The 454,146-nt window shown below is 67.9% G+C and carries 415 protein-coding genes, 2 tRNA genes, 17 pseudogenes and 1 riboswitch (2 of these 435 cut by a window edge); of the genes and pseudogenes, 200 read left to right on the top strand and 234 right to left on the bottom strand.

Annotated elements, in window-relative coordinates; all coding sequences use genetic code 11:
• On the top strand, positions 1-264 hold the end of the coding sequence (locus JOE48_RS06805; RefSeq protein WP_210028818.1) for a methyl-accepting chemotaxis protein. It extends 1,395 nt beyond the left edge of the window; 264 of the gene's 1,659 nt are visible here — the last part of the coding sequence; its start codon lies beyond the left edge, outside the window; the stop codon is at positions 262-264.
• A gap of 7 nt (positions 265-271) precedes the next feature.
• Here the strand turns inward: JOE48_RS06805 and asd are convergent, their stop codons facing one another.
• A complete protein-coding gene (gene asd / locus JOE48_RS06800) occupies positions 272-1,171 on the bottom strand; it encodes an archaetidylserine decarboxylase (protein ID WP_210028817.1) in 900 nt (299 codons plus the stop codon).
• Positions 1,172-1,203: 32 nt separating this feature from the next.
• Between asd and JOE48_RS06795 the strand changes: the two genes are divergently transcribed.
• The gene (locus JOE48_RS06795; RefSeq protein WP_210028816.1) at positions 1,204-2,895 is read left to right on the top strand and encodes an aminotransferase class III-fold pyridoxal phosphate-dependent enzyme; all 1,692 of its coding nucleotides are present in this window, start codon (positions 1,204-1,206) and stop codon (positions 2,893-2,895) included.
• Positions 2,896-2,941: 46 nt separating this feature from the next.
• Here the strand turns inward: JOE48_RS06795 and JOE48_RS06790 are convergent, their stop codons facing one another.
• Entirely contained in the window at positions 2,942-3,553 is a 612-nt protein-coding gene (locus JOE48_RS06790; RefSeq protein WP_210028815.1) for a hypothetical protein, read from the bottom strand.
• Between the two features lie 53 nt (positions 3,554-3,606).
• The gene (locus tag JOE48_RS06785) at positions 3,607-4,293 is read right to left on the bottom strand and encodes a class I SAM-dependent methyltransferase (RefSeq protein ID WP_210028814.1); all 687 of its coding nucleotides are present in this window, start codon (positions 4,291-4,293) and stop codon (positions 3,607-3,609) included.
• A 622-nt stretch (positions 4,294-4,915) separates the two neighbouring features.
• Here JOE48_RS06785 and JOE48_RS06780 point away from each other — a divergent pair.
• From JOE48_RS06780 to JOE48_RS06765, 4 genes are all read left to right on the top strand, one after another.
• Positions 4,916-5,698 (top strand): lytic transglycosylase domain-containing protein, encoded by a 783-nt coding sequence (locus JOE48_RS06780; RefSeq protein WP_210035615.1) that lies wholly within the window; start codon positions 4,916-4,918, stop codon positions 5,696-5,698.
• Positions 5,699-5,934: 236 nt separating this feature from the next.
• Positions 5,935-7,041: a tlde1 domain-containing protein gene (locus JOE48_RS06775; RefSeq protein ID WP_210028813.1), complete on the top strand. Its 1,107-nt coding sequence runs from the start codon at positions 5,935-5,937 to the stop codon at positions 7,039-7,041.
• A gap of 686 nt (positions 7,042-7,727) precedes the next feature.
• Positions 7,728-8,423: a hypothetical protein gene (locus JOE48_RS06770; protein ID WP_210028812.1), complete on the top strand. Its 696-nt coding sequence runs from the start codon at positions 7,728-7,730 to the stop codon at positions 8,421-8,423.
• Positions 8,332-9,222 (top strand): hypothetical protein, encoded by an 891-nt coding sequence (locus JOE48_RS06765; RefSeq protein ID WP_210028811.1) that lies wholly within the window; start codon positions 8,332-8,334, stop codon positions 9,220-9,222. The genes JOE48_RS06770 and JOE48_RS06765 overlap by 92 nt, the downstream gene beginning before the upstream one ends.
• 236 nt (positions 9,223-9,458) lie before the next feature.
• On the opposite strand, the gene JOE48_RS06760 is transcribed toward JOE48_RS06765, so the two are convergent.
• From JOE48_RS06760 to JOE48_RS06750, 3 genes are all read right to left on the bottom strand, one after another.
• Entirely contained in the window at positions 9,459-10,193 is a 735-nt protein-coding gene (locus JOE48_RS06760; protein WP_210028809.1) for a DUF3750 domain-containing protein, read from the bottom strand.
• Between the two features lie 94 nt (positions 10,194-10,287).
• Positions 10,288-11,163, bottom strand: coding sequence for a triphosphoribosyl-dephospho-CoA synthase MdcB (gene mdcB / locus JOE48_RS06755; protein ID WP_245253150.1), 876 nt, complete (start codon positions 11,161-11,163; stop codon positions 10,288-10,290).
• Between the two features lie 131 nt (positions 11,164-11,294).
• Positions 11,295-13,277 (bottom strand): acyl CoA:acetate/3-ketoacid CoA transferase, encoded by a 1,983-nt coding sequence (locus JOE48_RS06750; RefSeq protein WP_210028807.1) that lies wholly within the window; start codon positions 13,275-13,277, stop codon positions 11,295-11,297.
• A 602-nt stretch (positions 13,278-13,879) separates the two neighbouring features.
• Here JOE48_RS06750 and JOE48_RS06745 point away from each other — a divergent pair.
• The gene (locus JOE48_RS06745) at positions 13,880-14,146 is read left to right on the top strand and encodes a hypothetical protein (protein ID WP_210028806.1); all 267 of its coding nucleotides are present in this window, start codon (positions 13,880-13,882) and stop codon (positions 14,144-14,146) included.
• A gap of 45 nt (positions 14,147-14,191) precedes the next feature.
• Here the strand turns inward: JOE48_RS06745 and JOE48_RS06740 are convergent, their stop codons facing one another.
• From JOE48_RS06740 to JOE48_RS30170, 5 genes and pseudogenes are all read right to left on the bottom strand, one after another.
• Positions 14,192-15,520 (bottom strand): LLM class flavin-dependent oxidoreductase, encoded by a 1,329-nt coding sequence (locus tag JOE48_RS06740; RefSeq protein ID WP_210028805.1) that lies wholly within the window; start codon positions 15,518-15,520, stop codon positions 14,192-14,194.
• Positions 15,521-15,539: 19 nt separating this feature from the next.
• Positions 15,540-16,067: a cupin domain-containing protein gene (locus tag JOE48_RS06735; protein ID WP_210028804.1), complete on the bottom strand. Its 528-nt coding sequence runs from the start codon at positions 16,065-16,067 to the stop codon at positions 15,540-15,542.
• Positions 16,068-16,086: 19 nt separating this feature from the next.
• Positions 16,087-17,028, bottom strand: coding sequence for an ABC transporter substrate-binding protein (locus JOE48_RS06730; protein WP_210035613.1), 942 nt, complete (start codon positions 17,026-17,028; stop codon positions 16,087-16,089).
• Positions 17,028-18,131 (bottom strand): LLM class flavin-dependent oxidoreductase, encoded by a 1,104-nt coding sequence (locus JOE48_RS06725; protein ID WP_210028803.1) that lies wholly within the window; start codon positions 18,129-18,131, stop codon positions 17,028-17,030. Before JOE48_RS06725 ends, JOE48_RS06730 begins: the two co-directional genes overlap by 1 nt.
• Before the next feature lie 29 nt (positions 18,132-18,160).
• A pseudogene (locus JOE48_RS30170) lies at positions 18,161-18,286 on the bottom strand (acyl-CoA dehydrogenase); the annotation flags it as partial.
• A gap of 482 nt (positions 18,287-18,768) precedes the next feature.
• On the opposite strand from JOE48_RS30170, the gene JOE48_RS30780 reads away from it, so the two are divergent.
• Complete coding sequence (locus tag JOE48_RS30780; RefSeq protein WP_312893109.1) at positions 18,769-19,431, top strand: sensor histidine kinase; 663 nt, start codon at positions 18,769-18,771, stop codon at positions 19,429-19,431.
• Positions 19,432-19,886: 455 nt separating this feature from the next.
• Here JOE48_RS30780 and JOE48_RS06715 read toward each other — a convergent pair whose 3' ends face one another.
• Entirely contained in the window at positions 19,887-21,140 is a 1,254-nt protein-coding gene (locus JOE48_RS06715) for a sodium:proton antiporter (protein ID WP_210028802.1), read from the bottom strand.
• Between the two features lie 83 nt (positions 21,141-21,223).
• On the opposite strand from JOE48_RS06715, the gene JOE48_RS31015 reads away from it, so the two are divergent.
• Together JOE48_RS31015 and JOE48_RS06710 are read left to right on the top strand one after the other, a co-directional pair.
• Positions 21,224-21,385: a hypothetical protein gene (locus JOE48_RS31015; RefSeq protein ID WP_312893107.1), complete on the top strand. Its 162-nt coding sequence runs from the start codon at positions 21,224-21,226 to the stop codon at positions 21,383-21,385.
• 24 nt (positions 21,386-21,409) lie between these two features.
• Positions 21,410-22,246, top strand: a pseudogene (locus JOE48_RS06710) (DUF2254 domain-containing protein); the annotation flags it as partial.
• Positions 22,247-22,821: 575 nt separating this feature from the next.
• Here the strand turns inward: JOE48_RS06710 and JOE48_RS06705 are convergent.
• The 9 genes from JOE48_RS06705 to JOE48_RS06665 all read right to left on the bottom strand — a co-directional run bounded on the left by JOE48_RS06705 (position 22,822) and on the right by JOE48_RS06665 (position 33,203).
• Positions 22,822-23,718 carry an alpha/beta fold hydrolase gene (locus JOE48_RS06705; protein ID WP_210028801.1) on the bottom strand — a complete coding sequence of 299 codons (897 nt, stop codon included), beginning with the start codon at positions 23,716-23,718 and terminating at the stop codon, positions 22,822-22,824.
• Positions 23,719-23,830: 112 nt separating this feature from the next.
• A complete protein-coding gene (locus JOE48_RS06700; protein ID WP_210028799.1) occupies positions 23,831-24,052 on the bottom strand; it encodes a hypothetical protein in 222 nt (73 codons plus the stop codon).
• A 75-nt stretch (positions 24,053-24,127) separates the two neighbouring features.
• Positions 24,128-24,730, bottom strand: coding sequence for a hypothetical protein (locus tag JOE48_RS06695; protein ID WP_210028796.1), 603 nt, complete (start codon positions 24,728-24,730; stop codon positions 24,128-24,130).
• 96 nt (positions 24,731-24,826) lie between these two features.
• Positions 24,827-26,005: an acetyl-CoA C-acyltransferase gene (locus tag JOE48_RS06690; RefSeq protein WP_245252740.1), complete on the bottom strand. Its 1,179-nt coding sequence runs from the start codon at positions 26,003-26,005 to the stop codon at positions 24,827-24,829.
• A gap of 33 nt (positions 26,006-26,038) precedes the next feature.
• Entirely contained in the window at positions 26,039-26,629 is a 591-nt protein-coding gene (locus tag JOE48_RS06685; protein WP_210028794.1) for a PaaI family thioesterase, read from the bottom strand.
• 163 nt (positions 26,630-26,792) lie between these two features.
• Positions 26,793-28,061, bottom strand: coding sequence for a beta-ketoacyl-ACP synthase II (gene fabF / locus JOE48_RS06680; protein ID WP_210028793.1), 1,269 nt, complete (start codon positions 28,059-28,061; stop codon positions 26,793-26,795).
• Between the two features lie 163 nt (positions 28,062-28,224).
• Complete coding sequence (locus JOE48_RS06675) at positions 28,225-28,767, bottom strand: TetR family transcriptional regulator (RefSeq protein ID WP_210028792.1); 543 nt, start codon at positions 28,765-28,767, stop codon at positions 28,225-28,227.
• Positions 28,768-29,013: 246 nt separating this feature from the next.
• Positions 29,014-32,121, bottom strand: coding sequence for an efflux RND transporter permease subunit (locus tag JOE48_RS06670; RefSeq protein WP_210028791.1), 3,108 nt, complete (start codon positions 32,119-32,121; stop codon positions 29,014-29,016).
• Positions 32,118-33,203 carry an efflux RND transporter periplasmic adaptor subunit gene (locus JOE48_RS06665; RefSeq protein WP_210028790.1) on the bottom strand — a complete coding sequence of 362 codons (1,086 nt, stop codon included), beginning with the start codon at positions 33,201-33,203 and terminating at the stop codon, positions 32,118-32,120. Before JOE48_RS06665 ends, JOE48_RS06670 begins: the two co-directional genes overlap by 4 nt.
• A gap of 478 nt (positions 33,204-33,681) precedes the next feature.
• Between JOE48_RS06665 and JOE48_RS31195 the strand changes: the two are divergent.
• A pseudogene (locus JOE48_RS31195) lies at positions 33,682-33,792 on the top strand (hypothetical protein); the annotation flags it as partial.
• A 126-nt stretch (positions 33,793-33,918) separates the two neighbouring features.
• On the opposite strand, the gene JOE48_RS06655 reads toward JOE48_RS31195, so the two are convergent.
• Both JOE48_RS06655 and JOE48_RS06650 read right to left on the bottom strand, forming a co-directional pair.
• Entirely contained in the window at positions 33,919-34,278 is a 360-nt protein-coding gene (locus JOE48_RS06655; protein WP_245252739.1) for a MarR family winged helix-turn-helix transcriptional regulator, read from the bottom strand.
• A 485-nt stretch (positions 34,279-34,763) separates the two neighbouring features.
• Positions 34,764-35,363: a TetR/AcrR family transcriptional regulator gene (locus tag JOE48_RS06650; protein WP_210028788.1), complete on the bottom strand. Its 600-nt coding sequence runs from the start codon at positions 35,361-35,363 to the stop codon at positions 34,764-34,766.
• Positions 35,364-35,506: 143 nt separating this feature from the next.
• Here JOE48_RS06650 and JOE48_RS06645 point away from each other — a divergent pair, with 143 nt between their 5' ends.
• Complete coding sequence (locus JOE48_RS06645) at positions 35,507-36,226, top strand: SDR family oxidoreductase (RefSeq protein WP_210028787.1); 720 nt, start codon at positions 35,507-35,509, stop codon at positions 36,224-36,226.
• A gap of 298 nt (positions 36,227-36,524) precedes the next feature.
• Here the strand turns inward: JOE48_RS06645 and JOE48_RS06640 are convergent, their stop codons facing one another.
• The 3 genes from JOE48_RS06640 to JOE48_RS31010 all read right to left on the bottom strand — a co-directional run bounded on the left by JOE48_RS06640 (position 36,525) and on the right by JOE48_RS31010 (position 38,663).
• A complete protein-coding gene (locus JOE48_RS06640) occupies positions 36,525-37,967 on the bottom strand; it encodes an aldehyde dehydrogenase family protein (RefSeq protein WP_312893106.1) in 1,443 nt (480 codons plus the stop codon).
• Positions 37,968-38,275: 308 nt separating this feature from the next.
• Entirely contained in the window at positions 38,276-38,392 is a 117-nt protein-coding gene (locus JOE48_RS31190) for a hypothetical protein (RefSeq protein WP_409518567.1), read from the bottom strand.
• Positions 38,393-38,465: 73 nt separating this feature from the next.
• On the bottom strand, positions 38,466-38,663 hold the full coding sequence (locus JOE48_RS31010; RefSeq protein ID WP_312893105.1) for a hypothetical protein: 198 nt from the start codon (positions 38,661-38,663) through the stop codon (positions 38,466-38,468).
• A gap of 221 nt (positions 38,664-38,884) precedes the next feature.
• On the opposite strand from JOE48_RS31010, the pseudogene JOE48_RS06630 reads away from it, so the two are divergent.
• Positions 38,885-39,073 (top strand): annotated as a pseudogene (locus JOE48_RS06630) (phosphohydrolase); the annotation flags it as partial.
• Between the two features lie 243 nt (positions 39,074-39,316).
• On the opposite strand, the gene JOE48_RS06625 reads toward JOE48_RS06630, so the two are convergent.
• Positions 39,317-40,264 carry a LysR family transcriptional regulator gene (locus JOE48_RS06625; RefSeq protein ID WP_210028784.1) on the bottom strand — a complete coding sequence of 316 codons (948 nt, stop codon included), beginning with the start codon at positions 40,262-40,264 and terminating at the stop codon, positions 39,317-39,319.
• Positions 40,265-40,502: 238 nt separating this feature from the next.
• On the opposite strand from JOE48_RS06625, the gene JOE48_RS06620 reads away from it, so the two are divergent.
• A complete protein-coding gene (locus JOE48_RS06620; protein WP_210028782.1) occupies positions 40,503-40,943 on the top strand; it encodes a hypothetical protein in 441 nt (146 codons plus the stop codon).
• A 1,401-nt stretch (positions 40,944-42,344) separates the two neighbouring features.
• Here the strand turns inward: JOE48_RS06620 and senB are convergent.
• Positions 42,345-43,391, bottom strand: coding sequence for a selenoneine biosynthesis selenosugar synthase SenB (gene senB / locus JOE48_RS06610; RefSeq protein WP_210028780.1), 1,047 nt, complete (start codon positions 43,389-43,391; stop codon positions 42,345-42,347).
• 27 nt (positions 43,392-43,418) lie between these two features.
• Here senB and senA point away from each other — a divergent pair, with 27 nt between their 5' ends.
• On the top strand, positions 43,419-44,723 hold the full coding sequence (gene senA, locus JOE48_RS06605) for a selenoneine synthase SenA (protein ID WP_210028777.1): 1,305 nt from the start codon (positions 43,419-43,421) through the stop codon (positions 44,721-44,723).
• Here senA and JOE48_RS06600 read toward each other — a convergent pair.
• The 4 genes from JOE48_RS06600 to JOE48_RS06585 are packed head-to-tail and all read right to left on the bottom strand — an operon-like array spanning position 44,720 to position 48,506.
• Positions 44,720-45,523 (bottom strand): nucleoside phosphorylase, encoded by an 804-nt coding sequence (locus tag JOE48_RS06600; protein WP_312893104.1) that lies wholly within the window; start codon positions 45,521-45,523, stop codon positions 44,720-44,722. The two genes, senA and JOE48_RS06600, sit on opposite strands and share 4 nt — an antisense overlap.
• An 11-nt stretch (positions 45,524-45,534) precedes the next feature.
• Complete coding sequence (gene selD / locus JOE48_RS06595) at positions 45,535-46,584, bottom strand: selenide, water dikinase SelD (protein WP_210028775.1); 1,050 nt, start codon at positions 46,582-46,584, stop codon at positions 45,535-45,537.
• 49 nt (positions 46,585-46,633) lie between these two features.
• The gene (locus JOE48_RS06590) at positions 46,634-47,437 is read right to left on the bottom strand and encodes a TIGR01459 family HAD-type hydrolase (protein WP_210028773.1); all 804 of its coding nucleotides are present in this window, start codon (positions 47,435-47,437) and stop codon (positions 46,634-46,636) included.
• A complete protein-coding gene (locus tag JOE48_RS06585) occupies positions 47,430-48,506 on the bottom strand; it encodes a radical SAM/SPASM domain-containing protein (RefSeq protein WP_210028772.1) in 1,077 nt (358 codons plus the stop codon). The genes JOE48_RS06590 and JOE48_RS06585 overlap by 8 nt, the downstream gene beginning before the upstream one ends.
• A 340-nt stretch (positions 48,507-48,846) precedes the next feature.
• Between JOE48_RS06585 and JOE48_RS06580 the strand changes: the two genes are divergently transcribed.
• Genes JOE48_RS06580 through JOE48_RS06565 form a run of 4 tightly spaced genes read left to right on the top strand, consistent with a single transcriptional unit; the run spans position 48,847 to position 52,682 of the window.
• A complete protein-coding gene (locus JOE48_RS06580) occupies positions 48,847-49,734 on the top strand; it encodes a putative selenate ABC transporter substrate-binding protein (RefSeq protein ID WP_210028771.1) in 888 nt (295 codons plus the stop codon).
• Between the two features lie 15 nt (positions 49,735-49,749).
• On the top strand, positions 49,750-50,430 hold the full coding sequence (locus JOE48_RS06575; protein ID WP_210028770.1) for an ATP-binding cassette domain-containing protein: 681 nt from the start codon (positions 49,750-49,752) through the stop codon (positions 50,428-50,430).
• Positions 50,427-51,986, top strand: a complete 1,560-nt coding sequence (locus JOE48_RS06570) for a PhnE/PtxC family ABC transporter permease (RefSeq protein WP_210028769.1) — start codon at positions 50,427-50,429, stop codon at positions 51,984-51,986. The genes JOE48_RS06575 and JOE48_RS06570 overlap by 4 nt, the downstream gene beginning before the upstream one ends.
• A 33-nt stretch (positions 51,987-52,019) precedes the next feature.
• Positions 52,020-52,682: a DoxX family protein gene (locus JOE48_RS06565; protein ID WP_210028768.1), complete on the top strand. Its 663-nt coding sequence runs from the start codon at positions 52,020-52,022 to the stop codon at positions 52,680-52,682.
• A gap of 27 nt (positions 52,683-52,709) precedes the next feature.
• On the opposite strand, the gene JOE48_RS06560 is transcribed toward JOE48_RS06565, so the two are convergent.
• From JOE48_RS06560 to JOE48_RS06545, 4 genes are read right to left on the bottom strand one after another with little or no spacing between them, the layout of a single operon-like run.
• Positions 52,710-53,432 (bottom strand): glycosyltransferase family 2 protein, encoded by a 723-nt coding sequence (locus tag JOE48_RS06560; RefSeq protein WP_210028767.1) that lies wholly within the window; start codon positions 53,430-53,432, stop codon positions 52,710-52,712.
• Positions 53,429-54,490 carry a radical SAM protein gene (locus JOE48_RS06555; protein WP_210028766.1) on the bottom strand — a complete coding sequence of 354 codons (1,062 nt, stop codon included), beginning with the start codon at positions 54,488-54,490 and terminating at the stop codon, positions 53,429-53,431. The genes JOE48_RS06560 and JOE48_RS06555 overlap by 4 nt, the downstream gene beginning before the upstream one ends.
• Positions 54,487-55,794 (bottom strand): hypothetical protein, encoded by a 1,308-nt coding sequence (locus JOE48_RS06550; RefSeq protein WP_210028764.1) that lies wholly within the window; start codon positions 55,792-55,794, stop codon positions 54,487-54,489. Before JOE48_RS06550 ends, JOE48_RS06555 begins: the two co-directional genes overlap by 4 nt.
• Positions 55,791-56,501 carry a TIGR04282 family arsenosugar biosynthesis glycosyltransferase gene (locus JOE48_RS06545; protein WP_210028762.1) on the bottom strand — a complete coding sequence of 237 codons (711 nt, stop codon included), beginning with the start codon at positions 56,499-56,501 and terminating at the stop codon, positions 55,791-55,793. The genes JOE48_RS06550 and JOE48_RS06545 overlap by 4 nt, the downstream gene beginning before the upstream one ends.
• Before the next feature lie 1,159 nt (positions 56,502-57,660).
• Between JOE48_RS06545 and JOE48_RS06540 the strand changes: the two genes are divergently transcribed.
• The gene (locus tag JOE48_RS06540; protein ID WP_210028761.1) at positions 57,661-58,299 is read left to right on the top strand and encodes a class I SAM-dependent methyltransferase; all 639 of its coding nucleotides are present in this window, start codon (positions 57,661-57,663) and stop codon (positions 58,297-58,299) included.
• Between the two features lie 56 nt (positions 58,300-58,355).
• Here the strand turns inward: JOE48_RS06540 and JOE48_RS06535 are convergent, their stop codons facing one another.
• The 4 genes from JOE48_RS06535 to JOE48_RS06520 all read right to left on the bottom strand — a co-directional run bounded on the left by JOE48_RS06535 (position 58,356) and on the right by JOE48_RS06520 (position 62,973).
• Positions 58,356-59,804 carry a carotenoid oxygenase family protein gene (locus JOE48_RS06535; RefSeq protein ID WP_245252737.1) on the bottom strand — a complete coding sequence of 483 codons (1,449 nt, stop codon included), beginning with the start codon at positions 59,802-59,804 and terminating at the stop codon, positions 58,356-58,358.
• Between the two features lie 532 nt (positions 59,805-60,336).
• On the bottom strand, positions 60,337-61,416 hold the full coding sequence (locus JOE48_RS06530) for a molybdopterin-dependent oxidoreductase (RefSeq protein WP_210028760.1): 1,080 nt from the start codon (positions 61,414-61,416) through the stop codon (positions 60,337-60,339).
• Positions 61,417-61,892: 476 nt separating this feature from the next.
• Complete coding sequence (locus tag JOE48_RS06525; RefSeq protein ID WP_210028759.1) at positions 61,893-62,039, bottom strand: hypothetical protein; 147 nt, start codon at positions 62,037-62,039, stop codon at positions 61,893-61,895.
• A gap of 343 nt (positions 62,040-62,382) precedes the next feature.
• A complete protein-coding gene (locus tag JOE48_RS06520) occupies positions 62,383-62,973 on the bottom strand; it encodes a DUF1349 domain-containing protein (protein ID WP_210028758.1) in 591 nt (196 codons plus the stop codon).
• A gap of 258 nt (positions 62,974-63,231) precedes the next feature.
• On the opposite strand from JOE48_RS06520, the pseudogene JOE48_RS06515 reads away from it, so the two are divergent.
• A pseudogene (locus JOE48_RS06515) lies at positions 63,232-63,843 on the top strand (tyrosine-type recombinase/integrase); the annotation flags it as partial.
• Between the two features lie 218 nt (positions 63,844-64,061).
• Here JOE48_RS06515 and JOE48_RS06510 read toward each other — a convergent pair.
• Genes JOE48_RS06510 through JOE48_RS06495 form a run of 4 tightly spaced genes read right to left on the bottom strand, consistent with a single transcriptional unit; the run spans position 64,062 to position 67,532 of the window.
• Positions 64,062-65,351, bottom strand: coding sequence for an NAD(P)/FAD-dependent oxidoreductase (locus JOE48_RS06510; protein ID WP_210028755.1), 1,290 nt, complete (start codon positions 65,349-65,351; stop codon positions 64,062-64,064).
• Between the two features lie 8 nt (positions 65,352-65,359).
• The gene (locus tag JOE48_RS06505; RefSeq protein ID WP_210028753.1) at positions 65,360-66,091 is read right to left on the bottom strand and encodes an amino acid ABC transporter ATP-binding protein; all 732 of its coding nucleotides are present in this window, start codon (positions 66,089-66,091) and stop codon (positions 65,360-65,362) included.
• Entirely contained in the window at positions 66,088-66,741 is a 654-nt protein-coding gene (locus JOE48_RS06500) for an amino acid ABC transporter permease (RefSeq protein WP_210035607.1), read from the bottom strand. Before JOE48_RS06500 ends, JOE48_RS06505 begins: the two co-directional genes overlap by 4 nt.
• 17 nt (positions 66,742-66,758) lie before the next feature.
• Positions 66,759-67,532, bottom strand: coding sequence for an ABC transporter substrate-binding protein (locus tag JOE48_RS06495; protein ID WP_210028751.1), 774 nt, complete (start codon positions 67,530-67,532; stop codon positions 66,759-66,761).
• A 146-nt stretch (positions 67,533-67,678) separates the two neighbouring features.
• On the opposite strand from JOE48_RS06495, the gene JOE48_RS06490 reads away from it, so the two are divergent.
• Positions 67,679-68,296: a cupin domain-containing protein gene (locus JOE48_RS06490; RefSeq protein ID WP_312893103.1), complete on the top strand. Its 618-nt coding sequence runs from the start codon at positions 67,679-67,681 to the stop codon at positions 68,294-68,296.
• Between the two features lie 255 nt (positions 68,297-68,551).
• On the opposite strand, the gene JOE48_RS31185 is transcribed toward JOE48_RS06490, so the two are convergent.
• The 6 genes from JOE48_RS31185 to JOE48_RS06460 all read right to left on the bottom strand — a co-directional run bounded on the left by JOE48_RS31185 (position 68,552) and on the right by JOE48_RS06460 (position 75,449).
• A complete protein-coding gene (locus JOE48_RS31185) occupies positions 68,552-68,980 on the bottom strand; it encodes a class I SAM-dependent methyltransferase (protein WP_409518566.1) in 429 nt (142 codons plus the stop codon).
• 311 nt (positions 68,981-69,291) lie between these two features.
• A complete protein-coding gene (locus JOE48_RS06480) occupies positions 69,292-70,350 on the bottom strand; it encodes a glycosyltransferase (protein ID WP_210028749.1) in 1,059 nt (352 codons plus the stop codon).
• Positions 70,347-71,294 (bottom strand): glycosyltransferase family 2 protein, encoded by a 948-nt coding sequence (locus JOE48_RS06475; RefSeq protein WP_210028747.1) that lies wholly within the window; start codon positions 71,292-71,294, stop codon positions 70,347-70,349. Before JOE48_RS06475 ends, JOE48_RS06480 begins: the two co-directional genes overlap by 4 nt.
• 41 nt (positions 71,295-71,335) lie before the next feature.
• The gene (locus tag JOE48_RS06470; protein WP_210028745.1) at positions 71,336-72,481 is read right to left on the bottom strand and encodes a glycosyltransferase; all 1,146 of its coding nucleotides are present in this window, start codon (positions 72,479-72,481) and stop codon (positions 71,336-71,338) included.
• Between the two features lie 21 nt (positions 72,482-72,502).
• On the bottom strand, positions 72,503-73,408 hold the full coding sequence (locus tag JOE48_RS06465; RefSeq protein WP_210028744.1) for a glycosyltransferase family 2 protein: 906 nt from the start codon (positions 73,406-73,408) through the stop codon (positions 72,503-72,505).
• Positions 73,398-75,449, bottom strand: coding sequence for an HAD-IIB family hydrolase (locus JOE48_RS06460; RefSeq protein ID WP_210028743.1), 2,052 nt, complete (start codon positions 75,447-75,449; stop codon positions 73,398-73,400). The genes JOE48_RS06465 and JOE48_RS06460 overlap by 11 nt, the downstream gene beginning before the upstream one ends.
• 93 nt (positions 75,450-75,542) lie before the next feature.
• Between JOE48_RS06460 and JOE48_RS06455 the strand changes: the two genes are divergently transcribed.
• Complete coding sequence (locus JOE48_RS06455) at positions 75,543-76,583, top strand: glycosyltransferase family 4 protein (RefSeq protein WP_210028742.1); 1,041 nt, start codon at positions 75,543-75,545, stop codon at positions 76,581-76,583.
• A complete protein-coding gene (locus JOE48_RS06450) occupies positions 76,583-77,767 on the top strand; it encodes a glycosyltransferase family 4 protein (protein WP_210028741.1) in 1,185 nt (394 codons plus the stop codon). Before JOE48_RS06455 ends, JOE48_RS06450 begins: the two co-directional genes overlap by 1 nt.
• Before the next feature lie 37 nt (positions 77,768-77,804).
• Here JOE48_RS06450 and JOE48_RS06445 read toward each other — a convergent pair whose 3' ends face one another.
• On the bottom strand, positions 77,805-78,788 hold the full coding sequence (locus tag JOE48_RS06445) for a hypothetical protein (protein ID WP_210028740.1): 984 nt from the start codon (positions 78,786-78,788) through the stop codon (positions 77,805-77,807).
• Between the two features lie 91 nt (positions 78,789-78,879).
• Between JOE48_RS06445 and JOE48_RS06440 the strand changes: the two genes are divergently transcribed.
• The 3 genes and pseudogenes from JOE48_RS06440 to JOE48_RS30155 form a co-directional block, all read left to right on the top strand.
• On the top strand, positions 78,880-79,521 hold the full coding sequence (locus JOE48_RS06440) for a hypothetical protein (RefSeq protein WP_210028739.1): 642 nt from the start codon (positions 78,880-78,882) through the stop codon (positions 79,519-79,521).
• A gap of 4 nt (positions 79,522-79,525) precedes the next feature.
• Positions 79,526-80,191 (top strand): hypothetical protein, encoded by a 666-nt coding sequence (locus JOE48_RS06435; RefSeq protein WP_210028736.1) that lies wholly within the window; start codon positions 79,526-79,528, stop codon positions 80,189-80,191.
• Between the two features lie 43 nt (positions 80,192-80,234).
• Positions 80,235-80,459 (top strand): annotated as a pseudogene (locus JOE48_RS30155) (NAD(P)H-hydrate dehydratase); the annotation flags it as partial.
• A 413-nt stretch (positions 80,460-80,872) separates the two neighbouring features.
• Here JOE48_RS30155 and JOE48_RS06425 read toward each other — a convergent pair.
• Positions 80,873-82,522: a porin gene (locus JOE48_RS06425; protein ID WP_210028732.1), complete on the bottom strand. Its 1,650-nt coding sequence runs from the start codon at positions 82,520-82,522 to the stop codon at positions 80,873-80,875.
• Positions 82,523-83,571: 1,049 nt separating this feature from the next.
• Between JOE48_RS06425 and JOE48_RS06420 the strand changes: the two genes are divergently transcribed.
• Complete coding sequence (locus tag JOE48_RS06420) at positions 83,572-84,756, top strand: cupin domain-containing protein (protein ID WP_210028731.1); 1,185 nt, start codon at positions 83,572-83,574, stop codon at positions 84,754-84,756.
• A gap of 2 nt (positions 84,757-84,758) precedes the next feature.
• Positions 84,759-85,088 (top strand): hypothetical protein, encoded by a 330-nt coding sequence (locus tag JOE48_RS06415; RefSeq protein WP_210028730.1) that lies wholly within the window; start codon positions 84,759-84,761, stop codon positions 85,086-85,088.
• A 1,076-nt stretch (positions 85,089-86,164) separates the two neighbouring features.
• Here JOE48_RS06415 and JOE48_RS31180 read toward each other — a convergent pair.
• The gene (locus JOE48_RS31180; RefSeq protein WP_409518565.1) at positions 86,165-86,587 is read right to left on the bottom strand and encodes a LemA family protein; all 423 of its coding nucleotides are present in this window, start codon (positions 86,585-86,587) and stop codon (positions 86,165-86,167) included.
• 117 nt (positions 86,588-86,704) lie between these two features.
• On the opposite strand from JOE48_RS31180, the gene JOE48_RS06405 reads away from it, so the two are divergent.
• The 4 genes from JOE48_RS06405 to JOE48_RS06390 all read left to right on the top strand — a co-directional run bounded on the left by JOE48_RS06405 (position 86,705) and on the right by JOE48_RS06390 (position 88,800).
• Positions 86,705-86,902: a hypothetical protein gene (locus tag JOE48_RS06405; RefSeq protein WP_210028729.1), complete on the top strand. Its 198-nt coding sequence runs from the start codon at positions 86,705-86,707 to the stop codon at positions 86,900-86,902.
• 152 nt (positions 86,903-87,054) lie between these two features.
• Entirely contained in the window at positions 87,055-87,462 is a 408-nt protein-coding gene (locus JOE48_RS06400) for a globin domain-containing protein (protein WP_210028728.1), read from the top strand.
• Between the two features lie 210 nt (positions 87,463-87,672).
• Positions 87,673-88,098 (top strand): hypothetical protein, encoded by a 426-nt coding sequence (locus tag JOE48_RS06395; RefSeq protein WP_245252734.1) that lies wholly within the window; start codon positions 87,673-87,675, stop codon positions 88,096-88,098.
• A gap of 135 nt (positions 88,099-88,233) precedes the next feature.
• On the top strand, positions 88,234-88,800 hold the full coding sequence (locus JOE48_RS06390; RefSeq protein WP_210028727.1) for a hypothetical protein: 567 nt from the start codon (positions 88,234-88,236) through the stop codon (positions 88,798-88,800).
• A 320-nt stretch (positions 88,801-89,120) separates the two neighbouring features.
• Here JOE48_RS06390 and JOE48_RS06385 read toward each other — a convergent pair whose 3' ends face one another.
• On the bottom strand, positions 89,121-89,603 hold the full coding sequence (locus tag JOE48_RS06385) for a hypothetical protein (protein ID WP_210028725.1): 483 nt from the start codon (positions 89,601-89,603) through the stop codon (positions 89,121-89,123).
• A 12-nt stretch (positions 89,604-89,615) separates the two neighbouring features.
• Between JOE48_RS06385 and JOE48_RS06380 the strand changes: the two genes are divergently transcribed.
• The gene (locus JOE48_RS06380; RefSeq protein ID WP_210028724.1) at positions 89,616-91,034 is read left to right on the top strand and encodes a sensor histidine kinase; all 1,419 of its coding nucleotides are present in this window, start codon (positions 89,616-89,618) and stop codon (positions 91,032-91,034) included.
• A gap of 165 nt (positions 91,035-91,199) precedes the next feature.
• Here JOE48_RS06380 and JOE48_RS06375 read toward each other — a convergent pair.
• Positions 91,200-91,818: pseudogene (locus tag JOE48_RS06375) on the bottom strand (IS3 family transposase); the annotation flags it as partial.
• Positions 91,819-92,489: 671 nt separating this feature from the next.
• Here JOE48_RS06375 and JOE48_RS06370 point away from each other — a divergent pair.
• The 4 genes from JOE48_RS06370 (at position 92,490) to JOE48_RS06355 (ending at position 96,767) form a co-directional block, all read left to right on the top strand.
• Positions 92,490-94,043: a chromosome partitioning protein ParA gene (locus JOE48_RS06370; RefSeq protein ID WP_210028723.1), complete on the top strand. Its 1,554-nt coding sequence runs from the start codon at positions 92,490-92,492 to the stop codon at positions 94,041-94,043.
• Positions 94,044-94,088: 45 nt separating this feature from the next.
• On the top strand, positions 94,089-94,589 hold the full coding sequence (locus JOE48_RS06365; protein WP_210028721.1) for a hypothetical protein: 501 nt from the start codon (positions 94,089-94,091) through the stop codon (positions 94,587-94,589).
• A 44-nt stretch (positions 94,590-94,633) separates the two neighbouring features.
• Positions 94,634-95,110 (top strand): hypothetical protein, encoded by a 477-nt coding sequence (locus JOE48_RS06360; protein WP_210028720.1) that lies wholly within the window; start codon positions 94,634-94,636, stop codon positions 95,108-95,110.
• A gap of 922 nt (positions 95,111-96,032) precedes the next feature.
• On the top strand, positions 96,033-96,767 hold the full coding sequence (locus tag JOE48_RS06355; RefSeq protein ID WP_210028719.1) for an aspartate/glutamate racemase family protein: 735 nt from the start codon (positions 96,033-96,035) through the stop codon (positions 96,765-96,767).
• Positions 96,768-96,777: 10 nt separating this feature from the next.
• Here the strand turns inward: JOE48_RS06355 and JOE48_RS06350 are convergent, their stop codons facing one another.
• From JOE48_RS06350 to JOE48_RS06315, 8 genes are all read right to left on the bottom strand, one after another.
• Positions 96,778-97,527: an aspartate/glutamate racemase family protein gene (locus JOE48_RS06350; protein ID WP_210028718.1), complete on the bottom strand. Its 750-nt coding sequence runs from the start codon at positions 97,525-97,527 to the stop codon at positions 96,778-96,780.
• A 4-nt stretch (positions 97,528-97,531) separates the two neighbouring features.
• The gene (locus JOE48_RS06345; RefSeq protein WP_210028717.1) at positions 97,532-99,073 is read right to left on the bottom strand and encodes an amidohydrolase family protein; all 1,542 of its coding nucleotides are present in this window, start codon (positions 99,071-99,073) and stop codon (positions 97,532-97,534) included.
• A 25-nt stretch (positions 99,074-99,098) separates the two neighbouring features.
• On the bottom strand, positions 99,099-99,905 hold the full coding sequence (locus JOE48_RS06340; protein WP_210028715.1) for an ABC transporter ATP-binding protein: 807 nt from the start codon (positions 99,903-99,905) through the stop codon (positions 99,099-99,101).
• The gene (locus JOE48_RS06335; protein ID WP_210028714.1) at positions 99,895-100,824 is read right to left on the bottom strand and encodes an ABC transporter permease; all 930 of its coding nucleotides are present in this window, start codon (positions 100,822-100,824) and stop codon (positions 99,895-99,897) included. Before JOE48_RS06335 ends, JOE48_RS06340 begins: the two co-directional genes overlap by 11 nt.
• A gap of 4 nt (positions 100,825-100,828) precedes the next feature.
• A complete protein-coding gene (locus tag JOE48_RS06330) occupies positions 100,829-101,881 on the bottom strand; it encodes an ABC transporter substrate-binding protein (protein WP_210028712.1) in 1,053 nt (350 codons plus the stop codon).
• Between the two features lie 668 nt (positions 101,882-102,549).
• On the bottom strand, positions 102,550-103,974 hold the full coding sequence (locus tag JOE48_RS06325) for an MATE family efflux transporter (RefSeq protein WP_245252733.1): 1,425 nt from the start codon (positions 103,972-103,974) through the stop codon (positions 102,550-102,552).
• Positions 103,975-104,396: 422 nt separating this feature from the next.
• Positions 104,397-105,320: a ketopantoate reductase family protein gene (locus JOE48_RS06320; RefSeq protein WP_210035603.1), complete on the bottom strand. Its 924-nt coding sequence runs from the start codon at positions 105,318-105,320 to the stop codon at positions 104,397-104,399.
• Positions 105,321-105,360: 40 nt separating this feature from the next.
• Positions 105,361-105,747, bottom strand: coding sequence for a hypothetical protein (locus JOE48_RS06315; protein WP_210028709.1), 387 nt, complete (start codon positions 105,745-105,747; stop codon positions 105,361-105,363).
• 260 nt (positions 105,748-106,007) lie between these two features.
• Between JOE48_RS06315 and JOE48_RS06310 the strand changes: the two genes are divergently transcribed.
• From JOE48_RS06310 to JOE48_RS06280, 7 genes are all read left to right on the top strand, one after another.
• A complete protein-coding gene (locus JOE48_RS06310; RefSeq protein ID WP_210028707.1) occupies positions 106,008-106,475 on the top strand; it encodes a MarR family winged helix-turn-helix transcriptional regulator in 468 nt (155 codons plus the stop codon).
• Between the two features lie 415 nt (positions 106,476-106,890).
• The gene (locus JOE48_RS06305) at positions 106,891-107,904 is read left to right on the top strand and encodes an STAS domain-containing protein (protein WP_245252732.1); all 1,014 of its coding nucleotides are present in this window, start codon (positions 106,891-106,893) and stop codon (positions 107,902-107,904) included.
• Between the two features lie 4 nt (positions 107,905-107,908).
• Positions 107,909-108,310 carry an STAS domain-containing protein gene (locus tag JOE48_RS06300; RefSeq protein WP_210028706.1) on the top strand — a complete coding sequence of 134 codons (402 nt, stop codon included), beginning with the start codon at positions 107,909-107,911 and terminating at the stop codon, positions 108,308-108,310.
• Positions 108,291-108,695, top strand: a complete 405-nt coding sequence (locus JOE48_RS06295; RefSeq protein ID WP_210028704.1) for an anti-sigma regulatory factor — start codon at positions 108,291-108,293, stop codon at positions 108,693-108,695. Before JOE48_RS06300 ends, JOE48_RS06295 begins: the two co-directional genes overlap by 20 nt.
• Before the next feature lie 2 nt (positions 108,696-108,697).
• A complete protein-coding gene (locus JOE48_RS06290; RefSeq protein ID WP_210028703.1) occupies positions 108,698-109,687 on the top strand; it encodes an ATP-binding SpoIIE family protein phosphatase in 990 nt (329 codons plus the stop codon).
• Entirely contained in the window at positions 109,684-111,600 is a 1,917-nt protein-coding gene (locus JOE48_RS06285) for an ATP-binding protein (protein WP_210028702.1), read from the top strand. Before JOE48_RS06290 ends, JOE48_RS06285 begins: the two co-directional genes overlap by 4 nt.
• 318 nt (positions 111,601-111,918) lie before the next feature.
• On the top strand, positions 111,919-114,141 hold the full coding sequence (locus JOE48_RS06280) for a CHASE3 domain-containing protein (protein ID WP_210028700.1): 2,223 nt from the start codon (positions 111,919-111,921) through the stop codon (positions 114,139-114,141).
• A 215-nt stretch (positions 114,142-114,356) separates the two neighbouring features.
• Here JOE48_RS06280 and JOE48_RS30145 read toward each other — a convergent pair whose 3' ends face one another.
• The 7 genes and pseudogenes from JOE48_RS30145 to JOE48_RS06245 form a co-directional block, all read right to left on the bottom strand.
• Positions 114,357-114,767 (bottom strand): response regulator, encoded by a 411-nt coding sequence (locus tag JOE48_RS30145; protein ID WP_312893101.1) that lies wholly within the window; start codon positions 114,765-114,767, stop codon positions 114,357-114,359.
• Between the two features lie 311 nt (positions 114,768-115,078).
• Positions 115,079-115,573 (bottom strand): annotated as a pseudogene (locus tag JOE48_RS30140) (transposase).
• Between the two features lie 751 nt (positions 115,574-116,324).
• Positions 116,325-118,646, bottom strand: coding sequence for a catalase/peroxidase HPI (katG, locus tag JOE48_RS06265; RefSeq protein WP_210028696.1), 2,322 nt, complete (start codon positions 118,644-118,646; stop codon positions 116,325-116,327).
• An 849-nt stretch (positions 118,647-119,495) separates the two neighbouring features.
• A complete protein-coding gene (locus JOE48_RS06260; RefSeq protein ID WP_210028695.1) occupies positions 119,496-119,879 on the bottom strand; it encodes a VOC family protein in 384 nt (127 codons plus the stop codon).
• A 199-nt stretch (positions 119,880-120,078) separates the two neighbouring features.
• On the bottom strand, positions 120,079-120,711 hold the full coding sequence (locus JOE48_RS06255; protein ID WP_210028694.1) for a dihydrofolate reductase family protein: 633 nt from the start codon (positions 120,709-120,711) through the stop codon (positions 120,079-120,081).
• 5 nt (positions 120,712-120,716) lie between these two features.
• Complete coding sequence (locus tag JOE48_RS06250; protein WP_210028693.1) at positions 120,717-121,253, bottom strand: SRPBCC domain-containing protein; 537 nt, start codon at positions 121,251-121,253, stop codon at positions 120,717-120,719.
• A 13-nt stretch (positions 121,254-121,266) separates the two neighbouring features.
• Entirely contained in the window at positions 121,267-122,058 is a 792-nt protein-coding gene (locus tag JOE48_RS06245) for a VOC family protein (protein ID WP_210028692.1), read from the bottom strand.
• Positions 122,059-122,159: 101 nt separating this feature from the next.
• On the opposite strand from JOE48_RS06245, the gene JOE48_RS06240 reads away from it, so the two are divergent.
• Complete coding sequence (locus tag JOE48_RS06240) at positions 122,160-122,852, top strand: winged helix-turn-helix transcriptional regulator (RefSeq protein WP_210028691.1); 693 nt, start codon at positions 122,160-122,162, stop codon at positions 122,850-122,852.
• Between the two features lie 370 nt (positions 122,853-123,222).
• Here JOE48_RS06240 and JOE48_RS06235 read toward each other — a convergent pair whose 3' ends face one another.
• Positions 123,223-124,203 carry an SMP-30/gluconolactonase/LRE family protein gene (locus tag JOE48_RS06235; RefSeq protein WP_245253135.1) on the bottom strand — a complete coding sequence of 327 codons (981 nt, stop codon included), beginning with the start codon at positions 124,201-124,203 and terminating at the stop codon, positions 123,223-123,225.
• Between the two features lie 396 nt (positions 124,204-124,599).
• Here JOE48_RS06235 and JOE48_RS31005 point away from each other — a divergent pair, with 396 nt between their 5' ends.
• The 4 genes and pseudogenes from JOE48_RS31005 (at position 124,600) to JOE48_RS30995 (ending at position 126,979) form a co-directional block, all read left to right on the top strand.
• Positions 124,600-125,682, top strand: coding sequence for an FUSC family protein (locus JOE48_RS31005; RefSeq protein ID WP_312893100.1), 1,083 nt, complete (start codon positions 124,600-124,602; stop codon positions 125,680-125,682).
• A complete protein-coding gene (locus JOE48_RS06225; protein ID WP_312893099.1) occupies positions 125,652-125,843 on the top strand; it encodes a DUF1656 domain-containing protein in 192 nt (63 codons plus the stop codon). Before JOE48_RS31005 ends, JOE48_RS06225 begins: the two co-directional genes overlap by 31 nt.
• Before the next feature lie 90 nt (positions 125,844-125,933).
• A pseudogene (locus JOE48_RS31000) lies at positions 125,934-126,095 on the top strand (biotin/lipoyl-binding protein); the annotation flags it as partial.
• Between the two features lie 188 nt (positions 126,096-126,283).
• Positions 126,284-126,979, top strand: a complete 696-nt coding sequence (locus JOE48_RS30995) for a hypothetical protein (RefSeq protein ID WP_312893433.1) — start codon at positions 126,284-126,286, stop codon at positions 126,977-126,979.
• A 1,052-nt stretch (positions 126,980-128,031) separates the two neighbouring features.
• On the opposite strand, the gene JOE48_RS06215 is transcribed toward JOE48_RS30995, so the two are convergent.
• The 5 genes and pseudogenes from JOE48_RS06215 to JOE48_RS06200 form a co-directional block, all read right to left on the bottom strand.
• Positions 128,032-128,853, bottom strand: a complete 822-nt coding sequence (locus JOE48_RS06215; protein ID WP_210028687.1) for a methyltransferase domain-containing protein — start codon at positions 128,851-128,853, stop codon at positions 128,032-128,034.
• A 961-nt stretch (positions 128,854-129,814) separates the two neighbouring features.
• Positions 129,815-129,946 carry a DUF1330 domain-containing protein gene (locus tag JOE48_RS31175; protein WP_409518564.1) on the bottom strand — a complete coding sequence of 44 codons (132 nt, stop codon included), beginning with the start codon at positions 129,944-129,946 and terminating at the stop codon, positions 129,815-129,817.
• Positions 129,947-129,962: 16 nt separating this feature from the next.
• Positions 129,963-130,103: pseudogene (locus JOE48_RS31170) on the bottom strand (DUF1330 domain-containing protein); the annotation flags it as partial.
• A gap of 510 nt (positions 130,104-130,613) precedes the next feature.
• Positions 130,614-131,015 (bottom strand): VOC family protein, encoded by a 402-nt coding sequence (locus JOE48_RS06205; RefSeq protein WP_210028686.1) that lies wholly within the window; start codon positions 131,013-131,015, stop codon positions 130,614-130,616.
• A 514-nt stretch (positions 131,016-131,529) separates the two neighbouring features.
• Positions 131,530-133,227: a putative bifunctional diguanylate cyclase/phosphodiesterase gene (locus tag JOE48_RS06200; protein WP_245252731.1), complete on the bottom strand. Its 1,698-nt coding sequence runs from the start codon at positions 133,225-133,227 to the stop codon at positions 131,530-131,532.
• A 433-nt stretch (positions 133,228-133,660) separates the two neighbouring features.
• On the opposite strand from JOE48_RS06200, the gene JOE48_RS06195 reads away from it, so the two are divergent.
• Positions 133,661-135,805: a methyl-accepting chemotaxis protein gene (locus tag JOE48_RS06195; protein WP_245252730.1), complete on the top strand. Its 2,145-nt coding sequence runs from the start codon at positions 133,661-133,663 to the stop codon at positions 135,803-135,805.
• Between the two features lie 823 nt (positions 135,806-136,628).
• Here the strand turns inward: JOE48_RS06195 and JOE48_RS06190 are convergent.
• The 7 genes from JOE48_RS06190 to JOE48_RS06160 form a co-directional block, all read right to left on the bottom strand.
• Positions 136,629-138,371 (bottom strand): methyl-accepting chemotaxis protein, encoded by a 1,743-nt coding sequence (locus JOE48_RS06190; protein WP_210028684.1) that lies wholly within the window; start codon positions 138,369-138,371, stop codon positions 136,629-136,631.
• Positions 138,368-138,742, bottom strand: a complete 375-nt coding sequence (locus tag JOE48_RS06185; RefSeq protein ID WP_210028683.1) for a hypothetical protein — start codon at positions 138,740-138,742, stop codon at positions 138,368-138,370. Before JOE48_RS06185 ends, JOE48_RS06190 begins: the two co-directional genes overlap by 4 nt.
• A gap of 76 nt (positions 138,743-138,818) precedes the next feature.
• The gene (locus JOE48_RS06180) at positions 138,819-141,206 is read right to left on the bottom strand and encodes an EAL domain-containing protein (protein WP_210028681.1); all 2,388 of its coding nucleotides are present in this window, start codon (positions 141,204-141,206) and stop codon (positions 138,819-138,821) included.
• Between the two features lie 463 nt (positions 141,207-141,669).
• Positions 141,670-142,542 (bottom strand): SDR family oxidoreductase, encoded by an 873-nt coding sequence (locus JOE48_RS06175; RefSeq protein WP_210028680.1) that lies wholly within the window; start codon positions 142,540-142,542, stop codon positions 141,670-141,672.
• Positions 142,539-143,141 carry a TetR/AcrR family transcriptional regulator gene (locus JOE48_RS06170; RefSeq protein ID WP_210028678.1) on the bottom strand — a complete coding sequence of 201 codons (603 nt, stop codon included), beginning with the start codon at positions 143,139-143,141 and terminating at the stop codon, positions 142,539-142,541. Before JOE48_RS06170 ends, JOE48_RS06175 begins: the two co-directional genes overlap by 4 nt.
• A 19-nt stretch (positions 143,142-143,160) precedes the next feature.
• Positions 143,161-143,937 (bottom strand): DUF3237 family protein, encoded by a 777-nt coding sequence (locus tag JOE48_RS06165; RefSeq protein WP_312893098.1) that lies wholly within the window; start codon positions 143,935-143,937, stop codon positions 143,161-143,163.
• A gap of 171 nt (positions 143,938-144,108) precedes the next feature.
• The gene (locus tag JOE48_RS06160) at positions 144,109-145,260 is read right to left on the bottom strand and encodes an NAD(P)/FAD-dependent oxidoreductase (protein WP_210028675.1); all 1,152 of its coding nucleotides are present in this window, start codon (positions 145,258-145,260) and stop codon (positions 144,109-144,111) included.
• Positions 145,261-145,778: 518 nt separating this feature from the next.
• Between JOE48_RS06160 and JOE48_RS06155 the strand changes: the two genes are divergently transcribed.
• The 3 genes from JOE48_RS06155 (at position 145,779) to JOE48_RS06145 (ending at position 147,795) form a co-directional block, all read left to right on the top strand.
• Entirely contained in the window at positions 145,779-146,672 is an 894-nt protein-coding gene (locus tag JOE48_RS06155; protein WP_210028674.1) for a B12-binding domain-containing protein, read from the top strand.
• A gap of 102 nt (positions 146,673-146,774) precedes the next feature.
• Entirely contained in the window at positions 146,775-147,185 is a 411-nt protein-coding gene (locus JOE48_RS06150) for a BLUF domain-containing protein (RefSeq protein ID WP_210028672.1), read from the top strand.
• Between the two features lie 142 nt (positions 147,186-147,327).
• Positions 147,328-147,795: a BLUF domain-containing protein gene (locus JOE48_RS06145; RefSeq protein WP_210028670.1), complete on the top strand. Its 468-nt coding sequence runs from the start codon at positions 147,328-147,330 to the stop codon at positions 147,793-147,795.
• Positions 147,796-148,216: 421 nt separating this feature from the next.
• Here JOE48_RS06145 and JOE48_RS06140 read toward each other — a convergent pair whose 3' ends face one another.
• The 9 genes from JOE48_RS06140 to JOE48_RS06100 form a co-directional block, all read right to left on the bottom strand.
• The gene (locus JOE48_RS06140) at positions 148,217-149,317 is read right to left on the bottom strand and encodes a YeiH family protein (RefSeq protein WP_210028668.1); all 1,101 of its coding nucleotides are present in this window, start codon (positions 149,315-149,317) and stop codon (positions 148,217-148,219) included.
• A 28-nt stretch (positions 149,318-149,345) separates the two neighbouring features.
• The gene (locus JOE48_RS06135; protein ID WP_210028667.1) at positions 149,346-149,708 is read right to left on the bottom strand and encodes a cytochrome c; all 363 of its coding nucleotides are present in this window, start codon (positions 149,706-149,708) and stop codon (positions 149,346-149,348) included.
• Between the two features lie 11 nt (positions 149,709-149,719).
• The gene (locus JOE48_RS06130) at positions 149,720-150,925 is read right to left on the bottom strand and encodes a molybdopterin-dependent oxidoreductase (protein WP_210028666.1); all 1,206 of its coding nucleotides are present in this window, start codon (positions 150,923-150,925) and stop codon (positions 149,720-149,722) included.
• Positions 150,926-151,016: 91 nt separating this feature from the next.
• Positions 151,017-151,826 (bottom strand): GntR family transcriptional regulator, encoded by an 810-nt coding sequence (locus tag JOE48_RS06125; RefSeq protein ID WP_210028665.1) that lies wholly within the window; start codon positions 151,824-151,826, stop codon positions 151,017-151,019.
• Positions 151,827-151,901: 75 nt separating this feature from the next.
• A complete protein-coding gene (locus JOE48_RS06120; RefSeq protein WP_210028664.1) occupies positions 151,902-152,891 on the bottom strand; it encodes an Ldh family oxidoreductase in 990 nt (329 codons plus the stop codon).
• 4 nt (positions 152,892-152,895) lie between these two features.
• On the bottom strand, positions 152,896-153,837 hold the full coding sequence (locus tag JOE48_RS06115; protein WP_210028663.1) for an NAD(P)-dependent oxidoreductase: 942 nt from the start codon (positions 153,835-153,837) through the stop codon (positions 152,896-152,898).
• A gap of 12 nt (positions 153,838-153,849) precedes the next feature.
• A complete protein-coding gene (locus tag JOE48_RS06110) occupies positions 153,850-155,214 on the bottom strand; it encodes a cation:dicarboxylate symporter family transporter (protein WP_210028662.1) in 1,365 nt (454 codons plus the stop codon).
• Between the two features lie 135 nt (positions 155,215-155,349).
• Positions 155,350-156,630: a UxaA family hydrolase gene (locus JOE48_RS06105; protein ID WP_280921299.1), complete on the bottom strand. Its 1,281-nt coding sequence runs from the start codon at positions 156,628-156,630 to the stop codon at positions 155,350-155,352.
• Between the two features lie 7 nt (positions 156,631-156,637).
• Positions 156,638-156,955: a UxaA family hydrolase gene (locus JOE48_RS06100; protein ID WP_210028660.1), complete on the bottom strand. Its 318-nt coding sequence runs from the start codon at positions 156,953-156,955 to the stop codon at positions 156,638-156,640.
• Positions 156,956-157,559: 604 nt separating this feature from the next.
• On the opposite strand from JOE48_RS06100, the gene JOE48_RS06095 reads away from it, so the two are divergent.
• Complete coding sequence (locus JOE48_RS06095; protein WP_210028658.1) at positions 157,560-158,306, top strand: sulfite exporter TauE/SafE family protein; 747 nt, start codon at positions 157,560-157,562, stop codon at positions 158,304-158,306.
• Between the two features lie 17 nt (positions 158,307-158,323).
• Here JOE48_RS06095 and JOE48_RS06090 read toward each other — a convergent pair whose 3' ends face one another.
• The 18 genes from JOE48_RS06090 to JOE48_RS06005 form a co-directional block, all read right to left on the bottom strand.
• The gene (locus JOE48_RS06090) at positions 158,324-159,325 is read right to left on the bottom strand and encodes an ABC transporter substrate-binding protein (RefSeq protein WP_210028656.1); all 1,002 of its coding nucleotides are present in this window, start codon (positions 159,323-159,325) and stop codon (positions 158,324-158,326) included.
• 249 nt (positions 159,326-159,574) lie between these two features.
• Positions 159,575-161,215 carry a thiamine pyrophosphate-binding protein gene (locus tag JOE48_RS06085; protein WP_210028655.1) on the bottom strand — a complete coding sequence of 547 codons (1,641 nt, stop codon included), beginning with the start codon at positions 161,213-161,215 and terminating at the stop codon, positions 159,575-159,577.
• Positions 161,216-161,227: 12 nt separating this feature from the next.
• Positions 161,228-162,952, bottom strand: a complete 1,725-nt coding sequence (locus JOE48_RS06080; protein ID WP_210028654.1) for an L-aspartate oxidase — start codon at positions 162,950-162,952, stop codon at positions 161,228-161,230.
• Positions 162,949-163,560: a fumarate hydratase C-terminal domain-containing protein gene (locus tag JOE48_RS06075; RefSeq protein WP_210028653.1), complete on the bottom strand. Its 612-nt coding sequence runs from the start codon at positions 163,558-163,560 to the stop codon at positions 162,949-162,951. Before JOE48_RS06075 ends, JOE48_RS06080 begins: the two co-directional genes overlap by 4 nt.
• 10 nt (positions 163,561-163,570) lie before the next feature.
• A complete protein-coding gene (locus JOE48_RS06070) occupies positions 163,571-164,443 on the bottom strand; it encodes a fumarate hydratase (protein ID WP_210028652.1) in 873 nt (290 codons plus the stop codon).
• A gap of 29 nt (positions 164,444-164,472) precedes the next feature.
• On the bottom strand, positions 164,473-164,826 hold the full coding sequence (locus JOE48_RS06065; RefSeq protein WP_245252728.1) for a succinate dehydrogenase: 354 nt from the start codon (positions 164,824-164,826) through the stop codon (positions 164,473-164,475).
• Between the two features lie 20 nt (positions 164,827-164,846).
• Positions 164,847-165,176, bottom strand: coding sequence for a succinate dehydrogenase (locus JOE48_RS06060; protein WP_210028650.1), 330 nt, complete (start codon positions 165,174-165,176; stop codon positions 164,847-164,849).
• Positions 165,173-165,928: a succinate dehydrogenase/fumarate reductase iron-sulfur subunit gene (locus JOE48_RS06055; protein WP_210028648.1), complete on the bottom strand. Its 756-nt coding sequence runs from the start codon at positions 165,926-165,928 to the stop codon at positions 165,173-165,175. Before JOE48_RS06055 ends, JOE48_RS06060 begins: the two co-directional genes overlap by 4 nt.
• Entirely contained in the window at positions 165,925-166,947 is a 1,023-nt protein-coding gene (locus JOE48_RS06050; protein ID WP_210028647.1) for an ABC transporter substrate-binding protein, read from the bottom strand. The genes JOE48_RS06055 and JOE48_RS06050 overlap by 4 nt, the downstream gene beginning before the upstream one ends.
• Positions 166,948-167,222: 275 nt before the next feature.
• Positions 167,223-168,143, bottom strand: coding sequence for an ABC transporter permease (locus JOE48_RS06045; RefSeq protein ID WP_210028646.1), 921 nt, complete (start codon positions 168,141-168,143; stop codon positions 167,223-167,225).
• Positions 168,136-168,906, bottom strand: a complete 771-nt coding sequence (locus tag JOE48_RS06040) for an ABC transporter ATP-binding protein (RefSeq protein WP_210028644.1) — start codon at positions 168,904-168,906, stop codon at positions 168,136-168,138. The genes JOE48_RS06045 and JOE48_RS06040 overlap by 8 nt, the downstream gene beginning before the upstream one ends.
• 346 nt (positions 168,907-169,252) lie before the next feature.
• On the bottom strand, positions 169,253-170,263 hold the full coding sequence (locus JOE48_RS06035) for an alcohol dehydrogenase catalytic domain-containing protein (RefSeq protein ID WP_210028643.1): 1,011 nt from the start codon (positions 170,261-170,263) through the stop codon (positions 169,253-169,255).
• A gap of 25 nt (positions 170,264-170,288) precedes the next feature.
• Positions 170,289-171,056 carry an SDR family oxidoreductase gene (locus tag JOE48_RS06030; RefSeq protein WP_210028642.1) on the bottom strand — a complete coding sequence of 256 codons (768 nt, stop codon included), beginning with the start codon at positions 171,054-171,056 and terminating at the stop codon, positions 170,289-170,291.
• Positions 171,053-172,366, bottom strand: a complete 1,314-nt coding sequence (hisD, locus tag JOE48_RS06025; RefSeq protein ID WP_210028640.1) for a histidinol dehydrogenase — start codon at positions 172,364-172,366, stop codon at positions 171,053-171,055. The genes JOE48_RS06030 and hisD overlap by 4 nt, the downstream gene beginning before the upstream one ends.
• A gap of 130 nt (positions 172,367-172,496) precedes the next feature.
• The gene (locus JOE48_RS06020) at positions 172,497-173,603 is read right to left on the bottom strand and encodes an ABC transporter substrate-binding protein (protein WP_210028639.1); all 1,107 of its coding nucleotides are present in this window, start codon (positions 173,601-173,603) and stop codon (positions 172,497-172,499) included.
• Between the two features lie 32 nt (positions 173,604-173,635).
• The gene (locus JOE48_RS06015; RefSeq protein WP_210028637.1) at positions 173,636-174,421 is read right to left on the bottom strand and encodes an ABC transporter ATP-binding protein; all 786 of its coding nucleotides are present in this window, start codon (positions 174,419-174,421) and stop codon (positions 173,636-173,638) included.
• Between the two features lie 9 nt (positions 174,422-174,430).
• Positions 174,431-175,222 carry an ABC transporter permease gene (locus JOE48_RS06010; RefSeq protein ID WP_210028636.1) on the bottom strand — a complete coding sequence of 264 codons (792 nt, stop codon included), beginning with the start codon at positions 175,220-175,222 and terminating at the stop codon, positions 174,431-174,433.
• Positions 175,219-176,001 carry an ABC transporter permease gene (locus JOE48_RS06005; RefSeq protein WP_312893094.1) on the bottom strand — a complete coding sequence of 261 codons (783 nt, stop codon included), beginning with the start codon at positions 175,999-176,001 and terminating at the stop codon, positions 175,219-175,221. Before JOE48_RS06005 ends, JOE48_RS06010 begins: the two co-directional genes overlap by 4 nt.
• A gap of 231 nt (positions 176,002-176,232) precedes the next feature.
• On the opposite strand from JOE48_RS06005, the gene JOE48_RS06000 reads away from it, so the two are divergent.
• From JOE48_RS06000 to JOE48_RS05990, 3 genes are all read left to right on the top strand, one after another.
• Complete coding sequence (locus JOE48_RS06000) at positions 176,233-177,288, top strand: substrate-binding domain-containing protein (protein ID WP_210028633.1); 1,056 nt, start codon at positions 176,233-176,235, stop codon at positions 177,286-177,288.
• A gap of 313 nt (positions 177,289-177,601) precedes the next feature.
• Positions 177,602-177,784 carry a hypothetical protein gene (locus tag JOE48_RS05995; protein WP_210028631.1) on the top strand — a complete coding sequence of 61 codons (183 nt, stop codon included), beginning with the start codon at positions 177,602-177,604 and terminating at the stop codon, positions 177,782-177,784.
• Between the two features lie 382 nt (positions 177,785-178,166).
• Complete coding sequence (locus JOE48_RS05990; RefSeq protein WP_210028630.1) at positions 178,167-178,982, top strand: transglutaminase-like domain-containing protein; 816 nt, start codon at positions 178,167-178,169, stop codon at positions 178,980-178,982.
• 424 nt (positions 178,983-179,406) lie between these two features.
• Here the strand turns inward: JOE48_RS05990 and JOE48_RS05985 are convergent, their stop codons facing one another.
• The 4 genes from JOE48_RS05985 to JOE48_RS31165 form a co-directional block, all read right to left on the bottom strand.
• A complete protein-coding gene (locus tag JOE48_RS05985) occupies positions 179,407-179,826 on the bottom strand; it encodes a hypothetical protein (RefSeq protein WP_210028628.1) in 420 nt (139 codons plus the stop codon).
• Positions 179,820-180,077 carry a hypothetical protein gene (locus tag JOE48_RS05980; protein WP_210028627.1) on the bottom strand — a complete coding sequence of 86 codons (258 nt, stop codon included), beginning with the start codon at positions 180,075-180,077 and terminating at the stop codon, positions 179,820-179,822. Before JOE48_RS05980 ends, JOE48_RS05985 begins: the two co-directional genes overlap by 7 nt.
• Before the next feature lie 645 nt (positions 180,078-180,722).
• Positions 180,723-181,583, bottom strand: a complete 861-nt coding sequence (locus JOE48_RS05975) for an HD domain-containing protein (RefSeq protein WP_210028626.1) — start codon at positions 181,581-181,583, stop codon at positions 180,723-180,725.
• Positions 181,584-181,938: 355 nt separating this feature from the next.
• Entirely contained in the window at positions 181,939-182,313 is a 375-nt protein-coding gene (locus tag JOE48_RS31165; RefSeq protein ID WP_409518629.1) for a GCG_CRPN prefix-to-repeats domain-containing protein, read from the bottom strand.
• A gap of 193 nt (positions 182,314-182,506) precedes the next feature.
• Between JOE48_RS31165 and JOE48_RS05970 the strand changes: the two are divergent.
• The 4 genes and pseudogenes from JOE48_RS05970 to JOE48_RS05955 form a co-directional block, all read left to right on the top strand.
• A pseudogene (locus tag JOE48_RS05970) lies at positions 182,507-182,758 on the top strand (IS5/IS1182 family transposase); the annotation flags it as partial.
• 713 nt (positions 182,759-183,471) lie between these two features.
• Positions 183,472-186,183, top strand: coding sequence for a decarboxylase (locus JOE48_RS05965; RefSeq protein ID WP_210035594.1), 2,712 nt, complete (start codon positions 183,472-183,474; stop codon positions 186,181-186,183).
• Between the two features lie 48 nt (positions 186,184-186,231).
• Entirely contained in the window at positions 186,232-187,923 is a 1,692-nt protein-coding gene (gene aspT / locus JOE48_RS05960) for an aspartate-alanine antiporter (protein ID WP_210028625.1), read from the top strand.
• Positions 187,924-188,287: 364 nt separating this feature from the next.
• Positions 188,288-188,719 carry a universal stress protein gene (locus tag JOE48_RS05955; protein WP_210028624.1) on the top strand — a complete coding sequence of 144 codons (432 nt, stop codon included), beginning with the start codon at positions 188,288-188,290 and terminating at the stop codon, positions 188,717-188,719.
• Between the two features lie 158 nt (positions 188,720-188,877).
• Here JOE48_RS05955 and JOE48_RS05950 read toward each other — a convergent pair whose 3' ends face one another.
• From JOE48_RS05950 to JOE48_RS05940, 3 genes are all read right to left on the bottom strand, one after another.
• The gene (locus JOE48_RS05950) at positions 188,878-189,249 is read right to left on the bottom strand and encodes a hypothetical protein (protein WP_210028623.1); all 372 of its coding nucleotides are present in this window, start codon (positions 189,247-189,249) and stop codon (positions 188,878-188,880) included.
• Positions 189,250-190,147: 898 nt separating this feature from the next.
• Complete coding sequence (locus JOE48_RS05945) at positions 190,148-190,681, bottom strand: hypothetical protein (RefSeq protein WP_245252725.1); 534 nt, start codon at positions 190,679-190,681, stop codon at positions 190,148-190,150.
• Between the two features lie 131 nt (positions 190,682-190,812).
• The gene (locus JOE48_RS05940) at positions 190,813-191,244 is read right to left on the bottom strand and encodes a hypothetical protein (protein WP_210035593.1); all 432 of its coding nucleotides are present in this window, start codon (positions 191,242-191,244) and stop codon (positions 190,813-190,815) included.
• Between the two features lie 162 nt (positions 191,245-191,406).
• Here JOE48_RS05940 and JOE48_RS05935 point away from each other — a divergent pair, with 162 nt between their 5' ends.
• On the top strand, positions 191,407-191,739 hold the full coding sequence (locus JOE48_RS05935; RefSeq protein WP_210028621.1) for a hypothetical protein: 333 nt from the start codon (positions 191,407-191,409) through the stop codon (positions 191,737-191,739).
• 5 nt (positions 191,740-191,744) lie between these two features.
• Positions 191,745-191,930 (top strand): annotated as a pseudogene (locus tag JOE48_RS05930) (IS630 family transposase); the annotation flags it as partial.
• A 72-nt stretch (positions 191,931-192,002) separates the two neighbouring features.
• On the opposite strand, the gene JOE48_RS05925 reads toward JOE48_RS05930, so the two are convergent.
• The 5 genes from JOE48_RS05925 to JOE48_RS05905 form a co-directional block, all read right to left on the bottom strand.
• On the bottom strand, positions 192,003-192,347 hold the full coding sequence (locus JOE48_RS05925) for a hypothetical protein (protein WP_210028620.1): 345 nt from the start codon (positions 192,345-192,347) through the stop codon (positions 192,003-192,005).
• A 171-nt stretch (positions 192,348-192,518) separates the two neighbouring features.
• Positions 192,519-193,667: an AraC family transcriptional regulator gene (locus JOE48_RS05920; RefSeq protein WP_210028619.1), complete on the bottom strand. Its 1,149-nt coding sequence runs from the start codon at positions 193,665-193,667 to the stop codon at positions 192,519-192,521.
• A gap of 759 nt (positions 193,668-194,426) precedes the next feature.
• Positions 194,427-195,388 (bottom strand): IS630 family transposase gene (locus JOE48_RS05915; RefSeq protein WP_409518563.1). Its coding sequence is split into 2 segments (ribosomal slippage): positions 194,427-195,052 and positions 195,052-195,388, totalling 963 coding nucleotides; the frame shifts between segments, so codons are not numbered across the junction.
• Between the two features lie 103 nt (positions 195,389-195,491).
• Positions 195,492-195,629: a hypothetical protein gene (locus tag JOE48_RS05910; RefSeq protein ID WP_210028614.1), complete on the bottom strand. Its 138-nt coding sequence runs from the start codon at positions 195,627-195,629 to the stop codon at positions 195,492-195,494.
• Positions 195,630-195,963: 334 nt separating this feature from the next.
• Positions 195,964-196,800 (bottom strand): outer membrane protein, encoded by an 837-nt coding sequence (locus JOE48_RS05905; protein ID WP_210035592.1) that lies wholly within the window; start codon positions 196,798-196,800, stop codon positions 195,964-195,966.
• A gap of 1,356 nt (positions 196,801-198,156) precedes the next feature.
• On the opposite strand from JOE48_RS05905, the gene JOE48_RS05900 reads away from it, so the two are divergent.
• The gene (locus JOE48_RS05900; protein WP_210028613.1) at positions 198,157-198,795 is read left to right on the top strand and encodes a L,D-transpeptidase; all 639 of its coding nucleotides are present in this window, start codon (positions 198,157-198,159) and stop codon (positions 198,793-198,795) included.
• 282 nt (positions 198,796-199,077) lie between these two features.
• Here JOE48_RS05900 and JOE48_RS05895 read toward each other — a convergent pair whose 3' ends face one another.
• Together JOE48_RS05895 and JOE48_RS05890 are read right to left on the bottom strand one after the other, a co-directional pair.
• Positions 199,078-199,599 carry a GNAT family N-acetyltransferase gene (locus tag JOE48_RS05895; protein WP_210028612.1) on the bottom strand — a complete coding sequence of 174 codons (522 nt, stop codon included), beginning with the start codon at positions 199,597-199,599 and terminating at the stop codon, positions 199,078-199,080.
• 1,275 nt (positions 199,600-200,874) lie between these two features.
• Positions 200,875-201,186 carry a hypothetical protein gene (locus tag JOE48_RS05890; RefSeq protein ID WP_210028610.1) on the bottom strand — a complete coding sequence of 104 codons (312 nt, stop codon included), beginning with the start codon at positions 201,184-201,186 and terminating at the stop codon, positions 200,875-200,877.
• 1,183 nt (positions 201,187-202,369) lie between these two features.
• Here JOE48_RS05890 and JOE48_RS05885 point away from each other — a divergent pair.
• Positions 202,370-202,856: pseudogene (locus tag JOE48_RS05885) on the top strand (polyphosphate kinase 2); the annotation flags it as partial.
• Positions 202,857-204,257: 1,401 nt separating this feature from the next.
• Here JOE48_RS05885 and JOE48_RS05880 read toward each other — a convergent pair.
• Entirely contained in the window at positions 204,258-204,824 is a 567-nt protein-coding gene (locus JOE48_RS05880) for a MucR family transcriptional regulator (protein ID WP_210028609.1), read from the bottom strand.
• 1,030 nt (positions 204,825-205,854) lie between these two features.
• On the opposite strand from JOE48_RS05880, the gene JOE48_RS05875 reads away from it, so the two are divergent.
• The 6 genes and pseudogenes from JOE48_RS05875 to JOE48_RS30120 form a co-directional block, all read left to right on the top strand.
• Entirely contained in the window at positions 205,855-206,382 is a 528-nt protein-coding gene (locus tag JOE48_RS05875) for a hypothetical protein (protein WP_409518562.1), read from the top strand.
• A gap of 118 nt (positions 206,383-206,500) precedes the next feature.
• Positions 206,501-206,689, top strand: a complete 189-nt coding sequence (locus JOE48_RS05870) for a hypothetical protein (RefSeq protein WP_210028607.1) — start codon at positions 206,501-206,503, stop codon at positions 206,687-206,689.
• A 404-nt stretch (positions 206,690-207,093) separates the two neighbouring features.
• Positions 207,094-208,332 carry an IS21 family transposase gene (istA, locus tag JOE48_RS05865; protein WP_210035590.1) on the top strand — a complete coding sequence of 413 codons (1,239 nt, stop codon included), beginning with the start codon at positions 207,094-207,096 and terminating at the stop codon, positions 208,330-208,332.
• Positions 208,332-209,114 carry an IS21-like element helper ATPase IstB gene (gene istB, locus JOE48_RS05860; protein ID WP_210028606.1) on the top strand — a complete coding sequence of 261 codons (783 nt, stop codon included), beginning with the start codon at positions 208,332-208,334 and terminating at the stop codon, positions 209,112-209,114. The genes istA (JOE48_RS05865) and istB (JOE48_RS05860) overlap by 1 nt, the downstream gene beginning before the upstream one ends.
• Positions 209,115-209,334: 220 nt before the next feature.
• Positions 209,335-210,562: pseudogene (locus tag JOE48_RS05855) on the top strand (IS3 family transposase).
• A 128-nt stretch (positions 210,563-210,690) separates the two neighbouring features.
• Positions 210,691-210,855, top strand: a pseudogene (locus tag JOE48_RS30120) (RlpA-like double-psi beta-barrel domain-containing protein); the annotation flags it as partial.
• Between the two features lie 1,097 nt (positions 210,856-211,952).
• On the opposite strand, the gene JOE48_RS05845 reads toward JOE48_RS30120, so the two are convergent.
• Positions 211,953-212,342, bottom strand: coding sequence for a hypothetical protein (locus JOE48_RS05845; protein WP_210028605.1), 390 nt, complete (start codon positions 212,340-212,342; stop codon positions 211,953-211,955).
• A gap of 307 nt (positions 212,343-212,649) precedes the next feature.
• Here JOE48_RS05845 and JOE48_RS05840 point away from each other — a divergent pair, with 307 nt between their 5' ends.
• Positions 212,650-212,895 (top strand): hypothetical protein, encoded by a 246-nt coding sequence (locus JOE48_RS05840; RefSeq protein ID WP_312893092.1) that lies wholly within the window; start codon positions 212,650-212,652, stop codon positions 212,893-212,895.
• 192 nt (positions 212,896-213,087) lie between these two features.
• Positions 213,088-213,510 (top strand): hypothetical protein, encoded by a 423-nt coding sequence (locus JOE48_RS05835; RefSeq protein ID WP_210028604.1) that lies wholly within the window; start codon positions 213,088-213,090, stop codon positions 213,508-213,510.
• A 153-nt stretch (positions 213,511-213,663) separates the two neighbouring features.
• Here JOE48_RS05835 and JOE48_RS05830 read toward each other — a convergent pair.
• From JOE48_RS05830 to JOE48_RS05810, 5 genes and pseudogenes are all read right to left on the bottom strand, one after another.
• Positions 213,664-214,440, bottom strand: a pseudogene (locus JOE48_RS05830) (DUF4344 domain-containing metallopeptidase).
• A 185-nt stretch (positions 214,441-214,625) separates the two neighbouring features.
• Entirely contained in the window at positions 214,626-215,144 is a 519-nt protein-coding gene (locus JOE48_RS05825; RefSeq protein WP_210028603.1) for a Spy/CpxP family protein refolding chaperone, read from the bottom strand.
• 79 nt (positions 215,145-215,223) lie between these two features.
• On the bottom strand, positions 215,224-215,451 hold the full coding sequence (locus JOE48_RS05820; RefSeq protein ID WP_210028601.1) for a hypothetical protein: 228 nt from the start codon (positions 215,449-215,451) through the stop codon (positions 215,224-215,226).
• A 309-nt stretch (positions 215,452-215,760) separates the two neighbouring features.
• The gene (locus tag JOE48_RS05815; protein WP_210028600.1) at positions 215,761-216,516 is read right to left on the bottom strand and encodes an IS6 family transposase; all 756 of its coding nucleotides are present in this window, start codon (positions 216,514-216,516) and stop codon (positions 215,761-215,763) included.
• 155 nt (positions 216,517-216,671) lie between these two features.
• Positions 216,672-217,658: an AraC family transcriptional regulator gene (locus tag JOE48_RS05810; RefSeq protein WP_210028599.1), complete on the bottom strand. Its 987-nt coding sequence runs from the start codon at positions 217,656-217,658 to the stop codon at positions 216,672-216,674.
• A 1,100-nt stretch (positions 217,659-218,758) separates the two neighbouring features.
• Between JOE48_RS05810 and istA (JOE48_RS05805) the strand changes: the two genes are divergently transcribed.
• Together istA (JOE48_RS05805) and istB (JOE48_RS05800) are read left to right on the top strand one after the other, a co-directional pair.
• Positions 218,759-220,243 carry an IS21 family transposase gene (istA, locus tag JOE48_RS05805; protein ID WP_409518549.1) on the top strand — a complete coding sequence of 495 codons (1,485 nt, stop codon included), beginning with the start codon at positions 218,759-218,761 and terminating at the stop codon, positions 220,241-220,243.
• Positions 220,240-221,064, top strand: coding sequence for an IS21-like element helper ATPase IstB (gene istB, locus JOE48_RS05800; RefSeq protein WP_053611553.1), 825 nt, complete (start codon positions 220,240-220,242; stop codon positions 221,062-221,064). Before istA (JOE48_RS05805) ends, istB (JOE48_RS05800) begins: the two co-directional genes overlap by 4 nt.
• 253 nt (positions 221,065-221,317) lie before the next feature.
• On the opposite strand, the gene JOE48_RS05795 is transcribed toward istB (JOE48_RS05800), so the two are convergent.
• Complete coding sequence (locus JOE48_RS05795; RefSeq protein WP_210028596.1) at positions 221,318-221,521, bottom strand: hypothetical protein; 204 nt, start codon at positions 221,519-221,521, stop codon at positions 221,318-221,320.
• 167 nt (positions 221,522-221,688) lie between these two features.
• Between JOE48_RS05795 and JOE48_RS05790 the strand changes: the two genes are divergently transcribed.
• A complete protein-coding gene (locus JOE48_RS05790) occupies positions 221,689-222,909 on the top strand; it encodes an IS256 family transposase (RefSeq protein ID WP_210026721.1) in 1,221 nt (406 codons plus the stop codon).
• Between the two features lie 157 nt (positions 222,910-223,066).
• Here the strand turns inward: JOE48_RS05790 and JOE48_RS05785 are convergent, their stop codons facing one another.
• From JOE48_RS05785 to JOE48_RS30765, 5 genes are all read right to left on the bottom strand, one after another.
• A complete protein-coding gene (locus JOE48_RS05785; RefSeq protein WP_245252723.1) occupies positions 223,067-223,543 on the bottom strand; it encodes a DUF6641 family protein in 477 nt (158 codons plus the stop codon).
• Positions 223,544-223,966: 423 nt separating this feature from the next.
• On the bottom strand, positions 223,967-224,467 hold the full coding sequence (locus JOE48_RS05780; RefSeq protein ID WP_210028595.1) for a hypothetical protein: 501 nt from the start codon (positions 224,465-224,467) through the stop codon (positions 223,967-223,969).
• 124 nt (positions 224,468-224,591) lie between these two features.
• Positions 224,592-225,434, bottom strand: coding sequence for an IS21-like element helper ATPase IstB (gene istB / locus JOE48_RS05775; protein ID WP_210025729.1), 843 nt, complete (start codon positions 225,432-225,434; stop codon positions 224,592-224,594).
• A complete protein-coding gene (istA, locus tag JOE48_RS05770) occupies positions 225,431-226,930 on the bottom strand; it encodes an IS21 family transposase (RefSeq protein ID WP_210025731.1) in 1,500 nt (499 codons plus the stop codon). Before istA (JOE48_RS05770) ends, istB (JOE48_RS05775) begins: the two co-directional genes overlap by 4 nt.
• A 100-nt stretch (positions 226,931-227,030) precedes the next feature.
• Positions 227,031-227,159 carry a hypothetical protein gene (locus tag JOE48_RS30765; protein ID WP_280921298.1) on the bottom strand — a complete coding sequence of 43 codons (129 nt, stop codon included), beginning with the start codon at positions 227,157-227,159 and terminating at the stop codon, positions 227,031-227,033.
• Positions 227,160-227,496: 337 nt separating this feature from the next.
• On the opposite strand from JOE48_RS30765, the gene JOE48_RS05760 reads away from it, so the two are divergent.
• Positions 227,497-227,721 carry a hypothetical protein gene (locus tag JOE48_RS05760; protein WP_210028593.1) on the top strand — a complete coding sequence of 75 codons (225 nt, stop codon included), beginning with the start codon at positions 227,497-227,499 and terminating at the stop codon, positions 227,719-227,721.
• A gap of 60 nt (positions 227,722-227,781) precedes the next feature.
• On the opposite strand, the gene JOE48_RS05755 is transcribed toward JOE48_RS05760, so the two are convergent.
• Together JOE48_RS05755 and JOE48_RS05750 are read right to left on the bottom strand one after the other, a co-directional pair.
• Entirely contained in the window at positions 227,782-229,104 is a 1,323-nt protein-coding gene (locus JOE48_RS05755) for a site-specific integrase (RefSeq protein WP_210028592.1), read from the bottom strand.
• A 204-nt stretch (positions 229,105-229,308) separates the two neighbouring features.
• Positions 229,309-229,385, bottom strand: a tRNA-Met gene (locus tag JOE48_RS05750).
• 261 nt (positions 229,386-229,646) lie between these two features.
• Between JOE48_RS05750 and JOE48_RS05745 the strand changes: the two genes are divergently transcribed.
• The 7 genes from JOE48_RS05745 (at position 229,647) to guaA (ending at position 236,949) form a co-directional block, all read left to right on the top strand.
• The gene (locus JOE48_RS05745) at positions 229,647-230,090 is read left to right on the top strand and encodes a CHRD domain-containing protein (RefSeq protein ID WP_210028591.1); all 444 of its coding nucleotides are present in this window, start codon (positions 229,647-229,649) and stop codon (positions 230,088-230,090) included.
• Positions 230,091-230,178: 88 nt separating this feature from the next.
• Entirely contained in the window at positions 230,179-230,517 is a 339-nt protein-coding gene (locus JOE48_RS05740) for a hypothetical protein (RefSeq protein WP_210028589.1), read from the top strand.
• 122 nt (positions 230,518-230,639) lie between these two features.
• Complete coding sequence (locus JOE48_RS05735) at positions 230,640-231,545, top strand: aldo/keto reductase (protein ID WP_210035585.1); 906 nt, start codon at positions 230,640-230,642, stop codon at positions 231,543-231,545.
• Positions 231,535-232,275 (top strand): NADPH-dependent F420 reductase, encoded by a 741-nt coding sequence (locus JOE48_RS05730; protein ID WP_210028588.1) that lies wholly within the window; start codon positions 231,535-231,537, stop codon positions 232,273-232,275. Before JOE48_RS05735 ends, JOE48_RS05730 begins: the two co-directional genes overlap by 11 nt.
• 84 nt (positions 232,276-232,359) lie before the next feature.
• Positions 232,360-233,751, top strand: coding sequence for an NTP/NDP exchange transporter (locus tag JOE48_RS05725; protein WP_210028587.1), 1,392 nt, complete (start codon positions 232,360-232,362; stop codon positions 233,749-233,751).
• A 917-nt stretch (positions 233,752-234,668) separates the two neighbouring features.
• Positions 234,669-235,088: a hypothetical protein gene (locus JOE48_RS05720; RefSeq protein ID WP_210028586.1), complete on the top strand. Its 420-nt coding sequence runs from the start codon at positions 234,669-234,671 to the stop codon at positions 235,086-235,088.
• A 304-nt stretch (positions 235,089-235,392) separates the two neighbouring features.
• On the top strand, positions 235,393-236,949 hold the full coding sequence (gene guaA / locus JOE48_RS05715; RefSeq protein WP_210028583.1) for a glutamine-hydrolyzing GMP synthase: 1,557 nt from the start codon (positions 235,393-235,395) through the stop codon (positions 236,947-236,949).
• A gap of 117 nt (positions 236,950-237,066) precedes the next feature.
• Here guaA and JOE48_RS05710 read toward each other — a convergent pair whose 3' ends face one another.
• Together JOE48_RS05710 and tsaA are read right to left on the bottom strand one after the other, a co-directional pair.
• On the bottom strand, positions 237,067-237,759 hold the full coding sequence (locus tag JOE48_RS05710; RefSeq protein ID WP_210028582.1) for a GDSL-type esterase/lipase family protein: 693 nt from the start codon (positions 237,757-237,759) through the stop codon (positions 237,067-237,069).
• Positions 237,756-238,253, bottom strand: a complete 498-nt coding sequence (gene tsaA / locus JOE48_RS05705; protein ID WP_210028581.1) for a tRNA (N6-threonylcarbamoyladenosine(37)-N6)-methyltransferase TrmO — start codon at positions 238,251-238,253, stop codon at positions 237,756-237,758. Before tsaA ends, JOE48_RS05710 begins: the two co-directional genes overlap by 4 nt.
• Before the next feature lie 111 nt (positions 238,254-238,364).
• On the opposite strand from tsaA, the gene JOE48_RS05700 reads away from it, so the two are divergent.
• The 21 genes from JOE48_RS05700 to dprA all read left to right on the top strand — a co-directional run bounded on the left by JOE48_RS05700 (position 238,365) and on the right by dprA (position 259,558).
• The gene (locus JOE48_RS05700) at positions 238,365-239,858 is read left to right on the top strand and encodes an AMP nucleosidase (RefSeq protein WP_210028580.1); all 1,494 of its coding nucleotides are present in this window, start codon (positions 238,365-238,367) and stop codon (positions 239,856-239,858) included.
• Positions 239,859-240,652: 794 nt separating this feature from the next.
• Complete coding sequence (locus JOE48_RS05695; protein ID WP_312893088.1) at positions 240,653-241,954, top strand: SLC13 family permease; 1,302 nt, start codon at positions 240,653-240,655, stop codon at positions 241,952-241,954.
• A gap of 129 nt (positions 241,955-242,083) precedes the next feature.
• Entirely contained in the window at positions 242,084-242,485 is a 402-nt protein-coding gene (gene sdhC, locus JOE48_RS05690; protein WP_192710865.1) for a succinate dehydrogenase, cytochrome b556 subunit, read from the top strand.
• Between the two features lie 10 nt (positions 242,486-242,495).
• A complete protein-coding gene (gene sdhD, locus JOE48_RS05685; RefSeq protein ID WP_210028579.1) occupies positions 242,496-242,915 on the top strand; it encodes a succinate dehydrogenase, hydrophobic membrane anchor protein in 420 nt (139 codons plus the stop codon).
• Positions 242,916-242,947: 32 nt separating this feature from the next.
• A complete protein-coding gene (gene sdhA / locus JOE48_RS05680) occupies positions 242,948-244,765 on the top strand; it encodes a succinate dehydrogenase flavoprotein subunit (protein WP_210028577.1) in 1,818 nt (605 codons plus the stop codon).
• Positions 244,766-244,850: 85 nt separating this feature from the next.
• A complete protein-coding gene (locus JOE48_RS05675) occupies positions 244,851-245,675 on the top strand; it encodes a succinate dehydrogenase iron-sulfur subunit (protein ID WP_210028575.1) in 825 nt (274 codons plus the stop codon).
• A 160-nt stretch (positions 245,676-245,835) separates the two neighbouring features.
• Positions 245,836-246,420, top strand: a complete 585-nt coding sequence (locus tag JOE48_RS05670; protein WP_210028574.1) for an AprI/Inh family metalloprotease inhibitor — start codon at positions 245,836-245,838, stop codon at positions 246,418-246,420.
• Positions 246,421-246,511: 91 nt separating this feature from the next.
• Complete coding sequence (locus JOE48_RS05665; RefSeq protein ID WP_210028573.1) at positions 246,512-248,377, top strand: ABC transporter ATP-binding protein; 1,866 nt, start codon at positions 246,512-246,514, stop codon at positions 248,375-248,377.
• Between the two features lie 178 nt (positions 248,378-248,555).
• The gene (gene petA, locus JOE48_RS05660; RefSeq protein WP_245252722.1) at positions 248,556-249,140 is read left to right on the top strand and encodes a ubiquinol-cytochrome c reductase iron-sulfur subunit; all 585 of its coding nucleotides are present in this window, start codon (positions 248,556-248,558) and stop codon (positions 249,138-249,140) included.
• Positions 249,141-249,155: 15 nt separating this feature from the next.
• A complete protein-coding gene (locus JOE48_RS05655; protein WP_210028569.1) occupies positions 249,156-250,442 on the top strand; it encodes a cytochrome b in 1,287 nt (428 codons plus the stop codon).
• An 18-nt stretch (positions 250,443-250,460) separates the two neighbouring features.
• Positions 250,461-251,375 (top strand): cytochrome c1, encoded by a 915-nt coding sequence (locus JOE48_RS05650; protein WP_210028567.1) that lies wholly within the window; start codon positions 250,461-250,463, stop codon positions 251,373-251,375.
• A gap of 299 nt (positions 251,376-251,674) precedes the next feature.
• Positions 251,675-252,550: an S-methyl-5'-thioadenosine phosphorylase gene (locus JOE48_RS05645; protein WP_210028566.1), complete on the top strand. Its 876-nt coding sequence runs from the start codon at positions 251,675-251,677 to the stop codon at positions 252,548-252,550.
• Between the two features lie 84 nt (positions 252,551-252,634).
• Positions 252,635-253,222 carry an imidazoleglycerol-phosphate dehydratase HisB gene (hisB, locus tag JOE48_RS05640; protein ID WP_192710855.1) on the top strand — a complete coding sequence of 196 codons (588 nt, stop codon included), beginning with the start codon at positions 252,635-252,637 and terminating at the stop codon, positions 253,220-253,222.
• Between the two features lie 66 nt (positions 253,223-253,288).
• Positions 253,289-253,774, top strand: a complete 486-nt coding sequence (locus JOE48_RS05635; RefSeq protein WP_210028565.1) for a DUF2628 domain-containing protein — start codon at positions 253,289-253,291, stop codon at positions 253,772-253,774.
• A gap of 19 nt (positions 253,775-253,793) precedes the next feature.
• Positions 253,794-254,453: an imidazole glycerol phosphate synthase subunit HisH gene (gene hisH, locus JOE48_RS05630; RefSeq protein ID WP_210028564.1), complete on the top strand. Its 660-nt coding sequence runs from the start codon at positions 253,794-253,796 to the stop codon at positions 254,451-254,453.
• Between the two features lie 37 nt (positions 254,454-254,490).
• Positions 254,491-255,234 (top strand): 1-(5-phosphoribosyl)-5-[(5-phosphoribosylamino)methylideneamino]imidazole-4-carboxamide isomerase, encoded by a 744-nt coding sequence (gene hisA, locus JOE48_RS05625; RefSeq protein ID WP_210028563.1) that lies wholly within the window; start codon positions 254,491-254,493, stop codon positions 255,232-255,234.
• Between the two features lie 40 nt (positions 255,235-255,274).
• On the top strand, positions 255,275-255,580 hold the full coding sequence (locus JOE48_RS05620; protein ID WP_245252721.1) for a DUF29 family protein: 306 nt from the start codon (positions 255,275-255,277) through the stop codon (positions 255,578-255,580).
• A 30-nt stretch (positions 255,581-255,610) separates the two neighbouring features.
• A complete protein-coding gene (gene hisF, locus JOE48_RS05615; RefSeq protein ID WP_210028562.1) occupies positions 255,611-256,414 on the top strand; it encodes an imidazole glycerol phosphate synthase subunit HisF in 804 nt (267 codons plus the stop codon).
• The gene (locus tag JOE48_RS05610; RefSeq protein ID WP_210028561.1) at positions 256,411-257,715 is read left to right on the top strand and encodes a dihydroorotase; all 1,305 of its coding nucleotides are present in this window, start codon (positions 256,411-256,413) and stop codon (positions 257,713-257,715) included. The genes hisF and JOE48_RS05610 overlap by 4 nt, the downstream gene beginning before the upstream one ends.
• Positions 257,715-258,317 (top strand): glycerol-3-phosphate 1-O-acyltransferase PlsY, encoded by a 603-nt coding sequence (gene plsY, locus JOE48_RS05605; protein ID WP_210028559.1) that lies wholly within the window; start codon positions 257,715-257,717, stop codon positions 258,315-258,317. Before JOE48_RS05610 ends, plsY begins: the two co-directional genes overlap by 1 nt.
• 35 nt (positions 258,318-258,352) lie before the next feature.
• Positions 258,353-259,558 (top strand): DNA-processing protein DprA, encoded by a 1,206-nt coding sequence (gene dprA / locus JOE48_RS05600; protein WP_210028558.1) that lies wholly within the window; start codon positions 258,353-258,355, stop codon positions 259,556-259,558.
• On the opposite strand, the gene ruvX is transcribed toward dprA, so the two are convergent.
• Positions 259,548-260,042: a Holliday junction resolvase RuvX gene (ruvX, locus tag JOE48_RS05595; RefSeq protein ID WP_210028557.1), complete on the bottom strand. Its 495-nt coding sequence runs from the start codon at positions 260,040-260,042 to the stop codon at positions 259,548-259,550. The genes dprA and ruvX overlap by 11 nt on opposite strands.
• Positions 260,039-260,608, bottom strand: a complete 570-nt coding sequence (locus JOE48_RS05590) for an SMI1/KNR4 family protein (protein WP_210028554.1) — start codon at positions 260,606-260,608, stop codon at positions 260,039-260,041. The genes ruvX and JOE48_RS05590 overlap by 4 nt, the downstream gene beginning before the upstream one ends.
• 169 nt (positions 260,609-260,777) lie before the next feature.
• Here JOE48_RS05590 and JOE48_RS05585 point away from each other — a divergent pair, with 169 nt between their 5' ends.
• From JOE48_RS05585 to gatB, 5 genes are all read left to right on the top strand, one after another.
• Entirely contained in the window at positions 260,778-260,918 is a 141-nt protein-coding gene (locus JOE48_RS05585; RefSeq protein WP_210028553.1) for a hypothetical protein, read from the top strand.
• Positions 260,919-261,092: 174 nt separating this feature from the next.
• Entirely contained in the window at positions 261,093-261,380 is a 288-nt protein-coding gene (gene gatC / locus JOE48_RS05580) for an Asp-tRNA(Asn)/Glu-tRNA(Gln) amidotransferase subunit GatC (RefSeq protein ID WP_210028552.1), read from the top strand.
• A 78-nt stretch (positions 261,381-261,458) separates the two neighbouring features.
• Positions 261,459-262,937 carry an Asp-tRNA(Asn)/Glu-tRNA(Gln) amidotransferase subunit GatA gene (gatA, locus tag JOE48_RS05575; protein ID WP_210028550.1) on the top strand — a complete coding sequence of 493 codons (1,479 nt, stop codon included), beginning with the start codon at positions 261,459-261,461 and terminating at the stop codon, positions 262,935-262,937.
• Positions 262,934-263,233: a hypothetical protein gene (locus tag JOE48_RS05570; protein WP_210028549.1), complete on the top strand. Its 300-nt coding sequence runs from the start codon at positions 262,934-262,936 to the stop codon at positions 263,231-263,233. The genes gatA and JOE48_RS05570 overlap by 4 nt, the downstream gene beginning before the upstream one ends.
• 183 nt (positions 263,234-263,416) lie before the next feature.
• Positions 263,417-264,889: an Asp-tRNA(Asn)/Glu-tRNA(Gln) amidotransferase subunit GatB gene (gene gatB, locus JOE48_RS05565; RefSeq protein ID WP_210028548.1), complete on the top strand. Its 1,473-nt coding sequence runs from the start codon at positions 263,417-263,419 to the stop codon at positions 264,887-264,889.
• Positions 264,890-265,625: 736 nt separating this feature from the next.
• On the opposite strand, the gene JOE48_RS05560 is transcribed toward gatB, so the two are convergent.
• The 5 genes from JOE48_RS05560 to JOE48_RS05540 all read right to left on the bottom strand — a co-directional run bounded on the left by JOE48_RS05560 (position 265,626) and on the right by JOE48_RS05540 (position 269,906).
• Entirely contained in the window at positions 265,626-266,111 is a 486-nt protein-coding gene (locus JOE48_RS05560; RefSeq protein ID WP_210028546.1) for a DUF3280 domain-containing protein, read from the bottom strand.
• Positions 266,112-266,182: 71 nt separating this feature from the next.
• Positions 266,183-267,238: an HlyD family secretion protein gene (locus tag JOE48_RS05555; protein ID WP_210028545.1), complete on the bottom strand. Its 1,056-nt coding sequence runs from the start codon at positions 267,236-267,238 to the stop codon at positions 266,183-266,185.
• On the bottom strand, positions 267,239-267,433 hold the full coding sequence (locus JOE48_RS05550) for a DUF1656 domain-containing protein (RefSeq protein ID WP_210028544.1): 195 nt from the start codon (positions 267,431-267,433) through the stop codon (positions 267,239-267,241).
• Between the two features lie 24 nt (positions 267,434-267,457).
• A complete protein-coding gene (locus JOE48_RS05545; protein WP_210028542.1) occupies positions 267,458-269,491 on the bottom strand; it encodes an FUSC family protein in 2,034 nt (677 codons plus the stop codon).
• A 115-nt stretch (positions 269,492-269,606) separates the two neighbouring features.
• Positions 269,607-269,906: a hypothetical protein gene (locus JOE48_RS05540; RefSeq protein WP_210028541.1), complete on the bottom strand. Its 300-nt coding sequence runs from the start codon at positions 269,904-269,906 to the stop codon at positions 269,607-269,609.
• Between the two features lie 243 nt (positions 269,907-270,149).
• On the opposite strand from JOE48_RS05540, the gene JOE48_RS05535 reads away from it, so the two are divergent.
• Positions 270,150-270,785 carry a glutathione S-transferase N-terminal domain-containing protein gene (locus tag JOE48_RS05535; protein ID WP_210028540.1) on the top strand — a complete coding sequence of 212 codons (636 nt, stop codon included), beginning with the start codon at positions 270,150-270,152 and terminating at the stop codon, positions 270,783-270,785.
• A gap of 12 nt (positions 270,786-270,797) precedes the next feature.
• Here the strand turns inward: JOE48_RS05535 and JOE48_RS05530 are convergent, their stop codons facing one another.
• Positions 270,798-271,262: a DUF2147 domain-containing protein gene (locus JOE48_RS05530; protein ID WP_210028539.1), complete on the bottom strand. Its 465-nt coding sequence runs from the start codon at positions 271,260-271,262 to the stop codon at positions 270,798-270,800.
• Positions 271,263-271,530: 268 nt separating this feature from the next.
• Between JOE48_RS05530 and ndk the strand changes: the two genes are divergently transcribed.
• Together ndk and JOE48_RS05520 are read left to right on the top strand one after the other, a co-directional pair.
• Entirely contained in the window at positions 271,531-271,953 is a 423-nt protein-coding gene (gene ndk / locus JOE48_RS05525) for a nucleoside-diphosphate kinase (protein WP_210028538.1), read from the top strand.
• Between the two features lie 168 nt (positions 271,954-272,121).
• Complete coding sequence (locus tag JOE48_RS05520) at positions 272,122-272,487, top strand: hypothetical protein (protein WP_192710832.1); 366 nt, start codon at positions 272,122-272,124, stop codon at positions 272,485-272,487.
• Between the two features lie 189 nt (positions 272,488-272,676).
• Here the strand turns inward: JOE48_RS05520 and purN are convergent, their stop codons facing one another.
• Together purN and purM are read right to left on the bottom strand one after the other, a co-directional pair.
• The gene (purN, locus tag JOE48_RS05515) at positions 272,677-273,327 is read right to left on the bottom strand and encodes a phosphoribosylglycinamide formyltransferase (RefSeq protein WP_210028537.1); all 651 of its coding nucleotides are present in this window, start codon (positions 273,325-273,327) and stop codon (positions 272,677-272,679) included.
• Complete coding sequence (purM, locus tag JOE48_RS05510) at positions 273,327-274,406, bottom strand: phosphoribosylformylglycinamidine cyclo-ligase (RefSeq protein ID WP_210028536.1); 1,080 nt, start codon at positions 274,404-274,406, stop codon at positions 273,327-273,329. The genes purN and purM overlap by 1 nt, the downstream gene beginning before the upstream one ends.
• Before the next feature lie 142 nt (positions 274,407-274,548).
• On the opposite strand from purM, the gene JOE48_RS05505 reads away from it, so the two are divergent.
• The 5 genes from JOE48_RS05505 to JOE48_RS05485 all read left to right on the top strand — a co-directional run bounded on the left by JOE48_RS05505 (position 274,549) and on the right by JOE48_RS05485 (position 283,476).
• Complete coding sequence (locus JOE48_RS05505) at positions 274,549-275,673, top strand: AI-2E family transporter (protein WP_210028535.1); 1,125 nt, start codon at positions 274,549-274,551, stop codon at positions 275,671-275,673.
• Positions 275,674-275,686: 13 nt separating this feature from the next.
• Entirely contained in the window at positions 275,687-276,412 is a 726-nt protein-coding gene (locus tag JOE48_RS05500) for a DnaA ATPase domain-containing protein (RefSeq protein ID WP_210028533.1), read from the top strand.
• A 103-nt stretch (positions 276,413-276,515) separates the two neighbouring features.
• Positions 276,516-278,909, top strand: a complete 2,394-nt coding sequence (locus JOE48_RS05495; protein ID WP_210028532.1) for an RNA degradosome polyphosphate kinase — start codon at positions 276,516-276,518, stop codon at positions 278,907-278,909.
• An 82-nt stretch (positions 278,910-278,991) separates the two neighbouring features.
• A complete protein-coding gene (gene ppx / locus JOE48_RS05490; RefSeq protein WP_210028531.1) occupies positions 278,992-280,545 on the top strand; it encodes an exopolyphosphatase in 1,554 nt (517 codons plus the stop codon).
• A 474-nt stretch (positions 280,546-281,019) separates the two neighbouring features.
• Complete coding sequence (locus JOE48_RS05485; protein WP_245252719.1) at positions 281,020-283,476, top strand: methyl-accepting chemotaxis protein; 2,457 nt, start codon at positions 281,020-281,022, stop codon at positions 283,474-283,476.
• A gap of 122 nt (positions 283,477-283,598) precedes the next feature.
• Here JOE48_RS05485 and JOE48_RS05480 read toward each other — a convergent pair whose 3' ends face one another.
• Positions 283,599-285,044 carry an acetamidase/formamidase family protein gene (locus JOE48_RS05480; RefSeq protein ID WP_210028527.1) on the bottom strand — a complete coding sequence of 482 codons (1,446 nt, stop codon included), beginning with the start codon at positions 285,042-285,044 and terminating at the stop codon, positions 283,599-283,601.
• A gap of 82 nt (positions 285,045-285,126) precedes the next feature.
• Positions 285,127-287,453: pseudogene (locus tag JOE48_RS05475) on the bottom strand (NADP-dependent malic enzyme).
• 78 nt (positions 287,454-287,531) lie between these two features.
• Between JOE48_RS05475 and JOE48_RS05470 the strand changes: the two are divergent.
• Both JOE48_RS05470 and JOE48_RS05465 read left to right on the top strand, forming a co-directional pair.
• A complete protein-coding gene (locus tag JOE48_RS05470) occupies positions 287,532-288,149 on the top strand; it encodes a CatB-related O-acetyltransferase (protein ID WP_210035581.1) in 618 nt (205 codons plus the stop codon).
• Between the two features lie 45 nt (positions 288,150-288,194).
• The gene (locus JOE48_RS05465; RefSeq protein WP_210028526.1) at positions 288,195-288,449 is read left to right on the top strand and encodes a DUF3297 family protein; all 255 of its coding nucleotides are present in this window, start codon (positions 288,195-288,197) and stop codon (positions 288,447-288,449) included.
• 13 nt (positions 288,450-288,462) lie between these two features.
• Here JOE48_RS05465 and JOE48_RS05460 read toward each other — a convergent pair whose 3' ends face one another.
• The 6 genes from JOE48_RS05460 to aspS all read right to left on the bottom strand — a co-directional run bounded on the left by JOE48_RS05460 (position 288,463) and on the right by aspS (position 294,391).
• Complete coding sequence (locus JOE48_RS05460) at positions 288,463-289,146, bottom strand: hypothetical protein (protein ID WP_210028523.1); 684 nt, start codon at positions 289,144-289,146, stop codon at positions 288,463-288,465.
• Entirely contained in the window at positions 289,143-289,964 is an 822-nt protein-coding gene (locus JOE48_RS05455; protein ID WP_210028522.1) for a hypothetical protein, read from the bottom strand. Before JOE48_RS05455 ends, JOE48_RS05460 begins: the two co-directional genes overlap by 4 nt.
• 286 nt (positions 289,965-290,250) lie before the next feature.
• Positions 290,251-290,583 carry a hypothetical protein gene (locus tag JOE48_RS05450; protein ID WP_210028520.1) on the bottom strand — a complete coding sequence of 111 codons (333 nt, stop codon included), beginning with the start codon at positions 290,581-290,583 and terminating at the stop codon, positions 290,251-290,253.
• Positions 290,580-291,656, bottom strand: a complete 1,077-nt coding sequence (locus tag JOE48_RS05445; protein WP_210028519.1) for an acyltransferase — start codon at positions 291,654-291,656, stop codon at positions 290,580-290,582. The genes JOE48_RS05450 and JOE48_RS05445 overlap by 4 nt, the downstream gene beginning before the upstream one ends.
• Entirely contained in the window at positions 291,653-292,525 is an 873-nt protein-coding gene (locus JOE48_RS05440; protein WP_210028518.1) for a glycosyltransferase family 2 protein, read from the bottom strand. The genes JOE48_RS05445 and JOE48_RS05440 overlap by 4 nt, the downstream gene beginning before the upstream one ends.
• Before the next feature lie 21 nt (positions 292,526-292,546).
• Positions 292,547-294,391: an aspartate--tRNA ligase gene (gene aspS, locus JOE48_RS05435; protein WP_210028517.1), complete on the bottom strand. Its 1,845-nt coding sequence runs from the start codon at positions 294,389-294,391 to the stop codon at positions 292,547-292,549.
• 144 nt (positions 294,392-294,535) lie between these two features.
• On the opposite strand from aspS, the gene JOE48_RS05430 reads away from it, so the two are divergent.
• From JOE48_RS05430 to xoxJ, 6 genes are all read left to right on the top strand, one after another.
• Positions 294,536-294,937: a hypothetical protein gene (locus tag JOE48_RS05430; RefSeq protein ID WP_245252718.1), complete on the top strand. Its 402-nt coding sequence runs from the start codon at positions 294,536-294,538 to the stop codon at positions 294,935-294,937.
• A gap of 75 nt (positions 294,938-295,012) precedes the next feature.
• Positions 295,013-296,185 carry a ribonuclease D gene (rnd, locus tag JOE48_RS05425; RefSeq protein ID WP_210028516.1) on the top strand — a complete coding sequence of 391 codons (1,173 nt, stop codon included), beginning with the start codon at positions 295,013-295,015 and terminating at the stop codon, positions 296,183-296,185.
• A gap of 125 nt (positions 296,186-296,310) precedes the next feature.
• Positions 296,311-296,598, top strand: coding sequence for a hypothetical protein (locus tag JOE48_RS05420; protein ID WP_210028515.1), 288 nt, complete (start codon positions 296,311-296,313; stop codon positions 296,596-296,598).
• Positions 296,599-297,310: 712 nt separating this feature from the next.
• On the top strand, positions 297,311-299,116 hold the full coding sequence (xoxF1, locus tag JOE48_RS05415; protein WP_210028513.1) for a lanthanide-dependent methanol dehydrogenase XoxF1: 1,806 nt from the start codon (positions 297,311-297,313) through the stop codon (positions 299,114-299,116).
• A gap of 134 nt (positions 299,117-299,250) precedes the next feature.
• A complete protein-coding gene (locus JOE48_RS05410; RefSeq protein WP_210028511.1) occupies positions 299,251-299,865 on the top strand; it encodes a c-type cytochrome, methanol metabolism-related in 615 nt (204 codons plus the stop codon).
• Positions 299,865-300,710, top strand: coding sequence for a rare earth element methanol dehydrogenase accessory protein XoxJ (xoxJ, locus tag JOE48_RS05405; protein ID WP_245252717.1), 846 nt, complete (start codon positions 299,865-299,867; stop codon positions 300,708-300,710). Before JOE48_RS05410 ends, xoxJ begins: the two co-directional genes overlap by 1 nt.
• 6 nt (positions 300,711-300,716) lie before the next feature.
• Here the strand turns inward: xoxJ and folK are convergent, their stop codons facing one another.
• The 16 genes from folK to JOE48_RS05325 all read right to left on the bottom strand — a co-directional run bounded on the left by folK (position 300,717) and on the right by JOE48_RS05325 (position 314,588).
• Entirely contained in the window at positions 300,717-301,187 is a 471-nt protein-coding gene (folK, locus tag JOE48_RS05400) for a 2-amino-4-hydroxy-6-hydroxymethyldihydropteridine diphosphokinase (protein WP_210028508.1), read from the bottom strand.
• A complete protein-coding gene (gene folB / locus JOE48_RS05395) occupies positions 301,184-301,561 on the bottom strand; it encodes a dihydroneopterin aldolase (RefSeq protein ID WP_210028507.1) in 378 nt (125 codons plus the stop codon). Before folB ends, folK begins: the two co-directional genes overlap by 4 nt.
• Before the next feature lie 2 nt (positions 301,562-301,563).
• The gene (gene folP, locus JOE48_RS05390) at positions 301,564-302,400 is read right to left on the bottom strand and encodes a dihydropteroate synthase (protein WP_312893087.1); all 837 of its coding nucleotides are present in this window, start codon (positions 302,398-302,400) and stop codon (positions 301,564-301,566) included.
• An 87-nt stretch (positions 302,401-302,487) separates the two neighbouring features.
• The gene (locus tag JOE48_RS05385) at positions 302,488-302,850 is read right to left on the bottom strand and encodes a hypothetical protein (RefSeq protein ID WP_210028506.1); all 363 of its coding nucleotides are present in this window, start codon (positions 302,848-302,850) and stop codon (positions 302,488-302,490) included.
• A complete protein-coding gene (locus tag JOE48_RS05380; RefSeq protein WP_210028505.1) occupies positions 302,831-303,541 on the bottom strand; it encodes a hypothetical protein in 711 nt (236 codons plus the stop codon). The genes JOE48_RS05385 and JOE48_RS05380 overlap by 20 nt, the downstream gene beginning before the upstream one ends.
• Entirely contained in the window at positions 303,538-304,683 is a 1,146-nt protein-coding gene (gene pqqE / locus JOE48_RS05375; RefSeq protein WP_210028503.1) for a pyrroloquinoline quinone biosynthesis protein PqqE, read from the bottom strand. Before pqqE ends, JOE48_RS05380 begins: the two co-directional genes overlap by 4 nt.
• A complete protein-coding gene (pqqC, locus tag JOE48_RS05370) occupies positions 304,680-305,765 on the bottom strand; it encodes a pyrroloquinoline-quinone synthase PqqC (protein WP_210028501.1) in 1,086 nt (361 codons plus the stop codon). Before pqqC ends, pqqE begins: the two co-directional genes overlap by 4 nt.
• 400 nt (positions 305,766-306,165) lie before the next feature.
• On the bottom strand, positions 306,166-307,065 hold the full coding sequence (gene pqqB / locus JOE48_RS05365; RefSeq protein WP_210028500.1) for a pyrroloquinoline quinone biosynthesis protein PqqB: 900 nt from the start codon (positions 307,063-307,065) through the stop codon (positions 306,166-306,168).
• Between the two features lie 33 nt (positions 307,066-307,098).
• Positions 307,099-307,188: a pyrroloquinoline quinone precursor peptide PqqA gene (gene pqqA, locus JOE48_RS05360; protein ID WP_012317526.1), complete on the bottom strand. Its 90-nt coding sequence runs from the start codon at positions 307,186-307,188 to the stop codon at positions 307,099-307,101.
• 223 nt (positions 307,189-307,411) lie between these two features.
• The gene (locus tag JOE48_RS05355; RefSeq protein WP_210028499.1) at positions 307,412-308,116 is read right to left on the bottom strand and encodes a response regulator transcription factor; all 705 of its coding nucleotides are present in this window, start codon (positions 308,114-308,116) and stop codon (positions 307,412-307,414) included.
• Positions 308,113-309,747: a HAMP domain-containing sensor histidine kinase gene (locus JOE48_RS05350; RefSeq protein WP_210028498.1), complete on the bottom strand. Its 1,635-nt coding sequence runs from the start codon at positions 309,745-309,747 to the stop codon at positions 308,113-308,115. Before JOE48_RS05350 ends, JOE48_RS05355 begins: the two co-directional genes overlap by 4 nt.
• 66 nt (positions 309,748-309,813) lie before the next feature.
• Positions 309,814-310,020, bottom strand: a complete 207-nt coding sequence (locus tag JOE48_RS05345) for a hypothetical protein (protein WP_210028494.1) — start codon at positions 310,018-310,020, stop codon at positions 309,814-309,816.
• Positions 310,021-310,104: 84 nt separating this feature from the next.
• Positions 310,105-310,899 (bottom strand): formylmethanofuran dehydrogenase subunit C, encoded by a 795-nt coding sequence (locus tag JOE48_RS05340; protein ID WP_210028493.1) that lies wholly within the window; start codon positions 310,897-310,899, stop codon positions 310,105-310,107.
• Between the two features lie 3 nt (positions 310,900-310,902).
• A complete protein-coding gene (gene fhcD, locus JOE48_RS05335) occupies positions 310,903-311,850 on the bottom strand; it encodes a formylmethanofuran--tetrahydromethanopterin N-formyltransferase (protein ID WP_210028492.1) in 948 nt (315 codons plus the stop codon).
• 27 nt (positions 311,851-311,877) lie between these two features.
• On the bottom strand, positions 311,878-313,524 hold the full coding sequence (locus JOE48_RS05330) for a formylmethanofuran dehydrogenase subunit A (RefSeq protein WP_210028487.1): 1,647 nt from the start codon (positions 313,522-313,524) through the stop codon (positions 311,878-311,880).
• On the bottom strand, positions 313,518-314,588 hold the full coding sequence (locus JOE48_RS05325; RefSeq protein WP_210028486.1) for a formyltransferase: 1,071 nt from the start codon (positions 314,586-314,588) through the stop codon (positions 313,518-313,520). Before JOE48_RS05325 ends, JOE48_RS05330 begins: the two co-directional genes overlap by 7 nt.
• A gap of 488 nt (positions 314,589-315,076) precedes the next feature.
• On the opposite strand from JOE48_RS05325, the gene JOE48_RS05320 reads away from it, so the two are divergent.
• The 7 genes from JOE48_RS05320 to fae all read left to right on the top strand — a co-directional run bounded on the left by JOE48_RS05320 (position 315,077) and on the right by fae (position 321,749).
• On the top strand, positions 315,077-316,027 hold the full coding sequence (locus JOE48_RS05320; RefSeq protein ID WP_245252716.1) for a beta-ribofuranosylaminobenzene 5'-phosphate synthase family protein: 951 nt from the start codon (positions 315,077-315,079) through the stop codon (positions 316,025-316,027).
• A gap of 86 nt (positions 316,028-316,113) precedes the next feature.
• On the top strand, positions 316,114-317,007 hold the full coding sequence (locus tag JOE48_RS05315) for an NAD(P)-dependent methylenetetrahydromethanopterin dehydrogenase (RefSeq protein WP_210028482.1): 894 nt from the start codon (positions 316,114-316,116) through the stop codon (positions 317,005-317,007).
• A gap of 22 nt (positions 317,008-317,029) precedes the next feature.
• Positions 317,030-318,181, top strand: a complete 1,152-nt coding sequence (locus JOE48_RS05310; RefSeq protein WP_210028481.1) for an ATP-grasp domain-containing protein — start codon at positions 317,030-317,032, stop codon at positions 318,179-318,181.
• Complete coding sequence (gene mch, locus JOE48_RS05305) at positions 318,178-319,152, top strand: methenyltetrahydromethanopterin cyclohydrolase (RefSeq protein ID WP_210028480.1); 975 nt, start codon at positions 318,178-318,180, stop codon at positions 319,150-319,152. The genes JOE48_RS05310 and mch overlap by 4 nt, the downstream gene beginning before the upstream one ends.
• 108 nt (positions 319,153-319,260) lie before the next feature.
• Positions 319,261-320,169 (top strand): RimK family alpha-L-glutamate ligase, encoded by a 909-nt coding sequence (locus JOE48_RS05300; protein WP_210035575.1) that lies wholly within the window; start codon positions 319,261-319,263, stop codon positions 320,167-320,169.
• The gene (locus JOE48_RS05295) at positions 320,166-320,999 is read left to right on the top strand and encodes a triphosphoribosyl-dephospho-CoA synthase (RefSeq protein WP_210028479.1); all 834 of its coding nucleotides are present in this window, start codon (positions 320,166-320,168) and stop codon (positions 320,997-320,999) included. Before JOE48_RS05300 ends, JOE48_RS05295 begins: the two co-directional genes overlap by 4 nt.
• Positions 321,000-321,236: 237 nt before the next feature.
• Positions 321,237-321,749 carry a 5,6,7,8-tetrahydromethanopterin hydro-lyase gene (fae, locus tag JOE48_RS05290; protein WP_091713492.1) on the top strand — a complete coding sequence of 171 codons (513 nt, stop codon included), beginning with the start codon at positions 321,237-321,239 and terminating at the stop codon, positions 321,747-321,749.
• Between the two features lie 1,709 nt (positions 321,750-323,458).
• Here fae and groL read toward each other — a convergent pair.
• Both groL and groES read right to left on the bottom strand, forming a co-directional pair.
• Positions 323,459-325,102, bottom strand: coding sequence for a chaperonin GroEL (gene groL / locus JOE48_RS05285; protein WP_210028478.1), 1,644 nt, complete (start codon positions 325,100-325,102; stop codon positions 323,459-323,461).
• Between the two features lie 72 nt (positions 325,103-325,174).
• Positions 325,175-325,465 (bottom strand): co-chaperone GroES, encoded by a 291-nt coding sequence (gene groES, locus JOE48_RS05280; protein ID WP_091779337.1) that lies wholly within the window; start codon positions 325,463-325,465, stop codon positions 325,175-325,177.
• Between the two features lie 212 nt (positions 325,466-325,677).
• Between groES and JOE48_RS05275 the strand changes: the two genes are divergently transcribed.
• Complete coding sequence (locus tag JOE48_RS05275) at positions 325,678-326,664, top strand: CorA family divalent cation transporter (protein ID WP_210028477.1); 987 nt, start codon at positions 325,678-325,680, stop codon at positions 326,662-326,664.
• A gap of 183 nt (positions 326,665-326,847) precedes the next feature.
• Here the strand turns inward: JOE48_RS05275 and pdeM are convergent, their stop codons facing one another.
• Genes pdeM through JOE48_RS05260 form a run of 3 tightly spaced genes read right to left on the bottom strand, consistent with a single transcriptional unit; the run spans position 326,848 to position 331,258 of the window.
• Positions 326,848-327,561, bottom strand: a complete 714-nt coding sequence (pdeM, locus tag JOE48_RS05270; protein ID WP_210028476.1) for a ligase-associated DNA damage response endonuclease PdeM — start codon at positions 327,559-327,561, stop codon at positions 326,848-326,850.
• Between the two features lie 41 nt (positions 327,562-327,602).
• Positions 327,603-330,305, bottom strand: a complete 2,703-nt coding sequence (locus JOE48_RS05265) for a ligase-associated DNA damage response DEXH box helicase (RefSeq protein ID WP_245253111.1) — start codon at positions 330,303-330,305, stop codon at positions 327,603-327,605.
• Complete coding sequence (locus JOE48_RS05260; protein WP_210028475.1) at positions 330,302-331,258, bottom strand: alpha/beta hydrolase; 957 nt, start codon at positions 331,256-331,258, stop codon at positions 330,302-330,304. Before JOE48_RS05260 ends, JOE48_RS05265 begins: the two co-directional genes overlap by 4 nt.
• Positions 331,259-331,537: 279 nt before the next feature.
• Between JOE48_RS05260 and JOE48_RS05255 the strand changes: the two genes are divergently transcribed.
• Positions 331,538-331,894, top strand: a complete 357-nt coding sequence (locus JOE48_RS05255) for a DUF6460 domain-containing protein (protein ID WP_210028473.1) — start codon at positions 331,538-331,540, stop codon at positions 331,892-331,894.
• Between the two features lie 327 nt (positions 331,895-332,221).
• Positions 332,222-333,586, top strand: a complete 1,365-nt coding sequence (locus tag JOE48_RS05250; RefSeq protein ID WP_210028472.1) for an MATE family efflux transporter — start codon at positions 332,222-332,224, stop codon at positions 333,584-333,586.
• A 12-nt stretch (positions 333,587-333,598) separates the two neighbouring features.
• On the opposite strand, the gene JOE48_RS05245 is transcribed toward JOE48_RS05250, so the two are convergent.
• The gene (locus tag JOE48_RS05245) at positions 333,599-333,934 is read right to left on the bottom strand and encodes a hypothetical protein (RefSeq protein WP_210028471.1); all 336 of its coding nucleotides are present in this window, start codon (positions 333,932-333,934) and stop codon (positions 333,599-333,601) included.
• Positions 333,935-334,150: 216 nt separating this feature from the next.
• Between JOE48_RS05245 and JOE48_RS05240 the strand changes: the two genes are divergently transcribed.
• A complete protein-coding gene (locus JOE48_RS05240; protein WP_210028470.1) occupies positions 334,151-335,044 on the top strand; it encodes an HpcH/HpaI aldolase/citrate lyase family protein in 894 nt (297 codons plus the stop codon).
• Between the two features lie 101 nt (positions 335,045-335,145).
• Here JOE48_RS05240 and JOE48_RS05235 read toward each other — a convergent pair whose 3' ends face one another.
• The 4 genes from JOE48_RS05235 to JOE48_RS05220 form a co-directional block, all read right to left on the bottom strand.
• Positions 335,146-335,454 (bottom strand): hypothetical protein, encoded by a 309-nt coding sequence (locus tag JOE48_RS05235; RefSeq protein ID WP_210028468.1) that lies wholly within the window; start codon positions 335,452-335,454, stop codon positions 335,146-335,148.
• Positions 335,451-337,748: an FdhF/YdeP family oxidoreductase gene (locus JOE48_RS05230; protein ID WP_210028467.1), complete on the bottom strand. Its 2,298-nt coding sequence runs from the start codon at positions 337,746-337,748 to the stop codon at positions 335,451-335,453. The genes JOE48_RS05235 and JOE48_RS05230 overlap by 4 nt, the downstream gene beginning before the upstream one ends.
• A gap of 327 nt (positions 337,749-338,075) precedes the next feature.
• On the bottom strand, positions 338,076-339,152 hold the full coding sequence (locus JOE48_RS05225; RefSeq protein WP_210028465.1) for a quinone-dependent dihydroorotate dehydrogenase: 1,077 nt from the start codon (positions 339,150-339,152) through the stop codon (positions 338,076-338,078).
• The gene (locus JOE48_RS05220; protein WP_210028463.1) at positions 339,149-339,499 is read right to left on the bottom strand and encodes a DUF952 domain-containing protein; all 351 of its coding nucleotides are present in this window, start codon (positions 339,497-339,499) and stop codon (positions 339,149-339,151) included. Before JOE48_RS05220 ends, JOE48_RS05225 begins: the two co-directional genes overlap by 4 nt.
• A 316-nt stretch (positions 339,500-339,815) precedes the next feature.
• Here JOE48_RS05220 and JOE48_RS05215 point away from each other — a divergent pair, with 316 nt between their 5' ends.
• The 3 genes from JOE48_RS05215 (at position 339,816) to JOE48_RS05205 (ending at position 342,734) form a co-directional block, all read left to right on the top strand.
• On the top strand, positions 339,816-340,448 hold the full coding sequence (locus JOE48_RS05215) for a helix-turn-helix transcriptional regulator (protein WP_210028461.1): 633 nt from the start codon (positions 339,816-339,818) through the stop codon (positions 340,446-340,448).
• Positions 340,449-340,555: 107 nt separating this feature from the next.
• On the top strand, positions 340,556-341,653 hold the full coding sequence (locus tag JOE48_RS05210; RefSeq protein WP_210028460.1) for a two-component system sensor histidine kinase NtrB: 1,098 nt from the start codon (positions 340,556-340,558) through the stop codon (positions 341,651-341,653).
• Between the two features lie 109 nt (positions 341,654-341,762).
• Positions 341,763-342,734: a TIM44-like domain-containing protein gene (locus JOE48_RS05205; protein WP_210028459.1), complete on the top strand. Its 972-nt coding sequence runs from the start codon at positions 341,763-341,765 to the stop codon at positions 342,732-342,734.
• 46 nt (positions 342,735-342,780) lie between these two features.
• On the opposite strand, the gene rsmA is transcribed toward JOE48_RS05205, so the two are convergent.
• The 5 genes from rsmA to lptF form a co-directional block, all read right to left on the bottom strand.
• A complete protein-coding gene (rsmA, locus tag JOE48_RS05200) occupies positions 342,781-343,659 on the bottom strand; it encodes a 16S rRNA (adenine(1518)-N(6)/adenine(1519)-N(6))-dimethyltransferase RsmA (RefSeq protein ID WP_210028456.1) in 879 nt (292 codons plus the stop codon).
• A gap of 9 nt (positions 343,660-343,668) precedes the next feature.
• Positions 343,669-344,787, bottom strand: a complete 1,119-nt coding sequence (gene pdxA, locus JOE48_RS05195) for a 4-hydroxythreonine-4-phosphate dehydrogenase PdxA (RefSeq protein ID WP_210028455.1) — start codon at positions 344,785-344,787, stop codon at positions 343,669-343,671.
• Between the two features lie 293 nt (positions 344,788-345,080).
• On the bottom strand, positions 345,081-347,660 hold the full coding sequence (locus JOE48_RS05190; protein WP_210028454.1) for an LPS-assembly protein LptD: 2,580 nt from the start codon (positions 347,658-347,660) through the stop codon (positions 345,081-345,083).
• Positions 347,661-347,737: 77 nt separating this feature from the next.
• A complete protein-coding gene (gene lptG / locus JOE48_RS05185; protein ID WP_210035571.1) occupies positions 347,738-348,826 on the bottom strand; it encodes an LPS export ABC transporter permease LptG in 1,089 nt (362 codons plus the stop codon).
• A 7-nt stretch (positions 348,827-348,833) separates the two neighbouring features.
• The gene (gene lptF, locus JOE48_RS05180) at positions 348,834-349,994 is read right to left on the bottom strand and encodes an LPS export ABC transporter permease LptF (protein ID WP_210028453.1); all 1,161 of its coding nucleotides are present in this window, start codon (positions 349,992-349,994) and stop codon (positions 348,834-348,836) included.
• Positions 349,995-350,342: 348 nt separating this feature from the next.
• On the opposite strand from lptF, the gene JOE48_RS05175 reads away from it, so the two are divergent.
• The 4 genes from JOE48_RS05175 to msrP all read left to right on the top strand — a co-directional run bounded on the left by JOE48_RS05175 (position 350,343) and on the right by msrP (position 355,629).
• On the top strand, positions 350,343-351,851 hold the full coding sequence (locus JOE48_RS05175) for a leucyl aminopeptidase (protein WP_210028452.1): 1,509 nt from the start codon (positions 350,343-350,345) through the stop codon (positions 351,849-351,851).
• A gap of 84 nt (positions 351,852-351,935) precedes the next feature.
• Positions 351,936-352,670 carry a hypothetical protein gene (locus tag JOE48_RS05170; protein WP_245252715.1) on the top strand — a complete coding sequence of 245 codons (735 nt, stop codon included), beginning with the start codon at positions 351,936-351,938 and terminating at the stop codon, positions 352,668-352,670.
• A gap of 154 nt (positions 352,671-352,824) precedes the next feature.
• On the top strand, positions 352,825-354,525 hold the full coding sequence (locus JOE48_RS05165; protein WP_245253109.1) for an AMP-binding protein: 1,701 nt from the start codon (positions 352,825-352,827) through the stop codon (positions 354,523-354,525).
• Between the two features lie 150 nt (positions 354,526-354,675).
• Positions 354,676-355,629: a protein-methionine-sulfoxide reductase catalytic subunit MsrP gene (msrP, locus tag JOE48_RS05160; RefSeq protein WP_210028449.1), complete on the top strand. Its 954-nt coding sequence runs from the start codon at positions 354,676-354,678 to the stop codon at positions 355,627-355,629.
• Positions 355,630-355,810: 181 nt separating this feature from the next.
• Here the strand turns inward: msrP and JOE48_RS05155 are convergent, their stop codons facing one another.
• The 8 genes from JOE48_RS05155 to carA all read right to left on the bottom strand — a co-directional run bounded on the left by JOE48_RS05155 (position 355,811) and on the right by carA (position 365,529).
• Positions 355,811-356,701 carry a LysR family transcriptional regulator gene (locus JOE48_RS05155; protein ID WP_192709032.1) on the bottom strand — a complete coding sequence of 297 codons (891 nt, stop codon included), beginning with the start codon at positions 356,699-356,701 and terminating at the stop codon, positions 355,811-355,813.
• 260 nt (positions 356,702-356,961) lie between these two features.
• Positions 356,962-357,942, bottom strand: coding sequence for a thioredoxin-disulfide reductase (trxB, locus tag JOE48_RS05150; protein ID WP_210028447.1), 981 nt, complete (start codon positions 357,940-357,942; stop codon positions 356,962-356,964).
• A 14-nt stretch (positions 357,943-357,956) separates the two neighbouring features.
• Positions 357,957-359,006, bottom strand: coding sequence for a mitochondrial fission ELM1 family protein (locus JOE48_RS05145; protein ID WP_210028446.1), 1,050 nt, complete (start codon positions 359,004-359,006; stop codon positions 357,957-357,959).
• Between the two features lie 51 nt (positions 359,007-359,057).
• Complete coding sequence (locus JOE48_RS05140) at positions 359,058-359,558, bottom strand: hypothetical protein (RefSeq protein WP_210028445.1); 501 nt, start codon at positions 359,556-359,558, stop codon at positions 359,058-359,060.
• 3 nt (positions 359,559-359,561) lie between these two features.
• Entirely contained in the window at positions 359,562-360,038 is a 477-nt protein-coding gene (greA, locus tag JOE48_RS05135; protein WP_210035569.1) for a transcription elongation factor GreA, read from the bottom strand.
• Positions 360,039-360,128: 90 nt separating this feature from the next.
• Positions 360,129-363,602, bottom strand: coding sequence for a carbamoyl-phosphate synthase large subunit (gene carB / locus JOE48_RS05130; RefSeq protein ID WP_210028444.1), 3,474 nt, complete (start codon positions 363,600-363,602; stop codon positions 360,129-360,131).
• 183 nt (positions 363,603-363,785) lie between these two features.
• Positions 363,786-364,163: a hypothetical protein gene (locus JOE48_RS05125; protein WP_210028443.1), complete on the bottom strand. Its 378-nt coding sequence runs from the start codon at positions 364,161-364,163 to the stop codon at positions 363,786-363,788.
• A gap of 133 nt (positions 364,164-364,296) precedes the next feature.
• The gene (gene carA, locus JOE48_RS05120) at positions 364,297-365,529 is read right to left on the bottom strand and encodes a glutamine-hydrolyzing carbamoyl-phosphate synthase small subunit (protein ID WP_210028441.1); all 1,233 of its coding nucleotides are present in this window, start codon (positions 365,527-365,529) and stop codon (positions 364,297-364,299) included.
• Between the two features lie 192 nt (positions 365,530-365,721).
• On the opposite strand from carA, the gene JOE48_RS05115 reads away from it, so the two are divergent.
• Positions 365,722-366,183 carry a GatB/YqeY domain-containing protein gene (locus tag JOE48_RS05115; RefSeq protein WP_210028439.1) on the top strand — a complete coding sequence of 154 codons (462 nt, stop codon included), beginning with the start codon at positions 365,722-365,724 and terminating at the stop codon, positions 366,181-366,183.
• 7 nt (positions 366,184-366,190) lie between these two features.
• On the opposite strand, the gene JOE48_RS05110 is transcribed toward JOE48_RS05115, so the two are convergent.
• Both JOE48_RS05110 and JOE48_RS05105 read right to left on the bottom strand, forming a co-directional pair.
• Positions 366,191-366,499, bottom strand: a complete 309-nt coding sequence (locus tag JOE48_RS05110) for a BrnA antitoxin family protein (RefSeq protein WP_409518560.1) — start codon at positions 366,497-366,499, stop codon at positions 366,191-366,193.
• Positions 366,462-366,740, bottom strand: a complete 279-nt coding sequence (locus tag JOE48_RS05105; protein WP_210028436.1) for a BrnT family toxin — start codon at positions 366,738-366,740, stop codon at positions 366,462-366,464. Before JOE48_RS05105 ends, JOE48_RS05110 begins: the two co-directional genes overlap by 38 nt.
• Positions 366,741-366,954: 214 nt before the next feature.
• Between JOE48_RS05105 and dnaG the strand changes: the two genes are divergently transcribed.
• From dnaG to JOE48_RS05090, 3 genes are all read left to right on the top strand, one after another.
• Positions 366,955-368,844, top strand: a complete 1,890-nt coding sequence (gene dnaG / locus JOE48_RS05100; RefSeq protein WP_210028434.1) for a DNA primase — start codon at positions 366,955-366,957, stop codon at positions 368,842-368,844.
• Between the two features lie 198 nt (positions 368,845-369,042).
• The gene (rpoD, locus tag JOE48_RS05095; protein ID WP_210028433.1) at positions 369,043-371,022 is read left to right on the top strand and encodes an RNA polymerase sigma factor RpoD; all 1,980 of its coding nucleotides are present in this window, start codon (positions 369,043-369,045) and stop codon (positions 371,020-371,022) included.
• Between the two features lie 79 nt (positions 371,023-371,101).
• Complete coding sequence (locus JOE48_RS05090; RefSeq protein WP_210028432.1) at positions 371,102-372,361, top strand: adenylate/guanylate cyclase domain-containing protein; 1,260 nt, start codon at positions 371,102-371,104, stop codon at positions 372,359-372,361.
• Positions 372,362-372,481: 120 nt separating this feature from the next.
• Here the strand turns inward: JOE48_RS05090 and JOE48_RS05085 are convergent, their stop codons facing one another.
• The 3 genes from JOE48_RS05085 to JOE48_RS05075 all read right to left on the bottom strand — a co-directional run bounded on the left by JOE48_RS05085 (position 372,482) and on the right by JOE48_RS05075 (position 375,965).
• Positions 372,482-373,642, bottom strand: coding sequence for a glycosyltransferase (locus tag JOE48_RS05085; protein ID WP_210028430.1), 1,161 nt, complete (start codon positions 373,640-373,642; stop codon positions 372,482-372,484).
• Positions 373,643-373,842: 200 nt separating this feature from the next.
• The gene (locus JOE48_RS05080; RefSeq protein ID WP_210028429.1) at positions 373,843-375,003 is read right to left on the bottom strand and encodes a glycosyltransferase; all 1,161 of its coding nucleotides are present in this window, start codon (positions 375,001-375,003) and stop codon (positions 373,843-373,845) included.
• Positions 375,004-375,458: 455 nt separating this feature from the next.
• A complete protein-coding gene (locus tag JOE48_RS05075) occupies positions 375,459-375,965 on the bottom strand; it encodes a TIGR02281 family clan AA aspartic protease (RefSeq protein ID WP_312893080.1) in 507 nt (168 codons plus the stop codon).
• 183 nt (positions 375,966-376,148) lie between these two features.
• Positions 376,149-376,277: riboswitch (TPP riboswitch) on the top strand.
• 64 nt (positions 376,278-376,341) lie between these two features.
• On the opposite strand from JOE48_RS05075, the gene thiO reads away from it, so the two are divergent.
• From thiO to JOE48_RS05055, 4 genes are read left to right on the top strand one after another with little or no spacing between them, the layout of a single operon-like run.
• Positions 376,342-377,565: a glycine oxidase ThiO gene (gene thiO / locus JOE48_RS05070; RefSeq protein ID WP_210028428.1), complete on the top strand. Its 1,224-nt coding sequence runs from the start codon at positions 376,342-376,344 to the stop codon at positions 377,563-377,565.
• Complete coding sequence (gene thiS, locus JOE48_RS05065; RefSeq protein ID WP_210028426.1) at positions 377,562-377,774, top strand: sulfur carrier protein ThiS; 213 nt, start codon at positions 377,562-377,564, stop codon at positions 377,772-377,774. Before thiO ends, thiS begins: the two co-directional genes overlap by 4 nt.
• Positions 377,775-377,776: 2 nt before the next feature.
• A complete protein-coding gene (locus tag JOE48_RS05060) occupies positions 377,777-378,580 on the top strand; it encodes a thiazole synthase (protein WP_210028425.1) in 804 nt (267 codons plus the stop codon).
• A 17-nt stretch (positions 378,581-378,597) separates the two neighbouring features.
• On the top strand, positions 378,598-379,215 hold the full coding sequence (locus JOE48_RS05055) for a thiamine phosphate synthase (RefSeq protein WP_210028423.1): 618 nt from the start codon (positions 378,598-378,600) through the stop codon (positions 379,213-379,215).
• 141 nt (positions 379,216-379,356) lie between these two features.
• On the opposite strand, the gene JOE48_RS05050 is transcribed toward JOE48_RS05055, so the two are convergent.
• The 6 genes from JOE48_RS05050 to map all read right to left on the bottom strand — a co-directional run bounded on the left by JOE48_RS05050 (position 379,357) and on the right by map (position 385,132).
• Positions 379,357-380,109, bottom strand: coding sequence for a peptidase (locus JOE48_RS05050; RefSeq protein WP_210028422.1), 753 nt, complete (start codon positions 380,107-380,109; stop codon positions 379,357-379,359).
• Positions 380,110-380,153: 44 nt separating this feature from the next.
• Positions 380,154-380,981, bottom strand: a complete 828-nt coding sequence (locus tag JOE48_RS05045) for a transglutaminase family protein (RefSeq protein ID WP_210028421.1) — start codon at positions 380,979-380,981, stop codon at positions 380,154-380,156.
• A gap of 21 nt (positions 380,982-381,002) precedes the next feature.
• Entirely contained in the window at positions 381,003-381,950 is a 948-nt protein-coding gene (locus JOE48_RS05040; RefSeq protein ID WP_210028420.1) for an alpha-E domain-containing protein, read from the bottom strand.
• A 65-nt stretch (positions 381,951-382,015) separates the two neighbouring features.
• On the bottom strand, positions 382,016-383,455 hold the full coding sequence (locus JOE48_RS05035) for a circularly permuted type 2 ATP-grasp protein (RefSeq protein WP_210028418.1): 1,440 nt from the start codon (positions 383,453-383,455) through the stop codon (positions 382,016-382,018).
• Positions 383,456-383,551: 96 nt separating this feature from the next.
• Positions 383,552-384,265: a RadC family protein gene (gene radC, locus JOE48_RS05030; protein ID WP_245253107.1), complete on the bottom strand. Its 714-nt coding sequence runs from the start codon at positions 384,263-384,265 to the stop codon at positions 383,552-383,554.
• A 39-nt stretch (positions 384,266-384,304) separates the two neighbouring features.
• Positions 384,305-385,132, bottom strand: a complete 828-nt coding sequence (gene map / locus JOE48_RS05025) for a type I methionyl aminopeptidase (RefSeq protein ID WP_210028416.1) — start codon at positions 385,130-385,132, stop codon at positions 384,305-384,307.
• Between the two features lie 196 nt (positions 385,133-385,328).
• Here map and JOE48_RS05020 point away from each other — a divergent pair, with 196 nt between their 5' ends.
• From JOE48_RS05020 to JOE48_RS05000, 5 genes are all read left to right on the top strand, one after another.
• Positions 385,329-385,586 carry a zinc-finger domain-containing protein gene (locus JOE48_RS05020; RefSeq protein ID WP_210028415.1) on the top strand — a complete coding sequence of 86 codons (258 nt, stop codon included), beginning with the start codon at positions 385,329-385,331 and terminating at the stop codon, positions 385,584-385,586.
• Between the two features lie 13 nt (positions 385,587-385,599).
• A complete protein-coding gene (locus JOE48_RS05015; RefSeq protein ID WP_210028413.1) occupies positions 385,600-386,847 on the top strand; it encodes an FAD-dependent monooxygenase in 1,248 nt (415 codons plus the stop codon).
• Positions 386,826-386,912, top strand: a tRNA-Leu gene (locus tag JOE48_RS05010). The genes JOE48_RS05015 and JOE48_RS05010 overlap by 22 nt, the downstream gene beginning before the upstream one ends.
• Positions 386,913-386,990: 78 nt before the next feature.
• Entirely contained in the window at positions 386,991-387,155 is a 165-nt protein-coding gene (locus JOE48_RS05005; RefSeq protein WP_210028411.1) for a hypothetical protein, read from the top strand.
• A 96-nt stretch (positions 387,156-387,251) separates the two neighbouring features.
• Positions 387,252-387,500 (top strand): flagellar protein, encoded by a 249-nt coding sequence (locus tag JOE48_RS05000; protein ID WP_210028410.1) that lies wholly within the window; start codon positions 387,252-387,254, stop codon positions 387,498-387,500.
• Here JOE48_RS05000 and JOE48_RS04995 read toward each other — a convergent pair.
• From JOE48_RS04995 to JOE48_RS04980, 4 genes are all read right to left on the bottom strand, one after another.
• Entirely contained in the window at positions 387,490-388,188 is a 699-nt protein-coding gene (locus tag JOE48_RS04995; RefSeq protein ID WP_210028409.1) for a YoaK family protein, read from the bottom strand. The two genes, JOE48_RS05000 and JOE48_RS04995, sit on opposite strands and share 11 nt — an antisense overlap.
• A 73-nt stretch (positions 388,189-388,261) precedes the next feature.
• Positions 388,262-388,630, bottom strand: a complete 369-nt coding sequence (locus JOE48_RS04990) for a hypothetical protein (protein WP_210028407.1) — start codon at positions 388,628-388,630, stop codon at positions 388,262-388,264.
• Between the two features lie 105 nt (positions 388,631-388,735).
• On the bottom strand, positions 388,736-388,969 hold the full coding sequence (locus tag JOE48_RS04985; RefSeq protein WP_210028406.1) for a hypothetical protein: 234 nt from the start codon (positions 388,967-388,969) through the stop codon (positions 388,736-388,738).
• Between the two features lie 146 nt (positions 388,970-389,115).
• On the bottom strand, positions 389,116-389,754 hold the full coding sequence (locus tag JOE48_RS04980) for a carboxymuconolactone decarboxylase family protein (protein ID WP_210028405.1): 639 nt from the start codon (positions 389,752-389,754) through the stop codon (positions 389,116-389,118).
• Positions 389,755-389,911: 157 nt separating this feature from the next.
• Here JOE48_RS04980 and hrpB point away from each other — a divergent pair, with 157 nt between their 5' ends.
• From hrpB to JOE48_RS04945, 7 genes are all read left to right on the top strand, one after another.
• The gene (gene hrpB, locus JOE48_RS04975; protein ID WP_210028404.1) at positions 389,912-392,365 is read left to right on the top strand and encodes an ATP-dependent helicase HrpB; all 2,454 of its coding nucleotides are present in this window, start codon (positions 389,912-389,914) and stop codon (positions 392,363-392,365) included.
• Between the two features lie 44 nt (positions 392,366-392,409).
• The gene (locus JOE48_RS04970; RefSeq protein ID WP_210028403.1) at positions 392,410-392,835 is read left to right on the top strand and encodes a PaaI family thioesterase; all 426 of its coding nucleotides are present in this window, start codon (positions 392,410-392,412) and stop codon (positions 392,833-392,835) included.
• An 88-nt stretch (positions 392,836-392,923) separates the two neighbouring features.
• A complete protein-coding gene (locus JOE48_RS04965) occupies positions 392,924-394,132 on the top strand; it encodes an SMP-30/gluconolactonase/LRE family protein (RefSeq protein WP_210028402.1) in 1,209 nt (402 codons plus the stop codon).
• Positions 394,133-394,201: 69 nt separating this feature from the next.
• The gene (locus JOE48_RS04960; RefSeq protein WP_210028400.1) at positions 394,202-394,786 is read left to right on the top strand and encodes a DUF1285 domain-containing protein; all 585 of its coding nucleotides are present in this window, start codon (positions 394,202-394,204) and stop codon (positions 394,784-394,786) included.
• Entirely contained in the window at positions 394,783-395,454 is a 672-nt protein-coding gene (locus tag JOE48_RS04955) for a CoA pyrophosphatase (protein WP_210028399.1), read from the top strand. The genes JOE48_RS04960 and JOE48_RS04955 overlap by 4 nt, the downstream gene beginning before the upstream one ends.
• 13 nt (positions 395,455-395,467) lie before the next feature.
• A complete protein-coding gene (locus JOE48_RS04950; RefSeq protein WP_210028398.1) occupies positions 395,468-395,725 on the top strand; it encodes a DUF6111 family protein in 258 nt (85 codons plus the stop codon).
• Positions 395,722-396,960, top strand: coding sequence for a CCA tRNA nucleotidyltransferase (locus JOE48_RS04945; RefSeq protein ID WP_210028397.1), 1,239 nt, complete (start codon positions 395,722-395,724; stop codon positions 396,958-396,960). The genes JOE48_RS04950 and JOE48_RS04945 overlap by 4 nt, the downstream gene beginning before the upstream one ends.
• Before the next feature lie 7 nt (positions 396,961-396,967).
• Here the strand turns inward: JOE48_RS04945 and JOE48_RS04940 are convergent, their stop codons facing one another.
• The 8 genes from JOE48_RS04940 to JOE48_RS04905 form a co-directional block, all read right to left on the bottom strand.
• Complete coding sequence (locus JOE48_RS04940) at positions 396,968-397,369, bottom strand: F0F1 ATP synthase subunit epsilon (protein ID WP_210028394.1); 402 nt, start codon at positions 397,367-397,369, stop codon at positions 396,968-396,970.
• A gap of 152 nt (positions 397,370-397,521) precedes the next feature.
• On the bottom strand, positions 397,522-398,979 hold the full coding sequence (gene atpD, locus JOE48_RS04935; RefSeq protein WP_210028393.1) for a F0F1 ATP synthase subunit beta: 1,458 nt from the start codon (positions 398,977-398,979) through the stop codon (positions 397,522-397,524).
• Positions 398,980-399,043: 64 nt separating this feature from the next.
• Positions 399,044-399,250 carry a hypothetical protein gene (locus JOE48_RS04930; protein WP_210028392.1) on the bottom strand — a complete coding sequence of 69 codons (207 nt, stop codon included), beginning with the start codon at positions 399,248-399,250 and terminating at the stop codon, positions 399,044-399,046.
• Positions 399,251-399,275: 25 nt separating this feature from the next.
• Entirely contained in the window at positions 399,276-400,166 is an 891-nt protein-coding gene (locus tag JOE48_RS04925; RefSeq protein WP_210028390.1) for a F0F1 ATP synthase subunit gamma, read from the bottom strand.
• Positions 400,167-400,299: 133 nt separating this feature from the next.
• Positions 400,300-401,832 carry a F0F1 ATP synthase subunit alpha gene (atpA, locus tag JOE48_RS04920; RefSeq protein WP_210028389.1) on the bottom strand — a complete coding sequence of 511 codons (1,533 nt, stop codon included), beginning with the start codon at positions 401,830-401,832 and terminating at the stop codon, positions 400,300-400,302.
• Positions 401,833-401,886: 54 nt separating this feature from the next.
• Positions 401,887-402,459 carry a F0F1 ATP synthase subunit delta gene (locus JOE48_RS04915; protein ID WP_210028387.1) on the bottom strand — a complete coding sequence of 191 codons (573 nt, stop codon included), beginning with the start codon at positions 402,457-402,459 and terminating at the stop codon, positions 401,887-401,889.
• 217 nt (positions 402,460-402,676) lie between these two features.
• Positions 402,677-403,363, bottom strand: coding sequence for a DsbA family protein (locus JOE48_RS04910; protein WP_210028382.1), 687 nt, complete (start codon positions 403,361-403,363; stop codon positions 402,677-402,679).
• Between the two features lie 107 nt (positions 403,364-403,470).
• The gene (locus JOE48_RS04905) at positions 403,471-404,097 is read right to left on the bottom strand and encodes a 2-hydroxychromene-2-carboxylate isomerase (protein ID WP_210028381.1); all 627 of its coding nucleotides are present in this window, start codon (positions 404,095-404,097) and stop codon (positions 403,471-403,473) included.
• A gap of 201 nt (positions 404,098-404,298) precedes the next feature.
• On the opposite strand from JOE48_RS04905, the gene JOE48_RS04900 reads away from it, so the two are divergent.
• The gene (locus JOE48_RS04900) at positions 404,299-405,537 is read left to right on the top strand and encodes an argininosuccinate synthase (protein ID WP_210028380.1); all 1,239 of its coding nucleotides are present in this window, start codon (positions 404,299-404,301) and stop codon (positions 405,535-405,537) included.
• Positions 405,538-405,541: 4 nt separating this feature from the next.
• Here the strand turns inward: JOE48_RS04900 and JOE48_RS04895 are convergent, their stop codons facing one another.
• Positions 405,542-406,192, bottom strand: coding sequence for a hypothetical protein (locus tag JOE48_RS04895; RefSeq protein WP_210028378.1), 651 nt, complete (start codon positions 406,190-406,192; stop codon positions 405,542-405,544).
• Between the two features lie 423 nt (positions 406,193-406,615).
• On the opposite strand from JOE48_RS04895, the gene JOE48_RS04890 reads away from it, so the two are divergent.
• Positions 406,616-407,032, top strand: coding sequence for a hypothetical protein (locus JOE48_RS04890; protein WP_245252712.1), 417 nt, complete (start codon positions 406,616-406,618; stop codon positions 407,030-407,032).
• Here JOE48_RS04890 and mtgA read toward each other — a convergent pair.
• The gene (gene mtgA, locus JOE48_RS04885; RefSeq protein WP_409518558.1) at positions 407,010-407,768 is read right to left on the bottom strand and encodes a monofunctional biosynthetic peptidoglycan transglycosylase; all 759 of its coding nucleotides are present in this window, start codon (positions 407,766-407,768) and stop codon (positions 407,010-407,012) included. The two genes, JOE48_RS04890 and mtgA, sit on opposite strands and share 23 nt — an antisense overlap.
• A 48-nt stretch (positions 407,769-407,816) precedes the next feature.
• Between mtgA and JOE48_RS04880 the strand changes: the two genes are divergently transcribed.
• Positions 407,817-408,788, top strand: a complete 972-nt coding sequence (locus tag JOE48_RS04880; RefSeq protein WP_210028377.1) for a polyprenyl synthetase family protein — start codon at positions 407,817-407,819, stop codon at positions 408,786-408,788.
• 219 nt (positions 408,789-409,007) lie between these two features.
• Here the strand turns inward: JOE48_RS04880 and mmsB are convergent, their stop codons facing one another.
• The 4 genes from mmsB to JOE48_RS04860 all read right to left on the bottom strand — a co-directional run bounded on the left by mmsB (position 409,008) and on the right by JOE48_RS04860 (position 414,028).
• Positions 409,008-410,135: a multiple monosaccharide ABC transporter permease gene (mmsB, locus tag JOE48_RS04875; protein ID WP_245253100.1), complete on the bottom strand. Its 1,128-nt coding sequence runs from the start codon at positions 410,133-410,135 to the stop codon at positions 409,008-409,010.
• Between the two features lie 98 nt (positions 410,136-410,233).
• Positions 410,234-411,769: a multiple monosaccharide ABC transporter ATP-binding protein gene (gene mmsA, locus JOE48_RS04870; protein WP_210028375.1), complete on the bottom strand. Its 1,536-nt coding sequence runs from the start codon at positions 411,767-411,769 to the stop codon at positions 410,234-410,236.
• A 95-nt stretch (positions 411,770-411,864) separates the two neighbouring features.
• The gene (chvE, locus tag JOE48_RS04865; RefSeq protein ID WP_210035566.1) at positions 411,865-412,875 is read right to left on the bottom strand and encodes a multiple monosaccharide ABC transporter substrate-binding protein; all 1,011 of its coding nucleotides are present in this window, start codon (positions 412,873-412,875) and stop codon (positions 411,865-411,867) included.
• A gap of 400 nt (positions 412,876-413,275) precedes the next feature.
• The gene (locus JOE48_RS04860) at positions 413,276-414,028 is read right to left on the bottom strand and encodes an SDR family oxidoreductase (RefSeq protein ID WP_210028374.1); all 753 of its coding nucleotides are present in this window, start codon (positions 414,026-414,028) and stop codon (positions 413,276-413,278) included.
• Positions 414,029-414,240: 212 nt separating this feature from the next.
• On the opposite strand from JOE48_RS04860, the gene JOE48_RS04855 reads away from it, so the two are divergent.
• From JOE48_RS04855 to mutS, 5 genes are all read left to right on the top strand, one after another.
• The gene (locus JOE48_RS04855) at positions 414,241-415,974 is read left to right on the top strand and encodes a patatin-like phospholipase family protein (protein WP_210028372.1); all 1,734 of its coding nucleotides are present in this window, start codon (positions 414,241-414,243) and stop codon (positions 415,972-415,974) included.
• Positions 415,975-416,075: 101 nt separating this feature from the next.
• Positions 416,076-416,243 (top strand): hypothetical protein, encoded by a 168-nt coding sequence (locus JOE48_RS04850; RefSeq protein ID WP_210036134.1) that lies wholly within the window; start codon positions 416,076-416,078, stop codon positions 416,241-416,243.
• 59 nt (positions 416,244-416,302) lie between these two features.
• Positions 416,303-417,160, top strand: a complete 858-nt coding sequence (locus JOE48_RS04845) for an alpha/beta fold hydrolase (protein WP_210028371.1) — start codon at positions 416,303-416,305, stop codon at positions 417,158-417,160.
• 233 nt (positions 417,161-417,393) lie between these two features.
• A complete protein-coding gene (locus JOE48_RS04840; protein ID WP_210028370.1) occupies positions 417,394-417,690 on the top strand; it encodes a hypothetical protein in 297 nt (98 codons plus the stop codon).
• Between the two features lie 150 nt (positions 417,691-417,840).
• A complete protein-coding gene (mutS, locus tag JOE48_RS04835) occupies positions 417,841-420,558 on the top strand; it encodes a DNA mismatch repair protein MutS (protein WP_210028369.1) in 2,718 nt (905 codons plus the stop codon).
• Between the two features lie 247 nt (positions 420,559-420,805).
• On the opposite strand, the gene JOE48_RS04830 is transcribed toward mutS, so the two are convergent.
• Positions 420,806-422,281 (bottom strand): PAS domain-containing methyl-accepting chemotaxis protein, encoded by a 1,476-nt coding sequence (locus JOE48_RS04830; RefSeq protein ID WP_210028368.1) that lies wholly within the window; start codon positions 422,279-422,281, stop codon positions 420,806-420,808.
• A gap of 350 nt (positions 422,282-422,631) precedes the next feature.
• Between JOE48_RS04830 and JOE48_RS04825 the strand changes: the two genes are divergently transcribed.
• From JOE48_RS04825 to JOE48_RS04755, 15 genes are all read left to right on the top strand, one after another.
• The gene (locus JOE48_RS04825; RefSeq protein WP_210028366.1) at positions 422,632-423,798 is read left to right on the top strand and encodes an FtsW/RodA/SpoVE family cell cycle protein; all 1,167 of its coding nucleotides are present in this window, start codon (positions 422,632-422,634) and stop codon (positions 423,796-423,798) included.
• The gene (gene murG, locus JOE48_RS04820) at positions 423,795-424,904 is read left to right on the top strand and encodes an undecaprenyldiphospho-muramoylpentapeptide beta-N-acetylglucosaminyltransferase (RefSeq protein WP_210028365.1); all 1,110 of its coding nucleotides are present in this window, start codon (positions 423,795-423,797) and stop codon (positions 424,902-424,904) included. The genes JOE48_RS04825 and murG overlap by 4 nt, the downstream gene beginning before the upstream one ends.
• 49 nt (positions 424,905-424,953) lie before the next feature.
• Positions 424,954-426,360 carry a UDP-N-acetylmuramate--L-alanine ligase gene (gene murC / locus JOE48_RS04815; protein WP_210028363.1) on the top strand — a complete coding sequence of 469 codons (1,407 nt, stop codon included), beginning with the start codon at positions 424,954-424,956 and terminating at the stop codon, positions 426,358-426,360.
• A gap of 3 nt (positions 426,361-426,363) precedes the next feature.
• On the top strand, positions 426,364-426,900 hold the full coding sequence (locus JOE48_RS04810; protein WP_210028361.1) for a DUF559 domain-containing protein: 537 nt from the start codon (positions 426,364-426,366) through the stop codon (positions 426,898-426,900).
• Positions 426,900-427,832, top strand: a complete 933-nt coding sequence (gene murB / locus JOE48_RS04805) for a UDP-N-acetylmuramate dehydrogenase (protein WP_210028359.1) — start codon at positions 426,900-426,902, stop codon at positions 427,830-427,832. Before JOE48_RS04810 ends, murB begins: the two co-directional genes overlap by 1 nt.
• A gap of 30 nt (positions 427,833-427,862) precedes the next feature.
• On the top strand, positions 427,863-428,096 hold the full coding sequence (locus JOE48_RS04800; protein ID WP_210028358.1) for an AbrB family transcriptional regulator: 234 nt from the start codon (positions 427,863-427,865) through the stop codon (positions 428,094-428,096).
• Positions 428,083-428,439, top strand: a complete 357-nt coding sequence (locus tag JOE48_RS04795) for a type II toxin-antitoxin system PemK/MazF family toxin (protein WP_210028357.1) — start codon at positions 428,083-428,085, stop codon at positions 428,437-428,439. The genes JOE48_RS04800 and JOE48_RS04795 overlap by 14 nt, the downstream gene beginning before the upstream one ends.
• 38 nt (positions 428,440-428,477) lie before the next feature.
• The gene (locus tag JOE48_RS04790; protein WP_210028356.1) at positions 428,478-429,401 is read left to right on the top strand and encodes a D-alanine--D-alanine ligase; all 924 of its coding nucleotides are present in this window, start codon (positions 428,478-428,480) and stop codon (positions 429,399-429,401) included.
• Entirely contained in the window at positions 429,368-430,318 is a 951-nt protein-coding gene (locus JOE48_RS04785) for a cell division protein FtsQ/DivIB (protein WP_210028355.1), read from the top strand. Before JOE48_RS04790 ends, JOE48_RS04785 begins: the two co-directional genes overlap by 34 nt.
• A 52-nt stretch (positions 430,319-430,370) precedes the next feature.
• Positions 430,371-431,693: a cell division protein FtsA gene (ftsA, locus tag JOE48_RS04780; protein ID WP_210028353.1), complete on the top strand. Its 1,323-nt coding sequence runs from the start codon at positions 430,371-430,373 to the stop codon at positions 431,691-431,693.
• 94 nt (positions 431,694-431,787) lie between these two features.
• A complete protein-coding gene (gene ftsZ / locus JOE48_RS04775; protein WP_210028352.1) occupies positions 431,788-433,524 on the top strand; it encodes a cell division protein FtsZ in 1,737 nt (578 codons plus the stop codon).
• A 440-nt stretch (positions 433,525-433,964) separates the two neighbouring features.
• Positions 433,965-434,912 (top strand): UDP-3-O-acyl-N-acetylglucosamine deacetylase, encoded by a 948-nt coding sequence (lpxC, locus tag JOE48_RS04770; protein ID WP_210028350.1) that lies wholly within the window; start codon positions 433,965-433,967, stop codon positions 434,910-434,912.
• A gap of 190 nt (positions 434,913-435,102) precedes the next feature.
• Complete coding sequence (locus JOE48_RS04765; protein WP_210028349.1) at positions 435,103-435,984, top strand: outer membrane protein assembly factor BamD; 882 nt, start codon at positions 435,103-435,105, stop codon at positions 435,982-435,984.
• A 170-nt stretch (positions 435,985-436,154) separates the two neighbouring features.
• Positions 436,155-437,828 carry a DNA repair protein RecN gene (recN, locus tag JOE48_RS04760; protein WP_210028348.1) on the top strand — a complete coding sequence of 558 codons (1,674 nt, stop codon included), beginning with the start codon at positions 436,155-436,157 and terminating at the stop codon, positions 437,826-437,828.
• Between the two features lie 116 nt (positions 437,829-437,944).
• The gene (locus JOE48_RS04755; RefSeq protein WP_210028347.1) at positions 437,945-438,145 is read left to right on the top strand and encodes a hypothetical protein; all 201 of its coding nucleotides are present in this window, start codon (positions 437,945-437,947) and stop codon (positions 438,143-438,145) included.
• Positions 438,146-438,263: 118 nt separating this feature from the next.
• Here JOE48_RS04755 and JOE48_RS04750 read toward each other — a convergent pair whose 3' ends face one another.
• Positions 438,264-438,509 carry a hypothetical protein gene (locus tag JOE48_RS04750; protein WP_210028346.1) on the bottom strand — a complete coding sequence of 82 codons (246 nt, stop codon included), beginning with the start codon at positions 438,507-438,509 and terminating at the stop codon, positions 438,264-438,266.
• 234 nt (positions 438,510-438,743) lie between these two features.
• Between JOE48_RS04750 and pstS the strand changes: the two genes are divergently transcribed.
• The 6 genes from pstS (at position 438,744) to phoB (ending at position 444,299) form a co-directional block, all read left to right on the top strand.
• Positions 438,744-439,784, top strand: a complete 1,041-nt coding sequence (gene pstS, locus JOE48_RS04745; RefSeq protein ID WP_210028344.1) for a phosphate ABC transporter substrate-binding protein PstS — start codon at positions 438,744-438,746, stop codon at positions 439,782-439,784.
• 85 nt (positions 439,785-439,869) lie between these two features.
• Positions 439,870-440,847, top strand: a complete 978-nt coding sequence (gene pstC / locus JOE48_RS04740; protein ID WP_210028343.1) for a phosphate ABC transporter permease subunit PstC — start codon at positions 439,870-439,872, stop codon at positions 440,845-440,847.
• Positions 440,848-440,859: 12 nt separating this feature from the next.
• On the top strand, positions 440,860-441,750 hold the full coding sequence (gene pstA / locus JOE48_RS04735; RefSeq protein ID WP_210028342.1) for a phosphate ABC transporter permease PstA: 891 nt from the start codon (positions 440,860-440,862) through the stop codon (positions 441,748-441,750).
• 22 nt (positions 441,751-441,772) lie between these two features.
• Positions 441,773-442,588 carry a phosphate ABC transporter ATP-binding protein PstB gene (gene pstB / locus JOE48_RS04730; protein WP_210028340.1) on the top strand — a complete coding sequence of 272 codons (816 nt, stop codon included), beginning with the start codon at positions 441,773-441,775 and terminating at the stop codon, positions 442,586-442,588.
• Positions 442,589-442,698: 110 nt separating this feature from the next.
• On the top strand, positions 442,699-443,418 hold the full coding sequence (phoU, locus tag JOE48_RS04725; RefSeq protein WP_210028338.1) for a phosphate signaling complex protein PhoU: 720 nt from the start codon (positions 442,699-442,701) through the stop codon (positions 443,416-443,418).
• Positions 443,419-443,603: 185 nt separating this feature from the next.
• Complete coding sequence (phoB, locus tag JOE48_RS04720; RefSeq protein ID WP_210028336.1) at positions 443,604-444,299, top strand: phosphate regulon transcriptional regulator PhoB; 696 nt, start codon at positions 443,604-443,606, stop codon at positions 444,297-444,299.
• Positions 444,300-444,474: 175 nt separating this feature from the next.
• Here the strand turns inward: phoB and JOE48_RS04715 are convergent, their stop codons facing one another.
• Positions 444,475-446,643, bottom strand: a complete 2,169-nt coding sequence (locus tag JOE48_RS04715; protein ID WP_210028335.1) for a protein-disulfide reductase DsbD — start codon at positions 446,641-446,643, stop codon at positions 444,475-444,477.
• 120 nt (positions 446,644-446,763) lie between these two features.
• Positions 446,764-448,602: an aminopeptidase P family protein gene (locus tag JOE48_RS04710; RefSeq protein ID WP_210028334.1), complete on the bottom strand. Its 1,839-nt coding sequence runs from the start codon at positions 448,600-448,602 to the stop codon at positions 446,764-446,766.
• Between the two features lie 128 nt (positions 448,603-448,730).
• On the opposite strand from JOE48_RS04710, the gene JOE48_RS04705 reads away from it, so the two are divergent.
• The gene (locus JOE48_RS04705; protein ID WP_210028333.1) at positions 448,731-448,997 is read left to right on the top strand and encodes a hypothetical protein; all 267 of its coding nucleotides are present in this window, start codon (positions 448,731-448,733) and stop codon (positions 448,995-448,997) included.
• Between the two features lie 20 nt (positions 448,998-449,017).
• Here the strand turns inward: JOE48_RS04705 and rmf are convergent, their stop codons facing one another.
• Together rmf and JOE48_RS04700 are read right to left on the bottom strand one after the other, a co-directional pair.
• Positions 449,018-449,206 carry a ribosome modulation factor gene (gene rmf, locus JOE48_RS30115; protein WP_245252710.1) on the bottom strand — a complete coding sequence of 63 codons (189 nt, stop codon included), beginning with the start codon at positions 449,204-449,206 and terminating at the stop codon, positions 449,018-449,020.
• A gap of 30 nt (positions 449,207-449,236) precedes the next feature.
• Positions 449,237-450,157, bottom strand: a complete 921-nt coding sequence (locus JOE48_RS04700; protein WP_210028332.1) for a 50S ribosomal protein L11 methyltransferase — start codon at positions 450,155-450,157, stop codon at positions 449,237-449,239.
• A 269-nt stretch (positions 450,158-450,426) separates the two neighbouring features.
• On the opposite strand from JOE48_RS04700, the gene JOE48_RS04695 reads away from it, so the two are divergent.
• The 4 genes from JOE48_RS04695 to modB all read left to right on the top strand — a co-directional run bounded on the left by JOE48_RS04695 (position 450,427) and on the right by modB (position 452,581).
• Positions 450,427-450,570 carry a hypothetical protein gene (locus JOE48_RS04695; RefSeq protein WP_210028330.1) on the top strand — a complete coding sequence of 48 codons (144 nt, stop codon included), beginning with the start codon at positions 450,427-450,429 and terminating at the stop codon, positions 450,568-450,570.
• Between the two features lie 178 nt (positions 450,571-450,748).
• The gene (locus JOE48_RS04690; protein WP_210028328.1) at positions 450,749-450,946 is read left to right on the top strand and encodes a hypothetical protein; all 198 of its coding nucleotides are present in this window, start codon (positions 450,749-450,751) and stop codon (positions 450,944-450,946) included.
• A 111-nt stretch (positions 450,947-451,057) separates the two neighbouring features.
• Complete coding sequence (gene modA, locus JOE48_RS04685; protein WP_210028326.1) at positions 451,058-451,873, top strand: molybdate ABC transporter substrate-binding protein; 816 nt, start codon at positions 451,058-451,060, stop codon at positions 451,871-451,873.
• A 15-nt stretch (positions 451,874-451,888) separates the two neighbouring features.
• Positions 451,889-452,581 (top strand): molybdate ABC transporter permease subunit, encoded by a 693-nt coding sequence (gene modB / locus JOE48_RS04680; protein ID WP_210028324.1) that lies wholly within the window; start codon positions 451,889-451,891, stop codon positions 452,579-452,581.
• Between the two features lie 271 nt (positions 452,582-452,852).
• Here modB and JOE48_RS04675 read toward each other — a convergent pair whose 3' ends face one another.
• A complete protein-coding gene (locus JOE48_RS04675; RefSeq protein ID WP_210028322.1) occupies positions 452,853-453,509 on the bottom strand; it encodes a glutathione S-transferase in 657 nt (218 codons plus the stop codon).
• Between the two features lie 62 nt (positions 453,510-453,571).
• Between JOE48_RS04675 and modC the strand changes: the two genes are divergently transcribed.
• Positions 453,572-454,146 carry the 5' portion of a molybdenum ABC transporter ATP-binding protein gene (gene modC / locus JOE48_RS04670; protein WP_210028320.1) on the top strand. The gene runs 529 nt beyond the window's last position, so 575 of the gene's 1,104 nt are visible here — the first part of the coding sequence; the start codon lies at positions 453,572-453,574; the stop codon falls past the right edge of the window.

Below are 454,146 nucleotides of genomic sequence, written 5' to 3'. Positions count from 1 at the left end.
CTGGATCTTAGGACGATCGCCGTCGCCGTAGCGGCCTCGATGGAAGAGCAGGGAGCGGTCACGCAGGAGATCGTGCGCAACGTCAACCAGGCGGCGGACGGAACTCAGGCGGTCACGCTCAACATCGGGTCGGTGTCGCAGGCCGCCGCGGAGACTGGCACCGCCGCAGCCCAAGTGCTGGAGGCCGCCTCGGACCTGTCTCGTCAGTCGGGCGAACTCAGCACCGCGGTCACCGAGTTTCTGGCGGCCGTTCACGCAGCGTGACGGCAGCTCAGGCCGGCCCGTCTGAGATGCGCATCAACGGCTCGCCCATGCGCAGCGGCACACCCTCGCGCAGGGCCGGCCAGAGCGTGAAACCCGGAGGTGCCAGCACCACGATGGTCGAGCCGTGCTCGAACCAGCCCATTTCCGCGCCCTTGCGGAGTTGGGTCGTGCAGGACAGTGTCCGGCCTCCCGTGGCGCGCAGATCGACCGCCTCCGGGAGGAAGCCAAGTCGCAGGCCTGCGACGAGGATCGCGGCCACCGGCACCAGCGTAACGGGATGGCTGCGCTCTCCCACGCGCAGATGCAGGACCGCCCGCTCGTTGCGGCAGAACAGCGCCTCGACGCGCTTCAGCGCGATCGGGTTCACATTCCAGGTGTCACCCCAGATGTGCCGGACCGACTCGACGCGCAGGTCATGCGGCGCGTGGAAGCGATGGTACATCCCGGCGGTCAGGCGCAGGGTCGCGTAGGTGCCGCCCTCGTGGACGCGCGCCAGCGCCTCATCGCCGCCGAGCAGATCCGCGAGCCGGTAAGACAGGCCCTTGATCTGGTACAGCCGTCCTGCCTCGATCCGTCCGTGCGCACCCAGGATCGCGTCGCTCGGGCTCGTGAGGATCGCGGGATCGGCCGCGATCGGCCGGGCTTCGGGCTGGAGGGCGCGCACGAAGGCGGCGTGGAGACTCGGGAACCGCGTGTCACGCGCGTCGCTGAGATCCACGTCGCAGAACAGGCGCCACGTCGCGATCGAGAGGTCGCGCACCCAGGGCTGCTCGATGCGGCTGAACCAGCCCATGAAGCGGGTGGCGAGGCGGCGTGGAAGTCGATTGGTCAGCAGGAAGTTCAGATCCTCCTGCGCGCCCACGCGTGCCAGAGCCCTGCGCAGCCGCGATCCGGGAACCGTCATCATGCCGTGAACCGCCTCCGATAGGGCGCGGGGCAATGTCTGCGCTCCTCACCGCCCTGTCCGCCACCACAGCCGTCGCGCTCCTCGCTTTGCCGCGGGCGGTGCAGCGCCTGCACTTGTCCCGGGCGAAGCACCCCTCGCTCACGGGCCATGCGCGGATGGCCCGGCGCGTCGCTGGACTGATCCCGCACTACGCCTATTCCGAGCGCGGCTTCTTCCGCTCCGATGATCCGGACGAGGCCGTGGCCCGGCGCCGCGAGGCGGGCTTCGCGCGGCTCGCCGATGTGTTCCGCACGCGCTTCCCCCGAACCCGGGCCGAGACCGCAGCTTTGCGCGACGGCCTGTCGGACCTCCAGTTCACCGGGCTCTACCGGGTCCCGTTCCAGTATGCGCGGCACGTCCGCGATCACCTGGGCAGCGGCGCCTTCGCGGCCGCCGCCGAAGGCGTGACCGTCACGGATCTCGACGGGAACGTGTTCTACGACCTTGCCGGCTCCTACGGCGTTAACCTGTTCGGAGTCGATGTCTACCGGGCCTGCCTGGAGGAGGGGGCCGCGCGGGTCTCGGCCCTCGGCCCTGTGCTGGGCCCGCTCCATCCGGTCGTCACCGGCAACGTGGCGCGACTGAGGGCGCTTTCGGGCCTCGACGAGGTCTCGTTCCACATGTCCGGCACCGAGGCGGTGATGCAGGCGGTGCGACTCGCCCGCTATCACACCGGACGGCGACGCATCGTGCGCCTGTGCGGCGCCTATCACGGCTGGTGGGGCGAGGTGCAGCCGGGCATCGGCAACCCGGTCCCCACGCGCGACACGCTGACCCTGGCCGACATGTCCGAGCGGACCCTGCGGGTGCTGTCGACGCGCCGGGACGTGGCCTGCGTGCTGGTCAACCCGCTTCAGGCCATGCACCCCAATGCCGCGGCGCCCGCCGATTCCGCACTGGTCGACAGCGCCCGCCGGGCCGCGTTCGACCGGGCTGCCTACACACGATGGCTGCGCGATTTGCGAGCGGTGTGCACGGCCCGGGGCATCGTGCTGATCCTCGACGAGGTCTTTTTGGGATTCCGCCTCGCCCGCGGCGGGGCGCAGGCATATTTCGGCCTGCGTGCCGACATGGTCACCTACGGCAAGACGCTGGGCGGCGGCCTGCCGGTCGGGGTGCTGTGCGGCCGTGCCGATCTGATGCAGCGCTACCGGGACGACCGGCCGGTCGACATCTGCTTCGCCCGAGGCACCTTCAACGCCCACCCCTACGTGATGGGCGCCATGAGCGCGTTCCTCGACCGCCTCGAGACCCAGGAGGTCGCCGCGCTCTACCGCGATCTCGACGCGACATGGGATGCGCGGGCGACGCGCCTCAACGAGATGCTGGCGGAGGCTGAGTTGCCGGTGCGCGTGGCCCACATGTCCACGGTCTGGACGGTCCTGTACACCAAGCCGTCCCGTTACAATTGGATGCTGCAATTCTACCTGCGCGCCGAGGGGCTGGCCCTGTCGTGGGTCGGGACCGGCCGGATGATCTTCAGCCTCGCCTATGACGATCCCGCCTTCGAGGCCGTCGCGCGCCGGTTCGTGGCGGCGGCGCGCGCCATGCGGGCGGATGGCTGGTGGGACGGGACGGCGCCCAGCGACACGGCGATCCGTCGGTCGATCCTGCGCGAGGTCGCGGCGGTCAAGCTGGGCAGGCTCGGCGGCTGGCTGGGGCTGCGCGCGCCGGACCAAGCCTGATCCAGGCGCGCCGGGCCGATACGTGGCCCGGCGCATCGATCCGCGCTCAGGCGCCGCGCTCGTGCGGCTCGTGCTCCTCGATCAACTCGCCATGCAGCAGCGCCAGGGGCGCCCTGTGGTAGAGCTTGATATCGTGGAACGGGTCGGTGAGGATCTTCGTCACCCAGACAAGGCCGGTCTGCAGGTCGCGCTGGATGAACAGCTGCATCATGCGGAACAGCAGGCCCGCCAAGGCGAGCCACAGCCAGATCCAGCCGACATTGCGGATCAGGTCGGTCGTCGTCTGGTGCGGGGCGATCAGCCCGAACAGGCTCGGATCGACGTAGAGCGGCAGCGGCGAGAGCGCCCAGATCGCCAGCAGCACGATCTTGCGCTGAAGGTTGTAGCCGACCTTGATCTCCTCCTTGTGCTCGTGCGTGGCCTCGTTGACGTGATCGTAGCCTTTCGGCTCGAAGAACAGGTGGCCGGCCTGCCGTGAGGTCATGGCCACGAGCCAGCCGATCAACGCAGCCGTCGCCGGATCCTTGAATGCCAGCGCGTAGGCCACCAGGAAGCTGACAGCGCTGACCACGTGCAAGGTCTGGTTGACGCGGTTGTGGTGATAGTAGCGGTGATCGTCCCAGCGCTGGACGCGCAGCGCTTCCATGAAGCTCGCCATGATGTGCTTCCCCGATCGGATGGTTGTGGGCTGATGAGAGATTTTGCCCGGCCTCAGGCGTCGCGCTTGCGCAGGCGGACCAGTGAGAAGTGGCCGAGCGGCGGGAGCGCCCGGCGCTCGACGATCGCGACCGGCGCCTTGGCGGCCCAGGCGGCGTAGCGGTTCCAGGCGAACTCGGTCCGCCAGCCGAGTCGGCTCGTCACCGGGGCCAGGGCGTGCTCGACGGCGCGGCGCAGGCCGGCCTCGGCACCGATCCGGGTGGTGATGACGATTTCGCCGCCGGGGCGGAGCACCCGGGCGAACTCTTCGAGGGCCGCCTCCGGGTTCGGCACCGCCGTGACCACGTATTGCGCCACCACGACGTCGAAGGACGCATCCTCGAAATCGAGGTGTTCCGCGTCCATGACGGCAAGGCGCTCGACATTCCGCAGACCCAGCCGCGCGACCCGCCGGCGCGCCTTTTCCAGCATGGGCGCCGAGATATCGATGCCGACGATGCTGCGCGCCCGGCGATAGGCCGGCAGGGAGAGGCCCGTCCCGACGCCGACCTCCAGGATTCGGCCGCCGACCCGCTCGGCGGCGGCCGCCGCCAGGGTACGTCCCTGGGCGAAGACCGGTCCGAAGACCAGATCGTAGACCGGCGCCCAGCGGCCGTAGGCCCTGGCGACGCCGTCGCGGTCGAGGTCGGGGCCGAGCGTGCCCGCGCGCGAAGAGCCGGTGCCGTGCATTCCGAGGGCCATGGGTGTCCTGTCTTGCTGTCCGTCAGGTCAGAGTGGCCGCGCCGCTCCGCGTCCGCGGTCTTGCGGCGCGCATCAGCACCGTCCTGGGGAAGATGATCTTGCCGAAGGCCGACCGGGCGTCGGAAACGTGGAGGCTCTCGCGATGAACCGGAGGGCCGGTCAGGAGAGGCAAAGCAACGGCGGGCGCCGCGTTGCTCTGCAGGTCGTGAGGCCCACACCGTAGCTCCAGCAAAATCTTTCCGCCGGCAAAGCTATGACTGTCGTTTGACAGCGTTGTGACAGTAAGTAGGGGGCTTTTTGTCCGATTAACTTCGTTGGCAAAGCGTCCGGCGGCGCGTTCGCCTGGGATGGAAGCGGCGCAACACTGTCGATCGTCGAACTTGTTTCGCGGGCTTTCGCACGGCGTGAACCGAAGCGCGACACGCCTTGTTCATGATGCGGACAGGGCTTGGCGGCTGCCATCTCGCCGTAAAGCCGCGAATGCGCGATGATTTGAAGACCTGACGGCCGGAGGTCCCGCCTTCGACATCTTCTCGCCCTGATATCGACGAGATGTGACCCGGTATCGCCATAAGGACGGGGCGCGGTTGCGCGCCAAGGAGTGTTTCGCGTGACAGACAAGATGCGGCGTCAGATCCTGGCGGTGGCAGCAATCGCCGGGCTCGCCTTCAGCGCCGGGCAGGTCCGGGCGGCGCAGTGCGGCAGCAATGCGGCCGGCTTCGAGACCTGGAAGCGGCAATTCGCCGAGGAGGCGCGCGGCCGCGCCAGCGCGACAAGCCTCGCGGCGCTCCAGAATACCACCTACTCCACGGCCACCATCTCGGCCGATCGCGGGCAGCACAGCTTCAAGCTGTCGCTGGAGCAGTTTCTCGCCAAGCGCGGCGGCCCGGCGATCGTCTCGCGCGGCCGGGCACTGAAGCGGCAGAACGCGGCCCTGTTCGACTCGATTGAGCAGCGCTACGGCGTGCCGCCGGGCCCGCTCCTGGCGATCTGGGGCATGGAGACGGGCTTCGGCGCGGTGCGGGGCAACGTCAACACGCTCTCGGCCGTGGCGACGCTCGCCTACGATTGCCGCCGGTCGGAGTACTTCACCGACCAGCTCTACGCGGCCCTGACCCTGATCGACCGGGGTCTGCTGTCGCCGAGCACCCGCGGCGCGGCCCACGGCGAGGTCGGCCACACGCAGTTCCTGCCCAAGAACGTGCTGACCTACGGCACCGGCGATCTGAACAATGTCGGCGCCGCCCTGTCGTCCACCGCCAACTTCCTGAAGGCGCATGGATGGCGCGCGGGCGCTGGCTACCAGCCGGGTGAGCCGAACTTCGCGGCGATCCAGGGCTGGAACGCCGCCCCGGTCTACGAGCGGGCGATCGCGCTGCTCGGGCGCCAGATCGACAACGACTAGTGGTCTCCGGCCGCCTTTTCGGCGGCCGAAACCTTCGGAAACGGATTCCATCCCGCCCGAAAATGGTCCCACTCGATCCAAGATCGACCATGGAGCCGCCCCAGAAAAGCCGGCCCGGCCCCGCTGTTTCGCTGTGGACGGGGCCGGTCGGTCCGTCGTGATTCCTCGGGATTTGCCCGTCGACATTGCGATGGTCGGTCGAGCGCCCGCTTCGCGACGAGGAGCCTGGGCATCACATGGCCACCGATTCCGTGCCGCTGGACGGTTCTGAAGCCCGGAGCGCGCGCCGCTCCTGCGCGGCACCCCTCGCGGTGCTGACCGGGGCGCTGGTGATGGCCGCTGTCGGGAGTGGCCACCTCCGTCACGGGAGGCAGCCCGACGAATCGCCGAACCGGACGGCCGCAACCTTCACGCCCGCCGATAATCGCGACAGGTCGCCGCCCGCAGAGGCGAGAGCCGACGCGCCGCCCTTCGAGGCACCCGCCGTCGAGACTTGGCGCGACGCGACCGGTGGCTCCCTGTCGCGCTGGGCCTGGGCGCAGATCGCGCTGCCCGCAATTCCGTCGTCTCCCGAGGGCAATGTCGAGGCGGAAACCCAGAGCGCGGCGCCCCCGCGCGAGGCGGTGATCATTCCCCTGCCGGTCCCGCGTCCGCCGGAATTCCGGTCCCCTGGCGGTGCCGGCCTCGTCCGCCGGTCGGACCGGCGGATGGCGCGCCGGGAGCAGCCGGCTGCCCAGCCGGTCGCGCCGCCGAGCGACGAGCGCTCGTTCCTCGAGAAGCTGTTCGGCATCGAGCACGGCCCGGCTCTGGCCTACACGGCGCTGGAGAGCAAACCGGCGGATCTCGTGCCGCAGCGGCGTATCTCGCCGCCGCTGCCTTTCTCCCGGGAGCCGAGTGCCTCGGCCGGTGTCGCGGTCTACAACATCGCCACGCGGACGGTGACGCTGCCGAACGGCGAGCGCCTGGAGGCGCATTCCGGCCTCGGCGAGGGTCTGGACGAGCCCCGTCTCGTCAATGTGCGGATGCGCGGACCGACCCCGCCGGGCACCTACGATCTGACCGAGCGCGAGCAACTGTTCCACGGCGTGCGGGCCATCCGGCTCTCGCCGGTCGGCGGCAGCGAGGCCGTGTATGGCCGTGTCGGCCTGCTGGCCCATACCTTCATGCTGGGACCGCGCGGCGATTCGAACGGCTGCGTGTCGTTCCGCGATTACGACCGCTTCCTCCAGGCCTTCCTGCGGGGCGAAGTCCAGCGCCTCGTGGTCGTGTCCGGCACGCAGGATCCGCTGCCGACGGTCGCGGATGGCGGCGGACGCACCCGAATGGCCCGCAACGGCAACTGAGATCGCGCCGGCACGGGTGCAGATCCGGTCCGGCTGCCAAACGCATGCGTCGGTTGGAGGCCCGGCTGCGGGCCCGCATAGCGGCGCGGCGCGATCCCGCGCCCCCTCCGCAGCGTCGTAGTCGAAGACCACCGCATCTGAAGATCCGTCCCGGGCCTCCGGAGCCTCTTTCCTTCAGACCCGCGCGCTCGGCGGTCCCGCGGCGCTAGGCGCCCCGACAACACCGATCGCGCCTCGCTGCAGGCCGGCGGCGCATCCCTCGCCGAGCCGATCGTTGGGACGTGAGAACTCGTCGCCGACCGGGTCGAAGACGAGGAGACGTGCAAGAGTGTCGAGAGAACAGCTCTCCGCCCACGTCCGAAAACCCCGTCGTTCCAGGACTGCGAAGCAGGGCCAGGAATTCAGATCCGCCGTCGGTGCCCCGCAGGCACGCTTTGCGGCTCTGGATTCGGGGGCTCGGCTGCGGCGGCCCCCGAATCTCAGGGGGGGTCGCGAACCGCGGAGATCCTCTGAATGCGTCGTCCGCTTCTACGCGAAGCTTCGCCGCGCGACGTCTCTAGGCCGCTAGCGATGATTGCCGAACATTAGACGACCGATAAGAAGATGTGAATGAGTATCAGACCGACTAGTATTGCGCAGCCCTGCTATATGTGAATATGCAGCCGCTCCAAAACTGGTAGGTTCGGATGTTCGATCTCTTCAGGCGTGCGCGCAGCAAACCCGCGTCCGGGATGACCGCCGACCAGATCGTATCGCTGATCGACGGCAACGCCCGATTTCAGCGCATCAAGAGCCGCTATGCCGTCGATGCACCCGGACTGGCCGCCGAAAAATACCTGAACTATCAAGCCTATATCCCAGCCTATTACAAGGATATGGTGGCACTCGACTTGAACTCGGGATCACGGTTGAGGATCTTGGACCTCGGCACAGGCTTCGGATACTATCCGTTCATCTGCTCATGCTTCGGCCACGAGGTCGAGGCGGTCGATATCGACACGCTGCCGCTCTACAACGAGGTCACGTCCGCACTCGGCGTTAAGCGCACGGTCTGCCGGATCACCGCCTTCACGCCGATGCCGCTTAATCGTGGCCGGTTCGACCTTGTCATAGCTTTCGCCACTTGCTTCAACAACAACTCCAGCCCGGACCTTTGGGGGCAGAAGGAGTGGGCCTTCTTCCTCAAGGATTTGGTGACAAAACACCTCACAGAGGATGGACGCCTGTACTTCCGCAGCAACCCCGAAAGCGACGGGCGGATGGGATCGACTGGCGTCGAGGAGATGATGAATGCTCTTGGCGCCGAGATTACCGGCATTGACGTTCACTTCCGCTCGGCGCGCGACCTCGCCGCAGCGTTGGAAGGATTTTCGCCCCGTTGACGGCGGCGTGGCACGCGGCATCGCCGAGACACTTTCGCCCGGCGACGGCGCCCCACCGACCCCCACGGCGGTAGCCCGGTTCGTCTACGCGAACAGCTGGCATTACCCCTGGGAAGCGCGGACGCGAACGACCTTGAAGCGGTGGGCTCTGTCCAGAGCGATGTGGAAGGCGCCCGCCGAATACAGGCTCATGCTCTCGGAAGCGGGCAAGGCATTTCCGTCTCAGAACGTCGATGAGAATTTGCTTCGGATTGTAGACGCAGCCGCCGGCGCACGTCCGCCGTTCCTGGAATGTGGCCACAGGGCACTTGCTGCGGCCGCCATCGCCGAGAGCGTCGGCATGCCGGTTCGGTACGTGACCCTGTACTCCGGCGGCCCGGTGACCACGGTTTGGAGCCACCACGTCTTGGAACTGAAGGGTCCTCGTGGCTGGGAGATGCACGATCCCGATTACGGGTTCTTTCTCAAGACGCGAACGGGTCATGCCGCCTCGGTCGAGGACGTGATGAACCAGCCCGTCTCGGTCGCCGAGTATCATTGGCGCCCGAGGATCCGGCTGGCCCGCCACATCGCCAGCCTGATCGACAACGGCTTCTTCGCAGCCGTCTCGACTCGGCACTATAATGTGGAGGACACGCTGTTCGTCAGTGAGAGCGGTCTGGCGAGTGCCACGTTCGAGCATGAGGGTCGCGGCCTCGCCTTCCCGGACTACTGGCGATCGGTCCTCAGTCAGTCGGTTACGAAGTCGGTCGTGATGACGGGCAAGCGGGTCGTCATCAAGGGTGCGCGGGGCGACTGACGAAAGGCGCTCTCCGTCATGAGCCGGGACTACCGGGTCGGATCCTTCAGGGCCGCGCTGGACCAACGCGTGGGTCGACGTCGGCGAAGCGGGCTACCCACAAACACGCATGGCTCGCAGGGGCTTGGAGTCGGTGCCGACCCTCGACCCGCACCGTGAGCGAACGGGCGCGGCCTGAGCAGGGCCGCGTCCGGCCTCGAGGCCACAGGCGACGCTTGGCGGCGTGCCCCGGACCCTCAGATGCCGAGCCGACCGAGAGCCGGCAATTTGATCCCCGGCCGGCGCAGGTCGATCCCGGCTACGCCCCCGAGCAGGTTCACTTCGAGCCCCTCGACCCAGCCGAGCGTCAGGCCGGCATAGCCGCCGAGATTGATCCGGATGCCGGTACCCGACGGTGTCCGCCCGATCCAGCGGCCGTCGTAGGGGAAGTCTTTGCCGATCGCCGTAGTCGGGAGCGTGGCGCGCATTTCCGGAACCGCCGCCATGATCGCGGCGACGAAGGTGTTCGAGTTCGGACCCGGCCAGACGACATAGTCCCCGGGGCGGGCGAAGCGGTACTCGGCCACGGCCCTGCGGATCCGCGGCAGCATGGCCTCGGCTTCCTGGCCGTCCGCCGCGAACACGACGTCGGGTGCGTTCCCGAACCAGCGGCCATCGGGCACGAACCGATCGATCCAGATCGGTTGGCCCCAGGCGGTGTAGTCGAACCGACGGTAGCGGCGCTCGTCGCGGCTCTTGATGACGATCCAGCTGTGCGTCGCGACGATGCCGCGCCAGCTGACGGTCCGGGCGGAGAAGATGCGTACCACGGCACCCGGATGCAGATCCGCAGGCGGCAGCAATCCGCTGCTCGACCGGTCGGCGAGCCGCCAGTCGCCGCTTGCGCGCAACCAGTATAGCGTGGCCGAAATCGCGACCGGCACGAGGAAGAGGGCAACCAGCGCGAGAAGCGCGATCCGGAAGAAGGTCAAGGGCGGACCGGGTGAGGGGCGGGAGACGGATCCGATGTGGGGATCGATCGGCCGCGCTTGAATGCGACCGGACGGTCCATTCACGCGCGGTCAGCTATGCGCCGCGCCCAGGAGGTCGCGCGAGCGCGTCCAGTAGCAGCGTCGCCGCAAGCAGGTCCGCGCAACCGCCCGGGCTGAGTCGCGCCGCAACGAAGGCGCGGTGGATCGCAACGGCCCGATCGCGCCAGCCGGGCGCCGCGATCCCGCCAGCGGCCACGAAATCCGCGGCCGCCGACCGGGCGCCGGCCAGCCCGTCCGCTCCGCCGCGGTGCAGCAGATTCGTGTCGTCGACAACCGCCAGGAGCGCGAAGAAGCACTGGACTCGGGCCGCCTCGGCATCCCCGGGCGCGCAGAGGCGGCCATGACGCAGGGCCGGCAGGCCGACGCTGCGGATGGTCGGGAAGCCGGCCGCCGCCTCGGCACCCGCCCCGCCGACGCCGTAGCGGCGCGCCGCCCGGCCGCCGTGGCTGACCGGCGATGGCGGCGAATCGGCGATCGCAAGGCCCCAGAGATGGCGCACGGTATCGGCGCAGGCCTCTGCCGATTCCGGGGGGCCGCCGATCGCACCGGCCGCCGCGCAGATCAGGCCCAGCGAGAAGATCGCGCCGCGGTGCGCGTTGATGCCGAAGGTGGCACGCATCATCGCGGCTTCGGCTCGCATCCCGATCGCCCGGAGCTGTCTCATGGCAGCCGCCGCCGCACCGGCTTCGACAAGCTCGGCGAAATACGGCCGGATCGCTGCCGCACTCCGGCGCAGGGTGTCGGCATCCATGTCGTCATGGCTGCCGGAATCCACTGGGCTGACGAGGCCCGGCTTCGGCCACGTCTCCAATTCGCCGATGAGGGCCTCGTGGGCCAGCGCCGCGACCTGCGCGGCCCAATCCGCACCGGAGACCGCGTCTCGCTCGACCGGTGCCACGAGATCGCGCAGATGCGGGTGCAGGGCAGAGCTCCTCGCGACGCTCACCCGCAGGATCCGGGACGAGAACGGCATTCGGCCCGTATACCAGAACGGAGCGGTCCCGCATCCGCCCGGAACGCCTCCGGGCGCCTTGCGCGATCTCAGGCCGCCGAAGCCACGGCCGGCGAGATCCGTTTGCGCGCCTTCTTGTCCTCGGTGCTGCTGACGAAGGCCTGCGCCTCTTCCCTGCGCTCGAAGACATGCGGGGCGACGCCGCGTCTATTCAGAGCCTCTTCCATCTTCAGGCGCAGGAAGGCGCTCGTCGCGTAGCGGGTCGTAGTCGCATAGTAGTTCGCCTGCAGGTACTGGACCATCCCGGCGTAGTCGTCGACCAGGTTCTCGTTGAGCCGGAAGCCGTCGTGGTTGATCACGGCGTTGACCCGTTGGCCGGCCTTCCGGCAGGCCTCGACGATGGTCAGGCGCAGCTCGTCCATGTCGCCCTTCACCCGGCAGTACCAGCCTTCGAGGTTGACGAAAAGGATGTTGCGCTCGCCGTCGTAGCTGACGCGCGACTTGAGATCGAGGTTGAGCAGGTCCGAGATCAGCTCCATCGGATCCTCGCGGAAAATCCGCGGATCCATCGGCATCGGGTTCCGCACCACCGGCTTGAAGTCCATGTGGGCGAGGATGTCGCGCTCGATGTCGATTCCGGGCGCGACCTCGATCAGCTCGAGCCCCTCCGGAGTGAGCTGGAAGACGCAGCGCTCGGTCACGTAGAGCACCGGCTGTGAGCGCTCGACCGCGTAGGGCCCCGAGAAGGTGTTCTGCTGGACCTTGCCGACGAACTTGCGGGCCTTGCCCTCGGTCAGGATCCGGACCTGACCATCGTTGACGGCGATCTCCAGCCCGCCCGCCGTGAAGGTTCCGGCGAACACCACGGTGCGGGCATTCTGCGAGATGTTGATGAAGCCGCCGCAGCCGTTCAGCTTGCCGCCGAACTTCGAGGTGTTGACGTTGCCGGCCTCGTCGCACTCGGCCATGCCGAGGCAGGTCATGTCGAGGCCACCGCCGTCGTAGAAATCGAACATCTGGTTCTGGTCGATGATGCAGTCAGCATTCGTGGCCGCGCCGAAGCTCGAGCCGGAGGCCAGCACGCCGCCGACCGCGCCGGCCTCGGTGGTGAGCGTGATGTATGGGGTGATCTTCTCCTCGTTGGCCACCGACGAGATGCCCTCCGGGGCCCCGACGCCGAGATTGACCACGCCGTTCGGCGGCAGCTCGAAGGCGGCCCGCCGGGCGATGATCTTGCGCTCGTTGAGCGCCATGCGCTTGATCCCGGTGACCGGCACGCGGATCTCTCCGGCGAGCGCGGCGTCGTAGACCACGCCGTAATTCATCCGGTGCATCTCCGGCTCGGCCAGCACGACGCAGTCGACCAGGATGCCGGGCACGCGGACGTCCTTGGGCAGCAGATAGCCGTCATCGACGATACGCTCGACCTGCGCGATGACGATGCCGCCGTTGTTGCGGGCCGCCATGGCCTGGGCGAGGCAGTCCAGCGTGAGCGCCTCCTTCTCGTAGGACAGGTTGCCCGACGGGTCGGCCGAGGTGGCGCGGATGAAGGCCACGTCGATCTTGGTGGCCGTGTAGAACAGCCATTCCTCGCCATCGACCTCCACGAGCTTGACGATGTCCTCGGTGGTCAGTTCATTGACCTTGGCACCGCCGTGGCGCGGATCAACATAGGTCTTCAGGCCGACTTTCGAGAACAGGCCCGGCTGGCCCGCCGCGCAGGCCCGGTAGAGCTGCGAGATCACACCTTGCGGTAGGTTGTAGCCGCGGATCAGGTTGTCCTGGGCGGCCTTGGCGACTTTGGGCATGCGACCGAAATTGGCCGCGATCACCCGCGCGAGCAGGCCGTCATGATGCAACCGTCCGGTGCCGAGGCCTTTGCTGTCGCCGGCGCCCGCCGTCATGATCAGTGTCAGCCCGCGCGGCGAGCCGGTCTCGACATAGCGCTTCTCCAGAGCCGCGTGCAGCGCCTCCGGGATGCAGCTCTGGACGAACCCCGTGGTGGTGACGACGTCGTTCTCGCGGATCAGCGCGATGGCCTCGTCCGCCGAGATGACCTTGTTCTTCCTCATGAAGCCCGTGATCCTCCCTGGGGTCCGGATCGGCGACCAGGCGCGAAGCCGGCCGCCTCCGAGACTGTCACCGGCCGAGTGCGCCCGGTTCGTTTTCGTCTGGTCGTATTATTGCAGCGCATCAATATTTACGGCATTGCACGCAGGCCGTGCCGCTCCGGGGACAGTATCGCAAAAGTGGACGGGTGTGCTGCTGAAAAACTCTTCGCTGGACGGTCAGAAAAATTGCGCCGCCTCGAGCCTCTTCCTGCTCTGCGGCGGCCGCTCTCCGGCACGCTCATCTCCGCGCGCCCTCTGCCTCGCGCGCAACGGTCCTGCTCCGACTGGGTCGAGATCGACTTCGATGCTCCTACCGCCCCGAAAGCGTGACGAAGTCAGTAGCCCCGGAAGCGGAGAAAGCGCGTCTCTGACGCAGTGCCGGTGCCGGCTGGACGCAGCCTGAACCGGCCGATCCCGGAAGCACAGCAGTGCCATCATAGGTTATAATTTTCGGAAGCGATCGCCGAGGCTCGAACACTTCACATCAGACAGATTTACAATCATAGAATCGCGATATATAGAACCGGCGTTCTGGGGAGCGTGTTTTTAGTCAGGAACACGCCATGACCGATATGACACCGATCGCGGATGAAGCCGCGACACGCTTCGCCTTCAGCCTCCTTCGGAGCGCCTATCTTGATCTCGCGCAGACGCTGCTTCGCATCGAGGCGGAACCGGCGCGCGAGTTGCTGCAGGCCGTCGAGCACCGAATCGCCTACAGGCTCGGTTCACTGGCGCAGGACGAGGCTGATGGCGCCCCGCAGGAGACTGCGCTCGCCGTCGCCGCCGGTCAGGTTCGGGCGGTCCTGCGCGACGCGCAGGGGCGCTGAGACCGGCGCGGCCGGCTTCTGCCCCGCCAGCCGACAGAACGGGCTTCAGTCGGTGAAGTGGCGATTCGCGGGCCGCTTGAGGCCGAGGTGATCGCGCAGGGTGGTGCCCGAATAGTCGATGCGGAACAGGCCCCGGCGCTGCAGCTCGGGCACCAGGCGGTCGACCACGTCGTCGAGTCCCTCCGGCACGAAGGGAAACATAACGTTGAAGCCGTCGCAGGCCCGGGTCTCCAGCCATTCCTCCATGCGGTCGGCGACCTGGGCCGGGGTCCCGACCATCTGCAGCCCGCCATAGCCGCCGACCTTGCGGGCGAGCTCCCGCACGGTCGCACCCGTGCGGCGAGCGTAATCGACGATCTGCGCCTGTCCGCTCTTGCTGGCGTTGGTCTCGGGCAGGTCGGGCAGCGGCGCGTCGAGGTCGAAGCCCGTGGCATCGACGCCGAGGCGCACCGACAGGTTGGCGAGCCCGCTATCGGGATGGACGAGATCGTCGAGGCGCGCCTTCTTGGCCTGCGCCTCCGCCTCGGTCTCGCCCAGCACCACGAAGCAGCCGGGCAGGATCTTCAGACTGTCCGGATCGCGTCCGGCCGCCGGCATCCGGCCCTTCACGTCTGCGTAGAAGGCCTGGGCCGCCTCCAGGGTCGAGCCGGAGCCGAACACCATCTCGGCGGTCTCGGCCGCGATCTGCTTGCCCGCCTCCGAGGCGCCGGCCTGCACGATCACCGGCCAGCCCTGGACCGGGCGGGCGATGTTGAGCGGGCCCTTCACCTTGAGGAATTCGCCCCGATGGTCGAGGACGTGGATCTTCGCCGGATCGACGAACAGGTTGCTCTCCGGGTCCATCGGGAAGGCGTCGTCGGCGAAGGAATCCCACAGCCCGGTGACCACGTCGAAGAACTCGCGGGCCCGGGCGTAGCGCGTGGCGTGATCGACATGCGCGTCGCGTCCGAAATTCAGGGCCTCGTCCGGGTTGCCCGAGGTGACGAGATTCCAGCCGGCCCGCCCGTTCGAGATGTGGTCGAGGGACGCGAACTTGCGGGCGACGTGGTAGGGCTCGTTGTAGGTGGTCGAGGCTGTCGCGATCAGCCCGATCCGCTCGGTCAGCACGGCGAGCGCCGGCAGCAGGGTCAGGGGATCGAACGACGTCACGGTGGCCGAACGGCGCAGCGCCGCCATCGGCATGTTCATCACCGCCAGATGGTCGGCCATGAAGAACGCGTCGAATTTCGCGGCCTCAAGGCGCCGGGCGAATTGGGCCAGATGCGCGAAATTGAAGTTCGCATCCGGATAGCCGCCGGGATAGCGCCACCACGCCGTGTGGATTCCGACCGGGCGCATGAACGCGCCGAGATGCAGCTGACGGTCCCGGCTCATCGGGGTGGCCTCCGTCGTCTCACGGGTGCTTGTGGATGGGGTCGACCCAGTACACTGTCTCGGGCCGCTCGGCCGCCTGGACATCGGGCAGGTTGACCACCACCGCCTCGTTGTCGGAGCGCACCAGCACGCAGTGCAGGGGCTCGTCGGTCGAGGCGTTGATCTCCTGGTGCGGCACGAAGGGGGGCACGAAGATGAAGTCGCCAGGGCCGGCCTCGGCGACGTATTCGAGGCTGTCGCCCCAGCGCATGCGGGCCCGGCCCGACACCACGTAGATCACGCTCTCCAGTGCGCCGTGATGGTGGACGCCGGTCTTGGCGTCGGGCTGGATCGCCACCGTGCCGGCCCAGATCTTCTGCGCGCCGACCCGGGCGGCGTTGATCGCCGCCTGCCGGAACATGCCGGGCGTCTGTGCCGTGTTGGCATCCAGCCGGTCGCCGGGGATTACCCGGACGCCGTCGTGCTTCCACCGCTCGGCGCTGCCGTGCTGGTGCTCCGCCGTCGCCGGGTCCTGGGCGTGGCTATGCTCGTCGCCGCTGTCGTGCATGTCGGGTCCTCCGCCACAATCATCGCACGGCGAGCGGGGCTTCGGAAAATCCGGGATCGAGGATGGCCTCGGCCCGCGGCGCCCGCACCTGCGGGATCAGGCCGGCGCGGACATAGAGGTCGATGATCCGCTGCTCGCCCGCGACCACGTCCGCGTCGATGGGCACGGTGCGGTATTGCGCCCGGCCGAACCAGCGCAACGGAACCGCCTCGGGCAGGCCGATGAGCTTCGACCAGACCGCGGCATACGGGGCGGGATCGCGCAGCGCCCAGGCGCGGGCCCGGGCGAGGCGGGCCGCGTAATCGGCCAGCAGCGCGCGCTTGGCCTTCAGCGCGGTCTCGCTGGCCACGGCGTAGCTGAGGCCGGGGGTGATGCCGTTGCCGTCGCGCACGACGCGCACCAGCCCGGCGAGCTCGGCCGCCGAGGTGTAGGGCTCCCAGGTCGACCACGCATCGACGGCGCCGGAAGCCAGGGCGAGCTTCGCGTCCGCCGGCGGCAGGAAGCTGAAGGTGACGCTGTCGGCAGGCAGCCCGGCTTCCTCCAGGGCGGCCAGCACGACCTGATGGCCGATGGAACCCCGGTTGGTGGCGATGCGCCGGCCCCTCAGATCCGCCACGGCCCGGATCGGCGAATCCGGCCGCACCAGAATCGCGAGCCCGTCCTGCCGGTTGCGGAAGGCCAGGAACGCCTTGACCGGCGCGCCCGCGGCGGCCGCGAAGGTGAAGGGCGCGTCGCCGACACCGCCCGCGTCGATGGCACCGGCGTTCAGCGCCTCCAGAAGCGGCGCGGCGGCCGGAAACTCGCTCCATTCGAGCCGGTAGGGCAGGCCCTCGAGGACACCGGCTGCCTCCATCAGAGCGCGGGCATTGCCGCGCTGGTCACCGACCCGCAGCAGGTCCTCGGCCCGGGCGGGGAGGGCGGCGAGGAGCGCCAGGAGCGCGAGGGCGAGCAGTCGGCGCATCATGCGGCCTCCGCGGCGCGGCCGCGCCGGGCGATCAGGTCCCGGAAGGCCGGCAGCAGCTCACGGCCGTACTGGATCGCATCTTCGAGTGGATCGAAGCCGCGGATCAGGAACGTGCGGATACCGTGGTCGTAATAACCGAGCAGCGCTTCGGCCACCTGCTCGGGGGTACCGACCAGGGCCGTGGAATTGCCCGCCGCACCGGTCTCCATGGCGATGGCCGTGTAGAGGCGCCGGTCGAGGCGCGACCCCTGCGCCGCCGCCGCGAGCAGGCGCCGCGATCCCTCGTTCTGCGGCGTGGCGGCCGGGCCGAGACCCCGCGCCGCCCGGATCGCCCGGGTCCGGGCGAGGATCGACTCGGCCCGCGCCCAGGCCTGCTCCTCCGTGGCAGCGAGGATCGGCCGAAAGGACAGGCTGAAGCGGGGCGAGCGGTCATGCGGCGCGGCAGCCGCCCGGACCCGGGCGATGAGGTCGCGCACCTGCTCCTGGGTCTCGCCCCACAGCGCGTAGGTGTCGGCGTGCCGGCCCGCAACCGCGAGCGCCGCCGGCGAGGCGCCGCCGAAATAGACCGGGATGCCCGCCGGATGCACCGGCTTCACCTCGGAGAAGCCATCGGCGATCCGGTAATAGGTGCCCGCGTAGTCGAACGGCGCGGCGGCCTCCCAGCTCAGCCGGGCGATGTCGAGGAATTCGCGCGTCCGGGCGTAGCGCTCGTCCTTGGTGAGATGGTCGCCGTCCTGCGCGAGTTCGCGGTCGTCGCCGCCGGTGATCACGTGGATCGCGACGCGGCCGCCGGTGAGATGGTCGAGGGTCGCGAATTGGCGCGCCGCGACGATGGGCGCCGTGAAGCCGGGGCGGTGGGCGATCATCAGACCGAGCCGTTCCGTCACCGCGGCAATCTGCGCCGCCAGCAAGATCGAATCGGGCGCGGTCGAGTGGAACGCCACCAGCACCCGATCGAAGCCGCCCCATTCGTGGGCCTGGGCGAGCAGGCGCAGGTAATCCCGGTCGATCACCGGACCGGAGGCCAGGTGGATCTCCGAGACGTGGCGTGGGGCGACGTAGCCGATGAACTCGATCGCGTCGGGAGGCAGCGGGCTCATGACGGACTCCGGGACGAGGATGGTTCGAATCAGGCGCCCAGCGCGGCACGGCCGGCCGCGGCACGCACCGCATCGGCCTGGGGCCAGTGGATCCGGGCGCAGAGCGCGTCGCGCAGATGTCGCTCCAACGGGTTGCGCCGCGACAGGCCGGCTGAGATTCCGCCGAGTCCGGGCGATCGTCAATGAAGCGCAGCCCTAAATAATGGCGCCTGGAAAGAAGATCATTCTATATAATTAGATAAATCCAGCAATGCTAAACTCGCCGTGTCGGTCGATACATAGATTTTCGCCGGGAGGCAGTTTCGCAGGTCCGTTCCGGGCGGACATTCGGCGCTGATGCACGCGCTCACACACGCACCGCGTGAATTGCGGTCGCCTTGGCAAGCATGAGCGGACGCGAACCGATCGTTCTTTCGGAACGGTCGTCGGCGCTCGATTCGTCGCGAACAAGAGCGTTGTTTTAAAACAGCGTTTTATTGACTTCCCGCCGGCGGGATTGAAAATTGGATACATAGGCTGAGCTTAACGACCGTCCCCGAAGGATCGCTGCACGCTGACGTCCCGGCCGTGAGGTCGGGCGCAGATGCGCGCCGTCACAACCCAAAGCCGCGCGCGCCGCGGCGCCTCGGAGAGCGTCATGCGTGAAATGGCCCCGCGGTCCGGCTCGCACCCGTCGCGACGGTTCCTGCTGCGCGCGGGTGCCGCCGCGGCGGCCCTGCCGTTCGGCTTCGCCGCGAGCAGCGGCCACGCCTGGGCGCCGGGTCCGGAGACGCCGTTCGATCCCGGTCCCCTGTGCCGCCCGGCCGCCGCGGAGGGCGCGCTGGACGAGGCCCGGGTGCGGCTGGAGACCCTCTCGCGCATCCACTGGCGCCTGTACGATCCCGAGCGGATCAGCCGCCCGGTCGGGCAGTACCTCCAGGAGCCGGGCACGGACCTCCTCGACGCCACCGGTGCGCAAAACGGCGTCTGCCGCGTCGACGTGCCGCCGCTGGCCCTCGATCTCACACGGCTCACCACGCTGTCGCTGCCCGTCGTCGAGGTCGTCACGAACGCGCTGAAGCATGCCTTCGTCCCGGGCGGGGGCGGCACCATCACGATCCGGCTCGAACGGCTGGACCTCGGGCGCCTGGCGCTCCCGGTCGCGGACGACGGCCGGGGCATGTCGTCGGGGTTCGACCCTGGCAGGAACAAGAGCCTGGGCTACCGGATCTCGCAGGGGCTCGCAGGCCAGCTCGGGGGCTCCCTGGCCTGCGGGGGTACGGTCGGAACGGTCGTGTGCGTGGAGTTTTTCGGCTCGTGAAGGCGGCTCTGCGCAGCTCGACCTGTTGCGCCCGCGGGATAAGGACGGCCTCTCCGCCTCCATGGGAACGGGTTTTCGCGCAAAAGACGCCGGGGCGGCATTGCTTTCGAGCCGTGCGCCGCCCGCTGCCAATACGTTTGGCCGAGGCGAGATCGACCGTTTGGAGAGCGTCTCAGTTTAGAAATTAGGCAGACGGTCTGTATTGGGTGGGATGCGGGGTTTGGATCCGAGCCTAAAAGCAGACCTTCAACTCAGCGCCCATCCCGGTCATTCAAAGGTCGCGAGCAACCTCGCAGAAGCAGACACCGCCTCCACGTGACCGCTCCTCTTGGAGTTGTTCCCCTAAACGCCGCCGAGTCTCCGCAGAGGCCACGGAATAGCCGCGCGCCCGCCCAGGCTCACTACATTTGACACGACGGAGGCCGATGGGTCTCGAAGAGGACGGTCCGGACGCCCTAAGTTGAACGTAGGGTCCTCCTTGCGACGAAACCGAGGGTCGACCCCTGCACGACGATGGTGAACAGCACCACCGCGTAGGTCGACGCCAGGATGGCCGGCTTGGCCTCGCTCTCCGGGATCGAGAGGGCCAGCGCCACCGAGATGCCGCCGCGCACGCCGGCCCAGGTCAGGAACGGCACGTTGCCGAGCGAGAGGTTGCCGCCCCAGCGAAACATCAGGACGGGCGTCGTGACCGCGACGAGGCGGGCGACCAGCACGACGGGGACGGCGCAGGCGGCCAGCGCCAGGCCGGAGACCTGGAAGCGCAGGACGAGCACCTCCAGGCCGATCAGAAGGAACAAGACGGAGTTGAGCACCTCGTCGACGAGCGTCCACAGGGCCGAGACGTACTTCCGGGTGGTGTCGCTCATCGCGTAGCGCGGCGCGCGCTCGCCGATCAGCAGCCCGGCGGCCACAACCGCGAGCGGGCCGCTCGCCCCGAGCTTCTGCGCGATGGCGTAGGTCCCAGTAACGAGGGCAAGCGTGATCAGCACCTCCACGGGGAAATCGTCGATGGCCTTCATCGCGCGGTAGGCGACGTAGCCGGTGACGACGCCGAGCAGAATGCCGCCCCCGGCCTCGTGGAGGAGGAGCCTCACCACTCCGCCCGCGCTCGTTGCGTCGCCGCCCCTGCCAGACGCGAAGGCGACGAGCACCGTGAACAGCACGATGCCGATGCCGTCGTTAAACAGCGCCTCGCCCTGCATCTCGACTTCGAGGGCTTCCGGAACCTCTACGTTCTTCAGCGTGGCCAGCACCGCGACGGGGTCGGTCGGGCTGATGAGGGCGCCGAACACCAGGGCCCAGGCCAGCGGCACCGGGCTGCCGAGCCCCTGTCCCGCCGCCCAGAACGCCCCACCGACCAAGGCCGTGGAGATGACGGTCCCGAGCAGCGCGAGGGTTGCCACCGCCAGGGCCCGTTCCCTCAGCGCCCGGAGGTCGAGGTTCATCGCGCCGGCAAACAGCAGGAAGGCCAACATGCCGTTCATGACCACGCCGGTGAAGTCGACCTGGTCGAGGACGCTCGTCAGGTCCTGGTAGAGGTGCTGCGCCGGGAAGGCGACGTCGACCAGGACCAGCGCGAGCGACGCGAGAAGCCCCATCACGAGTAGGCCGATGCTGTGCGGCATACGCAAGAAGCGGCGGTTCAGCCAGCCGAACAGAGCCGACAGCGTCAGCAACATCGCGGCGAGGTCGAAGATCGAGATCAAGGGGAGTCCTTCCCGCCAGCGATCATCCGGAACGCCCCATCGTGCCGGTCGTTGCCGGGCTCGAACGGTGTCGGTCCGCAACGATGAACGCGCGCGTCAAAGCCTGGCTGGAAATCCTCGGCGACCTGTTCTGGCTGCGCCCGGCCTTCGTCGTCCTCGGCTGCGTCCTGCTGGCCCAGTTCGGTGTCTGGCTGGAGACGACCCACGTCGCCGGCTACGCCGCCTCCCCGCCGGACGCCAACTAAGGCTATTCCGGCGGGGCAGAGGGCACGCGGGCGCTGCTCAGCGCCATCGCCTCCTCGAACAGAGGGGTCGCCGGCACGACCTTCTCCATCACCATCGCCGCCCTGACCCTGGCCTCCGGCCAGATGGGGCCCCGACTCCTGCGCAACTTCATTCGAGATGCCCGCAACCAGACCGGGCTCGGCATCTTCCTCGGGACCTTCGCCTATTCGTTGATGGTCCTACGAACCGTGCGCACCGTGGAGGAGGAGCCGTTCGTCCCGCACCTCGCCATCACCGGCGCCCTCGTCATGGCGCTGGTCGCGGTCGGCACGTTGGTCTGGTTCGTCCACCACATCGCCACGAGCATCAACATCGAGACCGTGGTCGACGCCGTTCAGCAAGACCTTTGTCGGTCCATCGCGGCGCACACCCGGGACGAGGCGGGGGCCGCCCGTCCCGACGACGCGCCGACAGAAAGGGCCGTGGCGGCGACCGTTGGGGGCTACGTGCAGGCCCTCGACGAGGCCGCCTTGGCGGACTGGGCCCACGAGCGCGGCATCACGGTCACCCTGCGTGTGCGGCCGGGCGATTACGTGCCGAGCGGCTTCCCCGTCGCGTTCCTGTCCGCACCGGTCGAGGAGGCCGAGGCCGCGATTCTGAACGCGGTAACGCTCGGTCGCCGTCCAGCCGCGCTGCAGGACCTGGAATACTCAGTGCGGCAGTTGGTGGAGATCGCGGCGCGGGCGCTCTCGCCCGGCATCAACGACCCGTTCACCGCCGGCAGCGTGGTCGACCACCTCGGCGACGCCCTGTGCCGGATCGCGCCCCGGAACCTGCCGACCGGGGTGGTGCTGCGCGAGGGCCGCCCGGTGAGGCCGTGAGCGGGTTGCCGATGTCGTACTGGATCGCCCGGCGTTGCAGTCCGGCGACCTGCAGCAACCGGCCATGATTCCGCGTGCCGAAGATCGAGAGGGGTGCCTGTTTCCCCAGAAGATCGCGGGCCGCATCAACCTTTCCTGCAGCCAGAAGCTGAACGTAGGCATTGTCGATCGATGGCAACGCGGCCTCCAAGGCCGCCCGCACCGCCTCGAACGGCTTCGCTGACCGGATCGTGACGTGCTCGGTCGTGATGGGAACGGACGAGATCTCGGGGTTCTTCATCGGGAAACTCGCTACTCCTGAAGAATGCCCGGCCCCGTGGGCGGCATTGCCAGCTAGCACGAAGGCTCCGCTACCGAACAACACGGTTCGGCGCGACGGGCCCGTGGCCACGCGACGGATCCGCGAACCTCCCGTGAGCGGTGCGGAACACGGCCATGCGCTCGACGCCTCAGGTCGCACCATCCATTCACCGATGTCGACGGGGCCTCCCCTCCGCCTCGCGGCGTTCGAAGATCGCAGGTGCCGGGAAGCCGGCGAGACCAAGGTCGCATCGGACATATCGTGCTTTCCACGCTCAATTCTTCGCGGCCGAAATGATGATGCTCGCCCAGTCCTGAGGACGCTCGAGCGCGCTGAAGTGGCCCGTGTCTGCGAGGGTTATGACCTCCGGCGCAGGCACGCTCCGTCCGACGCCGGCGCGATCCTCGTAGGAAGACCAGTCGCGCTCACCCCACACGAGCGTGACGGGTGCCTTGATGGCGCCGTATCGCGAACGGGCCGCGACGAAGCTCGGAAGCGCCTTGAGGAGCCGCCGCATGCCTTTCCCGTAATCGCGACGCATGCCCACACGCGAGATCTCGTCGAGCAGGTCGTCGGGCAGCTTCCGCGGGTCGGCGAAGCCGCCCTTGAGGATGCCCCCGGTGATCGAACGGTTCTCAGTCGCCGCGAAGACCGGGCCTATCAGGGGTGCACGCACGCTCTTGATGATCACCGATGCGAGCAGGTTGGCCCGCTCCAGACCGGGCAGGTAGTCGTAGGTGTTGAAGGCCACGACGCGGTCCACCCCGTCGCCGAGTTCTGCCGCCAGAGAAAGCGAGAGCGTGGCGCCAATCGATTCGCCGGCAAGGATCGGACGGCGGAGGCCGAGCACCTGCAGGAATTCCTTGAGCTGCGCGCGAAGCGTCGGCTCGTCCTTCGAGCGCTCCAGCAGCAGGTCCGACCATCCGAAACCCGGGAGGTCGAGGGCGTAGACGGTGAAGTGCCGCGACAGCAGGGGGATCACGAATTGGAAGATGTCGAGCTGCGTGCGCACGGTGTGCGTCAGGACGAGATCTGGCCCTTCGCCGGACCTGACGTAGCGCACCCGCGTCCCGTCTTTAAGCGTGGCGTAGGCTATGTCACCCGCTTGGAGCCAGCGGCGCGTGTACGTCCGAGCGTCATCCTCTACGGTGTCGATCGTTACCTGCGACATCACAACGGCTCCCTTCGGCAAACAGACCTTCGCGACCAGCTCGCGCTCGTTGAGAGCCCGGCCTCCGATGTCGCCCTTGTCGGGGCTCCCACATCGATGATGGGCGAACCATTCACGGTGGGCCTGACGACGCCACCGATCTCGACGGGGCGGCGAGCGTCGGGAGGCCGATCCGAGCGCGCGCCTCGACCATCTCCGCTTCGAGCCGTGAGATGCGCCGGTCGTGGATCTCCGCCTCGGTCGTGGCCAGGGCAGCCTCCATCGCCACGAGCCTCGCCCAAAGTCTTCGCCACGTCGCCGGCGAGCGCAGTTTCCGGACCGTTGACCCGATCATGGGCATGTCCTCGCTTGTCGACAGTGCGCTCCGGGGCGGCCGGAACACGCGACGCCTCCGATTGCCGGGCGTCGCCTACTCGACGTCGGCGGAGCGCAGGTGGAAGCTCGGCGCCTCCCGGCCGTCCCTGGATGACGCGGAGAGCAGCGTGGCGCCCGGCTCGAGCCTCAGGATCCGCGGCGCCAGCGTGTCGGTGACGTAGAGCGCGCCGTCCCCGTCCAGGGCGAAGTCGTTCGACAGGGCCTTTCCGCCCGGCAGCCGGAGGCGAAGCTTGAGGGTCCCAGACGCGAGGTCGAACGCCTTGGACCACCCGCCCTCGGTGGCGGTTGGCCCAGGCGCAACAATGGCTGTGGCGTCATGCGACGCGACCCACAGGGTGCCCCGCCGTTCGTCGGCCAGTAGCCCGAAGGTCGACCGTTTGCCGTGTTCGCCGGGTTTCACCAAGGGCGTCGCCACCGCCACGCCGCCCGCGATCCTAAGGACGCCCCCGTCGGCGATGCTGCTGACGAACAGCGTGCCGTCGGCGAGGGACGTCACGCTCTCCGGGAAACGGCCGGTGTCCGGCAGCCGTATCGCAGTCGGCCCATCCGCGGCGGACGCTGGCAAGGCCGCCCAGGCAATCGCCAGCGACAGCGCCGGGATCCCCACCGCGTGCTGGGCCGTCTTGATGCGTAACATGGCACGACCACTTCGTTCGCCGGGAGGGGGGGGCGGTTCGGGTCCGGAGCGCCTCGCAGAAGCCGCTGAGGCCAAGCGCAGTCTGGAGTCGGACCGTCAGGCGGCCTCGACCGCGAGCGCGATGCCCTGTCCCCCGCCGATGCAGAGGGTGACCAGACCGCGACGGATGCCGTCGCGACGCATGGAATGGAGCAGGCGGGTCGTCAGGACCGCGCCGGTCGCGCCGATGGGATGGCCGTGTGCGATGGCGCCACCTTCGACGTTGACGATGTCCTCGGGCAGGCCAAGCTCCTTGGCGACGGCCAGGGGCACGACCGCGAAGGCCTCGTTGATCTCGACGCGCTCCACGTCTCCGAGCGACCACCCGGCACGCTCCAGCGCCTGGCGGACGGCTGGCACCGGCCCCAGGCCGAACAGGCCTGGCTCGCAGGCCCCGATGCCGTAGGCGACGAGCCGTCCGAACGCCTCCAGACCGTTGGCGTCGGCGAAACTCCGCTCGGCCACCAGCATCGCCGCCGCACCGGAATTCAGGCCGGGCGCGTTGCCCGCAGTGATCGTCCCGTCCTTGCGGAAGGCGGGCTTGAGCTTCGATAACGTGTCGACGGTGGTCTCCGGCCGCGGCGCCTCGTCGAGAGCGAAGGTCTCCACCCCCTTGCGGCCCGTGACCTCGACGGCGACGATCTCGGCATCGAACGCGCCGGTGGACCGAGCTTTCTCGAACCGCGCCTGAGAACGGGCCGCCCAGGCATCCTGAGCATCGCGACCGATCTGGGCACGCGTCGTCAAGTCCTCGGTGTGCCACCCGGAATGCTCGCCCGAGAAGGCGTCGTTGAGCCCGTCGCTCAGCATGCTGTCGAGGATCTGGGCATGACCCATGCGATGGCCCCAGCGACCGCCCTCCATCAGGTACGGCGCCCGGTCCATGTTCTCCATGCCGCCCGCCAGCGCGACATCGTGGTGGCCGAGCCGGATCTCGTCGGCGGCCGTCGCGATGGCCTGGGCGCCGGAGCCGCAGACCCGGTTCACCGTCAGGGCCGGCACCGAGACCGGGACGCCCCCGTTCACCGCGGCCTGGCGGGCCGGGTTCATGCGGTTCCCGGCCTGGACGACATTGCCCATCGTCACGCTTCCGAGCCTGCCGCCGTCCAGCCCCGAACGGCGAAGGGACTCGCGGATGACGGTCGCGCCGAGCTCGGTCGCGGCGACACCTTTCAGGCTGCCGCCATAGGCGCCGATGGCGGTCCGCACGGGATTGCAGAGGACGATGTCACGCATGGTCAGGCCTCCATGTTGATCGAAAACGTGGCGTCAACAGACTTTGTACCAGTCTTGCACATCCCACGTTCGGTTTGGCTCAGCTGGAACACTATCTTCGGTGGTATCGACGATCAGGCAGGTCATCGTCTCCGTGGTGCAGGTCTGCCCGTTGGCATCGGTGAGCTGCGCCTCAGCGGCCAAACGCTCCTCTTCCACGTCGATCATATTGGATTTTACTGTCAGAGTTTCCGACGTGGCCGTCGCGGGACGCCGAAAGCTGATCCGGGTGTCCGGCGTCGTGTAGGTCCGACGGTGCGGCAGGACGGACTCGAACGTGGAGCCGAGCGCCACGTCGAACAGGGCGGCAACGGTAGCGGCATGGGCCGGGCCGAAGGGATCGTAGAGATATTCGTCGGGCCTTCGGCGCAGCGCGATGTTGCCCTCGGCAACCGAAACGAACTCGATGCCGAGCAGGCTCATTGAGGACGGAGGCAGGATTTCCCCCGCGGCCATGGCGCGGAGTCGGTTCAGTCCGGGCCTTCCACCTCCGAAGCGGCCCGTGCCGGTGCGGGTTTCGGGCGCGTCCGAGGACAAGTCGGCTTTGAGCGATTTCGGATCAGCGATTGGCTTGAGCTCGTCCATCGGGTGCGAACTCCAGTGCCGTGCCTGAGATGGCGTGATCGGCCCCCTCCGGGGCACTCATGGCGGAATAAAGATTATGATCAACATCTATTATGGTAACGGCGATGCGTCAATAGCCGCGCAGGCTCATTCGCGAGTGTCTAGCTTCCGGGAGCGCGGTCCCTCACCGGGTGGGCATCCGTCTCAGGACGATGCTCGCGTTCACACCCCCGAAGCCGAAGCCGTTCGAGAGAGCGTAGTCCACGGTTGCCGGCCGCGCCGACGGACCGATCAGGTCCAGGCCGTCAGCGGCCTCATCGGGGTCTGTAAGATTGAGCGTGGGCGGGAGGATGCCCTCACGCAGCGCCTGGATCGTAATGATCGCCTCCAGGCCGCCCGCCGCTCCGAGAAGGTGCCCGGTCGCGGACTTTGTCGAGGAAATTGCCGGGCCGCCTTCGCCGAAGACGGACCTGAGCGCCGCCAGTTCGCCCGCATCACCGACCGAGGTCGCGGTCGCGTGCGCGTTCACGTAGCCGATGGCGACGGGTTCGAGCCCCGCCATAGCCAGGGCCGTGGTGATCGCCTGTCGGGCGCCGCTGCCGTCAGCCGGGCCGGCGGTGAGGTGGTAGGCGTCGGCGCTGGTGCCGTACCCGACCAGTTCGGCCAGCGGGACGGCACCGCGCGCTTGTGCATGGTCCAAGGTCTCCAGCACGAGGATGCCGGCGCCCTCTCCCATGACGAAGCCGTCGCGGCTTCGGTCGAACGGACGGGAGGCCGCCTCGGGCGTGTCATTGTAGGCCGTCGAGAGGCTGCGGGCTGCAGCGAAGCCGCCAAGCGCGACCCGGGTGACGCAGGCCTCCGCGCCACCGCATACGACGACGTCCGCCTCGCCGCCGCGGATGAGGCGCATGCCGTCCCCGATGGCCTGGACGCTCGCCGCGCAGGCGGTGACGGGCGCGCCGAGCGGTCCCTTGAAGCCGTACCGGATGGATACGTGGCCGGCGGCTAGGTTGACCAGGAAAGACGGTACCGTGAAGGGCGACAGGCGCTGCGCACCGCGGGTGCGTACGGTCTCCACCGCGTCGGTGATGCTCTGGAAGCCACCGATGCCGGACGCCACGATTGTCGCGGTGCGGACGCGTTCCGCCTCGCTGGACGGCGTCCAGCCTGACTGTCGAAGCGCCTGGTCCGCGGCCGCCAGCGTGAACTGGATGAAACGGTCCATCTTGCGGCGGTCCTTCACCGGGATGAGGGCGTCCGGATTGAACCCGTCCGGGTCCTCGTCCCGGGACGGCACGAGCCCGGCGACCTTGGCGTCGATGTCGGGGACAAGGTCGTCTGGGAGGCGCCGCAGCCCGGACCCGGATGCGACAAGCCTGCGCCACATGCCCTCGACGCTGCAGCCCAGGGGGGACACGACGCCCATACCCGTGACCACGATCCGTTCGCGCATGGAGTTCCTCTCGTCTAGATCGTGCGCGCGGCGGCGGCGCGGCGCACAGGCAGGTCCCGACACGCTCGGTCCCGACAGGCTAGGTTCGGGCATTCCTTCAGGTCGTCAGGGACCGCGTCGCCTTGAGGCGCGAGCCGTCACGGCCAGCCCGGTCCCGAGGTTGTCATGCCGAGACGGAAGTCTGCGCCGCTTCGATCAGCTCGGTCGCCAACGCTTCGTCGTCGACAGCTCGTGCCAGGACGACGGCACCGACGATCGTCGAAAGCGTCGCCAGGGACCGTTGCCTGCGGCGCTCCTTGGCTGCCCAGGGCGTCAGGGCGGCGAGGATGGAGGCCATGCGCTCGACGCCTTGGGTGAAGCGCGCGCGGACGGGGCCGCCCCGCGGCTCCCGCGCGACGTCATTCGCCAGTGCGGCGAGTGGACATCCCATCCCGGGTGACCGGACGTGCGCGAGGGAGAGATAGTTGGCGATGTTGGAGTCGACGGTCCCGCGGTATTCCTCGTCCAACGCGGTATCGAACGCCTCGGCCGCGAGCGCTTCCTTGTTGGCGAACTGACCGTAGAACCCACCATGAGTGAGGCCGGCAGACGCCATGATGTCGGCCACGCCGACGCCATTGATGCCACGCTCCCGGAACAGCGACGCGGCGACCTCCACGACCCGTCGCCGGTTGGTCCTGGCCTGTTCCTGCGAAACCCTGGGCATTGCCTGATCCTCCGGCGTTACCGTGTCAAATATAGATGCCAATCGTCATCTAAGAAGAGTCGTCCCTCGTGCGACCGTTGCGGGGCAGCTGGATGTTGCCGAGCGAGACGAAGCGATTTCGGCGCAACAACCGGCCGGCCTGCGTAGGGGGGCTTGGTCGCAGGCCGGCCGGTGCATCGCGCGTTCGGTGCTTGAACGCGCGATCCCGGAATGTCCCGTCAACGGGACATCGATCCGTGTCTTGGATCAACGCTCCGCCTGAACCGGCATCGTGTCGGATCCGGATGCGACGCCAGTTGCGACGGGCGCCCGTCTGACCCGGAACCAGAGGGCGTAGAGGGCTGGCAGGAACAGCAGCGTCAGCAGGGTCCCGACGCCGACGCCGCCGATCAGCACGTAGGCCAGCGCGCCCCAGAACACCGAATGCGTCAGCGGGATGAAGGCCAGCATCGCGGCCGCAGCCGTCAGGATCACAGGACGCGCCCGCCGCACCGTGGACTCGACGATAGCCTCGTAGTCCGACAGGCCCGCGGCCCGGTCGTGGTGGATCTGGTCCACCAGGATCAAGGTGTTGCGCATCAGGATGCCCGATAGCGCGATCAACCCGAGGATCGCGTTGAAACCGAAGGGCTGGTGGAAGATCAGCAGCGTCGGGACGGCGCCCACGAGCCCGAGCGGCGCAGTGGCGAACACCATGAACATGGTGGTGAACGAGCGGACCTGCAGCATGATGACCGTCAGGGTCACGATCAGCATCAGAGGGAAGACCCCGACCAGAGCGTTCATCGCCTTCACGCTCTCCTCCACCGCGCCGGCCGTGTCGATGCGGTAGCCGGTCGGCAGTTTCGCCTTGATCGCGTCGAGCGTGGGAAAGATTTGCGCGTGGATGTCCGGCGGCTGCTTCCCGTCGAGCACGTCGCCCTGCACCCGGATGTAGGTGTCGCGGTTGTAGCGCTTGAGCACCGCGTCCTCGTAGCGGCTCTCCAGGTGCGCGACTTGCGAGACCGGGACTTGGCGCCCGTCATGGGTGGTCAGGGTCAGGTCGCCGATGTCGCCGAGTGAGCGCCGCTCCGGGCCGGGACTGCGCAGGAGCACGTCCACCGAGCGCAGGTTCTCGCGGACCTGGGTCGCCGGCGTCCCATTGAGGTAGCTCTGCAGCTGCTGGCCGGCCTCCTTCGGCGTCAGGCCGATCAGGCGCAGGCGCTCCTGGTCGAGGGCGAGGTGCAGGCTCGGGGTTTTGTCGCCCCAGTCGAGATGGACGAGACGCATGTTGGGGTTGGCCATCATGACATCCCGGACCTCCGCGGCGATGCCGCGGATGACGTCGGGGTCCGGTCCGACCACCCGGAAGGCGACGGGGAAGCGGATCGGCGGGCCGAACACGATCTGCAGGACGCGCACCCGTGCCTCGGGGAACAACCCGTCGCTCACGAGCTTGCGAAGCTTGATGCGGAGCGCGTCGCGGGACGCAGCGTCGGAGGTCTGAACGACGATCTGCGCGAAGGCGGGGTCAGGCAGTTCGGGGTCGAACGAGAGCACGAAGCGCGGCATGCCTTGACCGATGTAGCTCGTGATCTCGCGCGCCTCGGGGAGCCCGCGGACGGCCGCCTCGACCTTCTTCACGCTCGCCTCGGTCGTCGCGAATGCGGAGCCGGTGGGCAGCGTCACCTCGACGATCAGTTCGGGGCGTTCCGAGTTCGGGAAGAACTGCTTCTCGACCTGGCCCATTCCGACGACGGCGAGGGCGAACAGTCCGACCGTGATCCCGGCCGCCAGCCACTTGTGGTCGACGGAGGCTCGCACCACGCGGCGCAGGCGCTCGTAGTTCCTCGTGGCGTAGATCGCCTCGTGGCCGCCTTCCACCTTCTGGATGTTGGGCAGGAGCTTGACGCCCAGGTAGGGCGTGAAGGTCACCGCCACGATCCAGGAGATGATCAGCGAGAAGCCGACCACCCAGAAGATGTTGCCGGCGTACTCGCCCGCCGTGGAGGCGGCGAAGCCGACCGGCAGGAAGCCCGCGATGGTGACGAGCGTTCCGGTCAGCATTGGCGCGGCGGTGGCGCTCCAGGCATGGGTCGCCGCCTCGACGCGGTCGTAGCCCTCCTCCATGCGCACGACCATCATCTCGATGGCGATGATGGCGTCGTCTACGAGCAGGCCGAGCGAGATGATCAGCGCACCGAGCGTGATGCGGTCGAAGTCGCGCCCGGTGACCATCATGACCACGAACACGGCCGCGAGCGTGATCGGGACCGCGAGCGCCACGACGATGCCGACCCGGAAGCCCAGCGCGACCAGACTGACCACGATGACCACCGAGAGCGCGGTGAAGAACTTCACCATGAACTCATGGATGGCGTCGTCGATGACCTTCGCCTGGTCTGTAATTTTTTTGAAGGTGATGCCGATGGGGAGTTCGTGGTGGATCGCCACCTCCTCGGCGTTGAGCGCTTCGCCGAGCGCCAAGCCGTTGAAGCCCGGCTTCATGACGAGGCCGAGCATGAGGGCCGGCTCGCCGTCGTTGCGTATCTCGAAGACCTTCGGGTCCTCGTAGCCGCGCCTCACCTCGGCGATGTCGCCGAGCTTGATGCTGCGGTCCCCGACCGCCACCGGCAGGTTTCTGATCGTGTCGAGGCCGTCGATGGCGCCGTCGAGCCGGAGGTACACGCGCGGGCCGTCGGCCTCGACGAAGCCGGCCGGCGTCACGTCGTTCTGGTTCGCCAACGCCGCGAGCAACTGCTGCCCGGTAATGCCGAGCGTGGCGAGGCGCTGATAAGAAATCTCGACAAAGATCTTCTGCGCCTGCTCGCCGAGGATGTTGATCTTCTCGACGCCGGGCACGCGCAGGAGCCGCTGGCGCAGATCTTCGGCGCGCAGCACGAGATGCCGGTGCGGCTGACCTTGGGCCTGGAGCGCGTAGAGTGCGAAGTAGACGTCGGAGAACTCGTCGTTGAACAAGGGCCCGAGCACGCCGCGCGGCAGCGTGGAGGCCTGGTCAGAGAGCTTCTTGCGGGCCTGGTAGAACTCTTCCTGCAGCCTTGCCGGCGGCATGCTGTCCTTGAAGTAGACCTTCATCAGCATGAGGCCGGGACGGACCGTGGTCTCGACGCGGTCGTAGTAGACGAGTTCCTGCAGCCGCTTCTCCAACGGGTCGGCGACCTGCCGCTGGATCTCCGAGGTGGTCGCGCCGGGCCACGCTGCCGAGACCGACATCGTCTTCACGGTGAAGGCCGGGTCCTCCGCGCGGCCGAGCTTCTGGAAGGCGAAGAAGCCCGCGGCGGTCACCGCGATGATGAGGAACAGCGTGACGGCCCGCTCCCGGACCGCCAGGGCGGAGAGGTTGAAGCCGGTCATCGCGTGACTCCCGTCAGGCTTGAGGGAGCCTGCCGCACTGTCTGGCCGGCCTTCAGGAGGTGGGCGCCGAGCGACACGATTCGGTCGCCCGGGCTGAGGCCGGACACGACCTGAGCGCCTTCCTCCGACATGCGGGCGACGGAGACAGGCTGGGCGGTGACGGTCTTGGTGTCGGCGTCGAACTTCCAGACCGCCGAACCCTGCCCGATGTCGAACAGGGCCCCGAGCGGCACGTCGACCGACGCCGCATGCCCGGCATCCGCCGGCGCGAGCCGGAGCGTCACCGTGGCGCCGAGCGGCGCAGTCTCGCCGCCGCCCGACAGGATGTAACGCGCCCGGTAGGTCCGTGTGGCCGGGTCGGCGGTGGCGGACAGCTCCCTGAGCTTGGCCGGGTAGGTCGTCTCGCCCTCGGCGTAAAGGGTTGCCGACGCTGCCCCCTTCGCGAGTTGCCGGCTCCCCTCCGGCAGGAACACCTCGGCCTCGCGGGCGCCGTCACGGGCGAGCTTGACGACGGTCTGGCCGGCGGCGACGACCTGGCCCGGCTCGGTCGGAACCTCCATCACGACGCCGTCGGCATCGGCCTGGAGCTCGGAATACCCGGCTTGGTTGGCGACCTGGCTCGCCTGCGCCTCCGCGTTGGCGAACTGGGCGATGGCCGCATCCGCCGCGGCCTTGTTCTGGTCGTAGGTCTGCTTCGAGGTCCAGCCGTCCCCGACGAGCTTGCGGCTGCGCTCATCGTCAGCCTTGGCCTTGATCATCTGCGCCCGGGCCGCCTCGACGGAGGCCCGCGCCGCGTTGAGGGCGAGAGTGAAGTCCGTCCGGTCGAGGCGCATCAGGGGCTGACCGAGCCGGACGTGGTCCCCCGGATCGACAAGGCGCTCGTAGATCTTGCCGCCGACGCGGAAGCCGAGATTGCTTTCGGTACGGGCGCGGATGACACCGGTGTAGCGCGCGATGCCAAGCTTCGCCGGAGCGACCGCGACGGTCTGGACCAGCGGCGGCTCCGGGGGCACTGCGGTCTCGGCCGGCGAGCATGCTGCCAGAGCTAGCGGGGTCAGCACAAGGAAAGCCCTGGGGTCCATCGCACCGCTCCTCTGCGGCCGTTTCCGACCGCTCCAATCATTATGATCAACATTTATTTGGAAGCGAGACGGACGTCAATGCCGCCGCTGTTCGTCTTCCTGACGGGCGTGTCGGAACGCACGATGTCGGCAGGTCGGCCGGTCGGACAGACCTCCTGGACGACGTGAGTGGCCTGATCGATACGCGCCGCTCGACATCGGCTTCCTAATAAGGGCCAATGCACATATCTGACGCGACGGGTGTCCTGCCCGGACCCGTGATCACGGACGAACGAAGAGAATCCAGGAACTGCGGGTCCAACACGTCGAGCACGTCACCACGCGTTCGTTCGAGACGGTCGTCGCCGCCTTCGAACACGCGGTGGGGTCAATCGAGGAGGTCGGCTGGCCGGCCCTCCCAGCTGGTGCGCGAGACGAGGCGGCGTTCCGGAGCCGGGTCGAGGAGCATCTTGGACCGAGCGCCTTCACCCGATTCCTGATGCTGGACCACGGCGACTGGCTCAAGCGCGACGGGCAAGACGCCAAGGGTTCACCTCTGACGTCCTCGATGTACCGAGACCTCCTGAAGGCACGGCCGGTCGAGGTTGAGAACATCATCGGCGACCTCGTCCGCGCCGCTGCTCGCCGCCGCCTACACGCATCTCTCAGTCTACAAGAACAGGCTCGGAAACGCCTGAAACGAACCGACTCCACCCGTTGTCCGGCAACGGCATCCCTAGCGCGCCGTACCCGGGAGATCGGTCGTGGTCACCTGGCGCATCAGGTTCTTGAGACCGGCCGCCTCATCCTGCCCGGAGCTGGCCTCGAAGCCTTCCTCAGCGGACCTCCAGAGCGGCCTGGCCGACCCGAGAAGCGCGCTCCCCTCCGAAGTGAGCGCCAAGACCCGCTTCCGGCCGTCGCTCGTCGATGGCCGGACAGTCAGGAGTCCGCGCCTTTCCAGCGGTCGCAGAAGATGGCCCAGGGTCGAGCGATCCATGACCAGAAGCGCGGCGAGCTGCTGGACTGACGGTTCGCCGTGGCGTTCGACCTTGGCCAGGATGGAATATTGGTCGAGGCCGCGGCCCGTGGGAGCCATCACGCCGTCGTAGAGACGCGTCAGGTGCCTGGCCGCCTGCCTCACGGCGGAGCAACTGCAGGGCTCCGGTGGCAGGTCGCCCATATGTGCCTCTCGCTCCGATGACGTCGACGGCCTCTTGCCCGCATCGAGATGGCGGCAATTGCCCCTATTCGCAACGCGGGAATCAAGGTCGACTGACATCCGGGCGAGGAGACGCGGTCGATGCCAGTGCGACCTTCCTCGCCAGGGCGCGGTGGGCGTATCGATTGTGCCGGTCGCCCGAGCCCCGCCCGGAGACGGCCAGCCTGTTCGGTTCGCGGACCCTCTCGCAGGAAACCAACAACCTCGCGGGCGCCGACGTCTCGCCCTCCGCAGGACGCTTGGCCGGGCTCTACGCCACAAGCCAACCCCTCAGGCAACCGCCCTAGCGCGTCCCGTGTCGCTCGACACCGACGGGCCCTCCGCGCTCGCGGAACCGGTCGCCTGACGATACCAACGCGGCATCATGGACGACCCGAGGAAGTAGGCCCGTCGGCTGCCTCAAGCAGCGCCGCGACCGCATGCTTGGCGGACACGAAGGGTGAACCGTCGCCGTAGACCTGCGAGAGCAGCAGGGCGCCCTGGAACAGCACGTGGATTTGCTTGCCCACCTCGGCCGGCCTCGCGAGCCTGGCCCGCTCGCAGAGGTCGATGAAGCGTCGCTCGACGTAAAGCGCCGCACGCTTCCCGTGCGCGGCCAAGCCGGCGTGCTTGCCGACGAACTCCTGGGCTGCCTTGATGCCCAGGCAGCCTCGCGTCGGGTTCTCGTCGATCATCGCCTTGCGGGCATCAAAGAAGGCCATGATCTGCTGGTGCGGTTCCTCGCTCGAAGCCGCCACCGGATCGAAGAGCCTCCCGACGATGACCTGTCCGTAGAGTTCCAGGACCGCCTCGATCAGGGCGTCCTTGGTCGGGAAATACTTGTATAGCGTACGCTTCGAGATGCCGCTTTCCGAGAGGACGGCATCGACGCCGGTCGCGTGGAAACCGCCGTCGTAGAAGCGGTCGAAAGCCTGACGCACGATTTCCCGCTTCTTTTCCTCGCCCCGCACGTCGCCGGCCATCGGCCCCCCCTTCCATCCTTCGGCACCATACCGAACGGCCTTGACCGGGTAAACCGATCTGTTTACGTGAGGCCAATGTAAACAGATCGGTTTACATCGCGGCGAAACGTGTCTGGCGTGCGACGCCTACCGGAGGAGAGATCATGTCCCTGCAGAACAAGGTGGTCCTGGTCACAGGCGCCAACCGCGGCATCGGTGCGGCCGTCGTTCGCGAGTTCCTCAAGGCGGATGTGGCGAAGGTCTACGCCGCCGCGCGCAGCGTGGCTTCTCTGCCCGACTTCGGCGACCGCCGGGTCGTCCCGTTGCAGCTCGACGTGACGAGCGACGCATCCGTCGCAGCGGCCGCCGGGATCGCCAGGGACCTCGACATCCTCGTCAACAACGCCGGCACGATGGCGTTCGGCGACTGGATCGCTACGAACCAGGACGCGGTCGAGGCGGATATGAACGTCAACTACTACGGGACGTTGCGGGTCGTCCGGGCCTTCCTGCCGCATCTCACCGGCCGTGGATCGGGGACGATTGCGAACGTCGTCAGCGTCGTCGGCCTTGCGCCCGTACCGCTCCTGGCCGGCTACTCGGCCTCCAAGGCCGCCCTGCAGTCGTTGACCCAGGGGCTGCGCGGCTCCCTGGCGAAATCCGGGGTCACCGTCGTCGGGATCTATCCCGGCCCGATCGACACGGACTTAGCCAGGGACATGCCGATGGAGAAGGCGTCGCCCGAACATGCGGCCGCCAACATCGTCCGGGGCCTCGCCGAAGGTCAGACCTCGATCTTCCCGGATCCCACGGCGCAGCAGATCGGCCAGCTATGGTCCCAGACCGGGCCGCAGCTCGAAGCCGCGCTGCAGGCCGGAGGCTGACGGACCTCTGTCGATTTGGCTTTCTGAGGTCCTTCAGACCCGACGTGTCGAGGCGGGGGTGGCGACGGTCGCCGCCCTCCCTCAGCCAGCCACAGCGTCGCCCATACCGCGCGTGGACCGAGCTGGAGACACCATGCTGGCTTCAATGTCCTCCGCCGTACCCCGGCTGACGTGCCTCGGATGAATGGCTGGGCGCCAAGATCTTGCGCCGGAAATTGACGCTCAAACAGGATGCCGCCGGCCAGCCGTCGAGATCTCCATGACGGGTCGCCAATTCATCTCGCGGCATTCCAATCCTTCATCGCCGCAACTTTGGGTCGTCCTGCGTGACGCGGCTGCGCAGCGTGAAGACACCGCCCCCGGATAGGATTGCGCTCCGGGCGAGGAGACGGCCGCTCTGCCAGTTGGACAGCCCGAGTTCGGGCTGGTTCAAAGCGTATTGCCCGTCGACCCACCGGGTGAACCCGTCACCCACGAACGGCGCGTTCACCGTGTCGTAGAAGCGGCGATGCGCCTCCCGGTCCCGGCTGATCAACGAGGCGGCGAATCGCGGGCTGTGGCGATTGAACAGCGTCACCGCGTGATCGAGATCATCCACGATCTTCAGGCTGACCTCGGGCGTGTCCTCCCATTCCCATTCGTGGCCGAGATCATCCTCCGATTGGATCTCCGTCAGCGACTCGACGCGCTCACCGTCAGCGCGCCGGACCCGGACGGTGGCGGTGCGCCAAGCCTTCGGCAGAACGGTCTCGTCGCCTACGACCATATGAAGCTTGCATCCGAAGCCGCGCGCGCGGCCGGCGGACTCGAGGGCCGCCAGGAAAATCGGCACCAGATCCGTCACCCGGGCGCGATGGATGCAGCACACGTTCAGCGTATTGCAGACCTTCCGGTCCAGCGAGGCTTCGACAGCTGCGGCGAAGCGCTCCGCATCTGCGTCGCGGTCGGCAACCATCCACGCACCGCCGGTTCCATGCAGGCTGACCGCCGTGCCGGCTTGTCGGGCGACGCTCCCGAGCTGAGCCACCGCCCGACCCGACCCACGTGCTACCGCCAGCGAGAGCCGACGGTCCGCGAAGAGCGCCCAGCCCGTCGACCGTTCCGGGCTCTCGACGAGCGAGATGGCTCCAGGCGGGAGGCCGGCCTCGCTCAGCGCGGGCATGAGCGCGTGCTGCATGATAGCCTGTGCAGTGCCGAGTGCGTCGCTGCCGATGCGGAAGACGGCCGTGTTGCCGCTGCGCAGGACACCTGCGGCATCGGCGAGCACGTTCGGGCGACCCTCGAAAACGAAGCCGACCACACCGAGTGGTGCCGCCACCTGCTCGACCGTCCAGCCGGCGTGGACGATGCGTTCAACGACCCGACCGCGCGGCGTCTCGCTGTCACGCCACGCCCGCAGGCCCGCGATCATGTCCTGCCGCATCCGGTCGGTGGCGAGGAGGCGGGTTGTCGAACGGCCACTGCTCTGGGCGCGCTCGACATCCTGCCGGTTCGCCTCAGCGATGGCATGCCAAGCCGACGGGTCTTCGAGGAGCGCAGCGAAACGGTCGAAAAACTGCTCGATGCCTTGATCCGGTACCGCCGACATCTTGATGAAGGCTGCATGCGCCCGGTCCACCGCCGCCGCGGCCAAGGCGATCTGAGCCGCGGGGATGTGGAGCAGGTCTCCGGTCTCCTGCAGGACCAGCAGATGATCACCAGGTTGGAAGGCTTCCGCGATTTCCGGCGTGATCACAGTCACGCGGTCACCGCCGAAAGGCACGGGGGTTCCGGACACAAGGCGCGCGATAGTGTTCATCTTGGAAGCGGGCATAGGGAATGGCGGCTTTCGGGATTTACGCTCAGCATCTGCTACGGCTGGCAGTGATCGGAAGCAGAAGGTGCGCTTGTGGTAAATTTCAGACAGTTTGCGTTCGAGCGGAAGGCATCCAAGCGAACATCGCTGGCTCGCGCACGACTTTGAGAGGCACTTTGAATATCCGAATGCGGGCGTGTCCCAAAGACGCCTGAGCCTCGCCGGGCCCGCGTCTCCGGCATGACGGTCGCGCGTCAGCCGGGGGCGTGCAAGCGTTTGTACTCGGCAGGCGTGGTGCCCACACGCCGGAGGAAGGCGCGTCGAAGCGTGTCGGCATCCCGGAAGCCGCAGGCGCCCCCGACCTGCTTCAAGGCAAGGTCACCCGTTTCCAGGAGACGCGGCGCAGCGCCTCGATCCGCACCGTCTCGTCGTAAGCTGCCGGAGTCATACCGGTCTCGGCGCGGAACACTCGCGCGAAATGGCAGGGCTCATGCCGGTCCGGCTGGCGAGCCGCTCGACCCGAAGGTCCTCGGCGGGATGCGCGGCCGCCCAGCGTTGGGCGTCCAGCAGCGCCGAGCGGCCGAATGGCGCGCTTACGCCGCGACGGCTGAACTGCATCTGGCCGCCGCCGCGCTTGCCCAAGCAGGAACGCTCGACTGCAGACCGCGCCATAGCGCCGGCAGTGCTCGGCGGCGCAGTGGAGCCACACGAGCAGCTCGGGGGCGACCGCAGCCCCATGCATCCGGGGTGCGCCGGCCACGAGGAGCGTGTCGAAAGGCGGGCTCGCATCGGTTGGGGAGACGAGGTCCGGCAGCAAGCGCCGTCCCGATCACCGCGAGGGCGTAGACCTGTCGGTCGCACTGGACATTGGCCAGGCCTTCTACGACGGCATCAAGCACAAGCCGGACACCACCTTCGGCAACGTCAAGGCCGACGTGATCGCCGACAAGGAGCCGGACTTCCGCAGGGGCAACTTCTGCGGCGTCATTCGCGCCTCTTGCTGGCCCGGTGGGACCCATGCACCGGGGTGCGGCTGCGGCCAGCATGACTGAGCGTCGCTCGCTGGCCACCGGAATGATGGCCAGCGCACACAGCACGCCGCCTGCCCGGGGCGAAGCCCCCGGACCGCTCAACTGATCGACTGCGTGGGTGGCCTGTCGGGAAGGGATGACGATGGACGCAAGGACCGTCGCAGTCGGTCTCGTCGCCCCCCCGGAATCCCGGGCGCTGGACATCGTCGGACCTGCCGACGCGTTCGCGCAGGCCCACAGGTGCAGTCAGCATGAGGGAACGGATTAGACCGCTTCTTCCCCGTGTGCGCTCCCCGCCGCCCGCCCCATGCGAACCATGACCTCCCGCAGCCAACGATGGGCGGGATCACGGTCATAGGAAGCGTGCCACAGCATCGAGATGACGATCTCGTCAGTTGGCACCGGCACGGGGCTCGTCGCCAAGCCGAGCTGGGCCGCGAAGGTCGTGGCCAGCTCGTCGGCCATCGTGGCGATCAAGGGCGCGGCCTGCACGTGAAACGGCACGGTGGCGAAGCGCGGCGTCGTCGCCGCCAGCCTCCGCGTCCGGCCCACCTTCGCGAGCGCCGTATCCACCACCCCCGGGCCGACGCCAGTCAGGTATGTCAGGATGTGCGGGAAGCGAACGAAGTCGTCGAGCGAGAGCGGACCACTGATGCCGAGCAGCCGGGGATTGAATAGACTCAGGAAGCCGAAGCGATAGAGCGGCCGGACCTTATGGTGGACCTGGCCTTCGGTGATCATACCGACGGCCATGTCGATCCTGTCGGCGTCGAGGTCGCCCAGCACGCTGCCGTAATCGAGGCTGACCAGGTGCAGGCGGATGCCAGGCGCCTCGCGTGCAAGGAACGCGAGCAGGCGCGGGATGAGACGCACCTCGACGCTGCCGGGGATGGCAAGCGTGAAGGACTGTTCGACGGTCGCGGGGGTGAAGTCGTCCTCTCGGAGGACGATGCCCTGGAACTGGCGAAGGGCGGCTCGGAGCGGCTCGATGAGGGCGAGCGAGCGCGGCGTCGGGCGCATGCCGTCCGGCGTGCGCGTCAGGAGCTCGTCGCCGAGGAGCTTGCGCAGGCGAGCCAAGCTGCTGCTCATGGCCGATTGCGTGATGCCGACCTTCGCAGCGGCCCGCGTGACGCTGCTTTCGGTCAGGAGCGCATCCAGTGCCACGATCAGGTTCAGGTCGATGCCGGCGAGGTCACGGTGCTTGATCGTCATGGCTGGGCTCGCTCGTGGTTCTCGACCACATCCCCGGCGACCGGACGATGCAGGATCCGGCAAGCGGGACCGTGCAGCGTCCCTGACGAAATTGGCCGGCGACGAGGATGGCGTGAACGTACCATCATTCACGGCGTGGATGTTGGCTATCGATTGCATCTGTTTGATGGATACGGCTCTCGGCCGCATCTTCTCCTGATCGAACGACGGGTCCCCGTCACACCGAGAGGATCGAAAGATGTCCCACCGTACCGTCACCCTCACTGCCGCCCTGACGATGGCGGTGGCGGCCCTCCTGCCGGCCGCCGCGTCGGAGGCGACCCTCGGCATCGCCGCGCATGGTGCCTTCTCCGTTCCTGCTGTCATCGGCGCGGCCTACCATACGCCTGGTCTCGCGCTGAGCGCCGCCGACGTGCGTGCGCAGGGCGGTCTCCTCGTGCCAGCCCTAACGCGCTGGCAGGATGCTCGGCCGGCCACCGCCTCCGTCGAGCCTTTCAAGGTGCCCGCCACCATCACCGTCGCCTATCGCAACCGGAACGTTGCGACAGATGCCGCGCAGGTCCTCAAGCAGGGGGGCTTCGCGACCGTGGGTGCCGTCCGGTGGCTGCCCGACGCGCCGAACATGGTCGAGGCCAATACGGGCACGGTCAAGCTCGGGTCGCTTGAAGCCAAGAATTGAGCGAGCGTCCGGACAGCCCAGGGACGAGCAGTCGCGGCTTGCGCTGCAGGGCGTTCAGCCGTTGGAATTCGAGGTTGAAATCATGACCGGCCCGCTCACTTCGACCAGGATCATGGTCGAGCACGTAACCCTCTCCGCGACCAAGCCTTTCGAGGCGGCCCAATCCGCCTTGGAGGCTTCAGCACTCATCATCGACCTCGATTAGGCCTTGCTTCTATAAGGCGGTGCGGTGGACGAGGCGCACGATCTCCTCGAACGGCAGGCGCCGCTCTCGATCTTCGGATCCCGGGACCATGCGATGGACTGCTCACCGCCGGGTTGTGCCGGAAATGAGAAGCTTCCTGCCTTCCCGCGTTGTCGCCTTGTAGCTGCATAGCTAGACGGTATGCCTGGACCGGGGACCGCCGCGGCAGGAAACTGGGCCTTCGGGTTCCTGGTCAAATTCGATGTCCCGTCCCCACCTCAGCGCCAGCATCGCCGCGCTTGAGTGCGGCAGAAGGTTTGCCCTGGAGGGCATCACGGAAGACTTGCGCGAAGCGGTGCCACGCTTCGGCATCAGGGTGACAGCCCTCGCGTCGGAGCAGTTCGCACGGATTGGGCCGGTCGCTCTAATGACCGTAGATCCCACACCAGCGCCGACGACGCCGCAATCACAGACCCTATTCACACCGCGCGGCGGGCCAAGAGCCTTAACCATCCCGGTGATCCGGCGAAGGTTGCTCAGGAGAAGCCGGTGCTGATCGTCGCTGACGATCCGCCCGTGCGACTGTAGCTGGGAGCCGATGCCCTGAAATGGGTCGCGCAAAAGCGGCACGGGATGAAGACCGAACGCGGCGCTTGGGATACACTCTCACGCTCGACCAGCTTCGAGAGCTGGCCGGTATCTGCGTCGGCGAATGCCCACCATCATCGGCGGCGGGGCGGATGTCTGCTTTGGGAGAAGCAAGCCCCGTCCGCTGGTAACCGTTTGGGGTCGATAGGAGCTCGTCCGCTTTTCCAACGAGCCCTCCGCGAAGCGGACCAGCCGCTTTCGGCCAGACTTCGTCGCGCCAGATCGCCTGAGCGCCCAAAACCGGGCGTTCGGCTGTGCGCGCATTCCGGTCATGGAGCCCAATGCGGCGCCGTTCCAGAAGCAGACCAAACTTCACGTCCGATCATTGCCCAGCCGCTGGTTGAACAAGCTCTTTTCGGCGCGGCGGACATCAGAGATCGACACCAGATTTTGGAACCCGACGTCGAGTGAGGATCATCATCGTTTTTCGGATCCAGCCGACTGCGCGCGCCGATTTGCAGGTCATCTTGAGCGGGTTGAGACAGCTTTGGGCGATTGCCACCGCCGGCCGCAAGGCCATCAAAAAGTGTCAGGCTCAGGCTGCATGCGGCGTCGATCCAGTGCGTCGGTCATGACGCGTCGCCTTCCCCGCTTCGGCGTCTGTCTGGATTTTTCGTGAGCCTCGCCGCGGATGGCGGAGCTGTTGGATCGGAGCGATCCTCAGTACAACGCGCGACGACACGCCGGAGGGATTCGCACTCCTGTGCCGGTGCGAAGAGTTCGGCGCGCGCCGCGCCATACGCAGCCAAGGTGCTCAGAAACGCCGGCTCCTCCTCGGCGCGGAGGAGCAAGGCGGCCAGCGCCGCATCGTCGCCGACCGGGAAGTAGCCCGGATAGCTTGATCCCAGCAGTCCGCGGGTGCCGGGAATGTCGGAGGCGATCACCGGCAGGCCGGACACGATGGCCTCGGACACCACGTTGGCGCCACCCTCCTGGTGCGAACTGAGGACCATGACGCGCCCACGGGTCAGCCAGCGCCGCACCAGGGATCCGGGCCGGTCTCCGAGCCACAGGTAGCGCGGGTTGTCGGCCATCTCGGCGCGGGCTCGCGCCGCCCAGACCGCCTCGTGCGCGCCCCCGAGATGGACGATGCGGATGCGGGACCGGGCCGGAAGCCGCCGTGCGGCGCGGGCGGCGCGGAACGGGTCCTTCTCGGCGCGCAGGTGCCCGACGACGAGGATTTCGAAAGCCTCCTCCGAGACCGGCCAGCGCAGTCGGCGCGGGAGGGCGGACTGGAACACGACGTCGACCTTGGCGCGATGGCGTTGCGGAAGGGCCGCGGCGACCAGGTCGTGGAGGCCGATCAGGCGGTCCGCCAAGTCGAGCGAGCGCAGCATCGGCTCGGGGTCCGCGGAGAGAAAATGGTAGATGTCCGTGCCCGCCAGGGCGACCACCAACGGCCGGTCCGGATGAAGTGCCTTGAAGCGCGCGATGGCGGCGGCGCTGCGCCAAGCGTGCAGGGCCAGCATCAGATCCGCGTCGGCGTCCTCGGCGTAGTCCGTCGCCACGTCGACTTGGTGTCCGAGATCGCCGAGAATGCGCGCCCAACGGATCGCCGTCGTCCGGTTGCCGGCGCGGGACGTCCGCGCAGCCGGCGTGATGAGGCTGATCTTCATGGTCTCGACAGGCTTCCAGGACGTCCGATGAGCGCACAGGTCTCGACTGCCGATCTCGTGGCGATGCTGCAGGATGCCCGGGCGCGCACGCTCGAACTGGTGGCAGGCCTCGATCGCGACCGCCTCATGGGGCCACAGAGCGATATCGTGAACCCCCTCCTGTGGGAAATCGGGCATCTCGCCTGGTTCCACGAACATTTCATCCTGCGCGGACTCGACGGTCATCGGCCCCTGATCGACCGAGCCGACGCGCTCTACGATTCCGCGCGGGTGCCCCACGCGACGCGCTGGTCGATCCCGCTGCCGCCGCTGCCCGAAACGCTCGGCTACATGGCTCGCGTCCACGAGGCGCTGGTCGGGCGCCTCGCCGGTCGCGAGCCCACGCCGCGCGAGGCCGAACTCTATCAGCTCGTCACCTTCCACGAGGACATGCACGACGAGGCCTTCACCTATACCCGCCAGACCCTCGGTTACCCGGTGCCGGCCTTCGCCGCGTCGGCCTGCGCGCGGGAGACGGGGACCGGCCCCTGGCCGGGCGACGTCGCCGTCGGCGGCGGAACGTGGCGGCTCGGATCCGAGCCCGGCGGCGGATTCGTCTTCGACAACGAGAAATGGGCGCATCCCGTGCCCGTCGCGCCGTTCCGCATCGCCCGCGCGGCGGTGACGAACGCGGAGTTCGCCGCCTTCGTGGCGGATGGCGGCTACCGGGAGGGCGCCTACTGGGACGCCGACGGCGTGCGGTGGCGCGACGGTGCAGGTGCCGATCATCCGGTCTACTGGACACGGCACGGGCGGGGCGACTGGACCGTCCGGAGGTTCGACCGGGACGAGCCGCTGGCGCCCGATCAGCCGGTCGTCCACGTCAACTGGCACGAGGCGAACGCCTATTGCCGCTGGGCGGGCCGCCGTCTGCCCACGGAGGCGGAGTGGGAAGCCGCCGCCGCCGGCGGGCCGGCGCCGGACGGCACGCTCGGCGAAACCAAGCGCGCCTATCCCTGGGGGGCTGCGGCACCCACGCCCGCCCTCGCCAACCTCGATGGCGGACATGTCGGCTGCGTCGACGTCGCCGCCTACCCCGAGGGCGACAGCGCCTGGGGCTGCCGGCAGATGCTCGGCAATGTCTGGGAATGGACGGCGAGTCCGTTCCTGCCCTTCCCCGGCTTCGCGCCCGACGCCTACAAGGAGTATTCGGAGCCCGCCTTCGGGACCCGCAAGGTCCTGCGCGGCGGCGCCTGGGCGACCCGCTCGCGCATGGTCGACGCCGCTTATCGCAACTTCTTCGGCCCGGATCGCCGCGACGTGTTCGCCGGGTTCCGCACGGCGGCTCTTTAGCGCCGCGCGAATTGGGCCGCCGCGGCGGCCGCGACGAGGCGGAGCGCCGCCGTCGCGCCGTCGGCTTCGCCCTTCTCGAAATCGCCGGCCTGGCCCATCTGGTTGGTGACGTGGGCGAAACACAGCACCGCCTTGCCGCGAGCCTGCGCGAAGGCGTAGAGCGCCGCCGCCTCCATCTCGACCGCAAGGATGCCCCGCGCGGACGCCGCCTCGATGGCCTGTCGGGTCTCGCGGTAAGGCGCATCGGTCGTCCACGTCATGCCTCGCTCCACCGGTTCCCCGATCCCCGACAGGGCGGGGGCGATGGCCGCGACGAGGTCGGCCGGAGCCTGTGCGAAGTCGGCCGGCGCCAGGTAATGGTAGCTCGTGCCCTCGTCGCGGAGCGCCGCCTCGATCAGGATGAAGTAGGGCGGCGCTCGCGAGGGCGTGATCTGGCCCGAGGAGGTGATGCTGATCAGCAGTTCGCAGCCCGAGGCGAACATCTGCTCGGCTACCAGCACAGCGAAGGGGGCGCCGACCGCGCAGCCGACGATCCCGAACTCCCGCCCGTCGCGTTCGAAGCGGAAGAGGTCGGTGTGATAGCACGCCCAGTCCGGATCGCGCCGCGCCACGCCGGTCGCGCGCAGGTGGCGGACGATGTCGCCGTCGGGGTCCAGCACGCACAGCGCGGGCACCCGGCCGGCGCCGAGGCCGCGCTGCCGGCGCGCCTCGCGAAGCAGGCTATCGGGTGTGAATTCGGAAGCCGCCCCGTACGCCTTGCCGCGCAGGATCGGGGCGACCGGCGGGTCGCGCGGCGGCACGGGGCCGCCCGTCAGGCCTCGACCCGGATGCCGGGATCGCCGGCCTCGAACCGCCCGACGACGGCAGCCTCCGCGAAGCCCGCGGCCCGGACCTGGGTCAGGATCGCCTCGGCCCGCGCCGGCGTGCAGGTCACGAGCAAGCCGCCGGAGGTCTGGGGATCGGTGAGGAGGTGGCGCCGCCAGTCGGGCAGGCCCTCGGGCAGGGTCACCTGGCTGCCGAAGCTGGCCCAGTTGCGGTGCGAGGCTCCGGTCACGAAGCCCTCCCGCGCGAGCGCCTCGGCCCGGGGCAGGAGCGGGATCGCGCCGCCCGCGATGACGAAGGTCAAGCCGGCGCCGCGAGCAAGTTCCAGGCCGTGCCCGAGGAGGCCGAAGCCGGTGATGTCGGTGATGGCATGGACCTCCGCATCGCCCGCTAGATCCGCCCCGACCCTGTTGAGGCGCGTCGTGGTGGCGACGAAATCGGCATAGCCCGCGGCGTCGAGGGCCTCGCGCTTGATCGCGGCGGAGTAGATGCCGACGCCGAGGGGCTTTGTCAGGATGGCGACGTCGCCGGCCCGCGCGTCGGCGTTGCGCCGGATGCGGGCACGGTCGCACAGGCCGATCACGGCGAGGCCGTAGATCGGCTCCGGCGTGTCGATCGAGTGGCCGCCCGCGATGGGGATGCCCGCCTCGGCGCAGGTGGCGGCCCCGCCCTTCAGGATCCGGGCGACGATCTCGGGCGCGATCTTGCCCACCGGCATGCCCAGGATGGCGAGCGCTAGGATCGGCTTGCCGCCCATGGCGTAGACGTCGGAGATCGCGTTGGTCGCGGCGATCCGGCCGAAATCGTGGGGGTCGTCCACCATCGGCGTGAAGAAGTCCGTGGTGGCGATGAGGCAGGTCCCGTCATCCAGCGCCCAGACCGCGGCGTCGTCGGCGGTCTCGTTGCCCACGAGCAGGCGCTCGAACGGGCCGGCCACCGGTTGGTCGGCCAGCAGCGTGCGCAGCACCTCGGGGTCGAGCTTGCAGCCGCAGCCTCCGCCATGGGCGAGGCTGGTGAGGCGAACCGGGGGGGTATCCATGGCCGAATCCTGGGGCATCGAGGGCAACGAAAGAGGTCTCGGCCCGGTCCTACCAGACAAGGGCGGGCATCCGGTACAGGCGGCCAGGGGAGAATGCCGGAAGCGGGAGCGGTGGCGCGCCGCCGACCTGAAGGGCGCTGAAGCCGGCCCTGAGCGCCCCCAGAACGTCGAGCGCCGCGGTGTCGCCAATCCCGAGGACCCGCTCGGGGGCGACCGGCCGGCCGCGTGCCCGACCGGCGCGCTTCAGGGCGTGGCGATAGATCAGCGCACCGGGCTTCCCGGTCTCGACCACGCGGCCGCCGAGCGTCCGGTAGCGCTCAGCCACGAGGCCGGCGAAGCGCAGGCGCGTCGTGCCCACCGTCAGGCACGTGTCCGGATTGGTGCAGAGCAGGCGGTGGCCGCGCCGGTGCGCGGTGGCCAGGATCGCATCGAGGTCGTCATCGCCGTCCGGATAACCCGTGCAAACGGTCAGATTGGCGTCCTCGACACCGGTCAGCGCGATCGGCAGGCCCGCGAACAGGACGCGGTCGCGCGCCGGCCCGATATGATGCGCTCGCGCCGACGCCCCATCACGCAAGAGGAGGCGGGCGACGTCGGCCGCGGTGACGAGGTCGTCCCATGCGGCAGGGATGCCGCGGTCCCGGAGCGCGTCCGCGAGGCGGCGTCCAGGTTCGGCGGTGTTGGAGACGAGTACCACCGTGCCGCCGGCCGCCCGGAAGGCGCCCAGCGCGCCGGTAGCGGCTGGAAGCACACGCGTCGCGTCGTGGAGGACGCCGAACACGTCGCACAGGACCACCGCGAAGGCGTCCGCGACTTGGCCCAGCCCGGCGATGGCCTCGGGTTCGTCAGCCACGGACGTCCCGGACGCGCGCCTGGACGATGGTCGTGCACGCGCTCTCGAGCTTCGGCAGGTCGCGGGCCGGCGCCATGGTGATCGCCAGGGGGCGGGACTCGCCGCGCACGATCGGACAGTACGGATCCACCTGATCGAGCCGATCCATCAGCCGCCGACGCCCGGCGCAGCCGCCATGGCAGGACGCCTCGTGCGCGCATCCCCGGCAGGGCTCCGGCAAGGCGCGGACCGCCGCGAAGGGGGCGGTCTCGACGATCCCGCTGCCGGCTTCGCGCAGGGTGTCGAGGCTCTGCCCGGTGCCGCTCCAGTAGACACAGGGTTGCACCGTGGCCCGGGGTGTCACCCGCACCGTGCCGACCCCGCAGCCGCCCTTGCGCGCCGGCAGGCCGGCCATGGCCCGGACCAGGGGCTCGCCGATGGCGATCACGTCGGTCTCAGCGAAGAGCCGCGCGAACCCGCCCCAGTACTCATCGTAGGTGAGCGCGAAGGCGTCGGTGCGCACCGCTTGGTAGACGTTGATGCGCAGGGGCGCCTCAAAGCTTTGGGCGATGGCAGCGATCTCGTGCAGCCGGTCGAAGTTGGTCCGCATCATCACCGCGATGAAGGTGACGCCGACGCCGAGGGCCTTGCAGCGGGCGGCCTGCGCCATCACCAAGTCCCAATTGCCGGCGCCGCGCTGCGCGTCCTGCTCGTCCCGGGTCGGATAGTCGATGGAGAATTCCACGTCGGCGAAGGCCTGCACCGCCACATCGTCGATCACCGCAATCGAATGCCCGTTCGACGTGATCGTGAGCTTGATCGGCTCGGCCCGCAGCATGTCGAGGAGCCGCGGGAATTGCGGATGCATCCCGTTTTCGCCGGTGCCCAGATTGACCGAGCGCACCGGCAGGCTGTCGAGGACGGCCCGAACCTGATCGGGCCCGAGCCGGTCCAGCCGGTCCGGATCGCGGTAGCAGAAGCTGCAGGCGAGGTTGCACTCGTTGGTCAGCCCAATCCCGAGCGAGAAGGACCGGGCCGGGTCGGCGGGGGCCGGCATCGGAAGCGCGGACGTCTGCGACGTCGAAGCCATGGAAATCCTCTGACGCGATCCGGCGTGACGTCTCACGATAATCGGCATCGTGGCGCGCGGCGTTTTCTCCTCCTTCGCACGGAGACGCGTCGCGGTAACATCACATCTTCGGCGGCCCCTCGCGTCTCCGGCGCGATCCAATACTGGGACCTTCTGGCGCCTCGGCAGCCCGGCGCGAGCGGCGCGGCTCGTAACCGCCCGGCACCGGCCCGCGAACTCCCGTCGTCAACAGGGGTTCGCCCGGCGCAGTGACCCCGCGGCGGCGACAGTCGTCAATTGATTGGACATCCGCCTCCGCTTGGGGGTGTTAGAGCATCTGGACAGGGTGCTGGGGGCGACGATGCTGAGACGGACTTTGAGCGGGGCGCTGCTGATGGGACTGGGATGCCTTGTCGCGTCCGGACCTGCGGGCGCGCAGGAGAGCGCCAAGCCGACCTTCGTCTTCACCGGCATTCCCGACCAGGACGAGAGTCGCCTCGTGGAGCGCTTCGGCAAGGTGGCGACCTATCTCGAAGGCAAGCTGGGCGTGCCCGTCAAATACATCCCGGTGAAAAACTACCCGGCGGCGGTGACGGCCTTCACCAACGGCCAGGTCCAGCTCGCCTGGTTCGGCGGCTTCACCGGAGTGCAGGCGCGCAAGGCCGCCCCCGGCGCGCAAGCGATCGCGCAAGGCGCGGAGGACGCCGCCTTCAAGACCTACCTCATCGCCAACACGAAGACCGGCCTGACGAAATCGGCCAACTTCCCTAAGGCGATCGCCGGCAAGACATTCACGTTCGGCTCGCGCGCCTCAACCTCGGGCCGCCTGATGCCGGAATACTTCATCCGCGAGGCGTTCCCGGGCAAGACGCCCGACGAGGTGTTCGCCCGGGTCGGCTTCTCCGGGGACCACAGCCGCACGATCCAGCTGGTCCAGTCCGGGGCCTTCGAGGTCGGGGCGGTCGACTACTCGGTCTGGGATCTCGACAGCAAGGCCGGCAAGGTCGATCAGACGGACGTCGGGGTGATCTGGGAGAGCCCGCCCTTCCCCGATTACCAGTGGACCGTGCGCGGCGACGTCGACGCGATCTACGGCGCGGGCTTCACGGAGAAGCTGAAGGCGGCCCTGATCGGCATATCCGATCCGGCCATACTGGCGCCCTTCGCCCGCTCGAAATTCATCCCGGTGACCAACGCCGCCTACGAACCGGTGGAGCGCGTGGCGAAAGCCACGGGCCTGCTGGACTAGGTGGCCCGCGGCGCCGTGACCCTCACCCCGCCCGAAGCGGAGATCGTGCTGTCGGGCGCCCGGGCGGCCTATGACGGCAAGCCGGTCCTGTTCGGGGTCGACCTGACCATCCGCGCCGGGGAACGCGTCGCCCTGATGGGACGCTCGGGGGCGGGGAAGTCCACCCTGCTCGGGCTCATCCACGCCCAGGCGCGCGCCCGCGTGGCGCTGATCCCGCAGGCGGCAGCCCTGGTGCGGACCCTGTCGGTCTTCCACAACGTCTACATGGGCCGGCTCGACCAGCGCTCGACCCTGCACAATCTGCGCACCCTGGCGTTTCCGGCCCGCGCCGACCTGTCCGAGATCCGGGGCATCCTCGGGGAGGTCGGCCTGTCCGGCGAGCTCCGCGCCAAGGCCGGCGCCCTGTCCGGCGGCCAGCAGCAGCGCGTATCCGTGGCGCGCGCGCTCTACAACGGGCGCCCGATCCTGATCGGGGACGAGCCGGTCTCGGCCCTGGACCGCACCCAGGGCGGCCTCGTCCTGGAGCGGCTGGCCGTGCGCCACCGGACCCTGGTGCTGGCGCTCCACGACATCGCCCTGGCGCTCGCGCATACCGACCGGATCGTGGTCCTCGACGCCGGGCGCATCGTCCTCGACGCGCCCGCCCGAGACCTCGACGAAGCGGCCCTGATCCCGTTCTACGGGCAGGCCGCGTGAGCGCCCTCCGCCGGATCCCCGGCTGGGGTTACGCGGCGGTGACGCGCTGGTTCGTCGGCGGGGCGCTGGCCGCGCTCCTGGCGGCCGACCTCGCGATCACGAGCCTGCATCCCTGGGCCGACCTCCAGCGCCTGCTCGGCGGCCTGATCCATCCCGACTTCCCGTCGGTGGAAGTCTGGAGCGTCGTCTACACCGTCGCGTTCGCGATCCTCGGCGTGACGCTGGGGGCCGGGGCCGGTTTTGCCCTCGCCATTCCCTTCGCCAGGGTCCGGAGCGTGCGCCTCGTGTGCGCCGCCCTGCGCTCCGTGCACGAGCTATTCTGGGCGCTGCTGCTGATGCAGGTGTTCGGCCTGTCGGCCACCACCGGCATCCTCGCCATCGCGCTGCCCTACGCGGGCATCTGCGCCAAGGTCTATTCCGAGATCATCGAGGAGGCGGACCTCGCGGCCCTGCGGGTGCTGCCCGAGGGCACCGGTGCCCTCTCGGCCTTCGTCTACGGCCGGCTGCCGGACGTGGCCGCCGCCTTCCGGCACTACACGCTCTACCGGTTCGAGTGCGCCATGCGCTCGACCCTTGTGCTCGGCTTCATCGGCCTGCCGACCATGGGCTTCTACCTCGAATCCGCCTTCCGGCAGGGCCGCTATGCCGAGGCCGGCGCCCTGCTCCTCGTGTTCTACGGCCTGATCGGCTCACGCCGCCTCTGGATGCGGCTCTCGACCCTGCCCCTCTTACTCATCGTCAGCGTGCTCGCCCTTCCGCGAACCGTCGGTACGACGCACTGGCTCTCCAGCCTGGAACGCTTCGTGACGCACGACATCGTCCCGAGCCCGCTCCGGTCCGGCGCACTCCTCGACCCGGCAACCTGGAGCCGGCTCTGGCTCTGGTTCCGGCCGATCCTCACCCAGCAGATCCTGCCCGGCGCCGTCCAGACCCTGGTGCTGGCGCAGGTCGCGCTGGTCGCCACCGCGCTGGGCGCACTGCTCCTGTTTCCCCTGGCCTCGCGCCGGTTCGCGGGGCCGGTCGGCCGACACTTCGGCCGCGTCGTCCTCGTGGTCGTGCGCTCGACGCCGGAATACATGCTGGCCTACGTGCTGCTGCAGCTGCTCGGCCCGTCGATGCTGCCGGCGATCCTGGCGCTGACCATCCACAACGCCGGCATCGTCGGCTACCTGATGGGCCGCCACGCCGACGATCTCCCCTACCGTGCCGACGCCCCGACGGGCCTGAATCTCTACAGTTACGAGACGGTGCCGCGGCTCTACGGGCAGTTCCTGGCCTATCTGCTGTACCGCTGGGAGCTGATCCTGCGCGAGAGCGCGATCTTCGGCATCCTCGGAGTGGCGACGCTGGGCTTCTACGTGGACGCGGCGATCTCGGAGCTGCGCCTCGACGTCGCCGTGACGCTGATCGCGGCGACCGCCGTCCTGACCATGCTGGTGGATGCGCTGTCCAGGACCCTGCGGCGGTCCCTACGCCTCGCCGACCTGCCGATCCGCCTCTCCGAGCCCCGGCCCGGATCCACGGCGAGCCCACCCCTCCGGACGGCCTGCTCCTGACGGGCCTGCGCCCCTCAACCGAGGATCGATGCCATGCGAACAGATCCCTTCACCGACACTTGGCTTTTCCTGATCGGGCAGCAGAGCGATCAACTCGCCCTGGGCTACGGGCGCTGGCTCGTGGTCGGCGGCTTTCTGCTGCTGATCTTGGGGAGCGTCGCCGTCGCGCTGCGCGAATGGATCGAAGATCCGAGACAGCGCACCGGGCGGGATCTCACCCTGTGGGCTCTCCGCGCCCTGGTCGGGGCCATGTGGTTCCAGGGAATGCTCTGGAAGCTGCCGTTCTTCTCCACCGAGAACGGCTTGTATTACTGGACGGGCGAAGAGGTGACCAACGCCGCCTTCCAGATCCACCGCGATCTGGTGAAGTCCGTGCTGCTGCCGGTGCCGAACTTCTACGTCCTCGATCTCCTGGTCTTCTTCACCGAGCTGGCCTTCGCGGTCTCGCTGCTCCTGGGTCTCGGCGTGCGGATCACCGGGGCCATCGGCGTGGCCTTCGTCGCCCAGCTCTGGCTCGGCCTGTACCAGCATCCGCAGGAATGGCCCTTCACCTACGTCTTCCTCGGTGGCCTCATGCTCCTGTTCAGCGTCTTCGGCGCCGGGCGCAGCCTCGGCCTCGACGCGGAGCTGCGCCGGCGCTTCCCCCCGGGCCTGACCTACGGGTGGGCCGCCAGCCTTGTCCGCATCGCCACCTGAGGGCGCGGGCCGCGGCGCCGGGGCCCGTCAGCCAGCAGGGCGCCCCTCCCGGGAGAGGGTGCGGGCGAGGCGCAGGAAGGTGGTGGCGATGATCCAGGCGGCGCGAATTGCGGCGCGCCAGTCGCCGGAGACTTTGGAGGCCCCGCCCCGGCGCGGTCGCTGGCCCACGGCAATCTCCTCGCAGCGCAGGCCCGCCGCGGAGGCGCGCATCAGCATCTCGAGGTTCCAGCCATAGGTTTCGTCCGCCATGCCGAGGCGCGCCAGCGCGTCGCGGCGGATGGCGCGGAACGGCGACATGTCGGTGAAGCGGGCCCCGTAGACGAGGCGCAGGAGCCAGCCCGCGAGGTGCCCGGCGACGATCTGCTGCGGGCTCATGGCTCCCGGCTCCCGGCTCCCCCGGATCCGGGAGCCGTGCACGAAGTCGGCGCGGCCCGCTCGGATCGGATCGAGGAGGCCCGGGAGACGGTCGAGCCGGTCGCTGCCGTCGCCGTCGACGAACAGGACGATGTGGGTCTCGGGCGTCAGCGCGGCGATGCCCGTCTGGATCGCCCGGCCGTAGCCGCGGCGCGGCTCAACGATGACGCGCGCGCCGGCGCTCGTCGCCCGCGCGGCGGTCGCGTCCCGCGAGCCGCCATCGACCACGACGACCGCATCGGCGCCGTTCGCCAGCAACCCGGCGACGACGTCGGCGATCGCGGTCTCCTCGTCCAGGCAGGGGACGATGGCCGTGACGGAGGGGAGGGCGGTCACAGGCTCCAGCGCAGCCCGCAATTGGCGCAGGCCTGCGCCGGCGTGTCGGAGAGCAGTGCCGCGCGGAAATCGGTGTAGGCGGCGCCGTTCCAGATCGCCCGCAGGCTGTCCTGCGTGGCGTCGCCGAGGGTGTAGTTCTCGTAGCCGCGCTGCGAGAACGGGGCGATGCAGCAGGGCAGCGCCCGGCCGTTGGCGGTGAAGTACATGACGTTCCACGGCCGGCGGCACAGCGACCAGGGCGAGCCGTCGTCGTCGCGCCTGAGGCTCATACCCGGCTCACTCGCCGCACCCGAGGCCGAGAAGGTCAACCCGAGTTCGGCCGCGACCGCCTCGGCCTCGGCGAGGTAATGGGCCTCGTCCGCCTCCATGCGCTCGTAGAGGGCCTGATCGGGCCGGGCCATGCCGATGGCGTCGTCCTCGAAATAGACCAGGCGTTGCAGGTAGACTTCCTTCACCCCGGCCTCGGCGGCCACCCGCACGAAGGCAGGGAGTTCGGGCAGGGTCTCCTTGAGGCCGGTCAGCCAGGCGGAAACCCGGGGCCGCGCGTGCCCCTCGCGCTCCTGCAGGGCCCGGAAGGCGCGGACGTTCTTCAGGATGCGCTCGAAGTAGTCCTTGCCGCGCACCGCGATGTAGGAGGCCCGCGTCGAGGCGTCGAGGGAGACGCGCAGTTCGTCGAGCCCCGCCGCGATCAGGGCGCGGCCGTTTTTCTCCGACAGCACCGTGCCGTTGGTGTTGAACAGGACGTAGGTGCCGCGATCCTTGAGGTAGCGGACCATGCGCGGCAGGTCCTTCACCAGCATCGGCTCGCCGACCCCGTGGAGCACCGCCCGGCTGAGTTGGGGCACCTGATCGACGATCGTCGTGAACAGCGCCCAGCTCATGTCGGCTGGCGGCTCGAGCTCAACGTAGGTGCGCGGGCAGGTTGTACAGAGCAGGTTGCAGCGGTTCGTCACCTCCAAGTAGAGGCAGACCGGGGGCCGCTCGACGACGGTGCCGACCGCCTTCGGCGCCGCCTCGTGGTAGCGGCGCGGATCGACGACCGGGGCGGCGGCGGTCATCGCGGAGCTTCTTGTCGCCGGACAAGGGCGACCTGCGCCAGCCCGGCGGCCGCGACCACGGCGGCCAGGAGCGCGGAGCGGCCCTCGAAGGAGATTTGCGGATCGCCGGGGACGACATCGTAGAGCATGAAGCCTCCCACCGTCAGGGCCCATCCCGGAAGGGTCGCGGCGATGCTCAGGAACGGCACCGCCATCAGCAGATACCATGGGAATTCGGGCGAGAGCAGGAAGAGTAACGTCACGATCGAAAGATTGATGTCGTGTAGGCTCCGTGTCGGCGTCCGCACCGCGCGGAACCCGGTCCGCAGGGCCAGGGCCGCCAGGATCGCGAGGCAGAGGCCGAGATAGATGGCCGTGTCGTGCGGCCATTCCCCGACGCAGCCGCGCCAGATCCGCAGGGCGGTGAACCCGGCGCCCGAAGACAGCCCTTCTTCCTCGACGTATCCGGTGGCGAGGAAGCCGAGCACGCCGCGTCCGACCGAGAGATAGGGAAGGTAGGCCGCCGCGATGACGACGGGCACCAGCCCGATCATCCGCCAGTCCCAGGGCCGCCACAGGCCGGGCAGCGCGATCAGCGCGAAGGGCTTGGCCAGCGCCGCCAGGATGATCGCCCCCGCGCCCGCATAGCGCCGGCCGAGGACCAGGGCGAGCCAGAGGCCCAGCATCATCAGGGCGATCATCAATCCGTCGACGTGCCCCTGGCCGGCGATCTCCCAGATCGGGAGCGGATGCCAGGCATAGGCCGCGATCCGCGTCACCGGCTGACCGGTCAGGCGCAGCAGGCCGACCAGAGCGAGGAGGGTCGCGCCCTCGCAGGCCACCAGCGCGACCTTGAGCGCGAGCGGGCTCTCCGACAGGCGGGTGACCAGGAAGAAGAACGCCTGGGCCACGGGCGGATAGATGGTCACCGCGTAATCGGCGCGGTTGATGAACGAGTAGACCGCCGCCCCGCGCAAGGACGCCAGCGCGGGATCGGCCGGCACGTAGCGATAGGGGTTGATGCCGGCGCCCTGCACGATCCCGTCCCAGACGTAGCGGAAGATATCCGTGGACAGGATCGGCGGCGCGGGCAGCGCCAGCACTCGCATGGCCAGGCCGGCGCCGATGATGATGGTGAGCGCCCGGCGCCCCTCGATCCCGTCCAGCCGGGCGCCCAAGGCCGCGATCACACCGCCGGCGACGGCGAGCATCAGGAAGGCATCATCCCCCAGGCGCTGGAGAGCCGGCATCCCGAGGCCGACCAGCAGAGTTCCGATGAGGCCGAGACCGGTGAGGCGCCCGGCGGCTCCCCGAACCGCGCTCATACCTCAGGCCATAGGGCCAGCATCGCGCGGGTCGCCGGGGCCGGACCCCCGCTGATGCCGGGCGACGCGAAGGCCGGCGGGGTTCCGGCGATCTCCGCCTGCAGAATCCGGAGGGCCTCTACGTCGTCAATGTCGTACCAGACCGGAAGCATTTCGACCGGGAGGGCGATCCCGGCAGCCCGCTCCAGGGTCAGGCGTAGCACGTCGCCCGTGCTCCACGGGATATCGGCGAAGAGTTCGGGATGGTCGCGTTTCAGTCCGATCAGAGTGTAGCCCCCATCGATCGCCGGCCCGAGCACGACCCGGTCGCCGGGTCGCCGCAGGGCCGTGATCGCGGTGGTGAGAAGCGCCACCGGCAGGGTCGGCGAGTCGGAATTGATCAACACGACGCAGTCATGGCCCGCTTCGCCCAGCAGGCGCTGCACCGCGGTGCCGAGGACGAGCCCGAACTCCGCGCCTTCTTGAAGGAGCAGACGGAAGGTCGCCGGCAGGATCTTCGCGAGCTCGACATCGGTTCCGGCCGGGGCATAGACGCCGTAGCCCTGACGCTCCAGGGCGTCCGGCACCGCCAGCACGGCATTGGCGACATCCTGAAGGAAGCACGCGGAGAGGTGGGCCGCGCGCTCCGGGCCCAGAAAGGCGGCAAGCCGCGTCTTGGTGCGGCCCGGATGCGGCGCCTTGCACATGATCCCGAGCGCCGCGTTCATGCGTCCCCCATCCCCGCCTGACTCCGCACCCTTGTCGCGCATGCACCGGCTGCGGAACGCTGCGGTCTCGGGTCAAAGCAGACGGCATTCGGTGCCGGAATCCAAATCACAAAGTCCGACCACCCGCTTTTTGCGACGGACCCGACCGGAAGCGACAGGCTGGGATGCGAGAGCCTCGGATCCGTAGTGGGTATCGGCCCGCCCGCTTCCGAGCACCTTACCGCTCCATGACCGGAACGCATGCAGATCAACGCGACGCACCGCCCCCACACCCATCCACGCGCGTGTTTTCGGATTTTATTTTATTCAAACTCAGTGTGAAATGGCCCGCTCTGGCGGCATATTTGAACGGCATGTGAAGATAGGATTTGTTCGAATTGTCTAAAAGCGTCCACTCTATGGGCTATCGTGGAAGTAAATTACCTTTTATGCCCCGATTCAGGGTAAATTTGGCGCCCTAGCGGTACAAAAAAGCCTTTCGTCGTTGTAACTATTTGAAAATCAGAAATTGACCTGCTGATTCGCAATGCGCCTGCACTTCTACGCAGCCTCGGAGGCAAACGGCATGTCTGCTTTTGGGGACTGTCGAACCAAAGCGGTCAGGCCCCTTCCGGCCAGACTTCGCCACGCCGGATCGCCGGCGCGCGCAGAATCGGACGTTCGGCTTGGCGCCCATTGCCGCCATCGCGCCGTCACCGAACGCATTCCAGAAGGGGACGATGGGGCGGCCCGGCCCCTCGTAAGGGGGGAGACCGTCGACCGCGTCACGAGGATGAAGACGATAATTGCAACCGCCAAGCCTGATCGGCTCACTTGGCCGAGAGCTGTCGGCATAGGGCGCAGCCTGTGTTGACCCTGACCCTGCACGAACTTCGAATTTTGACCACCCCTGGGGTCCGACCAGGCCGACTGACCGCGCGCGCACGACGCGTGTCGCAGCTCGTCGAAAGCACACGATGGATCAGCGCGCGCAAAGGCCGGGCGGCGAGGTCGGCGTTCCCACCGCGGGGATCGCCGAGCTCGCCCGCCTGGACCTGCGCGCGGCACCCGGCCCGTCCCGGGCTGGCGGCGGCGACTGCGACGCGGATCCGGGAGCCGCCGGGCTCGCTGCAAGGTTCACGCGTTTGAGAGCGGCAGATCGGATGCGAGGACGACACCGATGACAACGCAGGATGTGCCGGCCTTTCCACCCTGGGCGTTCGCGAAGGATGATTGCGCGCCGGACCCTCTCTTTTACGTGCAACCGCGTTTCGTCACGCACATCGACGCCGCTGCGATCGCCGCCATAACCGATCTGTACCGAACGGTCGTCCCCGAGAGTGGTGTCGTCCTCGACCTGATGTCGAGTTGGATCAGCCACCTTCCGGATGAGGTCGCCTACGCGCGCGTCATTGGCCACGGGTTGAATGCAGCGGAACTTTCCGCCAACCCGCGCCTGACCCAACACTTCGTGCAAGACCTCAACGCGGAGACGCATCTGCCACTCGAGACCGCGAGTATCGACGCCGCTCTGATGTGCGTCTCGGTGCAGTACCTGCAAAAGCCGGCGGCCGTCCTGTCCGAGATCGCGCGCGTCCTGCGTCCCGGTGCCCCGGTGGTGATCAGCTTCTCCAACCGGCGCTTCCCGACCAAGGCGGTTGCTATCTGGAATGCCCTCGACGGCGCGGGGCATGTCCAGCTCGTCGGTCTGTACCTTCAACGCGCCGGCTTCGCCCGTATCGAAGGACGTGTCCTCAGACCCGCGGGCGGCCCCGGCGATCCGATGACGGCGGTGATCGGATGGACCGCGACGGCGTGAGTCACCCTACATGGGTCGGTCCTGATGGACGATCCGAGCCGGTTCGGGGGCGCCGATCAGACCGTTCCGGACGGGGCGCGCACCGGGAACCAGTTGCCGTGAAAGCCGGGCGGTATCCGGTGTCCGAGGCGGACCGTGGCGACGGGCGGCGCTTCGAACGTCCGCGCGTCGAGGACGACGAACGCGGTCGTGTCGCGGAGCGTGTCGATCACGAAGCCGACGAGCCAGCCTTCGTCCTCATCGGCCTCGGCATGCGCCGGCACGAAGACGAACTCCCCCGGGATGCGGTCGGGACCGAATTCGTGCTCCTGGCGCTCGCCCGTCTCCAAGTCGTGCTTGTAGAGCTGCGTCGCACCGGCGAGCTGCGTGTTGCCGTCGGCCGGGACACTCACCGTGTAGAGGTAGCGGTGCCGCTGCCCGAGACGCCGCTCGTCGATGCGGGGGAACTCCTGCGCTGCGGGGTCGAGCACCCGCCGCTCGACGCACCCCGTCGTGGGATCGACCGTCCATCGTTCGAGCCGGCCCGGCGTGTCGAGCCCGCCCGCGGCCGCGGTGAACACCGTCGCGTAGGCGATCACATCGAGGATCACCTTCCCGTCCACGTCGTCGTAGGCGTTGGCGATGTGGAACACGAAGCAGGGCTCGACCGCGCACCACAGGATGTCGGCACCCGCGCCTTGCCGGGGGAGGAGGCCCACCCGGGCCCTGTGGCTCGGGTTCCAGCGGAACGGGAAGCGGTAGCCGGCGAGCAGGGCCCGAAACGAGAAGGTGACTGGCAGGTCGAGCACGATAACGAAGCGCGCCGTGATTGCGCAGTCGTGGATGCAGGGGCCATGCGCGACCAGAATCGGCACGTCCCGCACGACCTGTCCGGTCGGCGCGAGAACGACGTGGCGGACGCTGTCCCACACGCGCCCGTCGTAGGCGATGGCATGGGTCTCGCCGGTTCGCGGGTCGCGGTGCGGGTGCCCGGTGAAGGACCCGGCAAGCGTGCCGTCGAACGGGTTGTAGCGCTGCTCCTCCAGAGTGCGGGCCAGTTCGACCGGGAAACAGCCCGCCTCGACGACGGCGAAGATCCGGCCGCCGATCTCGACGACGTTGGTGTTGACGGTGTCGTTGCCGCCCCGCCGCGGCCCGGGCGCGGCAGGGCGCTTGAGCGCTGCGGCAGCCGTGCGAGAGCCGATCCAGCGGTTGCGGTACCACAGCGCCTTGCCGGCCTCGATCGCGAGGCCGTGCACCATGCCGTCGCCGAGGAACCAGTCATGACCCCGGGTCGCGGCTCGCACGGGATTGGCCCCCATCTTGAGATAGAGGCCGTCGAGGCCCGGCGGGATCTTACCGGTGACGGGCAGATTCTCCAGCGTCAGCTCCGCGCGCATCGGTTCGTGGACGCCGACGACGAAGGGATTCTTCGTCCCGGACAGGCGCAGCCGGTTGCAGGCTGCCCACAGGCCAACTCCGACCTCGGCGGCCGCGCGGAGGGCCGACTGAATACGGTTCGGCATCGGCAGCGGTTCTCCGATCAGGTCGTGTGCCGGGGCGTCATCGCGGCGGGCTCGGCCAGTTCCCGGCCACGGACGCCGGGCGCGAGGGCCGCGTTCTGCTGCCTCCGGCGCACCGTGCGCGACGGCGCGGGGCCGTGAGCTCACAACGGGACGGTTTGGCCGTGCGCGGCCTTGCACATCGATCCGATGAGTCCGCCGTGTCCCCAGGCAAATCCGGGATCGAGGATACGCAGGGACCGGGGTCTCTCATCGCGATTGGCTTGCCGAGCCGGCGTTCACGCTGGCCGGGGACGATGCCAAGTCCGCGGATACCGAACAGAACCGCGCCTTGCTCAGTGCCCTCAGGGGCGCACCGGGGAACGGCGGCGCGTCCTTCGAGCAGGCTGTCACAAAGGCCTTCGAGCATGTCTTCGGACATCGCGGACGTCTGAACAATCACGTCTCCCTTGTCGGCCCCGATGGGGGAGACCCCCACCTGAAACCTGGTGAGCCGCCGTCCCTGCGACAGGGACGGGATGGCCCGTCTGGACCTTTAGGTGACGCGCACGCGCACCCGGTGCCAGCAGGTGCAGAGATAACCCTTGTGGTTCCAGACGTCGTCGGGCAGCGCCGGCTGGGTCTGGCCGGCCGAGTCCCAGGCTCGGACGGCGAGATCGTGCTCCCCCGGCGGCAGGTCGAGCTCGGCGGTCCAGAAGGTCCAAGCGAACGGCGCCTCGGGCTCGTGCTCAAGCGTCGCCTGGATCCAGTTCCGCCCGCCATCGCTTGAGACATCGACGCGGATGACGGCCCGGTCGCCCGCAACCGCGTAGCCCCGGACTCGGCACGCCCCGACTTCGAGAGCGGCGCCGCGCGGGGGCGTGCAGATCGCGGCATTCAGCGGCATCGTGTCGATCGTGTGCCCCCGGACTGGATCGGCGGTTTCGGCAGTCTCGTCGGGTGGGTACAGCTTGTAGTCGCTAGCCTGTATCGGATTGTCCGAGGGATGATCCTGCACCGTGATGTGCCGGAGCCATTTGGGACTGCGCACGCCGGCAAAGCCCGGCACCACCGCGCGCAGCGGGAAGCCGTGCTCGGGCAGCAGCGGTTGGCCGTTCATGGCAAAGGCCAGGAGGGTTTCAGGGGCCAGCGCCTTGGCGAGCGGGATGGAAACGCCGTAGGGCCGGTCCCCCACCGCGTCGTGGCTCTCGAAGGCGACGTGGCGATCCCTGTCTTCGGGGGCTCCGGCCGAACGTAGAAGGTCGCCGAGACGGATGCCCGTCCAGTCGGCCGTGCCGATGGCACCGCCTTCCCAAGGGTCTCCCGAAACGGGCGCGACGGCGCGCATGTCAGCGCGCCGATTGCCGGCGCACTGCATCGTCGCCGTTATCGTGACGGTCTGGAATCGGCTGCGCAGGCCATCCAGCGAGACCTCCATCGGCGTGCCGAGAGCGCCGTCGAGGGTGAGGCGCCACGTGTCCGGGTCGATCACCGGCAAGTCGCCGTGGCAGCGGACGTAGAAGTCGTCAGCCGCGGTGCGGTAAGCGTCCCGCAGCCGGTCCAGCGGCGTCTCGGCATTGTAGGGCCGGTCGCCGTGGACGATCAGGCGTGCTTTGCGCGCGGCCAGACTCGACATCAAGGCTTCAACTCCATGGGTCCACGGTGTGAGCGTTCCGTGAGCGTCGTGTGTCTGAGGGCAAGCCACTGGCGAGCCGACCCGACCGGTTTCCTGGCGCGCTGCCGACCGCTCCCGCTGCGTGCAGTCCCACTATTGAGCCTTGCGATGCCCGCGCCCGTGCTGATCCTTGTCGCCGCCTGCCGCCGCGGCGGCTTCCTTCTCCGCCTATCCCGCCGTCGCCGCGCTCGTGGCAGCGTCGCTGGTTGCGCCGGACGATGAATTGGACGCGGCTGATTTCGCGTGGCCTCTGCCCTCCGTCGGCGCCTCGACCTTCCCGCCCTCCAACACGACAGGGTGACCGACATCGGCCTTGGCGCTTCCGGCTGCTTGGACCTCGCCCGCCTTCTGCTCCTGCGCATTCCTCGTCGTGTGCTGCTGCCCGTCACCGGACTGACCCTTCGCGGGATTCGACATCATGACTCCATCTGCAATGGTCATGCGGCAACGACTTGCTGCAGTCGCAGTTCGGATGAAGCGATCTGGTGCGACGAATGGCCGAACGAGGTGAGCTGCTGGCGGAGCTTGGTGGTCAGGCAGTTCAGTGACGTGCGCGGGCCTGGACGCGCCGGGGCGATCACCATCGTCATTGTCGGCCATTGCCGCCCCGCCGTTCCGAGCAGGCAGGCAACCGCGAAGTCATCGGCGCAGCTCAGGCCTTCGAGCAGCGTGGACGCTCAAGTCCGCTCGAAGGCGTTGTCGCCGGCGGACCGAACGAATAGGTCGGATCGGGGCGACTGTCCGCTTCTCCAAGACTTGGTTTCGGAAACGGGCGAGCCGCTGACGGTCAGCATTGGCCGCCGCGCTAAACCCCGGTGAGCGTCTCAGTTGGGTGGTTTCCTGTCAGTCAGCTTACGAGCGGATGGGCATTGGAGCCGACGTCGCTGCCTCATCCGCTAACGACCCATCGCGGATGGGAGGCAGGGCTCACGAGAGGTCGTGCAAGTCTTTGCCCTTGGGAGCGCTAATCGAGAAATCGGAGAACGCAACATTCAAGCCGGAGCGCTCGGGTGTGCAGCACATCGGGCCAACGCTGTAGGTTGGATTCGCCGGGAACGGGCAGAGCCGCATCAGCGGCCAAGATTGCCCGTCAGACGATACCTGCAAGCGCAGAACACCGCCAGATATCGTTGCTCTCAACCAAAAGTCGCTCGCATCGCCGTTATATGATGCAGTAGACCAATCGGATTTTCCCAAAGTGAGAACGCTGCTAATCATGGGCAGACCATCAGACAATTCGATCCCAGCTTTGACCCAGTACTCCTTCGAAATGCGCACCATTAGTCCGGCTTGGTCATACAATTGCTCATAATTTGCTCGAATGCGCAACTGTGCAGTGAAAGCACTCCCCGTATTCACTGCGAAGAAGTGGCCAGTATCGCGGATGAAGCCGTAATGCGTTTCCCGCCAGAAATCCGTGGCCCGGTCGGTTACGACGAGGAGGCGGCCGTCTTCGAACCGCCAATTGGTGGGCTCATTGAGCCAGGCGCCATCGTCGAAGCCTACGCGATCTGCCATGTCTCGGTGCCAGGGTGGTTGATACGTTCGACGCTGCGCAACATCGCATTTTGGGGTCTCTCGGCAATGCCCGTTTTCCACAATCGGCCGGAGTAGGCGGACGGCTGACGAACGGCCGCTTTGGAGAAGCGACGAAGGCGGTCCGGGCGACCGGGTTGGGTCGCCAGCGGAACGTCCGCCTATGGCCACCCTCATCTCAGGAGCCTTGATCCAGGCGTCCTCTCGCCTCGTCGGCATGGGCCGGCGAGGAGACAGACGATGCGACACGCCGCACACGATCCGGCCTCGAACGGGCGGCCAGCCTGGAACGCTGGCCGCAAGCTCGGAGCCAAGCGCGCTCTCAAACCTCAGCAAATCCGGGCCATCCGGTTCTGGCTCGATCGCGAACGGCGGGTTCGCGACCGCGCGATGTTCGATCGCGCCATCCACAGCAAGCTGCGCGGCTGCGACGTCGTCACGCTCACGATTGGCGACCTTGTCAGCGGTGGTCGCGTCCGGTGCCGGGCTTTTTGTCGTCCAGAGCAAGAAGGCCGGCCGGTACAGTTCGAGCTCCTCGAACCTGCCCGCACCAACATCCTGACCTGGCTGGAGGGCCGGGGTGGGACGCTCGACGACTATGCGTTCCCAAGCAGGCTCAACGGCATCACGCACATCAGCACCCGGCAGTATAGGCGCCTGGTCGATGCGTGGTCTCGGGCATCGGGCTGCGAAGCGAGGACTACGGGACCCACTCCCTCCGTTGCACCAAGGCGTCGTTGATCTACATGCGGACCGGCATTCTTAGTATGCCGTCCAGATCCTGCTCGGCATACCAAGATTGAGAGCACGGTCAGGTATCTCGGTGTCGACGTCGAGGCTGCTCTGGCACTGAGATTTGAGCGTTCGGCCCCTGGCTTCGGTGTCGAGGGGCTTCGAAACCAGCCCGGCTGCAATGCGGCCGTTCGGCCAACCTCGGGCGCCTTTCGAAAGCGGACGCAGCGGTCGAGAAGCATCAGCGCCTGGACCAAGCCCACGCGCACCGCGCGCCTCATAGGCAGACGGCGCGGTCTCGGATGAGGCTGATGGGCTGCTTTCGGCCGCTCAACGCCTCAGCGAATACCGCCATCGCTCAGGCGATACCAGCCGATGATCGCCGACACGTAGAGGCGATGGAGCGCGTGCAGCGGCAGCGGTGCGATCGACGTCAGCGGCAGCGGCAGCGCGTCGGCATTGCCGGTGGCGATGTAGGCAGCCATCGCCCGGCCCATCGCCGACTGGAGGCCGACGCCCCGACCCTGGCAACCGATGTCGATGAGCAAGCCCGGCGCCGGCTCGTGGAGATGGGGCAGGTAGTCCCGGGTGATCGCCACGCGGCCGCACCAGCGGTGATCGAAACCCGTGCCGCCGAGCTGCGGGAACAGCTTGCCGACGATCCGCTCGAGATGCGCCCAGTCGGCGGGACTGCGGGGTTCGCGGAACGGACCGCGGCCGCCCATCAGAAGACGGCCGGTATGGTCGAGGCGGAAATAGAGCAGCAGTTTGCGGGTGTCCGAAGAGACATGACCCATCGGCAGGATCGAACGCCTCAGGTTGTCGGAGAGCGGTACCGTGGCGACCTGGAAGGAATTCGCCGCGATCACCGTCCGGGCGAGAGCCGGCCAGAGGCCGCCCGTGTAGCCGTTGGTGCACAGGACGACGCGTTCGGTGGTGAGGCGGGCGCCCTGCGCCGTCGTGACGGCCCAGCCCGATCCAATCCGTTCGAGGGCCGTGACCGGTGATGCGCCATGGATCATCGCCCCGGCCTTCAGCGCCGCCCGGGCGAGGCCGCGGGCGTAGCTCAGCGGCTGAATCGCGCCGCCGCGGCCGTCGAGCCACCCGCCGAGATAGCGTTCGGTGCCGAGCAATCGGCTGGTCTCGGCCTTGTCAAGGACGCGGGTCGGTGCGCCGAGGGCGGCCCACTGCGTCGCCCGCCGCTCGACCTCGGCCAGTCCGGCTTCGGTATGGGCGCCCTGGATCCAGCCCTCGCGCCGGTAGGGCACGTCCATTCCGTGCCGTTCGATCAGGTCGAAAACCGTGTCGGCGGTCCCGCCGGCGAAGCGCGCGAGCCGCTCGCCACGCTCCCGCCCGAACTTGGCGACGAGGTCGGCGGGATCGTATTTCAGGCCCGGAATGACCTGCCCTCCGTTGCGCCCGGAGCCGCCGAAGCCGATCTCGCGGGCCTCCAGCACCACCGGCCGGACGCCGCGCTCGGCCAGATGCAGCGCGGTGGACAGGCCACAGAAGCCGCCGCCGACGATCACCACGTCGGCCGCGCCGGATTCCGCGAGTGGCGGCGTATCGGGCGCGGGGGACGCCGTGGTGGCCCAGAGCGATGGAGCGAGCGGGAACGGTTCGGCCACAGCCTCTCCTACAACGGGTGCAGCACGCGCTGCAGGAAGTCCTGGGTGCGCGGATTCTGCGGGCGGTTCAGGATCTCGGCGGCCGGTCCCTGCTCGACGAGGCGGCCGCCATCGAGGAACAGCACCCGGTCGGCCACCTCCCGGGCAAAGCCGATCTCGTGCGTGACGACGATCATGGTCATGCCCTCGTCGGCGAGCCCGCGCATCACCCGCAGCACGTCGCCCACCAGTTCGGGATCGAGGGCCGAGGTCGGCTCGTCGAACAGGATCGCCTCCGGCCGCATTGCGAGCGCCCGGGCGATGGCGACGCGCTGCTGCTGGCCGCCGGAGAGTTCGTCCGGCCGGGCATGCGCCTTGTCCGACAGCCCGACCCGCGCGAGGAGCGCGCGCGCCCGTTCCTCGGCCTCCGCCCGGGGCTCGCCCTTCACGTGGATCGGCCCCTCGACGACGTTCTCCAAGGCCGTCCGGTTGGCGAACAGGTTGAAGCGCTGGAAGACCATGGAGACCCGGGTGCGGATCGCCTTGATGCTGCGCTTGCCTTGCTCGACCCGCTGGCTGCCGACGCGGATCTCGCCGCCGTCATAGGCCTCGAGCCCGTTGATGCAGCGCAGGAGCGTCGACTTGCCCGATCCCGACGGTCCGATAATGCAGACCACCTCGCCCTTGGCGATTTCCGCCGAGACGCCCTTGATCACCTCCAAGGCGCCGTACCGTTTTCGGACATCCTCCAGGACGATCATCGGCGCCGCCCCTTGGCTTCGAAGTGGCGGACCAGCAGGATCAGCGGCAGGCTGAGCGCGAGGTACATGAGCGCCACCATCGTGTAGACGCTGGTGTTCTTGAAGGTCGAGGATGCGATCAGCTTGCCCTGGAGCGCCAGTTCCGCGACCGTGATGGTCGAGGCTTGCGACGAGTCCTTGAGCATCATGATCATGATGTTGCCGTAGGGCGGCAGCGCGATCCGGATCGCCTGCGGCAGGATCACCCGCCGCATGGTCATGCCCCAGCTCATGCCGATCGACAGCGCGGCCTCGACCTGTCCGCGATCCACCGCCTCGATGCCGGCGCGGAAGTTCTCGGCCTGGTAGGCCGAGTAGGCGATGCCGAGCCCGATGATCGCTGCCTGGACGGCCGTCAGCGACAGGCCGAAATCGGGCATCACGAAGTAGATGTAGAACAGCTGCACGATGATCGGGATGCCGCGCAGGATGTTGATCATCACCGCGCTGAAACCCGCCAGCACGGCGATGCCCGAGACCCGCATCACCGCCCAGACCAAGCCGAGCAGCGTCGAGACCACGAGCGAGGCGAGGGTGATAAGGACCGTGAGCTGCACGCCCTGCAGCAGGATCGGCAGGTATTCCTGGGCGTCGGCGAGGAACTCGCGCATGACGCTGGGGCCGAAGCTCAGGACCGGTCGGCCGAGGGCGGCAGGCCCCATTTGGTCAGGATCGCCTGGAGCGTCCCGTCAGCCTTGAGCTTTGCGAGCGCTGTGTCGATCTTGGCAAGCAGGTCGGCGTCCGCCTTCCGCACGCTGAGGCCGACCGACGCGACGACGGTCGGCTTGAAGCTATCGACCAGGCGCACGCCCGGGAATACGCCTTGCTTGACGTAGTAAGCGAGGATCGGCGCGTCGGCGAAACCGGCCTTCAGCCGCCCGGAATTCACGTCCCGGATGATGTCGGGAATCGTGTCGTAGATCTTCACCTCGCCGAACAGACCGGACTTCTTCAGCGGCTCGACAAAGGCGGTGCCGACCTGGGCGCCAACCGTCTCGCCCTTCAGGTCGGCGAAGGCCGTGTAATCCTTCGTGTCGGTTTTCGGGACGATCAGCCCCTCGCCGTAGCTGTAGACGGGGGCCGAGAAGGCCACGACCTCCTTGCGCTGGGGCGTGATGAACATCGCCGCCGAAATGATGTCGATCTTCGAGGCGGTGAGCGCTGGGATCAGCGTCGAGAATTGCAGCGGCTCAACCGCCACGGTGAAGCCCGCCTCCTTGCCGACCGCGTTGACGAGGTCGACCATCACGCCCTGGATGGTGTTGGTCTTGGTGTCGAGGAACGTGAAGGGCAGACCGGTCGGCGTCGCGCCGACCTTCAGGGGCTGGGCGCTGACGGCGCTCCCCAGGGCCCCGAGGAGAAGCGCCGACGACAGACACAGGCTGGCCAACCGTCTTCTCATCGTGACGCTCCCGTCAGGTTCCCGGATTACACGGCAAAAGCCAGAATCCGATTTCATTCTCGTGAAGAATACCGCACGTTTCCAATATCGACGCAAGGGAATTTCACGTGCATGAAGAGACGCGCGGAAGGCATCTTGGTGTACCGGTGAGCATTCCTCTGGGCGACGCGACGGGTCCGGAACCGGTCGACCGGGCCGTGGGTCAGCGCCTGCGCAACCTGCGGCGCGCAAAGGGTCTATCGCTGGAAGCGGTCGCGTCCAGCACGGGCTTGTCGATCGGCTTCATCAGCCAAGTCGAGCGGGGCATGTCCTCGCCCTCGCTCCGCGTGCTGGCGCTGCTCGCGGACACGCTGCAGATCGGGATCGGGGGGCTGTTCGAGCCGATCCTCCAAGAGCCCGAGCCCGATCCGATCGTCGTGTTCCGGAAGGACCGGCCGGAGCTGCAGCTCTGGCGCACCGGCATCACCAAGCAGTTGCTGACGCCGCCGGGCGGGACGCAGGGTATGAGCCTATTCCACATGGTGCTGAGGCCTGGGGCCAGCACGGGCGACGAGCTGTTCAGCCACGATGGCGAGGAGGCCGGGCTTGTCCTTGAGGGACGCCTCACGCTCGTCGTCGAGGCGCGCACGCTTCAGCTTTCCGAGGGGGACAGCTTCCGCTTCGAGAGCCGCCGGCCGCATCGTTTCGGCAACCCGGGGACGCGTGCCCAGACGATCGTATTGTGGGTCAACGTACTCGGGTCTTCCAAACACAGGACGCCATAAACGCCGGCGAGCAGAGTCATTGCTCGGAAGTTCGGGATCTCAGGTGGTGTACGCTCATGAAATCAGCACATGGCATTAAAGCTGCATTTGTGTGCGGCCGAAAAGTCTGGATTCGGCTTCGCGCCCGATCCTGACGAACAGGCCGCACGACCGTCATCCTTAAAGCGGACCGCGCCCTCCGAAAGCCGTTGATCGCGGCCGCCGGATCGCGTCCGATCGGCCGCAGAGCGCTCGGCCAACCGGCTGGCGGATTCCTCAACCGGCCCCAATCCGGCTTGATGATCTTGCACTTGCCCCGCAGCGACCACGGTCCCCGCGCTTGGCCTCGGTGCAGAATGCATCGACCGCCCGGGTGACACCCGGGAAGCGGCCGCCCCGGCGATCGTCATCGTCGGCGATCAGGAGGCCTCCTTGTCGCCGGATGGGCCACCACGCGCGCAGGTCCGCCGCGACGGACGCCTCCTCGTGCCCGGCATCGAGATGGATGACATCGGCCGTCACGTCCCGCAGACGCAGACGTTCCGCGGCATTCACCGAATCGAGCGGAATGGCACGATGCGGTCCGTCATGCCGGCGCGTACCCCATTGGCCAGGAAGGTCCGGTGGAGGCTCGGATAGCCATGCGCGGTGGCGCGTTCCGCGAAGAGCGCCTCGTCCGCCCCCAGGTCGACCGCTCCGAGCCACGTATCGACCGAGATCACGGTGCCGGCGACATCGTGTGCGGCCATGGTTCGAGCGAGAACGAGGGCGCTGGCCCCCTTCCAAGTGCCGATCTCGATGATCGCGCGGGGCCGGCCGTCGATCACCGCCTCCTCAAGGTAGGGGTGAATGCTGCGCCAGCCTTGCAGGTCGCCGGGGCGCAAGGCAGCCGGGGATCCGCGAAGGGGTGGCGGCCGTGCCAAAGGGTGGCGATTAGGTCCTGTCGGGTCGTGTCACTCTGGCGTGCGGGTATGGGACAGGCGCAGGACGAGCAGACGTCTGTCGGAGTCGTGGGGTCACCCCCCGAAGCGGGCCTGCGCGTAGAGCGCCTCGCAGCGCTCGAGCCAGCGCGCGCGGGTAAACAGGCGCAGAACGCGCCCGTGCGGGACCGGCCGCGGGATCGCCAGGGCCTCGCCGATGGAGCAGGCCAGACCCGCCGCGTCCCCCGGTGCGGCGAGGGATCCGCCTTCGCCGACGACCTCCGGGATGCCGCCCCGGGCGAACCCGGCGACCGGAAGTCCGCAGGCCATCGCCTCGATCGCTGCCAGCCCGAACGGCTCGTCCCAGCATGGGGTGGTCAGGAACACGGAGGCGCGGCCGACCTCCGCGGCCAAAGCGGCGCCGCCGAGGCGGCCGCCGTAGCGGATCGATCCTCCGAGCAACGGCGCGACCTGCGTCTCCCAGTAAGCGGGTTCCTCGATCGGGCCGAACAGGGTCAGCGGCAGCCCGGCCCGGCGCGCCGCCGCGATCGCGTGCGGCGCGCCCTTGTCCGGCGTGATCCGCGCGCACCAGACCGCACTGCCATCGCCGCGCGGTCGGTAGGGCCAGACGGCGGGATCGATGCCGTTGTGGAGCACCGATGCCTCTGGAGGCGCTCCGTCCGGCCACCAGGCATTGAGCTGCGCCCGGGACGTCGCGGTGATCCGGTGTCCCGGGGCGGGGCTCGCCTGCACGAACCAGCGCAGGGCGCTGTAGGCCGGCACGTGCAGCGACGTGACGGTGGGCATCGCGGCGGTGCGGCGCGGCTCCAGCGGCAGGCGGCTCAGGCTGTTGTTGTGAAGCACGTCGAAGCCCCCGGCGGCGATCCGGTCGCAGGCAGCGGCGTAGCCGGCGTCGAGATGGGCTACCAAGCCCGCATCGCCCCGGTGCTCCAGGCCGGCGTAGCTCCGCTCGTGATGGGCCGGAATCACGGGATCGAGGGTGAAGCGCGCATCGCTGTCGCCGGAGGCAAACAGCGTGACCGCGTGGCCGCGGCTGGCGAGGCCCTCGGCGAGATTCCAGGTGTAGGCTTCGAGGCCGCCCGCGAAGGGCGGGGCAATCGGGTGACGGAGATGGGCGAGGAGCGCGATCCTCACGCGGTCACCGGCGCCGGCGCATCAGCCCGCGCCGCGGCGTCGGCATCCTCTCGGGCCTCGATGGCGCGGATCACCGAGGCGGCGTTGGTGTAGGGCTGGTGGCTCTGCTGGCGGGTCAGCGCGAGATCGGCGGCGTCGGGCCGGCGTAGGATGCGGATCGGTGTTTCGGGCGTGTCGTCGATCAGGCCCATCACCTTGAAGGCGTAGAGCCAGTGGCCCATCGTGCGGTAGCCCCACTTGGCCTCGAACAATTCGGCGTTGCGCACCACGCTCTCGAGGTGATGGACCGGCGGCATGTGGTGCGGGTGGTACTGATGATAGGCGCGGGCGCCCTTCATCCAGGCGATCGGGATGCCGCGCCGGTCGAGGAGCTTGCCGAAGTCGGTGTCCTCGCCGCCGTAGCCGGTATAGCGTTCGTCGAAGCCGCCGGTCGCCAGAAAGGTGGTCCGTCGGATCGCGAAATTGAGCGACCAGAAGCAGCGGTAATCGTTGCAGATCTCGATGCCCGAGACCGGCGGCCCCCGGCGGTCGGAATGCCTTTCCGACACGGCTTCAAGGCCGGCGTAGTCCCAGGCGCTCGTCGTGGCGTGTTCGGGCAGGTGCAGCACCTCGCCCATCAGCAGCCCGTTGCGCTCGGAGAGCCCCTGCGCGTAATCGGCGACGAGATCGGGCGCCGGGATGCAATCGACGTCGAGGAAGGCCACGGCGTCGCCGGAGGCCGCCGCCACGCCGCGGTTGCGCGCGGCCGCGAGCGGCAATTCGCGGCCCGGCACGAGGATCTGGCGCACGGGGAAGCCGACCGCGGGCAGGTCGTAGGGCGCGTCCTGCATTACCGCGACGATGAACTCGGCGGGGGCCTGCGTCTGACGCTCCAGGCCGAGCAGCACGTTGCGCAGGTGGGCCGGACGCCCCTTCGCGAGGGTCACGACGGAGACGGTGGACATGCGGCGATCGGGCTCCGGCTGAGGCGGGGGGAGGGCGGTGGTCACTCGGCCGCGATGCCGTGCAGCGGTGCGGGTTCGACTCCGGCGGGTCCAAGGTCCCAGAGGGCGTCGGTCAGTCCTTCGAGCCAGCCGGCGGCGCGGGCCGCGGCGTCCTGGGCGTAGAGGGCGCGCAGGGCGGCTCCGTCGAGCCCACGGGCGCGGGCGAGGAGATCGCGCCAGCCCTGGAGGTCGCCGGGCCAGATCGGGGCCTGCACGGCGGCGTCGAGGCGAACCAGAGCCTCGGCCTTGCGGGTCTGCTCGGCGAAGTAGCGCCATTCCGGCATCACGATCAGGCGGCCGCCGACCCGGGCGACCTCGTGGATCGTGTTGTCCCCCGCCGAGGCGATCACGATGTCGGCGGCGGCGAGATAATCGGTGACCGAGGACACCCAGCCAAGTTCGCGCAAATTGGCAAAATCGGTCTCGTGGCCCTCGCGGTGGGTCGGCCCGAGGGTGAGCCACAGGGCGTCGGGGGCGGCGCGGGCGGCGACCGTGAGCGGCGCGTAGGGCGTACCGCTGCCGCCGCCGCCGGTCACCGCCACGACGATCTCCCGGTCGGGATCGAGGCCGAGCTTGGCGCGCGCCTCCGCGCGCTCCGGCACCCGGTCGACGCTGGTGCACAGGCCACCGCTGTAGAAGGTCTTGGCGCGCAGATGCGCCGGGTAATCGTCCTGCTCCAGGCGCGCGTCGAAGGGGGCGAGCATCCCGACGCAGGCCTCGTATGCGCCGACATGGCCGATATCGGAGCGGTCGCCATGCATGCGGATCTGCACGGCGGGCACGCTGGCGATGCGGGATAGAAGCGCGATCTCCGCCGAGACGTCGACCACGAACAGCCCGACCTCGCGCGTGTCCAGATGGTCGAGGATGGACCGCATGGTCCGGCGCATCTCGGTCAGGCCCAGGGGGACGCAGTGCATCACCTGTGGGGTCGGCTCGGCGTAGAGGCGCGCGGTCGGCACCGCGGCGCCGATCATGTTCGGTAAAGCCACGATCTCGATGTCGCGCGGGAAGCCGTCGAACAGGCTCGGATCCGCAGTCAGGACCGAGACCGGCCGGTCGCGGGCGAATTCGGCCGCCACCGCCATCGTGCGGTTGGCGTGGCCGCGACCCTGGTGATGGACGAAGAACGCGATCGGCTTCTTCATGGCAGGGGTTCGGGCTCGATCTCAGGAGAACAAGGCGTCGGGCCGCAGGGCGGCGGCGATCTCGGGTTCGGTCGGCGGGCGGATCAGGCGGATCGCCGGGGCGTCCGCGTCCCAGTCGATCAGCCCGGCCGCGCGGAACTGGTCGAGCCAGTAGGTCATGCACCAGCGCCCGTGCCGCGCCCGGAACCGCGCCGCGTTGGCGAGGATCGACGCAAAATGCTGCAGCGGCGGCACGTGGACCGGATGGTGTTGGTGGTAGGCCCGCGCGCCCGCGACCCAGAAGGTCGGCAGGCCGGAGGCGGCGAGCCGGGCGGCGAGGTCCGTCTCCTCGCCGCCGTAGCCCACGAAGGCCTCGTCCATGCCGCCGACCGCCCGCCAGGAAGCGGCGGGCAGCGCGAAGGACAGGCCCCACAATTGGCCGGCATCGGGTTCCGGCCGCAAGCCGGTTTCGGGGAGGCCGGGCCGGGCCGGATGGGGACGCCCCAACCGGTCGAGCACCGGCGGATCGGGTTGGCCGACAACCGCCCCGGGCGGCAGGTAGAGGATCTCGCCGAGGAAGAGGCCGCGCGCCGTGGCGCCGGCCCGCGCATAGGCGGCCGTCAGCGTCGGCGAGGGAATGCAATCCACGTCCAGGAAGACGAGGAGTTCCGCGCGGGCCGCCTCGGCAGCCCGGTTGCGCGCGGCGGCGAGGGGCATCGGCTCGCCCGGCAGGTGGAGGTGCCGGACCGGGCAGCCCGGATCGGGCAGGTCCGGCGCGCGCTCCGGCTGCATCCAAGCGATGACCAGCTCGCGCGGGGGCAGGGTCTGACGGGCAAGCCCGCGCATCAGGTTGCGCAGGCGGTCGGCACGGCCGCGGACCAGGGTCAGGACGCTGGGAGCGGGCGCCGCCCCGGCATCCACTTCGTCGGACAGCGCTTCAGCCGACATCGGCCGGCATCCGTCGGAAGTGAGACACGCCCTCGATGATGCCCCGGGCATGGGTCCGGCGGGCCACGTAGGAGTGCTTCAGGGCGGCATGGCTCGCCAGATCGTCGGAGTAGTTCGCCACGATGATCGCCTGCACCCGGGCGCCCAGCATCTCGATGTCGTTGCCGGAATCGCCGGCCACGAACACGGCGCGCTCCGGCAGGTCGTAGAGGGCCCGGACGTGGTCGACGGCGGTCCCCTTCGAGGCCGCCTCCGGCAGGATGTCGAGGTACCGGCCGTGACTGTGGATCACGCGCGCGGCGATACCGGACTGTGCCAGATGCGCGCGGACGCGCCGTGCGGCCACCGGATCGCCGAAGTAGCTGAGCTTCAAGGCCCGCTGCTCCAAAGGACCCTGGGGACTCAGCCCGTCGAGCCCATCGAGGGCCGCCTGCACCGCGGGCCGATCCCAGCCGGGCTCGATCATCCGGCGCCACACCGCGTCCGCCGTGTAGGTCACGCCGTTGGCGTCGAGATGGTAGATCTCGGACCCGACCGAAGTGATCATCACCTGGGGTCGGGGGCTGTCCTGCTGCTCCAGCACCGCCATGGCACTGTGGAAGGACCGGCCGGTGGCGACGCCGAAGGCCAGCCCCGCCTGCCAGCTGCGCCACCGGCGGAAGATCTCCAGCCCCGCGTCGCAGCCGACCAGCGTGTTGTCGATATCGCAGACCAGCAGCTGCCGGGGCGCCTGGGCGGGCGGCTTCGGGGCCAGCAGCGCGCGCAGCAGGACGTGATAGCGGGCGGCGTGCCGGTCCCAGTCGTAGGCTGCGGCCGCCCGGGCGCCGCCAGCCACGCAGCGCGCGTAGAGGGCCGGATCGCCCAGGATCCGCAGGCAGGCCTCGGCGATCGCCCCGGGGGCTCGGGGATCGACCAAGAGCCCGTTGCCGCAGGTCTCGACGATGTCGTTGGGCCCGCCGCTATCGGTGGCGACCAGCGGCAGGCCGGCCGCCGAGGCCTCCAGCAGCGTCAGGCCGAAGGGCTCGTTGAGGGCCGGGTTGACGAACAGGCCGCCCCGGGACCGGGCATAGGCGTAGATGGCCGGAACGTCCTCCGGACGATGCGTCTTCGGGTAGGCGACCCGCCCGTAAAGGTCGTAGCGATCGATCAGGACCAGGAGGTCGCGCATCGTCGCGGCCATGTCGCCGTCGAGGGTATCGATGTCGTCGCGGGTTCCGGCGACGATGACGAGATTGGCGCGGGCCTGGAGCGCAGGGTTCTCGCCGTAGGCACGCACCAGCGCCGCGAGGTTCTTGCGCGCTACCGGCCGGGCAAGCGCCAGGATCGCCGGCCTGTCCGGATCGTCGAGGAAGCGGTCGATCGCCGCGTCCACCCGGGAATGGGTCTGGGCCGCGGCGAAGCGGGCGAGGTCGCTGCCCGGAGGCAGGACCCGAACGCGCCCGGGGTCGTAGGCCGCGTAGCCGGCGTACTGCACCTCCGCCTCGTCCCGCGAGGACGCGATGACGAGCTGGGCTAGCGCCAGGGCCTCTTCCTCGGCGGCGATCCGGCGCGCGAGATCGGGCCGGACGGGGACCGTGCCCAGCATCGTCGCCTTCACGCGGCCGAGGGAATGGGCCGTGAATACGAAGGGGATGCCGAGGCGGTCCTCCACCAGGGCCGCCACCGTCGCGGCGTCCGCGTAATGCGCGTGGATGAAATCCGGCGCCCGGTCCTGCGCGGCGATCCAGGTGATCAGGTTCTCCGCGAAGGACGCAACCTCGGCGTGCATCGCCTCCTTGGCGCGGTAGTCCGGGGACGCGCTCGCGAGCCGCACGAGCGTGACCTTGTCGCCGATCGGCTCTTCGGGCACGGCGTAGACGGCGCCGAGGGGGCCGCGAAACAGACGGGTCGCCACCGCGATGCGCGTGAGATCGCGATCCTGAACCGAGGCCGCGACGAGATCCAGCAGGTAGCGGATATGGCCGCCGGTGTCGGCGGTGAGACCGTAGACGACGCCGTCGCCACGCAGGCAGCCCTGCAGGGCGATATGCAGGATGAACATCAGGCGCGCGCTGCGGCTTCCGGACAGTCCACAGGCGTTAACCTATGTAAAGCGGCCGCTCCGACGCGGCCTAACATATGTAAAGAGGTCGCCGTGCTTCGCATTGCCCAGATCGCGCCAAACATTTTTCCCGTTCCCCCAGGCCATCATGGCGGCACCGAGCGGGTTGTGCACGATCTCAGCACGGCGCTGCGAAGCTTGGGTGTCGAACTAACATTGTTTGCTTCCTCGGACAGTGCGACAGACTTGCCTCGCATCGGCGATTACCCGAGTCTTGCGGCGTTGGAGCGGCAATATGGGCGCGTCGCACCGGGGGTGCCGGCCGCCCTGGACGCCCTGCAGTTGGAGGCCCTGCGCCGGCGGCTCGACGAGTTCGACATCGTCCATTGCCACGGCGAATTCGCGCATGCGGCTCTCCTGGGCCCGCGTCGCCGGCACAGCCTGACCACTATCCACTGGCGGGTGGACGAGCTCGACCGGGCTCTGTTCTTCGCCGGGTTCCCGGACCTGCCGGTGGCCGCGATCTCGGCCGCGCAGGCCGCCGGCATCCCGCCCGCAAACCGGGCCGGCATCGTGCATCACGGCATCGACCGGACCCGCTACGGCCTGCGCGCCGCGCCGGACGACCATGTCGCCTTCGTGGGCCGCATGACCGACCAGAAGCGGCCCGACGTGGCGATCCGCGTCGCCCGCGCCGCCGGCTTGCCGATCCGGCTCGGCGGCACGGTCGATGTTGGCAACCCGGACTATTTCGATGCCCAGGTGCGTCCGCTCCTCGGTGCCGACGCGACCTATCTCGGCCCCGTCGACGATGCCCAGAAAGGCGAGCTCCTGGGGGGCGCCCGGGCGCTCCTGTTCCCGATCGACTGGCCTGAGCCTTTCGGCCTCGTGATGATCGAGGCGATGGCCTGCGGAACCCCGGTGGTCGCCTGGGATCGCGGCTCGGTCCCCGAGATCGTCGAGGATGGTGTGACGGGCTTCATCGTCTCCACCGAGGTCGAGGCGGTTGCGGCGCTCGCCCGGATCGGCCAGCTCGACCGGGCCGGGATTCGGCGCCGGTTCGAGGAGCGCTTCACCGCCGAGCGCATGGCGCGGGACTACCTCTCCCTCTACCGTCGCCTGCTCGCCGCCTGATGCGCACCGCCCTCCTGGCCTGGGACTACCCGCCATCCCCGAGCGGGCTCTCGACCGCCGCCCGGGAGATCGCCGAAAGCCTGGTCGAAGCCGGAGCGGGCGTCACGGTCTTTACCCTCGACCGGACCGGACTTGAACGGATCCGCGGGGTCACCGTGTCGGGCCTTGCCCTGGCGCCCGCGTCCTCCCTGGCGAACCTGCGCGTCTGGGGCTGCGCGGGTCATCTCGCCGCCCCGCTCGCCTTCCGGCGCGCCGTGCTGGCGGCGCACGACGCGGCGCCCTTCGACCTCATCGAGGCGACGAACTGGTACGCGCCAGCCGCGCTGCTCGCCGGCCGCCGGGATCTGCCGCTGGTCACCCGCAGCTCGACGCCGGCCGCCTTCACACGCGCCCCGGCCGGCAGCCTGCGGAACGGGCTCGACGGGTGGGCGGCCGACGGCCTGGAGCGCCGCCAGGCTCGAGGGAGCGCCGGGCTTATCGCCAACACCGCGGCGCACGCGGCGGTGATCGCCCGGGCCTACGGGCTCGCCGGACGGCAGCCCGAAGCCGTGATCGGTCTCAGCCTTCCCCCCGAGGCTGCCGCCGCTGCGCGAAGCGCCGCCTATCCGGAGGCGGCGGACCCGGTCCGCCTGCTCTTCGTCGGGCGGGCCGAGGCGCGCAAGGGGTTCGACGCGCTTCTCGATGCAATCGCGATCCTCGGCGCCGAGCGGGCAGCAGGCGCGCTGCCATCCTTCCGGCTCGACCTCGTCGGCGTTCCGCCGGGTGACCTCCCGGTCGATCTGCCCGAGGCGGCGCGGCGGCACATCCAGGCCCGGGGCCGGATCGACGGCCGGGCGCTGTCGTCGGCGTATGCCGAGGCCCATGCGGTGCTCGCGCCCTCGCGCTACGAGAGCTTCGGCCTCGTCTACCAGGAGGCCCTCGCCTATGGCCGACCGGTCGTGGCCTGCGCCGAGGATGCGAGCGCCCGCGCCTTCGTCGGCGCACCCGGCGCCGGCCCCCTGGCCGCGGCCGTAACCGGACCGGCCCTCGCCGACGCCCTGCGTCCGCTCCTCACCGATCCGGCGCTGCGCCGCGCCTACCGCGCCCGCGCCCTGGCGGCGGCCGGGCGCTTCAGCCGGGCGAGCCTCGGGCGCGAGACCTTGGCGCTCTACGAACGAGCGATCGCGGGGGCGCGGCGCGGCTGATCGCGCGGCCGCCTCTCATCCGGTCGGCTCCGCCCCGTCAGCGGGCGTAGGGGCGCAGCAGGGCAACCTCCTCGTCCGGACGTCCGCGCCCGGGATCGAGCGCCTCGTAACGCCGCGACCGTGCCCGCACATGGGCCAAGCTCAGGCGGTGCTCGATGCAACCGTGCAGCGCGATGAGGCTTCCGGGCCAGCCGCCGTCGAGAACCGGGCGCTCGTGGACCCGACCGGCGTAGAGAAGGCGGGTCCGGTTCAACCGGTACTGAACATCCGGGAAGACGTCCGAGAGGACACCGTCGACCCGGGTCGCCCGGGCGAGGCCGATCGAGACGACGTCCTCCGCCTCGGCGAGGGCCGCCAGAGCGGGCAGCAACCGGCCGGTCTCCGGGCTGAGCGCCTCGTCGGCGTCGAGCTGCAGCATCCAGCCGTGGCGGGCGAGGCCCTGGAGGGCATTGCGCTGCGCGGCGAAATCCCCGTCCAGGGGCCGGGCTGCCACGCGCACCGCCCCCGCGGCGAAGCCCGCGACCGGGACCGGCTCCGCCGCCAGCCCCGGCCCGTCGACCAGGATCACGACGTCGTCCGTCCAGCCAGCCTGCATCGGCAGCGAGGCCAGGACTGCGTCCCGGTCCGCTGGACGGCAGATGAGGCCGAGGGAAACCGGGTGTCCGTCGGCGGCCGAGAGGGCGAACAGCTCGGCTTCTGCCGCCCGGGTGCCATGGGGGTGTCGGAGGTCCGCCCGGCCGGCGGCGTCGCGGGGACGGGCGCCGAGCCTCCACCGGGTCGCGGCGCTCCGCAGGGTGTAGAGGTCGAGACCGTAGGGCGCTTCCCGGTCGGGCGTGATGATTGGACCGGCGAGGCTTCGGGCCAGATGCGCGCGGCAGACTTCCGGATCCCCATCGTCAGCGAGCAGGACCCCGCAGGCGTTGCAGGCCAGCGGGAACGCGCGGCGCTCCCCGCCCGGATAGGACAGGGTCCGGTCGGTTGGCCCGATCATGGCGGCCGCGCAGACGAAACATCGGCGCATGATCCCGTCTCCCGCACCCGCGATCCGGCGGGAGCCCTGGATGCGTGGGGCGCGCGCCTTACCTTCACGGTTCCCGACACCCCTGCCGTACGTGCCCCCGGACGTCGACCCCCTCTCCGCCGGCGGCGCCGGCCTGCCCGCCGACGGGTCCCTCGCCATCGTCGGCAACGCGCCCGGGACCGGTGCGTGCGGAGCCGCGATCGATGCGGCGGACGGCGTGGTCCGCTTCAACAACGCGCCCAGCTTCGGCGGCGGCACCGGCCAGCGCGTCACGCATCTTGCCCTGGTCAATCGCGGCGGCCAGGCGCGGGAATGGCTGGCGGACGGGAACTTCCTGAAGCGCCCGGTGGTCCACGCCGCGCAGGCCTTCATCCTGCCCTTCCCGATGCTGCCGGCCGAGCACAATGTCCCCGAGCCGATCTGCTGGACCCGCGAGATGCTGGCGCTGCTGCAGCCTCTGGGCCGCCCCGTCATCCTCCTGCCCGAGACGCTGCACAGGCAGGCCCACACCCTGCTCGGCCCCCGCATGACGGAACGTCCGAACCCAAGCACGGGCTTCCTCGTGACGCTCGCGCTGCTCGGCCGTCCCGCGGGCGCTCGACCGGCACTGGTCTACGGCTTCGGGTTCGCCGGCTGGCCCGGGCATCCCTGGGCGGCCGAGCGTGCCTGGTTCGCCGAGGCCGAGGCGGCCGGACGCATCCGAGTGCATCCGCCATCCCCGATCGAGCGATAACGTCATGACCACCCTGATCACCGTCCTGAAGGGCGGCGGGCGCTACGACGCGACCTGGGTCGCCCGCCTCGCGGGCGGCATCCGCCGCCATGCCCCGGCTTTCGAGCGGGTTCTTTGCCTTACGGACCTGCCCGTGGCCGTTCCGGGCGTGGAGACGATCCCGCTCCGGCACGCTTGGCCCGCCTGGTGGGCGAAGATGGAGGCGTTCCGCCCCGGTCTGAGCACGGGACCGACGCTCCTCTGCGACCTCGATACGGTGCTGACCGGCCCGGCCGATGCCTTGGCGGAGCCCGGCCTCGCCGCGATGGAGGACTACTTCCACACGGGGCGTCTCTCCAGCGCGCTTCTGCGCTGGAGCGGGGACGAACTCGTCTCGCTTTACACGACGTTCGCCGCCCCCGGCCACTGGATGAGCCCGGATTCCTGCGGTCCGGTACCGAATGCGGTGCACGGCGATCAGGTCGTCATCGACCATCTGCTGCGCCGGAGCGGCCGGCAACCGGATTTCATCCAGCGAATCCATCCCGGCCTGCTCGACTTCTACGATCCCCGGCGCGACAGCCATGGCCCGGTCGTGCTCTTCATCGGTTCGGCGAAGCCGGACACGGCGACTGGGGCCGTCTATGCCGCGTGGACGGCGGTTGAGGGGGCGAAGGGACACGGCGCGTGATCTCGGCTTCCCGTCTCGCGCAAGGCGGGTCCGCTCCGACGAGGGTGGCGGTGTCGGCTTGGCGACCTCCGGCTCTGGCGACGTCGTGGCCGGCCTCGCCGTCGGCCTGCCAGCGCGCGGGCTGGCGCCGATGGAGGCGGCCTTGTCGGGCGTGTTCTTGCACGGGGAGGCTGGCAAGCGCCTCGCTGCATCCGTCGGACCAGTCGGCTTCCTCGCCGGCGAGCTGTCGGGCGAGGTGCCCGGATTGTTGCGCGCGGCGTCGGCCTGACGGCGGAGGCATGGCGCGATTCGTCGACTCGGACGTCGTGGGCATGCGCATCAAGGATGCGGCTTTCGCGCGGCGTAGTGATGCTCATCGGCACCTACTTGCGCCCGACAGATCCAGGTGTTGACGTGTGCATAGGTGTCTGACGCGTTCGCCTGAGCCGCGCTGAACGCCTGTCTATCCGCTCGCTACGCCTCGAGGCGAACGATCGGCTTGCGGTCAAGATCGGCCGCCGCAGAACGCCTGCATGCACGTCGCAGTGGGGTGGATTTTTGCCTGCCCGCTTCCGAGAGGCACAGGCATCAGATCGACATCACGAAAAAGCCCGGCCTTTCGGCCGGGCGAGTTAAAGTCCCTTTGCACGGGGACATCAAGACCAGGTGGCTTTGGAGAACAACCGGTCTCGATTGGAGAAACTAGAAGTCGCGCTGGACGCGGAAGCGGACCTGCGAGACCGAGTCCTGCGAGGCGGTGCGCGGGACGTAGGAGCCGTTGTTGATCTGGGTGACCAGGTTGTAGGCGCCCGGGCTCTTGTCGAGGTCGATCGCGCGGCCGTTCTTCAGGCCGATCTGCGTGTAGAAGCCCTCCACGCCGATATCGAGGTCCTTGACCGGCGACCAGATCAGGCTGGCACCCGCCACGAACTGGTAGGTGTCGCGCAGAGCCTGGCTGAGCTGGTAGAACCGGGTGCCCGGAACGCCGACGGCGTTCGTGCCGAAGCCGGGGGCGCCGGCGAGACCGCTCACGAGGCCGTAGATCGCGCCCTGAGCCGCACGCGCGCTCTGCGAGAAGCTCTGCTCGCCGTAGGAGCCGAAGACGGCCGAGCGCCATTCCGGCGTCCAGTAGTGCAGGTACGACGCGACGGCGGTGAAGCTCTGCGAGGTCTGCAGCTGACCGGTGAACGGGTTGATCGTCGCGTCCGAGAAGTACTGAGCGAACTTCTGGCCCTGGATGGTGGTCGTGCTCTGGATGTAGGAGCCGGTGTACTGGGAGTAGCCGGTGTAGAGCTGCGCGCCGTCGCCGTAGGCGCCCTGCAGGTAGAGGGCGTCGCCCGGGGCGATGAACGGGGTGTTGATCTTCAGGCCGCCCTGAACCGCCCAACCCTGGGTGTTCTTGGTGTGGGCCGGCACCAGGATGGGCCCGGCGCCGAGACCGCCGGCATTGCCAGCGCTCGACAGGTTGCCGACGTTCAGCTCGTGGGTGGCGGCCGAGAGCTGGGCGGAACCCCAGGCCTGGTCGAGCCGGACGGCGCCGACGAAGTCGGGCAGACGCGACTTCTCGATGCTGTCCACCAGCCCGTAGCGACCCGGACCGACGAAGATCGGCGTCGGCTGGACGGTCACGCCGAAGTTCGAGGCGCTGCCGGTGGAGACGGTCGGCGAGACGGCGAACGGCGAGAAGATCGGGGTGCGGCGGAAGACCGGATCTTCGATCGAGATCGTGGCCGACAGGCCGTTGCCGACCGTGGCCGTGTAGGCGAGCAGGTTGGTCGAGAACACGTCGGAGCCCGCGGTGGCGCCGGCGATCTCGAAGTCGTGGGCGTAGAAGTCGAAGAACGAGGAGGCGCGACCGGCGGTCAGGCCGGCGAACTGGATGAACGCCTTGTCGACGTTCATGTACTGCGAGTCGCGGCCGAACTGATCGGTACCGATGCCCGGGTAGGCCTGGCCGATACGCTGCTGGGTGCCGGACTGGCCGACGCCGGAATAGCCGGTGCGGGCGCCCGCATCGAGGCGGACGAAGGCGCGGAGCGTGCCGTAGGCGGTCTGGGTGCGGGCATCGAGGTTGATGCGCATCCGGCCCTGGTAGCCCGACGTATCGCCGATGTTGTTGCCGTACTGGCGCGAGTAGCTGGTCTGGTAGCCACCCTCGAACCGGGCGCGGCCCGAGATGCGCAGGCAGGTGTCGGTGCCGGGGATGTAGAAGAAGCCGGCGCCGTAGGCGGTGCAGACCCGGACGTACTCGATCGGAACCGCCTTCTTGACCGGCAGGTCGGCGGCGTGGGCACCTCCGACTGCGGCGAACGCAGCAGCCGAGCCCAACAGGGCGCTCTTCAAGAACCTCATCGATAACCCCAAAACTTCGAGACCAGCGGTACGGCAGCGCCCGATTGTTCGGATCTCGCCGCTTAGTTTTGGCTCGCGTCTGGTGGCGAGCTGTGGCGGCCTCAAGCTGAGTGGATCCGCTCGTGCCGGATCATGCCCCATTCTTTCCAATCAGCAATATGTTTTAATCCGGAGGCAATTGATGGATGAGGACCAGTATCAAATTTAACACATACCCATCCTGCAGCGCATACGTTCGGATGCACGGTTTGCATTATAGGCTGAACTGCCTAGAAATTGCGCACAGCCGGAGCCTTCGGAGCCGCATTGTTTCCGCAAGAAACATTTCTGATCAGAAACATTATTCCTATACCCGCAGATGTCTTGATCGCACGAATGGCGCTCCTGCCCGAGTTGGCTCTGGACGGCTGGACACGTCGCAGCAGAGCCTCGGTTTCCAGATGCAGGATCGAGTTATGGTTTTCACCGAGGATGTGTGAAAACGCAGAAGCGGCAGAAGGATCTTCCCAAGGATAACCTGAGCAGCGCCCAAATAGAGGCACAGACTGCACCAAGACCTCCACGCAGCGGGGCCGAATGTCTACCGCGCGGAGAATTAGTCTACATTTTTTCGCATGCGCTTTCGTTTTCACACCGGCTCCACCCCGAGCTGAAGATGCCGGATGGCCGATGGTTGTCCGTTTATGGGAAGCGCCCATTGCACCCCGAACGATCTGCGAAAGCAGCTCTGCCCCGGTGGCTTCGCGGAATTCCGCCCAGCGCGAGGCTTGCTCCGGGACACCCTCCCTCGTCGCCCTCCTATCGGCAGCCGCGATCAAGACGCTTCGATTCGGAACGCTACTCGTCATGCGTCTCTCACGAAGACAGCTAATGCCGCCTATCGCCGATAATGTTCCTATCGAACACAGTCTATCCTTCATTCGGGGGAGGACAAATGGAGCCTTAGCGGTAACGTAGCCCCATCGTCACGGCAGCGTTTACGCGTTCTCTCGCCGCGCTGCGCACAACACCCCGGATCGGCGGAGAGCCGTGCCGGGCCGGAGGGGCATGTGGAGACAGAGCGGCGCTATTTTCTCGGTGGTCTCGCGTTCGGTGTCGGCACCCTTGTGTCCGGCCGAGCGCTCGGAGCCGACGGAGACGGTCGGGCAGCCGGCAAGGACGCCTCGTCCTCTGCGAGCTTCGTCCGGACGATCCCGCGCAAGACTGGCGCAGCCCAGGTCTTTACCGGGCACCTCGACGGGGGGACCATCAAGGCGACGTCGGGGGGTTGGGCCCGGGATCTGACCGCTCGTCAGCTGCCGATCGCAACCGGCATCGCGGGCGCACACCTGTTCCTCAACCCGGGCGGTGTGCGCGAGATGCACTGGCACTCCTCGGCAGAGTGGGCCTACATCATCGCCGGTCAGTGCCAAGCGACGATCATCGATCCCGACGGCGGCCTCGAGGTCGTCAATTTCGGTCCCGGTGACACGTGGTCGTTTCCCGCGGGTCATGCCCACGCGATCCAGACGCTCGGCGAGACGCCATGCCACGCGATCCTGGCTTTCGATGATGGTCTCTACGGGGATCATGGCACCTTCGGACTCAGTGACTGGCTCAGCCGCCTCGACCCCACGACCCTGCAGGCCGCGTTCAACCTCCCGGATACGGTCAGCCGCAACTTGCCGGAAGGTGAGGTCTACATCGCGCAAGGGCCCGTCATCCCGCTGGACGGGGCCGTCGCGCGCGACGAGCGTCGCCTGAACGCCTCGGCCTCCCACCGGTTCGCCCTTGCCCAGGCTCAGCCCGTGATCGCGTGCGCTGCCGGGACGCTGCGCGTTGCGCCCGCCAAGACCTTCCCGATGTCGACCACCATGACGGGCTTCAGCGAGACCCTGCTCCCGGGCGCCGTGCACGCGCCGCACTGGCATCCCGGAGCGAACGAGTGGCACTTCCTGCTCGAAGGCCGCACGCGTGTGACGGTGTTCGAGCCCGAGAAGCGGCTCGCGACCGCGGAGTTGATGCCGGGCGATTGTGCCTACTTCCCGAAGGCCGCCGCGCACATGATCGAAAATATCGGGACCGCGCCCTGCACGTTCGTGGGCGTGCACGACAGCTCCGCACACCAAGAGTGTTCGCTCTCGCAGTGGCTGGCGCTAGCCCCTCGGCAGGTCATCGCGGCAAATCTCGGCTTGCGCGAGGACGAGCTGGCGGGACTACCGAAGGAGCCGATCGCCTTCGCGCGATCCGCCTGACCATGGCGCCGTCGCATCGCGCGGTTGCGGTCGGGGCCCTGCTCCTCTGCGGAACGGCAATCCGATCCGTCGCGGCGATCGGAACAGATCAGCCGCGGACCGCGGGAGACTTACAATCGGCGGATGCGCCGCTGACCGGGAACCGTGTCGACCTCGATCTGGCCGGCGACTGGGGGACGGTCGGCATCGATCCACGCATCGTGATCTCGGTGGAGCCTGTTGAGGGCGGGGCAGACGAGGCGTGCCGCGTCGTGTGGCGCGACGGACAAGCCCTCATCTTGGGAAGCGTGATCCAGACGAGGGCGCGGCTCGGTTTGGAGCCGGCGCGCTGAACCGGGTACGGGCGGCCGCCGAACTTGTCAGTCGCGTTCGCCGTACTCGATGAATCTCCGCACATTCGCTTCGATGCCCGCCACGCCGCAAAAGCGGACCGGCGGCTTTCGGCCAGACGTCGTCACGCCTCGCTGGTAAATCGAGCACAACCGAGATTCGGCGTCGCAGCCCTTCCCCCTCATTCAACGCACTTCAAACACATTTCCGAAGCGGCCGTCGCGGAAGTTGTGTCTCAAGGTCGGAAGCGGCGACGCCCCGGGACCTTCGACGTCGCGTCCCGAGATAGCTTCCTGTTCTCCGAAAATGGCCCAACCGGGTATCCAGCGTCGACCTGTGCGGCCGGGACAGCATAGGTACTCCGCCACCGCCGGCGTTCTCAAGGCCTCAATCACAGTACCGCCACGCAAGGTTCATCTGTCAATGCGACCGACATATCGGTTAGATAATTGTCAAACAACATTCTAATCGAGAACGACGGTAATAATTTTTCCTCGGCACGCGGAATTTTGAAGATACAATCCGTATGTCTCATACAGTTCGATCAGAATTCATATACTTTCCTCAATAAAAAGACAGACAGTGAGGCGACATCCAGTCATACGGAGCGAAGGAAGCGACTGATATCGACAAGCTTGATTGGTCTCTGCTGAATTGCACGCCGTCGATTTCAGACCGGCTTGGAAGAGTGTCTCTGAACGACTCGTTTGCTCGTGTGCGCCGCCGCTCTCTTCCTCACCGCAGCTAGCCCGTCGCCGGGACGTCAGCCCGCGCGGGCGTCGCCGCCGCTGAGAGCAGGGGGGATCCCGGCGAGCGATGCTCCCGGTGCCCAGGATGCCAGCGCCCTGCCGCGTTACGCCGGAGCGATCCTCCTCGACAGCAAGATAAACGCCTTCGACGCGATCGCACTGCCCAACGCGTCGCCGGAGCGACGCATCGACCAGTTGGACGCGCACAACAACGCGCTCGTCCTGCCGCCCGCATCTGCGCGGGGTGGAGGGCCGGCTGACGCGCATGAGCTCGCTCATGCCCGAGGGCCGCTCCGTCCTGGAGGCAATGCGCGGCTATCAGCAGACCGTCAAGGAGACAGGCGGCGGCATTCTATTCGAGTGGAACCGCGACGAGTGTGGCTCAGCGGTGACCTCTGCACGGTCCGGCGGGAGCAAGACCGGAATCGCGCATTTGCTCTATCCCTACGACATGATCTCGGGGCCCTGGACCGAGTGTGTGCTGCAGGAGGACCGCGCCGGCCAGCGCTACACGCTGCTCGATCCCCCGAATGGAACGGGCGAGGCAGAGCCCCGAGCCGCCCGAGTCGGGCCTGCAGCACCGCCTCGCGCTGCACGACACGGCCCGGATCGCCCGCCAACATTGGGGCCCTGCGCGCCTGACCGACCGCCTCGAGCGTCGCCCTTTCATGCGCGGCGTCGCTCCGCACGGTCTCGACGAGGTTTGGAACGAGATCGTGCCGCTGCTTCAGCTGCGCGTCGATATCGCCCAAGGCCGGGGCGACGCGCTGGCGAAGACTGACGAGGCTTAAGCCGACGCTGCGGAGGAGGGGGCCGCCGTCGCGGGGGGGCTCTGCGCTCGTTTCGCGAGCGCCCGGTTGGGGTCCCCCGTGAACGGCCCGGTGCAGGTCATGTGCGGCGTGATCATGGCCGCGCTGGGCGTCGCTTTACTTTCGATGGGCGCGCTGATGAGCGGCTGGTTCTGGGATCAGCCGACCGTCTTCCGCCTCGGGTCGGCAGCGGTCGCCGCGCTCTTGATGGTCTGGCTCGGCAAAGCCGGGCATCATGCACCAGCGGGCGGGGCGTGAGCGCTGACGGGGTGACCAACGCCATATGCCCGGCGCGTCGAGGCTGGCCGCCGGGCAGGCAGCCAGCGTAGATAGGATCCGGTGCGGCCCCGGCAGGGTGCATCCCCGCCGGGCCTTTCAGCCGGCCGGCAGGCGCCGACGAGGTGGGGAGCGTGACGCCCGATCAGACAGCGCTGGTCCTCGCGACCGCCGATGCCGCCTTCGTCGGTGGGCACTTCGCCACGCGCTTCTACGATCGCCTATTCGCCAGCGCGCCGGACCTGCGGATCCTCTTCGGGACCGATCTCACGGCGCTCAAGCTTAAGTTCATGAACACGCTCGCCAGCCTCGTGGGCAGCGTCCAGCACCCCGTCATCTTCGGCTCCATCCTGATGCATCTCGGCCGCCAGCACCGCCGCTTTGGCGTCCTGCCGGCGTATTACGGGCCTGTCGGCGAAGCGCTGCTGGCGACGCTCCAGGACATCCTGGGCGAGCGTTGGACGCCGGCGGTGGCCGCGGCCTGGACGGCGCTCTACGCCGAGATGACGGAGCGGATGCAGGAGGGCGCGCGCGGGGAGTAAGCGCCGCCCGACCAAAGCTCGTGCGCGTCCTTGAGATGTCGCGCGCCCCGGTGCAACAATTGAAGCAATACATATGCAAAGCCAGCCTTTTACACCGTCACCGCCAACGACGGGCGCAGATGTCCGCGGCGCGGGAGGGCGATAGGCAGTCCTCCTCCGCCGCAGATGCGGTCCCGGCGTCTCAAGTCTGCGGATACGGAGATCACCACCATGGCTCTGCGCTCGACGCCCGTCCGAATCGCCGCCCCGATCCTCCTCGCCGCCTGCTGGGTCGCGCCGGCGCTTGCGGAGCCCGAGGGGGGCGTCCGGCCGAAGATGCTCGTCTATGGCAATTATTGCGGGCTCGGAAACAATGCCCCGCTGCCGCCGATCGACCTCCTCGACGCGGCCTGCGCTCGTCATGACGACTGCACTCCCGACAACGACCTGCCGACGAAAGCGTGCAACCTGCGGCTGAAGCGTGAAGCGACTGCTATCGCCAGCGACCCGCGACAGCCGGGCGACGTGCGCATAATGGCCGGCTTCGTCGCCTCATTCGCTTCGAACAACGCCTCGAAGGTCCTGCCGGACCTGGCATCCGTAGTCGTACCGGCCGCCACGCTGCGTGCCCCCAAAACCTACGCAACGCTGCGATGAACTTCCGACGTCCGCTCAACGCGAGACGACGTGTTCCGACTAGAATCAAGGGCGATGCTGCTGAAATAGCGAAGCCCCACGCCTGCATGCTTTCGAATGCTGACGCGCTGACGCTCATGGGCGCCGATTCGCGAGATGTTCAAGTTAGAATGGCAGGAAATCGCTATGTCCAGGATATGCTGTGTCGCACTCGCCTCGGTTTTGTTGCTGGGCCGGGCCAGTGCCGCACCCGGTTCGGACAGCCTGACCTTCGTGGGCGACCCTCTCGTCGCCAAGTCCGACTCACTCGGCGCTCAGGGCGGCCTCATCGAGTTCGTCCAACCCCATGAGTCGGCTGGGGGCTGGACCCGTCTTGTCGGCTATCGCGCTTTCCTCGACAGCCGGCAGAGCGCAGCCGACGCCGCCGATGCGCTGGCCCGCCAAGCGCGCCAGCGCTATCCAGCCGCGGCAGTGACGACATACGGCCGGCGGACCGAGTCGATCGTCGAGTTCAGTCTCGTCACGCCTGACGGAACGATCGAGTATAATGTGTTCCGCTACGCCGTCGGGCCGAGTGGGCGCGGCCTCGTATCCCTGCAATACGCCCGGCGCCTGCGTGGCAGCGACACCGACACGATGACCGTACAGGCTCCTCGTTGGGCGGCAGAGATCGCGCGCTTCGACATGAACCGCGTGCGCGCCGCTTTCACGCAACCGCGGTGACGATCGACCCAGTGCGCCATGGTTCGCTGCGCGAAGGCGGACGACGTTCCCGCCCGGGGACCACGTCTTCGCGAGCGGGACGGACAACGCGTGGGGTCGGGGTGGGCGGCGATTCCTGCTCGATGCGCCGGAGCTGGCTGGGTCGTGCGACCTGCAGGGGGATGGCTGACGTGGCCGACGATCTTGGCTGGGAACGGACGCGCCCCCGGTCTCGGGCGGGGCATGACCGGGACGCCGCCCCCTCACGGGCGGAAGATCGCGCTGCAACAGGGATGGCGCACCGGTGTTCGAAAAGATGGCTGCTTTGCACGGCCCTGCCGTTATGCGGCCTGATCATCGCGCCCTGCCTCGCGGGAGATGCGTCGGATGCGACACTTGATGAGGCTGCGGCGATCGTGAAGCGTCGACGCCTCCTCCACACTGCGGAACTGTCCTGCTCGACCTTCGTGTACAAGGGTTTCAGGAAGGAAGTACACGCCGTGGCGGTCCGAGAGAAGCATGATGACAGGTGCGGCGGTAACCCTGGCGTCGCGCCCATCCGGTTCCACATGCAGATCGACCGGCGGCGCAGGCGGGTGCTGTGGGACAACAATGCCGATGTCGAGATGAGGCCTATCCCATAGGTGCCGTGGCTCCCGCCCGGTGGATGCCATCTTCGAGCCGCCATCCGCAGCAAGTCCCTTAACTTCGTCCGGCACTGACATCGGCGTCCACTTGCTGGCGGCCACTCGATCACCCAAGAAGGCGATGAGTTGCGTGCATCGCCTATCGTCGCCGATGCCGTTTCGCTCGTGAGACAGCATAGCCCGCCATCAATGCACGCGCTCCTCGCCAAGCTCGGCCTCCGCTTTACCGAACCGGCCGACGAGCGCCTCTTCGTCGAGCGCTTCACTCTTGACGACCTGGGACGCACGCAGGCGGCAATGGTGCTGGGCGCGCTCGTGTACTGCGCATTCGCCGCCTGGGATCGCATCGTGGATCCCATCGCCTGGACGACGACTCTCGCGATGCGTGCCGCGGTCGCGATCATCGTCTTGCTGCCGCTCACCGCAGCCCTGTCACTGCGGCGCGCGCGGGCCTGGGCCGAGCCGATCTACCTCGCTTACTGCCTCGCCCCCGGCTGCGCGCTCAGCGTGATCTACCTCGCTCTGGAGCGCGGCTTCGCGCACGCGAGCGCCGGGATGATCATCGTCATCCTGTTCGTCGCAACCCTGCTGCCGCTGCGTCTGCCCGCGCTTGCCGTCTTCTGCGCAGCGACCTGGAGCTGCTTTGCGACGTGCGAGGCATTCGCGCGGCACGATCAGCCCGGGCTGTCGTTCGTCAACAACTTCGAGATCGGCATGGCCTACGCCCTGTCGCTCTACGCCGTCGGCGCGCGGGAGATCCGCGCGCGATTGCACTTCCGGACGGAGCAGGCGGTCCAGCGGGAGAAGGGCCGCTCGGAGGCGGCGCTTGCCGAACTGCGCGCTGCGCAGGCACACCTCGTGCAATCCGAAAAGTTGGCGGCCCTCGGACAGCTCGTGGCCGGCGTCGCCCACGAGGTCAATACGCCGATCGGGCTGGCGCTGACCATCGTCACGACGATCGACGCCGACGTGAAGCAGCTCGCCCTTGTCGTCGACGGTGGGCAGGTGCGGCGCTCGGAACTGGTGCAGGCCGTCGCGCGGCTCAGAGAAGGCGCACAACTGGCATTCGTCAATCTGACGCGCGCCACCGAGCTGCTGCGCAACTTCAAGCAGGTCGCGGTCGATCAGAGCAGCGAGATACAGCGCGACTTCGAGATTTCCGAGTGGCTGCACGATCTGATGAGCACGCTCGGACCGCTGCTACGGCAGCGGGGGCACGAAGTGCGAATCCACTGCGAGGCGGGGATCGTACTCTCGTCCTACCCAGGGGCGCTCGGGCAAGTCATCAGCAATCTCGCCCTGAATGCGATCCACCACGCCTTCGCGGACGGACGATGCGGCGTCCTCGATCTTCGCGTCTCGCGCGTGACTCCGAACGACCTGCGCATCGTGTTCACCGACGATGGGGCCGGCATCCCGGCTGACGATCTGCCGAGGGTGTTCGACCCTTTCTTTACGACAGGACGCGGGAGGGGCAGCACCGGTCTGGGTCTGCAGATCGTGCACAACCTCGTCGTGTCGACGCTGGGCGGGCAGATTAGACTCGCGAGCGAAGCGGGGTGGGGCACGCAAGCGACGATCGATCTGCCCCTCTCTGTTGCCTCATGAGCGGCCCGGAATCCGGCCACGTCCGCAATGGCCGTCGCGGCATCCTCCGTCACCGTATTGGCGGTGATGTTCGCCCGATAGGACCGGGGCAACACTAGGAATACGTCCGCCGTTTATGCGCCGAGATTCTATTGATCCTCCCCTGACTTCGCGTACACGGGGAGATCAGCTCGCGGTCCATTCGGCCCGCTCGGGCGTGAGATAGCCGAGTGCCGAATAGATGCGCTGCCGATTGTAGTCGCCCTCGACGTAGGCGAACAGGTCGCGTCGCGCCTCACCCCGGGTCGTCCAAGGTGGCTGGTGGACGAGTTCGACCTGGAGGGTGTGGAAGAAGCTCTCCATCGGGGCGTTGTCGTAGCGACATCCTGTCCGGCTCATAGACGGCCTCGCCCCATGGCGACGAGCTGCTTCTGGTAGGCCTCGGCTGCATACTGGCTGCCGCGATCCGAGTGGCAGATGAGCCCAGCGGTCGGTCGTTGCCGCTGGGCGGCCATCAACAGCGCAGCTACGCTCAGCTCGGCCCGCATATGATCGCGCATCGACCAGCCGACGATCTTGCGCGTAGCCAGATCGAGGACGGCGTCCAGGTACAGCCAGCCCTCGCCGGGAGGCAGGTCGGTGATGTCGGTCCGCAGTCCTTCGGTTCGGCCGGCCAGACCGTGTTGGGCCGCGCGGCCGAGAAGTCTTGCTTCAGGAGATTGGGCGCGATCGGGAGGTCGTGGCGGCTGTCGGTCGTGCAGCGCCTGAACTCGCGCCCCGCCAGGGCACGGATGCCGTCTCGTCTTCGCCATCCGACACCTTCCCCACGCCGTTAGGGCGTATCAGAGCTGTCCGTGAAACCGAGGGAGGATCATGCCGGTCGGGTCAGCTCAGGTCGACTCACTGAATTGAGCCAATATAGAATGACGAATGTTTCCATTCGGCAGAATTGGATATGTAAACCCACGGGATCGCACCGCACGCTCCGCCATACCGAATCGATCTTACATTCCAGGACAGCCCTCAACACCATAACCAGTCGAATATTCAATCAATCACCGCCAAGCCACGTTGACCGCAGATGCTTTATCGGACGTTCATATCTGCGACGCAAATCGCGCGAGGCTGCAGTTTAGATCGGTGGCGGTAAGTCACCGCATTTCTTAAGATGCCGTATCGAACGCGAAGCTCGAGCGAAAGCTTGGTCTCGGTAGCAGCGATGTTGCCTCGCTTCGTCTCGACCACCCGCGAAGAAAGTTCGACCGGAAAGCCTTTAAGGCAGTTCACCTCGATGTGTGGCCGGTCGTGCTGACGAGCGTTCAGGTAAGCTAAATCCGCCCCAATACGGGATCTTCGAGCCCTTCATAAACTCGGGACAGATGGCACCACGCTGCCTTTAGAGATTGACAACACCCTCCTGTCCAGCGGAAGCATGCGCTCTGCTATTATTGAGACAAGGCGATTTGGAGACTTTTGATGGCGTGGTCGCCTTTTCGCAATGGTTTGTTCCCAGCAGATAGATCAACCGAGACTGTTCATAGCGATATCCCGACTTCCAAAATAATTGAAGCGCCCGTTGCAGCAGCGCACCTCGCCGCTGCAGGCGAACTGTCTGTAGCCAAGACCAATTCTGTCGAACGCAACCCTTTAGATGCAATCGGACAACGCGACGAATTGCTCCGCATGCGCGTCAGCGAAATGAGCAGTCGGCTCGAAGAGCTGAAAAGTTTGCAGGATGACTTCTCGTCCGTGTTGACGCCCCTCATCGCCATCTCGGAAGAATTACCGCGCGCAACCATGCGTCTTGCAGAAGTTGAGGCGCTCTTTGCCATGGAGCAACAATCCGCCCTCGCTGCGCGGCGGGAGGTCAGCGAGCTCACCGTGAAGACTGCCGCCTTGGCGAGCGACCTCGCCACAACGACCGCTGAGGTCGCTCGCTTGGAGAGCGGTATCCATAGCCGCGATATCGAACTTGAGCAGTTGCGTGTCACAGGGCGAGACAAGGGTCTCGCGGCTGAAAATTTCGAGCGCCAACTCGTCGCTGAAGTGGAGCAGACAAAAGCTTTTTCTGCAGAGAACAAAGCCTTGCGTCTTGAGGCTCATGCTGCTGACCAAGCGCTTTCACGATCTGAACGTGACCTAGCCGAGGCGCGCGAGCGCCTTGCAATTCTTGACCAAGACAATCGCCGTCTACAGTTGTTGTGCGAGGATCAGGAGGGGCGATTAGCCGAGGCGGCAGTTCGATATGACAGCTTGCGAGAGGAGGCCGAGAATGAGCGCCAGCGGCTGCTGGCCATAGAAGCCGATTTCGCAGCCGAAAGCGCCGCCCGGCAGAAGTCTGACGCTCAGTATGAGGCTGAAATCGGGGCATTACGGACTGAACGCGCCAGCTTGACTATGAAGCTGGAGGCCGCAACGAACCGAGCGAACGCGACCGAGCAACTTCTTGCGCAACTGCGAGCACAATTACGAGAGAAGGACGAGGCACACCGGGCCTCAGAGCGAGCGGCGAAGGAAGCTGCGATCGAGCGTATAACATCCGACCGCCGGGTCGAAGCAGTGCAGGCAGATCTCGCGCGTCAGACTGAACGGCTGCTCGAAGCGCAGCGGCTTCGGTCTGAGTTGGACAACCGCTGCGATATGCTTACGAAGGCCCTGGCGGCCAAGGATGTTGCGGTTGAGCAGGCGACGTCTCGCGCCACGACACTCTCCGACCGCATTGACCAACTCAGCCATCGTCACGCGGCCGAGTTGCACGAGCTCGAGGTCTCCAACCGCCGCCTCGTCGAAGATCTACAATCTGAGCGCTCGGAGCGAGCTCTGATGCAGGGTGCTTTGGACATCGCTCGCGAGAGCCGTGTCACACTGCAGAAGCAGCATGAGGCACTCAAGCGAGATGCTCGAAAAATCCGAGGGCTCGATGGGGTGGGCCCCGTTCCGGACCTTGAACACAGCGCCGCGCCGACAAAAACTGGATCCGAAGCTTTGGATAATATCCGTCCGTTTCTCCCGCCTGAACGAGCTAGCTGACAACAACTCTTAAAATCAATGATCGGTAATTTTAGGGAGGCCGCGGTGGCAGATCAGGCATACAAAAGTTCGGCCCCATCGCTTTCGGCGAGCTGGCTTGTACGCGGTATCAAAGCAGAAGGAACAATGACTTCGCAGCAGGAGACCACGTCGGCCGCTCAGCCGGAAGCGTTGCTTCATGAGCCTTCTCAAACTCGACTTCCGGCAGGAGCTTCTCGGGACTGGTCGTCTGCGCTCGATCTGATCCGAGAGGCGACCGAGGCCATCAACATAAGCGACGAGCGTGCTGCCGATCTGGAGGCAGAGTTGCAGCAGTTCAAAATCAGTGCAAGCGAGGAACTTCGTCAGCTCAAAGGGCAAATCGCTGCTGCCGAACGCCGCATAGAAAAGGCTGAGGAACGAGCGCATTCGGCTGAAGCTCGCGCGAAGGAGGCCGAAGCATGGCTCGTCCGTATTCACGATGCGGTACTCAATGGGTTTCGGCGCAAAGCTCGAACAATACCTGCGCCGATTGTCGTCAGTGAACAGGATCCTGGCGACTCTTAAGGGCACCTGAATAGTAAAAATGGCATTCCGGGTTCGGTATGAGCTTGAAAACTCTCGAACAATCTGGCCTGCTCGGCGGGCATTCTTCAGGCGTGCTCGCCTATGAAGAGCAACGCGATGCCTTGAAGCGTGCACCATTGCCCGCCACCACGCTACAAATCATCGAGGCGGCAGTAGAGAGCTATCGTTCCATAGAAGATGAGGGTGAGCGGATTTCTGAGCAGGCTCAAAGCCTGCTCGCTCATGTCGCGACAGAGCGAAGGCGGATGCGCACGGAAGCAGAAAAATTGCGTGTCGATCTAACGCAATCACAGCTGGAGTTATTGTCGGCTCAGAAAGACCTTGCGGCTGCAAAGGCTCGCGCGAAAGCGGCAGAACATCGCGCGAGGGACTTGGAAGCACGCACAAAGGAAATGACACGCATATGTCTCCGTCTTGTAGAGGCGGTCGAACCGATGCTGGGGCGGGACATTGCCTGCATTGAATCGCTAGATCAGCATCAATTTTCAGACCGAAACTGATTTGGATACAACGGATCCGCCGGTGCGAGGCAAGATGTTGTCGATCTCATTTGCAAGATACGCAGGGGCAGATCTATCAGTCGATCTCCCGATATCGACTGCGGCTTACGAAGGTATCGTACTTATCCGCCTTGCCTATGTTGATCTTATATTCCGAACGAACATGGCTGGCGCAAAGCCGAAAGTCAGCTTTCGGGGAGCGCCGAAAGCGGTCCAGACGGCAGAGTGGCGCGGATGCGGAACGTCCACAACCGACATTCTGTGCCGCGCTGGCCCTGATTGTTGGCCGGAGAGCACTGGCCCTCGACGCGGCCAGATCAACCGAAGTCTGAGTCGCTTCCTCCCTGGGTGCATCGCGGCGTCGTTCCCGCAAGTCGCACTGCGCCACGTTCGGTGCGAGTTGCTGACGCTTGGACGATGACCGTCCAAGGAGGGTGAGCGTTGCTCGATGAAGCGGCGTACGCAGTTACAGGAAGCCGGCGCCTTCGCGGCCAGCGCGGTCGCGGCGCCAGCCCGAGTCCGCACGGAGGCCGCCACGACCCTGCGCTGCATCCTGCAGCAGGATCTCGTCACGCTCGATCTGTTGACGACCTTTGCGTGCATCACCCGCAACCGAGGTGCATGGTCTTCGACACAACCTACGGGACGGACGGCGCCTGCGGCGCCACTCGGAGGCCCGCGTGAAGCCGGGATCCGTGCGGCCGCACCGGGCGAGGTCGGCGAATAGGGCCTCCGCCCGGTCGCCCTTCGCGCGGGCCGCCGCGCCGATCGCCGATTCCCTGTCCATCCCGCCGCCTCTGGCGCGCGGGTCCGGAGCGGACCGCGACGGCGCCTTTCTGCCACTCCCGTGCCGCCCCGCCGGAACGATCCTTGCCACTGGCGAGGGCCGGGCTCGCACCGAGGCGCAGGGGAGATAGGCAGGATGGTGGGCACGCGGCCGACGGTCAGGCTCGGAATGCTGACGCCGTCCTCGAATAGCGTCCTCGAACCGATGACGGCGCGCCTGCTGGCCGGGCAGCCGGGAATCACGGCTCATTTCGCGCGCCTGCGGGTGACGCAGATCGGCCTGTCGACGGCGGCGCTCGGTCAGTTCGACCAGGCGCCGATGCTGGCCGCCTCCGCGCTGCTCGCCGACGCCCGGGTCGCCGCGATGCTGTGGAACGGCACGGCGGGCGCTTGGCTCGGCTTCGCGAACGATGAGGTCCTGTCCGATGCGATCACGCGGCGGACCGGCGTGCCGGCCTCGACTTCGGCGCTCGCCTTTCGCGACCTGTTCCGACGGCGCGGGATCGGGCGCGTTGGGCTGGTGACGCCCTATACGGGGGATGTCCAGGCGCGGATCCAGGCGAACTGGCAGGCCGACGGGCTCGACTGCTCGGCCGAGCGGCACCTCGGCCTGTCGGAGAACTTCGCCTTCGCGGAGGCCGGGGAGGCCGAGATCGCCGGGATGGTCCGCGCCGTGGCGGCCGAGGGCGCCGAGGCGGCCGCCATCGTGTGCACCAACCTCGCGGGCGCCGCCCTCGCGCCCGCCCTCGAAGCGGAACTCGGGATCCCGGTCTACGATTCGGTGACGGTCAGTCTCTGGAAGGCGATGGATCTCGCCGGGCTGGACACAGCTGCGATCACCGGCTGGGGCAGCGTGTTCGCACCGGCCTGAAACGCGTGCTTCAGGCGTCGTCCCGCTCGATCCAGCGCCGCAAGGCCGGTGCCAGCCCGGTGGCGGGCTTGGCTGGGGGCCGGGCGAAGCGGCCCACGCGCGGCGGACGCGAGCCGAGCCGGACCAGCGCCTGCGCCTGACCGAGAGCGGCCGCCAGCGGATCAACCAGGGGGACCGGCACCGCGTCGCCGAGCCGCGCGGCGAGGCCGGTCAGCGGGGCGCCGGCGAGGATCACCGCGTCGGCCCCGTTCTCGGCGACGACCCGGTTGGCCAGGGCGACGATCTCCGCCTCCAACTCGTGCTGCACCTCCGTGACCGAGCGGAAGGCCGCCGAGACAGCCCGGACACAGGCGCAGCGGGCCGAGAGGCCGGAGAGAGCAACCGCATCCTCGTACCAGGGCAGCAAAGTGCTCGAAAACGTCACGATGCCAAAGCGCTGGCCGAGCTGGCAGGCCGTCAGCATCGCCGCCTCGGCCATGCCGACGATAGGCAGGTCGAACAGCTCTCGCGCCGCGATCAGCCCGGGATCGCCGAAGGCTGCGATCACGGCGGCGTCGAAGCCGGCTTGGTGCTCGGCCAAACTTTCCAGCACAGCGGCCCCCGCGAGCTGCGCCTCCGCGCGGCTCGCGATGTAGGGCAGGCCCCGGGCGGCCGTCAGCACGGTGAGCGTCGCGTCCGGGGCGAGGGCGGCCGCGGCGGCCTGCTCCATCCGGGCCGTCATGGCGGCCGAGGTGTTCGGATTGAGGAGGAGGAGCCGCACGCCGTCAGACGCGCGAACTTGGGCGGTAGAACGGCTCGTGCCGCGACGGGTCGATGTAGTCGGCGTAGAAGCGTTTCGCGTGCGGCAGCAAGGCTTTGGAGAGCTGACGCCGCTCGACCTCGTCGTCCGACAGCGCCCGCGACAGGTCGTCGTGGAGCGCCTTCAGGGCGGCGTCCTTGTCGACCCGGGTGAAGCGCCCGTCGGCGTAGAGGACCTCGCCCTCGCACAGCACCGTGGTGACGCCGCCGGTCTTGGCCCGCTGGATCACCGCGTCGAGGAGCGGCGTCTCCGGGTCGAGATACGGATAGGCAATCTGGTCCCAGTCGATCAGCACGAGGTCGGCGCCCTTGCCGACTTCGATCGTGCCGAGGCTGTCGCCGTAGGGCGTGGTGCGGGCGCCGCCGACGGTCGCCATGCGCAGCACCTGCGCCATGCTCGGCACGTCGGCCTCGTCCATGCCGGGCACCCGGTGGGCGCGCAGCACGAGGCGCATCTCCTGAAGCATGTCGCGGTCGTCGTTGATGCCGGCCTCGTCGAGGCCGATCGCCGTGTTGATCCCCTTCGCCTCGAAGCGGTTGAGCGCCGCCACGCCGGAGCGCAGCCGGAAGTTCGACGAGCAATTGTGGCAGATGCAGGTGCCGGTCGCCGCCACCCGCTCGATGTCGGACTCGTTGAGCCAGACGCCGTGGCCGAGCGTCAGCCGCGGACCGAGCATGCCGAACCGGTCGAGATACTCCAGGGCGGTGCCGCCGCCGCGCTTCTCCGCGTAGGCCTTCTGGTAGGCGGTCTCGACGAGGTGCATGTGCATCGGCACGTCGTAGGATTCGGACAGGCCGGCGAGGCCTTCGAGGGCCGCGTCGGAGCACCAGTGGAGGTTGGCGGGCGCGAGCTGGATCTTGGCCCGCGCGGCCCCGGCCTGGCCGCTATGCAGGCTGCGGAACAGGGAGAAATTGTCCTCCAGGGACATCTGGAAGCGCTCGAACCAGCGCTTCATCGGGTCCTGCAGCGGCGCCGGCAGGCTCCCCACGAAGTCCATGTCGGCCTGGTAGACGAGGCGGTTCTGGTCGCGGACCGCGAAGCAGTACGAGACCCGCATGCCGATGTCGCGATAGGCGCGGAGCACCTCGTTGGAGCGCGCCTCGACCTCCTCCAGGCTGCCGGGCATCCAGCCGTGGATGTGCTGGACCGTGGTGATCCCGGAGCCGACCATCTCGAAGGCCGAGTACAGGGTGTCGAGGTAGAGGTTCAGGTTGCGCGCCACCATGCGGGTGACGAACCACAGCTCCAGGGGCATGTCGGGGGAGCCGAGCTGCACCGGCGTCAGGCCGACATGGTGGTGGCCGTTGACGAAGCCCGGCAGCAGGATCTCGCGGCCGGAGCCGATCACGGGAGCGTCGGGGTAGCGGGCGTGCAGGTCCGCATAGGTGCCGACCGCCGCGATGATCCCATCCTTCTGGAGGACCGCGCCGTCGGCGATCTCCTCCCAGCGATCGTGGTCGAGGGTGCGGGTGATCATCCGCCGGCTGCGGATCAGCGATGTGCTCATGGTCGTGTCCGTGTTGGGGGAGGGGTCAGACGAGCGCCTCTTGCTCGGCGAAGGCCCGGTCGACCTCGTCGCGCAGGAGTTCCGTCAGATGCCGCCGCATCGCCTCGGCCTCGGGAGAGAACGGGTCGCGCGGGCGGGGCAGGTCGTTGCGAACGATGGTCTTGATCCGCCCTGGCCGGGCGGTGAACACCACCACTCGGTCGGCGAGCGCCACCGCCTCGTCGATGTGGTGGGTCACGAACAGTACCGAGGCGCCACTGTCGCGCCAGACGTCGAGCAGGAAGTCCTGCATCTTCTGGCGGGTCTGGACGTCCAGCGCCGCGAAGGGCTCGTCCATCAGCAGCACCTTCGGGCGCATGGCCAGCGCCCGGGCCACGGCCACGCGCTGGCGCATGCCGCCGGACAATTCGTCCGGCCGCTTGTCGAAGGCCTCGGCGAGGCCGACTCGCTGGAGCGCCGCGCGGGCGATGGTCCGGCGCTCGGCCTCCGGCACGCCCTTCAGCGACAGGCCGAAGCTGACGTTCTGCCAGACGCTGAGCCAGGGCAGCAGCGAGGTCTCCTGGAAGATCAGGCTGCGCTCCGGCGACGGTCCGGTGACCGGCGCGCCGAAGGCCAGGAGCTCGCCCCCGGTTGTGGGTTCGAGCCCGGCGATCAGGTAGAGCAGCGTGCTCTTCCCGCAGCCCGAGGGGCCGAGGAACACCACGAACTCGCCGGGCCGCACGGTGAGGTCGATGTCGCGCAGCGCCTCGTGGGCGCGGGCGGTGCCGGCCGCCCAGACCTTGGCAACGCCCCGGCAGGAGACGGCGTCCTGGGATGCGGGATCAGAGGCCAAGGGAGGATCCCGCGTCGCGCGGCAGCCAGTAGAGCATCCGCCGCTGGACCAGCCGGAACAGAAGGTCGAAGGCGAAGCCGAGGAGGCCGATCAGCGTGATGGTGAAGAAGACCAGCGACGGGTTGAAGGTGTTGCGCGCCAGCATGATCACTTGGCCCAGTCCGTAGCCGACGCCGGTCGCCTCGGCGACGAGCACCACCATCCAGGCGCCGAACAGGTTGAGGCGCAGCACCGCCAGAAGCCCCGGCAGGATCGCCGGCACGATCACCCGCGCGTAGATCTGGCGCTTCGTCGCACCCATGGTCCGGGCGACGTTGATGTAGTTCCGGTTGACCCCGTCGATCTGGTGGATGGTCGAGAGGACCATCGTGAAGAACAGGGCGATGAACACCATGAAGATCGCCGGGGCGTTGCCGATCCCGAACATGAAGATCGCGACCGGCAGCCACGCGATCGGCGAGACCGGGGCGAGCAGCGTGATGGTCGGCAGGGTCAGCCGCTCGAACAGCACGACGTAGCGGATCGCCACCCCGACCAGGATCGACAAGGTCGCGGCCAGGGCGAGGCCCGCCAGCACCCGGCCCGTGGAGGCGAGCACCGTGATCAGCACCGCCATGGCGGGGCTCGGGCCGGCATTCATCCCGGTGCCGATCTGCCAGCGTTGCGCGGTGTTGAAGAAGCGCGCCTGCTCGGCGAGGTTGCCGAGGAAGATGTGCGGCGGCGGCAGCAGCTTGGCATCGGCGATGCCGAGCGCCCAGAGGAGCTCCCAGAGGCCGGCAAAGCAGCCGACCGAGATCAGCATCCAGCCGATCCGCTGCAGGAGCGGGACGAGCCCGTCGGGCAGCGCAACGCGCTGACCGAACGGAAGGCGCGGCCGGACGTGCGGGACGGCGTCGGCGCGGGCGAGATCGACGGCCATCCGCTCAGGCCGACTTCAGCTTGAGCTTGCCGTAGAGATCGGGGTTCTCGGCGATGACCTGCTCCAGCAGTGTCCAGTCGATCGCGTCGCGGCCCGGCTTCTTCTTGATGTAGCCCATCTCGGCGACGGAATCGGTTCGGTCGAGGATGAACTGCGTCTGGTTGCGGGCGTCCACAACCGAGGGCTGCCGGCCCATGGCGAGCTGGGCGTTGCTCATCGAGGTCTTGTAGTAGGAGCCGACGAGCTTGTTCAGGGCGGCCTGGGGGTCGCCCTCGGCCAGGGCCTGGGCCTTCATCATCCCCTTGATCAGGGCCTTCACGGCGCCCGGGTTCTTCGCGATCAGCTCGTTGCGGACCGCCAGCACGCAGTCGGTATAGCCTTTGCCGTAGATGTCGGTGCCGTCGGAGAGTTTCACCGCGCCCTTCACGTCGGTGAGCAGCGCCGTGCCGTAGGGCTCGATCGTCGAGATGATGTCCAGCGCCCCGGCGCGGAACGCCTCAACGGCCTCCGGGGTCGAGCCCATGTAGCGGACCGTGATGTCCTTGAAGGCAACGCCGTTCTTCTTCAGCCAGTCGTAGGGCAGCACCTCCAGCGTATCGAGCTGGAACGTGCCGAGTGTCTTGCCCTTGAGCTTCTCGGGACTGTCGAGGCCGGGCTGGGCCACGAGCACGCAGCCCTCGATGCCGCCGCCGGCCACGATCTTCACCGGGGCGCCGGCGTCGTAGAGGGCCATGAAGCTCGTGTAGGGCATCACGCCGGCGTCGACCTGACCCATGCCGAGGAAGGTGACCTGATCCGAGAAGGTTGGCGTGTTGACGAAGTCGATGGTGAGGCCGTCATCCTTGGCGAGTTGCATCGCCTCGGCCAGGAAAAAGTTCAGGTTGCAGAAGCCGGTGCCGTGGGTCGCCCGGATGCCGGTGGCCGCCGCGGCCGGGCCGGTCAGGCCCGGACCCACCGCCAGGGTCAGCGCGGCGGCGGTCCCGCCGAGGAAGCGCCTGCGGCTGGGCTTGAACCGCGTGAAATCCTGGACGCGATAATCGCCGTGACGGTCGCACATATCGACTCTCCTCAGAGGGCGGATCGCGCGATCCGCCGGACTGCGCGTGCCGGTGCTGAAACGGAGGGATCGGAACTCGGGACAGGCTCAAGGCAGTCGCGGAGACCCGGTCGCCCGGCACCTCACCACATCGACGGCACGCCAACCTCTAGCCGCCGCCGAAGCGGCGCTGCGCTGGTCAACACGAACCAAGAAGCGTGCCAGATGCGGAGATCGGCCGTATTGGCCGCGCGAGACCTGTCCGCCTCTCGGAGCTCGTATCCAGCAGGCGCGACGCGTACACCTTGGTTTCTCGCTGGGCTGTCGACATCACGCGAAGACGCGCACTAGCGCGGCGGCGCCGATAGCAGGGGTTAAGCGCCTGCAGACTGTCCTTCCGGGCATCCCGACGAAACGCCCCTGGACCGTCGGCTTTTCAGGCCGACCGACTTCGAAGCGGACCGGCGGCTCACAGCCAGTTCCAGCCGGCTGCCTCGTCCCCAGGACAGCCGGCGAGCGTGTGGCTGGCCTGCTCCGAAGCGGACATGTGGTGCCAACGGGTGCATGTCATAGGAGGGTGGGGAGCCACCATAAGTGTTCTGCCCGAAAGCCGACATTCGTTTTTGTGTTGAGCTCGACCGGACAAACTCTTTTTCTTTTTACGGACCCCATTGAATAGCGATCTCGGCCTACGGCTCGTCTATGGCGTTAGCAAGCAGAACCGTGTCGAGGGCAGGTGATGCCAGCGGCGGCGGATCGAACCAAGCGCCGCGCCAGACGGCGGTCGCAACGATGAGCCCGTACGCGACGAGCCCCGCAGCGAGCGCCGCGAACAGACCCGGAAGGCCGGCGAGGGCGAGCGCCAGCCAGCCGCCGCCCACCGCGATCGCGACGCGCACGAAGCCGCCGACGAGTGGCCAGAGCAGGCGGCCCGCGCCCTGGCTCGCGAAGTAGAGCACGAGGCCGAGGCCGAAGAATCCGTAGGCGGGCCCGACCGCGGAGAGGTAGGCCGTGCCGGCCGAGAGCATGGCGGGATCGGTGCCGAAGAGGGACAGCCACACCTCCGGGCGCCAGGCAGCGAGAAGCCCGATCGCCTCCGTGAGCACGAACGCGGTCACCGCGCCGCAGCCCGCGACCTGAAGCGCCCGTGCCCGCTGCCCAGCTCCGATATTTGTGCCGACGAGTGCCACGAGCGGCGCGCCGAGCCCGAAGACGAGGGGGATCAGCAGGTACTCGAGCCGCGCGCCCGTGCCGTAGCCCGCAAGCGCGTCCGGCCCTGCGGCGGCGCCGACGAAAGCCGTCGTCGCCATGATCGTGACGTTTGTCTGGAGCGAACTCACGGTCGCGACCGCACCGACGCTCAGGATCTGCCGGAACATCGGCCAGGCGAGCCGGGCGCGGGTGAGGCGGGCGGCGTTGCGTCCACTGAGCACATACCATCCCTGGAAGACGGCCCCGGATGCGTAGAACAGGACGAGCGCAGTACCTCCGCCCGCGACACCGAGCCCGGGCAGCGGCCCGAACCCGAAGATGAGTGCGGGCGAGAGCGGGATCAGCACGAGAACACCGAGACAGGTCACGAGCGAGGGCACGAGCATGTTACCCGTTCCGCGGATCACGCTTGCCTGTGCGTTCATCACCCAGAGGAGCGGCATACCGGCGAAGACCACGTTCGAGTAGCTCAGCGCGGCTTCGAGAGAAGCGCCCTCGCCACCGAGCAGCCGGTAGAGCGGGCGCCCCGACGTGAGCACGAGAACGGAGAAGGCCAGCCCGAGACCGAGGTTGATGACGAGAGCGTGGATGACGAGGGCGTTCGCGTCCGACCGCCGCTGGCTGCCAAGGGCACGGGCGATGGCCGAGGAGATGCCGCCCCCCATCGCGCCCGCAGAGATCATCTGCATCAGCATCACGCCTGGGAAGACGAGGGCCATGCCGGCGAGTGCATCCGTGCCGAGATGGCCGACGAAGTAGGTCTCGATGAGCCCCGTGGCGGACTGCGCCAGCATCACAAGCACGTTCGGCCACGCGAGCCTCAGGAGAAGCGGCAGGATCGGAGCGTGCAAGAGGGCGTGGGTGCGCGGATCCACGCCCGTGCGTGGAGCGGGCGCGCTCATGCGCGTGCTTCCGGAGAGGGGTCGCGCACGAGAGGGCTGGTCCTGTCGGCGAACGCCGCTGCAGGAATCCCGTCGCCTTGCTGGACAGCGCTGTTATCGTGCCGGTCCCACAGGCCGCTTCGACCGTTGCGAACCGGCCGCGATGCCTGATCCGATCGCGCGAAACCTGAACCCGTGACAAGCGCGACCGCGACCGGGCCTGCTAGCGCGCAACGGTCCGTGGCTGGACGGAACGTCATGAGGGCGTCCTTGCACCGAGGGGGATGATCGGACTCGCGACGTCGGCTTGGCTTCAGCGAATCTCGGCTTCAGCTTGCATCCGGCTCCGGCCTGCCGGCGCAGCAGGTTCGGGGCCGTGTGGTCGTTCGCCATTGAGGGGCCGACGCTTTCAGGGACGGCTTCGTCGGTTGAATGGAAGCCGCCTATGTCGGTCGACCGCTCGACTGGTAGACCGACAGATGCGTGTAAGCCGCGCCAATCAGCGGCGCCGGCATACCTGCCGATCGGCCACGCGCCGCGAGATCGCCGAGGATCTGGTCGGCCTCGACGGGGCGGCCTTTCACGAGGTCTCGGTACATCGACGACGTCTGCTGCGAACCGGGATCCGTGAGCTGCGCGCGCGCTGCGGCGAGAAACCGCTCGCTCGGCGTACGTCCGATCTTCGAGACGACAGCCACCACCTCATCGAGGAAGGCCGCGATGAAGTCTCTGCCGCCGGGCGCTTGCACGATCGTACCGACCGGCCCACGCATCAGGCACGTGATCCCGCCGACGGTCGCCAGCAAGATCCATTTCTCCCACATCTCCAACGCAATGTCGGATGAGAGCCGCGCGTCGAAACCCGCGCCGCGCATCACTTGGTCGAGGCGCACGAGGCGGTCGGTGCGCACCCCATTCAATTCCCCGTAGGCGAAATCCTGCAGCGTCGTGAGTTGGACGACGGTCCCATCGTCGTCGAGGATCGTCGCGATCTTGCAGGCGCATCCAACCAGCGCGTTTGCGCCGAAGCGAGCCGTTATGGTCTCGACATGCCGCATCCCGTTCAGCACAGGCAGGATCATCGTGTTGGGACCGACAGCAGCCGCGACGTCCTCCAGGGCCGCGCCGAGGGCAGGCGCCTTCACCGTGAGCAGCACCACATCGAAGGGTTCGCGGAGCTCGGCTGCGGTGACGAAGGACGGCGCGATCGTCGCGTTGCCGTGCGGGCTGACGATCCGCAGCCCTCTGCCCCGCAACTGCTCCGCCCGCGTCGGCCGCACCAGGAAGGTCACGTCGCGGCCGGCTTGCGCCAGACGGGCTCCGAAATAGCCGCCGGTCGAGCCGGCTCCAACGACGAGTATGCGCATGGTCGCTCCCAGATGCTGTTTCGGGAGATTGGCCCGGGGACTACGCTGCCTCGTCGGCGCGCCAGTCCTGCACCCAGTCGCCGTTCCTGAACATCTCGTCGCCGGCATGGGCGGTGAACTCGACGAACACCTGCCCCGGCGCGATGCCGAAGGCGTCCGTGCACAGCTCGACGAGCCTGCGCGCCAGTGCCAAGCGCTGATCGGACGAGCGGCCGCGGCGGCACTCGACCAGCACCATGACGATCTCCTGGAGTCCCGCGTCATCGAGATGAAACAGGTTGTCGGCACCCAGCTCGGCCATGCCGACATTCGGCCGCCAGAGCTGCGTCTCCATGATCTCGGCATAGGCGCGGCAGGCAGCTTCTGCGACGTGGCGCTTGACTGCGGCCGGAAACTGCTTGGGCAAATTGAACTGCAGGTAGGGCATCTCTCGCTGTCTCCGCTATGGGGCTGGCCGAGCCGCGTCTCTGCCGTTCAGCTGTAGGCGTTTAGATCCGGGCGTTCGGCCGCTCGGATGCCGGCGATATTCGCTTGCGGCGGGTGCTGGCTTTCTGCCGCCAAATCCGTCGTCGCGGCATTTATGTGCATATGCAAATAATTTGCAAGGGTGCAGCGAGGTCGTCCGCCCGCGGTGATTTCAGGCGGCCAAACTGGCGTGGCACGAACTCAACACGCTAAGGAGCGGCGATGGGACAGCCGACAACGATGCCACGAGCGGGTGCGTGCAACGGGACGGCGCTGCGAAAGGCGACTCGGCGCGTCTCGCAGCTCTATGACGCCGTGCTGGCACCAAGCGGGTTGCGCTCGACCCAGCGCTCAATCCTGATCCACATCGCGCGAGCCGGATCGCCGACGATGGGTGAACTGGCCGCTGCGTTGATCCTCGACCGCTCCGCGCTCGCGCACAACATCAAGCCCCTGGAGCGCGATGGCTTCGTCGCTTTGGCGGCAGATGGGCAGGACCAGCGTGTACGACGGGTGTCGCTGACCGAGGCTGGCGTCGCCAAGCTCGCCGAGACGACACGGCTGTGGGAAACAGCTCAGGATCGCTTCGAGCGTGCCTTCGGTGTCGAGGAGGCCCGCAGCTTGCGCGCTGCCCTCTCGGTGATTGCCTCGGATGACTTCATCGAGGCCTTTGAACGATCGCCGATCTGAAGCACCGGCGCCACCGACCCGGTCGCTCTGGATGTTGGGATACCGGGACGACACGCATGCTCGATCCAATCAGACCGCCTGCAAGTGAGCCTTCCGTACGTCTGAGCGGGCGAGGTGTGTGGGCATCACACCGACGACTGCCTTTCCGGTTTCTTGTCCAGAACGGACGGGCCGCTTTCGGCCAGACCCCGTCACGCGTGATCGCGATCGCGTACAGGACGGGACCTTCGCCTGCGCGCCCATTGCAGTCGCTCGGCCGTATCTGCCCGCTTCTTGAAAGCAGACGGAATACGATCTCGTCCGTTTAAAAAAGCGAGGCAACGCAATCGCGAGCTTGAGCGATTGGCGAAAGCGCCGCCCCAATGCTCGCGGTGAAGGCTTTCAGCGTCCGCGCCTTGGTCCATCTGCTCAAGGCATGGCGCGCATATCGGTGTTGCCCGTGGGATCGCAGGAGCCGGGTACACCACCTGATCCACCCGTATCGCTGATTCATGAAGCTATCGAAGCCGCCGCGATCAGGCTAGACCGCAATGAGGACGGCGAGGAACGTTTCATGATCATGGATGGCGCCGGAGTGCTGACGAAGGCCCTTGCGGAGGGTGAGAGCGCGATCCTCGATGCTTGGCTCGCATCCTTACGGGAAGGCGTCTCGCTGCAGAGCGGACGCATCCGTGAGGCGGAGCTCCAGACCCAGGCCAAGGCTGTGCTCGCCCAGCTCCGCGAATCCCTCGGCACAGGGGAGCTTGACGCGGACGCGGAGAACTTCGCACCGGTGCGCGAGACCCTCGCCGATATCTCACGCTCCCGTGCGATCCAAGGCTTCACCCCGACCGACACCGCGAACTTCGTCTTCTCGCTGAAGGAGCCGATCTTCGAGGCGTTACAGCGGAAGTCCGACGCTGACACGCACACGCTCGCGGCCGGCATATGGGCGGCGGGGAAAGTACTCGACCGGCTTGGGCTGCAAACCATGGAAGTCTACCTGGCGAGCCGCGAGGAGGTCATCGGACGACAGGGACAGGAAATCGCCGAACTCTCCACGCCCGTGGTTCGGCTTTGGGACGGCATCCTCGCTCTACCGCTGATCGGCACGCTCGACAGCGCCCGGACCGGCGTCGTCATGGAGAACCTGCTTCAGGCCATCGTCGACGAGGAAGCCGAGATCGCCATCATCGACATCACCGGCGTGCCGACCGTCGACACGCTGGTCGCTCAGCACCTCCTCAAGACCGTTGCCGCCGCCCGCCTAATGGGCACCGACTGCATCGTGTCCGGCATCCGCCCGCAGATCGCGCAGACCATGGTGCATCTCGGGGTCGAGCTGAACGTTATCTCGAAGTCGACGCTGGCCGATGCGTTCGCGGTCGCTTTGAGACGCACCGGCCGCAAGGTCGTCCGTCAGCAGCCTACGGCCGAGGAGCGCCGCTGACGCCATGGACCGCATCCCGATCCTCAAGCTGGGTGGCGCGCTGATCGTCACCATCCAGGTCGACATGCATGACCGTCTGGCTTTGGCCCTGGAGGAGGACCTGACGGCGATGATCGCGCGGACCGGCGCCCGCGGCGTGCTCATCGAGATCTCAGCACTGGAGATCGTCGACTCTTTCATCGGTCGTATGCTCGTGAGCATCGCCGCGGTCTCACGGGTGCTCGACGCCGAGACCGTGGTGGCTGGCATGCGCCCGGCGGTTGCCATAACCCTGGTCGAGCTCGGGCTGGAGCTCACCGGCATCAAGACGGCTCTCAACGTCGAACGGGGCATGGCGCTGATCCAGGCCCGGCTATTCGAGGACGAGGAGAGCTTCGGGAGCAACCGTGACGGTCACGAAGGCTGAGTCCTTTCCGGTCCGCTCCAGAGACGACGTCGTCCGCGTGCGTCAGCAAGTACGCGCACTGGCCATCGAGATTGGCCTCGGCCTCGTCGACCAGACCAAGATCGTCACCGCGGCGAGCGAACTCGCGCGCAACACCCTCGATTACGGTGGGGGCGGCGACGTCCGCGCAGAGATCGTCCAGGTCGGCAGGCGCAAGGGCCTGCGGCTCACCTTCGAGGACCAAGGTCCGGGCATCGCCGACATCGAGCAGGCGATGACCGACCATTACACCTCCGGCGGGGGGCTGGGGCTGGGGCTCGGCGGAGCCAAACGGCTCTCCAACGAGTTCCACATAACGTCGACGCCCGGGGTAGGCACACGCGTGACAATCGCGCGCTGGAAGTAGGTATGGACCGGGTCACCGTCACGGAGGCGAGCCAGGTGTCCGAGGCGCGACGGCGCGCCTTGGCCGTCGCGCATTCCATTGGGTTCGACGAGACCGCTGCTGGACGGGTGGCCCTCGTCGTGACCGAGCTCGCCACGAACGTCGTGAAGTACGGCGCGCCGGGCGAGATCCTCATCGGTATCTACGAGGACGGGACTGGCTCGGGCGTTGAGATTCTCTCCCTCGACAAGGGACCTGGCCTTTCGGATCTCGGCTTGGCCCTGCGCGATGGGCATTCCACGGGCGGCAGCGCCGGCGAGGGCTTAGGCGCCGTGCGACGGTTGTCCGATACCTTCGACATCGCATCGCGGCCTGGCTCAGGCACGGCGGTGCAGTCGCGCCTTTCGAGCGTCCGGGCGGCTCCTGCGGCAGCGACATTCGGCGCGGTGACGGTGCCTCTGAGGGGCGAGACTGCGAACGGTGACGCTTATGCTGTGCGCGAGCGGGCCGACGGCTGGACAGCCATCGTGGCGGACGGGCTCGGCCACGGGCCGGATGCGGCCAAGGCGTCCGAGGAGGCCCTGCGGCTGTTCCGGCAGCATCAAGACAAGTCTCCCAGCGCGATTTTATCCGCAATCCACGCGGGACTGTCGCATACCCGTGGCGGGGCGGTCTCGGTCGCACGCTACAGTCGGGATGCCGGCAAGCTTGCGTTCGCGGGCATCGGCAACGTCCTGGGAGCCGTCGTCTCCGGCGAGGCGAGCAAGCGCACGGTTTCCCTCCCCGGCACGGCGGGCCATGCTGCCCGGCGCATTCAGGAGTTCGAGTACCCGATGCGCCCGGCCGACGTGTTCGTCTTGTGTTCGGACGGGATCGCGACCGGATGGTCCCTCGATGCCTTTCCAGGGATTACAGGAGCGCATCCCACACTCGTGGCGGGCTTGATCTATCGAGACTTCGCTCGGGCGCGGGATGACGCGACTGTCATCGTCGTACGGGGCGACGGGGGATGAGATGGCCCCTGATCGCCACACAGATCGAGCACGAGGACGACATCATTACCGTGCGCCAGCGCGTGCGTCGGCTCGCCGAGCACCTCGGCTTCGAGGTCCAAGACCAGACGCGCATAGCCACGGCGGTCTCCGAAATCGCTCGCAACGCCTACGGCTACGCTGGCGGCGGCAGGGTCGAGTACGGCCTTGACGAGGAGCATGACGGCCAATCCCTGGTGATCCGCGTGATCGACAAGGGACCCGGCATCCCCCACCTCGGCGAGATCCTCGAAGGTCGCTACCGCTCGACGACGGGCCTGGGCATCGGCATCACCGGCTCGCGCCGGTTGATGGACCGCTTCGAGATCGAGACCGAGCTCGGCAAGGGCACGGTCGCAACCTTCGCCAAGCGACTGCCGTACGGCACGGAAGCTTTTACGGGAAAGAGGCTTGCGACCCTTGCCGAGGGCGTAGCGCGCGCTCGGACCGCGGAACCTTTGGTCGCCCTGCGCGAGCAGAACCGCGAGCTCCTGCGCAGTCTCGCCGAGCTCGCCGAGCGCCAGGACGAGGCGGACCGCCTCAACCGCGAGCTTGCGGAGACCAATCGGGGGGTCGTCGCGCTGCATGCGGAGCTGGAAGCCCAGGCCGCCCAGTTACGTGCGGCTGGATCTTCCCTGGAAACCCAGGTCGCTGCACGGACGGCAGAACTCGCTGAGGCGAACGCCAGACTTCTCGCTGAGGCGGCCGAACGCGAAAGGATGGAGCAGGACCTCCGTCAGTCGCAGAAGCTTGAGGCCGTCGGCCAATTGACCGGCGGCGTCGCCCACGACTTCAACAACCTGTTGACGATTATCCGGTCCTCCGTGGACTTCCTGCGCCGCCCCGACCTGCCCGAGGAACGGCGAAAGCGGTACATGGATGCGGTTTCGGACACTGTCGACCGCGCGGCCAAGCTCACGGGGCAGCTCCTGGCCTTCGCGCGTCGGCAATCCCTCAAGCCCGAGGTGTTCGATGCCGGCGAGCGCCTGCGTGGCGTCGCCGACATGCTCGACACCATTACCGGTGCCCGCATCCATGTCTCGGTCGAAGCTCCGGACGAGGCCGCGCTGGTGCGCGCCGACGTCAATCAGTTCGAAACGGCGGTGGTGAACATCGCGGTGAACGCTCGGGATGCCATGGACGGTATCGGGACGCTGACGATGCGGGTGATCGCCGGACAGCCCATGCCGACCATCCGCGGACATGCGGGCTCGCGCGGGCCGTTCGTCGCCATCTCCCTCATCGACACCGGCGCGGGCATACCCGACGACATACTCGGGCGCATCTTCGAGCCCTTCTTCACGACGAAGGTCGTCGGACGTGGCACCGGACTTGGGCTCTCCCAAGTATTCGGCTTCGCCAAGCAGTCCGGCGGTGACGTCGATGTGGCGAGCGAGGTCGGGTGCGGAACAAATTTCACGCTATACCTGCCCGAGGTCTCGGACGCGCCGGCCGAGATGCCCGTCACCGACCGCGAGGCCGGTGTGACGCCCTCCGGCGAGGGCCAGCCTGTCCTGCTGGTTGAGGACAACCTGGAAGTGGGACGCTTCTGCGCCCAGATCTTGGAGGACCTTGGCTACGCGCCCGAATGGGTCGTCAACGCTGAAGAGGCGCTCGAACGCCTGGGTGCTGACGGCGCGGGCTTCCGGGCCGTCTTCTCCGATGTGGTGATGCCCGGCATGGGCGGCATCGAACTCGCGAAAACGCTGCGCATCCGTATCCCTGCGCTACCAGTGGTGCTGGCCTCGGGCTACAGCCACGTCCTGGCGCACGAGGACGGCCATGGCTTCGAGCTCCTGCACAAGCCGTACTCGGCGACGCAGATCGGCCGGGTCCTGCGCCGGGTCATCGCCGCTTCGCCCTCGCCCACAGAGGAGCGAGAACAAGGCTCATGACACCCCAACTCGAAGCCGCCGGGTCTCTCCGACCGTGAGTGACTGGCCGCCTTCAAGGGCTACGCCGTACTCGACACCCTGCCCGGGCTCGGCTTCGACGGCATCGTCGAAGAAGCCACTGGCCGCCGGCAACGTATCCGGCCCGGATAGTCCGACCGCACCCGAACGGCGATGTCTTCACGAAAGGCACGCATGCGAGGGGCAACGTGCTACGAAGTCCCCGCAAGCGCCCACGCGAGCCCGCGTCATCCGCGTTCGAGCAAGTTCTGCGAGACGTGGCCAAACCTGGCGCGCGGTTCAGCGGCGGATCGTTTGAACATGTCGAAGCGTATCGTCGCGCGCGCCAATCTCCTGGTCTTCGGCGTGCTACTCGCTATCCTCGCCATCGTCGGGGTTGTGACGTGGGAGCGCCTGAATGCTTCACGAGAGGCCCGGGAGTGGTCGCAGCACAGCTACCGCGTGGTAACTGTTATGAAGGATCTCGCCACCGCCCTTCGCGATGCCGAGACCGGCCAGCGGGGCTATATTATTACGGGCAAGGAAGATTATCTCGCTCCCTACGATTCGGCGCGCGACCGTCTTGGGGTGCTCCAGGGCGAACTTCTGAAGCTCACCGCGGACAACCCTTTCCAGCAGGACCGCCTGCGCGCCATGGCGCCGGTCATCCAGCGCAAGCTGGAGGAACTCGCCCAGACGGTGCAGCTGCGCCGCGACGTCGGGTTCGACGCAGCCCGGCGTCTCGTCAACACCGATGCCGGCCGCGGCTACATGATGGAAGCCGAGACGACGCTCGCCGCCATGCTCGCGGAGGAGGATGCGCTGCTCGCCAAGCGGCTCGGCGAGAACGACGCGCGGGCGGCCTGGGTCCGGTGGACGACGCTCGGCGGATCGGTCCTTGCCGTGTTGACCCTTCTCTGGGCCGCCCGCCTCCTGAATCGGGCGTGGTCGCACTCGTACCGGACGGAGGCCGAACAGCGCACCCTAGCGCTCCGGCTTCGGACTGCGCTCGACAGCCTCAGCCAGGGCGTGGCGGTGTTCGCGCCGGATCGCACACTGACGAATTGGAACGAATGCTTCCTGGTTCTGCTCGACCTACCGAAGGCGATGGTGCGGCCGGGCGCGTCCTACGCCGCCTTCGCGGAGCATACCGACGAGGCTGGTCGGCCGACGCTTGAGACGTCGGACCAAGTACGGCACGGCAGCACAGCACTCCGTGAGGCGATCGTCTATGAGCGCACGCGCGCCGACGGCCATCACTTGGAGATTCGCCGCACCCAGATGCCCGACGGCGGCTTCGTCCTGACCATCTCGGACATGACCAAGCGCGCTCAGGCCGAGGGCGTTTTACGCGAAGCCCAGAAGATGCAGGCCATCGGGCAACTCACCGGCGGCATCGCGCACGACTTCAACAACCTACTGCAGGTCATCCTCGGGAACCTGGAATTCGTCCGGGCGAAGCTCGACGGCGACGGCAAGCTTCAGTCGCGGATCGAGCGTGCTGCCTGGGCCGCCGAGCGCGGGGCGACGCTCACGGGCCAGCTCCTGGCCTTCGCGCGCAAGCAGCCCCTGGCGCCGGCAGCCATCGACCTCGCAGCGACCATGCCGGATCTCGTTCCCCTCCTGCGGCGCACGCTCGGCGAGCACATCGAGGTTCGCTACGTCGAGAGCGCAGGCCTCTGGCCCGCGATGGCCGACCCAGCTCAATTGGAGAGCGCCGTCCTCAACCTTGCGCTCAACGCCCGGGACGCGATGCCGGGCGGGGGCCGGCTCACCATCGAGATCGGCAACAAGGTTCTCGACGAAGCCTACGCCCGCGACCACGCCGAGGTCGAAGCCGGCGACTACACGATGCTGGCGGTCTCGGACACCGGGCACGGCATGACGCCTGACGTGGTGAAGCGCGTGTTTGAGCCGTTCTTCACGACCAAGCCCGACGGCAAGGGCACTGGGCTCGGCCTCGCGATGGTGTTCGGCTTCGTCAAGCAGTCGGGCGGTCACGTGAAAATCTACTCGGAGCCCAACCAGGGCACGACGGTGAAGATCTACCTGCCCAGAGCAATCGGCGCGGTGATGCCGATCGGGAAAAGGCGCGCGTCTCCCGTCGAGCTCCCGCGCGGTTCTGCGACCGTGCTGGTGGTCGAGGACGAGGCGGCAGTCCGTGAGATCGCCTGCGCGATCCTTACCGACCTCGGTTACCGCGTCTTGGAGGCCGCCGACGGCGACGAGGCGCTCCAGGTGTTCGAGACGAGCGCCAGGAGCATCGACCTGCTGCTCACCGATGTGATCCTACCCGGCAAGATGAAGGGACGCGACCTCTCCGAGCGCTTTCAGGCACTCAGGCCGGAGATCCAAGTCCTCTTCATGTCCGGTTACACGGAAAATTCCATCGTCCACCATGGGCGGCTCGACGACGGTGTCCATCTGATCAGCAAGCCGTTCAAGCGCGAGCAGCTCGCCCGAAAGGTCGCGGAGGTCCTCGGCGGCGGCATCACATCCGCGACAGGCAACGTCCTGACACTGCGTCCCAAACGAGAACCGTGAAGGCTTGGTGCGTGGCTCGCGCAGCTCCGGATGATCCGCGGGACGCATGGACTGTGTCCGCACAATCGCTCCTGCCCTCGCATAGCCGAGCCTTCGCGACTAACCCTTCGTAGTGGCATGCCCGCGACGCTCGGCTGTCCTCGGGATGGTTCCAAAAGCTGCTTCGGGTCCGCGAGAACGCTTTGCGACGAGCATCAAGCGTCAGATTGAAGCCCCTAAGTCCTCAACGGCTTGGGTAGCTTCTCGTCCGGCAGGATTTTGCGGACATGGTCTCGAACGATCTCGGCGCTGAAGGGCTTGCCCATAAAAGCCGCTCCATCTGGCAGGTCGCCGGGGCGGGGCTGGGCTTGGCCGGAGGCAACTACGACAGCGATGTGCGGCCAACGCTCCGTGGTCTGCCGCGCTAGGTCGAAGCCGTCGGCGTCCCCCGGCATGTGCACGTCCGTGAAGAGCAGCTGCACCAAGTCGTTATACTGATTCAATACCCGGATGGCCTGGGCGACGTTCATCGCCTGTAGCGCCCGAAACCCCGCATCCTCCAGGATGCTGGTTGCCTCCATGAGGATCAGGGCGTCGTCATCGACGACGAGAGCGTAGGGCGCATCGCCCGAAATGTTATGGGTCACGCAAGTCCAAGTCGTACTGGGATCAAAAGGTTGCCCGTCGACGGTTTTCGCGATCCCAGCAGATCCACTCGCGCGACCGGGCGGTCGCCATCCCCCTTGCAGGGTCAAAGATGCGGATCCTCGGCCGCCCGGAGCCTGTCCGCCGCGATGGCCGTCCGGAACGCCTGATAAGGCGCCTCGTTCCGATCGCCTTAAGCCATCGCCCGATCGGCCGGGGCCCCGCAGATCGGTGCGGCCGTCATGACCGCGATAGCCCGCGCTCGCTGCCGCATTACCGGTCCGCCGGTAAGTCTCATACGAAACGCCGGTGATCATGGCCGATAGGCCCGCGCGGGCAGGCCGAGGGATTTGATCTTCCCGGGTTGATCGACGAGGCGATTCCAGGCGCGGCAGCACCGGTCGACGGCGTCGCCGTAGGATGCGAAAATTCAATCGTCGAGCCAGTTGTCGCGCATGAATTGCCAGACGTTCTCCACCGGGTGGCGTTCGGGCGCGCAGGGCGGGAGCGTGAGCAGGGTGATGTTGTCCGGCTCGATGACGTTGTGGGGACTGCGCCAGCCCGCGCTACCCGTCATCAGCACGGCGTGGGCGTGGGGCGCGACGGAGCGGCTGATCTCGGCCGAGTGCAGGCTTATCGCCTCGCTGTTGCACCGGGGTAGGACCAAACCGGCCCCTTTTCCCCTCTCCGGGCAGATCGCCCCGAAGAGGTTGGAATATGCCGTGCGCTGATCCTGCGGCGCCGATGTCTCCGTGTCCTCGCTGCGAGACGCATTGGAAGCCTGCCTCGAGGAGGCGTCAGCACAGATGATCCAATCGGAGGCCGCAGCTTGCTCAGCGGCGGTGTAATCCTATTTCCTTCAGCCCCATGCTGGCCGACGATTTCAACGTATAGTAATAGAAATTGATTGCGGGGTCTTGAATTACCTTTTTTGCGTTGCTTAGAACCGGTCTGCGTCTGCAGCGGATCTTCTCCGAACCGGCCCGACGGCTCTCGGCTAGACTACGTCACGCCGGATCGCCATCGCGTGCAGGGCCGGACGTACGGCTTCGCGTCCCGATCGGTCGTTCAGTTCCTGCCATCGGCGTCCTTAGAGCGGTCCTTGTGTCGGTTGGCCTAACGGGATGGTCTCCGTCCTCGGAGCGCTTCTATGGGGCACCGAGCAATGGCGCATTTCTCACAACATGGTTCTCAAAACCGCGGGATGTGACTCCTTCGTCGATCTGCCGTTTGCAGAGGGGCTTGATGAGAAACGTCTGCGACCTTACAAAAAAAAGAAATCATTATATCCGTCTGAACTCCGGCCTGGTCACGCTATATTTGTTTGATGATTGTATTTTATGATGCAAGCGAAGTATTCTTAGCAATCCATTTCTACAGAAATTTGTTTGAACACCCATCTATGACGACTTAATTATTTTCTTAACACATAGGACCGACAGTGTCTGCAATCCTCATCGCGCTGACCACGGAGCGGCGACGAGACATCCACTTCACAGAACAACGCCCCGTCTCACCGGATGGTGAAACGGGGCGCGCGCTGCTGTGCCTGTCGTCGATCAGGCCGCCATAGACCCGTAACGCCGGTGGCCCTTCACGTCGTACCGGTCGAGCATCATGACCTTGTCCCAGACCCGGACGAAGTCCGCGACGAACCGTTGCTGGCCGTCGCTACCGGCATAGGCGTCGGCGATGTTGCGCAGCTGCGCGTTCGACCCGAAGATGAGGTCGTTGCGCGTCGCCTCGAACTTGGCCTGCCCGCTCTCACGGTCCTTCAGGGCGAAGGTGGTGCCGGCTGCGTCGGCCTTCTCCCAGACCAAGTTCGTGTCGGTCAGCGTCCGAAAAAAGTCCGTCGTCAGCACACCCACCCGGTCGGTGAAGATGCCCCGGTTCGAGCCGTCGTGGTTGGCGTTCAGAGCCCGCAAACCGCCGGTCAGCACCACCCATTCCGGCGCGGTCAGCGTCAGAAGGTTAGCCTTATCAAGGAACATCTCCTCCGGCGACAGGCGCGGCGCCATCGACGCGAACCCGTCATCCACATAGTTGCGGAAGCCGTCCACGACCGGCTTCAGCCACTCGAACATCTCGATATCGGTGAGCGCCTGCGTGGTGTCGACACGGCCGGGCGTAAACGGCACGCGCGTCTCGACACCCGCGTCCAGAGCAGCTTTCTCCACGGCAGCACAGCCGGCGAGCACGATGAGGTCGGAGAGCGAGATTTGCTTGCCGTCGCCGCGCTCACCGTTGAACGCGGCCATGACTCCGCGGAGCGCCTCGACCACTGGCGCGGCCCGGCGGTTGACGGCCCAGTCCTTCTGTGGGGCAAGTGCGAGACGCCCCCCGTTGGCGCCGCCGCGCTTGTCGCTGTCACGGTAGGTCGAAGCCGCCGAGAAGGCGGTGAACGCGAGGTCCGAAACCGACAAGCCCGTGGCCAGGATCGCCTGCTTGAGGGTGGCGACCTCGGCCTCGCCCACAGGGGCGTAAGCCGCGTTGGGGATCGGATCCTGCCAGAGCAGGCCGTCCTCGATCGTCACCTCCGGGCCGAGGTAGCGATGCTTGGGGCCCATGTCGCGGTGAGTGAGCTTGTACCACGCCTTCGAGAAGGCTTGCGTGAAGGCGTCGAAGTCGTTGAGGAACTTCTCGCAGACCTTGCGGTACTCCGGATCGACCTTGAGTGCGATATCGGAGGTCATCATCATCAGAGGATGCGACTGCCCGGCGACGTGTGCGTCGGGCGTCCGCGGCGCGTTCGGGTCCTTGGGCGTCCATTGCAAGGCGCCGGCCGGGCTTTTGGTCTGCTCCCAGTCGAACTTGAAGAGGTTCTCCAGATAGGCGTTGTCCCACTGCGTCGGGTTGGGCGTCCAGCTGCCCTCGATGCCGTTGGTCATCGTGTCCTTGCCGGCACCGGTGCCGTTCGGGTTGTGCCAGCCGAGCCCCATCGCCTCCATCGGCGCCATCTCCGGCGGCGGCCCGATCTCCTTGGCGGGGGTCATGCCGTGGCTCTTGCCGAAGGCGTGGCCGCCGGCGATCAGCGCCACCGTCTCCTCATTGTTCATGGCCATGCGGGTGAACGTCACCCGGATGTCGTTGGCCGAGCCCTGCGGATCTCCGTTCGCGTAGGGCCCCTCGGGATTCACGTAGATCAGCGCCTGATGGGAGGCGGCGAGCGGGTTCTCGAGGTCGTAGTCGGGGTCGCCGTTCTTGCCGCGCCAACGCTTGTCGCGGTTGACCATTTCGTCGAAGCTCGAGACGGAGCCCATCTCGACGACCTCCGGCCCCCAATAGGTGGCGTCGTCCGCCTCCCAGGCGTCGAGGCGCCCGCCGCCGAACCCGTAGGTCGGCAGACCCATGATCTCCAGGGCGCAATTGCCGGTGAGAACCATCAGGTCGGCCCAGGAGAGGGCGTTGCCGTACTTGTGCTTGATCGGCTGAAGCAGCCGGCGCGACTTGTCGGTGTTGCCGTTGTCCCACCAGCTCGAGATCGGCGCGAAGCGCTGCATCCCGGTGCCGGCGCCGCCGCGCCCGTCGGCGATGCGGTAGGTGCCGGCCGAATGCCAGGCCATGCGGATCATCTGCGGTCCGTAATTGCCGTAGTCGGACGGCCACCATGCCACCGACGACGTCAGGAACTGCTTGATGTCGCGCTTGAGCGCCTCGAGATCGATCGTCTGGAAGGCGGCAGCGTAGTCAAAATCGGGCCCGAGCGGATCGGCCGCCAGCCCGTTCTGGTGTAGGAGCTCGACCCTGAGCCGATGCGGGTACCAGTTCTCCAGCGCCGGACGGCTGCCGAAGGCCCCGCCGATGCGGTCGCCTCCGAACGGACACTGGCCCGCCATCGGATAGGAGTCGGTGTTGGTCTTGTCCTTCGTGATCGTGTTCATCAACATCCCCCAGGCGCAGGACCGACGTCGCCGGACTGAGCGGGCCGCCAGCTTTCGTTGACGGCAGCGCCAGGCGTGGCGCTCATCGCGAGACGGACGCGCTTCAACGATCCTGCATCGCTCGTGACATCAGCCGCGAGGCTCGAAAATCAAGATGCCGCGCCGCTCACGCAGGCTTGGCGGCCTGCGGCGCGCCTTGGGAAAAGCCACCTCACATTTGCGCGAGCCTATTGCACGCAATAGAGATCTCCGCCGATGGTCAACCGATTGTCGCGCGTAACGCATTATCGCTGTCGCCATAGCGCTGTACGACATGCGTAGCCGCGATCGGGGAACCGCGCGGCCGCGCGATGGAACGAGGGCCCAGCCACGGTTGGCACGACACGCGCGCGCAGATCGACAGACGCTGGCGACCGCCTTGCTGGCTACATCACAGGACACAACGGCAGCGGCTGCCCCTCGCGACACAAGCCGGCCTGGCTTCGACGTCCGCTCACGGACATGGCGTCCGGAATGCAGAACGGCGGAGTCGGGGCGGTTGGCGTTGACCCTCTTTCTTGGTCGAGCCCCCCCGAAGCGGAAGTGCTGCTTTCAGCCAGACTACGTGACGCCGGATGGCCGAGGGGCGCAAAACCCGCCGCTCGGCTTTGCGCCCAATGCAACCGCTTAGCCGGCTCTGGCGACTTCTCCGACGCGGTCGTTACAGCAGCTCAGACTGTAGGTCTCAGTTGGCCTGCCTTGCCAGTGAGCTGAGCCCAGAGCAACTCGTGCTGGACGTCCTGCGGAACCGTTCGATGATCAAGAATGCGGAGGCGCGGGAACTTACCGGCATTACATGTGATCGAGGCTCTAAAGCTTATTCACGCCAACAATGCAGAACCCATGCCCAAAAGGATCGCTGCAAAACGCAACGGGGGGAAAGCCCGGGACGCGGTGCACCTGTTCTGAAATTGCGCCGTTCGCCAAGGCGCGTGCGAGCGTCGCCTCGAAATCGTCGACACGAAAATCGATGTGTACCGGTGTCCAATGGCGCTCATATCGGCGAACGTCGTCGCTTCCCGGCGCCGGTGAGGATCCAGCCGGTTTCGCAAGAAGCCCAATTGTTTCATCCCCCAAAGTCAGCTTCGCGTAGCCGGGATGAGGTCGGGACGTCTCGACGAAACCAAAGACGTCACCGAAGAACTTCAGACCCTTATCGATCGACGGGACGTCGATGGAAACAGTCACCTTCATCTCAACCGTTCCAATCGCTTGTATATTGACCGGTCTATGCGGAGTTAAACGCGCATCAGGCCTCGATCCTGCCAGCACCCCATTCCAGCAAGCGTCGGCTGCCCGCCCCCATTCGTGCCTTCGGCGGCAGCGGGCGTTTCCAACTTCCGTATGGGGTCGGTTCCGAACGTTGAGGCGACGTCCGGTTCACTTCCTGCAGTCAGCGCGTCAGCACGATGTGGGTCGCGAGCTCCGTTGGGACCGTCTCCGTCACCCGATAGCCCAGGCTTGGCAGGTCGATGCCCGAGAACAGGTGCTCGCCCTGGCCCAGGACGATGGGCGACACCGCCAGGTGCATTTCATCGATCGCGCCAGCGAGCAGATACTGCCGGACCGTCGACACGCCGCCGCCGATCTTGATGTCCAGGTCGCCGGCGGCGGCCTCGGCCTGGGCGAGCGCCGCCTCGATTCCCCCGGTGACGAAATGAAAGGTCGTCCCGCCCTTCATCACGATCGGCGCCCGGGCGTGATGAGTGAGGATGAAGGTTGGCGCATGATACGGGGGATTGTCGCCCCACCAGCCCTTCCACGCGTCGTCCGGCCATTCGCCCCGGATCGGGCCGAACATATTGCGGCCGAGGATGAACGCGCCAAAACCTTCCATCCCGGCGTCGGCGAAGCGATCGTCAGTCCCACCGCCTTGCCCATTCATTGATCGAAAGGCCCGCGTCGGGAAGAACCAACGCATCAACTCCGGCCCACCTTTCCCGAGCGGATGCTCCAGGCTCTGGTCCGGGCCGGCCCCGAAGCCATCGACAGACACAGCAAAACCTCTCACGCGCACCTTGCTCATGGCGATCAGACCTTCGCGTTCAGGCTGACGATAAGCTCGTCCAGCTGTTCGAATTGCTCGCCCCACCCGCTGGTGCTTCCGGAGGCCACGGCGTCATCAAGCGCTTTCTTCGCGGGGTAGAGCTCGTGCACGACGACGCGTGTCGCGCCATCCATTTCCTCGAAGGTCACCGTGGTGAGGGCCCCATGCTCGCCCCCTTCGTCATTGGTCCAGACGAGGCGGGCATGGGGTGTCACCTCGATGTAGCGGCCGAAGAACGCCATAGGCCTTTCCGCTGAGGGGTGACCCATCACCAGCCGGTACGCTCCACCCGTGCGGATGTCGGCCTCGAAGGAGATCAGCGAGACCCCGCAGGATTGGGGCACCCACCATCTTTGGAACAGCGCCGGCCTGGTCCATGCTTGGAAGACGATCCGCGCCGGGCCGTCGACATTTCGCGTGACGGCTAGCTCCCCGTCCGATGCCCGCTCCACCGTCGTGCGCGCCTTCCTGGCCGCAGGCCCACTCTGTCTGCCTGCGTGAATCAGCGTCTCGCTCGTCACCGCTAGCCTCCGTTCACGCTGCCTGGCGCGGGCCGGCAAGGCCGTGACGGTTGCCTGCCGGATCGGCGATGTTGGCCAAGTAGCTGCCTCCGGGGATCAAATCGGGTCCTTGAAGCACCGTGCCGCCCCTGTCGCGAACCGTCGCGAGCGCGGCATCGATGTCGACCACGTGGACGTACCGGTTCCACCGAGGCGGGGCGCCGGTGACGGCACTCGACATCACGGCGCCAGGGCGCAGGTCACCCCGGCCGATGAAGGCGTACTCACCCATTTCGCCCATCGGCATGGCCCCGAGCTTCCTCCATCCGAACAGCGCCCTGTGCGACGCGAAGGCAGCCTCGGGATCGGGGGTTGCGAGCTCGATCCAGACGCCGTGGCCACAGGTTTGCTCCGTTCCAAGGGGCACCAGCCCGAAGGCCCGACTCGCGCCGGCGCTCGCCGTATCCATCAGGGCGAACATCATGTCCTGCGGGTCGCCGACAATGACGAAACGCCCGACATGACGGATATCGACTGGCCCGAACACGATCCGGCCGCCGAGATCCGCCACCCGAGAGTCCGTGGCGTCGACGTCGCCGGTCTCAAGGTAGACCGCCCAGCCGGGCAAGCCGTGCGCCTCCGGCATCGACGGCCGGATCCCGGCCACGGGCATCCCGTCGGCCTCCGCGACTCGGCCGCCGCCGTGCTCGGGCATCAGGGACGGCGCGACGCGCCAGCCGGCAAGAGCCTCGTAGAAGGCCTGTGCCGCATCCTGGCCGGTCGCGCTCCGCTCGCACCAGATGGGTTCCCCCTCGTCAGTTGGCATCGGACGCCATCCTCCGTGACAACGGGCGCGCAGGCCATATCGCGGCGCCGCCCATGGCCCCGCTTTGCCCAGGCTTGCATTCTCAGTTATACAAAGCAACCATGCAGTTAAAAGAAATAACCATTGAGGCCGCCGCTCCACGAGACCGGCGCTACGACGATGCCTGCGGGACGGCCCTCGCCTTAGGGTTCATTGGCGAGCGCTGGTCGCTGCTCATCATGCGCGAACTGGTCTTCGGCCCCCGCCGCTTCGGTGAGATCCGGACAAACCTTCCAGGCCTCAGCGCCAACGTGCTGACGCAGCGCTTGGACAGCCTGGAAGATGCAGGCATCGTTCGCCGGTTCCGTCTGCCGTCCCCAGCCAACGTGCAGGTCTACGATCTGACGGAGTGGGGCCGTGAGGCCGCGCCGCTGATGCGCGATATGGGGCGCTGGGCAGCTCGCTCGCCGCGGCATGATCCGCGTCTGTTCATGTCGGCGGCTTCAGCCATGATGGCGCTTCAGGCCCTCGTCGACCGCACGCGGGCTGCGGAGCTGTCCGTGTCGGTCGCCTTCCACTTCCCCGGCGAGGACTTTATCGTGACCGTGACGGGCGGTGAAATCCTCGTGATCCGTGGGCTCTTGGAAACTCCCGACCTCGCTTTTACGGGCGATACGATGGCGATGCGCCGCACGATCTTTGGCAAGGCGCCTCTGGCCAGGGACGGTGCGGGCGGAACGCTGGCCTTCGCTGGCGAGGCCGATCTCGCACAGTCCTTCGTCGACCTCTTCGCCCTGCCCGCCAAAATCGCCTGAGGTAGCACCTTAACGGACGTGCCGGTCTTCGGCGCTAGGCCGGAGCGTGAAGTGAGTTGCGCGATGGCAGCCCAAAACGCAACGTCGCGGAAGTGGACGTGCTGCTTCCAGCCGCAAGCCCGAAGATTGTCGAATGGCAAACTGGGCTCGGCAAGAATCTGCCGGCTTGTCTGGCAAACCTTCTCCGAACGGGACCCGCGGCTTTCGGCCAGATCCAGCCGACCCGAGGCGTTCGCCTGCGCGTTTTAGATGGGTGGAAACTGGCCTTTCTGCTTCCTGGCGAGAACTGGCCGAAGCAAACGCGACCGCCCCTCTCCCGCATAGGGCGAGGGTTCACGCGCGGCAGTTGCTGTCAGGCAACCGAGGCACCCTACGGCACCATCGCTCCCTGCGTCTCGACATAGACCGCGTAAATCGAGGTGCTCGCCGCCATGAACAGCCGGTTCTTCTTCGGTCCACCGAAGCAGAGATTGGCGCAGGTCTCGGGCAGATGGATCTTGCCGATCAGATCCCCAGACGGCGTATAGCAGCGCACGCCGTCTTCCTTCGGGTCGGCCCAGCCCATCGAGCACCAGACATTGCCGTCGACGTCGGTGCGTACCCCGTCGGTGAAGCCCGGCGCGAAGCCTTCCGCGAAGACGCGGTCGCCGGTAAGCCGGTCGCCCTCGACCGTGAAGGCGCGGATATTGGCCCGCCCGCCATGGGTGATGCCGGAATCGACGACGTAGAGGATCTTCTCGTCGGGCGAGAAGGCGAGGCCGTTCGGCCGGTCGATGCCCTCCGCCGCAACCTTGGCCTGCCCAGTCGAGGGATCCAGCCGGTAGACCCGGGTCGGCAGTTCCGCCTTGTCCTTGTGACCCTCGTAGAACCCGTCGATGCCGTAGCCCGGATCGGTGAACCAGATCGCGTTGTCGGAGGCCACCACCACGTCGTTGGGGGCGTTGAGTCGCTTGCCGTCGAACGCGTCAATCAAGACCGTGATCTTTCCGTCCGGCTCGGTGCGGGTCACCCGGCGGGTGTCGTGCTCGCAGGTGATCAGCCGGCCCTGGCGGTCGCGGGTGTTACCGTTCGAGTAGTTCGAGTTCGCCCGATAGACGCTGACATGGCCGTTTTCCAGCCATCGCATGATCCGGTTATTAGGGAGGTCGCTCCACAGCAGGTAACCGCCGTCTCGGAAATAGACTGGGCCTTCCGCCCAGCGGAAGCCGGTGGCGACGCGCTCGATGGCCGCGTTGCCGACCTTGTAGCGGAAGCGCGTGTCGAGCGCCTCGACCCGCGGATCGGGATAGCGGGTACCCTGCAGGTCGCCGAGGGGCAGCCGGTCGGCCCGCGGAGCGACCGTGGTCGCCATGAAGGTGGCGGCGCCCACGAGAACGTCTCGTCGGTTCATCATTCGTCTCCTCCCGTGTGGTCCTCGCGCTGGACGGCGGGATTGTAAGGAAGCCGGGCACTCTGTCTCGTGATTTTCTGATCGATGAGGGGATGGTGCTGCGATCCGGACATGGAACATGAGGGGCGCCGGGCTCGTGGTCCTGTCGATCACCCTGATCTACACCTTGGTCGTCTACCGGGTGTTCAAGGGGAAGGTCGACAGCGCCGCCCATTGTGAGTGAGCCCGCTACCGGGCTCCCGGAGCCGCGCCGGCCGGTCAGGGCGCGCCATGGCGGGTGAGGGCGCGCGCTCCGAAGACGCGCTGGGATTCCTGCAGCGCGGCGCCGCGTGGTAGCCGCAGGAGGCGGCCGAGGCGGTGCGCATCGCGCTCACCGCCATTGCGGCGGTCTGGCTCGCCATGTGGCTCGAACTGGTGCTGCCGCACTGGGCCGGCTGGACGGTCATCTCGGTCACGCTCGCCACCCGCGCGGCCTCTCTGCGCAAGAGCCTGTGGCGGGCCGGCAGCACGCTGGTGGGCGTTACCGTCGCGATGGTGCTGGTGGCCAATTTCGCACAAGCGACCCTGGCTTTCGACCGCGCCCTCGCCCTGTGGATGGGCCTGTTCACCGCGGCCTCCAGCGTCGAGAGCGGCCAGCGCGCCTACGGCTTCGCCTCGATGGGCTTCACCGTGCCGATCATCGCGCTGGCCGACGTGCAGCACCCCGAGACGGTGTTCAAGATCGGCGTCGACCGCTGCTCGACGATCCTGGTCGGGGTGGTTCTACGCTACACCCTGCTGACGACCACCGGGAACTTCGCGCTGCTGGCCGCGGTGCTGCTGCCGGTGGCGATGCTGGCGGTGGTCGGCCGCGCCGACAAGCGCGCGATCTACGGGATCGGTTTCGGCTTCTTCGTCTTCGGCGTTCTCGATCCCAAGAACCCGATGACCTACGACCTCGAAGACTCGCTCAACACCGTGCTGGCCGAGCTGCTCGGGATGGCGATGGCGGCGATCGCGTTCTCGGCCCTGCCGCCGCCGGTGAGCGCCGCGAAACTGCGGCTGCGGGCCCGCGACCGCTACCTTGCCCGGGGCTTTGGCCGGCTCGCCCTCATCGGCGCGGATGACGCGGCGGCCCGGAGCGGCAAGCGCCTGCTCGTCATCGGGCTCCTGCTGCTCGCCCTGCGGGAGACGGACGACCGGCAGGGCCGCCGCGTCGGCCGGGCGGTCTGGGCGCGGCTCGCCGCGCCGCGTTTCGGCGCGCCTGATCCCTCGTGCGAACCCTTGCGCGAATTCGCCGACCGGGCGACCCTGCCGCTTCAGGCGGAGCGCATCGGGGCGCTGGCCGCCCTCGTGTCGGATCTCGACCGCGCGGGCTGGCCGATTCTCGACCCGGAAGTGCGGGCGTGCTCGGATTGCGGGCGGTCGATGTGCTGGGGCTCTTCGTCGAGCCCGCGGTGATCTGCCTGCTGGCCGCCCTGGTGATCACCTGGGGCCTGCGCTGGATCCTGGACCGGATCGGCATCAACCACCTTGTCTGGAACCGCGCCCTGTTCGACTTCAGCCTCCTGACCGCCGTGACGGCGATGCTGATCCTATCCCTGCGCGTCCCGGGGCCGTGACGTGGCCGCGTTGCCGCGATCATCCCTGCGCGACTGGCAGCCGCACCCGCCTATAACGTCGCCGCCGCGCTGCTGGCGCTCGCGGCGGCGGTGGGCCTCGCCTACCTCGCCTTCCTCTACTACGCCTACACGCCCTGGACCCGGGACGGACGCGTCCGGGTCTACACCGTGCAGGTGGCGCCGGAGGTCTCGGGCACGGTGGTGGCGGTCCGCGTCCGGGACAACCAGTTCGTCCACAAGGGCGACGTGCTGTTCGAGATCGAACCCGGCACGTTCCGGAACGCCGTGACCCAGGCCGAGGGTGCCCTCGCCAGCGCCCGGGCGCAAGCCGGATACCTCGTTGGGATCGCGCGCCGCACGCGGCCGATCTCGACGACCTCGCCGCCACCCCGCAGCAGAAGCAGACGACCAGCGGCCAGGCGCAGGCCGCAGAGGCCAACGTGGTCCAGGCGGAGGGCGCGCTGGCGCAGGCGCGGCGCAACCTGGAGCGCACGACCCTGCGGGCCACCGTGCACGGCTGGGTCACCAACCTGCTGCTGCAGGAGGGCGACTTCGCCGCCACGAGGCAGCCGGCGCCGCCCTCGGTCAACGGCGACAATTTCTGGATCGAGGGCTATTTCGAGGAGACGCAGCTCCCGCGCATCGACGAGGGCCACGCCGCGCGCGTGTCGCTGATGGCATGGCTGGACCGTCCGATCCGGGGCCGCGGGATCAGCGTTGCCGATGCCGCCCCGGGTATCCAGGGGCTGCCGGTGGTCAATTTGATCTTCACCTGGGTCCGTCTGGCGAAGCGGGTGCCGGTCCGGATTGACCTCGACGACGTGCCATGCCCGATCGTGCTGGCGGCGGGAATGACGGCGAACGTCGCGATCCTGCTTGGGCAGGCCGCTCCGGTTGCGGCTTCGGCCGCCGCACCGGCGCTGCGGATCATCGGCCGAACCTCAGGGCGCGGAGGCCCGGCGCTGACCGTCGCCCACGCCGGTGGCTCTTCTCCGTCGCGAACGCGGCAGCCATTGTGCCGCATGGATCCGGACAACTATCTTTGTATTGCATTCCGTGCAAATCATGCACTGGATATCGGCACATATTTCAGTTTCGGACCAAAAAGGCCGTTCTCGCATCTTAGATGCATTTGAGCGGACCCGCCGTTTAAGGCCAGTTCCTGCTGTCGCCGATGGGCGACGAGCGGCTTCCATGGGTGGATCTTTGCCGGTCCGCTTCTGGGCGGCAATGCGTGGACCTTGAAGCGGACGTCGCTGCGGCGCCGATGCCCGACTCGTCGCGGACCGTGGCTGCGCTTCTGAACGATCAGCCATCCTCATGCGGATCGTTACGGCAGGCGACGGGGCCCTGATCACACGCCTTCACACGGCGAGTTGGAAGAGCGCCTATCGTGCAATTCTGAATTCCTCGCCGGTCCGATCGAGGAGGACCGCCTCAGCGCTTGGCTATCCCGCACCGCGCAGCGGGACCAAGACGAACACGTCATCATCGCCGAAGCCCATGACGAGCCCTTCGGCTGCGTTTGTGCAGTGTAAACTCAGGATGATCAGTCAGGGACATTGATTGACCATCTTCATCTCGTCACGGCCGCGAATGGTCGGGAATTATATGCAAAGTGACTCCAGGTTTATGGCGAGTGTTCAGCACATGATTACAGACGCTCAGGGATTGACTTGTAGTTTTGCGATTCAAACGAGCCCGCCCGCCGCCTCTACGAACCTCTTGGCGGTGTGGTCGTTGAGCGAAGCATGCACGACGCGCCCGGCGGAGGCGTCCGGCCCGCTTTGCGCCTCCAGCGGCCACATCCGGCCTCGGCGTTCAGCCTTGCCGAGGTCCGCTGACCGCTCAATGCCGCCCTTGAACCGCGTCGTGTCTATGAGCGCTTTCGAAGAATGCGGATGGTTGCCTTGAGAGATGCAATGCGTTGGAAAGGAGCCGTCCGCTTTTTCGGCGCTCTTTTCCCGAAGCAGACCGGCCGCTTTCGGCCATATATGGTCCCCTCGGCCGGCGCCACTGAACGGCCGGGTTGGGTGGTTTTCAGCCTGTCCGTTTCTGGACGACGGATGCGTCGAAGCGGCTATCGCCGCGGGGACCGCTCGCGACACAACTCGGCCATCCGGACCGCCATTAGCGCCTCTCCGGTCGGGTCAAGATCATAACCAAAAAGCGGAGCGATTTAGTTCGGTCAGAATACCAATTCGGCGCGTGTTCCCGCGGTTACGACTCTGATGTCGAATTTGTCATTTGCGGGATACGTCGCGCTCTTGGGTCGCCAAACAACGATAGCGTCATCGTTGTCAAACATTTGGGGGCGCTCGGCGGGATCGCACTTGATCTGTCCGCCAAAGTATCTTTCGAAGGCATCGGATTCATCCAAAATATTGAAGTAAACAGGGTTTTGATAGATAATATGCACGCTATAACCTGCTTGTATGATCCTCTCTAATCTCATCATGATAATTTTAATTAAATCCGGACCAAACGGATTATAGATAAAAATGACCAAGTTTCTGTCATCAATATGGAAACTACGGGCATCTTGATTGATTATTTCTATACCGCATCGATTGGGGAATGATTTCCGAATTGTTCGCGCGTTACGGCGTGCGATCGCGCTCAGATCCTTCGAGATTTCTACGCCAATTACGGATTGAAACGGGTATTCGGAAGCTATGATGGCTGCTCTTCCCATGCCGCATCCGAAATCAACAAAGGTGGCGCCCGCCAGATCTTCCATCTGATCGAGCGCCGCGCGGAGACAGTTAGGGCTACAGCCAAAATAAGGATGCGTTTCGTTCCTAGATATTGTTCTCATGCTTTGTTTGGGACTCAGAAGATACTGAGGTATTGCTCCGCTGGTTTGAACATTGTTGGCGGCATCGAAGGGGTGAGTTCCGAAAGCATTCCTGCGCAGGGCTCTCTTGATCAGAAACGCCCGACCCATCTCGGTCCTCGAGAGCACCCATTTCAAAGCGACGCGCTTCTTGTTTGGCCGCTTTTCGCCCATTCTCACCTCCCGTCTCAACGCGTCATATAAATGCTGTGTGATTCGAATATTTTCTTAAAGCGTCTTGAAGCAGCCATCAACGACCTTATAAACCACGCCTGTCAAGCAGAAAATTGTGGGATAGGACTTTAGACTGTGTCATGCGGTGTGCGCGGAACGAATCTAGCGCGCAAAAATAGATTCCGCGGGTGGCGTTCGGTTTTCTTGCCGAGAAATTCTGCCTGCTCATCTTCTGAGTGCGCCGGATCTCCAACTGCACTTCTCCTGGCTAACCCGCTCGATCAGCCCGGTTCAAAGTTAGCCGGTCAAGTCAAGCGGAGCCGGCAGATTCGCAACCTTCTCGCCCAACCTGCCCAGGCAAGAGGGCGGCTCTCGGCCACGCCATGTTTTGCGTCTTCCCAAACTGCCCAGGAGCGGACGCTCCCCATATCAGCCAATAAGCGGCAGGTAGCGGATAACTGATGTCTCGTGCACGAACTCTGACGGATTGTGCAGCCTAGCTATTGAGGACTGCCGCTGCTGATTTGGTCCAAACCAAAGGTCCGGACTGCTAATTAATATGAACCTTCCGTATACGGCAGTGCACTAGCGCTATGACGCGCTGCCGCATGGTCGACATGTGTCGAATGCGGAACGTCCGCTTCGTGGCGATGGCACAGGGTCCGATCACCACCCCAGCGGCCCTTCCGTTGCCGACCCAAGTCGGGCGTGCTGTCGATTGTCTGGGCTTCTCGAACGCGGGCAACTTGAACTGCGACAACCTATGTAGTCGGCCATCGCTGCAATGCGACCGCCGTCCCGCCGGGATCCCTAAGGTCGCACGTCCGTTGACGCCCACACCGTTACGCCATCACGGACGACAACGTCGATCCGGTACGAAATTTTCGTCACCCGCCCACCGCATCTGGAGTGGACAAGCGGACGAGAAGAAGTGAGGGCGGACATTAGCGGGCGTGCCCGATCAGGCGGGCGCCACCCAACCTTCCACAAGCATCATTTTTGACGGTGTGCTTTCCAACTCTAGCTTGAGCAGCGGTGCATATTCGGGGCGTTGATAGAATGCACGAGCGGCTTCTATTGAGGGAAAATCCAATAAGTATCAAGCGCTTCGTTTCAAATACGCCCTCAATCGGGTGCAATGCCCCAACTTTGACCAGATACCGGCCGCCGAACCTTGCAACAACGGCCGGAAAAGCTTCGCGGTAGCGTGCAAATCCCTTTTGATCCCGTACGTCGATATCAACATTCAGGTAGGCAAATTTTGTCTTGCCCTCGTTGTGAGCTTTGCGACAGATCTTTCACGCCTCAAAAATATGCCTTTCTACTGTTCTTAGGTGCGAACGCGCGACTCGTTTACTTGACCTTTGACACCCAATCCTAATACAGTTGTCAGTGTGCACATCAGTCTCGGCTTAACGTTGATCCGCAGGCGAGCAATCGGTCATTCCGTAAAATGCCGATGATCGCCGCGGCCGCGAAGGTCGGTCGATCAAGAAGCGTTCAATCCAGACCAATTGCTATCGGCTTGGATGTCCGGTTCTGGTCGCAGTGCTGAAGCCTGCTCACCACCCCAAGCGGACGATTCCAGATGGCCGACGGATGTCGGTTTTCGGGAAGCGTCAACCGCTTCCCGAACGGCTGACATGGGTCGGTTGCAGAATGGCCGGACAAGGTGGTTTGAGGCGGTCCGCTTCTACCGCGCAACGAGGCAGAAGCGGAGGTTAGGCAACATGTCGTTGAGTTTGATCGGCCACAGCCTGTCAGACGGCGGCGGGCTCTGCGCGCCGTAGTTGGGTCCGCGTTGCAACCTCGATAAAATACCCGCCCTTAGCCTTGAAGTAGAATGTCCAAGCACCGTGATAGTCGCGCGGCTCCGGCACATCCCAGCCGTCGGCTTTCAGACGCGCGTTCAGCGCGTCGACTTTTTCGCGGCTGTCTTGGATGAAGCCGATATGGTGGACGTCACTATCCTCGGGGTAAGCAAAACTGCCCCGTTTTTTCGCAAAATCATTCAAAACCAACAGCATGCCATCGTCGTCGTCATGTATGACGGCAAGTGTTCTCCCACGCATCACCAACGTGCGCAGCCCAAAATAGGTTTCAAACATTGAAACGTCGGCAGGAACGTCGATGCTCGTCAGATTGATATGGTTGAGCTTCATTGGACACACCTTTCCTGTTCATCGGAAAGGACGTGCTGGTAGTCGGCCGCTGATGGCGGCCGCCATGCACGAGCGTCGGGCCACCCGGACTACCGACCGGGCTGTGGCTTCTACACGTCCTAGGCCGAGCTAAGCAGCACGCGGCAGCCCGTCAAGGATCACGATCGACTAAGGGGCTCGGACGATAACGTGTGTCCGCTTTGGGATGCAGGCAAGGCGATCCGGATGGCTAGGTTGGGTCGAGATGAGGCCGTCTGCTTTTTCGGCCGCACCGCTCCGGAGCGGACCGGCAGCTTTCGGCCAGGTTGCGTCGTTGCAGATAGTCCGTAAAAATGACTGTCGCGGGTTATTTGTGACGAACTGCTAAGGAAAAGCAAATACGGATAAGCGGACACTGCAGTTTCACCCGCTGACAATCTATTACGAAGGGCCGACTGCCCGATATTTGTCGGCCAAGATTTATGGGCTGGAGGGGGGGACTGCGCGCGGATTCGGTGCCAGAAGCGCTGACCGATTATCCGGCCAACCGCTCAAGGCTCCTGGAAGCCTCGACGAGATCCGCGAACCGGGCCGCCGGTAGCGCCTTGCCGTAAAGGTACCCCTGGCCGTGCCGGCAGCCCATCTCCAGCAACCTCGCCTCCTGATCCTTGGTCTCGATACCCTCCGCGATGACGTTTAGGCCGATGTCGTTCCCGATCTGGACGATTGCGCGTACGACGGCGGCATCGTGCCGCTCGGCCATCAAGTCCCGGACGAAACCCCGGTCGATCTTAAGGCGCGTCAGCGGAAAGCGCTTGAGCGAGCTCAGCGAGGCGTAACCCGTGCCGAAATCGTCGAACGCAATGCCTACCCCCTGGCGATGGAGGACGCGAAACTGGTCGAGGTCGGCCTCGTCGACGCTCAGCACGATGGTCTCAGTGATTTCCAGCTCCAGCATCCCAGGGGACAGCTGGTGTCGCCGGAGCGCGTCGGCGACGTCCGACGCCAGCGTCCCCGCCCGCACTTGGGCCGCGGATAGGTTCACGCCCATCGTCATGGCCGGATGGCCTGCAGCCCGCCAAGCTACGGCCTGGCGGCATGCCTCCTCGACGACCCAATGCCCGACTTCGAGGGCCAGAGGATGGTCCTCAAGATGGGACAAGAAAACGCCTGGCAGAAGAAGACCGCGCCGGGGATGCTGCCATCGCAAGAGGGCTTCCGCCCCGATGATGCGGCCGGTGTCGAGCGCGACCTGTGGTTGGTAGTGCAGCACGAATTCGCCCTGCTGGGTCGCCTCGTGAAGCTCGGCCCGCATGGCCAGCCGGGATAGCAGCGCGCTGCGCATTGCGGGCTGGAAGAAACGAAATCGGCGCTTACCCTCCTGCTTTGCGCGAAACATGGCCAAGTCCGCATTGCCAATGAGCTCCTCTGCGGATGCTCCCTGCTTCGGACCGATGGCCCCCCCGATGCTGACCCCGAGGTGGAAGGTGTGGCATCCGACCTGGAGGGGGGCAGCGAAGGCGTCGAGGAGCGTCGTCGCGCTTGCGGCAAGCGTCGCGGGATCGCCCGCATCCGGCAGGATGACGGCGAATTCGTCGCCACCGAACCTGGCAAAGACCGCATTCTCCCCGAGCCAAGCCGGCAATCGAATAGCCAGGGTTTGGAGCACGGCATCGCCCGTGCTGTGCCCCCAACTGTCGTTCACCTCCTTGAAGCCGTCGAGGTCCAGCATGAGGACGCCGATGGCGTCTCCGGCTGCCAGCTTCGCATCGAGCGCCTCCTCGAAGCAGGCCCGGTTCGGTAACCCGGTCAGGAGGTCATGATGGGCCAGTTGGACCAGACGCTCGTCGCGTGCCCGCCATTCGGAGATGTCCCGAAGGATCGCGCCGAAGCAAAGGCCGGAGCGGTCCCGCCACATCGAGAGCGTGAACTCGGCGGGAAACTCGCCGCCGTCGCGGCGGCGCGCCATGACCTCGATCGTTCGACCGGACAGACGAGACGGCTCGTTGCGGGCCATCCGCGCCATGCCCGCCTCATGGCTGGCACGGAAACGCTCCGGAACGATCAGATCGATGTTCGCGCCCATCAACTCGTCGACACTGTAGCCGAAGAGAACCGCAGCCGCCTCGTTCGCAAACGTGATGCGGCCCTTGTCGTTGCTGGTGATGAAGGCATAGGTGGCGGCCCAAGCGAGACCGAAGGCACCTGAAACAGCCGTTTCGGAGTGATCCAAATCACCCCCATAAGGCGGCTGACAATTTGCTGGGATCCCACTCATCGCACTTCATCACCAAATGGTATTCGACATCGCGAAGAAGGCGCTGTTTTACCAATCTACGAAACATCCTCTAACAAATGCTTTCATTTGCAACTTGTGCGGGTTATCGAAAACGCTCACGCCAATCCTGGCGGCCAGGTTGGGTTGATAGAAGGCTGTCTGCTTTTCCAACCGGTCGTCGCCGAAGCGGGCGTTCAGCTATCTGCCAACACCGGCCTCTGAGCGCTCTTCGGCTTCCAAACGAGCGTGGGCACGCGCGCATGCAGAGGCAACCGATTTATTGACGACATGCTTGGCGCCCAACGCAGTCTGATCAAGTGGCGTGAATATAGGCAGCCGCGCTCGCCTAATCAGCAAGGTTAAATCTTCGTCAACTGGTTTGCCAGCTATGATCTGGAAGCTGCCGCTGAATGCTGCGCAGCGTGTTGACGCAGGCCCTGCGATGAAGATCTCGATACGCGCGCTCCTTTCAGGCCTGTTCGGCCTGATGTGCATCATCGCCCTGTGCCTCGCAGGTGGCGGCATCCGACAGGCCCTCACGGCCGGACAGAGTGCGAGTGAGGTCGCCAAGCTGGCTGAACTCGACAAGACCATCTTCGAGAGCTTCGCGTCCACGCGCCTCGAATGGGGCTCCTCGTCAGCCGCGCTCCTGATCGGAAGCGATCGGAACACGAACGAACGCAAAGCCGCCCTAGAGTACCGCCAGGTCGCGTCGAAAGCGCTGGAGGCCAGCCTGAACGGGTTGGCGGGTCTGTCGCTGGATGGCGCTGACCAAGTCCGTCGCGAACTCACCACCACCTACGATGATTGGAAGGCGGTCCGCGCAGAAGTTGACAATGGTCTCGGGCAGGACCTTGCCGCACGCGACATGTCAGTGCGGGCCCGACTAGATCAACGGCTGGAGCCGATGCTGGTCGCGCTGTCGCATGGAACCAAGCTCCTGGGGCGGCGCATGGTGGCGCTTGATGCAACGACGTTTCCCCTGATCCAGATCGGCGCGACGGCGTGGCAGGCGCGCCTCAGCGCCGGTCTACTACGGTTTCAGGTGCGGACGGTTTTGGCGCAGAATAGGCCAGTGCGGCCGGAAGAGGCGACTTCGCTGCGCGAATACGCGCACCAAGTGGCATCGGGCCTCACGGTCATGGCCGACCTGATCGACGAGCACGCTCCCGCCGACCTGCGCACGGCGCTCATGGCCGCGCAGAACAGCTTTTCTGGACACGCCTTCGCAGGACTGCGCAAGGACATCGACACGTCAGCTTTGGCCGGCCAACCACTCGCCTTCACCATGGAGACGTGGCTGAAGCTGGCCGGTGAGGCGCAGTCGAACATCTTCGCTGTCGCGACTGCCGCGATGGAAATCCTGGCCGCTCAAGCTACCGCTTCCGCGGCTCAGGCCTGGACTTGGATGCTTATGCTGACCGGAATAGCGGTCGGCATACTCGCGGTCGCTGTTGTCAGCTTTCTGATCCTGCAGCGGTGGGTCTCCCGACCCATCGTTCGCCTGGAAGAAGCGATGGGTGACTTGGCTGCTGGTGACAGTTCGGTTCTTGTCCCGGGTATTGGACGCAACGACGAGATCGGTGCAATGGCGTCTGCCGTGCAGGTGTTCAAGGACAACCTGATCCGCACTCAGGCACTGGAGGCGGAGACCGCTCAAGCCCGCGCTTCAGCCGAGGCGCAGCGCAAGACCGGCATGCGCCAGATGGCCGACGGCTTCGAGGCTGCCGTCGGCGGCATCATCGGCATGGTCTCGTCGTCGGCAACCGAATTGCAGGCCACCGCTCAGACCATGACGGCCACGGCAACCGAGACCGCCAGCCAGTCGACCACCGTGGCGGCTGCCGCCGAGGAGGCCGCCTCCAACGTCAACACCGTCGCGGCGGCGGCGGAGGAGCTGGGCTCGTCGGTCCAGGAGATCGGCCGCCAGGTCGCGGGCTCGGCCGAGCTGGCGCAGCGCGCCGTGCACGAGGCCGACCAGACCGGCACCCTGGTGCAGGAGCTGAGTGCCGCCGTCTCGCGGATCGGCGATGTGGTCGGCCTGATCTCGAACATCGCCGGGCAGACCAACCTGCTGGCCCTCAACGCCACCATCGAGGCGGCGCGCGCGGGTGCGGCGGGCAAGGGCTTTGCCGTCGTCGCCTCCGAGGTGAAGGCGCTGGCCGAGCAGACCGCCAAGGCGACGAACGAGATCTCCGGCCAGATCGCGCAGATCCAGGCCTCGACCGGGCAGGCGGTGACGTCGATCGGCGGCATCACCGGGCGGATCCGCGAGATCAGCGGCGCGGCGACCTCGATCGCCGCGGCCGTCGAGCAGCAGGGGGCGGCCACCCAGGAGATCGTGCGCAACGTCGCTCAGGCCGCCATGGGCACCGGCGAGGTGACGAGCAACATCTCCGGTGTGGCCAATGCGGCCGAGGAGACCGGGGCGGCGGCCAGCCAAGTTCTGGGGGCGGCCTCGGAATTGTCGCGCCAGTCCGAGCACCTCGGCGCGGAGGTCGCGCGCTTCCTCGCCACCGTGCGCGCCGCCTGAGCGAAGATAGTTCTTCGTTTCCACTAAAGCCGTCATGGCCGGAAGACCGTCCCGTTCCACTTTTTTGGAGGGGGCGGTCGTTCTGCATCCGCTGATTGCAGCTGGCCGCATTTCGCCACCCGCCAACGGGGCGCTGCCGAGCTTGCTGGCGTACGAGCCCTGCATTCCCCAGCGCGTGAGGCAATTGTCTTTGCATCGAGGCTTCGTCTCGTTCGACGTCGACTTGAAGGACGGCGGCCGCGCCTCAAACCGGCGCGTATCGACGGAGGACCTTGGCGGTCTGGACGGTGATCAGCTGGCCCACGATCTCATTGAGCAGCAAGAGGCGGAGATCTCTCGAAAGGCAGCAGGGCCGCCGCATGCTACCCAGAGCCTGACGCGAGCTTCCAAACCAGAGCCGAAGCTCGTCGCAGAGTAATTTTCGGTGCCCGCAACTCGGCGACAGCCCGCAGATTCTTGAAGATCAGTAGGTGGCGATCGTCTCCCCAGCGGTGAGCCATCGTCGAGCTGGGCGCAGTACGTCGTCACCGACCGCCTCCTACCCCGACCCGAAGGCGCCGGAGCGCTGACAAACAGCCACTTTGGAGGCGTGCCGCCAACGGTCCGGGCAATTGGGTTGGGTCGGTATGAGCCCGTCCGCCTTTTCGCCGAATCCTCTCCGAAGCAAACCGGGGCCTTTCGGCCGGACTGAGCCATGCCAAATTGCCGATAGATGCAAAACCGGCCGTTCAGTTTTGCGCCCATTTCCATTCGTCGAGCGGCGAAGTTCCCGGCAAACCTCATTGGAATGCGCAGACTGTGCTTCTGTGGGAACCGGTCTCGATCATGCCGCTAAGCATTTCCCGTCGCGCAGGGCGGGATGGAGCAGCCCTGCCCGGAGGTTCAACCCCGCCCGTCCGGCCTCGCTCCAGGCGACCTCGGCGATTGTCTGACCTCCGTCGCCCATCTCGAACCCGACAGCCTCGCCAGGTGCGATTTGAGGCGCTTCGACGATGCGGGCGCCATGCGATGAGACCTCAACGACGCGCACCGGGAATCGCCGCCCCCGCACGTGCACGAAGGCCGCCTCGTCGACGCCGACGCGCACGGTCCCGCGGCGCTCTTCCGAGTCGGTGGTGACCCGCTGCACGAACGTCGCCACCGATTGAGCGAGGTCGGCTGCGACCACTTTGAGGGACTCGGACGCGGAAAGCGCGCTGTTGGCGTGGTGCTGCGTCTCTCGGGTGGCCCGCGAGACCGAGACGGCGCCCGCATGCGCCTCGGTGCTTCCCTGGGCGACCTGCGCTACCGTCCGAGAGATCTCCTGCGTCGCCGCCCGCTGCTGGTCCACTGAGACCGCGATGGAGGTGGTCAGCGCGTTCACTTCCTGAGTGGCCGAGGCCATCGCCTGCACGGAACCGACGGTCCGCCGCGTCGAGGCCTGGATTGCCTCGACCTGAGACACGATCTCGTCGGCCGCCTTCATGGTCTGGCCCGAAAGCGCCTTCACCTCGGAGGCGACAACCGCGAAGCCGCGGCCCGCCACACCGGCGCGAGCCGCCTCGATCGTGGCGTTCAACGCCAGGAGGTTGGTCTGGTCTGCCACCGACTTGATCAGGCCCATGACGGCGCCGATGCGCTCGGCCCCCACCGCGAGCTCCTCGACCTCGCCGCTCGTCGCCCGCGCAATCTCGGTCATACGCGCGATCAGCTCGCGCGCCCGCTCGGTCTGTCCGGCGATGTCGGAGATGGAGGCGCTGAGTTGCTCGGCGCCTGCAGAGACGGACAGCACGTTCTGCGCAGTCGCCGACGCCGTGGTCTCGGAGGCCGCGGCCTGCCCGCTTGACTGTACCGCGACCTCGCTGAGTGCCAGGGCGGTCTCACGCATGCCACTCGTCTCGCGCTCGACCTTGTGCTCAATCTCGACGAGAGCGTCGCGGAACGCGGCGACGACCTCGCCAAGCCTACGCTGACGGTGGGCCTCCAGGCTGCGGTCCTGGCTGGCCGCGGCCTCGGCGTGGCGCTGCGCGAACTCGCTTTCGGCGGCCTGCTGGGTCGCCGCCTCGGCTGAGGTGAGTGCGTTGGCGAGTTGGCGGGCGGCCAGCACCAGGGCACCAGCCTCGGTGACGAGCACCAGGGCGTGCAGGACAACGCGCAGGTACTCGGCGCCGTTCGGGAACACGGCGGCCGGGTAGAGGACATTGAGGGCTAGGTGGTGGACGGCCACGACACCTGCGGCGACAAGGATGGAAGACCAGCAGCACCAACCCGCGACGACCGCGAGGGCGGCGAAGAAGACCATGTGTGCGTCGATCTGCAGGTGCGTGCCGGAGGAGACCAGCACCAGGAGGCCGACGAGCATCATCAGGGCGGCCGACGAGAAGTGGCGCATGAAGGCCACCGCGCCGTGCCGGCGGGCGACGGCGAGGATCCCGCCGGGGAGGAGGATCGCGAGGACCGTCACCGGCACCGGCATGACGTCCCGCAACCAGGCAAGAACCGTCACGATGGTCGCGAGGACGCCGAGGATGCCGACCATGACCGGCATGAAGGCTCGGCGGAGGCGTTCGAGGCTGCTGTCGGTCACGGCTGCGTCGTTCCGGTAAGGGTCAATGGAAGCCGGAAGCCCGGCAGGCAGGCCCCGATGGGGCCGGCGGCGAGAACGAGGAAGGCGCCGGCCCGGCGCAGGTCGGCGGCGGTATCGCGCCCAGCGGCGTCAAGCACCGCGACGTGCCCGCCGGATGAGAGCCACAGGATGGGCGCCCTGGAGGCGGCGACCGCTCTGGGAACCGAAGCGTCGGGAAAGAGGGTCAGCACCGCGACCGGCTCGCCGGGGCGAGGCGCCAGGGCGAGAGCGACCGGGGCGAGGCCGCAGCCGAGGACCAAGGCGGCGGTCGGTGCGGCGCGACGGAGAGGCGACAGGGCACGCGCTGGGATCGGTGTCTTCCGCCCCCTCATGCCCGCCTCCCGCCTAATCCGCTCCTGGTATCCAGCCTTTTAGGCCACCGAGGTTGATGACAGCCTCTCAAAGGCCTCAGGCGCGTTTTCGATCGTCGGCGATGAGCGGAAACGTCCCATGTGTGTACTGGGTGAACAGCCCGATGGGCGACGGCCGGCCCATCAGGTAACCCTGTGCCTCGTGGCATTGTTCGGCGATGAGAAAGCCGAGCTCGGCATCCGTCTCAACGCCTTCCGCCAGGACCGGGAGCCCAAGGCCGCGTCCGAGGCCGAGCACCGAGCGCACGATGGCCGCGGTCTGCTCGTTGCTGTCGACCGACCGCACGAAAGAGCCGTCAATCTTGATCTTGTCGAACGGGAACGAGCGCAGGTTCGACAGGGACGAGTAGCCGGTGCCGAAGTCATCCATGGCGATGCGCAGGCCGAGCGACTTCAACTGCCGCAGCGTCAGGAGCGCCCGGGCTGGGTCGCTGATCAGCGCCGTCTCGGTCACCTCGACCTCCAGCCGGTGCGGCGCAAGCCCGGTCCTGAGCAGAACTTCGTGCACGAGGCCGACGAAGTGCGGGCTGTGGATCTGCACCGCCGAGACGTTGACCGCGATGGATAGGGGCTGGCGCCAGCTCGCCGCCTCGCGGCACGCCTCGCGGAGCACCCACTCTCCGATCTGCAGAATGGCGTCGCTCTCCTCGGCGATGGGGATAAACACGGCGGGCGAGACGTAGCCGCGCTCCGGGTGCTTCCAGCGCAACAACGCCTCGAAGCCGATGACCGCGCCGCTGCCGACCTCGGTCTGCGGCTGGTAGACGAGTTGAATCTCGCCGCGCGCCACGGCGTGGCGCAGGTCGTGTTCGAGGAGGCGGCGCTCGCGCACTTCGACCCCCATCTTGGCCTCGAAGAAGCGGTAGGTGCCGCGTCCCTCGGACTTCGCGCGGTAGAGCGCCGTGTCGGCGTAGCTCAGGAGCGCCGCCCGCTCGTCGGCGTCGTCGGGGTAGAGGGCGATGCCGATGCTGGTCGCGATCTGCGGGCCGCCGGCATCGGTCTTGCCGGAGCGCAGCGCCTCCAGGATACGCTCGGCGAGCCGCCCGGCAGCGGAGGCGTGCTCGCACGGCACGAGCACGGCGAACTCGTCGCCGCCGAGCCGGGCCATCATCTGCGTGCCGTCGAGCTCCGCCGAGACGATGCGGGCGACGCTCTCCAGCATGGCATCGCCAGCGGCGTGGCCGAACAGGTCATTGACCTCCTTGAAGCGGTCGAGGTCGAGGCAGAGCACCGCGAGCTTGCGGCCGCATCCGTGCGCCGCCCGCATCTCTTGTTCGAGGCGCTTGCCGAAGCTGGCACGGTTGGCAAGGCCGGTAAGCGCGTCGTGATGGGCGAGAAATTGGATCTGGCTCTCGGCCTGCCGGCGGGCCCGCAGGTCGCGCACCGCGACGGCGTAGTGCGGCCGCCCGGCATAATCGACCGGCTGCATGATGACTTCGACCGGCACCCGCGAGCCGTCGGCTTGATGGAGCTCCACCTCAATCGGACGCTCAGGCTGGCTGGCCAACGCCAATCGGGCCGCGTCGCCCGGCAAATAGGTGGAGAGGTTCGTTCCTGCGAGCGTGCCTTGCGGCAAGCCGACGAGCTTGGCGAAGCTCCTGTTGGCGCTGACGACCGTGTCGCCGGTGCACACGACGAGACCCTCGACGGCGGCGTTGGCGAGGCTGTGCAAGCGGTCGGCCTCCAGCTTGGAATGCCGGCGGTCGCGGACGTCGAGCGCGAGCGCCGCGCCGGCGAGGAGCAGGATGGCGAAGCTGGCGAGCGCCACGGCGACTGCGAGCCAAGCGTTCGGGACCGCGGTGTCCGAGACGGCAAGCGTCGGGTCGGGCGTGACGGTGACGGCACCCATGGCGGTGAAGTGGTGGCTGCAGATGGCCAGCAGCAGCAGGAGCGCGGCAGGCAACTGGCGGATCAGGCCCCGGGCGCCGACCTGCGCCGCTAGCGCGGCGCCTCCCAGGACGCTGCCGAGCGCGAGCGAGACGGCGACGGTCGCGAGGTCCCACGCCTTGTGGCCGGCCACGTCGTAGGCGGCCATGCCGGTGTAGTGCATCGCAGCGATGCCGAGCCCGAGGATGATGCCGCCAGCCCAGGCCGCGGCCCGTCCGCCGACGAGCACGGCGAAGGAAAGGCCGGACCCGACCAGGGCGACAGCTATGGCGAGCGACAGGCCGGTGAGCGCGATGTCGTAACCGCTCGGGACGCCGGGCGCGAAGGCGAGCATCGCGATGAAATGTGTTGCCCAAATGCCGGAGCCGCCGGCGACCGCCGCGACGGTGAGCCAGCCTGCCTGGGCCCATCCGACAGCCCGGCTCGCGTGGCTGACGAGGCAGACCGTCGTCAGGGCCGAGAGGGCACAGATGCCGGCCGCTAGCGCGACGAGGCGGATGTCATGGGCCTCGACAAGGCAACCGACGACGTTGAGCATGGAGGGGAGCCCTAGCGGACGATCGTCCCTCACGATGCAGTTGAATGTTGTATACGGATTTAATGGCGGGCAACCAAGTTGTGGATCCACGATCTCGCCTGCGAGGACGGCGACGGGCTGGCGCCATGCCGACGAACATTTTACCCGGCATAGCGCGCCACACGTCTGCTTGCTCACGACCCGAGAAGCGGACAGGCCGCTTTCGGCCAGTTCCAGTCTCGCAGACCGGCGCCCTTGAACGGCTGGGTTGGATGGCTTCGCGACGGTCCTCTCAGGTTCATCAATGATGAAAAGCCGACATCGCTGATTTTTGCTCAAGATAAGACACGCGGCGGAGATACCTCCGCGCATGCCATCAGCGCGGAGTATTCATGCGGTGTTAACGCGATCGAAGTTGGCAACTGCGTGCAGAGCAACGTTTGGAATGCCCTATCGGCTAAGCCGATGACTTCGAGTAAATCCGCTACGCTGAGCTTCCACTCGTTGCCAGCGTAGCTCCAAGCGTCCTCGGGGGGCTGCCGACGAGCGTCGCGAGCGTAGGATGCGTCGCGGCGAATTCGCCGATCCGCGCGGCGCGGTACAGCCCCAAAGTGATCTCGATCACGGCGGCGGGCGCGCGACCGACCTGCATCCTGGCCATCAACGCCTCGTCGGTGATGACTTCGCGCCGGATCGGTCGACCGTGGATATTCGACAGCAGCGAGGCGACATCGGCCAGGTCGAGCGCCTCCGAACCAGTGAGTGGTGGGGTCGGTCCATCGAAGCGGCCCTCGTCGACCAAGATGGCGGCGGCGGCGGCCGCGAGATCGTCACGCGTCGTCCAGGCGACCTTCCCATCCGCGGGCGCGGCCAGAACGCCGGTGGATAGCGCGTCCCCGACCATCAGGGTAGGCACCGTCTCGGCGTAGAAACCGTTGCGCAGGGCGGTCCAAGCGGTGCCCGCTTCCCTCAATATGGCCTCGGTTCGGGCATGGGTGTGCATCGGTCGAAAGCATGAGGTCAAGCTCGCCGCCATATGGCTCGTGTAGACGATGCGTTGCGCCCCAGCTGTGCGCGCGGCTTCGATGGCGGCCCGATGTTGAGCGACCGCGTCCTGGCCGACCCGCTCCGCGCTGGAAGAGACGATCAGGAGCTGCCGCGCTCCCGAAAAGGCCGCCTGAAGCGTATCCGGTTCTGAGAAATCGCCACGACGGACCTCGACTCCGGCGCGGGCGAGCGTATCCGCCTTCCCGGGATCGCGGGTGGTGGCGACGATCCCGGCAGCGGGCATGCGCTTGAGCAATCGCTCCACGATGCGGCGGCCGAGTTCGCCGGTAGCCCCGGTGACGACGATCATGACCCGTCTCCGCGATCGGTTTCCATGGTCGTGGGCAGACGGCTGACACGGCCATCGCGTTCGGCGCCGGTGCGTCCCTCGGCTAGCAGCCCGCGCGCTAGCAGGGCAAAGCGCCGTTCGAAGACCCGCTGGAAGTCGGCCCCGTCGTCGAGCTTCCAGTGAGAGGCCAACATGCGGCACGCGACGAGGATGTCCTCGGGGGTGAGGTTGGGATGGAGTACGCCGCGCCGCTGGGCGTCGGCGAGTGGATCGGCCAGGATCGATGCCATCCGACGCTGGTTCGTGGCTGCGTCGTAGTCCGGCATGTCGACCAGGTTGGCCAGGAACTTGTCGTAGACGCGCATCATCTCCGCCGTGCGCCGCAGGAAGGCGAGCGGGTCTTCCCCGGGCTCTACCGCCGCGGCGAGGTGTTCGAGGTCGCGTTCCAGGACCGCCTCGTAGACGGCTTGGCGATCCGGGAAGTTGCGGTACAGCGTCGGCCGGGTCACGCCAGCGCGCTCGGCGATCATCTCCATGGCGACGTCTCCGCCTTCCGAGCGCATGATCTCGCTGGCGGCGGCGACCAGTCGCTCGCGGTTCCGTTCGGCATCCTTACGCATCGACCTTTGTCCAAACTCCTCACGGGACATCCTCAAGCCGGCCGGTAGACCCGGTGCTCGAAAGCCGGCCGGGCCTCTCGGCGGGGCGGCAGCGCGCCTCGACCACCATGATGCAACGATTCACCCCTGCGTAGCGGGGGGCGCCGCATTCCAACTCCCAACAGGTCCGTATCCGTCGGTCCTCGAAGCCGGTCGGCTCGCCGAGTTCCATCGCGGTTCGCATGCGCTCGGTGGGCTCGCCGATCCCACGACACCGGTCGCACAGGACAGCACCGTCGTCGGTGACGATCTGGATGCGCACGTCCACGCGCATGACGCCATCGGGTTCGCCGAGCAGCCAGTCGGCACTGGCTCCGAGCGTCGGGGCGGCAAGGAGCGGACCATCCACGAGCCCCGCCTCCACCTCGTAGGAGTGCCGCATCCCGAAGGGCCCGGGGCCAACCACGTGCGGCCACAGGACGGTGGCGGTGGCGTCGAAGGCGTGTTCGAGGCGCGTATCCGTGCCCTCATCGGTTCTGAAGCGTTCGAGGATCGCGCTCGAACCAACGTCTTCGCTCCGCAGCCGGCCGATGGCCCAGCCGTCCACCCTGCGTTCCAGTGACGCCTCGCATCGGTTCATCATCCGGAACCGCCGGTCGGGGGCGTTCCGGACGATGTGAACCGCCTCGACCAGAGCGCTCAGGCTGGCCCGGTCTCCGGTCACCACCACGAACGGGTTGGTGACGACGAGGCGGGTTACCTGCCCTGCCGCCGTACTTGCTAGGAATGCGACGATTTCCACACGACTCCGCAGCACCCCGAAGTCCAGTCCAAGGGCACGGCTGCAGGGGTTCGAAGTCGATCTCGGCGTTCGCCCGCACCGAGGCGATCAGCCCGGCTTCGCCCGTATCCGTGCCGGCGGCGAAATGAAGCAAGGCATCGGTGACCGCGAGCCGGTGCTGTGCGCGTCCCACCTCCTGATCGAAGGTCATGCCGGCTTCCCTAGGTCGAAGCCGAGGTCGATGCCGTAGGCCGATCGGCCGACCTGGAGGCAGGCGCGGATCTCCTGGGACGTTCGTGCCTGCATGTCGCGCTCGAACCCCGCGATTGCATCGGCGACGGCGCGGCCCGGATTGGCGACGAGGGCGTCGGCTAGGTCGAGCGCGTCGAGGAGCGCGAGGTTCACGCCCTTGCCGGTGAAGGGTGGCATGACATGCGAGGCGTCCCCGAGCATCGTCAGGCCGGGCTTGCTGTCCCAGCGATAGTCTGGCGGCATGACGGAGGTCGGCCAGACCTGGAAGCGGTCCTGCACATCGGTCAGCATGCCAAGAATCCTAGGCGACCAGTCGCGGAAGGTCTCGCGGACGGCGGCCATCACCGCACCGGTGTCGGACAGGTCGAAGCCGGCGCATTTGGGCCAGCCCTCCGGCACGGCCAGCGAGTAGTACAGCAGGATGACGTCGCGCGCGCAGCGCTGGACGAAGATCGTCTTGTTTGCGCCGGCGAACATCACAGAGCCTTCACCGAGCGTGTCGGAAATGCGTGACCCACGCCACAACTCCGGGCGGATGTAGGCGGCCACCATCGTGATGCCGGTGTAGATTGGCTGCACGTTGGTCAAGGCCGCGCGGACCCGAGAGCCTATGCCGTCGGCGCCGACGACGAGATCGGCGGTGACGGCATCCCGCCCCTCGATCCGGAGACGCCACTTGCCGTCCAACTGACGCTCGACCACCTCGACGTTGTGGTCCCAGGCGACCATGCCGCTCGGCAGCGCCTCGATCAGCATGGCGCGCAGATCGCCCCGGTCGATCTCGGGACCTGCGTCCTCATGCGTCTCTTGCCCCTGGCCCGGCATCTCATGCCCGTCGGCATCAAGCATGCGGAATGCCTTAGCGTCGTCGCGAGAGCGTTCGGCGAACGTCTCGGCGAGGGCCGCCGCACCGATGGCGCGCTGCCCGCTATCCGGTCGGAGGTCGAGGCTTCCGCCCTGGTGTCGCCCATCGGGCGATGCGTCGCGCTCCAAGACACGGACGGTATAACCGCGCCGGTCCAGCAATCGCGCGAGGGTCGCTCCGCCTGGTCCCGCCCCGACGATGGCGACCGTTCCGCCATCCCTCAGATTCCCGCAGGTCGTCATGTGCTACACCTCCGAACCAGTTCGACGTCCTCGCCAGCGGCTAAACGTACATCTGTGTACGGATAAACGTTCAACAATGTAAAGGTTCCTGCGCTCGATGTGTCTGCCTGGTGGCTCCCGTGTGACCGCTTACGACAAGCCTTGATGCCGGCCCGAACGACCGCTTTGGGTCGGTAGGAGGCCGTCCACTTTTCCGGCGGCTCGGCTCCGAAGCGGACAGACTGCTGACGGCCACTTCAGGCCGCGCAGGCTGGCGCCGCTGAACGGCCGGGTTGGTCGGGAAGCGGTCGGTCCGCTTCAGGCTGCGGTCGACGAGTGGCGGGTGTTCGGAGACCTGGATGTCAGCGAATGTGGGCTGTGTTTCTCCGCCCGCCGTAGCCTGCCGATACCGGCCGAGTGTGGTAGAAAAGCCGCCTTCTTTACAACTTGCGCATTTGCGTCTCTGTTACGCCTCGTACTCGCCGAACGACGGTCAATAACGAGCGGGGATGCCAACCCCGGACCAGGGGGATGAGACAATGCTGGATCAGGGATCACCCCACCGAGAGTGGGCCGGTCTGATCACGGAGGGGATCGCTGAAGCGGCGTCTGTCCGCGAGGACTATGCACGACGGAGATCCGTCGACGAGGCACGGCAGCGAACCCTGGCGCTCGGCCACATCGTTCAGACGGACATTATCCCTCGGCTGATGTTGGTTGATCGCGGCGACAAGCAGCTCCGATCAGACATTCTGCCGAAGTTGGATACAGAAACGGTCGCGGGCTTCACGGATCTGATCCTCAAGCACGACGTCGCGGCCGTCATGGACGCTTTCACAACTCTGACGTCCAAGGGCTATTGCGTCGACGACCTTTTCCTCGACCTTCTGGCACCTACGGCGGCCCTGCTGGGACGCATGTGGGACGACGATCTGTGCGACTTCATCGAGGTCACGGTCGGCCTCGCCCAACTTCAGTACCTTTTGGCCACGTTCGGCTCAGACGGAGGCATCGCGCCCTACGATAGCGAGCGCCGCATCCTCCTGATGGGAGCACCCGGCGAGCTACACACCTTCGGCTTGGCGATTGTCGAGCAGTTCATGCGAAAGGCCGGCTGGCATGTGGCGAGCGGCCTTGCCTCCAGCCCTGAACAAATCTCCAATCTCGTAGGCTCGGAGTTGTTCGGCGTGGTGGGTCTGACGCTAAGCCGGGAGAGCCACCTCGATCAACTGGCTTCCTCGATCAAGGCGGTACGACAGGCGTCCCTCAACCCTTCGATAGGCGTCATGGTCGGGGGACCCGTCTTCCTTGAGCATCCCGAATATGTCGAACGGGTCGGCGCTGATGCCTCGGCGGTCGATGCCCCCACCGCGGTGCTCCTCGCGCAGAGACTGCTCCCGTCTGCAAGGTCAGAACGCTCGATGAGGCTATGAGGAACTTCTGCAATCGCCGAAGCGCGTGATCATCCTTCGGGCTTGCGAGCGAACGAATGTAGGTTCTTCCGAGATCCGACGGCCTGATAGGATCCAGCAGCAATGTCTGTCGTTCAGCTCATCTATGCCTCACGCCCTTTCGGATTTGATCAAGCGATGCTCAATGGCATCCTGTCGCAATCGCGGCGATGCAACGCGCGCGATGGAGTTACCGGCGCCCTCATCTGTCGGGCAGATATTTACATGCAGTTGTTAGAGGGCTCGGCTGCAGCGCTGGATGCCACCTATGCGCGGATCTTGAGGGACGACCGCCATCTGGAGATCAGACGCCTATCTTATCACACTGTGACGGACCGTTTATTCCCTGGCTGGGCTATGCGCGACGATCCGGCCCGATCTTGGATGTGGTCACAAGCTGAAGTTGCGAATGGAGCGATCGATCGAGCCACGCACCTGCAAGCGCTTAAAATATTCCAGCGGCTCGCAGCCGAACCTGAACGGGACAACGCATAGCGCCCCCGATGAACAGCTAAAAAATCTGCAGCCGATGAAAGGCCACCCGTAAAATCAGTCCGACGTCGTTCGGCGGATGCGGGCTTTGGCCCGGTTCAAGTCGCCCATGGATCTACCTGGCGGAAATGAAGCGAGCTTACTCATGTTCGACGAATACGGCATTCCACGCGGCGCCGATTTAAACGAAGCTGCGCTGGTCCCACTCTGCCATTTTGTTTATTGTAGTCGTGCCGCAGAAGGCGTTGACGACGCCGAAGTTTCCCGGATCGTCGAGGTGGCCCAGCGCAACAATCTCGCACACGGCATCACCGGGGTTCTGGTTTTCGGCAGCGGCGTCTTCTTCCAATGGATCGAGGGGCCGGCTGCCGAGATACAGAAACTGATCGCGACCCTGCATCGCGACAAGCGTCATCATGACATCGTTTCGCTGAGCCAGAGCGAGGAAGAGCGAGAGCGCCTCTATCCGAACTGGGACATGGAGAAAGTCGAAGCCGCGGATATCCGTCTGGTGCTACAGGATGCGCTCGAAAACGCAGAAGACAAGAACAATCGGGTGGCACTGACGCGCATTCTCCGACAACTCGATTTGAGCCCGCTTGGTCGCGTTTGATCGGGGTCAAGGTCCGCATTCCAGCAGATCTTGAGGAAATTTGGACGACTATGTCAGCTCATGGGCGAAGCGTCCGATTCTGGCCGAAAGTCCACAGGCCGCTCACCACCCCGAGCCGAAGTTGCCCGACGGCCGACGCATGTCTCCTTTCGGGGAACGCCGACAGCCGTCTGGATGACTGGCATGGGTCGGATGCGGAGCGTCCGCACATGTCCGCCATCACCGCACAGGACGGTTCGGAGGTCTTCTCATCTCCCCGGCATCGGCCGGCGAGGAGACAGGCGATGTGACATTCCGCATACGATCCGGCCACAAAGGGTCGGCTGCCCCGGAACGCTGTTCGCAAGCTCGGCGCTCAGCGCGCCCTCAAATCTCACCAGGGCCTGGGCCATCCGGTGGCGTCTCGCATCCGGCATCTGGCTCAGCCGACCCCGAGGCCGCGGATGAGCAGGACCGCGATGGCTAGGAGCACGAGGAGCGAGGCGCTGACCGCCAGCGTCACCCGGCCGCCGACCTGGGCCAACACCCGCACGTCCACCCCCAGGCCCAGCGCAGCCATCGACACGATCGTGAGGAAGCCGGCGATCCGGGCGAGCGGCGCAACCCAGTCGTCCGGGATCAGGCCAAGCGAGCGCAGCGTCGCGAGCGCCAGGAAGCCCAGGATGAACCACGGCACCAACTTGAAAAAGCCGAGCCGATCCGGGGCGGCCTTGCCCGTGGCCCCCTCCGCGGGCAGGCGCGGCGCGATCAGCGACAGGGCCACCACCACGGGGCCGAGCATCAGCACGCGCACCAGCTTGACCAGCGTGCCCACCTGCGTGGCGAGTGCGCTCACCGGCACGGTGGCGGCCAGCACCTGCGGCACCGCGTAGACGGTCATCCCGGCCAGCACGCCGTACTGGTGCTCGCTGAAGCCCGCGAGCGGCACGAACAGCGGCAGGCCCAGCACCATCAGCACGCCCAGCACCGCCGTGAAGGCGATGGCCGCCGCCACGTCCCGACTGTCCGCCCCGATCACCGGCGCCACCGCCGCGATCGCCGAGTTGCCGCAGATCGCGTTGCCGCAGGCGATCAGCAGCGCCATGCGCACCGGCAGCCCGAGCGCGCGGCAGAGCGCGCAGCTCGCCAGGATGGTCAGCGCCACCGCCCCGACGATGCCGACCAGCAGCGCCGGCCCCGAAGCGACGATGGACCCGAGGCTCACCGCGACGCCGAGCAGGGTGACGGCCAACTCGAGCACCTGCTTAGCCGAGAAGGCGATCCCGGCCTTGAAGCGCGCCCCCGGTACCCAGGCGGTGCGCAGGGCCGTGCCGAGGAGGATGGCGAGCACCAGGGCCTCGACGTAGGGATGACCGGTCAGGTGCTCCTCACCAGCCTGCAGACCCTGCGCCACCGCCGTGATGCCCAGGCACAAAAGCAGGCCCGGGAGCAGGGTGCACGCCGTCCCGGCCCAGGCGGACGCGCGCTGCGACCGAGACAGCGCGGTCCCCGACTGGTCCTGTACGGCGGTTCTGGCGATCATCGCGCGGCTTCCTGTTAGGCGCCGGCGCTCAGTAGGCCGCGCCGAGATAGGCGGCGATGGCCTTGGCCTGTTCGGCCGCGATCGGGGCGTGGTAGACGTTGATCATCTTAGTCACCTCAGCCTCCCAGAACGCCGGACCCTTGCCGGGCGGCTGCATGGCGACGTAATCGGCCGAGTGGCAGGTCTGGCAGTTCTCCTGCGCGGCCTGGAAGCCGGAGGCGTGGCCAGCATCCGGGGCCGGCCGGAACTGCGCTGTCGGCTCCGGCAACCGGTAGCTCTCTGGCGCGGCGCGCGCGACCGGCGCGGCCAAGGCGACGGCGAGCGCGGCCGTGGCGGCGAGGGCGGCGGTGCAGGTGACAGCCGCGGCGCGTAATGGGCGGGTCATGAACATGCCGGTCCTCCTCAGGCCGCCCGCACGCGGGTGGTCTCAACGACGTTGCGCATGTAGCCGGCGGGGTTCCAGCGCGGCTCCATCGGCTGGGTGTCGCCGTCGTTACCCGTGGCCCGCACCCGCAGGGCGTGGGCGCCCGGCGCCAGATCGACCTCCGCGGTCCAGGGGCGGAAGGCGTAGCGGCCGAGATCCGGGCCGAGCTGCGCCGCGCTCCAAGTCCAGCCGTCGTCGGTCGAGACCGCCACCGCCTTGATACCTGAGCCACCGTCGAAGGCGATGCCGCGCAGGGGCACGCGCCCGGTCTTCACCTGCGCGCCGTCGCTCAAGCTGGTCACGAATGAGCGGACGTTGAAGCGGCCGATCGGCACGGTCTTGTCCGGCGCCTTGCCGGGCTCGGTGCAGGCACAGGCATTGTCGGGGATGCGGTAGGCCGACTTCATCCAGAAGCCCTCGAAGGGGTGATCGAGGACGGCGATGCTGTCGAGGTGCTTGACCCAGTAGGTCCCGTAATAGCCCGGCACCACGAGGCGGAGCGGGAAGCCGTTGAGCCAGGGGAGGTCCTCCCCGTTCATGCCCCAGGCGAGCATCACAATGCCATCCCGGGCGTGGTCGAGGGTCAGCGCCTTGGCGAAGTCCGGCGTCTCGGGCAGGACCGGCCCGTCGAGACCGTTGAAGGCGACCTGCAGGGCGCCGGCCTTCACGCCGGCCCTGTCGAGCACGCTCTTGAGCGGCACGCCGGTCCACCGGGCGCAGCCCATGGCGCCGTTGGCGAGCTGGCCGCCGGCCATGCGCGGCTCGAAGAAGCCGCGGGAATTGCCCGAGCACTGGTTGACCGCCACGATCTCCGTCTGCGGCATCGCCTTGAGGTCGGCGAGCGACAGGGAGAGCGGGCGCTCGACCTGCCCGGTCACCGCGACGCGGAAGGCCCCGGGATCGATCTCGGTCGGGATGTCGGCGAGGTGGTAGCGGACGAAGAAGGCGTCGTTGGGCGTGATCGCACCCTCGTCGAAGACCGCGAACGGTGTCTCCAGCTGGGGCGGGCGAGCGGTCATCTGCAGCAGCGGCCGCTTGCCCGGATAGGCGACGAGCGGGCGCTCGCCGTTGCCGAAGGGCAGCGTCGCGCCGTCGGCCGCCCGTGCGCGCGGTACGCCCCCGAGGGCGGCGAAGGCGCCGAGGGCGCTTAGCCGCATGAAATCCCGTCTTCCGCGATCGGTCATCGCGCGCTCCTCGTTCAGGCTGTCGCAGCGGAGTTCCGGTTCGGCGCGCCCCGCCCGCGATTGCGGGGCGACGCCTCGGAGCAGATCCCGGTCAGCGCAGGACCGAGAGGTAGTGGATTTCCTGAGTCAGGCAGGTCGAGAGGCGCCACTCGACCGGCCGCTCCTCCAGATCGATGGCGACGCGGTCGATCTCGAGGGCGGGGGTCCCGGCGGGTACCTCGAGCAGCTCCGCCTCGCGCGCCCCGATCGCCACGGCCTTCAGGCGCTCGTTGGCGGTGGCGATCGTGATGCCGTAGCGCGTGGCGTAGAGGCTGTAGAGGGTGTTCGGCAGCTCGAGCTGGGCGATGCCCGGGAACAGGCCGGCGGGTACGCTGATCGTCTCGACCACGCACAGCTTGGCGTCGACGGCGCGCACGCGCTCGATCCGGACCACGCGGGCGGACCGCACGAGGTCGAGGCGCCCGCGCTCGTCGGCGCTGGCGGCCGCTTCCGCGATCCCGGTGACCCGGCTCGAGGGCATGCCGGTGCCGTCGCCGTCCGGCCGCAGCTTTAGGAATCGGAAGACGCTCTGCTTGTCGTCGTGGTCGGCCACGAACGTCCCGCGGCCCTGGCGGCGCACCAGCAGGCTGTCGGCGGTGAGCGCGTCGAGGGCCTTGCGCACCGTCCCCTGGCTGACGCCCAACTCAAGGGCGAGCTGTCCCTCGCTTGGCAGGATCTGGCCGGGCTGCCAGACCGCGTCGGCCAGGCGCTTCAGCAGCGTATCGTAGACCTGCCGGTAGAGTGGGCGGAAGCCGACCGTGCCGGCGCGTCCCGAACCTGCCTGCCCATCGCCTGACCGTTCCATCGCGTGACGACGCAGAGCCCCATCCGTGGGTAGAGCGTCGCAGGTTGTGTCCAGCACCTCTCCCTCCTCTCGCTTACGTGGCTCTGCCGACGGGAGCAATCACAGGTTTTTCCTCCGCACAGGCGATCGGCGTCACAGCGCCCTGATCTCGGCCACGAGAGCTTCGGCCACGTCGAGCCCCGCCTCGGCGGCCCGGCGCCGGAGCCCGAGCCGGCGGCTGCCCGGGAGCCGGGCGCCGTCCTGCGTCTCGATCGCGCCGGCCAGCGCGGCGAAGCGTTCCGGAGCGTCAGGGCTGAGCGCCGCCGCGTCGAGGACGAGGATCAGCTGCCCGGTGCCCGGCGGGTCTCCCGCGGCGTCGAGGAACGAGGAGGCCTCGCCAGCGAAGCGCGCGCCGACGAGGCCGGCGGCGAGCAGTTCCACCATCAGGGCGAGCGCCGTACCCTTGGCGTCGCCCAGCGGCACCATCGTGCCGTCGAGGGCCGCCTTGGCATCGGTCGTCGGGTGTCCCTCCGCGTCGAGCGCCCAGCCTTCGGGGATGGCCTCGCCGCGCTTGGCCGCCCCGACGATGTTGGCGCGGGCCACCTTCGACAGGGCGAGGTCGACCACGATCGGCGCGCGGCCCGGCAGCGGGCAGGCGAAGGCCAACGGGTTGGTGCCGAACACCGCCTGACGTCCGCCCCAGGGGGCCATCGCGGCGGGCGTGTTGGCGAAGAGCAGGGCGACGCAGCCCTGCTCGGCCAGGGCCTCCACCGGGCGGCCAGCCGCGCCGCAATGGTGCGAGCGGCGGATGCCGGCGGCCGCCACGCCCTGCTGCCGGGCGAGGCCGGGCAGCGCCTCCAGGGCGAGGTCGATCGCCGGGTAGGCGAAGCCGTGGGCGGCGTCGATCGCGAGCAGGCCCGGCCGCGGGCGCTCCGCCCGCGGGACCGCGTCGCCCACGACCTTACCGGCACGGACCTGCGCCGCGTAGGGCGCGACCCGCGACAGGCCGTGGCCCTTGAGCCCGTCCGCCTCGGCGCCGACCAGCGCGCGGGCGACGCTCCGGGCCGCGGCCTCGGCCGTTCCGCAGCGGACGAGGGCGTCGGCGGCGAGGGCCTCGGCTTCCGGGAGGGTCAGGTTCGGCATCGGCTCAGCGCTCCGTGAGGTGGCGACGCACGGCCGCGGCGGTGACGGCGGAGACGCGCACGTTCGATTCCTGCGTCACGCCGGCGATGTGCGGCGTGAGGATCAGGTTCGGCACGTCGGCGAAAACGGTGCCGGAAGCCGCGTCGAGGGGCTCGCGCTCGAACACGTCCAGCGCCGCGCCGCCGAGATGGCCGGACCGCAGCGACGCGGCCAGCGCCGCCTCGTCGACCACGCCGCCCCGGGCCGCGTTGATCAGGATCGCGCCCTTGGGCATCCGGGCCAGCGCCGCCGCGTCGATCAGGCCGCGGGTCTCCTCGGTGAGCGGCACGTGCAACGAGAGCAGGTCGCTCCCGGCGATCAGCGCGTCGAGCGCCAAGCGCTGCACCGGGCCGGAAGCCGAGTTCCAGGCCGGATCGTCCGCGGCCACGAAGGGGTCGTGGGCGGCGACCGCCATGCCGAGCGCCGCTGCCCGGCGGGCGGTCTCCCGGGCGATCGACCCAAAGCCGACGAGGCCGAGGCGCTTGTCGGCGATCTCCCGGCCCATCAGGGCGTTGCGCGGCCACGCGCCGGCGGCGACGGCGGCGCTCGCCCCATAGGCGCCGCGCAGGAGCAGCATCGCGGTGGCGACCACGTACTCGGCGACCGCGCCGTCGTTGGCGCCGGTGGCCGGGTAGACCGCGACGCCGCGCGCCCGGCAGGCCGGGACGTCGATGTTGTCGAGGCCGACGCCGAGGCGGCCGACGACCTTGAGGTCGCGGGCGGCGTCGAGCAGGGCGCCGCGGACCTGGGTCCGGTTGCGCACGATCAGGGCGTCGGCCCGCGCCACGGCGGCGGCGAGGTCCCCGGGCCGGTCGACGAGGCCCGGGTCGTACTGCACGTCGAGGCCGGTGAGCTCGGCCGCGATCGCCGCCTCGTCCATGAACTCGCTGATGATGACCTTGGGCATCGAGAGTCCTTCTCAGGTCGCCGGCACGGCAGCGGGGAGGGGGCGGCGGAAGGCCGCCGCCGGCTCGCGGGCGGGGATCGCGTCCGCCACCGCGTCTTCGTCGTCGAGGAGGTCGAGGTTCGGGGTGATGCGGCCGTCGAGCACCGCCCGGGCGTGGGCGAGGTCGATCTTGCCCTCCCAGCGGGCGATCACGAGGGTCGCCACCATGTTGCCGATCGCGTTGGTCACGCAGCGCAGCTCGTTCAGGATGCGGTCCACCCCGATGATCAAGGCGATGCCCGCCACCGGCAGGAGCTGCGAGGCCTGGAGGGTCGCCGCGAGCACGAACAGGATGGCGCCGGCTACGCCCGCCACGCCCTTCGAGGTCACCAGCGCGATCGCCAGGATGCCGAACTCCTGCTCCCAGGTCAGCGGCACGTTGAGGGCCTGAGCGATGAAGCCGATCGCCATGGTCAGGTAGATGCACGAGCCGTCCATGTTGAAGGACAGGCCGGCCGGCATCACGAGGCCGGTGACGCTCTTGTCGACCCCGAGCCCGTTGAGCTTGGCCATGATCCGCGGCAGCACCGATTCCGTGCTCGTGGTGCCGAGCAGGATGAACAGCTCCTCGCGGCTGTAGCGGAACAGCTTCCACAGGCTCAGGCCGACGTAGAAGCGCATCACGCCGCCGAGGAAGACGGCGATGAACACGATGAAGGTCAGGTAGAGCGAGACGATCAGCATCCCGTACTGGGCGAGGATGCCGAGCCCGAACTTGCCGATGGTGAAGGCCATCGCCCCGAAGGCGCCGACGGGCGCGAAGTGCATGATCAGGCCGACGACCTTCATCAGCACGTCGCCGAAGGCGTGGACCACCTTGAGCGGGAACTCGCCGCGCCGGCCCAGCATCGCGAGCCCCATGCCGACGAGCACCGAGAAAAACATCACCTGGATCAGGTCGCCCTTGGCGAAGGCGTCGACCGCGCTGTGCGGGATGATGTTGGCGACGATCTCCATGGGCGACTGCGCGTGAGCCTTGCCGGCGATGCCGGCGACCAGCTTGGCGTCGAGGCTGTCGACCGTGGCGTTAACGCCGTCGCCCGGCCGCAGCAGGTTGACGAACAGGAGGCCGGCGGCGAGCGCCACCGTGGTTGCGACCTCGAAGTACAGGATGGTCTTCAGGCCCATACGGCCGACGCTCTTCATGTCGCCGACATGCGCGATGCCGACCACGACCGTGCAGAAGATGACGGGGGCGACGATCATCTTGATCAGGTTGATGAACATGTCGCCGAGGATCTTGCAGCCGACGGCGAAATCGGGGGCCACCACCCCGACCGCGATGCCCAGCGCGATGCCAAGCAGGACCTGGCCGTAGATCGACCGAAGCAACCTCATGCGTTCCTCCAGAATGACGGGACGGAGGCCGCCGCGGTTTCGCCCGCGGTCGTGCGCTCCCTCGTGGTCCTGGCCCCGTGGCGTCGGGGCTGCGCCCGCGGACCGGTCGTGGTCCGCGGGCGCGGGACAGGTGCGTCAGGCGCTGCGGTAGAGCTTCGTCATCACGAATTCCCGGTGGCCGAGGGACTCGGCCGCCGTGAGCCGGCCGTTGGCGGTGCGCACCACCATGTCGATGAGGGCGTCGCCGGCCTGCGGGATCGTCATCTCGCGGCTGAGCACGCCGGAGACGTCGACGTCGATGTGTTCGCCCATGGTGCGCACGGTGCGGGGATTGCCGGTGATCTTGATCACCGGGACGATCGGGTTGCCGATCACGTTGCCCTGGCCGGTCGGGAACGTGTGGACCACGTAGCCGGCCGCCGCCATCAGGGTCACGCATTCGGCCGCCGCCGAGGACGTGTCCATGAAGTAGAGGCCGGGTCCCTTGGCGGGGGCCTCCGAGGGTTGCAGCGCGTCGATGAACCGGCACTCGTGGCCGATCTTCTCGAGGTTGCCGAGCGCCTTCTCCTCGATCGTCGTCAGGCCGCCCGCGATGTTGCCCTTGGTGGGCTGCGAGTCGGACAGGTCGTCGGTCTTGTGAGCCTCGATCACGTCGTCCTGGTAGGCCTTCCACATCGTGTACCACTTGTCGGCGATGTCCGGGCTGATCGCCCGCTCGCGACAGAGGTGCTCGGCGCCGGTGATCTCCGACGTCTCGCCGAACACCCCGTAGATCCCGTGCGGGATCAGCTTGTCGTACATGTTGCCCACGGTGGGGCAGGAGGCGAGGCCGGTGGTCGTGTCGGACTCGCCGCACTTGGTCGAGACCCAGAGGTCGGCGATTGGGCACGCCTCGCGCTGGAGTTCGGTGGCCCATTGCACGAAGCGCTTGGCCTGGTAACTCGCCTTGGCGACGATCGCGATGTCGCCATGGCCCTCGATGCCGAAGCCGACGACCGGCTTGCCGGTCTTGGCGATGCCCTCGACCACGCGGTTGGTCCACTGATCCTCGATGCCGATCACCACCACGGCGGCGACGTTCGGGTTCGAGCCGATGCCGATCAGGGTGCGGAAGTGGAGGTCCAGATCCTCGCCGAACTGGAGCCGGCCGTAGGCGTGGGGCAGCGCCATCGTGCCCTTCACGTTGTTGGCGACCGCCTCGCAGGCAGCGTTGGACAGATCGTCCAGCGGCAGGAGCACGACGTGGTTGCGCACGCCGACCCGGCCGTTCTCCCGGCGCCAGCCCATGAAGGTGGCGGCCTTGTAGTCCTGCGAGGCGCGCTTGGTCGCGAGCGCCTGGGTGGCGAACTGATCGGGCGCACCGCCGACGAAGGGGGTGGTGATCTCGTGTTCGAGTTGAGCGGCTTCCTTGAACATCGTCACCTCACCAGCGCTTCGTCTTGACGTTATGGACGTGGACGTGCTCGCCCTTGGCGACGTCCTTGATGACCTTGCCGATATCCTGGCCGTACTTGATGGCCGTGTCGCCCGCCTTCAGGTCAGTGAGCGCGACCTTGTGGCCGATCGGGATGTCGTGGCGGACGGCGACCTCGAAGGTGCTGTCATTCTCGGTGATTACCCCGAAGGCGTCGGTGTTCGCGCTCAGGCCCTCGATCACCGCGACGGCGACGTTGTCCTGGGGGGAATGGGCGAGAAGATGCGGCTTGCGGCGCCCCGCGCCGGACGCGGCGTGGCTGCTCATGCGGTCCTCCTGATCTGCGTCGTCGGCTTCTTGGCGGCGACTGGTCTTATATAAGACCTATGAGATGGCGGACGTCAACGGCCGATTGAGGGGTGCGGGTGATTTCGTTGGTCCGGGGGCAGGGGCGTCCGGTCCTGCGAGGCGCGACGCGCGCCTGCCGCGTGTGGGAAAGAGCTGGGTTGAGGGCCAAGCACACCCGAAATCGTGCGCGTCATCACCTGCGCGTAGAATCGAGCCTATCCGGAAGTACCTGATCCTACGCCCGATCCGTCTCCTGCACAGGAAAGGGGCCGCGCACCGCTTTCCGCGACCGCATCGCGGCCCAGAACGGGCAAATCAGACAGCCCTGGAAGGCGGCGAGGGTACGCGGCAAGTCCGGGCCGCCCGTCTTGACCGAGCCTCCGATGCGACCCGCGAACCTTCGTCCGGGCCACCCCTCAAAAATCGCGCGCCCGGCCCGCAGCACCAGCCAATGTCTTGCCCCAACCGCCAGGTCTTATATAAGATATCTTCGAAACAGAGCCCGCCCCGGCGGGACACGGGCCGAGAGGACGAGGATGGCGGTTGCGTACGCGTCTCGCACAGGCCGGGTCGGGCGCCCCCGGTGAACGAGACGCTCCTCCTGATCCTGTGCGTCGGCTGCGCCGGCGTGATCTCGGGCCTAACGGGTTTCGCCTTCGCGCTGATCGCCTCGGGGACCCTGCTGTCGATACGCACGCCCATCGAGGCGACCGCCCTGGTGCTCGTCTGCAGCATCCTCTCGCAGGTGATCTCGATCCTGCGCCTGCGAACCTGGCCGCCGCGGGGCACCGCCTTCGCGATGATCTTGCCCGGCCTCGTCGGCGCGCCGATCGGCATTCACCTGCTGCACGATCTCGATCCCCGCTTCATCAAGGTCGCGATCGGCGGCTTCCTGATGCTCTACAGCGGCGGCGTCGCGCTGCTGCGCGCCGATTACCGGGTTGGATTCGGCAACCGATGGAGCGACGGCGCCATCGGCTTCCTCGGCGGCGTGCTGGGCGGCATCGCCGGACTGTCCGGCGCCCTGCCGACGGCCTGGAGCCTCGTACGCGGCTGGGAACCGCGCACCCAGCGGGCGGTCTACCAATCCTTCACCCTGGTGATGCAGGTCTGGGCTCTGACGATCCTCGTCTACCTCGATCCGCTACCGCCCGAGCTCCTCGGCGATCTCGCCCTGGCGCTGCCGGTGGTGCTGGTGAGCGTACTCGCCGGCCTCTCGATGTTCGCCCGGATCGACCAGCGCCGCTTCCGCACGCTGGTTCTCGCACTGCTGGCCGCGATCGGCCTGACCACGACGGCCCTGGCGCTGCCCGGCCTGCTGCAGAGCTGAGCGCGGTCGGCGGGGCGTCAGCTGCCCGCCTTGTCGTGAACGCCCGCGAAGAACAGGTCCTTCCAGCTCTCCGGCCGGCGGCGGATCGTGCCGGTGCGGGCCATGAAATCCGCGACCTTGCCGACCGCCCGGGGCGTCGCCGTGAAGGACACCTGTGGGTCGTTCAGGATCTCGGTGATCAGCCCGACATCGCTCCCGTCGTGGGCGAGCCGCACGTAGGCGCGCGCCGCCTCCGACGGATCGGCCGTGATCGCGGCGAGTGCCTCGTCCAAAGCGGCGCCGAAGGCCGCGACGACCCGGGGGTTGGCACTCGCGAAGGCCGAGGAAGCCCAGACGACGTTGAAGGTCGAGGGTTCGCCCAGAACGTCGAAGCTGTTCAGCACCGTGCGGATGCCGGGTCGGCGCAGTTCCAGCTCCTGGATCGGCGCGGCGGTGAAATGCGCGGTCACCTCGGTTCCCCCGAGGAGCGCCGCCATGCCGTCGGGATGCGAGAGCGTGACGGTGAGCCGGTCGAAATCGTTGCGGCGGGCCGCGCCGAGCTCCTTCTCGGCGGCCATCTGCAGGAACATCGCCTGCACCGAGACTTTTACGGCGGGGAGCGCGATCTTGTCCCGGTCGGTGAAGTCCGCGAGCGTGCGCACCTTCGGGTTGCTGGTGTTCATCAGGAGCGGCATGCTGTTCATCGCCGCCACGCCTTTCACGGCCATGGCCGTGGCCTCGGTCTTCGACCACAGCAGCACGAGGGGCGGCACGCCGCCGGCCGCGAACTGGATCGTCCCGGAGAGCAGGGCGTCGTTCATGGCGGCCCCGCCCGCGAGGGTGAGGTAGCGCGCCTGCAGCCCCTCCACGCCGCGGGCGGCCGCCGCCTTCTGGAGCAGGCCCTGCTCCTCCATCAGCATCAGCGGCAAGTGGCCGAGGCTCGGCTGGCGGGCGATCGCCACCGCGCCGACTTCCGCCCAGGCTGGCCGGGGGCTCATCGCGAGGGCGGCAGCGCCCGCCAGAAGGTCGCGTCTGCGCATGTTTCCCCTCCCTGAACCGATGGTAACCGATCGTTGCGCCAACTCGCTTGGTGGACGCGACCTCCCCCTCTCCCGTGCGGCAGAAGATTGGGATGAGGGACACGAACGCTCCGTCTGAAGACGCTATCGACGCGCCGACAGGTCGCGCCTCGTACGGACCAGTCTCTTCTCTCAGCCTGTCGCTCTCCCACATGGAGAGGGACCCCCGCCCCGTTCGGCAGAGACGGCGTCACGGACTGATCGTGCCCTTCAGGCGGGGCGGCGGATCACCGGCGCCGGCACGCTCTCGATCATCACGTTCACGCAGGCCGGCAGGCCGCTGGCATGGGCCGCCTCCAGCACCGCCGGAAGGTCGGCGGCCTTGGTCACCAGCGCCCCGAACCCGCCGAGCGCCTGGACCACTGCGTCGTAACGGGTCGGGAGCAGGTCGCAGTGGCGCGTGCGCTCGGGGCCGTAGTTGCGCAGCTGGATCTGGTGCTCGGCGTTCCAGCGGGCATCGTTGCCGACCACCGCGATGAACGGGACGCCGTAGCGCACGGCCGTGTCGAACTCGGCCATGTGGAAGCCGAAGGTGCCGTCGCCCAGCACCGCAACCACCGGGGTACCGGGGCGCTCCAGCGCCGCGGCGATCGCGAAGGGAATCGACGCGCCGATCGTGCCCGAGACGCCGTTGATCAGCCGGCGACCGGCGCGGACCAGGGCCTGCGGCCACTGTCCGATCTCGCCGCCGTCGCAGATCAGCGTGCCGTCCGGATAGTGGTCGAGGAAGGCGTCGACCGCCCGGCACAGCGCCACCGGATGCAGGGGCCCTGCATTCCTGCGCAGGTCTGCCCAGCCGGGCGGCTGGTAGGCGAGGGCGGCCCGCGCCTCCCGGTGCCAGGCCTCTCGGTGCGAACCCTCTCGGCGGGGGAGGGCGGTGCCGCTTGCGGCCAGCGCAGCCAGAACCGGCCGCGGATCGGCGAGGGCTGCGACGGCGAGACGGTCGGCCGGCGCGCGGCCGAGGAGCGCCGGATCGGGATCGACGATGGCGAAGCGGCAGTCGGGCGCGAGGGTGGGGGCCGCGCCGAAGCGCAGGGTGAAGTCGAGCGGCTTGCCGAGCAGGACGAGGAGATCGGCCCGCGACAGGACCTCCGCGAAGGCGCCGAGGGCCGGATCGTTGATCCCGCGCGGGCTCTCCATGCCGACGACCGGCAGGCCCAGCGCTTCCTCCAGCGCCGCCATGGCGGCCCGGCCGGAAGCGTCGCACAGGGCCGGGCCGCAGGCGACGAGGGGCCGTTCCGCCCCGGCGAGGGCGGCGCGCAGGTCGGCGACGAGATCCGGCGCCGGCTCTGCCGTGCGGATCGCGGCCGCGGCCCGGTCCGGGATCCGCACCGAGGCGGCGGGGACGGCCGCCTCCAGCAGATCGACCGGCAGGCTGAGATGGACCGGGCCGGGTCGCCCCTCCCGGGCGATCCGGAAGGCCCGGGCCAGGTCCGGCCCGAGGGAAGCGACCGAGCCGGCTGTCCAGGCGGCCTTGGTCATCGGCCGGGCGATGTCGGCCTGGGCCAATTCCTGGAAGGCGCCGCGCCCGAGCTCGGACAGCCCCGCGTGGCCCGAGAGCAGCAGGACCGGCGACTCGGCCGCCAGCGCGGTGGTGAGCGCCGCCGCGCCGTTGGTGTGGCCCTGCCCGCCGGTGACCAGCGCGACGCCGACCTCGCCGGTCAGCCGGCCCCAGGCGTCGGCCATGTGGACGCAGGCCGCCTCCTGGCGGGTGTGGACGAGGGTGATCCCGGTCTCCAGTAGGGCGTCGAAGACCGGCATGATGTGGTTGCCCGACAGGGTGAAGATCCGGGTGACGCCGAGCGCCTCCAGGGTCCGGGCCACGATGTCGGCGCCGCGCAGGGTCTGCATGGCTCAAGTCCCTCAGGCGGCCGCATCGAGGAGGGAGCCCCCCGGCCGCACATGGGTGAAGTGCACCGGCTCCATCGCGAGGTCGAGCGCCCCGCCGCGCTGGCGCACCACGGTGTAGTGCGAGGTCGCGAGATCCGACGCCTCCGGGAAATCCTCGCGGAAATGGGCGCCGCGGCTGTCGGTGCGGGCGAGCGCCGCCCGGGCCACGGCCTGCGAGACCAGCACGAGGTTCTCGAGGTTCAGCCGGTCCATCCAGGTCAGCGCGTAGCGGCGGTCGCCGTCCGGCGCGCCGGCCCGGGCGACCGCGTCGGCGAGCCCTTCGAGGGTGGCGAGCGCCCGGCTGAGGCCGGTCTCGTCCCGCAGGATGCCGACATCGGCCCACATCGTCTCATAGAGCGCCTCACGGATCTCCGGCAGCGAGCCCGCCGGCCAGCCGAGCGGCCCGTAGGCGCGGGCGAGGCCCACCTCGATGGCGGCGGGGTCGGGCTCGGCGAGGGCGCCCTCGCGCCGCGCGGCCCGCGCCATGGACTGGCCGGCGAGCCCCCCGAACACCGTGGAGTTCGCCACGCCGTTGCCGCCCAGCCGGTTCGCCCCGTGGACGCCGCCCGTATCCTCACCGGCCGCGAAGAGGCGCGGCAGCGCCGTGGTGCAGTCGACCGCGAACTGGAGGCCGCCCATCATGTAATGGGCCGTGGGGATGACTTCGACGAGGCCGCCCGCCAGATCGAAGCCGCAATCGGCGCAGCGCTCGACCATGCCCTTGAAGCGGCGGCGCACGTCCTCGGGGCCGAGATGGCTCATCTGGATGTGGACGCCGCCGCTCGGGGTGCCGAACCCCTCGCGCAGCCGCCGCATGATCGAGCGGCTGACCACGTCCCGGGTCGCGCGCTCGGCCCGAGGATCGTAGGCCTCCATGAAGCGCTGGCCGGTGGAATCGAGGAGCCAGCCGCCGGCCCCCCGCAGGCCCTCCTCCAGCACCGTCCCGGTCATGCGGGTGCCGGCACCGGCGAGCAGCCCGGTCGGGTGGAACTGCACCATCTCCATGTCGCGCAAGGGGAGACCGGCGCGCAAAGCCATGGCGAGCCCGTCGCAGGACTTGTCGCCGGACGGCGTGTGGTACTTGTACATGGTCGGCCCGCCGCCGGTGGCGAGCAGCACGGCCTTTGCCCGCACCAGCTTCGGTTCGCCGGTGCGCATGTCGAGCATCAGCACGCCCGCCAGCCCCGACCCGTCCCGGGCCGGGATCAGCTCCAGGGCGCGGTGGTCCTCCAGGCGGCGCACGTCCCTGCGCCAGACCTGCTCGGACAGGCGGTTGATGATCTCGATGCCGGTGAGGTCGCCCTTGTGCACCGTCCGGTCGAAAGTCTGGCCGGCAAACGCCTTTTGGTGGACGCTGCCGTCCGGGTTGCGGTCGAAGAAGCAGCCGAGCTCGGTTTCGAGCTCGCGGATCCGGACCTGCGCCTCGGTGACGAGCGTCCAGGCGAGCGCCTGGTCGTTCAGCCACTTGCCGCCCTCGATCGTGTCCATGAAATGCCGCTCGACCGAGTCGCCAGGCGCCAGCGCGACGTTGTAGCCGCCCTGGACCATGCGGGTGCAGCCGCATTTGCCGAGGAGCCCCTTCACCGCGACGGTGACGTCGAGCTCGGGCGCGGTCTTCTTGGCGTGGAGCGCGGCGAACAGCCCGGCCCCGCCGGAGCCGAGGATCAGGATGTCGGTCTCGACCTGCGCGGGGCTCATCGGGCGTCCTCCAAGGAGGCGATGACGGCGTCGCGCCGGGCCGCCACGTCGCGCTGCACGTCGGCGAAGAGCGAGCCGCCGTGCGCGTCCATGCCGACCAGCAGCGGGCCGAAATCGCGGATCGCGAATTGCCACAGGCTCTCCGGGTGGAGGTCGTCGAGGTCGACGTCCACGATGGTCTCGATCCAGGTGGTCTCCAGCGCCGCCGCGCCGCCGACGATCGCGAGGTAGGCGCCGCCGCGCCGCGCGAAGGCGTCGAGGGTCGCCGGCCCCATGCCGCCCTTGCCGACGATGAGGCGCACGCCCTCGCGCTCCATCAGGGCGTCGGTGAAGCGCTCCATGCGCATCGACGTGGTGGTGCCGATGCAGAACGGCGCGAAGCCGACCGGCGCCTCGTTGGAGACCGGGACGCGATGGACGTTCGGCGCGGTGTGGATCACCGCGTGACCGTCGAGGTCGAGCCGGGTGCGGCGGTCCCGGTCGAACATGTGGATCAGGGTCGCGTCGCGGATGCCGAACAGCCAGCGCCGCAGGGTGACGGTGTCGCCGATCCGCAGGGCGCGGATCTCGGCCTCGCCGGTCGGCATGTCGAGGACGTGGTGGGCCACGGTCTGCTCCTCACTCGAACGCGATGCCGCCCGGCGTGAACGTCGCGCGGGCGCGGCGGGCCGAGTGGCACTGGATGTTCACGGCGACCGGGTTCTGGGTGATGTGGGTCGCGGCGAGCTCGACATGGACGGCAAAGCTTGTGGACCGGCCGCCGAGCCCCTGCGGGCCGATGCCGAGCTCGTTCACCGCCCGCGACAGCTCGGCCTCGATCCGGGCGCCCTCGGGATCGGAGCAGACCGAGCGCAGCGGCCGGGTCGCCGCCACCTTGGCCAGATGCATGCACAGATCCGAGGTGCCGCCGAGCCCTACGCCCACGATGGTCGGCGGGCAGACCCGGCCACCCAATTCGATCACCCGGTCGATGACGAAGCGCTTGGCCGCGCCGATACCGTCCGAGGGCAGCAGCATCTGCAGGAAGGAACCGTTCTCGGAGCCCGAGCCCTTGGGGATCATCTCGACCGCCACGGTCTCGGGCCGGTCGTCGAAGTCGACGTGGATGATCGGCACCCGGATGCCGCAAGAGGTCTGCTCGTTCTTGCGGGTGATCGGGTGGACCACCGAGGAGCGCAGGGAGAACTCCTTCGTGGCCCGCTCGCAGCCGCGCCGGATCGCCGCCTTGAGCGCGGCGCCGTCGAAGCGCACGTCGGCGCCGATCACGACGTTGTAGATCGGGATGCCGGTATCCTGGCAGAGGATGTTCTTGGTCCGCTCCGCGACCGCGACGTTCTCCACCATCGTGTCGAGGATCGCGCGGCCGGTGGCGCTGGTCTCGGCCCGCTGCAGGTCGGCGAAGCCCGCCTTGATGTCCGGAGGCAGGATCTTCAGGGCGCGGACGTAGAGGTCGCGGCAGACCTCCTCGAATTCGCGGATGTCGAGATCCATGGCGGGTCTCCGATGGTGACGGGCAGGACTCACGCCCCGCTGAGGAGGAACAGGAGGCCGACCGCGAAGGCAGTCGCGAGGCAGCCCGAGACGACGAGGGCATTGCGCTCGCGGTAGCGCAGCCACTCGATGGCGAGCACCCGCAGCCCCAGCGCCATGTGGACGGCCAGCGCACAGACGAGGCCCCACTCGGCGGTGCGGACGAAGCCGTTCTGGGTGAGGCCGAGGAAGCTCTCGAGCCGGTCGGCGCCCTGGAGCGCGGTGCCGAGCGCGATGAAGTGCATCGGCAGGAACAGCGCCAGCGCGATCCCTGAAAGGCGGTGGATCAGGGCGGCGGCGAAGCCCGGCCGGCGCAGGGACGCGCGGGTCATCCCGATCTGCATGGACGTCTTCGTAATCGTCCTCATGCCCAGTACACCGCCAGCGCCGCCCGCAGTCCCAGCCCGGCGAGCAACGCCGACAGGGCGATCATGGTGAAGTCAAGGGAGCGGCCGCGCCAGCCGGTCCACTCGCGCAGGATGCTGCGCAGGCCGATCGGCGCGTGGATCGCGGCGGCCAGCACGAAGACCGCGTAGAACAGCAGGACGGCACGGTTGCCCTGTGTCCGGCCCAGGATCTCGCCCGCCGTGAGCCCGCCGCGCACCGCGTAGAGGATCGTGCCGAGATGAACCGCGACCGTGACCGCGAGGATCGCCGCGGTGCCGCGCTGGGCGAGGTACAGGAGCGGGCTCATCCGCGCCGCCAGAACCGGCGCAGCGCCGCCTTGCCGGTTTCGCGCTTCAGGCCCGCGATCGAGAAGGTCGGGCTCAGGCCCTTCGGACAATGCTCGGTGCAGCTCATGTGGCTGTGGCAGGAATGGCAGCCGGCATCGCCCACCACCGCGGCGAGCCGCCCGTCGCGATCCTGGTCGCGCACGTCGTTGACGAGCGTCCAGGCCCGGTTGAGCGCCGCCGGCCCGAGATAGTCGGGATTCCAGCTGACGACGTCGCAGGCCGCGTAGCAGACGCCGCAATTGATGCACTCGATCCCGGCATCGACCTCCTGGCGCGCGGGCGAGTCCGGCGCGACCGTCGCGAAGTCGTCGGGTGGGTTCTCGCCCGGCTCGAAATAGCCGTGGGCGCGGCGCCACTTCTCGAAGAAGGGCTCCATGTCGACCGCGAGGTCCTTGACTACCGGCAGGTTGCGCAGGGGTTCGAGCGTCAGCACCCCGTCCGGCGCGACCGCGGCGACCCGGGTGCGGCAGGTCCAGCGCGGGCGACCGTTCACCGTCATGCCGCAGGAGCCGCACATGCCGACCCGGCAGGCGAAGCGGTAGGCGAGGGTCGGGTCCTGATCGCGTTGGATCTCGGTGACGACGTCGAGCACCGTCTGGTTGGCCCGGCGCGGCACCACATAGTCCGCGACCGCCTCGCCCCGCCGGACGCGCACCCGCAGCGCCTCGGTCGCGCTCCGCCCGACGGCGGCATGCCCGACGGGGGCCGTCACCGCGTCGCCTCCTTCGGGGCATCACCCGCCGCCGGCGGGGGGAAGAACAGCTCGCTGTCGCTGGCGGCCGTAGCGGAGACCAGGCCGGCGCGGTTCATGTAGGCGAGATAGGCGGTCATGCGCTCGGGCTTGGTGGTCCAGGTGTTCTGCGGTGCGCGGATGAGCGCTTCCGCCTCCGCCGGCGAAATCTTCGCGCCTTCCGCCTTGATCCAGAGAGCCGCGGCCTTCGCCGGATCGTCCCGGATCAGCGTCAGGCTGTCTTCGAGCGCCGCCAGGAAGGACGCGGTGACCTTGGGATTGGCCGTGACGAAGCGCGAGGAGGCCCAAACGAGGTTGAAGGTGTGGGGACCGCCCATGACGTCGAAGCTGTCGAGCACCTTGTGCGCCCGCGGGTCCTTCAGCTCCATCTCCTGGAAGGGTGGGGAGCCGAAATGCGCGGTGATCTCCGAGCGGCCGCCCATCAGGGCGGTCTGCGCGTCCGGGTGCCCCATCGAGACGGTCAGCGGATCGAGTTTCGCCTGCTGGCCGGGTCCGAAGGCCTTCTCGGCGGCCATCTGCAGGGTGATAGCCTGGATCGAGGTCTTGGCGGTCGGCAGGGCGATCTTGTCCTGCGGTCCGAAATCCGTGATCGACTTGACCGCGGGATTGGTGGTCACCAGCCAGAGCGGCATCGCGTTCAGCGCCGCCACGCCCTTGACCTTGATGTTGCCCTGCGTCCGGCCCCAGATCGTCAGGAACGGGCCGACGCCGCCGGAGGCGAAGTCGAGGTTGCCGGAGAGCAGGGCCTCGTTCATCCCCGAGCCGCCGGTGAAGCGCAGCCACTCGGCCTTGACGTCGAGGCCGCGCGCCTTGGCCTGCTTCTCCAGCAGGCCCTCCTCCTCCATGACGGTCAAGGGCAGGTAGGAGATTCCGAACTGCTTCGCGAGCCGGACGGTCGAAACCTCGGCGCGCGCCGTGCCGAGCGCCCCACACAGGGCCGCGACCGTCCCGACGAGCCGGATGATGCCCCGTGCCGTCATGGCGTTCCTCACCTGTTTTCGCGCCGATCTTAACTCAGGCGAGTCCGTCGGCGTCGGATCGAACGATACGCGCCGGGCGTGCCCTGTCAACAGTCATATGTTATATACATGACTTCACGCAGGTCATGGAGGCAAGTCGCGCCCGGTGCGCCTAATTTCTCGTTGCCGTCGCGTCCGGGACGGCGCGCATCAGAACGATCAAAATGCCGGCTGCAGGGCCCGAACGGGCGGATCGCGGGAAGCTTGCGCCGGATGATCCGCCAGTAGGCCTGTCTTCAGGCCTGCATGCCCCAGCGCTGGATGGTGCGGCGCTCGATCGTCTGGAAGATCAGGTTCTCGACGACGAGGCCGATCAGGATGACGGTGAGCAGCCCGGCGAACACGTTCGGGATATCGAGCATGTTCTTGTTCTCGAAGATGAACCAGCCGAGCCCGCCTGACCCCGACGAGACCCCGAAGACCAGCTCGGCCGCGATCAGGGTGCGCCACGCGAACGCCCAGCCGACCTTCAGGCCGGTCAGGATCGAGGGAAACGCCGCCGGGATCAGGATCTTGCCGATCAGGCCCGGCCCCGACAGCCCGTAATTGCGCCCGACCATCTTCAGCGTCCGGCTGACCGACAGGAAACCCGAATGGGTGTTCAGCGCGATCGCCCAGGTCACCGAGTGGACGAGCACGAAGATCAGGCTGCCGCTGCCCAGGCCGAACCAGATCAGCGCCAGCGGCAGCAGCGCGATCGCCGGCAGCGGATTGAACATCGAGGTCAGCGTCTCGAGGAAGTCGGTCCCGATCCGCGACGCGATGGCGAGGCCGGTGAGCGCGGTCGCGAGCGCGACGCCGGCGGCGTAGCCCATCAGCAGCACCTTGAGCGAGGTCCAGGCGCGGGCCGGCAGCGTGCCGTCCGCGATGCCGCGGACAAACGCCTCCACGGTGGCCGAGAAGGTCGGAAACAGGAGATCGTTGTCGAGGTAGCGCCCGTACGCCTCCCAGATCCCGGCCAGGACGAGCAGGATCACGATCTTGCGCAGCCACGCCTGGTTGTAGAGCCGCTCGGCGACCGACAGGGGCTTCTCCACCACCGTGGCGCCGTGGGCGTGGCCGGTCTCGCGCACGATCTCGGGACGGCTCGGATCCGCGGCGGACGGGCGCGCGGGTGCGGCGCGCGGCAGGCCGGTCAGGACGGGCGCGCTAGACATTCTCCGCCTCCTCGATCTCTTCCGAGAACAGCATCTGCTGGATCCGGTTCTCCAGCCCCATCGCGGCCTCCGGCGAGTCCGCGCTGTTGAGCTCCGCCTTCACCTCGCCGGGATGGGGCGAGAGCAGCAGGATGCGCGAGCCGACCTTGATCGCCTCGGGGATCGAGTGGGTGACGAACAGCACGGTGAAGCGCGTGCCCTCCCACAGCATCAGCAGCTCGTCCTGCATGCGCCGCCGGGTCAGGGCGTCGAGCGCCGCGAAGGGCTCGTCCATGAGCAGGATATCGGGCTCCATCGCCATGCCGCGGGCGATGGCGACGCGCTGCTTCATGCCGCCCGAGAGCGTGTGCGGGTAGCTGTCGGCGAACTTCGTGAGATTGACCTTGTCGATGTACAGGTTCGCCCGCTCCAGGGCGGCGCGCCCTTTCAGCCGGCCCGAGGCTTCGAGGGCGAAGACCACGTTCTGCCGGACCGTCTTCCAGGGCAGGAGCTGGTCGAATTCCTGGAACACCATCATCCGGTCGGGGCCCGGCTCGGTCACAGGCCGGCCCTTGAGCCGGATCTCGCCCTCGGTCGGCGCCATGTAGCCGCCCACCGCCTTGAGCAGGGTCGACTTCCCGCAGCCCGAAGGCCCGAGCAGCACGAACCGGTCTCCCGGCCAGATCCGGAAGCTCACCCGGTAGGTGGCCGTGACGAGGTGATCGGGCGTCTTGTAGCGCAGCGTGACGCCGTCAACTTCCAGCAGGGGCTGACCCGTGTCCATCCTTCCTCCCTGCCGCCGCGGCTTCGACCGCGTATCGACGCGCGACCCAACCGCGCTCTGGTCTGTGTATCAGCCGGCCTGCGCTCTTCCCGGCGCTCCTCCAGCTAGGCCAGACCGGACTTCCGTCCGCGAGACACGTCACGATGGCCCCAGAGGATAATGCATCATATATAAGACATCTGGCAACAGCGGTCCGCCCCGTCGGCCGCCGAGCAGCGCTTGTCCGGGCTCAGGCCGCGCCTGCACGAGGACGGGCTATAACCGCACGAAGATCGCGTCCGCCGATAGATGCTGCCGTCGTCGGGCCAACTTCGGGCACGACCTTCCGTTCGTGCGACGCCCATGATCAAGCCGGCGTGTCCGGACGAAGGATAAGCTTCGGCGCAGCGACGCGGCTTGCATCCATGTCGGCGAAGGCAACCGCGCCCGCGACGAGGGGGCGCTCCTCGACCCAATCGAGGGGGCCCAGCCGGCCATCCGCAAGGGCCTCAACAACGTCGCGGAACTCCTGCATCGTGTAGCAGTAGCTGCCCGAGACCACGATTTCCTGAAGCGTGATCTTGCGAACGTCCAGCCCCCGCTCGCCGGGGAGAAGCCCGATATGCACGATGACCGCCCCCGGCCGGGCGAGCTGGCTCGCCTTGGCCCGCGTCGCGTCGCTGCCGACGGCATCGAGTATCAGGTCGGCGCTGTCGGGACCCGAACCCTCGGCATCGTCGGGCGCTCGGCAGCGGGCCGTCGGGAGGCCGCGCGCGGCTTCGGCGCGCCGCTCGGGATTCGGCTCGATGATGACGACCTCGCCCGCACCCTGCATGGTCAGGACCAGACCCGACCCGAAACCGATCGCGCCGCCGCCCAGCACCACGCAACGCGCCCCCGCCAGGGGCCGTCCGAGAAGCCGCGCCCCCTGGTTGACGGCGTGGTAGGCGACGGCGAGCGGCTCGGCGAGGGCTGCGTGCGTGGTCGACAGCGCGTCCGGGATCGGCACGAGGCTCTTCTCGGGGACGCAGACGTAGTCCGCGAAGGCCCCTGGGCGCGGAGGCATCGAGAGGATCTGCCGGCTCGGGCACAGGTGCGTCCGCCCGGATTCGCAGGCCGGGCAGTGTCCGCAGGTGACCAGCGGATTCACCGCCACGCGCGCGCCGGCCTGCGGCCCCTCCGCGACCCGTCCGGCGGCCTCGTGGCCGAGGACCAGCGGGGCGGGGCGCCGGGCATCGTGACCGTGATAGGCGTGCATGTCCGAACCGCAGATGCCGACCGCCTCGACCCGCACCAGCACCTCGCCGGGCCCCGGCACGGGAACCGGCACGTCGTCGACGATGAGCGCGTTCGGCCCGGTGTAGATCAGCGCTTTCATTGCGGGGCCTCGGACAGGCGGGCGTTCATTTGGCGGTGAATCCCCCGTCGACCGGCAGGGTCTGTCCGGTGACGTAGGCGGAGGCCTCGGAGGCGAGGAAGACCGCCGCGCCGTAGAGGTCGGTGAGCTCGCCGTTGCGGCCGCAGGCCGTCTGGGTGGCATTGCGGGCCGCGCGCTCGGAATCGGCGAACACCGCCTGCGTCAGCGGCGTCGGGAAGAAGCCGGGCGCGATCGCGTTGCAGGTCACGCCGCGGGCCGACCACGCTTCCGCGATGGCGCGGGTGAGCTGCACCACCGCCCCCTTGGCGGCTCCGTATGGCGCGGAGTCCGGGAAGGCCCGGTAGGATTGCAGGGAGGCGACGTTGATGACGCGCCCGAATCCGCGGGCCGCCATCCCCGGCGCGAGGGCCTGGGTCAGCAGGAAGGGTGCCCGCACATGCAGAGCCATGTGCCGGTCGAAGGCCTCTGCCGTCACGGCCGCGAAGGGCTGGCGCAGGTTCATCCCCGCGGCGTTGACGAGGATATCGACCGGCCGGCCGTCGAGCCGCGCGACGAGGTCGGCGACCGCGGCGGGCTCCGCGAGATCGGCGGGCTGGACCTCGCTGGCGATCGCCTCCGCCCGCAGGTCCTCGGCCGCCGCCGCGAGGTCGGCCGCGCGGCGGGCGGTCAGGATCAGCCCGGCCCCGGCGAGGCCCAGCGCGCGGGCCAGCGCCAGCCCGAGCCCGGAATTGCCTCCCGTCACCAGAGCCGTCCGCCCGGTCAGGTCGAACAGGCGCGTCAGGCGGAAGGTCATGCGGTCACCGCCTCGCCGAGATCGAGGCCATGGCCGGGGAAATACTTCGCCAGCCGGTGGTCGGCCGTCCGGGCATGGGCCTCCATGCCCTCCAGGCGCGAGATCCGCGCCGTGGCCTGGGCGATGGTCTTGCAGGCCTCCCGGTCCATGCGCTGCCACGTCAGCGGCCGCAGGAACTTGTGCACGGACAGCCCGGCTGAATACCGGGCGGCGTACTTGGTCGGGAGGATGTGGTTCGGGCCGGAGGTCTTGTCGCCGAAGGCGACCGTGGTCTCCTCGCCGAGGAACAGCGAGCCGTAATTGCTGAGCTGCGCGAGCCACCAGTCGAGGTCGGCGGCGTGGACCTCCAGATGCTCGCTCGCGTAGCGATCGGAGACGGCGACGATCTCCTCGCGGCTCCCGCACACCACCACTTCGCCGTAGTCGCGCCACGCGGCGGCGGCCGCGTCCCGCGCCGTGGGCGGCAAGGCGTCGATCAGCGCCGGCATGCGCGCGATTACGTCGTCCGCGAGGGTGCGCGAGGTGGTGAACAGCCAAGCCGGGCTCTCGTGCCCGTGCTCGGCCTGGCCGACGAGGTCCGAGGCCACGAGCGCCGGGTCGGCGGTCTCGTCGGCGATGATCCCCACCTCGGACGGCCCCGCGAAGACGTCGATCCCGACCCGGCCGAACAGCATCCGCTTGGCCTCGGCCACGTACTTGTTGCCCGGCCCGACGATGATGTCGGCGGGCTTTCCGGTGAACAGGCCGAAGGCCATCGCGGCGATCGCCTGGACGCCACCCAGCGTCATGATCACGTCGGCGCCGGCCACCTGCATCGCGTAGAGCACGTAGGGGTGGATGCCCTCGCCGCGGAAGGGCGTCGAGCAGGCCACGACGGTCGGCACGCCCGCCGCCTTGGCGGTGGCCACCGACATGTAGGCCGAGGCGATGTGGGCGTAGCGCCCGGTGGGCACGTAGCACCCCGCGACGTTGCAGGGGACGAGCTTCTGGCCGGTGACGAGGCCTGGTACCAGCTCCACCGAGAAGTCCTGGACGCTGTCGCGCTGGGCCTCGGCGAAGCGCCGCACCTGCCCCGCCGCGAAGGCGATGTCCGCCTTGACGCGCCCGGGGATGTCCTTCGTGCGCCGGGCGATCTCCTCGGGGGTCACGACGATCTCGCCGGTCCAGCGGTCGAGGGAACGGGCATAGTCCCGTACCGCCTCCTCGCCCCGCGCCTCGATGGCGGCGAGCATCTCCGTCACGACCTGCCGCGCCGCGTCGGTCTCGGTCTCGGGCGTCTTGGTCGCCCGCTTCGCGTAGTCGATCGTCATGATCCCTGCCTCTTTACGGATGTCTCGAACGAATTCGGACGGTGCCCTTCGGGAGGGCGGAGCCGGGGTCCGCCACGGCGCGGGCTGGCCCCTCTGGCGGCAGCGCTGCGCGCCCGGCGACCGCTTGCGCTCAGTGCGGGGCTGCGGCCGCGTCGAACTCTGTGGCGAAGGCCCGGAGCTTCGGATCGGCTGCGACGCGCTTCATGAAAGCGTCGTCGATGTATCCCTTGGCATCGGGCGCCTGTGGGATGGTGCCGACCTCGGCCATGAACGTCCCGATCCGCGAGAACCAGCCGTCGACCTGCGAGGGGCCGTCCGCGCGCGCCATCGCCTCGAGCTGCGCGTCGAGGCCGTAGGTCGGGCGCAGCGCGAATTCCTGGTCGATGGCGTGGTCGGACGCCTCGACGCCGCCCTCGGCGTAGAAGCGCTTGGCCATGTCGTGCGCGTCCTTGGGATTCGCCTTGGCCCAGCCCCAGCCCCGGAGATAGACCGCGAGGAACTTGGCGACCGCGTCCGGATGCGCCTTGGCGAAGTCGGCGCGGGTGATCAGGGCGCCGGGCACCATGGCGTCGGCGTCGGCCCCGCTGCACAGAACCTGCGCGCTGGCCTTCTCCTCCAGCGTGTAGGTGTTCGGCGCCCAGACGCCGACCACCTCGCCCGCGTCGGCGATCATCGCCGAGATGATCTGCGCCTGTCCGAGGTTGACGAAGCGCATCTCGCGCGGGCCGAGGCCCCACTTCCGCAGGCAGGCGCGGGCGGCGTAATCGGCGGTGGAATTGGTGGTGACGAGGAGCTTCTGTCCGGCAAGCTGCTTGGGATCCTTGAGGATCGCATCGTGCCGTGCGGCGCGCACCATCAGCGCGTTGGTCTTCGATTCGTCGTTGGTGAGGCCGATCGTCAGCAAGCCGAAGCGCGCTGCGCCGAGGATCGCCGGCACGGAACCGGTCCCGCCGACATCCCAGGATCCCGCCTGCGCGGCGGCGACCTGGGGCGCACCCGCTGGAAAGACGGCGAAGGTCGGCTCGAGGCCGACCTCCTTCCACCAACCCTTCTGCGTGGCGATGTAGAAGGGCAGCGCCCAGTAGAGCGAGGGCTGATAGGACACGCCGATCCGCTCGGGCTCTGCTGCCTTCACCCGCGGGGGCGGCGCGATCACCGGCGCCAGCGCCAGGACGCCGGCCAGGAGCCATGCCCGCCGCCGGCCGCCCCGGCACCCTTTGCCTCGAATCTCGGCCATGTCGCCTCTCCCTCGGGTCGCGGATCGCCGGCTCACCGGCCGGCCGCCTTCTCGTCACGCAGCGATTTCCAGATGTGCGTCCGCAAATGGACGAACGATTCGAGGTCCATCACGTCCTCGATGCGGGCGTGCTCCTCCCAGCGTTCCGCTTCGCGGACCGCTTTGACGTCGATCATCTCCTTGATGCGCCCCGGGCGCTTGGTCATGACCGCGACCCGGTCGGCGAGGTAGACGGCCTCCTCGACGCCGTGGGTGATGAACAGGACGGTGCGCGGGTTCTTGCGCGCGAGGCGGACGAGTTCCTCCTGCATCACCACGCGGGTCTGCGCGTCGAGGGCGCCGAAGGGCTCGTCCATGAGGAGAACCTCGGGCTCGAGGACGTAGGCGCGGGCGATGGCGACGCGCTGCTGCATGCCGCCGGAGAGCTGGTGCGGGTATGCGTCGGCGTGGCTCGAGAGGCCGATCATGTCGATCGCCGCGGCGACGCGCTCCCGGCGCTCGGCAGCGGGCATTCCCTTGTTGCGAAGCCCGAATCCGATGTTTTGCATCACGGTCTTCCACGGGAACAGCGCGAACTGCTGGAACACCACGGCGCGGTCGGGACCCGGCTCGGTGACCGGCTGTCCGCCGACGGTGATCCGGCCGCCGGTCGGGGCCTCGAACCCGGCCGCGAGGCGCAGGCAGGTCGTCTTGCCGCAACCCGAGGCGCCGACGATGGCTACGAACTCGCGGTCGGCCACCGTGAGGTCGACGCCGTCGAGCGCCTTGACGTGGTTCCCGAAGCTCTTCTCGACCCGCTCGAACCGGATTGCGCTCATCGGATCCCCTCAAGCCTGTCCGTGATGCCGGCGGAGGCGGGTCTCGAGCGCGCGCAACGCGACGTCGATGACCACGCCGACGAGGCCGATCGCGACCATTCCGACCATCACGGTCGCGGTCGAGACGGCCCCTTGGGCTTGCACCATCATGTAGCCGACCCCCGTCGAGGCCACGATCAGCTCGGCGCCGACCAGCGATTGCCACCCCAGGCCCGCGCTGATGCGAAGGCCGGCGACGATCGAGGGCAGGGCGGCCGGCAGGAGCACCTCGGCGATCATCCGGTAGCCCGGCGTTCCGAGCATCTCGGCGGCTTCCAGCAGGCGCGCGTCGATGTAGCGGGCGCCGCGATAGGCGTTGATCAGGCAGGGCGGAAACGCGCCCGCGAAGATGATCAGGATCGGGCCACCGATCCCGGTGCCGAACCAGAGGGCGGCGAAGGGCACCCAGGCGATTGGCGCGATGAAGCGCAGCCCGTCGAAGATCGGCGTGACGATGTCGTCGAGGAGGCGCGACCAGCCCATCGTCAAGCCGAGCGGCACGCCGACCGCGGCGGCGAGCAGGTAGCCGACCAGGAACCGCTGGAGGCTGGAGGCGACGTGGGCGGGGAGCGTGCCCCCCGCGAACGGCCGCTCGGTCAGGGTCGCGAAGCGCTCCGCCACGGCAACCGGTCCCGGAAGGAACAGCGGCGAGACGAGGCCGGACCGGGCGAGGAACGCCCAGAAGCCGAGGAAGGTCAGGGTGCCGATCGCGCCGAGGACTAGGCTGCGGTGCAGCGGCAGGGGCTGGCGTGACGCGATCATGCCGCCCCCCGCAGCTGCGCCCAGCCGATCGCCCGGCGTTCGGCCATCCCCAGCAGCGCGGTGCTGCCGGCACCGAGCACGCCGACGGCGGCCATGCCGACGAGGATCATGCCCGGGTAGAGGTCCTGCTGCGCGACGTTCAGGACGTAGCCGAGCCCGGCGAGCGAGCCGACGAGCTCGGCCGCGACCAGGGTGGTCCAGCTTGCCTGGAGCGCCAGGCGCAGTCCCGTGAAGATCATCGGCGCTGCCGCCGGCGCCAGAACGTCCAGGACAAAGCGCAGGCGCGGCGTGCCGAGCATCTGCGCCGCCTCGACGATGTGCGGCGGCACGCCGCGCACGCCGGCCTGGGTGCTGATTACCGCCGGAGGCAGCGCCGCGATGACGATCACCATCACCTTGGCCTCGTCGCCCAGGCCGAGCCACAGGATGGCGAGCGGGATCCACGCGAGCGGTGGGATTGGGCGCAGCAGCAAGAAGACAGGATTGATGAGGGCTTCGGCCGTGCGGTTCCAGCCCATCAGCATGCCGAGTGGAACGCCGAGCGCCACCGAGACGACGAAGCCCAGGGCCACGAGCCGGAGCGAATGCAGGACATGGACGAGAAGCGTCGTATCGGGGTAGCCCCGAACGAGGGCTTGGACTGCAGCCGCCTCCACGTCGACCGGCGCGGGAAAGCGTCCGGCCGAGATCAGGCCGAGGCCGGTGGTCGCGACGTACCAGAGGACGGCGATGACGACGAGCGTCGCCATGCCGACGCACATGCGGCGGCTGAACTTCACGGCGTTTCCTCGCGCTGCGGTGGCCGTCTTGTCGCGACGCACCGCATGAGCATTCAATGAATGCGCTTTCATTGTGCGCCTCACGGCGGCCTTGTCAACCGTGGGTCCTCTTTCACCATTGCCCCCGTCCCGCGGCGCCCTTTTCGGACGGCGATCCGGTGCGGCGGTTGCGTTTTCGTGAATGCGCATTCATCACTGCGCCGGTCGGGATCCGGTCCAGAGTGACTTGCCGTGAAACGTCAGCAGCGCGCGACATTGCAGGCGGTTGCCCAGCGGGCGGGCGTTTCGCCGGCGACAGCCTCGCGTGCGATGGCCGGCGCCGCGATCGTCCACCCGGACACGATCCGCCGGGTACGCGCGGCGGCGGAATCCCTCGGCTACCTGCCCGGCGGCCCGGCCCAGGCCCTGGCATCCGGGCGGACGCACACGATCGGCGCCATCATCCCGACGCTCGATCACTCGATCTTCGCCCGCGCGGTCCAGGCGCTGCAGACAACCCTGGGCCGTAACGGCTATCAGCTCCTGATCGCGGCGCACGAATATGCGGCTGCGGAGGAGGCGGCCCTCGTCCGGTCTATGCTCGGTCGCGGGGTCGACGCTTTGATGCTGGTTGGCGCGGACCACCTGCCCGAGACCTGGGCTCTCGTCACCGAGGCCCCGATCCCGGTGGTGCTGACGTGGTCCTTCGATGACCGGCTCGACTCGATCGGCTTCGACAACGCGGAGGCGGGCTATCTCGCGGCCCGGCACCTGCTCGCCAAAGGTCACCGCCGCTTCGGCATGGTCTCAGGCTTCACCCAGGCCAACGACCGTGCGCGCCTTCGCATCGACGGCGTGCGGCGGGCCCTCGCGGCGGAGGGGCTTGATCTCTCGAACGCCAGGGTATCGCAGCAGCCCTTCACTCTCGCCGGCGGCCGGGCCGGCCTCCTGCAACTCTTGGGGCTGGCTGAGCCGCCGACGGCCGTGGTGTGCGGCAATGACCTCCTTGCCGTCGGCGTGCTTCTCGAGGCCGAACAACGCGGCTTGGACGTTCCCCGCGATCTGTCGGTCGTCGGGATCGACAATCTTGAGATCGCGAGCCACATCGCGCCGTCCCTGACGACGATCCACCTTCCGACCGCGGAGCTTGGACGGGAGGTGGCCGAGCATCTTCTAGCCCGCCTACGCGGGGAAGCGCGCGCGCGTCGGACAGAGATGCCGATCGAGCTAATCGAACGTCGTTCGTCGGGACCGCTTCCGGTGCCCACAGGTCAGCCGGTCGCGGGGCAGCAGCACGGCGTCAAGTGATCTATCCGACCGGACCATTTAGATGTCATCGAATGTTGCGGAATGCGCTGTTTCTTCACGGTTTGCTTCTCCCGTCAGGATCTCACAAAACCGGAAAACTCGCATTCAGGCCGGACCAAGCCGAAGGGGGGACGTCATGGAATTCCCGTCCCAAGCTTCGTCGAGTCCTACCGCGACCGGCGGTCCGCCTAACTGTCGGAAATGATGTCGTCTGATTTGTGATCTTGTCGCGGGCGGATATTTCGTCCGCCTCACGCGTTCCACTAGTCCGCGCGATGGTCAGTCCCGGCGCAGGCGGATGAGGACTGACCCCATGACGCTCCTGATGATCGTTGCGCTGGCCATCGCCTTGGCCGGTGTTGCCGTGACGTTCACCGCCCTCCGGTTCGCCCCCATAACAAAGCATGTCGCCAGTTGGGATATCGCCCTCGTCGGCGGGATCAGCACCGGCGCGTTGGGTAGCCTCGGCGCACTCCTGCTGGTTTTTACCGCGTGAGGCGGTTGGGAAAAGTCAGCTGCAGAGCGTGGTCGGACCGAGCGCCGGGAGCAAGTAGCACCGCCGTTGCGTTCATGAGCATGAGACAGAGGCCGACGCTGCTACCGCTTGGCCATCGGAGCGGATGAGGATGGTCACGGGCCGGCAGCGTCTCGCAGCACGGATCTCCATCCATTGGTCACCTGTGGAACTGGCTAAGCGCGCCAACGTGCCACTGAGTGTCGCGGCGCGAGTGCAGGGCAACCCTGGCGAGCCGGCGGGCACCATCACGCACCTGAACGCCCTGATGCAGCCGTTGCGCACTGCCGGCACTCCATCGTGATGCGGCCCAAAGCTTGCGGGGCCAACGTCGATCTCGATGCCTCTCTTTAGGACTGAGCCCATGCGCATTCTTGTCGGCTGCGAGATGACCTATGAGTTCCTCCAGCCCACCCCCGTCATCGCAACGCTCAACGTCCACGCATCGCGCTTCTCCGATCTCGAACGGCCCGATTACCTGATCACGAGTCCGGCGGTTCCGCTGGACGGCTATCGCGACAGCTTCGGAAATTGGTGCAACCGCATGGTTGCTCCGGCAGGGCGCTTCACGCTGAAAACCGATACGATCGTACGGGATCACGGCAGAGGTGATTTGCAGGAGGCGGACGCCCAAGAGATCGCGGTCGAGAAACTGCCTTCCGACACTGTGCTGTTTCTCCTCGGTAGCCGCTATTGCGAGACCGATCGCCTCTCGTCCATCGCCTGGGATCTGTTTGGCCATTTCCCGCCCGGCTGGGGCCGGGTGCAGGCGATCTGCGACTACGTCCACGAGCGGATCACCTTCGGGTATGAGCATGCCCGTCCAACCCGGACAGCCTTCGATGTCTTCGAAGAGCAGCATGGCGTTTGCCGTGACTATGCGCATCTGGCGATCACGTTCTGCCGCTGCCTCAACATCCCGACCCGCTACTGCAATGGCTATGTCAGCGATATTGGCCTGCCTTTACCGCATGCGCCCGGCGATTTCGCGGCCTGGATGGAAGTGTATCTTGGCGGTCGCTGGCACACCTTCGACCCCCGCAACAACAGCTCGCGGATCGGCCGGATCCTCATCTCTTATGGTCGTGATGCCGCGGATGTACCGCTGACGCTCACCTTTGGGGCGAATAATCTCGTTGGGTTTCATGTGACGACAGAGGAAGCACCACACCGATCCTGAACAGCTGTCGTGGTCGGCGATGCTTTCGACTGTCCCCGAGAAAGCCTGCATGCCGTCGAGATCGGCGACCGCTCCCGTCAGCCCGTGATCAGATCGGGCGGCGGAATGGTTTGTCCAAAACTAGACTGAGAACGCTCGCCCATTGACATCAACCTGCGATAGTCCGCAGGGGTTACCTATGTTGAAAAACTTTCCACAAGGCCCGGCTACCTTCGGTGGCCGCGGCCTGGCGTTCGTGCACGGCACCCGCGTCGTGGTGAAGGTCTGCCCGACCTGTTCGCAGTGGAATTCTTCAAAGGCGGCTGACAGGGGCATATGCGGGTGGTGCGCCTACATTCCCTCCTGTGAAGATTTGGAGCCGGCTGCGAAACACGACGCCGCGACGTAGGGCAGCCATCCCGGTGATTGGATCTGGTGGGGCGCCTCAGCCTGCTCGCTTGGCACCCCAGTTACCGCTGCACTCGATTATGCCACCACACGGGCGCCCTGTGCTGCTGTCGCTCCCTTTCGCGGTCAGGCTACCGGCGATCGGCACCTTGTCGGTGCGGCTGGTGATCATGGCCTGAACCGCGCCACCTGCCGACACACCGCCATCGATGTCGACGTCCTGCCCGGGGATGGAGGCATCGCTGACCTTGATCTGCAGGCGATAGCAAGTGCTGGCCGAGTGACCCGCATCCACGAGGTGGTCCGAGTTCAAAGTTGGTGCAGCGTTGGCCTGGAGTTGACCCGGTTTGTGGTCCAGCACCAGCCTGTGGCCGCCGGTGTCGACCGTGGCCCGCTCGGACGCGGATTCCCAACCCCGTGAGGTCACCCGCGCCTTGTCGTGGTTCCCAATCAGCAAGTGCTTTTGGCCCCGCAGCGCCCGAAAAATTCGGCGCACTGCTCCGGGCTCGCCCCCATGGCGAAATCCCCGAGACGGAACACCGTTTCCTTAGGGCGGACTGTCGCGTTCCACGCCTCGATCAGGAAGGCGTTCATCTCCTCGACGGAGGCGAACGGGCGACGGCACATCCTGATGCCGCCGCCATGGTTGAGGTGATCGTCGGCGTTGAACAGCACCGGGCCGGAGGGAGTGAAAATCCGGTTCTTCATGAAGGAAGCCTCCTGTCCAAGGGGCTGCGCGCAGCGTCACGCCCCCGGGGGTAGCGGTCTCTGGTGGGGGGTGCGTATGCGTTTCATGGTGCTCTTCTAAGCCTGGGCGGCCGGTTGAATCGGCAAGATCGCATCTTGCCGAATCGCCATCGCGGATGGATTCGGCGGATGGTTACCGAGACCCTGGCCCGACCGTTTAGGTCAGCACGAGGGCGGCTTCCGGGTGCCGATGTACATGCTTGGGCCGGCTTAAATGCAAGCCTCGCGCGGGCCGTCCGAGAACGAGAAAGCCCCGGCGTGGAGGCCAGGGCTTCGGGACTAAGTCATTGAGATTGTTGGTAGCGAGGGAGGGATTTGAACCCCCGACACAAGGATTATGATTTGAACGCGAGCACGGCTAAGCCATTGATAGGGCAGGGGACGCCAGGGTGCTGCGCTAGCACTGCGCTACCTCGCAGCTGTGGGGCTCTCATCACCCCGAGCTCTGAGACGGCTGGCATTGCTAAGCTTGAGGCGGTCTATGCTCACGGCAAAACAAGAGAGACGAGGCGCCCAGAAGCAGACATGTAAGCTGCTGAAGAAGCAGGGCGTGGCACCCGAGGTGTGGGTTGCGGCCAAGTGCCCGTCTTGAGGCGCTATCCGCTCCTACCAGTTCTCAAGCCCGTGAGACCGTCCGAACGCGGCTGTGCGTTCCGCCCGAAATACATTGGACTGCAGGCCGGCGATCCATTGGCGCCCGCTCACCGTCACCTCCAAGTACTTTAGCGCGCTCTCCAGATGCGAAGATACGCTTTGCCAAAAGAACTCCGGGTATCGTTCGACCAGATCGGCAGGCGATGTGTAGCCCAGGGTGGCGTTGGTCCCGGCCTCCTCGAACTCGTGAAAGAGCGCATTGACTTTACGGAGGTAGAGTAGGTCACCCATCTGCCCGATCAGATCCGCCGCCCGGACCAGGCAGGCCTCATCGTCCAAATGGCTGTCTAGAGCGCTGGGCTTGGCCGGAAAGCGAGTTTGCTCGATGGCGCGCATGACGCGGTTCGCGTCCAGGATTTCCGATTGGCCAAATCGCGCGGCGACAAACAATTTGGATCGGTCGACGTGGTAGGCGGTCAGCGCCGCGTCTGAGGCGCCACGCGGCAGCACGATGCGGTGGCCCGCATCGTCGACGATATATCCCTTCACAGGGCAATCGCCTCTCAGAACGCCTCGGACGTATCCGATGTCATGAAAGAGGCAGGCGGCCAGCAGGTGTGCCCAGTCCTCGGGCGAAGTGAACTCAAGTAGAGTTTTGCCGCGCAAAATGTCGAGGCCGACCTGCGTCACAAGCAGGGTGTGTTCTAAATCGTGGTAAAGCGCGTCAGAGTTCCCCAAGCATTCAAGGGCAAGGCGGGCAGCGGCGCCGACCCTCTCGGCCAAAGGCGCTTGGCTGGTACCGAACGTGCTCTGGAGCTCGGCGGCGAGGTATTCGCCTAGTGCCCGTGAAGCAAGCTGAGCGGTCGTGATCATGCCGGGCACTCCCGCCGCCGAACGGAACCGTCCCTTCTACGGCCGCCTTTCCAGACTTTGTCGTACGCCTGCAGCCGGCCGAGGCGCATTATCTTAGACAGTACGCGCTGCGGCTGACGCACATTCAACCGTGGCAAGTGGGGCGGCCTCGATTTGCCTGGACCTGTCCCCCTCAAGAAGTCTGGCCAGGTGATGTTGCCGGCCTGGATGACCACGGTGCTTCTCGTGTCTCCTCAGCACCGTCGCAGATGACTAGCCGACCACCAATCCTCATCCAACGACGGGACGATCGCAATCGCAACTTCAGCGACCAAGCAGTCAGCCACTATCGGTTTCTTTCTGCTCCGATGGCGCGCTAGCGGCGAAACCGACCGCCTCCGTAAAAGGCACGGCCGCCGTGGAAACCGCCGACTCGACGGCCGTAAGCGGCGCGTCCGCCGTAGACCCGGCCCCCGCGGTAGCCGTAAACGCGCCCGCCCCGATAGCCATAAACGCCGCGACGGTAGCCATAGACGGCCCCGCCCCGGTAGCCGTAGACACCCCGCCCACCGTAGTAGCCCCCATAGCCGTTCCGCCGGCAACCACCATACGGTCCGCGGTGAAAGCCAAGGCCGCAGCCCCCGGCCGCCTCGGCCACGCTGACGCCAAACTGCCCCTTCTCCGGTGAGCCCAAGCTAAGCCAACTCCCAAGGAACAGAGCGACAAACACCACGAGCCTTATGCGTCGCATCTCGTGCACTCCACTGTGATCCAAAGCGCGCCAACAGGTGTCATCGCCGCAACAAACGACATCGTGGTCCAGTGTGGATCCTATATGCCCGCACCGCTTGATCGCTCGGGACATCGCAAAACGCTTGTCGTCGAAATATCGGCCCGAGCTCGGCAGTTCACGACGAGCTTGAACCGGACGACAATCGCTGAACTGGCGAGCCCGCATTCATCGCAAGAAGCCGCCAGGTAAACCGATGGCGAGGAACGTCGCCCGCGCCAACGGTCGGAAGTCGAAGGTCCGCGCCGCTGTCGAGCACGTCTTCGCCCGGCAGAAGGGGCCGATGGCGCTCGTCGTGCGCACCATCGTCATGGCCCGCGCCGCAGTGAAGATCGGGCTAGCCAACCTCGTCTACAACATGAACCGGGCGGTCTGGCTCAACGACTCCCGAACGAGGACGGTCTGAGGACCAGGAGCGAGGCGATCCGGCCCGGATCGGGCTGGCGTGTAGGTCGCGTGAGATCCACAAAGCGCCCAAACTCCCAGCCCACCCTTAGAGAAGCTGCTGTCAGACTGGTTTTTGGAGGTGTCCAGCTGGTTGGAAGCTCCCGCGCCGCAATGGTCGTACTCCCAGCTGTCAGATCAACGCAGATCTCTCACCTTATTTGCGAGTTTTAATAAAGCCCAAGCCACTACCAGAGTGACAATGATCGAAAGTAAGATGCGATTAAATGGTAGCATCTCATCAAACGCAATGTAATTGTAAGCGATTGATCCAGCAAATCCGCTTATAGAACCGACCCAAAGCATCAAACTCCTTCGAGAAATTGGCATTGTATCGGCTCCAACCCGTTGGGGTTGCGCTGAAATAAATCGAGTGCTGAAGATATAGTTTGTGATTGCGACTACAACAAATCTCAAAGGAAGCAAGGCCCCTGTCCCATTCGATCAAGCGAGGTTGGGTGGAGCAGCATTAACGTACATCGATAGATGAGGCCTGTCATCAGCTTTCGCCTGAGCTGGCTAGGCTAAAAGAAAGTTATCTTGATGTCGAAGGCAGATGAAACGCGCACCCCGTTCAGTGCGAAGGCGAATACCCGCTCTTCGAAGAGCCTCAGCCCCCGTTCGGTCGATCGCGGCGCGAATAAGCCCACGCAGCGCATCGACCAGTTTTTGCTCATGCACTCGGGTCGGTTTGATCGATGGCGAGATATCGCGGTCATTGCCGAAGCCTGGCAGGCTGGCACCAAGCAGCGGGAGGATCTTGAAACCGCTATCCAGGCAATCGACCCGGTTGAGGGGTACCACGCCTATCCGGGACCGAAGCTCTTGGCGGCGCTCCGCGACCGTGTCGCGGAGAACGACGCGAGCGGGACCGCCCGCATGGCGCTCCGGATCTCCAATGCATTGCTCACACGGGCTTACCGAGACCGGGGTACGGAATGGGATCCGCGTGCCGAGCTGGAGCCGGACGAGGTCGGCGACGTAATGCCGCCTGGTCTGGGCGAGGCAGACGTGCGCCGCCCCTATTTTGAAGTGCTGTTCGTGTCCGCGCAACCAGCTTCTCGGTGGCCGGCGCTCGCCCAAGAGGTGAAGCGGCTTCGCCGCCCTGAAGATGCGTTCGTTTACGAGCCGATTTTCGTCGGTTCGTTCGAAGATGCATTCTGCGCGGCGGCGATCAACCCGTCCATCATTTCAGCGGTCGTGCCGGAGGGCTTCACATTCCGGTCGCGTTTTGACGCGCCTGTGCTGCGGGACGTTCTGCAAACACTGGGCGTGAACGACGATCGCAGCACTTCCGCCTTGCGTCTTGCCGGCGCTCTGAAGCGCATCCGGCCGGAGCTCGACATCTTCATCCTCTCGGAGCGCCGGGTTGAGGAACTCGCGGGCGATCCGGCCGCGGATTGCGTGCGCCGAATCTTCTATGCGGTCGAAGAGCCTCTGGAAATCCACCTCTCGATCCTCGAGGGCGTTCAGGACCGATACGAGACACCCTTCTTCGATAATCTTAAGCGGTACGCGCGGCGGCCTGTCGGAACTTTCCATGCGCTCCCGATCGCGCGCGGCAAGTCGGTTTTCAAATCCGATTGGATCCGCGACCTCGGCGCATTCTACGGCATCAACCTGTTCCTAGCCGAGAGTAGTGCGACGACGGGCGGTCTGGACAGCCTTCTCGAACCGACCGGTACCATCAAGCGGGCGCAGGACATGGCAGCGCGCGCCTTCGGCGCCGACCATGTCTTCTTCGTGACCAACGGGACCTCCACCTCGAACAAGATGGCGGTTCAAGCTCTGCTCGGGCCTGACGACATCGCCATCGTTGACCGGAACTGTCACAAGTCGCACCACTACGGCATGGTGCTCTCCGGCGTGCAGCCGATCTACGTCGAGGCGTTCCCGATGACGGAATACTCGATGTATGGAGCCGTCCCGCTGGCGGAAATCAAGCGGGCGCTGCTCGCGTCCCGCGCTGATGGTCGCCTGGAGCGGGTCAAGCTGCTCGATCTGACCAACTGCACCTTCGATGGTCACATGTACAACGTACGCCGGGTGATGGAGGAATGCCTCGCGATCAAGCCGGATCTGATCTTCCTCTGGGACGAGGCCTGGTCTGGATTCGCGCGGTTTTCGCCTTTCCTTCGTCCTCGCACCGCGATGGGAGCGGCAGCCGATATCGAAGCTTGGTTGACGGATCCTGCCTCGCTCGACGCCTATGAGGACCAGCAGCGTGAGCTTGGAAGCCAGCCTTCGGATGAGGTGCTACTGAAGACGCGGTTGGTGCCCGACCCACGTCAGGTACGGCTTCGGGTCTACCAGACGAACTCAACCCACAAATCGATGTCCGCGATACGGCAGGGCTCCATGCTCTTGGTCAAGGATGTCGACTTCCACACCGTGCAGGCGCAGTTCCGCGAGGCGGTATTCACGCATGCCTCGACCAGCCCTAACCAGCAGCTCATCGCGAGCCTCGACGTGGCCCGCCGTCAAATGGAGCTCGAGGGCTACGGGCTGGTCATGAACGCGATCGAGATCGCGCTCAGAATCCGAAAGGCAGTCAACACGCATCCGCTGGTGTCGCGCTATTTCAACGTCCTTGGAGCCGAGGGCATGATCCCGGCGGAGTACCGCCAGTCCGGTTTCAAGGACTACCTTGATCCGAGTGCGACTTGGGCCGACGTCGTTCGCGCCATGAGTGAGGATGAGTTCTATCTTGATCCGACGCGCATGACGCTCGTCTGTGGCACGGCGGGCTTCGACGGCACGCAATTCAAGGGCCTGCTGGCGAGCAAATACGATATTCAGCTCAACAAGACGTCGCGAAACAGTGTACTGCTGCAGTCGAACATCAACAATACTCGTAGCGATGTCGCCCACCTGATTCGTGTTTTGGTGGAGATCGCTCGCAATATCGAGGACGGGCTTGCCGCCGGCGGAGAAGCGGAACGCGCCACTTTTGAGACTCGCGTTAAGTCGTTGATGACCGACGTGCCGGATCTGCCGAATTTCAGTCATTTTCACCAGATTTTTCGCGAAGACTCAGGCGAAAACACACCCGAAGGCGATATCCGCGCGGCATTTTTCAGCGCCTACGATCCTTCGTTTTGTGAATACGTGCCCCTGTTCGGTCCGGAATGCGATCGGCGGCTACGGGAGGGGCCGGAGATGATCTCGGCCAACTTCGTCATTCCCTATCCTCCCGGGTTCCCGATCATGGTGCCGGGCCAAGTACTGACGCAAGAGACCGTGGATTTCATGCGTAAGCTCGATGTGAAGGAGATCCACGGCTACGAGAAGACGAGAGGTCTTAAGCTGCTCAAACCAGATGCTATCGCAGCGAAACGTAGAGCCAAATCATCCGCGACTCCGAAGGGGAGCCGGAGAGCGGCATAGATAAGGTTGCAAGCACAGGGACGAAGCGAACCCGAATAGGAGGCCTACATGTTCGAGTGGTTTGCAAACACGCTTCGTCAGTATCCTGAGATCGCTATCTTTATCGCTCTCGCATTCGGCTATTATTTCGGATCCTTCACATACAAGGGTCTTGGGATCGGCGCCGTGACGGCGACACTCATTGCCGCCGTGATCATCGGCCAGATCGGCATCAGCGTGACTGGGCCGCTCAAGCCGTTCTTCTTCCTTATGTTCCTGTTCGCGATCGGTTACGCAGTGGGACCACAATTCGTCCGGGGTGTCGCGAAGGATGGTCTTCCACAAGCCCTCTTTGCCGCCGTTGTCTGCGTGTTTTGCCTCGCGGGTGGTTATCTTGCGGCGAAGCTTGGGGGCTATGATGCGGGGTCCGCAGCTGGTCTCTATGCTGGCTCGCAGACGATCTCTGCCTCCATGGGTCTCGCGACCGACGCGATCAACCGGTTGCCGATTTCCGAAGATCAGAGCAAGGCTCTCCTCGATGCGATGCCGGTAGCCTACGCCATTACCTACATCTTCGGCACGCTGGGTTCTGCAGTGGTCATCGCTCTGCTCGGCCCGGCGCTGTTGGGCATCGATCTCGAAGATGCCTGCAGGCGATACGAGGAGAAGCATGGCGGGACAAGGGTAGCCGGGGGGCCCGGAACCGCATGGCACCAGTTCGATCTGCGTGCCTACCGCGTTCGGCCGGACGGGATCATCGTTGGGAAGACGGCGGCAGAAGCAGAGCGGATGCTGCCGGAGCAGCGGATATATATCGAACGGGTTCGCCGCGGTCGGGAGATCATGGATGCGAACGCTGATACCGTCATCCAGGCGGGAGATGTGGTTGCTGTCGCCGGACGGCGCGAGGTTCTGGTAGATCTGATCGGCACGGCGGCGGAAGAAATCGATGACAGGGAAATGCTCGCGGTTCCCATCGAGGGTCTCGATGTCTACGTAACGAGCAAGGAAATCGACGGGCGCTCATTAGCCGAGCTGGCTCAAAGTCACTGGGCGCGAGGAGTGTTTTTACGGAAAATTACACGGGGAGCTACCGCGATCGACATCCCAATCCTGCCGAGCACCAAGATCAATCGCGGAGACATTCTCACGCTTGTAGGCCGCAGTCAGGACGTGAGCCTGGCCACCAACGCGATCGGATATCCCGACCGCGCGACCGATGTGGCCGACGTTATGTTCATCGGCGCGGCGATCGCGATTGGCGCACTGGTGGGGGCGATCGTCTTCAACGTCGGCGGGGTGCCGCTGACCCTCTCAACATCCGGGGGCGCCTTGATCTCGGGCCTCTTCTTCGGCTGGTTGCGTTCCGTGCGTCCTAAGTTTGGGCGGATCCCGTCCTCGACAGTCTGGTTCATGAACTCGGTCGGCTTGAACGTTTTCATTGCAATCGTCGGCATCTCCTCGGGACCGAAATTCATCGCCGGATTGCAGCAGCTCGGTTTCGGCATCTTCCTTTGGGGTATATTCGCCACTACCCTACCGCTTGTTCTTGCTATGTATGCGGGAAAGTACCTGTTCCGCTTCGACGATGCCATTTTGCTTGGGGCTGTCTCAGGTGCCCGCACCACGACGGCTTCGCTTGGGATGGTCAACGATCGGGCAAAGAGTCAAATCCCCGGCCTCGGCTATACGGTGACCTATGCGGTCAGCAACACGCTTCTGACAATTTGGGGAATGGTCCTGGTCATCCTGTTGACTTAGAGCGCCACGTCGGCCGATCGACACTGCTATTGGTCGGAGTGAGAAGTCCGTTTGCAGAAGCCGGCGACACGGGCGAAGATTACGTCGGCTGACTTGGTCTAAACGAATGGCTTGGGATGAGCGTTATTTTCAATGAGCGACAGGCTCCCGGACGAGTTTGCCCCTCGGTCGGCCACCTGACCACCGACTTGCATCTGTCCGAGCTCGTCGAGCCATAAGGACCTTCTTGGAGCCTCAGAAATGGCCCCGGAAGCTTCAGCCCTACAACTCAGTAGGTGATTACTGCTATAAACCGGAACGAGCCCTACGGGTCGGCTCAGAACACCACTGGAGCGTGGCTCGCGGATGTCTGGGGGAGATCCCGATGTACCAGCACATTCTTGTCCCTACCGACGGGACGCCACTTTCCGCCTCGGCCGTGAAGCAAGCTATGTCGCTCGCTAAGACTGTCGGAGCGAAGGTGACAGTGCTCACGGTAGTTCACCGGCTCCCGACATTGGCTTTGGGGCCGTCGAACCCGTACGCGGATGAGTTCAGGCGAGATGCACATGCCGAGGCCGAGCGCAGGCTCACCGAAGCGGAGCAGGAAGCCAAGCAGGTTAGTGTCCCTTGCGAGGTCGTGAAAGTCGAGGACCGGCAACCGTACGAGGCCATTATCGAAACCGCCGGCGCCCGGGGCTGTGACCTCATCGTCATGGCCTCGCATGGCAGTCGTGGCATTTCCGCCCTCGTCATTGGCAGTGAGACCATGAAAGTTCTCACGCATTCCAAACTGCCCGTTTTAATCTACCGCTGACCGTCACCAGGACGGCCGCGAATGCGAACCCGCGGGCCGCCCCCAATGCGCACGGCAACCGCGCCCGCAGCTCAATTCGACTGGACAATCCGCACGCGCAACCGCTTAGGCCTCCGCCTATTAGACAGCTTATATTAATACCAATTCGTCAATCAGGATCACTGATTAGCCTTCAGCGGTCGCCAGTTAGCCTCAATCAGCTCTAACCCCGGTACCTCCGATGACAATGTCCGGCTCTCCACTTCGGTCGTCGCGACCCGCGGGCTTCGGTGGTCGTTTCCCAGGCGATCGAGCAGAGTTAGAGCGTTAAATGTTGCCAGGAGGAGGTAGGTGACCCAGAGCACGGCTCTGACGTGCTCGGCATGCTGCTCCAGCTGCAGGATCAGGATGGCCCCGGCCGTGAACATAGCCGCCATCGCTAGAGGCATGATTAGAGGGGCAGACATCGCTCTATCCCGGATCGCCAGCATGGCGAGCGCCTGAGCGATTGTGCCGTGCCGCCAGATCGGTCGCTTGATGCGACGGGTCACCTCAACCCATCCGGTTGTCGGTCCGACAGTCGGACCGGGCGTGCTGCCCCTTCCTCACCTACCGGCGAAAGCCTCGGCCGCCATGGAAGCCGCCTCTGTAGACGCCGACGCGTCGCCCGGCGTAGACTCCGCCGCGGTACCCGTGGACGCCACCCCGGTAGCCGTAGACACCACGCCCACCATAGCAGCCCCCATAGATGCTCCGTCGGCAGCCGCCACGGCCCGGTAGGAGTGACCTGCGGGTATCTTTGCCGCTCTCGGCTCCCCGCCTACCGACGGCAGTTCGCGGTGCTGCAAGCCCTATTGCAAGTAAGCGTGACCGGTGACTAGAATGCTCCCGGATCAGCAAGCTACTCAGATCAACTGAGGCTATTCTCGATCCGTGTTAGGGAGGGTGTTATGCTTGCATTCGCATGCCTCTTCACTGTGCTCGCCGTGCTAGGATCTCTCATCGGCTTAGGCACCGTTGGAAACCCAATTGGCGCACATCACATGACAAGTTACGGTTGGGCGCTATGCCTCAACGCAACGTCACTCGCCATGCTTTTGATCTATCTGCGCTTTTCCCAGAAAAGCTCGCCCTTCTCGTAAAGTTTCTTCGCTGATGCGGCTGATCGGCCAGCTCATAAGCCGTCTTTGCCGCCTGAAGATCAATGCCAGCGGCTGAGAGCCGATCTTCACAGCGGCCGCGCGTCTTGCCGAAAAGCCTGAGTATCCGGACGGAGGAAGCGCCTCGGCCGCGGTTCCGACGACACGCAGAACACTGCGATGTGGATCGTAAGCCGATCCGACACGAAGGCGGCAAGCTCGGTCGGCATGCCTAACCGGTGGTGAACACCACCGGGTACGCGTTTGCGGCAGGCTTGTACGGAGCGGACCCGGTGTTCATGAACTGGTGTTAGTAGCCGCAGGTGCAGCCGCCGTACCCCTGCGTGGGGTAGCCGTAGCCGTAGGCGGCGGGGGCGTAGCCGCCATAGTAGGAGTCGCCGTAGCCGTAGCCGCCGTAGTAGTTGCTGGCCGCAGCCCCGACCGCCGTGCCGACCGCGAGACCGGCAAGACCTGCACCGACGCCGTAGCCATAACCGCGGCCACCGTACCCGTACCCCCGGTAGCCGTAGCCGCGCCCGCCGTAGAAGCCGCGCCCGCCGTAGAAACCGCCGCGGTAGCCACCAGCCACGCCTCGATAACCACCTACGCCGCCGCGCCAGCCGCCACCGCCGAACCCACCACCGCGGTATCCGCCGCCACCAAAGCCGCCGCCGCGGAAACCACCACCTCCGAAGCCGCCACCGCGGAAACCACCACCTCCGAAGCCGCCACCGCCGCCTCGGAAGCCGCCGCCACCGAAGCCACCGCGGGCCTCAGCGGAATCCGCGGCGACCAACGAGCCCATGCCGAGCGCGGCCAGGGACACCAAAACAAATTTGCGCATCGCATTCTCCATGTCCCCAGCCACGAAAACGGTACTACGTTTTTTGATCCCGGATCGCCTACCTGTTGTGCGCGATCATCTGTATGCTGGACCTCAATCCTGGTTAGCAGCTAGCGAGCTCCGGGACGGCGCTAGTAGGCGTAGTAGGCAGGCCTGTATGGGCCGGGCGGATTCCCGCTATAACGTCCGGCCGCCGGCACGCTGGCGCCAACGACCGGGGCTACGAGGTCGAAGGGTAGAAGAGCCGCGCCAGCGGAGATGAAGCCCGCCAACGCACGCACGTCGTCGGGCTGCCGCCGATCACGCGAAATAAACGCCGTCTCTCGTTGGAACCTCAGATTGCATGCTCGCAAGGGGAGGCCGCCGGCAGGGGTGCAGGCGTCGTGCCGGGCGCAGGCAGCATCGAGCGCGTCGATGGGGAGACGAGGCGCGTTGTTGCCGAGCCCGCAATAGTTGCCGTGGATGAGCGCCGCCGGCTGGTCCACGTCGATCACCGACTGGGCAAGCGCAGGCGAGGTCAGGCAAGCGGCAAGAACAAGGGGAGGTAAGATCCCGAGGGTCATGGCTTTTGACTTCGTGACAGGTGGATGCAGCCCGAGACGGACGGGCATGCCTTTCAGTAAGATCGACAGACGCCGGAACACGCCTCGTTTCATCTGTATTACCGTCCGCACGACTTCGCTTGATCCGAGGGGACATCCATCGAAAGCCGTGCCCGGATATTGGTGGCCTCGCGGGGCAGGTACCGCGAACGGATCTGCGACGGCTTCGTCTGTCACCGCACGAGCTTTGCCTTATCTCTCCTCTCCAAGAATTTAGTTGAAAAGCTCGGTGGCAGCGCCTCGGGCAACATCCAGGGCAACATCACGAAGGATATTTTTCTTTCCTTTGCGTTGAAGTCTCTATCTAACAACAGCTTTGTCGCAGACCCGACATCTCGCGCAACGAGCGTGCCTCATCGAGGAGTGGACTGTGCTGCGCAGCAGCTCGCCAAGTTTGGTCGAAGAAATTCCGGCCCTGGTGGAAAGAAGGTCGTTGTTGGAATAGGCCGGGGCTGAGATGCCCTGATTTCAACCCGATTGAGCGAGCCTTCGTCAAGCTCACGGCGCTGTTGCTCAGCGCGGCAGCCTGCACGATCTCGGACCTCAGGGCGGCGATCCGGCAGGCCTTCTCGTGCTTCACTCCGCAGCAGTGCCGCAACTACCTCGCCGCGGCCGGCTACAAGGACGACTTGGCCTCCGCTACCTGACCGGCAACAGCTCTAACCCTGCGACGCCAGACGCCAATCGTTCCTGCACCCAGCAGCACCCGGGCCGACGCATCAATGTTTTGCGTCCGTCTGACTACCGCCGATGCCGGTGGAGAAATCTTCGGCTCGCACCTCCCCGTCGAAGACGGTCTTGATTACCCGGGCCACGCCGGCGCCTAGCTCTGGCGGATGGATCGACTTCGCCCGCCGAATGGCCTCAGTGATCACGTCCTCGTGGCTCACCAGGCCGACGCGCTCCAACTCGTGCAGCAGGAGCGCGTTCATCACCAGGGCCGCCAGCGACTGATGCGCCATAGCCGTGAGGTCCTTCGCGATCTGCGCCGAGTTCTCCGCTTGCAACAGGACCAGCTCGGTCAGCTGCTCGGGGGTGAAGGGATCGTCGGTGGTGTCGCTCATGCCCAGCCAGGATAGCGGAAGCGCCAGAACTATAGATCTTACGGCCTGCAACTGGTGCTTGGTCAGCCAGCTACGCGGTCGCAAGGAATCAACGCCGCAACGGACCTGTTGAGTTCCCACGGGCCCCTGAGCTGGCAGCCAAGGGGCGCCGGGCGCCTCGCCGCACAGTCTTCAGTGCAGCCGTTTACGACACCGCGGCTCAGGCCGCGGATCTTCACGCTGTGCTTTAGCGTCCGTCGACCGGTTCTCCAGCCTCCAGACGCTTGGGGCCTTGCCCGACCAGCGCCGGAACGCATGCGTGAAGGCTGCGGGTTCGGAGAAGTGCAGGGCCTCTGAGACCTGCGTCACGCTCAACCCGGTGTCGACCAGCAGCCGCTGTGCCACTTGGAACTGCGTCTCACTGGTGAGCTGCTTGAAGCTCGTGCCCTCCGCCCGCAACCGGCGGGCCATGGTGCGGCGGTTCGTCATTTGCCTGTGCGCAACCCGGTCGGCTGTGCAGCGCAGCTGGGTGACACTGGTCTGAAGGTAGCGGCGCAGCTCGTCCGTCAACGTGTAGGGCTGATCGGCCCCGATTTGGCGGATCTGCCGTTTGAGGGCTCGGCGGGCAACCGGGTCCGCGCCCGCGATCGGCTGCTCCAGGAGTTCGGTCGGAAATACCAGCGTGGCCACCTCCTCGTTGAACCGGAGCGGCGCACGAAAGAAGGCGCTGTAGGGCCGCGTGTCCCGCGGGGCGGAGCGCGGTAGCAACACCTCCAACGGAGCCAAGCCGGGCCCGCACAGCTCCCGCAGCAGGTTGGTCATGGTGGCAAGCGCCCGCTCAGAATTGTGGGCTGCCCCCTCAGCTCCTGGGCGGTAGGGTGAGTGACTGAGGACCGCTACGCCGCCACACGTGCAGAGCCCGATCACCGCGCCCCAGTTCCGCCTGCCGACGTGCTCTTCGAGAGCGCGCAGGGCGTCCCCAACCGTGTCCGAGTTGCGCATCAGCAGGCCCATTGGCCCGAGCGAGGCCAGGGTCGTCTGCTGGCCGATGAGGAGACTTAGGTGGCGACAGCCGGTGCGCTCGGCTCCGAGGGCGATCAGGCGGCCGAACACGGCGTAGGAGACCAGGGTGTTGCCCCCGTCCAAGTAATCCGGATCGAGGCCGACCTCGGCCACGAGGGCGTCGGCATTTGCGCCGAGTTCGACGAGGACGGTGTAGACTGCCTGCGCGACCTGGGGATGGATGAAGCCGACGAGCGGCGTCTCAGGCGAGCTGGAAGTTCCGGCTGCGGGAGACGGATCCGAGCGACTACCCGCGCCTGACCAGACAGAATTCGCCATGACGTAGCCCCCGTTTCCAAATCAGACGGCTCTCGAAAACATAGGTTGATGCAATGAGACACGGGTCGAGGCTTCAAGCAACTTTCGTACCTTATCTGACAGTTACAAAAACCGCGCTTCCGCGGCCGCGAGCTATTCGATCGCGCACAATGACGAGTTTTATATTGTATTCAATAGCCATACTGCCCCGATTAGGAGATCATGCCCCAGCGTAAAATCACCCTGGCATCAGCCTGTCTTCAGCGCGTGACCCCGGGCAATCTGGTTCAATCAGCGAAACTAGCCCGCGGCGATGCGATGTAATTCGCGAGAGCCGTGAGGAGCGCCAATCTTTAACGATCTACGCTCAATTCTACCTGCGGCCTCGATCTCGTCGTGATCCGGTAGAGGTCGGCTGTTCCTGCGTTAGGCGTACCGCTTTGCACATCCTCAATCCGCTCACCGGAAAAATCGTCGAGCTTCCCCGGCCGAAGCCGAAGCCGAAGCCGAAAGCGGAGTGAAGGCTTCAGCTCCATGCCTTCTGCCCCGGAGTACCAGCTACGGATTGCTCGGCACCGACCCCGTGGGGGAGTGGACGTCGAGAACGCGATCTTCGACGCTACCACGATGCAGGTCGCGATTGCCCAGGCCACGGAGCTGACGGGCAGGTTCCTGGGAAACCAGCTGGGCGTGGCAACGCTGACGAGCGCGAAGTGGGGCCTCATCTGGTCGTATCGGCACAACATGCCGGACCCGCCTGGGCCCTAGAGCGCGGCCCGATCAGTTTGAAGCACAAGCGTCGTCCTCGTAGCCGGCAGCTGTGAAGTAGTTGCGGCATTCTTCGGGCGAGAAGCGCGTGAAGGCTTTGTGGATCGCCGCCCAGAGATCGCTGACCGTGCGCGCCGCCGCGCTGAGCAACAGCGCCGTGAGTTTTGCGAAGGCTTGTTCGATCGGGTTGAACTCAGGGGAGTACGGCGGGAGGTACAAGAGCCGGGCTCCGGCTGCCTCGATCGCCTCGCGCACGCCTGCTACCTTGTGGACGCCGAGGTTGTCCAGGATGAGCGTGTCGCCCGGCCTCAGGGTCGGGACCAGCGTCTCGGCCACGTAGGTTCGGAAGCGCTCGCCCGTCACGGGCCCGTCCAGCAGCGCAACCGCACTCGGCCCGCTCGTCCTCAGCCCGGCGATGACGGTAGTGGTCTTCCAATGACCAGCGGGCGCCGCGATCCGGCAGCGCTCGCCGCGCGGAGCCCAACTATCGCGGCGGACCATGCTGGTGTTGGTCGCCGTCTCGTCCAGGAACACGAGACGGTCCGGATCGAGCTCGGGCTGCGCCTCGAACCAAGCCTCACGCGCCGCTCTTACGTCCTCGCGCTCCTGCTCAGCTGCGTGCAGAGCCCCTTTTTGCGCGTGATCCGGTGCCGGGCGAAGAAGCGCGACAGAGAGCTGGTGCTGACCGCGACCCCGCGTTCCTGAAGAGCCTCACGCAACGCGCGCAGGAGGACCTGCGGGCGGGCCTGGTAGGTCTGCCGGATGAGGTCGGCATGAGCCTCGATGTGGCGGGAGCGCTGGTCGCCGCCCAGCGGCTTGGGCGCGACGTGGCCCACGCGCCGCTTCTGCTGCGACCAACGGCTGGCGCTAGCCCGGCTCACGCCGAAGCGCTCGGCGGCTTGCCGGCAGGTCGCCCCGGACGAAACCGCGGACGCCACGCGCTGGCGCAGATCGACGGACAAGGTTGTCGGCATGGTCTCTCCTCCTTGCCCCGCCAACCCCCAGCCGCCCAGCGCAGCTTCCGATCGGACGAACCCCGCTCTAGCCGTTGCAGCTACTGGCTTTCCATCAGGCCGTTCATGGCGCGGCACCTTTCAGCCGCATCGCCTCCGCCGGCCATGCATCCCGGTTGGCGCGCACCTCGACGAGTTCCGCCTGGAGTGCTCTGATCCGCGCCTGCAGATGCCCGGCGTCAATTGCGGCCTCGATGAGCATCTCCTGCGCTTGGGCAAGTTGCTGGCGCAGCTCGATGTGAAGCGGCGATTGCGGGCACCGCCGAGGCGCAGCAAAGGATGTCTGATACGTCGTTCGACGGCCACGCGCTAATGTACGGTGAATGACTCAGGCTTTCGCAGAACGACAAACGCCCCAGAAGCGGGTGCTCCTGAGGCGCTGCCGACCTTGCGGCCAGGTTGATCGGGCTGGGGATGCAACGGTCAACCGACTTGTGGCATCTTACGCGGCAGGAGGCGATGAAGAGGACCAGTCCCTCGCCGCCCGCCGCCCACACCCCGACGCAATGTCGGGAGCGGTTCGGCTTGGCTCGACTTTAGTACGAACCGAATTTGTAGTTCAGGCCGGCGCGGACGACGGCGAACTCGTCGGAGCGGCGTCCGACGGGGTTGAAGACGGCCGGGACGTTGTTGACGGTGTCGATCACGAACGCACCCTGGTTGCGAGTGCCGCGATCCAGGTTCACGTACAAGCCCTCGATCTTCACCGTTACAGCCGAGGAGCGGAAGAAGTTCAGGAACGAGTCGTTGGCCAGCGCGAACTCGATGCCGCCGCCTGCGGTCCAGCCGGTGCGGAAGCTGTCGTTGCCAGCAAACCCGCCGAAGTTCCGGCTCACGCTACCCGAGCCGTAGGCGAAGCCGCCGGTGCCATACACGAGAGTGCGGTCGAAGGCGTAGCCGAGACGGCCGCGGACCGTGCCGAAGAAGTCGAGGCTGGAGAGACCGCGCGGGTCAGTGACTAAGAAGCCCGGCGCCAGCGCGCCGCCGACGATCACGGCGTTATTCCGGTTGCTGCCGAAGCCGAGATACTGAGCGTCGGCCTCGAAGCCGATCACCACACCCCGACCAGGGTTGAACTGGTAATTGTAGCCGATCTGGCCACCGCCCGAGAAGCCGTCTTGGCTGCTGTTGCGGAAGACGGCCGTAGTTCCGGGGGTCGCGAAGGGCACCGGCACCGCGAAGGCCGAGCCGGTGCTGCGGCTGCTGGCGTCAAACGCATAGCCAGCGTTGAAACCGAAGTACCCACCGGTCCAGGTGAACACCGGGACGGGCGTGAACACCGGCGGGGGCTCCGCGCGGCGCGGCAGGTCGGCAGCCGAAGCGGCGCCGGCGAGGGCTGTGAACGTGGACAACGCGGCCAGAAGTTTCTTCATGACGGTGCTTTCCCCTGATTGAAGCTTAATCAGCGGAAGGGTAGCAGCGTACATACGGCCAAGCTGTATCGCCAAGGCCACACTAGCGGCAGAAGTGAGGTCAAAATGCAGTAATATGCCCAAGTCTCCGTATACTCATCACAATTCGGTCCGTTTCGAGCCTGTGTTGGATTCATGACGGCATTCTCAACGCGTTTTGTATCCTGCATTGAAGCCCATATGAGGATTAGATGCACCGTGTTCGATCGTACATTATCGGATGCCAGGAAGCGGATACTGTTTCGAGCGCCACCAGCATGCATGTGACCGCCTGACAGACATACGGCGATGATGTCGACGCCGTTCACGCGGCAGCGACATGGATCGTCGAGTACGTCGGGCGACTCGTCACGCATATCAATGACGCCAGCATCCTCACGATCGGCATCTTCGAAGACGTCCCGCTCGTCGCCTCCGGTCGTCATGTGCACATTAACGTCCGGGCCGTGTTCGTCACGGTGCTGGAAACCGCACGGCATCCGTTGGCGAGCATATATTGCGCCCTGGTACGGCCCAAGCTTTCATTGCCGGAAGTCAGCCGAGGGCGAGCGTGCCGACACGGATGCCCTGCCGGCTGCGCATCGCAGCTTGCCGCTGGTGGAGCAGGTGCGCTGGAAAGTGGAAACTGGGGAGAGTTGCCGAATGTACGGTGATGGCCGCGAGTCGAATTTTAAGCTGGATCTCCACAAAAATCGAAATTGCATTTTGCTGTTTGAAGCAGAGTGAAAAATAAACCGTGGGCCTTATTGCCGCAGATCTTGAGCCCGTTTGCAACTGACATTCTTTCGTTTGTTGAGGATGTTACTGCCGTCCGGGAAAAGTTATTACTCACCCCCGCCCTTAAGTGGGATTTACCATTCGGGACCAACGGGTTAGGCCAGATTTTCGCGGTTCCTGCGGTTATAGTAATTGCGGCGCCTTTATCCGTACTTACTGGTGCATCACCGCGTCTGCCATAGCAGATTTCGCGTTTATACTGTTTTGTTCCGAAATTTCGCTTTCAAAGGTTCCGGACCCTCACGGGCGGGAAATTTGAGTCGCATGCCAACATACTGATGCAATTGGCCTTTCGAAATTTATGAGGGGGTGGGTAATTACCGGGAAAAGGTACCGGTTTCCCGCCTATCTACACGCGAGTTCCGCCTTCGCCGCCAGTGCTGGCATCAACCACCTGAGCACCGCCAGAACAGCTATGACCACCCCGCCTGGATCGCTCGTCACTTCCATCGAGCTAAACAATTTCACGTATTACGGAACCTGAGGCGTGCGACCGTGTAATTTCTAAAGACTTCGCCGTCTCGCCCCTGAGGGGTTACCATGCGCTCCCGTTCGCTCGCTACATTGTCGGGCTCGTTGCTGACGGCGGTGTTCTCCCTCCCAGCTGTGGCCGAGGTCCGCATTAGGATCGATCAAACCAGCCAACAGATGGCTGTCTCCGTTGATGGGCAGCCTCTCTATCACTGGCCAGTGTCAACCGGATTACCGGGACACAGAACCCCAAACGGATCATTCAGGGCCTTGCGGCTGGAAAAGGTGTACTTTTCTCGCAAGTACGACAATGCACCGATGCCTCATGCCGTCTTCTTCACATCGGTCGGGCATGCGATCCATGGCACTCGGCACGTCAGACAGCTCGGCCGGGCGGCGTCGCACGGATGTGTTCGCTTATCCCCCTCAAATGCTGCAGCACTATTCAGCATCATCGAAACTGAGGGCTCAGGAAGCGCACGGATCACAATAGGAGGTAATGATCCATTGGTTGTCAGCCATAGAGCACGTGGCTTTAGGACGGTATCACATCGGCGGCATTATGATTATGGTGCTGTGCCCGCAGGGTTGCAGATGCAGGCGGAACCCGTTCACGGCTATTACACCCGCGTTCCGGTCGGCCCATCCTACCGACACTCAGCATATGCACCCTATGAGTTCGGTGCGGACGAGGTCAGCCTCGAATAGTGGGCGCACCCGCAGCGGCTTTTCGGCGATCCAGTTACCAAGTTTTCAGAGACGGAGCTGTTCGCCTCCGCGTTCCTGGCTACCGCAGCAGATTACGCGGTGACTGCTTTCAATCTGCCGATTCAGTAATCACGGCAACCGCTGCTTGCCCAGTTCAACAACTGAAGCAATCGTAATTTGGCCGACGCGTAGAACAGCTCACATCCGGCACTTACGGGCAGGTGCATCGTCGCTGGCGCCCTCCGCCCTCCGCGGAGAGCGACGCAATGCGCGGATGCGCGCTCAAGTAAGCTGAAGAGCTACGTGGAAGGCCGAGGCCTCGCGCCTCATGTTCAGGGGTAGTCCGCACCGCTCGAACAGCTTCAGCATAGGGGCGTTGTCCGGCAGAACCTCCGCTGTCAGTTCGGCCAGCCCGCTCTTCCGGACGAGACCAATGAGGTGCCGCATCAGCACGGCACCGATGCCCTGACCCTGATACCGGTCTACCACAGTGAACGCCATCTCGGCTTGGCCGAACTGGGTCACGATATAACGAGCGCCGCCGACGATCACGCGTTCGCCGGCCTCTTCCGCAACCGCGACCAAAGCCACATGGCTCGTGAAGTCGACGTCTAGGAAGAACTCGATCTCCTTGTCGGTGAATTGGCGCTTCGCGCCGAAGAAGCGGCGGTAGAGCGACTGCGCACTTGTATGTTCGACGGCACTCAGCAGCCTTTCCCGATCGTCCGGCCGCAGCGCGCGGATTTCCAGTGGCCGGCTGTCTCGCATACGCTCAACGGCGACGTAGTGCGAAAGATCATCCATGCGCGACCTGCAGACCTGAAACGAGAAAAATAGAACGCATCATTATTTTTGTCGACCCGCGACTACTGAATAGCGGGACACTCAATCACGTGCAGCTCTATCGCGGCGGGTTGCGCTGAGCTCATAGGCGCAGCTTATCAATCCCCTTTTTAAAGTGCACCTGCCGCGAAAGCTCAGATGCGCTGAGTATTGTCTCTTCCGATCAAGGGTATCTTTGTTAGGCTCCTACAAGAACCGCACAATACACTCACCTCGCCACGCGGGCGACGGCTGTCCGCTGCTTCAGCGGCATTAACAAGGTGTTCTGAAAAGCCATCCCCGCCAGTCGAATAAGCGTCCGCTCATCCCGGCAGGATAGCCGCCTGGGCAGAGGTGGCGAGGCCGCAGACTGGCGCTGGCGAACGTGTAGTTGGTGACGGTGTCGGCGCACTTTCGCAATGGCGGCGAACTGTGGGCCGGCGTGAGAACTCAGGGCTGCCTTCTGTTGAGGTACACGTGGGCCTGCACGCAACCTCCTTGATAACAGACGTGCGCGCCTGCTTCTGTCCACATCCAACATGGCCGCTTCGGCGGGTTGCTCAGAGCCGCCTCTTTGTCGACAGACCACTTGGCCACGTAGGCCGGAGTGCATTGCCGCGTCGGTATGGCTCCGCCTTGAGCAGCCGGCGCTACTGAGCCAACGGCAAAGAGCAACGCAGAGGCAGTCAGGGTGCACCTCATCCCGTCAAGATAGCCGCCGGTGCGCGGGTGTCGAGGCTGCGCAGCTTCGAATGCCCTTCGACCGCAAAGCGCTCCGATCGAAAATTCATGGCATCTCAGGAATAACAGTATTGCGAGCGATTGGAAACGATGTATCTTGTTGTTTCGGTGCCGAACAGGTGCTACTCGTCCCTTCTTGGTGGTCGAAACCATGCTAACGCTGGCTGTTCCGGAACGGAGCAATGGAAACCGCTACGCCGAGCGACGGTGCATTGCCGTGGCGAATGCGAACTGGTTCCGCAAGCTGGCATGGCGTGCGCTGCGCGACGGAGCGCCGAGAGACGAGTTTCGGGCCGCCAATGCCCGAACTGCCGCCCGCATCGTCATTCGGCAGGCCAAGCGAGACGCTCTAATTAGCAGCATCGCTCGCGAAGCTCTCGCACAAGGTCTGTAGCTTCCTCCCACGGACGCTCCACCTTCGGCGCCGCTTCCTCGAGGAGGCGGGTAGTTAGAGCCTCTCATGCACCACGCGACCCGCTGACGAGCCGAAGCCTGATCGGTCAACCGGCTATGACCCTACTCAACCGAAGTTATCGGAAGCGGGAAGCAGCTGGCTAATGCCGAAAGCGATGCGGCGATGAATGCCTGTTGGTCGACATTGTCGCCGATCAGCCGTGAGTACGTAATCCTCGGTTTGCCTTGAACAGTACCGTCGCGCTTGAGCGTGAAAAGGACGATGATTTCAGATCCTGTCGCTTCGGGTGCCGCCTTGGCATGCCGCGCACTGGCGCCCAGAGCCTCACAGAGATCTTGAGGCGAATTCGCAGGATCCGCATGCGCTGCGGATCCCACGAGGGACAACATCAACGTCGGAACAGTCAGGCGCATCAGTCCCCTCCGGGACCTTCACGGTGCCGCACGTAGCCCTGGCCGGCGAGCCAGTCCGTCACGGAGCTGCCTCCTGAAGCGGCTTGCACTCGTCGACGACGTACACGGACCGCATGCTCAGCGGCTTGTCACAAACCACCGTGTAGCCCCGCATGAGGCAATACGCGTCTGTCGGTCCCTCGCCCGCCTCTATGCCGAGACCGAGAGCACCAGGACGGCACTTGATCGGGACCTATCCTGAAGGTCAGGGCATCCTACCCGAACATCGGGATGTGAAAATCATTCAGCAATCAGCGAGTAGGTCAGTGGCGCTACAGCAGGGCCGCCAGCCACTTCGGAACCAGGAATACCACGAAGGCGCCTACGAGCGCGGCGCTGAAGCTGAGCACTTCAGAGGCTGGCTAAGCGCTCGAGCGCATATCTACCCCAATCAGGGCACCAAATGTCGTGCAGATCCGCGCGTTTGTATCGATCCAGCTGCCGCAGGTTCGGCACCTCGAGAACAGCATGAGTCGCTCAGCATCCCCTGCAGATGCTGCCGATCGTCCTCTTCGTCCGCGCGTCCATCGCCTTTTGTCGCGCGTCGAGCTCCTTTTGCATCGTGCCCCGAGCCTGTTCCTTCTCAGCTGCTTCAGCCATCCCGTCCGTGCTGGCGGGATTAGCCGGATCGCTGCCCTGCTGCACCGTGGCGGGAGTCGGCTGCCTACGCGCGGGAGCTGCAAGCGCCGGGGTGGCTAGGAACACGAGTGCGATAGCAAATCGGATCATGGAGGTGTCCTCCACTGCGGAAGGCCGACGATACCACGCCGACGGCTGAAAACTCAGCAGTCCCCGAGATCAGCGTGGATTTTCTGCAGCTTTAATCTCCCTAACGTACAACAGGTCTCGCCTGACAACTAAACATCCGACTAACCACGTATCTGGAAGAAGTTCTATCCAATAAACGCATCGTCACCGATGACGCGATCATTCTGTCGCACAGTCAGTGAGCCGGCGTCGTCTCCCGGCATCATTTTCTCCGACTGCCCGACAGAGATTTGAAGCTGATGCTGGCTGCGCCGGCCCAGATCTGCCCAAGTGAGCCGAGGACAGGACGCAGTTCACCCGAGGGGCCGTCCTATCTGATCAAGCGGCGCGCGCGGGAACTGTCAGGATGGAGCGCCGGCACACCCGGAGCACGACGATGCACGATGCCGAGCAGCTCATCCTGACCGCCAAGCCCGACGAGGGTTCACTCGACGCCGGGGCCGCTAAGGAGTTCAAGCGGAAGGAGTACGAGCGGGAGATGCACAATCTTTGAGTGCAGCTCTGCCATTTGCAGGACGGGGTCAAGCGGACCGGCGCCCGCATCATCGTTGCGTGCGAAGGACGCGATGCCGCCAGCAAGGGCGGCACGATCAAGGCCCTCACCGAGCGGGTCAGTCCCCGCGTGTTCCGCGTCGTCGCGCTGCCGGCACCATCGGACCGGCAGAAGACGCAGATGTTTATCCAGCCTACATCGAGCATTTCCCAGCGGCCGGCGACATCGTGATCGTCGCCCGCGTTGGTACAACCGCGCGGGCGTCGAGCGCGTCATGGGCTTCTGCAGTGATTTGGAATACCGCCGGTTCCTCGACCTCTGCCCGCGGATCGAGCGCTTCATTGTCGATGGCGGGATGCAGCTCATCAAGTTGCCGTAGCCAGACATCTCACACCGGACGATCGCGCCGAAGTGGATCGTAAGCCCGCCCGCAGTCGTGGTGATACTCCCGCCGGCGGCCTTGAGAGAGCAGCGCGCCCGGTCCGCCGCGGCGGGCTTCTTCATGCGCGCTACGGCTCGTCCCGTCCAAGCTTAGCTTGCGCTCGATGCCCAGCTGCAGCCCGGACTTGATCACCGCCCCAAGCTGGCGGTCACTGTTGATCGATTTGGTAGCCGGTCTCGTGTAGTGGCCAGTAGGAGTGATGCCAATGAAGGCACGCGTAGCAGGTGTAGAGCGACACGCCCAAGAACAGGACAGGCAAGATCAGGTCAATCACTCGGTGTGCCCATGCAGCGCCAGGGCCGCCACGACCATCTACGGGCATACAAACACCATGACGGCGAGCAAACCCATGGCAATCCTCCTGCCGCGGGCCGGGAGAACGCCGGACGAGCCGTCTTCGATCCCGACGCGTCCGCGCGGCGGCAGATTCCATTCGCAGGTAGCCCGAAAGCCGTAGAACTCTCAACCGGAGGTCACGGTCCAACGGATGCGGTAATGCCTAGCAGCTCGCTGGCTTCGACTAACCTTATGCAGGCGCCACGTCTGCTCCTGCCGGGTCTTGTCCATGGGCCTTGGCACGTCGATCGTAACGAGCTTACCGGTGATCGGGTTTAGGATTTCCATTGGGCGCTCCCCTGATGAACCCTCTATAAAGAACCTGAATTGTGTTTTAACCTTGACCATATACGGCGGCATATACTGTTTACAGCTTAATATTCAAATGCGCGCGGCATTGATTCCGAGCACCTCTAACAAAAATCAGTTTTGGCTGATGGCTGATTTCTGTGCACTCTGTGGCACCCCTTGGAGGTGAATACCCACCGGCCCGGTCGCACACGCCCCCCACTCGCTCAAGCCTCGCCGCCTCGCAATTGGCGGCATGCAGGGCGTTGTCCGGCAAGACAATGCGTCCGCTCAGATCGAGGGCGAGGCTAAGGCTGCCTGAGGCCGCCCGAACCCACACCCAGCCGGCTGCGGAACAGACACCCTCGCCGGCCTCGGGGACCACGAGGGTGTCACCCCGTTTTGTGCCCTGCCCCGCAACTTCAGGGAGGATGATCCGTGTCGACGGTGGAGCCGCATTCCTCGGACTTTGGCCCCATGAACATGGCCCGGCTCGCCGACGCCCGAGCCGAATCTCGAACCTGCGTTGGTACGTCCGTCCCGGCCGGCGGGACGATGACGATGATCCGCCGCCCTGTCCGGCTGTGGTAATGCCGCGACCGAAAACACCGCCGAGCGCCGCCGCGCTCGCCGTCTGCGCCTGATCCGCCTCGAACTCGGACAAGGGCTGGCCTTTGTGGCCGGCCCCTATCGTCTGTAGCAATCCTACGAAGGTTGGCTCACTCGGCAGCTGCTGGCCTCACCTTTCTCGGCTTGCGGGCCTTCCCGCTTCGCAGCGGGTTCAGCAGCCTTCTTCCGGCCGCGGGTCTTCGGGGCTTCAGCGATGGTCTCAGCGACGGCAGCCGCCTTCGGAGCGGCCTTCCGGCGCTGCTGGCCAAGACCGGCGCTTTTAGCCAACGCAGAGCGCTGAGCCGAGTAGCTCGCGGCCGTCGAAGGGTAGTCCTGGGGGAGGCCGTAGCGCGCCCGGTACTCCTCGATCGTCATGCCGTTCCTGCCCAAGTGCCGCTTCAGGGTCTTGTATGGCTTACCGTCGATGAAGCTGATCAGCGCGTCCGGCGCGATCGACTTCCGGATCTGCACGGGCGTGAGCTTCTCGGCCGCCGGCGCTGCGGATGCGCCGACTTGGCCGAGGCTGGACAGTGCCGTGTAGACGCCGGAAATCAAGGCCGGAAGCTCCGTAACCGGAACGCTGTTGTTCGATACGTAGGCGGCGACGATATCGGCGGTCAATTCCGTGTGATCATATTGCGGGCTTTCTATGTTGTCATTCATGTGGCGCTCCTACGTGAGACGCGCGCAAGAACGAGCCAACTTATTCCCGAAGTCAAGTGATAGCGCAAAAAACCCGGGCGCAGCTTGGGCTTTTACGTTATACGGCCGGCACAGCTCAAATCATCGCCCATCGTTCACCGCACTTTACGACTGATTGACTGTGGTGCCGCAATGGAAACGCCTGTTCCGGCGACCAGCGCTCGACCGGGCGCAGCGACCTCTCTGCCGCGAGTTGCGTCCCGACGGACCCTGCTGGCATCCTTGCCGGTGGCAGCTGCGGTTGCGGAAGCGAAGGATGGGAGCGCGACGTTTGTGCGTCGCTACCGCAGCCCCGGAGCGCACCGGCCTGCTTCGACGTGGATACTAAAACTTACCCCGCTGCTCCTGGTCTGATGGCCACGTTCTGCACTGCGCAGGTCGCATAAGCCATTCAGGATCATGGGCCGGGCTCCGATGACTGAGCGCCAAGTTGAGCAGGTATGCCTAAAGCCCTGTGAAAACGGGCGTGATCGCGTTGCGACACGCCTGGAATACAAAAGCTTTGCGACAGCCTCGTTCGTCCGGAAGCCGTGGCTCTTTCGATCAAGCGCCGCACTGAGAAACCGCGAGAATGGGATGATGGCGGCATTTCTGATGCCGTTGATGAGATGAGGGAGAGAGCTATGCCGTATCTGAAATTGACAAGGGCCTTTATCGCTGCTGCGCTCGCGCTCGGACTGGGCGTTGGAGCGAAGGCTGCTCCCTTCAGCAATACTGGACCCGCGGTCGAAGCGTCTGGCGCGGCGGATGGTTTGGTTCTCAAAACGCAGACCCTCGGGATGGAGCGTCGACACGAGAGAAGGATGGGTCGGCAGGAGCGAAGGATGGACCGGCGGGTGAACCGGCAGGAACGGAGGATGGATCGGCACGATCGACGGATGGGGCATAGCTATTGACATCGTCCATTAATCCGCAGCCTTCGTCTTCACCCGCCCCGGCCGTTGCACCGTCGGAGGCTGCGGATCATGTTGGCGGCCGGAAACGGCAGGTCGTGCATTGGATACTCACAGAGGCCAAGAGGATCCTCGGCATCTTCGGCTATCTCTGGGTGGTCTTTGGGCTGCTTATCCTTCACGAGCACATCGTCCTGTCGCGCCACGGCATCGGGTACGGGTTTTACGGACTGGCTTTTATCAATGCCTGGATCTTGGCCAAGATCATGCTCGTGGGCGAGAGCCTTGATGTCCTCCCTATTTTTCGGGGACGACCGCTGGCGTATCCAATCCTAGCTCGATCGTGCGTATTTGCCGCGCTCCTGGTGTGCGCCTACGCTCTAGAAGAAGTGGCTCTCGGGCTCTGGCATGGAAAGACGTTGGCCGGGAGTGTGCCGACGATCGGCGGCGGGGGCGTTCGCGGATTTGCGTCAGTAGTTCTGATCATGGCTGTAGCGCTGATCCCCTATGTCGCCTTCCGCGAACTCGGCCGGGTGTTGGGGCGGGAGCGCTTGCGTACGCTTCTTTTCTGCGGTGAAGGGGCAGCAAAGACGCTTCGAGACGGGTCGGGCACGGACGCGGATTGATGCGTCGGAAGACGGCCCAACCCCTCAGCCCCCCGCTGAGAAAATCCTGAAGTCCCCATTGCCACCGGTCGGCATTAGTAGATTCACCAGGATCGCCAAGTGGGCAAGCAGGATCGCGGTGGCTGCCGTCGAGGCCTGCAACCACCGCATCGACGACAACGCGGGCATGTTCATTCCGACGCCGAAGATGCAGGGCGCCGTCGACCGCGCCGATGCCGCAGCGCGGGCGGTCAACCAGATCTACCTTGACACCGTGGCGACGCCCGACCTGCCGGACAACGTCCTGATCCATGTGCTCCGGGTCTGAGTTCTCTATACGGTAGGGGGCGGGCGTAACTGGTGCGCGAAGATCCGCGCGCTGGGCAGTCCGCGCATCACGCCGAGATGGCTTTTCAAGTACAAGTTGAACCACCTGCTGCGCAAGCCAAGTCGCATCGATCCCAGGGTGCGAAAGGCCCTCATGCTCGAAGACGAGAAGGGCGCAGTCCCTTCAGGCGATCGGTTCAAGTAGCACGAGTTCCGAGGTCCCGCATGCTCTCGGACGGGACACGCGGGGCCGGGCAGGCTGCCGGCGGTCCGCCTGTCAGGCGACAGGGCAAACTGCCCCCCTGACGCCATGAGGACCTGACCCCCTCGATGAGCGAGGAGGTCGAGATGATCAGGAACGAGGATCAGGCTCTTCAGCGGACGGACGATCCGCGGAGGACCGAGATGAAGACGCCGGACGACGTGTCGGCGATGGTGCGGCTGAAGGCGCTGGGCTGGGGCGCCAAGCGGATCGCGACCGAGCTCGGCTGTTCGAAGAATACGGTCAAGCACTGGCTCCGTCAGGGCGATTGGCGCCCCTCTAAAACGCCCTCACGGTCGAAGCGGCTCGACGGCTTGACGGACTGGTTGGCCGAACGGTTCCGGCAGCATGCGGGCAACGCCGACGTCGTGCGCCAGGACCTCGCCAACGAGAAGAACATCCACGTCAGCCTGCGCACCGTGGAACGGGCCGTGGCGCCGTTGCGGCGGGACTTGGTGATCGCCGCGCGGGCGAGCGTGCGGTTCGAGACGCGGCCAGGTGAGCAGATGCAGATCGACTTCGGCGAGCGGCGGATCGAGATCGGCGGCGTGCCGACCCGGGTTTCGCTGTTCGTGGCGACGCTCGGCTACTCGCGCCGCCTGCACGTGCGCGCCTTCGGCCACGAGCGGCAGGAGGACTGGTTCGCCGGATTGGAGAGCGCCTTCCAGGCGTTCGGCGGCGTGCCGCGCGAGGTGCTGCTCGACAATGCCCGCGCCCTGGTCCTGCACCATGACCCGGTCAGCCGCGAGGTCATCCTGCATCCGCGCTTGCACGCCTTCTCCCGGCATTGGGGCTTCCGGGTGCGAGCCTGCGCCCCGTACCGGGCGCGCACGAAGGGCAAGGACGAGCGCGGCGTTGGCTACGTCAAGAAGAACGCAGTGGCCGGTCGCCGCTTTGCGAGCTTTGCCGCCCTGGAGGCGCATCTCGACGCCTGGACACGGGACGTGGCCGACCGGCGCGCGCACGGCACGACCGGTGAGGCGCCGCACGCGCGGTTCGCCCGGGACGAGGCCCGGGCGCTGCGGCCGCTGGCGGGCGTGCCGCCATTCTCCGCCGCGCGCGACCTCGTGCGCCGGGTCGGGGCAGACTGCGCGGTCAGCGTCGACGGCAACGCTTACTCGGTGCCTTGGCGGCTGATCGGCGAGCGGGTTCGCGTCACCGTGAGCGGAGCGGTGGTGCGCGTCCACCACGGCGGACGGGAGGTCGCCGTGCACGCCGCGTTGAAGGGACGCCACGGCCGTGTCGTCGACGATGCCCATCTGGCCGGGCTTGTCGGCAGCCGAGAGCGACCGGCTCACCGGCTCGACCCGTCTTCTGCCATGCCACCGGCGCTGTTGCGGCCGCTCGCCGAGTACGAGGCAGTCGCCGGGGGAGGCTTCTGATGGGCGAAGATCACCTCACCATACTGCTCGATCGCCTGAAGCTGACGGCTATGCGCGATCAGCTCGATAGCTTGATCGACGAGGCCGGCCGGGGCGAGCTGACGATCCGCGAGGCGCTGACCCTGTTCTGCGAGCGCGAGATTGCTCGGCGTGACCAGCGCCGCATTGACATGGCCTTCGGTCTGGCTCGCTTCCCCTTCGTGCGGGATCTGACCGGCTTCGACTTCGGCGCCCAGCCCTCGCTGGACAAGGCACAGATCCGTGAACTCGCCACCGGCCGCTTCATCGCCAATGGCGAGGCGGTGCTGCTCCTCGGCCCACCGGGTGTGGGCAAGACGCACTTAGCGGTGGCGATCGGGCGCGCGGCGATCGTGGCCGGCTATGGCGTGCTGTTCACCCCGGCCACGACGCTCGTGGCGCAGTTGGCCAAGGCGCATGCTGAAGGCCGGTTGGAGGAGCGACTGACGCACTACGCCAAGCCGAAGCTGCTGATTATCGACGAGCTCGGCTATCTGCCGTTCGAGCCGGATGCCGCGCATCTGTTCTTCCAGCTCGTCAGCCGCCGCTACGAGCGGGGCGCGATGCTGGTGACCTCGAACCGGGCGGTGGGCGAGTGGGGTAGCGTGTTCGGCGACGCGGTGGTGGCTACCGCGATCCTCGATCGGCTGCTGCACCACAGCCACGTCGTCACCATCCGCGGCGACAGCTACCGGCTTCGTGAGAAGCGTCGCAGCGGCCTTCTGCAAAAGGCGGCTGCGGTCCCCCAACCCACACCCGTCTAGGCGAGGGGAAATCGGCGTGGGGGTCAGATCCTCATGACGCGAAGGGGTCAGTTCCGGATGTCGCTTGAAACCGCCGGCTAAGTCATCGATAGGGCAGGGGATGCCGGGGTGCTGCGCTAGTGCACACACGCCGACGAACGCACCACGTGCCTGCCCGTTTGCGCCCTAGAGTTGAGTGAGACACCTCGTTAGCGGACGCTGTCCGCATCAGAGGTGAACGATGACGACAGAGACAACGACGGCCGCAGCGGCAGGTCCGGGGTGGGGCGGGCGGATGTCCCGTCAGCGCAAGCGCGATGCGGTGCTGCGGCTGGTACGCGGCGAGGATCTGGAGACGGTCTCTCGCGAGCTGGGCGTCACGGCGGCGACCTTGAGCGGCTGGCGCGATGCCTTTCTGTCCGGCGGCGAGGCCCACCTGGCGACCCGCGCGACCGACGCTGAGGCGCTGGAGAGCGCCCGTCTGAAGGCCAAGCTCGGCGAGATGCTGCTGGAGCGCGAGCTTCTGGAGGCCAAGATCGCGGTCCTGGAGGGCGGCCGCCCTTTAGCGCGGCGGAGGTGGAGGTCATGAGCCGGACCCCCTCGCCGAGCCGCAACACGCCTTACGGTCTGGCCCGGGTCTGCCGGGTCTGGCGGACAGCCCGCGCCAGCGTCTATCGACAGCGTCATCCTGCACAGCCGCGGGCCCAGCGACCTGGACCGACCGGCCCGATGCCGGACGCGGACTTGGTGGCGCGGATCCGCGGCGTCCTGGCCGCCAGCCCGTTCCACGGCGAAGGCCACCGCAAGGTCTGGGCACGGCTGCGCGTGGCTGGCGTGCGCACCTCCAAACAGCGCGTGCTGCGGCTGATGCGCGAGCACGATCTGCTCGCGCCTGCCCGCGTCGGATCTCCCCGGGGACCGCGCAACCACGACGGCACCATCATCCCCGAGGCGCTGAACTGTGGGGCACCGACATGACCACGACCTGGACGAGCGAGGGACAGGTCGCGGTGTTCATCGCCATCGATCATCACAACGCCGAGTGCGTCGGCATCCATGCCGCCCGGCGCGGCACCCGCTTCGAGGCGCTGGAGCCGCTGCGCCAGGGCGTCCGCCGCCATTTCGGAGCCGTCGCCAAGGACGTGGCGCGCGGGCTGAGCGTCCGGCACGATCACGGCAGCTGCTACATGGCGCACGATTTCCAGACTGAGCTCGCCTTCTTGGGGGCGGAGAGCTCGCCCGCCTTCGTGCGAGCGCCGGAAGGCAACGGCTGCGCTGAGCGCTTCATCCGGACGCTGAAGGAGAAGCTGCTCTGGGTGCAGAGCTTCGACACCCTGGAAGCCTTGCGCCAGGCGCTCCTGGCCTTCCGGGAGACCTACAACACCACTTGGCTTATCCAGCGGCTCGGCTTCCGGTCGCCCGCCACTGTGCGCCAGGAGCGACTTTCACCCGCGGCTCTCGCCGCGTAGGCTCCTTCCCGGTGTCTCACAAACCGAGGGCGCTACACCCGCTAATATGCTGCTGTGGCTTCGAAAACCACGCTGCCTTGTGTACGTTTTTTTGGCGTCAGAGCATTAGTGCCTTTTCACCAGAACAGGGGACGCAGGTGCGGGTGACCAACACGCGCAACGGCCAGTCGGTCGTGGTGCGCATCAACGATCGCGACCCCTATGTCGGCCGTCGCATGATCGATCTGTAAAAAACTTCAGCTCAGGCCATCGGCATCGCCGGCCTTACAAAGGGCTCCATCGCACCATTGTAATTGCTTCCGAAGGGTACATCCCGGCCAGTCAGCACCCTTAGATGACGGCGCGCTGGATTACGCGCTTAGCGGGCCACGCTGACCCTTCTCATCGATTTCTGATCGCGCTTATAAGCCGAAATGGCGGCAGAACACCCGAGCGACAGCTGCTTGAGCTTCACCCGGAAGCACGCTTCCACCTCGGGCCCGCCTGGCGGAAACTGACTGCAGTGTGCCAAGTAGTCGCCGGTGCAGCTCTGTTTGAGAGCCTCACGAGTAGGTGACTGTTGGGCGAGCACCGCGAATGGAAACATCCCGAGAGCCAGCATCAGATAGGAACCTAACATTCTCATCTTCAATCCTCCTGCTTGCAAAACCAAACCGCTTGAAGATGAGAAAGCACAGGGCGCAGAAAGCCATCTCGATAGTAAACCAGGTGAATACGATCCAAACAGCTTCTCGATGGGATCTGCTTTTGGTGTGAACGAAGGCAGGCTCGTCCTTTTTGCGCAAATTACATTACCCCTGAATAAATCCAGCCAAAACGACGACTATTATGCCGGGTTCTATCAAAGCAGCTACAAGTCTGCAGTTCGCGCGATTGTGCCACTACCCTCGCTAATCGGGCCGGCCCGCGAACTGGGTCTATTTGGTGTTTGTATTTTTGCGCGGTTCCATGCTCGTGAAGCTGCGGTTGCCCGATCGGCGAAGGGAAGCTGTTACAGTCTTGCACACGATGGCAACGGTCCTCACGGACCAGCCCTCTACGGGGTGAAACGACTTGCTTCTCAGGTGCATGCAACTGGGCGGCGACGCTGAACTAGTGAGCAGTTTTACTGGTTTAGAAGCCGTGATTATAGGGCGTGCGAAGGCCGCTTCGGGCGTGCCCAGAAGCGCAAGAATGAGAGCGTAGCGGAGAAGGGCAGAGACCCTGAGTTGTGGCACGATCAGAGTGTCGCGCATCACCGTCTCCCGGTACCCCAAAACAGCAAGCACCTGAGCGTTCATGCCGTCCCGCCAGATCAGCCATCAGCCGCCCGATGCGATGGACCAGTCCCCTTATCCTACAATGCCGCCTTTATCGGTGCCCGCTGGCGTGCTCCGCCCAATTCAGGGCATCAGCGTGAGATCACGCGGACAACCCGGCGCGAGTCGAGGTCGATGACGACCGCGCGGTCATCGGGAGATATGTAGTAGCCGTAGTAGCCAGTCGGGTTCAGCCCCGCGAGTGAAACATTCTGAAATGAACCCAACCCCAGCCAGCCGGGGATCACACTGCCTCGCCCGACGCGCACGCCACTCGGTTCGCTGTAGTGAGGTCCCGCATCGAACAGCGTTTGGATCGTCCCGCTCTCGTCACCCTGCATCAGAACGCCTTGATCGCCGAGATGCGGATTGACGCGCAGCACGAGCGGCTCAGCCAGCGCCAGCGAGCCAGTCAGAAGACCTGCCGTCGCAACGCCAACTGCGGTGAGCAGGCCCGTTGCGCGAGCGAGCATGGTAGACATGGTCTCCTCCCTAGATAAGTGGTGGGCGAACGCCGAGCCCGGCACCCTGATGTAGTATGGCCATAAGGATCCACGGTGCTTGATCACTCGGGACGCTCCGAGAACTTTCAATTCAAAATACCCAAGTAAACTTGGCTGTCATTGGCTTGGAACCGAGCCTCTCAAACGTAATCGCAACGGATCCAGTGTTCGGGGCAGGCAAAGGCTCTGTTTCCGAGGACGAGCATCGCCTCCCTACCTCGGCATCGCTCGTGTGATGAGTGTCGGCGGCCATTCGACCATGTTTTCGCCCCACTGCGAGCGAAGCATGGCAATTAACATGAGTGAGTCGCCCATCTTCGAAGTCCGGATTACGACGTGCGAGACGGGCAGCATCCTGCGCGCGCCGACCGAACGCGAGCTGGCTGCCAAGGCGGAAACTCTGATCCGCAGGGTTCATGCACGCGGCGAGCTGATCGGCTTCAGCATCAAAGGACCAAGCGCGGACGGCATAGGCCGGATCCAGGTGTATCTCGAGGATGTCCTGGTCGAGGTCGGGCAGGCCAGCAACTGACCCCATTCGTCTGCGGTCACGAAGCTCCACATCGCGGGCCGTGTGCGGCTCGTCGGATCAAGCGGGGCGTCCGGCCCGGCGTTAGTGTGCCCAACAGCAAAGGGTTGATGCTGCGCGGGCCCTAGGTCCGCCCCGATCACGCGGATTGGGCGCGGACTGCCTTCAGCACGTCCCGAGCAAGGAGACAGCCCCATGAACAAGATCCTTATCGCGGCAACGGGCATCGGCGCCCTGATCCTGACCAGCTTCACGGCGGACGCGCGCGGATTTCGCGGGGGGGGCGGCGGCTTCCGGGGCGGGGGCGGATTCCATGGAGCCGGGATGCGGGGCGGCGGCTTCCGAGGGGGCGGCTTCCACGGAGGGCGCGTGGCGGGTGGCTATCGCGGCGGCTTCCGGGGCGGATATGGCGGCTACCGGGGCGGCGTGGCGGGCTATCGTGGCGGGTATGGCCGCTACGGCTACAGAGGTGGGTATGGGCGCTATGGCTACCGCGGTTATGGCCTCGCGGCGGCCGGTGTCGGCGCTGCCGCCTATGGCGCGCACCGCTACTACGGCGGCGGGTGTGGCGCCTACAGCTACTACGACGCGAATCACGGCGGCTGCGTGCCCTACTGAGCGGTCGCGCCAGCGTCCTACGGGTTTGGCCACCCTGGCGTGACCCGGTGCAGCCTGTGTCCCCGGCGTCCTCAACCAACCGGCCAACCGAGACGCCGGGCCGTGGCCAGAAGCGGTCCCGGAGGAAGTCTGGCCTGGGCTGCGCGTCCGCGCTCAGTAGACCCAGCGAAACCCCCGCCGTATCCGTTCGCGCCCCATCTGGCCACCCCGGAGATGATTGCGAAACAGCCTGTCCGTGGCATGCACCGCCAGGCCGTACTCACCCCTGCAGTTCTCTGCCCGCTCCTTAGGCAGGTCGCCGCGCTCGACCAGGTAGCCGAAGGCGCGCCGGTCCGAGCCGTATGCGAGGCAGAGCAGGTTGTATAGGCGCTGGTAAAACAGCCCGTGATCATCGGCGTAGGTGGCTTTCTCCTGCTTGTCCTCCGCGCCGTAGCTCGTGAACAGGATGGAGCTGCCCGCGATGATCTGCCGGGCCTGGGCCGGCTTCAGGCGGAGCAGGACGAGCGCGGCGAACTGGTCGGCGGCGTCCTCCTCGCGGCCGAGCACAGGTACGTCCAGCAGGTCGAACAGGGCATGCCCGGTCTCGTGCAGGAAGACCTGCGCGACTGGGCCGGAAACGGCATCGTGAAGCGACAGGCCGCCGAGGGACGGGGCCCTGCGCGCCCGATCGCGCACATCCTAGATGTATTCGTAGCAGACCGTGACCGAGCGGGTCTTGGGCTCGTACCAGGCGTTGCTCTCGCCGTCGCACTCGGACAGGCGCAAGGTCATGGCCCGCGGCAGCCGGACCATACCGACGATCTCGCGCAAGCCCTCAAGGACGCGGCGTGCGCGCATTTCCCGGTATATCTCCTGTGCCTGCGCGGTCTTCGGAACCTGGTAGACGGTCCGGATCGGGCTGCCCGTATCGGCCCGGGAGGCGCTGATCATCAGGGTGAAGGCTAACCCGGCGAGGGCAAGCGGCCGTGGCATCGTCCCGCCTCCAGGGCTTCGGGGCGTCGGGGCGTCGGCAACATCGGACAGCGCGGACAGCCCTGGCGGGACCCGCGCCCCTGCTCTCGGTCACCGTCTACGTCGCCTCACCCGCCCTGGAGGCGGGTGAGGCGAATCCTCACTCAGCCCTCGTCGTCGTCGTCATCGTCCATGAGCTCCTTGCGGCGATTCTCTGCGGCGTCCCGCAATCCCCCGATGACCCGGGTGACGACCACGCGCATCCGGCTCTTCTGATCTGGAGAGAGGGTCTGGTAGAGCGGCTGCCAGGCATCCGCGAGCTTCTTGAGCCCGTTGGCGCGCTCGTCCATGATCTCGGCCCGCTCGCGCATAAGCCGGAGCGGGTCGGGGTCGGCGCGCTGGGCAGCGGCCCGTCCCTGCAGGTTGGACAGCCGGGTGTAGCGCGCATCGGCGCGCGTGCGGATGGCCTCCTCGATGGCCGGCCAGTACTTCTGCTGGTCGGGCGTGAGCTGGAGGGCGGCCTTCACCACCCCGATCCGGGCATCGGTCAGGGCCTTGAAGTCCGTCTGGGTCAGCTTTCCAGTCTCACCGAGCGCGCCGGTACGGGACACGTCCTCCGCCAGGGCCAACGGGCCTCCGGCGAGCACGAAGACGGCAGCCATGGCAATCAAGCGCTTCTGCATATTGACCTCCCATCGGCGAAAAATTTGCTGATGAACAACAGCGTGGCGTCAGACTTGCTGTCTGATCCAACGGACGAGGCTAGTAGTGATGATATCCGTGGCGCCGGTGGACGCGCCGGGCGGTCCTGCGGGCCGAGCGATGCGCCATCCCGACCGCCGTCACGGTCTTGATGACCAGCCCATCGGACACCGCAGCCGCATCGACCGCGGGTCGGAGATAGCTCAAGGGGGCGGCCTGTGCGCCGCCCAGCGGGACGAAAGTCAGCGCGGCGAGAACGCACAATCCGGACACATGACGGCACAGCATGGTCATCTCCCTCGGTTCAGCCCTGTATCGCCCCAGGTACTCGTTGGTCGTGATCGGTCTCGGGCCAGTCATGGCGCGGGCGAGGCGGGATCATTCGCCCATGGCACGGGGTCTGCCGCGCTGCGGGCGTGACGAGAGCCAAGCTTCACCTGGCCCGGGACCGCAGCCGTTCTGGAGATAGATCACTGTTCCGGACGGCCTGCTTGATCAACAGGGTCTTTGCCACGGGAATTTGCGGCTGCGGGCGCGAGCCCCGGGCGCGTCGCAAACTCGGAGTTGGGACACAGAAGTGCCTCTGCCGCTCCGCTTTCATTTTTGGTTCGTGACGGGAAGTCCGAAGCAGTAGGCGAGCAGCTGGTTGTGCTCGCAGGCCATCCACGCGCTCGAGAACTCAGAGCCCTTTTGCGGCCACAGCATGGCCGCGAAGCCCTGGATCGTACGCCGCGCCACGTGGAACGAACGAGCGCAAGCCACCGCCTCGCGGCGTGGGGCGTTTGACCCGGAAAGTGGTCGCTCTCGATGCCCTGCTGCAGGTGCTTGGCGACGTAGTAGGTAGGTGTGCGGGGGCAGCCCCCCCTTGCGGCTCTCGGCTATGGCTGATGGGTACGGGCCAGCGCCATCTGTGCAAATGCGATCCGGCGCGAGCCGCGGCTGATCCTGCAGCATCTTGCAGAAGAATCGCTTGACGGCGTCCAGATCGCGGTTGGCCGTGAGCAGGAAGCCGGCCGCCTCGGCGTGCTTGCCGCTCGCGCGGTAGAGGTAGTGCCACCGTCCGCGGACGCGAATGCAGGGCTCATCGACGCGCACCGACCCGCGATGCGGTTTGCGGAACCGGCGCAGGCGGCGCTCGATGGCGGGGGCGAAGGCCAGCACCCACCGGTTGATGGTGGAGTGGTCGGCTGTGAGGCCGCGCTCCAGGAGCATCTCCTCGATGCCGCGGTAGCTCAGGGCGTCGCGCAGGTACCAAGAGACCGCCTGGACGACGAGGCTGGCCTCGGAGTGCCGGCCCTTAAAGTCGTCCCGGGCTTCTCGCTTCAGCTTGAGGGCGAGCGCGTTGAGGCTCAAAGGCCGGCTCCGAAGCGGAGCGCGAAGCTGGGCGGCTGCGGCTAACGACCCGTGAACGCCCGGCATTCGCGTTTGCAACAACCCCTAATGGATCACGTACGGTCCTGACTCGCTCAGATCTCGCCTGCGCGGCTGCCTCGCGTAATGCCTCTGGCTCAGCCGGGCCGATGCGCTGCACGCCAGGCGGTAGGGGTCTGCCCGGACCACCGCCGGAAAGCCCGGGTAAATACGCTGATCTCGGCAAACCCGAGCACGCGCGCTACCTGCGTGAAGGTCATGTCGGTTTGGGTCAGCAGCCGGCGAGCGATCTCGAAGCGGATCTCATTGACCAACGTGCTGAAGGAGAGACCTTCGCGCCGGAGATGGCGGCTCAACGTCCGGCGATGCATCGAGAACAGGGGTGCAATTGCCTTGGCCGAACAACCATCGCTGGGAAGACGCGCCCGGAGGACGCGCCGGACCTCCTCCCCAAAGCTGTCCGCCGCGACGGCGGTCGGCGGCCCGAGGCGATCTGCGAACAGGCGGCGCAACACGGCCTCCGCCACAATCTGTTGCTCAAGGCAACTTGCCGGAAAGACCAAGCCCGCCGTGCCCGCGTCGAAGCGGATGGGTGCGCGAAAGAAACGGGCGAACGGCCCCAGGTCGGTCGGAGGGGGATGCGGGAGCAGGACCTCGCTCGGCGACCACTCGAATCCGCGCAGCATACGCAGGATGTTTACGCCGGTCGCCAACGCACCGTCGGTGATCTGGTCCGCACTCTCGATGCCATATCGGTCAATGGCGTAGCTCAAGCGCGCGGTCTCGCCGTGCTGGGTCAGCATGGGCACGGTGGTGGCGTCCTCACTGTGCAGATTACACACAAGCTTCGTCAGGATCTGACCAACGGTCGACGACTGGGGCATGAGGGCGCCCATTAGCCCGAGCGAGGCGAACATGTCTCGCTGGCCGACCAGAAGCCCGAAGTGCGGACAATTCGTCCGGGCGACGCAGAGACTGATCAGTCTGCTAAGCTCCGGGAGCGCTCGCGAAGGAGCGTCGTTCTCACCAACAGCCTGGCTGGCTGAGCGGATCTCGTCGTCCAGATCAACGCCAAGGTTCGGTAGGACGGCAGCGATTGCCTCAGCGATGCCGATGCGCAGCATGTCGACAGCGCCTCTTTCGCGGGGCACGCGGGCGTGAACGACTACCGGCGGGGGCGTACCGGCGACCGGGGGCTGCCTTGTCCGCCTGGATGGCGGCCCTTTAGGTTTGCGGGCGCGCATCGGAGCTCCCGCGCGATGGCGAACACCGCCGTCACGTGAGATCGACCGTAGCTCATGCTCCGACGGCTGCTTGATCTAATGGACCGTTCAGGCTGCCGGACGTGAAGAAACGGCCGATGATCGAAGCGCTTCCGAGGTTCCCGCGTGCTGGTAAGTCAGTGAGCTGAGAGGTCCTGCTCCTGGCCCAGTAAATCAAGCAGTTCGACCAAGTCTTCTCCATGCCGGCGCCGGCGCTGGTGAGTTTCGCTTGGGAGCCGTCGGGGAAGACCCCACGCATGCCATTCATCTTGATGGCGCTGGCCCTACCGTTCGGGACCTTCGGGAGCCCTTCACGGGCAGAACCGCGCGACTGCGTCGCACAGGGCGAGGCCCCGATCCCCACAGACGCGCAGATCAGCCGCGTGGAGCAGGAGGCCATCACGACGCCACCGCTCTGTGCGTGGTCGCTTCTACGGAGCACTGGGGCTTTTCGCTGCCCATGGCGCTGCTCTACGGCGTGGTGATTGGCTGGGTTGCCGGTGAGATGTGGGTAGCCTCGCTGCTGCATGGTGAAGCAAAGCACTGGACGCGGTTTCCCGTGCTGCGTGGGCGGGTGCGCAGGCGGACGGCTTAAAACCTTTAAAATTTAAAAGTTTGTAGCTCACGACGGTGGCCGGGTGCGAAGCCCGGCCAATCGCGTTTCGGCTTCGAAAGGGCGAGGGGCGCTCCCCGGCCGACTGCCCTACGAGCAGCTCTCAGAAGCATCAGCGCCGTTGACCTGCAGCGCGGCAATCAGGATGAGACCAGCGCGTCAATCAAGATGAGAGGAACCGCCGATCTGATGACGCAAGGAGGGCAGAGCCCGACCGGAGGCATCGGATCGGCGTCGGCGTGACCTTCAGGGGCACGTCGTCTGGTGATCGCGGCCACCGGGCCAGCTGCGGGTCGTCCTCAGTTTGAGGAGCCTGCCCGTGCCCGGCCGCCACGTGACCGATCACCAGATGAGGCTCTTCATGCAGTTCCGTCAGAGCGACAGCGTCGCTGCGGCCGCCGCCAAGGCCGCCTTCAGTCCCGCCACCGGCCATCGCATTGCCGCCGATCCGCGTCTGCCCTCGGCTAAGAAGACCCCGCGCGGACGGCGTCGGCCCGATCCCCTCGCCGAGGTGTTCGAGGCCGAGATCGTGCCATTGCTCGAAGCCGCGCCCGGCCTGAGGCCGGTGGCCGTCTTCGAGGAGATCCTGCGCCGTCATCCCGATCTCGGTGAAGGGGTCCGACGGACACTGGAGCGGCGTATCCGGGCTTGGCGCGCCGTGCACGGAGCCGACCAGGACGTCATCTTTCGTCAGACCCACGAGCCCGGGCGGATGGGACTGTCGGACTTTACCGACATGGCCGATCTCGGCGTCAGCATCGCTGGGCTGCGCCTCGACCATCGGCTCTACCACTTCCGGCTCGCCTACTCCGGCTTCGAGCACGCCCACGTCGTGCTCGGCGGCGAGAGCTTCGTGGCGCTCGCCGAAGGGCTGCAGAATGCCCTCTGGTCTCTCGGCGGCGTGCCGCGCGAGCACCGCACCGACAGCCTCTCGGCCGCCTTCCGCAACCTCGACGAGGCCGCCCAGGAGGATCTCACCCGCCGCTACGAGGCCCTGTGCGCCCACTACGGCATGACGCCCACCCGCAACAACGCCGGCCTCGCCCACGAGAACGGTTCGGTGGAGGGCCCGCACGGCCACCTCAAGCGGGCCCTCGCCGATGCGCTCCTGCTGCGCACCAGCACCAACTTCCCCGACCTGACCGCCTACCGCACCTTCGTCGACGAGCTCGTCGGACGCCGCAACGCCCGCCAAGCTAAGCGCATCGACAGCGAGCGGGCTGTCCTGGCGCGGCTGCCCGAGCGGCGCTCGTGCGACTACGAGCAGGTCAGCGTGCGCGTCTCCTCGGCCGGCGGGTTCCGCCTGCGCAAGGTGTTCTACACCGTGCCCTCGCGCCTGATCGGCCACACCCTGCGCGTGCGCCTCTACGACGACCGCCTCGACGTCTTCGTCGGCGGATCCCACCTCTTCACCCTGCCGCGGGGGCGGGCTCATCCGGACGGACGGCACGATCAGGTCGTCGACTACCACCACGTCATCCACGCCCTCCGGCGCAAGCCGATGGCGCTGCTCAACCTCGTCTACCGCGACCGGCTCTTCCCGCGGGCACCCTACCGGCACGCCTTTGAGTCCCTGCGCGCCGCGCTTCCGGAACGGCAGGCCTGCCGCATCGCCGTCGATTTACTTGCGCTGGCCCATGACCGCGGCTGCGAGGCCGAACTCGCCGAATGCCTGGCCGTCGAACTGGCCGCCAAGCGCCTGCCCGATCTAGCCGTCCTGCGTGCCCGCTTCGCACCCGATCCGGCTACCATCCCTCACGTCAACGTCGCCCTCGGCTCGCTGGCGAGCTACGAGAGCCTCCTCGACGGCGTCACGACGGGAGGGGCGGCATGAAGGCCCTGGCCCGCACCACCACCGCGGTCGACACCGCCCGGCTCGGGATCATGCTCGGTGAGCTGCGCCTGCCGACCATCAAGACCGTCTGGCCCCGCTTTGCCGAACAGGCCGACAAGGAGGGCTGGCCTGCCGCCCGCTTCCTCGCGGCGCTGGCCGAGCACGAGTTGGCCGAGCGCGACAGACGACGCATCGAGCGTCATCTCGCCGAGGCGCGCCTGCCACCCGGCAAGACGCTCGATGGCTTCGACTTCGCCGCCGTGCCGATGCTCTCGAAGGCTCAGGTCATGGCGGTCGCCGCCGGCGACGCTTGGCTGGCGCAGGGGGCCAACCTGCTCCTGTTCGGTCCACCTGGCGGTGGGAAGAGCCATCTCGCCGCCGCGATCGGGCTCGCTCTCGTCGAGGCCGGCTTCAAGGTGCTGTTCACCCGCACCACCGACCTCGTCCAGAAGCTGCAGGTCGCCCGGCGCGACCTCGGCCTGGAGGCGGCCATCGGCCGGCTCGACCGCTTCGACCTGCTGATCCTCGACGACCTCGCCTACGTCACCAAGGACCAAGCCGAAACGAGCGTGCTGTTCGAGCTGATCAGCGCCCGCTACGAGCGCCGCTCCCTGATGATCACCGCCAACCAGCCCTTCGGCGAGTGGGGTCGGATCTTCCCCGATCCGGCCATGACGCTCGCTGCCGTCGACCGGCTGGTGCACCATGCCACCATCTTCGAGATGAACGTCGAGAGCTACCGGCGTCGCACGGCCCTGGATCGGAAACGCGGTCCTGGTCGACCGCCAACTCGCGCGACAATCAAAACTGCCGATGCGTGACGCTCCGCGACACGAACCTGACCCGACGCCACCTTGCGCCGGTCGATCGACCCGCTCATCATCAACCCGCCGCGACACCGGTCACTCATCCTGATTGTCGCTGACATCTCATCCAGATCGCCGCGCTACAGTTGACCTGCCGTCGGCAGCTTCTCTGTAGTGCGCCCACTCACGGCGCTTGTCCTAGGGCATCCTGGGCCCTTGCTGGCACTTGCAGGACCCGGAGCTTTGTGAGCGGCTCCCCTGCGGCCGTTCAGTCTGCGTCGTAGATGAGCGACGCCAGCACGTTGCCGTGTGCAATCGTGCGCTGGCCGACATTCTTGGTCACGTCCTGCCCCGGGTAGTAGTAACCGAGCGTCCTCTGCGCCGCATCCAACGCCTTCTGCCGTCCGCTGTTCTCCGTGATGATATATCCCAAGGTCCGTTGATAGCGGTCCTTGATCGTCTCGCGGCTCATGTGGTTCTCCGTTTGAGGCATGGCAAAGCGGCTCTGCAGGAGCCGCGGCGCTGCTCGTCAGAGTGAATGGCTGGGCGCTGCTCTGCGCAGTGCTCGATGGCCGTGCGGTTGGGACTGTCAGGAATTTCGTGTTCGGGCGGCCATAGTGGATCCGATGGAGGTTCCCGATGGCACGACGCAAAGCACCCCGTATCCCTGACGCGATCCTGGACCAGCTCCTGGCTGGGGCCGATCCCAAGACGGCCTTCGAGGCCGATGGCCTGCTGGACGAGCTGAAGAAGGCCCTGGCCGAGCGGGCGCTCAACGCCGAGATGGACCACCATCTGGCGGGCGAGGACGCCGGCAACACGCGCAACGGCTATGGCCGCAAGACGGTCACGACCGAGACAGGCCGGATTGAGCTGGCGATCCCGCGCGACCGGCAGGCGACGTTCGATCCGCAGCTGATCGCCCGGTATCAGCGCCGCTTTCCCGGCTTCGACGACAAGATCGTGTCGATGTACGCCCGCGGCATGAGCACCCGGGAGATCGTCGCGCACCTGCGCGAGCTCTACGGCATCGAGGTCTCACCCGACCTGATCAGCGCGGTGACCGACGCGGTCCTGGAGGAGGTCGCCGCCTGGCAGGCCCGGCCGCTGGAGCCGGTCTATCCGATCGTGTTCTTCGACGCTCTGCGGATCAAGGTGCGCGACGAGGGCGTCGTTCGGAACAAGGCCGTCCACATCGCGCTGGGCGTGCGCGCCGACGGCTCCAAGGAGATCCTCGGCCTGTGGCTGGAGCAGAACGAGGGCGCCAAGTTCTGGTTGCGGGTCATGAACGAGCTGAGGAACCGCGGCGTCGAGGACGTGCTCCTGGCCGTGGTCGATGGCTTGAAGGGCTTCCCCGACGCGATCCGGGCGGTGTTCCCCGAGGCGCTGGTCCAGACCTGCATCGTGCACCTGCTGCGCCACAGCCTCGACTTCGTCTCCTACAAGGACCGCAAGGCCGTGGCGGGGGCGCTGAAGGACATCTACCGCGCGCTCGATGCCGCAGCCGGCGAGGCGGCGCTGGCGGCCTTCGAGGCGAGTGAGTGGGGCCGGCGCTACCCGGCCATCGCCCAGAGCTGGCGACGGGCGTGGGGCGAGGTGATCCCGTTCTACGCCTTCCCCGGCGAGGTGCGGCGGATCCTCTACACCACCAATGCCATCGAGGCTCTGAACGCCACGCTGCGCCGGGCTGTGCGCGCCCGCGGGCACTTCCCGACCGACGAGGCCGCGCTGAAGCTGCTCTACCTGGTCTTGAACCGCTCCGAAAAGGCGTGGAAGATGGGCCCGCGTGAGTGGGTCATGGCCAAGGCGCAGTTCGCCGTCATCTTCGGCGAGCGCTTCACCCGGGCCATGGCGGCCTGATGTTCAATCCGCCGCCCGCACACGGAATTCCTGACAGTCCCGTGCGGTTCGCTGGCGATCCCGCTGCGAAGAAGTTTGTTCGTACAAACAAGTGCGAGCACTCGGCCGCTGGCGGCGTACGGCGGTCACGCCTTACGCCATTCACATAGCCAGCCGCTCAGGCGGCCTTCTTCCGGCGCTCGGCCATCATCAGCCCGCGAGCCGCTGCGGCTTCCTTGATCTGCGGATCCAGCTCACCCGCACGCACTGCGCTGATCAGCGCGTCAAGAGTGCCGGGCAGCTTATCGAGGCTGCCGATGCTGATCGCCGCCTTGCCCGGCTGAAGATCTAGAGGGCGGCCGCCGACCCGCATCATGAAGTGGACCGTGCCGGCCTCATCCTGGAACCAGCCCTTGCGCACACGCCGAGGCACCTCGACCCGCACGCGCTCGCCTGCAGCATTCTTGCGGATGGCTGCCACCTTGGGCGGCTCGTACAGCCGGCCCTCAAGAGTAGCGCTCACCATGTCCTTCTGCTCGGCCAGCTGACCCAGCAGCTTCTCGCGCGCACGAGAGAGGGGATCATTGGCCGAAGCGGCGGGCGCGGCAGCACTCAGCTTGAGGGTCTTCAGCACGGACATCTGCATCTCCTTCATGTGAGCTCGGTTAGCTCTCATGTCCGGGACGGTACAGCCGTCGTTCTGCCGTTCAACCGAAGACCTTCGAGGATATGTAGGATATCAGAACGCTGAGGTGTTTTTGAATTTATAATCGAGTGGCAACGCACGCAATAAATGTACGTGGGGCATGTACGTATCCGGTATTTACCGGAGCGCATGCGCAGGGCCGCTATTTCAGTGTGTGTAGGTCGTGTAGGCGATGTAAGCATTTTTGCTGCATTTCCGCTTTATAGAACAAATGGAAGCAGAAATATTCTATCTAATAATTGTCCATACACTCTATACACTGCTTACATCCCAGATTTTTACATTCGAAATCAATAACTTACGGCCGTCCGGTTCAACTTTTGGCCGTGTAGGCAGTGTAGGGAGCGAAATCCGCCTACACTGCCTGTGCCGTCAGCCGCTGTAAATGTAACCGCTGCCCTTAGCGCGACGCGACGCACGCCAACCCAGATCCGGGTTGTTGTTGATCACGCGCTTAAATTCCTTGCTCCACACGTTGTAGGTCCAGATTTGACCTCTGAAAAACGTGTCGGCCCATTGCGAGTAGTCCTTGTACAGGTCCGCAGCCGGCTGATTGATGCCCTCGCGGCTGGTGGGAACCTTGTGCTGATCCAGCCACTGCTCCACCTGACTGCGCTCGCGCCATGCCGCTTGCTTGGCCTTGAGTACCGCCTTGAAGGGCTTCATCGGGTCCTCGGCACGCTCGTCCACGCTCTGCCACAACACCTGCGCGTCGATGGCATTGATGGTTGAGTGATCGGGCGTACTTGTAAAGCGCAGCGCTGCGAAGCGCCTGTTGCCGGTTTCATCCCTGATCAGTTGCTCGATTTCGCGGTTGCTGCACCCAATGAAGGTGGCGTTCTGACGGATATTCACCACGTCGTTGCTGCCCATATGTAAAGGGCGGACCAATTCCAGGCCGCCGTGTCGGAGCAAAATCAGGCCACTGGCAACGTGCAGCTCGAACGAAGAAGGGGCCCGATCGGGCCCCTTCTTCGTTCGTCGCCGATCGTAAGGGTCAGGCCGGCGGGATCTCGCCCGTCTCGGGGTCGTGAGGATCGGCGGTGGCCTGGTTTTGCTCCGCCCCTTCGGCCCGGCCGCGCCGGCTGCGGGAAGTTTTGAGGCGGTAGCTGTTGCCGTTCAGGCTCAGGATGCTGACGTGGTGGGTCAGCCGGTCGAGCAGCGCGCCCGTGAGCCGTTCCGAGCCCAGAACTGACGTCCAGTCCTCAAACGGGAGGTTCGAGGTCACCACGGTCGAGCCACGCTCGTAGCGCTGCGAGAAGACCTCAAACAGCAACTCCGCCCCCGTCGACGACAGCGGCACGTAGCCGAGTTCGTCGACGATCAGGAGCTTGACCGCGGCTAGTTCGCGCTGAAGCCGGAGCAGACGACGCTCGTCGCGCGCCTCCAGGAGTTGGTTGACCAGCGAGGCCGCGGTGGTGAACGTGACCGAGAAGCCCTTCTGGCAAGCCGCCAAGCCGAGAGCCAAGGCGATGTGGGTCTTGCCAGTGCCCGAGTTGCCAAGTGCGATGACGTTCTCCCGGCCGAGGATGTAGCCACAGCGGGCCAGTTCCAGCACGAGCATCTTGTTCAGGCTCGGGATCGCGGCAAAGTCGAACGTGTCGAGGCTCTTCACCGCCGGGAAGCGCGCCGCCCGGATGCGGCGCTCGACCATGCGCCGCTCACGGTCGATCAGCTCCAGTTCAACCAGCCGCAACAGGTAGCGCGAGTGGTCCAGGCCGCTCTGAGCGCACTCGCGGGCAACCTTGTCGTACTCGCGCAGCACCGTGGGCAGCTTGAGCTGCTTGAGGTGGTGAGCCAGCAGGACGCCCGGCGTGGTCTCGTCGCGCGCCAGGCTCATGCGGCCACCTCCGGCACCAGCACGGCATAGTCGGCAGCCACGGTGGTCCGCACCGTGGTTCTGGGCAGGTGCGGATAGGCTGCCAGGTCGAGCCGGGGCGGTCGGTGCTCGAGTCGGGCCAGCGCAATCAGCTTGACCGCATCGAAGCCGATCGCCCCGAGCCGGATCGCCTCCGCGACGGCTGCGGCCACCACGTCCTTGGGCATCGCCTCCATCAGGCGCAGCACCTGGATGAACTCGCGCTTGCCCCGGTTGCCCATGCGCGCCTCCAGGAGATGGCGCAGGTGCTGGAACGCCTCGGGCAGATCCCAGTCCTGGAGGGCCGCCGCTTGGTCGAGGGCGTTCGGCTTGGTCTCGATCAGCGCGAGGTAGTGCAGCGGCTCGGAGACGAACACGCCGGTGCCGTAGCTGCGTTCGTGCCGGGCGATCTCGATCCCGCCGCACAGGATCACGACCTCGTCGACGAAGCCCTTCACCAGCACGTCCCGGAAGCCGTAGGCGGTGGGCACCGAGTAGTCGTTGCCGTGATAGCGCACCAGCGCGGTCGAGGAGACACGACCAGCCCGCTTCTCGCACGGCTCCAGCGGGACCGCCGGCAGGGCGCGCAGGACCGCACGGTCGGCCACGAGCCGCGTACCGATGAGCTCGGCAGACCGACCGGCACACTCATCCTGCCGGACTCGGCAGCGTCGCTCCAGATCAGCGTTCAGCGCCTCGAACGAAGCTGCCTCCGGAGCCGGGGTCATGAAGTTGGACCGGGCGAACTTGACCAGCCCTTCGACTTTGCCCTTGTCGTTGCCCCTGCCCGGACGGCCGAAGCGGTCGCGGAACAGGTAGTGGCTCACCAACTCGGTGAAGGCGCGCGTGCGCTCGCGCTGCCCGTCACCGCAGATCTTGGCGACCGCGATCTTCGTGTTGTCGTACAGGATCGACAGCGGCACGCCCGTGAAGAAGGCGAAGGCGGCGACGTGCCCGTCGAGGAACGCCTCGGTGGTCTCCCGCGGATATGCCTTCACGAAGCAGGCGTCGGAGTGCGGCAGGTCCATGCAGAAGAAATGGATCTTGCGACGCACGCCGCCGATCGTGGCCACCGCCTCGCCGAAGTCAACCTGGGCATGGCCAGGCGGGTGGGCCAGCGGCACGAAGGTCTCCCGCCCCTGCGATCGGCAGATCCGCACGTGGTCCTTCACCACCGTGTAGCCGCCGGCATAGCCGTGCTCGTCGCGTAAACGCTCGAAGATCCGCTTGGCCGTGTGCCGCTGCTTGATCGGCGCGCTTCGGTCCGTTTCCAGGATGGCCGTGATCACCGGCAGAAGAGGCCCAAGCTTCGGCTTCTCGACCGGCTTCGAGCGCGTATAGCCCGGCGGCAGGGAGAACCGGCACATCTTGGCGATCGTCTCTCGGCTCAGCCCGAACACTCGAGCCGCCTCACGCCGAGAGTTGCCCTCGATAAACACGAACTGCCGAACGGCCGCGTAGACTTCCACGGCAAACATCCCCAGCTCCTCTCGAAAGAGAAGCTTCTCCACTGGCCGGCTTTTACGCCGCCCGCATCAGCACGACGCCGACGCTCCAGTGGATGGTTTTGTCACCGCCCTACACACCCACGAATGTGGGCTCGTCCGGAGCGTCCGGGTGATCGGCTAGCGCCTGCAGTCGGCGCAGCACGCGGTACTCACCCGTGCTCTCAAGGACGCCCGCGATGCTGTCGAGAGGATCGCTCACGCCACGCTCGTCCGCTCAAAATACTCTCAGGCTGCTCCGACGCGGTGCGGCCCGGAGTAAGGGTTACGCGCGGCGGGTCTTGGCCGCGAGGTCCGCTCCAGCAGCATCCACAGCATATGCGTGCGTTCTCCAAAGGCCGGTGCACGATTTGACGGCGTCAATGGAGCGATGCGGGCCGAGGCCTTCGCGGCAGTCCACAGCCGAATCGGGCTCCTTTCGAAGGCATTGAGATAATCCGCGGCAATCGCGGGCAGCCGGTAGCATTTCGCTAAGGAGCGGCGTCGGAAGCCCTCGTCCCGCTCCGGCGTAGCGCCGGCAGGCAGAGACGGAGGTCGTCGTGCAAACGCCCAACGTGACCATTCTCGAACTTGCGGCAGAGGTCGCGGAGCTGCGGATCCAGCTCGCCGAGTCGCAGGACCAGTGCATCGAGCTGGCGGTCGATGCCGGCGAGCTTCACGCGGAAATCCGGGCTCTGCACGAAGAGGTTGCCACTCTTCGTTTCGAGCGCGCTTCCTGGGTGACGGCGACGCGCCACCGGCCCATGCTCGGCGCAGTCGCGTAGGCGATAGCCGATTGCGCCGATGAGCTTGGCAGATAACCGCGGAGATTGCGCCGCTTACGGTCAGGCTCGCGTCCACTCTGGCCGAAGGCGATCCACCACGCGTTCGAGCCGCACCTGGCCGTAGTGCTTGTCGATCATGGCGAGCGAGGTCCGGCAGTTCCTCGCCACGTCGAGCACCTCAGCTCCGTTCGCTAGCTGCTCGCTGATGTAGAAGTGTCGCAGCGAGTACGGGGTGCGCTTGATGCCCCTGTGATCCCGCTCGAGCCCAGCCGCCTTCACCAATTCGGTGAAGCCGTTGGCCACCGAGGTAATGCGCTTGCCCGTCTCGCTCGCGAAGACCGGATCCGAATCAGCTGGCTCTCGGCCCATGCTTCGCTCGAACAGCATCCACAGGGTGTCGAACCACGGGATCGCCGCCTTCTGCGGGATGGCCTTGCCGCTCTTGCCCTTGCCCCGCACCTGCAGCCGGATGTCTCGATCATCCACGCTCTTGCCTCGGCCGGCGCGGTAGCCCAGCACGTCGCCCCAGGTGAGGTTGTACATCTCAGTGGGGCGCAGACCCGAGAACGCACCGATCATCACGTACGCGTGCAGCACGGTGCGATCGCGCCGGGTGTGATCATCCAGCCGCTTGATGCGCCAGCTGCGCCGATCGCTGGCCCGCACTTCGGCGCCGGTGCCATCCATGATCGGGTCGACCAACCGGCTGAGGCTCACCGCCTCCAGCTTGGCAAACTCGTGCGGCTCGAAGCTCGGCCGCCGGTTATCGGGCGAGCGTCGCGCCTTGATGCTGATCTCCGGCGGAGTCTTCAGGTAGCCCTGCCGTGAGGCCCAGCGTAGCAGCGCCCGCAGAACCACAGTCTCACCGCGCTGGCGGCTCAGGGACGGGGCTGCGCGTCGTACGGGCCGGCGCAGGCGGTGGCCGTCGCGCTCGTAATCGATATGCGTGATCAGCTTGCCGGGGCCCTCGGTCCAATAGGTGCGCCGCCATTCCGCGTAGCGCTCCAGATCCGTCTCGGTGACCGCGTCGATGGGCTTCTGGCCGAAGTAGCCGACGAAGTACCGGCGAATCACGGCGGGCTCGCTCTTGCCCTGGTCGGCTCGACGTTCGCCTCGTTCCACCTCGCGTAGGATCTGCGCGATGTAGGCCTCCGCCACACTCTCGAAGGTGTGCGCCTTGGCTGTGAGCCCCTGCTTGGCTCTGTAAGTGGCCTCGTACCAGATCGCGTCGGCGCGGCGCTCAGCCTCTCGCTGGTCGTCAGTGTCTAGGGAGCGCTTGAACTGCCCCTGACCCTTGATGCTGAAGCGCACCTGCCACTTGGTGCTGCCGGCGCGCTGGAACAGCTGGTAGCGCTCGGCTTGGACGTTGCCAGGGGTGCTCACGATGCGGCCCTGTTCGGTTACTGCGGTGCAGTGGACTGCGCTAGAAGTGCGCTAGGGTGCTTTCTGAGCCCCCAGCAAACCGTTACGCCCGCACGATAATTTTTTCGGCTGCGCTAGCGCTGTTCTAGGATTTAAAGCCGAAAACCGCAGAGAGCAAGGCAAACAAAAAGCCCCGCTAAGTGCTTGGCGGGGCTTCGAAAACTTTGGTAGCGAGGGAGGGATTTGAACCCCCGACACAAGGATTATGATTCCTCTGCTCTAACCAGCTGAGCTACCCCGCCCCAAGCCGCGCCCGCCCCGAGGGGCGATGCGTGCAGTGCCGGCGGTATAGGGAGGCGGGGCGCGATGTGTCAACGGTCCTGCGTCCGCAAAACGCGCGCGTCCGCAGCCGGAATGCGGTCGGCCGCCGCCCTTGGGCGACGAACTGGCATGCGCTGTCATGCGGCGCTTCGGCCGACCGGCGCGCGGGCCATGTTCGGCTCAGGCGGAGCCGCTATGTAACGCTCCGGTCCCCAAGCCGGGCCGTCAGATCGGAGCCTCCGATGATCCCTCGCGCCATCACCCGTTTCACCGTCCTCCTGGCCCTCGCGGGCCAGCTCATCGTCCCGCCGGCCCTCGCGGCAGGCGGGAGCGCCACCTACCGGGCGGCCCTCACCGGGGAAAGCGAAGTCCCGGCAACGCAGTCGAAGGGGACCGGCGAGGTCACCGCGACCTTCGATCCGGCGTCCAAGCGCCTGAGCTGGACAGGCAAGTACAGCGGCCTGACCGGCCCGGTGACCGCTGCGCATTTCCACGGCCCGGCCAAAGCCGGCGAGAATGCCGGCGTGCTCGTTCCGGTGACGGCGACCAGCTCGCCCTTCTCCGGAGAAGCCACGCTGGACGACGCCAAGGCCGCCGACCTCGAGGCCGGGCGGCTCTATTTCAATCTCCACACCGCCGCCAATCCGAAGGGCGAGCTTCGCGGACAGGTCGAGCGCGGCCGCTGATCCTCCGCCGCGGGCGCCGCGCCGACGGCCTCGACCCGCGCGTGCGCGCCCGGTAGGCGGGTCTCGCTGCCCCCGGCCGGAGATTCCGATGAAGCAGATTGAGGCCCTCATCGCCTGGACGCCCGTCCGCTGGGCGGAGCTGAAACCCGAGACCGCCGGGCAGGTCGCCGTCCTGCCCGCACCGGACGCGTCCGGAGAGGCCAAGCGCTACATGATGCGCGCCGGCGCCGGTTCGTCGGCGCTCGCCGCGATGTCGGACGAGGCGCGGATCGCCCGGCTGTTCATCGATTTCCAGACCCTGGTCGTGCGCGACGGCATCGATCCGCAGGTGGCACACCGCGCCTTTCTGGCCATCGACGAGTACCGGTTCCGCATCGCCCCCGACACGGAAGGTGCCGAGTTCGAAGACCCGCCCGAAGAGGATTAACCACGCGGCGCCATGTCCGCGCTCACGCCGCCGTCGCTCGCGCAAGAGTGAGAATAACGAATACACATGCGCCGGACCCCGCCCTATCTCGGTTCAGCGTCCTGACTCCCCGGAGGTCGGCCATAACCGTAACACGTCGCGCCGTTATCGCCGCGGCGGCGCTCGCGCCGCTCGTCGCACGTTCCGCCTCGGCCGCGGAGCAACTGATCCGCCGCCCGATACCCTCGACCGGCGAGATGCTTCCGGCGATCGGCATTGGCACGTCCCGGCGCTACGAGGTCGAGCCGACGCCCGAGAAGGTCGCGCCGCTCAAGGACGCGGTGCAGACCTTCGTGTCGCTCGGCGGCACGGTGATCGATACGGCACCGAGCTACGGCACGGCCGAGGATGTGCTCGGCCTTATCCTGGCCGACCCCGGACTGCGCCGAAAGATCTTCCTCGCCAGCAAGGTCGACACGACCGGCCGCGAGGCGACGCTCGCGGAGTTCGAACGGTCGCTGAAGCGGATGAAGGTGGATGCGCTCGATCTCGTGGCCGTCCACAATCTGATCGACGTGACCGAGAACCTCGCGGTCCTGCGCGACCTCAAGAGCCGCGAGCGTATCCGTTACGTCGGCGTCACGGTCTGGCGCGACAACCAGCTCGAGGCCCTCGCGGAGGTGATGAAGCGCGAGACTTTGGACTTCATCCAGGTCAACTACGCCATCGACAACCGGGAAGCGGCCGAGCGGGTCATTCCGTTAGCGGCCGACCGCGGCATGGCCGTGATGACCAACGTGCCGTTTGGCCGCGACCGCCTGTTCAAGGCGGTTCAGGGCAAGGAACTGCCCGCCGTCGCCAAGGACCTCGGCTGCACCAGCTGGCCGCAGTTCTTCCTCAAGTACGTGCTCGGCAACCCGGCCGTGACCTGCCCAATCCCCGGGATGGCGAAGGCCTCGTATGTCGAGGACAACCTCGGGGCCGCCCGGGGCAGCCTCCCGGACCCGGCACAGCGCAAGCAGATGGAGGCCTTCATTGATGCGGTCTGATCGTACCACGCGCCGTGCGGCGCTTACCTTGGCGGCCGGTCTGTCCCTGGTCGCCGCGCTCCCGGCCCTGGCGCAGGACGGGGAAAAGATCCGCATCGGCGTGATCGGAGCGGGGAACATCGGCGGCACGATCGGGACCCTCTGGGTCAAGGATGGGCACGAGGTGATGTTCGCCTCCCGCCACCCGGAGCAGCTGTCCGCGATGGTCTCGGAACTTGGGCCGAAGGCCAAGGCCGGTACGCCCGAAGAGGCGATCACGTTCGGCGATGCCGTGTTCATCGCCGTTCCCTACAAGGCCTATCCGGACCTCGCAAAGGAGATCGGGCCGGCCCTGAAGGGCAAGGTCGTGCTCGACGCTGGCAATGCCACGCAAAAGCGCGATGGGGCCCTCTACGACGAGGTTCAGGCGAACGGTATCGGCATGACTTCCGCCAAGTATTTTCCGGATGCCAAGCTGGTGCGGGCCTTCAGTTCCGCCAACTACAAGATTTTCGCGAAAGAGGGCGCGAATGGCGGGCGGGACCGCGCCGGAGGCCGTATGGCGATGCCGATCGCCGGCGACGATCCCGCCGCCCTGAAGGTTGCCGAGGGGCTGGTCCGAGATGCCGGTTTCGACCCGGTCGTGATCGGCACGCTCAAGGATGCGGATCGCGTCGCCATCGGTACACCGGGTTTCGGCCAGGAGGTGACCGCGCCGGAATTCCGCGCGAAGCTGGGGCTCGGACAATGAGGCGCGCTCAGGCGATATGCGTGCTGCGCGCACGAATCGGCACGGACGCCCCGGCCGCCGAAGGCCCGAGACGCAACCAGCCCCGTGGCTGATTCCCGCGGCGCCCGCACAGCGCTTTCCCGCCTGATCGACGTTCAGCCCGGGGAAGGCAGAGCGCTGGCGTGGTCCTGGGCCTACATCTTCTCGATCCTGGCCGCCTATTACATGCTCCGCCCGATCCGCGACCAGATGGGCGTTGCGGGTGGGATCGAGAACCTGCCCTGGCTGTTCACAGCCACCCTGGTCGGGATGCTCGGCCTCAATCTGCCCTTCGCCTACCTCGTGAAGCGGATGCCGCGAGCCCGGTTCGTGCCGATCACTTACCGGTTCTTCGCGGGCAACATCCTGGCCTTCGCGCTCACGCTCTATCTCGCGCCGCCGGACTGGGCTGTCTGGATCGGCCGGGTGTTCTTCGTCTGGCTGTCGATCTTCAACCTGTTCGTGGTCTCGATCTTCTGGGCCACGATCGTGGACGTGTTCTCGAACGCGCAGGGCAAGCGCCTGTTCGGCTTCATCGCCGCCGGGGCGACGCTCGGCGCCATCGCGGGTTCGGCGACCACCGCGATCCTCGCCAAGAACGTTCCGACCTGGGGGTTGATGCTCGGCGCGGTGGTGCTTCTTGAGATCGCGGTGTTCTGCATGCGCGGGCTCGCGGCGCTGTCGACCCGGTTGCACGAGGTCCCGGGCAGCGAATCGAGCGCGGAGAGCGGTCAGGACCGGACGATCGGTGGCAGCGTGCTGGCGGGCGTGACCCGGACCCTCGCGTCGCCCTACCTGCTCAACATCTCCCTGTTCCTGCTGCTGTTCTCGGTGACGTCGACCTTTCTGTATTTCGAGCAGGCCGGCATCGCGAAGCGCAGCTTTCCGGATCGCGCCGCCCAGACGGCCTTCTTCGCCAGCGTCGACTTGGCGGTGAACGTGCTGACGCTCGGCGTCCAGCTGTTCCTGACCGGGCGGATCGTGAACCGGCTGGGCGTGGCGCTGACGCTCGCGATCCTGCCGGCGTTCAGCATCCTCGGCTTCGCCGCCCTCGCGGCCTGGCCGACGATCGGCATCATCGTCGCCTTCCAGGTCCTGCGCCGGGCCGGGAACTTCGCCATCGCCCGCCCGGTCCGGGAAGTGCTGTTCACGGTCGTCCCGCGCGAGGACCGCTACAAGGCGAAAAGCTTCATCGACACAGTCGTCTATCGCCTCGGCGACCAGGTCGGCGCGTGGTCGTTCACCGGCATCGAGGGGATCGGCCTGGGCAGCGCCGGCATTGCCGGGGCCGCTGTCCCACTGTCGATCGTGTGGCTCATGAACAGCCTCTGGCTCGGGCGCGCGCAGGAGCTGCGTCGGATGGCGCAGGATCCGGTGCGCGCCGACGCCTCGGAGGAGGCCGGACGGACGGAGGCGCTCAGTCCCGCCTCGGCTTCCTCCGCGCGGGAACGGGCTTGAGCCCGGGCATCTGCACGCCCCGGCGCAACGCCAAGGCGGAGAGGAGAGCGGCAACGGCTTGGGCGATGACCTGAAGCGTCATGGGCAGCCCTCCGGAACGGTGAAGAAAGTGTGTCCGCGGCCGGTTAACGAGTCGTTAAGCAGTCCGCGACCCGCCGTCCCGCCGCGCGGGATCGTTGGGTGGGCTGCGGTCGGACTCGCCCCTATCATCACGTCGGGACCTCGGACACCCGTGCCGCTTGGGCAGCCGCGAGCCGCGCGCTAACGGTGCTGCATCCAGTCCCACACCAGGAAAGCCGGAAATGGGAGCACGATGGCAAAGAAGATCCAGTCGAACATCTGAGGCATGGAACAGTCCTTCGGTCGATCAACCTCTGGTTCTACCGACGCCGCGCATCGAAGTTCCGGATCCGGGGGCGGGCCGCTCCAGACCTTCTGGATCCGACGCCCGGCCCCTCGGCATGGCCGGCGAAGCGCGTTAAGGGGCGATTTACCCTGCCGCGCGAGATCTCAGACTTGTTCCACCGGGAGGGATGCATGAGTTGCGCTTCGTCGCCCGGCCCGGGACTGCGGCGAGCACGCGTTCGCCGCCTCGCTGTGATGGGGCTCCTTGCCCTGGCTCCGGCTCCGGCCTCGGCCGAGGAGCCGCTGTTCATCCGAATCCGGCCGTTGTCGGATGCCGAGGCGGCACGCGCGGCCCGGGAAACACTGTGGGCGCGACGGCAGGCGCATGCGCGTGCGGTGATCGAATCCGTCTGCACCGGCTGCCTCGGCGCCTGGAAGCCCGACGCAGAGCCGGCCCCTGCTACGCCCCAGGATCGGGTCGCGGACCTCGCCGTCCGAATAGGGGTTGAACTCGACCCCGGCTCCGGGGCATCCGACCCTCCTCCCGACCCGTCGACTCCCGAGAGGCATCCATGACGCAATCGCATCCGACCAGCGGCGCCGAGCCCGAAGTCGATTGCCCCGTGAGCCTGGAGGTTTTGGGCTCCGTATACCGGGCCGACGATTTCGACCTGCCGCTGATCCTGGAGCAGATCCCCCCGTTGAAGCGCGCCCAGCTCGCCGCCTACCTCTACGGCAAGAGCCACATGCACAAGCTCGGGCTGAAGGTCGCCCGCTCCTGCGAGCGCGACGACCTTGTCAGGGCGGCGGGGGAGATCGGCTCTGTGATCCACGGGCAGGCGCATCTGAAGCCGTCCAAGCCGGCACCGGCCGCGGCGCCCGAGCTGCGCGCCAAGACGCAGCCGGGCCAGAAGAAGGTCAGCCTCGCTGGCGCGCCGGCCAAGCCCGCCATCAGCCTCGGCGGCTCGGCCAAGGTCCGCAACTTCGACTGAGCGTGCACGCGTCGGGTCCGATCCCGATCGGCCTGACCGGCATGGCTTCGCGCGATGTCGTCACGCATCGTCATTCCGGGACTGCGCAGCAGGTTCCGGAATCCGGTTCCTCGTCCTAAAAACCGTGCTTGGCGGATCGACGGGTGTGGATCCCGAGTTCCGCTGCGCGGCTTCGGGATGACGGATCGAACGCGGACAATAGGGGGTGTCGCCCTCGACTCGAATTCCGCGGTCGCACCTCCGAAGACCTGACAAGGCGGACTTGTGCGTTGCACCCGCGCCGGCCTTCGGATAATCGCCCGCGATGAACACCGACCACGACAAGATCCTGATCGTCGATTTCGGCTCTCAGGTGACGCAGCTCATCGCACGCCGGGTGCGGGAGGAGGGCGTCTACTGTGAGATCGTGCCCTTCACGAAGGCCGAGGCCGCGTTCCGCGAGCAGAAGCCGAAAGGCGTGATCCTGTCCGGCGGGCCCGAATCGGTGACCGTCGAAGCCTCGCCCCGGGCGCCGCAGCTCGTCTTCGATTCGGGCGTCCCGGTCTTCGGCATCTGCTACGGCCAGCAGACCATGGCGGCCCAGCTCGGCGGCGCCGTCGAGGGCGGGCATCACGCGGAGTTCGGTCGGGCCGAGGTCGAGATCCTGGCTGATTGCCCGCTGTTTAACGGCGTCTGGCACAAGGGCGAGAAGTACCCGGTCTGGATGAGCCACGGTGACCGCGTCACCAAGCTGCCGGACGGCTTCACCACCGTGGCGATCTCCAAGAACGCGCCCTTCGCGGCGGTGGCCGACGAGGCCCGCAACTACTACGCGGTGCAGTTCCACCCGGAAGTGGCGCACACGCCCCACGGCGCCCTGCTGATCCGCAATTTCGTTCGCGACGTCGCCGGCTGCTCGGGCGACTGGACCATGGGCGCCTACCGCGAGGAGGCGATCGCCAAGATCCGCGCGCAGGTCGGCTCCGAGAAGGTGATCTGCGGCCTGTCGGGCGGCGTCGATTCGGCCGTGGCGGCCGTGCTGATCCACGAGGCGATCGGCGACCAGCTCACCTGCGTGTTCGTCGATCACGGGCTCCTGCGCCTCGGCGAGGCCGAGCAGGTCGTGGCCCTGTTCCGCGACCACTACAACATCCCGCTGGTCCACGTGGAGGCGTCGGGAATGTTCTTGACGGCGCTCGAAGGCGTCAGCGACCCGGAAATCAAACGGAAGACCATCGGTCGCCTGTTCATCGACGTGTTCGAGGCCGAGTCGAAGAAGATCGGCGGCGCGAAGTTCCTGGCTCAGGGCACGCTCTACCCGGACGTGATCGAGAGCGTGTCGTTCACCGGCGGCCCATCGGTGACGATCAAGAGCCACCACAATGTCGGCGGCCTGCCCGAGCGCATGGACATGAAGCTCGTGGAGCCGCTGCGCGAGCTGTTCAAGGACGAGGTTCGGGTGCTCGGCAAGGAACTCGGACTGCCCGAGGCTTTCGTCGGCCGCCACCCGTTCCCCGGCCCGGGTCTGGCGATCCGCTGCCCCGGCACGATCACCGGCGAGAAGCTGGAGGCCCTGCGCAAGGCCGACGCGATCTATCTCGACGAGATCCGGCAGGCCGGGCTCTATGACACGATCTGGCAGGCCTTCGCGGTGATCCTGCCGGTGAAGACCGTCGGCGTGATGGGCGACGGGCGCACCTACGATCACGTCTGCGCGCTGCGCGCCGTCACCTCGGTCGACGGCATGACCGCCGACTTCTACCCGTTCGACATGGCCTTCCTGGGCCGGGTCGCGACCCGCATCATCAACGAGGTCAAGGGCATCAACCGGGTGACCTACGACATCACCTCGAAACCGCCCGGCACCATCGAGTGGGAGTGAGCAAGTCCGAAGCCGTCATCGCGCGTGGAGCGACGGGACTCAGGGCGGCGTGACGCTTCGGACCGTGGCGCCACCTTGGATTGCTTCGCTCCGATCGCAACGACGAGGCACTCGCCGTTACGGCGCGCAGAGTGCTGGCTCGAGCGCCTTCAACGCCGGCCGGAACGCCGCCAAGTGCAGTCCGTCCCGCAAGGCGCCGGGCTTGGCGTAGCCGGTGTCACCGTCGCGCAGGGACGCGAACGGGTCGGAGAAGCTGCAGCCGAGCCGGCCGCACAGGTTCTGCAGCCGGTGCGAATAATCCGCCACCGCGCCCGCGTCGACGAGCTTGCCGATCTCGCGTCCGACCGGGGGGAGGGCGGTCACGACCACGCGTGGGCTCAAGGCCTGGAGCCGCTTGATGATCGCCTCCGCGGCAGCCTCGAACTGCTCCGTCGGCTTGTGGAGCTTTGGATTGTTCTTCACCAGGATGTCGTTGGTCCCGATCGTCAGCGCGACGAGCCGGGGCTGGACCTTGAAGGTCAGGCGCGCGAGGTACTCCGCGTAGCTGGCCGCAGTCGCGCCGCTGATCCCGCCGTTGAGGAATTCGAGCCCGCAGGGCCGCTGGCTGCCGGGCTGCAGCTCCACCTGGGAATCGCCCGCCCAGAACGCGTAGTCCGGCGGCGCCTCGTCGAGGCTCACCTGCACGGCGATCAGGCGCATCTCGGCATAGGCCCGCGCGTCGGCCCCCGGCCGATGCAGGCGCCACCCGGCGAAGCCGCCGATCGCCAACAGGGCGAGCGCACCGAGAATCAGGAGGGCGACACGCCTCACGGCTCGGCCCCGGCACGGTCGACCCGAGCCTCGGGCCGGGCATCGGTGGAGGCGTAATAGGGCTTGATGTCGAGGAGCGGCGTTCCGTCGAGGCAGTCGAGGCCGCGCACCCGCAGCGTGTCACCTTCCCGCCCGATCAGCTCCACCACCGACAGGGCGATCGGGTTCGGACGTGCGGGCGAGCGCAACGAGAACGTGCCCCGGGGGCCGTCGGCGTGGCGCGGCTGCTGGACCAAGAGCCCGCGCGTCGCCCGGTCCATCCAGTAGAGGAGGATCAGGTGGGTGCAGCCCGTGATGTTGCGCAGGCCGGCCGCGCAGGCGGGATCGACCTCCACGGTGCAGACGTCGTCGGTCTGGAGCCCGTTCTTCGGGCAGTCGGAGCGATCCCGCCAGGGCGTGCGCAACCGGCCGATGAAGTGGAGTCCGGCGTCGAAGGTCGCGGGAAGGGCCGCCATCTCCTCGCCGGGACGGATTCCAAATTCGCCCGCGTCCATGCCGCCTCGCTGTGATCGGGCCGGCTTGTCGGCCAAGGGGCCGGCGCCTGCAAGCCCGCATCTCGCCCCGTTGCGGTCGGGGGTGTAGAGCGGGCCAGCGACGGAGGCTTCATGATTGAACAGGAATTGCGGCCGATGCAGGCGGTGGCGGATGCCGGGACCGCGATCGACCGCCTGGTCGAGCTGTACGAGGATGCGGCGGGCGCCCTGCGGAAGGCCCTGGAGCGCTACCTCGCGGGCGGGCCACCGCCCGACGCCACGGAGCGCCTCGCCTTCCGCTACCCCGAATTGCGGATCAGCTACCGCCCGGACGGGCCGCTGCCGCGCGTCCGGCGGGCCACCGCCAAGCTCCAGGCTGCCGGTACCTACGCCACGACGGTGACGCATCCGGCCTTCTTCCGCGACTATCTCGCCCGGCAGCTGGAGCCGCTGATCGCCGATTACGGCGTCGCCATCGAGGTCGGCCTCGGCGCCCAGGAAATCCCCTATCCCTACGTCCTCGAAGCCGGGCTCGACGCGGGCGGCCGGGCCGTCGACGGCGCGGATCTCGCCACCTACTTCCCGGTCCCGCTCCTGTCGCTGGTTGGGGACGAGATCGCGGACGGCACCTTCGATCAGGTCGCGGGCGAGCCGCTGCCGCTGGCCCTGTTCGACGCCGTGCGGGTCGACTACTCGCTCCGGCGCCTCGTGCACTACACCGGCTGCGACTGGCGCGACGTCCAGCCCTGGATCCTGCTGACCAATTACCACCGTTACGTCGACCAGTTCGTCCGCCACGGGCTGGAGCGTCTGGCTTCCGGCGCGGAGGGCTTCGAGCGGCTGGTCCTGCCGGGCGGCGTTTCGGTGAGCCGGGCCGAGGCCGCCGACGCCGATCCCGCGGCGGTGATCGCGGCCTCGCCCTGGCACCGCCACCAGATGCCGGCCTACCACCTCGTGGCGCGCGGCGCCGACGAGACCGCGCAGGGGACGACCCTTGTGAATATCGGCGTCGGCCCCTCGAACGCGAAGACGATCACCGACCACCTCGCCGTGCTGCGTCCGGATTGCTGGCTGATGGTCGGGCATTGCGGCGGCCTGCGCCAGTCGCAGACCATCGGCGACTACGTGCTGGCGCACGCCTATCTGCGCCGCGACCGGATCCTCGACGAACTCGTGCCGCCGGACGTCCCGGTGCCGGCACTGGCCGAGATCCAGCTCGCGCTCCAGAGCGCCGCGGCGTCGGTGACGGGCGAGCAGGCCGATGCTTTGAAGCGGCGCTTGCGCACCGGCACGGTGGTGACCTACGACGATCGCAATTGGGAGCTGCGCTTCAGCCAGGAGCGGCGGCGGATCAACCAGTCGCGGGCCGTCGCGGTCGACATGGAGAGCGGCACGGTTGCCGCGCAGGGTTTCCGCCTGCGCGTCCCCTACGGCGCGCTGCTCTGCGTCTCGGACAAGCCGCTGCACGGCGAGATCAAGCTGCCGGGCGCCGCCAACGCCTTCTACGACCGCGCGGTCTCGGAGCATCTGCGGGTCGGGCTCGCGGCCCTCGACGTGCTGCGCGCCGACCGGCACGGGTTGCACTCGCGCAAGCTGCGCAGTTTCGACGAGCCGCCGTTCCGGTGAATCGACCGGCAAGGCGCCGCATCCCGGCGCACTGCAGCGTTGTTGCCGAGACGTCATGTGGCTTCCGGCACAGCGACCGACTAACATGCCGGCCGCAATACTCAAGCTTGGATACCCGGGAGTTCAGCGCGGTTTGAGGGCCAGAGACCATTCATCACGGTGGATGGTCCATTGAAGCGTTTGGCATTGGCATCGACCGCACTCCTGGCTGCGGTGGCCCTCATCCCGGGCAGCGCGGATCCGCGCGGCTTCGGCCGGGGCGGATTTCACGGCGGCGGCTTCGGCGGCGGATATCCTGGTGGCGGGTTCGGAAGCGGCGGCTTCGGCGGCGCGCGTGCGGGAGGATCCGGAGCGGGAGTCGGAGGCTTCCGCGGTGCCGGGGTGGGCGCCGCCGAAGTGACCGGCGCCGGCAGCTTCCGCAACGGCGGATTCGACAACGCGGGCTGGGTCGGCGCGATCGGAAACCGGGGCGGCGTCGACTGCGACAACTGCGCCTCCGGGTCTTGCCACGGTGCCTACAATCCGGTCTCATGCGGTTGTCGCGGCTACGGATACTGAGCCGGACGGCCTGCCCGGACCGAGCCTCGCGGTATCGAGCCCGCGGCCGTCCGCGGCCGGGGCTTCTCGGTACGGGCCGCGCTCGGCCATCGATCGGATGCCGTAGCGCCGCGAAGGCTTGGAGGCGACGCTGCCTTCGTCTGTGACGAAGGCTCGGTCTAAATCTTCCGAATTGCGAACCGGTCCAGACCGGCCAGGATGCCGCCTCCATCGGGCGGGGCGGTGCGGAGGATCGGGTGAGCGGAGTGGCGGTTGTTCCGGCGACGGCGGCTCTGCTCTTGCTGTGCATGGGCCTCTGGGCCACGGCGCTGTTGCCCGAGATCGTCACCGCGCTCGCCTTCTTCGGGATCGCGATGCTCCTGCGTCTCGGCAGCGCCGGCACGGTCTTCTCCGGATTCTCGGCCTCGGCGTTCTGGCTCGTCCTGTCCGGGATGGTGGTCGGGCAGGGCATGACACGGACGGGGCTCGGGGCTCGCATGGCCCGTGCGCTCGCCCTGCGTCTGTCAGGCTCGTACGAGCGCTTCATCGCCGGGCTGGTGGCCCTGAGCTTCTTGATCGCCTTCGTGATGCCGTCGAACCTCGGCCGGATCGCCCTGATGATCCCCGTGACTCTGGCGCTCTGCGACGCATTCGGCCTTGCCCTCGGGCGCCCCGGACGGACCGGCGCGGTCCTGGCTGTCGGCGTGGCGACGCCGATTCTATCCGCCGCGATCCTACCGGCCAACGTGCCGAACCTCGTCATGGCCGGTTCGGCGGAACGTCTGCTCGACCTGCATCTCTCGTATCTGTCCTACTTCCTCCTTCACGCGCCGGTCCTGGCCGTGATCAAAGGGGTGTTGCTGGTGGCGCTGACCGTGCGGCTGTTCCCTGATCGGCTCGATCGGAGCGTCCCAGCCCTGCCGGCGCTGCCGCCGCTCTCGCTCCCCGAGCGGCGCCTCGCGACGATCCTGGCCTGCACCCTGGCCCTGTGGATGACCGACAGCCTGCATGGCCTCGCGCCGGCCTGGGTGGGCCTGGCCGCGGCCGTGATCTGCCTGCTGCCCCGGGTCGGCGTCCTTGCCCCCGAAGCCTTCCAGCAGGTCAATCTGCGCACCTGCTTCTACATCGCGGCGCTTTTGGGCCTCGTGGCGCTCGTCAACGAGACCGGCCTGGGTGAGCGCCTCGGTCACCTGCTGCTCGCGATCGCGCCGCTGGAGCCGGGCGCGCCGGTCCAGAACTTCGCCGTGCTCACCGGCCTGGCCACGATCCTGACGCTGCTTGTCACCGCGAACGGCGCGCCGGCCCTCTACACCGCGCTGGCCGGAGAGATGACGCAGGCCAGCGGGCTGTCACCCCTGGCGGTCGTCTCCCTCCAGGTGATCGGCTACTCGACCGTGTTCTTCCCCTATCAGGCGCCGCCGATCGTGTTCGCCAGCGAACTCGGCGGGGTCCGGCTCCGCGACGCGACACGCCTCACCATGAGCTTCGGCCTCGTCTCGCTCCTGGTGGCCGCCCCCCTCGACTTCGCGTGGTGGCAGTTCCTGGGAGTTCTGAAGTGACAGAATCCGTTTAGTGTCGCCAAGCGTGCCACATTGCGTTGCAGCATGACGCATTGCGGCTTGCTCCCTAAGCCACTAGCGCTACCAGATTAGAGACGGTCCAGTTCGCAGCTGCGAGGCTTCAACCCGATGGCACCCACCGCCCGCCCGACAGTGGCACAGCCGATGTCGCCGCATCTCCAGATCTATCGCTGGACCTGGACGATGGCGATGTCGGTGTTTCACCGCATCACCGGCACCGCTCTCTACGGCGGGACTGCGCTGGTGGCGATCTGGCTCGTCGCACTGGCTTCCGGACCGGTCGCCTATTCTTACGTCGCCGGGTTCTTCGGCTCGCTGATCGGGCGGCTGATCCTGTTCGTCTACACCTGGATCCTGATGCACCACATGCTCGGCGGCTTGCGCCACCTCGCGTGGGATTTCGGGATCGGCTTCGATCGCGAGAAGCGTCTCGCCCTCTCGCGCCTGACCCTGATCGGGTCGACGGTGCTGACCCTCGTCATCTGGGCGGTCGCCCTTCTGGTCCGCTGAGGAGGTCGGCATGGCCAAGGAACAGGTCCGGCAGGACACCAGCGTCTCGATCCGCACCCCGCGCGCCCGCGTCGCGGGTCTCGGCGTCGCCCATCACGGCGTCGGCCATTGGTGGCTGCAGCGAATTACCGCAGTGACCAATACCGTGCTGATGCTGTCCTTCGTAATCATCGTCGCTCGGATGTCCGGTCGAGGCTATGCGGACGCAGTCCACGTCGTCGCGAACCCTTTCGTCTCGATCATCCTCATCCTGGCGTTTCTGTCGGTCACGCTCCACATGCGCATCGGCATGCAGGTGGTCATTGAGGATTACGTCCACGCGCAGGCGACCAAGATCGTCGCCGTGTTCGCCAACAATGTCTACGCGGTCCTGGTGGCCGTCGCCTGCGTCTACGCGGTGCTGCGCATTGGCTTCGGACAGCCGGCCTGAACCCCGTCATCACGAATTTCGAGGAGCCGAACATGGCCGCCAACGGCACAAACGGCAGCGGGCCTGCCTACACGATCCACGATCACGCCTTCGACGTGGTGATCGTCGGCGCGGGCGGCGCGGGCCTGCGCGCCACGGTGGGCTGCTCGGAGGCGGGCCTGCGCACAGCCTGCATCACCAAGGTGTTCCCGACCCGCTCGCACACCGTCGCGGCACAGGGCGGCATCTCGGCCTCGCTGGGCAACATGGGCCCGGACGATTGGCGCTGGCACATGTACGACACCGTGAAGGGATCGGACTGGCTCGGCGACCAGGATGCCATCGAGTACCTCGTGCGCAACGCCCCCGCCGCCGTGTACGAGCTTGAACACTGGGGCGTGCCGTTCTCCCGCACCGAGGAGGGCAAGATCTACCAGCGTCCGTTCGGCGGCATGACCACGGATTACGGCAAAGGCACCGCCCAGCGCACCTGCGCGGCGGCCGACCGGACCGGCCACGCGATGCTGCATACCCTCTACGGGCAGGCGGTGAAGAATCAGACCGACTTCTTCATCGAGTACTTCGCCCTCGACCTGATCATGGACGAGGAGGGCCGCTGCCGCGGCGTCATTGCCATCGATCAGGCGAGCGGCGAGATCCACCGCTTCCGCGCCCAGATGACCATCCTGGCGACCGGCGGCTACGGCCGCGCCTACTTCTCGGCGACCTCAGCCCATACCTGCACGGGCGACGGCAACGCCATGGTGCTGCGCGCCGGCCTGCCGCTGCAGGACATGGAGTTCGTGCAGTTCCACCCGACCGGCATCTACGGCGCGGGCTGCCTGATCACGGAAGGGTCCCGCGGTGAGGGCGGCTACCTGACCAATTCCGAGGGCGAGCGCTTCATGGAGCGCTACGCCCCGTCCGCCAAGGACCTCGCCTCGCGCGACGTGGTCTCGCGCTCCATGACCATGGAGATCCGCGACGGCCGCGGCGTCGGCAAGGACAAGGACCACATCTATCTGCACCTCGACCATCTCGACCCGAAGATCCTGCACGAGCGCCTGCCGGGCATCTCGGAATCCGCGCGGATCTTCGCGGGCGTCGACGTGACGAAGGAGCCGATCCCGGTCATCCCGACCGTCCACTACAACATGGGCGGTATCCCGACGAACTATCACGGCGAGGTGCTGACGCTGCGCGACGGCAATCCCGACACGGTGGTTCCGGGCCTGATGGCGATCGGCGAGGCGGCCTGCGTGTCCGTCCACGGTGCCAACCGGCTCGGCTCGAACTCGCTGATCGACCTCGTGGTCTTCGGCCGCGCCGCCGGCAAGCGCTGCGCCGAGATCGTCGAGCCGAACGGCCGGGCCATGGAGCTGCCGAAGGGCGCCACCGACAAGGCGCTCGAGCGCCTGGACCGGTTCCGCTACGCCAACGGCTCGACGCCGACCGCCGAGCTCCGCGCCGAGATGCAGAAGACGATGCAGAACAACTGCGCCGTGTTCCGCACCGGCGAGGTGCTGGAGGAGGGCAAGGGCCTGATCCACAAGGTCTGGAACGCCGCCGCCGACGTGAAGATCACCGACCGGTCCCTGGTCTGGAACACCGACCTCTTGGAGACCCTGGAGTTCGACAACCTGATCGGCCAGGCGGTGGTGACGATGGAATCGGCCGCCAACCGCAAGGAATCGCGCGGCGCCCACGCCCGCGAGGACTTCCCCGACCGCGACGACAAGGACTGGATGAAGCACACCCTGTCCTGGCTCGATGAGGGACGCCATCAGGTGAACATCGATTATCGTCCGGTGCACACTTACACGATGTCGAACGAGATCCAGTACATCGAGCCGAAGGCACGCGTGTACTGATCTGAAAATCCGCACAACCCTTGCGCCGGTGGAGCATTGCTCTTCCGGCCGCCGCATTCTGCTCTAGCGGAAGCCGTCGAATTCCATGGCCCAGTTCAACCTTCCCAAGAACTCGCAGATCACGCCGGGCAAGTCCTGGCCGGCCCCGCCCGGTGCCAGGAACCTGCAGACTTTCAAGATCTACCGGTGGAACCCGGATGACGGCGCCAATCCGCGGATCGACACCTATCAGGTCGACCGCGAGGATTGCGGCCCGATGGTCCTCGACGCGCTGCTGTGGATCAAGAACAAGGTCGATTCGACTTTGGTCTTCCGCCGCTCCTGCCGCGAGGGCATCTGCGGCTCCTGCGCGATGAACATCGAGGGCCAGAACGCGCTGGCCTGCACGATAGGCATCGACGAGTGCAAGAGCCCGGACAACGCCCTGCCGCTCCTGACCCGCAAGGACAAGGACGGCGCGATCCGGATTTACCCGCTGCCGCACATGCCGGTCCTCAAGGACCTCGTGCCGGATCTGACGAACTTCTACGCGCAGCACGCCGCCATCGAGCCCTGGCTCCAGACCGAGACGCCGGCGCCCGAGAAGGAGTGGCGCCAGACCCCGGAGGACCGCTCGCGCCTCGACGGTCTCTACGAGTGCATCCTGTGCGCCTGCTGCAGCACCTCGTGCCCGAGCTACTGGTGGAACGGCGACAAGTTCCTGGGCCCGGCCGCGCTGCTCCAGGCCTATCGCTGGCTGATCGATTCCCGCGACGAGAACACCGGCCACCGCCTCGACGGGCTGCACGACCCATTCCGGCTCTATCGGTGCCACACGATCATGAACTGCGCCAACACCTGCCCGAAGAACCTGAATCCCGCGAAGGCCATCGCGGAAATCAAGAAGATGATGGTCGAGCGCACGCTCTGATTGCAGGCTTCTGAGGCCTGACGGCCACACCGGTCCGAAAAGGCGGCCTCTCCGCAGCGGAGTCGAGCGCGGGTGAGGATACCGCCTTGCGGCCAGCGCAATTGGCACGGAGTCAGGGGGGCAATCGCGACTGCGCCTTCAACCTGACCCAAGTGGACCGATGCTGCGCCCGAGCCTGTCGACGTTCGCCATCCTCTGTCTGGGCGCAAGCCTCGGCGCCTGCGCTTCGAGCCGTCTCGACGGGCCGCGCACCCGCGCTCCGTCGCCCCAGGCGTCCCTTGACGCCGTGCCGGCCGTCCCGTCGGGCACCGTGACAGCCGCGCCGCTGGCGCCGCCGCCGGGCGTGTCGGCGAGCCCGGACGCGCCGCCTCCGCCCGGTGCCCAGGCCGCGCTGTCCCCGGCCGGCCCGACCGTCATTGCGGAACCGGTCGCCCCGCCGTCGCCGCCGCCGCCAGTCGTCACCAGCGGACGCGCCTCTGTGGTGGGCAGCTGGGATGCCCGGGATGCGACGGGCGCGAACTGCAAGGTGACGCTGTCGAGCGCGCCGGCTCTCGACCTCTACAAGGCGTCCGCGGCGGGCTGCCCCAACAAGGACCTGTCCCGGGTCTCGGCCTGGGATTTCCGCGACGGTGAGGTCTACCTGTATCAGCCGGGCGGCTCGGTGGCGGCGCGGCTGCGCCAGGGCGGCGGCGGCCTGGAAGGGGCGCTGACCAAGTCGGGTGCCGCGCTGGCCCTGAACCGCTGAGGCGGGGCGGCGGCGCGACCAAGGCGCACGGTTGGCGTGCGGGAGGTCGCGCTTACATGAAGGGATCCCGCCGCATCGCGCCCCCATAGACATGTTCCTGGATTGGCTTGAGCGCCGCGTCGATCCGTTCGCGCCCTTCGACGAGGCGCGGATGCCGCCGCGGTCGATCCTCGGTTTCGCCTGGTTCTACCTGCGCCCGATCCGCGCCGCCCTGGCGGCTTTGTTCGTCATCGCGGTGATCGCCGGCACGGTCGAGGCGTCGCTCTATCTCGTGATGCGCTGGTTCATCGACCTGCTCGGCACAGCCGATCGGGCCACGGTGCTGTCGGACCACGCGGTCGAACTCGGTGTGGTCGTCGTGCTCGTCGCGGTGATCCGGCCCCTGTCGATCTGGGCCCACGAGGTGCTGTCGAACCAGCTCGTCGTGCCGCAATCCACCAGCCAGATCCGGTGGCGCGCTCACCTCTACACGCTCGGTCACGCACTCTCGTATTTTCAGGGCGACTTCTCGGGGCGGCTGGCGAACCGTGTCGTGCAGGTGGGACCGGCGGTGCGGGAACTCGCCGTCGTCTTCATCGACACGCTCCTCTACGTGGCGATCTACGCGATCACCGCGGTCGGGCTGTTCAGCGCGATCTCGCCGTGGCTGGTCCTGCCGGTGCTGCTCTGGATCGCCGCCTATGCGGGCCTGACCATGTGGTTCGTGCCGCGGGCGCGGGCACGCTCGCACAAGACCGCCGACACCCGCTCGATCCTGATCGGCCGGATCGTCGACAGCTACACCAACATCCTGACCGTCAAGCTCTTCGCGCGCGACCGCGAGGAGCGCGCGGCGGTGCGCGATGCGGTCGAGGTTCACACCGACGCCTACCTGTTCCAGTTCCGGTTGGTGACGCTGACGACCAGCCTGCTCGGCCTCCTCAACAGCGCGCTCCTGATCGCCACCGGCGCGGCTTGCCTCGTCCTCTGGCAGCGGGGCGGGATGAGCACCGGTGAGGCCTCGGCGGGTCTCGCGCTGGTCCTCCGGCTCATCGCCATGTCCGGCTGGGTGATGCAGACCGTCCGCGGCGTCTTCGAGAATGTCGGGGTCGTGCAGGAGAGCATGCAGACGATGTCCCGTCCGCACGGGCTGATCGACGCGCCGGACGCGCGCGCGCTCACCGTCACGGGCGGCGAGATCCGGTTCGAGAATGTCGGCTTCCATTACGGCCGCGGCGACGCCACAGTGATCGAGGATTTCTCCCTCACGATCCGTCCCGGCGAGAAGGTCGGTCTGGTGGGGATCAGCGGGGCCGGCAAGTCCACCCTGGCGAGCCTGCTCCTGCGGCTCTACGACGTGGAGAGCGGGCGCATCCTCGTGGATGGGCAGGACCTCGCTGCCGTGACGCAGCAATCCCTGCGCGAATCCATCGCGATGGTCAGCCAGGACACGTCCCTCCTGCACCGGTCGATCCGCGACAACATCGCCTACGGCCGGCCTGACGCGAGCCAAGCCGACATCGAGCATGCCGCCCGGCTGGCCCATGCCGACCGGTTCATCGCCGATCTTGTGGATCACAAGGGGCGGCGGGGCTACGACGCCCAGGTGGGCGAGCGCGGGGTCAAGCTGTCTGGCGGACAGCGCCAGCGCATCGCCATCGCCCGCGTCATGCTCAAGGACGCGCCGATCCTGATCCTGGACGAGGCGACCTCGGCTCTCGACAGTCAGGTCGAGGCGGCGATCCAGGAGTCGCTCGATACGCTGATGGCCGGTAAGACCGTGCTGGCGATCGCGCATCGCCTGTCGACCATCGCGGCCCTCGACCGGTTGGTGGTGATCGACCAGGGCCGGATCATCGAGGAGGGGACTCACGCCGAACTCGTCGCTCGGGGCGGCGTCTATGCCGGTCTGTGGTCCCGCCAGTCGGGCGGCTTTCTCGACGACGGCACGGCCCAATATGACAGCGCCGTGGCCTGATGCACCAAGGGCGGCAACATAACACGACAAACTTGGCAGGGCTCTATCGCTGCGGTGCAAACCGCCGCTTGACTTGGGAGCGGCAGACGGTCTCATTGCTCGCTTTAGAACGATAATGCTTTGATCCTGGCCCGACCGGGAGATCAGGGCAGGGCGCCTGCGGCCCTAACGCCGACGCATGGAGTTCCGAATCTTGGCGAACACATCTGCAGCCGCTCCTGCGGCCTCCGGGTCCGAGGGCAGCCGTCGTGACTTCTTGTTCCTGGCTACCGGCGCCGGGCTGGCGGTGGGGGCCGCGGCCGCGGCCTGGCCGCTGATATCGTCCATGGCGCCGGATGCCGAAACGATCGCGGCCGGCGCCCCGATCGAGGTCGATCTGACGCCGATCCAGGACGGGCAGATCGTCAACGTCTTCTGGCGCGGCAAGCTTATTTTCGTGCGCAAGCTGACCGCCAAGGAACTGACCGACATGCAGGCGGTCCCGCTCTCGGCCATGATCGACCCGGCCGCGTTCACGACGCGCGTGAAGAATGGTCACGATCAGTGGCTGGTGGTCTACGGCAACTGCACGCATCTCGGTTGCGTGCCGATCGGCCACCAGGGCAATTTCGAGGGCTGGGCCTGCCCGTGCCACGGCTCGCAATTCGACGCGGTGGGGCGCGTGCGCCACGGACCGGCGCCGATCAACCTGCCGATCCCGCCCTACGCCTTCGAGACGGACACCAAGATCCGGATCGGCGAAGGCGGCAAGGAAGCGGCCTGAGGGGAGGACGGAAGCATGAGCGGAACGGCCAGCACCTACGTCCCCAAGAGCCGGGTGGCCAAGTGGTTCGAGGCGCGCCTGCCCCTTGCCGGGTTGGTGCACTCGTCCTTCATCGCCTACCCGGTTCCGCGGAACCTGAATTACTTCTGGACCTTTGGCGCGATCCTCGCGGCGTTCCTGGGGATCCAGATCATCACCGGCGTATGGCTGGCGATGCATTACGAGCCCTCGGCGACCGGTGCCTTCAACTCGGTCGAGAAGATCATGCGGGACGTGAATTACGGCTGGCTGCTGCGGTACGCGCACGCCAACGGCGCGTCGATGTTCTTCGTGGCTGTCTACGTCCACATGTTCCGGGCCCTGTATTACGGGTCCTACAAGGCGCCGCGTGAGGTCCTCTATATCCTCGGCGTCGTGATCTACCTGCTGATGATGGCGACCGCCTTCCTCGGCTACACGCTGCCCTGGGGCCAGATGAGCTTCTGGGGCGCCACGGTCATCACCAACATCCTGGCCGCGATCCCGGTGGTCGGCGACACGATCCAGACCCTGCTCTGGGGCGGATACTCGGTGGGCAACCCGACCGTGAACCGCTTCTTCTCGCTGCACTACCTGCTGCCCTGGATGATCGCCGGCGTCGTCGTGCTGCACGTCTGGGCGCTGCACGTGACCGGCCAGAACAACCCGGCCGGCATCCCGATCAAGTCGGGCAAGGACACCGTGCCGTTCACCCCCTACGCGACCATCAAGGACGTGTTCGCAACCTGCGTGTTCATGATCCTGTTCGCCTGGTTCCTGTTCTACCAGCCGAACTTCCTGGGCCATGCCGACAACTACATCCAGGCCAACCCCGCCGTGACGCCCGCGCACATCGTGCCGGAATGGTACTTCCTGCCGTTCTACGCGATCCTGCGCGCGGTCCCGAGCAAGCTCGGCGGCGTGATCCTGATGTTCTCGGCGGTGATCATCCTGGCATTCGCACCGTGGCTGGACTGGTCCAAGGTTCGCTCCTGCAACTACCGGCCGATCTACCGGCAGTTCTTCTGGGCGTTCATTGGCGCGACCCTTCTGCTCGGGTGGCTGGGCTCGCAGCCTCCCGAGGGCGGCTACGTGATCGCGTCGCAGATCTGCACCGCCTATTACTTCGCCCACTTCCTGATCGTCATGCCGCTCTGCGGCCTGTTCGAGACGCCGAAGAAGCTCCCCGGCTCGATCCTCGAGACCGTCACCGGGCCGGGCAAGCAGGTGAGCGGATCCGGCATGCCGGCGGGCGCCGCCGCCGCTCCGACCACCAAGGGCTGACGGGCTGACGACAGGACCATGATGATGACCCGCGTCCTCCCGACCAAAGCTGCTGCCGCCCTGGCGGTCCTGCTGATCGGCGCCGCAGCGCCGGTCGGCGCCCAGGAAGGCCATGGCGGCCCGATCCCAGCCCGCGTCAACTGGAGCTTCGCCGGCGTGTTCGGCCGCTTCGACACCGCGCAGCTGCAGCGCGGCTTCCAGGTCTACAAGGAAGTCTGTTCCGCCTGCCATTCGATGAAGCTGGTTTCCTTCCGCAACCTCGCGCAGGAGGGCGGCCCGGATTTCAACGCCGGTCAGGTCAAGGCCCTGGCGGCGACCTATCAGGTGAAGGACGGGCCCAACGATTCCGGCGAGATGTTCGACCGGCCCGCCCGACCGGCCGACACTTTGCCGCCGCCCTTCCCGAACGATCAGGCGGCGGCCGCGGCCAACGGCGGCAAGGCGCCGCCCGACTTCTCGGTGATCGCCAAGGCGCGGACCTTCTCCCGTGGCTCGTTGTACTTCCTGACCGACTGGCTTCCGTTCATCGGCTATTCGGAACAGGGCCCCGACTATATCCACGCGTTGCTCAACGGCTACGAGGAGCCGCCGAAGGATTTTGCGGTTCCGGATGGCGGCCACTACAACAAGTACTATCCCGGCCACATCATCGCGATGCCGCCGCCGATCACCGACGGGCAGGTGAGCTATCCGAAGACCGACCAGGGCCAGCCTGTCGTCCCCGAGACGGTCGACCAGTACGGCAAGGACGTCGCGGCCTTCCTGATGTGGACGGCCGAGCCGCATATGATGGACCGGAAGGCCCTCGGCTTCCGGGTGATCCTGTTCCTGATCGTGCTGTCGGGGCTGCTCTACTACGTGAAGAAAAAGGTCTGGGCCGATGTCGGCGGCGAGGTCCACGGACTTCAGCCGGAACTGCACAAGACGTACTGACGCGCCGCTCTCCGATCGACGACATGGATGGGCCTCCCTCGCGGGGGCCCATCTTTTTTGGGCCGTTCCCCCATGCTACCGGTCGGCCGTCGCGATGATCGGCTGGCGGGAGACGGGTCTTCCCATCCACGCCCTCATCCTGAGGTGCTGCGCAGCGGCCTCGAAGGCGGGCTCCAGGGATCGCCGCGCCCTCTGGAGGTCTCCTTAGAGGCCTCCGCTTCGCTCCGGCACCTCAGGATGAGGGCGTGCAGGGGATCGCGGCGCTCGCGCAGCGTCACTGACAGTGCAGGAAGACAGGCATGACGGCAGCGGTCCTCGGGGTGATGGGTGGGTCCGGCGTCTACGACCTGCCCGGACTGGAAGACGTGCGCGAGGAGCGGGTCGCCTCACCCTGGGGCGAGCCGTCGGATGCCTTGCGCATCGGGCGGATCGGCGACACCAAGGTCGTGTTCCTGGCCCGGCACGGGCGGGGGCACCGGCTCTCGCCGTCCGGCATCAACTACCGCGCCAATATCGACGCGCTGAAGCGGGCCGGGGTCACCGATCTCGTCGCGCTCTCGGCCTGCGGCTCGTTCCGCGAGGAATTGCCGCCGGGCCTGTTCGTGCTCGTCGACCAGTTCGTCGATCGCACGCACGGGCGCGACTCCTCGTTCTTCGGCGATGGCTGCGTCGCCCACGTCTCCCTGGCCCATCCCGTCGGGCCGGGCCTGCAGGCGCGGATCGCGAACGCCGCCAGGGCGGAGGACATCGCGGTGCATCGCGGCGGCACCTATGTCTGCATGGAAGGACCGCAATTCTCGTCGCTCGCCGAATCCCGGGCCTACAGGGCGCAGGGCTTCGACGTGATCGGCATGACCAACATGCCCGAGGCCAAGCTCGCCCGCGAGGCGGAGATCACCTACGCGACCATCGCGATGGTCACCGATTACGATTGCTGGCACCCGGGCCACGACGCCGTGGACGTGGCCTCGGTCATCGCGGTCGCCCGCGCCAACGCCGACAAGGCGGCCCGGCTGGTGTCCCGGCTGGCACAGGACTTCCCGGCCGAGCGCGAGCCCTGCCCGGCGGGCTCGCATCGGGCCCTCGACGGGGCGATCATGACCGCGCCGTCTGTCCGCGACCCCGCGCTGCTGGCCAAGCTCGAGGCTGTGGCCGGTCGGGTGCTGCACCAATAGGCAGGCGCCCTTTCCATTCCGGCGAGAGTCCCTCTAGAAGGCGCGGGCGGCCGGAGCCGTCCCAGACACGAAGCCCAGATTGAAATGCGCAGCGCCACCATCAGCCGGAAGACCGCGGAGACCGATATCGCGGTCACGGTCTCGCTCGACGGGACCGGGCGATCGACGATCGCGACCGGCATCGGCTTCCTCGACCACATGCTGGATCTGCTGGCGCGGCACGCCCTGTTCGATCTCGACGTGAAGGTCGACGGCGATCTCCACATCGACCAGCACCATTCGGCCGAGGATTGCGGCATCGCGCTGGGCCAGGCCTTCGCCAAGGCGCTCGGCGACAAGCGCGGCGTCACGCGCTACGCCGACATCCACCTGCCCATGGACGAGGCGCTGACCCGCGTCTGCGTCGATATCTCCGGTCGACCGTTCCTCGTGTTCCGCACCGCCTTCCGGGTGGAGAAGATCGGCAATTTCGACACCGAACTGGTGCGCGAGTGGTTCCAGGCCTTCGCGATGAATGCCGGGCTGACGCTGCATGTCGAGACCCTCTACGGCGACAACGCGCACCACATCGCCGAGAGCTGTTTCAAGGGACTGGCGCGCGCCTTGCGGAAGGCAGTGGCGATCGATCCGCGCGAGGAGGGGCGCGTTCCCTCCACGAAGGGCTCCCTGTAGACCTGTCGTCATCAAGCTCCGCCCAGCCGCCCGGCTTACGTGGAGCGACCTAGCCGGAGTCCCGTGATGCGGATGCGCAGCTACACGCTCCACCTGCCCGCCGACGCGCGGCCGGGCGAGTCGATCGGCCTTGACCGGGCCGTGCTCGTGCCGGACGGCTTCGTATGGCCGGCCTTCGCCTTCACCGTTCTATGGTTCCTGTATCACCGGCTGTGGATCGCGGCGCTGGCCGTGCTCGTCGGCCTGGTCGCGCTGGCCGGCGCGGGGATCGCCTTCGGGCTGCCCACCGGCGCCGGCCTCATCGCCACGCTGCTGGCCGCATGGCTGATCGGGCTCGAAGCGTCGAGCCTGCGCCGCTGGACGCTGGCGCGGCGCGGCTGGCCGGTGCGCGACGCGGTCATCGCGGCGACGCCCGAGGAGGCGGAGGGCCGCGCGATCGGCCGGTGGCTGGACTCGAGCCCGACCGCGCCGCGCGCGCCATTCCCCAGCGGTCCGAGCCGGCGCGCCGAGCCGGTGATCGGCCTGTTCCCTGCCCAGGAAGGCGCTCGATGAGTCTTCGGGCGAGACGCGCATGAGTGCCGAGACCGTCGCGATCATCGATTACGGATCGGGCAACCTCCATTCCGCCGCCAAGGCCTTCGAGCGCGCTGCCCGCGAGAGTGGACGCGACGCGCGGATCTGCCTGACGTCGGACCCGGAGGTCGTCGCCGGGGCCGACCGGGTCGTGCTGCCCGGCGTCGGGGCCTACGCCGATTGCCGCCGCGGGCTCGACGCCGTTCCCGGCATGGTCGAGGCGATGACGCAGGTCGCTCACGCGGCCGGGCGCCCGTTCCTCGGGATCTGCGTGGGCATGCAGCTCCTGGCGACCCGGGGGCTCGAATACACCACCACGCCGGGCCTCGGCTGGATCCCCGGCGATGTCGGCCCGATCCGACCGTCGGATCCGGCCCTCAAGGTCCCCCATATGGGCTGGAACACCCTGCGGGCCGAGCGCGACCACGCGCTGCTCGCCGGCATCCCGACCGGCGAGGACGGGCTGCACGCCTACTTCGTGCACAGCTACGCGCTGACGCCGGAGTGCCCGGACGATGTCGTGGCGCGCGCCGAGTACGGCGGCCCGGTCACCGCCCTCGTCGCCCGTGGCAATGTCGCCGGCACGCAGTTCCACCCCGAGAAGAGCCAGCGGCTCGGCCTCGCGCTGATCGCAAACTTCCTGAACTGGCGCCCGTGAGCGCCGTTCGGCTCCGGCAAGAAGGATAAAACCGCCCGTGATCCTGTACCCGGCGATCGACCTGAAGGAGGGGCGTTGCGTCCGCCTGATCCAGGGGGACATGGCGCAGGCCAAGGTCTTCGGGGACGATCCGGCGGCCCAGGCCGCGATCTTCGAGGCGCAGGGCTTCCCCTGGCTCCACGTGGTCGATCTCGACGGCGCCTTCGCGGGTGCGCCGCGGAACGCGGAGGCCGTCGAAGCGATCCTGGCGCGCGTGACGATCCCGGTCCAGCTCGGCGGCGGCATCCGTGAGATGAAAACCCTGGAGGGCTGGCTGAGCAAGGGCGTCGCCCGGGCGATCATCGGCACCGCGGCGGTTCGCGACCCCGGCTTCGTCCGGGAGGCCGCCCGCAAGTATCCGGGCAAGATCGCGGTCGGCATCGACGCCAAGGACGGCCGCGTCGCGGTCGAGGGCTGGGCCCAGACCTCCAGCATGACCGCCGAGGAGCTGGGGCGCCGGTTCGAGGATGCGGGCGTTGCGGCGATCATCTACACCGACATCGCCCGCGATGGGATCCTGAAGGGCCTCAACGTCGAGATGACTCTGGCGCTCGCCCAGGCGGTGCGCATCCCCGTGATCGCGTCGGGCGGCCTCGCCGCGATCGACGACGTGCATCGCCTGCTGCAGCCGGATTGCGCGCTGATTGCCGGCGCCATCACCGGGCGGGCCCTCTACGACGGCCGCATCGATCCGGAAGCGGCGCTGGCGGCGATCGCTGCGGCGCGCGGCTCGGCTTCGTGATAGACCATCGGCCGTGGTGGCGCCGACGCGGGAGGCTTCGATGACGGCGTTGAAGACCCGGCCGGCTCCGGCCGGAACGGCCTACGCGGATGATTTCTACACCGGGACCCAGGAGCAGAGCGCGCGCCTGCGGTCGGGCGAACTCTCCGGCCTGGATCGCGAGAACCCGGCGGAGGAGATCGCGAGCTCGGGCAAGAGCCAGTTCGCCAGTCGGGTGCGCGCGTTGCGAAACGTGCTGCCGCCCATGTTGAAGTGCCGCGCAAGAAACGGGTCTGGTCGTCAAGCGCTTCCCAGAAACCTGTCCCGACACCTATCAGGACATCATCGATCGCTCGTTCGCGATTGATCCCGAAGCCTGACCGGATTGCGAGAGACCGTGCTCAAGACCCGCATCATCCCCTGCCTCGACGTGAAGGACGGGCGCGTCGTGAAGGGCGTGCGCTTCGAGGGCCTGCGCGACGCCGGCGATCCGGTCGCGGCCGCCAAGGTCTACGACGCGGCCGGCGCCGACGAGCTGTGCTTCCTCGACATCACCGCGAGCCGCGAGGCCCGCGGCACGCTGCTCGACATCGTCAGCCGCACCGCCGAGGCCTGCTTCATGCCACTCACCGTGGGCGGCGGCGTGCGCACCGTCGAGGACGTCCGCGCCCTGCTTCTGGCCGGGGCCGACAAGGTCGCGATCAACACCGCGGCCGTAAAGGACCCGGATCTGGTCGCCCGCGCCGCCGAGAAGTTCGGGGCCCAGTGCATCGTGGTGGCGATCGACGCGAAACGCGTATCCGGCCCCGGCGAGCCGGCGGCCTGGGAGATCTTCACCCACGGCGGTCGCGACCCGACCGGGATCGACGCGGTGGCCTTCGCCCGGCTCGTCGCCGAGAAGGGCGCGGGCGAGCTGCTGGTCACCTCCATGGACAAGGACGGCACCCGTTCCGGCTACGACCTCGCTTTGACGCGGGCGATCAGCGACGCCGTCCCCGTGCCGGTAATCGCTTCCGGCGGCGTTGGTGGACTCGACGATCTCGTCGCAGGGGTCGCGGAGGGCGGCGCGAGCGCTGTGCTGGCGGCCTCGATCTTCCATTTCGGGCAGGCGAGCGTCGCCGAGGCCAAGGCCCACATGGCGGCGGCCGGGCTGGCCATGCGCCTCGACGGCACGGCATCTTCCGCGAGGGGGCCCCTGTGAGCAGCTACCTTCTGGCCAACGCGACCCTGCTCGATCCCGAGACCGGTGCCGAGACTGCCGGCGCGGTCCTGGTCCGCGACGGCCGCATCAGCGACGTCGCATCGGGGGCCGCCCCGGGCGCGCCGGGCGATGCCGAGCGGATCGACTGCGCCGGCCGGGTGCTCGTCCCGGGGCTGATCGACATGCGCGCCTTCGTGGGCGAGCCGGGCGCGGAGCACCGGGAAACCCTGGCCTCGGCGAGCGCCGCCGCGGCGGCGGGCGGTGTCACCACCCTGGTCTGCATGCCCGACACCAACCCGGTGATCGACGGGCCGGCCATCGTCGACTTCGTGCTCCGGCGCGCCCGCGATACCGCGAGCGTCAACGTCCTGCCCGCCGCCGCCATCACCAAGGGATTGGCCGGCAGGGAGATGACCGAGTTCGGCCTGCTCAAGGAAGCCGGCGCGGTTGCCTTCACGGACGGGCTGCGCGCCGTGTCGAACGCTCAGGTGCTGCGCCGGGCGCTCACCTACGCCCGAGATTTCGACGCGCTGATCATGCAGCATGTCGAGGATTCGGACCTCGTCGCCGAGGGCGTGATGAACGAGGGCGAGCTGGCCTCGCGCCTCGGGTTGATGGGCATCCCGCGCGAGGCCGAGACCGTGATGCTGGAGCGCGACATCCGCCTCGTCCGGCTCACCGGCGCCCGCTACCATGCCGCGATGATCTCCTGCGCCGATTCGGTGGAGATCGTGCGCCGGGCGAAGCAAGACGGCCTGCCGGTCACCTGCGGCGTGTCGGTGAACAACCTCGTGCTCAACGAGAACGACATCGGCCATTACCGGACCTTCTGCCGGCTCTCGCCGCCGCTGCGCCACGAGGTCGATCGCCAGGCCGTGGTCCAGGCGCTCGGCGAGGGCGTGATCGACGTCGTCGTCTCCGATCACAATCCGCAGGACGTCGAGACCAAGCGCCTGCCCTTCGCGGAGGCGGCCGACGGCGCCCTCGGGATCGAGACGCTGCTGGGCGCGTCCCTGCGCCTCGTTCATACCGGCGACCTCGCCCTGTCGAAGCTCATCACCGCGCTGACCGTGAACCCGGCCCGCATCCTCGGCCGCGAGGCCGGGCGGCTGGCCGCCGGAGCGCCGGCCGATCTGGTGTTGATCGATCCGGATCTGCCCTACGTGCTCGACAAGCGCCGGCTGAAATCCCGCTCGAAGAACTCGCCCTTCGATGAGGCCCGGCTGCAGGGTGCGGCGGTCTTGACGCTGGTCGGCGGAAAGATCGTCCACGCCGTCGACGATCTTGCGGCGGCCGCGTGATGCTGCAGGATCTCGCGACGGCGTCCGCCCTCGGCGGCCTTGCCCTGGGTTACGCGCTGGGCTCGATCCCGTTCGGGCTGATCCTCACCCGCTTCGCCGGGCTCGGCGATGTGCGGGCGATCGGATCGGGCAATATTGGCGCGACCAACGTCCTGCGGACCGGCCGGAAGGGGCTCGCGGCCGCGACCCTGCTGGGCGATGCCTTGAAGGGCACCGCCGCCGTCCTGATCGCCAGGAACCTGGGCGAGGGCCCGGCACTCGCGGCCGGCCTCGGCGCGTTCCTCGGCCACCTGTTCCCGGTCTGGCTCGGATTCAAGGGCGGCAAGGGCGTGGCGACGTTCATCGGCGTTCTTCTCGCCGTCAGCCCGCCGGCCCTCGGGATCTTCGCGATCATCTGGCTGGGGCTTGCCTTCGCGCTCAAGTATTCGTCGCTGGCGGCACTGGCCGCTTCGGCCGCGACACCTGTCGTTCTGTGGGCACTCGGCGCGCCGGCCCAAGCTTTGCTGTTCCTCCTCATGGGCATGCTGCTATGGTGGAAGCACGCGCCCAACATCCGCCGACTCGCGTCCGGCACCGAGGGGCGCATCGGCCAGAAGGGCTGAACGCACGCGCGTGAGGCGCGGTCCTTGGGGGATGCATGCGGCTGACCGACGCCCAGCGGCTCGACTGGCTGCGATTGATCCGCACCGAAGGGGTCGGGCCGCGCACGTTCCGCACGCTGATCAACCGGTTCGGGGGCGCGGCCGCAGCCCTCGACGCGCTGCCGGACCTCAGCCGCCGCCAGGGCCGACGGATCCATCCGCCGAGCCGGACGCAGGCGGAGGACGAGCTTGCCGCCCTGGCCCGGATCGGCGGCCGGCTGATCGCCACCGGCGAGGCGGAGTTTCCGCGCCTGCTCCAGCAGACCGATGCGGCGCCGCCGCTGCTCGCCCTGCGCGGGGCCGCCATCCTGAACCGACCGGGCGTGGCCCTCGTCGGCTCGCGCAACGCCTCCCAGGCCGGATTGGCCTTCACCGAGAAGCTGGCTCGTGGCCTGGGCGAGGCCGGCCTCGCAATCGTCTCAGGGCTCGCCCGCGGGATCGATGCGCGTGCCCATAAGGCCAGCCTGCCGACCGGCACCGTCGCGGTGATGGCCGGCGGGCAGGACCGGATCTACCCGGCGAGCCATGTCGGCCTGGTCGATGCGATCCTGGGTGAGGGCGGGGCGGTGCTGGCCGAGATGCCGATGGGCTGGGTGCCGCGCGGGCGCGACTTTCCGAGGCGCAACCGCATCATCTCGGGCCTGTCCTACGGGACGGTCGTCGTCGAGGCGGCGCGCCGTTCCGGCTCGCTGATCACGGCGCGTTTTGCCCTGGAGCAGAACCGCGAGGTGTTCGCTGTCCCCGGCTCGCCGCTGGATCCACGCGCGGAGGGCACCAACGACCTGATCCGCCAGGGCGCCACCCTCGTCTCAGAGGTCGAGCATATCCTCGACGTGATCGGCCCGATCATCGAGCGGGGCCCGGCGCCGGACGCCGCGCCAGGCCGCGAGCGGCCGGATTTCGCCGAGCAACCGGACTTCTGGGACGAGATCGATCTCGATACGTTGACCGCGGAAACCGGCCGCTTCAAGGATCTGATCACGCGGTCGGAGGAGCCCTGCCTCGACGATGCTGCGCCGGAGCCGGCCGATGATCGCGCACGCATCATCGGACTGCTGGGACCGTGCCCGGTCGGCGCCGACGAGCTGGCGCGCAGCGCCGGCGTCGGCGCCCGGGTTGTTCAGACCGTGCTGCTGGAGCTGGAGCTCGACGGCCGGATCGAGCGGCACGGCAGCGGCACGGTCTCCCTCGTCAATCGCTGAGCGGATCCGCATCGACGTCGGCGAGGTGGCGCATCACGTCGAGACAGCCCTGCAGGATGTAGGCGGCGGCGAGCTTGTCCACGAGCTCTCCGCGGCGTGCCCGCGACGCATCGGCCTCGATCAGCGCCCGGGTGACCACCGCGGTTGACAGGCGCTCGTCGAAGAAGACGTGGGGCAGAGGCAGGATCGGCGCGAGATTGCGCATGAAGGCGCGGGTGGATTGCACCCGCGGCCCCTCGCTGCCGTCCATGTTCAGTGGCAGGCCGACCACGAGGCCGCCGACCGCGTGCTGTCGACACAGGGCGGCGAGACGTTGCGCGTCCGGGATGAACTTCACCCGCCGGATGGTCTCCAGCGGCGACGCGATCTGCCGTCCCAGGTCGGAAAGGGCGAGCCCGATCGTCTTGGTGCCGAGGTCGATGCCGATGAGGCGCGCGCCGCCCCGGGAAGCGGTCGCGAAGGCGCGGATCGCGTCGTGATTCATGAGTCGGCCTGCTTGCTCCGGTTCAAGGTTGCCTCCGAAAAGCCCTCGAAGCGGGCCGGCAGGGGTTCGGTGCCGGGCCCGAGCACCAGGGCAGCGGACGGACCGGTCACCCGGCTGAAGAAGTCCGTCAGGTTTTCGCCGCCGAACCGGATTGCCTCCAGATCCGGCGCGAGCAGCCAGATATCGTATTCCTCGCCCGTTCCGGACACGTCCCAGAACAGGAAGCCGCCATCCTCGGCCACGCCGAAGAAGCAGGCGCGCTCGATGAGGCTCGCATCCCCGCCCTCCACGTCGAACCGGTGGGGCTCGCTGCCCGTCTCTAGGATCATCACGGCGGCGCCGACACTGTGGGCGATGATCCCGGCTTGGGTCACGAGATCGCTGGCTTCGAACGGCGCGGGAACGGCGATTCGGAACTGGCCGCCCGCCAGACCGATGCCGCAGGCCCGGCAGAAGGCGCGATACGAGGCCGGGAGCGCAAAGCCCAGCTCCGCCGCTGCACGGTCGAGCGCCGCTTCATCCGCCGTGAACCCCGGCGACAGGCTGGTGAAGACCTGCTCCCACATCGATTCCACTCCGTCGTCCACAGCCTTGCGAGGCTCCGTAGATCACCACCGGTGTGCGCGGAGCCGTTCGCGAATAGGTAAGTTAATGCTTCGTTAAACCTTGCCACGGGTGTCCGCCTTGTCGACCGGCCAGATCTCCTCAGCCGTCCCGCCCCAGCGCGGGCCGACGATGACCCGCAAGCAGTGCTGGATGCTCCTGCTCGCATTCGAGATCCTCGTCCTCGGCTTCGCGCAATCGATGTTCCAGCCCGTCCGGCAGCCCGGGATCACCATCGAGATGTCCGTGAAGCCGAACCACGTGGTGACGTGAGGCACGGACCTGAACCCTGCCAAGCTTCGTCGCGTGGCGCGTGGAGCCAGCTCCGAAATCTGCGGGCGGACGAGCGAATGACACGGCGTGCCCGCGTTGCGGCGCGTCGAAGGCCGGTGCTATAGCCCGACCGATCCTGGGAGACACCTCCCGGACAGGGACGAACGGGACGGCATGTCGGTCGACGAGAAGACGGTTCGGCGTATCGCGCATCTGGCGCGGATCGCGGTCACCGACGACGAAGTCGGACCGCTGCAGGGCGAGCTGAACGCGATCCTGGCCTTCGTCGAGCAGCTCGGCACCGTCGATGTCTCCGGCGTGGAGCCGATGACATCGGTGACGCCGCTGGCCATGAAGAAGCGCGAGGACGTCGTGACGGACGGCGGCCGCGCCGCCGACGTCGTCGCCAACGCGCCCGAGACGGAGGACAATTTCTTCCTGGTTCCGAAGGTGGTCGAATAGGCCGGACTCGACCCGGACCTTACGGACCGGTTTTCTGGCGGGCAGGCGCGCGGCGGCGCGCGCAGGGACGTGAACAGCGTGAATCCGAACGAACTTACCCTGGCCGAGGCGCGCGACGCCCTGAAGGCGAAGCGGATCTCGGCACGCGAGCTGACGCAGGCGCATCTCGACGCGATGGCGAAGGCCCGCGCCCTGAACGCCTATCTCCTGGAAACCCCGGATCGCGCGCTCGCGATGGCCGACGCGTCGGACCAGAAGATCGCCGCCGGCGAGGGCCGGCCGCTCGAGGGCATTCCCCTCGGAATCAAGGACCTGTTCTGCACGCACGGCGTGACCACCACGGCGGGCTCCAAGATCCTCCAGAACTTCGAGCCCCATTACGAATCGGCCGTGTCGGCCAATCTGTGGCGCGACGGCGCCGTGATGCTGGGCAAGCTCAACCTCGACGAATTCGCCATGGGCTCGTCGAACGAGACCAGCGCCTTCGGCAACGTGGTCTCGCCCTGGCGGCGCCGGGGATCCGACGCGCCGCTCGTACCCGGCGGCTCCTCGGGCGGATCTGCCGCCGCCGTCGCGGCGCGGCTCTGCCTCGGCGCCACCGCGACCGATACCGGCGGCTCGATCCGCCAGCCTGCAGCCTTCACCGGCACGGTCGGGATCAAGCCGACCTACGGCCGCTGCTCGCGCTGGGGCACGGTGGCGTTCGCTTCGTCGCTGGACCAGGCCGGCCCGATCGCCCGCACGGTCCGGGACTGCGCGATCCTGCTCGGCTCGATGGCCGGCGCGGACGCCCGCGACACGACCTGCGCCGACCTGCCGGTGCCCGACTTCGAGGCCGCGGTCGCGCGCGGCGTCAAAGGGCTGACGATCGGCATCCCGAAGGAATATCGGGTCGACGGCATGCCGGCCGAGATCCAGAAGCTCTGGGATGACGGCGCCGCCTGGCTAAAGGCGGCCGGCGCGACCATCAAGGAGATCTCGCTGCCGCACACGTCCTACGCGCTGCCGGCCTACTACATCGTGGCCCCGGCCGAGGCCTCCTCGAACCTCGCCCGCTACGACGGTGTGCGCTACGGCCTGCGGGTGCCCGGCAAGGACATCGCCGGCATGTACGAGAACACCCGCGCCGCGGGCTTCGGCCGCGAGGTGAAGCGCCGGATCATGATCGGGACCTACGTGCTCTCGGCCGGCTACTACGACGCCTATTACGTCCGGGCCCAGAAGATCCGCACGCTGATCAAGCGCGACTTCGAGACGGCCTACGCGAACGGCGTCGACGCCATCCTGACGCCGGCCACGCCCTCGGCCGCCTTCGGCATCGGCGAGAAGGCCTCGGCCGATCCGGTGGAGATGTACCTCAACGACGTCTTCACCGTCACGGTGAATATGGCCGGCCTGCCGGGCATCGCCGTGCCGGCCGGCCTCGACGGACAGGGGCTGCCGCTGGGACTGCAGCTGATCGGCCGCCCGTTCGACGAGGAGACGCTGTTCGCTGTCGCCCAGGTGATCGAGGATTCGGCGGGCCGCACCGCTCTGCCCGAGCCGTGGTGGGCATGACCGTCCCGTTCTATCCCTGGACAGTCTGGATCTGGGCCGGGTTCGACCCGGCGCTGATCGTCGTCGCCCTCTATCTCGGCTGGACGGCGAGCCAGTTCGGCAAGGTGTTCATCGCGGCGATCGCGGCGCTTGGCTTCTCGGTGCTGTTCTCCTACGCGGTGAGCGCGGCCAGCATCCCGTGGCCGGCCCCGATCACCCATGACGGGCCGACCTTCTTCCCGGTCCGCGCGGTCGCGGCGCTGCTCTGGGCAATCCTCGGCTACGGCGCGCGCCGGGCGGTCCGACGCCGCGCTTGACCCTGCAGGCAGGGGCCTCCTAAGAAATCTCTCGCTCCACGCACACGGCGATGCCGCCGTCTTTGCGAGCGCAGCGAAGCAATCCAGTGGCGCTCCGTCTGGACGCCTCGCGCTTCCCTGGGTCGCTTCGCTGCGCTCGCGATGACGGTGTCGCCTCGAACGCCAGCCGCCTCCGGACCGACCATGAACGCACCCGTCGACCCCAAGAAGCTGATCAAGGGCGGTCTCCACGATTGGGAGGTGATCGTCGGCATGGAGATCCACGCCCAGGTCTCCAGCCGCGCCAAGCTGTTCTCCGGTGCCTCGACGGAATTCGGCGGCGAACCGAACGATCATGTCTCGCTGGTCGACGCCGCGATGCCCGGCATGTTGCCGGTGATCAACGCGGAATGCGTCGCACAGGCGGTGCGGACCGGCCTCGGCCTCAAGGCTAGGATCAACCTGCGCTCGGTGTTCGACCGGAAGAACTACTTCTATCCCGACCTGCCGCAGGGCTATCAGATCTCGCAGTACAAGGACCCGATCGTCGGCGAGGGCGAGGTGCTGGTCGACATGATCGACGGCTCGTCGATCACCGTGGGCATCGAGCGCCTGCACCTCGAGCAGGATGCCGGAAAGTCTCTGCACGATCAGGACCCGACGCGCAGCTTCGTCGACCTCAACCGGTCGGGCGTGGCGCTGATGGAGATCGTCTCACGGCCGGACCTGCGCTCGTCGGAGGAGGCGAAGGCCTACGTGACCAAGTTGCGCACGATCCTGCGCTACCTCGGCACCTGCGACGGCGACATGGAGAAGGGTTCGCTCCGCGCCGACGTGAACGTCTCGGTGCGCCGTCCCGGCGAGCCGCTCGGCACCCGCTGCGAGATCAAGAACGTCAACTCGATCCGCTTCATCGGTCAGGCGATCGAGACCGAGGCGCGCCGTCAGATCGCGATCCTGGAGGATGGCGGGACGATCGATCAGGAGACGCGCCTGTTCGATCCCGGCAAGGGCGAGACGCGCTCGATGCGCTCCAAGGAAGAGGCGCACGATTACCGCTACTTCCCGGATCCGGACCTGCTGCCGCTGGAATTCGACCAGGCCTACGTCGATGCCCTGGCCAAGGAGCTGCCGGAGCTGCCGGACGCCAAGAAGGCGCGGTTCGTGTCCGCCTTCGGCCTCTCGCCCTACGATGCCGGCGTGCTCGTCGCCGAACGCGCCTCCGCCGACTATTACGAGGCGGTGGCGAAGGGTCGTGACGGCAAGGCCGCGGCGAACTGGGTGATCAACGAGCTGTTCGGCCGCCTCAACAAGGAAGGGCTCTCCATCGAGGCGACGCCGGTCTCGGCCGACCAGCTTGGCGCGATCATCGACCTGATCGGCGAGGGCGTCATCTCCGGCAAGATCGCCAAGGACCTGTTCGAGATCGTCTGGACCCAGGGGGGCGACCCGCGCGCCGTCGTCGAGAGCCGCGGCATGAAACAGGTCACCGATACCGGCGCCATCGAGGCTGCGGTCGACCAGATCATCGCGGCCAATCCCGACAAGGTCGCCCAGGCCAAGGCGAAGCCGACGCTCCTCGGCTGGTTCGTCGGCCAGACCATGAAGGCGACGGGCGGCAAGGCGAACCCGGCCGCCGTGAACGCGCTGCTCAAGGCGAAGCTCGAGATCGAATAACATCGTCCGACGAGAGGCCGTCGAAGCGACTGCCCGGATGGGTCGTGTTCGCCTCGACGTCTCACGCCGGGCGATCCGAACCGTCATTCCGCGGCGCCGCAGGCGAGCCCGGAAGCCAGAGTCGCCGACGCGCCAGGACATCGCGCCGTCGGCAGGTCTGGATCCCGGGCTCCGCTGCGCGATCCCGGGATTACAGACGAAAGCGTCTATTGAATTGCCGATCACCGCTCGCGGTCGCCGTCGTGATGCCACGACGAGATCCCGCCACGGCAATGCCGGGCAGGTGATGGACGAACACATCCTGACTTGAAACCGCGGCAGAACGGCTCAAAGTGGGGCCTTTCGCGCATTCGAAGACGTGCCATGCGTGGCCGCTTCTGCGCCCCTGGAGCCGCGTCCGTCCGGCTGTTCGTATTGTGCCGCTGAATTCCGGGCCGAACCTGTCCCTGAACCGTCTATGCGGCGTTCCGCTGCGGTGGAGTCATCCCTGTCTCCTCCAGCTTCTCGACAACCGTTACCATTGCGAAACCTATGGCATCTAGGTTTCCGGCCGGTCCGTGCCCGCTCTCGCCAAGCACAGGGAGAGACTGCGCCTGTCCACCGGACCGGTCAATAGCGATTTCCCCGGCAAATTGCTTTTTCACTCCACTTGATCGCGGGGCCGCGCCGCGGCGCGTGCCGGTTCAACGACTTGGATCGATCCGACCGCGCCGCGAAATATTGCCTGGCGCGCGACTCACTTGCCGGCGCCCATATTGTTCTCAACCAGAAAGCGGATGCCGCGGTCGAAGGATTCATCCGTGTCGCCGCGCAGGTCGACGCTGTAGGCCCTCTCGGGCGCTGGTCCACGGAGGGACTTCACGTAGACGTTGAGGTTCAGGATCAGGTTCGAAACCTTCTGGACCTCCCCGGTGATCGCCACATCGGCGCCGAGCTTACGGGCCAGTTCGTCGGCGCAGCCATTGCACCGGCGCAGATCGGCACTTTTGGCAACCTCATCCCGGACCGGGTCGACCGAGACCACGGTGAACAGACCCCTCTTCTGAAGCAGGTCGCGCAACTGCGCGCTCACCCGTTTCAAGCGGGCCGTGTCCGCCGTGTCGCTCGGCACCGGTGACAGGTTCGAGAACTGGAAGTCGAACACCGCAGCCTTCTCGGGGGCGGCCGAGGCGGATCCGCCGACGACCAGGAAGACAGCGATCAGGCTTGCGGATCGGATCATGCGCGTGTCCCCGTCGAGGCATACACGGGGACAACACGGCGGATGGCGCCGCGATCATATCCGGGCGGGCGTCAGCGCCTTTCGGCCTCGGCGGTGGGGCCGGTCGCGGGTGTCGCGAAGGCAGAGACGCGCTCGCGCAGGTCCATGAACCAGTTCGGAGCTGGAGCGCGGCCGCCGTTGATGACCACGGTCGCGGTCATGCCGGCGATCAGCGGGACATCGGGGGGGACATGGTCGATGCGGATGCGCACCGGGACACGCTGGGCGAGGCGCACCCAGGTGTAGACCGGGTTGACGTCCGGCAGGCCCTGGGTGCTCGCGGCGGCGTTCGCGGTCGAGATGCCGAGCGTGATGCTGTCCACCGTCCCGGTCAGGTGCGGATCGAAGCCCATCAGCTTGACGTCGGCGCGGTCGCCCACGTGGATGTTGGGCATCTTGGTCTCCTCGAAATAGCCGTCGATCCAGAACGAATCCGTGTCGACGACGCTGATGTTCGCGGTGCCGGTGCGGGCGTAATCCCCCACGCGCATCAGCAGGTTGGTCACGCGGCCGTTGACCGTGGACTTCACCTCCGTCCGTTCGAGGTTGATCCTGGCCTGCCGCAGCTGCGCCTGCGCGCTTTCCAGCGCCGCCTCGGCGATCTTGGCGGTGCCGGCAAATTGCTGCTTCTCCTCGATCGACGTGGACACCGTGGTGAGTGCCTGCCGCCGGGCCGATTGCGCATTCTTCACCTGGAGGTCGGCCTCGCGATTCTTGACCTCGGCATCCGCGGAGGTGACCGACACCTCGAAATCGACCGGGTCGATCACGTAGAGGACGTCACCCTTCTGGACGACTTGGTTGTCGCGGACACGCACGGCGACGATCTGCCCGGCGACCTGCGGGGCGATATTGGCGACCTGTACGCGGACGGTCCCGTCCCGCGTCCACGGTGCCGCGACGTAGAATTCCCAGACGAAGGCGGCCGCGACGAACGCAGCCAGGAGGATCGTCCCGGTGGCCGCCAGCCGAAAGATCTTGGCAGCGCGGCCGCGGCGCGGGACGACCGGAAGGGGATCGGCCCGGTTCGCCTTGCCCGTCCGGGCGGGCGTCTTGGGATCATCCTCGTCGGCAGTCGTTTCAGGCATTCAGACCAACGCAATGAGCAGAGCGAGGACGCAGACGTAGATGCCTGCCTCGGCGAGCGGGGAGTTGGCAACGTAGCGGCTGAAGCGGATGCGGGCGAAGAACCAGCGCAGGAGAAGAAGAATCACGAACGCGGCGAGCGCATAGGCGACGAACGAGGAGATCAGAACCCCGCCAATATCAATGTCCTCGTACATGGCCGTCCTTCGAAAATCCGCTCGTCAGAATAGCGCAATGTCGAGGCGGTGGAGGAACCGCCGGTGGCGCGTGATGGTACGCGCCGCGCTAATCAGATCGCTGGCGGCGCGCGCCGTGGTGAGCCGCACCTGTCGATCATGCCGTGATGCGGCGCGGATCAGATCGCGCGCGGCCGTTTCAAGGGCGCGGTCGTCGCCGGCCGCGAGCCCGGCGCGGGCACGTGCGATCGCGTCGCGGAGCGCCCCGACCGCCGACAGCCGGCGCAGCTCCGCGTGAGAGCGGGCGGCAGCCGCTTCCAGCCGGGCGAGGGCGAAGGCATGGGACAGGCTCGCCCGCCGCACCGCGCTGCTCCCCGAGCTGTAGCCGGCGAACTGGAACAGGCGGTCCGCATTCAGACTGGTGCGTGTGGTGGCGTCGCCGCCCTCGCCGACGAGCGCGTCGGCCAGGGTCCGCCGCGCCGAATCGAGGGCGAAGACCCGCTGCTGGGCGGGCGTCACGGGGAGCAGGATTCGCACGACGATCGACAGGATGACGGCGGCGACGATGACGAGAAACGCGTTCAGCAGGAACGTGAGAGCGTCGTAGGTCTGCGGGTTCGACGGGCCGAGCAGAACCGGGAAGAACACGATCACGATGAAGCCGATGCCGAAGGTCTTCGGATTGAGGGTCAGGAAGCAGCCGACGAAGATCACCGGCGCCATCACCATCGCGAGCATCGGAAAGCCCTGCACGCCGTTGAGCAGCGCGAAACGGGCGATGCCCGCGAAGGTGGCCGCCATCGTCATGCCGATGACGACACCGTTGGCGAATTTCTTCGGGTCGGGCGTGACCGACGAGAGCGCCGCGGTGGCCGCGACCTGCACCAGCGCGAAGGAAGCCTGGGGGAGGCCGAGCGCCACGAAGGTGGCGGCCGTGGCGGCAAAGGCGAGCGCCACCCGCACAGCGCCGCGCAGGGCCACCGGGAAGTCCCGGTGCGTCGGCAGGCTGGCATCGCGCAGCGGCATATGTCCGTCGGCCACCGCGCGAATGCCGTCCTGCGCGAAGGTCGCGGCACAGACGAAATCCAGCGCCCGCTGCAGCACCACGACCTCGTCGAGGGGCCGGTTGCCGTCGCGGATCGCCGCGTCGACGAGGTCGCGCAGACGCCCGTCGTCCCGGTCGAGGGCATCGAGGCTCGGCGCGTCCGCGACCCGCCGGCAGATCGCCAGGGCCTCGGCGACGGCCGGGCTCGGGTTCCGCAGATGGGCGGCGGCAGCCGCCGCCGTGCGGACCGATGCCGCCATCACGTAGAGCGCCGCGATACAGCTCCGCGCGCCCGCGGCCCGGAAGCGGCCGTCGTCGAGTTCCCCGGCAATGGCGCTCGCATCGGCCCGCATCGGCGCGATGGTGCGGATCAGCGCGGCGGTCCGCGTGGCACCGAGGTCGCCCTCCGCCAGCGTTTCGCGGGCGTAGGCCCGCGTCCCGTCCCAGGCGTTCCGGAGCTGCGGCAGCAGGGCTCGCCACGTGCTGGGAGAGGCCAGCGCATCGTTAATGAAGGTGATCGCCACGATGCCGAGCACGATCACGGCAACGCGGGACACGGCGGCGTCGAAGGTGCCCTGCGGATTGTCGATCTGGCCGAGCGCGATGATCGCCACCGTGTAGCCGGACAGCATCGCCCCGTAGGCACGGGTGTCCTGCAGGTATTGCGCGACGAACACGCAGAGGCCGAGCCAAGCCGTGAATGAGACGAACAGCAGGACCCGGTCCTGTCCGAACAGCGCCATCACCACGATCGACACGGCGGCGCCGATCAGCGTGCCGAGCAGACGGTAGATCGCTTTGGAGATCGCCTGCCCGCGCTTCGGCTGAGCGAGAATGGCCACGCAGGTCGCGGCCGAGGAGGCGCTGTCGAGCTGAAGCCAGAACGCGGCCGCGAGGGCCAGCATCATGGCGATCCAGATCCGCAGGGCGAATGCCCAGGCCGCAGGCCCGGGCACCCAGTCATCCAGGACGTCGACGGCACGATCGACGATCGATCCGGACGGTCGGACCGCGCTGGCGGCGGCCTCAGCCATGCCGGATCGGTCTCGAACGGGATCGCCGCTGTTGCGCCGTCATCATCCCACGCCCCCCGGCGATCCGCAGTTCAGGCAAAGTAACGAAGCGGACGCTCTGCGGTTCGCACGCGACTCACGCTTTGTCGTTGCCCTTCAGCCGCTTGTTGCACTTGCTCCAGAACTGCGGCCATTTCGGCCCCTGGGCGGTCTTCTGCGCATCGGTGAGGCCGCGCCACTCGGCGCCGCATTTCTTCTGGCGATCCCGGGCAGCGGTCTGGCCAGCACTCGGCTGTTTCGTGGCAGGCGCGGCCGGCGTTGTGGCCGGCGCCTCGGATGTGGCCGGCGCCTTGGCTGGTGCGTCCTTGGCGAGAAGGGGCTGCACGGCGAGAAGCGGCACAAGCAGGGCCGCGATTCTTACGAGACGGTCGACCATCGGACAAACTCCCCCTTTTCGCGTCGCCTCGACGCACGAGCGGGAGTTTCGCCGCTCGGCCGCGGCGCCGGCAAGTCCGCGGCGGGCGCTGCCAACAAGCAGGACCGCGCATCTCGGAATCGTGAGCTGCGCAATCGCGTTGCCCTTGAGCGCGGCGGGGAAATCGTCTTCACTGCCGGAGGTGTGCGAACTCGGCGGAGGACCACCGCGCCGCCGACAGTTCGGTCGAGGAGCAGGCGAAGCATGGCAGCGGTGTCCGGGCGGCCGATCGACGTCCATACCTGGAGTACGCCGAACGGCTGGAAGATTCCGATCATGCTGGAGGAGTGCGCGCTCCCGTATCGGATCGTACCGGTCGATATCGCCAAGAACGAGCAGTTCGCCGCCGACTTCCTGGCGATCTCACCCAACAACAAGATCCCGGCGATCGTCGACCCCGACGGTCCCGGCGGGCAGCCGATCTCGGTGTTCGAGTCCGGTGCGATCCTTCAATATCTCGGCCGGAAGACCGGCCAGTTCTATCCGGCAGACGAGCGCGCCCGCGTCGCCGTCGACGAGTGGCTGTTCTGGCAGGTGGCGGGTTTCGGCCCGATGCTCGGCCAGACGCACCATTTCAAGATCTACGCGCCCGAGAAGGTGCCATACGCGATCGACCGGTTCACCGCTGAAGCCAAGCGACTCTACGGCGTCCTGGAGCGGCGCCTGGAAGGCCGCGCCTATCTGGCTGACGCGTATTCCGTCGCCGATATCGCGACGTTCACGTGGGCGAAGCTGAATTTCAAGCAGGGCGTCGACATCAACACCCTGCCCAATGTGGCCCGCTGGCTGGAGAGCATCCTGGCGAGGCCGGCGGTGCAGCGCGGCCTCGCGGCGATCTGACTGACGGACCGCTCAGTTCTTGTTCGCGGCCTGCTGGTTCACGTCAGGCACCCGTGTCCAGGTCTGCGAGCCGCACAGGATCTTGAGCATGCAGCCCGAGACATTGAGTTCGGCCTCGCTCTCGCGCTCTAGGCTGACCGTATAGATCTTGCCTTCCTCGATATTGTAAAGGTCGCCCGTGTATTTTGCTTCATCCGGCTTCAGACCTTCGATCAGCTGGAGGCCGATCACCGGCCGGGCGCGCTTCTTCGGGTCCGGGTTCTTGAGGTCGGTGCGCGGGGCGCCGTTGTCGAAGGTCGGCACCTTGAGCCAGACGACCTTGCCGCAGACCAGCTTTTGACCGGGGCCGCAGCGATCGATCCGGATCTTGGCGCGGCCATCACCGGTAAGCCAAGTCCCGGACGGATCCTTGCCGGTGTCGGCGGCGGCGGCGGAGAGGCCGGTGAGAAGCAGGGCGGCGCTGAGAGCGAGTCGCATGGTTCGTCTCCGGGGATGAGGCATCGCGGATGCCCGAGGGGTGGACGAAATCGGGTGGTGCGTGAGAGAGCCGCCGCAATCGGGCGATTTTTCGGCGGTGTTGCGGCAGCGCCACGGCCGCGCTTGCCGCGGAGACGGCCGGCGCGCGGCTTGAGGCCCCGGAGGGCGCCCGCTATAAGCCCGGCGCCGAAGCGAAAATCTCGCTGCCGCGGCGCGTCAGGACAGCCGGCGCGTCGCACGCCTTTTCCACAGACAGACCGGACATACCATGGCCACCGAGCGCACCTTCTCGATCCTGAAGCCCGACGCGACGCGGCGGAACCTGACCGGCGCGGTGAATGCCGTGATCGAGGAGGCGGGCCTGCGGATCGTCGGCCAGCGCCGCATCCGTATGACCAAGGAGCAGGCCGAGAAATTCTACGAGGTGCACAAGGAGCGCCCGTTCTTCGGCGAGCTCGTGACCTTCATGACCTCCGGCCCCGTGGTGGTGCAGGTCCTCGAGGGCGAGAACGCGGTTGCCAAGTACCGTGAGGTCATGGGCGCCACGAACCCGGCTCAGGCCGCCGACGGCACGATCCGCAAGAAGTTCGCCGAGTCGGTCGGCGAGAACACCGTGCACGGCTCGGACAGCGCCGAGAACGCGAAGCTCGAGATCGCACAATTCTTCCAGGATTCCGACATCGCCGCGTGAGGCGAGGAGCGGTGGCGGGTTGGGCACACCGACCCGCCATTGTCGCGCGCGGCACCCGGCCGCGTGGGGAATGCCGCTTCGTGTGTCCGGACCGTCCTTGACGGAACGGAGCCCGGAAGCGTCCAACGGCCGAGCTTATCCAATCTCAGCCTCCGGACCGCCACGACCATGACGATGCGCCGCCTGCCCCTGCTGATCGCGACCGGTCTGTTCGCGCTCGGCGCGACCGCCGCCTATGCGGGCGGATCCTCGGCCCCGTTCCAGCAATACGAGCCGGACCCGGCCCTCAAGACCGCCACGAAGTCCAATCTCGAAGGCCGCGTCCGCCACGCCTGCACAGTCGTCCAGGCGCGCTTGACCAGCGCCACCGAGGCGTCCCTGGAGCGCCCCTGCGGCTGCTACGCCCGGCAGACGCTCCGCAGCCTCGACGCCTCCGAGATTGAGGCCTACCGGACCACCGGCTACTTCAACGATTCCGCCCGCGCGAAGGCGCTCTCGGCGCTGGACAGCTGCAAGCTGCAGCGCCCGGTCTGAGGACAAGCCCGCGGGATTGCTTCGGGCAGCACGGCCCTCGAACGACGTGGGTGGGTCAACCAAAACGCCTACGTCTCGAAGACCTAGCTTTTTTAGACATGCGATCCCGTGTCCGTACACCCGCACAGACAAGGGGATCGCGTTGAGGTCGGCACCGGATGCGCGACCTGAATCGGATCGACGGCGGTCCTAGAGGCTGAACAGCGCCCCGTCCGGCGCCGCATCGGCGATGACGACACGTTCGCCGTCCAGGCGGGCGCGGCCGCTCGCCACCAGGGCAAGGACCTGCGGGTAGAGGCGGCGCTCCTGCACGATCACCCGGTCGGCGAGGCTGTCGGGATCGTCGTCCTGGCGGACCGGGATCGCCGCCTGGGCGACGATCGGGCCCGCATCCAGCTCCGGCACGACGAAATGGACCGTGCAGCCGTGCAGGCGCACGCCGGCGTCGAGGGCCTGCCGGTGCGTGTGCGTCCCCCTGAACAGGGGTAGGAGCGACGGATGGATGTTGAGCATCCGGCCGGCCCAGGACGCCACGAAACCCGGCGTCAGGATCCGCATGAAGCCCGCGAGACAGACCAAGTCCACGTCGGCCGCCCGCAGAGCGGCGTCGAGGACGGCATCGAAGCCGGCGCGGTCGGAAAAGGCCTTGTGGTCGATGGCCTGCGTCGGGATGCCCGCTTCGGCCGCGCGGGCAAGACCCGCGGCCTCAGGGCGATTCGACAGGACCAGCACGATCTCGGCCGGGTAGGCAGGATCCTTCGCGGCCTCCAGCAGCGCCACCATGTTCGAGCCGCGTCCCGAGATCAGGATCGCGACGCGGGTCTTGCGCGCGGTTCCCATCAGAGAGCGAGGCGCCCGCTGAAGGTCACCGGTTCGGGGCCACGCGCGGTGATCCGCCCGAGGCGCACCGGTGTCTCGCCGGCCCGGGTCAGGGCCTCGTCGACGTCGTCCACCGCGTCGGCGGCGGCGATCACCACCATGCCGATCCCGCAATTGAAGGTGCGCAGCATCTCCGCCTCAGCGACACCGCCTTCCCGGGCGAGCCAGCCGAACACCGGCGGCGGGGTCACGGCGTCAAGGTCGATCGCGATGCCGACCTCGTCCGGCAGGACCCGGGGGAGGTTGTCGGGGAAGCCGCCGCCGGTGATGTGGGCCAGCGCCCGGATCCCGTCGGTGGCGCCCAGCGCCGCGAGCAACGGCTTCACGTAGATCCGGGTCGGCTCCAGCAGCGCCTCTCCGAGGCGGAGGCCGGAGGCAAACGGCGCCGGCGCGTCCCAGCCGAGGCCGCTCTTGGCGACGATCCGGCGGACCAGCGAGAAGCCGTTGGAATGGACTCCGGACGAGGGCAGGCCCAGCACCACGTCGCCGGGCCTGATGCCCGCCCGCGGCAGCAAGGTGCCGCGCTCGGCAGCGCCCACCGCGAATCCGGCGAGATCGTAGTCGGACCCGTCGTAGAGGCCCGGCATCTCGGCGGTCTCGCCGCCGATGAGCGCGCAGCCGGCCTGTCGGCAACCCTCGGCGATGCCGCGCACGATGTCGGCACCGACACCCGGGACCAGCTTGCCGGTGGCATAATAGTCGAGGAAGAACAGCGGCTCGGCGCCCTGGACGATGATGTCGTTCACGCACATCGCCACGAGGTCGACGCCGATCGTGTCGTGGCGGCCGGTCTCGATGGCGATCTTGACCTTGGTGCCCACGCCGTCATTGGCCGCCACCAGGATCGGGTCGCGGAAGCCTGCTGCCTTCAGGTCGAACAGGCCCCCGAACCCGCCGATCTCGGCATCGGCGCCCGGGCGCCGGGTCGAGCGCACCAGCGGCTTGATCGTCTCGACCATGGCGTTGCCGGCATCGATATCGACGCCCGCCGCCGCGTAGGTCAGCCCCGTCTTCGGCTCCTTGCCGTCCCTGGCCGTCATGCCCGCGCCACCTCGTTCAATACAGGCTCCGCTCTAGCGGCTTACCGCGTGGTGCGCGAGTCGCCGCAGCGGCGCCTTGATCGGCGCAGGCCGCATACCCACTCTGCCGAGTGGCGAGGTGTGCTGCGGGGGAAGCGTCATCGTGCGCACACGGGCTGTGATCGGGCTGGCCGCTTTCGTCGCCCTCGGACTCGTCATCTACCTGCTCCGCGAGGTGATGCTCCCCTTCGTGGCCGGCATCACGCTGGCCTATCTGCTCGATCCGCTGGCCGACCGGCTGGAGCGGCTCGGCCTCGGGCGGCTCGCGGCCAGCCTGCTGATCCTGGCGCTGTTCGTCGTCGCGCTGATCGTGACGCTGCTGATCCTGGTCCCGCTCACCGCCAACCAGATCGTGGCGCTCGTTAACGCCCTGCCCGGGATGGTGTCGCGGCTTCAGGCCATCATCGCCGACCGCTCAGGGAGCCTGCTGGAGCGCATCGGCGGCGCGAATGTCCTGAGCGAGCTGCAATCCTCGGTCGGCACCCTCGCGACCCAGGCGGGGACCTGGCTCCTGGCCTTCCTGAAATCGCTCTGGTCGGGCAGCCAGGCGCTGATCTCGATCGCGTCACTCCTGGTCGTGACGCCCGTGGTCGCGTTCTACATCCTGGTCGATTGGGACCGGATGGTTGCCGCCATTGACGGCTGGGTGCCACCGCGGCACCGGGCGACGGTGCGGGACCTCGCGCGCCAGATCGACGGGGCCGTCACCGGCTATGTCCGCGGCCAGACGCTGGTCTGCCTGATCCTGGGGACCTTCTACGCGGTCGGCCTCTGGCTGGTGGGCCTGAATTTCGGGGTGCTCATCGGGCTGATGGCAGGGTTCCTGACCTTCATCCCGTATGTCGGGACCCTGACGGGCTTCCTGCTCTCGGTAGGCGTCGCGCTGGTCCAGTTCTGGCCGTCCGCCGACTGGCTGCATCTCGGCCTGACCGTCGGCGTGTTTCTCGTCGGCCAGTTCCTGGAAGGCAACGTCATCTCGCCGAAGCTCGTGGGCGAGTCGACCGGTCTGCACCCGGTCTGGCTGATGTTCGCGCTGCTGGCGTTCGGCACGCTGTTCGGCTTCGTCGGGCTGCTGCTGGCCGTCCCGATCGCGGCCTCGATCGGCGTGCTCGTCCGCTTCGCCCTGGCCCGCTATCTCCAGAGCCGCCTCTACCATGCCGGGCAGCCGGTCCTGATCGAGCATGACGGCCAGGATGCTGCGGCCTTGACCTCCGCGGGCAGGGGATGATCCTGGACAACGCATGCGCGAGAATGCACCACCCCGGCAGCTCACCTTCGACCTGCCGCTCGATCCCCGATACGGCCGCGAGGACTTCCTCGTCGGTCCGGCCAACGAGGCCGCTTACGCCCTGATAGAGGCGTGGCCCGACTGGCCCGACAGCGTCCTCGTGCTCACCGGCCCCTCGGGCAGCGGCAAGAGCCACCTGGCGGCGATCTGGGCAGAGCGCGCCCATGCCTGGACGAGTGCAGCGGCGGAAATCGGCGCCGATGCGGTGCAACACTTGGTCTCGAATGGCGCCCTGGTGATCGAGGACATCGATCGAGCGGAGCAGCGGGACGAGGCCGCGTTGTTCCACCTCCTGAACCGTGCGCGCGAGCGGGCCTGCCCGGTCCTGCTGACGAGTTCTGCCGAGATCGACGCACTCGGCCTCGTCACCCCGGACCTGCGCTCGCGCCTGCGCCTGGCGCCACGGATCGCCATCGAGGCGCCAGACGACGCGCTCCTGCGTGCCGTTTTGGTCAAGCTGTTCGTGGATCGACAACTCGTCGTCGATCTGAGCGTCATCGACGCACTCGCCCTGCGGATCGACCGCTCCCTCGGTCGCGCCCGCGACGTGGTCGCCGAGCTGGACCGGGACGCCCTCGGGCGCGGCCGGCGCATCAGCCGCCCGCTCGCGCTGGCGGTGCTGCGGCGTATGGGTCTGGAGGATGTGGGTCTGGACGACGAGGCCGAACCCGACGGCTGACGCGGAAATTGGGAGCCGTCACGAAACCGTCGTGATGGCTGCAGGTGGACGATGCTAAACGCTCGGCCCCGCAAGGAGCCGAAGGCAGACACAGGGATCGGGGATGGAATCGACGCAGAAGCCCGTGGAACGCGACGCCGCCGAAGAGGCTGCAGAGCCCCGTCGGCGCTCGACATCAGCTCCGACGACCCGCCGCGTCCCCGCCGCGAGCCGGGCGCTGGCCGATGGCCCGGCTAAGACGGCGGTCGCCGGCGCCACGGCCGATGCCAACGATGAATGGCCCGCCTCGGCCTCTCCAGCCGAGCCGGCAGGGCCCGGCCCGGCGGCTGGGGCGGCACGGGAGCCGGTTTTGGAGGCCGGCCGCTCTCTGCGCCACTCGCCGGAGCGTTTCGTGAACCGCGAGCTGTCCTGGCTCCAGTTCAACCGACGCGTTCTCGAAGAGGCTTCGAACCCCAATCACCCGCTGCTCGAACGGCTCCGGTTCCTCTCGATCTCGGCGAACAACCTCGACGAGTTCTTCATGGTCCGCGTGGCCGGCCTGATCGATCAGGTCCGGGCGGGCCTGACCGTTCCGTCCCAGGACGGGCTGTCGCCCTCCGAGCAGCTGCTGCGGATCGGCACGGAGGTCTCGCGCCTCGCCGCCGACCAGCAGGCCCGCTGGCGGGAGCTACGCGAGGAGCTGCATGCCGCCGATATCGACATCGTCGAGCCGGCCTCGCTCACGGCCGAGCAGGCGGGGTGGCTGGAGGAGTATTTCCTCAACCACGTCTTCCCGGTCCTCACGCCTCTGGCGATCGACCCGGCCCATCCGTTCCCGTTCATCCCGAACCTCGGCACGACGATCGCGCTGATGCTGGTGCGGCCTCGGGACGGGCGGGTGCTGCGGGCGCTGATCCGCGTGCCGGGTGTCCTCGATCGATACGTGCGCCTGCCGGTCAGCAACAGCGAGACCTCGGCGCGGCTCATCCAGATCGAGCAGGTCATCGGAATGTTCACCGGGCGGCTGTTCCCGGGCTACCTCGTCAAGGGCAGCGGCGCGTTCCGGGTCGTCCGGGATTCCGATCTCGAGATCGAGGAGGAGGCCGAAGACCTCGTTCTTCATTTTGAGACGGCGCTCAAGCAGCGCCGCCGCGGCGTCGTGATCCGCCTCGAGGTCGAGGCGGGCATGTCGGAGGATCTGCGCACGTTTGTGGTGGACGAGCTGGAGATCTCTCCGGACGCGGTCTTCCTAGTCGAGGGCATGCTCGCACTGAACGAGTTGTCCCAGGTCGTCGGGATCGACCGGCCGGACCTGAAGTTCAAGCCCTACAATCCGCGCTTCCCGGAGCGCATCCGCGAGAGCGGCGGCGACGTCTTTGCGGCGATCCGCCAGAAGGATTTTATCGTCCACCATCCCTACGAGTCCTTCGACTCGGTCGTGCAGTTCCTCGCTCAGGCCGCCCGTGATCCGAACGTCGTGGCGATCAAGCAGACGCTGTACCGGACCTCGTCCAACTCGCCGATCGTGGCGGCGCTCGCCGAGGCGGCGGAACTCGGCAAGTCGGTCACCGCGCTCGTGGAGCTGAAGGCGCGCTTCGACGAGGAAGCCAATATCCGCTGGGCGCGCAATCTCGAGAAGGCCGGCGCGCAGGTGGTGTTCGGCTTCGTCGAGCTGAAGACCCACGCCAAGCTGTCGCTGGTGGTCCGGCGGGAGGGCGACAGGCTCGTCACCTACTGCCACGTTGGGACCGGCAACTACCACCCGATCACGGCGCGCGTCTACACGGACCTCTCCTTCTTCACGGCGGATCCGGCCATTGCCCGCGACGTCTCGCGGATCTTCAATTTCATCACTGGCTATGCTGAGCCGGCCGAATTGGAGCGGATGGCGGTGTCGCCGCTGACACTGAAGAACCGGCTCCTGGAACACATCGAGGCGGAGGTCGCCCACGCGAAGGCGGGACGCCCGGCGGCGATCTGGATCAAATGCAACTCGCTGGTCGACAGCCAGATCATCGATGCGCTCTACGACGCCTCGGAAGCCGGCGTTCAGATCGACTGCGTGGTCCGTGGCATCTGCTGCCTGCGGCCCGGCATCCCCGGCCTGTCGGAAACGATCCGGGTCAAATCGATCGTCGGGCGCTTCCTGGAGCATGGGCGCATCTACGCGTTCGGCAACGGCGTCGGCCTCCCCCATCCCAAGGCGACGGTCTACATCTCGTCGGCCGACCTGATGAGCCGCAACCTCGACCGACGTGTCGAGGCGCTGCTGCCGATCACCAACACGACGGTGCATCAACAGGTGCTCGACCAGATCATGCTGGCCAATCTGCTCGACAATCGTCAGAGCTGGCGGCTGCTCGCGTCCGGCGGCTGCGAGCGGATCCAGCCGGCGGAAGGCGAGGAGCCATTCAATGCCCATAAGTACTTCATGACCAACCCGAGTCTTTCGGGCCGTGGCAAGGCATCGAAGAAGTCGAGCCCGCGCGCGCTGAGCCGGCGGGCACAGCGGGCCTGAGTTTCGCCGTGCAGCGGCGCTGGGCTAAACGTTTAGTGCGGCGCGCCGGTCGGCGCGTCGGGCTCATCAAGGACTTGGACGTTTGGGCAGCCCTCGTGCCAACCTCACCCTCGCACATTCGGCCGACCCGCTGGCCAGCGAAGCACGCCAGCCGGTGGCCATCATCGACATCGGCTCCAATTCCGTTCGGCTTGTCGCCTATGACGGTCTGAGCCGGGCACCGACGCCGCTCTACAATGAGAAGGTGCTCTGCGGCCTCGGGCGCAATGTCCTGACGACCGGGCGGCTGAACGAGGACGCCGTTGCGCGGGCGCTGGCCGCCCTCGCGCGGTTCCGGGTCCTCTGCGACACCATGCGCGTCGGGCGGGTCTTCGTGCTGGCCACCGCGGCGGCGCGGGATGCCGAGAATGGTCCGGACTTCCTGCGCGCCGCGGAAGCGGCCTGCGGGCAGGAGATCCAGCTCCTGTCCGGCCGGCGCGAGGCGGAGCTCTCGGCCTTGGGTGTCGTCTCCGGCTTTCACGCGCCGGACGGCGTGGTTGGCGATCTCGGCGGCGGATCGCTCGAACTCGTGGATGTCCGTGGCGCCGTGGTTGGGCAGGGCGTGACCATGCCGCTCGGCGGCCTTGCCTTGCAGGACCTCTCCGGCGGTTCGGTCAAGAAGGCTGGCAAGATCGTGCGCGAGCACATGCGCAAGGCGGTGCCCCAGCTCGAGACCCTGCGCGGGCGAACCTTCTACGCGGTCGGCGGCACGTGGCGCGCGATCGCGCGGCTCCATCAGGCCGCCCGCAAATATCCCGTTCACGTCATGCACGGTTACACGGTCGAGCCCTCGGACGAGCTGAGCTTCCTGCAGGTCGTGGAGCAGACCGACGTGGCGCTGCTGCAGGATGTCGACGCGATCTCGGAGGCCCGGCGCCCGCTCCTGGCCTACGGCGCCGTCGTTCTGGAGGAAATCATCCGGGTCGGGCGGCCGCGGGAAGTGGCCATCTCGGCCTCCGGTGTCCGGGAGGGCCTGCTGTTCGAGCAGCTCGACCGCGACGCCCGGCTGGTCGACCCGCTGCTGGCCTCCGCGGCGGAGTTCAACAGCCTCCGTTCCCGCGCGCCGCGCCATGGTGAGGAGCTGATCGCCTGGACCGACCGCTTCGTCGCGACGCTCGACGGCCACGAGACCGCGGATGAGCGCCGCCTGCGCCACGCAGGTTGCCTGCTCTCGGATGTCGGATGGCGGGCCCATCCCGATTACCGCGACGAGCAGAGCATCGCGGTCATCCAGAACGCCGCTTTCGTGGGCGTCGACCATCCGGGCCGGGCCTATCTCGCCCTCTCGGTGTCGCTGCGGCATACCGGCCTTGCCACCGAGAAGGCCAATCCGATGCTGCGCGGGCTGGCGGGGTCGCGCCTGTTCGAACGGGCGCGCCTTCTGGGCGCGCTGCTGCGCGTCGCGTTCCCGATCTCGGCTGGCATGGACGGGGCGCTCGGTCGGGCGCCGCTGACCGTGGAGGAAGGCCGCGTGGTCCTGCGACTCCCGCGAGACTGGGAGCCGCTGAGTGGCGACCGGCTCCTCAACCGCATTCGCGCCCTTGGGCGCGTGATCGGTCTCGACGGGCGGATCGAAGTCGGGGGCGGCACAGCCTGACCGCGCACAGCGCACCTGCCGGCAGGCGGCGTCGCTCGTCCTGCCTGGCGCGACCCTTCTCAGCGCGGCGATTCCGTACAGGTCTTTCGAGGAGCGCTACTGCGCGTGTGCGATCTTGGCACCGGCAGAGTCGCGTTCGGACCCGGATTTCGCCCTGATCGGCGCCTTGATCAGGGCGATCGGACCAGCAAGTCGCTCGGTACGTGGTGTTCCAATTACGCATTAAGCGATTTAATCATTTTCTATATCTATGAATATGTATTTTGATCGTCATTTACAGCATGTAATACGTTTCGAACTCGCTTATTTTCCTTTGCGCCATCTTCTCCGTAAAGCAACAGGCGTGCAATCCGCAGTTATTTGCGCTAGCGTACAGCCACCTTCTGGACCGCTCGCTGAGCTGCGGAACTTTCATCTATGATCAAGTTTGGACGTTTGTCTGTTCGCGTGCTCATGTGCGTGACGTTATTAGCCATGGCGTCGATGTTACTGACCTACGCTGCGACGGCATTGATCGAAGCGCAATCGCAGGCACGGCTGGCAGGGCGCGCCGTCACCTTGGCCCAGGCGAGCCGCAGCCTGCTCAAGACCCTTCTGCCGCTGCGCCTGGAGCGCGGCTCGGCCCTCGCCCTCGGGGGTGAGGCGCCCGCGGATCCGGACACGCTCTCGGCGCTCGCGCAGAGTCGCGAGGCCATGCTGACGAACTTCCGGACGGCCCAGGAGCTTCTGAACGAGCAGGACGTGCCCGCGGTGTCCGCGACGCTGGGCCGGCTGAACGCGGCGCAGGATTCCTTGAACGCCCTTCGTGCTCAGATCGACAGCGCCCTGCGACTGCCTAAGACCCAGCGCGACGCGGCGCTGCTGCCGGCCGCCCTCAAAGCCTTCCAGAACTTGCTCGATGCACTGACCGCAACCACGGATGCGGTCGATGCCGCAATCCCTCGGTCGGACGCGATGCTGCAGCGCTACCTCGTCCTCAAGCGATCCGCATGGACGAGCCGCGTCGCGATCGGCAATGTCGCGCTGCGGGTCCATACATCACTGGCAGCGAAGACCGGATGGTCATTGGCTGAGACCGTGGCGGCTGCCGAGGAGCGCGCGCGCCTTCAGAGCGCCTGGATTGCGACGACCGAGGCCGCCTCTGATGTTCCAGAGACGATCAGGGCCGCATTCCAGAAGGCCCATGCCAGCAACTTCGAGGGCGAGTCCGCCGCGATCGCGCAGGCCGTCTTCGATGCGCTGAGCCTGAACAAGCCATCCCCTCTCCCATTCCTGGAACTCCGGCCGCGCAACACCGTCGATCAGATGACAATCGTTGATCTGGCCTACGCTTCCCTCGACGCGATGGTGGAACGGGCCGAAACCTTGGCGCATGAGGCGCACGCGATTCTCCTGCGGAATGCTGCGGCGTTGCTGGCCGCGACGCTGCTCGTGGCGCTCGGATTGCTCGCTCTGTTCCGCGGCGTTCTCGGGCCGATTCGAGCGATCTCGGCGACGGTGCGGGCGCTGGCGCAGGGCGACACGACTGTCGACGTGCCCGTGCAGGACTACAGCAACGAGTTCCGACCGATCGTGGCCGCCGTGCAGGTGTTCAAGGAGAACCTGATCCGCACCCAGCAGCTGGAAGCCGACACAGCGTCGGCGCGACGGCAAGCGGATGACGAGCGGCGCGCTAGCATGCGCCAGATGGCGGATGGTTTCGAGCGGGCGGTCGGCGACCTGATCGGGCAGGTCTCGGCTTCCGCGACCGAACTCCAATCCGCAGCTGGGTCGCTGTCGACCATGGCCGTGCAGACCTCGACCCAATCCGGCGCAGTCGCGGTCGCGGCAGAAGAGGCGGCCAGCAACGTCAACACGGTTGCGGCCGCCGCCGAAGAACTCGGAACCTCGGTGCAGGAGATCGGCCGTCAGGTCCAGGGATCGGCCGAGCTGGCCAGGGCGGCCGCCTCGGAGGCCGATCACACCGGCGCGCTGGTGCAGGAACTGCGCACGGCAGTGGCCAGGATCGGCGACGTGGTCACGCTGATCTCATCGATCGCCGGACAGACCAACCTTCTGGCGCTCAACGCCACGATCGAGGCCGCGCGCGCCGGTGAGGCGGGCCGAGGTTTCGCGGTGGTCGCCACGGAGGTCAAGATGCTCGCCGAGCAGACCGCCAGGGCGACCGAGGAGATCTCGGGGCATATCGCCCGCGTCCAGACCTCGACCGGGCAGGCGGTGACGGCGATCGGGGCGATCACCGGCCGGATCCGGGAGATCAACGAGGTAGCGGCCGCGATTGCGGCGGGCGTCGAGGAGCAGGGAACGGCAACCCAGGAGATCGTCCGCAATGTCGGAGAGGCGGCTGCTGGGGCCGCCATCGTGACCAGCAACATCGCGGGCGTGGCCCAGGCCGCCGAGAAGACCGGATCCGCGGCCAACCAAGCGTTGGATGCGGCATCTGCCTTGTCGCGTCAGTCGAATCACCTCAGCGGCGCGGTCGGGCACTTTCTTGCGAATGTTCGTGCTACCTACACCATCTCGTCGTCACAGGTGACGCTCGTGCGCGAGACCTTCGCCAAGGTCCAGCCGATCGCCGATACTGCAGCCGATCTATTCTACGACCGGCTGTTCGAGATCGCCCCGCAGATCCGGACGCTGTTCCCCGAGTCCATGACCGAACAGAAGCACAAGCTGATGGCCATGCTGGCGCTGGCGGTCGCGAATCTCGACAAGCCCGAGGCTTTGGCCTCTGCAGTGCGCGATCTCGGGCAGCGGCACATCAGCTACGGCACGCAGGAGGCGCATTTCGAGGCAGTCGGGTCCGCGCTGCTCTGGACGCTCGAGCGCGCACTCGGCGCGGACTTCACACCGGACGTCCGACGGGCCTGGACCGAGACCTACGACGTCGTGGCCGGCTTGATGAAGACGTCCTTCGCCCGGGCGGCTTGACCCGATCCGCCCGCTGACCCGACACCGCGGATCGGCAAAGCTGGTCCGCCCCTTCAGCACTTCGGGACGGCGACGGCAGGCCTCCATGGGCGGCCGCGGCTGCAATCGGCCGCGACTGACACTCAGGCAAGGCGATCGGAGAAGATCGCCTTCTTGACCACCGCGTGGACGCCCCAATTGCCATCCACGACCTGGGTGATCCCGAAATCGACCGCGACCGACATCAGCGAGATCGCCTCGTCCTCGGTCAGCCCCTTCGCGTGCATCAGGAACTGGCGCATCTTGCGGAAGGCGTCACGCATGGCGAGGTCGATGGAGGATTTCTGGAAGATCGCCGCCTGCGCATCCGGGCCGAGGTCGCGCAGGTAGTTCGGGTAGCTGAAGCCGGACAGCACCCACTCCTCCCGGGTCTCGATCATCGGGAAATCGAGAGCTTCCAGCGGCGTGCCGGGCAGGTCCGCCTTCTTGTGCAGGATGAACTGGAACGTGCCAGTGAGCGAGCACTCGATCGCGGTGCCGCACAATTCGGAATCGCCCTGGCTGGCATGGGGGTCGCCCACCGAGAACAGGGCGCCCGGCACCGCCACCGGGTAGTACAGCGTCGCACCCTTGCCGATCCGCCAATTGTCGATGTTACCGCCGGTGTAGCTCGGCGGGATCGTGTTGACCCGGTCGGCCTCGGCGGGCGCGACGCCCATCGTGCCGAAATGCGGACGGATCGGCACCCGGATACCCTTGAGCACCTCGAAGGTCTTCTGCGTCCTGGCGTGATCGACCGGCAGGCCGGGATAGTCGATGGTCGGGTGGGCGACCCCGAACGGGTCGGTCACGCCCGGCCAGCGGAAGCTGTAGACCGCGCGGGCCCAGTCGCGCTCGCCGGTGGCATCGACCTCATAGATGGTGACGACTTCACGCGGCTTATCACCGGTGATCAGGTCGTTGTAATGGTAGCCCCACCAAGCCGCCGCGTTGCTGCCGAAGGTCAGACCCTTGTATTTGGGATTGGCGCAGGTGCGGGGCGCCACGTCGAGGATCCGCACCTCCAGAACATCCCCGGGCTCGGCACCACGGATCGCCACCGGGCCGGTGCAGATATGCACGCCGAGGCCACCGCCGGGGCCGATCTTGGCGTCCATAGGGCCGGCGCCGCGGGGCGAGACCGCCATCTTGTCCTTGGTCCAGAGATAGACGCTCTCGGCGCCCGGATCGCCCTGGATCATCCGCTCGGCATCGTCGCTCGCCTGATGGGTGAGCGTCTCGATCGTGACGAAATCGCCCGAGCCGATCTCGACCTTCGGCTTGAGGCTGCGGCTGAAGAAGCCCCAGTGGACGGTCTCGGCGTTGGCCGGCAGGTGGTAATGCGCCGTCGCGGCGATCTTGGCGCCGCTCGCCTCCGCGAGCGCCGGGCTCACCAGAGACGGGCCGCCGGCCGCGAAAGCCGCCGCGGCGGCACCGGTCGCCGCGAAGCTGCTCTTCAGGAAGGCGCGCCGCTCCGGTTCCAGATCGCGCCGGAATTGGCGGCGATGCTCCTCGAAGGCGTGGCAGGTTGGATCGTCGCCCGCGCACATTGCGTCGTCTCCCGATGATCTCGTGTCCGCGAGAGCGGGAAGCAAATCGACGGCCACGCTCGCGGCCGCCGACAGCCGCTTCTCATTCCGAGATCATGCCGACGCCGCTCTCCTCGGCCGTCGGCGCGGCCTCGTCCGCCTGAGCCTCGACCACGGCCGCGGCCGTGACGTTGACGATGCCGCGGGCCGTCACCGAAGGCGTCAGGATGTGCGCGGGCTTGGCCGGACCAATCAGGAGCGGGCCGACCGGCAGGGCGTCTGCCAGCACCTTCGCGAACTGGAAGGCGATGTTGGCCGCGTCGAGATTCGGGAAGATCAGGACGTTGGCCGCGCCCTTGAGACGCGAGCCGGGCAGCACCCGCTCGCGGACCATCTCGTTGAGGGCCGAATCGGCCTGCATCTCACCGTCGACCTGAAGCTCCGGGTCGCGCTTCTGCAGGAGCGCGAGGGCGTCGCGCATCTTCATCGCCGAGGGCGAATCCGACTGGCCGAAATCCGAGTGGCTGAGCAGCGCGATCTTCGGCGTCAGGCCGAAGCGGCTGACGTGGCTGGCACAAGCCTGCGCGACGTCGGCGATCTCCTCGGCCGTAGGGTTCTGGCGGACATGGGTGTCGGCCAGGAAGTAGGCGCCGTTATGCGTCACCACGAGGCTCATCGCGGCGCATTGCTCGACGCCGGGCGCGAGCCCGATCACGTCGCGGATGATGCGCAGCCGCGTCTCGAACCGTCCCTCCAGGCCGCAGATCAGTGCGTCGGCCTCGCCGCGGCGCACCGCGATGGCGCCGATGACCGTGTTGTTGGTGCGCACCAGCGTGCGTGCCGCGTCGGGCGTGATGCCACGGCGTCCCGCCACCTCGAGATAGGTCTGCACGTAGGCGCGGTAGCGCGGATCGTCCTCGGGATCGATCAGCTCGAAGTCGCGGCCGTGCACGAGGGACAGACCGAAGCGCTTCAGCCGGGTTTCAACCACCCGCGGCCGGCCGACCAGGATCGGGAACGCAACCTTGTCCTCGACGATCGCCTGGACGGCGCGGAGCACGCGCTCGTCCTCGCCTTCCGCGTAGATCACACGCTTGGGTTTGGCCTTCGCCTTCGAGAACAGCGGCTTCATGATCAGGCCGGACCGGTGCACGAACCGGTCGAGGCCCTCGATATAGGCGTCCAGGTCGGTGAGCGGCCGGCCTGCCACGCCCGAATCCATCGCGGCCTGGGCGACCGCCGGGGCGATGCGCAGGATCAGGCGCGGATCGAACGGGCTCGGGATCAGCGATTTCGGCCCGAATGGCCTGGCCTCGCCGCCATAGGCCCGGGCGACCACGTCCGAGGTGGTCTCGTGGGCCAGGCCCGCGATCGCCTTCACGGCGGCCTTCTTCATCTCCTCGTTGATCTTGTGGGCGCCGACATCGAGCGCACGCGGAAGATGTAGGGGAAGCACAAGACGTTGTTGACCTGGTTCGGGAAGTCCGACCGGCCGGTGCAGATCATCGCGTCCGGCCGCTCCTTCTCGGCCAGATCCGGCATGATCTCCGGATAGGGGTTGGCGAGCGCCATGATCAGGGGCTTCTCGGCCATCTCCTTCAGGTATTCGGGCTTCAGGACGCCGCCAGCCGACAGGCCGATGAACACGTCCGCACCCGGGATCACCTCGGCGAGCGTACGCTTGTCGGTCTCCTGCGCGTAGACGTCCTTCCAGCGGTCCATCAGCTCCGGGCGCCCCTTGTAGACCACGCCCTTGATGTCGGTGACCGTGATGTTCTCGCGGGTCGCCCCGAGGGAGACGAGCAGGTTGAGGCAGGCGAGCGCCGCCGCGCCGGCGCCGGAGGTGACGATCCGGACGTCGGACAGGTTCTTGCCGGCGAGTTCGAGTCCGTTGAGGACGGCCGCCGCCACGATGATCGCGGTGCCGTGCTGATCGTCGTGGAAGACCGGGATATTCATCCGGGCCCGGCACTGCTCCTCGACCTCGAAGCACTCGGGGGCCTTGATGTCTTCCAGGTTGATGCCGCCGAAGGTCGGCTCCAGCGCGCAGACGACGTCGACGAGCTTCGAGACGTCCTTCTGGTCGACCTCGATGTCGAACACGTCGATACCGGCGAACTTCTTGAACAGGACCGCCTTGCCCTCCATCACGGGCTTCGAGGCGAGCGGGCCGATATCGCCGAGACCCAGCACGGCCGTGCCGTTGGTGAGCACCGCCACGAGGTTCTGCCGGATCGTAAGCTCGGCGGCCTGCTGCGGGTCGTCGTAGATCGCCATGCAGGCGGCCGCGACGCCGGGCGAGTAGGCCAGCGCGAGGTCGCGCTGGTTGCCCAGCGGCTTGGTCGCCTGGATCTCCAGCTTCCCGGGCTGGGGCAGGCGGTGGTAGACGAGCGCCCCGGCCTTGAGGTCCTCGGACATGTTATCGGCCATCGCCCACGCTCCCGCTCACCTGCTTTCCCGAGGACGACGCGAGCGCGCATCGCACGGGCTCGCGTCTTGACCGGTCTGTTGCACCGGCTGCGCAGGGGGCGCAACCCGCACAACGAGACGCGGATCCACCTCGCCAAACTGGCGAGAACCTACGGCTTCTCCATAGGCGCTTATTCGTATGGGCGTCCAAAAGTCCGTTTCCCGGAGAGCGGCCGGCGGCTGACGATCGGCCGCTATTGTTCCATCGCCGACAAGGTCGAGATCCTGCTCGGCGGCGATCACCGCTTGGACTGGGTGTCCACCTATCCGTTCGCCGCGATGCGCGGGTTGTTCCCGGACGCCCGGGCGCCGGAGGATTTCCACGCCTCGCGGGGCGATGTCGTGATCGGGCACGACGTCTGGCTCGGCTCCGGCTGCATGATCCTCTCTGGGGTAACGGTCGGCCACGGGGCCGTGGTGGCGGCGCGCGCCGTCGCGACCCGCGACGTGCCTGCCTACGCGGTGGTGGCGGGCAACCCGGCGCGCGTGGTGCGGCATCGGTTCGACGCCGGGACCGTCGAGGCTCTGCTGGCGGCGGCGTGGTGGGACCTGCCGCACGCGGAGGTGACGCGGCTCGTACCGCTGCTGCAGTGCGGCGACGTGGCGGCCCTGATCGCGGCAGCGGGCGCCGTTGCGGCGGCGCGGGGGATTGCGTAATCCGCGGCCCATCTTCGCCGCTCACGCCGAACCCGGAGCCCGACCATGTCCGACCCCGCACTGCCCGACCGCCTCTCGGTCAACCCGGAAAGCCCCTATTACGACGCGGCCCTTCTGGAGCGCGGCGTCGGCATCCGCTTCAAGGGCGTGGAGAAGACCAACGTCGAAGAGTACTGCGTCAGCGAGGGCTGGGTGCGCCTCTCCGCCGGCAAGACCCTCGACCGCGCCGGCAACCCGATGACGGTGAAGCTGAAGGGCCCGGTGGAGCCCTACTTGCGCGATGCGGCGGACGACGAGTGAGATCCTGTCGGGCTCATCGCTCCAGCGGGAACGGCGTGGGCTCCCAGTAGGGCTCCAGCTCCGTTCCGCGGACGTTGGCGGCCTCCCAATCGTGCAGGATCTTCGCCAGCGCCGGGCGGTCACCGGCCATGAGGGGTTCCCCCACGGCAGCAAGCTGCGTCTGCCAACGATGCGGGCGCGATCCTGGAGGAAACGACTTGCCGATGTGCCACGCTTGTCGTTCGTGCCAGATCGCTCGCGCGGCGTTTAGGTTGCCGGCTGCGATGTAAACGATCATGCGGTCCTCGTGCGGCTCGTCGTGGACCCAATGTGGCCTCGGCGGCAGTGTCGCGTAGCCTTCCGGCGTTCCATAGAGTGCCAGTTTCGGAAGCGCTACGGAATTTAAGACTGCGATGGCTTCCGATACCATCGTGGGGTCAGACCAGTGCCAGAGCTTTTCCGCCGATGCTGGAGGCCTATCTAAACGCTCAAAGTACGTTCCAATGGAAACATTACCATCCAAACCTGCAAAATACAACGCCGCCATAACCAATCTCAGTGAGCAACAATCAGGATCAGACGTTCTCTCGATAAATATGCCATGCGCGATATGATGAACAGGTTTAACAACTAAAAAACGATCACCCATCTGCGTTAGGTGCGGATGCGCTTTTTTCAGAGCTTCAAAGATCGGCCGAACTTGACGATTGCTGGTCATGTCATGGGCTTGATCTGAATCAGAATATAACGCAGTGTACCTGGATAACGTCTTTGCACAACAGTGGCGATATCGACTGACCGCGGTCCTCTGAGATATGCACCTCCTGTCTTATGATCATAGACACAGACAGTAGATGGCTGCGAACGCTCAAGCACATCAAGCCGGATCGATCCTCGCGCGCCATATTTCGCATCCGTACCAGTCGTAGCATCAAAAGATGTCTCGGCGACAAGATTCGGGTCTTTCGTGGCATTTATGACGCCCGCAATACCAGCATGCACTTTGTTGCCGAAATCCTGGGCACCGAAGTAATTGCCAGACGCTTTGACACCTGCAGCGACCGCATCCGCTATAGCCTGCACCTCCCTGTTGCGAGGACACAACTGGTCCAACTCGGTCTGCCCTACTGCCCCAACCCACATGGCTCGATCGTTGTAAGCATCCCCCGGGATATACTCGCTCGCCGGAGCGGCGAAGATAGCCTTTCGATCGCTGGTATTCCGACCGGACAGAACCGAGAAGAGCGATCCCGCGGCCTCGAGCGTTCTCGCGAATCGCCGGGCCAACTCGTCGGAGGCGCGCGGTTGGCTTCGGGCCAGTTGGACGAAGGCCTCCGGCTCGGCCCCATCCTGGGTGAGGATGCTGCGAGCCAGGATCTCGCCGCTGTCGCCATCGCGGATCGTCTGAGTAAGACCTGAGGTCTCGAAGACAGTGCGTGTCCCGTCCGGTCCGGTGACCGTGTGCTGCTCGTCCCAGTCCGTGTGCGGTTTGGCTCGGATCCGGATCGAGAGAACCCGCGATCCATCTTCGAGCACTGCGTCCTCCGTTTGCGATTGAGCCTCGGAGCCGCCGTCTGTGCCCTCCGAGACCTAGCGGCCGCCGTCGGACTGGCCGGCCGGCGCGCGCGGCTGGTCGGGTCGGTACTTGCGGCTCAAAACGCGATCGAGCCGGATCAGCTTAACTTCGACAGCGAGGCCAGCGAGTTCTGCGCGAAGCGCGGCAACCTCCCGGGCGTGACGATCATTTGTGAGTCGCGACATCGGCCTTGCCCCCGCTTGGACAAAAAACCTATTCCTTCGCGCAAGTTATGTCTATGTATTCCTATTTTGAGAATGGCCGCCCTTCCCGAACATGGCCCCTGGTCGCGCGAGCCGCGTAATCCCGTTTAGCCGCCGCGATCAGCGTCTCAAGCTGACGGGGCCGCTTCGGCGTTGCAACGACGAGGCTGGTCACGACCTCGGGATGGGTCCGTCGCTGCCGGGGACGGCGGGCATGGCTGGACAGGCGAAGAGTCGCGTCCTGGCCCGGGAGCGCGAGATAGAGACTGTCGCCCCGCTCGTTCCGCGCGACGATCATGAAGCCCTGCGCTTCCAGCAGCCTCGCCGCCAGCGCCAAGGCTGCGGCGGGCGGGAGTGCCCGATCCTGATCGCTCACGGCCCCGCCGGCTCGATCGTGCCGAGGCGTCGGCGCCCGAGCGCCCGCGCCTTCAGCGCCAATGCCGGCCGCTCGATCCCGTACCAGGACAGGGCCGCCACCGGCAGCGTCGCGGCCAAGGCCGGGGCCAGCAACGCGGGACCGGACATCTCCGGCCACCGGGCGTGCAGGGCCTGCTGGATCGGCCAGCCGTAGAGATAGATCCCGTAGGACAGGTCCGCGGGCGGATCGAACAGCCCGCGCGCCAATGGGCCGAGGGCGAGCCAGACCACGCCGTAGGCCTCCGCGAGGAACAGCAGGGCCGGATAGGCCGGCGTCCGTGCCAGGGCGAAGGCTCCGAAGGCGAGGCAAGCGAGGGCGGCCGTCGAGATCCGCAGGCGCTCGCGCCAGAGATAGAGGCAGGCACCGGCCGCAAAGATCAGGGGCAGGCGCAAAGCGGTCTCGGTGCCCTTGGGCAGGTCGGCACCCCGCAGGCCGGTCAGGATGGAGAGCGCCAGCGCCAGCCCCGCGACGATCGCCAGGGCCGACCAGCGCCGCCTCAGCAGCCCGCACAGGGCGGCGGCGAGGACGCCGAGATAGCACAGCACCTCGTATTTCAGCGTCCAGACCGTGCCGAGGGGCGCCCGGTACGGGTTGGCCTCGAACACGCCGGGGAGGGCGGCGTTGCTCTTGAAGGTCGTCAGCGTCCCGCGGATGAACGACCACAAGCCCGGCTCGCGCCAATAGTCGGAGACGGGCAGGCGGGTCATCGCCGCGCCGAGGCCCAGGGACACGACCAGGGTCGCGGCCACCAGCCCGGGCAGGATTCGTAAGCTCCGGGCCAGCGCATAGTCCCGGATCCCGCGCCGGTCGCAGCTCATGGTCACGAGGAAGCCCGACACGGCGAAGAAGCCGTTCACCGCATGCTCGCCCAGCGTGTAGCCGGTCAGCCGAGCCAGGGGCTCGTCCCCGGCGGCGCCGGTGGCGACGCTGAAGGCGTGCGACACCACCACGGCGACAGCAAGGGCCAGCCGCAGGCCGGTGAAGCCGTTGCGCCGCCCGTCCAGCGCGGCCGCGATCGTCGGGACGCTCATCGGACCAGGCCTTCGCGGGCCAGCGCGGTCCGGCCCCGCAGGAAGGCGAGGGCGCCAGCGGCGGAGCCGCCGTAGCGCTCAAGCCCGGCCCGGCGCAGGACGAGCGCCGATAGAAGCGCCTTGGGCAAATTGGTCATCAGTCCCGTGCGGCTCGGATCGGGCAGGCCATATTTGCGGCTGACATAGGCGCGCGACCAAGCCTGATGCCAGCGGGTGCGGAACACGCGTCCCGGCTCGGGGGTAGACGAGCGGCCACGGCCGTGAAGCGCCTCGGCGCCGTGGACATGGATCAGCGCGCGGCCGGCATCGGCGACGCGGCGGCACAGATCGTCATCCTCGTAGAACAGGAAGATGTTCTCGTCGAAGCCGCCGAGGTCCAGGAAGAGCGCGCGCGGCATCATCAGGCAGGCCCCGGACAGGAACGGCGCGCAGGCATCGCCCTGCGGCAGTGCGAGCCGGCCGGTCGGGTTGGTCAGATAGGGCGCGAGCAGCGAGCGCGCTTGAAAGAAGTAGCGCCCGTCAGGTTCGACGAGGCGCGGGGCCAGCAGCCCGGCATCCGGCCAGGACCGGGCCGCATTCAGCAGGGCATCCACGGCGCCCGGGCGCAACACCACGTCCGGGTTGACGATCAGGACGTGCTCCGCCGTGACGGCCGCGCGGACGCCCCGGTTGTTGGCGCGGCCATAGCCTTCATTGCGGGCGTTGCGGATCACCTGCGCGCCAGCGGCCTCCGCGACGGAGGCGGAGGTGTCCCGGCTGGCATTGTCGATCACGATCGCCGGGACGTGCTGGCCGGCGAGCGCCGCGAGGCAGCCGGGCAGCACGTCGGCGCTGTCATGCGCGACAACGATCGCGACGAGACTCGGCACCGGGCGGCGGGTCGCGCCGCCTCAGGCCTTCTTCTCGGGCAGGTTGAGCCGGATGTGCAGCTCGCGCAGCTGCTTGGGCGTCGCCTCGGACGGTGCGCCCATCATCAGATCCTCGGCGCGCTGGTTCATCGGGAACAGCACGACCTCGCGGATGTTCGGCTCGTTGCACAGGAGCATGACGATGCGGTCGACGCCCGGCGCGATCCCGCCGTGCGGCGGGGCGCCCATGCGAAGGGCGTTCAGCATGCCGCCGAACTTCTGCTCCAGCACCTCGTGGCCGTAGCCCGCGATGGCGAAGGCCTTCTCCATCACGTCCGGACGGTGATTGCGGATCGCGCCCGAGGACAGCTCCACGCCGTTGCAGACAATGTCGTACTGGAACGCCTTGATGTTCAGGATCCGCTTGGTGTTCGCGCCGGTCTCGTCCTCGCCGGCAAGGGCATCGAGGTCGAGCGCCAGGAACTCCTCCCGGTCGATGTTCGGCATCGAGAACGGGTTGTGGGAGAAGTCGATCCGGTTCTCCTCGTCGCTCCACTCGTACATCGGGAAGTCGGTGATCCAGCAGAACGCGTACTGGTCCTTGTCGCACAGGCCGAGTTCGTCGCCGATACGGATGCGGGCCTTGCCGGCGAGGCCGGCCGCCTTGCCCTCGACACCGGCGGAGAAGAACACCGCGTCGCCGGCCTTGGCGCCGGCCCGCTCGGCGATCAACGCCTGCACCTCGGCCGGGATGAACTTGGCGATCGGCCCCTTGCCGGTCAGCTGGCCGTTCTCCTGTTCGAACACGACGTAGCCGAGCCCCGGCGCGCCCTCGGAGCGGGCCCAGTCGTTGAGCCTGTCGAAGAACGAGCGGGACTGCGCGGCCGCGCCGGTCGCCGGGATCGCACGGACCACACCGCCCGAGGCGATCACGCCCTTGAACGCCTTGAACGCCACGTCGTCGCGGGCGAACAGATCGGTCACGTCGGCGATGATCAACGGATTGCGCAGGTCCGGCTTGTCGACGCCGTATTTCAGCATCGAATCCGCGAAGGTGATCCGCGGGAACTCCGGGGTCACGCGCTTGCCCTCGGCGAACTCGTCGAAGACACCGCGCAGGACCGGCTCCACCGCCTGGAACACGTCCTCCTGGGTCACGAAGCTCATCTCGATGTCGAGCTGGTAGAATTCGCCGGGGCTGCGGTCGGCGCGGGCGTCCTCGTCGCGGAAACAGGGCGCGATCTGGAAATAGCGGTCGAAGCCCGCAATCATCGTCAGCTGCTTGAACTGCTGCGGCGCCTGCGGAAGCGCGTAGAACTTGCCGGGATGGACCCGCGACGGCACGAGGTAGTCCCGGGCGCCCTCGGGCGAGGAGGCTGTCAGGATCGGGGTCTGGAACTCGAAGAAGCCGCTCTCGCGCATCCGGCGGCGGAGCGAATCGATGATCGCGCCGCGCTTCATGACGTTGGCGTGGAGCTTGTCCCGGCGCAGGTCGAGGAAACGGTACCGAAGCCGCGTCTCCTCCGGATATTCCAAATCGCCGAAGACTGGCAGCGGCAGCTCGCCCGCCGGGCCGAGCACTTCCAGGTCGTCGATATAGACCTCGACCGCGCCGGTCGGCAGCTCGGCATTCTCGGTCCCCGCCGGGCGGGTGCGGACGCGGCCGTCGATCCGCACGACCCATTCCGAACGCACCGTCTCGGCAGCCTTGAAGGCGGGAGAATCGGAGTCGATCACACACTGGGTGAGGCCGTAATGATCCCGCAGATCCACGAACAGCACACCACCGTGGTCGCGGATGCGATGGCACCAGCCGGAGAGGCGGACATTCTGCCCGACGTCGGACGGGCGGAGCGCCCCGCAGGTGTGGGAACGGTAACGGTGCATGACGGGCTTCTTCTGTGGGAAGGCCGGCACCATTCACGCGAGGCCACCCAAGTCAAGCGCGGGGCGCCCGCAATGGCCACGGGACCGGCGCCGCGCTCCGCGCCGGGCCTACCGGGAAGAGCTGCGCATTCCCATATGATGTGCATGAATCACAACGCTTTTTCCCACCCGGAGGGTCGACACGACGGGGCGTTCGAGGCCGCACCGAGCGTGTGGCGGACGCTGCCGCTCGATGGCCGTTTCGACCTCGTCTACGAAGATGCGACCGGTGCGTGGAGCAGCCGGTCGCTGAACGCCCGCGAGTTGAAGCTCGGGCCGGGGCGGACCCTCCTCGGGGGCATCGACGCTCGACGGGGTGGCTACCGCGGATTCCGTGTCGACCGGATCCGCCGCCTCACGGACGGTGCGACGGGCGAGCGCATCGAGGCCGGCATCCTCGACCGGCTCCTTGGGCGCGCCGAGGCGCAACGCCGCGCCGACGCACGGCGCATTCGGCGGCAATCCCGGGCGGGCCGTCGGGCCCTCTTGTCAGGACCGGCCCCGTGACACCCGATGTCGGAAAGATGGGGACCTGCGCGCGGATCCCTCCCCAGGGACGCGTCGGTTGCGTATAGCCAGCCTATGGACCTGATCACCACAACCGACACGCTGCGCGAAATCTGCACCCAGCTGGCCGAGCAGCCCTTCGTAACCGTCGACACGGAGTTCATGCGTGAGACGACGTATTACCCGAAGCTCTGCCTCATCCAGATGGCGGCTCCGGACGGCAGCGGAGTTCTGATCGACCCGCTGGCACCCGGGATCGACTTGCAGCCGTTCATCGGCCTGATGGCCGACGAGCGCGTCGTGAAGGTTTTCCATTCAGCGCGCCAGGACCTCGAGATCATCTGGCTGATCGGCGGACTTCTGCCGCATCCGTTCTTTGATACGCAGGTCGCCGCGATGGTGTGCGGCTACGGCGATTCCGTCTCTTACGAGCAACTCGTCAACGACGTGGCCAAGGCCAAGATCGACAAATCGTCCCGCTTCACGGACTGGTCGCGGCGGCCGCTTTCCGACGCGCAGCTCACCTATGCGCTGTCGGACGTCACCCATCTGGTTAAGGTCTACGAGGTCCTCGTCGCCGAGCTGCTGCGCACGGATCGCGGCGTATGGCTCGATGAGGAAATGGCCGTGCTCACCTCGCCCGAGACTTACCGGGCCGATCCGGTGCAAGCCTGGCGGCGCTTGGCAGGCCGGATGAGAAAGCCTCGCGAGATCGCGGTGCTGATGGAGGTTGCCGCCTGGCGCGAGAGCGAGGCCCAGGCTCGCAATGTGCCGCGCGGACGGATCCTGAAAGATGAAGCCGTTATCGACGTCGCTTCTGCAGCGCCGCGAAACGCGGAGGCCCTGGCCCGGCTGCGAACGATTCCGGCGGGCTTCGAGCGCTCGCGCACGGGGGCCGACATCGTCGCGGCCGTTGAGCGCGGCCTGTCGCGCGACACGAGCGACATCCGTCTGCCGGAGCGCGTGCGCCGGAGCGGCGGCAACGGCGCGATCGTGGAACTTCTCAAGGTGTTGCTGAAGGCGGTCTGCGAGGCCGAAGGCGTCGCGCCCAAGATCATCGGCACGGTCGACGATCTGGAGGCCATTGCCGACGACGATGCGGCCGACGTTCCCGCTCTTCAGGGCTGGCGCCGGAGCCTGTTCGGGGACAAGGCCTTGGCCTTGAAGCAGGGGCGGTTGGCGCTTTCCGTTGAGGCGGGCCGTATCGTCGTTCGCGACCTTGAGCCGTCGGCGCCCGGTCAGGTCTGAGCGACCGCCGCCTGACAGTACCCTTCCGGCAATACAGCGCCACGAGCCTGCAAGCGTGACTTGCCTGCGGACCGGGACTAAATGGCAATGGGATTGCCGCTTAGTCCCGCCCCAGCGTGGCGCCTATGTTCGAGCCGAACGAAGTTCTGAAGACGCTGGTCGGCCGTGGGCTGGTTTCAGCTGAAGGGTGCGGACCCGTGCGAGTCCGCTACCGTGTCATGATCGAGCGGCGAGCAGACGGAGTCGTGGCCTACGGCACGCTGCACGGTACTCATTCCAACCTGAGGCCAATCTGGCTCGAACCTGATGCGCAGCTCCGTCTCGCGAACGGACGGCGTCTCAATATCTCGGTGACCGACCTCAATGAAGATATCGCGGACTTCGAGAGCACGGGACCCGTCGGCGGTCTGTGAGTTCCGGGCGCCTCCGCAAGCCGTTTAGAGAAGGTCTGAAGGCGCACGGGCCGCGCGCGGCAGTGCGGACCCATGCGCTTTCTAGAATCATCGTCCGGGATCATTCGGCAATTTGTCGCGTGCAAACGATTTAGAGGCTGCCGACATTCGTTCAGCATGGGATGCGGCGACTGGGCGCACAGCCCGCCGGCAAGCCGGGCCCCACACCGAACCACCGCCAAGCGATATCGCGGTGCAATCCCGACCCTTGTCACAATGACGTCCCATGACCGGCCAGTCCCGCCAACGGTGCATGGGCCGCTTCAGCAAAGCTTACCTCTCTGCAAGATCTGCATGGGAATCGCTCACGTCACCGTGAGACGGTGCAGAAAGAACGGCCGGCTATTTGTGCGACGCACCATTTCATTTCGCAGGAGGATGACATTCGCCATGCTTCTGTCATGCGAAAAGAACCTTTCACCAAGTGCCGGCGAGCGTGGAACAGCGAGTTGACGGCGCTCAAAAATCTCTTAAGGTCCGTTCAAGCCTCGGTTTCGAGGGGACCGCCTCAGGGATGGCGGTTCCTGGCTTAGGGGATCTGCAGATCTCCTCGAAGTCCACTATGCCCGCTACCGAGGCGTCCATCCCTGTCGCAAACAGTCAGGTCGGAGTCTAAGCGACGCCACTCTCTAGATGTGTCGCGAAAACACTCAAAGACTTGTCGGAGGAACCCATGAGAGCGGTACATCTCCTTGCGCTCGGCGCGGGTGTCGCGGCTGTTGCCGCGCCGGCGCTGGCCAACGAAAGCGTCATGAAGGGCATCGCCAATCCGGCGGAGCAGGTGCTTCAGACGGTCGATTACGCGAATACGCGTTACTCGAAGCTCGATCAGATCAACGCGTCGAACGTGAAGAATCTCCAGGTCGCCTGGACCTTCTCGACCGGCGTTCTGCGTGGCCACGAGGGCTCGCCGCTCGTCGTCGGCAACGTCATGTACGTGCACACGCCGTTCCCGAACATCGTGTACGCCCTCGACCTCGACCACGAGGCGAAGATCCTTTGGAAGTACGAGCCGAAGCAGGATCCGTCCGTGATCCCGGTCATGTGCTGTGACACGGTCAACCGTGGCCTGGCCTACGCCGACGGCGCCATCCTTCTGCACCAGGCCGACACCACCCTCGTGTCGCTCGACGCCAAGACCGGCAAGGTCAACTGGTCGGTCGTGAACGGTGACCCGAAGAAGGGCGAGACCAACACCGCGACGGTTCTGCCGGTCAAGGACAAGGTCATCGTCGGCATCTCGGGCGGCGAGTTCGGCGTGCAGTGCCACGTCACCGCCTACGACCTGAAGACCGGCAAGAAGGTGTGGCGCGGCTACTCCGAGGGCCCGGACGATCAGATGCTGATCGACCCGGAGAAGACCACCTCGCTCGGCAAGCCGGTCGGCAAGGATTCCTCGCTGAAGACCTGGGAAGGCGATCAGTGGAAGACCGGCGGCGGCTGCACCTGGGGCTGGTTCTCGTACGACCCCAAGCTCGACCTGATGTACTATGGCTCGGGCAACCCCTCGACCTGGAACCCGAAGCAGCGTCCGGGCGACAACAAGTGGTCGATGACCATCTGGGCGCGTAACCCGGATACCGGCGTCGCCAAGTGGGTCTACCAGATGACCCCCCACGACGAGTGGGATTACGACGGCATCAACGAGATGATCCTCACGGATCAGAAGGTTGACGGCAAGGAGCAGCCGCTCCTGACCCACTTCGACCGTAACGGCTTCGGCTACACGCTGAACCGCGCGGACGGCAGCCTGCTCGTCGCCGAGAAGTACGACCCGGCCGTCAACTGGGCGACCAAGGTCGACATGGACAAGGGCTCGAAGAACTTCGGCCGTCCGCTGGTCGTGTCGAAGTACTCGACCGAGCAGAACGGTGAGGACACCAACTCCAAGGGCATCTGCCCGGCGGCCCTCGGGTCGAAGGATCAGCAGCCTGCGGCCTTCTCGCCGAAGACCAACCTGTTCTACGTGCCCACCAACCACGTCTGCATGGACTACGAGCCGTTCCGGGTGACCTACACCCCGGGCCAGCCCTACGTCGGTGCGACCCTCTCGATGTACCCGGCCCCGAACTCGCACGGCGGCATGGGCAACTTCATCGCGTGGGATGGCGTCAACGGCAAGATCAAGTGGTCCAACGCCGAGCAGTTCTCGGTGTGGTCCGGTGCTCTGGCCACCGCCGGCGACGTGGTGTTCTACGGCACGCTTGAGGGTTACCTGAAGGCGGTCGACGACAAGAGCGGCAAGGAGCTGTTCAAGTTCAAGACCCCGTCGGGCATCATCGGCAACGTGATGACCTACCAGCACAAGGGCAAGCAGTACGTGGGCGTCCTGTCGGGCGTCGGCGGCTGGGCCGGCATCGGCCTCGCGGCCGGCCTGACCGACCCGAACGCCGGCCTCGGCGCGGTGGGTGGCTACGCGGCTCTGTCGCAGTACACCAACCTCGGCGGCCAGCTGACGGTCTTCGCCCTGCCGAACTAATCGGCCGCAGGGTCTGAGTGTAAAAAACGATGCCGGCGCGGGTTCCCGCGCCGGCATCCTTGTGATTAGACTTTTGCGTAAGAGGCAACGTCTCGGAGGGAGACGAAGAGCCTCGATCCAGGGAGACACATGCGTTGCTCAACCTCAGCAAGATCGTAACGCGGCCGGTTATCGCCGCCCTCGCCCTAGCGACCGTGTCCGCGGTTGCCGTACATGCTGAGGATGCCAAGCCCGCTGCCGACCCCGCCCTCGCCAACTCGCTCAACGCGAACGACAAGACTGCCGAGCAGGACGAGAAGCTGCTGAAGCAGGATGCCGCCGTGAAGAACGAGGACGGCAAGTATCTCGATGCCGACGGCCATCCGACGTTCCACATCACGCAGGACGGCAAGAAGCTCGACTGGTACAGCTACTCGGGTTACCGCCGCTACCACGCCGAGTGCCACGTCTGCCACGGCCCGGATGGCATGGGCTCGACCTATGCGCCGGCCCTGAAGGACTCGCTGAAGCATCTCTCCTACGAGGAATTCATCGGCATCCTGGTCGGCGGCAAGCAGGACGTGAGCGCGTCCGAGCAGAAGGTCATGCCGGCCTTCGGCGATAACAAGAACGTCATGTGCTACTCGGACGACCTCTACGTCTATCTGAAGGCACGCGCCGCCGGAGCGATCGGCCGTATTCGTCCTTCCGACCACGAGGACAAGCCCGAAACCGCCAGGAAGGCCGAGAAGGAATGCATGGGCGGCTGATGTCGTCTTTTGCCCGGATCGTCGCTCTCTGTGTCCTGTCTCTGACCGGCGCACAGGGAGCTCTCGCCCAGCATCTGCCGGATATGGTCACGACCGACGTGCTGCGCGTCTGCGGTGATCCGGGCAACATGCCGTTCTCCGAACGCAAGGAGGACGGCTTCGAGAACAAGATCGCGGCGATCATCGCCGATGAGTTGAAGGTGAAGGTCCGCTATTACTGGCTGACCCAGGGCCCTGGCTTCGTGCGCAACACGCTTGGGACCGGCCTCTGCGACCTGATCATGGGCCAGGCCTTCGGCAGCGACCTCGTCCAGACCACAAACCCCTATTACCGGTCCGCCTACACGCTGGTCACCCGCAAGGGCGAGTTCGACGGCGTGACGGGCCTCGACGACGCGCGCCTGAAGGGCAAGAGCATCGGTGTGATCGCGGGAACACCGCCGGTCAACCGGATGGGCGAGCTGGGCCTCGTGTCCAGCATGAAAGCCTACGCGCCGTACCAGCTCGATCCTTCCCGCAAGTACCAGACGGTTGCCGCCGAGATCGTCGCGGCCCTTGCCGCGAAGGAGATCGACGCGGCGGTGCTCTGGGGACCGGCTGCGGGCTGGCTTGCCAAGCAGTCCGGCACAGCGCTTAGCGTCGTTCCGCTGCTCAAGGAGCCCGAGCGGCCGCCGATGGCCTATCGGATCGCAATGGGCGTCCGCCTCGGTGAGAACGACTGGAAGCGCACGCTGAACACGGTGCTACGCAAGCGCAAGTCGGATATCGACACGGTGCTTCGCGCGTACGACGTGCCTCTTCTCGACGAGGAAGACAACAAGCTGGCCGCGCCTGGCGAACGCTGAGCGGCGTCACGCCCGCGTGATACCGCTCCGGTCGAGCTTCGCCAAGGCGTCGATCACCCGCTCGCCGCCAATGACGAGATCCGGCGCGATCTCGGCCAGCGGCACCAGTACAAAGGCGCGCTCGCGCACGTATCGGTGCGGCAGCACGAGGCGCGCGTCCTCGACGGCGGCCCCCTCGTAAGCCAGCACGTCGATATCGATCAGCCGCGGTCCCCAGCGCTCTTCGCGCACGCGACCAAGCTCGTGCTCCACCGACAGACAGGCATCGAGCAGGCCGTGCGGATCAAGATCCGTGTCGATCGCAACGGCACCGTTGAGGAACCAAGGCTGATCGGTCTTGCCCCAGGGCGGCGTGCGATAATCGGCCGAGCGCGCCACGACAGCGATGCCGGGCACGGCGGCGAGCCCCGCAACGGCCCGGTCAAGCATCGCGGCCATGTCGCCGATATTGCTGCCGATACCGAGATAAGCCCTCATGCGCGGTCTCCGCGCCGGCGTGTGATCTCGATGCTGACCTCGTCCAGGATCGCCGGGACCGGCGCACTTGGCTTATCGACGCGGACGGTGATCGCGTCGATGCGCGCGAAGCGCTCGAGGATGCTGGCCGCGATGGCCTCCGCCAGGGCTTCGATGAGGTTGAAGCGCTGCTCGGTGCCGATCGCGACGGCGATCTGCGTCAGGTCGGCATAGCTCACCGTGCCGGCGACCGCGTCGGAACGGCCGGCCTCACTGAGGTCCAGACGGGCCTTGAGGGAGATGTAGAAGCGCTGGCCGAGCACAGCCTCCTCGGGCAACAGCCCGTGGCGCCCGAACACGGCGATGCGGGTGACGCGGATCAGATCGCCGACCATGCTCAGCGCTCCCCCGGCCGCATCACAGCGTCGACGACGCGCAGGGCATCGATATGCTCCGCCACGTCATGCACGCGGACGATGTCGGCGCCCAGTGTCGCCGCCAGAGCGTGCGCGGCAAGGGAGCCATAGAGCCGATCCGCCGGCCGGGTCTCGCGATTGTGCAGGCGTCCGAGGAGCGACTTGCGGGAAACGCCCACCAGAACGGGAAAGCCGAGGGCGCGGATCTCCGGTAGCCTCCGTAGCACCTCGAGATGCTGAACCCAGGTCTTGCCGAAGCCGACGCCCGGATCGAGTACAATCTCGGAATTCGCGATGCCCGCACGATGTGCGATGCCAAGCGACCGCTCGAAGAAGAGCAGCATGTCGGCGATGATGTCGATCTCTGCCTCGATCGACTCGCGGTTGTGCATGATGATGACCGGCGCGCCGTGAGCGGCTGCCACGGAGGCGATGTCGGGCTCGCGCTGGAGTCCCCAGACGTCGTTCACGATCCGCGCGCCGGCCGCGAGAGCGACGCGCGCCGTCGAGGCCTTGTAGGTATCGATCGAGATCGGCACGGGCAGCTGGGGAGCCACCGCGCGGATCACCGGAAGCACCCGTGCTTGCTCATCCTCGGCCGAGACAGGGATATGCCCGGGTCGGGTGGATTCGCCGCCGATGTCCAGGATCGCCGCCCCATCCGCGACAAGCCGCTCCGCCTGGGCCACGGCCGCGGCCTCCCCGGCGAACAGGCCGCCGTCCGAGAAGGAATCGGGTGTGACGTTCAGGATGCCCATGACCAGCGTACGCCCTCCGAGATCGGGCAGCAGATCGGAAAGGCCGGAAGAGGGGGTCACGAAGGGGTCTCGTTCACGAGCGCGATACGAAACCCCGTGTGCGCGAATCGCGAGGCCGGCGCAACGCCGGCCGGCCTCTCTGTGCGATCAGCCGCGATAGCAGCGGATCTCCGCCTCGGCCTGCGCGCGGCGGAGATCAGCGACCTTGTCGTCGAAGACCTTGGTCGACTTGAACTCGTTCGCACGGTTGCCGATCCCCTGCCGCATCGACAGGATGGTGCTCGCCTGCACGTACTTGTCATACGGCAGGATCGCGGCGAGCTGATCGAGCGAGCAGGAACACTTCTGCAGGCTTTCACGGGTCTGTCCGTTGGCCGCCATGCAGCCGAACACGTAATCGACCCGCGCGTCCGTCGGATAATCGTTCTCCTCGGCCGCGTAGCCGGCCACGCCCGACAGGGTCAGGGCCAGGACGGCCAATGCGCCACGTTCAGCCAGCCTTCTGATCATAACTCAGCTTCTCCTCAAGCAGCTCACCGCCGTCCGTGCTTTTCGAGGATGCCTCGATCGAGACGATCTCACCCGGGATGGAGGGCGCGGTGACGAAGGTGTAGGTCAGGTTCTCGAGGCCGCGCATTCGTTGCGTCATCGCATCGCCCTCGAAGGGCTTGGTCACCACGCGCCAGCCCTCGACCGTGCGACCGTCGAACTCCACCTTCGTGGGCGTCACGGTCGCCTTGTCGCGCAGGCCCCGGCGGATCGCCAGCTTCAGATAGCGCGGATTCGCTTCCAGCACCTTGGCCAAGCCCCGGAGATGGTTCTCGAGAAACAGCGACACCACGGGGTTGCCCGCCATGTCCTCGAAGGGTCCGGCCGGCACGCGGTTCAGGCCGGAAAACATCGTGACGCGGATATCGCGTGCGTCGGGGCTCTTACCGGGCTCGATCTTCAGTGCGAGCGTGTCCTGAAGCGGCGCCCCGAACGGGCCGCCGGAGATGCCGGAGCGGCGCAGGTAATTGTACGTGATGGTCGATCCCGGCGCCGTGTTCTTCATCTGAGGCTGGTCGAACAGCAGATCGGACGCCGAGGGCGGGGCGGCGGCGTTGGCCTGGGTCACGGTCGCGGGTTTCGGCGCGTCCTCGGCGAGGGCCGGTATCGCGGCCAGCACGAGCGCCAGGGCCGTCGTAGCAAGAACTCTCACGAGTGCACTTCCTCCTTAAGCGGCGACCGGACGTTGCTGCCGATCGTCCGATAGACGTAATCCGGCGGGTTCTCGGCCGCCTCTTCCACCGCCAGGGCCCGCACCTTGGCATGGAGCGGGGAGAGCGAGCAGGCCGGATCGGTGGCCGCGGCATCGCCGGCCAGGGCCAGCGCCTGGCAACGGCAGCCGCCCCAATCCTTCTCCCGGCGGTCGCAGGAGCGGCAGGGCTCCTTCATCCAGTCCGTCCCGCGATAGGCCGTGAACGCGGGCGAGTCGCGCCAGATCTCTCCGAGCGAATGGTCGGTGACGTTCCAGAATTCCAGCCCCGGTATCGTCTCGGCCGCGTGACACGGCAGGACCTTGCCCTGGGGCGTCACGTTCATCAGCTTGCGGCCCCAGCCGCCCGCGCAGGCCTTGGGGTACTTCGCGTAATAGTCGGGCACGACGAGATCGATCACGAGCTGCCCCTTCAGGCGCTCGCGGGCCGCTTCGACGAGGCGGATCGATTCGTCCACCTGCGCCTTGTCGGGCATCAGCGCGGCACGGTTCACGTAGGCCCAACCGTAATACTGGGTGTGCGCCACTTCGAGGCGCTTGGCGCCCATCTTGACAGCGAGATCGATGAAGCCGGCCACCTCGTGGATGTTGCCGCGGTGGATGACGGAGTTGAGGGTCAGCGGCAGTCCAAGTTCCACCACCTTGGCGGCGAATTCAAACTTCTGCGGCTGGGCGTTCTTCAGACCACCGATCTTCTCGGCATTCTGCGCGTCGACACCCTGCACCGAGAGCTGCACATGGTCGAGGCCGACGTCGTAAAGCGCCTGAAGCTTCGACAAGGCTCCGCCGACCCCGGAGGTGATCAGGTTCGAGTACAGTCCGAGATCCGCACAGCTCTTTGTGATCTCGACGATGTCGTTGCGCGCCGTCGGCTCGCCTCCGGAAAGGTGCACATGCAGCACGCCGAGCGCGGACGCCTCCGTGAGAACCCGCTGCCACGTCGCCGTGTCGAGCTCGCCGGAGCGGCGATCGAGTTCCAGCGGGTTGGAACAATAGGGGCAGCGCAACGGGCAGCGGTGGGTCAGCTCAGCGAGCAGGCCCACGGGGGCCGGCGCCGCGGGCGGGTTCGGCGTCAGCGCGTTCATCGCTCAAGAACCCGTTTCTCCGCGAGGCCGTCGAGCATCACCAGGATGTCGGCCTCGATCGCACGCGGGTCGGCCGCGTAGGTCTTGCCCAGTTCGTCCGCGATGTCGGCGACGCTGCGCATGCCGTCCACGAGCTTGAGCACCGCGACGGCGTTGTCGTCGAGATCGAAGGTGCGCTCCGGAGCGAGCAGGACGTATTTGCCGCGCGTCTCGTCGTTACGCAGCCGCACGCCGCGCGGCAGGCGCGGGCGGTCGCCGGGCGCGGTCTTCCTGCCGATGCCGGCCGCCTGGACCTGCGCCGGCTCGGCAACGAGACCCTCTCCGGGCTGCCACGCATCCGGAGGGATCAGGCCGGGCGCCACGTAGGCGAAGTACAGGGCATCAAGCTGCGTCCACAGGACGTTGCACTTGAAGGTCAGCGCGGCCATCGCCCGGCGCTGCAGCTCGGGCGTGGTCGCGTGCTGCTTCACGTAGTCCAGCGCGAAGTCGGCATCCCGCGGGGCCTGGGTCAGGCGCTTGTCGAAATAGGCCAGCGTGTCCTTGGTGATGAAGTCATAATTCTTCAGCATCCCGGCGACACGCTCCGAGATGATCGTCGGCGAGAACATCTCGGTCAGCGACGAGGCGATCGCCTCCAGCAAAGTCTTCTCGGAGACGAAATGGACGTAGGCCTCGACGGAGAACTTCGTGGCCGAGAGGATGCCGCGGGTCGACAGCACGTAGTCGCGGTCGAAGCCGACGCCTTCCGCCAGCTTGAGCCAGCGCTCGATGCCGCCGTCGCCCTCGTGGTCGCCGTCGTGGTCGACGATGCGTTGACGCCAGACCCGCCGCAGCGAGGCGTCAGTCATCCGGGCGAGCACCGCGGCGTCCTTCACCGGGATCATCGCTTGGTAATAGTAGCGGTTCAGCGCCCAGGCCCGGACCTGATCCTTCGACAGTTTGCCGTCGTGCAGGAGGCGGTGAAACGGATGCAGGTTGTGGTAGCGGCGCGCGCCGATGCCGCGCAGGGCCGCTTCCAGCTCGTCGGGAGTCAGGAGACGCTCGCTGTCGGCGGTGTCGGGGGTCGGGAAGACTGCGTTCATGGCGTTTCCGGCGTCCGTTCTCGGGTCGCGTTTCCTGTGCGGTCGTTCCGCCCTCGGCAACGGGGCGAATATCCAAGCTCAGAGACGATATAGTGCCGCCCGGCTACGGGCCCAACCTGCGGAACCGGCTCAAACCCCCGTTCAAGCCGCTCTGACCTGCGGCACAAGGTACGCCCGGATTGCCAAGTCGGAGTCCCGCACACCGCTTTATCGCGAGCGGGTCTCACTCCTGAGATCCGGGCCCGCTCCGCGCCTACATGCACAGGTTCCAGAACGCATCGGATGCCTCGAAGGATGGTTCAAGGATCCCGGATCCCGAAAGGCCCGTTGCCGCGAGCACCTCAGGATATCGGCGAAGGTGAGAAGTGCCAGATTACACGCGCTCCAAAGTCGTTGCCGCCTAAAGCGACAGGCTCAGCCCGTCATGAGCCACAATCCACCCGGATTTCTCAACATCCGCCCGCTCGACCGATCCTTCGACCAGCACCGGGTTGGTATTGTTGATGTGAACGAAGACGCGGCGTCCGATTTCGACCTCCGCGAGGGCATCGATGGAGCCGTTGTCGCCGCGCATGGGAACATGCCCCATCCGCCAGCCGGTCTTCGTGCCGACCCCGGCGCGGATCATGTCGTCGTCGTGCAGAACGGTCCCGTCGAAGAGCAGCGCGTCGACGCCGGCGACCCGATCCCGCAATCCATCGGTGACGCGGGCGCAACCCGGGATGTAAGCGAGGCGCCGACCGCCGGCCTCGATCAGAGCGCCGACCGTCGTCTCGGTCTCGGCGCCGATCTCCATCGTCTCGTCCTCCAACCAGAGCGGCACTTTGCCGGGGACCGGGAAGAGAGTCACGGACAGGCCGGGAAGCGGCTCGAAGCGCTCATCCATGCCGATCGGCCACCGGGCGACCACGCCGTCCGCCATCACGTCGAACACCCGATTGGCGTTGACAGACCCGAGAATGCCGCGCGTGGCGTAAAGTGTGTAGGGCTGACCTTCGCGGAGCGTGAGCAGGCCCGCGACGTGGTCGACGTCCCCGTTTGTCAGGAGCACGGCGCGGATCGGCGAGTGGCGCAGGCCTTCGCGCGGATGCATCTGGGGATTGTCGAAGAGCTGCTGCCGGATATCCGGCGAGGCGTTGATCAGCAGCCAGTCTGACCCATCCGCTGAGACCGCGATGCTCGACTGGGTCCGGGGCCGCACCCGGTCCGGCTCGGACCGCGCCAGCGTACAGATGGGGCAGCGGCAATTCCACTGAGGAAGGCCGCCGCCGGCCGCGGAACCGAGGATCACGACGCGCATGGTGCGGCTTCCGAGACCCCCGGCCCGTAAAACTCAGTTGAAGGTGTCGATCTCGGCCGACTCGTAGCTCGTCACTTCCATGCCGACGCAGATTTCGGACACGATCGGGGCAGCCCACTTCATGGTGTTTCTCCTTCGCGACATCTACACCGAGCGTCATGCGGTTCCTAAGAGGACCCTAAGACACTGATGGCGCTCTCATTTCCGGCGCGCGAGAGGTATCGACGATTCAGCTGCGGGCATCAAGCACTAAGTTGCCGGATCCTCCCAAATTTTTCGTGAGAGACTTACTAACCGCCCGGAAACCATCGAGAAATGTGCGCCCCTGCGACTTAAGTACAGGGGCTCACTGACGGAAGTCGGGCCCGCGCAACTCGAGCATGAAGCCTTTGCCGCGCACCGTGACCAGGCTCGGACCGCCATAGCGGACGAAATCGGCCATCTTCGAACGCAGATAACCGATATAGACATCGACCACGTTCAGGGAGAGTCCACCCTGGCTGGCCCAGAGCCGATCGAAGATGTCGGCCCGTGAGACCGGCTTTCCGATGCTCTCCATCAGCATGGCGAGGAGGTCGGCTTCGCGGGGCGTAAGGCGCGCACTGGCCTCGCCGCAGCTCGCCTGCCTCGTGTCGAAATCGAGCATCAGCTTGCCTGCCGTGATGCGCGAGCGCGGCGCCTCCGCCTGCTCACGGCGCATGAGATGCGTCCGGAGCCGCGCCACCAGCTCATCGAACTCGAACGGCTTGATGATGTAGTCGTCGGCGCCGAGGGCCAGCCCCTCGGCCCGGTCGCGGATCTCGTCGCGGGCGGAGAGGAACAGGATCGCTCCGGGGAAGCCGCCCTCGCGCAGGGACCGGCACACGTCGTGGCCGGATCCATCCGGCAGGTTGATATCGAGAAGCACGGCGCCGGGCGCGGGATCATGCGCGGCCTTGAGCGCCTCGTCCACGCAGGCCGCGGTCCCGACTTCGAACCCCTCGGCCTCCAATCCTCTGGCCAGGAGCCCGCGGATGTCGACATCGTCCTCGACGATCAGGATCCGCGTCATGCGGCCGACTCCTTCACCTGCGCGCCGCCGGCCGCGTGTCCGGCTGCCTGCTCATCCCATGCCGGATCGAGCGCCGGAAGATCCAGACTGACGCGGGCTCCGCGCCCGTCCGGCCCGGCACCGAGCCGGATCGTGCCACCATGCTGCTCGACGATCCAGCGCGCCAGGGCGAGGCCGATGCCGAAGCCGGTCTCGTCCGGGCCGGCGCTCTTCCCGCGGCGGAATCTCTCGAACAGCTCGGCCTCCGCGGCGTCGAAGCCCGGTCCGTCATCCGTGACGGTGATCCGTCCGATGGGCCCGGGTCCAGCTGCCAGCGCGACCTCGACCCGGGATAATCCAGCGGCGTGGCTCAGCGCGTTGTCGACGAGGCTCTCGACGGTCTGGCGGATCCACTCCCGGTCGGCGAGGCACTCGACGTCGCGGGTGCCGGGCTCCAGAATCAGGTCGACCCGGCGACGCGCGGCCTCGGACGCCATGTTGTCCACCGCCTCCGACAGCACCAGGGCAAGCCCGAGCGGACGCTTGTCGAACGCGATCTCGCCCGATTCCGATCGGGCGACGCGCAGCAGATCCTCGACGCGCAGCTTCAGCCGCTGCGCCCGCTTCTTGATCGTCGCGAAAACCGGTCCCGGGTCGCCCCCACGGGACGCGCTTCGAAGGGCGAGGTCGCACTCGCCGAGGATCACCGTCAGGGGCGTTCGCAGCTCGTGGCTGACATCGGCGAAGAAGCGCCGTCGTGACTGATCGACGGCCTCCAGGCGGGCGTTGGCAGCGCGAAGGTCGGCGGTGCGCGCCGCCACGGTGTCTTCCAACGCGGCCCGATCCGCCGCCACGCGCGATTCCCGCCGGGCGAGGCGGGCGGCCATGCGGTTGACGTTGGTCATCAGCAGGCCGAGCTCGTCGCGGGTTGCCACGGACAGTCGCGTGTCGAGGGCGCCGCGGCCGATGGCGCTCGCCGCCCGACGGACCTCCTCGATGCGCGCGAGCGTCGGACGGGTGACCCCGCGGTAGAGGATCGCGAGCAGGACCAAGGCAGCAGCCACCGCCGAAGCCGCCGCGACCCGCAGGCGCGCCGAAAGCGCCCGGGCCTGCTCCGACCCCAAGGCCATGCTGCGCCGCTCGACCTCGATCAGGAACGAGAGCGGCTGGCCGGTCATGGCGCCGAACCCGTTCAGCGCGCCCTTGATCGCGTCCTGGCGCCGCTCCGGATCGGTCTGGCGGCCGATCAGCGCCACCTGCCGGTCGAGGACCGCACGGGCTGCCCGCAGTTGCGCCATGGGACGCGTGCGCGCCGCATACTGCATCCGGTCGGCTGGATCATCGCTCGGCGGGAAACTCTTGGCCAGGGCTTCATCCACGGTGGTCAGGGCCCGGTCGGCATTGTCGCGGGCAATCGCCATCGCCTCTGGCTGGTTGTCGGGATTGCCCACGGTCTCCACGGCGGCGAGACCGAACTGGGTGAGGCGGCCGGACAACTCGGCCAGCAGCTCCAAACGACGCTGCGCCTCGAGAGTGCGGTCGACCGTCCGCTCCGCGGCCCCGATCGCCGCCAAGGCCGCAGCCGCGGCCAGCACAACCACGATGGCCGTGCCACCGAGCAGCAGCGCGAAACGGACCTTCAGCGAGCGCATGGTTTCCGTCCCGCACTCAGAGGGGAGGCGAGCATGTCACCGTCCAGCGGGAGAGCCAAGGTGCCGTCACAGATCCTTCGGCACGCTGCCCTTGGCGGCGCAGCGCCAGCGCTCGACATGCCAGTCGGGATGTGCCGCCTGCCAAGTCGCCAGCGCACTCTGCGAGTTGCGCAGGCACACGAAGGGGCTCGACGTCTCGAACGACATCTCGATCCGGTCCTCGCGGCAGGTCGAGGGCTGGGCGACGAGACAGATCGACAGCAGCAGCAGCATGGGCGCCTCCCCGGTTTGCCGGCCTCGGACGGGCCGGCTTGGTGGGGAGCATAGGACGGCGTCACGCCCCTTGCCCAGGCGGCGTCAGGCCGCGACCCAGATCTCGCCCTTGGCAATGGTTGCGAGGTCGCCGGAGTAGCGACGCAGCGGCTTCCCGAGAAGGTCGGCGTGCTCGGTGCTGACACGGCGCAGGGCCGTCGCCAGCAGGCGCAGGAACACGAGGTCGTGCGTCCCCGTCTCCACGAAGGTCGCAGCCATGCGCCCGTGCGAACCCAGAACGAGCGTCCCACGACGCATGCCGAGACCCGGATGATCGCCCACCGCGAGCGCGGCGAGTGTACCGGCAATCATGCGCGAACCCGCGAAAGCGCCGGCGCGGCCGGCCACGATGGTCCCGCGCCGCATCCGGTCGCCGAGATGCGCGCCCGCGCTGCCCCGGATGATTAACGTCGCACCGTCGAGCCCTGCCTTGGCACCGTAGACCGCGCCGCCCGCGTAATCGCCGGCATCGCCCTCAATGGTGATCGTGCCGCCGGAGGCGCCGGAAGCCGCGTAGGGACCGGCGTTCCCGATGACAGTCAGGCTGCCGCCGGCCATACCGGCGCCGAGCCGCTGGCCGACGTCGCCGACGACGCGGATCGTGCCCTCCGACAGGGATGCGCCAACGCGGTCCAAGCGTTCGTGGCCACCGTCGATGGTCAGGGTGCTGGAGCGGTCGAGGGAGACGGCGAAGCAGTCACCGAGACGCACGCCGGTTCGGCTGGTTCCCACCTCCAGGCGTTCGGCCTCGCTCTGCGAGAGGCCGCTGAGCGCCAGCGGGTTGATGGCGAGGAAATCCAGCCGCTCGGGCGGGGCCGCGCGCAGGGTGAGGGTGCTCAAGGCTCAGCCCTCCTTCGTGGCGTCATGCGGCCCGATCAGGTCGCGCAAGTGGTAATGATGGCGGCCGAGATTGCCGCCGTAATTGCCGGCCGTCACGGCGATCAGGCCGTGTTTGCCGCCGATCTCGGTCGCGGCGTGCAGGCCGGCGCGCATCGAGTCGGACACGCCCTGTGAGGTGAGGGCGTCGATCACGATCTCCAGCACCACGCCGCATTCCGCCGGGAGCGCCGAGCCGGCGCGGCCCTTGAGGGTCGGGCAGTAGGCGTCGTTCGTCGAGGCCATCATACCCTTGGTTCGGCCGCCGACCTTGGAGCCGGAGCGGACGATGCCGCCCGGGAACGGCAGGATCGCGCCCGGCACCGCCTTGGCGGCCTCCACGGCGATCTCGGCGACCTTGAGCGTCTCGGCGTGGGTGCGGCCGAGGAACAGCAGGTTGCCGCCGCCGACCGCGCCGTCGACGGCCCGGACCGAATCTTCGCAGAGGAACTCCCCGTCCATCACCGGGATGCGCCAGTAGCGCCGGGCCTTGCCGGAGGCGTCGGGCAGGCGCTTGGCCACCGCGAAGCCGTCGCCGAAGTAGCGGATCGCGCCGCCGAGCTTGATCTTGGTCGGCCCATCGACTCCCGCGTAGCAGGCGGTGCCCGGGCAGGTGAGGATGCACTGGCCGACGCGCTTGATCAGCTGGTCCTTGAGGCCGTTCGGCTCGAAGCCGAACAGCAGGATGCGCACGCCCGGTCGCCCGTCGGGCGTCTCCTCGGGCGACAGCTCGGCGTCGATGCCGGCCTCGGCGCCGCAGCCGATGACCGAGGTGGCGAAGCCCGTCATCGTGGTCGCGGCGATCATCGCCCACTTGGCGGTGTCGTTCGTGACGATGATGGCCGTGCCGGCCACGTCGAACGCCTCCGCGAAGGTGTCGACGACCGGGATGCCGTTGAGGGTGAGGTCAGACATCGTACTTCCCGCGGCTCGCCTTGCTGATCACACCCGGCATGGCACCGCCTCGAAATTCTCCCGGCCCTCGCCGAAGGCCGCATCGGGCACGGCGAAGCTGTCGAGGCCCTCGCCGAACCGCTCCGTCAGGTAGGTGTCGGCGCGCTTCGCCATGGCCTTGTCGGACTCGACGGTCAGCGACAGCGTGCGTCCCGCGCGCCACTCCACGACCTCGCCGTCCTCGACGATCGGCACGCCGTCCTTCAGGACGAGCTTGGCGGCGGTGAACATCGCGGTGCGGTCGGTGTCGTCGCGGTAGACGGCGACGTCGGCCCGGGCACCGGCCCGCAGGTGGCCGCGATCGGCGAGACCCAGCAGCTTCGCCGGCCCGGACCGGGTCAGCTGCGCGATCTCCGAGAGCGTGTACTCGCGCTCTAGCCCCGGCAGGCTCGAACGCTCGCCGACCACGCTCGGCAGCGTCGCGATCTCGCGGTCGCGCTCCGACTTGTCCATCAGCAGGTGGATGATGCGGGGATACTGGGTGAACGGACCGCCGTTCGGGTGATCGGTCGTCAGGATCGTCCGCTCCGGGTCGGTGGAGAGCAGCATGATCTCCAGGCCGATCGCCCATTGCAGCGAGCTGGTCGGGCCCCGGGGCCGGTACAGGAACGGCACCACGCCGCCGCCCTCGGCGTCGCCGGCGTTCAGCACCCACTTCTTCGGCTTGGCGCCCTTCCGGCCGGCGAACTGGCGGAGGATGTCGAGGGACACGGTGACCGTCTGGCCGAACACGACCTGCCCGATATCGAGGGTGGCGTTCGGGTTGTCGGCGATCGCCTGGGCGATCCGTTCGGCCGCCGAGCGGAAGCCGCCGGTGCCGGGATTGGCCGGGTCGACCGCGCCGTAGGCGTAGAACTGCGCGTGGGCGAAGTGGATGCGCCGCCCATCCGCTGCGTCCAGCGTCGCCATGAAGCTGTCGTCCGCTCCGGGCAGGCCCAGGTTGTTGCAGTGGACGTGCAGCGGGTGCGGGACGCCGATCTCCTCGACCGCGTCGAGGAGCGAGCCCATGATCTGCCGGGTCGAGAGCCCGTAGCAGGGGATCTCGTCGTCGAGGGAGAGGCGCAGGGCCCCGTCCTTGAAGGCAGAGGCGCCGCCCGCGTTGATGCACTTCACCCCGAGGCCGCGCGACTGGGCGACCGACAGGGCGACGAGGTCGCGCACGGCGTTGCCGCCCTGGCGCTCGCGCAGGAGCTGCAGGAGCTGATCGTCGTTGCCCATCACGGTCAGCGCGCCGCGGTCGAGCAGCGGGATGTCGGCGAGTTCGAGCTGCGTGCCGAGCGCGTGGGTCGGCGGCATCGCCGGCTCGACGGCCGTGGTGTAGCCCATCCGCGCGTAGGTCGAGCCGATCCAGGCCGCCGCCCCGCCCGCGTGGGCGAAGGGATGGCCGTCGGGCGCCGTCTCGCTGACGTAGAGGTCGGGCAGGAGCAGACGCGAGGTGATGACGTTGCCGCCCGCGATGTGCGAGTGCACCTCGACGCCGCCGGCCATCACCACGCAGCCCGCGGCGTCGATCACCGCGTCGGGCTCGCGGCCCGGCGGATCGATGACGCGGCCGTCCTCGATCCAGACGTCGCCCACGGAATCGCGGGACGCGGTCGGATCGACGACGCGCCCGCCCCGGATCACGCTCAGCATGCGGGTTTACTCCTCGACGCGGCCGGGTCCGTGACCAGGCGCTCCTTGAGCGCGCCCAGCACCGACGCGGCCGACGGCAGATCCGACGGCGCCGAGGCCGGCCAGAATGTCAGCGCGGCGCGCTGCTCGTTCCACAACACGCCGCCGTGGTCGCGGCCGGGCTGGCCGACCGCGATCACCACCTCGGCGGCCGCGGCCTCACCGTCCGCGACCAGCGCGACGGAGGGGACGTTCGACAGCCAGTCCGGGCGCGACACCGGGACGGCGCCGAGCCACAGGACAGCATCGACCTCGCCGGCTGCGACCTGCCGGGCAGCGTCGAAGCGCCAGGGATCGTGCTCGGGCACGCGGCGCCCGAAGCCGCTGCGCGGCGCCTGGCCGGTGAGCCAGGCCGAGACCGGCACCACCGCCCGATCCTGACCGGTGCCGCCGACCGCGAGGGTGAAGCAGCGCGTCGTCTCGCTCAGCTCCATGGCGAGGCCCTGAAGCATCTCGATGCCGGCCTCGCCGAGCTCGGCGGCGTCGTAGAGGAGGACGCCATACTGGGCGGCCGCGAGCCGGGCGGCGATCTGGCCGGGGAGGTCATCGCCGGCGAGGTGGCCGCGGGCGTAAGCACGCAGCACGCCGACCGCCTCGGTCAGCCCGCCCTCGGCCGGCCAGGACAGCGACGCGGTGGCATTGGTGCCGACGGCCAGCACGGTGCGGTCCGACCCGGCGGCGCGACCGCGGACCGGCTTGTCGTCGACGAGGCGCTTCAGGAGCGGCGCCTTCCAGGGGGCGCCGCCCACGACCAGCACCACGTCGGCGCGCCCGACGGCTTCGGACGGCGTCGAGGTCAACGCCCCGACCCGGCTCAGCGACCCGAGTTCCGCGTAAGTGCCGGCCGAGCCGGCGGTGTCGACGGAGGCGCCGATGCGCCCCGCGAGATCGTAGGCCGCGCGGATCGCGGCCACGTCGGCGCTGAGGCCGGCGATCACCGGCGCGCGCGCTTTGGCGAGAAGGGATGCGGCCGCCTCGATGGCGGTGCCCGCGTCCGTCGCGCCACCTTTCACCCAGGCTGCCATGCTCCCTCTCGCAACGTTCTTGCTTGGTTTCGGAGCGGGCGACGGCCGTAAGACCGGACGAAGCGGGTACGCCCTCGAAGGGGATCCCCACCGTGTCGGAATGGCTCATCCACCCGGCGAGTTCCGGGCGGGCGGCAAACTCGGCGCGCCGTCGCGGGCCGCAGGTTTGCATTCATCCGCCCATCGCGGCAAGGGGGTTCGGCAGCGATGCGTGTCGGGAAGTGGATTGCGCGGACCGGTTTGCCGCTTCGCGGCCCGCTATGCTGGATCCCTCACAGGGACGGGTCTCCCCCGAAAGGCGCCTTCCCGGACCGACGCGGCGACGCGCACGAGCCGCGACCGCGGCCGGGAATTGCCGTGACGGCGGCGCGATCCCCGCGTGTCCACGTTGCCGGACCCAGAGCCACGTGTGAAAAGCGCGCCGCGCATGCGCCGGGCCTGCGGGATTCGAGGACAGTGTGTTGGGCGAGGTCCCCGAGCGAAACGAGATGACGGCGGACGGTGCCGTGCGGGTCGAGGCGCCGGCGCGGCTGCATTTCGGCTTCCTGGACCTGCACGGCGGGCTCGGCCGCCGCTTCGGCAGCATCGGGCTGGCCATCGACGCGCCGTCCCTGGTTCTCTCCGCCCGCCGGGCGAGCCGCCCCGACGTCACGGGTCCCGAGGCCGACCGCGTGCGCGGCTACGTCGAAGCTGCCGCCGCCCATCTCGGGCGTGGCGGCGATGTCGCCATTAATGTCGAGCGGGTGATCCCGGCCCATGCCGGGTTCGGCTCGGGCACGCAGCTCGCCCTTGCGGTGGCGGCCGCGATGGCGCGCCTGAACGGCGAGCCCTTCGCGGCAGAGTCCTTCGCGGCGACCCTGGACCGGGGCAACCGGTCCGGCGTCGGCCTGTGCGCCTTCACGGAGGGCGGCCTTATCGTCGACGGCGGCCGCGGCGCGGATGGCGGGCCGCCGCCGGTCATCGCGCGCCTGCCCTATCCCGAGGCATGGCGGATCGTCCTGATCCTCGATCCGGGCATGGCCGGCGTGCACGGGACGCGCGAGGTCGAGGCCTTCCGCGACCTGCCGCGCTTCCCCGAGGCGCAGGCGGCCGAGATCTGCCGGATCGCGCTGATGCAGGTGCTGCCCGCCGTCGCCCTGGCGGAGCCGAAGGGCTTCGGCGCCGGCATCACCCGGATCCAGACGCTGATCGGCGACCACTTCGCGCCCCATCAGGGCGGCCGCTACGCCAGCGCCGCGGTGGCGGAGGCGCTCGCCGCCGTCGCCGCGCAGGGGGTCGCGGGCTACGGCCAATCCTCCTGGGGGCCGACCGGCTTCGCGCTGGTCCCGTCCGAGGCCGAGGCCCGCGCCCTGGTGGCCAGCCTCGACAGGGGCGGCCCCCTCCGGTTCGTCATCGCCCGGGGCCGCAACGGTGGCGCTTCGGTAACCGGTCCGGCGTGAGCCGGCCGCCCCGGGCTTGACCCGGGGCGCCGCTCCGGGTTTGGACGGTGGGAAGGCGCCTCTCGCGCGCGCCGCACGAGGATTCCATGGCCCGCTCGATCCTCCACATGCTGACGCCGCTCCGGCACATGAGCCCGTTCGACGTGAACATGGCCGTGGATGCCGGCTTCGAGACGGTGGTGACCTACGCGGAGGTCAGCCTCGCCGACGTCGTCACCCTGACCCAGGATTCGATCTTCTCGCGGTCGCCGGCCGACGGGACGCGGACGGGCATCTTCATCGGCGGCAAGAACGCCGAAGACGCCCTCGACATGGTCGACCGCGCCAAGAAGGCCTTCGTGCCGCCCTTCGTGAACCACGTCTTCGCCGACCCGGCGGGCTCGTTCACCACCGGCGCCGCCATGGTGGCGCAGGTCTCCCGCGCCCTGCGGCAGAAGTTCAACACCGACCTCACGGGCAAGCGCATCGTGATCTTCGGCGGCGCAGGCGTCGTCGCCTACGTCGCCGCGGTGATCGGCGCGCTGCAGGGCGCCACCACCGTGCTGGTCGGCCATGACGGCGAGGAGCGCGTCTCGAAGATCGCCTTCACGATGAAGTGGCGCTTCGGCATCGAGGTCGGCGCCGTCGACGGCACGACGCCCGAGGATCGCCGCGCCGCCATCCGCGACGCGGACGTCATTCTCTCGGCCGGTCCGGCGGGCATCCCGATCCTCACCGCGGAGGATCTGAAATCCGCGCCGAAGCTGCTCGTCGCGTCCGACGTCAACGCCGTGCCGCCCGCCGGCATCGCGGGGATCGACGTCAACGCGGTGGACGTCGCGCTGCCCAGCGGCAAGGGCGTCGGCATCGGCGCGCTGGCGGTCGGCAACGTGAAGTACCAGACGCAGCGACGCCTGTTCGACCGGATGCTCGCCTCCGACACGCCGCTCTGCCTCGACTTCCGCGATGCCTACGCGCTCGCCGTGGAGATCGCCGGCTAGGCCGCTCCCGGATCGGATGCCGATGGCGGATGCGGTTCTGATCGCCGCCCAGGCTGGGCGCGCCCTGGCCGAGGCGGCGCGGCGCGCGGGCCTCCGCCCCTATGTCGCCGACCTGTTCGGCGATTCCGACACCCGCATACTGGCCGAAGCTTACCGGCCGCTGCCCGGCCGGTTCGGCACCGCCCCCGCCGCCGACGCCACCCTGGCGGCGCTCGACGGCCTCGCCGCGCTGGCCGGGAGCCCGGTTGGCCTGATCCTGGGCAGCGGCTTCGAGGACGCGCCCGACCTGATCGCACGCCTCGCCGCGCGGCACCGGCTGATCGGAGCCTCGGCCGGGACAGTCGCCGCCCTCAAGGATCCCCTGGCCTTCGCGGCCCTGTGCGCGCGCCTCGGCGTGCCGCATCCGGCCGTGGCGACGGAGCCGCCGCCGGATCCCGCGGCGTGGCTGGTCAAGCGGGCAGGGGGCTCGGGCGGCAGCCACATCCGGCCGGCCACCCGGTCGCCCGCGCCGGCGGGCCACTATTTCCAGGCGCGCGTGCCGGGGCGGCCGTACGCCCTGAATATCCTCGCCGACGGGCGCACGATCCGCATCCTGGCGGTCACCGAGCAATGGTGCGCGCCGTCGCCGATCCGCCCGTTCCGCTACGCGGGGGCACTCGCCCGCGGCGTCGGAGAAGCCCCGGCACTCCCCACCCACATCGTGGAGGCCGTCGCCGCCGGGTCCGAGCGGATCGTCGCCGCGATAGGCCTGCGCGGCCTCGCCAGCGCCGACCTGCTGGTCGACGGGGCCGACTGGTGGCTCACCGAGATCAACCCGAGGCCCGGTGCGACCCTCGACATCCTCGACCGGCGCGAAACGCCGCTGCTCGCGGCCCATATCGCCGCCTGCCTCGGCACGCTGCCGGATCCCGGACCGCATCCGGCGGGTGCGGCGGCCGCGCAGATCTGTTACGCGGACCGTGAGCTTGCGCCTGTGCCGGACCTCGATTGGCCGGACTGCGTGCGCGACCGCCCGTGCCCCGGCTCGGTAGTCCGCCGCGACGCGCCGCTCTGCACGGTGCTGGCCGACGGCGCGGACCGGGCGGAGGTGCTCGCCCTGTTGGAAACGCGGACGGCACACCTGCGGGCCGTCTGCGCGGCGAAGAAAACACACCCCGAGGAAGCCCCGTCATGAGTGCCAGCCCGTCTTATCCCAGCATCAACGCGCTCTCAGGCCCCCTGGTCGAGCGGCTCGTGGCCGACGCCGCGACGCTGCGGCTCGCCGTGTCGCAGGCTGCCGGCGGCGCCCGCATGGTCGATGCCGGCGCGCAGGCGCGGGGCTCGATCGAGGCCGGGCGGCGCATCGCCGAGATCTGCCTCGGCGGCCTCGGCACCGTCACCATCGCGCCGAGCGGGCCGATCGCGTCCTGGCCGTACTCGGTGACGGTCCATTCCGTCGACCCGGTGCTCGCCTGCCTGGGCAGCCAGTACGCGGGCTGGAGCCTCGCCGACGAGACCGGGGATTCCGGCTTCTTCGCCCTCGGCTCGGGTCCGGGCCGCGCGGTGGCGGCCGTCGAGGACCTGTACCAGGAGCTCGGCTTCCGCGATTCCGCCACCAAGACCGCCCTCGTGCTGGAGGCGACGGGCGGCCCGCCCGAGAGCGTCGTCGCCAAGGTCGCCGAGGCCTCCGGCCTCAAGCCCGAGGATCTGACCTTCATCTTCGCGCCGACCCAGAGCCTGGCCGGCTCCACCCAGGTCGTGGCCCGCGTCCTGGAGGTCGCCCTCCACAAGGCCCACACGGTCGGCTTCGATCTGCACGCCATCGTGGACGGGATCGGCTCGGCGCCGCTGTCGCCGCCGCACCCGGACTTCATCAAGGCGATGGGCCGCACCAACGACGCGATCATCTACGGCGGCCGTGTCCAGCTCTTCGTGGATGCCGACGATGCCGACGCCAAGCAGCTCGCCGAGCAATTGCCCTCGACGACCTCGAGCGATCACGGCGCCCCCTTCGCCGACATCTTCGCGCGGGTGAACGGCGACTTCTACAAGATCGACGGCGCCCTGTTCTCGCCGGCCGAGGCGATCGTCACGTCGGTGCGCTCCGGCGCCACCTACCGCGGCGGCCGCCTGGAGCCGACGCTGGTCGACGCGTCCTTCGCCTGAGGGCACGCGAGGCGCCCCTCCTGCGCGGCGGGGCCCAGTCCGATCCACCGAGCGACAGAACCTCGGGCCGCCCCGGAGGCGGGCGGCCCCGTGACGATCAGGACCCCCATGCGCATCGGGCTCGCGGCCGATAACGGCACTTGGCACAAGAACCGTCTGCTCGCGGCCCTGCGCGCGAGCGGCGTGGAGCCAGTGCTGTTCTCCCTCGCCGACGTGGCCGTGGTCACGGGCGGCGGCGAGCCCCTGCGCGTGCCGGGCTTTCCGGACGCGCTGCCGGACGGCGTGCTGATGCGGACCATCGCGGGCGGCACCTTCGAGGCCACGACGATGCGGCTCGGCGTGCTGCACGCCCTGGTCGCGGCGGGGGTCACCGTCTGGAACGCGCCGACAGCGATCGAGCGCTCGGTCGACAAGGCGGCGACCTCGCTGCTCATCGACCGGGCCGGGTTGCCCACGCCGGCCACCTGGGTGTTCTCGAAGCGCGCGGCCGCCGCGGATCTGGTCTCCGCCGAGGCGCGGCCGGGCGCGCCGCTGGTCCTGAAGCCGCTGTTCGGCTCACAAGGGGAAGGGCTCGCCCTGATCGAGCGCCCGGAGGACCTGCCCGACGAGGAGGCGGTGGCGCGGGTCTACTACCTCCAGCGCTACGTGCCGCGCCGGGACGGCCTGTGGCGCGACTATCGGGTGTTCGTCTGCGACGGCCGGGCGATCGCCGGCATGATCCGCGAGGGCGACGGCTGGATCACCAATGTCCACCGGGGCGGCCGGCCGCTGCCCTGGGCGATGCCGCGCGCCGCCGCAGAACTGGCCGAGGCCGCCGCCGCCGCGGTCGGCGTCGATTATTCCGGCGTCGACCTCGTCGAGGACGGGGAGGGCGGGTTCTCGGTCCTCGAGGTCAATTCCATGCCGGCCTGGTCGGGGCTCCAGACCGTGTGCGAGACCGACATCGCCGCCGCGGTGGTGCGCGGCTTCCTCGCCGCGGCCCGCGGTGCCAGCCGTCCCCGGCTCGTGGTGGCATGACCGGGCTCGACGCCGCCCTGATCGGCACGCTCTACCGGGCCGCCTGCCTCGCGGAACTCGACGCCCTCAAGCCCGGCAACGTCCACGCCTACGCGGCCGGCCATCGCATGGAGGTGGCGGATTTCGTCACGAGTGCCGACGTCTCTGCGGGCGCCGTTGCGGAACAGGGCGCGCCTGTCGGCGCGCGAATCCGCGGTGGCGTCGCCGCCACGATGGCGGCGGTGGGCCAGAACACCAATCTCGGCATCCTGCTCCTGTGCGCTCCGCTGGCCGCCGCTGCCGAGCGGGGCCAGACCGTCGCGGCAGTGCTCCGAAACCTGGACAGCGCGGATTCCGAGGCGGTCTTCGCGGCGATCCGCCTCGCCAATCCGGGCGGGCTCGGCCGCGCTGGCCGGCACGACGTCGCCGCCGCGGCACCCGGCTCGCTCCTGGACGCGATGGCGGAGGCCGCCGACCGGGACCGCATCGCCCAGGCCTACGTGACCGGCTTCGCGGACGTGCCGGCGATCGGCCTCGCGGCCCTGTCCGCAGCCCGCGCCGGAGGGCTCGATCCCGCCTGGTGCACCACTGCCATCCACCTGGCCTACCTGCGCTCGGTGCCCGACAGCCATATCGCCCGGAAGCATGGCCCGGCATCGGCCGAGGGCGTCCGCCGGGAGGCCGAGGCCGCCCTCGCCGGGCTCGATCTCGGGATACGGCCAGTCGACGCCTTGCTGGCCCTCGACGCCTCGCTGAAGGCGCGCGGCCTCAACCCGGGCACGAGCGCGGATTTCACCGTCGCGACACTGTTCTGGGACGCCCTCGCGAACGCCGGCGCGGCTCTGGCCTGAACCGCGCGCACGTTCCGGTGTTCCCCGAGCGGACGACAAAGAAATTCCTTCGTGGCAGGGCGTTGCGCGGGTTGTGAGCCGCAGGGCCCCGCTGTAGGGTCCGCCGCGCTGTCCGGCCCAACCGGCTCGGCCCATCCGGCTTGGCCGGGATGGTCGGGCGCCGATAACAAGGATGGCTTCCCGGCCGCGGCACCGCCCGGCGCGCGGCTTTTTTCGGAATCCAGGGAGAGACACCGAATGGCGAAGATCACCAAGGTTCAGGTCGGCGAAGCGCTCGTCGGCGACGGCAACGAGGTCGCCCACATCGACCTCATCATCGGACCGCGCGGCTCGCCGGCCGAGACGGCTTTCTGCAACGGCCTCGTGAACAACAAGCACGGCTTCACCAGCCTGCTCGCGGTCATCGCGCCGAACCTGCCGTGCAAGCCGAACACCCTGATGTTCAACAAGGTCACCATCAACGACGCCCGTCAGGCCGTCCAGATGTTCGGCCCGGCCCAGCACGGCGTTGCCAAGGCCGTGCAGGACGCGGTGGCCGAGGGCATCATCCCGGCGGACGAGGCCGACGACCTGTTCATCCTGGTCGGCGTGTTCATCCACTGGGAGGCGGCCGACGACGCCAAGATCCAGAAGTACAACTACGAGGCGACCAAGCTGTCGATCCAGCGCGCCGTCAACGGCGAGCCGAAGGCTTCGACGGTCACCGAGCAGCGCAACTCCGCGCAGCACCCCTTCGCCGCCAACGCTTAGATCGGGGACGGTCCTGGGCAGAGCGCGCCTCCGCCCGCACCGCGGGGCCTGATTCAGCGACTGGCTTCGATCTTTCTTGGCCGATAGGTAGGTCCTCGAACGGGACGGCGCGAGCCGTCCCGTTTTTTGTGCGTCATGCACCCGCCGCCCCGGGGTGGGGCGTCGACCGCTGCTCGCGCGGTCGGTCGTTGCAGGCGCATCGAAGCAAACCGTCCGCACCGCATTCCTGACGCTCCGCATCCCAGGTCGCTTCGCCGCGCGCGACCGGGCGGGCCATGCGGTCGCCGTTCTACGTCCTCGCCCGCCCCGTACCGCCCCGTCTTCCCGGGGCCGCGCAGCGGGGCCCGGATCCGGACCCGCCGAGGCGGCAAGGGCGTGCACCGCCGGCTTCTCTGGGTTGCCCGCCCCCGGCCTGCCCCTCCGGGTCCGGGCCCGCCTGCGGCGCCCCGGAACGACGGCGCGGGTGGCGGAACCGACAGGCCCCTCCCGCCATGCGCGATCGTCCCCGCGCGCCGTTGGGCGCCGGGGGCATGGCCCAAGAAGCGACCACAGGGGACGCGGGACGCCGCGGGAACCCAGGTGTCGGCCAGTCAACGCGCGGGATCCGATCCCCGCGGCGCCCGCGGCATCGGCCGGGCATGGTCCCCGGCCGGTGCCGTCTTTCTCGTCGCGGCGTCTGTGCGACGTCCCGGTCCTGCGCCGGCCTGCCAAGCGGTCTCAGGCGAGGCGCACGCGCCTCCGGAACCCGCTATCACTCTCCGTGGCCTTCCAGCCGTTCGCCCGCCTCGTCGTGGGCGGATCCGCAGGATGCGTAGGGTCGGCCCAGAGGCGGGTCGGCGCGGGGGCATTTCCGCCCCCGCCGGGCCAAGGGCCGCCCGGTCTCACGCCCGCCACCGAGACACGCCCCGTACCGGGCACGCCGCCCGGGGCGATGGCGGCTGAAAGCCACCGACGCGGGCGCCGCCCCACCCCCGGACCCGCCCGGTCAGCCACCGCACGGGTCCCATGAAGGACGCCCCGGGATCGCTCCCGAACCGCCGTGGGCAGGTGCGGCTAGGAAGCACAGAATAGGAATATTGTCAAGAATGGTCGTCCCCGTCGCCGTGCAGCCGGTGTGGATCACGCCCCGCATCGTCGTCCCGGGGCGCCGCAGGCGGGCCCGGACCCGCGGGGACACGCCGGAGGCGGGCCGCCGAGCGCCGCCGCCGCGCCAGGATAGCGCGCCGCCCTCGGCTCCGGATCCCGGGTTCCGCTGCGCGGCCCCGGGATGACGGGGGGACGCGGCGCCGCCGCGTCCACACCAAGCGTCAGGCTTCCCCGGGCAGGGGATGAAACGGATCCTCAGCACCATGCCCGTCGCCAGCTTCACACCGCGACCGCCAGCTCAGAGACCGTGCCGCAAGACGCCGTCAGGCGGTCGGTCCGGGTGCACCCGTACACGCGCCAGCTGGCCCTGCCCTCCGGGCTCTTCTCGATCGCGCGGGAGGCGGCGATCTGCCGACCCTCGAACACCACCGCGATGCTGCTGGCGCTCGAAAGATCGGCGACGAACCGCTGCTTGAGACCCGCCTGGCAAGGCCCCGGGCCTCGCCACGCGCGAAGCTCGTGAGCACGCCAGGCCCCTTCTCACGGCCGGCGGCGACCGATCTCAACGGAAAAGGGGCCGCCTCTCGGCGACCCCTCTCCTTCGTCTCGCAGGTGGCTCGGACTTAGAAGTCCATGCCGCCCATGCCGCCGCCGCCCGGCATCGCGGGGGCGCCGCTGTCCTTCTTCGGCGCGTCGGCGACCATCGCCTCGGTGGTCACCAGCAGGCCGGCCACGGAGGCCGCGTCCTGCAGAGCGGTGCGCACCACCTTGGCCGGGTCGACGATGCCGGCCTGGATCATGTCGACATACTCTTCGGTCTGGGCGTTGAAGCCGTAGGTCTCCGAGGAGGTGTTGTCGGTGATCTTGCCGACCACGATCGAGCCTTCCACGCCCGCGTTCTGGGCGATCTGGCGGATCGGGGCCTCAAGGGCCTTCAGCACGATCTTGATGCCGGCCTGGACGTCCGGGATGTCGGACTTCAGCTCGGCAACCGCTTTCTTGGCGCGCAGGAGCGCGGTGCCGCCGCCGGGGACGATGCCTTCCTCGACCGCCGCGCGGGTGGCGTTGAGGGCGTCGTCGACGCGGTCCTTCTTCTCCTTGACCTCGACCTCGGTCGCGCCGCCGACGCGGATCACCGCGACGCCGCCCGCGAGCTTGGCCAGGCGCTCCTGCAGCTTCTCGCGGTCGTAGTCCGAGGTCGTCTCCTCGATCTGCGCCTTGATCTGGCTGATCCGGCCCTCGATGTCGGACTTCTCGCCGACGCCGTCGATGATCGTGGTGTTCTCCTTCTCGATCCGCACGCGCTTGGCGCGGCCGAGCATCGGGAGCGTCACGTTCTCGAGCTTGATGCCGAGATCCTCGGCGATCATCTGGCCCTTGGTCAGGATCGCGATGTCCTCGAGCATCGCCTTGCGGCGGTCACCGAAGCCCGGCGCCTTGACGGCCGCGACCTTCAGGCCGCCCCGGAGCTTGTTGACCACCAGCGTGGCCAGAGCCTCGCCCTCGATGTCCTCGGCGATGATCAGGAGCGGCTTGCCGGTCTGGACCACGGCCTCGAGCACCGGCAGCATGGCCTGGAGCGAGGACAGCTTCTTCTCGTGGATGAGGATGTAGGGGTCCTCGAGCTCGGCGACCATCTTCTCCGCGTTGGTGATGAAGTACGGGGAGAGGTAGCCGCGGTCGAACTGCATGCCCTCGACGACGTCGAGCTCGGTCTCGGCGGTCTTGGCCTCCTCGACCGTGATCACGCCCTCGTTGCCCACCTTCTGCATGGCGTGGGCGATCATCTGGCCGATCTCGGTGTCGCCGTTCGACGAGATGGTGCCGACCTGGGCGACCTCGTCGGAGGTCGAGACCTTCTTGGCGCGGGCGGTGATGTCCTTCACGGCGGCCGCCGTGGCGAGGTCGATGCCGCGCTTCAGGTCCATCGGGTTGATGCCGGCGGCGACGTACTTGGCGCCTTCGCGAACGATGGCCTGGGCCAGCACGGTCGCGGTGGTGGTGCCGTCACCCGCGATGTCGTTGGTCTTCGAGGCCACTTCGCGCACCATCTGGGCGCCCATGTTCTCGAAGCGGTCGGAGAGCTCGATCTCCTTGGCGACCGTCACACCGTCCTTGGTGATGCGCGGGGCGCCGAAGCTCTTCTCGATCACGACGTTGCGGCCCTTCGGGCCCAGCGTCACCTTCACCGCGTCGGCGAGGATGTCGACGCCGCGCAGCATCTTATCGCGGGCGTCGGCGGAGAAACGAACGTCTTTCGCTGCCATGGTTTGCCTCTTGTCTCGTGGTTGAACCCCAAGGCCTCAGGCGGCCTCAAAGGGCGGGGACGGATGATACGATCAGGCGGCGACGACGCCCATGATGTCGGATTCCTTCATGATCAGCAGGTCCTGACCGTCGATCTTGACCTCGGTGCCGGACCACTTGCCGAACAGGACGCGGTCGCCGGCCTTGACGTCGAGCGCGTTGACGCGGCCGGACTCGTCGCGGGCGCCGGGACCGACGGCGACGACTTCGCCCTCCTGCGGCTTCTCCTTGGCGGTGTCCGGGATGATGATGCCGCCCTTGGTCTTCTCTTCGCCTTCGATGCGACGGACGACCACTCGGTCGTGCAGCGGACGGAACTTCATGAGCTGCCCTCTTGCTTCAGGTCTGGAGTTGGCGTTGATGCGGCCGGCGGGACCGCTCGCGAACTCGACTGTTAGCACTCTGTCTCGGCGAGTGCCAAAGACGGCGGCGAGATAGGCCCGCTGCGGTTTCGAGTCAAGACTGTCGCACCCCCGCGCGACGGGGCGATGACGCGCCGGCGGCTGTCTTTCACCAACATGGATAACGCGCTCTCATGCTGAGCCTGCATGGTTCCGAAGGCCCGGTGGCGCTGCAACCCGGCAGCCCGATCCCGCGCGACACGGTGTGGCTGGACCTGAACGATCCGAGCCCCGAGGAAGCCGCGGCGGTCGAAGCCGCGACCGGCCTGCGCGTGCCGTCCCGGGCGGCGCTCTCGGAAGTCGAGACGTCGAGCCGCCTGCGCCGGGTCAAGGGGGGGCTCTCGCTGTCGACGCCGATGATCACCTTCGAGCAGAGCGCGTCGCAGCTGAAGCCGCTGGGCTTCCTGCTGACCAAGGATCACCTCGTCACGATCCGCTTCCACGACCTGCGGGCGTTCGATTCCTCGGCGAAGCGCATCGTGGACGGCGACGGCAGCACGACCCCGAGCGAGGTCTTCCTCGTCGTCTTGGAGGAACTGGTCGACAGCCTCGCGGACGCGCTCGAAGACATGGCATCGGAACTCGACTCGCTCTCGACCCGCATCTTCGACTTCGACGTCCGCGGCGCCGACCGCCGCCGGCTGGAGAGCCCGCCGCCCCGCCGCCGCGACCTCGCGCTGCGCCGGATCCTGCGCGGCATCAGCAATCGCGGGAAGGTGCTGGGCAAGATCCGCGCGAGCCTGCTCGGCTTGGAGCGGATCGTGCCGTTCGTGTCGGCCGCCTGCGACGGGCTCGGCCTGCCCGAGGATGGACGCTTCGATACGATCCGGCGCGACATCGAATCGCTCGACGAGTTCGAGACCCGGCTCGCCGAGAACGTGCAATTCCTCCTCGACGCGGCGCTCGGCCTGATCAACATCGAGCAGAACAACGTCTTCCGGGTGCTGACCGTGGTCTCGGTGGTCGGCGTCCCGCCGACGCTGATCGCCTCGATGTACGGCATGAACTTCAAGCACATGCCGGAACTCGACTGGGCCTACGGCTACCCTTACGCGCTCGGGTTGATCCTCTTCAGCGCCATTGCCCCGATCGTCTATTTCCGACTCCGGGGCTGGTTCTGACATCCCGCCGGAAACCGCATCCAGGGCGATGTCCTGCGGACCAACCTCGGTTGACCGCCATCGACACCTTCCCCGATCGATCGTCCGCCAGATCCGCGCCCGGATTGCCGGGCTCCTCACCGGCCAATCGGCCGACCTGTCGAAGCGCGCGACCGTGCTCAGGACGTCCGCCTGAGAAAGTGCTCAGTCCCGGGCGAGTTGCGCCCGACCGATTGCGAAGACCCGCCCGTCTCCGAGAAGGTGCGCGGTGAACCCGTTCGGAAACAAGCTCTCGATCGCCTTGTCGCGGACGTTCAGGCCGCCCGCATAAGCCCCGAAGGCCGGCATCACGAGGCGCGACCCGTCGGTGGCGAAGCAGCGGCGGCGGACTGCGCGGCCCCGCATGGCGACCTTGCCGCAGGGATGAAGATGGCCGGCGATCTCGCCGGCCACGGGCTCCGGGCTCGGCTCGTGGCGCAGGACGAGGCCACCGATGGTCAGCGACTCGGCGTAGCGGCCGCCGACGCCCTCGCTGACCGCCGCATCGTGGTTTCCGGCGATCCAGACCCAGTCCCGGCCCTCCTGCAGCGCCGCCACCAGGGCGCGGTCACCCGGCTCCATCCGCTCGGGCCCGCGGACATCGTGGAAGGAATCGCCGAGCGCGACCACGCGGGCGGGATCGTGGCGCACCACGGCCTCGTGCAGGCAGGCCAGGGTCTCGCGGGTATCGTAGGGCGGCAGGAACTGACCCGAGCGGGCCGCGTAGGACGAGCCCTTCTCCAGGTGGAGGTCGGAGACGATCAGCGTCCGGTGCTCCGGCAGCCACAGGCCGCCGCACAGGTCGAGCATCAGGGTCTCGCCCGCGAGCATCAGGGTCGGGTGCTTGGAAGTCTTCTCGAGTCTCAGGCCGGCCGCCAAGATCGCATCCTCGGAATCGTCGGGGGAGGGCGGATCGATGGTCAGGACAGAGCCTCTTGAAGAAGCTCCGCCTCGGCCTCGGCCAGGATCTCGTCGGCGCCCTCGCCGTAGACCCGCTCGCGCCCGATCTCGAGCATCACGGATACGGAGAGCGGCGAGACCCGGTCGAGAGACCTGTGGATGATTCGCCCCTGGATGCGCTCTAGCATCATGCCGAGGCGCCTCACGTCGAGGAGTCCGGTTGCCGCATCCTGCCGCGCCGCGCGGAGCAGCAGGTGGTCGGGCTGGTGCTTGCGCAGCACGTCGTAGATCAGGTCGGTCGAGATCGTGACCTGACGGCCCGATTTTTTTAGACCCGGGTGATGGCGCTCGATCAGACCGGCGATCACCGCGCACTGGCGAAACGTGCGCTTCATCATCGCCGATTCGTCGAGCCACGCCTCCAGGTCGTCGCCCAGCATGTCGACCGCGAACAGGTCGCCGATGAAGTCCGGATCGAGGGTCGCGCGCTCGGACACGTCGCGGGTCGTCCAGATCGCGATGCCGTAATCGTTGGCCGCGAAGCCCAGCGGCCGCAGGCCGTCACGCTCGAGCCGGCGGGTCAGCAGCATGCCGAGCGTCTGGTGGGCCAGGCGCCCCTCGAACGGGAAGGCCGTCAGGTAGTAGCGCTTGCCGCGCGGGAACGTCTCGACCAGCAGGTCGCGCTCGCCCGGCAGGACCGAGCGGCGGCGCTGCTGCAGCAGGTATTCGCCGATCTGCTGCGGCAGGCGCTCCCACGCGAACGGGTCGGCGATCAGCGCCCGGACCCGCTCGGCCAGGAAGGTCGAGAGCGGGAACTTCGCGCCCGCGTAGGACGGGATCGCCGGGTCGGTCCCGGGCGGTGCGCGGGTCACGAGGCACTCGTCCTCGGCCAGTCCCTCGAACCGCAGGGTCTCGCCGGCGAACAGGAAGGTGTCGCCGACGGTGAGCGTCTCGGCGAACTCGTCCTCGATCTCGCCGAGCACCCGGCCGGTCTTCGGCAGGACCGTGCCGGGCTTGCCGCGCACAGTCCGGCCGAGGCGCACCCGCACCCGGGCCGCCTCCACGATGGTGCCGACATTCATCCGGTAGGCCTGGGCGGTGCGGGCGTCGCGCACGCGCCAGAGCCCATCCGGTCCGCGCAGGATCTTGGCGAAGCGCTCGTAGGCGCGCAGCGCGTAGCCGCCGGTGGCAACGTAATCAACCACCTGCTCGAACGACTCCCAGGTCAGGCCGGCATAGGGCGCCGCCGAGACGATCTCGTCGTAGAGGTCGAGGGGATCAAAGGCGTCGGCGCAGGCCATGCCGAGCACGTGCTGCGCGAGCACGTCGAGGGCGCCCAGCCGGGCGTCGGGCGTGTCCTGCGCGGCCTCCTCGACGGCGTCGAGCGCCGCCTGGCACTCCAGCATCTCGAAGCGGTTGCCGGGGACGAGATAGGCCTTCGAGGGCTCGTCCATCCGGTGGTTGGCCCGGCCGATCCGCTGCATGATCCGGCTCGCGCCCTTCGGCGCGCCGACATTGACCACGAGGTCGACGTCGCCCCAATCGATGCCGAGGTCGAGGGTCGCGGTGCAGACGATCGCGCGCAGCTGGCCCGCCGCCATGGCGGCCTCGACCCTGCGCCGCTGCTGGGCGTCGAGGGAGCCATGGTGGATCGCGATCGGCAGCGCGTCCTCGTTGAGCCGCCACAATTCCTGGAAGGTGTACTCGGCCTGGAGGCGCGTGTTGACGAAGACCAGCGTGGTCCGATGCTCCTTGATGAGCTCGTAGATCGCCGGCATCGAATGCCAGGCGGTGTGGCCGGAGATTGGCAGAGCCCGGCCGAGGTCGAGCATGCGCAGGTCCGCCTTCGCGCCGCCGGCCACGGTGACGAGGTCGGCCATGGAGGGCACCGCACGCTCTCCCTCCTCGGCGGAAGAGGGCGGCCCGGTCGTTAGGCCGGGTCGGGCCGGGACGAAGTCCCGCAAGCGGGGAGCGCGGGTTTCGGAAGGGGCGCGGCCTTCATGAAGTTCACTGCCGCGATCTGCACCGCCGCTCCCCTCTCCCGACCCGCTTCGCGGGCCACTCACCCCCGCAAAGGGGGGAGGGGGAAGCGGGCCTTGCGGCACCAGATACTTCCGCAATTCGTCCGGCTCGCGCACCGTCGCCGACAGCCCGATCGCCGCGAGCCCGGGGCTCAGCCGGTGCAGCCGCGCCAGCGCCAAGGACAGCAGGTCGCCGCGCTTCGAGGTCACCAGCGCGTGCAGCTCGTCGAGGATGACGCAGCGCAATCCCGAAAAGAGCGCCGCCGCCTCGCGATGAGCGATCAGCAGCGCCAGCTGCTCGGGCGTGGTCAACAGGATGTCGGGCGGCCGGCTGATCTGGCGGGTGCGCTTGTGCGCGGGCGTGTCGCCGGTGCGCGTCTCCACCCGCACGGGCAGCGCCATCTCGGCGATGGGCGCGTCGAGGTTGCGGGCGATGTCGACCGCCAGCGCCTTCAGCGGCGAGACGTAGAGCGTGTGGAGCCCCGTGGGCTTCAGCTTCTGCGGCCCGCGCTCCGCGAGGGCGACGAGGCTCGGCAGGAACCCGGCGAGCGTCTTGCCGGCGCCCGTCGGCGCTACCAGCAGGGCCGAACGGCGGTCCCCGGCGATCCGCAACAGGTCGAGCTGGTGCTGCCGGGGCGCCCAGCCGCGCGCCGCGAACCAGGCCCGGAACGTCTCCGGCAGGATCTCGGACGGATCGCTCAGGCGAGCGCCATCAGGAAGCGGTCGATCAGTTCCAGCGCCCGTTCGCTCATCGGGCTCGGATAGCGCGCGAAGACGTGGCAGCCGCCGGGATAGATCGCCGTATGGCCGCCATTCCCCGCCGCGGCCCAGCGCGCCGACATGTACAGCGTGTCATCGAGGAGTGGATCGGCGGTGCCGATGGTGAACAGAGCGGGCGGCAGGCCCTTCAGATCGGCGTAGATCGGCGACACGTCCGGGCGGCGCCGGTCGATCCCCTCAAGGACGTAGTCGTCGGCGAACTTGGTCAGGTCGCGGGTGTTCACGACCAGACGCTCCTCGCCCCAGTTCCGCACCGAAGGGGTCAGGCCCAGGTCGAAGAAGCCCGCGTTGAGGTTGGCGCCGCGGAACGCCCGTGGCAGGTTGTGCTTGTCGCGCAGCCGCAGCAGCACCATCACGGCGAGATGGGCGCCGACCGACTCGCCGCCGATCGTCAGGGCGTGGATGCCGAACTCGGCCTTGCCGGGCCCAGCGAGCCAGAGGGCCGCGGCCTCGCAGTCGAGCAGGGCCGCCGGGTAGGGATGCTCCGGCGCGAGGCGGTAATCCACCGACAGGGCGACGAAGCCGCAGGTATCGGCGATCCGCTCGAGCCACGGATCCTGCTCGTCGGCCGAGCCCCAGACCCAGCCGCCGCGATGAATGTGCAGATAGGCGCCGCGCAGCTTCGCGCCCGGCTTGGGATGGATCACGCGGAGCCGGAGCGGCCCCCCCGGACCGTCGATGGTCAGCCATTCCGCGCGGGCGCTGTGCGGCATTGCCGGCGCCGCCTTGGTGCCGGCGCGGCGGCGCTCCCGCACCTCGGCGATCGGCAGCGACCAGGGATCCGGCAAGGCGGCATGCGCCGCGACGATCTCGGCATTGATCCGGATCGTCTCGGGATCGATCGTCGCCGGGTCGAACAGGGCGTGGTCGATCATAATGCGTTTGGTCCCGTCGGTCCTCGGAGCCTCTCACGAAACTCCCGCGCCTGAGGGGCTCTCCTGAGCCCAAGCAGCGCAGCGGACGTTTCGCGAGGTGCCTCATCCATCGCCAATCCCCACATCTTGGCGGGACCGACGCCGCTTGCCATCTGGGCTTAGCGGGAGAAATCCGCCAACGCTCGATCCGCGCTCGGGTTTCGCCGCGGTGTGGTGTACCGGTCACGGTTCTGCCCGCTTCGTCGCCGATCCGGAAGGCCTGAGGTTCACGAGGACGCAATGCTCGTCGATCATAACCGGCGCCCGCAGGGCTTCGAGCAGGGTGCGCCGAATTCGGACGGCGCCTACGGGGCGAGCGCCTATCGGCCGCGCGGGTCGGCGCTGCGCCGCTTCCTCGGCGGCTCGCCCGTCGGGGTATTTGTCCGCCTGCTGTTCCTATCGGTGCTGGTCGGCGCCTTCATGTCGATGCTCGGCCTGACGCCCGGGCGTCTGTTCTGGCATCTGTACGATTCGGCCAGGGCGCTGATCGAGGTCGGCCTTGCCTCGCTTCACGATTTCGGCGGCTGGATCGTCGCCGGGGCGATCGTGGTCGTGCCGCTGTGGCTGATCGCACGGCTCTTCGCGGTCTCGCGCTGAGGGCCCGGCCAACAGGCCGTTGCTCCGAACCACGCCGTGATCGTGCGTGTCGGCGACGATCCGGAGCCACTCACACAGCGTGGCTGCCCCGTCATCCGGTGGCCGCGGCAGCGGAGCCCGGGATCCAGACCCGACGATGCTCCAGGATCTGAAGCGACAGCACGTCTGGTTTCCGGGCTCGCCCGTGGCGCCCCGGAATGACGGCCATCATATCGGCGAGCCGACGAGATCCGTAGGCCTGCGCACAGCGGCACGTCCGGCGTTGGTGCATCTCGCGGTTGCGGTCTTGAGGGTTTTCGATCGCGTCACGATTGCTAGGCTTGCGGTATGACACACGCTCTGGTCAGTCCCGGCCGGCCGACGCACCGCCGCGTGCTGGCTCTGGCGCTCCCGATGACGCTGGCGAACGTCACCACGCCGATGCTCGGCTTCGTCGGCGCGGCGGTGATCGGCCGGCTCGGCGATGCCGCGCTCCTCGGCGCCGTGGCCCTCGGTGCGGTGATCTTCGATGCGATCTTCTGGTCCTTCGGCACCCTGCGCATGGCGACCGCGGGCCTGACCGCCCAGGCGGTGGGTGCCCGCGACGATGCGGAGGTCGACCGGATCCTGGCCCGGACGCTGGCGGCGGGTGGTCTGATCGGCCTGATCCTGATGGCGCTGCAATGGCCGCTGGCACAGGTCGCCTTCGCGATCAGCGGCGCCAGCGACACCGTCGTCGCCGGCTTGGCGGTCTACTTCCACATCCGCATCCTGTCCGCGCCCTTCGTGCTGGCGAATTACGGCGTGCTCGGATCGGTGCTGGGCCGCGGGCGCACCGATCTCGGCCTGCTGCTGCAGGTGGCGATCAACCTGGCCAATATCGCGCTGACCCTCGTCCTCGTCCTGGGCTTCGGCCTCGGGCTGATGGGGGCGGCCTTGGCGACCGTCTGCGCCGAGGCGACAGGGCTCGGCCTCGGTCTGGTCGTCCTGGCGCGCCTCGGGTCGAAGCCGTTCCGGGTGCCGGTGCGCGACCTGCGCGATGCCGCGGCGCTCCGGCGGACGCTCAGCGTCAACATCGACGTGATCTTGCGGACGCTGGCGCTGATCACCGGCATCGTGCTGTTCTCGGCCCTCGGGGCCCGGCAGGGCGACGTGGTGCTCGCCGCCAACTCGGTCCTGTGGAATCTCTTCCTGATCGGCGGCTTCTTCCTCGATGGCTTTGCCACGGCGGCCGAGACCCTGTGCGGCCAGGCGGTCGGCGCCCGGGATGCCGCGGCCTTCCGAGGCGCCGCGTCCCTGTGCCTGCGCTGGTGCCTCGGCTTCGGGCTCGCCGTCAGCCTGCTCTCGCTCGCGGGCGGCCACGGCTTCATCGATTTCGTCACCACCAGCGGGCCGGTGCGCGAGACCGCGCGGGCCTATCTGCTGTTCGCCGCGCTGGCACCCCTCGCCGCCGCAGCGCCCTTCGCCTTCGACGGAATCTATATCGGCGCGACGTGGACGCGGGCGATGCGTGACCTGATGCTGTGCGCGCTGGCCGCCTATTGCGCGATGCTGGCGATCGTCCAGGTTCTGGGCCTCGGCAATACCGGGCTGTGGCTCGCCTTCGTGGTGTTCCTCGGCGCCCGGGGCCTGGGCCAGGCGATCGCCTTTCCGGCCCTGGCCCGCAGGACGTTCGGGGAGGGAAGCGCGTCGCCTCTCGAACGGGCAGCCTGAGTCGCGGCGGTCCTAGTGCGGATCCTTCCAGCCCGTGCGCGTCGGAGCGGGCCGCGCGACGGGGCCCGTCGCACGCGGCATCTCGGCCTCCGCGCGGCGCGCGTAGGACCGCCGCGTGCCGGCGTAGCCGTAGCGACGGCCGCGCCGGACATGACGGCGCCCCCGCTCCGTCGAATTGCCCACGAAGCCGCCGACCACCGCGCCCGCGACCGCGCCGATCGGCCCGCCGACAAGGGCGCCCGCGACGGCGCCCGAGCCGACGCCCATCGTGGTCCGGCTCTGCGCCCAAGCCGTTCCCGGTGCGCCGAGGGCGCCGACCAGTGCAAGGACAACCAAGGTCTTGTGCATGCCTGTAAATCCGACGTCTCAGAACTGACTTGGGTCGGCCTTTAAACGTCGGAACGTGACCAAACCGCGGCTGCCATCCGTGATGACCGGCCCCGGTGTCAAACCGTGAGCGGACTCACCGGTCCCGACCAATGGGGTGTGGAATGGCCGTGCGCGTGCTTTAGGGTGCACCGCAACGACGGCCGGCCGCCGGGCGGCCGCATGCGGGAGAAGCCCATGGCAACGACGACAGACCTGCGCCTGCGCCGGAGCGTATTGTACATGCCCGGCTCCAACCAGCGGGCCCTCGACAAGGCGAAGTCGCTCCCGGTCGACAGCATCATCCTCGACCTCGAGGACGCGGTCGGGCCGGAGGAGAAGGAGATCGCCCGCGAGCAGGTCTGCGCCGCGGTCAAGAGCGGGGCCTATGGCGACCGCGAGCTTATCATTCGCGTCAACGCCCCTCAGACGCCCTGGGGCGAGGCCGATCTGCACGCGGCGATCGAGGCCAAGCCCGACGCGATCCTGATGCCGAAGGTGTCGTCCCCGGCCGTGCTGGAGAGCATCGCCGACCGGCTCGAATCGCTCGATGCGCCGGAGGGCATCGCGATCTGGGCGATGATCGAGACGCCGGCCTCGATCCTGAACATCCAGGAGATCGCCCGCGCCAAGCGCGACCCGCGCAACCGCCTGACCTGCCTCGTGCTCGGCACCAACGACCTCGCCAAGGACACCTGGGCGAAGATCGTTCCCGGCCGCGTGCCGATGCTGCCCTGGATGATGATGGCGCTGGCCGCGGCCCGGGCCGAGGGGCTCGCCATCCTCGACGGCGTCTACAACGACATCGCCGACACGGAGGGGTGCCGCGACGAGTGCCGGCAGGCGCGCGATCTCGGGTTCGACGGCAAGACCCTGATCCACCCCACGCAGCTGGAACCGGCCAACACGTCCTTCGCGCCGACCGACGAGGAGGTGCGCCGGGCCAAGCTGGTGATCGAGGCCTTCGAGCGGCCGGAATACGCCAAGCGCGGCGCGATCAAGCTGGAGGGACGGCTCTACGAGCGGCAGCATCTCGGCGTGAACCGCCGGGCGGTGACCTGGGCCGAGGCGATCAAGGCGAAGGGCTTCTGAGCGCGGCTCCGCCCGATCGTTGCGCACCCGTCCTTGCGAGCGGCGCGAAGCCGTCCGGAACCGCCACGCTCGGCGATGTCCCGCTGCCCCGGCTGACTTCGCTACGATCGTGAGGACGGCGGGGACGGCGGCACCGAGGCTGGTGAATCGGCGGTGGTGTAGCGCGTCCGCTGGGTGCGCCCATCCCGCGCCGTGACGGTGACCAGCCCGGCTTCCTCTAGCCCGACCAGCGCCCGCAGCACGAGGGCGTGCTCCACCTCGAAGGTGCGGGCGAAGGCGCGGCTGTCGCCGGGCAGGCCGAGGTGGAGCGCCGCCAGGAGACCCGTCTCCAGGGACGGCAGCCCGGGATGCGCGGCCGACACCCGGTCGAGGGCGGCGACGAACCCCGCCTCATCGGGCGCGTCGCTCACGCCGCGGCGCGCGCCTGCAGAGTGACCAGCACCGACTTGGAGGTCGGCGTGTCGCTCTTCTCGCCGAAGGTCGAGAGCGGCACCAGCACGTTCAGCTCCGGATAATAGCCGGCCAGCGATCCCCGCGGCATGTCGAACGGCACGAGGCGGAAATCCTCGGCCCGCCGGGTGACGCCGTCGTCGTGCGTGCCGACGATGTCGACGCGCTCGCCGAGCCGGTCGCGGATCTCCGCAAGATCGTCCGGATGGGCGAACACGACGCGGCGCTCGCCATAGACACCCCGGTAGCGGTCATCCAGGCCGTAGATCGTGGTGTTGTACTGGTCGTGGCTGCGGAAGGTCTGCAGCACGTAGGTGTGGCGCGCCTTCTGGGCGGCCTGATGCTCGGTCTCGGCGGGGAGGGCGTCCGCCGAGAAATTGGCGCGTCCCGTGCCGGTGTCGAACACCCGCTCGGCGGCGAGGTTGCGCAGCATGAAGCCGCGCGGCTTGCGCACCCGGGTGTTGTACTCGGAAAATCCCGGGATGGTGGCGGCGATCGCCTCGCGAATCCGGTCGTAATCCGCCGCGAACCCCGCCCAATCGATGGACGACGATCCGACCGTCGCCTGCGCCATGCCGGCGATGATGGCGATCTCCGAGCGCAGCGCCTTCGAGGCCGGCTTGTTGATGCCCCCCGACCCGTGGACCATGCTCATCGAATCCTCGACGGTCACGATCTGGATCTTGCCCTCGTCGTTGCGGTCGATCTCCGTCCGGCCGAGGCAGGGCAGCAGGTAGCCGACCGCGCCCGGCACCAGATGGGCGTGGTTGAGCTTCGTGGCGATGTGCACGGTGAGGCGGCAGGAGGCGAGCGCCTGAGCCACCACGGGGGTGTCGGGGGTGGCCCGCAGGAAGTTGCCGCCGAGCCCGATGAAGGCCTTCGACGTGCCGTCCCGCATGGCGCGGATCGCCGCCAGGACGTTGTGGCCGTGCCGGCGCGGCATGGCGAGACCGAAATGCTGCTCCAGGGCGTCAAGGAAGGAACCGGCCGGGCGCTCGTTGATGCCGACGGTCCGGTCGCCCTGGACGTTGGAATGGCCGCGCACCGGGCACAGGCCCGCGCCGGGCCGGCCGATATGGCCGCGCAGGAACAGCAGGTTGGCGATCTCCCGGATCGTCGCCACCGAGTGACGATGCTGGGTCACGCCCATGGCCCAGGTCGCGATGACCCGCTCGGCGCCGAGATAGACGTCCGCCATCGCGGCGATCTCGTCCGGGGTCAGGCCGGATTGGTCGAGGATCGCGTCCCAGGAGGTCGCATCGACAGCCGCTCGGTAGGCCACGAGTCCCGCGGTGTGGTGCTCCACGAACGCGCGATCCAGGAGCGAGGGCCGGCCGGCCGCCAGGGCCTCGGCGTCGCGGGCGAACACGATCTTGGCGATGCCCCGGAAGGCCGCCATGTCGCCGCCCGAGCGCGGCTGGAGATAGTGGCTGGCGATCGGGCGGCTCGAACCGCGCAGCATCTCGACCGTGTTCTGCGGGTCGGCGAAGCGCTCCAGGCCGCGCTCGCGCACCGGGTTGAGCACCACGACCTTGGCACCGCGCTCGGCCGCCCGGCGCAGGTCGCCGAGCATGCGCGGATGGTTGGTGCCGGGGTTCTGGCCGACGCAGAAGATCGCGTCCGCCTTCTCGAAATCTTCCAGCAGCACCGTGCCCTTGCCGATGCCGATCGCGTCGATCAGCGCGACGCCGCTGGCCTCGTGGCACATGTTCGAGCAGTCGGGAAAATTGTTGGTCCCGTAGGCGCGGGCGAAGAGCTGATACAGGTAAGCGGCTTCGTTCGAGGCCCGGCCCGAGGTGTAGAACTCGGCCTGATCCGGATGGTCGAGCCCGCGCAAGGTCGCGCCGATCTCCGCGAAGGCCTCGTCCCAGCCCACCGGCAGGTAGCGGTCGCTGGCCGCGTCGTAGCGCATCGGGTGCGTCAGGCGGCCCTGGCCCTCCAGGGCGTAGTCGCTCCAGGTGCGCAGCTCGGTCAGGGTGTGCTTGGCGAAGAAGGACGGCTTCGTGCGCTTGTCGGTGGCCTCCCAGGAGACCGCCTTGACGCCGTTCTCGCAGAACTCGAAGGACGAGCCGTGCTCCGGGTCGCCCCAGGCGCAGCCGGGGCAGTCGAACCCGTCGGGCTGGTTGGCCTTCAACAGGGCGCGGGCCCCGGTGAGCGGCGCGCGGCTGCCGAGCAGGTGCTTGCCGCAGCTCTTCAGAGCGCCCCAGCCGCCGGCCGCGGATGAGCGCTTGGAAGACCCTTCAGATTGGGCCATGAACCGTCCTGGATTGGGTGATGCGAGGTGTCTCGCAGAGGCGAGATAAGCGTCTCCGCGCCGCCCTCACAATGGCGTGCGCGCGCAGGCCCCTCATGCGCGGGACACAGGCTAAGCTCCCGCTCCGCAAAGCCTTTCTAAATTGAGCGGCGAAGACGGATCGCCAAAGGCATGGGCTGGTCAGGTCTTCCCGGACTCCGCCCCGTCGTCGCGAGCGCAGCGAAGCGATCCAGGGCGGCGCGACACGCCGGATCGTGGCGCCGATCGGATTGCTTCGCTCCGCTCACAAAGACAGCTGTGGGCGGCGCCTTGGGACGGGGATCCGTATCACGCGCCGCGGGCCAGATCTGCGGCGTCGCGCCCGACGACCTGCCGGAGCGCGGTGATTCCTTCCTGATTCATGCGCCGGACGAGCCCCGCCTTGATGCGCCCGACCAATCCCGGCCCCTCGTAGACCAGCGCCGAGTAGAGCTGCACGAGGCTGGCGCCGGCGAGGATCTTGGTCCAGGCGGCCTCCGCGGAATCGACGCCGCCGACCCCCACCAGGGGCAGGCTGTCTCCGACCCGCAGGCGGGTCTGCGCCAGCATCCGGGTCGCCGGACCGAACAGGGGGCGGCCGGACAGCCCACCGGTCTCCCGAGCGAGGGCCTGCTCGACCAGGTTCGCGGGTCGCGCGACCGTGGTGTTCGAGACGACGAGGGCCTGCACCCCACGCCGGAGCGCCGTCGCGCAGACCGCGTCGAGGGCGTCCAGCGCCAAGTCGGGCGCGATCTTCAGGAGGATCGCGGCCGAGGCTCCGGCCACGTCGCGGGCCTCGACCGTCCGGGCGAGCAACTCGTCCAGGAATGCCTCGCCCTGCAGGTCGCGCAGACCCGGCGTGTTCGGCGAGGAAACGTTGACGGTGACGAAATCGACGAGCGGCGCCAGCGCCGCCGTGCAGGCCGCGTAGTCGGCGAGGCGGTCGGCCGAATCCTTGTTGGCGCCGATATTGACGCCGACGATGCCGGGCCGTCCTGCCCGGGCGCGCAATCGGGCGGCCACCACCGCGAGCCCTTCGCTGTTGAGGCCGTAGCGGTTGATCACGGCGCGGTCCGCCGTGAGGCGGAACACCCGCGGCTGCGGGTTGCCCGGCTGCGGCCGCGGCACGACCCCGCCGACCTCGACGAAGCCGAAGCCGAGGCCGAGCAGCGCGTCGGGCACACGGGCACCCTTGTCGAAGCCGGCCGCGAGGCCGACCGGATTGGGGAAGCGGCGGCCGAGCAGGTCGACCGCGAGTCGCGAATCGTCCGCACGCCTGCGGCCGGACGGCAACAGCGCCAGCGCCCGCAGCGTCAGGTCATGCGCGCGCTCGGCATCGAGGCCGTGGAGCAGCGGCCGGACGAGGGGAAAGGCGACGTCGATCATGCCGGCAGAAGCCCGGCCGGAAAGACGTGGCGCCCATCCGTGCCGAGGGGAAGCGCATCCACCGAACGCACTGCCTCGAGCGGCAGCGCAGCGTAGAGATGCGGGAACAGATCCCCACCGCGGGAGAGCTCGTAGCGCAGGTCATCCCCGAGCGACCCGGGCTCGACGGCGACGATGAGCAGATCATCCTGTCCGGCGAAATGGCGGGCGGCGGTTTCGGCGACCTGGGCGGCCGTGGAGAAGTGGATGAAGCCGTCCTGCCGGTCGACCGGCGCCCCCGTGAAACGGCCTGCGGCCTCCGCCTCGCGCCAGAGCGTGCGCGGACAGATCTTGTAGATGAGCGGCATCGAAGCTCCCCGAAAACCGACGCGTCGATAGAGGCGCGGCGCATCCTCGGCAACTCCGGGACGTCCGTCGGATTCGTGGAGCGATTGCATTCTGCTGCCCGTAGTTCTACTTTCCTACGACTAGGCTGACCGTCACAAAGCCGTGTCCGAGGCGGGTGACCCGTACCGGATCGCGAATTGTCCAGTATTTCGGCGCGTACCCGGCGGGCGCTGAGCGTACCCGGCGGGAAGATCGTCCCTTTGCCTCCGAGGCAGCCGAATCTCGGCTGGCGAGACGGAGGCGCCAGCCCGCTCAGGGTGAGTCTCCGAGCCCGCTATGCTGTCGCACGAGCAGATCTGGAACGCCATCGACAGGCTCGCAGAGCGGCACGGCTTCTCGGCCTCCGGGCTCGCCCGGCGGGCGGGGCTGGATGCCACGAGCTTCAACCGCTCGAAACGCGTGGGCGCCGACGGGCGCAAGCGCTGGCCATCCACCGAGTCGGTGTCGAAGGTTCTGGCCGCGACCGGGTCCAGCCTGGACGAGTTCCTGCGGCTGATCGAGGCCCGGGAGGTCCCGGCGCGCACGATGGTCCCGCTGATCGGCCTGACCCAGGCCGGCGCCGGCCGCCTCTTCACCGACGAGGGCATGCCCACCGGGGGGGCCGGCTGGGAGGAGATCGAGTTTCCGGATCTCGGTGAGGAACGGGCCTTCGCCCTCGAGATCCAGGGCGATTCCATGCTGCCCCTGTTCCGCGACGGGGACGTGCTGATCGTCTCGCCCACCGCGAGCGTGCGCAAGGGCGATCGCGTCGTGGTGCGCCTGCATGGCGGCGAGGTGCTCGCCAAGGAGTTGAAGCGGCGCACGGCCCGGACCGTGGAACTGGCCTCGCTCAACCCGGAGCACGAGGACCGGCTGCTGAATCTCGGCGAGGTCGCCTGGATGGCCCGGGTGATGTGGGTGCGCCAGTAGCGGGCCGGTTCCGTGCCCGATCGCGCCCCGCGGCTTGGCCGGAACACGGTTCGTCGCTATCGGTTGGCCGTCGCGGGTCTTCCGCATAACCTCGGTGCGAAGTGAGCATGGCGCAGCCGGGGACGGTCCATGGAGCAGGTCCGGGCGCGACGCTCACAGACGAAGCCCGCACGCTGCTCGATGCCCTGCCGACGGCGAGCCTCCTCTTCGATGCGGCGGGCCGGATCCTCCACGTCAATCCATCCGCCGAACGCCTGACGGGCTTTCCGGCGGCCGACCTCATCGATCGCGGCCTCGACCTGATCCTGGCGCCGCGGGCGAGCGGGCCCGACCCGCTTCAGGACGGTGACCAGGAGTTTCCCGCCGCCTGCGCGGACGGAACGAACTTCTGGGCCTGCCTGACGACGGTGCCGCTGCCCGGCTCGGCCTTCCGCATCGGGCAGATCCTGAACGTCACGGGCCGCCGCGAGGCGGAGGGGGCGCTGGCGCTTTCGCGCCAGCGCGAGGCGCTCGGCCTGCTCACCAACAGCGTGGCGCACGAGTTCAACAACTTCCTGCAGATCCTGATCGGATACATCGACGGCTTGAAGCGCCGCCTCGGCGACCGCGAGGAGCCGTTCATCCAACGCGCGATCTCCCGCTCCGCCGATGCGACCGAGCGGGCCGCGATCCTCACGCGCCAGCTGCTGGCCTATTCACGGCGCATCGCCCCGGATGTGCGCGCGGTCGATCTCGACGCGATCGTGGCGGATCTCGCAGGGCGCCTCGCGCCCGAACTGCCGCCCGGGATCCATCTCGTCGTGTCGGCCACGCCGGGCCTGCCGCGGGCAATCAGCAACCCGACGCAGATCGAATTCGCCCTGCGGCATCTGGTCGCCAATGCCTGCGAGGCCATGCCGTCCGGCGGCACCCTCACGCTCTCGACCTACCGGGTCGACCCCGGCGACCGGGCGATGCAGCAGCCGGACGAGGGTATCGTCGGGATCGCGGTTTCCGATACGGGCCAGGGGATGTCGCCGGAAATGCTCGCGCGGGCCCTGGCGCCGTTCCAGACCAGCCGCGAGGCCGGGCGCGGGGCGGGCCTCGCAATCGTGCACGGCCTGATGAAGCGCCAGAACGGGACCATCACCCTGGACAGCCGGCCCGCTGAGGGCACGCAAGTCCGGCTGTCGTTTCCGGCGGCACCCGAGCGCACGCTGCATTAAGCACGCTGCGCGCCGGAATCAGCGCGCAGGACTAAAACCCGTCCTGAGCCGTTACCATATCGTCACTGGCGCTCTGCGCCGATCGATTCTCGTCCCTAGAGGCGTGTACATGCTGACCCAGATTTCGCGCCGCCGGCGCGTGGCCGCCCTCCTGGCGCTGGCCACGGCGCTGACCGTCGCGGCGCCCGTCGCTGAAGCCCGTCCGGGCGGCGGCAGCTCCTTCGGATCCCGCGGCTCGCGCACCTATACGGCGCCGTCGGCGACGCCGACCGCGCCCGGCGGCGGCATGACGATGCAGCGCTCGCAGACCGCGCCATCCCCGGGCATGGGCAGCCCCGGCATGCAGGCTCCGGCCGCGACCGGCCGCCGGTTCGGCGGCGGCTTCTTCGCGGGCCTGCTCGGCGTCGGCCTGATCGGTGCCCTGCTCGGCGGCGGCTTCTTCGGGGGCCTCGGCGGCTTGGCCTCGATGATCGGCCTGCTGTTCCAGGTCGGTCTCGTGGTGCTCGTCGTGATGATGGCCCTCCGCTTCTTCCGGCGCCGGAACGAGCCTGCCGGCGCCGGTGCGCCCTACGCACGCTCGTCCCTCGACGATCAGCAGGGATCCCGCGGCCCCATGGGCGGTGCTCAGGGCGGCCCCACGGCCGGCATGTTCGGAGGCGGCCAGCGCCCGCCGCAGACCCGTCCCGTGCAGATCGGCCCGGCCGATTACCAGGCGTTCGAGCGGCTGCTCGGCGACATTCAGGATGCCTATTCCCGCGAGGATCGCGTGACCCTCGGCAACCTCTCCACGCCCGAAATGGTGAGCTACTTCGATGAGGAGTTGCGCAACAACGCGGCCCGCGGCGTGGTGAACAAGATCTCGGACGTGAAGCTGCTCCAGGGCGACCTGGCGGAGGCCTGGGGCGAGGATCGCAACGACTACGCCACGGTGGCGATGCGCTACGCGCTCAAGGACGTGATGATCGAGCGGAACGGCGGCCGCGTCGTCCAGACCGACTCCTCCGAGGCGACGGAGATCTGGACCTTCCTGCGCCAGCCCGGCCGCGGCTGGGTGCTCTCGGCGATCCAGCAGACCCGCTGATCGCGACAGCGCTCCGGCCTCCGGGCCTGAGCCCCGACCGTTCCCTTCACGCCGGCGCCGTCACCGCGGTGCCGGCGTTTCTGTGTCCATCCCACAGATTGGCGAGATCGACGAAGCCGGCCACAGGAATCTCCTCGGCCCGCGCCGTCTCGGACAGCCGCGCCGCGGCCAGCAGGGCGCCGGCATCGGGGGTCAGCGCCTTGAGGCTCTGGCGCAGCATCTTGCGGCGCTGACCGAACGCCGCCCGGGTCACGGCTTCCAGGGCCTTGGCCCGGCAGGGCAGGGGCTGCGCACGCGGCACCAGCCGCACCACGCTCGACGTCACCTTCGGGGGCGGCACGAACGCCGAGGGGCTGACGTCGAACAGGATCTCGGCCTCGGTGCGCCAGCCGCAGAGGACGCCGAGCCGGCCGTAATCCGCCCGGGTCTCGGGCCCGGCGACGATGCGCTCGGCGACCTCGCGCTGAAACATCAGCACGGCCTGATCCCACCAGGGCGGCCAGACCTCGCCGTCGAGCCAGCCCGTGAGCAGGGCGGTGCCGACATTGTACGGCAGGTTGGCGACGATCCGGACCGGCCCCGAGCCCACGACCGGCCGCGGATCGAAGGCCAGCGCGTCGGCATCGATCACATCGAGCCGGCCCGGATAATGGGCGGCGATCTCCGCGAGCGCCGGCAGGGCACGCGGGTCGCGCTCGATCGCCACCACGCGCGCGGCACCCTCGGCCAGCAGCGCCCGGGTCAGGCCGCCCGGCCCCGGACCGACCTCCACCACCGTGACGCCCTCCAGCGGCCCGGCGGCCCGGGCGATCCGGCCGGTGAGGTTCAGATCGTAGAGGAAGTTCTGGCCGAGCGCCTTCTTGGGCTCCAGACCGTGCCGGGCGACGACGTCGCGGAGCGGCGGCAGGCCGTCACTGGCGGTCACGGCACGCGCTCACAGCTCATCCTCGGGGTCGAAGTGTCGGGCGCCGGCCGACCGCGGCCGGCCGGCATAGATGCTGAACGGAATGACCTCGCACCCGTCCGGCACCGCCCCGGTGCGGCCGGCCTCGGTCGCCGCCAGCCTGTCGGCAAGACGCAGAGCCGCGATCAGGCTGTCGGGCCGCGCGACGCCCTTGCCGGCGATGTCGAAGGCGGTGCCGTGATCGGGCGAGGTCCGCACGAACGGCAGCCCGAGGGTGACGTTGACGCCGTCGTCGAACGCGATGGTCTTGATCGGGATCAGGGCCTGATCGTGGGTCGGCGCCAGGGCGACGTCGTAGGATTCGCGGGCTCGGGCATGGAACAGGGTGTCCGCGGGCAGGGGCCCGCGGATGTCGATCCCCTGCGCCCTCAGCCTCGCCACCGCCGGGGCGAGCACGTCGCGGTCCTCATGGCCGATCGTACCGGCCTCGCCGGCATGCGGGTTCAGGCCCGCGAGGACGAGGCGCGGCTCGGGCAGGCCGAACCGGTCCCGCAGGTCCCGGGCCACGATGGCCGCGGTCTCCTCGACGAGTTCCTGGGTGAGGAGGCCCGGCACGTCCCTGAGCGGGACGTGGATCGTCACCGGCACCACCGAGAGCTCCGCGCTCCAGATCATCATCACCGGCCGAGGCGGCGTGCGGCCGGCAGGCACCGACAGGGCAGCCAGAAATTCGGTGTGGCCCGGATAGGCGAAGCCGGTCCGGGTCAGCACGAACTTGGCGATCGGATTGGTCACCACGGCGCTGGCGCGCCCCGCCCTCACGAAGCCGACCGCGGCCGTGATCGACTCGATGGTGGCGCCGGCATTGACGGGATCGGGAACGCCGGGCACGGCGGACACGCGCGCGCCGCTCGGCAGCGGCACCACCGGCAGGGCGCGGGGAAACACCTCGGCCGCCGTCTCGGGATCGACCTCGGCCACGGGGACCGGCCGGTTCAGGTGGTTGGCGAGGCGCTCGATGAAGGCCGGATCGCCCACGAGGAAGAACGGCGGCAGCGGCGCGGCACCGCCGCGCCCGAGCCAGGCGCTGAGCGCCAGCTCCGGACCAATCCCGGCCGGGTCTCCGAGGGTGAGGGCAAGGGGCGGCATGGACGGTCTATAGCGCCCGCGCGGCGCGGGTGCATCCTCGGCGTGGGCCGTTCGTGATGCGGAGGGCGGGGCACGCGGCGCGGGCGCGGTTGGTGCGAAGCCCTGGATCCAGCCCGTCATTCCGGGGCCGCGCTGCGGAGCCCGGAATCCAGAGCCGCAAACGAGCCAGGCAAAGGCAGCGATGGCGCGTCTGGGTGCCGGCCTCGCCTGCGGTGCCCCGGAGCGACGGTGTGCTTCGATCAGGCCGCCGAGGCCGATTCAGGAGACCGGTCGTCCCATCGGCCGGCGGGGCCTTACCGCACCGAGGCGATGCCGTCCGCCGTGGTGGCGGTGCCGACGTTCTGGCGCAGATCCGCCTCGCCCAGCGTCTTCAGCTCGACGCGCAGCAGCACGGTCTGGTTGCGCTCACGCACGCCTGTGGCGGTCGCGATCGGCGAGTTGATGTAGTTCAGCGAGACGGTGGTGCACTCGTCCTGATAGCCGCCGCCGAAGCTCGCGCCCGACAGATAGAACCGACCAGGGTTCTGATAGATCGGCACGGTGCCGATCGGGTTCGCCAGGTAGGACGACAGAGCGTCCGTGTAGGTGTTGCGCACGTCGAGATAGTGCGTCAGGTCGACGAGCAGCGAGCCCGAGAGGAACCAGTTCGGCGTGATGTTGTAGGTCGCGGTGGCGGTGATGCCCTCGCGGTAGTGGCTGTAGCCGAGCAGCGGCTGCGCCTCGTAGTACGAGTAGAAGGCCGACACGGTCAGGGGCAGGAACGGCGCGAACCGCGCCGTGGCGCCGGTCTCGAACCGCGCGACGTGGAAGTCGGCCTGGTTGAACCGCGCCCGGGTGATGAACGTGATGTTCTGGTTCGGCGAGACCTGGAACCGGCCGACGAAGTCGGACCGCTGCGTCTCCAGGCCGGAATCGAGGCCGACATTGGCGATGTCGCCGCGCCGGAACGAGTTGACGCCCGCGAGCTGAATCGACTCGCCGAACAGCACGTTCGCGTACCAGCCGGACGGCGTCACGACGGAGTACTGGCCGCCGAGGTTGGTGCGCACGCCGCCCTCGACCCGGTCGTAGCCCGAGAACTTGTCCCATTCGAACAGCGACGTGTCGTCGAAGACGAGGCTCTGCGCGTCCTCGTTGGGCAGGCGGCCGATCCGGGTTTCCGACGGGCGGGCGATGATCTGGCCGATCGGCTCCAGCGTGTGGACGCCGAGGGCGCCGAAATTGGCGACGAACGGGTAGCGGTAGTCGAGGCCGACCGCCGGCATGACCCGGCCGGCGAAGCCGTCATCGATCTTGGCCACCTGCGGGGCGAGGTCGTTCTGGTAGCCGGAGAAGCTCGGGTTGGTGAAGAACGCGTCGGTGCGCAGATACGCGAACGGCGTGAACTTCTGGCCGAAATCGTCGATGAAGCTGCGGCGCCAGGACAGCTCGGCGGAGGCGCGGGTGTTGGTGCCGGCCAGCCCCTGGATCAGGCAGGTGCCGCGCTGGAAGATCGTGCAGGTCTGGTAGAGCGGGAAGCTGACGCCGTTCACGCTCGGCGAGAACAGGTAGCTCGAGGTGCGGGGCAGGCCCTGGTACTGCGTGCTCTCGCGGGTCAGGCTGGTGATGTTGGCCTGGAAGCGGACCTCGCCACCGATCTCGGACGGACCGTTGATACGCTTGTCGTAATCGATGACCGGCGCGACGATCGGCTGTTGCTTCTGCCAGTCGAAGCTCGACAGGCCCTTGAAGTAATAGCCGCGCGCCTCGAACCACGAGCGGTCGCCCTGACCGATCAGGTAGGCGGTCGAGGTCGCCTCACGGAAATAATCCGTGGTGATGTTCTGGTTGCGGATCCGGTAATTGTCGAGGAACCACTTGTCGGTGACGCCGACGAGGTCCCAGCCGGTGCGCCAGCGCGGGTTGATGTAGAACCGGCCCTGCGATTCCACCGAGCCGCGGAAGTCGCGCTCGCCGGCACCCAGCGGGCTCGGCAGGAAGGCGGAGGGCGTCGTCTGCGAGATGCCCGACAGGCGGATGTTGTAGAAGCCGTTGTCGATCCGCTGGCGGAACTCGCCCTGGCCGAGCAGCCCCTGACGGCTGAGCAAGGTCGGCGTCAGCGTCAGGTCGTAGTTCGGCGCGAGATCGATGAAGTACGGCAGCGACACGCCGTTGCCGAGCGCGGTCGTCGTGATGAAGCGCGGCGTCAGGAAGCCGGTCTTGCGCTTCACGGTCGGGTCCGGCGCCTCGAAATACGGCAGGTAGGCAACCGGAATCCCGGCGAGTTCCAGCGTGGACTCGTCGAAGTAGACCGTATGGGTCTCGTTGTCGTGGACGATCTTCCTCGCCTTGATCTGCCAGAGCGGCGGCGTCTCGGGGTTGTCTTTGCAGGGCTCGCAGGCGGTGTAGCTGCCGGACTCGAAACTCGTCTGCTCGCCGTTCAGCCGCTCGGCCCGCGGTGCGGAAAAGCGGGTCCGCACGGTCTCGAACTTGCGCTGAACGGTCTGCTGGCCGCGGAACGCGTCGACGAAGCCGGTCTTGAAATCGTCGGTGAGCTCCATGCGCTCGCCGGTCACGACCCCGCCATCGGCCTCGGTCAGCCGGACATTGCCCTCGGCGAAGACGCGGCCGGTGTTGCGGTCGTAGCGGACGCGGTCGGCCTGGAGCGTACGGGGGCCGTAATGCAGCTCGGCATTGCCGCGGGCCGTCACCGTGCTGCGATCGTTGTCGTAGATCAGCTCGTCGGCCTCGACGAGGAGCTTGTCGCCGGGCTTGCCGGCCTTCACGGCGGGCAGACCCTGGGCGTGCGCGGACACTCCGCCGGCCAGGGGCACGGCGAGCGCCAGCGCGGCCAGGAGCCCGGCCTTCCGCAGGATGTCGGCGACCTTACGCAACGCGTGTCCCAACCCCTGTGACGTCCACCGCCACGAACCTCAACACCCGTCTCCCTGCCCGCGAAGGATCGCGGATGTCAGCCGTCTTCCTGGTACAGAAGCGTGAGCGTACCGAGAAGACTGCCTACCACGGCGGGGAACCAGGCCGCCACCGGTGCAGCGACGAGTCCGGACGCGCCCAGCCCCTCCATGACCTGTCGGATCACGTAGAGAGCGAAGCCGGCCGCGACGCCACCGAGGACGAGTTTGCCGACACCACCAAAGCGGAAGAACCGTAAGGAAACGGTTGCCGCGACGATAACCATGGCGACGAACAGCACCGGCCTTGCCCACAGCACATCGTACTGAAGGCGGTATCGCGTGGCGTCCAAACCGGCCCGCTCGGTGCGCGCGATGGTTGTGGGAAGTTGCCAGAAAGGCACAGATTCCGGAGGCGTGAAGCGCTGGCGCACCTGCCCGGGGTCCAGGTTCGAGGCGATCAGGTAGGTGTCGAACGACTCAGGGGGTGCGTCCGGTGTGAGAACGCGCACATCGGAGAGCTCCCAGTAGCCGTCGCGGAGCGTCGCGCGCGCCGCGACGAGCTGCTCGGCGAACTTTCCGGCCTCGTCGAAGGTGAAGACCGAGACGCCCGCGAGCGTCGTGGTACCTTCGATCGCGGTTTCGGCGCGCAGGATCGCCTCGCCGTCGGGACCCCGCTGGCGGATCCAGAGATCCTTGCCCGAGCCGGCCTTGGTGGCTTTGGCGAAAATCTTCGCCTCGATCTCGGTCGAGCGCTGCTTCAGCATCGCCGAGACCGGGTTGTAGACCCCGACCGCCACTGCGCCGAGCGCCAACGCTACGAAGACGCCGGGCTGCAGGAACTGCCACGCCGAGATCCCGGCGGCCCGGGCGACCACCAGTTCCAGCTTGCGCGAGAGTTGCAGCAGGGCCGCCATCGACCCGAACAGGACCGCGAAGGGCAGCACGCCTTCCGCCACCGCGGGGGTGCGGTAGAGGGAGAGCTGGGCCATGAGCCCCGTGGAAGCGCCCTGGGTCTCGCCGGCGCGGCGCAGGAGCTCGACGAAATCCAGCGTGTAGACCAGCGCGAAGACGGTGACGAAGACGCCGAGCACCGTGCGGGCGAAGCGGGCGGCGAAGTACCGCCCGAGGGTCGGACCGATCAGCATCATCGGATCAGGCCGCCGGCGCGAGGCGCTGCCCGCGCACCAAGCCCCAGGTTCCTCGGACCAGGGCGGCGTTGAACGCGCGCACCCGCGGGCCGAAGAAGATCAGGAGGCAGGAGAGCGCGATGGCGAGCAGCGGCGCGCCGTAGACGGCCGCCACCGCACCCTGGCTGCGCGCGGCGGCGCTCGCTGCCGCGAAACCCGCGATGCGCAGGCCGACCACCGCGAGGATCGCCCCGGCGACCGCCAAGCCGCGTCCCTGGCGGGTCGTGCGGGGATCGCCCAGAGCCGCGAAGGCGATGAAGACGAGCGCCAGCGGGTAGAGGCATGCGGAGAGCCGGTCGTGCAGCTCGGCCCGGAAGCGGCCTTTCTGGAGCTTATAGTAGCCCTCGGTCGTATCCGGGAACAGGAGCTGCGCCGTCGAGCGCTCGCGCGGCTTGTAGATCGTGTCGGAATCGGGCGGCGCGAACGCGGCGAGGTCGATCGTGTAGCGCTCGAAGGTCAGGATCGAGGAATCGCGCGAGTCCTTCTGCTGCTGGTGGACGCTGCCGTTCTCCAGGATCAGGTAGCTCTGTCCATCGATATCGACCGCGTTGCCCCGGTCGGCGAGATAGACCTTGGTCTTTCCGGCCTCGCGCCGGTCCTGGATGAACAGCCCCTTGAGGGTGCCGCCCGGCCCGCGCTCGCGAAAATGGAAGGTGATGCCGTTGTCGAGCTGAGTGAACTGCCCCTCCTTGACGACATTGGCGATGAAGTCGCCGCGGACCCGGGTGATCACGTCGCGCAGCTCTTGGAAGCTCGCCGGCATGACCACAACCACCAGGAAGCCGACCAGGAAGCTGACGATCAGCGCCAGTGTCAGGAACGGCCGCAGGAGCGAGCGCGGCGGCATCCCGGCCGCCGACATGACGATCAGCTCGGAATCGCCGTTGAGCTTGTTCAGCGCGTAGATCGTGCCGATGAACAGGGCCACCGGGGCGATCACCACGAGCAGCGTCGGCAGCGACAGGCCCGTGACGAACAGGAACACCAGCAGGGTCTGCCCCTTGGCGGTCACGAGGTCGAGCTCGCGCAGCGCCTGCGTGAGCCAGATCGTCCCGGTCAGCCCGACCAGGCAGGCGAGGGTGGCGCCCAGGGCGATGCGAAAGATGTAGCGTTCGATCTGCCTCATCGGCCCGGCAGTCCCGCTCGTCCTCTGGCGTAAGGCCGCAAACCGGATCGGCTGAACCGCTTCGCACGCAGGCTGGCACGCCCGTCATTCCGGGACTGCGCAGCAGGGCCGGAATGACGGCGTCGTCGGTATCCGCCTCATCCAAGCCCAAAACGGTGCGATGCGTTAACCCGCGTCCGTGACCCTACTCTCTCGCGCCCTCGGAAGGGCAGGGACCCGACAAAAGGGGCGATTCCAGGGCTGTCGCGCCGCGTTGCGTTCTCCGCATCAGCGGCTACACAGGGCGGATGACCTGTGCGGCGCGCGGGTGCGTAGTGCAGCTCCGGGATAACGGTCAGGGCGACGGGCATGGCGGACGGTATCGAGATCGGTTTCGGCCCCCTGGAACAGAGCGGCCAGGGTTCCGGCGGATCGGGCGATCTCGTGGTTTTCGTCGGTGACGATCTCGTCCTCGGAGCGGCCGCCCGCGACGTGTTGGGCGCCCCCGGGGCGGATCTCGTCGCCCGCGCCGCGTCCTCGGAGAAGTTCAAGGGCCGGTCGCTGACGGCCCTGAGCCTCCCGGCCCCTTCGGGCGTCAAGGCCGACCGCCTCGTCGTCGTCGGCCTCGGCTCCGAGAAGGACCGTGCCAAGACCGACTGGCCGGTGCTCGGCGGCTTCACCGCCAGCAAGGTGGCGGGACGGACCGCCCGGGTGGTGCTCGACTGGCCGGGCGCGACGGTGACGGCGGCGCAGGCCGGCGAGTTCGCCCTCGGCGCGCGGCTGCGCAACTACACATTCGACCGCTATAAGACCAAGAAGAAGCCCGATGCCGACGAGAAGTCCGGCACGGCGCTGACCCTCCTGCTCGCCGACCAGGGCGCGGCGCGCGCGGGCGAGAACGCCCGGACGCTCTCGGAGAGCGTGATCCTGGCGCGCGACCTCGTGAACGAGCCGCCGAACGTGCTCTTCCCGGAGGAATTCGCCCGGCGGGCCTCGGACCTGTCGAAGCTCGGCGTCGAGATCGAGGTGCTGGAGCCCGCGCGGATGCACGAGCTCGGCATGGGCGCGCTGCTGGCCGTGGCTCAGGGCTCCGTCCGCGAGCCGCGGGTCGTCATCATGCGCTGGAACGGCGGCCCCGCCGGCGAGGCCCCCGTGGCCCTGATCGGCAAGGGCGTGATCTTCGATTCCGGCGGCATCTCCATCAAGCCCGGCGGCGGCATGGAGGACATGAAGGGCGATATGGGCGGCGCGGCCGCCGTCGTCGGCGCGGTTCGCGCGCTCGCGGCCCGCAAGGCGCGCTGCAACGTGGTCGGCGCCATCGGCATCGTCGAGAACATGCCGGACGGCGGCGCCTACCGGCCCTCCGACATCGTGACGTCGATGTCGGGCCAGACCATCGAGGTGATCAACACCGACGCCGAGGGTCGACTCGTTCTGGCCGACGTGATCACCCACATCGTCCGCAGCGCCAAGCCCAAGGCGATCGTCGACCTCGCGACGCTGACCGGGGCCATCATCGTGGCACTCGGCCAGGACATTGCCGGGATGTTCTCGAACGACGACACGCTGGCGGGCAACATCAACGCCGCCGGCGAGGCCACCGGCGAGAAGGTCTGGCGGATGCCGCTGATCCCCGCCTACGACAAGGCGATCGATTCCAAGTTCGCCGACATGAAGAACACCGGCGGCCGTCACGGCGGCGCCGCCACCGCGGCCTCGTTCATCAAGCGCTACGTCGAGGACGTGCCGTGGGCGCATCTCGACATCGCCGGCGTGGCGATGTCGTCGAACGCGAGCGAGATCAACCGCAGCTGGGGCGCGGGCTGGGGCGTCCGGCTGCTCGACCGGCTGATCCAGGATCATTACGAGGCCCGGTAGGATCGCGGGCGGACCGCCATCGGGTCCGTTCCGTAAGCGGGCCAACCGCGCGATTCGGACTCCGCGCCCGGCTCGGGAGCCTGCATGATGCCTGCGCCGTCGCAAGCCGCATTCGAACCGGCCCGCACAAGCGTCGCGGTTCGGCGGCACCGGAGCGGCAGCCTGCTGGAGGCGTCGATCCCGATCCTAGCCATGCTGGTCGCCCTGGCGCTCGTGGCAGGGACCGGCTTCAGCCAGCGCTCGGCGGTCCCTGAGGTCGCCGAGCCCTGGGTCTTCGGGTACTTCGCCGGGCGCTATCCGCTCTTCGCCTTCGCGCTGGTCTACGGTCTGGCGCATCTTGCGACCACGGCGGCGGAGCCCGGCCCGGCCTCCGTGCCGCGCCGTCTCCTGTTTGGCCTCGCGGGCGCGGCGATCCTGCTGCTCGCCGGCCTCTACCCGACCTTCGGGGGCCTCGTCCTGCGCGCCGGCTTCGCCACGGGCGGGATGGCGTTCCTCACGCACCAGCCCCTCTGGCTGGCCTACGGGCTGGGCGCGGGCGTGGCGGCGGCGGTGTTCGGCGGCGTGCTCGGCCTGTTCGTGATCGCGGCGAACCGCGCCCTGAGGCCGCGGCTCCGCAGGGTCGGCTCGGGCCTCCTGGCCTTCCTGGCCCTCTGGTTCGGCGCGGCAATGATCGGTCTCGGCGGCAGCCTGGGACTCGGTCCCTGGCCGCACCGCGCGCTGCGGCCCGACGAGGCCGGTCTGGCAGCGCTCCTCCTGGTCGCCGCCGCCCTGCCGCATGCCGCGCTGGCGACATTGAGCCGGCGTCGTCGAGCCCCCTAGGGCCTCTGCCTTGCGGGCCGGCCTCTGTTCCCGCAGAGTTGGCGAGTTGTGCGTTGGGGGGACTCGGCCGTCCAGAGCCGTGCCCACGGGAGGCATCGCGATGCATGTGGCGAACGTGATCGAGCACGGCGCTCAAGCGCCCAGGTCCGTACCGATGCCGTCCCCACCGAGCGATCGGGCGTCGGATCGGCCCTGGCTGGCCTCGTATCCGGCCGGTGTCCCGGCAGACATCGACGTGGCGAGCCTGGGAACGCTCGTCGATCTCTTCGAGACCAGCGTGGCCGCCTTCGCCGATCGCCCGGCGATGCTGTGTTTCGGCTCGACCATGACCTATGCCACCCTCGGGCAGCAGGCGCGGGACCTCGCGGCCTGGCTGCAGGGGCAGGGTCTGGCAAAGGGCGACCGCGTCGCGATCATGCTGCCGAACGTGCCGGCCTACGCGGTGGCGATCTTCGGCGTCCTCCTCGCCGGCGGCACGGTGGTCAACACCAATCCGCTCTACACGCCCCGCGAATTCGCCCAGCAGATCAACGATTCGGGCGCGCGGATCCTGATCGTCCTGGAAAACTTCGGTGCCACAGTCGCGGCAGCGCTGCCAGACGTGACACTCGAGCGGGTTGCCCTGGTCGGCCCCGGTGACGGACTCGGGCTCAAAGGTCAGGTGATCAACCTGGCGAGCCGCCACGTGCGCAAGGCGGTGCCGCCGTTCCAATTGCCGGACGGCCTGGCGATCCCGTTCACCGGCGTCCTGCGCCGGGGCCGCAGCCTGCCGCCGGCCTCGGCGCGGGTCGAGCCGGAGGATCTGGCGTTCCTGCAATACACCGGCGGCACGACCGGCATCGCCAAGGCCGCGATGCTCAGCCACCGCAACATCATGGCCAATGTCGAGCAGTCGCAGCTCTGGTTCAACTCGAAGGATCCGAGCATCCGGCGCTGCGCGGTGACGGCACTGCCGCTCTACCATATCTTCGCGCTGACCGCGTGCTTCTTCCAGTTCATGCGCAATGGCGGCGCGTGCCTGCTGATCCCGAACCCGCGCGACTGCGACGGCATGGTGAAGACGCTGAGCCGGACCCACTTCACCCACCTGATGGGCGTCAACACGCTGTTCAACGTGCTGATCAACCATCCGAAGATCGGCACGGTGGATTTCTCGCATCTCGACTTCGTGGTCGGTGGCGGCACGGCCGTGCAGCGGGCCGTGGCCGAGCGCTGGAAGGCACTGACCGGCAACACGATCATCGAGGGCTACGGCCTGTCGGAGACCTCACCGGTTGTGTGCGTCAACCCGCACGGGATGCGCGACTTCTCCGGCACGATCGGCTTCCCGCTTCCCTCCACCGAGGTCTCGATCCGCGATGTCGCCGGGCAGGTCGCGCCCGTCGGGCAGCCGGGGGAGATCTGCGTCCGCGGCCCGCAGGTGATGCGCGGCTACTGGAACCGCCCCGAGGAGACGGCCCGCGCGATGACCCCGGACGGGTTCTTCCGCACGGGCGACGTCGCGGTGATGCAGGCCGACGGCCAGTTCCGCATCGTCGACCGGATGAAGGACATGATCCTCGTCTCGGGATTCAACGTCTATCCGAACGAAGTCGAGGACGTCCTGGCCGCCCATCCGGCCGTGCTCGAATGCGCCGTGGTCGGCGCGCCGAGCGAGGAGACCGGCGAGATGGTCGTCGCCCACATCGTCCTGAAGGATCCGTCGGTCTCGACCGACGCCATCCGCGCCCACGCGCGCACGCAGCTCACCGGCTACAAGGTCCCCCGGCGGGTGGTCCTCCACGACACGCTGCCCAAGACCAATGTCGGCAAGGTGCTGCGCCGGATGCTGCGCGACGAGACGCCCCCGGCCTGATCACCGGATGCCGCCCTGCGTCGCGACGCCGCCCGCGCATCGCGTAACCGCGGCGCGCACGGCGCCGAAAGGTGAGGCTGCGGCGCTTGCGCCCCTGTCGGCCCGGGCCGATCTGTGGGTTGTGCGCACGGGACATCCAAGGAGGCGGCCATGTTGATCAAGCGCAAGCGCGGTTGGGAAATTCCCGAGCATCTGGTTACGCCGGAGGCCGTCTTCCTGAACCGGCGCACGCTGATCGGCGGTGCGGCCGGACTGGCGGCCGGATCGCTCCTGGGTGGCCGGGCTGTCCGCGCCGCCACGGGCGATCAGCCGCTCTACCCGGCGCCGCAGAACCCCGCCTACGCCCTCGACCGGCCGCTGACCCCGGAGCGTTTCAGCGCCGACTACAACAATTTCTACGAATTCGGCACGTCGAAGACCGTGCTGCCGGCCGCGAACGCGCTCAAGACCCAGCCCTGGACGCTGAAGATCGACGGGCTCGTGGAGAAGCCCTTCGAGATCGGCGTCGACGACCTGATCCGGAAGGTCGACCTCGAGGAGCGGCTCTACCGCCACCGTTGCGTCGAGGCGTGGTCTATGGCGGTTCCGTGGACGGGGTTCCCGCTCTCCAAGCTCGTGGCGCTGGCCAAGCCGACCTCGGGAGCGAAGTACATCCGCTTCGAGACCTTCATGGACAAGGCGATGGCGCCCGGTCAGCGCGCCTTCTTCTATCCCTGGCCCTACACGGAAGGCCTGACGCTCGCGGAGGCCGGGAACGACCTCGCCTTCATGGTCACCGGGATCTACGGCAAGCCGTTGCCCAACCAGTTCGGCGCGCCGATCCGCGTCGCCGTCCCGTGGAAGTACGGTTTCAAGTCGGCGAAGTCGCTGGTGAAGGTGTCGTTCACGGCCGACAGGCCGAAGACCTTCTGGGAAGGGCTGCAGGCGTCGGAATACGGTTTCTGGGCCAACGTGAATCCGGCCGTTCCGCATCCGCGCTGGAGCCAGGCATCCGAGCGCGTGCTCGGGACCGACCAGCGCGTGCCGACGCTGATCTACAACGGCTACGGCGAGCAGGTCGCCGGCCTCTACAAGGGGCTGGAGGGCGAGCGGCTGTTCGTGTGATGCGGCTTCCGTCCGAACGCGTCTGTCGCTGCGTTCCGCACGGTCATCACGAGTAAAGCGAAGGGGCCCAGGTCAGCGCGATGTCCGATTTCGTGGCGTCGCCTTGATCGCTTCGCGCCGCTCGCAAAGACGGCGGCGCTGACGTCACCCGCCGGACAGGGATGTGACCCGCGCGCAGCGCTCAGTAGGTCCAGCGCTGCGCCTTCGACACCAGGAAGTCGCGGAACGCCTGGACCCGGGCCACGGAGCGCATTTCCTCCGCATAGACCAGGTAGCTCTCGAGGCTCGGCATCTCGGTATCGCGCAGCACCTGAACAAGCTGCTGGTCGCCGTCGACCGCGTAATCCGGCAGGATCCCGATCCCCGCGCCCGCCTCCATGGCGCGCTGCAGGGCACCGATGTTGTTCACGGTGAGATGGACGTGGCGCCGCTCGCGCCCGTCGCGGCCGGCATCGGCCAGCCAGTGCGCGGCGAGGAGGTATGACGGCTCGTTGCCGCCGAACGACACGAGGCGATGGTCGTCGAGATCCTCGATGGTCTTCGGCTCGCCGAAGCGCTTGACGTAATCCTGGCTTGCGAACGCGTGGTAGTGGACGGTGAACAGCCGCCGCTGGATCAGATCCGGCTGGGCCGGACGCCGCATGCGGATGGCGACATCCGCCTCGCGCATGGCGAGATCGAGCTCCTCGTTGGTGAGGATCAGCTCGATCCGCACGTCCGGGTAGAGGTCGAGGAATTCGCCCACACGCTGCGACAGCCACGACGTCCCGAGTCCCACGGTCGTGGTCACCTTGAGGTCGCCCGTCGGCCGCTCGGAGGTCTCGACGAGGCGCGCCCGCGTGTTTTCCAGGCGGAGCTTCATGTCGCGCGCGGCGCGGAACAGAAGATCGCCCTGCTCGGTGAGGAGCAGGCCCCGCGCATGGCGGTGGAACAGCGGCGCCTTCAGCTCGCGCTCCAGCGCACTGATCTGCCGAGAGACGGCCGACTGGCTGAGCCCGATATCGTCGCCCGCCTTGGTGAAGCTGCCTGCCTCCGCGACGTTGAGGAAGATCCGGATCTTATCCCAATCCAAGGCAAGAACCCCTACCAGCGCAAGCTCGTCGCCCATGCCCGAGGGAGCCGGGCAAGCGGCGTACGAAGCGGATCACCGGGCGAACTGCGCGGTACCGATGGTTTAGAGGCACCCACGGCACCGCGCGGGTATGCAATTGCTGCATCCCGGCGCAGTCAGCACTCCTATGCGCATGGTGCATGATCCGGCGCAAGCACCCGGATCGGGAAGTTGTTGAAAGCGCCGCGTGCCAGCTCCGGTTGCAAGCTGGCCTTCGCATCTCACTCGGCCGCGGCAGCCTGGACCGGGCTCTCGCCGATCTCGAGATTGGCCAGGAACTTCTCGGCCTCGAGAGCGGCCATGCAACCCATGCCGGCGGCCGTGATCGCCTGCCGGTAGACGTCGTCCGTCACGTCGCCCGCCGCGAACACGCCCGGGATCTCGGTCTCTGCGGTGCCGGGCTTCACGGTCAGGTAGCCGCCATGTCGCATGGGCAGCTGCCCCTCGAAGATCGCGGTCGCCGGCTGGTGGCCGATCGCCACGAACACGCCGTCGGCCTTCACCTCGCTGATCTCCCCCGAGCGCGGATCCTTGAGCCGGACATGGGTCACGTTCGGCGCGGGCTTCTGCACGCCGCAGATCTCGGCGATCTCCCGGTGCCAGAGCACCTCGACGTTCGGATGCTTGAACAGGCGCTCCTGCAGGATCCGCTCGGCCCGGAAGCTGTCGCGGCGATGGACCACCGTCACCTTGCTGGCGATGTTGGCGAGGTAGAGCGCCTCCTCGACCGCGGTGTTGCCGCCGCCGACCACGATCACCTCCTTGCCGCGGAAGAAGAACCCGTCGCAGGTGGCGCAAGCGGAGACGCCACCGCCCTGGAAGGCCGCCTCGGAGGGAATGCCGAGCCACTTGGCCTGGGCGCCGGTGGCGATGATCAGGGCGTCGCAGGAATAGGTCTCGCCGGAATCGGCCTCCAGCTGGAACGGCCGCTGCTTGAGATCGACCTTCGTGATGTACTCGGAGACGATCCGGGTGCCGACATGCTCGGCCTGCAGGCGCATCTGCTCCATGAGCCACGGGCCCTGGATCGCCTCGGCGAAGCCCGGATAATTCTCGACATCCGTCGTGATCATCAGCTGGCCGCCCGGCTGGAAGCCGGAGATCAGCAGCGGCTCGACCATGGCGCGGGCGGCGTAGATCGCCGCCGTGTAGCCCGCGGGTCCCGAGCCGATGATCACGAGCTGGGCGTGGGTGTGGGCCATCTGTCTCGATCTCCTCAGGCTGGTCCGGCCGCCCGGCGCGCAGCATAGGCGTCCGCGAGCGCCTGCGCGATCACCGGCGTCGCGTCGATGGGCTTGTACGTCAGATCTGCCAACTGACCGGTGAACGGCCGCAGCGCTCCGGCGATCGCCAGCCCGGCGAACATCCGCCGATGCCGGATATAGGTGCGCGGCAAATCGAACAGCAGCACCGGTGCGCCGGTGGACACCGCCTCGCTGACCATGTTGGCCGAATCGGAGGTCACGACGATCGCCTCGGCCAGCGCCAGCATGGCCACGTAGGGGTTGTCGCCGGTGCCGTCCCAGAGGAAGCCTCCGGTCTCGGCGGCGAGCGCCTTGACGGCGTCCCGGAGCGGGTTCGGCGTCCGGCGGGAGATGGTCACCATCAGCCGGCAGCCCTGCGCGGCCAGCCCGCGGAGATCCTCCACGAGGCGGATCATATCGGTCTTGCGGTAGCTCAGGTGCCGGCTGTCGCCGCCGACCAGGACCGCGACGCGCGGTCCGTCGAGCCGGGCGAGCCGCGGGTCGGGCCGCGCCCGGGCCGCCTCCAGGCGCGCCGCGGTGACGAGGTGCGGCGCCGTCAGCGTCGTGAAGACGTTGGGACCGCGCAGATCGTCGTAATCCGGCACCCAGATGAAGTCGGCGCTGTCCGCGCCGGTCCGAGGATCCTTCAGGAAGGCCGTGAAGGTCCGACCGCCGGTGGCACGCCGCACCGCGCGCAGGTACGGGACCGACCGGCGCCCGGAGGCGATCAGGATGTCGGGGTAGGGGCCCGACAGGGCGCCGGCGCGGCGGCGCGGCCCCTCGCGCGGATCGATCGGCCCCCAGGGCGCCATCCAGCCGAACGGCCCGGATGCCGGCACCTGCCGGAGCTCGAAGGCAAGGCCCAGGGTCTCGGCGATGCCGACGCACTGGTTCTCGTCGCCGGCCTTGCCGTCCGTGACGATCCAGGCGCGGGCGCGGGCGAGTTCGGGCAGGCGCTCACGCCGCGAGTCCGGACTGCTGACCGGCGCGGTCTGCGCCTCCGACACGTCGATGCTTGCCATGCGCCTCACCGGATACGCCCCACACCACCGACCGGGGCCGGCGGCCGTCTTCTAGTCCCGAGGCAGGTCGCGGGCGAGCCATTGGGCGTAGATGTCGGCGATGGCGGCGAGCCGGCGTGGCTCGAATTGCGGATCGTACCACGCACCGCCGTAGCTCGACGGCGTCGCGGTCATCTGCGGGTAGCGCCCGAGCACCTGCCCCTTGGGCCCGACGAGCAGTGCCTCGCCCTCCATGTAGTCGGTCTGGAAGTTGCCGCCGAAACCCCGCTGGGCGCCGGCGCCGGCAAAGGGCCGCAGCGACAGGCTCGTCACCACGACCACGAGGCGCGGCCCGCGACCGCCGATCCGGCCAGAGAAATTCTTCCGCAGGGCGGCGGTCAGGTCATCGGCCAGCGCCTCGGCCTGCAGACCCGCCCCCTTGTCGCGGAGCGGCCGCACGTCGACCCGGACGTCGGAGAAGACCGATGTCGCGGGAAAATCGCTCGCCGCCGCGGATCCCGCGACGGCACCGAGGAGTAGGCCGGCGAGCCGGCTCCAGGAACGCGGCGGCATGGCTCAGGCGCCGTACTGGACGGCGACGACCTCGTAGGACTTGCCGCCGCCCGGCGTCGTGACCTCGACCGTGTCGCCGACGCCCTTGCCGATCAGCGCGCGGGCGATCGGCGAGGTGATCGAGACGCGGCCGGACCGCACGTCGGCCTCCGGCTCGCCGACGATCTGGTAGGTCTTCTCCTCGTCCGTGTCCTCGTCCACGAGCTTCACGGTGGCGCCGAACTTGATCTTGTCGCCCGAGAGCTTGGTGACATCGATCACTTCGGCCCGCGCGATCATGCTCTCCAGTTCCATGACGCGGCCCTCGTTGTGCGACTGCGCCTCCTTGGCGGCGTGATACTCGGCGTTTTCCGACAGATCGCCCAGGGCGCGCGCTTCCGCGATCGCCTGGATGATGCGCTGGCGCTCCACCTGCTGACGGTGCTTCAGCTCCTCTTCGAGGGCTGCGAGCCCGCGCACCGTGATCGGAACCTTGTCTATCGCCATCGTCTCGCGCCACAATGAAGAGGCCCGGCCGAGAGTGTAGCACTCCCTCCGGGCCACGAAATGAAGTCAGCGGAACCCTGAGGTTCAGGCCGCGAAGTATTCCTGCAACGCACGAACCTTGAGATCGCCTTCTAGATAGGCCTTGATCCCCTCGGCCGCGGCCATCGCGCCGGCTAGAGTGGTGTAATACGGCACCTTATGCAAGAGGGCCGCGCGGCGGAGCGACCGCGAGTCCGACAGGGCGCCGGCTCCTTCCGTCGTGTTCAGGACGAGGTGGATTCCGCCGTTCTTGATGGCGTCGACCACGTGCGGCCGGCCTTCAAGCACCTTGTTGATCCGCTCGGTCGGGACGCCGTTCTCGACGAGATAGCGCTGCGTGCCGCCGGTTGCCACGATGCTGAAGCCGAGATCGGACAACAGCTTCATGGTCGGCAGGATGCGGGCTTTGTCGGCGTCCCGCACCGAGACGAACACGGAGCCGGCCTTCGGTACCTGGGTGCCGGAGCCGAGCTGGCTCTTGGCGAAGGCGACGCCGAAGCTGGCATCGAGCCCGATGACCTCGCCGGTGGAGCGCATCTCCGGCCCGAGGAGCACGTCGACCCCCGGGAAACGCGCGAAGGGGAACACGGCCTCCTTCACGGCGATATGCGGCAGGGTCTTCCGCTTGAGCCCGAAGCTCGCCAGCGGCTCGCCGGCCATGATCCGCGACGCGATCTTGGCGATCGGCTCACCGATCACCTTGGCGACGAACGGCACCGTGCGCGAGGCGCGGGGGTTCACCTCCAGCACGTAGATCGTGCCGTCCTTGATGGCGTACTGGACGTTCATCAGGCCGACGACGTTCAGCGCCAGCGCCATCGCTTTCGTCTGCCTCTCCAGTTCGTCCATGGTCTCGGGCGAAAGCGAGCGCGGCGGCAGCGAGCAGGCCGAATCGCCGGAATGGATGCCGGCCTCCTCGATGTGCTCCATGATGCCGGCGACGAACACGTCCTTGCCGTCGCAGACCGCATCGACGTCGACCTCGACCGCATCCGACAGGTAGCGGTCGAACAGCAGCGGGTTCTTGCCCAGCACCGTGTTGATCTGGCCGGTCTTGTCGTTCGGGTAGCGGGCCTTGACCTCGGAGGGGATCAGGCTCGGCAGCGTGTCGAGGAGGTAGTCGGCGAACTGCGTCTCGTCGCGGATGATCGCCATGGCGCGGCCGCCGAGCACGTAGCTCGGGCGGACCACGAAGGGCAGGCCGAGATCGGCCGCGACCAGCCGGCTCTGCTCCACCGAGTAGGCGATGCCGTTCTTCGGCTGCTTCATCGCGAGCTTGTCGAGGAGCCGCTTGAACTGGTCGCGGTCCTCGGCGAGGTCGATCGCGTCGGGCGAGGTGCCGAGGATCGGCACGCCGGCGGATTCCAGCGCCCGGGCGAGCTTCAGCGGGGTCTGGCCGCCGAACTGCACGATCACCCCGTGGAGGGTGCCGGCCTGCCGCTCGGTCTCGATGATCTCCAGCACGTCCTCGGCGGTCAGCGGCTCGAAATAGAGCCGGTCCGAGGTGTCGTAGTCGGTCGAGACCGTCTCCGGGTTGCAGTTGACCATGATGGTCTCGTAGCCCGCGTCCGAAAGCGCGTAGCAGGCGTGGCAGCAGCAATAATCGAACTCGATGCCCTGGCCGATCCGGTTCGGGCCGCCGCCGAGGATCACGACCTTGTTGCGGTCCGAGGGCTGCGCCTCGTCGACCACCGCGCCCGCGAACGGCGCCACGTAGGTCGAGTACATGTAGGCGGTCGGCGACTTGAACTCGGCCGCGCAGGTGTCGATCCGCTTGTAGACCGGTCGCACGGCGAGCGCCCGCCGGGCCGCGCTGACGGCGGCCTCGTCGGTCTTGGCCAGCACCGCGAGGCGGGCATCAGAGAACCCGGCCGCCTTGAGCTGGCGGAAGGCGCCAGGCGTCGTCGGCAGGCCGTGGGCCTTCACCCGGTTCTCCAGGTCGATGATCGCCTGGAGCTGCTCCAGGAACCACGGGTCGATCTTGCAGGACGCGTAGACCTGCTCGTGGCTGACGCCCAGCCGCAGGGCCTGCGCGACCTTGAGCAGCCGGTCCGGGGTCGGGGTGCCGATGGCGGCCTTGATGGCGTTGTGGTCGTCGCCCTTGCCGAGCCCCTCGATCTCGATGTCGTCGAGGCCGGTCAGGCCGGTCTCAAGCGAGCGGAGGGCCTTCTGGAGCGATTCCGCGAAGCAGCGGCCGATCGCCATGGCCTCGCCGACCGACTTCATGGCGGTGGTCAGCGTCGGCTCGGCGCCCGGAAATTTCTCGAACGCGAAGCGCGGGATCTTGGTGACGACGTAGTCGATCGTCGGCTCGAACGAGGCCGGGGTCGCGCCGCCGGTGATGTCGTTGGCGATCTCGTCCAGCGTGTAGCCGACCGCGAGCTTGGCCGCGACCTTGGCGATCGGGAAGCCGGTCGCCTTCGAGGCCAGCGCCGAGGAGCGCGAGACGCGCGGGTTCATCTCGATCACGATCATGCGCCCGTTCTCGGGGTTGATCGCGAACTGGACGTTCGAGCCGCCGGTCTCGACGCCGATCTCGCGGAGCACCGCCAGCGATGCGTCGCGCATCACCTGGTATTCCTTGTCGGTCAGCGTCAGCGCCGGGGCGACGGTGATCGAATCGCCCGTGTGGACGCCCATCGGGTCGATATTCTCGATGGAGCAGACGATGATGCAGTTGTCGTTCCTGTCGCGGACGACCTCCATCTCGTACTCTTTCCAGCCGAGCACGCTCTCCTCGATCAGCACCTCGTTGGTCGGCGAGGCGTCGATGCCGCGCTCGACGATGTCGAGGAATTCTTCCCGGTTGTACGCAATGCCACCGCCCGTGCCGCCCATGGTGAAGGACGGGCGGATGATCGCCGGCAGGCCGACCTCGGCCAAGGCCATCAGGGCCTGCCCGATGGCGTGCTCGCCGTAGCGCTTGCGCCGATCGCTTTCGCCCGCCATCCAGCCCTTCTCGAAGGCTTTCAGCGCGGCTTGGCGCGCCTCTGGATCCGCGTTGGCGGATTCGATTCGGGCGACCTCGGCGAGGTATTTCTCGCGATCTGCCTTCTTGGCGGCGGAGGCGTTGGCGAGCGCCGATTTCGGGGTGTCGAGCCCGATCTTGGTCATGGCGTCGCGGAACAGGCTCCGGTCCTCGGCCTTGTCGATGGCCTCGGCGGTGGCTCCGATCATCTGCACGCCGTACTTGGCGAGCACGCCCATCTTCTGGAGCGAGAGGGCGCAGTTCAGCGCCGTCTGGCCGCCCATGGTCGGGAGGATCGCGTCGGGGCGCTCCTTCTCGATGATCTTGGCGACGATCTCCGGGGTGATCGGCTCGACATAGGTCGCGTCCGCCATGTCCGGATCGGTCATGATCGTCGCGGGATTCGAATTGACCAGGACGATCCGGTAGCCCTCCTCGCGGAGCGCCTTGCAGGCCTGGGTGCCGGAATAGTCGAATTCGCAGGCCTGTCCGATGATGATCGGACCCGCACCGATGATCAGGATCGAGGAGATGTCGGTGCGCTTGGGCATCGGAGGCCTTGTCAGGCCAAGCGCGCCCGATCGGGCACGGCTCGTTTCAGCCCTGCTCCCGGACGCGCGTGGCGGGATTGTCGTTGAGCCCCGCGTTTACACGGGCCACGGGCGCATTGGAAGGCCGGTGCAACCGCGAAGCCGGGCTACGCGCCCGGCGCATGGCACTTGTGAGAAACCGGCTCAGAATCCGGCGTGAAGTGCGGCCAGCGCACGGTCGATCGACAGGTAGAACATCCCGAAGGCAACCACGGCAGCGGCCGCGAACTCGACGGCGACGTTGGAGAGCGTCTGCGCGCGGCGCAGCGCCTCGCGGCCGAAATAGACGGAGACCCAGGCGAGGGCGAGAACCGCCGGCATGGCAAACAGGTAGGAGACCGTACTCTCGACGCGGTCGAGGCCGCCCGTCGGATCGATCAGGGCCCGGATGTTGCGCACCCAGGGGGCGTAGAAGGCGGCGTAGAGGGCGGTCAGCCAGGACAGGCCCACGGCGACCCCGAGATGGAAGGTGAAGCTGCGGTGCAGGCGAGAGAAGTCGTCGCGCGCCTCGTCGATGGTCATCCGGCATTCCCCTGCGACGGGCCCCCGCCGGCGGGCGCGGATGCGCCGCCGTTCACAGGCCGTCGTAGGGGCATTTAAGCCGTCCGATCTGGCGGATTTTATGGCCTCGGCGCGGCCCGATTGGGGTCCGGTCTCAGGCGCCCTTCGCGGTCTCCGGCTCGCCGGAGCGCATCAGCGTCACGAACCGCTCGAACAGATAGTGGCTGTCGCGCGGGCCCGGCGACGCTTCCGGATGGTGCTGCACCGAGAAGGCGGGGCGGTCCGTCAGAGTCAGGCCGCAATTCGAGCCGTCGAACAGGGACACGTGCGTCTCAATGGCCGAATCCGGCAGGCTGTTCGGATCGACCGCGAAGCCGTGGTTCATCGAGACGATCTCGACCTTGCCGGTCGTCTTATCCTTCACCGGGTGATTCGCGCCGTGATGCCCCTGGCCCATCTTCACGGTCCGGCCGCCGAGGGCGAGGCCCATGAGCTGATGGCCGAGGCAGATGCCGAAGGTCGGCACCTTCTCATCCAGCAGCCTGCGGATCACCGGGACCGCGTAGGCGCCGGTGGCCGCCGGGTCTCCTGGGCCGTTCGACAGGAACACCCCGTCCGGCTTCATCGCCAGGATCTCGTCGGCCGTCGTGGTGGCGGGGACCACGGTGACGTCGCAGCCGGCCTGGGCGAGCAGCCGCAGGATGTTGCGCTTCACCCCGTAATCGATGGCGACGACCTTCAGGCCCTCGCCGGGCGCGCGCTGGCCGTAGCCGTTGCCCAGCGCCCAGACGGTCTCCGACCATTCCGACGGCGCCCTGCTGGTCACCGGGGGCACGAGGTCCAGGCCCTCCATGGGCGCGAGGGCCGCGGCGCGGGCCTTCAGGGCCGCGCGGTCGAACTGGCCCTGGGGATCATTGGCGATCACCGCGTTCGGCATGCCCTCGTCACGGATGCGGGCCGTGAGCGCCCGGGTGTCGACGCCGGTGATTCCGACGATGCCGCGGGCCTTGAGCCAGCCGTCGAGGTGGGAGGACGAGCGCCAGCTCGACGGCTTCGTCACCGCCGAGGCGATCACCGTGCCGCGGACGCCCGAGGCGGGCGCCGCATCCAGGCTTTCCAGATCCTCGTCGTTGGTGCCGACATTGCCGATATGCGGGAATGTGAAGGTGACGATCTGCCCGGCATAGGACGGGTCGGTCAGGATCTCTTGGTAGCCGGTCATCGCCGTGTTGAAGCAGACCTCGCCGTCGGCGATTCCGGTCTGTCCGATGCCGAAGCCCTCCAGGATGGTGCCGTCGGCGAGCACCAGCAGGGCCGTCGCCACGGGTTCGGCCCAGGGCTCGGGAGCCCGAGCCTCGGGGGCATGCGCGGCGGCGTCTTGCAGCATGGGTCGAGTCTCGCTTATGTCCGGCCAAAGGCGGGCGCCGGGTTGCGGCGCTCTCGGCTTGCGGCACGATCGTGTGCGGCGCTCTTAGCGAGCGGCCCGCGATGGGGTCAATGTGGCCTCGCTTCCCGCAGGGCTCAACACCCGCAAATCGCAGGCCAGCCCTTCGTTTCGACCTTTGGAAGGTTCACCCCAATGCTGCGCGCGCGCTTCACCACCGAGATGAAGGAGGCCATGAAGGCCGGCGACAAGGACAGGCTCGCCACCGTCCGGATGATCCAGGCCGCCCTCAAGGACCGGGACATCGAGGCCCGCGGCAACGGCAAGGAGCCGATCTCCGACGACGAGATCCTGTCGCTGCTCCAGAAGATGATCAAGCAGCGCACGGAATCGGCTGCCGTCTACGAGCAGGGCGGCCGCCCGGAACTCGCCGCCACCGAGCGCGCCGAGATCGCGATCGTCGAGAGCTTCCTGCCGAAGCAGATGGACGAGGCCGAGACGCAGGCGGCGATCGACGCGGCGATCGCGGAGACCGGCGCGGCGGGGCCGAAGGACATGGGCAAGGTGATCGCCGCCCTGAAGGGCCAGTTCGCGGGCCGGATGGATTTCGGCAAGGCGAGCGGCTTGGTGAAGGCGGCCTTGGCCGTGAAGGGCTGAAGCGCGCTCAACCCTCGCGGGCCGTTCGCGCCCTGACGTAGCTGCGCAGGACCGCGTTGATCGGGCTCTGATAGCCGGCGCCCTGATGCTTGAAATAACCAAGCACATCGGCATCCAGGCGGATCGAGACTGGGACCTTGCGGGGCGTCACGGTCACCTCGGCCCGCGACCAGTCGATATCGAGGGGCGCGGCATCCGGATCCCGGGCGACCGCGTCTGCCATCTCCGCATCGCTCAACGCGGCGATCCGGTCGAAACCAGTCGCGCCGGGGCAGCGCTCAGGCTGCAATAGGCGCCGTGTCGGCTTGCCTCGCATTGCGTCTCGCAGCCCTCGCGGAGATCATCCGGATGATGCCGGCTCGATCGGTCCAGACCAAAGCGATCACGCACCGATCCATCTTGCCGAGGCTGGCCTTCCGGACCTCGTCGTTCCTGACCGATTCGACACTCAGGTGCGGATGATCGAACAGGCCGATCGCGTCGCGAATATCGATGCCGTGCGTCTGAAGCTTGAGCACCCGTTTGCGCTCATCCCATTCGAAGCCGGCCCTCGGCATCCCATAGCCTGGGATCGACGCTGCGTCGCTACGAACGTCTATTCGTCCTCGCCTCCAAGGGTCCAAAAGGCACCGACCGATATGGTCCGGACACGCCGCGAAGCGGCCGTTCTCCACGCTATCCCCTGTCCGTCGCAAATCCGGCCGGGATGCGGGACTCCACCCCCTTAGCCACGCTAGACTGTACGGCCGAGCCAACCCCGTCGCAGGTCCCGTGCGCTATCCGCCGCATATTCTCGAGGAGATTCGCGCCCGGCTGCCGGCCTCGTCGGTGGTGGGGCGGCGCGTACAGCTCAAGAAGGCCGGTCGCGAGTGGCGCGGCCTGTCGCCGTTCAACGCCGAGAAGACGCCGTCCTTCTACGTGAACGACCAGAAGCAGTTCTATCACTGCTTCTCCTCCTCCAAGCACGGCGACATCTTCACCTTCCTAATGGAGACGGAAGGGCTGAGCTTCCCCGAGGCCGTCGAGCGGCTGGCAGGGGAAGCCGGTGTGAGCCTACCCGCACAGACCGAGGACCACCGGGAATCCGAGACCAAACGCGCCGGGGCCATCGAGGTGATGGAGATGGCGGCGCGATGGTTCGAGGACCGGCTACAATCCGGGCAGGGCAGCGAGGCGCGCGCCTACCTCGAACGCCGTGCCCTCGGCCGCGAGATCCAACAGCGCTTCCGCCTCGGCTACGCGCCAAGCGAGCGCTACGCCCTGCGCGATCATCTGGCTGGTAAGGGCGTCGACAAGGCGCTGATGGTCGAGCTCGGCCTGCTCGCCGCGGGGGAGGGCGTCTCGGTCCCGTACGATTATTTTCGCGACCGGGTGATGTTTCCGATCACCGACACCCGCGGCCGGGTCGTGGCCTTCGGTGGCCGGGCGCTCGCCAAGGAGGTGCGCGCCAAATACCTGAACTCGCCCGAGACGCCGCTCTTCCACAAGGGCCGCACGCTCTACAACCTCCAGGGAGCCCGCAAGGCCGCGCACGAGCGGAGCTCGATCATCGCGGTCGAGGGCTATGTCGACGTCATCGCCATGACGCTCGCCAATCATCCCGAGACGGTCGCGCCCCTCGGTACCGCGCTGACGGAAGACCAGCTCGGGCTGCTCTGGCGGCACGCCGACGAGCCGATCCTCTGCTTCGACGGCGACAAGGCCGGACAGCGCGCGGCCTTCCGGGCGCTGGACCTCGCGCTGCCGCTCCTCGAGCCCGGCCGGTCGCTTCGGATCGCGCTGTTGCCGGGCGGCCAGGATCCCGACGACCTGCTGCGCTCGGGCGGCCCCGGGGCGATCGATCAGGTGCTGACGGCCGCTCTGCCCCTCTCGGAACTGCTGTGGCGTCGCGCCCTGGAGGCCGGGCCGATCGACACGCCCGAGCGACGCGCCGGTCTGACCCAGACGCTGCGCACCACCGTGGCTTCGATCCGCGACGAGACGGTGCGTCGCTACTACCGCGACGACATCGAGGAACGCCTGCGCGGGCTGTCGCCCCGCGGCGCCCGCGCAAGCGGGCCGGGGCCCCGCGGCCGACCGCGCTTCGTCCGGCCCGGCGAACCGGTCTCGCCGCGCATCACCGGCAGCCCGAGCCCTTCGATGACCGCCTCTGCCGGGTTCACCGGCGCCGCGTCGGTGCGCGAGGCGGTGATCGTCGGCAGCCTGCTGGCCCATCCCGAGATGATCGCCGAGTTCGGTGAGGAGATCGGCGATCTCGACTTCGAGGATCCGGATGCGCGGGGATTACTGTCGGTCCTGCTGGCCTGTGCGGCCGAGGACGAGCGGACTGCCCCCGAAGTGTTGCAGAACCGCATCAACCGCGCCGGACTTGCAGTCGCGGCCGACAGGATCCTTGCCCTGGCGCGCTCGCGGGACCGCGCGACCCTGGCCCCGCATGCCGACCCCGCACTCCGCGCAGACGCGCTCAGACAGGCGATGATCTTGCACCGGCAGGCAGGAGCGCTACATAGCGAACTTCGCGAAGCACGGCAGGCGTTTGAGAACGATCCGACCGATGCCGGATGGGCATGGCTCTGCGAAGTGAAGGCGAGGCTGGAGACCGTCATCGCTGCCGAGGCTGAAGCCGACGTCCCGGGGTCGAGCGACTCGACGGCCGCGTGATCGCTGTGCAATGGCGGTGGTGGCGGGCGAAATCCTGCCATAGTTAACAATCGGTCAAGCCTCGGGCTTGCATACGGAAACCGACGACTCAAGGCGACTGGAGCGATCCGGCGCCGTTCTCATATAGCGGCGCCGCCGGCGTGGGATGGCCTCACTCGGGCCTCCGCGGCGCGCCGCACGCGAAACAATAGGCTGATCATGGCGACGAAGGCAACGGAACGGGACGAGACGGACGCTGCCCCCGAGCAGCAGACCGACGGGCCGCTCCTCGACCTGACGGATGCTTCGGTCAAGCGGATGGTCAAGCTCGCCAAGAAGCGCGGCTACGTGACCTATGAAGAGGTCAACGAGGTTCTGCCCGAGGGTCAGTCCGATCCGGACCAGCTCGAAGACGTGCTGTCGCAGCTCTCCGAGATGGGCATCAACGTCGTCGAAGCCGAGGAGACCGATGAGGCGGCCGGCGAGAAGGCCGCTGAGGGCGAGGAAGAGGAGGCCGAGGGCGGCGAGGTCGCGGAGGTCGCGCCGGCGCGCGCGGTCACCGTCGCGACCACCACCAAGGAGCCGACCGACCGCACCGACGATCCGGTGCGCATGTACCTCCGCGAGATGGGCTCGGTGGAGCTCCTGTCCCGCGAGGGCGAGATCGCCATCGCCAAGCGCATCGAGGCCGGCCGAGAGGCGATGATCGCGGGCCTCTGCGAGAGCCCGCTGACCTTCCAGGCGATCATCATCTGGCGCGACGAGCTCGTGGAGGGCAAGGTCCTCCTGCGCGACATCATCGATCTCGAGGCGACCTACGCGGGGCCGGACGGCAAGAACGCGCCGCAGATCGCCGAGGGCGAGGAATCCGAGGACGGCGAGCCGCCGGCGCCGCCCGAGGGCGGCGATGACGAGGACGACCTCGAGAACAACGTCTCGCTCGCCGCCATGGAAGCCGAGATCAAGCCGCGGGTCCTTGAGACCTTCGACGCGATCGCCGCCAATTACCGCAAGCTGCGCAAGTCGCAGACCGAGGGCACGGAGCGGAAGGCCGCGGGTGAGAAGAACACCCCGGCGCAGGACCAGAAGCAGATCGAGCTGAAGGACACCGTCGTCGCCGACGTGAAGTCGCTGTCGCTCAACAACAACCGCATCGAGGCGCTGGTCGGCCAGCTCTACTCGATCAACAAGCAGCTGATCGGCCACGAGGGCCGGCTCATGCGCTACGCCGAGAGCCACGGCGTGGCCCGCGACGAATTCCTCCGGCACTACCAGGGCTACGAGCTCGATCCGAACTGGATGGAGCGCGTCGGCACGCTTGGCGGCAAGGGCTGGAAGAACCTGGTCGAGCGCGGCTCGAAGCAGGTCGGGGAGTTGCGCGCGCAGATCCTCGATCTCGCCTCCGAGACGGGCCTCGAGATCGGCGAGTACCGCCGCATCGTCAACATGGTCCAGAAGGGCGAGCGCGAGGCCCGTCAGGCCAAGAAGGAGATGATCGAGGCGAACCTGCGCCTCGTGATCTCGATCGCCAAGAAGTACACGAACCGCGGCCTGCAGTTCCTAGACCTGATCCAGGAGGGCAACATCGGCCTGATGAAGGCCGTGGACAAGTTCGAGTACCGGCGCGGCTACAAGTTCTCGACCTACGCGACGTGGTGGATCCGGCAGGCGATCACCCGCTCGATCGCCGACCAGGCCCGGACCATCCGCATCCCGGTGCACATGATCGAGACGATCAACAAGATCGTCCGGACCTCGCGCCAGATGCTCCACGAGATCGGCCGCGAGCCGACCCCGGAGGAGCTGGCCGAGAAATTGGCCATGCCGCTGGAGAAGGTCCGGAAGGTCCTGAAGATCGCCAAGGAGCCGATCTCCCTCGAGACGCCGATCGGCGACGAGGAGGACAGCCACCTCGGCGACTTCATCGAGGACAAGAACGTCGTCCTGCCGATCGACGCGGCGATCCAGTCGAACCTGCGCGAGACCACCACGCGCGTGCTCGCCTCGCTCACGCCCCGCGAAGAGCGCGTCCTGCGGATGCGCTTCGGCATCGGCATGAACACCGACCACACCCTCGAGGAGGTCGGCCAGCAATTCTCGGTGACCCGCGAGCGCATTCGTCAGATCGAGGCGAAGGCGCTGCGCAAGCTGAAGCACCCGTCGCGCAGCCGGAAGCTCCGGAGCTTCCTGGACAACTGAGCCTCGCCGCGGCTTCGGCCGCGGTGCTTTCTCCGCTTACCGCGTTGCCACGGCGCTGCGCGGCATCCAATCTGGCGCCATGCTCGAACGCCGCCCGCCAACGCCCGGATCGCCGACGGCCTTCGCGGATGGCTCGGAGGCCGACGACGTGCCCTTCGGCGCGCTCCAGCCCTCTGTCGGCATCCGTGACTGGCTGCTCGGCGAGGGCGCGCGGATGCCCAACGCCGAGGAGATGCTCGCCGGCTTGGCCGAGCGGCTGATCGCCGTCGGCGTTCCGGTGGACCGGGCCTCCACGGCGATCGACACCCTGCACTCGGAATATGCCGGTGTCGGCCGGATCTGGACCCGGGACGGCGGCACCACGGTCCGGCTGTTCCCGCACGGCGCGCGCTCGACCGATGCCTATCTCAACAGTCCGTTCCACACCGTCCACGAGACCGGGAAGTGGCTGATCCTCGACCTCTCCGAGACGCCGGACGACGCCTACGCGATCATCCCGGACCTGAAGGCCGGCGGCTACACCCACTACGTCGTGGCGCCGCTGTTCTTCACCAACGGCACCCGGAACGGCATCACCTTCGCCACCCGCGCGCCGGAGGGCTTCGGCGCGGATGACATCGCGATCCTGCGCTTCGTGATGCCGGCGCTCGCCGCCGTGGTGGAGATGCGCGTCCTGAACAAGCAGCTGGACCACGTCCTGCGGCTCTACGTGGGCGACGAGCCGCACCGCGCGATTCTGGCGGGGGACATCCGACGGGGTCAGGTCACGCGGATCCGCTCGGCGATCCTCTTCGCCGACATGCGCGACTACACCCGAACCACGGCTGACATGACTCCCGAGGAGGCGGTCGGCCTGCTCAACGTGTTCTTCGACTGCCTCGTGCCGCCGATCGAGCGGGAGGGCGGCGAGGTGCTGAAGTATCTCGGAGACGGCCTGCTGGCGATCTTCCGCGAGTCCGGCGACGATCTCGGCGGCGCCGCCAAGGGCGCGCTCACGGCCGCCCAGCACGCCCTCGCGGCCCTCGACGAGGCCAACGCCCTGCACCAGTTCCCGGTCCCGGTGGCCGCCGGCATTGCGCTCCATCACGGCGAGGCGGCCTACGGCAATGTCGGCTCGGGCTCGCGGCTCGACTTCACGGTGATCGGTCGCGACGTGAACCTCGCAAGCCGCCTCGCGCAGCTGAACCGCATCCTCGGCGAGCCGCTGCTGATGTCGAAGCCGTTTGTCGATTTCCTTTGGGGCGATCCGATCCCTCTCGGTGAGCACCAGCTGAACGGCTTCGCGGAGCCCATGGCGGTGTTCCGCCCGAAGTTCCTGCGCCCGCGCAAGCCAAGCTGACGGCCGCGACGCGCCGAGTGGATCGTGCGGGCGAACCGCCCTCTTGAGCGGGCGAAAGGGGCAGCGCCTCCGGGAATCGGCGCGATCTGTACCCGCGTGCGGCGCAGGGTTCCCCGGTCTTCAGAATTGCCAGGCCGGGACGAATTCCGAACGATAGGTTGTCGGCTGGCAACCCCAGGCCGGATCGATCATTCCGGCGAGGGCTTGACGCGCCAGCGCGCTTGTTCGGGAAAGGACATCCCCGGGAACATCCAACTGTTCCAGGATGTCGAGACAGGCAGACAAACAGGCGCGCAGTTGGCCCACGTGAAAGGCGTTGGCGGCGAACTCTTCTCGCAGCCCGTAGCTGTACACCCACGGATGCAGAGAGATCCCTGCCGCCGGCAGTGTCAGGGCGAGCCCCGCTTCGGCGTAACGAAATCCGGCGGCGAACGTCCTTCTCCGCCTGCAAAAGCGGCTGGCGCCGAGCCGCGCCTCCGCCCGCGCCGGACAGATCGGGATCATCCGATCGTACAGAGCCAGTACCGCATCTTCGGGCTCGTCCAATGCCTCCATGAGGTCAGCAGCACAGAGCAAGCCGATGTAGATCTCTTCGTTCCAATATCCCAAATCTGCGCGCTTCAGATAGTATTCTAAAGCTTTCCGAGGCTCGCCGCCGTCTCGGTACGAGTTCGCCAAATAGAAGGTGTACCGAGCGACCATGAAAGGATCGGCCTCGACGGCCAGGGCGCCTTCCAGCACGGCGATGTCTCGCGATTCGGTCCTGACGTCGCGGTGACGTGCCCCATCGTTTCCGCGACGCATTGCGAGCGGCAGGGTCGGCAGACTCGGATGTCCGGGACATTCCAGAAATTCGTGCAGAACGCCGCGGTAACGCCAATCCATCCGGTTGTCGACGAGTTGTGTCCGCCAGTATCGGGTGGGTCCGTCGACGATCTCGAGCATGTATCCGGGCTCAGAAAGCCGGGGCATCACAAACCGCTCCGGATCAATCAACGCGTCATCGGCGTCGATGATCAGCGAATAATCGGCATGCGGACGCGCGAGCGCCAAGGCCTCGGTCCGGTTGAGGGCGAAATCAACCCAGGGCCGCTCCACGAGAGCACCGGGCAGATCGACCAACGCTGCACGGATGACATCCTGGGTGCCATCGGTCGATCCGGTGTCAACGATGACCCAGTGATCGATAAGCGGCCGAACGGAATCTAAGCATCGGTGGATGACATGAGCTTCGTTCCGCACAATCATTGACAGGCAAATCGTCTGACCAAAATTATTCATATCACATCCCGGCCGATCACTTTAAAATTGCGAGGACATAGACGACGAAAGCCGCCGGCTTCACCGCGATCGTGAGAGGAGGCAACGCTGAGACGCTGGAATCGCACGGAAAGACGCGGACCGGATCGACCTAAACTTGCGGGGAGCCTTCGGGACTGTCCGCGGATGCGGCGGAACCGCGTCGACACCGCTTCGTGTGCTCAACCTTGCCAAACAGGCGTGAATTCCGACCTGTAGGCAGAGTGCTGCAACCCCCAGACCGGGTCGAGCATCGTAGCGAGCGCCTGTCGAGACAGCGTGCAGACGCGCGAGCGGACTTCCTCCGGAACGTCCGATCGCTCGAACATATCCAGGCACACGGACAGGCAGACCCGAAATTGTCCTGTGTGATAAGCGTGAAACGCTAATTCATCTCGCAATCCATAAGTATACACCCACGGATTCAAGGCCAGCCCTTCGCTGGGCATTGGCAGCGGCACGCCGGCCTCGGCGTAGCGGTACCCGGCGGCGAAGTTGCCCGAGATCCTGCAATACCGACTGGCGGCGTGGCGCGCCTCTGCTCGCGCCGGACAGACGGAGATTGCACGATCATAGACCGCCAAGATCTCAACCGCGGGCCTGCCCAGGGTTTCCAAGATAAGCCCGGCATTGAGAAGGCTAAGGTAAACCTCTTCTTCCCAATAACCGAGATCAGCACGCTTCAAATAATACGCGAGAGCCTTGGCGACATCGCCCACGTCGCGATAGGATCTCGCCAGATAAAACGTGTAACGTGCGACCATGAACGGGTCGGTCTCGATGGAAAGAGCCTTCTCCATTGTGGTGAGATCGCGATATTCAGACATTTCATCGCGGTGACGCGCACCGTCATCGCCCCGGCGCATCGATACCGGCAGCATCGGCGTGGATGGATTGCCCGCGCATTCCAAAAATTCGTGCACCACACCCCGATAATGCCAATCGAAGCGATTGCTCACCATCTGTATTCGAAAATATTCAGTCTTACCATCAAGAATGGTAAACATGTATCCGGCATCAGCGAGCTTCGGCAAAACGAAGCCTTCGGGAACGATCAGCTCGTCGTCGGCATCGATGATCAGCGTGTAGTCGGCGTGCGGGCGCGCGAGTTTGAGCGCCTCGGTCCGATTGAACGCGAAGTCGACCCACGGTTGCTCGACGAGCCGGCCGGGACGATCGGCCATCGCCGCCCGGATGACGTCCTGCGTCCCGTCCGTCGATCCGGTATCAACAACGATCCAGTAGTCGATGAACGACCGAACCGAATCGAGACAGCGTCGTATGACGTGCGCTTCATTCTTGACGATCATCGACAAACAGACGGTCTGACCGAAAGCGTTCATGGCAATCATATTCGAGATTATGTTTGCGGCCGACAAGACGGCGTGTCCGTTCGTAACATCGAAACAGGCCACAACAAAGCGTCTCGGCGGGTTTCGGAAGCAGGATTTCAGCTTATTTCGACTCAGAATAGAGAGCTATGTTCCATTTTTTGCTCTCATTGCCGAGAGATGTGGTGATGAAGACGGAAAATTAATTCTTCTATAGGGATCTATATTGATCGAAAGGTTGTGCGTTTCCGAGCGCGGCCGCAAAGGAACAAATCGGGCTTCCATGCCGGGTCGAAAGGCGCAGTTCGGCATCCGCGGCGCCGCAGCGATCTGGCTTCCCTCGGACCGGTCCGGGTCGCAGGCAATCGCTTCGAGGAAGGCCCGCGATGGGACGAAGCGGATCCCCGCGACCGGCCTCCGGCTCCGAGGCGTCCGGGCGTGGCACCGGTACGGACCTCGGGGGCGCCTCACCCCCGCAGGGTCATCGTTCCGCCGCTGACGCTGAACTCGCGCAGGCGCTTGAGAAACGACATGCCGAGCAGGCTCAAGCTGAGGCGCCCCCGCGGGATCACCACCGCGTCCACATCCCGCACGGTGATCGAACCGACCTGCAATACGGCGATCCGGATCGGCGCCACTCGGACCGTCCCGTTCGCGGTGTTCCAGACGCGGCTGAAATCGCCCGCGCGGACACGGATTCCGATCCGCTCGGCATCCTCCTCCGAGAAGGCACAGGAACTCGCGCCGGTATCGACCATCATCGACAGGGCGCGACCGTCCATCAGGGCATTCACGAAGAAGTGCCCGTTGCGCCCGGCCTGAAGCGCAACGCCGGCCACCGCTCCGTCGAGAACCGACGCCGTTGCCGCGGCTGAGGCCCGTTCAACTGGATCCGGACGCGTCCGCTCACGCAGCTTCTGGAAAGCCATCGTCGACAGGAAGCCGATCGTGCAGACAACCACGAATGTGCGCACGCTTCCCGCTCCGACCCGACAGAGCTGTGTAGTCTTCGCCCGATCCGTGAAGGGCCGGTGCCCGGCGGCTGGCTTTCGTCCGGCTTGGTATCCGGGTGGTGACTGCGTCCGACGAATGTCCGTCCGTCGGCCGCTGCCGGTCAGCGGCGGGGTTGACCGATGCGGCGCGGGCGACCACATCTGTCCCGTTCCAGGGAGATCCCCGGCAAGGGGCTGAGAAACCGCTGGCACGTCCGTCAGGACCTGCGGCGCGGAAATCCTTTGAACCTGATCCGGCTCATACCGGCGTAGGGATTGGACCGCGGCCGCCCGAAAGGCAGGCCACAGCTTCTCACCGAAGCACAGGGCCCGGTTCCCGCGACGGCAATCCGCGGAGATGCCCGTGCCCCTCGACCGCCCCGCTTCACCGATCGGCCGCCGCCGCAGCCCCGATTGCGGTGTCGCACCCGTGGCTCTGCCGGCGCGGACCGACATCGCCGTCATCGGCGGCGGGCTGATCGGCCTGTCGATTGCGTGGCGGCTCGCCCGGGCGGGCCGCACCGTGACCGTGCTGGAGCGGGACACGATCGGCGCGGGCGCGAGCCTCGCAGCCACCGGCATGCTGGCCCCCGCCGCCGAGCACGAGCCCGGCTCGGATCCGCTCCTGCCGCTCGCCCTGGAGTCGCTCCGGCTCTGGCCCGGATTCCGCGATGCCCTGGAAGCCGAGTCCGGCCGCGCGATCGATTACCGTCCCGATGGCACCCTGGTCCTGGCGGTCGGCCGCGACGAGGTCGAGCGCCTCCGCTTCCGCTTCGATCTGCAGCGCCGCTCCGGGCTCGACGCGATCTGGCTGCCGGGCAGCGAGGTTCGGCGGCTGGAGCCCGGCCTGCGCCCCTCCGTCACCGCCGGGATCCACTGCCCGCTGGACCACCAGGTCGATCCCCGGCTGGTCATGCACGCCCTCACCGAAGCCTGCCGTCGGGCCGGCGTCACCCTGGTGGAGCGGACGCCCGTCACCGCCCTCGACTATTCGGGCGGCCGTGTCGCGGGTATTCGGGCCGGGGATCGCGGCCTCGCGGCGGAGACCGTGGTGCTGGCCTCCGGTGCCTGGAGCGGGGAGGGCGGCCTGCTGCCGGAGGGGCTCGCTCTGCCGGTCCGGCCGCTCAAGGGCCAGTCGCTGGCCCTGCGTACCACGCCGCGCACCGGCACGCTTGGCCGGATGATCTGGACCGAGCAGGTCCACATGGCGCCGAAGAGCGACGGCCAGCTCATCGTCGGCGCCACCGTGGAGGATTGCGGCTTCCGGCCCGGCGTCACCGCGGGCGGCCTCTACGCCTTGCTGGAGGGCGCACGCCGGGTGCTGCCCGGAATCGAAGAGATGGAGGTCGAGGCTGTCTGGAGCGGCTACCGCCCCACCTCGGACGACGACGCGCCGATCCTCGACGTGATCGCCCCCGGTCTCGTCGCCGCCACGGGCCATCACCGCAACGGCTACCTGCTGGCCCCCATCACCGCCGACGCCGTAGCCGGCTTGATACTGGAGGGCGTCCTGCCGGATGTCGCCCGGCCCTTCACCCTGGCGCGGTTCGGCCGCCCCGAGCCCCGGAGGGTCTCGGCATGAAGCTCTTCGTCAACGGCGAGCCGCGCGACTGCGCCGCCGAGACCGTGGACGCCCTGTTCCGTCTCGAGGCGGAGGAAAGCGGGATCGAGAGCCCGCAGGGCGTCGCCATCGCGCTGAACGGCCGGGTGCTGCGCCGTCGGGACTGGGGCGAGACCCCGGTTGCGGAGGGCGACCGCGTCGAGATCGTCCGCGCCATGCAGGGAGGTTGAGCATGGACCAGTTTCTGACGCCGCTGCGCCCGGAGAGCGGGGACGACAGCCTGATCATCGCCGGGGTGAGCCTGTCGTCCCGGCTGTTCATCGGCACCGCCGGCTACCCGACCCAGGCGATCATGCGCGACGCCGTCGAGGCGAGCGGCGCCGACGTGGTCACCGCCTCGATCCGCCGGGTCTCGCTCCAGGGACACGGCTCGGACACGGTGAAGATCTTGAAGGGGAAGCGCTTTCTGCCGAACACCGCCGGCTGCGAGACGGCCCGCGACGCGATCATGACCGCCGAACTCGCCCGCGAGGCGCTCGACACCAACTGGATCAAGGTCGAGGTGATCGGCGACCGGGAGACGCTCTACCCGGACGTCACCGAGTTGCTGGAGGCCTGCCGCCACCTCGTGGACGACGGCTTCGTGGTCCTGCCCTACTGCAACGACGACCCGATCATCTGCCAGCGCCTGGAGGATCTCGGCTGCGCCGCCGTGATGCCGATGGGTTCCCTGATCGGCTCCGGGATGGGCGTCGCCAACCCGGCCAATCTCGAGCTGATCTGCCGCCGTGCGAAGGTGCCGGTGGTGGTCGATGCCGGGATCGGCACCGCTTCGGACGCGGTGATCGCCATGGAACTCGGCGCCTCAGCCTGCCTGATCAACACCGCAATCGCCAAGGCCGACGATCCCGTGCGGATGGCCCGCGCCATGGGCCGGGCCGTGGAGGCCGGGCGCGACGCGCATCTGGCCGGGCGGATCCCCCGCCGCGGCCGGGCCGAGCCGTCGAGCCCGCAGCTCGGCCTCGTCGGCTCGTGACAGCGCTGCCGTCACGGATGCTGGCGGTGACGGACCGGCACGGGCATCCGCGGCCGCTCGTCGAGACCGTGCAGGCGATCCTCGACGGCGGCGGGTGCTGGATCTGGTTCCGGGACAAGGACCTGGAATCGGACGCGCGGCGACGCCTCGGCACGCGCGTGGCCGAGTGCGTGCGGGCCATGAACGGCGTCCTGACGATTGGAGGCGATGTCGCACTGGCGCGCGCCCTCGGTGCCGACGGCGTGCATCTCGGCGGCGGCTCGGGGCGTGCGGCGATCGCTGCGGCGCGGGCCGCGTTGGGCGAGGCTGCGCTGATCGGCGTCTCGGCGCACGCGCCGCGCGAGGCCGCAACCGCCGCGAAGGCCGGCGCCGATTACGTGACCCTCAGCCCGATCTACGCGACCGCGAGCAAGCCCGGCTACGGACCGGCGCTAGGTCTCAAGGGAATCACGGACAGCTGCGGCGCCGGGCTGCCCGTGGTGGCGCTCGGCGGTCTCGGTCCCGAGGCGATCGGGTCCTGTCGCGCGGCAGGCGCGGCGGGTTTCGCCATCATGGGCGGCCTGATGCGCGCCGAGGATCCGGCCGGAGCGACGCGGGCGCTCCTGAAGGCCTGGAGCGCCGCGGAGGCTTCATAAGCTCGGACGATGACCTGAGGGTAACAGATGCCGTCTTTGCGAGCACCGCGAAGCAATCGAGGGACGCGCCAAGTCCGGCGATGACGCGCCGCCCTGGATTGCTTCGCTCAGCTCGCAAAGACGCCCGATGATGGGGCGGCTCTAGGAGTTGGAAGGCCCATAGGGCGGCCGCGGGATGGCCCGGTGCGCGGCCCGAAGCGCCGCCGACCAACGCTCGCGCAGGTCGTGGAAATAGCCCTCGCCGGCCTCGATCCGGTGGTTCACCTCCAGCGTCAGCGCATTCCGACGGGTCAAGGCGATGTCGATCGGCAGGCCGACGCCGAGATTCGACCGCATGGTCGAATCCATCGAGACGAGGCTGACCTTCAGGGCATCGTACAGCTCGGTCGTGTACTTCACCGCCCGGTCCAGGATCGGCTTGCCGTATTTGTGCTCGCCGATCTGGAGGAACGGCGCGTCGGTGCTGCACTCGATGAAGTTGCCCGCCGAGTAGATCAGGTACAGCCGCATCTCGTCGGTTCCGATCTGGCCGCCGAACAGCAGGGAGATCGAGAACCGGATATTGGCGGCCTCGAATCCATCCTTCTCGATCGATCGCACCAGCCGGATCGCCCGGCCGATGAGCTGCGCCGCCTGGAACATCGTCGGCGCCTCGACGAGCTTCTGCGGCGGCTCGCCGTCGTCCTCGCTGGGCACGCCCTCCTGGAGCAGGCTGAGCACCGACTGGGTGATCGAGAGGTTGCCCGCCGAGGCGAGCATCATCACCCGCTCGCCCGGCACGTTGAAATGGTGGAGCTTTCGGTAGGTCGAGATGTCGTCGAGCCCCGCATTGGTGCGGGTATCGGCGACCATGACCAGCCCTTCCTCGACCAGAACACCGACGCAGTAGGTCATCGTCTTCAGGCCCTCGTGCGGTCGGCGGACCGGTGTCTGAACGATCAGGATTGAGCGGAGGCCCTGCCTTGCTCGACCCGCAGCTTCACGTCCAGTGTTTCGGTGCCACCCCCGGTACGGCTGCCGCGGATCGGCGCCGCGCCGAGATAGTCCAGGCCGGTCGCGACGCGGATATAATTGTCCGCCGGGCTGACGTCGTAGCAGGGGTCGAACGCCACCCAGCCGAGATCCGGCACCAGGGCCTCGACCCATCCGTGGGGCGCCTCGACGTCCGCCTGCCCGTCGTCCCGGGCCCGGTAGCCGGCCACGTAGCGTGTCGGGACGCCGATGTGACGCGCAGCGGCAATGTAGACGTGGGCAAGATCCTGGCAGACGCCGCGCCCGGCCGCGAAGGCCCTGCCGGCCGGGACGGCACTGGTGGCGGGGCCGGGCTCGTAGGCCACGGCGCCCTGGACGGCGCCCATCAGCCGGTGGAGCAGGGCCAGAACGGCACCGTCCCCCGCCGTCGCGACGCGCTCGGCGAAGGCGTGCAGCTCCGGACTCGCGGCACACAGGTCCGTGTCGCGCAGGTAGAACTGATCCGGTAGGCGCTCAACCGTGCCGCGCACGACGCCGTTCGTGTCGTCGGTATCGACCTCGCCGGTGACGCGGATGGTCAGGGCGTCGGCCGGCTCGTCCGGGGTGAACCAGTGGACGACGTTGCCGAACCCGTCCTCGCGGGCGGTCAGGCGTCCGTCGACGGTGGTGTCGATCCGCCACGTGCGGACGTACTGCCCGTCATGATCGCGCGGCGTCAGCCGCAGGACCTGCACGAGCCCGCGCGCCGGCTGCTCGTAGGTGTAGATGGTCTCGTGAACCACGCGGATGCGCATGCGCTGTCCCGTCCGTCTCGTTCAGCCGACCAGATACTGCTTGGCGATCGCTTCGCCTACGCTGTTGTTCTCGGCGATGAACGCCTCCACGAACTCGTGCAGCCCCCCGGCGAACACCCGGTTGATGTCCTCGCCCTCGAGTTTCGCCAGCATGTTGCCGGCGAGCCGCTGGCTCGGGCCCCGGCGCCCGTACGAATCGGCGATCAGGTCCAGGTACTCGACGATGACGCCGTAGCAGTTGGCGAAGGAGCGGGGCATCTGCTTGTTGAGCATCAGCAGGTCGGCCACCAGCAGCGGCTTGATGCTCTCGCGATAGACCCAGTGATAGGCGTTGAACGCCGAGACCTCGCGCAGGATCGTGGTCCACTGAAAGTAGTCGAGGCTGCCACCCACCGTCTCGTCGTGCGGCAGCAGGATCTGGTACTTCACGTCGAGGATGCGGGCGGTGTTGTCGGCCCGCTCGATCGCCGTGCCGAGCCGGGTGAACCAGAAGGCGTCGTTGCGCAGCATCGTCCGGAACGCCGAACCGTCGAAGGTCAGCGATACGGTCTTGACCCAGTCGAGGAAGCGGCCGAACTCGTCCCGGTTGAGGTCTTTGCCGGCGTAGTTGCGCAGCTCCAGCCACGCGCCGTTGATCGCGTCCCACATCTCGGTGGTGAGCGCCGTGCGCACCGAGCGGGCATTCTCGCGGGCCGCCTCGATGCAGGAGCGGATCGAGGACGGGTTGTGCGGGCTGAACGCCAGGAAGTCGCAGACCGTGTCGGCGTTCACCGCGCTGTAGTGGGTCTTGAAGGCGTCCGGGTCGCCGGCCGAGGCCAGGGCGGAGTCCCACTCGTTGCTGCTGCCGCCGCCGTAGCTCGTCGGCAACGACGCGAAGCGGTGCGCCGCGTCGAGGATGCGGGCGACGAAATCGGCCCGCTCGACGTAGCGCGAGAGCCAGAAGAGGTTATCGGCAGTCCTGGAAAGCATCGGTCTTCAGCCAAGTCGTGCGGACCACGATGTCCGCGCCTCGGAACGTCCGGACGTCGTAAACCTCAGGCGTCGAGCACCCAGGTGTCCTTGGTACCACCGCCCTGGCTGGAATTGACCACCAGGGAGCCTTCCTTCAGCGCTACCCGGGTCAGGCCGCCGGGAACGATGCGGATCTGGTCGGCACCGCACAGCACGAACGGCCGCAGGTCGACGTGGCGAGGCGCGACGCCCGAGGCCACGAAGGTCGGGCAGGTGGAGAGCGACAGGGTCGGCTGGGCGATGAACCCGTCCGGGGCGTGCTTGAGCTTCTTGGCGAAGTCGTCGAGCTCGCGCTTGCTGGCATGCGGGCCGACCAGCATGCCGTAGCCGCCGGAGCCATTGACCTCCTTCACCACGAGGTCGGAGAGGTTGTCCATCACGTACGCGAAGGCGTCCTTCTCGCGGCAGCGATAGGTCGGCACGTTGTGCAGGATCGGCTCCTCGCCGGTGAAGAACTTCACGATCTCCGGCATGTAGCTGTAGACCGCCTTGTCGTCCGAGATGCCGGTCCCGACCGCGTTGGCGAGGGTCACCGAGCCGCGCTCGTAGGCGTTCATCAGCCCCGGCACGCCGAGGACCGAATCCGGGCGGAAGACGAGGGGATCGAGGAATTCGTCGTCGAGGCGGCGGTAGATCACGTCGACCTTCCGCGGGCCCTCGGTGGTGCGCATGTAGACCACGTCGTCCTTGGTGAAGAGGTCGGACGCCTCGACCAGCTCGACCCCGAGCTTGTCGGCCAGGAACGAGTGCTCGTAGAACGCGGAATTGTAGCGCCCGGGGGTGAGCAGCACGACGGTCGGGTCGCGGGTCGCCGAGCCCGGCGCGAGGCTGCGCAGGGTGGCGAGCAGGGCGTCCGGGTAATTCTCCACCGGCGCGACCCGGTGCTTCGAGAACAGGTCCGGGAACAGGCGCAGCATCACCTCCCGGTTCTCCAGCATGTAGGAGACGCCGGATGGAATCCGGGCGTTGTCCTCCAGCACGAAGAAGTCGTTCTCGCCGGTGCGGACGATGTCGATGCCGGCGATGTGCACGTAGAGGTCGTGGGGCACGCGGAAGCCGCGCATCTCCATGCGGTAATGGGCGTTCCGGTAGACGAGGTCGGCCGGGATGATGCCGGCCTTGATGCATTCCTGGGCGCCGTAGATGTCCTTCAGGAACAGGTTGATGGCGGTAACCCGCTGCTTCAGCCCCCGCTCCAGGAAGCCCCATTCCGGCTTGGTGATCACCCGCGGGATGATATCGAACGGAATCAGGCGCTCGGTCGATTCGTTGTCGCCGTAGACCGCGAAGGTGATGCCGATCCGGCGGAACAGCAGCTCGGCCTGGCTGCGGCGGGTGTTGAAATGCTCCGGTGGCGTCGAATCCAGCCACGCCTTGAGCTGGCCGTAGGCGTCGCGAACGGCGGCCGGATCGGCGGCGCCGGTGCCGATACCGTTCATCTCGTCGAAGGCTGTCACCGCCATCTCGCTCCTCCCCTACGCTCCCGCTCTTGAGGCAAGAGGCGCGCCACGCATCCATGGCTATAGACGCAGGCGATAACGCTCAAGGCGGCCAGAGGATCAGATCAACTTCAGACCTTTCAGGCTGGCATGACCGTTTCGGCCGAGGATGACGTGGTCGTGGACGACGATCTTCAGCGGTGCCAGTATGTTCACGATCTCGCGGGTCATCGCGACGTCGGCGCTCGACGGCGTCGGATCGCCGGAGGGATGATTGTGGGCGAGGATGATGGCAGTCGCTGAAAGCTCCAGAGCCCGGCGGGCGACCTCGCGCGGGTAGACCGGCGTATGGTCGACGGTGCCGCGGCCCTGCACCTCGTCGGCGATCAGATGGTTGCGCTTGTCGAGGAACAGCACGCGAAATTCCTCACGGGGGGCGAACGCCATGGTGGCGCGCAGGTACTCGTGGAGGGCGCTCCACGAATCGAGCAGCGCGCGTTCGCGGAGAGCACCCCGGGCGAGGCGCCGGGCTGCGGCCTCGATCACCTTCAGGTCGGAGGCGACCCCGGCGCTCACACCCTCCACTTCCAGGAGCCGAGCCGGCTCGGCGCTCACCACCTCGGCGAAGCTGCCGAACCGGGAGACCAGGGCCTTGGCGAGGGGCTTCACGTCGCGCCGGGGGATCGCCCGGAACAGGACCAGCTCGAGCAATTCGTAATCGGGCAGTGCGTCGCCGCCGCCGGCCGCGAATTTCTCCCGCAGGCGGTCGCGGTGACCGTGATAATGCGGCGGCTCCTTCTCGACGGACGATGGGACGGCGCTGTCGGCGAACAGCCCCGCATCACCGTCGTCCGCCCCGGCGATCACGGTCGGTCAGGCGGCGGGATTGACGGGCTGGTGCAGCCCCTTCGGGGAGATCGTGAAAATCTCGACGCCGGTCTCGGTGACGCCCACGGTGTGCTCGAACTGAGCCGAGAGCGAGCGGTCGCGGGTCACCGCCGTCCAGCCATCGCCCAGCACCTTCACCGCGGGGCGCCCCAGATTGATCATCGGCTCGACCGTGAAGAACTGGCCGGGCCTGAACGGCACGTCGTAGCTCGCCTCGACGTAATGCAGGATCGTGGGCGCGTCGTGATAGGTACGCCCGAGCCCGTGCCCGCAGAAATCGCGCACGACCGAGCAGCGCTCGCTCTCGGCATAGGTCTGGATCGCCCGGCCGATATCGTTGGTCGAGCCGCCGGGCTTCACCGCCGCGACGCCGCGCATCAGGGCCTCGTAGGTGATCTCGCACAGCCGCTGCGCCTTGCGGGGGACCTCGCCGACATAGGCCATGCGGCTCGAATCACCGTGCCAGCCATCGAGGATCAGGCAGATGTCGAGGTTGACGATGTCGCCTTCGCGCAGGGGCTTGTCGTTCGGGATACCGTGGCAGACCACGTGGTTGATCGAGGTGCAGATCGACTTCGGGTAGCCGCGGTAGAGCAGCGACGCCGGATAGGCGCCGTGATCCATGGCGAACTCGTAGGCGAGCTGATCGAGCGCCTCGGTGGTGACGCCCGGCTGGGTCGCTTCCATCAGCAGATCGAGGGCCTCGGCCGTGAGGCGGCCGGCCCGGCGCATCCCCTCGAAGCCCTCGGGACCGTGAATCGGCGGTTCCGGGGCGCGGCGCGTGCCCTGCGCGGTGGCCTGTTCCTGCTGCATCGTCGGGACTTTTCGCGGGTCATCAATCGGGCGTCGCACCTATGTACGGTCTGGGGACCGGCAGGCCAAGCGGTGCCCGGCCAGAGGCGGGCGAGGCTTGCGCCGGTCGCGGGGCTGGCGGCATAAGCGGCCGCGAGACACCCGGGCACGCAGGCAGAGTCGCCGCGCAATCGGGTTCGGGTCAGGCGAGGGCCGGATGGCAGGCAAGGCGGTACCGCACTTCCACAACGAGCCGGGCGTCCCGGCGATCACGGTCGGCGTGAAGGAGTTCATGTGCATCGGCGCGCTGCCGCCGTTCGACCACCCGCATGTCTTCCTCGACATGGGCGCCGACACCGAGATCATCTGCCAGTACTGCTCGACGCTCTACCGCTACCGCGCCGGCCTGAAGGCCGACGAAGCGGAGCCGCAGGCCTGCGTGTGGCGGAACGACGCCAAGCTCGCGGCGGAGTAGGCGCGCGCTCGCCGTGTCCTCGGACCTCCGACCTCTGCGCATCGGGATCGTCGGGGCCGGGATCGGCGGCCTCACGGCGGCGCTCGCTCTGTCGGATGCCGGCCACGCCGTCACGGTGATCGAGCGCCGCACGGGCTTCAGCGAGGTCGGAGCCGGGATCCAGATCTCGCCGAACGCCAGCCGAATCCTGGCCGCTTTGGGCCTGTCGGCCGCCCTGCGCCGGGCGGCGAGCGAGCCCCCCGGGGTCGAGGTGCGGGCCCTCGACAGCGGCCGCCGCATCGGCGGCGTCGCCTTCGGCGCGGAGGCGCAAAGGCGCTTCGGCGCGCCCTACTACGTGATCCACCGGGCCGACCTGCAGACGCTGCTGCTCGACGCGCTGCGCAGCCGCCCGGCGATCCGCCTGATGATGGGACGCACCGTCTCGGCGCTCGCCGAGACGCCGTCCGAGGCCGTGCTGACCCTGGAGGGGGCGAGCGGCTCCCAGGATCTCGCCTTCGATCTCGCCATCGGGGCGGATGGGCTGCGGTCGCGCCTGCGGCCCCATCTCGATGCGGCACCGCTGCGCCCGGGCTATGCCGCGGCGTGGCGGGCCCTGGTGCCTATGGAAGCAGCTCCGGAGACGTTGCGGGGCGCCGCGACCGGCCTTTGGCTCGGGCGCGGCCGGCATGTGGTGCATTATCCGGTGCGGAGCGGCCAGTTCCTCAACGTCGTGGCCGTCGTCCCCGAGGCGGTGGGTGACGAGGGCTGGGGCCGCCTCGGGGAGCCGGCCGTGCTGCGCGGGCATCTCCGCGGCTGCGCCGGACCGTTGCGCGACCTCCTGCGCCTGCCGGATTCCTGGCTGGTCTGGTCGCTCGCCGACCGGGCGGTGGCGCGTCCGCTCGCCCGGGGCCGGATCGCACTCATCGGCGACGCGGCCCATCCGGTCCTGCCCTACCTCGCGCAGGGCGCCGCCCTCGCGATCGAGGATGCGGCCGTCCTGACGCGCGCCCTTGCGGATCACGCCGATGTGCCGACGGCGCTCGCCGCGTTCTCCGACGCCCGGACCGCCCGGGTGCGGCGCGTCCAGAAGGCGGCGCGGAGCAACGGCCGGACCTACCATGCCGGCGGCTTGGTTTCGCTCGTGCGCAACGCCGTGATGGCCCGCCTCGGCCCGGGCGGCATGCGCGACCGCTACGCCTGGCTCTACGGCTGGACGCCCCCGCTTGATCAGGCCCGCAGCGCCCGCTACCGAGGGGCCATGCGGACGTGGCGGAACCGGTAGACGCACGAGACTTAAAATCTTGCGGCCGCAAGGCCGTGCGGGTTCGAGTCCCGCCGTCCGCACCAGCGCGCTCACAAACCATCCGCCGCCCGATACGCTCTGCCCGGTGCCGCCGTCGGACCGACGCGTTGGAAGGACGTGGCGTGGTGTACGTGCGGATCATCATGCTGGCCGGATCGGGCTCCGCGGGAAGATCCGCCGCGTTCAACAGCGAACAGGCCTGCCAGACCGCCGCGCAGATGATCGCCCATGCGGACCGACCCTCGGGCGGAGCCACCGCGATCACCGTGCGCGCGCCCAAGGGATGAGGCGGCGCGCGTCGCCCGGGATCGCTCGCATTTGAGCGATCGCCGCAACCGGCCCTTGCCGAATCCCTGCCAGGATCGGCCTCGGGAGATTCCGGAATGATCGACGCCCTTCAGACCGCCGCGACCGGCATGACCCGGGCCACCGATCGGCTCGGGAAAGCCGCCGAGACCATCGCGGCGAGCGGTGCCCCGGTCGGCGACACGGCCCTGCCGCCTGCCGCCCAGCTCGACCTGTCCAGCGCCGCCGCGGACCTGATCGGATCGAAGTCGGCCTTCGCGCTGAACGCCGCGGTGGCGCGGACCGCCGACCGCATGATGGGGCAGATCCTCGACATCAGCGCCTGAGAGCGGGGAGGGCGAGGCAGGCCAGGATCGCGGCCGCCGCGAACAGCAGCGCCACGCCGATGAGACGATAGGCCACCACGCCCATCGCCCCACCGACCAGGAACGCCGTGACGGTCAGCAGGTGCAGCCGCAGCCGCTCGGGATCGTGGGGCTTCAGCGGATCGGGGACGGATGCGCCTCGGTCGAGCCAGCGGGCGAGCTCGATCCCGATATCGGTGATCATGCCGGTCACGTGGGTGGTGCGCACGCGCGACTCGGAGATCTTGGTCACGGCCGCGTTCTGCAGGCCCAGGACGAAGCTCAGGCCGAGAACCAGGGCGTGGCTGCGGGCCGGCTCCTGGAGCGGCAGCACCAGCAGGCCGACCGCGACCAGGAGGACCGCCTCGGCGCAGACGCCGTACGCGTAGGCATCCGGACCGGCGGTCCGGCGGCGGCGGCGGATCAGGAGCGTCGCGGTCGCGGCGCCGAGCACGAACAGGACGACGAGCAGGCAGGCCTGGGCCGCCAGGGCGAGATCGCCCGTGCTCGCGCGGTCCGAGATCGCCGAGATGTTCCCGGTCATGTTCGAGGCGAAGAGGCCGACCGCGTAGAACCCCGCGGTGTTCAACGCGCCGGCCACCGCCGCGAGGGACAGGGCGAGCGCCCGGTCGGCCTCGGGGGTGCGCGTCTCGCCTTCGTGAACCAGCATGGACTCGTCGGTGTGGTTGCGGGAGGGCCGATTCAGCCCGGTCTCGCCGCAGCCTGCAAGTCATCCGCGCGTCTCACCAGCCGCGATAGCCGTCGCCGCCGTCCCAATCCCGATGCCAGTGCCGGGCCGGGCCGTAGCCGACGGGCACCCGCTCGTAGGTCACCGTCCGCCGGGTGGCGTAGACCGGCGCGTCCTCTTCGTAGACGCGGTAGACGGGCGCCGGTCGGACCACCACGGGCGCCGGCGCGTAGCCGTAGCCACCATCATACCCGTAGGCGGGAGCCGCGTGGGCCTGGGTCGCGGCGCCGATCAGGGCGCCGGCCGCGAGGCCGCCGATGATGCCGGCCGCGAGGGCGCCGCCGCCGCGCGCCTCCGCGGTGGAAGAGGCCAGAGTGCCCGCGCCGATCAGCGCGGCGGCCGAAAGCAAAGCGAAGCGTTTCATGACCTGTCTCCAAATGAAGGGGGCGGTCCGAACCGTCCCGGATCATGACAATGATGATGCCGCCGCCGCGCTGCATCCAGACTGAACTGCGTTTGCAGCAATTGTTCAGCTTGCGGGACTGCGCACCGAGTCGGGCGCCTCGCGGATGTAGCCCCGGGAGATCAGGCGGCTGCGCTCGCGGGTGCGCCGCTCGGCTTCCATCAGGTCGGACAACGCGTCGGCGATCGCGCAGCGCAGCGCGATCGCGGCATCACCGCCGGCGAAGCCCAGATACGCGCTGCTGATCGCCTCGACCGGACAGGCGTGATCGTCGCGCACGGCATCGGCTGCACTCCGCATGGTGTTCTCCCCCTCGTTGGGAACGGAAAGAGAACAAGCCATAAAGGTTAACGCTTCGTCAACGCGGCCGCAGCGGCCCCGCTCCGAGCCGCCCTAGCCTGTGGACAACGGAGATTCGCCTCTCCCGGCGCTGTGGATAAGCCGGCTCACTCCGGCAGGCGGGGCAGGGGCTGGCCGTCTTCGGGAATCGCGTAGCGGGCCGCGTTCAGCTCCATGGCCAGCAGCGTGTAGTAGCCCGAGATGGCCGCGAGATCGACGAGGGCCGGCTTGCCGAAGCGGGCCTCGGCCCGCGCGAAGGTGGTGTCCGAGACGCGCTTGGTGTCCTGCAGCTCCGACGTGAAATCGTACACGATGGTCTCGTCGTCATTCATCCGGGCCGGGCGGCGCCCGTCGCGGATCGCCGCGATGATGTCGGCCGAGATCCCCGCCTTCTCGGCAATCGGGGCGTGGACGTACCATTCGTAATCCTGGGTCCAGCGCCGTGCGGTCATCAGGATCACGAGTTCCGACAGGGTGGTGCCGATCTTCGGCTTGAAGCGGAGGTAATCGCCCATCGAGCGCGCCAGCGTCATGACCTCTGGCGAGTACATCAGGGGCTCGAACGGGCCGAAGGGCGGCTTGCCCCGGGCCTGCGCGAAGGCTTCGGCCGCCTGCTTCTGCTCGGGGGTGTAATCCTGCGGCGGGATCGTCGGTAGCCTGTCCTGCGCGTGGGCGGCGCCGAGCGCCAGGGGCAAGGCAGCGAGGGGCAGGGCGGCCAGGGCCAGGATGGTCCGGCGGAATCGCATCGTTTCACTCCTGATTATTTTGAATACGCTCCAGCTTCGCGTCTGGCCGGTGCGCAGGCCAGGGGCCAGCGGCCGGATCGGTATCGAACACGGCCCGCCGTCACCGAATGGCTGGGGCTGTTGCGCGCGGCGCCGCTCCGCGCCATCAGCGGCACCGATGGCCGATCCCCAGACCGCATTGCCGATCGAGGCGGCGCTCCCCGCCCTGCGCGATGCGCTCGCCGCGCGCAACGCCGCCGTGCTGGTGGCGCCCCCGGGCGCCGGCAAGACCACGCGGGTGCCCCTCGATCTGCTGGACGCCCCCTGGCTTGCCGATCGCAAGGTCATCCTGCTGGAGCCGCGCCGCCTGGCGGCGCGGGCTGCCGCCGCCCGCATGGCCCAGACGCTGGGCGAGCCTGTCGGCGGCACGGTGGGCCTGCGCGTCCGGCTGGGCTCGAAGATCTCGGCGCGCACCCGGATCGAGGTCGTGACCGAGGGCGTGTTCACCCGCATGATCCTCGACGATCCGGAACTCTCCGGCATCGGCGCGGTGTTGTTCGACGAATTTCACGAGCGCTCCCTGGACGCCGATCTCGGGCTCGCGCTGGCGCTCGACGCGCAGGGCGGATTGCGGGAAGATCTGCGCATCCTCGTCATGTCGGCGACGCTCGACGGCGCCCGGGTCGCGCGGCTGATGGGCGAGGCTCCGGTGGTCGCCTCCGAGGGCCGCGCCTTTCCGGTGGAAACCCGCTACGTCGAGCGCGACCCGAACCGGCGGATCGAGGAGTCGATCACCGATGTCACGTTGCGCGCCCTGCGGGCGGATCCTGGATCCGTCCTGGTGTTCCTGCCCGGGCAGGCGGAGATCCGCAGAACCGCCGAGCTTCTCGTCGATCGGGTCGATCCGGAGGTTCAGGTCGCACCGTTGTACGGCGCGCTGACTCCGGCCGAGCAGGATCGCGCCGTCGCGCCGGCACCGGCCGGAACCCGTAAGGTGGTTCTGGCCACCAGCATCGCCGAGACCTCGCTGACCATCGAGGGCGTCCGGATCGTGGTCGATTCCGGGCTGTCGCGAGTGCCGGTCTACGAGCCCGGCCTCGGCCTGACGCGTCTGGTCACGGCCCGGGCATCCCGTGCCTCCGTGGACCAGCGCCGGGGCCGCGCCGGCCGCACCGAGCCGGGGCTGTGCTGGCGTCTCTGGTCCGAGGCCGGCACCAAGGCCCTCGAACCGTTCTCGCGGCCGGAGATCCTGTCGGCGGATCTCGCGGGCCTGCTGCTCGACTGCGCCGCCTGGGGCGTGGCCGACCCGCGGAGGCTGGCGTTCCTCGATCCACCGCCGGCGCCGGCGCTGGCGGAGGCCCGCGCCATGCTGGTCGATCTGGGTGCGCTCGACGCGGACGGTCGCCTCACCGAAACCGGGGGCCGCCTGCGCGCGCTGCCATTGCCGCCGCGCCTCGCCCGCATGGTGACGGTCGCGGCCGAAACGAGGCAGGCGCGCGCGGCCGCGGATCTCGCCGCCGTACTGGTGGAGCGCGGGCTCGGCGGCGATGGGATCGATCTCGACGCGCGGGTCGAGCGCTTCCGACTGGATCGCGGCGGCCGCGCCGCCGACATGCGCCGGCTCGCGCAGGGCTGGGCGCGGATCGCCGGAGACGGCCCGCAGGATCGGCCGGCATCGGCCGGCCCGCTCCTGGCGCTCGCCTATCCCGACCGGGTCGCCCGGAATCGCGGCCGGGACGGCGAGTTCGTGATGGCGAGCGGGCGGGCCGGCCGCCTCGACCCGGCGAGCCCGCTGGCGCGGGAGACCCACCTGGTCGTCGCCGACCTGGCCGGTGCGGCCGGACATGCGCGGATCCACGCCGCGGCCGTGATCGAACCGGAGGCGATCGAGCGGCTCTTCGCCGGCCGGATCGAATCCCGCACCGAGATCACCTTCGACCCATCGGCCGCCGCCCTCCGGGCCCGGGCTGTCCGGCGCCTGGGCGCGGTCAATCTGGGCGCTCAGCCCTTGCCGGTCCCGTCGGAGCCGGAAAGCGCCGAGATCCTGGCGAACGGCATCGCCGCGCTCGGTCTCGACAGGTTGCCCTGGACCCCGGCGCTGTCGCAGTGGCGCGCCCGGGTGCAGTTCCTGCACGCGGCCGAGGGAGATGGCTGGCCGGACCTGTCGGACGAGGCCCTGACCAGGACCGCAGCCGCGTGGCTCGCACCGGCGCTCCTCGGCCGGATCGCCGTCGCGGCGATCACCGCCGAGGACCTCGCGGGAGCCCTGCAGGGCCTCGTATCCTGGCAGCTCCGGTCCCGCCTCGACGTGGAGGCGCCGACCCATGTCGCGGTGCCCACCGGCTCGCGCATCCCGGTGGATTACGGGGCCGAGGAACCGGTGCTGGCCGTCCGGGTCCAGGAGCTGTTCGGCCTCGACCGTCATCCCGTCGCCGGCGGACGGCCGCTCGTGCTGCACCTGCTCTCGCCCGCGCACCGGCCGATCCAGATCACCCGCGATCTGCCGGGCTTCTGGCGGGGTTCCTGGGCGGCGGTGCGCGCCGAGATGCGCGGGCGCTACCCGCGCCATCCCTGGCCGGAAGATCCGCTCAGCGAAGCGCCGACGCGCCGGGCGAAGCCGCGGGGGACGTGATCGCGGCAGCCTTTCTTACGTTCCCGACATCCGGATAGGATCCCATGACGACAGAGACGAACGCCTTCGACCCGTCCGCCGCCGGCTGGACGGTCGTGCAGGACGACGGCTTCATCGCCCATGTCGGCCCGCTGCACTTCCGTGGCTCGGACGGCGCCTACGCGTTCCGGGCCGAGCAGAAGCACGCCAACCTGATCGGCGTTGTCCATGGCGGCATGCTGATGAGCTTTGCCGACCGCGCCCTCGGCGAGACCGCCATGCGGGCTGCGGACGGCGCCAATTGCGTGACCATTCAGCTTGAGATGAAGTTCATCGATGTCGGGCGTCTCGGTGACTGGATCGAGATCCGCCCGCAGGTGGTCAAGCGCACCGGCTCCCTGGTGTTCATGCGCGGCGACGTTCGCGAAGGCACACGCCTCCTGGCCTCGGCCGACGGCGTCTGGAAGATCCTGCGGCGGCGTCCGGGTTGACCGCCATCAGGATATCAGTCCTAGTTCTCTGGCTCGCACCGCCGATCGGGGCGGGGAAAGGCTGGGGGGCCGCATGCCAGATCCGCAAATGACCGCATCCGCCAAATGGGCCACAGGCACACCTGTCGCGCCGTCGCGCCGGGCCGTCATCGCGGCGGCCGGAGCCGTCATCGCGGCGGCCGGCGGCGCAAGGGCTCGACCGGGGCCGCCCAGCACGGTGACGGATCCACCGCGGGACTTCCGGCCAGGTGCGGCGCCGACCACCTACTTCACCGATCCCGACGTGATCACGATCGACCCGGCCTTCGAGTCGTATGTGGTGCCGAACAGCGCCATTCGCCGTCTCTGGACCGGTGCGCTCTGGGCGGAAGGACCGGCCTGGAACGCCGTCGGGCGCTTCCTCGTGTGGAGCGACATCCCCAACAATCGCCAGTTGCGGTGGCTGGAGGAGGACGGGCACGTCTCCGTATTCCGCGCACCGAGCGGCAATTCGAACGGGAACAGTTTCGACCGCCAGGGCCGTCAATTGTCCTGCGAGCACGCCGGCCGCCGGGTGGTCCGCTACGAACTCGACGGCTCGGCAACGGTGCTGGCCGACAGCTTCGAGGGCAAGCCCTTCAACGCGCCCAACGATGTCGTCCAGCACATCGACGGCGCCTACTGGTTCACGGACCCGCCCTACGGCGGCCAGCTCTACGAAGGGTTGCCGGACGAGGCGGGCGGTCCCTCGAATCCGAAGGGCCATCTCAATCCGCGGCTCGGGCAGCCGGCCGGGACCGTGACGACGCGGCGCGTCCTGCCCAATGCCGTCTATCGCATCGATCCCGCCGGCCGGATCGATCGTGTCCTCACCGACGATCAGGTTCCCGATCCGAACGGGCTGTGCTTCTCGCCCGATCACCGGACGCTCTACGTCTGCTCCACCGGGAAGGGACCCGGCGATACGGGTCCCGGCGGCAAGGGCGAGATCTACGCCTTCGATGTCGGGAACGGCGGCGCCTTGTCGAACAAGCGCCTCTTCGCGGATTGCGTCGTCGATGGCGTCAAATGCGGGCCCGACGGCTTGCGGACCGACGTCGATGGCAATCTCTGGGTGTCGAGCAACGCGGGCCGCGCGGTCGGCTACAACGGCGTGACGGTCTGGAGCCTGGCGGGAACGCTCATCGGGCGGATCCGCCTGCCGGAGGTCTGCGGCAACCTCACGTTCGGCGGCCCCAAGCGGAACCGCCTGTTCATGGCGGCCAGTCAGTCGATCTACGCCGTGACGGTGAATACCCAGGGCGCCGGTCCGGCCTAGATCGTCGTCGAAGGATCCTGTGTCTCCGGCCATGGCTGACGAGGCTGTGGAGCGCTATCTGTAGCGGGCATGACCGTGGATCCTCCTTCAGACCCCACCTTGAGCCGCCTCAGTGCGGCTCTGGGGGATTTGCCCAGGCGCGGGCTACCGCCGGTCGAGCGATGGAATCCGCCCTATTGCGGCGCGATCGACATCCGTATTGCGGCCGATGGCACGTGGCACCACAACGGCTCGCCGATCCGGCGCGACAAGCTGGTCAAGCTGTTCTCCACGATCCTGCGGCGCGAGCCGGACGGGCGCATTGTGCTGGTCACGCCGGTGGAAAGCGTCGGGATCACCGTCGAGGATGCGGCCTTCATCGCGGTCGAGATGGCGGTCGATGGCACGGGTGAGGCGCGGCGCATCGCGTTCCGCACCAACGTGGACGATCTGGTGAGCGTCGACGCGGATCACGCCCTGCGCTTCGAGGAAGGGCCCGACGGCGCGCTCAAGCCTTATCTCCACGTCCGGGGCGGCCTTTGGGCGCTGATCACCCGGGCGCTCACCTACGACCTCGTGGATCTGGCCGAAGACCGTATGGTGGACGGGCAAGCCTGGCTCGGCCTCTGGGCGGGCGGCGTCTTCCACCGCATCGCTCCGGCCGCCGCCGCGTGAGCGAGCCCCTCGCCGATTTCCTGGCCCGGGCCGCGTCCGGTCTGTCGCCGCATCCGCCTGGACCGGACGATCCGACCTCCAATCCGCGCGGTGACCACTGCCTGGATCCGGATGGCGCGGCCGTGATCCCGCCGCCGCCGCACCGGCGGGCCGCGGTGCTGGTCCCGGTGGTCTTCCGGGCCGCCGGGCCGAACCTCGTGCTGACGCAGCGCGCCGCGAACCTGCGCGATCATTCCGGCCAGGTCGCGCTGCCGGGCGGCAAGATCGATCCGACGGATCCGGGACCGGCGGATGCGGCCCTGCGGGAGGCTTTCGAGGAGATCGGCCTGCCGCCCGAATCGGTGCGCCTGCTCGGGTATATCGACCCCTACCTGTCCGGCACCGGGTTCCTCGTGACGCCGGTCATCGGTCTGGTCTCCGAGACGGCGACGTTCCGGCCGAACCCCAGTGAGGTCGCGGACGTTTTCGAGGTGCCCCTGTCGGTGCTGATGGATCGGGAGCGCTACCGATTGCGGTCGCGGGAGTGGCAAGGCCGGACCCGATGGTTCTATGCACTCCCCTTCGGAGAGCGTCTGATCTGGGGCGTCACCGCCGGAATCCTCAACAATCTGCGGGAGCGGCTCTACCCGGAACCGGAGTCAGGTCGCGTCCGCCGGTCGGCGGGATAGGCTACGGATCGCCATGCTGCGTCGCGTCCTCGAAGAGTTCGGCCTCTTCCTCATCCCCTTCGCGCTGTTCCTGATCTATCTCGTCCTGGCCGGCCGCAACCCGTTGCGCCGGGTGCATTGGGACGCGCATCTCTGGCGCCTCGTCCTCGCCGGCTTGGCGGTGGTGATCGGCACGCTCGTCTACGAAGGCCTGTTTTCCGAGCGGCGCGCCGGCGGCTACGTTCCGACCCACATGGAGAACGGCCGTCTCGTCCCGGGTGGTTTCCGGTGAGGCGTGATCTCGAACGCGGCGGCCTCTCGGCCCTGCTCGACCGCCGCGGGGTGCGTCAGGCGCTCGCCGCCCTGGAGGCACCCGGATCCGAGACCCGCCTGGTCGGCGGTTGCGTCCGCGACGCGCTGCTGGGAACGCCGTCCGCCGATATCGACCTCGCGACGACGCTCCTGCCCGAAGCGGTGATCGCCGCCGCAGAACGCAGGCCGGGGCTGAAGGCGGTTCCGACCGGAATCGCGCACGGCACCGTCACGCTGGTCACCGAGGATGGACCGATCGAGGTCACCACCCTGCGCGAGGATGTCGAGACGGACGGACGCCACGCCATCGTGCGGTTCGGTCACGATTTCGCCCGCGATGCGGAGCGCCGCGACTTCACCGTCAACGCGCTCTCGCTCGGTCGGGACGGCCGGCTGCACGACACCGTCGGCGGTCTTCCGGATCTGGAAGCCGGGCGGGTGCGCTTCATCGGCGATCCCGCGACCCGCATCCGCGAGGATGCCCTACGGATCCTGCGCTTCTTCCGCTTCCACGCCCGGTTCGGCGCCGGGCCACCGGATGCGGAAGCGCTCGCCGCCTGTGTGGCCGCACGCGATAGCCTGGACAGGCTCTCGCGCGAGCGCGTCCGTGCGGAGTTCCTGAAGCTTCTGGCGGCCTCCGGCGGTGCAGCCCTGGTCTCGACCCTGAGCGCGACCGGCCTGCTGCTCAGGATCACCGGCGGCGTCGGCGAGTTCGGGCGGCTGCAACGCGCTTCGGCCGCGACGCTGCCCCCGATCATGCGCCTCGCGGCCCTCGCGGTCGGGGCCAGCCACGATGCCGAACGCCTCCGGGTACGCCTGCGGCTGTCGAAGAGCGAGCATGCCCAGCTCACCGACTACGCGGACGTCCTCGCCGAGCTGCACGATCGTGCCGCGCTCGACGGCGCCGCTGTCCGGGCCCTGGCGGCGCGGCATGGCCTGGCGCCCCTCAGCGATGCCCTGGCGATCGTGACCGGTGAGCCGCGGCCTGCACTGACCGGGGAAACACGCGTTGTTCTCGACGCGCTCCGCGGGGAGGGAGGTTCGCCGGTCTATCCACTGGCGGGCGCGGATCTTGTCGCGGCGGGCATCGCGCCCGGTCCCGCGATCGGCCGCGGGCTCGCCGCGGCTCGGAAGGTCTGGCTGGAACGCGGCTGCCCGACGGGCGCGGCGGCGCGGGCCGAGCTGCTGGCGCTTGCGCTGGACGGCGCCCGCTGAACCGCGATCAGAGCTTCAGGAGCGCCTTGGTTTCCTGGAGCTGGACGATCTGACCGTTCAGCTCCTCGCGCTTCTGCAGATCCTCGGTGGCATCGCGCTGCATCTCGATCGCCTCGATGTCCCGGTCGAGGGATTCGTGTGTCAGTTCCTCGATCGGCGCGGCGCGCTCGGCGAGCACGGTCACGGACGTCGGGCCGATATCGGCAAAACCGCCACGGACGTAGATCCGCTTGCCGCTACCCTGGCTCTCGGTGACCACGATGACGCCGACGCGCAGGGAGGTCAGCACGGGCGCGTGGCCCGGCATCACGGTCATCTCGCCCTCGGTGCCGGGCAGCTGAACGGCGGTCACCTCGCCGGAATACAGCGTCCGCTCGGGGCCGACGAAATCGAAGTGGAAGGTGGCCATCGGTCTCTAGCTTCCCGAACCCGCAACGCGCGCTCCTCCCCCTTGCGGGGAGGAGGTGAAGGTGGGGGAGGCGCAGGAGGCACCGCAGCGCTCGATCCTGAAACACCCCCACCCCCGACCCCTCCCCGGAAGGGGGAGGGGAGGGAGCAGCCTTACGCCGCCTTCATCTTCTTGGCCTTCTCCTGGGCCTGCTCGATCGTGCCGACCATGTAGAAGGCGGCCTCGGGCAGGTCGTCGTAGTCGCCGTTCACGAGGCCCTTGAAGCCCTTGATGGTGTCCTCAAGCGGCACCTGCACGCCCGGAGAACCGGTGAACACCTCGGCGACCGAGAAGGGCTGCGAGAAGAAGCGCTCGATCTTGCGGGCGCGGGCCACGGTCAGCTTGTCGTCCTCGGACAGCTCATCCATGCCCAGGATCGCGATGATGTCCTGAAGCGCCTTGTAGCGCTGAAGGGTCTGCTGGACCCGGCGGGCGACGTCGTAATGCTCCTCGCCGAGGATCGCCGGCGACAGCATGCGCGAGGTGGAGTCGAGCGGATCCACGGCCGGGTAGATGCCCTTCTCGGCGATCGAGCGCGACAGCACGGTCGTAGCGTCGAGGTGGGCGAAGGAGGCGGCCGGCGCCGGGTCGGTCAGATCGTCCGCCGGCACGTAGATCGCCTGCACCGAGGTGATCGAGCCCTTGTTGGTGGTGGTGATGCGCTCCTGCAGGGCGCCCATATCGGTGGCCAGCGTCGGCTGGTAGCCCACCGCCGAGGGAATGCGGCCCAGAAGCGCCGACACCTCGGAGCCCGCCTGGGTGAAGCGGAAGATGTTGTCGACGAAGAAAAGCACGTCCTGGCCGTCGTCGCGGAACTGCTCCGCGATGGTCAGGCCGGTCAACGCGACGCGCGAGCGGGCGCCGGGCGACTCGTTCATCTGCCCGTAGACCAGGGCGCACTTGGAGCCCGCAGCCGAGCCGTTGTTCTCCTTCGGGTCCATGTTGACCTTGGACTCGATCATCTCGTGGTAGAGATCGTTGCCCTCGCGGGTGCGCTCGCCGACGCCGGCAAAGACCGAGTAGCCCGAGTGCACCTTCGCGATGTTGTTGATCAGCTCCATGATCAGCACGGTCTTGCCGACCCCGGCGCCGCCGAACAGGCCGATCTTGCCGCCCTTGGCGTAGGGAGCGAGCAGGTCCACCACCTTGATGCCGGTGACGAGGATCTGCGCCTCGGTCGACTGGTCGGCGTAGGACGGGGCCGGCTGGTGGATGGCGCGGAGCGTGTCGCTCTGCACCGGGCCGGCCTCGTCGATCGGCTCGCCGATGACGTTCATGATCCGGCCGAGGGTGTTCATGCCCACCGGAACCTTGATCGGCTCGCCGGTGTCGAAGCACTCCTGGCCGCGGGTCAGACCCTCGGACGTGTCCATCGCGATGCAGCGGACGGTGCTCTCGCCGAGCTGCTGGGCAACCTCGAGCACGAGGCGGGCGCCGTTATTCTTGGTCTCCAGCGCGTTCAGAATCTCGGGCAGGTGACCCTCGAACTGCACGTCGACCACGGGGCCGATGACCTGGGTGATCTTGCCGGGCTTGTTGGAGCCGGTGCCGGGGAGTGCGGTGTTCGCCATGGTATCCTCGCTGTCGGTGCCGGCGCGCAACGCGCGGGCTGTGTCCTCAGAAATTGGAGCCGGCTCAGGCGTCTCTCAGCTCAAGCCGAAGTTCGACACGCGCCGTCCGCTCGTCGAAGCGGTCCATGCGACCGTTCATGGTCGCGACCTGCGTCCCGACGGCTGTTAGCCGCGACTTCACCGCCCTCAGGTCGAGACGCACCTCGGAGACGTCGTGCCGCAGGGCACGCAGATGCTCCAAGACCAAGTTCTCGACCGCGTTCGTCATCATCCGACGCCTCCGGCGTCCCGTCCTATCACAGAGCCTCAGCGCCTGAGATGATCTCGATGAGTTCCTTGGTGATCATGGCCTGACGCGTGCGGTTGTAGATCAGCGTCTGCTTCTTGATCATCTCGCCGGCGTTGCGAGTGGCCGAGTCCATGGCGCTCATGCGCGCGCCCTGCTCGGACGCGGCGTTTTCCAGGAGGGCCCGGTAGATCTGCACCGTCAGGTTCTTCGGCAGCAGCGTCTCCAGGATCGCCTCTTCGGAGGGCTCGAATTCCAGGGCGGCGTTGCCGGCAGCGGCCTTCGCGGTCGCGTCGGTCTCGGGCAGCTCGGCCGGGATCAGGCGCTGCGCGGTCGGGATCTGGGAGATCACCGAGCGGAACTCGGAATAGAACAGCGTCGCGACGTCGAACTCGCCCGCCTCGAAGCGGGTCAGGATCTTGTCGGCAATGCTGGCTGCAAAGTCGTAATCCACTGGCCGGTTGCCGCGGATGTCCATGCTCTCGACGATCTGGTCGCGATACTGCCGCCGCAGCGCATCGAGGCCCTTCTTGCCGACCGTCATGATCTTGACGGTCTTACCCTCGGCGGTGAGCTTCTGCGCGTATTCGCGCACCGCGAGGCGGACGATCGACGAGTTGAACGCGCCGGCCAGACCGCGATCGCCCGTGCAGACGACGAGCAGATGCGTCTGCTCGGAGCCGGTCCCGGACAGGAGCCGCGGAGCGCCGACACCGCCAACGAGGTTGCCGGCCAAGTTACCGAGCACCGCCGACATCTTCTCGGCGTAGGGACGGCCCGCCTCGGCGGCCATCTGCGCCCGGCGCAGCTTGGCGGCGGCGACCATCTGCATGGCCTTGGTGATCTTCTGCGTCGCCTTCACCGAGGTGATGCGGTTGCGCAGGTCCTTCAAACTCGCCATCGGGTGAGGTCCAGGTCCGTTCTATGGGCCTCTCCTTCCCTCGGGGGGAAGGAGCCGGAAGTTCGGGCGGTGCAGGAAGCCGAAGCATCCGGTGCACCACCCAAGATCCCTCCCCGCGGGGAGGGGCCTCACATCAGGCGATCGACTTGGCGACGCTCTCGACGACGCTCTTCAGCTTGCCGGCGTTCTCGTCCGACAGGTCCTTGGAGGCGGCGATCGAGTCGAGCAGGTCCTTGTGGCGCGACCGCAGGGTGCTGAGCAGCGCATCCTCGAACGGGCGAATCTTGGCGACCGGCAGCTTGTCCAGATAGCCGTTCACGCCGGCGTAGATCACGGCGACCTGCTCTTCCATCTTCAGCGGCGAGAATTGCGGCTGCTTCAGGAGCTCGGTCAGACGCGAGCCGCGGTTCAGGAGCTGCTGGGTCGAGGCGTCGAGATCCGAGCCGAACTGCGCGAAGGCGGCCATCTCGCGGTACTGCGCGAGCTCGCCCTTGATCTTGCCGGCGACCTTCTTCATCGCCTTCGTCTGGGCCGAGGAGCCCACCCGCGAGACCGAGAGGCCGACATTCACCGCCGGGCGGATGCCCTGGTAGAACAGGTCGGTCTCGAGGAAGATCTGGCCGTCGGTGATCGAGATCACGTTGGTCGGGATGTAGGCCGAGACGTCGTTGGCCTGGGTCTCGATGACCGGGAGTGCGGTCAGCGAGCCGTTGCCGGCGGCGTCGCCCATCTTGGCGGCGCGCTCGAGCAGGCGGCTGTGGAGGTAGAACACGTCGCCCGGATAGGCCTCGCGGCCCGGCGGGCGGCGCAGCAGCAGCGACATCTGGCGGTAGGCCACGGCCTGCTTGGACAGATCGTCGTACACGATCACGGCGTGCATGCCGTTGTCGCGGAAATACTCGCCCATGGCGCAGCCGGCGAACGGCGCGATGAACTGCATCGGTGCGGCGTCCGAGGCGGTGGCGGCGATGACAATGGAGTATTCCAGGGCGCCCTGGTCCTCCAGCACCTTCACGAACTGGGCGACCGTCGAGCGCTTCTGGCCGATGGCGACGTAGATGCAGAAGAGCTTCGACTTCTCGTCACCGCCGGCGGCGTGACCGGGCTTCTGGTTCAGGATCGTGTCGAGGGCGATGGCGGTCTTGCCGGTCTGGCGATCGCCGATGATCAGCTCGCGCTGGCCACGGCCGACCGGGATCAGGGCGTCGATCGCCTTCAGGCCCGTGGCCATCGGCTCGTGCACCGACTTGCGCGGGATGATGCCGGGCGCCTTCACGTCGACGCGGCGGCGCTCGGTGGAGACGATCGGACCCTTGCCGTCGATCGGGTTGCCGAGGCCGTCGACCACGCGGCCGAGCAGACCCTTGCCGACCGGCACGTCCACGATGGCGCCGGTGCGCTTGACGGTCTGGCCTTCCTTGATCTCGCGGTCGGAGCCGAAGATCACGATGCCGACGTTGTCCTGCTCGAGGTTCAGGGCCATGCCCCGGACGCCCGACTCGAACTCGACCATCTCGCCGGCCTGGACGTTGTCGAGGCCGTAGGCGCGGGCGATGCCGTCGCCGACGGACAGGACCTGTCCGACCTCGGAGACCTCGGCCTCTTCACCGAAGTTCTTGATCTGATCCTTCAGGATCGCGGAGATCTCGGCGGCGCGGATGTCCATACTCGGGCCTCTGTCGCTGATGCGTCTGTAAGTGTTCGGGTCGGATGGGGGCGCTTACCGCGCGGCCCGCATCGCGAGGCGGATACCGTTGAGCTTGGTCTTCAGGGAGGCGTCGACCATGCGCGAGCCCATCTTCACGACGAGGCCGCCGATCAGGCTCGGATCGATCACGAGGTCGACGTCGACCTCGGCCTTGGCGATGTCGCGCAGCGAGGCCTTGATCTCCTCGATCACGGTGTCGGACGGCCTCTCGGCCACCCGGACCTGGGCGCGCACGATCCCCTTCGAATCCTGGACCAGGCTGCGGAAGGCGCTGATCATGTCGGGGAGGGCGAAGAGCCGACGGTTCGAGGCCGCGAGGCGGATGAAGTTGCCGGCGAGACCGCCGATCCCGGCCCTGGCGAGCACGGCGCCGATCGCGGCTTCCTGCTCCTCGGCGCTGAAGACCGGGCTGCGGACGAGGCGGCGAAGGTCCGCGCTCTCCTTCAGCAGCCCGTCGAATTGATTGAGGGAATCGGCGACCGCGTCGACCTGGCGCTCGTCGCGCGCGAGCTCGAACAGGGCGGAAGCGTACCGGCCCGCCACGCCTGCGACCAGGGGACCAGCCTCGGAACCGTTCTGCGCCACCCGTCGCTCTCTTCTCTGGTTGCCCGCCCGCTCCGCGCGCTCCGGCAGGAGCGCGGTGCGTGACCGTTCGGGACGTGGGATCGCGCCGGCAGCGGACAGGGTCGAGAACTGTCCTCGCGGCGCGGCGACCGCCTAGCATGCCAGCATGGCCGCGCGCAACACGGGAGGCGCACCGCGCAGCGCGTCACGACGGCGGAAGTGTGACGCGGGATGCGCCTCAGCAGGCGAGCCGGTCGCAGCGGCGGACGCTCGCGATCATCTTGGCCATGGCGCGGGCGCCCGGATGGCCGAGGATGCCGCTGTTGCCGACAACGTAGGACGGCGTCGCGTAGAGACCGAGATCCGCCGCCATGCGCATCTGGCTCTTGAGCGCCGCGCGCACCTCTTCGCTGTCGGCGATCTCCTCGACTTCCGCCTGCGGGATGCCCAGCGCAGCCGCGGCAGCGAGAGCCCCGGGCCCGTCGATGCGGCCAGGCTTGCCGAGCAGAGTCTGATAGAAGCGCCACGCGGCCTCCGAGCCGAGCCTGCGCTGGACCGCCAGCATCACCTTGGCGGCCTGGGCCGATTGCGGTGACAGGATCGGGTTGTGGACAAGGCCGATCCGCAGTTCCGGGTCGCTGTCGTGCAGCGCGACCACGTCGGCGGCAGCCTTCCGGCAATACGGGCAGTTGAAGTCGTAGAACTCGTAGAGCGTGGTTCCGGCCTCCCGCGGCCCGACATAGGTGACCCCGCGCAGGGCCGGGATCTGGCCGGTGATCTCGCCGGGCAGGATCGAGTTCGCCACCGCCTTGCCGTCATCGCCGGTGACTGCGACGCGCTGGCCGTAGGATTGCGCCCAGACGGGCTTCAAGCCGGTGGCGAGGGTGGCGGTTGCGGCGAGGAGAAGGCGTCGCGAAACAGGCATGGAGAACGTCCGGGGCATCGCTATCCCGCTCCGGCCGCGCCGAAGCGGAGCCGGACCAGAACCAGGGGGTCGAGTCGGTTTGATGGCCGATCGGCGTGAACGTGGTCCTACCGCAGCCCCTTCGGCCGTTCGCCGGTCGCCCAGGCCAGGGCCTGTTCCAGGCGGTCATTGCCCCAGAACAGCTCGCCGTCATCGGCCAGAAAGGTCGGCGCCCCGTAGATCCCGCGGGAGCGCGCCTCCTCGACGCTGACCCGCAGCTTGGTCTTGTTGGCCTCGGCGGCGGCGGCCCGCACGGTCTGTGTCCCGTCGAGCCCGAGCGAATCGAGGATCTCGGCGACAGCCGCCGGCTCTGCGATGGAGCGCCCCTCGGCGAAGCTCGCGGTGAACACCTTCTTCGAGAACGGCACCAGCCAATCCTGGTCCTGACCGAGGATGGCGACCCGCACCGCGCTGAGGCTGTTCTGCGGAAACTGCGCGGGGCGCGTCAAGGGCGGTAGGCCGAGGCGCGCGGCCTCGCGCTCCACGTCCCGCCACATGTTCTTGCCCTTGGCCGCGTAGAGGTTGAACGGCGAGGTCGTCCAGCCCTGGGAGGCGAAGAGCGGCCCGACCAGGAAAGGCCGCCACCGGATCGCGACGCCGGCCTCGGCGGCGGCGGCTTCGACGCGCATCGCCGCGAGGTAGGAGTAGGTGGAGGCGAATTCGAACCAGAACTCCAAAATCGGCTGGCGCGCCATAGACTTCGCTTCTCCGATGCATTCTTGCGGCGATGACGATTGGCAACGCCCGCGTCATTTGTTGCACGGCCGCAAGGCCGCCGTGAGGCAAAACACGACCGATCCTCCGGCATCTGGCCTACGCGCGAGACGGCACGCCGGTTGCAGGCCGGTGACACCCGCGATAAGCCGCAGACGCCCCGCCTCAGTTCCGGAAGCCGCATGTCCGTCCCCGCGAAGAGCCCCGTGAAGAAGGTCGTGCTGGCCTATTCCGGCGGCCTCGACACATCGATCATCCTGAAGTGGCTGCAGACCACCTACGGCTGCGAGGTCGTGACCTTCACGGCCGATCTCGGCCAGGGCGAGGAGCTGGAGCCGGCCCGCCGCAAGGCCGAACTCCTCGGCATCAAGCCCGAGAACATCTACATCGAGGACCTGCGCGAGGAATTCGTCCGCGACTACGTCTTCCCGATGTTCCGGGCGAACGCCGTCTACGAGGGCGTCTACCTGCTCGGCACCTCGATCGCGCGGCCGCTGATCGCCAAGAAGCAGATCGAGATCGCAGAACGCGTCGGCGCCGACGCGGTCTGCCACGGTGCCACCGGCAAGGGCAACGACCAGGTCCGGTTCGAGCTCGGCTATTACGCGCTCAAGCCCGACGTGACGGTGATCGTGCCGTGGCGCGAGTGGGACCTGCGCTCGCGCGAGCAGCTCATCGCCTTCGCCGAGCAGCACCAGATCCCGATCGCCAAGGACAAGCGCGGCGAGAGCCCGTTCTCGGTGGACGCCAACCTTCTGCACGCCTCCTCGGAGGGCAAGGTGCTGGAGGATCCGGCCGTCGAGGTGCCGGATTACGTCTACTCGCGCACGCTCTCCCCCGAGGAGGCGCCGGACCAGCCGACGATCATCACGATCGGCTTCGAGCGCGGCGACGCGGTGTCGATCGACGGAGAGAAGCTGTCGCCCGCGAGCCTCTTGGCCAAGCTCAATCAGCTCGGCCATGACAACGGCATCGGCCGGCTCGACCTCGTGGAGAACCGCTTCGTCGGCATGAAGAGCCGCGGCATGTACGAGACGCCCGGCGGAACGATCCTGCTGCCGGCCCACCGGGCCATCGAGTCGATCACGCTCGACCGCGGGGCCGCGCACCTGAAGGATCAGCTGATGCCGCAATACGCGGAGCTGATCTACAACGGCTTCTGGTTCTCGCCGGAGCGCGAGATGATCCAGGCGCTGATCGACAGGAGCCAGGAGAAGGTCACCGGCACGGTACGGCTGAAGCTGTACAAGGGCGGCGTCCACGTGATCGGCCGCGAGAGCCCGCACTCGCTCTACGACCAGGACCTCGTGACCTTCGAGGAGGGCGCCGTCGCCTACGACCACCGCGACGCGGCGGGGTTCATCAAGCTCAACGCCCTGCGCCTGCGTACCCTGGCGCAGCGCAAGAAGCGCGAAGGCTGAGACGTCAGGCCGGCTTCCAGACCGCGGGCGATCCCGCGCACTGGAAGTCGCCCGGCCCGAGATCGGCATACCGTAGAAAGATCTGAAGGGCCGGCTGCATCTCGCGGTGTAGCCGGATCCGGTGCTTTTCCCCGTCCTCGTCGTCGTTGGCGGCCACCTCCGGCACCGCCGCGAGATGACGGGCTATGGCGGCGGTGTAGGTGTCCCCGTCTCCATAGGGCCGAGCCGGATCCACCCGCGGCACGTCCCCCGCCGGATCCCAGTCGAAGGCGAGATGCGGGATCAGCGCGAGGTGCTCGGCGGTCACCGCGAAGGTGATGTGCTCCGGCGTTTCGCCCGTTCGCGCATCCCGGAAGACGTCGCCGACCGTGCCGTGGTCGAGCTTCGCCAGACCGTTGTGATACTGGTAGCGGCCGGGCTTCAGCTGCGCGTTCTGGGCGAAGACCGCCAGCCCCTTCTCCAGCGCCCGATGCTCTTCCGCGGCCCCCTCGTCGTCGCCGGTCACGTTGGCGATGTCGCCGTCCCGATCGAGGCTGCCGTAGGGAGCATCCGGATGAATGGTCGGCGCACCCGGCTCGGCGCCGCCCCAGGCCACGACCATGCGGCGGAGCAAGGCGATGCGCTCCAGGGTCAGGTCGTAGACGGCGTCGCTCATGGGTGTCGGCTCTGGTTTCGGTTCTGGCGAATCTCTTACAGACCGGATTCGGCGGCTGCTACCGCCGCGGGCCGTCGTTTCCGTCGCGGTTCATCCGGTCGAGGGAGTTCGTGTCTCCGATTGCCACGACGAGAGCCTGACCGGCTCGAGTCGGGTCACGGACTTCGCGGCCGCCCGTTGAATTAGCCTCCGCTTCGCTGCTTCGCCGAGACCCAGCGATCACGCGGGGCGACGGCTCCACTGACTCAGCCTGCCACGGTAGGAGACCGGCAAGCGCCCGCTCGATCGCTACCTTCCGACCTATCAGTCCAGCGAGGTGCACGCCTGCGACGTCGCCGCCGATCCCGCGACGATCCTCGACGGGCTCGTCGCCTATCGACCGGCCGCGTCTTCCGGTTCGCGATCGGCCTGCGGGAACTGCCGATGCGCCTTCTGGGAGGGGTGAGTGCGGCGCAACCGGCCTTCGGTCTGCACGACGTCACGCGGCTCGACTGCAGCGACGATGAGATCGTCTACGGTCTGATCGGGCGGTTCTGGCGGGTGGATTTCGGCCTGGAGCGGGTCGCCGACGGCACAGCCTTCCGCGATTGCGACGCACCGTATCCCGCCAAGCTCGCCCTGGCCTTCGCAGTCCGACCCGGTCCCGAGGGCCAAACCCGGCTTATCACCGAGACGCGGGTCTTCTGCGCGAGCCGGGCCGCGCGTCTCACGTTCACGCCCTCTTGGCTCCTGATCCGCCCGGTGCGCGGTCTCATCCGTCAGCGCATGCTCGCCGCGATCAAGCGGGACAGCGAGCGCCCTTCGATCCCGGGACAGGTCATCGCCGCACGCAGCTCGTGAGGCCCTCCACCTGACCCATCAAGGCCTGGATCTGCGCGGCGCGGCGGCGCACGCCCGGGGAGGGACGCCCGGCGCTGCGCGTGATCGGGTTCGGCAGGACGGCGGCGAGCAGGGCGGCCTCGCCACGGGTCAGCCGGCTCGCATCCTTGTTGAACCAATGGCGGCTGGCGGCCTGCGCGCCGTAGATCCCGTCGCCCCATTCGGCAACGTTCAGGTAGATCTCCATCATGCGGCGCTTGCCCCAGAGCGTGTCGAGCGCCAGAGCCAGCGGGATCTCGACCGCCTTGCGGATGTAGGAGCGGCCCGGCCACAGGAACACGTTCTTGACGGTCTGCATCGCGATCGTCGAGGCGCCGCGGCTCGGCGAATCCTCATCCTCGACCACCTCGCGGATCGCCCCGATATCGACGCCGTGGTCGAGGCAGAAGCGCTGGTCCTCCGAGGCAATCACCGCCTGCGACAGCACCGGCGCGATCTCCGAGAGGCTGACGGCGTCGCGGCTGACAGGCTGAAGCGTCAACCACCGCCCGAGCATCAGGGTCGACGGCGGCATCAGCGCGCTATAGACGAGCGCCAGCGTCAGTATGACGATGAACGCGATGGCGGGGAGCAGAAGCAGCGCCCCGACGATCTTGCGGACCGGGCGGGAGCGCCGCGGGCGCGCGAGCGGAAGGTCACGACCCGCCGCCTCCCGCCTGCGTCCAGCCCCACCCACCGCGATCTCGTTCCCGCTCAACTGACACTCGATTGGTTTTCGCAAGGCCAGGACCGGACGTAGCGCCCGATGACCCCGACCCCCTCAACGCAGGCACCGACCGGTTCGGTCAAGACTGACACGCAGGCCGTCGCGTTTTCCCACAGGCTGGCTGAAGTCGCCGGGATGGTCGAGACCTTCCTGGTCGATCGCCTCGGCCCGGATCTCGTCCCCGGCGAGATCGCCCGGCCACCGCGCCTGATGGACGCCATGCGCCACGCCGTGCTCGGTGGCGGCAAGCGCCTCCGGCCCTTCCTCGCCATCGAGACCGCCCGGATGCTGGGCGGCTCCGAGCCGGCGGCGCTCGCAGCCGGCGCCGGCGTCGAGCTGGTGCATTGCTACAGCCTCGTCCACGACGACCTGCCGGCCATGGACGACGACGACATGCGCCGCGGCAAGCCGACGGTGCACAAGGCCTACGACGAGGCCACGGCCATCTTGGTCGGGGATGCGCTCCAGACGCTCGCCTTCGAGATCGTCGCCGACCCGACCTGGCAGCCGGATGCCGGGATTCGCGCCGACCTCGTGCTCGGCCTCGCCCGGGCCTCGGGCCTGGGCGGCATGGTCGGCGGCCAGCTCCTCGACCTCACCGCCGAGGGCCGGTTCGGCGCGGCCAACATGGATGTGGACGACACCCTGCGGATGCAGGCGATGAAGACCGGCGCGATCCTGGCCTTCTCGGTGGAGGCCGGCGCGATCGTCGGTGGCGCCGACGAGGGTCAGCGGGCTGCCCTCCTGCGCTACGGGGTCGCCCTGGGCCAGGCCTTTCAGATCGCCGACGACATCCTCGATCGCGAGGCCTCGCCGGAAGCCATGGGCAAGGCGACCGGCAAGGACAAGGATGCCGGCAAGGCCACACTGGTCGACCGTCTCGGCATCGACGGGGCCCGGGCCGAGTGCGACCGTCTCGTCGGCGTCTGCGAGGACGCGGTCGGCTCCTGGGGCGAGAAGGCCCGCATCCTGCGGGACGCCGCCCGGTTCACGGTGGCGCGCAAGACCTGACCGAACCGGCCGGGGATGCCCGTTCGGACGGATCGAAGTGGCTGCCGGGTCACCGCCGGATGCCCCGTCGATCGGTTGTCGCACGCAGCGAGGCGACGCCGGACACCTCACAATCGGGCCAGGCGCCGCTGGAATGCTTCGCTTTGCTCGTACAAACGTATCGGCGCTGCTCCGGTCCCATCCCGATAAGAAGCCGATGGGATCGGGTCGTGTAGGCCCTCAGGCCCGGTTGTTCTTGTTGTAGACGTCGAGGCACACGGCGGCGAGCAGCACGATCCCTTTGATCACCTGCTGGTAATCGATGCCGATGCCCAATATCGACATGCCGTTGTTCATCACGCCGATGATGAACGCGCCGATCACGACGCCCGAGACCTTGCCGATGCCGCCGGCCGCCGAGGCGCCGCCGATGAAGCAGGCCGCGATCACGTCGAGCTCGAACCCCACACCGGCCTTCGGTGTCGCGGTGTTGAGACGGGCGGCGAAGATCATGCCGGCGAGCCCGGCCAGCGCGCCCATATTGGCGAAGGTCAGGAAGGTGAGCCGCTCGGTCTTGATGCCCGAGAGCCGTGCGGCCTTGATGTTGCCGCCGAGCGCGTAGATCCGCCGCCCGATCGTCGTCCGGGTCGTGACGAAGCGGTAGAGCATCACCAGTGCGAACATCACCAACAGTACGTTGGGCAGGCCGCGATAGGCGCTCATCTGATACGCGAAGGCGAGGATCACGATGGTGGTCATGCCGTTGCGGAAGATGAACGCCGCCCAGGATTCGGCCTGTCCGCCGTTGCGGAGCCGCGCGGCCCGGCGGCGTCCGTTCAGGCCGATGAGGATCAGCGACAGGGCGAGCGCGATGAGCAGCGCGGTCCAGGGGCCCGCGAAGTTGGCCAGAAAGCCCTTGGCGAGAAGCTGGAACACCTCCGGGAACGGCCCGATCGAGGCGCCCTGCAGCAGGGCCAGCGTCAGGCCGCGGAACACCAGCATGCCGGCGAGCGTGACGATGAAGCTCGGAATGCCGAGATAGGCGACGAAGTAGCCCTGCAGCCCGCCGATCGCGGCGCCGACGGCCAGGCACAGGACGCTGGCGGTGAGCGGGTCGAAGCCGAATCGGACCATCAGGAGCGCCGCGAGCGCCCCCACGAAGCCGACCACCGAGCCGATGGACAGGTCGATATGGCCGGCCACGATGACCAGCAGCATCCCCAGCGCCATCACGACGACGTAGCTGTTCTGCAGGATGAGGTTGGTCAGGTTCAGCGGCTCGAACAGCACGCCGCCGGTGGCGTACTCGAAGAACAGGGTGATCAGCGCCAGGGCGAAGACCAGGCCGTAATCGCGCAGCTGCGCCATCGCGGGGCGCCCGCGCCGGGTCTGCGGCTCACCCGCAGCCTGGGTGCCCGGAACGGGTTCGGTCAGACGGATCATGGCCTTGCTCACAGAGATGTCGCTCATCCGTTCAGGTCCTTGGAGCGCATGATCGCGCGCATGATCGCTTCCTGGCTGGCCCCGGCGCGCTGGAACTCACCCACGAACCGCCCCTCGTTCATGACGTAGATGCGGTCGCACAGGCCGAGCAGCTCGGGCATCTCGGACGAGATCATCAGGACGCCGCGGCCGCCTTCGGCCAGTTCGTTGATGATGCTGTAGATCTCGTACTTGGCGCCGACATCGATGCCGCGTGTCGGCTCATCGAGGATCAGCACCTTGGGCTGGGTGAACAGCCACTTGCTGAGCACGACCTTCTGCTGGTTTCCGCCCGACAGGTTCACGGTCTGCTGCCCTATGCCGAAGGAGCGGATCCGCATCTTCGAGCGATAGGCATTCGCGACGCGGTGCTCCGCATCCTCGTCGATGATTGTGGCCGTCGAGACTCCGGGGAGGTTGGCGAGCGTGGTGTTCTTGGTGATGTCCTCGCCGAGCACGAGCCCCAGCTGCTTGCGGTCCTCGGTGACGTAGGCGATGCCCGCCGCGATCGCCTTGTCGATCGTCGAGACATCGACCTCCCGGCCCTCGATGCGGACCGTCCCGCTTGTGCCCTGGCCGTAGGACTGGCCGAAGACGCTCATGGCGAGTTCCGTCCGGCCGGATCCCATCAGGCCGGCGATCCCGACGATCTCGCCCCGGCGCAGGTTCAGACTGACGTTGCGCACGACCGCCCGCTCCGCATGGACCGGGTGATGGACCGTCCAGCCCTCCACTTCCATCAGCATGTCGCCGATCCGCGGCTCGCGAACCGGGTAGCGGTTGGCCATGGTGCGGCCGACCATGCCGCGGATGATCCGGTCCTCGTCGACGCCGCCGTTCCCGCAGTCGAGGGTCTCGACGGTGGTGCCGTCGCGCAGCACGGTGATCCGGTCGGCGACCTTGGAGATCTCGTTGAGCTTGTGCGAGATCAGGATCGACGCGATGCCCTTGGCCTTGAAGCTGAGGAGCAGCTGCAGCAGCGCCTCGCTGTCCGTCTCGCTCAAGGATGCGGTCGGCTCGTCGAGGATGAGCAGCTTGACCTTCTTGGACAGCGCCTTGGCGATCTCGACGAGTTGCTGCTTGCCGACGCCGAGATGGGTGACGAGGGTGTCGGGATTCTCCGCAAGGCCGACCATGGCCAGCAGCTCCCGGGACCGCGCATAGACCCGGTCCTGGTCTATGATGCCGAAGCGGCCGGGCTCGTTGCCGAGGAAGATGTTTTCGGCGATCGACAGGAACGGGACCAGGGCCAGTTCCTGATGGATGATCACGATGCCCAGGCGCTCGCTGTCGGAGATGTCGCGGAACCGGCCGGGCTGCCCCTCGTAGGTGATCTCGCCCTCGTAGGATCCGTGCGGGTAGACCCCGCTCAGGACCTTCATGAGCGTCGACTTGCCGGCGCCGTTCTCGCCGACCAGGGCATGGATCTCGGCCGGTGCGATGCTCAGGTTGACGTCGTTGAGGGCCCTGACGCCGGGAAACGTCTTGGAGATCCCCCGCATTTCGAGGACGGGCTGCATGCGACCCCTTCCGGCTCAGTCTGCACAGGATGCCGCCCGCGCCGGCGGCACCGGCGCGGAGACGGGTTCGGGCGGCGCGGCAAGGGCCGCCGCGCTCACTTCAGCTGGTCGAGGGTGTAGTAGCCGGTGTCGACGAGGGCCGGCTTCCAATTGGCCTTGGTGACGATGACCGGCGTCAGCAGGTACGATGGGACGACCTTCTTGCCGTTGTTGTAGGTCTTGGCGTCGTTGGTCTCGGGCTGCCGGCCGGCCTCGATCGCGTCGATCATCGCCACCGTCACCTTGGCGAGTTCGCGCGTGTCCTTGAAGATCGTCGCCGTCTGCTCGCCCGCGATGATCGACTTGACCGCCTGCAGCTCGGCATCCTGGCCACTGACCACCGGCAGCTTCACATTGCCGGAGCCGTAGCCGACGCTCTTCACCGACGATATGATGGCGGTGGAGATGCCGTCGTAGGGGGAGAGCACCGCATCGAGATGCGCGGTGCCGTAATAGGCCGAGAGCAGGTTATCCATCCGGGCCTGCGCGGTCGCGGGATCCCAGCGCAGCGTCGACACCTTGTCCATGCCGAACTGGCCCGAGCGCACGACCAGCTTCTTGGCATCAATGTAGGGCTTCAGCACCGACAGGGCACCGTCGTAGAAAAAGTATGCGTTATTGTCGTCGGGCGAGCCGCCGAACAGCTCGATGTTGAACGGCCCCTTCTCGTCCTTCAGGCCGAGCGCATCGACAATTGAGGTCGCCTGCTGGACCCCAACTTTGTAGTTGTCGAACGTGGCGTAATAATCGACGTTCGGCGTGCCCTTGATCAGGCGGTCGTAGGCAATGACCTTCACGCCGCGCTCGCTCGCCTTCGCCAGCACATCGCTGAGCGTGGTTCCGTCGATCGAGGCGATCACCAGCAGCTTCACGCCCTTCGTGAGCATGTTCTCAATCTGCGCGAGCTGGGTTGGGATGTCGTCGTCGGCATATTGCAGATCCGGCTTGTAGCCCTTGGCCTGCAACAGCTTCACGATATTGTTGCCGTCGTCGATCCAGCGCTGTGACGACTTGGTGGGCATGGCGACGCCGATCGCGTCGCCGCCGGCCGCCTGCGCCGCCGGCATGGCCAGCGCTCCCAGGAGTGAGATACCCAGGACGAACTTGAGAAATATAGGCTTGGCGATCCCGGATCTCAGCGCCCGCTTGTGGACGGCCGCGACTGGCATGGGCCGAAGCGTCGGCGATCACGGGGCGGCTGGACGAGGGGCGTCCGCGCGCCGGGACTCGTGCCGGCCGCCGGTTGTCGGGACGGGATGGCCGCGGAGCCGGGCCCCGATTTGACCCATGCCGGGACGAACGGGCCGGGCAGCGCCCCGGCTCGAGGCGGCCCGAGAGGCGCCGCTATGCGGATCGTGCGGTCCGCGCAGCGGAAAGGATCGGCCGCTCTTGCCGCCCGCCGCTCTTGCCGCCTGCCGCTCTTTCCGCCTGCCGCTCTTTCCGCCTGCCGCTCTTGCCGCCCGCGGCTCAGCCGCGTCCGACGAACGGCATCTTGGTCGCCATGATGGTCATGAACTGCACATTGGTTTCGAGCGGGAGGCTCGCCATGGTGAGAACCGCCTGGCCGACATGGTCCGGGTCCATGACGGCCTCGGGCCGGAGCGAGCCGTCCGCCTGACGGACGCCCGCCTTCATCTTGCCGCCCATGGGCGTGTCGGCGTTGCCGATGTCGATCTGCCCGCAGGCGATGTCGTAGGCGCGACCGTCGAGGGAGGTCGCTTTGGTCAGGCCGGTCACGGCGTGCTTGGTCGCCGTGTAGGCGATGGAGTTCGGCCGCGGGGCATGCGCCGAGATCGAGCCGTTGTTGATGATCCGGCCGCCGCGGGGATCCTGGTCGCGCATGATCCGGAAGGCGTGCTGCGTGCACAGGAACAGGGCGGTCAGGTTAGTGTCGACCACCTGCCGCCACGTCTCCAGCGGCAGGTCCTCGAGGGGGACCGGCGGGGCGCCGATCCCGGCATTGTTGAACAGTAGGTCGAGTCGCCCGAATTCCGCCCGCGTGCGGGCGAACAGGTTGGCGATCGAATCGGGATCGGTCACATCGGTTGGCACCACGAGCGCCCGGTCACCGCCGATCTGCGCCGCCGTCTCGTCGAGCGGCCCCGGCCGCCGCCCGGACAGCACGATCCGCCAGCCGGCGCCGGCCAGCGCCAGGGCCGCGGCCTTGCCGACCCCAGTCCCCGCCCCGGTCACGATCGCGATCCGACCTGATTCCGACATGCGCCCCTCCCGGCCTTGTTGTCGCCCGGCTGTAGCGGATGGCCGTCGCGGCGCGAAGGCATCGGCGTTTCAGATGCGCGGCTCGGTCACCGGCGCCCGCTTGACCTCAAGCGCGCTATGGTGGCCCGAACAGGCAAGAACGGGGGGGTCGGAACGATGCGGCGGAGACCGACGGCAGAGCGGCGCCGGGTGACGCCTCCGGTGGTGCACCGGTGAGCGCGCCCGAGATCCCGTTCCTGCTGGGTCTCGACGCCGCGGCGGTCGCGGCGGTCCGGGCCCGCATGGTCCCGATCGCGGTGCCGGGCGGCCAGATCCTGTTCGAGCAGGGCGCCTCGGGAGACGCGCTCTACACCCTCGTCTCCGGGGCGGTCGGCGTCTCGGCCCGCGACCACAACGGCAGCCCGACCCGGATCGCGCGCCTGCGCCCACCCGAGACCTTCGGCGAGATGGCCCTGCTGTCGGAGGCCCCCCGGGCGGCCACCGTGATGGCCCTGCGCGACTCGCACCTGCTGAAGCTGACCCGCACGGCCTTCGAGGCGGTCATCGCCGAGCATCCGCAGACGCTCCTCTACTTCGCCCGCATGCTGGCCGACCGCCTGCGCGCGATCTACGACGGCTACTCGGTGCATCACGCGCCGCGGATCTTCACGATCCTGGCGGTGACGGAAGGACCGAATCCGGAGATCCTCGCCCGGCAGCTCGCCGACGCCTTCGACGCGCTCCTGCCGGGCGAGACCGGCTGCCTCACGAACTGGCCCGAGGGCGCCGACGAGGCTTGGTTCCAGAGCTTCGAAGGCCGGCACGCGCGCACGATCTTCGCGGCGCACGAGATCGACTGTCCCTGGTGCCGGCAGAGCCAGCGCCGGGGCGACCATGTGCTGCTTCTGGCCGAGCCCGGCGCGCCGCCGCGGCCGGGTGTGCCGGAATACCTGGAGCGGGTCCGCTCCGACTGGATCCGCATGGACCTTGTCGTCCGGCAGGATTCGGACGCGCAGCGCCCGAAACCGCTCCACCCCGCCGTCGCGGCACTGCCGGCCGCGATGCGGATCCAGGTCCGCGACGGCATGCAGGGCGACCTCCACCGGCTGGCCCGGCTCGCCAGCGGCGCGGCCCGGGGGCTGGTGCTCGGCGGCGGCGGCGCCCGCGGCCTTGCCCATCTCGGGGTCCTGAAGGCGCTCGACGAGGTCGCCTGCGCGCCGGACTTCGTCGGCGGCACCAGCATGGGCGCGATCATTGCGGCGAGCCTCGCCATGGGCTGGCCCCTCGCGGAGATCCAGGCGCAGACCGAGGCGTTCTTCGCCACCAGCAACCCGATCAACGACTATACCCTGCCGCTCCATGCCCTGACCCGGGGGGCCAAGGTCGATGCGGGCCTGGCGGCGCGCTACGGCGGCGTGCGCATCGAGGATCTGTGGCTGCCGTTCTTCTGCGTGTCGTCGAACCTGACCACCGGGAACACGATGGTTCATCGCTCGGGTGACCTGCCGAAGGCGCTGCGCGCCAGCATCGCCATTCCCGGACTCCTGCCGCCGGTCCTGTGCGACGAGGGGGTGCTGGTCGATGGCGGCATGATGAACAATCTCCCGGCCGATGTCGCCGCGGGCCTGGAGCGCGGCCCGGTTCTCGCCGTCGATGTCGGCAGCGACCGGGCCTTCCAGGACATGCCCCAGCGCGGCTGGCGCGGCCGGCTGGTGCGAAGGCTGATCGGCTCGCCGCTGGCCATGCCGGGCCTCGCGCCGCTGCTGCTGCGCGCCGCGACGGTCTCGAGCGACGCGCAGAGCCTGATGGCGGCGGCTCACGCGACCGCGGTGCTCAAGCCGCCCCTCTCGGGCATCGACCTGCGGGCGTGGTCCCGTTTCCGGGAATCGGCCGAGCTCGGCTATCGCGAAACGCGCGCCGGCCTAGAGGCCGGAACGCTGGCGCGCTGGCTCGACCCGCTGCGCTGATAGGTCCCGGTGCGGCAGCGCACGCGCGGGGCCCGATCCCCTGTAACCCCGACAGCCGGGCGCCGATCTCCCGTCGAGAGACGAAATCAGGAGCCAGCGTCATGACCCCGACCACCAGCCTTCAGGCCGAAGCCCCTGTGCCGCCCGCCCGGACCCTGCTGCAAGGGGCAGCCTTCGTGCTGCTCTGCCTGTGGACCCGCAGCTCTCCGGACCAGTTGCGCGACCAGCTCTCCGCCGAAGCCGGCGCCTGCGCGGCGTTCGGTTTCTGAGGGGATCACCCGCACGGGTGCGGGCGTTCTCCGCCGATCAGCAGGGAGCGCCGAAGCGGATGGACGTTGCAGGTGTGAACTTTCACCACGTCGCTCTGCCGGAGGTGCGCCTGCACGTGGCGGAGGCGGGTCCGGAGAGCGGGCCGCCGACCATCCTGCTGCACGGTTTCCCCGAATTCTGGTTCGGCTGGCGCCACCAGATCGGGCCGCTCGCCGAGGCGGGCCTGCGGGTGATCGTGCCGGATCAGCGCGGCTACGGCCTCAGTGACAGGCCGCAGGGCATCGCCGCCTACCACCTCGACCGGCTGGCCGGGGACGTGCTGGCCCTGGCCGATGCCTACGGCTTCGCGACATTCCGGCTCATCGGCCACGATTGGGGCGGCCTCGTCGCGTGGTGGCTGGCCAGCCGCCATCCCGAACGGATCGAGCGGCTCGCGATCCTTAACGCGCCGCATCCCGGCATCGTCGGCGCGTATATGCGGCACCATCCGGGCCAGTGGCTGCGCAGCGTCTATGTCGGCCTGTTCCAGCTGCCCGGCCTGCCCGAGCGGCTGCTGACGGCCGACCGGTGCCGCGTCCTGCGGAACGCGTTGACGTCCACCAGCCGGCCGGGCGCGTTCTCGGCTGCCGATCTCGACCGCTACGTCGAAGCGTGGCTTCAGCCCGGCGCGATGACCGCCATGCTGAACTGGTACCGGGCCCTGGTGCGTCTGCCGCGGGACGAGCCGGCCCGGGTCCGGGTCCCGACCCTGATCCTCTGGGGCAAGCAGGATACAGCCCTGCAATCCGGCCTCGCGGAAGCGAGCCTGGCCTTCTGCGACGCGGGCCGGATCCGCTGGTACGAGCGCGCGAGCCACTGGCTCGCCCACGAGGAGCCGGATTCCGTCAATGTGGAGCTGACGCGTTTCCTGTCCTGACCGGCACGCGCGAACGCAACAGAGGCATAAGCCACCAAATTGCACGAAGCATCCGAATTCACTTTAAAGTTATCATTATCCACGCGCCGAATGTCGGCAGCACGCGTCACGCGAAAACTTATTCCCCGTCAGAGGCGAAATCGACGGCTTCATTTTTACTGCACGCTCCGGAACTTACCCGTCACCATTCTCGTAGGTGGTGGCTCACACGGTAAAATCGGAGATACTCGCTCATGACTATGCGTTCTCTTCTGACGGCAGGCCTGCTCATCGGCGGCCTGATGGCCGGCTCGGGGGCCGCGCAGGCGGCACCGTCCATGCCTCAGCCCGGCCTCGCCGGCCACGACATGATCGAGTCTGTCGTGATGCATCGCCATCACCGCAGAATGCACCGGCACCACACCGCGCGGCACGAGCGGCGGATGCGCCGGCTCAACACCATGCGACACGGCAATCCGAACGCGAAGAATCCCGCCCTGCGCGGCTACCAGCAGAACCTGGGCAGCACCACCAATGGCCCGCGCTACTGAGACCCGTCAGGTCTCCGACGCCGGCCGCGGACGCGTTCGCCGCGCCGGCCCCTAGGCCGCGATGAACCCATCCACCGCCGACGCGGCTTCTCCCCAGCCGCGTCGGTGTGCGTGTCCTGATTCGCGGGCGGCGCTCTGCTAAGAGGCGGCATGGCCCGTACCGCCGTCCGCCCCGCCGCCGACATGACGCCCGCTCCCGGCCTGGATCCGGCCGGCGCCACGCCCATGATGGTGCAGTACATCGAGATCAAGGCCGCCAATCCGGACTGCCTCCTGTTCTACCGGATGGGCGACTTCTACGAGCTGTTCTTCGAGGACGCGGAGATCGCGTCCCGGGCGCTCGGCATCGTGCTGACCAAGCGCGGCAAGCACGCGGGCAGCGAGATCCCGATGTGCGGCGTGCCGGTCGAGCGCTCCGACGACTACCTCAACCGCCTGATCGCGCTCGGGCACCGCGTCGCCGTGTGCGAGCAGACCGAGGATCCGGCCGAGGCCAAGAGGCGCGGCCCAAAATCGGTGGTGCGCCGCGAGGTCGTGCGGCTCGTGACACCGGGGACGATCACCGAGGACCGGCTCCTCGACCCGGCCAGGGCCAACCTCCTCCTGGCGATCGGCCGCCGCAAGACCGGGGAGGGCGCGGTGGCCTACGGCCTCGCGGCGGTCGACATCTCCACGGGGCGCTTTGCCTTGAGCGAGATCGCGGGCGGCGATCTCGCCGGCGCCATCGCCCGGCACGATCCGCGGGAGATCGTCCTGTCAGAGGCGATCCACGCCGATCCGGCGCTCGCGCGGATCTGGCAGGAGAGCCGGGCCGCCGTCGTGCCCCTGGCGCAGGCGGAGCTGGAACCCGCCGCGGCCGAGCGGCGCCTGCGCGAGCAGTACGGGGTCTCGACGCTGGAGGGTTTCGGCCAGTTCACCCGCGCCGAGATCGCCGCCGCCGGGGCTGTGCTCCTCTACATCGCCCGCACGCAGCTCGCGGCCCGGCCGACCCTGGCCGTGCCGACCCGTGAGGACGGGGGCGCGACCCTGGCGATCGATGCGGCGACACGGGCCAACCTCGAACTCACCCGGACCCTGTCGGGGGAGCGAACCGGGAGCCTGCTCGCCACGATCGACCGGACCGTGACGTCCAACGGCGCGCGGCTGCTGGCCGAGCACCTTGCCGGACCGCTGACCAAGCTCGACGCGATCGCCCGGCGGCACGCCGCCGTGGCGCATCTCGTCGATGACGGCGCGCTGCGCGCCGCCCTGCGCGAGGCGCTGGCCCGGGCGCCGGATCTCGCCAGGGCGCTGTCGCGCACCGGCCTCGGCCGGGCGGGACCGCGGGATCTGGCGGCGATCCGGGACGGCCTGGCGGTGGCGGCGCAACTCGGCGCCCGCCTCTCCGCCATCCCGGATTTGCCGGACGACCTCGTCCGTTTCGCCGAGCACCTCGCCGAGGCCGATCCGGAACTGATCGCGACCCTGGCGGCGGCGCTGGCCGACGATCTTCCCCTGAGCCGGCGCGACGGCGGCTTCGTGCGGCTGGGCTACCATCCGGAGATCGACGAGGCGCGGACGCTGGGCCAGGATTCCCGCAAGGTGATTGCCGCCCTGCAGGCCCGCTACGCCGAGCAGACCGGCTGCCGGACCCTGCGCATCAAGCACAACAACCTGCTCGGCTACTTCATCGAGGTGCCGCAATCGGTCGGCGAAGCCTGCCTCAAGGGGCTGCAGAGCGAATTCGTCCACCGCCAGACGATGGTCGACGCGATGCGCTTCACCAGCGTCGAGCTGGGCGAGCTCGAATCGAAGATCTCCGGCGCCTCCGACCGGGCGCTGGCGCTCGAAGGCGCCGTGTTCGACGACCTCTCGGCCCGCGTGCTCGGCAAGGCCGAGTCCATCGCCGAGGTCGCCGAGGCTTTGGCCGGGCTCGACGTCGCGGCGAGCCACGCCGAGCTCGCGGTCGAGCTCGACTGGCGGCGGCCCGTGGTCGACGATTCGCTGAGCTTCGTCGTGGTCGGCGGCCGCCATCCGGTGGTCGAGGCGGCCCTGCGCCGGGCCGGCGAGCCGTTCATCGCCAACGATTGCGATCTTTCGGGCGACACGCGCGGCCGGATCCGGCTGATCACCGGCCCCAACATGGGCGGCAAGTCCACCTTCCTGCGCCAGAACGCGCTGATCGCGGTGCTCTCCCAGATGGGCGCCTTCGTGCCGGCCGCCGAGGCGCGGATCGGGCGGGTCGACCGGCTGTTCTCCCGGGTCGGTGCCGCCGACGATCTCGCCCGCGGGCAATCGACCTTCATGGTCGAGATGGTCGAGACCGCGGCGATCCTCAACCAGGCGACGCGGCGCTCCCTGGTGATCCTCGACGAGATCGGCCGCGGCACCGCGACCTTCGACGGTCTCTCCATCGCCTGGGCCTGCCTGGAGCACCTGCACGAGGTGAACGCCTGCCGGGCTCTGTTCGCCACCCATTTCCACGAACTCACCGCGCTCGGCGACCGTCTGGCCCGGCTGGAGAACGCGACCCTCAAGGTCGCCGAGCATCGGGACGGCGTCGTGTTCCTGCACGAGGTCGTTCCCGGAATCGCCGAACGCAGCTACGGCCTGCAGGTGGCCCGGCTCGCGGGACTGCCCGGCAGCGTCGTGTCGCGGGCCGGGGCGATTCTCAAGAGCCTGGAGAAGGCGGAGCGCGGTCGCCCGGCGCGCGCGCGAATCGACGACCTGCCGCTCTTCGCAGCCCTCGCGCCGCCCCCGCCGCCGGAGCCGCCGCCCGAGGATCCGCTCGGGGCGCTGCTCGATTCCATCGAGCCGGACGCGCTCACGCCGCGGGAGGCGCTCGACGCGCTCTACCGGCTGAAGCGCGAGCGGACAGGGGGGCATTGAGCGGGCGAGCCGCGTCCGGCCGCCGTGGGTGGGGTGGTCGCAGCCGCAACGCCGCCCATTGCCGCGAGCGGATAAAGGTGACCGTAGCAGCCAGCCCAAGCTACAGGGATCCAGAGCCGCGGACAGCGCAGCGTCCCGCGCGACGCGAATGTCCGGTCTCCGGGCTCCGCTTCGCAGCCCCGGAGCGACGATCCCGCCGCCGGGTCGGTGAGATCGGAGGATGAACTGACCCGAGCCCCTGTCGCGGTCAGCGCGCCAGCACCTTGGCGGCGTCGCGGGTGGTTCCCACTGCCCGCGAAACGTCGGCCACCGACTGAACGATCGCCCCGATATTGCCGGTGATCGCCGTGACCGCGCCGGCGGCGCTCTGCATGTTCTCAGCGAGATCGCGGGTCACCGCGCTCTGCTCCTCGATGGCGGCCGCGGTCGCCACGACGGTCTCGCGCATCACCGAGACCGACGTCCCGATCGAGTTCAGCGCCCCCACCACCTCATGCGAGACGCGCTGCACGCTGGCGATCTCGCCGTTGATCTGCCCGGTGGCCCGCGCGGCCTGATCGGCCAGCGCCTTCACCTCGGACGCGACGACCGCGAAGCCGCGGCCGGCTTCGCCCGCGCGGGCCGCCTCGATCGTGGCGTTGAGCGCCAGCAGGTTGATCTGACCCGCGATGTTCTGGATCAGGCCGACGATGCCGGTCATCGCGGTCGCGGTCTCGGCGAGGCGCTTGGTATGGCCGTCCGCCTCTTGGACGCAGGCATAGGCGGTGTCGGTGGCGCCCTGCGAGCGGACGATGCTTTGCGACATCTCCGCCACGGAAGCGGCCAGCTCCTCAGCTGCCGCCGCGACGGTCTGGACGTTGCCGGAGGTCGAATCCGCTGCCGAGGAGGCCAGGGCGGCCGCCCGCGTCGAATACGTCACCGCCTGCTCGATCTCGCCGAAGTTCCGGTCGATGAGCGTGCGCAGGTCGGCGAAAAGACGAACCTGGTCGGTGATGTCGGTGGCGAACTTCACCACCTTGTAGGGCCGGCCGGCGGCATCGAAGATCGGGTTGTAGGAGGCCTGGATCCAGACTTCGCGTCCGCCCTTGCCGACGCGCCGGAACTGCGCCGCCTGATAGGTCCCGTTCCGCAGCGCCGCCCAGAATGCGCGGTACGCCTCGCTGTCGCGATGGCTGGGCTCGACGAACAGGCTGTGGTGCTGCCCGACCACTTCCCCTCTTGCGTAGCCCATCGCGGCCAGGAAATTGTCGTTGGCTTCCAGCACCGTACCATCGAGATCGAATGCGATGACGGCCTGCACCTTGTGGATGGCTTCGATTTGTCCCGCGCGGTCGGCCTCCTCGGTTCGCTGCTGCGTGATGTCGGTGGCAAACTTCACCACCTTGTAGGGCCGACCGCGGACGTCGAGCATCGGATTGTAGGATGCCTGGATCCAGATCGTGCGGCCGCCCCGGCCGACCCGCTGGAACTGTCCGCTCTCGAACGTGCCCGAACGCAGGCGCTCCCAGAGCGCGCGGTACTCGGGCGAATCCCGCTGAGCCGGATCCATGAACATGCTGTGGTGCTGCCCGACGATCTCCGGAAGCGTGTAGCCAACCGCAGCAAGGAAATTGCCGTTGGCCGAGAGGATCTTCCCGGCGAGGTCAAACTCGATGACGCCCTGAACGCGGTCGAGGGCCGCGAGCTTGGCCTGCGCTTCACGGACCTTCAGGGCAGAAAACATGGCGAGGGAGCTTCCGCTTGGCGGATTCGGCTTTGCCGGGCGGCACCCGGTTCAGGTGGCTCGTCGATCCGCGACTTACATCCAAGAGTTGCAATTAGAAGATTAATATAGAGTGTCGCTTGTTCTTTAGACGATGGAACGAGGATGACGATCGTCAAGTTGTCGTTGCCCTCGCCCATGAGCGGAATGGCGGCGACGGGACCGGGCTTGATCGCTTGCGCTGCGTCCCGGCACGGCCCCGAACAGCTGGGCGGCATCGCCGAGCATAAGTCTCCGTTTACCATTCCTGCACAGGATCGGGACCGACCCGCGCGGATCGGCATCCGCGCGGCCTGGAGTCGTTGCCCGGCATGATGTCACGCGCGGAACGCACCCCCCTGACGGACTGGTGGTGGACGGTCGATCGTGGGCTGCTCGCGGCCCTGTTCGCGCTGATGGTGGCCGGGCTGGTCTTCCTGATGGGCGGCGGCCCGCCGGTGGCCGAGCGGATCGGTCTGCCGACCTTCTACTTCTTGAACCGGCAGGCGATGTACCTCGCCCCGACGATCCTGCTGATCTGCGCGGTCTCGTTCCTGTCCCTGCGCGGCATCCGCCGGCTCGCGCTGGTTACCTGGATCTGCGGCGTCGTCCTGTGCCTGCTCGCCGGCAAGTTCGGCCCCGAGATCAAAGGCGCCCATCGCTGGATCCAGTTCGGCTCCTTCGGCCTGCAGCCCTCGGAATTCGTGAAGCCGGCCTTCGTGGTCGTGGCCGCCTGGGCCTTCTCGGAGGGTGCGCAGCGCCGCGACATGCCGGGCGGCATCCTGGCGCTGCTGCTCCTGCCGATCACCATCGTGCCGCTGCTGCTCCAGCCCGATTTCGGCCAGACCATGCTGATCACCATGGTGTGGTGCGCGCTTTTCTTCGTTGCCGGCCTCCACCTGATTTGGGTGGCCGTCCTCGGCATTCTGGGCCTTGGGGGTGTCTTCGCTGCCTACCTGTTCTTCCATCACGTCCGTGAGCGCTTCAACAAGTTCCTCGACCGGGATTCCGGCGGCGGATTCCAGGATTTCTGGTCGCGCGAATCGTTCCGCTCGGGCGGCTGGTTCGGCACCGGGCCGGGGGAGGGGGTGGCCAAGCGCCACCTGCCAGACGCGCATACCGACTTCATCTTCTCGGTCACTGGCGAGGAATTCGGCGTGATCGTCTGCCTGTGCCTCGTGGCGCTGTTCGCCTTCATCGTGCTGCGCGGCCTCAAGCTCGCCCGGCGAACCGACGACACGTTCTCGCGGCTGGCGATCACCGGGCTGACGACGCTGTTCGGGCTCCAGGCCTGCATCAATATGGCGGTGAACACCCAGCTGATGCCCGCCAAGGGCATGACGCTGCCGTTCGTCTCTTATGGCGGCTCCTCGCTGATCTCGCTGGCGCTCGGCACCGGCTTCCTTGTCGCCCTGACCCGCAAGCGCCCCCGCACCGTCATGCTCAGCCAGAAGCCCCCCGGCACCGCGCCGGCCACCGTCGCCGGGGTGATGCGGTGACGGTCTTCACCCCCACGATCCTGCTCTGCGCGGGCGGCACCGGCGGACACCTGTTCCCGGCCGAGAGCCTCGCCCACGCGCTGCGCGCCCGCGGCATCAGGGTGGCCCTCGCCACGGACGCGCGGGTCGACGCGATCGCGTCCGAGTTCCCGGCCTCCGAGGTGGTGACCATCGCGTCGGCGACGCCGTCCGGACGCTCGCCCCTGAAGCGGGCCGGCGCCGTGCTGACGCTCGGCCGCGGCTTCGGCGTCGCCGCGAAGGAGATCCGCCGGATCAACCCGGCCGCCATCGTGGGCTTCGGCGGCTATCCGACCGTGCCGCCGGTACTCGCCGGCCAGATCCTGCGGGTGCCGACGATCCTGCACGAGCAGAACGCCGTGATGGGTCGCGCCAACGCCTTCCTGGCGCGGGGCGCCCGCTCCATCGCCACCGGCTTCAAGGTCGTGCGCGGTGTGCCCGACAAGGCCAAAGCCCCGCGCATCCACACCGGCAATCCGCTCCGCCCGGCGGTGATCGAGGCGGCGAAGATCCCATATCCCGCCTTCGGTCCGGACGATGCCCTGCGGCTCCTGGTGTTCGGCGGCAGCCAGGGCGCCCGAGTCATGGGCGAGGTCGTGCCCGAGGCGATCGCCCGTCTGCCCGCCGCGTTGCGCGCCCGGCTGCACCTCGTGCAGCAGGTCCGGCCGGAGGATCTGACGGCTGTGCAGAACCGCTACCTCGCCATGGGGCTCGCCGGGATCGAGGCGGCGCCGTTCTTCAAGGACCTGCCCGCCCGCATGGCCGCGAGTCATCTCGTGGTCTCGCGATCGGGCGCCTCCACGGTGTCGGAACTGGCGGCGATCGGCCGCCCGGCGCTCCTCGTGCCGCTGCCGGGCTCCCTCGATCAGGACCAGGCCGCCAACGCCGCGACCCTCGACGCGATCGGCGCGGCTTTGGCCGTGAAGCAGGCGGATTTCACGCCGGATCGCCTCGTCGCGGAACTCACCGCCTACTTCGAAACGCCGGCAAAATTGACCGCGGCGGCCGATGCGGCCAGAAGCGCGGGCATCCACGACGCCGCCGAGCGGCTGGCCGAGGTCGTCATCCAGACGGCCGCCCGCACCTGATTCCTCTGGGATTTCGCACCGGCGATCCCGCCACCAGACGGTTCGACCCATGAAGCTGCCCGACAAGCTCGGACCCATCCACTTCATCGGCATCGGCGGCATCGGCATGTCCGGCATCGCCGAGGTGATGCACAACCTCGGCTACACGGTGCAGGGCTCGGACGCGTCCGACAACGCCAATGTCCGCCGTCTCGCCGAGAAGGGCATGCGGACCTTCGTGGGCCACGATGCCGAGAACGTCGCGGAGGCGGCCCTGGTCGTGGTCTCGACGGCGATCCAGCGCGACAATCCGGAGTTGCAATCAGCACGGGAGCGCCGGCTCCCGGTCGTGCGCCGCGCCGAGATGCTGGCCGAGCTGATGCGCTTCAAGTCCTGCGTCGCCATCGCGGGCACGCACGGCAAGACCACGACCACCTCGCTGGTCGCGACGCTGCTCGACGCCGGCAACCTCGATCCGACCGTGATCAACGGCGGCATCATCAACGCCTACGGCACCAATGCCCGCATGGGCGCCGGCGAGTGGATGGTGGTGGAGGCCGATGAATCGGACGGCACCTTCCTGAAGCTGCCGGCCGACGTGGCGATCGTCACCAACATCGACCCCGAGCATCTCGACCATTTCGGCTCGTTCGATGCCATCAAGGACGCGTTCCGGCGCTTCATCGACAACATCCCGTTCTACGGCTTCGCGGTGATGTGCATCGATCACCCCGTGGTGCAGGACCTCGTCGGCCATATCGAGGACCGCCGCATCATCACCTACGGCGAGAATCCGCAGGCTGATGTGCGCCTGATCGACGTCGACCTGCGCGGCGGCCAGAGCCGCTTCCGCGTGATGATCCGCGACCGCCGTCCGGGCTACCGGATGGAGATGGAGGATCTCGTCCTGCCGATGCCCGGCAAGCACAACGCGCTCAACGCCACGGCGGCGCTCGCCGTCGCACACGAGCTCGGCGTGAAGCCCGACGCGATCCGCCAGGCGCTCGCCGGGTTCGGCGGCGTGAAGCGGCGTTTCACCCGCACCGGCGACTGGAACGGCGCCACGATCTTCGACGATTACGGGCACCATCCGGTCGAGATCAAGGCGGTGCTCAAGGCCGCCCGCGCCTCGACCGAGCACGGCGTGATCGCCATCGTGCAACCCCACCGCTACACCCGTCTCCAGTCGCTGTTCGACGATTTCTGCACCTGCTTCAACGATGCCGACACGGTCATCGTCGCCCCGGTTTACGCGGCCGGCGAACAGCCGATCGAGGGCTTCGACCGCGACAGCCTCGTCTCGGGCCTCCGCTCCCGCGGCCATCGCGACGCCCGGGCGCTGGAGCGGCCGGAGGAACTCGCCGGGATCATCGCGGAGCTCGCCAAGCCCGGCGACTACGTGGTCTGTCTCGGCGCCGGCACCATCACCCAATGGGCCTACGCGCTGCCGGGCGAACTCGCCGCGCGGGGGCGGTGAGCGGTGGGCGGGGCTGCCGCGGAGCAGACTCGTTTCCGGCGGGACGTGCGTGAGGCGCAAACCGAGGCGAAGTGCCGCCTCCGGTATCGTTCGCGCGAGCGGCGTCTGGCCGGCTCCAAGTTTGTCCGGCAGGAGTCGATCGGCCGCTCCGTGGCCGATTTCTGCGGCCGGGAGGGGCGCCGGATCGTCGAGCTTGACGGCGGTCAGCAGGCCGACAGCGGACATGATCGTGGTCGGGACGCGTGGCCGATCGCCCAGGGCTACCGCGTCCTGCCGTTCTGGAACGCAGAGGTCGTGAACGACATCTCCGGAGATTTGGACATTGTTCTGGCCGCCCTTCCCCCCTCTCCCCGCCTGCGGGGAAAGGGCCGCGACGACCCCTTCGTCGGCGCGGCGAGCCTGAAGGGCGAAGGTGAGGGGGCGGCTCCGGTCGAGTCACAGCCGGAGCCGCCCCCTCACCCTCGGCTTCCGCCTCGCTCCGACGACGACACGGTCGCCGGAGCCCTCTCCCCGCGAGCGGGGAGAGGGGAGAAACATTAATGACCGCATCCCTTCACGACCGCATCCGCGCCGCCGCGCCCGACCTTCGCGGGCGCCTGCTCGCCGACCAGCCTCTGGCGGACCTCACCTGGTTTCGGGTCGGCGGGCCGGCCGAGGTCCTGTTCACCCCGGCCGACGAGGAGGATCTAGCCCGCCTCCTGGCCGTCCTCGATCCGGACGTGCCGGTGACGGTGATCGGCCTCGGCTCGAACCTCATCGTCCGCGACGGCGGCGTGCCGGGCGTCGTGGTGCGCCTCGGCGGCAAGGCCTTCGGCAGCATCGCGATCGACGGCGACACGCTGGCCGTTGGGACAGCGGTGCCGGACATGCGCCTCGCCAAGGCGGCGGCTGATGCCAGCCTCGACGGGCTCGCCTTCTTTCGCGGCATCCCGGGCTCGATCGGCGGCGCGCTGCGCATGAATGCCGGCGCGCATGGTGGCGAGACCACCGACGTTTTGGTGGAGGCGCGCGGAATCGACCGCCGGGGGGAACGCCGCACCTTCGGGCACGCCGACATGGGCTTCTCCTACCGGCATTCGGGTGTGCCGGAGGATGTGATCTTCACGAGCGCCCTGTTTCGGGGCAGGCCCGGCGACCGGGCCGCCATCGAGGCCGAGATGGAGCGGGTCACGGCCGCGCGCGAGGCGGCCCAGCCGATCCGAGAGCGCACCGGCGGCTCGACCTTCGCCAACCCGCACGGCGGCAAGGCGTGGCAGCTCATCGACGCCGCCGGCTGCCGCGGGCTGACGCGGGGCGGTGCCCAGGTCAGCGCGATGCACTGCAATTTCCTTATCAACACCGGCAGCGCGACCGCGGCCGATATCGAGGGTCTCGGCGAGGAGGTTCGTCGTCGGGTGCACGAGACGAGCGGGGTGGAGCTGCGCTGGGAGATCCGTCGGATCGGGGCGTCCGCGAAAGCTGTAAGTCGGTAAGATGTAAGCTCAACGGCAGGGATGCAGGATATGCCGGATCAGTCAGCCCGAACGGCGCATTCCCAGGTCTCGGTGAAGAGCCAAACGGTGCTGCCGGCTGCGGTTCTCGAGCATCTGGCGATCGGACCCGACGATCGCCTGCGCTACCGGATCACGCCGGACGGCATCCGCATCGACAAGGCTCCGCCGGAAGGTGAGGATCCGTTCGCGGCCTTCACGGAATGGGCAGGCCCGATCGATGATGAAGACTATGCCGGCCTCTGAGACGGCGGATCTGCCGGCCGGCACGGTGATCGTCGTGCCGTTCCCCTCCTCGGAAAGATTGGCAGAGAAGAGACGGCCCGCGATGGTCGTGTCGGGCGAGGGTGTGGCCGCTGCCGGCTACGTGTGGATCGCGATGATCACAAGTGCCCGCAACACGCGCGCTGAAGGCGACGTCCGGATCGACGACTTGACCTCCGCGGGCCTCGGCGTCGCCTCGGTGGTGCGCCCCATCAAGCTCGCCTGCATCGAACCAACCCGGATCCTGCGCCGCATCGGAATGCTGCCGCATCCGACGGCCGCACAGGTCTACGCCACGATCCGAAGCCTGATCGGCGCGGCATGAGCCGGACCGACATTTATCGCCTCGCCCCGGAGCGCACCATGTCCAAGCACGTCGCCGTCCTGCTGGGCGGCACCTCCGCCGAGCGCGAGGTCTCGCTCAATTCCGGCAAGGCCTGCGCCGACGCTCTCGAAGGCGAGGGCTACCGTGTCACGCGGGTCGATGTCGGTCCCGACATCGCCTCCGTGCTGACGGCGCTCAAGCCGGACGTCGCCTTCAACGCGCTGCACGGCCCGGACGGTGAGGACGGCACGATCCAGGGCCTCCTGGAAATCCTGAAGATTCCCTACAGCCATTCCGGCGTCCTCGCCTCAGCCCTCGCCATGAACAAGGAGAAGGCCAAGATGGTCATGCGGGCCGCCGGCGTGGACGTGCCGGAGGGCCGGATCGTTAACCGTCGTGAGGCCGCCAGGACACACGCCCTCCCACCACCCTACGTCGTGAAGCCCAACGCGGAGGGCTCATCGATGGGTGTGATCATCGTGCGCGACGGCCGCTCGCATCCGCCCCAGATCCTCGCCACGGAGGACTGGGCCTTTGGCGAGCAAGTCCTTGTCGAACCTTACATAGCCGGCCGTGAGCTGACCTGCGGGGTGATGGGCGACAAGGCCCTCGGCGTCATCGAGGTGAAGACCACGACGGGCGAGTGGTACGACTACGACGCGAAATACGCCCCGGGGGGCTCGGTCCACGTGCTGCCGGCCGAACTTAAACCAAATGTTTACCAGCGTGTCCAAGAACTGTCGTTAACGGCGCATCAAGCACTGGGCTGCCGGGGCGTCAGCCGTGCCGACTTTCGATTCGACGATACGCCGGGTGGTACCGGGCGGCTCGTGGTTCTGGAGGTCAACACGCAACCCGGCATGACCCAGACAAGCCTTGTGCCGGAGATGGCGGCCCATGCGGGCCTGAGTTTCGGTGAGCTCGTCCGATGGATCGTGGAGGACGCTTCTCTGAATCGCTGAGCGGTGACGCCGCCGGCCGGATCGGTCCGGCGCGCCGCCTCGGCGCCGCTCTGGGCCGGCTCTTCGGCCGCCCTGCGCGCTCGCTCTCGGTCCGCCGCGCCCGCTCCGGCCAACGCCTGAGCGAGCGGCTGCCCCGCGGCGTCGGCGTCGTCGGGGTCTCGGTATCCCTCGCGGCCGTGTCGCTCGCGGGCTTCGTGGCGAGCGGGCGTTACGACGCCTTCGTGGCCGAGCAGGGCCGCCCGCTGGACATTGCCGCACGCCTGACCGGCTTCGGCGTCGAGCGCGTGACCATCTCGGGCATCTCCCGGATGTACGAGCGCGAGGTCCTGGCCGCCGCCGGCATCGATTGGCGCTCCTCCGTTCCGTTCCTCGACGTCAGCGCGGTGCGCGAGAAGCTGCTGCGCGTGCCGCTGATCGCCCAGGCCTCGGTCCGGAAGATCTATCCCAACGAGATCGCCATCACCCAGGTCGAGCGCGAGCCCGCGGCCCTCTGGCAGAAGAACGGCGAGATCAGCGTCATCGCAGCCGACGGCACCGTCATCGATGCCATGCGCGACGACCGCTATGCCAGCCTGCCGCTGGTGGTCGGCGAGGACGCGAACACCAAGCTTCCCGAGTACCTCGCCCTGACCGCGGCCGCCGGGCCGCTGGCCGAGCGGATCAAGGCCGGCACCTACGTATCCGGCCGGCGCTGGACCCTCAAGCTCGACGGCGTCGACGTGCGCCTGCCTGAGGCCGATCCGGCCGCCGCGCTCGCCCGCCTCGTCCGGTTCGAGCGCGAGGCCGGCTTGCTCGAGAAGGACATCATCGCCGTGGACCTGCGCATGCCGGACCGCTTGGTGGTGCGCCTGACCGAAGAGGCCGCCGCCGCCCGGGCGGAAGCCCAGAAGGCGAAGAAGAAGGGCGCAGCCAGCTGATGCCCTCGACCACGATCTCCGCCCGTCCTGCATCCCGCGTCCGGTAGCGTCAATGCACAGCCAACACGGCCTCACGCCGCGCTTGAAGCCGCTCTCCGCCCGGCGCTCGACCACCCTCTCGGTGCTCGACATCGGCACGAGCAAGGTGGTCTGCCTCATTGCCGAGCTGCAGCCCGCCGAGGCGCTCACGACGCTCCGCGGCCGCACGCACCTCGCGCGCATCATCGGCATCGGCCACCAGCGCTCCCTCGGGTTGAAGGGCGGCGCCATCGTCGACCTCGCCGCCGCCGAGGGCGCGATCCGTCAGGCGGTCCACGCCGCCGAGCGGATGGCCAAGGTCGAGGTCCAGTCGGTCATCGTCAACATGTCGGGCGGCCGGCTCGCCTCGCAGCATTTCCAGGCGCGGGTGAACGTCCGCTCCGGCACCGTCACGGGCAGCGATGTCGAGCGGGTGCTCGAGACCGCGAGCGCCCACGGCGTCAGTCCCGGCCGGGCAGTCCTGCACGCGCTGCCCACGGGCTACGCCCTGGACGGGCAGGGCGCCGTGATCGACCCGTCGGGCATGATCGGCGAGGCGCTCAGCGTCGACCTGCACGTTGTGACCAGCGAGCTCGCCGCCGCCCGCAACGTCATGCTGGCGGTGGAGCATTGCCATCTCGGGGTCGAGGCGGTGATCGCCACGCCCTACGCGGCCGGCCTCTCCGCCCTCGTCGATGACGAGGCCGAGATGGGCGTCTGCGTCGTCGACATGGGCGGCGGCACCACCAGCGTCGGCGTTTTCTCCGGCGGCCACCTGGTCCACGTGGACGCCCTGGCGGTCGGCGGTCACCACGTCACCATGGACATCGCCCGCGGGCTCTCCACCCGCATGGCGGCGGCCGAACGGCTGAAGACCCTCTACGGCTCGGCCCTCTCCACCCCCTCCGACGACCGCGACATGATCGCCGTGCACGGCGTCGGCGAGGACGAGGGCGAGGCCCCGGCCCACATCCCGCGCTCGCAGCTCGTGCGGATCATCAAGCCGCGCGTCGAAGAGGTGGTCGAGCTGGTACGCGACCGCCTCCGGGACGCGGGCTTCGCCGCCCAGGCCGGGCGGCGCGTGGTTCTCACCGGCGGCGCCAGCCAGCTCGTCGGTCTGCCGGAGGTCGCCCGGCGCGTCCTCCAGGGTCAGGTGCGGATCGGGCGGCCCCTCGGCATTCGGGGCTTGCCGGAAGCCGCCAAGGGCCCAGCCTTCTCGGCCGCGGTCGGCCTGCTCGTCTACCCGCAGGTGGCCCATGCCGAGCACTTCGAGCCGCGGGGGCACGGCGCCTTCGCGGCGACCGGCACCGACAGCTACATCCGCCGAGTCAGCCGCTGGCTCTCGGACAGCTTCTGAAATTCCGCATCCGCCCCTTCGGGCGGGTGTGTCGACGAGGATCCGGCGCTTTCAGCGTCGCACGGACAGCACAGTTAGCGAGAGGCTCGACACCATGGCCATCACCCTCCAGGCGCCGGACATCCGGGAACTCAAGCCCCGCATCACCGTCTTCGGCGTGGGCGGCGCCGGCGGCAACGCCGTCAACAACATGATCGAGTCGGGCCTGCTCGGCTGCGAGTTCGTCGTGGCCAACACCGACGCGCAGGCGCTCACCTCCTCCAAGGCCGAGCGGGTGATCCAAATGGGCCTCGGCGTGACGCAGGGCCTCGGTGCCGGCTCGCATCCGGAGGTCGGCTCCGCCGCCGCCGACGAGGTGATCGACGAGATCCGCGATCAGCTCTCGGGCGCCCACATGTGCTTCATCACCGCCGGCATGGGCGGCGGAACCGGCACCGGTGCCGCGCCGGTCATCGCCCGCGCCGCCCGCGACATGGGCATCCTGACGGTCGGCGTCGTGACCAAGCCGTTCCAGTTCGAGGGCATGCGCCGCATGCGCACGGCCGAGTTCGGCATCCAGGAACTGCAGGCCGCGGTCGACACCCTGATCGTGATCCCGAACCAGAACCTGTTCCGGGTCGCCAACGAGAAGACAACCTTCGCGGACGCCTTCGCGATGGCCGACCAGGTGCTCTACTCGGGCGTCGCCTGCATCACCGACCTGATGGTGAAGGAGGGCCTCATCAACCTCGACTTCGCCGACGTGCGGGCGATCATGCGCGGCATGGGCAAGGCCATGATGGGCACCGGCGAGGCGTCCGGCGAGAAGCGCGCCAACCGCGCCGCCGAGGCCGCCATCGCCAACCCGCTCCTCGACGACGTGTCGATGAAGGGCGCTCGCGGCCTGCTGATCTCGATCACCGGCGGCTCGGACCTGACCCTGTACGAGCTCGACGAGGCCGCCACCCGAATCCGCGAGGAGGTCGATCAGGACGCCAACATCATCCTGGGCGCGACCTTCGACGAGAGCCTGGACGGCATCATCCGCGTGTCGGTGGTCGCCACCGGCATCGAGCCGCTGCTGATCTCGGCAAACTCGCCGAACAACCCGGCCATCGCCGAGACCGAGCAGCGCATCGCCGAGGTCGCCGAGCGCCTGCGCGCCGAGGCCCGCGCCCGCGCCGCCTCGCCGGTGCCGAGCATCCGCACCGAGGCTGTCGCCCAGGCGCCCGTCCAGGCTCCGGCCCATGCGCCGCAGCCGGCCCCCGAGATGCGTTCCGAGCCGCGGATCGAGGCGCCCGCTCCGGTGACCCGCGACGAGGTCGTGCTCGCCCAGGTCCAGCCCCGGGCAGCGGCTCCCTTCGTCCCCGCTCCGGCACCCCTGCCATCCGAGCCTGCGACGCAGCTCGCGGCCGGTCCGTTCGTGCCGCCGCGTCCGGCTGCCCCGGCCGGCACGCCGCTCGCCCGGGCCCCCCGCATGCCGCAGATCCACGAGCTGCCGCCGATCGCGCAGAATCAGATCATGGCGAACCGCGCCGCCGAGGAGGCTGCGCCGGAATCCAAGCGGACCTCGCTTCTGCGTCGGCTCGCGACGGTCGGCTTCGGTGGCCGCCGCGACGAGATGGAGGGTGCCGCCCCGGCAGCCCGGTCTGTCGCTCCGGCGGCGCCGCAGCCGCAGATGGCGCAGCCGCCCATTCCGCAGGCCCCGCGCGTTCCGGCCGCCCCCGCGGTTCCGCAATACCGCCCGGCCCAGGGCAATCTCGATGCCCAGGGTCGGTTGGCGCCGCAGCCGCGGATGATGGACGACGACCAGCTGGAGATCCCGGCCTTCCTGCGGCGTCAGGCGAACTGAGCGCTGACGAAACCGGACGCGAATCCGGGGAGCCGGCGGGAAACCGCCGGCTCTTCGCATTGGAATAAGACAACCATTGGTTGCTTTTTGACCGCTGCCTTGGTGCAGCCGGTCTCGCCTGGACCCTGTGATCCCTGGGGGCGTGGTGCATCCGCGCCACAGAACGGTCGCCGGTTAGCCACGCATTAACCAACCTTTAAGTCTTTGGTGTATCAGCAGTTTGCGACAGGGGCGCCGCAAGCGTGTCTGTAACACAGCGTAAGAATCCGTGATTTGGCTGGCCTGTGCGGTGCAGCTATAGAACCTCAAGACCGACGACACACGCATCGGAACACAACCTGATAGCGTGGGCAGGGGCATCAAGCAGCGGACGGATCAGTCAGTTTTCTTGCCATCTTCAGTCGCGATGGCGGGACCTGATCGCGCCCGGGGGCTAAGGAATGCGAACGCATAAACAGACGACCCTCAAAGGGCCGGCAACGCTCTCTGGCATCGGGGTTCATTCCGGGAACCCTGCCGAGATCACGATCCGGCCTGCTCCGGCCAACCATGGCATCGCCTTCCTCCGCACCGGCACCACCCACGGCAATGACCGCCTGATCAAGGCGCATCATGCCCTCGTCTCCGCCACCGAGCTCTGCACCGTTCTGGGTGATATCGAGACCGGTGCGGTCGCCACCGTCGAGCACCTGATGTCCGCCCTGTACGGGCTGGGCGTGGACAACGCCCTGGTGGAGATCGACGGCCCCGAGATGCCGATCCTCGACGGATCCGCGCTCCCCTTCGTCCAGGCGATCGATCAGGTCGGGATCGCGACTTCCGATACGCCGCGGCGCTGGCTTAAGATCCTCCGTCATGTCCGCATCGAGACCGGGACGTCCTTCGCGGAGTTGCGGCCCATCGACCGGGGCTTCCGCCTCGACGTCGAGATCGATTTCGAGAGCCCGGTAATCGGCCGGTCCCGCAAGGCGATGGACTTGTCGCCCGCCTCCTATCGCCGCGAGATCGCCGGCGCCCGCACCTTCGGGATGATGCGGGATGTGGAGCGCTACTGGAAGGCGGGCTTCGCCCTCGGCGCCTCGCTGGAGAACACCGTCGCGGTCGGCGAGAGCGCGGTGGTCAACCCCGAAGGCCTGCGCTTCCCGGACGAGTTCGTCCGCCACAAGATCCTCGACGCGATCGGCGATCTGGCGCTGGCCGGCCTGCCGCTTCAGGGCGCCTACCGCTCCTATTGCGGCGGCCACCGGATGAATGTCGGCGTGCTCTCCGCCCTCTTCGCTGACCGGTCCAACTACGCGATCGTCGAGGCGCAGGGCTCGCGGCGCGAGACCGTTCTCTCCGAACTCAGCGCCGGACTTGGGATCGCCGCCTTCGCGGCAGACCTCTGAACGGCACCCTGTGTCCTCTCGGACACAGACGGCAACCGATCCTTGCCGCCGCAGCCTTGCCGCTTTCGTGCCCGAATCGAACGTCACGGTTTAATAGTCCGTGAACGGCGGGCGCGGCCCGAACGGGCCGAATCCACCCACGCGATGGCATGACGGCGCGACACGGCGCCGGTTCGGGAAAGAGCGCCAGATGCCTGTCACCATTCGTCATCGCCGGGCGGCGGCCTTCGCGGCGCCTCTCGTGGCCATCCTTGGCCTGGGCCTCGGCGGCTGCGACTTCGACCCGACCCAGATCTTCGCCGAGAAGTACAAGCCCGAGGTCGTGCCGGACGTCCCAGCCGACAAGCTCTACAGCGACGGCTTGGCCAAGCTCGAGGACAGCGACTACGAGGGCGCGGTCAAGAAGTTCGACAGCCTCGACAAGCAGTACCAGTATTCCGATTGGTCCCGGAAGGCGCTGCTGATGACGGCCTACGCCAATTACGAGGGCCAGAAATACGACGACGCGATCAGCGCCTCGAAGCGCTACCTGCAGCGGCACCCGGCCAGCAAGGACGCCGCCTACGCGCAGTACCTGATGGCGATGTCGAACTATAAGCAGATCCCGGACGTGACCCGCGACCAGGAACGCTCCGAAAAGGCGCTCGCCTCTCTCCAGGAGCTGGTCCAGAAGTATCCGACCTCGGAATACGCGGCGGATGCGAAGGCCAAGATCCAGATCACGCGCGACCAGCTCGCCGGCAAGGAGATGGAGGTCGGGCGCTTCTACCTGGAGCGGCGCAACTTCCCGGCCGCGATCAACCGCTTCCGCGACGTCGTCGCCAAGTACCAGACCACGCGCCACGCCGAGGAGGCCCTGGAGCGCCTGACCGAGGCCTACTGGGCGCTCGGCATCACCCAGGAGGCGCAGAACGCCGCTGCGGTGCTCGGGCACAACTTCCCGGAGAGTTCCTGGTACAAGGACGCGCATGCGCTCCTCGCCCAGGGCGGCGTCGAGCCCCGCGAGGAGAAGTCCTCGTTCCTGTCCAAGATCTACCGCACGGTCACGGGCAAGACCGCCTCGGCCGAGTAAGGCGGCCGGGTCCGACCGAGCCCGACCCGCGAAGCCTCAGGGGCCCGGAGCCGATGCTCCGGGCCTTTCCGTTGTCGCATCCATGACGTCCGGTGCGACGCATTTTTCGGGTGAATCCACGCCGCGACGGCCTTATGTCTGCGGTCCCTCCTGAGGAATGCCCCCGCCGCATGCTGGCGCAGCTCGCGATCCGCGACATCGTTCTGATCGATAGGCTCGAACTGAATTTTCGATCGGGGCTCAGCGTCCTGACCGGGGAGACGGGCGCGGGCAAATCGATCCTGCTCGACGCCTTCGCCCTGGCGCTCGGCGGCCGCGGCGACGGCCGCCTCGTCCGCCACGGCGAGGCGCAGGGCGTCGTCACGGCCGTGTTCGATCTGCCCGTCGACCATCCGGCGCGCCGGATCGCCGCCGAGGCCGAGATCGATACCGAGGGCGACCTGATCCTGCGCCGGACCCAGATGGCCGACGGGCGGACCCGCGCCTTCGTCAACGATCAGCCGGTCGGGGTGCAGGTGCTGCGGGCGATCGGGGCCGCGCTCGTGGAGATCCACGGCCAGCACGACGACCGGGCGCTGGCCGATCCGGCCTCGCACCGGGCGATCCTCGATGCCTTCGGCGGTCTACAGGCCCACCTTGCCAAAGTCGGGGGCGCGTCGCGGGCGGTCCGCACGGCGCGGACGGCGTTGTCCGAGCATCGTGCCCGCGTGGAGGCGGCCCGCAAGGAGGCCGACTTCCTGCGCCACGCCGTCGAGGAGCTGGCGGCGCTCGCTCCGCTGCCGGGCGAGGAGGCGCAGCTCGCGGAGCGCCGCAGCATCATGCAGCAATCGGAGAAGGTTGCCCGCGAGCTCAACGAGGCGCTCGACGCCGTGGGCGGCCCCCATTCCGGCGTGCCCCATCTCTCGGCCGCTCTGCGCAAGCTGGAGCGCCGGGCCGCGCAGTTGCCCGCCCTCGTCGACCCCTGCGTGAACGCCCTCGACGCCGCGATGGTGGCCCTCGACGAAGCCCGCGCCGTTCTGGGCGCGGCCGTGTCCGAGACCGAGTTCGATCCCCGCGATCTGGAGCGGGTAGAGGAGCGGCTGTTCGCCCTGAGGGCGGCCTCCCGCAAGTACGATGTCGCGGCCGATGACCTGGCCGCGCTGGCGGAGCGCTACACCGCCGATGTCGCGGCGATCGATGCCGGCGAGGCGGCTCTGTCCGGGCTCGAACAGGCGCTCGCGAAGGCGGAGGCCGATTACGCCGAAGCGGCTGAGAAACTCAGCGCCGGGCGCCGCCGGGCGGCCAAGCAGCTCGATGCCGCCGTGAAGGCCGAGCTGCCGCCGCTGAAGCTGGAGCGGGCCCGGTTCATCACCGAGATCGCCACCGATCTGGAGTCGCGCGATCCGGCCGGCACCGATCGGGTCGAGTTCTGGGCGCAGACCAATCCCGGCACGAAGCCCGGGCCGATGATGAAGGTCGCCTCGGGCGGCGAGTTGTCGCGCTTCATGCTGGCTCTCAAGGTGGTCCTGGCCGACAAGGGCTCCGCCCCGACCCTGATCTTCGACGAGATCGATACCGGCGTCGGCGGAGCCGTGGCCGACGCGATCGGCCTGCGCCTCGCCCGGCTCGCCGCGACCGTGCAGGTCGTCGCCGTGACCCACGCGCCGCAGGTGGCGGCACGCGCCGAGACGCATTTCCTGATCGCCAAGGCGCCCGTGAAGGGGGCCAGCCGTGTCGCGACCCGGGTGTCGAGCCTGCCCGTCGCCGAGCGGCGGGAGGAGATCGCCCGGATGCTGGCGGGCGCCATCGTGACCGACGAGGCCCGCGCAGCGGCGGCTCGGCTCCTTCAGGGCGCCGATGCGTAAACGCACATCAACCTTAACTGTTGGTTGCAATTAGTAATTTATTAACCCTTGTTTACGAGAATACGATCGTTCTGATGCCGCGGACGATTTCGGCGGCTTGTCGGTGGGAGGGAGCGATGAAGCCGTCAGTGGTCGCGTCCGATGGGCATCTGCGCGCGGGCCAGCCGCTCAAACAGTCGATCGACACGCGGCAGCTCGGGCTCACGCTCCGGACGGTCTACGAGGGGAGTGTCGATACCCAACCCATCACCGACACCCATGTCGAACTGCTTCTGCGCCTGCGTCAGAAGGAACGGGAACTGCGCCGGGCGAGCTAGAGTCCAATTCGACCCGCCTCAATCGGTCCAGCGGATCGCGGTTGTTCTTGAACCGCACAACCATTCGTCGAACGCGCAGCCGCCTCTTCGCAATGGACGGCCTGTATGAAGCCGACGATTACCAGCGTCGGGCCCCCGGCCTCCGGCGATACTCGGCAGCCCGAATCAAGGTCAGCACCCGATCGAGGTTGACCAGCAGATCCGCTTCCTCGACACGCGCCTGCGCGACCGTCCCGGGATCGGTGCTGAACTTTTGGCGCGCCTGCGCCAGCGTCAGGGCGCGCTCCAAGGCCTCCCGCTCGGCATGAAGCGCAAGCCAGGCTGGATCGGCTTCCGTCGCTGCCTCGACCTGCTCGCCGCCCACGATCCGACATCCTTCCAAGACCAGTGCCGGTATTGAACGCACGAGGTCGATGAACCGTGCCGCTGGATCTGCGGCCGCGATGTCATCCCGGTGTCATCTACCTGTCGTAACCGCCCGGTCCATCGGGCGGCCGGCGCTGGGTCTCTTCGCAAGATCGGCTGCAGAGCTCTGCCGCGGGCACGGGCTCGCCGGCGGAGCGGCGCAGGCTCTTGCCCGACGGCAACGGAGATTCCCTTGAGACCCTTCGCTTACGCGCTCGCCGTCGGCCTCGCGACGGTTCAGCTCGCGTCCGCGGCACTCGCCGCCGACATCACCGGCGCCGGCGCCACGTTTCCCTTCCCGGTCTACTCGAAGTGGGCCGAGGCCTACCGCAAGGAGACCGGCTCGGGCCTCAACTACCAGTCGATCGGCTCCGGCGGCGGCATCAAGCAGATCCAGGCCAAGACGGTCGATTTCGGCGCCACAGACGCGCCACTGAAGGCCGAGCAGCTCGCCAAGGACGGCCTCGTCCAGTTTCCGACCGTGATGGGCGGCGTCGTGCCGGTGGTGAACATCCCCGGGATCGAGCCGGGCAAGCTCAAGCTCACCGGCGACATTCTGGCCGACATCTACGCCGGCAAGATCGCCAAATGGTCCGATCCGCGGATCGCGAAGCTCAATGACGGGCTGAAGCTCCCCGATTCGAACATCACGCCGGTCTACCGCTCGGATGCGTCGGGTACGACCAACATCTTCACCACCTACCTCGCCCAGGCGTCCGACACCTGGAAGAAGGAGTATGGCGCGGCGACCACGATCTCCTGGCCGGTGGGGCAGGGCGGCAAGGGCAACGAGGGCGTGACCGCCACCGTGAAGCAGGTCCCGAACGCGATCGGCTACGTCGAGTCGGCCTATGCCAAGCAGAACAAGCTGGCCTACGCCCTGCTGCAGAACAAGGCCGGCAGATACCCGCAGCCGGACGACAAGGCGTTCCAGGCCGCGGCCGCGAGCGCCGACTGGAAGGCCGCTCCCGGCTTCGGCATCTCGCTGACCAACCAGCCGGGCGACGACGCGTGGCCGATCACGGCGGCGACCTTCATCCTGATCCACAAGGATGCCGCCGATCCGGCGAAGGCCGCCGACGTGCTCAAGTTCTTCGACTGGGCCTACAAGAACGGCGACAAGCTTGCCGCCGATCTCGACTATGTGCCGCTGCCGGACAACGTCGTCGAGCTCATCCACCAGGAGTGGAAAGACGTGAAGGGCAAGGACGGTAAGCCTGTCTTCAACATGTGAGCGTGGCCGGGAGGAGGTGAGAACCTCCTCCCTCGCGTCCGGGAACGCACCGCGCTACTACGCCACCCTTCGCAGAGAACCGCGGATGCCCGCTTTGACAGAATCGATCGCCCTCGGCCGAACCCGTGCTGCCAGCGCACGGAAGGCGCCGAGCCGAAGCCTCGACACCCTGTTTCGGACCTGCTCGTACGGCGCCGCTCTGCTGGTGCTTCTCGTCCTTGCCGGCATCCTCGGCTCGATCCTCTACGGCGGCTGGCCCGCCTTCCGAGAGTTCGGCTTCGGCTTCCTGACCTCGAGCGCCTGGAACGTCGGGACCGAGCAGTACGGCGCCCTCGTGGCGGTGCTCGGGACCGTCGCCTCCGCGTTTCTGGCGCTGCTGATCGGCGTCCCGGTCTCCCTCGGGATCGCGGTCTACCTCACCCAGCTCTGCCCCGGCTGGGCGCGCAAGCCGGTTGCCATGACGATCGAGCTGCTCGCCGCCGTACCGAGCATCATCTACGGCATGTGGGGCCTGTTCGTGTTCGCGCCGCTCTTCGCGCGCTTCGTGCAGATCCCGGTCTCGAACCTCGTGGAGGGCATGCCGATCGTCGGCACGCTGTTCTACGCCCGGGTGCCCTCGGGCGTCGGCGTGTTTACCGCCGGGATCATCCTGGCGATCATGATCGTGCCGTTCATCGCCTCGATCGCCCGCGACATGCTCGATCAGATCCCGACCGTGCTGCGCGAGAGCGCCTACGGCATCGGCTGCACCACCTGGGAGGTGGTGCGCCACGTGCTGGTGCCGCAGGCCGCGGTCTCGATCATCGGGGCGATCATGCTCGGCCTCGGCCGCGCCCTCGGCGAGACGATGGCGGTGACCTTCGTGGTCGGCAACGCCAACCGCCTCTCGGCCTCGATCTTCGACCCGAGTTCGACCATCGCGTCGCGCATCGCCAACGAGTTCAACGAGGCGGACGGGCTCCAGCTCAACGCGCTGATGGCGCTGGGCTGCATCCTGTTCGTGATCACCTTCGTGGTGCTGATCATCGCCCGGCTGCTCACGCGCCGCGTCCAGTCCGCCTGAGGAGCACGCGCGATGGATGCCTCCAACACGATCGCCGCGCCCGCCCAGCGCCGCTCCGGCCGGGTGCGCCAGGGCCGCCGCATCGCCGACCGGACCCTGCGCATCGCCTGCTCCGGCGCGACGCTTGTGGGCGCCCTGGTCCTCGGCTCGATCCTGGTGATGCTGATCGTCCAGGGCGTGCGCGGCTTCACGCCGACGCTGTTCACCAACCCGACACCGGGCCCCGGTTCCGAGGGCGGCGGCATCGCCAACGCCATCCTGGGCAGCCTCATCCTGACCGGGATCGGCATTCTGATCGCCACGCCGATCGGCGTCATGGCCGGCACCTACCTCGCCGAATACGGGCGCGGCTCGAAGCTGGCGGCCCTGATCCGCTTCCTCAATGACATCCTGCTCTCGGCGCCGTCGATCCTGATCGGCCTGTTCGTCTACACGCTGATGGTTCGCCCGATGGGCACCTATTCGGGCTGGGCCGGCGGCGTGGCGCTCGCGATCATCGCCGTGCCGGTGATCGTGCGCACCACCGAGGACATGCTGCGCCTCGTCCCCGGCACCCTGCGGGAGGCCGGCGCGGCGCTCGGGGCGCCGACCTCGACCGTGATCATGAGCGTGTCCTGGCGGGCGGCCTCGGCCGGCATCGTGACCGGCATCATCCTGGCGCTGGCCCGGATCGCCGGCGAGACCGCGCCCCTGCTGTTCACGGCACTCAACAACAATTCCTGGTTTTCGGCCAACCTGCTGGGCGGCGTCGCGAACCTGCCGGTGATGATCTACCAGTTCGCCCTCTCGCCCTACCCGAACTGGCAGGGCCTCGCCTGGGCGGGCGCCCTCCTGATCACCGCGACCATCCTGGCGCTGTCGATCATCGCGCGCCTCGTGATCAAGCCGCACGCCTCGCGCTGAGACCCCTTTCGAGGATACGACGATGAACGCCGCCTCCGCGATCCCCACGGTCGAGCTGAACCGCAACCGCGCCGACGAGGGCGGCCCCGTGCGGATCTCCGTGAAGGACCTGAACTTCTACTATGGCAGCTTCCACGGGCTGAAAGACGTCAACCTCAACTTCCACGACCGGCAGGTCACGGCTCTGATCGGCCCCTCCGGCTGCGGCAAGTCCACCCTGCTGCGCTGCTTCAACCGGATCTACAGCCTCTATCCGGAGCAGCGGGCCGAGGGCGAGATCCTGCTCGACGGCGAGAACATCCTCAGCCCCTCGATCGACCTGAACGAGCTGCGCTCGCGCATCGGCATGGTGTTCCAGAAGCCGACGCCGTTCCCGATGTCGATCTACGACAATGTCGCCTTCGGCCTGCGCCTCTACGAGAAGCTGCCGAAATCTGAGCTGGACGGCCGCATCGAGGAATCCCTGCGCAAGGCCGCCCTCTGGGACGAGGTGAAGGACAAGCTCCGACAGGCGGGGACCGGCCTGTCGGGCGGCCAGCAGCAGCGCCTGTGCATCGCCCGGACGGTGGCGCAGCGCCCGGAGGTGATCCTGTTCGATGAGCCGACCTCGGCCCTCGACCCGATCTCGACCGGCCGCATCGAGGAGCTGATCGAGCAGCTGCGCGACGAGTTCACCATCGTGATCGTCACCCACAACATGCAGCAGGCGGCGCGCATCTCGCAGTTCACCGCCTTCATGTATCTGGGTCAGCTCGTCGAGTTCGGTCCGACCAACCGGATGTTCATGAACCCGACGGAACGGCGCACGCAGGACTACATCACCGGCCGGTTCGGCTAGTCTGCCGGAGAGCTCCGGTCGCGGGTCCGCCGCTTCGCGTCCCGAGCGGGCCGGCGGATCCCGCAAGCCCCCCGGAGGGCCGTCCCCGGGACTCCATCGAAGGATCCATCATGCCCGGCCATATCGTCTCCTCCTATGACACCGACCTGGAGAACCTGCGTCGCTCGATCTCGGAGATGGGCGGCGTGGCCGAGAAGATGACCGCGGAGGCGACCGATGCCCTCGTGCGCCGGGACGACACACTCGCCCAGGCGGTGATCCTCGCCGACAAGCGCCTCGACGCGCTGCAGCGGGACATCGAGGAGCGCGCGGTTCTGCTGATCGCCCGGCGCCAGCCCCTGGCCATCGATCTGCGCGAGACCATCTCGGCGATCCGCGTCTCCGGCGACCTCGAGCGGATCGGCGACCTCGCCAAGAACGTGGCCAAGCGGGTTGTCGCGATCTCCGATCAGGCGCCGGCCCAGAAGATCGTGCTCGGCGTGCGCCACATGAGCGACCTCGCCGAAGGCCAGCTCAAGGATGTGCTCGACGCCTATGCGAGCCGCGATATCGAATCGGCCCACGATGTCTGGGAGCGCGACGGTGAGATCGACGCCCTGTACAATTCGCTGTTCCGCGAGCTCCTGACCTACATGATGGAGGATCCGCGTAACATCTCATTCTGCACGCATCTGCTGTTCTGCGCCAAGAACGTCGAGCGCATCGGCGACCACACCACCAACATCGCCGAGACGATCCACTATCTCGCCACCGGCGAGACGCTAGCGGGTGATCGGCCAAAGAACGACGCGTCGAACTACGCGACCGTGGACGGGGTGCAGGCTCCGTAGGCGAGCCGTCCCCGATTCACGCCCGGCCTGCGCCCCCCAGCGGGGTACCGTCGGAGAATCGGAGGGTGCGGGTTGAGGCTGAGCGGCGCCTCCCGCATCCTCGGCCTGCACGCGCGCTCCGATGAGAGTCGGGACATCGGCAGGCCGTATGGCGCCGCCTTGGGAACGGGTCTTCGAACGTGAGCATGCAAGTCCTGATCGTTGAGGACGAGGAGGCGCTGACCACGCTGCTGCGCTACAACCTTGAGGCCGAGGGCTTCCTCGTTGACTCGGCGGCGCGCGGCGACGATGCGGAGCTGCTCCTGGCCGAGCGGATCCCCGATCTCGTCCTGCTCGACTGGATGCTGCCGGGCCTCTCGGGAATCGAGCTCTGCCGCAGGATCCGGGCGCGCCGGGAGACCGAGCGGCTGCCGGTGATCATGCTCACCGCCCGCGGCGAAGAGGGCGACCGGATCCGCGGTCTCGGCACCGGCGCCGACGATTACATCGTCAAGCCGTTCTCCGTGCCGGAGCTGCTCGCCCGGATCCGTGCGCTGCTGCGCCGGGCCAAGCCCGCCCATAGCTCGGATCGGCTGGCCGCCGGCGATCTCGAACTCGACCGCACCGGTCACCGCGTCCGCCGCGGGGGCGAGGAGTTGCATCTCGGCCCGACCGAGTTCCGGCTGCTGGAATTCCTGATGCTGGCTCCAGGCCGGGTCTTCTCCCGCGAGCAGCTCCTCGACGGGGTCTGGGGCCACGACGTCTATATCGACGAGCGCACCGTGGACGTGCATGTCGGGCGCCTGCGCAAGGCGCTCAACGGCCCGCGCCAGACCGACCCGATCCGCACGGTCCGCGGCTCGGGCTACGCCTTCGACGAGACGTTCTCGCTCGAAGCCTGAGGCAGCCGCACGGGCTTGTCCGAAAGGAACAGCATTCGGCCCGCCGTCATCATGCGCTCAGCGAAGTGACCCAGGGCAGCGGGACGCCGGTGAGCGTGGCGCGGCTCGATTGTTCCGCTCGCGCAGACGGCGGGACGGGCGCATCGATGCTCGAGCGCCGAGCCCCCTAAAGATCTTAGCGTGCCAGCGCCGCACTCCGGCCGGACGCGGCCGGAACCGCGTCCAGCGCCGCCAGAACCGTCCCTTCCGTGAGGATTTGCGGGAGAACCTGGGGCTCTCCGGTGCCGGCATAGAGAAGGTAGAGCGGCACGCCGCTGCGCCCGTACTTCTCCAACAGGCGGGTGATCTCGGGATTCTGGTTGGTCCAGTCGCCCTTCATGTAGGTCACGCCGCGCTCGGCCATCGCGGCCCGCACGGCCTTGGTGTTGAGCGAGGTCGCCTCGTTCACCGCACAGGTGATGCACCACGCCGCCGTCATGTCGATGAAGACCGGGCGGCGGGCACTCACCAGCGAGTCGAGGCGCGCCTGCGTGAACGGCTCGATCCCGTCGGCGGCGGCCTGCGCCGACGGGACCGGGCGGTCCTGCGGGAGGGTCACCGCAAGGGCCGCGACGGCGATGATCGCGAGGATTGCGGCGGCCTGGGCGATCCGACCGGCACGGGGTGCGGCGGCACGTCCGCGCTCCCACGCCCAGGCGGCGAAGGCGACCAGCACCAGCCCGATCAGCGCTGCCAGCAGCCCGCGCGGATCGACCTGCTGCGCCAGCACCCAGATCAGCCAAGCCACGGTCGCGTAGACCGGGAAGGCCAGGATCTGCTTGAGGATCTCCATCCAGGCGCCGGGCCGCGGCAGCGCCCGCAGGGCCGGCGGCCAGAGGGTCAGCGCCAGGAAGGGCAGGGCGAGTCCGAGGCCGAGGCTCGCGAACACCGCGAACGCCACGCCGGCGCTCTGGGTCAGCGCGAAGCCCACCGCCGAGCCCATGAACGGCGCCGTGCAGGGCGTGGCCACGAGCGTCGCGAGCACGCCCGTGAAGAACGAGCCGCTCAGGCCCGCGCGCCGGGCGAGCCCGTCGCCGAGGCCGGCAAGCCGGCCGCCGACATGGACGACTCCCGACAGGCTGAGGCCCATCGCAAACAGCAGATAGGCCAGCCCCGCCACCACGATCGGCGATTGCAGCTGGAAGCCCCAGCCGATCGCCGCGCCGCCGCCCTTCAGGGCAATCAGGACACCTGCGAGGCCCAGGAAGCTTGCCAGCACTCCGGCGGTGTAGGCCAGCCCATGGAGGCGGAGGCGGCCCGGGCTCTCGCCGGCATGCCGGATCAGGCCGAGAACCTTGATCGACAGGACCGGGAAGACACAGGGCATCAGGTTGAGGATCAGTCCGCCGAGGAAGGCGAAGGCCGCCGCGGTCGCGAGCGTCAGCGCGTCGAAATCGGGTGCGTTCGCCCGTGCTGCGGGCGCTTCCGGATTCGCGGCGGCGGTCGCCACCGGCAGGACCGGCTCGTCGCCATACGCGAAGGCGAGCCGGCGGGGACCCGCATCGGTGACCTCCTCGAGGGTCAGGACACCCGGAAGCGCGGCCGGCGCCGGCTCGGTCGGGCTGCTGCGGACAAGTATGAGATGCAGGCCGGCCTCATCGACCGACATCACCTGCGCGGCGGCGTTGTCGATCACCGTTTCGGAATAGGGGAAGAATGCGGCGTTCCGAATGGAATCCGCCTTGAGGCCGGTCGCCGCGAATTCGAGCCGCAGCGTCTCGCCCTGACCCGCGAGATGCAGCGGCCAGAGCGCAGGGACCGGCAGGGCGGCCCGGGCGCGGGCGAACAACGCGGAATTGCCCGGATCGGGCCGGGGCTCGCCCACCGGCAGTGTCAGCGCGAGGTCGGCGGAGCCCGGCACGCACTCGGTCTCGCAGACGAGATAGGTGAGCTTGGCCCGGATCCGCACCGGTTCGGCCGGGTCGAGGCTCGGCGGCGGGGTCACCGGGACGAGGAGCGTGACCTCGCCCTCGTAGCCGTAGTTCATCAGCGTGGCGATCGGGATGCGTTCCGGCGCGGGCCACCGGATCGCCCCGGCGTTGAACCCCGCCGGCAGGGTCCAGGTCACCTCCGGCGGCAGGCCGGAATCGCCCGGATTGCGCCAGTAGACGTGCCAGCCGGGCTTCACCGCCATGCGCACGGCGAGGGTGAAGGGCTGCGCACCCGCCACCGCGCCGGGCTCGGCCACCAGGCTCGACCGCACGAGGTCCGGTGGCGTGCGGAAGCTCGACTGCGGGCCCTGCGCCGCCGCCGCCGTGAGGCCTGCGGCCAGAGCCAGGATCAGGAAGGCAAGGCGACGGATCATGCTGTCCCTTCGCGCGCAGGGCCGGAGCGGTTTCACGCGCGGCGATATTCAGCCCGGCGCGGGCTATTCCGTGGTCGCACCGCTTAGCACGGAAGGCCCCCAGGGCGGCATGTCGCGACGTCAGGCCGGGAGCGGCGCAGTGGCACGCTCCAGCCAGGCGCGCGCCTCGGCGTCGAGGCCGGGCGCCAGGGTCTCGCGAACCCGCGCCTGATAGGCGTCGATCCAGGCGCGCTCTCCCGGGTCGAGCAGATCCGGCTGGATCAGCCGCCGGTCGTAGGGGGCCAGCGTCAGGGTCTCGAAGCCGAGCATCGGCCGCTCGCCCCCGGGGATCGTACGGGGCTCGACCAGCACGAGATTCTCGATCCGGATGCCGTAGGCGCCGCTCGCGTAATAGCCGGGCTCGTTCGATAGGATCATCCCGGCCTCCAGCGGCACCGTGCCGGTCTTGGCGATCCGCTGCGGCCCCTCGTGCACCGACAGGAAGGCGCCGACCCCGTGGCCGGTGCCGTGATCGAAGTCGAGCCCCGCCTGCCAGAGCGGTGCCCGGGCGAAGGCGTCGATCTGGGCCCCGGTCGTCCCGGTCGGGAACACCGCGCGCGCGATGGCGATATGGCCCTTGAGGACCCGGGTGAAGCGGTCGCGCATCTCGGCACTCGGCTCGCCCACCGCGACCGTCCGGGTGATGTCGGTGGTGCCGTCCGGGTATTGCGCGCCGGAATCGATCAGGAACAGCTCGCCGGGCCGGACCGTCCGGTCGCTGGCGCGGGTGACCCGGTAGTGGACGATCGCCCCGTTCGGGCCGGAGCCCGAGATCGTCGGGAACGACACATCGCGCAGGTCGCCGCCGGCGGCGCGGAAATCCTCCAGCGCCTCGACCGCGGCGATCTCCGTGACGCCGCCGGATGCGGCCGCCGCGTCGAGCCAGGCCAGGAAGCGCACGACGCTCGCCCCGTCGCGGACATGGGCGGCGCGCGCGCCCGCGATCTCGGCGGTGTTCTTGACCGCCTTCATTGCGGTGATCGGGTCCTTCCCGACATCGGCGGTACCGCCGGCCGCCTCGATCTTCTCCTTCAGGGCGACCGCCCCGGTCGCGGCATCCAGTCGGACGCGCGCGCCGGCCAGGGAGGCCAGCCCGTCGTCGAGTTCCGCGCGGGGCAGGATCCCCGCGATGGGGGCCAGCGCCGCGCGAAGGGCCGGATCGACGTTCGGAGAGACCAGGAACAGCCGCGCCGCGCCCTCGCGCGGCAGGATCGCGTAGCCGAGCGCGAGCGGCGTATGCCCGACATCGGAACCGCGCAGGTTGAACGCCCAGGCGAGATTGTGCGGGTCGGAGATCACGAGGGCGTCGCACCCGCCCTCCTTGAGGGCCGCGCGGACCCGGGCGAGCTTGTCGGCGGCCGTCTCGCCCGCGAGCGCGTCCGGCTGGACGACCACCGCCCCGGCGGCCGGCTTGGGGCGTCCGGCCCAGACCGCGTCGACGAGGTTCGGCACGGCCCGCACCGTGCCGCCGGCCTTCGTGACTGCGCGCTCCAGCCGGGCGAGCCCGTCGGGCGTGTGCAGCCAGGGATCGTAGCCGAGTACCTGATCCCGCTTGAGGTTGGACGCGATCCAGCCTTCGGCCGTGGTTTCGGCGAGCGGCACGACCGTGACGAGGCCGGTCTCGACCTGCTCGGGCGCCTGCAAGGTATAGCGGCCGTCCACCACCAGCGCGGCGGATTCGATCAGGATCACGGCGGTGCCGGCCGAGCCTGTGAAGCCGGTCAGCCACGCGAGGCGCTCGGCGTCGGCAGGGACATATTCCGACTGATGCTCGTCGCCCCGCGGCACGACGAAGCCGTCGAGCCCGGTCTCCCGGAGGCCGGCCCGCAGGGCCTCGATCCGCTCGGGCCCCTTGCGGTGGCTCGGATCGTCGAAGGTCTGGAAGCGCCGGCGCGATGCGGTCGGGTCGAGGTCGGTCATGGGACGAGCCTAGCGCCCGCCGGACCCGGCTCGCAACCGCGCAGCAATCGACGCGGCACATCCTTATCTCGTGATTAAAAATCGCGAGCAATCTTATCACGCAGCCGGATTTGGCTTATTCATCAGGCATGCCACGCCGCGTTTATTACCGGATCAGCGACAGAGCGGACGGCCGCTTCGACGCCGTCGTGACGATCGAGCCGGATACCGTGGTCCGCCGCGACGGCTTTGAGTCACTCGCCGAAGTCGAGGAATGGATCGAAGGCCTGCGCGTTCTGATGGCGGCGCTCGGTGCGCCGGTGGCGCAGGCGCATGGGGTCGAACCGGCATCTCAGCCCGACCTGCAACCGCAGGGACCGGCCTCCCTTGGACACCTGCGCACGGCGCGGCAGTAGAATCTGCAGCGCGGTTCCGATCAGCCGTTTCTGACCGGCAGATCGGGCGCGCGATCGACCGGCGCGCCGTCATAGCCCTCGAGCCAGGCCGTGCGCGCCGCCGAACGCGTCGGGTAGGGGCAGGCGTCCTTCGGTCGGCCCTGGGCTCGCGCGCGGGCACCTTCCGTGATCGGGTCCGACGGTGGGTTATGGAGCGACGTCTGGCTCATGCCGGGAAAACGCGGCGCGGCCTTTCCGGTTCAGCGCCGCGGGCGCCTGGCCGCACCGCCACGCATTAGGACGAGGGCGACCCAGCCCTCGATCCGGCCGCGGCGCACCAGCGAGAAGCCCTGGGCCCGATAGGCCGAGAGCACGCCGGACACATCGCGCTCGATCAGGCCCGACAGGACCAGCACGCCTCCCGGGGCGACCACCGCCGCCAGGGTCGGGGCAAGCAGCCGCAGGGGGCGTGCCAGGATGTTGGCGAAGACCAGGTCGAAGTGACGCGGACGGGCCGCGAGGTGATGGCGCACCCCCGGACCCTGGTAGAGCTTGAGATAGGGCCCGAGGCCGTTGGCCCGGGCGTTCTCGCGCGCGGTGCGCACCGCCTCGGCGTCGAGGTCGCCCGCCACCACGGGCTGCCGCAAGGCCTTGGCGGCGGCGAAGGCGAGGATGCCGGTGCCCGTGCCGACGTCCAAGACGTTGGCCGGACGCCGTCGCTTCAGCTCGGAGACCAGCGCGCGGAGGCAGCCCAGCGTCGTCCCGTGATGGCCCGTGCCGAAGGCCAGGGCCGCCTCGATCTCGATCGGCAGGTCGTTCGCCCGCACCGTGTCGCGGTCATGCGAGCCGTGCACGACGAAGCGTCCGGCACGGACGGGCTTGAGCCCCTCGAGCGAGGCACGTACCCAGTCCTGTTGCGCGAGCGTGCGGAATTCCGCCGCGTCGGCCGCGTCGCCGATCACCGGCCGGATCAGGGCGCGGACGTAGTCCTCGTCGGGCTCGTTGGCGAAATAGGCTTCGAGCCGCCACGTGCGTCCGTCCTCATCCTCGAAGGCCGCGACCGCGGTCTCGGTCGGGTCGAACATCTCGCCCAGCAGATCGGTCATGGCCCGGGCCGAGCGTTCGTCGGTCAGCAGGCGCAGGACGTGGGACGGGCGGTGGGGCGGCAAGCCTTCGAGCATGGTCCTGGGCTGTAACGCCGGGACGCGCCGCAGCCCAGAGCCGGACGCCAAAAAATTCGACGCCTGCCGTGCCGGCTACCCTGAGGCGACAGCCGCTTGTTGCCAGCCGGACACAGCCGGCAATACTTGTGGGTTCACGCAGCTAAATCAGTGCTCATGGCCATTCCGTGTGCTTAAACAGTTTCGGCCCTCCCAAGGCCAGACCCTCAACTCAGGCGCGCCGATTTTCACGATGCGGCGCGCCAGTTTTGGCAGATGACACGACGCCCATGACCTCGCCTTTCCTCATCAGCTTCGCCGTCGCGTTGGTCACCTCCGGTGCGGCGACACTCTGGGCGTTGCTTGTGGCGGCCGACATGACCAGCCTAGCCGAGGCCGAGCCGGCCGAGCGCCGCGACATCCGGACTTGGTGAGGGCTGGGCCCAAGCGCCCGGTCAGATGGTTACGATTCGCGACCGTGGGTGCCCGGGAATGCGGCAACATGTTCGCGCGTTAACCACAGGGACGTCGCAGGACCGAGGAACCCGCTGCCCGGACCGACGTTTTTGCCGGCTTTTTCCGTGAATCACGATTGAGCAGGATGCGTACAGCGTGACCAAGTCCAGGCGTTCCGGCACCCGCGGGCCCGTGGTCGTCAACGATGCGTCCGTGCCGGCCAGGCCGCGCGAGCGGATCTTCGGCGGCCCGGCGCCGGACGGGCCGCTGCCGGGTCAACTTCTCGTTCTGCTGAGCCGGCTGCATCGCGCCGAAGCGACCCCGAAGGATCGTACCGAGCCGCATCACGGTTGAGCCGGCATGCCGGCAGCCTGGGCGGCCGCCCTTGGCCGCACCATCGGGGCCCTCTATGGTCCCCGTCGTACCCGGCTGGATATAACGGGGTGCGACAGGGATACGCACCGCATGCGCCTGACCCGACGGATTGTTTCCGCGCTCGTCATCGGCACGCTGGCGCTCGGTCCTGCGGCCCGGCCGGCGCGCGCGAGCGGGCCCGTCGTGGTGTTTGCCGCCGCGAGCCTGAAGAACGCGCTGGACGAGGCTTCGGCCGCCTGGACTAGGGAAACCGGTAAGACCGCTCGGATCTCCTACGCGGGCTCAAATGCCCTGGCCAAGCAGGTCGAGGCGGGCGCCCCGGCGGACCTGTTCATCTCGGCGGATAGGGCCTGGATGGATTACGTCGAGACGGCGGGGCTGCTGAAGCCGGATTCCCGCTTCGACCTCCTGCGCAACGCGCTGGTGTTGATCGCTCCCGGCCCCAGGAACCTGGGCTCGGACCCGCAGATCGCCCTGGCACCAAGTCTCGGGACCACGCTGACGCATCTGCTCGGCGGCGGGAAGCTCGCCATGGCGACGATCGATGCTGTCCCGGCCGGCAAGTACGGCAAGGCCGCCCTCGAGAAGCTCGGGGCCTGGGATGCCGTGAAGGGGCAGGTCGCGCAGGCCGAGAACGTGCGCGCCGCCCTGCTGCTCGTCGCTCGCGGCGAGGCTCCGCTCGGCATCGTCTACGCCACGGACGCAGCCGCCGATCCGAGCGTCCACGTCCTGGCGACCTTCCCGTCCGACAGCCATCCGCCGATCGTCTATCCCGCCGCCCTGCTCAAGGACTCGCACAACCCGGACGCCGCCGTCCTGCTGACCTTTCTGCGCGGCCCGGGGGCTCGGGGCGCCTTCGAGCGCCAGGGCTTCACGGTCATCGCGGCGCAGAGCGCCGGCCGGTAGCGACGCCGCGCAACCGTGCTCGGCCTGACCCCGGAGGAATGGAATGCCGTCGCCCTGAGCCTGCGGGTGGCGGCGGTGGCGACGCTCGCGAGCCTGGGTCCGGGCCTCGCTGTGGCGTGGGTGCTGGCCCGACGCCGGTTCCCCGGCCGCGCGCTCCTCGACGGGCTGGTCCACCTGCCGCTGATCCTGCCTCCCGTGGTGACCGGCTACCTGCTGCTGCTGACCTTCGGCCGGCGCGGCCTGTTCGGCCATGCGCTCGCCGAGATCGGCCTCGTCTTCTCCTTCCGCTGGACCGGGGCGGCGCTGGCCTGCGCCATCATGGGGTTTCCCCTGATGGTGCGGGCCATGCGCCTGTCGATCGAGGCAGTGGACCGGCGGCTGGAGCAGGCAGCCGCAACTCTGGGCGCGAGCCCGTTCGCGGTGTTCCTGACGGTCACCGTGCCGCTGAGTCTGCCCGGCTGCATTGCGGGGGCGGTTCTGGCCTTCGCCAAGGCGATGGGCGAATTCGGCGCGACCATCACCTTCGTGTCCAACATCCCAGGCGAGACACAGACGCTGCCGTCGGCGATCTACACGCTGACGCAGGTTCCCGGCGGCGAGGGGCCGGCCCTGCGCCTCACCCTGATCTCGATCGTCCTGTCGGTGACAGCGCTGCTCGTGTCCGAGTTCCTGGCGGCCCGCGCGGCACGGCGGTTGGGAGCGGGCTGATATGACGGCATCGATCCACTCCCCGTCGAAGGTCCTGACCCGAAGCAGCGAACGTATGTCTGAGAGGCGGATTCTCCGCGACGCCGTCCTTCGGCCGATTGTGGGCCCGGCTGCCGCCCTCCGTCATCCCGGGGCCGCGGCGCGGAGCCCAGGATCCAGACCCGCCGACGCGCCACGGCTCAGCGATGACGGTGCATCGGGGTTCCGGTCTCACCAGCCGCGCTCCGGCCTGACGATCGGACACGCGTTGATCGCGCATGCTGCCACCGGCTCAGGCATACGCGTAGGGACCACCCGCCCGCAGCGCCCTCTGGTAGGCCGGGCGGTCATGGATGCGCGCGAGCCACGCCTGGACCTGCGGCCCGGCCCCCGTGCCGCGCGCCCCGAAGGCCTCCAGCGGGAAGCTCATCATGATGTCGGCGGCGGTGAAATCCGTGCCGCAGAAAAAGGGCCGGCCGGCGAGCTCCGCCTCCCAGTAGGCCGCGTGCCGGCGCAGGTCCGGATCGACGAAACCCTGGAGCACGCGCCCGGCGATCCGGCTCACCAGGGGACGGAGCAGCCACGGGCTGCCGGGGGCCAAGCGGGAGAAGATCAGCTTGAGCAGAAGCGGCGGCATCGCGGACCCTTCGGCGTAGTGCAGCCAGTAGACGTAGCGCGCATGCGCCTCCGTCCCCGGGGCGGGCACCAGCGCGCCGCCGGTCCTAGCAGTGAGGTGCGCGACGATTGCCCCTGTCTCGGCAACCACCGTCCCGTCTTCCGTGATCACCGGCGACTTGCCCAGCGGATGCACGGCGACGAGCTCCGGCGGGGCGCGCAGGGTCCGGGGGTCGCGGGCGTAGCGCTGCACCCGGTAGGGCAGGCCGAGTTCCTCCAGGAGCCAGAGCACGCGCTGCGAGCGGCTGTTCTCGAGATGGTGGACCGTGATCATGGCGCGCGCGTCCGGACCGGCGCCGGAGCGCGCCGCGCCCCCTGTTACGCGAGTCGCTCCGCGTGAGCATCCAGGTCGACGTCCAGCTTCGGCGCGGGGCATTCGCCCTCGAAACCGCCTTCGCGGCCGGGCCGGGGCTCACCGCCCTGTTCGGGCGCTCGGGCTCGGGAAAGACGACGCTGATCGACCTGATCGCCGGGCTCGCCCGGCCGGACCGGGGCCGGATCGTGGTCGACGGCGCCGCGCTGGTCGATACCGCCGCCGGATTGTTCCTGCCGCCGCATCGACGCCGCGTGGGCGTCGTCTTCCAGGATGCACGGCTGTTCCCGCATCTGAGCGTCCGGTCGAATCTCGGCTACGGCCGCGTCTTCGCGCGGCACCGGCCTGATCCGGCGGCCTTCGCGTCGGTGACCGAGATGCTCGGCATCGGCCCTCTGCTCGACCGACGGCCGGCTGGCCTCTCGGGGGGCGAGCGCCAGAGGGTGGCGATCGGGCGGGCGCTGCTTGCCCGGCCCCGCCTTCTGCTGATGGACGAGCCGCTGGCGGCGCTGGACGAGGCCCGAAAGGCCGAGATCCTGCCCTATATCGAGCGCCTGCGCGACGAGGCCGGGGTGCCGATCGTCTATGTCAGCCACGC

It is taken from the genome of Methylobacterium sp. PvR107 (assembly GCF_017833295.1).
Taxonomy (GTDB): domain Bacteria; phylum Pseudomonadota; class Alphaproteobacteria; order Rhizobiales; family Beijerinckiaceae; genus Methylobacterium.
The sequence above is the reverse complement of the archived record's forward strand: the minus strand, read 5'-3'. Positions and strand labels throughout refer to the sequence as shown.

Excerpts from the sequence above, each read along its gene's own strand:
- JOE48_RS04860 (WP_210028374.1), bottom strand. The coding sequence starts at position 414,028 with ATGTCGGAATCAGGTCGGATCGCGATCGTGACCGGGGCGGGGACTGGG.
- JOE48_RS05170 (WP_245252715.1), top strand. The coding sequence starts at position 351,936 with ATGATGCCTGCGCCGTCGCAAGCCGCATTCGAACCGGCCCGCACAAGC.
- JOE48_RS04995 (WP_210028409.1), bottom strand. The coding sequence starts at position 388,188 with ATGCTGGTTCACGAAGGCGAGACGCGCACCCCCGAGGCCGACCGGGCG.
- JOE48_RS06345 (WP_210028717.1), bottom strand. The coding sequence starts at position 99,073 with ATGAGCACATCGCTGATCCGCAGCCGGCGGATGATCACCCGCACCCTC.
- JOE48_RS04965 (WP_210028402.1), top strand. The coding sequence starts at position 392,924 with ATGACCGCATCCGCCAAATGGGCCACAGGCACACCTGTCGCGCCGTCG.
- carB (WP_210028444.1), bottom strand. The coding sequence starts at position 363,602 with ATGCCCAAGCGCACCGACATCTCCTCGATCCTGATCATCGGTGCGGGT.
- JOE48_RS05570 (WP_210028549.1), top strand. The coding sequence starts at position 262,934 with ATGACCGTCCCGTTCTATCCCTGGACAGTCTGGATCTGGGCCGGGTTC.
- murB (WP_210028359.1), top strand. The coding sequence starts at position 426,900 with ATGACCGCATCCCTTCACGACCGCATCCGCGCCGCCGCGCCCGACCTT.
- JOE48_RS05720 (WP_210028586.1), top strand. The coding sequence starts at position 234,669 with ATGACGCAATCGCATCCGACCAGCGGCGCCGAGCCCGAAGTCGATTGC.
- JOE48_RS05560 (WP_210028546.1), bottom strand. The coding sequence starts at position 266,111 with ATGATCCGATCCGCAAGCCTGATCGCTGTCTTCCTGGTCGTCGGCGGA.
- istA (WP_210035590.1), top strand. The coding sequence starts at position 207,094 with ATGAAGACGCCGGACGACGTGTCGGCGATGGTGCGGCTGAAGGCGCTG.
- lptG (WP_210035571.1), bottom strand. The coding sequence starts at position 348,826 with ATGCTGATCGGTCCGACCCTCGGGCGGTACTTCGCCGCCCGCTTCGCC.
- JOE48_RS04905 (WP_210028381.1), bottom strand. The coding sequence starts at position 404,097 with ATGGCGCGCCAGCCGATTTTGGAGTTCTGGTTCGAATTCGCCTCCACC.
- rpoD (WP_210028433.1), top strand. The coding sequence starts at position 369,043 with ATGGCGACGAAGGCAACGGAACGGGACGAGACGGACGCTGCCCCCGAG.
- JOE48_RS06325 (WP_245252733.1), bottom strand. The coding sequence starts at position 103,974 with ATGAGCGCGCCCGCTCCACGCACGGGCGTGGATCCGCGCACCCACGCC.
- JOE48_RS05590 (WP_210028554.1), bottom strand. The coding sequence starts at position 260,608 with ATGTGGGAGCAGGTCTTCACCAGCCTGTCGCCGGGGTTCACGGCGGAT.
- JOE48_RS06700 (WP_210028799.1), bottom strand. The coding sequence starts at position 24,052 with ATGATCGGGTCAACGGTCCGGAAACTGCGCTCGCCGGCGACGTGGCGA.
- ftsZ (WP_210028352.1), top strand. The coding sequence starts at position 431,788 with ATGGCCATCACCCTCCAGGCGCCGGACATCCGGGAACTCAAGCCCCGC.
- carA (WP_210028441.1), bottom strand. The coding sequence starts at position 365,529 with ATGCTGCAAGACGCCGCCGCGCATGCCCCCGAGGCTCGGGCTCCCGAG.
- JOE48_RS05995 (WP_210028631.1), top strand. The coding sequence starts at position 177,602 with ATGACGCTCCTGATGATCGTTGCGCTGGCCATCGCCTTGGCCGGTGTT.
- JOE48_RS04900 (WP_210028380.1), top strand. The coding sequence starts at position 404,299 with ATGTCCGTCCCCGCGAAGAGCCCCGTGAAGAAGGTCGTGCTGGCCTAT.
- JOE48_RS06180 (WP_210028681.1), bottom strand. The coding sequence starts at position 141,206 with ATGCTCAACGTCGTCGGTTGCCTTGTCGAGGCCCATGACATCCGCCTC.
- JOE48_RS05480 (WP_210028527.1), bottom strand. The coding sequence starts at position 285,044 with ATGTGCGCGGGCGACGATCCAACCTGCCACGCCTTCGAGGAGCATCGC.
- ruvX (WP_210028557.1), bottom strand. The coding sequence starts at position 260,042 with ATGAATCACGACGCGATCCGCGCCTTCGCGACCGCTTCCCGGGGCGGC.
- JOE48_RS06140 (WP_210028668.1), bottom strand. The coding sequence starts at position 149,317 with ATGATCGCCAGAACCGCCGTACAGGACCAGTCGGGGACCGCGCTGTCT.
- JOE48_RS05945 (WP_245252725.1), bottom strand. The coding sequence starts at position 190,681 with ATGCGCAAATTTGTTTTGGTGTCCCTGGCCGCGCTCGGCATGGGCTCG.
- atpD (WP_210028393.1), bottom strand. The coding sequence starts at position 398,979 with ATGGCGAACACCGCACTCCCCGGCACCGGCTCCAACAAGCCCGGCAAG.
- JOE48_RS06010 (WP_210028636.1), bottom strand. The coding sequence starts at position 175,222 with ATGATCGCGTCACGCCAGCCCCTGCCGCTGCACCGCAGCCTAGTCCTC.
- JOE48_RS05355 (WP_210028499.1), bottom strand. The coding sequence starts at position 308,116 with ATGACGCGGATCCTGATCGTCGAGGACGATGTCGACATCCGCGGGCTC.
- JOE48_RS05350 (WP_210028498.1), bottom strand. The coding sequence starts at position 309,747 with ATGCGCTCGCTGAAGGTCCGTTTCGCGCTGCTGCTCGGTGGCACGGCC.
- JOE48_RS06500 (WP_210035607.1), bottom strand. The coding sequence starts at position 66,741 with ATGCGCGAGTTCCTCGCCGACGCCCAGGAATACCTGCCGATCCTGCTG.
- JOE48_RS06280 (WP_210028700.1), top strand. The coding sequence starts at position 111,919 with ATGTCGAAGCGTATCGTCGCGCGCGCCAATCTCCTGGTCTTCGGCGTG.
- JOE48_RS05020 (WP_210028415.1), top strand. The coding sequence starts at position 385,329 with ATGGCAGGCAAGGCGGTACCGCACTTCCACAACGAGCCGGGCGTCCCG.
- JOE48_RS06705 (WP_210028801.1), bottom strand. The coding sequence starts at position 23,718 with ATGTCGCAGGTAACGATCGACACCGTAGAGGATGACGCTCGGACGTAC.
- tsaA (WP_210028581.1), bottom strand. The coding sequence starts at position 238,253 with ATGGACGCGGGCGAATTTGGAATCCGTCCCGGCGAGGAGATGGCGGCC.
- JOE48_RS05115 (WP_210028439.1), top strand. The coding sequence starts at position 365,722 with ATGCTGCGCGCGCGCTTCACCACCGAGATGAAGGAGGCCATGAAGGCC.
- pqqA (WP_012317526.1), bottom strand. The coding sequence starts at position 307,188 with ATGAAGTGGGCTGCCCCGATCGTGTCCGAAATCTGCGTCGGCATGGAA.
- JOE48_RS06525 (WP_210028759.1), bottom strand. The coding sequence starts at position 62,039 with ATGGTGATCGCCCCGGCGCGTCCAGGCCCGCGCACGTCACTGAACTGC.
- trxB (WP_210028447.1), bottom strand. The coding sequence starts at position 357,942 with ATGGCCCACACCCACGCCCAGCTCGTGATCATCGGCTCGGGACCCGCG.
- JOE48_RS06080 (WP_210028654.1), bottom strand. The coding sequence starts at position 162,952 with ATGAGCCCCGCGCAGGTCGAGACCGACATCCTGATCCTCGGCTCCGGC.
- JOE48_RS05785 (WP_245252723.1), bottom strand. The coding sequence starts at position 223,543 with ATGAAGGAGATGCAGATGTCCGTGCTGAAGACCCTCAAGCTGAGTGCT.
- hisH (WP_210028564.1), top strand. The coding sequence starts at position 253,794 with ATGAGTGCCGAGACCGTCGCGATCATCGATTACGGATCGGGCAACCTC.
- JOE48_RS05585 (WP_210028553.1), top strand. The coding sequence starts at position 260,778 with ATGACCCGCAAGCAGTGCTGGATGCTCCTGCTCGCATTCGAGATCCTC.
- JOE48_RS04700 (WP_210028332.1), bottom strand. The coding sequence starts at position 450,157 with ATGCTCGAAGGCTTGCCGCCCCACCGCCCGTCCCACGTCCTGCGCCTG.
- JOE48_RS05315 (WP_210028482.1), top strand. The coding sequence starts at position 316,114 with ATGGCCCGCTCGATCCTCCACATGCTGACGCCGCTCCGGCACATGAGC.
- JOE48_RS30780 (WP_312893109.1), top strand. The coding sequence starts at position 18,769 with ATGCGTGAAATGGCCCCGCGGTCCGGCTCGCACCCGTCGCGACGGTTC.
- JOE48_RS06040 (WP_210028644.1), bottom strand. The coding sequence starts at position 168,906 with ATGGACACGGGTCAGCCCCTGCTGGAAGTTGACGGCGTCACGCTGCGC.
- JOE48_RS05140 (WP_210028445.1), bottom strand. The coding sequence starts at position 359,558 with ATGCCGCCGCGTTCCTGGAGCCGGCTCGCCGGCCTACTCCTCGGTGCC.
- pstC (WP_210028343.1), top strand. The coding sequence starts at position 439,870 with ATGCCCGCTTTGACAGAATCGATCGCCCTCGGCCGAACCCGTGCTGCC.
- JOE48_RS06470 (WP_210028745.1), bottom strand. The coding sequence starts at position 72,481 with ATGAAGAAGCCGATCGCGTTCTTCGTCCATCACCAGGGTCGCGGCCAC.
- JOE48_RS05910 (WP_210028614.1), bottom strand. The coding sequence starts at position 195,629 with ATGCTCATCGAGGCCGCAATTGACGCCGGGCATCTGCAGGCGCGGATC.
- JOE48_RS06695 (WP_210028796.1), bottom strand. The coding sequence starts at position 24,730 with ATGTTACGCATCAAGACGGCCCAGCACGCGGTGGGGATCCCGGCGCTG.
- JOE48_RS06450 (WP_210028741.1), top strand. The coding sequence starts at position 76,583 with ATGCGCACCGCCCTCCTGGCCTGGGACTACCCGCCATCCCCGAGCGGG.
- sdhA (WP_210028577.1), top strand. The coding sequence starts at position 242,948 with ATGGCCGCCAACGGCACAAACGGCAGCGGGCCTGCCTACACGATCCAC.
- JOE48_RS05620 (WP_245252721.1), top strand. The coding sequence starts at position 255,275 with ATGACGGCGTTGAAGACCCGGCCGGCTCCGGCCGGAACGGCCTACGCG.
- JOE48_RS06085 (WP_210028655.1), bottom strand. The coding sequence starts at position 161,215 with ATGCAGACCCTGCGCGGCGCCGACATCGTGGCCCGGACCCTGGAGGCG.
- JOE48_RS04910 (WP_210028382.1), bottom strand. The coding sequence starts at position 403,363 with ATGCCTGTTTCGCGACGCCTTCTCCTCGCCGCAACCGCCACCCTCGCC.
- hrpB (WP_210028404.1), top strand. The coding sequence starts at position 389,912 with ATGGCCGATCCCCAGACCGCATTGCCGATCGAGGCGGCGCTCCCCGCC.
- JOE48_RS06305 (WP_245252732.1), top strand. The coding sequence starts at position 106,891 with ATGGCGCGCATATCGGTGTTGCCCGTGGGATCGCAGGAGCCGGGTACA.
- JOE48_RS06395 (WP_245252734.1), top strand. The coding sequence starts at position 87,673 with ATGGCTCTGCGCTCGACGCCCGTCCGAATCGCCGCCCCGATCCTCCTC.
- JOE48_RS05055 (WP_210028423.1), top strand. The coding sequence starts at position 378,598 with ATGCTGGCGGTGACGGACCGGCACGGGCATCCGCGGCCGCTCGTCGAG.
- JOE48_RS06765 (WP_210028811.1), top strand. The coding sequence starts at position 8,332 with ATGCTCTTGGCGCCGAGATTACCGGCATTGACGTTCACTTCCGCTCGG.
- JOE48_RS05145 (WP_210028446.1), bottom strand. The coding sequence starts at position 359,006 with ATGGCAAGCATCGACGTGTCGGAGGCGCAGACCGCGCCGGTCAGCAGT.
- JOE48_RS06260 (WP_210028695.1), bottom strand. The coding sequence starts at position 119,879 with ATGAAGGTGACTGTTTCCATCGACGTCCCGTCGATCGATAAGGGTCTG.
- petA (WP_245252722.1), top strand. The coding sequence starts at position 248,556 with ATGGAGTTCCGAATCTTGGCGAACACATCTGCAGCCGCTCCTGCGGCC.
- JOE48_RS06785 (WP_210028814.1), bottom strand. The coding sequence starts at position 4,293 with ATGGCCCTCGGAATGCACGGCACCGGCTCTTCGCGCGCGGGCACGCTC.
- JOE48_RS05000 (WP_210028410.1), top strand. The coding sequence starts at position 387,252 with ATGATCGACGCCCTTCAGACCGCCGCGACCGGCATGACCCGGGCCACC.
- JOE48_RS05845 (WP_210028605.1), bottom strand. The coding sequence starts at position 212,342 with ATGTCTACCATGCTCGCTCGCGCAACGGGCCTGCTCACCGCAGTTGGC.
- JOE48_RS05105 (WP_210028436.1), bottom strand. The coding sequence starts at position 366,740 with ATGCCGAGGGCCGGCTTCGAATGGGATGAGCGCAAACGGGTGCTCAAG.
- folB (WP_210028507.1), bottom strand. The coding sequence starts at position 301,561 with ATGGTCGGCGATCTGATCCGCGTCACCCGCATCGCCGTGTTCGGGCGC.
- JOE48_RS04840 (WP_210028370.1), top strand. The coding sequence starts at position 417,394 with ATGACTATGCGTTCTCTTCTGACGGCAGGCCTGCTCATCGGCGGCCTG.
- istB (WP_210028606.1), top strand. The coding sequence starts at position 208,332 with ATGGGCGAAGATCACCTCACCATACTGCTCGATCGCCTGAAGCTGACG.
- dprA (WP_210028558.1), top strand. The coding sequence starts at position 258,353 with ATGCGGCTGACCGACGCCCAGCGGCTCGACTGGCTGCGATTGATCCGC.
- JOE48_RS06070 (WP_210028652.1), bottom strand. The coding sequence starts at position 164,443 with ATGGATCTCGACATCCGCGAATTCGAGGAGGTCTGCCGCGACCTCTAC.
- JOE48_RS05940 (WP_210035593.1), bottom strand. The coding sequence starts at position 191,244 with ATGACCCTCGGGATCTTACCTCCCCTTGTTCTTGCCGCTTGCCTGACC.
- JOE48_RS04850 (WP_210036134.1), top strand. The coding sequence starts at position 416,076 with ATGACCCCGACCACCAGCCTTCAGGCCGAAGCCCCTGTGCCGCCCGCC.
- JOE48_RS06335 (WP_210028714.1), bottom strand. The coding sequence starts at position 100,824 with ATGGCCGTCGATCTCGCCCGCGCCGACGCCGTCCCGCACGTCCGGCCG.
- recN (WP_210028348.1), top strand. The coding sequence starts at position 436,155 with ATGCTGGCGCAGCTCGCGATCCGCGACATCGTTCTGATCGATAGGCTC.
- JOE48_RS04705 (WP_210028333.1), top strand. The coding sequence starts at position 448,731 with ATGCCACGCCGCGTTTATTACCGGATCAGCGACAGAGCGGACGGCCGC.
- JOE48_RS04970 (WP_210028403.1), top strand. The coding sequence starts at position 392,410 with ATGACGACAGAGACGAACGCCTTCGACCCGTCCGCCGCCGGCTGGACG.
- mmsA (WP_210028375.1), bottom strand. The coding sequence starts at position 411,769 with ATGCAGCCCGTCCTCGAAATGCGGGGGATCTCCAAGACGTTTCCCGGC.
- JOE48_RS06535 (WP_245252737.1), bottom strand. The coding sequence starts at position 59,804 with ATGCCGAACCGTATTCAGTCGGCCCTCCGCGCGGCCGCCGAGGTCGGA.
- JOE48_RS06120 (WP_210028664.1), bottom strand. The coding sequence starts at position 152,891 with ATGCCGAACCTGACCCTCCCGGAAGCCGAGGCCCTCGCCGCCGACGCC.
- senB (WP_210028780.1), bottom strand. The coding sequence starts at position 43,391 with ATGAAGATCAGCCTCATCACGCCGGCTGCGCGGACGTCCCGCGCCGGC.
- JOE48_RS06735 (WP_210028804.1), bottom strand. The coding sequence starts at position 16,067 with ATGCACGACAGCGGCGACGAGCATAGCCACGCCCAGGACCCGGCGACG.
- JOE48_RS05460 (WP_210028523.1), bottom strand. The coding sequence starts at position 289,146 with ATGACCAGCAATCGTCAAGTTCGGCCGATCTTTGAAGCTCTGAAAAAA.
- JOE48_RS05780 (WP_210028595.1), bottom strand. The coding sequence starts at position 224,467 with ATGGGCAGCAACGACGTGGTGAATATCCGTCAGAACGCCACCTTCATT.
- JOE48_RS05215 (WP_210028461.1), top strand. The coding sequence starts at position 339,816 with ATGCTGTCGCACGAGCAGATCTGGAACGCCATCGACAGGCTCGCAGAG.
- JOE48_RS05925 (WP_210028620.1), bottom strand. The coding sequence starts at position 192,347 with ATGAGCGACACCACCGACGATCCCTTCACCCCCGAGCAGCTGACCGAG.
- JOE48_RS05495 (WP_210028532.1), top strand. The coding sequence starts at position 276,516 with ATGGAATCGACGCAGAAGCCCGTGGAACGCGACGCCGCCGAAGAGGCT.
- JOE48_RS06775 (WP_210028813.1), top strand. The coding sequence starts at position 5,935 with ATGGCCACCGATTCCGTGCCGCTGGACGGTTCTGAAGCCCGGAGCGCG.
- JOE48_RS05740 (WP_210028589.1), top strand. The coding sequence starts at position 230,179 with ATGAAGCAGATTGAGGCCCTCATCGCCTGGACGCCCGTCCGCTGGGCG.
- JOE48_RS06740 (WP_210028805.1), bottom strand. The coding sequence starts at position 15,520 with ATGAGCCGGGACCGTCAGCTGCATCTCGGCGCGTTCATGCGCCCGGTC.
- JOE48_RS05645 (WP_210028566.1), top strand. The coding sequence starts at position 251,675 with ATGACGGCAGCGGTCCTCGGGGTGATGGGTGGGTCCGGCGTCTACGAC.
- JOE48_RS05210 (WP_210028460.1), top strand. The coding sequence starts at position 340,556 with ATGGCGCAGCCGGGGACGGTCCATGGAGCAGGTCCGGGCGCGACGCTC.
- JOE48_RS06290 (WP_210028703.1), top strand. The coding sequence starts at position 108,698 with ATGGACCGGGTCACCGTCACGGAGGCGAGCCAGGTGTCCGAGGCGCGA.
- JOE48_RS06665 (WP_210028790.1), bottom strand. The coding sequence starts at position 33,203 with ATGGACCCCAGGGCTTTCCTTGTGCTGACCCCGCTAGCTCTGGCAGCA.
- thiO (WP_210028428.1), top strand. The coding sequence starts at position 376,342 with ATGCCCGTGCCCCTCGACCGCCCCGCTTCACCGATCGGCCGCCGCCGC.
- JOE48_RS06780 (WP_210035615.1), top strand. The coding sequence starts at position 4,916 with ATGCGGCGTCAGATCCTGGCGGTGGCAGCAATCGCCGGGCTCGCCTTC.
- JOE48_RS06645 (WP_210028787.1), top strand. The coding sequence starts at position 35,507 with ATGTCCCTGCAGAACAAGGTGGTCCTGGTCACAGGCGCCAACCGCGGC.
- JOE48_RS05530 (WP_210028539.1), bottom strand. The coding sequence starts at position 271,262 with ATGCGACTCGCTCTCAGCGCCGCCCTGCTTCTCACCGGCCTCTCCGCC.
- JOE48_RS04710 (WP_210028334.1), bottom strand. The coding sequence starts at position 448,602 with ATGACCGACCTCGACCCGACCGCATCGCGCCGGCGCTTCCAGACCTTC.
- folK (WP_210028508.1), bottom strand. The coding sequence starts at position 301,187 with ATGAGGGCTTATCTCGGTATCGGCAGCAATATCGGCGACATGGCCGCG.
- JOE48_RS06550 (WP_210028764.1), bottom strand. The coding sequence starts at position 55,794 with ATGAGCGCGGTTCGGGGAGCCGCCGGGCGCCTCACCGGTCTCGGCCTC.
- ftsA (WP_210028353.1), top strand. The coding sequence starts at position 430,371 with ATGCACAGCCAACACGGCCTCACGCCGCGCTTGAAGCCGCTCTCCGCC.
- istB (WP_210025729.1), bottom strand. The coding sequence starts at position 225,434 with ATGAGCCTGGCGCGCGACGAGACCACGCCGGGCGTCCTGCTGGCTCAC.
- JOE48_RS05085 (WP_210028430.1), bottom strand. The coding sequence starts at position 373,642 with ATGAATAATTTTGGTCAGACGATTTGCCTGTCAATGATTGTGCGGAAC.
- gatC (WP_210028552.1), top strand. The coding sequence starts at position 261,093 with ATGTCGGTCGACGAGAAGACGGTTCGGCGTATCGCGCATCTGGCGCGG.
- fabF (WP_210028793.1), bottom strand. The coding sequence starts at position 28,061 with ATGCGCGAACGGATCGTGGTCACGGGTATGGGCGTCGTGTCCCCCCTG.
- JOE48_RS04930 (WP_210028392.1), bottom strand. The coding sequence starts at position 399,250 with ATGATGACGAACGCGGTCGAGAACTTGGTCTTGGAGCATCTGCGTGCC.
- chvE (WP_210035566.1), bottom strand. The coding sequence starts at position 412,875 with ATGCCGGCGGCGCAGGCGGCCGGCGGCGACGCGATCGGCGTCGCCATG.
- JOE48_RS05175 (WP_210028452.1), top strand. The coding sequence starts at position 350,343 with ATGGCGGACGGTATCGAGATCGGTTTCGGCCCCCTGGAACAGAGCGGC.
- JOE48_RS04980 (WP_210028405.1), bottom strand. The coding sequence starts at position 389,754 with ATGCGATTCCGCCGGACCATCCTGGCCCTGGCCGCCCTGCCCCTCGCT.
- JOE48_RS05430 (WP_245252718.1), top strand. The coding sequence starts at position 294,536 with ATGAATCACAACGCTTTTTCCCACCCGGAGGGTCGACACGACGGGGCG.
- xoxJ (WP_245252717.1), top strand. The coding sequence starts at position 299,865 with ATGTCGTCTTTTGCCCGGATCGTCGCTCTCTGTGTCCTGTCTCTGACC.
- JOE48_RS06730 (WP_210035613.1), bottom strand. The coding sequence starts at position 17,028 with ATGCGCCGACTGCTCGCCCTCGCGCTCCTGGCGCTCCTCGCCGCCCTC.
- JOE48_RS04825 (WP_210028366.1), top strand. The coding sequence starts at position 422,632 with ATGATGTCACGCGCGGAACGCACCCCCCTGACGGACTGGTGGTGGACG.
- pstB (WP_210028340.1), top strand. The coding sequence starts at position 441,773 with ATGAACGCCGCCTCCGCGATCCCCACGGTCGAGCTGAACCGCAACCGC.
- JOE48_RS05895 (WP_210028612.1), bottom strand. The coding sequence starts at position 199,599 with ATGGATGATCTTTCGCACTACGTCGCCGTTGAGCGTATGCGAGACAGC.
- JOE48_RS04985 (WP_210028406.1), bottom strand. The coding sequence starts at position 388,969 with ATGCGGAGTGCAGCCGATGCCGTGCGCGACGATCACGCCTGTCCGGTC.
- JOE48_RS05110 (WP_409518560.1), bottom strand. The coding sequence starts at position 366,499 with ATGCGAGGCAAGCCGACACGGCGCCTATTGCAGCCTGAGCGCTGCCCC.
- JOE48_RS06255 (WP_210028694.1), bottom strand. The coding sequence starts at position 120,711 with ATGAGCAAGGTGCGCGTGAGAGGTTTTGCTGTGTCTGTCGATGGCTTC.
- JOE48_RS05840 (WP_312893092.1), top strand. The coding sequence starts at position 212,650 with ATGGCAATTAACATGAGTGAGTCGCCCATCTTCGAAGTCCGGATTACG.
- JOE48_RS05240 (WP_210028470.1), top strand. The coding sequence starts at position 334,151 with ATGGCAACGACGACAGACCTGCGCCTGCGCCGGAGCGTATTGTACATG.
- JOE48_RS06130 (WP_210028666.1), bottom strand. The coding sequence starts at position 150,925 with ATGACCGATCGCGGAAGACGGGATTTCATGCGGCTAAGCGCCCTCGGC.
- JOE48_RS06745 (WP_210028806.1), top strand. The coding sequence starts at position 13,880 with ATGACCGATATGACACCGATCGCGGATGAAGCCGCGACACGCTTCGCC.
- JOE48_RS06300 (WP_210028706.1), top strand. The coding sequence starts at position 107,909 with ATGGACCGCATCCCGATCCTCAAGCTGGGTGGCGCGCTGATCGTCACC.
- JOE48_RS05545 (WP_210028542.1), bottom strand. The coding sequence starts at position 269,491 with ATGGCTGAGGCCGCCGCCAGCGCGGTCCGACCGTCCGGATCGATCGTC.
- JOE48_RS05045 (WP_210028421.1), bottom strand. The coding sequence starts at position 380,981 with ATGCGCATCCGCGTGGTTCACGAGACCATCTACACCTACGAGCAGCCG.
- JOE48_RS06685 (WP_210028794.1), bottom strand. The coding sequence starts at position 26,629 with ATGGACGAGCTCAAGCCAATCGCTGATCCGAAATCGCTCAAAGCCGAC.
- JOE48_RS06240 (WP_210028691.1), top strand. The coding sequence starts at position 122,160 with ATGCAGTTAAAAGAAATAACCATTGAGGCCGCCGCTCCACGAGACCGG.
- JOE48_RS04880 (WP_210028377.1), top strand. The coding sequence starts at position 407,817 with ATGACCCCGACCCCCTCAACGCAGGCACCGACCGGTTCGGTCAAGACT.
- JOE48_RS04890 (WP_245252712.1), top strand. The coding sequence starts at position 406,616 with ATGCGCCTTCTGGGAGGGGTGAGTGCGGCGCAACCGGCCTTCGGTCTG.
- selD (WP_210028775.1), bottom strand. The coding sequence starts at position 46,584 with ATGGATACCCCCCCGGTTCGCCTCACCAGCCTCGCCCATGGCGGAGGC.
- JOE48_RS06330 (WP_210028712.1), bottom strand. The coding sequence starts at position 101,881 with ATGTGCGACCGTCACGGCGATTATCGCGTCCAGGATTTCACGCGGTTC.
- phoU (WP_210028338.1), top strand. The coding sequence starts at position 442,699 with ATGCCCGGCCATATCGTCTCCTCCTATGACACCGACCTGGAGAACCTG.
- JOE48_RS04715 (WP_210028335.1), bottom strand. The coding sequence starts at position 446,643 with ATGATCCGTCGCCTTGCCTTCCTGATCCTGGCTCTGGCCGCAGGCCTC.
- purM (WP_210028536.1), bottom strand. The coding sequence starts at position 274,406 with ATGACGGCCAGGGACGGCAAGGAGCCGAAGACGGGGCTGACCTACGCG.
- JOE48_RS05250 (WP_210028472.1), top strand. The coding sequence starts at position 332,222 with ATGACACACGCTCTGGTCAGTCCCGGCCGGCCGACGCACCGCCGCGTG.
- JOE48_RS06155 (WP_210028674.1), top strand. The coding sequence starts at position 145,779 with ATGCTGGATCAGGGATCACCCCACCGAGAGTGGGCCGGTCTGATCACG.
- JOE48_RS05730 (WP_210028588.1), top strand. The coding sequence starts at position 231,535 with ATGCGGTCTGATCGTACCACGCGCCGTGCGGCGCTTACCTTGGCGGCC.
- rmf (WP_245252710.1), bottom strand. The coding sequence starts at position 449,206 with ATGAGCCAGACGTCGCTCCATAACCCACCGTCGGACCCGATCACGGAA.
- JOE48_RS06205 (WP_210028686.1), bottom strand. The coding sequence starts at position 131,015 with ATGAAGCTCAACCATATCAATCTGACGAGCATCGACGTTCCTGCCGAC.
- JOE48_RS06565 (WP_210028768.1), top strand. The coding sequence starts at position 52,020 with ATGCGAACAGATCCCTTCACCGACACTTGGCTTTTCCTGATCGGGCAG.
- JOE48_RS06795 (WP_210028816.1), top strand. The coding sequence starts at position 1,204 with ATGTCTGCGCTCCTCACCGCCCTGTCCGCCACCACAGCCGTCGCGCTC.
- fae (WP_091713492.1), top strand. The coding sequence starts at position 321,237 with ATGGCGAAGATCACCAAGGTTCAGGTCGGCGAAGCGCTCGTCGGCGAC.
- JOE48_RS05325 (WP_210028486.1), bottom strand. The coding sequence starts at position 314,588 with ATGGCAGCCTGGGTGAAAGGTGGCGCGACGGACGCGGGCACCGCCATC.
- JOE48_RS06215 (WP_210028687.1), bottom strand. The coding sequence starts at position 128,853 with ATGGGCGAAAAGCGGCCAAACAAGAAGCGCGTCGCTTTGAAATGGGTG.
- JOE48_RS06460 (WP_210028743.1), bottom strand. The coding sequence starts at position 75,449 with ATGTTCATCCTGCATATCGCCCTGCAGGGCTGCCTGCGTGGCGACGGC.
- JOE48_RS06770 (WP_210028812.1), top strand. The coding sequence starts at position 7,728 with ATGTTCGATCTCTTCAGGCGTGCGCGCAGCAAACCCGCGTCCGGGATG.
- JOE48_RS06020 (WP_210028639.1), bottom strand. The coding sequence starts at position 173,603 with ATGGCCGAGATTCGAGGCAAAGGGTGCCGGGGCGGCCGGCGGCGGGCA.
- JOE48_RS06555 (WP_210028766.1), bottom strand. The coding sequence starts at position 54,490 with ATGACCGCCGCCGCCCCGGTCGTCGATCCGCGCCGCTACCACGAGGCG.
- hisB (WP_192710855.1), top strand. The coding sequence starts at position 252,635 with ATGCGCAGCGCCACCATCAGCCGGAAGACCGCGGAGACCGATATCGCG.
- JOE48_RS04790 (WP_210028356.1), top strand. The coding sequence starts at position 428,478 with ATGTCCAAGCACGTCGCCGTCCTGCTGGGCGGCACCTCCGCCGAGCGC.
- JOE48_RS06465 (WP_210028744.1), bottom strand. The coding sequence starts at position 73,408 with ATGTCGGCTGAAGCGCTGTCCGACGAAGTGGATGCCGGGGCGGCGCCC.
- mch (WP_210028480.1), top strand. The coding sequence starts at position 318,178 with ATGAGTGCCAGCCCGTCTTATCCCAGCATCAACGCGCTCTCAGGCCCC.
- JOE48_RS05665 (WP_210028573.1), top strand. The coding sequence starts at position 246,512 with ATGTTCCTGGATTGGCTTGAGCGCCGCGTCGATCCGTTCGCGCCCTTC.
- JOE48_RS06380 (WP_210028724.1), top strand. The coding sequence starts at position 89,616 with ATGCACGCGCTCCTCGCCAAGCTCGGCCTCCGCTTTACCGAACCGGCC.
- JOE48_RS04990 (WP_210028407.1), bottom strand. The coding sequence starts at position 388,630 with ATGAAACGCTTCGCTTTGCTTTCGGCCGCCGCGCTGATCGGCGCGGGC.
- JOE48_RS05540 (WP_210028541.1), bottom strand. The coding sequence starts at position 269,906 with ATGGTCGACCGTCTCGTAAGAATCGCGGCCCTGCTTGTGCCGCTTCTC.
- JOE48_RS05965 (WP_210035594.1), top strand. The coding sequence starts at position 183,472 with ATGCACTCGGGTCGGTTTGATCGATGGCGAGATATCGCGGTCATTGCC.
- JOE48_RS05345 (WP_210028494.1), bottom strand. The coding sequence starts at position 310,020 with ATGCTGCTGCTGCTGTCGATCTGTCTCGTCGCCCAGCCCTCGACCTGC.
- JOE48_RS05330 (WP_210028487.1), bottom strand. The coding sequence starts at position 313,524 with ATGCTGAGCGTGATCCGGGGCGGGCGCGTCGTCGATCCGACCGCGTCC.
- JOE48_RS06790 (WP_210028815.1), bottom strand. The coding sequence starts at position 3,553 with ATGGCGAGCTTCATGGAAGCGCTGCGCGTCCAGCGCTGGGACGATCAC.
- JOE48_RS06115 (WP_210028663.1), bottom strand. The coding sequence starts at position 153,837 with ATGCCCAAGGTCATCATCAGCGAGTTCATGGACGAGGCGGCGATCGCG.
- JOE48_RS06045 (WP_210028646.1), bottom strand. The coding sequence starts at position 168,143 with ATGTCTAGCGCGCCCGTCCTGACCGGCCTGCCGCGCGCCGCACCCGCG.
- msrP (WP_210028449.1), top strand. The coding sequence starts at position 354,676 with ATGTTGATCAAGCGCAAGCGCGGTTGGGAAATTCCCGAGCATCTGGTT.
- JOE48_RS05635 (WP_210028565.1), top strand. The coding sequence starts at position 253,289 with ATGCGGATGCGCAGCTACACGCTCCACCTGCCCGCCGACGCGCGGCCG.
- JOE48_RS06110 (WP_210028662.1), bottom strand. The coding sequence starts at position 155,214 with ATGAGGTTGCTTCGGTCGATCTACGGCCAGGTCCTGCTTGGCATCGCG.
- JOE48_RS05225 (WP_210028465.1), bottom strand. The coding sequence starts at position 339,152 with ATGATCGACGTCGCCTTTCCCCTCGTCCGGCCGCTGCTCCACGGCCTC.
- JOE48_RS05555 (WP_210028545.1), bottom strand. The coding sequence starts at position 267,238 with ATGCCTGAAACGACTGCCGACGAGGATGATCCCAAGACGCCCGCCCGG.
- gatB (WP_210028548.1), top strand. The coding sequence starts at position 263,417 with ATGAACGCACCCGTCGACCCCAAGAAGCTGATCAAGGGCGGTCTCCAC.
- JOE48_RS04895 (WP_210028378.1), bottom strand. The coding sequence starts at position 406,192 with ATGAGCGACGCCGTCTACGACCTGACCCTGGAGCGCATCGCCTTGCTC.
- mmsB (WP_245253100.1), bottom strand. The coding sequence starts at position 410,135 with ATGGCGCAGCTGCGCGATTACGGCCTGGTCTTCGCCCTGGCGCTGATC.
- JOE48_RS31165 (WP_409518629.1), bottom strand. The coding sequence starts at position 182,313 with ATGCGACGCATAAGGCTCGTGGTGTTTGTCGCTCTGTTCCTTGGGAGT.
- JOE48_RS05220 (WP_210028463.1), bottom strand. The coding sequence starts at position 339,499 with ATGCCGCTCATCTACAAGATCTGTCCGCGCACGCTCTGGCGCGAGGCG.
- JOE48_RS06310 (WP_210028707.1), top strand. The coding sequence starts at position 106,008 with ATGGGACAGCCGACAACGATGCCACGAGCGGGTGCGTGCAACGGGACG.
- JOE48_RS06530 (WP_210028760.1), bottom strand. The coding sequence starts at position 61,416 with ATGTCGAGTCTGGCCGCGCGCAAAGCACGCCTGATCGTCCACGGCGAC.
- JOE48_RS06675 (WP_210028792.1), bottom strand. The coding sequence starts at position 28,767 with ATGCCCAGGGTTTCGCAGGAACAGGCCAGGACCAACCGGCGACGGGTC.
- JOE48_RS31015 (WP_312893107.1), top strand. The coding sequence starts at position 21,224 with ATGAACGCGCGCGTCAAAGCCTGGCTGGAAATCCTCGGCGACCTGTTC.
- JOE48_RS04830 (WP_210028368.1), bottom strand. The coding sequence starts at position 422,281 with ATGTTTTCTGCCCTGAAGGTCCGTGAAGCGCAGGCCAAGCTCGCGGCC.
- JOE48_RS05520 (WP_192710832.1), top strand. The coding sequence starts at position 272,122 with ATGACGATGCGCCGCCTGCCCCTGCTGATCGCGACCGGTCTGTTCGCG.
- JOE48_RS05040 (WP_210028420.1), bottom strand. The coding sequence starts at position 381,950 with ATGCTTTCCAGGACTGCCGATAACCTCTTCTGGCTCTCGCGCTACGTC.
- JOE48_RS05975 (WP_210028626.1), bottom strand. The coding sequence starts at position 181,583 with ATGATCACGACCGCTCAGCTTGCTTCACGGGCACTAGGCGAATACCTC.
- JOE48_RS05420 (WP_210028515.1), top strand. The coding sequence starts at position 296,311 with ATGTTCGAGCCGAACGAAGTTCTGAAGACGCTGGTCGGCCGTGGGCTG.
- JOE48_RS05300 (WP_210035575.1), top strand. The coding sequence starts at position 319,261 with ATGCGCATCGGGCTCGCGGCCGATAACGGCACTTGGCACAAGAACCGT.
- asd (WP_210028817.1), bottom strand. The coding sequence starts at position 1,171 with ATGATGACGGTTCCCGGATCGCGGCTGCGCAGGGCTCTGGCACGCGTG.
- JOE48_RS05990 (WP_210028630.1), top strand. The coding sequence starts at position 178,167 with ATGCGCATTCTTGTCGGCTGCGAGATGACCTATGAGTTCCTCCAGCCC.
- JOE48_RS04845 (WP_210028371.1), top strand. The coding sequence starts at position 416,303 with ATGGACGTTGCAGGTGTGAACTTTCACCACGTCGCTCTGCCGGAGGTG.
- JOE48_RS06390 (WP_210028727.1), top strand. The coding sequence starts at position 88,234 with ATGTTCAAGTTAGAATGGCAGGAAATCGCTATGTCCAGGATATGCTGT.
- JOE48_RS05035 (WP_210028418.1), bottom strand. The coding sequence starts at position 383,455 with ATGGCGGTGACAGCCTTCGACGAGATGAACGGTATCGGCACCGGCGCC.
- JOE48_RS06650 (WP_210028788.1), bottom strand. The coding sequence starts at position 35,363 with ATGGCCGGCGACGTGCGGGGCGAGGAAAAGAAGCGGGAAATCGTGCGT.
- JOE48_RS06445 (WP_210028740.1), bottom strand. The coding sequence starts at position 78,788 with ATGCGCCGATGTTTCGTCTGCGCGGCCGCCATGATCGGGCCAACCGAC.
- JOE48_RS06520 (WP_210028758.1), bottom strand. The coding sequence starts at position 62,973 with ATGGCAGATCGCGTAGGCTTCGACGATGGCGCCTGGCTCAATGAGCCC.
- JOE48_RS06435 (WP_210028736.1), top strand. The coding sequence starts at position 79,526 with ATGACCACCCTGATCACCGTCCTGAAGGGCGGCGGGCGCTACGACGCG.
- JOE48_RS06065 (WP_245252728.1), bottom strand. The coding sequence starts at position 164,826 with ATGCAGATCGGGATGACCCGCGCGTCCCTGCGCCGGCCGGGCTTCGCC.
- JOE48_RS05465 (WP_210028526.1), top strand. The coding sequence starts at position 288,195 with ATGTCCGACCCCGCACTGCCCGACCGCCTCTCGGTCAACCCGGAAAGC.
- JOE48_RS06315 (WP_210028709.1), bottom strand. The coding sequence starts at position 105,747 with ATGCCCTACCTGCAGTTCAATTTGCCCAAGCAGTTTCCGGCCGCAGTC.
- JOE48_RS05245 (WP_210028471.1), bottom strand. The coding sequence starts at position 333,934 with ATGCACAAGACCTTGGTTGTCCTTGCACTGGTCGGCGCCCTCGGCGCA.
- JOE48_RS06670 (WP_210028791.1), bottom strand. The coding sequence starts at position 32,121 with ATGACCGGCTTCAACCTCTCCGCCCTGGCGGTCCGGGAGCGGGCCGTC.
- JOE48_RS06625 (WP_210028784.1), bottom strand. The coding sequence starts at position 40,264 with ATGACGATCAAGCACCGTGACCTCGCCGGCATCGACCTGAACCTGATC.
- hisD (WP_210028640.1), bottom strand. The coding sequence starts at position 172,366 with ATGACGATCGACTACGCGAAGCGGGCGACCAAGACGCCCGAGACCGAG.
- pstA (WP_210028342.1), top strand. The coding sequence starts at position 440,860 with ATGGATGCCTCCAACACGATCGCCGCGCCCGCCCAGCGCCGCTCCGGC.
- JOE48_RS06185 (WP_210028683.1), bottom strand. The coding sequence starts at position 138,742 with ATGAGGGGGCGGAAGACACCGATCCCAGCGCGTGCCCTGTCGCCTCTC.
- JOE48_RS05700 (WP_210028580.1), top strand. The coding sequence starts at position 238,365 with ATGATTGAACAGGAATTGCGGCCGATGCAGGCGGTGGCGGATGCCGGG.
- phoB (WP_210028336.1), top strand. The coding sequence starts at position 443,604 with ATGCAAGTCCTGATCGTTGAGGACGAGGAGGCGCTGACCACGCTGCTG.
- JOE48_RS06100 (WP_210028660.1), bottom strand. The coding sequence starts at position 156,955 with ATGAGCAGCCACGCCGCGTCCGGCGCGGGGCGCCGCAAGCCGCATCTT.
- sdhD (WP_210028579.1), top strand. The coding sequence starts at position 242,496 with ATGGCCAAGGAACAGGTCCGGCAGGACACCAGCGTCTCGATCCGCACC.
- sdhC (WP_192710865.1), top strand. The coding sequence starts at position 242,084 with ATGGCACCCACCGCCCGCCCGACAGTGGCACAGCCGATGTCGCCGCAT.
- ndk (WP_210028538.1), top strand. The coding sequence starts at position 271,531 with ATGGCCACCGAGCGCACCTTCTCGATCCTGAAGCCCGACGCGACGCGG.
- JOE48_RS06060 (WP_210028650.1), bottom strand. The coding sequence starts at position 165,176 with ATGAGCCCGCTCCTGTACCTCGCCCAGCGCGGCACCGCGGCGATCCTC.
- JOE48_RS06540 (WP_210028761.1), top strand. The coding sequence starts at position 57,661 with ATGACAACGCAGGATGTGCCGGCCTTTCCACCCTGGGCGTTCGCGAAG.
- JOE48_RS05080 (WP_210028429.1), bottom strand. The coding sequence starts at position 375,003 with ATGAACGCTTTCGGTCAGACCGTCTGTTTGTCGATGATCGTCAAGAAT.
- JOE48_RS06750 (WP_210028807.1), bottom strand. The coding sequence starts at position 13,277 with ATGAGGAAGAACAAGGTCATCTCGGCGGACGAGGCCATCGCGCTGATC.
- JOE48_RS05900 (WP_210028613.1), top strand. The coding sequence starts at position 198,157 with ATGCGCTCCCGTTCGCTCGCTACATTGTCGGGCTCGTTGCTGACGGCG.
- istA (WP_210025731.1), bottom strand. The coding sequence starts at position 226,930 with ATGTTTGCCGTGGAAGTCTACGCGGCCGTTCGGCAGTTCGTGTTTATC.
- JOE48_RS05060 (WP_210028425.1), top strand. The coding sequence starts at position 377,777 with ATGGACCAGTTTCTGACGCCGCTGCGCCCGGAGAGCGGGGACGACAGC.
- JOE48_RS06015 (WP_210028637.1), bottom strand. The coding sequence starts at position 174,421 with ATGAGCGCAATCCGGTTCGAGCGGGTCGAGAAGAGCTTCGGGAACCAC.
- katG (WP_210028696.1), bottom strand. The coding sequence starts at position 118,646 with ATGAACACGATCACGAAGGACAAGACCAACACCGACTCCTATCCGATG.
- JOE48_RS06415 (WP_210028730.1), top strand. The coding sequence starts at position 84,759 with ATGGCGCCGTCGCATCGCGCGGTTGCGGTCGGGGCCCTGCTCCTCTGC.
- purN (WP_210028537.1), bottom strand. The coding sequence starts at position 273,327 with ATGGGAACCGCGCGCAAGACCCGCGTCGCGATCCTGATCTCGGGACGC.
- JOE48_RS05890 (WP_210028610.1), bottom strand. The coding sequence starts at position 201,186 with ATGCGCCTGACTGTTCCGACGTTGATGTTGTCCCTCGTGGGATCCGCA.
- JOE48_RS06425 (WP_210028732.1), bottom strand. The coding sequence starts at position 82,522 with ATGAGGTTCTTGAAGAGCGCCCTGTTGGGCTCGGCTGCTGCGTTCGCC.
- mutS (WP_210028369.1), top strand. The coding sequence starts at position 417,841 with ATGGCCCGTACCGCCGTCCGCCCCGCCGCCGACATGACGCCCGCTCCC.
- JOE48_RS06655 (WP_245252739.1), bottom strand. The coding sequence starts at position 34,278 with ATGGCTCCCACGGGCCGCGGCCTCGACCAATATTCCATCCTGGCCAAG.
- JOE48_RS05320 (WP_245252716.1), top strand. The coding sequence starts at position 315,077 with ATGACGGCGGACGGTGCCGTGCGGGTCGAGGCGCCGGCGCGGCTGCAT.
- JOE48_RS05670 (WP_210028574.1), top strand. The coding sequence starts at position 245,836 with ATGCTGCGCCCGAGCCTGTCGACGTTCGCCATCCTCTGTCTGGGCGCA.
- aspS (WP_210028517.1), bottom strand. The coding sequence starts at position 294,391 with ATGCACCGTTACCGTTCCCACACCTGCGGGGCGCTCCGCCCGTCCGAC.
- JOE48_RS05835 (WP_210028604.1), top strand. The coding sequence starts at position 213,088 with ATGAACAAGATCCTTATCGCGGCAACGGGCATCGGCGCCCTGATCCTG.
- JOE48_RS06170 (WP_210028678.1), bottom strand. The coding sequence starts at position 143,141 with ATGCGTAAGGATGCCGAACGGAACCGCGAGCGACTGGTCGCCGCCGCC.
- JOE48_RS05795 (WP_210028596.1), bottom strand. The coding sequence starts at position 221,521 with ATGAGCCGCGAGACGATCAAGGACCGCTATCAACGGACCTTGGGATAT.
- aspT (WP_210028625.1), top strand. The coding sequence starts at position 186,232 with ATGTTCGAGTGGTTTGCAAACACGCTTCGTCAGTATCCTGAGATCGCT.
- JOE48_RS06195 (WP_245252730.1), top strand. The coding sequence starts at position 133,661 with ATGATCTGGAAGCTGCCGCTGAATGCTGCGCAGCGTGTTGACGCAGGC.
- modA (WP_210028326.1), top strand. The coding sequence starts at position 451,058 with ATGCGCCTGACCCGACGGATTGTTTCCGCGCTCGTCATCGGCACGCTG.
- JOE48_RS04925 (WP_210028390.1), bottom strand. The coding sequence starts at position 400,166 with ATGGCGAGTTTGAAGGACCTGCGCAACCGCATCACCTCGGTGAAGGCG.
- JOE48_RS05255 (WP_210028473.1), top strand. The coding sequence starts at position 331,538 with ATGCTCGTCGATCATAACCGGCGCCCGCAGGGCTTCGAGCAGGGTGCG.
- JOE48_RS05260 (WP_210028475.1), bottom strand. The coding sequence starts at position 331,258 with ATGATCGACCACGCCCTGTTCGACCCGGCGACGATCGATCCCGAGACG.
- JOE48_RS05920 (WP_210028619.1), bottom strand. The coding sequence starts at position 193,667 with ATGGCGAATTCTGTCTGGTCAGGCGCGGGTAGTCGCTCGGATCCGTCT.
- pqqB (WP_210028500.1), bottom strand. The coding sequence starts at position 307,065 with ATGCGCGTCGTGATCCTCGGTTCCGCGGCCGGCGGCGGCCTTCCTCAG.
- JOE48_RS05790 (WP_210026721.1), top strand. The coding sequence starts at position 221,689 with ATGGCACGACGCAAAGCACCCCGTATCCCTGACGCGATCCTGGACCAG.
- JOE48_RS05385 (WP_210028506.1), bottom strand. The coding sequence starts at position 302,850 with ATGATCAGAAGGCTGGCTGAACGTGGCGCATTGGCCGTCCTGGCCCTG.
- JOE48_RS05820 (WP_210028601.1), bottom strand. The coding sequence starts at position 215,451 with ATGCTGTGCCGTCATGTGTCCGGATTGTGCGTTCTCGCCGCGCTGACT.
- JOE48_RS06505 (WP_210028753.1), bottom strand. The coding sequence starts at position 66,091 with ATGATCGTCCTGGAGGATGTCCGAAAACGGTACGGCGCCTTGGAGGTG.
- murC (WP_210028363.1), top strand. The coding sequence starts at position 424,954 with ATGAAGCTGCCCGACAAGCTCGGACCCATCCACTTCATCGGCATCGGC.
- JOE48_RS05650 (WP_210028567.1), top strand. The coding sequence starts at position 250,461 with ATGATGATGACCCGCGTCCTCCCGACCAAAGCTGCTGCCGCCCTGGCG.
- JOE48_RS05295 (WP_210028479.1), top strand. The coding sequence starts at position 320,166 with ATGACCGGGCTCGACGCCGCCCTGATCGGCACGCTCTACCGGGCCGCC.
- JOE48_RS05825 (WP_210028603.1), bottom strand. The coding sequence starts at position 215,144 with ATGCAGAAGCGCTTGATTGCCATGGCTGCCGTCTTCGTGCTCGCCGGA.
- JOE48_RS04940 (WP_210028394.1), bottom strand. The coding sequence starts at position 397,369 with ATGGCCACCTTCCACTTCGATTTCGTCGGCCCCGAGCGGACGCTGTAT.
- JOE48_RS06320 (WP_210035603.1), bottom strand. The coding sequence starts at position 105,320 with ATGCGCATACTCGTCGTTGGAGCCGGCTCGACCGGCGGCTATTTCGGA.
- JOE48_RS05745 (WP_210028591.1), top strand. The coding sequence starts at position 229,647 with ATGATCCCTCGCGCCATCACCCGTTTCACCGTCCTCCTGGCCCTCGCG.
- JOE48_RS04695 (WP_210028330.1), top strand. The coding sequence starts at position 450,427 with ATGACCTCGCCTTTCCTCATCAGCTTCGCCGTCGCGTTGGTCACCTCC.
- map (WP_210028416.1), bottom strand. The coding sequence starts at position 385,132 with ATGCAGCAGGAACAGGCCACCGCGCAGGGCACGCGCCGCGCCCCGGAA.
- JOE48_RS05090 (WP_210028432.1), top strand. The coding sequence starts at position 371,102 with ATGCTCGAACGCCGCCCGCCAACGCCCGGATCGCCGACGGCCTTCGCG.
- JOE48_RS05125 (WP_210028443.1), bottom strand. The coding sequence starts at position 364,163 with ATGACCATCGACGAGGCGCGCGACGACTTCTCTCGCCTGCACCGCAGC.
- guaA (WP_210028583.1), top strand. The coding sequence starts at position 235,393 with ATGAACACCGACCACGACAAGATCCTGATCGTCGATTTCGGCTCTCAG.
- JOE48_RS05050 (WP_210028422.1), bottom strand. The coding sequence starts at position 380,109 with ATGACCTACTGCGTCGGTGTTCTGGTCGAGGAAGGGCTGGTCATGGTC.
- JOE48_RS06035 (WP_210028643.1), bottom strand. The coding sequence starts at position 170,263 with ATGAAAGCGCTGATCTACACCGGGCCGAACGCGCTCATCGTCGACGAC.
- JOE48_RS06580 (WP_210028771.1), top strand. The coding sequence starts at position 48,847 with ATGCTGAGACGGACTTTGAGCGGGGCGCTGCTGATGGGACTGGGATGC.
- atpA (WP_210028389.1), bottom strand. The coding sequence starts at position 401,832 with ATGGACATCCGCGCCGCCGAGATCTCCGCGATCCTGAAGGATCAGATC.
- rnd (WP_210028516.1), top strand. The coding sequence starts at position 295,013 with ATGGACCTGATCACCACAACCGACACGCTGCGCGAAATCTGCACCCAG.
- JOE48_RS05230 (WP_210028467.1), bottom strand. The coding sequence starts at position 337,748 with ATGGCCCAATCTGAAGGGTCTTCCAAGCGCTCATCCGCGGCCGGCGGC.
- JOE48_RS05955 (WP_210028624.1), top strand. The coding sequence starts at position 188,288 with ATGTACCAGCACATTCTTGTCCCTACCGACGGGACGCCACTTTCCGCC.
- JOE48_RS05810 (WP_210028599.1), bottom strand. The coding sequence starts at position 217,658 with ATGCTGCGCATCGGCATCGCTGAGGCAATCGCTGCCGTCCTACCGAAC.
- JOE48_RS04675 (WP_210028322.1), bottom strand. The coding sequence starts at position 453,509 with ATGATCACGGTCCACCATCTCGAGAACAGCCGCTCGCAGCGCGTGCTC.
- JOE48_RS06235 (WP_245253135.1), bottom strand. The coding sequence starts at position 124,203 with ATGGCGACCACGGTCGCTCCGCGGGCCGACCGGCTGCCCCTCGGCGAC.
- JOE48_RS06370 (WP_210028723.1), top strand. The coding sequence starts at position 92,490 with ATGGCGTGGTCGCCTTTTCGCAATGGTTTGTTCCCAGCAGATAGATCA.
- JOE48_RS06090 (WP_210028656.1), bottom strand. The coding sequence starts at position 159,325 with ATGCGCAGACGCGACCTTCTGGCGGGCGCTGCCGCCCTCGCGATGAGC.
- JOE48_RS06245 (WP_210028692.1), bottom strand. The coding sequence starts at position 122,058 with ATGCCAACTGACGAGGGGGAACCCATCTGGTGCGAGCGGAGCGCGACC.
- JOE48_RS06495 (WP_210028751.1), bottom strand. The coding sequence starts at position 67,532 with ATGAGAAGACGGTTGGCCAGCCTGTGTCTGTCGTCGGCGCTTCTCCTC.
- JOE48_RS06050 (WP_210028647.1), bottom strand. The coding sequence starts at position 166,947 with ATGACGGCACGGGGCATCATCCGGCTCGTCGGGACGGTCGCGGCCCTG.
- pqqE (WP_210028503.1), bottom strand. The coding sequence starts at position 304,683 with ATGAACGCGCTGACGCCGAACCCGCCCGCGGCGCCGGCCCCCGTGGGC.
- JOE48_RS05275 (WP_210028477.1), top strand. The coding sequence starts at position 325,678 with ATGCTGAGCCTGCATGGTTCCGAAGGCCCGGTGGCGCTGCAACCCGGC.
- JOE48_RS05205 (WP_210028459.1), top strand. The coding sequence starts at position 341,763 with ATGCTGACCCAGATTTCGCGCCGCCGGCGCGTGGCCGCCCTCCTGGCG.
- JOE48_RS05980 (WP_210028627.1), bottom strand. The coding sequence starts at position 180,077 with ATGAAGAACCGGATTTTCACTCCCTCCGGCCCGGTGCTGTTCAACGCC.
- JOE48_RS06725 (WP_210028803.1), bottom strand. The coding sequence starts at position 18,131 with ATGAGCCCGCTGCCTCCCGACGCGATCGAGTTCATCGGCTACGTCGCC.
- JOE48_RS05500 (WP_210028533.1), top strand. The coding sequence starts at position 275,687 with ATGCGCGAGAATGCACCACCCCGGCAGCTCACCTTCGACCTGCCGCTC.
- JOE48_RS06690 (WP_245252740.1), bottom strand. The coding sequence starts at position 26,005 with ATGCGTGACATCGTCCTCTGCAATCCCGTGCGGACCGCCATCGGCGCC.
- lptF (WP_210028453.1), bottom strand. The coding sequence starts at position 349,994 with ATGAGGCAGATCGAACGCTACATCTTTCGCATCGCCCTGGGCGCCACC.
- JOE48_RS04950 (WP_210028398.1), top strand. The coding sequence starts at position 395,468 with ATGCTGCGTCGCGTCCTCGAAGAGTTCGGCCTCTTCCTCATCCCCTTC.
- JOE48_RS05310 (WP_210028481.1), top strand. The coding sequence starts at position 317,030 with ATGGCGGATGCGGTTCTGATCGCCGCCCAGGCTGGGCGCGCCCTGGCC.
- JOE48_RS04800 (WP_210028358.1), top strand. The coding sequence starts at position 427,863 with ATGCCGGATCAGTCAGCCCGAACGGCGCATTCCCAGGTCTCGGTGAAG.
- JOE48_RS05485 (WP_245252719.1), top strand. The coding sequence starts at position 281,020 with ATGGCGTCGATGTTACTGACCTACGCTGCGACGGCATTGATCGAAGCG.
- JOE48_RS04795 (WP_210028357.1), top strand. The coding sequence starts at position 428,083 with ATGCCGGCCTCTGAGACGGCGGATCTGCCGGCCGGCACGGTGATCGTC.
- JOE48_RS06150 (WP_210028672.1), top strand. The coding sequence starts at position 146,775 with ATGTCTGTCGTTCAGCTCATCTATGCCTCACGCCCTTTCGGATTTGAT.
- senA (WP_210028777.1), top strand. The coding sequence starts at position 43,419 with ATGAGCGCACAGGTCTCGACTGCCGATCTCGTGGCGATGCTGCAGGAT.
- pdxA (WP_210028455.1), bottom strand. The coding sequence starts at position 344,787 with ATGCCGCCCCTTGCCCTCACCCTCGGAGACCCGGCCGGGATTGGTCCG.
- istB (WP_053611553.1), top strand. The coding sequence starts at position 220,240 with ATGAAGGCCCTGGCCCGCACCACCACCGCGGTCGACACCGCCCGGCTC.
- pqqC (WP_210028501.1), bottom strand. The coding sequence starts at position 305,765 with ATGAACGCAGTCTTCCCGACCCCCGACACCGCCGACAGCGAGCGTCTC.
- groES (WP_091779337.1), bottom strand. The coding sequence starts at position 325,465 with ATGAAGTTCCGTCCGCTGCACGACCGAGTGGTCGTCCGTCGCATCGAA.
- JOE48_RS06030 (WP_210028642.1), bottom strand. The coding sequence starts at position 171,056 with ATGACCTTCCGCCTGACGCGCCTGTTCGACCTGACCGGGCGGACGGCT.
- JOE48_RS04960 (WP_210028400.1), top strand. The coding sequence starts at position 394,202 with ATGACCGTGGATCCTCCTTCAGACCCCACCTTGAGCCGCCTCAGTGCG.
- JOE48_RS06385 (WP_210028725.1), bottom strand. The coding sequence starts at position 89,603 with ATGCTGTCTCACGAGCGAAACGGCATCGGCGACGATAGGCGATGCACG.
- istA (WP_409518549.1), top strand. The coding sequence starts at position 218,759 with ATGAGGCTCTTCATGCAGTTCCGTCAGAGCGACAGCGTCGCTGCGGCC.
- thiS (WP_210028426.1), top strand. The coding sequence starts at position 377,562 with ATGAAGCTCTTCGTCAACGGCGAGCCGCGCGACTGCGCCGCCGAGACC.
- JOE48_RS05675 (WP_210028575.1), top strand. The coding sequence starts at position 244,851 with ATGGCCCAGTTCAACCTTCCCAAGAACTCGCAGATCACGCCGGGCAAG.
- JOE48_RS04785 (WP_210028355.1), top strand. The coding sequence starts at position 429,368 with ATGGATCGTGGAGGACGCTTCTCTGAATCGCTGAGCGGTGACGCCGCC.
- JOE48_RS04755 (WP_210028347.1), top strand. The coding sequence starts at position 437,945 with ATGAAGCCGTCAGTGGTCGCGTCCGATGGGCATCTGCGCGCGGGCCAG.
- JOE48_RS06545 (WP_210028762.1), bottom strand. The coding sequence starts at position 56,501 with ATGAACGCGGCGCTCGGGATCATGTGCAAGGCGCCGCATCCGGGCCGC.
- JOE48_RS06160 (WP_210028675.1), bottom strand. The coding sequence starts at position 145,260 with ATGACGACCTGCGGGAATCTGAGGGATGGCGGAACGGTCGCCATCGTC.
- JOE48_RS05535 (WP_210028540.1), top strand. The coding sequence starts at position 270,150 with ATGGCAGCGGTGTCCGGGCGGCCGATCGACGTCCATACCTGGAGTACG.
- JOE48_RS06175 (WP_210028680.1), bottom strand. The coding sequence starts at position 142,542 with ATGATCGTCGTCACCGGGGCTACCGGCGAACTCGGCCGCCGCATCGTG.
- JOE48_RS06105 (WP_280921299.1), bottom strand. The coding sequence starts at position 156,630 with ATGTTCAAGGAAGCCGCTCAACTCGAACACGAGATCACCACCCCCTTC.
- JOE48_RS05655 (WP_210028569.1), top strand. The coding sequence starts at position 249,156 with ATGAGCGGAACGGCCAGCACCTACGTCCCCAAGAGCCGGGTGGCCAAG.
- JOE48_RS05445 (WP_210028519.1), bottom strand. The coding sequence starts at position 291,656 with ATGAGCGTCCCGACGATCGCGGCCGCGCTGGACGGGCGGCGCAACGGC.
- JOE48_RS05550 (WP_210028544.1), bottom strand. The coding sequence starts at position 267,433 with ATGTACGAGGACATTGATATTGGCGGGGTTCTGATCTCCTCGTTCGTC.
- groL (WP_210028478.1), bottom strand. The coding sequence starts at position 325,102 with ATGGCAGCGAAAGACGTTCGTTTCTCCGCCGACGCCCGCGATAAGATG.
- JOE48_RS05905 (WP_210035592.1), bottom strand. The coding sequence starts at position 196,800 with ATGAAGAAACTTCTGGCCGCGTTGTCCACGTTCACAGCCCTCGCCGGC.
- JOE48_RS06135 (WP_210028667.1), bottom strand. The coding sequence starts at position 149,708 with ATGTTCATGACCCGCCCATTACGCGCCGCGGCTGTCACCTGCACCGCC.
- fhcD (WP_210028492.1), bottom strand. The coding sequence starts at position 311,850 with ATGTCTGACCTCACCCTCAACGGCATCCCGGTCGTCGACACCTTCGCG.
- JOE48_RS06475 (WP_210028747.1), bottom strand. The coding sequence starts at position 71,294 with ATGTCCACCGTCTCCGTCGTGACCCTCGCGAAGGGGCGTCCGGCCCAC.
- JOE48_RS06285 (WP_210028702.1), top strand. The coding sequence starts at position 109,684 with ATGAGATGGCCCCTGATCGCCACACAGATCGAGCACGAGGACGACATC.
- JOE48_RS05880 (WP_210028609.1), bottom strand. The coding sequence starts at position 204,824 with ATGAATGACAACATAGAAAGCCCGCAATATGATCACACGGAATTGACC.
- JOE48_RS06355 (WP_210028719.1), top strand. The coding sequence starts at position 96,033 with ATGGTGGGCACGCGGCCGACGGTCAGGCTCGGAATGCTGACGCCGTCC.
- xoxF1 (WP_210028513.1), top strand. The coding sequence starts at position 297,311 with ATGAGAGCGGTACATCTCCTTGCGCTCGGCGCGGGTGTCGCGGCTGTT.
- JOE48_RS06145 (WP_210028670.1), top strand. The coding sequence starts at position 147,328 with ATGTTCGACGAATACGGCATTCCACGCGGCGCCGATTTAAACGAAGCT.
- JOE48_RS04765 (WP_210028349.1), top strand. The coding sequence starts at position 435,103 with ATGCCTGTCACCATTCGTCATCGCCGGGCGGCGGCCTTCGCGGCGCCT.
- JOE48_RS06620 (WP_210028782.1), top strand. The coding sequence starts at position 40,503 with ATGTCCCACCGTACCGTCACCCTCACTGCCGCCCTGACGATGGCGGTG.
- lpxC (WP_210028350.1), top strand. The coding sequence starts at position 433,965 with ATGCGAACGCATAAACAGACGACCCTCAAAGGGCCGGCAACGCTCTCT.
- JOE48_RS05165 (WP_245253109.1), top strand. The coding sequence starts at position 352,825 with ATGCCGTCCCCACCGAGCGATCGGGCGTCGGATCGGCCCTGGCTGGCC.
- JOE48_RS06585 (WP_210028772.1), bottom strand. The coding sequence starts at position 48,506 with ATGGCTTCGACGTCGCAGACGTCCGCGCTTCCGATGCCGGCCCCCGCC.
- plsY (WP_210028559.1), top strand. The coding sequence starts at position 257,715 with ATGCTGCAGGATCTCGCGACGGCGTCCGCCCTCGGCGGCCTTGCCCTG.